General features: G+C 33.5%; 392 protein-coding genes, 20 tRNA genes and 1 pseudogene (1 of these 413 cut by a window edge). 284 read left to right on the plus strand and 129 right to left on the minus strand.

Annotation, left to right across the window (positions count from 1 at the left end; genetic code table 11):
• The first annotated feature begins 620 nt into the window (after positions 1–620).
• The 6 genes from MRU_RS00600 to MRU_RS00625 all read left to right on the plus strand — a co-directional run bounded on the left by MRU_RS00600 (position 621) and on the right by MRU_RS00625 (position 7,445).
• The gene (locus MRU_RS00600) at positions 621–1,286 is read left to right on the plus strand and encodes a hypothetical protein (RefSeq protein ID WP_012954926.1); all 666 of its coding nucleotides are present in this window, start codon (positions 621–623) and stop codon (positions 1,284–1,286) included.
• 366 nt (positions 1,287–1,652) lie between these two features.
• Positions 1,653–3,149 carry a transposase gene (locus tag MRU_RS00605; RefSeq protein WP_012954927.1) on the plus strand — a complete coding sequence of 499 codons (1,497 nt, stop codon included), beginning with the start codon at positions 1,653–1,655 and terminating at the stop codon, positions 3,147–3,149.
• 78 nt (positions 3,150–3,227) lie between these two features.
• Complete coding sequence (locus MRU_RS00610; RefSeq protein WP_012954928.1) at positions 3,228–3,521, plus strand: hypothetical protein; 294 nt, start codon at positions 3,228–3,230, stop codon at positions 3,519–3,521.
• A gap of 58 nt (positions 3,522–3,579) precedes the next feature.
• Entirely contained in the window at positions 3,580–4,578 is a 999-nt protein-coding gene (locus MRU_RS00615) for an ARPP-1 family domain-containing protein (protein ID WP_012954929.1), read from the plus strand.
• Between the two features lie 667 nt (positions 4,579–5,245).
• Positions 5,246–6,517, plus strand: a complete 1,272-nt coding sequence (glyA, locus tag MRU_RS00620; protein ID WP_012954930.1) for a serine hydroxymethyltransferase — start codon at positions 5,246–5,248, stop codon at positions 6,515–6,517.
• A gap of 226 nt (positions 6,518–6,743) precedes the next feature.
• Positions 6,744–7,445: a dihydromethanopterin reductase (acceptor) gene (locus MRU_RS00625; protein ID WP_012954931.1), complete on the plus strand. Its 702-nt coding sequence runs from the start codon at positions 6,744–6,746 to the stop codon at positions 7,443–7,445.
• A 148-nt stretch (positions 7,446–7,593) separates the two neighbouring features.
• Here MRU_RS00625 and MRU_RS00630 read toward each other — a convergent pair whose 3' ends face one another.
• Positions 7,594–7,995, minus strand: a complete 402-nt coding sequence (locus tag MRU_RS00630) for a DUF192 domain-containing protein (RefSeq protein WP_012954932.1) — start codon at positions 7,993–7,995, stop codon at positions 7,594–7,596.
• A 486-nt stretch (positions 7,996–8,481) separates the two neighbouring features.
• On the opposite strand from MRU_RS00630, the gene MRU_RS00635 reads away from it, so the two are divergent.
• From MRU_RS00635 to MRU_RS00650, 4 genes are all read left to right on the plus strand, one after another.
• The gene (locus MRU_RS00635; protein WP_012954933.1) at positions 8,482–9,690 is read left to right on the plus strand and encodes a methionine adenosyltransferase; all 1,209 of its coding nucleotides are present in this window, start codon (positions 8,482–8,484) and stop codon (positions 9,688–9,690) included.
• A gap of 412 nt (positions 9,691–10,102) precedes the next feature.
• Entirely contained in the window at positions 10,103–13,534 is a 3,432-nt protein-coding gene (gene ileS, locus MRU_RS00640; RefSeq protein ID WP_012954934.1) for an isoleucine--tRNA ligase, read from the plus strand.
• Between the two features lie 127 nt (positions 13,535–13,661).
• Positions 13,662–15,872, plus strand: a complete 2,211-nt coding sequence (gene purL / locus MRU_RS00645) for a phosphoribosylformylglycinamidine synthase subunit PurL (protein WP_012954935.1) — start codon at positions 13,662–13,664, stop codon at positions 15,870–15,872.
• 315 nt (positions 15,873–16,187) lie between these two features.
• Positions 16,188–17,414 (plus strand): molybdopterin molybdotransferase MoeA, encoded by a 1,227-nt coding sequence (locus tag MRU_RS00650; RefSeq protein ID WP_012954936.1) that lies wholly within the window; start codon positions 16,188–16,190, stop codon positions 17,412–17,414.
• Between the two features lie 214 nt (positions 17,415–17,628).
• Here MRU_RS00650 and MRU_RS00655 read toward each other — a convergent pair whose 3' ends face one another.
• A complete protein-coding gene (locus MRU_RS00655) occupies positions 17,629–18,240 on the minus strand; it encodes a hypothetical protein (protein WP_048812339.1) in 612 nt (203 codons plus the stop codon).
• Positions 18,241–18,567: 327 nt separating this feature from the next.
• Here MRU_RS00655 and MRU_RS00660 point away from each other — a divergent pair, with 327 nt between their 5' ends.
• The 5 genes from MRU_RS00660 to MRU_RS00680 all read left to right on the plus strand — a co-directional run bounded on the left by MRU_RS00660 (position 18,568) and on the right by MRU_RS00680 (position 25,895).
• Positions 18,568–19,725: a site-2 protease family protein gene (locus MRU_RS00660; RefSeq protein WP_012954938.1), complete on the plus strand. Its 1,158-nt coding sequence runs from the start codon at positions 18,568–18,570 to the stop codon at positions 19,723–19,725.
• Positions 19,726–20,073: 348 nt separating this feature from the next.
• The gene (locus tag MRU_RS00665) at positions 20,074–21,300 is read left to right on the plus strand and encodes an FprA family A-type flavoprotein (RefSeq protein ID WP_012954939.1); all 1,227 of its coding nucleotides are present in this window, start codon (positions 20,074–20,076) and stop codon (positions 21,298–21,300) included.
• Positions 21,301–21,854: 554 nt separating this feature from the next.
• Complete coding sequence (locus MRU_RS00670; protein ID WP_012954940.1) at positions 21,855–22,649, plus strand: V4R domain-containing protein; 795 nt, start codon at positions 21,855–21,857, stop codon at positions 22,647–22,649.
• A gap of 436 nt (positions 22,650–23,085) precedes the next feature.
• Complete coding sequence (locus tag MRU_RS00675; RefSeq protein WP_012954941.1) at positions 23,086–25,068, plus strand: helicase C-terminal domain-containing protein; 1,983 nt, start codon at positions 23,086–23,088, stop codon at positions 25,066–25,068.
• 128 nt (positions 25,069–25,196) lie between these two features.
• Positions 25,197–25,895 (plus strand): M48 family metallopeptidase, encoded by a 699-nt coding sequence (locus tag MRU_RS00680; RefSeq protein WP_012954942.1) that lies wholly within the window; start codon positions 25,197–25,199, stop codon positions 25,893–25,895.
• 115 nt (positions 25,896–26,010) lie between these two features.
• Here MRU_RS00680 and MRU_RS00685 read toward each other — a convergent pair.
• A tRNA-Arg gene (locus tag MRU_RS00685) sits at positions 26,011–26,088 on the minus strand.
• A 272-nt stretch (positions 26,089–26,360) separates the two neighbouring features.
• Here MRU_RS00685 and hisF point away from each other — a divergent pair.
• Both hisF and MRU_RS00695 read left to right on the plus strand, forming a co-directional pair.
• Positions 26,361–27,194, plus strand: coding sequence for an imidazole glycerol phosphate synthase subunit HisF (gene hisF / locus MRU_RS00690; protein WP_012954943.1), 834 nt, complete (start codon positions 26,361–26,363; stop codon positions 27,192–27,194).
• A 100-nt stretch (positions 27,195–27,294) separates the two neighbouring features.
• Positions 27,295–28,371, plus strand: a complete 1,077-nt coding sequence (locus MRU_RS00695; RefSeq protein ID WP_012954944.1) for a DNA glycosylase — start codon at positions 27,295–27,297, stop codon at positions 28,369–28,371.
• A 79-nt stretch (positions 28,372–28,450) separates the two neighbouring features.
• On the opposite strand, the gene dtd is transcribed toward MRU_RS00695, so the two are convergent.
• A complete protein-coding gene (dtd, locus tag MRU_RS00700; RefSeq protein WP_012954945.1) occupies positions 28,451–28,894 on the minus strand; it encodes a D-aminoacyl-tRNA deacylase in 444 nt (147 codons plus the stop codon).
• A 190-nt stretch (positions 28,895–29,084) separates the two neighbouring features.
• Between dtd and MRU_RS00705 the strand changes: the two genes are divergently transcribed.
• The 4 genes from MRU_RS00705 (at position 29,085) to MRU_RS00720 (ending at position 33,737) form a co-directional block, all read left to right on the plus strand.
• A complete protein-coding gene (locus MRU_RS00705; protein ID WP_012954946.1) occupies positions 29,085–29,534 on the plus strand; it encodes a MarR family winged helix-turn-helix transcriptional regulator in 450 nt (149 codons plus the stop codon).
• Between the two features lie 117 nt (positions 29,535–29,651).
• On the plus strand, positions 29,652–31,043 hold the full coding sequence (locus MRU_RS00710; RefSeq protein ID WP_012954947.1) for an MFS transporter: 1,392 nt from the start codon (positions 29,652–29,654) through the stop codon (positions 31,041–31,043).
• Positions 31,044–31,205: 162 nt separating this feature from the next.
• Positions 31,206–32,597: an MFS transporter gene (locus MRU_RS00715; protein WP_012954948.1), complete on the plus strand. Its 1,392-nt coding sequence runs from the start codon at positions 31,206–31,208 to the stop codon at positions 32,595–32,597.
• Between the two features lie 123 nt (positions 32,598–32,720).
• Positions 32,721–33,737, plus strand: a complete 1,017-nt coding sequence (locus MRU_RS00720; protein ID WP_012954949.1) for an SLC13 family permease — start codon at positions 32,721–32,723, stop codon at positions 33,735–33,737.
• Between the two features lie 527 nt (positions 33,738–34,264).
• Here MRU_RS00720 and MRU_RS00725 read toward each other — a convergent pair.
• Both MRU_RS00725 and MRU_RS00730 read right to left on the minus strand, forming a co-directional pair.
• On the minus strand, positions 34,265–34,855 hold the full coding sequence (locus MRU_RS00725) for a TetR/AcrR family transcriptional regulator (RefSeq protein ID WP_012954950.1): 591 nt from the start codon (positions 34,853–34,855) through the stop codon (positions 34,265–34,267).
• A gap of 422 nt (positions 34,856–35,277) precedes the next feature.
• Complete coding sequence (locus MRU_RS00730; protein WP_012954951.1) at positions 35,278–38,562, minus strand: C1 family peptidase; 3,285 nt, start codon at positions 38,560–38,562, stop codon at positions 35,278–35,280.
• Between the two features lie 172 nt (positions 38,563–38,734).
• On the opposite strand from MRU_RS00730, the gene MRU_RS11825 reads away from it, so the two are divergent.
• Entirely contained in the window at positions 38,735–38,872 is a 138-nt protein-coding gene (locus MRU_RS11825; RefSeq protein WP_012954952.1) for a hypothetical protein, read from the plus strand.
• 437 nt (positions 38,873–39,309) lie between these two features.
• Here the strand turns inward: MRU_RS11825 and MRU_RS00735 are convergent, their stop codons facing one another.
• On the minus strand, positions 39,310–39,738 hold the full coding sequence (locus MRU_RS00735; RefSeq protein WP_012954953.1) for a peptidylprolyl isomerase: 429 nt from the start codon (positions 39,736–39,738) through the stop codon (positions 39,310–39,312).
• Between the two features lie 233 nt (positions 39,739–39,971).
• On the opposite strand from MRU_RS00735, the gene MRU_RS00740 reads away from it, so the two are divergent.
• Together MRU_RS00740 and MRU_RS00745 are read left to right on the plus strand one after the other, a co-directional pair.
• The gene (locus tag MRU_RS00740) at positions 39,972–40,247 is read left to right on the plus strand and encodes a hypothetical protein (RefSeq protein ID WP_012954954.1); all 276 of its coding nucleotides are present in this window, start codon (positions 39,972–39,974) and stop codon (positions 40,245–40,247) included.
• A gap of 1 nt (position 40,248) precedes the next feature.
• Positions 40,249–40,518 (plus strand): hypothetical protein, encoded by a 270-nt coding sequence (locus MRU_RS00745; RefSeq protein WP_012954955.1) that lies wholly within the window; start codon positions 40,249–40,251, stop codon positions 40,516–40,518.
• Between the two features lie 224 nt (positions 40,519–40,742).
• Here MRU_RS00745 and MRU_RS00750 read toward each other — a convergent pair whose 3' ends face one another.
• Positions 40,743–41,783 (minus strand): aldo/keto reductase, encoded by a 1,041-nt coding sequence (locus MRU_RS00750; protein WP_012954956.1) that lies wholly within the window; start codon positions 41,781–41,783, stop codon positions 40,743–40,745.
• A gap of 227 nt (positions 41,784–42,010) precedes the next feature.
• Between MRU_RS00750 and MRU_RS00755 the strand changes: the two genes are divergently transcribed.
• Positions 42,011–43,186, plus strand: a complete 1,176-nt coding sequence (locus tag MRU_RS00755; RefSeq protein WP_012954957.1) for an aspartate aminotransferase family protein — start codon at positions 42,011–42,013, stop codon at positions 43,184–43,186.
• Between the two features lie 205 nt (positions 43,187–43,391).
• Positions 43,392–44,036 (plus strand): YczE/YyaS/YitT family protein, encoded by a 645-nt coding sequence (locus tag MRU_RS00760; RefSeq protein ID WP_012954958.1) that lies wholly within the window; start codon positions 43,392–43,394, stop codon positions 44,034–44,036.
• Positions 44,037–44,172: 136 nt separating this feature from the next.
• Here the strand turns inward: MRU_RS00760 and MRU_RS00765 are convergent, their stop codons facing one another.
• Positions 44,173–44,610, minus strand: coding sequence for an NUDIX hydrolase (locus MRU_RS00765; protein WP_012954959.1), 438 nt, complete (start codon positions 44,608–44,610; stop codon positions 44,173–44,175).
• A gap of 280 nt (positions 44,611–44,890) precedes the next feature.
• On the opposite strand from MRU_RS00765, the gene lysA reads away from it, so the two are divergent.
• Together lysA and dapF are read left to right on the plus strand one after the other, a co-directional pair.
• The gene (gene lysA, locus MRU_RS00770) at positions 44,891–46,174 is read left to right on the plus strand and encodes a diaminopimelate decarboxylase (protein WP_012954960.1); all 1,284 of its coding nucleotides are present in this window, start codon (positions 44,891–44,893) and stop codon (positions 46,172–46,174) included.
• A 61-nt stretch (positions 46,175–46,235) separates the two neighbouring features.
• Positions 46,236–47,099 carry a diaminopimelate epimerase gene (dapF, locus tag MRU_RS00775; protein ID WP_012954961.1) on the plus strand — a complete coding sequence of 288 codons (864 nt, stop codon included), beginning with the start codon at positions 46,236–46,238 and terminating at the stop codon, positions 47,097–47,099.
• Positions 47,100–47,315: 216 nt separating this feature from the next.
• Here dapF and MRU_RS11830 read toward each other — a convergent pair whose 3' ends face one another.
• From MRU_RS11830 to MRU_RS00825, 11 genes and pseudogenes are all read right to left on the minus strand, one after another.
• Positions 47,316–47,456, minus strand: a complete 141-nt coding sequence (locus MRU_RS11830) for a hypothetical protein (RefSeq protein WP_171776152.1) — start codon at positions 47,454–47,456, stop codon at positions 47,316–47,318.
• 141 nt (positions 47,457–47,597) lie between these two features.
• Positions 47,598–48,326 (minus strand): 4Fe-4S double cluster binding domain-containing protein, encoded by a 729-nt coding sequence (locus tag MRU_RS11165; protein WP_012954963.1) that lies wholly within the window; start codon positions 48,324–48,326, stop codon positions 47,598–47,600.
• Between the two features lie 72 nt (positions 48,327–48,398).
• Entirely contained in the window at positions 48,399–49,049 is a 651-nt protein-coding gene (locus MRU_RS00785) for a DUF6434 domain-containing protein (protein WP_012954964.1), read from the minus strand.
• 41 nt (positions 49,050–49,090) lie between these two features.
• Complete coding sequence (locus MRU_RS00790; RefSeq protein WP_012954965.1) at positions 49,091–49,675, minus strand: HemK2/MTQ2 family protein methyltransferase; 585 nt, start codon at positions 49,673–49,675, stop codon at positions 49,091–49,093.
• 88 nt (positions 49,676–49,763) lie between these two features.
• Positions 49,764–50,660, minus strand: a complete 897-nt coding sequence (rsmA, locus tag MRU_RS00795) for a 16S rRNA (adenine(1518)-N(6)/adenine(1519)-N(6))-dimethyltransferase RsmA (protein WP_012954966.1) — start codon at positions 50,658–50,660, stop codon at positions 49,764–49,766.
• Between the two features lie 153 nt (positions 50,661–50,813).
• Positions 50,814–51,563 (minus strand): DUF655 domain-containing protein, encoded by a 750-nt coding sequence (locus tag MRU_RS00800; protein ID WP_012954967.1) that lies wholly within the window; start codon positions 51,561–51,563, stop codon positions 50,814–50,816.
• A gap of 484 nt (positions 51,564–52,047) precedes the next feature.
• Complete coding sequence (locus MRU_RS00805; protein WP_012954968.1) at positions 52,048–55,224, minus strand: Ig-like domain repeat protein; 3,177 nt, start codon at positions 55,222–55,224, stop codon at positions 52,048–52,050.
• Positions 55,225–55,632: 408 nt separating this feature from the next.
• A complete protein-coding gene (locus MRU_RS00810) occupies positions 55,633–55,977 on the minus strand; it encodes an RNA polymerase Rpb4 family protein (protein WP_012954969.1) in 345 nt (114 codons plus the stop codon).
• 40 nt (positions 55,978–56,017) lie between these two features.
• Entirely contained in the window at positions 56,018–56,308 is a 291-nt protein-coding gene (locus tag MRU_RS00815; RefSeq protein WP_012954970.1) for a 50S ribosomal protein L21e, read from the minus strand.
• A gap of 422 nt (positions 56,309–56,730) precedes the next feature.
• Complete coding sequence (locus MRU_RS00820; protein WP_012954971.1) at positions 56,731–57,999, minus strand: tRNA pseudouridine(54/55) synthase Pus10; 1,269 nt, start codon at positions 57,997–57,999, stop codon at positions 56,731–56,733.
• Between the two features lie 354 nt (positions 58,000–58,353).
• Positions 58,354–59,565, minus strand: a pseudogene (locus MRU_RS00825) (signal recognition particle protein Srp54); the annotation flags it as partial.
• 349 nt (positions 59,566–59,914) lie between these two features.
• On the opposite strand from MRU_RS00825, the gene hpt reads away from it, so the two are divergent.
• The 24 genes from hpt to MRU_RS00945 all read left to right on the plus strand — a co-directional run bounded on the left by hpt (position 59,915) and on the right by MRU_RS00945 (position 81,745).
• The gene (gene hpt / locus MRU_RS00830) at positions 59,915–60,481 is read left to right on the plus strand and encodes a hypoxanthine/guanine phosphoribosyltransferase (protein WP_012954973.1); all 567 of its coding nucleotides are present in this window, start codon (positions 59,915–59,917) and stop codon (positions 60,479–60,481) included.
• Positions 60,482–60,685: 204 nt separating this feature from the next.
• Positions 60,686–61,693 carry a diphthamide biosynthesis enzyme Dph2 gene (dph2, locus tag MRU_RS00835; RefSeq protein WP_012954974.1) on the plus strand — a complete coding sequence of 336 codons (1,008 nt, stop codon included), beginning with the start codon at positions 60,686–60,688 and terminating at the stop codon, positions 61,691–61,693.
• A 129-nt stretch (positions 61,694–61,822) separates the two neighbouring features.
• The gene (locus tag MRU_RS00840; protein WP_012954975.1) at positions 61,823–62,284 is read left to right on the plus strand and encodes a hypothetical protein; all 462 of its coding nucleotides are present in this window, start codon (positions 61,823–61,825) and stop codon (positions 62,282–62,284) included.
• Positions 62,285–62,626: 342 nt separating this feature from the next.
• On the plus strand, positions 62,627–63,193 hold the full coding sequence (locus MRU_RS00845; protein ID WP_012954976.1) for an exosome complex RNA-binding protein Csl4: 567 nt from the start codon (positions 62,627–62,629) through the stop codon (positions 63,191–63,193).
• A 110-nt stretch (positions 63,194–63,303) separates the two neighbouring features.
• Positions 63,304–63,582, plus strand: a complete 279-nt coding sequence (locus tag MRU_RS00850; protein ID WP_012954977.1) for a DNA-directed RNA polymerase subunit L — start codon at positions 63,304–63,306, stop codon at positions 63,580–63,582.
• A 145-nt stretch (positions 63,583–63,727) separates the two neighbouring features.
• Positions 63,728–64,144, plus strand: a complete 417-nt coding sequence (locus tag MRU_RS00855) for an NUDIX domain-containing protein (protein WP_012954978.1) — start codon at positions 63,728–63,730, stop codon at positions 64,142–64,144.
• A 587-nt stretch (positions 64,145–64,731) separates the two neighbouring features.
• A complete protein-coding gene (locus MRU_RS00860; RefSeq protein WP_012954979.1) occupies positions 64,732–65,127 on the plus strand; it encodes a transcription factor S in 396 nt (131 codons plus the stop codon).
• 243 nt (positions 65,128–65,370) lie between these two features.
• Entirely contained in the window at positions 65,371–66,990 is a 1,620-nt protein-coding gene (locus MRU_RS00865) for a hypothetical protein (protein WP_012954980.1), read from the plus strand.
• 397 nt (positions 66,991–67,387) lie between these two features.
• Positions 67,388–68,122, plus strand: a complete 735-nt coding sequence (pcn, locus tag MRU_RS00870; protein WP_012954981.1) for a proliferating cell nuclear antigen (pcna) — start codon at positions 67,388–67,390, stop codon at positions 68,120–68,122.
• A 209-nt stretch (positions 68,123–68,331) separates the two neighbouring features.
• Positions 68,332–69,945, plus strand: coding sequence for a DNA replication complex subunit Gins51 (locus MRU_RS00875; protein WP_012954982.1), 1,614 nt, complete (start codon positions 68,332–68,334; stop codon positions 69,943–69,945).
• A 423-nt stretch (positions 69,946–70,368) separates the two neighbouring features.
• Positions 70,369–70,647: a 50S ribosomal protein L44e gene (locus MRU_RS00880; RefSeq protein WP_012954983.1), complete on the plus strand. Its 279-nt coding sequence runs from the start codon at positions 70,369–70,371 to the stop codon at positions 70,645–70,647.
• 10 nt (positions 70,648–70,657) lie between these two features.
• Positions 70,658–70,837, plus strand: a complete 180-nt coding sequence (locus MRU_RS00885) for a 30S ribosomal protein S27e (RefSeq protein WP_012954984.1) — start codon at positions 70,658–70,660, stop codon at positions 70,835–70,837.
• Positions 70,838–71,001: 164 nt separating this feature from the next.
• Entirely contained in the window at positions 71,002–71,784 is a 783-nt protein-coding gene (locus MRU_RS00890) for a translation initiation factor IF-2 subunit alpha (RefSeq protein WP_012954985.1), read from the plus strand.
• 11 nt (positions 71,785–71,795) lie between these two features.
• Positions 71,796–71,966 (plus strand): RNA-protein complex protein Nop10, encoded by a 171-nt coding sequence (locus MRU_RS00895; RefSeq protein WP_012954986.1) that lies wholly within the window; start codon positions 71,796–71,798, stop codon positions 71,964–71,966.
• Between the two features lie 227 nt (positions 71,967–72,193).
• Positions 72,194–72,982: a proteasome assembly chaperone family protein gene (locus tag MRU_RS00900; RefSeq protein ID WP_012954987.1), complete on the plus strand. Its 789-nt coding sequence runs from the start codon at positions 72,194–72,196 to the stop codon at positions 72,980–72,982.
• A gap of 293 nt (positions 72,983–73,275) precedes the next feature.
• A complete protein-coding gene (locus MRU_RS00905; protein ID WP_012954988.1) occupies positions 73,276–74,463 on the plus strand; it encodes a redox-regulated ATPase YchF in 1,188 nt (395 codons plus the stop codon).
• 76 nt (positions 74,464–74,539) lie between these two features.
• Entirely contained in the window at positions 74,540–75,655 is a 1,116-nt protein-coding gene (gene cfbD / locus MRU_RS00910) for a Ni-sirohydrochlorin a,c-diamide reductive cyclase catalytic subunit (protein ID WP_048812567.1), read from the plus strand.
• A 121-nt stretch (positions 75,656–75,776) separates the two neighbouring features.
• The gene (hisH, locus tag MRU_RS00915) at positions 75,777–76,370 is read left to right on the plus strand and encodes an imidazole glycerol phosphate synthase subunit HisH (protein WP_012954990.1); all 594 of its coding nucleotides are present in this window, start codon (positions 75,777–75,779) and stop codon (positions 76,368–76,370) included.
• Positions 76,371–76,562: 192 nt separating this feature from the next.
• Positions 76,563–77,183 carry a thioredoxin family protein gene (locus MRU_RS00920; protein WP_012954991.1) on the plus strand — a complete coding sequence of 207 codons (621 nt, stop codon included), beginning with the start codon at positions 76,563–76,565 and terminating at the stop codon, positions 77,181–77,183.
• 53 nt (positions 77,184–77,236) lie between these two features.
• Positions 77,237–77,854 carry a cytochrome c biogenesis CcdA family protein gene (locus MRU_RS00925; protein WP_012954992.1) on the plus strand — a complete coding sequence of 206 codons (618 nt, stop codon included), beginning with the start codon at positions 77,237–77,239 and terminating at the stop codon, positions 77,852–77,854.
• A 219-nt stretch (positions 77,855–78,073) separates the two neighbouring features.
• On the plus strand, positions 78,074–78,766 hold the full coding sequence (locus MRU_RS00930; RefSeq protein WP_012954993.1) for an iron-sulfur cluster assembly scaffold protein: 693 nt from the start codon (positions 78,074–78,076) through the stop codon (positions 78,764–78,766).
• 24 nt (positions 78,767–78,790) lie between these two features.
• Positions 78,791–79,789, plus strand: coding sequence for a GGGtGRT protein (locus MRU_RS00935; protein ID WP_012954994.1), 999 nt, complete (start codon positions 78,791–78,793; stop codon positions 79,787–79,789).
• Between the two features lie 207 nt (positions 79,790–79,996).
• A complete protein-coding gene (locus MRU_RS00940) occupies positions 79,997–81,403 on the plus strand; it encodes a carbon starvation CstA family protein (RefSeq protein ID WP_012954995.1) in 1,407 nt (468 codons plus the stop codon).
• A gap of 96 nt (positions 81,404–81,499) precedes the next feature.
• On the plus strand, positions 81,500–81,745 hold the full coding sequence (locus MRU_RS00945; RefSeq protein ID WP_012954996.1) for a 4Fe-4S dicluster domain-containing protein: 246 nt from the start codon (positions 81,500–81,502) through the stop codon (positions 81,743–81,745).
• Between the two features lie 141 nt (positions 81,746–81,886).
• Here the strand turns inward: MRU_RS00945 and MRU_RS00950 are convergent, their stop codons facing one another.
• A complete protein-coding gene (locus MRU_RS00950) occupies positions 81,887–82,669 on the minus strand; it encodes an NAD(+)/NADH kinase (protein WP_012954997.1) in 783 nt (260 codons plus the stop codon).
• Between the two features lie 281 nt (positions 82,670–82,950).
• Between MRU_RS00950 and MRU_RS00955 the strand changes: the two genes are divergently transcribed.
• The 9 genes from MRU_RS00955 to truD all read left to right on the plus strand — a co-directional run bounded on the left by MRU_RS00955 (position 82,951) and on the right by truD (position 90,183).
• Positions 82,951–84,321, plus strand: coding sequence for an AIR synthase-related protein (locus MRU_RS00955; protein ID WP_012954998.1), 1,371 nt, complete (start codon positions 82,951–82,953; stop codon positions 84,319–84,321).
• Positions 84,322–84,461: 140 nt separating this feature from the next.
• Positions 84,462–84,875, plus strand: coding sequence for a pyridoxamine 5'-phosphate oxidase family protein (locus MRU_RS00960; RefSeq protein WP_012954999.1), 414 nt, complete (start codon positions 84,462–84,464; stop codon positions 84,873–84,875).
• A gap of 185 nt (positions 84,876–85,060) precedes the next feature.
• A complete protein-coding gene (locus MRU_RS00965) occupies positions 85,061–85,456 on the plus strand; it encodes a hypothetical protein (protein WP_012955000.1) in 396 nt (131 codons plus the stop codon).
• 222 nt (positions 85,457–85,678) lie between these two features.
• Positions 85,679–85,837: a hypothetical protein gene (locus tag MRU_RS11835; protein WP_012955001.1), complete on the plus strand. Its 159-nt coding sequence runs from the start codon at positions 85,679–85,681 to the stop codon at positions 85,835–85,837.
• 133 nt (positions 85,838–85,970) lie between these two features.
• Positions 85,971–86,609: a HEAT repeat domain-containing protein gene (locus MRU_RS00970; RefSeq protein ID WP_012955002.1), complete on the plus strand. Its 639-nt coding sequence runs from the start codon at positions 85,971–85,973 to the stop codon at positions 86,607–86,609.
• Positions 86,610–86,943: 334 nt separating this feature from the next.
• Positions 86,944–87,636, plus strand: a complete 693-nt coding sequence (locus MRU_RS11170; RefSeq protein WP_012955003.1) for a class I SAM-dependent methyltransferase — start codon at positions 86,944–86,946, stop codon at positions 87,634–87,636.
• A gap of 310 nt (positions 87,637–87,946) precedes the next feature.
• Complete coding sequence (locus MRU_RS00980; RefSeq protein ID WP_012955004.1) at positions 87,947–88,408, plus strand: hypothetical protein; 462 nt, start codon at positions 87,947–87,949, stop codon at positions 88,406–88,408.
• A gap of 204 nt (positions 88,409–88,612) precedes the next feature.
• Positions 88,613–88,686 (plus strand) — tRNA-Arg (locus tag MRU_RS00985).
• Positions 88,687–88,824: 138 nt separating this feature from the next.
• Positions 88,825–90,183, plus strand: coding sequence for a tRNA pseudouridine(13) synthase TruD (gene truD / locus MRU_RS00990; protein WP_012955005.1), 1,359 nt, complete (start codon positions 88,825–88,827; stop codon positions 90,181–90,183).
• Between the two features lie 192 nt (positions 90,184–90,375).
• Here truD and MRU_RS00995 read toward each other — a convergent pair whose 3' ends face one another.
• From MRU_RS00995 to modA, 4 genes are all read right to left on the minus strand, one after another.
• Complete coding sequence (locus MRU_RS00995) at positions 90,376–91,581, minus strand: cytosine permease (RefSeq protein WP_012955006.1); 1,206 nt, start codon at positions 91,579–91,581, stop codon at positions 90,376–90,378.
• A 147-nt stretch (positions 91,582–91,728) separates the two neighbouring features.
• A complete protein-coding gene (locus MRU_RS01000; RefSeq protein ID WP_012955007.1) occupies positions 91,729–92,571 on the minus strand; it encodes a pyridoxamine kinase in 843 nt (280 codons plus the stop codon).
• Between the two features lie 354 nt (positions 92,572–92,925).
• The gene (gene modB, locus MRU_RS01005) at positions 92,926–93,603 is read right to left on the minus strand and encodes a molybdate ABC transporter permease subunit (protein WP_083777616.1); all 678 of its coding nucleotides are present in this window, start codon (positions 93,601–93,603) and stop codon (positions 92,926–92,928) included.
• Between the two features lie 211 nt (positions 93,604–93,814).
• Entirely contained in the window at positions 93,815–94,639 is an 825-nt protein-coding gene (modA, locus tag MRU_RS01010) for a molybdate ABC transporter substrate-binding protein (RefSeq protein WP_012955009.1), read from the minus strand.
• A gap of 856 nt (positions 94,640–95,495) precedes the next feature.
• On the opposite strand from modA, the gene MRU_RS01015 reads away from it, so the two are divergent.
• Both MRU_RS01015 and MRU_RS01020 read left to right on the plus strand, forming a co-directional pair.
• Positions 95,496–95,885 (plus strand): DUF126 domain-containing protein, encoded by a 390-nt coding sequence (locus MRU_RS01015; protein WP_012955010.1) that lies wholly within the window; start codon positions 95,496–95,498, stop codon positions 95,883–95,885.
• Between the two features lie 86 nt (positions 95,886–95,971).
• Complete coding sequence (locus tag MRU_RS01020; protein WP_012955011.1) at positions 95,972–97,210, plus strand: metal-dependent hydrolase family protein; 1,239 nt, start codon at positions 95,972–95,974, stop codon at positions 97,208–97,210.
• A 128-nt stretch (positions 97,211–97,338) separates the two neighbouring features.
• On the opposite strand, the gene MRU_RS01025 is transcribed toward MRU_RS01020, so the two are convergent.
• The gene (locus MRU_RS01025; protein WP_012955012.1) at positions 97,339–97,587 is read right to left on the minus strand and encodes a hypothetical protein; all 249 of its coding nucleotides are present in this window, start codon (positions 97,585–97,587) and stop codon (positions 97,339–97,341) included.
• A 211-nt stretch (positions 97,588–97,798) separates the two neighbouring features.
• On the opposite strand from MRU_RS01025, the gene MRU_RS01030 reads away from it, so the two are divergent.
• Together MRU_RS01030 and MRU_RS01035 are read left to right on the plus strand one after the other, a co-directional pair.
• Positions 97,799–98,005, plus strand: a complete 207-nt coding sequence (locus MRU_RS01030; protein WP_012955013.1) for a heavy-metal-associated domain-containing protein — start codon at positions 97,799–97,801, stop codon at positions 98,003–98,005.
• Between the two features lie 193 nt (positions 98,006–98,198).
• A complete protein-coding gene (locus MRU_RS01035; RefSeq protein WP_012955014.1) occupies positions 98,199–100,679 on the plus strand; it encodes a heavy metal translocating P-type ATPase in 2,481 nt (826 codons plus the stop codon).
• Between the two features lie 222 nt (positions 100,680–100,901).
• Here MRU_RS01035 and MRU_RS01040 read toward each other — a convergent pair whose 3' ends face one another.
• Positions 100,902–102,380, minus strand: a complete 1,479-nt coding sequence (locus MRU_RS01040; protein WP_012955015.1) for a TrkH family potassium uptake protein — start codon at positions 102,378–102,380, stop codon at positions 100,902–100,904.
• Between the two features lie 381 nt (positions 102,381–102,761).
• Here MRU_RS01040 and MRU_RS01045 point away from each other — a divergent pair, with 381 nt between their 5' ends.
• From MRU_RS01045 to trpA, 7 genes are all read left to right on the plus strand, one after another.
• Positions 102,762–104,417, plus strand: coding sequence for an anthranilate synthase component I family protein (locus MRU_RS01045; RefSeq protein ID WP_012955016.1), 1,656 nt, complete (start codon positions 102,762–102,764; stop codon positions 104,415–104,417).
• Complete coding sequence (locus tag MRU_RS01050; protein WP_012955017.1) at positions 104,414–105,040, plus strand: anthranilate synthase component II; 627 nt, start codon at positions 104,414–104,416, stop codon at positions 105,038–105,040. Before MRU_RS01045 ends, MRU_RS01050 begins: the two co-directional genes overlap by 4 nt.
• Before the next feature lie 119 nt (positions 105,041–105,159).
• The gene (trpD, locus tag MRU_RS01055) at positions 105,160–106,167 is read left to right on the plus strand and encodes an anthranilate phosphoribosyltransferase (RefSeq protein ID WP_012955018.1); all 1,008 of its coding nucleotides are present in this window, start codon (positions 105,160–105,162) and stop codon (positions 106,165–106,167) included.
• A gap of 68 nt (positions 106,168–106,235) precedes the next feature.
• The gene (gene trpC, locus MRU_RS01060; protein ID WP_012955019.1) at positions 106,236–107,012 is read left to right on the plus strand and encodes an indole-3-glycerol phosphate synthase TrpC; all 777 of its coding nucleotides are present in this window, start codon (positions 106,236–106,238) and stop codon (positions 107,010–107,012) included.
• Between the two features lie 53 nt (positions 107,013–107,065).
• The gene (locus tag MRU_RS01065; protein WP_012955020.1) at positions 107,066–107,719 is read left to right on the plus strand and encodes a phosphoribosylanthranilate isomerase; all 654 of its coding nucleotides are present in this window, start codon (positions 107,066–107,068) and stop codon (positions 107,717–107,719) included.
• A 172-nt stretch (positions 107,720–107,891) separates the two neighbouring features.
• The gene (gene trpB / locus MRU_RS01070) at positions 107,892–109,076 is read left to right on the plus strand and encodes a tryptophan synthase subunit beta (RefSeq protein ID WP_012955021.1); all 1,185 of its coding nucleotides are present in this window, start codon (positions 107,892–107,894) and stop codon (positions 109,074–109,076) included.
• Between the two features lie 49 nt (positions 109,077–109,125).
• Positions 109,126–109,908, plus strand: a complete 783-nt coding sequence (trpA, locus tag MRU_RS01075; protein ID WP_012955022.1) for a tryptophan synthase subunit alpha — start codon at positions 109,126–109,128, stop codon at positions 109,906–109,908.
• A gap of 369 nt (positions 109,909–110,277) precedes the next feature.
• Here the strand turns inward: trpA and MRU_RS01080 are convergent, their stop codons facing one another.
• The 10 genes from MRU_RS01080 to MRU_RS01125 form a co-directional block, all read right to left on the minus strand.
• The gene (locus tag MRU_RS01080; protein ID WP_012955023.1) at positions 110,278–111,666 is read right to left on the minus strand and encodes an MFS transporter; all 1,389 of its coding nucleotides are present in this window, start codon (positions 111,664–111,666) and stop codon (positions 110,278–110,280) included.
• 184 nt (positions 111,667–111,850) lie between these two features.
• Entirely contained in the window at positions 111,851–113,215 is a 1,365-nt protein-coding gene (locus tag MRU_RS01085; RefSeq protein WP_012955024.1) for an MATE family efflux transporter, read from the minus strand.
• 85 nt (positions 113,216–113,300) lie between these two features.
• On the minus strand, positions 113,301–113,750 hold the full coding sequence (locus MRU_RS01090; protein WP_227717042.1) for a MarR family winged helix-turn-helix transcriptional regulator: 450 nt from the start codon (positions 113,748–113,750) through the stop codon (positions 113,301–113,303).
• 189 nt (positions 113,751–113,939) lie between these two features.
• A complete protein-coding gene (gene ung / locus MRU_RS01095; protein WP_012955026.1) occupies positions 113,940–114,623 on the minus strand; it encodes a uracil-DNA glycosylase in 684 nt (227 codons plus the stop codon).
• A gap of 106 nt (positions 114,624–114,729) precedes the next feature.
• Positions 114,730–115,461 (minus strand): flavodoxin family protein, encoded by a 732-nt coding sequence (locus MRU_RS01100; protein WP_012955027.1) that lies wholly within the window; start codon positions 115,459–115,461, stop codon positions 114,730–114,732.
• Between the two features lie 68 nt (positions 115,462–115,529).
• A complete protein-coding gene (locus MRU_RS01105; protein WP_012955028.1) occupies positions 115,530–116,873 on the minus strand; it encodes a GNAT family N-acetyltransferase in 1,344 nt (447 codons plus the stop codon).
• 411 nt (positions 116,874–117,284) lie between these two features.
• Entirely contained in the window at positions 117,285–118,313 is a 1,029-nt protein-coding gene (locus MRU_RS01110) for a Fic family protein (RefSeq protein ID WP_012955029.1), read from the minus strand.
• Positions 118,314–118,616: 303 nt separating this feature from the next.
• On the minus strand, positions 118,617–121,919 hold the full coding sequence (locus MRU_RS01115) for an Ig-like domain-containing protein (RefSeq protein WP_012955030.1): 3,303 nt from the start codon (positions 121,917–121,919) through the stop codon (positions 118,617–118,619).
• A 134-nt stretch (positions 121,920–122,053) separates the two neighbouring features.
• Positions 122,054–123,145 (minus strand): heparan-alpha-glucosaminide N-acetyltransferase domain-containing protein, encoded by a 1,092-nt coding sequence (locus MRU_RS01120; protein ID WP_012955031.1) that lies wholly within the window; start codon positions 123,143–123,145, stop codon positions 122,054–122,056.
• A gap of 313 nt (positions 123,146–123,458) precedes the next feature.
• Positions 123,459–125,453: a phage holin family protein gene (locus MRU_RS01125; RefSeq protein WP_012955032.1), complete on the minus strand. Its 1,995-nt coding sequence runs from the start codon at positions 125,451–125,453 to the stop codon at positions 123,459–123,461.
• 582 nt (positions 125,454–126,035) lie between these two features.
• Between MRU_RS01125 and MRU_RS01130 the strand changes: the two genes are divergently transcribed.
• On the plus strand, positions 126,036–126,749 hold the full coding sequence (locus tag MRU_RS01130) for a DUF4013 domain-containing protein (protein ID WP_012955033.1): 714 nt from the start codon (positions 126,036–126,038) through the stop codon (positions 126,747–126,749).
• A gap of 26 nt (positions 126,750–126,775) precedes the next feature.
• On the opposite strand, the gene MRU_RS12120 is transcribed toward MRU_RS01130, so the two are convergent.
• Positions 126,776–126,907 carry a hypothetical protein gene (locus MRU_RS12120; protein WP_265101239.1) on the minus strand — a complete coding sequence of 44 codons (132 nt, stop codon included), beginning with the start codon at positions 126,905–126,907 and terminating at the stop codon, positions 126,776–126,778.
• Between the two features lie 241 nt (positions 126,908–127,148).
• On the minus strand, positions 127,149–127,898 hold the full coding sequence (locus MRU_RS01135) for a TatD family hydrolase (RefSeq protein WP_012955034.1): 750 nt from the start codon (positions 127,896–127,898) through the stop codon (positions 127,149–127,151).
• Positions 127,899–128,114: 216 nt separating this feature from the next.
• On the opposite strand from MRU_RS01135, the gene MRU_RS01140 reads away from it, so the two are divergent.
• On the plus strand, positions 128,115–128,831 hold the full coding sequence (locus MRU_RS01140; RefSeq protein ID WP_012955035.1) for a tRNA threonylcarbamoyladenosine dehydratase: 717 nt from the start codon (positions 128,115–128,117) through the stop codon (positions 128,829–128,831).
• 49 nt (positions 128,832–128,880) lie between these two features.
• Here MRU_RS01140 and MRU_RS01145 read toward each other — a convergent pair whose 3' ends face one another.
• The 19 genes from MRU_RS01145 to purB form a co-directional block, all read right to left on the minus strand.
• Positions 128,881–129,339 carry a pyridoxamine 5'-phosphate oxidase family protein gene (locus MRU_RS01145; RefSeq protein ID WP_227717043.1) on the minus strand — a complete coding sequence of 153 codons (459 nt, stop codon included), beginning with the start codon at positions 129,337–129,339 and terminating at the stop codon, positions 128,881–128,883.
• Between the two features lie 172 nt (positions 129,340–129,511).
• Positions 129,512–129,596: transfer RNA gene (locus MRU_RS01150), tRNA-Ser, on the minus strand.
• Positions 129,597–129,705: 109 nt separating this feature from the next.
• A tRNA-Ser gene (locus tag MRU_RS01155) sits at positions 129,706–129,790 on the minus strand.
• 340 nt (positions 129,791–130,130) lie between these two features.
• Positions 130,131–130,203, minus strand: a tRNA-Ala gene (locus tag MRU_RS01160).
• Positions 130,204–130,227: 24 nt separating this feature from the next.
• Positions 130,228–130,299, minus strand: a tRNA-Gly gene (locus tag MRU_RS01165).
• 5 nt (positions 130,300–130,304) lie between these two features.
• A tRNA-Arg gene (locus MRU_RS01170) sits at positions 130,305–130,377 on the minus strand.
• A gap of 235 nt (positions 130,378–130,612) precedes the next feature.
• A tRNA-Asp gene (locus tag MRU_RS01175) sits at positions 130,613–130,685 on the minus strand.
• A gap of 13 nt (positions 130,686–130,698) precedes the next feature.
• Positions 130,699–130,772 (minus strand) — tRNA-Ile (locus tag MRU_RS01180).
• Positions 130,773–130,828: 56 nt separating this feature from the next.
• Positions 130,829–130,912: transfer RNA gene (locus MRU_RS01185), tRNA-Ser, on the minus strand.
• A gap of 7 nt (positions 130,913–130,919) precedes the next feature.
• Positions 130,920–130,992 (minus strand) — tRNA-Glu (locus MRU_RS01190).
• Positions 130,993–130,994: 2 nt separating this feature from the next.
• Positions 130,995–131,069 (minus strand) — tRNA-Lys (locus MRU_RS01195).
• 201 nt (positions 131,070–131,270) lie between these two features.
• Positions 131,271–131,342, minus strand: a tRNA-Val gene (locus MRU_RS01200).
• A 304-nt stretch (positions 131,343–131,646) separates the two neighbouring features.
• Positions 131,647–131,719: transfer RNA gene (locus tag MRU_RS01205), tRNA-Pro, on the minus strand.
• A gap of 78 nt (positions 131,720–131,797) precedes the next feature.
• Positions 131,798–131,868: transfer RNA gene (locus MRU_RS01210), tRNA-Tyr, on the minus strand.
• A gap of 174 nt (positions 131,869–132,042) precedes the next feature.
• Positions 132,043–132,114, minus strand: a tRNA-Phe gene (locus MRU_RS01215).
• Between the two features lie 369 nt (positions 132,115–132,483).
• On the minus strand, positions 132,484–132,630 hold the full coding sequence (locus MRU_RS11840; protein ID WP_171776154.1) for a hypothetical protein: 147 nt from the start codon (positions 132,628–132,630) through the stop codon (positions 132,484–132,486).
• Between the two features lie 66 nt (positions 132,631–132,696).
• Positions 132,697–132,780, minus strand: a tRNA-Leu gene (locus MRU_RS01220).
• Positions 132,781–133,031: 251 nt separating this feature from the next.
• Positions 133,032–133,119, minus strand: a tRNA-Leu gene (locus MRU_RS01225).
• 337 nt (positions 133,120–133,456) lie between these two features.
• Positions 133,457–134,806: an adenylosuccinate lyase gene (gene purB / locus MRU_RS01230; protein ID WP_012955037.1), complete on the minus strand. Its 1,350-nt coding sequence runs from the start codon at positions 134,804–134,806 to the stop codon at positions 133,457–133,459.
• 434 nt (positions 134,807–135,240) lie between these two features.
• Here purB and MRU_RS01235 point away from each other — a divergent pair, with 434 nt between their 5' ends.
• From MRU_RS01235 to MRU_RS01260, 6 genes are all read left to right on the plus strand, one after another.
• Positions 135,241–136,047 (plus strand): CPBP family intramembrane glutamic endopeptidase, encoded by an 807-nt coding sequence (locus MRU_RS01235; protein ID WP_012955038.1) that lies wholly within the window; start codon positions 135,241–135,243, stop codon positions 136,045–136,047.
• A 200-nt stretch (positions 136,048–136,247) separates the two neighbouring features.
• Entirely contained in the window at positions 136,248–137,051 is an 804-nt protein-coding gene (locus tag MRU_RS01240; RefSeq protein ID WP_012955039.1) for a CPBP family intramembrane glutamic endopeptidase, read from the plus strand.
• A 309-nt stretch (positions 137,052–137,360) separates the two neighbouring features.
• Positions 137,361–137,603, plus strand: a complete 243-nt coding sequence (locus MRU_RS01245; protein WP_012955040.1) for a helix-turn-helix transcriptional regulator — start codon at positions 137,361–137,363, stop codon at positions 137,601–137,603.
• A gap of 171 nt (positions 137,604–137,774) precedes the next feature.
• Complete coding sequence (locus MRU_RS01250) at positions 137,775–138,512, plus strand: DUF4013 domain-containing protein (protein WP_048812345.1); 738 nt, start codon at positions 137,775–137,777, stop codon at positions 138,510–138,512.
• A 28-nt stretch (positions 138,513–138,540) separates the two neighbouring features.
• On the plus strand, positions 138,541–139,389 hold the full coding sequence (locus MRU_RS01255) for a DUF4013 domain-containing protein (RefSeq protein WP_012955042.1): 849 nt from the start codon (positions 138,541–138,543) through the stop codon (positions 139,387–139,389).
• A 231-nt stretch (positions 139,390–139,620) separates the two neighbouring features.
• On the plus strand, positions 139,621–140,418 hold the full coding sequence (locus MRU_RS01260) for a hypothetical protein (RefSeq protein WP_012955043.1): 798 nt from the start codon (positions 139,621–139,623) through the stop codon (positions 140,416–140,418).
• 219 nt (positions 140,419–140,637) lie between these two features.
• Here the strand turns inward: MRU_RS01260 and MRU_RS01265 are convergent, their stop codons facing one another.
• On the minus strand, positions 140,638–141,021 hold the full coding sequence (locus MRU_RS01265) for a hypothetical protein (RefSeq protein ID WP_012955044.1): 384 nt from the start codon (positions 141,019–141,021) through the stop codon (positions 140,638–140,640).
• 273 nt (positions 141,022–141,294) lie between these two features.
• Here MRU_RS01265 and MRU_RS01270 point away from each other — a divergent pair, with 273 nt between their 5' ends.
• From MRU_RS01270 to lysS, 6 genes are all read left to right on the plus strand, one after another.
• A complete protein-coding gene (locus tag MRU_RS01270; protein WP_048812346.1) occupies positions 141,295–142,164 on the plus strand; it encodes a CPBP family intramembrane glutamic endopeptidase in 870 nt (289 codons plus the stop codon).
• 167 nt (positions 142,165–142,331) lie between these two features.
• Complete coding sequence (locus MRU_RS01275; RefSeq protein WP_012955046.1) at positions 142,332–142,937, plus strand: site-2 protease family protein; 606 nt, start codon at positions 142,332–142,334, stop codon at positions 142,935–142,937.
• A 255-nt stretch (positions 142,938–143,192) separates the two neighbouring features.
• Positions 143,193–143,354, plus strand: coding sequence for a preprotein translocase subunit Sec61beta (locus MRU_RS01280; RefSeq protein ID WP_012955047.1), 162 nt, complete (start codon positions 143,193–143,195; stop codon positions 143,352–143,354).
• 612 nt (positions 143,355–143,966) lie between these two features.
• Entirely contained in the window at positions 143,967–147,530 is a 3,564-nt protein-coding gene (gene polC, locus MRU_RS01285) for a DNA polymerase II large subunit (protein WP_012955048.1), read from the plus strand.
• 616 nt (positions 147,531–148,146) lie between these two features.
• On the plus strand, positions 148,147–150,489 hold the full coding sequence (nrdD, locus tag MRU_RS01290; RefSeq protein WP_012955049.1) for an anaerobic ribonucleoside-triphosphate reductase: 2,343 nt from the start codon (positions 148,147–148,149) through the stop codon (positions 150,487–150,489).
• 846 nt (positions 150,490–151,335) lie between these two features.
• Positions 151,336–152,922, plus strand: a complete 1,587-nt coding sequence (gene lysS, locus MRU_RS01295) for a lysine--tRNA ligase (protein WP_012955050.1) — start codon at positions 151,336–151,338, stop codon at positions 152,920–152,922.
• A gap of 391 nt (positions 152,923–153,313) precedes the next feature.
• On the opposite strand, the gene MRU_RS01300 is transcribed toward lysS, so the two are convergent.
• Together MRU_RS01300 and MRU_RS01310 are read right to left on the minus strand one after the other, a co-directional pair.
• On the minus strand, positions 153,314–154,171 hold the full coding sequence (locus tag MRU_RS01300; RefSeq protein WP_143714276.1) for a hypothetical protein: 858 nt from the start codon (positions 154,169–154,171) through the stop codon (positions 153,314–153,316).
• A 703-nt stretch (positions 154,172–154,874) separates the two neighbouring features.
• Complete coding sequence (locus MRU_RS01310) at positions 154,875–157,238, minus strand: Ig-like domain repeat protein (RefSeq protein ID WP_012955053.1); 2,364 nt, start codon at positions 157,236–157,238, stop codon at positions 154,875–154,877.
• A gap of 840 nt (positions 157,239–158,078) precedes the next feature.
• Between MRU_RS01310 and MRU_RS01315 the strand changes: the two genes are divergently transcribed.
• The 3 genes from MRU_RS01315 (at position 158,079) to MRU_RS01325 (ending at position 162,431) form a co-directional block, all read left to right on the plus strand.
• Positions 158,079–158,996, plus strand: a complete 918-nt coding sequence (locus MRU_RS01315; protein WP_012955054.1) for a carbohydrate kinase family protein — start codon at positions 158,079–158,081, stop codon at positions 158,994–158,996.
• A gap of 585 nt (positions 158,997–159,581) precedes the next feature.
• On the plus strand, positions 159,582–160,880 hold the full coding sequence (gene thiC / locus MRU_RS01320) for a phosphomethylpyrimidine synthase (protein WP_012955055.1): 1,299 nt from the start codon (positions 159,582–159,584) through the stop codon (positions 160,878–160,880).
• 489 nt (positions 160,881–161,369) lie between these two features.
• Positions 161,370–162,431 (plus strand): acyltransferase, encoded by a 1,062-nt coding sequence (locus MRU_RS01325; protein ID WP_012955056.1) that lies wholly within the window; start codon positions 161,370–161,372, stop codon positions 162,429–162,431.
• 133 nt (positions 162,432–162,564) lie between these two features.
• Here MRU_RS01325 and MRU_RS01330 read toward each other — a convergent pair whose 3' ends face one another.
• Positions 162,565–163,482 (minus strand): LysR family transcriptional regulator, encoded by a 918-nt coding sequence (locus MRU_RS01330; protein WP_048812350.1) that lies wholly within the window; start codon positions 163,480–163,482, stop codon positions 162,565–162,567.
• A gap of 240 nt (positions 163,483–163,722) precedes the next feature.
• Here MRU_RS01330 and hxlB point away from each other — a divergent pair, with 240 nt between their 5' ends.
• The 5 genes from hxlB (at position 163,723) to MRU_RS01355 (ending at position 168,806) form a co-directional block, all read left to right on the plus strand.
• Positions 163,723–164,313, plus strand: coding sequence for a 6-phospho-3-hexuloisomerase (hxlB, locus tag MRU_RS01335; RefSeq protein ID WP_012955058.1), 591 nt, complete (start codon positions 163,723–163,725; stop codon positions 164,311–164,313).
• 451 nt (positions 164,314–164,764) lie between these two features.
• Positions 164,765–165,871 carry an ABC transporter substrate-binding protein gene (locus MRU_RS01340; protein WP_012955059.1) on the plus strand — a complete coding sequence of 369 codons (1,107 nt, stop codon included), beginning with the start codon at positions 164,765–164,767 and terminating at the stop codon, positions 165,869–165,871.
• Between the two features lie 177 nt (positions 165,872–166,048).
• Positions 166,049–167,074: a FecCD family ABC transporter permease gene (locus MRU_RS01345; RefSeq protein WP_012955060.1), complete on the plus strand. Its 1,026-nt coding sequence runs from the start codon at positions 166,049–166,051 to the stop codon at positions 167,072–167,074.
• Between the two features lie 69 nt (positions 167,075–167,143).
• A complete protein-coding gene (locus MRU_RS01350; protein WP_012955061.1) occupies positions 167,144–167,974 on the plus strand; it encodes an ABC transporter ATP-binding protein in 831 nt (276 codons plus the stop codon).
• Positions 167,975–168,233: 259 nt separating this feature from the next.
• Positions 168,234–168,806 carry an FmdE family protein gene (locus MRU_RS01355; protein WP_012955062.1) on the plus strand — a complete coding sequence of 191 codons (573 nt, stop codon included), beginning with the start codon at positions 168,234–168,236 and terminating at the stop codon, positions 168,804–168,806.
• A gap of 506 nt (positions 168,807–169,312) precedes the next feature.
• On the opposite strand, the gene MRU_RS01360 is transcribed toward MRU_RS01355, so the two are convergent.
• Positions 169,313–173,500: a right-handed parallel beta-helix repeat-containing protein gene (locus MRU_RS01360; RefSeq protein ID WP_012955063.1), complete on the minus strand. Its 4,188-nt coding sequence runs from the start codon at positions 173,498–173,500 to the stop codon at positions 169,313–169,315.
• Between the two features lie 468 nt (positions 173,501–173,968).
• On the opposite strand from MRU_RS01360, the gene MRU_RS01365 reads away from it, so the two are divergent.
• Both MRU_RS01365 and MRU_RS01370 read left to right on the plus strand, forming a co-directional pair.
• Positions 173,969–175,309 (plus strand): tyrosine-type recombinase/integrase, encoded by a 1,341-nt coding sequence (locus tag MRU_RS01365; RefSeq protein WP_012955064.1) that lies wholly within the window; start codon positions 173,969–173,971, stop codon positions 175,307–175,309.
• Between the two features lie 370 nt (positions 175,310–175,679).
• Positions 175,680–175,976: a hypothetical protein gene (locus tag MRU_RS01370; RefSeq protein WP_012955065.1), complete on the plus strand. Its 297-nt coding sequence runs from the start codon at positions 175,680–175,682 to the stop codon at positions 175,974–175,976.
• Positions 175,977–175,996: 20 nt separating this feature from the next.
• Here the strand turns inward: MRU_RS01370 and MRU_RS01375 are convergent, their stop codons facing one another.
• Complete coding sequence (locus MRU_RS01375) at positions 175,997–176,881, minus strand: hypothetical protein (RefSeq protein WP_012955066.1); 885 nt, start codon at positions 176,879–176,881, stop codon at positions 175,997–175,999.
• 222 nt (positions 176,882–177,103) lie between these two features.
• Here MRU_RS01375 and MRU_RS01380 point away from each other — a divergent pair, with 222 nt between their 5' ends.
• Entirely contained in the window at positions 177,104–177,931 is an 828-nt protein-coding gene (locus tag MRU_RS01380) for an AAA family ATPase (RefSeq protein WP_012955067.1), read from the plus strand.
• A 28-nt stretch (positions 177,932–177,959) separates the two neighbouring features.
• Here the strand turns inward: MRU_RS01380 and MRU_RS01385 are convergent, their stop codons facing one another.
• On the minus strand, positions 177,960–178,817 hold the full coding sequence (locus MRU_RS01385) for a hypothetical protein (protein ID WP_012955068.1): 858 nt from the start codon (positions 178,815–178,817) through the stop codon (positions 177,960–177,962).
• Positions 178,818–179,457: 640 nt separating this feature from the next.
• On the opposite strand from MRU_RS01385, the gene MRU_RS11845 reads away from it, so the two are divergent.
• From MRU_RS11845 to MRU_RS11865, 14 genes are all read left to right on the plus strand, one after another.
• On the plus strand, positions 179,458–179,625 hold the full coding sequence (locus MRU_RS11845) for a hypothetical protein (protein WP_012955070.1): 168 nt from the start codon (positions 179,458–179,460) through the stop codon (positions 179,623–179,625).
• Positions 179,625–179,780 carry a hypothetical protein gene (locus MRU_RS11850; RefSeq protein ID WP_012955071.1) on the plus strand — a complete coding sequence of 52 codons (156 nt, stop codon included), beginning with the start codon at positions 179,625–179,627 and terminating at the stop codon, positions 179,778–179,780. The genes MRU_RS11845 and MRU_RS11850 overlap by 1 nt, the downstream gene beginning before the upstream one ends.
• Positions 179,781–179,789: 9 nt before the next feature.
• Positions 179,790–180,014 carry a hypothetical protein gene (locus MRU_RS01390; RefSeq protein WP_012955072.1) on the plus strand — a complete coding sequence of 75 codons (225 nt, stop codon included), beginning with the start codon at positions 179,790–179,792 and terminating at the stop codon, positions 180,012–180,014.
• Entirely contained in the window at positions 180,011–180,172 is a 162-nt protein-coding gene (locus MRU_RS11855) for a hypothetical protein (protein WP_012955073.1), read from the plus strand. The genes MRU_RS01390 and MRU_RS11855 overlap by 4 nt, the downstream gene beginning before the upstream one ends.
• A 24-nt stretch (positions 180,173–180,196) precedes the next feature.
• The gene (locus MRU_RS01395; RefSeq protein ID WP_143714277.1) at positions 180,197–180,625 is read left to right on the plus strand and encodes a hypothetical protein; all 429 of its coding nucleotides are present in this window, start codon (positions 180,197–180,199) and stop codon (positions 180,623–180,625) included.
• A complete protein-coding gene (locus MRU_RS01400; RefSeq protein WP_012955075.1) occupies positions 180,622–181,377 on the plus strand; it encodes a hypothetical protein in 756 nt (251 codons plus the stop codon). Before MRU_RS01395 ends, MRU_RS01400 begins: the two co-directional genes overlap by 4 nt.
• Positions 181,370–181,600 (plus strand): hypothetical protein, encoded by a 231-nt coding sequence (locus MRU_RS01405; protein WP_012955076.1) that lies wholly within the window; start codon positions 181,370–181,372, stop codon positions 181,598–181,600. Before MRU_RS01400 ends, MRU_RS01405 begins: the two co-directional genes overlap by 8 nt.
• A gap of 58 nt (positions 181,601–181,658) precedes the next feature.
• A complete protein-coding gene (locus MRU_RS11175; protein WP_012955077.1) occupies positions 181,659–182,663 on the plus strand; it encodes an HNH endonuclease in 1,005 nt (334 codons plus the stop codon).
• Positions 182,656–183,087, plus strand: coding sequence for a hypothetical protein (locus MRU_RS01415; protein WP_048812351.1), 432 nt, complete (start codon positions 182,656–182,658; stop codon positions 183,085–183,087). Before MRU_RS11175 ends, MRU_RS01415 begins: the two co-directional genes overlap by 8 nt.
• A 292-nt stretch (positions 183,088–183,379) precedes the next feature.
• On the plus strand, positions 183,380–183,736 hold the full coding sequence (locus MRU_RS01420; protein WP_143714278.1) for a hypothetical protein: 357 nt from the start codon (positions 183,380–183,382) through the stop codon (positions 183,734–183,736).
• Positions 183,733–184,008 (plus strand): hypothetical protein, encoded by a 276-nt coding sequence (locus tag MRU_RS01425; protein WP_012955080.1) that lies wholly within the window; start codon positions 183,733–183,735, stop codon positions 184,006–184,008. Before MRU_RS01420 ends, MRU_RS01425 begins: the two co-directional genes overlap by 4 nt.
• Entirely contained in the window at positions 184,005–184,238 is a 234-nt protein-coding gene (locus tag MRU_RS01430; protein ID WP_012955081.1) for a hypothetical protein, read from the plus strand. Before MRU_RS01425 ends, MRU_RS01430 begins: the two co-directional genes overlap by 4 nt.
• A 237-nt stretch (positions 184,239–184,475) precedes the next feature.
• Entirely contained in the window at positions 184,476–184,649 is a 174-nt protein-coding gene (locus MRU_RS11860; RefSeq protein ID WP_012955083.1) for a hypothetical protein, read from the plus strand.
• 339 nt (positions 184,650–184,988) lie between these two features.
• Positions 184,989–185,183, plus strand: coding sequence for a hypothetical protein (locus tag MRU_RS11865; protein ID WP_048812353.1), 195 nt, complete (start codon positions 184,989–184,991; stop codon positions 185,181–185,183).
• Here the strand turns inward: MRU_RS11865 and MRU_RS01440 are convergent, their stop codons facing one another.
• On the minus strand, positions 185,184–185,729 hold the full coding sequence (locus tag MRU_RS01440; RefSeq protein ID WP_048812354.1) for a zinc ribbon domain-containing protein: 546 nt from the start codon (positions 185,727–185,729) through the stop codon (positions 185,184–185,186).
• Between the two features lie 494 nt (positions 185,730–186,223).
• On the opposite strand from MRU_RS01440, the gene MRU_RS01450 reads away from it, so the two are divergent.
• The 8 genes from MRU_RS01450 to MRU_RS01485 all read left to right on the plus strand — a co-directional run bounded on the left by MRU_RS01450 (position 186,224) and on the right by MRU_RS01485 (position 190,872).
• On the plus strand, positions 186,224–186,457 hold the full coding sequence (locus MRU_RS01450) for a hypothetical protein (protein WP_048812356.1): 234 nt from the start codon (positions 186,224–186,226) through the stop codon (positions 186,455–186,457).
• Positions 186,441–186,779 carry a hypothetical protein gene (locus MRU_RS01455; protein WP_012955087.1) on the plus strand — a complete coding sequence of 113 codons (339 nt, stop codon included), beginning with the start codon at positions 186,441–186,443 and terminating at the stop codon, positions 186,777–186,779. Before MRU_RS01450 ends, MRU_RS01455 begins: the two co-directional genes overlap by 17 nt.
• Before the next feature lie 2 nt (positions 186,780–186,781).
• Positions 186,782–187,396, plus strand: coding sequence for a ParB N-terminal domain-containing protein (locus MRU_RS01460; protein ID WP_048812357.1), 615 nt, complete (start codon positions 186,782–186,784; stop codon positions 187,394–187,396).
• A 2-nt stretch (positions 187,397–187,398) separates the two neighbouring features.
• Positions 187,399–187,599, plus strand: coding sequence for a hypothetical protein (locus tag MRU_RS01465; protein ID WP_012955089.1), 201 nt, complete (start codon positions 187,399–187,401; stop codon positions 187,597–187,599).
• An 85-nt stretch (positions 187,600–187,684) separates the two neighbouring features.
• Positions 187,685–188,143: a hypothetical protein gene (locus MRU_RS01470; protein WP_012955090.1), complete on the plus strand. Its 459-nt coding sequence runs from the start codon at positions 187,685–187,687 to the stop codon at positions 188,141–188,143.
• Positions 188,136–188,792 carry a queuosine precursor transporter gene (locus MRU_RS01475; protein ID WP_012955091.1) on the plus strand — a complete coding sequence of 219 codons (657 nt, stop codon included), beginning with the start codon at positions 188,136–188,138 and terminating at the stop codon, positions 188,790–188,792. Before MRU_RS01470 ends, MRU_RS01475 begins: the two co-directional genes overlap by 8 nt.
• 231 nt (positions 188,793–189,023) lie before the next feature.
• Positions 189,024–189,386, plus strand: a complete 363-nt coding sequence (locus MRU_RS11635; RefSeq protein ID WP_143714279.1) for a hypothetical protein — start codon at positions 189,024–189,026, stop codon at positions 189,384–189,386.
• A 10-nt stretch (positions 189,387–189,396) separates the two neighbouring features.
• Entirely contained in the window at positions 189,397–190,872 is a 1,476-nt protein-coding gene (locus MRU_RS01485; RefSeq protein ID WP_012955093.1) for a phage terminase large subunit family protein, read from the plus strand.
• 2 nt (positions 190,873–190,874) lie between these two features.
• Here MRU_RS01485 and MRU_RS01490 read toward each other — a convergent pair whose 3' ends face one another.
• Positions 190,875–192,200, minus strand: coding sequence for a hypothetical protein (locus MRU_RS01490; RefSeq protein ID WP_012955094.1), 1,326 nt, complete (start codon positions 192,198–192,200; stop codon positions 190,875–190,877).
• Between the two features lie 111 nt (positions 192,201–192,311).
• On the opposite strand from MRU_RS01490, the gene MRU_RS12020 reads away from it, so the two are divergent.
• The 17 genes from MRU_RS12020 to MRU_RS01565 all read left to right on the plus strand — a co-directional run bounded on the left by MRU_RS12020 (position 192,312) and on the right by MRU_RS01565 (position 201,692).
• The gene (locus MRU_RS12020) at positions 192,312–193,970 is read left to right on the plus strand and encodes a phage portal protein (RefSeq protein WP_012955095.1); all 1,659 of its coding nucleotides are present in this window, start codon (positions 192,312–192,314) and stop codon (positions 193,968–193,970) included.
• 355 nt (positions 193,971–194,325) lie between these two features.
• Positions 194,326–196,203: a phage minor head protein gene (locus MRU_RS01500; RefSeq protein ID WP_227717053.1), complete on the plus strand. Its 1,878-nt coding sequence runs from the start codon at positions 194,326–194,328 to the stop codon at positions 196,201–196,203.
• 67 nt (positions 196,204–196,270) lie between these two features.
• Positions 196,271–196,534 carry a hypothetical protein gene (locus MRU_RS01505; protein WP_012955097.1) on the plus strand — a complete coding sequence of 88 codons (264 nt, stop codon included), beginning with the start codon at positions 196,271–196,273 and terminating at the stop codon, positions 196,532–196,534.
• A 701-nt stretch (positions 196,535–197,235) separates the two neighbouring features.
• The gene (locus tag MRU_RS01510) at positions 197,236–197,775 is read left to right on the plus strand and encodes a hypothetical protein (RefSeq protein WP_012955098.1); all 540 of its coding nucleotides are present in this window, start codon (positions 197,236–197,238) and stop codon (positions 197,773–197,775) included.
• A 31-nt stretch (positions 197,776–197,806) separates the two neighbouring features.
• On the plus strand, positions 197,807–198,097 hold the full coding sequence (locus tag MRU_RS01515) for a hypothetical protein (RefSeq protein WP_012955099.1): 291 nt from the start codon (positions 197,807–197,809) through the stop codon (positions 198,095–198,097).
• Between the two features lie 11 nt (positions 198,098–198,108).
• Positions 198,109–198,414, plus strand: coding sequence for a hypothetical protein (locus tag MRU_RS01520; protein ID WP_048812360.1), 306 nt, complete (start codon positions 198,109–198,111; stop codon positions 198,412–198,414).
• Positions 198,415–198,431: 17 nt separating this feature from the next.
• Positions 198,432–198,977: a hypothetical protein gene (locus tag MRU_RS01525; RefSeq protein ID WP_048812361.1), complete on the plus strand. Its 546-nt coding sequence runs from the start codon at positions 198,432–198,434 to the stop codon at positions 198,975–198,977.
• Between the two features lie 27 nt (positions 198,978–199,004).
• Positions 199,005–199,196, plus strand: coding sequence for a hypothetical protein (locus tag MRU_RS01530; protein WP_012955102.1), 192 nt, complete (start codon positions 199,005–199,007; stop codon positions 199,194–199,196).
• 63 nt (positions 199,197–199,259) lie between these two features.
• A complete protein-coding gene (locus tag MRU_RS01535) occupies positions 199,260–199,478 on the plus strand; it encodes a hypothetical protein (protein WP_143714280.1) in 219 nt (72 codons plus the stop codon).
• Positions 199,479–199,490: 12 nt separating this feature from the next.
• Entirely contained in the window at positions 199,491–199,862 is a 372-nt protein-coding gene (locus MRU_RS01540; RefSeq protein ID WP_012955104.1) for a hypothetical protein, read from the plus strand.
• Positions 199,863–199,873: 11 nt separating this feature from the next.
• Positions 199,874–200,071: a hypothetical protein gene (locus MRU_RS01545; RefSeq protein ID WP_012955105.1), complete on the plus strand. Its 198-nt coding sequence runs from the start codon at positions 199,874–199,876 to the stop codon at positions 200,069–200,071.
• A 9-nt stretch (positions 200,072–200,080) separates the two neighbouring features.
• Positions 200,081–200,422, plus strand: coding sequence for a DUF2958 domain-containing protein (locus MRU_RS01550; RefSeq protein ID WP_265101247.1), 342 nt, complete (start codon positions 200,081–200,083; stop codon positions 200,420–200,422).
• A 16-nt stretch (positions 200,423–200,438) separates the two neighbouring features.
• On the plus strand, positions 200,439–200,663 hold the full coding sequence (locus MRU_RS01555; RefSeq protein WP_012955107.1) for a DUF4314 domain-containing protein: 225 nt from the start codon (positions 200,439–200,441) through the stop codon (positions 200,661–200,663).
• Positions 200,664–200,673: 10 nt separating this feature from the next.
• Positions 200,674–200,826 (plus strand): hypothetical protein, encoded by a 153-nt coding sequence (locus MRU_RS11870; RefSeq protein ID WP_012955108.1) that lies wholly within the window; start codon positions 200,674–200,676, stop codon positions 200,824–200,826.
• 20 nt (positions 200,827–200,846) lie between these two features.
• Positions 200,847–201,011, plus strand: a complete 165-nt coding sequence (locus MRU_RS11875) for a hypothetical protein (RefSeq protein ID WP_171776155.1) — start codon at positions 200,847–200,849, stop codon at positions 201,009–201,011.
• A gap of 43 nt (positions 201,012–201,054) precedes the next feature.
• The gene (locus MRU_RS11880) at positions 201,055–201,222 is read left to right on the plus strand and encodes a hypothetical protein (protein ID WP_012955110.1); all 168 of its coding nucleotides are present in this window, start codon (positions 201,055–201,057) and stop codon (positions 201,220–201,222) included.
• A gap of 263 nt (positions 201,223–201,485) precedes the next feature.
• Positions 201,486–201,692 carry a hypothetical protein gene (locus MRU_RS01565; protein WP_048812362.1) on the plus strand — a complete coding sequence of 69 codons (207 nt, stop codon included), beginning with the start codon at positions 201,486–201,488 and terminating at the stop codon, positions 201,690–201,692.
• A 492-nt stretch (positions 201,693–202,184) separates the two neighbouring features.
• Here MRU_RS01565 and MRU_RS12125 read toward each other — a convergent pair whose 3' ends face one another.
• The 3 genes from MRU_RS12125 to MRU_RS01575 all read right to left on the minus strand — a co-directional run bounded on the left by MRU_RS12125 (position 202,185) and on the right by MRU_RS01575 (position 204,971).
• Positions 202,185–202,307, minus strand: coding sequence for a hypothetical protein (locus MRU_RS12125; protein ID WP_265101240.1), 123 nt, complete (start codon positions 202,305–202,307; stop codon positions 202,185–202,187).
• Between the two features lie 399 nt (positions 202,308–202,706).
• Positions 202,707–204,059, minus strand: a complete 1,353-nt coding sequence (locus MRU_RS01570) for a HEAT repeat domain-containing protein (RefSeq protein ID WP_012955113.1) — start codon at positions 204,057–204,059, stop codon at positions 202,707–202,709.
• 216 nt (positions 204,060–204,275) lie between these two features.
• Positions 204,276–204,971 (minus strand): hypothetical protein, encoded by a 696-nt coding sequence (locus MRU_RS01575; protein WP_012955114.1) that lies wholly within the window; start codon positions 204,969–204,971, stop codon positions 204,276–204,278.
• Between the two features lie 223 nt (positions 204,972–205,194).
• Between MRU_RS01575 and MRU_RS01580 the strand changes: the two genes are divergently transcribed.
• The 13 genes from MRU_RS01580 (at position 205,195) to MRU_RS01635 (ending at position 220,670) form a co-directional block, all read left to right on the plus strand.
• Positions 205,195–206,238, plus strand: coding sequence for an XkdF-like putative serine protease domain-containing protein (locus MRU_RS01580; protein WP_012955115.1), 1,044 nt, complete (start codon positions 205,195–205,197; stop codon positions 206,236–206,238).
• A 40-nt stretch (positions 206,239–206,278) separates the two neighbouring features.
• Positions 206,279–207,316 carry a hypothetical protein gene (locus MRU_RS01585; protein WP_012955116.1) on the plus strand — a complete coding sequence of 346 codons (1,038 nt, stop codon included), beginning with the start codon at positions 206,279–206,281 and terminating at the stop codon, positions 207,314–207,316.
• Positions 207,282–207,725: a hypothetical protein gene (locus MRU_RS01590; protein ID WP_143714281.1), complete on the plus strand. Its 444-nt coding sequence runs from the start codon at positions 207,282–207,284 to the stop codon at positions 207,723–207,725. Before MRU_RS01585 ends, MRU_RS01590 begins: the two co-directional genes overlap by 35 nt.
• Before the next feature lie 16 nt (positions 207,726–207,741).
• Positions 207,742–208,155: a hypothetical protein gene (locus MRU_RS01595; RefSeq protein ID WP_012955118.1), complete on the plus strand. Its 414-nt coding sequence runs from the start codon at positions 207,742–207,744 to the stop codon at positions 208,153–208,155.
• A gap of 2 nt (positions 208,156–208,157) precedes the next feature.
• Complete coding sequence (locus MRU_RS01600; RefSeq protein ID WP_227717044.1) at positions 208,158–208,595, plus strand: HK97 gp10 family phage protein; 438 nt, start codon at positions 208,158–208,160, stop codon at positions 208,593–208,595.
• On the plus strand, positions 208,592–209,101 hold the full coding sequence (locus MRU_RS01605) for a hypothetical protein (protein ID WP_012955120.1): 510 nt from the start codon (positions 208,592–208,594) through the stop codon (positions 209,099–209,101). Before MRU_RS01600 ends, MRU_RS01605 begins: the two co-directional genes overlap by 4 nt.
• A gap of 11 nt (positions 209,102–209,112) precedes the next feature.
• Positions 209,113–210,393: a phage tail tube protein gene (locus MRU_RS01610; protein ID WP_012955121.1), complete on the plus strand. Its 1,281-nt coding sequence runs from the start codon at positions 209,113–209,115 to the stop codon at positions 210,391–210,393.
• A 5-nt stretch (positions 210,394–210,398) separates the two neighbouring features.
• Positions 210,399–210,839 (plus strand): hypothetical protein, encoded by a 441-nt coding sequence (locus MRU_RS01615; protein WP_012955122.1) that lies wholly within the window; start codon positions 210,399–210,401, stop codon positions 210,837–210,839.
• Entirely contained in the window at positions 210,817–210,996 is a 180-nt protein-coding gene (locus MRU_RS01620) for a hypothetical protein (protein WP_048812366.1), read from the plus strand. Before MRU_RS01615 ends, MRU_RS01620 begins: the two co-directional genes overlap by 23 nt.
• Positions 210,997–211,572: 576 nt before the next feature.
• The gene (locus MRU_RS12130; RefSeq protein ID WP_265101241.1) at positions 211,573–211,707 is read left to right on the plus strand and encodes a hypothetical protein; all 135 of its coding nucleotides are present in this window, start codon (positions 211,573–211,575) and stop codon (positions 211,705–211,707) included.
• A 209-nt stretch (positions 211,708–211,916) separates the two neighbouring features.
• Complete coding sequence (locus tag MRU_RS01625; RefSeq protein ID WP_143714282.1) at positions 211,917–214,319, plus strand: phage tail protein; 2,403 nt, start codon at positions 211,917–211,919, stop codon at positions 214,317–214,319.
• 1 nt (position 214,320) lies between these two features.
• Positions 214,321–217,359, plus strand: a complete 3,039-nt coding sequence (locus MRU_RS01630) for a hypothetical protein (protein WP_012955124.1) — start codon at positions 214,321–214,323, stop codon at positions 217,357–217,359.
• A gap of 2 nt (positions 217,360–217,361) precedes the next feature.
• On the plus strand, positions 217,362–220,670 hold the full coding sequence (locus MRU_RS01635) for a hypothetical protein (protein ID WP_012955125.1): 3,309 nt from the start codon (positions 217,362–217,364) through the stop codon (positions 220,668–220,670).
• A gap of 620 nt (positions 220,671–221,290) precedes the next feature.
• Here MRU_RS01635 and MRU_RS11885 read toward each other — a convergent pair.
• Complete coding sequence (locus MRU_RS11885) at positions 221,291–221,434, minus strand: hypothetical protein (RefSeq protein ID WP_171776156.1); 144 nt, start codon at positions 221,432–221,434, stop codon at positions 221,291–221,293.
• A gap of 174 nt (positions 221,435–221,608) precedes the next feature.
• Between MRU_RS11885 and MRU_RS11640 the strand changes: the two genes are divergently transcribed.
• The 8 genes from MRU_RS11640 (at position 221,609) to MRU_RS01670 (ending at position 235,972) form a co-directional block, all read left to right on the plus strand.
• Positions 221,609–222,199 carry a hypothetical protein gene (locus MRU_RS11640; RefSeq protein WP_143714283.1) on the plus strand — a complete coding sequence of 197 codons (591 nt, stop codon included), beginning with the start codon at positions 221,609–221,611 and terminating at the stop codon, positions 222,197–222,199.
• Between the two features lie 2 nt (positions 222,200–222,201).
• Positions 222,202–222,360 (plus strand): hypothetical protein, encoded by a 159-nt coding sequence (locus tag MRU_RS11890; protein ID WP_012955127.1) that lies wholly within the window; start codon positions 222,202–222,204, stop codon positions 222,358–222,360.
• A 37-nt stretch (positions 222,361–222,397) separates the two neighbouring features.
• Positions 222,398–223,039: a cysteine peptidase family C39 domain-containing protein gene (locus tag MRU_RS01645; protein ID WP_171776157.1), complete on the plus strand. Its 642-nt coding sequence runs from the start codon at positions 222,398–222,400 to the stop codon at positions 223,037–223,039.
• Between the two features lie 637 nt (positions 223,040–223,676).
• Positions 223,677–225,926 carry a DNA phosphorothioation-dependent restriction protein DptF gene (gene dptF, locus MRU_RS01650; RefSeq protein WP_012955129.1) on the plus strand — a complete coding sequence of 750 codons (2,250 nt, stop codon included), beginning with the start codon at positions 223,677–223,679 and terminating at the stop codon, positions 225,924–225,926.
• 2 nt (positions 225,927–225,928) lie between these two features.
• Positions 225,929–227,299 (plus strand): DNA phosphorothioation-dependent restriction protein DptG, encoded by a 1,371-nt coding sequence (gene dptG / locus MRU_RS01655; protein ID WP_012955130.1) that lies wholly within the window; start codon positions 225,929–225,931, stop codon positions 227,297–227,299.
• Entirely contained in the window at positions 227,280–232,502 is a 5,223-nt protein-coding gene (gene dptH, locus MRU_RS01660; RefSeq protein WP_012955131.1) for a DNA phosphorothioation-dependent restriction protein DptH, read from the plus strand. The genes dptG and dptH overlap by 20 nt, the downstream gene beginning before the upstream one ends.
• A gap of 41 nt (positions 232,503–232,543) precedes the next feature.
• On the plus strand, positions 232,544–235,708 hold the full coding sequence (locus MRU_RS01665) for an Eco57I restriction-modification methylase domain-containing protein (protein ID WP_012955132.1): 3,165 nt from the start codon (positions 232,544–232,546) through the stop codon (positions 235,706–235,708).
• 3 nt (positions 235,709–235,711) lie between these two features.
• A complete protein-coding gene (locus MRU_RS01670; RefSeq protein ID WP_012955133.1) occupies positions 235,712–235,972 on the plus strand; it encodes a hypothetical protein in 261 nt (86 codons plus the stop codon).
• A gap of 419 nt (positions 235,973–236,391) precedes the next feature.
• On the opposite strand, the gene MRU_RS01675 is transcribed toward MRU_RS01670, so the two are convergent.
• Complete coding sequence (locus MRU_RS01675) at positions 236,392–238,452, minus strand: right-handed parallel beta-helix repeat-containing protein (RefSeq protein ID WP_012955134.1); 2,061 nt, start codon at positions 238,450–238,452, stop codon at positions 236,392–236,394.
• Positions 238,453–239,341: 889 nt separating this feature from the next.
• Between MRU_RS01675 and MRU_RS01680 the strand changes: the two genes are divergently transcribed.
• The 4 genes from MRU_RS01680 (at position 239,342) to MRU_RS01695 (ending at position 243,633) form a co-directional block, all read left to right on the plus strand.
• Entirely contained in the window at positions 239,342–241,432 is a 2,091-nt protein-coding gene (locus tag MRU_RS01680) for a right-handed parallel beta-helix repeat-containing protein (protein ID WP_012955135.1), read from the plus strand.
• A 540-nt stretch (positions 241,433–241,972) separates the two neighbouring features.
• On the plus strand, positions 241,973–242,431 hold the full coding sequence (locus tag MRU_RS01685) for a hypothetical protein (RefSeq protein WP_143714284.1): 459 nt from the start codon (positions 241,973–241,975) through the stop codon (positions 242,429–242,431).
• 145 nt (positions 242,432–242,576) lie between these two features.
• A complete protein-coding gene (locus MRU_RS01690; RefSeq protein WP_012955137.1) occupies positions 242,577–243,218 on the plus strand; it encodes a MotA/TolQ/ExbB proton channel family protein in 642 nt (213 codons plus the stop codon).
• Positions 243,219–243,315: 97 nt separating this feature from the next.
• Entirely contained in the window at positions 243,316–243,633 is a 318-nt protein-coding gene (locus tag MRU_RS01695; protein WP_012955138.1) for a DUF2149 domain-containing protein, read from the plus strand.
• Positions 243,634–244,032: 399 nt separating this feature from the next.
• Here the strand turns inward: MRU_RS01695 and MRU_RS01700 are convergent, their stop codons facing one another.
• A complete protein-coding gene (locus MRU_RS01700) occupies positions 244,033–245,655 on the minus strand; it encodes an Ig-like domain-containing protein (RefSeq protein WP_012955139.1) in 1,623 nt (540 codons plus the stop codon).
• Between the two features lie 905 nt (positions 245,656–246,560).
• On the opposite strand from MRU_RS01700, the gene MRU_RS01705 reads away from it, so the two are divergent.
• The 6 genes from MRU_RS01705 (at position 246,561) to moaA (ending at position 254,175) form a co-directional block, all read left to right on the plus strand.
• Positions 246,561–247,382, plus strand: a complete 822-nt coding sequence (locus MRU_RS01705) for a formate/nitrite transporter family protein (protein ID WP_012955140.1) — start codon at positions 246,561–246,563, stop codon at positions 247,380–247,382.
• 820 nt (positions 247,383–248,202) lie between these two features.
• The gene (fdhF, locus tag MRU_RS01710) at positions 248,203–250,254 is read left to right on the plus strand and encodes a formate dehydrogenase subunit alpha (protein ID WP_012955141.1); all 2,052 of its coding nucleotides are present in this window, start codon (positions 248,203–248,205) and stop codon (positions 250,252–250,254) included.
• A 23-nt stretch (positions 250,255–250,277) separates the two neighbouring features.
• Positions 250,278–251,486, plus strand: coding sequence for a Coenzyme F420 hydrogenase/dehydrogenase, beta subunit C-terminal domain (locus MRU_RS01715; protein WP_012955142.1), 1,209 nt, complete (start codon positions 250,278–250,280; stop codon positions 251,484–251,486).
• 538 nt (positions 251,487–252,024) lie between these two features.
• Complete coding sequence (gene mobB / locus MRU_RS01720) at positions 252,025–252,732, plus strand: molybdopterin-guanine dinucleotide biosynthesis protein B (protein WP_012955143.1); 708 nt, start codon at positions 252,025–252,027, stop codon at positions 252,730–252,732.
• Between the two features lie 219 nt (positions 252,733–252,951).
• On the plus strand, positions 252,952–253,137 hold the full coding sequence (locus MRU_RS01725) for a hypothetical protein (RefSeq protein ID WP_012955144.1): 186 nt from the start codon (positions 252,952–252,954) through the stop codon (positions 253,135–253,137).
• A gap of 102 nt (positions 253,138–253,239) precedes the next feature.
• A complete protein-coding gene (gene moaA / locus MRU_RS01730; protein WP_012955145.1) occupies positions 253,240–254,175 on the plus strand; it encodes a GTP 3',8-cyclase MoaA in 936 nt (311 codons plus the stop codon).
• Positions 254,176–254,783: 608 nt separating this feature from the next.
• Here moaA and MRU_RS01735 read toward each other — a convergent pair.
• Positions 254,784–261,713 (minus strand): right-handed parallel beta-helix repeat-containing protein, encoded by a 6,930-nt coding sequence (locus MRU_RS01735; RefSeq protein ID WP_012955146.1) that lies wholly within the window; start codon positions 261,711–261,713, stop codon positions 254,784–254,786.
• An 830-nt stretch (positions 261,714–262,543) separates the two neighbouring features.
• Between MRU_RS01735 and MRU_RS01740 the strand changes: the two genes are divergently transcribed.
• The 9 genes from MRU_RS01740 to MRU_RS01780 all read left to right on the plus strand — a co-directional run bounded on the left by MRU_RS01740 (position 262,544) and on the right by MRU_RS01780 (position 270,187).
• Positions 262,544–262,993: a helix-turn-helix domain-containing protein gene (locus MRU_RS01740; protein WP_012955147.1), complete on the plus strand. Its 450-nt coding sequence runs from the start codon at positions 262,544–262,546 to the stop codon at positions 262,991–262,993.
• A gap of 1 nt (position 262,994) precedes the next feature.
• On the plus strand, positions 262,995–264,098 hold the full coding sequence (gene fwdF, locus MRU_RS01745) for a tungsten-dependent formylmethanofuran dehydrogenase subunit FwdF (RefSeq protein WP_012955148.1): 1,104 nt from the start codon (positions 262,995–262,997) through the stop codon (positions 264,096–264,098).
• A gap of 18 nt (positions 264,099–264,116) precedes the next feature.
• Positions 264,117–264,347: a 4Fe-4S binding protein gene (locus MRU_RS01750; protein WP_012955149.1), complete on the plus strand. Its 231-nt coding sequence runs from the start codon at positions 264,117–264,119 to the stop codon at positions 264,345–264,347.
• Positions 264,348–264,357: 10 nt separating this feature from the next.
• A complete protein-coding gene (locus MRU_RS01755) occupies positions 264,358–264,894 on the plus strand; it encodes a molybdopterin dinucleotide binding domain-containing protein (protein ID WP_012955150.1) in 537 nt (178 codons plus the stop codon).
• Positions 264,895–264,919: 25 nt separating this feature from the next.
• Entirely contained in the window at positions 264,920–266,311 is a 1,392-nt protein-coding gene (locus MRU_RS01760) for a formylmethanofuran dehydrogenase subunit B (RefSeq protein WP_012955151.1), read from the plus strand.
• Positions 266,312–266,321: 10 nt separating this feature from the next.
• Positions 266,322–268,040 carry a formylmethanofuran dehydrogenase subunit A gene (locus MRU_RS01765; protein ID WP_012955152.1) on the plus strand — a complete coding sequence of 573 codons (1,719 nt, stop codon included), beginning with the start codon at positions 266,322–266,324 and terminating at the stop codon, positions 268,038–268,040.
• Positions 268,041–268,055: 15 nt separating this feature from the next.
• Positions 268,056–268,922 (plus strand): formylmethanofuran dehydrogenase subunit C, encoded by an 867-nt coding sequence (locus MRU_RS01770; protein ID WP_012955153.1) that lies wholly within the window; start codon positions 268,056–268,058, stop codon positions 268,920–268,922.
• 448 nt (positions 268,923–269,370) lie between these two features.
• Positions 269,371–269,673, plus strand: a complete 303-nt coding sequence (locus tag MRU_RS01775; RefSeq protein WP_012955154.1) for a DUF2097 domain-containing protein — start codon at positions 269,371–269,373, stop codon at positions 269,671–269,673.
• 211 nt (positions 269,674–269,884) lie between these two features.
• Positions 269,885–270,187 (plus strand): DUF2097 domain-containing protein, encoded by a 303-nt coding sequence (locus MRU_RS01780; protein WP_012955155.1) that lies wholly within the window; start codon positions 269,885–269,887, stop codon positions 270,185–270,187.
• A gap of 357 nt (positions 270,188–270,544) precedes the next feature.
• On the opposite strand, the gene MRU_RS01785 is transcribed toward MRU_RS01780, so the two are convergent.
• The 3 genes from MRU_RS01785 to glnA all read right to left on the minus strand — a co-directional run bounded on the left by MRU_RS01785 (position 270,545) and on the right by glnA (position 274,906).
• Positions 270,545–271,582: a sulfate/molybdate ABC transporter ATP-binding protein gene (locus MRU_RS01785; RefSeq protein ID WP_012955156.1), complete on the minus strand. Its 1,038-nt coding sequence runs from the start codon at positions 271,580–271,582 to the stop codon at positions 270,545–270,547.
• Positions 271,583–271,637: 55 nt separating this feature from the next.
• Complete coding sequence (locus tag MRU_RS01790; protein ID WP_012955157.1) at positions 271,638–273,332, minus strand: DUF128 domain-containing protein; 1,695 nt, start codon at positions 273,330–273,332, stop codon at positions 271,638–271,640.
• A 227-nt stretch (positions 273,333–273,559) separates the two neighbouring features.
• A complete protein-coding gene (gene glnA / locus MRU_RS01795; protein WP_012955158.1) occupies positions 273,560–274,906 on the minus strand; it encodes a type I glutamate--ammonia ligase in 1,347 nt (448 codons plus the stop codon).
• Positions 274,907–275,701: 795 nt separating this feature from the next.
• Between glnA and MRU_RS01800 the strand changes: the two genes are divergently transcribed.
• Entirely contained in the window at positions 275,702–288,265 is a 12,564-nt protein-coding gene (locus MRU_RS01800) for a non-ribosomal peptide synthetase (RefSeq protein WP_012955159.1), read from the plus strand.
• A gap of 147 nt (positions 288,266–288,412) precedes the next feature.
• Positions 288,413–290,053 carry an MATE family efflux transporter gene (locus MRU_RS01805; protein WP_143714285.1) on the plus strand — a complete coding sequence of 547 codons (1,641 nt, stop codon included), beginning with the start codon at positions 288,413–288,415 and terminating at the stop codon, positions 290,051–290,053.
• Between the two features lie 154 nt (positions 290,054–290,207).
• Here MRU_RS01805 and MRU_RS01810 read toward each other — a convergent pair whose 3' ends face one another.
• A complete protein-coding gene (locus MRU_RS01810) occupies positions 290,208–290,957 on the minus strand; it encodes a HesA/MoeB/ThiF family protein (protein ID WP_012955161.1) in 750 nt (249 codons plus the stop codon).
• A 241-nt stretch (positions 290,958–291,198) separates the two neighbouring features.
• Positions 291,199–292,368 carry an aldo/keto reductase gene (locus MRU_RS01815; protein WP_012955162.1) on the minus strand — a complete coding sequence of 390 codons (1,170 nt, stop codon included), beginning with the start codon at positions 292,366–292,368 and terminating at the stop codon, positions 291,199–291,201.
• Between the two features lie 466 nt (positions 292,369–292,834).
• On the opposite strand from MRU_RS01815, the gene MRU_RS01820 reads away from it, so the two are divergent.
• The 3 genes from MRU_RS01820 (at position 292,835) to MRU_RS01830 (ending at position 295,013) form a co-directional block, all read left to right on the plus strand.
• A complete protein-coding gene (locus MRU_RS01820) occupies positions 292,835–294,331 on the plus strand; it encodes a transposase (protein ID WP_012954927.1) in 1,497 nt (498 codons plus the stop codon).
• Positions 294,332–294,459: 128 nt separating this feature from the next.
• Positions 294,460–294,705, plus strand: a complete 246-nt coding sequence (locus tag MRU_RS01825; RefSeq protein WP_012955163.1) for a hypothetical protein — start codon at positions 294,460–294,462, stop codon at positions 294,703–294,705.
• 38 nt (positions 294,706–294,743) lie between these two features.
• Positions 294,744–295,013 (plus strand): hypothetical protein, encoded by a 270-nt coding sequence (locus MRU_RS01830; RefSeq protein WP_012955164.1) that lies wholly within the window; start codon positions 294,744–294,746, stop codon positions 295,011–295,013.
• 7 nt (positions 295,014–295,020) lie between these two features.
• On the opposite strand, the gene MRU_RS01835 is transcribed toward MRU_RS01830, so the two are convergent.
• Both MRU_RS01835 and MRU_RS01840 read right to left on the minus strand, forming a co-directional pair.
• Complete coding sequence (locus tag MRU_RS01835; RefSeq protein WP_012955165.1) at positions 295,021–295,353, minus strand: DMT family transporter; 333 nt, start codon at positions 295,351–295,353, stop codon at positions 295,021–295,023.
• The gene (locus MRU_RS01840; protein WP_012955166.1) at positions 295,350–295,736 is read right to left on the minus strand and encodes a winged helix-turn-helix transcriptional regulator; all 387 of its coding nucleotides are present in this window, start codon (positions 295,734–295,736) and stop codon (positions 295,350–295,352) included. The genes MRU_RS01835 and MRU_RS01840 overlap by 4 nt, the downstream gene beginning before the upstream one ends.
• Positions 295,737–295,911: 175 nt before the next feature.
• Between MRU_RS01840 and MRU_RS01845 the strand changes: the two genes are divergently transcribed.
• The gene (locus tag MRU_RS01845) at positions 295,912–296,712 is read left to right on the plus strand and encodes an ATP-binding protein (protein ID WP_012955167.1); all 801 of its coding nucleotides are present in this window, start codon (positions 295,912–295,914) and stop codon (positions 296,710–296,712) included.
• 15 nt (positions 296,713–296,727) lie between these two features.
• Here the strand turns inward: MRU_RS01845 and MRU_RS12025 are convergent, their stop codons facing one another.
• Positions 296,728–296,865, minus strand: a complete 138-nt coding sequence (locus tag MRU_RS12025) for a hypothetical protein (protein WP_227717071.1) — start codon at positions 296,863–296,865, stop codon at positions 296,728–296,730.
• Here MRU_RS12025 and MRU_RS01850 point away from each other — a divergent pair.
• Together MRU_RS01850 and MRU_RS11285 are read left to right on the plus strand one after the other, a co-directional pair.
• Positions 296,815–297,585 (plus strand): sulfite exporter TauE/SafE family protein, encoded by a 771-nt coding sequence (locus MRU_RS01850; RefSeq protein ID WP_227717055.1) that lies wholly within the window; start codon positions 296,815–296,817, stop codon positions 297,583–297,585. The genes MRU_RS12025 and MRU_RS01850 overlap by 51 nt on opposite strands.
• Positions 297,586–297,596: 11 nt before the next feature.
• On the plus strand, positions 297,597–297,815 hold the full coding sequence (locus MRU_RS11285; protein WP_012955169.1) for a 4Fe-4S binding protein: 219 nt from the start codon (positions 297,597–297,599) through the stop codon (positions 297,813–297,815).
• Positions 297,816–298,830: 1,015 nt separating this feature from the next.
• Here the strand turns inward: MRU_RS11285 and MRU_RS01860 are convergent.
• A complete protein-coding gene (locus MRU_RS01860; protein ID WP_012955170.1) occupies positions 298,831–299,238 on the minus strand; it encodes a flavodoxin family protein in 408 nt (135 codons plus the stop codon).
• Between the two features lie 26 nt (positions 299,239–299,264).
• Positions 299,265–299,810 carry a flavodoxin family protein gene (locus tag MRU_RS01865; protein ID WP_012955171.1) on the minus strand — a complete coding sequence of 182 codons (546 nt, stop codon included), beginning with the start codon at positions 299,808–299,810 and terminating at the stop codon, positions 299,265–299,267.
• Between the two features lie 166 nt (positions 299,811–299,976).
• Between MRU_RS01865 and MRU_RS01870 the strand changes: the two genes are divergently transcribed.
• Positions 299,977–300,678 carry a winged helix-turn-helix domain-containing protein gene (locus MRU_RS01870; protein ID WP_012955172.1) on the plus strand — a complete coding sequence of 234 codons (702 nt, stop codon included), beginning with the start codon at positions 299,977–299,979 and terminating at the stop codon, positions 300,676–300,678.
• 594 nt (positions 300,679–301,272) lie between these two features.
• On the plus strand, positions 301,273–303,258 hold the full coding sequence (locus tag MRU_RS01875) for an ABC transporter transmembrane domain-containing protein (RefSeq protein WP_083777622.1): 1,986 nt from the start codon (positions 301,273–301,275) through the stop codon (positions 303,256–303,258).
• Here MRU_RS01875 and MRU_RS11645 read toward each other — a convergent pair.
• Both MRU_RS11645 and rhuM read right to left on the minus strand, forming a co-directional pair.
• Positions 303,208–303,396, minus strand: coding sequence for a hypothetical protein (locus MRU_RS11645; protein ID WP_116592758.1), 189 nt, complete (start codon positions 303,394–303,396; stop codon positions 303,208–303,210). The genes MRU_RS01875 and MRU_RS11645 overlap by 51 nt on opposite strands.
• Before the next feature lie 51 nt (positions 303,397–303,447).
• On the minus strand, positions 303,448–304,491 hold the full coding sequence (gene rhuM, locus MRU_RS01880) for a RhuM family protein (protein WP_012955174.1): 1,044 nt from the start codon (positions 304,489–304,491) through the stop codon (positions 303,448–303,450).
• A gap of 228 nt (positions 304,492–304,719) precedes the next feature.
• Between rhuM and MRU_RS12135 the strand changes: the two genes are divergently transcribed.
• Entirely contained in the window at positions 304,720–304,854 is a 135-nt protein-coding gene (locus tag MRU_RS12135) for a hypothetical protein (RefSeq protein ID WP_012955175.1), read from the plus strand.
• A gap of 33 nt (positions 304,855–304,887) precedes the next feature.
• Here MRU_RS12135 and MRU_RS01885 read toward each other — a convergent pair whose 3' ends face one another.
• Both MRU_RS01885 and MRU_RS01890 read right to left on the minus strand, forming a co-directional pair.
• The gene (locus MRU_RS01885; RefSeq protein WP_012955165.1) at positions 304,888–305,220 is read right to left on the minus strand and encodes a DMT family transporter; all 333 of its coding nucleotides are present in this window, start codon (positions 305,218–305,220) and stop codon (positions 304,888–304,890) included.
• A complete protein-coding gene (locus tag MRU_RS01890; RefSeq protein WP_012955166.1) occupies positions 305,217–305,603 on the minus strand; it encodes a winged helix-turn-helix transcriptional regulator in 387 nt (128 codons plus the stop codon). Before MRU_RS01890 ends, MRU_RS01885 begins: the two co-directional genes overlap by 4 nt.
• A 175-nt stretch (positions 305,604–305,778) precedes the next feature.
• Here MRU_RS01890 and MRU_RS01895 point away from each other — a divergent pair, with 175 nt between their 5' ends.
• Positions 305,779–306,579: an ATP-binding protein gene (locus tag MRU_RS01895; protein WP_012955176.1), complete on the plus strand. Its 801-nt coding sequence runs from the start codon at positions 305,779–305,781 to the stop codon at positions 306,577–306,579.
• Between the two features lie 15 nt (positions 306,580–306,594).
• On the opposite strand, the gene MRU_RS12030 is transcribed toward MRU_RS01895, so the two are convergent.
• Positions 306,595–306,732: a hypothetical protein gene (locus tag MRU_RS12030; protein ID WP_227717071.1), complete on the minus strand. Its 138-nt coding sequence runs from the start codon at positions 306,730–306,732 to the stop codon at positions 306,595–306,597.
• Between MRU_RS12030 and MRU_RS01900 the strand changes: the two genes are divergently transcribed.
• From MRU_RS01900 to MRU_RS01905, 3 genes are all read left to right on the plus strand, one after another.
• Positions 306,682–307,452, plus strand: a complete 771-nt coding sequence (locus MRU_RS01900; protein ID WP_227717055.1) for a sulfite exporter TauE/SafE family protein — start codon at positions 306,682–306,684, stop codon at positions 307,450–307,452. The genes MRU_RS12030 and MRU_RS01900 overlap by 51 nt on opposite strands.
• An 11-nt stretch (positions 307,453–307,463) precedes the next feature.
• Entirely contained in the window at positions 307,464–307,682 is a 219-nt protein-coding gene (locus MRU_RS11290; RefSeq protein WP_012955169.1) for a 4Fe-4S binding protein, read from the plus strand.
• A 440-nt stretch (positions 307,683–308,122) separates the two neighbouring features.
• Positions 308,123–308,833, plus strand: coding sequence for a hypothetical protein (locus MRU_RS01905; protein ID WP_143714286.1), 711 nt, complete (start codon positions 308,123–308,125; stop codon positions 308,831–308,833).
• Positions 308,834–308,984: 151 nt separating this feature from the next.
• On the opposite strand, the gene MRU_RS01910 is transcribed toward MRU_RS01905, so the two are convergent.
• Entirely contained in the window at positions 308,985–310,949 is a 1,965-nt protein-coding gene (locus tag MRU_RS01910) for a phage holin family protein (protein WP_012955179.1), read from the minus strand.
• A 427-nt stretch (positions 310,950–311,376) separates the two neighbouring features.
• On the opposite strand from MRU_RS01910, the gene MRU_RS01915 reads away from it, so the two are divergent.
• On the plus strand, positions 311,377–312,204 hold the full coding sequence (locus MRU_RS01915; protein WP_012955180.1) for a DUF4013 domain-containing protein: 828 nt from the start codon (positions 311,377–311,379) through the stop codon (positions 312,202–312,204).
• 312 nt (positions 312,205–312,516) lie between these two features.
• Here the strand turns inward: MRU_RS01915 and MRU_RS01920 are convergent, their stop codons facing one another.
• From MRU_RS01920 to MRU_RS01930, 3 genes are all read right to left on the minus strand, one after another.
• Positions 312,517–312,978 (minus strand): DUF308 domain-containing protein, encoded by a 462-nt coding sequence (locus MRU_RS01920; protein ID WP_012955181.1) that lies wholly within the window; start codon positions 312,976–312,978, stop codon positions 312,517–312,519.
• Between the two features lie 290 nt (positions 312,979–313,268).
• A complete protein-coding gene (locus tag MRU_RS01925) occupies positions 313,269–314,789 on the minus strand; it encodes an MFS transporter (protein WP_012955182.1) in 1,521 nt (506 codons plus the stop codon).
• A 473-nt stretch (positions 314,790–315,262) separates the two neighbouring features.
• A tRNA-Met gene (locus tag MRU_RS01930) sits at positions 315,263–315,372 on the minus strand.
• Positions 315,373–315,632: 260 nt separating this feature from the next.
• Here MRU_RS01930 and ahcY point away from each other — a divergent pair.
• Both ahcY and MRU_RS01940 read left to right on the plus strand, forming a co-directional pair.
• Positions 315,633–316,883, plus strand: coding sequence for an adenosylhomocysteinase (gene ahcY / locus MRU_RS01935; protein ID WP_012955183.1), 1,251 nt, complete (start codon positions 315,633–315,635; stop codon positions 316,881–316,883).
• Between the two features lie 220 nt (positions 316,884–317,103).
• Positions 317,104–317,769 carry a DUF2119 domain-containing protein gene (locus MRU_RS01940; protein WP_012955184.1) on the plus strand — a complete coding sequence of 222 codons (666 nt, stop codon included), beginning with the start codon at positions 317,104–317,106 and terminating at the stop codon, positions 317,767–317,769.
• A gap of 147 nt (positions 317,770–317,916) precedes the next feature.
• Here the strand turns inward: MRU_RS01940 and fen are convergent, their stop codons facing one another.
• The 5 genes from fen to cyaB form a co-directional block, all read right to left on the minus strand.
• Positions 317,917–318,903 (minus strand): flap endonuclease-1, encoded by a 987-nt coding sequence (fen, locus tag MRU_RS01945; protein ID WP_012955185.1) that lies wholly within the window; start codon positions 318,901–318,903, stop codon positions 317,917–317,919.
• Between the two features lie 92 nt (positions 318,904–318,995).
• Positions 318,996–319,559, minus strand: coding sequence for a chorismate--pyruvate lyase family protein (locus tag MRU_RS01950; RefSeq protein WP_012955186.1), 564 nt, complete (start codon positions 319,557–319,559; stop codon positions 318,996–318,998).
• Between the two features lie 101 nt (positions 319,560–319,660).
• On the minus strand, positions 319,661–320,914 hold the full coding sequence (gene hacA, locus MRU_RS01955) for a homoaconitase large subunit (RefSeq protein WP_012955187.1): 1,254 nt from the start codon (positions 320,912–320,914) through the stop codon (positions 319,661–319,663).
• A 292-nt stretch (positions 320,915–321,206) separates the two neighbouring features.
• The gene (locus tag MRU_RS01960) at positions 321,207–322,385 is read right to left on the minus strand and encodes a homocitrate synthase family protein (RefSeq protein ID WP_012955188.1); all 1,179 of its coding nucleotides are present in this window, start codon (positions 322,383–322,385) and stop codon (positions 321,207–321,209) included.
• A gap of 182 nt (positions 322,386–322,567) precedes the next feature.
• Positions 322,568–323,113, minus strand: a complete 546-nt coding sequence (cyaB, locus tag MRU_RS01965; RefSeq protein ID WP_012955189.1) for a class IV adenylate cyclase — start codon at positions 323,111–323,113, stop codon at positions 322,568–322,570.
• A gap of 418 nt (positions 323,114–323,531) precedes the next feature.
• Here cyaB and MRU_RS01970 point away from each other — a divergent pair, with 418 nt between their 5' ends.
• The 23 genes from MRU_RS01970 (at position 323,532) to MRU_RS02085 (ending at position 352,345) form a co-directional block, all read left to right on the plus strand.
• A complete protein-coding gene (locus MRU_RS01970) occupies positions 323,532–324,077 on the plus strand; it encodes a TATA-box-binding protein (protein ID WP_012955190.1) in 546 nt (181 codons plus the stop codon).
• 13 nt (positions 324,078–324,090) lie between these two features.
• Positions 324,091–326,154: a phosphoserine phosphatase SerB gene (gene serB, locus MRU_RS01980; RefSeq protein ID WP_012955191.1), complete on the plus strand. Its 2,064-nt coding sequence runs from the start codon at positions 324,091–324,093 to the stop codon at positions 326,152–326,154.
• A 498-nt stretch (positions 326,155–326,652) separates the two neighbouring features.
• The gene (locus tag MRU_RS01985) at positions 326,653–326,886 is read left to right on the plus strand and encodes a hypothetical protein (protein ID WP_048812370.1); all 234 of its coding nucleotides are present in this window, start codon (positions 326,653–326,655) and stop codon (positions 326,884–326,886) included.
• A gap of 381 nt (positions 326,887–327,267) precedes the next feature.
• Complete coding sequence (topA, locus tag MRU_RS01990; protein ID WP_012955193.1) at positions 327,268–329,493, plus strand: DNA topoisomerase I; 2,226 nt, start codon at positions 327,268–327,270, stop codon at positions 329,491–329,493.
• Between the two features lie 827 nt (positions 329,494–330,320).
• Positions 330,321–333,023: an STT3 domain-containing protein gene (locus MRU_RS01995; RefSeq protein WP_012955194.1), complete on the plus strand. Its 2,703-nt coding sequence runs from the start codon at positions 330,321–330,323 to the stop codon at positions 333,021–333,023.
• Between the two features lie 481 nt (positions 333,024–333,504).
• Positions 333,505–334,599, plus strand: a complete 1,095-nt coding sequence (locus tag MRU_RS02000; RefSeq protein ID WP_012955195.1) for an OBG GTPase family GTP-binding protein — start codon at positions 333,505–333,507, stop codon at positions 334,597–334,599.
• A gap of 229 nt (positions 334,600–334,828) precedes the next feature.
• The gene (locus MRU_RS02005; protein WP_012955196.1) at positions 334,829–335,431 is read left to right on the plus strand and encodes an adenylate kinase family protein; all 603 of its coding nucleotides are present in this window, start codon (positions 334,829–334,831) and stop codon (positions 335,429–335,431) included.
• Positions 335,432–335,696: 265 nt separating this feature from the next.
• Complete coding sequence (locus MRU_RS02010) at positions 335,697–336,068, plus strand: ribonuclease P protein component 4 (protein WP_012955197.1); 372 nt, start codon at positions 335,697–335,699, stop codon at positions 336,066–336,068.
• The gene (locus MRU_RS02015) at positions 336,061–336,297 is read left to right on the plus strand and encodes a YhbY family RNA-binding protein (protein WP_048812576.1); all 237 of its coding nucleotides are present in this window, start codon (positions 336,061–336,063) and stop codon (positions 336,295–336,297) included. The genes MRU_RS02010 and MRU_RS02015 overlap by 8 nt, the downstream gene beginning before the upstream one ends.
• 82 nt (positions 336,298–336,379) lie before the next feature.
• Entirely contained in the window at positions 336,380–336,820 is a 441-nt protein-coding gene (locus MRU_RS02020; RefSeq protein ID WP_012955199.1) for a 30S ribosomal protein S19e, read from the plus strand.
• 87 nt (positions 336,821–336,907) lie between these two features.
• Positions 336,908–337,279 (plus strand): DNA-binding protein, encoded by a 372-nt coding sequence (locus MRU_RS02025; RefSeq protein WP_012955200.1) that lies wholly within the window; start codon positions 336,908–336,910, stop codon positions 337,277–337,279.
• A gap of 60 nt (positions 337,280–337,339) precedes the next feature.
• On the plus strand, positions 337,340–337,921 hold the full coding sequence (locus tag MRU_RS02030) for a DUF7411 family protein (protein WP_012955201.1): 582 nt from the start codon (positions 337,340–337,342) through the stop codon (positions 337,919–337,921).
• A 145-nt stretch (positions 337,922–338,066) separates the two neighbouring features.
• Positions 338,067–338,222 carry a 50S ribosomal protein L39e gene (locus MRU_RS02035; RefSeq protein WP_012955202.1) on the plus strand — a complete coding sequence of 52 codons (156 nt, stop codon included), beginning with the start codon at positions 338,067–338,069 and terminating at the stop codon, positions 338,220–338,222.
• An 11-nt stretch (positions 338,223–338,233) separates the two neighbouring features.
• On the plus strand, positions 338,234–338,494 hold the full coding sequence (locus MRU_RS02040) for a 50S ribosomal protein L31e (protein WP_012955203.1): 261 nt from the start codon (positions 338,234–338,236) through the stop codon (positions 338,492–338,494).
• A 215-nt stretch (positions 338,495–338,709) separates the two neighbouring features.
• Positions 338,710–339,387: a translation initiation factor IF-6 gene (locus tag MRU_RS02045; RefSeq protein WP_012955204.1), complete on the plus strand. Its 678-nt coding sequence runs from the start codon at positions 338,710–338,712 to the stop codon at positions 339,385–339,387.
• 158 nt (positions 339,388–339,545) lie between these two features.
• The gene (rpl18a, locus tag MRU_RS02050; RefSeq protein WP_012955205.1) at positions 339,546–339,770 is read left to right on the plus strand and encodes a 50S ribosomal protein L18Ae; all 225 of its coding nucleotides are present in this window, start codon (positions 339,546–339,548) and stop codon (positions 339,768–339,770) included.
• Between the two features lie 73 nt (positions 339,771–339,843).
• Positions 339,844–340,281, plus strand: a complete 438-nt coding sequence (gene pfdA, locus MRU_RS02055; protein ID WP_012955206.1) for a prefoldin subunit alpha — start codon at positions 339,844–339,846, stop codon at positions 340,279–340,281.
• A gap of 722 nt (positions 340,282–341,003) precedes the next feature.
• Complete coding sequence (ftsY, locus tag MRU_RS02060) at positions 341,004–342,422, plus strand: signal recognition particle-docking protein FtsY (protein ID WP_048812577.1); 1,419 nt, start codon at positions 341,004–341,006, stop codon at positions 342,420–342,422.
• Between the two features lie 472 nt (positions 342,423–342,894).
• Positions 342,895–344,589 (plus strand): Na+/H+ antiporter NhaC family protein, encoded by a 1,695-nt coding sequence (locus tag MRU_RS02065; protein WP_012955208.1) that lies wholly within the window; start codon positions 342,895–342,897, stop codon positions 344,587–344,589.
• A gap of 470 nt (positions 344,590–345,059) precedes the next feature.
• Positions 345,060–346,391, plus strand: coding sequence for a sodium-dependent transporter (locus MRU_RS02070; protein ID WP_012955209.1), 1,332 nt, complete (start codon positions 345,060–345,062; stop codon positions 346,389–346,391).
• 640 nt (positions 346,392–347,031) lie between these two features.
• Positions 347,032–349,680, plus strand: a complete 2,649-nt coding sequence (locus MRU_RS02075; protein ID WP_012955210.1) for a sodium-dependent transporter — start codon at positions 347,032–347,034, stop codon at positions 349,678–349,680.
• Positions 349,681–349,897: 217 nt separating this feature from the next.
• The gene (locus MRU_RS02080; protein ID WP_048812371.1) at positions 349,898–350,404 is read left to right on the plus strand and encodes a hypothetical protein; all 507 of its coding nucleotides are present in this window, start codon (positions 349,898–349,900) and stop codon (positions 350,402–350,404) included.
• A 204-nt stretch (positions 350,405–350,608) separates the two neighbouring features.
• Positions 350,609–352,345, plus strand: coding sequence for a thiamine pyrophosphate-binding protein (locus MRU_RS02085; RefSeq protein WP_012955212.1), 1,737 nt, complete (start codon positions 350,609–350,611; stop codon positions 352,343–352,345).
• A 35-nt stretch (positions 352,346–352,380) separates the two neighbouring features.
• Here the strand turns inward: MRU_RS02085 and MRU_RS02090 are convergent, their stop codons facing one another.
• The 4 genes from MRU_RS02090 to MRU_RS02105 all read right to left on the minus strand — a co-directional run bounded on the left by MRU_RS02090 (position 352,381) and on the right by MRU_RS02105 (position 355,768).
• Entirely contained in the window at positions 352,381–352,728 is a 348-nt protein-coding gene (locus MRU_RS02090) for a hypothetical protein (RefSeq protein WP_012955213.1), read from the minus strand.
• A gap of 61 nt (positions 352,729–352,789) precedes the next feature.
• Positions 352,790–353,638 carry a hypothetical protein gene (locus MRU_RS02095; protein ID WP_012955214.1) on the minus strand — a complete coding sequence of 283 codons (849 nt, stop codon included), beginning with the start codon at positions 353,636–353,638 and terminating at the stop codon, positions 352,790–352,792.
• Between the two features lie 146 nt (positions 353,639–353,784).
• Complete coding sequence (locus tag MRU_RS02100; RefSeq protein ID WP_012955215.1) at positions 353,785–354,300, minus strand: GerW family sporulation protein; 516 nt, start codon at positions 354,298–354,300, stop codon at positions 353,785–353,787.
• 301 nt (positions 354,301–354,601) lie between these two features.
• Positions 354,602–355,768, minus strand: coding sequence for a pyridoxal-phosphate-dependent aminotransferase family protein (locus MRU_RS02105; RefSeq protein WP_012955216.1), 1,167 nt, complete (start codon positions 355,766–355,768; stop codon positions 354,602–354,604).
• Positions 355,769–356,169: 401 nt separating this feature from the next.
• Here MRU_RS02105 and MRU_RS02110 point away from each other — a divergent pair, with 401 nt between their 5' ends.
• Positions 356,170–357,270, plus strand: a complete 1,101-nt coding sequence (locus MRU_RS02110; protein WP_012955217.1) for a metallophosphoesterase — start codon at positions 356,170–356,172, stop codon at positions 357,268–357,270.
• Positions 357,271–357,404: 134 nt separating this feature from the next.
• Entirely contained in the window at positions 357,405–358,670 is a 1,266-nt protein-coding gene (locus tag MRU_RS02115; RefSeq protein ID WP_012955218.1) for an aldo/keto reductase, read from the plus strand.
• A 215-nt stretch (positions 358,671–358,885) separates the two neighbouring features.
• Here the strand turns inward: MRU_RS02115 and MRU_RS02120 are convergent, their stop codons facing one another.
• From MRU_RS02120 to MRU_RS02130, 3 genes are all read right to left on the minus strand, one after another.
• On the minus strand, positions 358,886–363,193 hold the full coding sequence (locus MRU_RS02120; RefSeq protein WP_012955219.1) for a right-handed parallel beta-helix repeat-containing protein: 4,308 nt from the start codon (positions 363,191–363,193) through the stop codon (positions 358,886–358,888).
• Positions 363,194–363,375: 182 nt separating this feature from the next.
• On the minus strand, positions 363,376–364,767 hold the full coding sequence (locus MRU_RS02125; RefSeq protein ID WP_012955220.1) for an adhesin-like protein: 1,392 nt from the start codon (positions 364,765–364,767) through the stop codon (positions 363,376–363,378).
• Positions 364,768–365,205: 438 nt separating this feature from the next.
• Positions 365,206–369,381 carry an Ig-like domain-containing protein gene (locus tag MRU_RS02130; protein ID WP_012955221.1) on the minus strand — a complete coding sequence of 1,392 codons (4,176 nt, stop codon included), beginning with the start codon at positions 369,379–369,381 and terminating at the stop codon, positions 365,206–365,208.
• Positions 369,382–369,818: 437 nt separating this feature from the next.
• On the opposite strand from MRU_RS02130, the gene surE reads away from it, so the two are divergent.
• The 4 genes from surE to MRU_RS02150 all read left to right on the plus strand — a co-directional run bounded on the left by surE (position 369,819) and on the right by MRU_RS02150 (position 373,650).
• The gene (surE, locus tag MRU_RS02135; RefSeq protein WP_012955222.1) at positions 369,819–370,607 is read left to right on the plus strand and encodes a 5'/3'-nucleotidase SurE; all 789 of its coding nucleotides are present in this window, start codon (positions 369,819–369,821) and stop codon (positions 370,605–370,607) included.
• A gap of 163 nt (positions 370,608–370,770) precedes the next feature.
• On the plus strand, positions 370,771–371,505 hold the full coding sequence (locus MRU_RS02140; protein ID WP_012955223.1) for a 6-hydroxymethylpterin diphosphokinase MptE-like protein: 735 nt from the start codon (positions 370,771–370,773) through the stop codon (positions 371,503–371,505).
• Positions 371,506–371,607: 102 nt separating this feature from the next.
• Positions 371,608–372,234 (plus strand): CatA-like O-acetyltransferase, encoded by a 627-nt coding sequence (locus MRU_RS02145; protein WP_012955224.1) that lies wholly within the window; start codon positions 371,608–371,610, stop codon positions 372,232–372,234.
• A gap of 297 nt (positions 372,235–372,531) precedes the next feature.
• The gene (locus tag MRU_RS02150) at positions 372,532–373,650 is read left to right on the plus strand and encodes an ORC1-type DNA replication protein (protein ID WP_012955225.1); all 1,119 of its coding nucleotides are present in this window, start codon (positions 372,532–372,534) and stop codon (positions 373,648–373,650) included.
• Between the two features lie 664 nt (positions 373,651–374,314).
• Here the strand turns inward: MRU_RS02150 and MRU_RS02155 are convergent.
• Positions 374,315–374,503, minus strand: coding sequence for a hypothetical protein (locus tag MRU_RS02155; RefSeq protein WP_048812372.1), 189 nt, complete (start codon positions 374,501–374,503; stop codon positions 374,315–374,317).
• Between the two features lie 292 nt (positions 374,504–374,795).
• Between MRU_RS02155 and MRU_RS02160 the strand changes: the two genes are divergently transcribed.
• From MRU_RS02160 to mtnP, 3 genes are all read left to right on the plus strand, one after another.
• Positions 374,796–375,242 (plus strand): archease, encoded by a 447-nt coding sequence (locus tag MRU_RS02160; RefSeq protein ID WP_048812373.1) that lies wholly within the window; start codon positions 374,796–374,798, stop codon positions 375,240–375,242.
• A 375-nt stretch (positions 375,243–375,617) separates the two neighbouring features.
• Positions 375,618–377,066, plus strand: coding sequence for an RtcB family protein (locus tag MRU_RS02165; protein ID WP_012955228.1), 1,449 nt, complete (start codon positions 375,618–375,620; stop codon positions 377,064–377,066).
• Between the two features lie 147 nt (positions 377,067–377,213).
• Positions 377,214–377,987: an S-methyl-5'-thioadenosine phosphorylase gene (gene mtnP / locus MRU_RS02170; protein WP_012955229.1), complete on the plus strand. Its 774-nt coding sequence runs from the start codon at positions 377,214–377,216 to the stop codon at positions 377,985–377,987.
• Between the two features lie 228 nt (positions 377,988–378,215).
• Here mtnP and MRU_RS02175 read toward each other — a convergent pair whose 3' ends face one another.
• Positions 378,216–378,842, minus strand: coding sequence for a stage II sporulation protein M (locus MRU_RS02175; protein WP_012955230.1), 627 nt, complete (start codon positions 378,840–378,842; stop codon positions 378,216–378,218).
• Positions 378,843–379,604: 762 nt separating this feature from the next.
• Between MRU_RS02175 and MRU_RS02180 the strand changes: the two genes are divergently transcribed.
• Entirely contained in the window at positions 379,605–379,997 is a 393-nt protein-coding gene (locus MRU_RS02180) for a hypothetical protein (RefSeq protein WP_012955231.1), read from the plus strand.
• Between the two features lie 110 nt (positions 379,998–380,107).
• Here MRU_RS02180 and MRU_RS02185 read toward each other — a convergent pair whose 3' ends face one another.
• Entirely contained in the window at positions 380,108–380,311 is a 204-nt protein-coding gene (locus MRU_RS02185; protein ID WP_012955232.1) for a helix-turn-helix transcriptional regulator, read from the minus strand.
• Positions 380,312–380,548: 237 nt separating this feature from the next.
• On the opposite strand from MRU_RS02185, the gene MRU_RS02190 reads away from it, so the two are divergent.
• The 11 genes from MRU_RS02190 (at position 380,549) to mtrA (ending at position 393,428) form a co-directional block, all read left to right on the plus strand.
• Positions 380,549–380,848, plus strand: coding sequence for a DNA-binding protein (locus MRU_RS02190; protein ID WP_012955233.1), 300 nt, complete (start codon positions 380,549–380,551; stop codon positions 380,846–380,848).
• A gap of 521 nt (positions 380,849–381,369) precedes the next feature.
• Positions 381,370–382,437, plus strand: coding sequence for a tocopherol cyclase family protein (locus MRU_RS02195; RefSeq protein WP_012955234.1), 1,068 nt, complete (start codon positions 381,370–381,372; stop codon positions 382,435–382,437).
• Positions 382,438–382,645: 208 nt separating this feature from the next.
• Positions 382,646–383,335 (plus strand): diacylglycerol/polyprenol kinase family protein, encoded by a 690-nt coding sequence (locus MRU_RS02200; protein WP_012955235.1) that lies wholly within the window; start codon positions 382,646–382,648, stop codon positions 383,333–383,335.
• 744 nt (positions 383,336–384,079) lie between these two features.
• Complete coding sequence (locus tag MRU_RS02205; protein WP_012955236.1) at positions 384,080–385,138, plus strand: IS5-like element ISMru1 family transposase; 1,059 nt, start codon at positions 384,080–384,082, stop codon at positions 385,136–385,138.
• 963 nt (positions 385,139–386,101) lie between these two features.
• Entirely contained in the window at positions 386,102–388,309 is a 2,208-nt protein-coding gene (locus MRU_RS02210) for a CDC48 family AAA ATPase (protein WP_012955237.1), read from the plus strand.
• A 542-nt stretch (positions 388,310–388,851) separates the two neighbouring features.
• Positions 388,852–389,691: a methanogenesis marker 8 protein gene (locus tag MRU_RS02215; RefSeq protein ID WP_012955238.1), complete on the plus strand. Its 840-nt coding sequence runs from the start codon at positions 388,852–388,854 to the stop codon at positions 389,689–389,691.
• A gap of 271 nt (positions 389,692–389,962) precedes the next feature.
• The gene (queC, locus tag MRU_RS02220) at positions 389,963–390,598 is read left to right on the plus strand and encodes a 7-cyano-7-deazaguanine synthase QueC (protein WP_012955239.1); all 636 of its coding nucleotides are present in this window, start codon (positions 389,963–389,965) and stop codon (positions 390,596–390,598) included.
• A gap of 81 nt (positions 390,599–390,679) precedes the next feature.
• Positions 390,680–391,039 carry a 6-pyruvoyl trahydropterin synthase family protein gene (locus tag MRU_RS02225; RefSeq protein ID WP_012955240.1) on the plus strand — a complete coding sequence of 120 codons (360 nt, stop codon included), beginning with the start codon at positions 390,680–390,682 and terminating at the stop codon, positions 391,037–391,039.
• A gap of 93 nt (positions 391,040–391,132) precedes the next feature.
• Positions 391,133–391,741 (plus strand): 7-carboxy-7-deazaguanine synthase QueE, encoded by a 609-nt coding sequence (locus MRU_RS02230; RefSeq protein WP_012955241.1) that lies wholly within the window; start codon positions 391,133–391,135, stop codon positions 391,739–391,741.
• 190 nt (positions 391,742–391,931) lie between these two features.
• Complete coding sequence (locus tag MRU_RS02235) at positions 391,932–392,354, plus strand: universal stress protein (protein WP_012955242.1); 423 nt, start codon at positions 391,932–391,934, stop codon at positions 392,352–392,354.
• A gap of 492 nt (positions 392,355–392,846) precedes the next feature.
• Positions 392,847–393,428 carry a tetrahydromethanopterin S-methyltransferase subunit A gene (mtrA, locus tag MRU_RS02240; protein WP_012955243.1) on the plus strand — a complete coding sequence of 194 codons (582 nt, stop codon included), beginning with the start codon at positions 392,847–392,849 and terminating at the stop codon, positions 393,426–393,428.
• A gap of 380 nt (positions 393,429–393,808) precedes the next feature.
• Here the strand turns inward: mtrA and MRU_RS02245 are convergent, their stop codons facing one another.
• Together MRU_RS02245 and MRU_RS02250 are read right to left on the minus strand one after the other, a co-directional pair.
• Positions 393,809–394,258 (minus strand): MarR family winged helix-turn-helix transcriptional regulator, encoded by a 450-nt coding sequence (locus tag MRU_RS02245; RefSeq protein ID WP_012955244.1) that lies wholly within the window; start codon positions 394,256–394,258, stop codon positions 393,809–393,811.
• A gap of 556 nt (positions 394,259–394,814) precedes the next feature.
• On the minus strand, positions 394,815–395,585 hold the full coding sequence (locus MRU_RS02250) for an SDR family NAD(P)-dependent oxidoreductase (RefSeq protein ID WP_012955245.1): 771 nt from the start codon (positions 395,583–395,585) through the stop codon (positions 394,815–394,817).
• Between the two features lie 469 nt (positions 395,586–396,054).
• Here MRU_RS02250 and thiC (MRU_RS02255) point away from each other — a divergent pair, with 469 nt between their 5' ends.
• The 8 genes from thiC (MRU_RS02255) (at position 396,055) to MRU_RS02290 (ending at position 403,811) form a co-directional block, all read left to right on the plus strand.
• Positions 396,055–397,329 (plus strand): phosphomethylpyrimidine synthase, encoded by a 1,275-nt coding sequence (gene thiC, locus MRU_RS02255; protein ID WP_012955246.1) that lies wholly within the window; start codon positions 396,055–396,057, stop codon positions 397,327–397,329.
• A gap of 91 nt (positions 397,330–397,420) precedes the next feature.
• Positions 397,421–399,073, plus strand: coding sequence for an ATP-dependent DNA ligase (locus MRU_RS02260; protein WP_012955247.1), 1,653 nt, complete (start codon positions 397,421–397,423; stop codon positions 399,071–399,073).
• A gap of 426 nt (positions 399,074–399,499) precedes the next feature.
• Entirely contained in the window at positions 399,500–399,898 is a 399-nt protein-coding gene (locus MRU_RS02265) for an OB-fold nucleic acid binding domain-containing protein (protein WP_012955248.1), read from the plus strand.
• Between the two features lie 179 nt (positions 399,899–400,077).
• Positions 400,078–400,317 (plus strand): hypothetical protein, encoded by a 240-nt coding sequence (locus MRU_RS02270; RefSeq protein ID WP_048812374.1) that lies wholly within the window; start codon positions 400,078–400,080, stop codon positions 400,315–400,317.
• A gap of 24 nt (positions 400,318–400,341) precedes the next feature.
• Positions 400,342–400,575 (plus strand): AbrB/MazE/SpoVT family DNA-binding domain-containing protein, encoded by a 234-nt coding sequence (locus MRU_RS02275; protein ID WP_012955250.1) that lies wholly within the window; start codon positions 400,342–400,344, stop codon positions 400,573–400,575.
• Positions 400,576–400,759: 184 nt separating this feature from the next.
• The gene (gene glmM / locus MRU_RS02280; RefSeq protein ID WP_012955251.1) at positions 400,760–402,124 is read left to right on the plus strand and encodes a phosphoglucosamine mutase; all 1,365 of its coding nucleotides are present in this window, start codon (positions 400,760–400,762) and stop codon (positions 402,122–402,124) included.
• 166 nt (positions 402,125–402,290) lie between these two features.
• Positions 402,291–403,094, plus strand: coding sequence for a hypothetical protein (locus MRU_RS02285; RefSeq protein ID WP_012955252.1), 804 nt, complete (start codon positions 402,291–402,293; stop codon positions 403,092–403,094).
• 48 nt (positions 403,095–403,142) lie between these two features.
• Positions 403,143–403,811, plus strand: a complete 669-nt coding sequence (locus MRU_RS02290) for a hypothetical protein (protein ID WP_048812375.1) — start codon at positions 403,143–403,145, stop codon at positions 403,809–403,811.
• A gap of 412 nt (positions 403,812–404,223) precedes the next feature.
• On the opposite strand, the gene MRU_RS02295 is transcribed toward MRU_RS02290, so the two are convergent.
• From MRU_RS02295 to glmU, 5 genes are all read right to left on the minus strand, one after another.
• Positions 404,224–405,360 (minus strand): tetratricopeptide repeat protein, encoded by a 1,137-nt coding sequence (locus MRU_RS02295; RefSeq protein ID WP_012955254.1) that lies wholly within the window; start codon positions 405,358–405,360, stop codon positions 404,224–404,226.
• A 274-nt stretch (positions 405,361–405,634) separates the two neighbouring features.
• Positions 405,635–406,357 carry an anaerobic ribonucleoside-triphosphate reductase activating protein gene (locus tag MRU_RS02300; protein ID WP_012955255.1) on the minus strand — a complete coding sequence of 241 codons (723 nt, stop codon included), beginning with the start codon at positions 406,355–406,357 and terminating at the stop codon, positions 405,635–405,637.
• Between the two features lie 126 nt (positions 406,358–406,483).
• Positions 406,484–407,608, minus strand: coding sequence for a histidinol-phosphate transaminase (hisC, locus tag MRU_RS02305; RefSeq protein ID WP_012955256.1), 1,125 nt, complete (start codon positions 407,606–407,608; stop codon positions 406,484–406,486).
• A gap of 323 nt (positions 407,609–407,931) precedes the next feature.
• Positions 407,932–408,408, minus strand: coding sequence for a gamma carbonic anhydrase family protein (locus tag MRU_RS02310; protein ID WP_012955257.1), 477 nt, complete (start codon positions 408,406–408,408; stop codon positions 407,932–407,934).
• A 154-nt stretch (positions 408,409–408,562) separates the two neighbouring features.
• The gene (gene glmU / locus MRU_RS02315; RefSeq protein WP_012955258.1) at positions 408,563–409,882 is read right to left on the minus strand and encodes a bifunctional sugar-1-phosphate nucleotidylyltransferase/acetyltransferase; all 1,320 of its coding nucleotides are present in this window, start codon (positions 409,880–409,882) and stop codon (positions 408,563–408,565) included.
• A 339-nt stretch (positions 409,883–410,221) separates the two neighbouring features.
• Here glmU and MRU_RS11295 point away from each other — a divergent pair, with 339 nt between their 5' ends.
• On the plus strand, positions 410,222–410,383 hold the full coding sequence (locus MRU_RS11295) for a rubredoxin (protein WP_012955259.1): 162 nt from the start codon (positions 410,222–410,224) through the stop codon (positions 410,381–410,383).
• Positions 410,384–410,671: 288 nt separating this feature from the next.
• Here MRU_RS11295 and glmM (MRU_RS02320) read toward each other — a convergent pair whose 3' ends face one another.
• The 4 genes from glmM (MRU_RS02320) to MRU_RS02335 all read right to left on the minus strand — a co-directional run bounded on the left by glmM (MRU_RS02320) (position 410,672) and on the right by MRU_RS02335 (position 415,367).
• Positions 410,672–412,063, minus strand: a complete 1,392-nt coding sequence (gene glmM, locus MRU_RS02320; protein WP_048812376.1) for a phosphoglucosamine mutase — start codon at positions 412,061–412,063, stop codon at positions 410,672–410,674.
• Positions 412,041–413,279 (minus strand): 2,3-bisphosphoglycerate-independent phosphoglycerate mutase, encoded by a 1,239-nt coding sequence (locus tag MRU_RS02325; RefSeq protein WP_012955261.1) that lies wholly within the window; start codon positions 413,277–413,279, stop codon positions 412,041–412,043. The genes glmM (MRU_RS02320) and MRU_RS02325 overlap by 23 nt, the downstream gene beginning before the upstream one ends.
• Positions 413,280–413,677: 398 nt before the next feature.
• Entirely contained in the window at positions 413,678–414,376 is a 699-nt protein-coding gene (locus tag MRU_RS02330) for a TIGR00297 family protein (RefSeq protein ID WP_012955262.1), read from the minus strand.
• A 412-nt stretch (positions 414,377–414,788) separates the two neighbouring features.
• Positions 414,789–415,367 carry a 30S ribosomal protein S3ae gene (locus tag MRU_RS02335; RefSeq protein WP_012955263.1) on the minus strand — a complete coding sequence of 193 codons (579 nt, stop codon included), beginning with the start codon at positions 415,365–415,367 and terminating at the stop codon, positions 414,789–414,791.
• Between the two features lie 752 nt (positions 415,368–416,119).
• Between MRU_RS02335 and MRU_RS02340 the strand changes: the two genes are divergently transcribed.
• The 4 genes from MRU_RS02340 (at position 416,120) to MRU_RS02355 (ending at position 419,882) form a co-directional block, all read left to right on the plus strand.
• Positions 416,120–416,923 carry a class II glutamine amidotransferase gene (locus MRU_RS02340; RefSeq protein ID WP_012955264.1) on the plus strand — a complete coding sequence of 268 codons (804 nt, stop codon included), beginning with the start codon at positions 416,120–416,122 and terminating at the stop codon, positions 416,921–416,923.
• 25 nt (positions 416,924–416,948) lie between these two features.
• Complete coding sequence (locus tag MRU_RS02345; protein WP_012955265.1) at positions 416,949–417,674, plus strand: gamma-glutamylcysteine synthetase GshA1; 726 nt, start codon at positions 416,949–416,951, stop codon at positions 417,672–417,674.
• Positions 417,608–418,345, plus strand: a complete 738-nt coding sequence (locus MRU_RS02350; protein WP_143714288.1) for a hypothetical protein — start codon at positions 417,608–417,610, stop codon at positions 418,343–418,345. Before MRU_RS02345 ends, MRU_RS02350 begins: the two co-directional genes overlap by 67 nt.
• A 112-nt stretch (positions 418,346–418,457) precedes the next feature.
• Positions 418,458–419,882 (plus strand): glutamate--cysteine ligase, encoded by a 1,425-nt coding sequence (locus tag MRU_RS02355; RefSeq protein WP_012955267.1) that lies wholly within the window; start codon positions 418,458–418,460, stop codon positions 419,880–419,882.
• 109 nt (positions 419,883–419,991) lie between these two features.
• Here MRU_RS02355 and MRU_RS02360 read toward each other — a convergent pair whose 3' ends face one another.
• From MRU_RS02360 to MRU_RS02375, 4 genes are all read right to left on the minus strand, one after another.
• Positions 419,992–420,330 carry a NifB/NifX family molybdenum-iron cluster-binding protein gene (locus MRU_RS02360; RefSeq protein ID WP_012955268.1) on the minus strand — a complete coding sequence of 113 codons (339 nt, stop codon included), beginning with the start codon at positions 420,328–420,330 and terminating at the stop codon, positions 419,992–419,994.
• A gap of 123 nt (positions 420,331–420,453) precedes the next feature.
• A complete protein-coding gene (locus MRU_RS02365; protein WP_048812377.1) occupies positions 420,454–420,636 on the minus strand; it encodes a hypothetical protein in 183 nt (60 codons plus the stop codon).
• The gene (locus MRU_RS02370) at positions 420,621–422,192 is read right to left on the minus strand and encodes a ClC family H(+)/Cl(-) exchange transporter (protein WP_012955269.1); all 1,572 of its coding nucleotides are present in this window, start codon (positions 422,190–422,192) and stop codon (positions 420,621–420,623) included. Before MRU_RS02370 ends, MRU_RS02365 begins: the two co-directional genes overlap by 16 nt.
• Positions 422,193–422,327: 135 nt before the next feature.
• On the minus strand, positions 422,328–423,635 hold the full coding sequence (locus MRU_RS02375) for a prephenate dehydrogenase (RefSeq protein ID WP_012955270.1): 1,308 nt from the start codon (positions 423,633–423,635) through the stop codon (positions 422,328–422,330).
• Between the two features lie 182 nt (positions 423,636–423,817).
• Between MRU_RS02375 and MRU_RS02380 the strand changes: the two genes are divergently transcribed.
• From MRU_RS02380 to MRU_RS02390, 3 genes are all read left to right on the plus strand, one after another.
• Positions 423,818–424,879 carry an mRNA surveillance protein pelota gene (locus MRU_RS02380; RefSeq protein WP_012955271.1) on the plus strand — a complete coding sequence of 354 codons (1,062 nt, stop codon included), beginning with the start codon at positions 423,818–423,820 and terminating at the stop codon, positions 424,877–424,879.
• Between the two features lie 187 nt (positions 424,880–425,066).
• Positions 425,067–426,023 carry a hypothetical protein gene (locus tag MRU_RS02385; protein ID WP_012955272.1) on the plus strand — a complete coding sequence of 319 codons (957 nt, stop codon included), beginning with the start codon at positions 425,067–425,069 and terminating at the stop codon, positions 426,021–426,023.
• Between the two features lie 175 nt (positions 426,024–426,198).
• A complete protein-coding gene (locus MRU_RS02390) occupies positions 426,199–426,744 on the plus strand; it encodes a nitroreductase family protein (protein WP_012955273.1) in 546 nt (181 codons plus the stop codon).
• 215 nt (positions 426,745–426,959) lie between these two features.
• On the opposite strand, the gene MRU_RS02395 is transcribed toward MRU_RS02390, so the two are convergent.
• Entirely contained in the window at positions 426,960–428,333 is a 1,374-nt protein-coding gene (locus MRU_RS02395; protein WP_012955274.1) for an FAD-dependent oxidoreductase, read from the minus strand.
• A 332-nt stretch (positions 428,334–428,665) separates the two neighbouring features.
• Between MRU_RS02395 and MRU_RS02400 the strand changes: the two genes are divergently transcribed.
• From MRU_RS02400 to tfe, 7 genes are all read left to right on the plus strand, one after another.
• Positions 428,666–428,932 carry a HypC/HybG/HupF family hydrogenase formation chaperone gene (locus MRU_RS02400; RefSeq protein ID WP_012955275.1) on the plus strand — a complete coding sequence of 89 codons (267 nt, stop codon included), beginning with the start codon at positions 428,666–428,668 and terminating at the stop codon, positions 428,930–428,932.
• Positions 428,933–429,114: 182 nt separating this feature from the next.
• Positions 429,115–429,609, plus strand: coding sequence for a TIGR00295 family protein (locus tag MRU_RS02405; protein ID WP_012955276.1), 495 nt, complete (start codon positions 429,115–429,117; stop codon positions 429,607–429,609).
• 233 nt (positions 429,610–429,842) lie between these two features.
• A complete protein-coding gene (locus MRU_RS02410; protein WP_012955277.1) occupies positions 429,843–430,751 on the plus strand; it encodes a DUF5591 domain-containing protein in 909 nt (302 codons plus the stop codon).
• A gap of 317 nt (positions 430,752–431,068) precedes the next feature.
• Positions 431,069–431,356, plus strand: a complete 288-nt coding sequence (locus MRU_RS02415) for an iron-sulfur cluster assembly protein (RefSeq protein ID WP_012955278.1) — start codon at positions 431,069–431,071, stop codon at positions 431,354–431,356.
• Positions 431,357–431,500: 144 nt separating this feature from the next.
• A tRNA-Ile gene (locus MRU_RS02420) sits at positions 431,501–431,575 on the plus strand.
• Between the two features lie 274 nt (positions 431,576–431,849).
• Entirely contained in the window at positions 431,850–432,353 is a 504-nt protein-coding gene (locus MRU_RS02425; RefSeq protein ID WP_012955279.1) for a tryptophan-binding regulator TrpY, read from the plus strand.
• A gap of 423 nt (positions 432,354–432,776) precedes the next feature.
• Positions 432,777–433,850: a transcription factor E gene (gene tfe / locus MRU_RS12035; RefSeq protein WP_012955280.1), complete on the plus strand. Its 1,074-nt coding sequence runs from the start codon at positions 432,777–432,779 to the stop codon at positions 433,848–433,850.
• A 140-nt stretch (positions 433,851–433,990) separates the two neighbouring features.
• Here the strand turns inward: tfe and MRU_RS02435 are convergent, their stop codons facing one another.
• Positions 433,991–434,893, minus strand: coding sequence for a coenzyme F420-0:L-glutamate ligase (locus tag MRU_RS02435; RefSeq protein ID WP_012955281.1), 903 nt, complete (start codon positions 434,891–434,893; stop codon positions 433,991–433,993).
• 291 nt (positions 434,894–435,184) lie between these two features.
• Here MRU_RS02435 and MRU_RS02440 point away from each other — a divergent pair, with 291 nt between their 5' ends.
• The 20 genes from MRU_RS02440 to MRU_RS11180 all read left to right on the plus strand — a co-directional run bounded on the left by MRU_RS02440 (position 435,185) and on the right by MRU_RS11180 (position 456,567).
• On the plus strand, positions 435,185–435,754 hold the full coding sequence (locus MRU_RS02440) for a pyruvate kinase alpha/beta domain-containing protein (protein WP_012955282.1): 570 nt from the start codon (positions 435,185–435,187) through the stop codon (positions 435,752–435,754).
• Between the two features lie 533 nt (positions 435,755–436,287).
• Entirely contained in the window at positions 436,288–437,457 is a 1,170-nt protein-coding gene (ftsZ, locus tag MRU_RS02445; RefSeq protein ID WP_012955283.1) for a cell division protein FtsZ, read from the plus strand.
• Between the two features lie 240 nt (positions 437,458–437,697).
• Positions 437,698–437,877: a protein translocase SEC61 complex subunit gamma gene (locus tag MRU_RS02450; protein ID WP_012955284.1), complete on the plus strand. Its 180-nt coding sequence runs from the start codon at positions 437,698–437,700 to the stop codon at positions 437,875–437,877.
• 637 nt (positions 437,878–438,514) lie between these two features.
• Entirely contained in the window at positions 438,515–439,006 is a 492-nt protein-coding gene (locus MRU_RS02455; protein WP_012955285.1) for a transcription elongation factor Spt5, read from the plus strand.
• Positions 439,006–439,488, plus strand: a complete 483-nt coding sequence (locus MRU_RS02460) for a 50S ribosomal protein L11 (protein ID WP_012955286.1) — start codon at positions 439,006–439,008, stop codon at positions 439,486–439,488. Before MRU_RS02455 ends, MRU_RS02460 begins: the two co-directional genes overlap by 1 nt.
• Before the next feature lie 556 nt (positions 439,489–440,044).
• Entirely contained in the window at positions 440,045–440,683 is a 639-nt protein-coding gene (locus tag MRU_RS02465) for a 50S ribosomal protein L1 (protein ID WP_012955287.1), read from the plus strand.
• Between the two features lies 1 nt (position 440,684).
• Positions 440,685–441,692: a 50S ribosomal protein L10 gene (locus tag MRU_RS02470; RefSeq protein ID WP_012955288.1), complete on the plus strand. Its 1,008-nt coding sequence runs from the start codon at positions 440,685–440,687 to the stop codon at positions 441,690–441,692.
• 119 nt (positions 441,693–441,811) lie between these two features.
• Positions 441,812–442,123: a 50S ribosomal protein P1 gene (rpl12p, locus tag MRU_RS02475; protein ID WP_012955289.1), complete on the plus strand. Its 312-nt coding sequence runs from the start codon at positions 441,812–441,814 to the stop codon at positions 442,121–442,123.
• 358 nt (positions 442,124–442,481) lie between these two features.
• Entirely contained in the window at positions 442,482–443,207 is a 726-nt protein-coding gene (locus MRU_RS02480) for a zinc ribbon domain-containing protein (protein WP_012955290.1), read from the plus strand.
• Positions 443,208–443,283: 76 nt separating this feature from the next.
• A complete protein-coding gene (locus tag MRU_RS02485; RefSeq protein ID WP_012955291.1) occupies positions 443,284–443,889 on the plus strand; it encodes a hypothetical protein in 606 nt (201 codons plus the stop codon).
• A gap of 211 nt (positions 443,890–444,100) precedes the next feature.
• Positions 444,101–444,448, plus strand: coding sequence for a zinc ribbon domain-containing protein (locus MRU_RS02490; RefSeq protein ID WP_012955292.1), 348 nt, complete (start codon positions 444,101–444,103; stop codon positions 444,446–444,448).
• Positions 444,449–444,501: 53 nt separating this feature from the next.
• A complete protein-coding gene (locus tag MRU_RS02495) occupies positions 444,502–445,227 on the plus strand; it encodes an alpha/beta fold hydrolase (protein ID WP_012955293.1) in 726 nt (241 codons plus the stop codon).
• A 404-nt stretch (positions 445,228–445,631) separates the two neighbouring features.
• The gene (alaS, locus tag MRU_RS02500) at positions 445,632–448,364 is read left to right on the plus strand and encodes an alanine--tRNA ligase (protein ID WP_012955294.1); all 2,733 of its coding nucleotides are present in this window, start codon (positions 445,632–445,634) and stop codon (positions 448,362–448,364) included.
• Positions 448,365–448,434: 70 nt separating this feature from the next.
• Positions 448,435–450,882 carry an adhesin-like protein gene (locus tag MRU_RS02505; protein ID WP_012955295.1) on the plus strand — a complete coding sequence of 816 codons (2,448 nt, stop codon included), beginning with the start codon at positions 448,435–448,437 and terminating at the stop codon, positions 450,880–450,882.
• 365 nt (positions 450,883–451,247) lie between these two features.
• Positions 451,248–452,396 (plus strand): tRNA uracil 4-sulfurtransferase ThiI, encoded by a 1,149-nt coding sequence (gene thiI, locus MRU_RS02510; protein ID WP_048812380.1) that lies wholly within the window; start codon positions 451,248–451,250, stop codon positions 452,394–452,396.
• Positions 452,397–452,522: 126 nt separating this feature from the next.
• Positions 452,523–453,149: a DUF998 domain-containing protein gene (locus tag MRU_RS02515; protein ID WP_012955297.1), complete on the plus strand. Its 627-nt coding sequence runs from the start codon at positions 452,523–452,525 to the stop codon at positions 453,147–453,149.
• Between the two features lie 41 nt (positions 453,150–453,190).
• Positions 453,191–453,757, plus strand: a complete 567-nt coding sequence (locus tag MRU_RS11655) for a TMEM175 family protein (RefSeq protein WP_012955298.1) — start codon at positions 453,191–453,193, stop codon at positions 453,755–453,757.
• Positions 453,720–454,331 (plus strand): TMEM175 family protein, encoded by a 612-nt coding sequence (locus MRU_RS02525; RefSeq protein WP_048812584.1) that lies wholly within the window; start codon positions 453,720–453,722, stop codon positions 454,329–454,331. Before MRU_RS11655 ends, MRU_RS02525 begins: the two co-directional genes overlap by 38 nt.
• Positions 454,332–454,906: 575 nt before the next feature.
• The gene (fbp, locus tag MRU_RS02530) at positions 454,907–456,007 is read left to right on the plus strand and encodes a fructose-1,6-bisphosphate aldolase/phosphatase (RefSeq protein ID WP_012955300.1); all 1,101 of its coding nucleotides are present in this window, start codon (positions 454,907–454,909) and stop codon (positions 456,005–456,007) included.
• Between the two features lie 182 nt (positions 456,008–456,189).
• On the plus strand, positions 456,190–456,567 hold the full coding sequence (locus MRU_RS11180) for a zinc-ribbon domain-containing protein (protein ID WP_012955301.1): 378 nt from the start codon (positions 456,190–456,192) through the stop codon (positions 456,565–456,567).
• A gap of 53 nt (positions 456,568–456,620) precedes the next feature.
• Here MRU_RS11180 and MRU_RS02540 read toward each other — a convergent pair whose 3' ends face one another.
• The 4 genes from MRU_RS02540 to pgsA all read right to left on the minus strand — a co-directional run bounded on the left by MRU_RS02540 (position 456,621) and on the right by pgsA (position 458,841).
• Entirely contained in the window at positions 456,621–457,133 is a 513-nt protein-coding gene (locus tag MRU_RS02540; RefSeq protein WP_012955302.1) for a GNAT family N-acetyltransferase, read from the minus strand.
• A gap of 173 nt (positions 457,134–457,306) precedes the next feature.
• Positions 457,307–457,498, minus strand: coding sequence for a hypothetical protein (locus tag MRU_RS02545; protein ID WP_012955303.1), 192 nt, complete (start codon positions 457,496–457,498; stop codon positions 457,307–457,309).
• A gap of 378 nt (positions 457,499–457,876) precedes the next feature.
• Positions 457,877–458,119 (minus strand): DUF357 domain-containing protein, encoded by a 243-nt coding sequence (locus MRU_RS02550; protein ID WP_012955304.1) that lies wholly within the window; start codon positions 458,117–458,119, stop codon positions 457,877–457,879.
• A gap of 125 nt (positions 458,120–458,244) precedes the next feature.
• Positions 458,245–458,841 carry an archaetidylinositol phosphate synthase gene (gene pgsA, locus MRU_RS02555; RefSeq protein WP_012955305.1) on the minus strand — a complete coding sequence of 199 codons (597 nt, stop codon included), beginning with the start codon at positions 458,839–458,841 and terminating at the stop codon, positions 458,245–458,247.
• 158 nt (positions 458,842–458,999) lie between these two features.
• Here pgsA and MRU_RS02560 point away from each other — a divergent pair, with 158 nt between their 5' ends.
• From MRU_RS02560 to MRU_RS02570, 3 genes are all read left to right on the plus strand, one after another.
• A complete protein-coding gene (locus MRU_RS02560; RefSeq protein WP_012955306.1) occupies positions 459,000–459,665 on the plus strand; it encodes an L-threonylcarbamoyladenylate synthase in 666 nt (221 codons plus the stop codon).
• A 355-nt stretch (positions 459,666–460,020) separates the two neighbouring features.
• Positions 460,021–460,716 carry a DNA repair and recombination protein RadB gene (radB, locus tag MRU_RS02565; RefSeq protein WP_012955307.1) on the plus strand — a complete coding sequence of 232 codons (696 nt, stop codon included), beginning with the start codon at positions 460,021–460,023 and terminating at the stop codon, positions 460,714–460,716.
• Positions 460,717–461,187: 471 nt separating this feature from the next.
• Positions 461,188–461,373 carry the 5' end (the start) of a pyridoxal phosphate-dependent aminotransferase gene (locus tag MRU_RS02570; protein ID WP_012955308.1) on the plus strand. Its footprint extends 975 nt past the window's final position, so 186 of the gene's 1,161 nt are visible here — the first part of the coding sequence; the start codon lies at positions 461,188–461,190; its stop codon lies off the right edge, out of view.

Here is a 461,373-nt window from a genome sequence, read left to right on the forward strand (position 1 = left end):
AGGATTCTTTTTTTCTTTTTTTTAATCTTTTTATTCTTTAACTTTTTTTTTAAGGATTTTTTTATTCTATTTTTTAATCATTTATCTTTTCCCTCCAGGATCTATTTTTCAATTTTTTATTGTTCAAAAATCATCATCAATTTTTATTTCAATTGTACTTAATTTTAAGGACAAAATTCATATTTGAAAAAAGCAAACCTTTATAAATAAGCAAATCCATATACTGTATGGAGTTGTTAAACGAACTACATTTGTAAAAGAATTAATCATATATATTTAAATATTAAAAAGAATAATATAAATTCTTAAAATAAGTTTTAGATTAATAATAATTATTTTTTTAATAATGATTATTATCTTTTTATAAAAAATTTATATTTTATTTTTAATATTTTTATTTAAATTTTTAATACTTTTATTAAAAAATATTGCGTCATAATTTATTATGGCAACGTCCTAATTTTTATGGATAAATTTATATATGATGAAGTTCAATATAATTATGTGGTAAGTTACACTGCTATGGATTATGGTGGCAAGTACTAGTTAAGTACAAATTTATCTACCAAATTTTAGGCAGTAGTTAAACTACCAAAAAAAGTAAAGAAGGGTGATATGTTATGAAAAAATTTGAAAGTGTCGATTTTGACAAAACCGAAAAAATAGTTGATGGAATTGCTATCGAAGATAATGAAGCTATGGATATAGTGGTTATACTTGAACCCGGCTCAGGGCAGTATGCATTCTTGGCTTCAAGAAAGGCACCATCAAAGGGTTTCAACGCTTTTATTGAAACCGAAGCTGCAAAAGACCATAAAACATTTGTCACTGCAGTGCTTTTTGACAATGAATATGAAATTCTCCACTCTAGAAGGGACATTAATGAGGTTCCTATTCTCACCACTAATGAATACTCATGCAGAGGATGCACAGCATTGTACGATGCAATCGGAATAACTATTGAAAGTATTAAAGATGAAATCGACAATAAAGTCTTGTTTTTAATCATTACCGATGGAATGGAAAACGCTTCAAGAAGATTCAATGAAGATCAAATAAGATCTTATATTGATGAGCTTGATTACGAGTTTATCTTTGTTGGTGCAGACATAGACAGTTACCGTGAAGCATCTAAAATAGGAATCAGGCAATCCCACACCGCAAGCTTCAAGAAAACTGGTGAAGGAATAGATGACTTATTTAAAACAATTTCTGATGTGTCTGACATTCATCGCGACAATATGAAATTAGAGGATGTCGATTGGAAGCACAGACTTGAAGATTAGTTATAATCTTCCCACCACACCACTTTAATTTATTATTGATCTCACTAATTACTGATTTTAGATCGATATCATTAAAGCCATTTTATTTAATTTTTTTTTTATTATTAAAGAGGGTCCGCCAAAAAGCTATTTTTTTAAAAAAGTTTAAAATTTTCAATTTTTTAAGTTATTTATTTTAGTTATTTTTTTAAAATTCGATGTTTTTTCTATTGTTTTCTTTTAATTTTGGTGCTTGCACCTTGAAAAAATTTTTTACTTGTTAATTATTCTTTAAATATGAAATAAAGCAATAATATTATAGTAAACTTTATATACTACTTTAAACATAAATAATATCAACAAAGGGTTAATATTTTGGTGTTATTTATGGTTAAAAGAATTCCTGATGAAGAACAAATAAAATTAGGCATTAGAACTTTAGATTTTAACATTCCAGAGGATCATATTTCTCGTTTTGTTGTGGATTTCATTGACGAATATTATCCTCTTTTAGGAATCAAAGAAAATAAAAAGAAGAAAGGGCGTGACAGTTTTCCTGTGAAAGAGATGTTAAAATTGCTTATTTATGCTAAAATCGAGCATATTGATAGTATGAGATTCTTAGCAGACATGGTAAAATATCATGACGTATATAAATTCGTTGGAAATGGAATTTGTCCTTCAGAACGATCATTACAACGATACAGAGAAAAATACGGCAAATATTACAATGAATTGTTAAAAGCAACCTTAAAAAAAGCTTCAGATGTGGATTACACTGATTTCAACGAAGTTTCCATTGACGGAACCATCAAAAAAGCATACAATTCAAAAAATAAAGTGATCACAGAAAAAGAAACTGAAATATTAACCCGTTACTTCGAAGGAGGCCGTGTAAGTCAGGAAGAGCTAGATAAACTCCATAAACCGGCCCGAGAGATTCTTGAAAATAAAAAAATCAGCAACCAAGAAAAATTATACCTCTTGGATGACATTAAAACACAATTCACACTGTCTGGTCAAAAATCAGTGCCAGTAACCGACATAGAAGCACGTTGGATGAAAAGCAAGAAAGGAAACTCACAAATAAGCTATAATATCCAATCTGCAGTCGATTACGATACAAAAATGATTTGTGCAATAAACGTCGTACAAGCCCCTACAGACCATTACCAATTGCCAAAAATCGTAGATAAGGCAATAAACAACACAAACGTAATACCAAGATTCGTATTGGCAGATACAATCTATCTGAATGAAGAAAGCTTATCATATCTTGCAGATAATCAAATAAATGGAGTTATACCAGATAGAAAGCAATCCAAGGAAAAAATCGGAAGATTGAACAAGAACCCATATCACAAGGATCACTTCAAATACTTCCCTGAAATTGATGCATTTGAATGTCCAGAAGGCCAAATAATGTATTTTTTCAACAAATACACTGAAAAAAATGATGATTTGGACAAGCCAGACAAAATTAAGCGTTTATATTCCAATTATGGTGCTTGTAAGGCTTGCAATTGCCGTGAAAACTGCCTTTCATCCACCCAAACCCACAGAACAATCACCGAATATGGCGGAAGTTTAAAGAAAGCAATGTGGGAAAAAATGGAAACAGAGGAATATAAGGAAGAATATGCAAAAAGGTCATCTGTCGAAGGACCTTTTGGCATTTTAAAGGAACAATTCCATATAGAAAGCGAAGTAGTGATAGGAAAAACAAAGACAGAAGAAAGAATACTATTAGATGCCGTGGCTTATAATTTAATACGATTATTTAACTTAGAACAAGAAATAAAAAATGATAAAGAAGATATAGTTGATTTCTGTGAGAAAATTTCTGTCCAAGAGAAATTAGAGGTCAGAGCAACCATATTTTAACTGGTGTTGTCAAAATTTTATTTTGGCGGACACCCTAAATGAATATATTATTAAAATTTATGTAAAGGAGGCTGAATAATGAGTTTTGAAGACTTGATTGAAGACTATGTCAAAGCTAAGATAGATTTGAATGTCAAGTTCGGATCTGTATTGGATGAATTGAATATTGAATACGAAAGCTTTTGCTTCTATGATGAATTCAAATCCGTCTGTCTTGATTTGGAAATGCATAATAAGGAATTGTCTGATGAAGAGATTGAAAATATCATTGAAAAGACAGGATTTGACTTCCTAAAGGTGGAAATCAAAGGCAAAAAGTTTCCTTTTGGAAATGGTGAAGAAATCGATTACACCTATGTATTCGAGTGTTAATTATTGAAATTAATAAACTTTAAACTAAAAAAACTATAAAAAAATGGGGTGATATATAATGAAAATTAGTTTAAATAATGTATCTTTAGATATTGACTTAAAGAACAGTCAAAAATTTAAAAATATGGAGGTAATTCCTATTGAGGCTTTAAGCGCTGGTAAAAAGGAATTTATCACACTTAAGGCGGGCATTCAAGAAGGGTATGTGAAGATTTCCGAATGTGAAAGCAGCACAGTAAATACTGTCATGGCTCAAAACAAGTCTTCCACTCCACTTGTTTTAATAGATGGCGAGGAAGTAATTGGCGCTATGCAAAATAGAATAATGAACAGGTCTTTAATTGTTCCTGGAAATACCACTATGCCTATTTCAGTAAGCTGTACAGAACATGGAAGATGGCATACTCGTGGAAACAGTCCTAAAGCAAGGGAATTTTCTCATTCTGACTTCTTTGCAGACTATGAAACACGTCATCGTAAGTCTGAAACCTTATATAATAATTCTGACTGCCAGTCTGAAGTATGGGCTTCAATCAGCGACCTTGAAATTAAGAATTCCTACAGATCTCCAACAAGTGCATTGAATGATAGCTATGTCCATCACAGGCCAAGACTTAATGAATATTTAAAACATTTCAGCATGCTTTACAATCAAATTGGAGCTATATTCATAATCAATGGCCAAATCAAAGGATTGGAATTGTTCTATAATCCTTTCCTCTGTTCCCAGTACTATGACAAGATTCTTAAAAGCTATATCATGAATGCTATTACTAATTACTACAGTAATTGTAGTTCAAATAGTTCAAATATTGATGTAGGGGCATTTTTGGCAGATTTAAGCGACTCCAAATTAAACCACTCTCCTAATCAAGGTCTTGGTCAACACATTAAGTTTTCAAACAATCATGGGACCGGCTCTGCATTGATTAATGATGGGGAATTCGTTCACTTGAATTACTTTAAAACCAAATATGATGTTTCTTACAAGAAGCAGAGAAAAAATGTCAGAACTTTTGGTTCCTTCGATGACTTATTGAGTAAAATGGATGAATAAATGAGTATTAATAGGATAAGAAATTTATTTATCCATTAAAAGGGGATTATCTAAATAATTCTCTTTTATTTTCATATTTATCTCTCAATATATTAGAAAAGCTTTTCTTAATTTGTTTAGCTTCCACATTTCTAACTCTATATCATCTCCTTAGAAAAGCTTTTCTTTTATTTTTATCATTTTTGCACCTCTGAATTAGAAAAGCTTTTCTAAATCTTTCTCTCAAATGCCATAATAAAATCACTTCAAATTTTAGTTTTCGTTCCTTTAGAAAAGCTTTTCTTTTATTTTATTTTCTTATATGCTTATTTTATTTTATTTTCATTGTTTAGAAATATAACTCTTAAATCTTAACTCTTTTTTATTTAACTTTTTAAATGTTTCATAGGGCTCATTTTCATAAATTTAATTTTCTTAAAAGATTTTGTTTTTTATCCGATTTCTATTTATCAATTTTATTACTAAATACAAAAAAATTAATAAAAAACTGCCTTATTTTGACATTTAATAAAAACTTTTATTTAACTTAAAAATTATATTCTATATTAATAAGAATTTTATAAAGAATTAAACATATCTTTATAATTTTTTTTAATAATTTTTTAATTTGATTTAATCAAAATTACATTAATTAATCATTATTTAAGAATAGATAGGTGTTATTTTTATGTATCAATACGAAAATGAAGTTACTAAACTCAATGAATTAATGGAAACTCATAATAACTGGATGAGAGATAGCGTAAACCTTATTGCAAGTGAAAACACTACAAGTAATGCAGTTACAGGAGCTGTTGCTTCAGACTTAGCTCACAGATATGCTGAAGGACAAGCATTCGAACGTTTATATCAAGGATGCACATATATCGATGAAATTGAAGACATTGTAAAAAGGCTCTCAAGAGAAGTCTATGACTGTAGTTATGCTAATGTACAGCCTGTATCTGGTGTAACTGCTAACCTTGCTGCTTTCTTTGGATTTGCAAAGGCTGGAGACAAGATGATGGCTATGAACATTCCATTTGGAGGTCACATCTCCCATGCAAACGTAAGTGCAGCAGGTATCAGAGGATTAAAAACCCTTGAACATCCTTTCAACCCAGAGGTTATGAACATTGATATTGATGCAATGAACAAGATGATATTGGAAGAAAAGCCAAAGATCATTCTCTTCGGTGGAAGCTTATTCCTTTTCCCACACCCTGTAAAAGAGGCTGTAGATGCAGCAAACGAAGTTGGGGCAACTATCATGTATGACGGTGCTCACGTTCTCGGTTTGATTGCAGGTAAACAGTTCCAAGATCCTTTAAAGGAAGGAGCTGAAGTTATGATGGGTAGTACCCACAAGACCTTCCCAGGTCCTCAAGGGGGAATCATCCTATCAGACGAATCAAACAAGGAACTAATCGACAATGCTGTTTTCCCAGGTGTAGTGAGCAATCACCACTTGCACCACTTAGCAGGTTTAGGAATCGCTACAGCTGAAATGCTCGAGTTCGGTGAAGATTATGCTAAACAAACAATCAAAAACGCTAAAGCATTGGCTGGAGCTCTTGCAGAACAAGGTTTCAATGTATTCTGTGAAGATCTTGGCTACACAGAATCTCACCAAGTCGCTATGAATGTAAGCGATGTCAAAAGAGCAACAATATTGGCTAAAGAGCTAGAGCAAAACAACATTATATTAAACAAAAACCTCATTCCAGGTGACAATGTAAATGACAGTGATGACCCTTCAGGTATAAGAATAGGTACCCAAGAAATCACAAGACGTGGAATGAAGGAAAAAGAAATGGAAGAAGTTGCTGAGTTTATCTGGAAAGTTGCAGAAGGCGACAAAGTAGATATCAAGGATGAAGTAACTGAATTCATGAGTCAATACAGAACTATTCATTATGCTTTTAAAGAAGAAGAAGGTTATAAGTATATTCAATACTAATCTCAAGCTTTTTTGGCCTTCGGCCAAAAAACTTTGACCAAAATTTTTTATTTTGGCGCATGCTTAAACTAGGAATTGTTTTTTGAGCATTATGAATATTTTTTTATTTTTTAAATTATTATTCTTTTTTTATCAATAATTTTTTTATTTTTTTATTATTTTATTATTTTATTTATTTAATTTCTTATTGTAATTTTTACTAATATTATTTAATTGGAGTTATTTTATGAGAATAGGATGGGCTTTTACTGGTGCAGGACATTTGCTTAGGGAAAGTGTAGAAGCTATGGAAGAAGTGGCAAAATACCATGATATAACCGTATTTTTATCACAGGCTTCAGAGGAGGTCTTAAGGATGTATGGTTTATATGACCGTGTGGTTGCTGTAACTGGCGGAAGGTACAGAGAGCTTGCCTGCGATTCCAATCAGAAATTTAGCTTTCCAATAACTGGCAGGCTTTCTCTTGGAAAATATGATGCTCTTATAGTTTCTCCTGTCACTGCAAATACAGTTGCAAAGATAGTTTATGGAATTTCAGACACTCTTGTGACAAATGCAGTGGCTCAGGCTGGAAAAGGGAGAGTCAAAACCCTTATGGTTCCGGTCGATATTGAACCCGGGGATGTTGATACAGTTCTTCCTTCTAAGCTAGAGCTTTCAAAATGTCAAAAATGTGATGTGTGTGATGCAGCTGAAGTCTGTCCAAATGGGGCAATTGTGGCTCATCAGGAGATTGATCTCTTGAAATGCATTGGCTGTGGTGCATGTAAGGACATTTGTCAATATGGTGCAGTTTCTGCCGGTAAGATTATAACAATGCATATGAGAGACATTGATATAGAGAATACTCAAAAGCTATCAAAAATGGAAGGAATTGAAATATTTGCAAGTCCTCAAGAGCTTTTACTCCATTTTGATTATAAATAACATTTTATTTATTTCAATTTTTTTCTTTTTTTTAAAAAAAGCTCAGTTCAATTTTTTCTTATTTTTTTTTAAAAAACTCATTCTTTTTATTTTCTTTTTTTTTTTAAAAAATTATTTCAATTTTTATTTTATTAAATAACTTATTTTTTTATTTTAACTCTACTTCATCACCTATTTTTAAATCATAATCACTAAATCCATTTTTATCAAATTCTATTATATATTTGGCTGGTTTTTTAGGTGCATAATATCTCCATGGCTTCAAATCACTTATTTCATATATGATATTGTTCTTATCAATAAAAACTAATTTTAATTCAAATCTCATAAAGCAGCTATGAATGGATGATCTATGCCTATTATTAATATTCTGTGGAATCTTAAACAATAAAGGATAATCTATATCTTTTTTAAACATCAATCCAAGAAAACGACTTAAAAAGCTATCTGCTATTCTTAGGTCTGTTATTTTTTCATTGGATTTTTTTAAATGCAATGATTTTAAATGATTATTCTCTTTATTTTGATTATTTTTTCTATTATTTTTCATAATTATCTTATTTTCTATTAAACTTTCATCTAAATAAATATTTTGTTTTTTAAAACCTTTTTTAACACTTTCATATCAATTTAACAATCTTAAATCAATATTGATGTGAGAGTGTAAATCTCTATTATATTACTATAATCATTTTAATTAATACTAATAATAATAACAATTATATATACTTAAATTAAGAAATATAAATCATAATAAGTTATGTTTTATATTTTGTTCCAATGCTATGAAAATAAACTTTAGATTAGAAATTAATCTTTTATCAATTGAATTTATTTTTTAATATTGGAACTGAATATTGATATTTTAATTATTATCTAAATAAATGACTTTTATAAAAATCAGAATTTAAAGACTAATTTAAATTTTATACATAATTAGAATTTAAAAAACAATTTAAATTTTAAAAAATCATTTTTATAAAAATTATGAATATATGAAAACTAAATGCTTAACTATTAGAATCTGAGGGATTTTATGAGTAGAAATATTTTTGTTGAAAAATTAAATCAAACTTTTATCGAAGATCTTGATATTGAAATTGTAGAAAGAAAAGGTATTGGTCACCCAGACAGTATCAGTGATGGTATTGCTGAATCTGTAAGTGAAGCTCTCTGTAAGATGTACATGGATGAGCTTGGTGGAGTATTGCACCACAATACTGACGAAGTCCAAATCACCGCAGGTGAATCCAACCCTGTATTCGGTGGAGGACAAATCATCAAACCAATCGATATTCTCTTAACCGGTAGAGGAGTATCTGAATACGAAGGTCATAAATTGCCTCTTGATTATGTAGCAATCGACGCAGCAAAAGAATTCTTAGACAAGACTGTAATCAACTTAGACGTAAACCGTGACACAATCGTTGAATGTAAAATCGGACACGGTTCCGGAGACCTTGTAGACGTATTCAAAAGGGAAGGAGCACCTTCCTCCAACGACACATCCTTCGGTGTAGGATACGCACCATTCTCCGAAGTTGAAACCATCGTCTTTGAAACCGAAACCTTACTTAACTCCAAAGCATTCAAAAAAGACCACCCTGGAGTAGGTGAAGACATAAAAGTAATGGGACTTAGAGAAGGAGACAAGATCACATTAACAATCGGTTGTGCAACGGTATCCAAATACCTTGCAAACAGAGAAGAATACATCGCATGCAGAGACGTATTAAAAGACATTGTAGCTGACCTTGCAGTAAAATACACAGACAGGGAAATTGAAGTATTCGTCAACACAGCAGACAACGACAATGCAACAGACGAATCAGGCTACTACCTAACCGTAACCGGAACTTCCGCTGAAATGGGAGACGACGGATCTGTAGGAAGAGGAAACAGGGCAAACGGTCTTATCACCCCATGCAGACCAATGTCCATGGAAGCAACCTCTGGTAAAAACCCAATCAACCACGTAGGTAAAATCTACAACATCCTCTCTAACGAAATCGCAAACGATGTAGCAAAAGATGTCGAAGGAGTAAAACAAATCAATTTAATGATTCTTTCCCAAATAGGTAAACCTATCGACCAGCCTAAAGCAGCTTCAGCTGGAATTATCCTTGAAGACGGCTATGAAATGGGTAAGGTAAGCCCACAAGTTGAAAAAATCATTGACAATTGGTTAGAAAACATTACCGACATTACTGAAAAGGTAGTTCAAGGTAAAGCAAGAACTTTCTAAATATTTTTTGTTTACGAGCAGTAGTTTATACTACTGCCATTTATTTAATTTAGTGGTTTTTTAATTTAAAGAATTTTTTTATTTTACTTATTCACAATTTAGGAAGTTTTTAGCTATTTATTAATTTAAAGAACTTTTTATTTTACTTATTCATAATTTAGGAAGTTTTTAGCTATTTATTAATTTAAAGAACTTTTATTTTAGCTATTTTTCCTTTTAGTTTTTTAAATTTATTTATTTGCTTATTTATCTATCAATTGAATGATATCATTTAAAAAGAAAAATACGTTTATTTTCATGCTTTTTAATTACAAAACTCATTATAATTCGCTTATTTAACAAAATAAATAAATAATAATTATAATGATTTAATTATATTTCACAAAAATTTACATTTATTAGGAGAATCGATATGCCAATAGAAGAGGCAGAAAAATCATATGACTTTAAAAAAATAGAATCAAAGGTCCAAAGCTTTTGGGAAGATGAGGACATCTATCAAAAGACCAATGAATTGAACAAAAACGGTCCTCAATATTCCTTCTTGGACGGACCTCCATACTGTAGTGGTAAAATCCATTTAGGTACTACTTGGAATAAGGTTATTAAAGACACATTGTTACGTTACAAATCAATGAATGGATTTGCACTTAGAAGACAAGCTGGTTGGGACACTCACGGATTGCCAATCGAACATAAGGTAGAGCAATTGCTTGGAATTGAATCCAAACAGGAAATCGAAGAGAAATATGGCATAGACAAGTTCGTAGGCAAATGTAAGGAATTTGCAATGGAAAACAAGGTTGCAATGACTGAACAGTTTAAAAGCCTTGGAGTTTGGATGGATTGGGACAATCCTTATATGACCTTGGATCCTAAATATATGGAATCAGCTTGGTGGACATTAAAGAAGACTCATGAAAAGAACTTGCTTACAAAGGACAAAAGGGTAATCAGCTGGTGTCCTCACTGTCAGACTGCACTTGCTGCAGCTGAGATTGACTATACTGAAGACACAGACCCTTCCATTTATGTCCGTTTCCCACTTAAGGAAAAGTTCCTAAATGAAGAAAACTGCAGTGAATTTGCAAATGATTCTGATTTGGCCAACTTAAAACAGTCATTCCTTGTATGGACAACCACCCCTTGGACACTCCCTGGAAACTTGGCTATCTGTTTGAATGAGGATTTCGAATATTCATTTGTTAAGGTAGATGAAAGATTAAACGAGTCAGATGACGAAATATTAATCATTGCAAATGAACTTCTTGAAACTGTTTTAGGTCCTATCGAAATCATACATAAGAATAAGATTCCAAATCCTAAATATGATCCAGAAAATAAGGAGTCCAAAGAGAAAAAATACCTCATTGAAGAGGAAACTGAAGTGATGTATGAAATAATAAAGACAGTAAAAGGCTCTGAGCTTTTAGGTCTTGGCTACGTCTATCCTTTAGCTGAAGAAGTTCCAAAGCAAATGGAAATAGAAGCTGAAAACAGTCTTGTTCACACAACCTTCCACGGAGACCATGTTGAATTGGGAGAAGGTACCGGATTTGTACACACAGCTCCTGGACACGGTCCTGAGGACTTTGAAATCGGTCAAGAAGTAGGACTTCCTATCCATTGTCCTGTAGATGAGGCAGGATGCTTTACCGAAGACGGAGGAGCATATGCCAATGGATACACCAAAGACCTAAATGACACAATCATTGCAGACTTGATAGCAAAAGGATTGATGTTTAAGAATGATACAATAACCCACAGATTTGGGGTCTGTTGGAGATGTAAGACTCCTATCATTTACTTAGCTACTGAACAATGGTTTATTAAAGTGCCTGAAATCAAGGAAAAGATGCTTTCTGAAATCGACAGAGTCGAATGGGTTCCTAAATGGGCTGGTGAAGGAAGGTTCCATGATTGGGTAGCTAACGCTAAGGACTGGACCATTTCAAGACAAAGATACTGGGGTATTCCAATCCCTATATGGGTATGTCCTGACTGTGGAGAAATAAAGGTTATAGGCTCTGTAGAAGAGTTGAAAGAGCTTTCAATCAATGAAATCACTGCAAGCGATGAGGAATTGGTTCACAGACCTTATGTTGATGACATTTTAATCAACTGCGATTGCGGATGTGATAGCCCAATGAAACGTATTCCAGATGTATTGGATGTATGGATTGACTCTGGAGTTGCAGGATGGGCTGCATTATACTATCCTCGTGAAGAGGAAATGTTTGATAAATGGTATCCATATGACTTTATCTGCGAAGGACATGATCAAACCCGTGGATGGTTCTATTCACAGTTAGGTACAGGTGTAATCGCATTGGATCAAGCCCCTTACAATAAGGTATTGATGCATGGATTCGTATTGGACGAGGAAGGAAAGAAAATGAGCAAATCCTTAGGAAATGTAGTTCAGCCTGAGGAAGTTATTGAAAAATACGGTGCAGATGTACTTAGATTCTACCTTTTATGGGCTTGCAAGCCATGGGATGACCTTAAATTCGTTTGGGATGAATTGAACAATGTTAAAAAGATGTTCAACATCTTATGGAACGTTTATGTATTCTCAACAACCTATATGGCACTTGACGAATTCGACCCAGCAAAATGCGTACTTGATGGCCCTGATGCAAATGTCACACTTAGAAATGAGGACAGATGGATCTTATCCAGAGTAAACTCACTTGCTAAGGAGGCAGGAGATGCCATAAATGACGTACACTTCCACTTGGCTACAAGAGCAATCAATAATTTCATACTTGAAGACTTAAGCAGATGGTATGTAAGATTAATCAGAGGAAGGACTTGGGTTGAAAGCGATGATCCTGACAAGTTAGGTGCATATTATACACTTTACAATACTCTTAATACTTTAATTCATTTGATGGCTCCAATAACTCCTCACTTGTCTGAGGAAGTTTATGAAAACTTGGTTAAAAACCTTGATGATAATGCAGTTGAAAGCATTCATATGGATAATTGGATGTTTGATGAATGCTTAATCGATAAGGAGCTTGAAGCTGAAATGGACCATATTAGAGAAATCATTGAGGCAGCTGCAAGGGCAAGAGATGTTGCAAGATACAAGTTAAGATGGCCTGTAAGTGACATTACCGTTGTTTCTCAGGATGAATCTATCTTAAACAGTGTTGCACTCCTTGAAGATGTAATCAAAGACCAATCCAACACTAAAGAGGTTCTTACAGCAAATGAGTTTGAAAACCTTACATTCATTGCAAAGCCTAATCTCAAGACCTTAGGCCCAAGGCTTAAGGGAGATATGGGAATTGTCCAAAAGTTCTTTGCCCAAGCCAAGGCTGAAGGAATAGGCAATTCAATTAAAGAAGAGCTTGACTCAAGCGGAAAATACATTGTCACAGGTGAAGACAGAGAGGGCAATCAGAAAGAAATCGAACTCAGTGCAGATGATGTCCTTTATGAAACTGAGCTTCCAGATGATGTAGTTAGCGCAGAATTCAATGGAGGAAACGTATTTGTAAATACTAAAATTACTCCAGAAATCTTATCTGAAGCTATGGCTCGTGAGACCATCAGAAGAATCCAAGACATGAGAAAAGACATGGACTTAGATGTTGAAGCTAATGTTGGCGTAATGATCAATACTGATGGAGAGTTTAAGGAGCTCATTGAAAAGCAATCTAATTTGATAAGCGATGAAGTAAGAGCTAAATCCCTTGTAATATTCGATGGAAAAGCCTGTGAAGTCTGTACTGATAAGGGTATGGGCAGAGAGTATGAGGACATTTCTGTAGAATATTCTAAAGAATGGGAGATCGAAGGTCATAAGGTTATTATTTCAGTTGTAAAACTTTAAAAAGTTTTTTTAAGTTATTATTTCAGGTAAAACTTTAAATCATGAAATTCGCTTATAAAACTTTAATATTTATTAAAAAAGACTAAACAATCATTATTTTATGTTAATTCTATGCTAAGGTGTTTAAATGACTTTAACAGATTCTGAAGTAAAATATATTGAAGGAATTCTCGGTAGAGAAATGAACGAATTGGAAGAGGGAATGTTAGATGTAATGTTTTCCGAGCATTGTTCATATAAAAGTAGTAGACCATTTTTAAGAATGTTTCCTACTGAAGGAGAAAACATTGTCCTAGGGCCTGGAGACGATGCAGGTCTTGTATCTATTACAGATGAATATGCTCTTGCTGTAGGTATGGAAAGTCATAATCACCCTTCAGCTATTGAACCTTACGGAGGAGCAGGTACAGGTATTGGAGGAATCCTTAGAGACATTATCTCTATGGGTGCAATGCCAATTGCCCTTTTAGACAGCCTTCGTTTTGGTCCTCTTGAAGACCAAAAGTCAAGATACTTGTTTGAGCATGTCGTTGAAGGAATCTCCGACTATGGTAACAGGGTAGGAGTTCCTACCGTTGCAGGTGAGATTGAATTTGACGAATCATTCAGAACAAACCCTCTTGTAAACGTATTATGTGCAGGACTTGTCAAAAAGGATGAGATAGTTCTTGCTGTAGCTCCAAATATAGGAGATGTCTTCCTTCTTATGGGAGGAACCACAGGCCGTGATGGAATTCACGGAGTGACCTTTGCATCTGAAGAGCTCACATCAGACAGTGAAACCGAAGACAGACCTGCAGTACAGGTAGCTGATCCATTCACCAAAAAGAGAGTTCTTGAAGCTTCCCTTGAAATCCTAGAAAAGATAGACTGTTCCGGAGTAAAGGACCTAGGGGGAGGAGGCCTTACCTGCTGTGTCTCTGAGCTTGTAGATAAGTCTAAAAACGGTGCAGTTGTAGACCTTAGAGCTATTCCTTTAAGGGAAGAGGGAATGACCCCTTATGAAATAATGCTTTCAGAATCTCAAGAGCGTATGATTTTTGTCATAAACCCTAAAGATGTGGAATTGGCACAAAAGATATGTGATAAGCATGAAATTCCTTCTGCAGTGATTGGAGAAGTCACTGAAGGAAGCAATATGGTTGTAAAGGACTTCGATGCAGAAGAAGAGTTACAAACCTTGTGTAATGTTCCAACAATCCTTTTAGCAGATCCTCCTTCAATTGACAGGCCAACAGTAGAGCCTGCTAAATCAGAAGATCTTGTTGAAGTGATTGACGGACCTATTGATGAATCATTAATTAAGATATTGTCCTCTCCAAACATTGCAAGCAAGGCATGGGTATATAAACAATACGACCATGAGGTTCAAACCAGAACCGTTGTAAAGCCTGGAGATGACGCAGCAGTATTGCAGATAGATGACGAGACAGCTGTTGCACTTACAGCAGACTCCAACACTGTTCACACAAAGCTTTCCCCATATGATGGAGGGGCAGGCAGTGTAGCTGAAGCAATAAGAAATGTTGTTTCAATGGGTGCTAAACCTTATGCAATTGTTGATTGTCTTAACTTCGGAAATCCGGAAACACCAGAAATCCTCTGGCAATTCAAGGAGTGCATTAGAGGAATGTCTGATATAGCAGAGAAATTCGAAGCTCCAGTCATAAGTGGAAATGTTAGTTTCTACAATGAAACAGAAGGTATTAAAATCAACCCAACTCCGGCAGTTGGAGTCATTGGAGTTGAAAAGCTATCAAGCATCAGAACACTTCCATTCAAGAATGAAGGAGATAAGATAATAATCATTGGAAAAACCTATGATGAGCTTGGTGGGTCCGAATACCACAGAGCAGTCCATAACCTTGAACAAGGAGAAGCTCCTAAAATCAGAATAGATGATGAATTGGCTGCAGCTAATGCAGTTCTTGACCTCATAGAAAATGATGGAGATTATGTAAAATTCCTTGAAGGTGAAGACAAGCTCAATATAAAAGCCACACATGACGTATCTGCAGGTGGAATAGCAATTGCATTGTCTGAAATGGTTATGAAAGGCAAGTTAGGCTGTGAAATAGATATCAGCAATGTCCCAGCGGAAGAAAATATTAGCGATAATGACTTGTTATTCTCTGAATCCCATGGAAGATACATCATTGCAGTAGATGCCGATAAGGCAGAGGAAATAGTAAATTCCATAGATATTGATGCTGCAATTATTGGTGAAGTCAAAGGAGATTCTTTAATAATCAAGAATAATGATGAAACCATTGTTGATTTTGCTATAGATGAGTTAGATAATGCTTATAATGGTGTTATTGAAAAGTATATGGCTTAATTCTATATTTTTCCAATTATATGGATTCAATCATTTAGAGATTCATCATTTGTGATTCACTTATTTAGGGATTCAATCATTTACAAATTCAATTATTTAAGAGATTTGATGTTCAAATCTTCTTAAATTCTATTTTTTTATTTAATGTATTTATATTCGTAGATTGTATGTTGTTTGTTTAATTGATTATTTAATAAATTGCCTTAAATTTAATCATATGATTTAAATGCTTTAGAATTTATTAAATAATTAATTGAATCAGTATTTAGTTAATTATAGGTAATAGAAGTTTATGAAAGTTGTAGGACGATTAATATGAAGTTTATATCAAATTTAATTCCATTAGAAGAAGCATTATCAAAAATAAATGATAATATAAAACTTATGGATACAGAAACCATTGACTTAAAGGACTCTCAAGGCAGAGTTTTAGCACATGCTGTATCTTCTTATCACAATTCACCTCCATTTGACAAATCAGCTATGGATGGATATGCAGTTATTGCTGAAGACACTTTTGGAGCTTCCAATAATGTTATAAAAGAGTTAAAAATCATCGATAGGATTGGTGCAGGTGATTTTTCCAATAAGTCCCTTCAAAATGGTGATGCTATAGTTATAGCAACAGGGGCACCTATTCCAGATGGTGCAAATGCTGTTTTAATGAAGGAATACACTTATGAGGATGGTGACAATCTTGAAATCCACTCTCAAGTGACTCCCGGTGAAAACATATCTCCAAAGGCTGAAGACATTGCCAAAGGAGATGAGATTTTAGGAGAAAATGTTTTAATCAGGCCTCAAGAGATGGGCTTGATAGCTTCCGCAGGATACAGTGAAGTGGAAGTCTATAAAAGGCCAAGAGTAAAACTGCTGATTACAAGCAATGAATTGGTGGATCCTTCCCCTAATATAGATGATGCTAAAATAATCAATTCAAACCAATACACAATTGCAGCTCTCATCAGAAGTGCAGGAGCAACAGTAGATATTGACCATGGAATCGATGACTTTGATGAAATTCGCGATGCAATCGATAAGGCAAGCAGGGAATATGACTGTGTAATTACAACCGGAGGAACTGCAATAAGCAAAGGGGATGTTGTCATTGATGCAGTTGAGGACTTGGGAGAAGTATTGTTCCATGGTGTTGCAATGAGGCCAGGTAAGCCGGTAGGTGCTGGAATAGTCAACGGAACCCAGATATTCATGCTTTCAGGACAGCCTGTAGCTGCAATGGGTCAGTTTGATATAATTGCAAGACATTTCCTATTTAAGGTTCAAGGCCTTGATTATTCCCATAAGATTGTAAAGAGGACATCTTCAACTAAGATACACTCTTCCCTAGGCAGAACCGATTATATAAGGGCTGTAGCAGATGATGAGACTGTTCATCATGTTTTAAACAGAGGTTCTGGAATCATAAGGTCTATGGTTGAGGCAAACTGCTACATAATCATTGATGAAAACCATGAAGGCATTGAGATAGGCGATATGGTAGACTTGATTTTCTTTAATGATATGGCTTGGCCTAGTCTTTAAAAAAAGAGTTTAGATAAGAATTATTAATTCTTATCCTTTAATTTTACTTATTTTTACTTATTACTTATTTTTTAAATTATCTTTATTTTACTTATTACTTTTTTTTAAATTATCTTTATTTTTCTTTTATTTCTATTATTATTTTTTCTTAATTATCATTTTTCTATAATTCAAACATTTTTAATTTTATTGGCTTGTTAGTTTACTTATTTACTTAATAACGACTCCTTTGACCTAATTTATAGAAGAAATAATAACCCAAGAGTTCGCCTCCTCTGCTATCGCTTCTTCCTTGATTATATCCCTCACGATATGCCTGTTCATATTGATAAGCCTCTTCTTGTTCTATTTGATCTTCAATATACTCCTCTTGAGCCTTATTTAGCTTTTCATTAAACTCTTCCTTACTCAATTTGGATTTAGGACTATAAGATACGATTTTTTTCATAGAGGAATTAACGTCATCTCCATCATAGGACAATGCATAGAATGTTCCATTTGATTCAAAATATAAATAAGTTACAGTATGATTGACTATGCTTCTATTGCTGTAGTAGGCTACGGCATGATGTCCGTCGATTTCCATCTCTTCAACATCATAATTCTCTTCATTTGTCGCTTCATAGCCGTAATTATTTCTAAAACTTTTATTGTTTTCCAAAGCTACGAGTCCGAAGGTAAATACATTGTTAAAAAGATAATCTCCGCTTGCATTCCTTCCACCTCCATACTCTGGAGGAATTTGGAAGTTTATATCGTTTACAGTTATATTCACCCAATCAGAGGTGTCCACATCACTTTCAGCACTAATGTAACTTACCGACAAAAGTGCTATCCCTATTACACATGCTAAAAAAATTATTTTTTTATTCATGTTTTATTCTATAGGTCTTTTTCTTTTTAAAAATTTCTTTTTAATTCTTTAAAGAACATTTTTCTTAAGAGTTTAAAAGCATCTTTTCTTAGCATTATCTTTTTATTTGCAAATTACAATTTTATTGCTAAAATGATTATCTTTTTATATTATGAAAACTTAATAATATTATTCAAATATTCTAAATGATTTTTATAATCTTATTAAATTTGACCTTAAATTTGTTTAGAAAATTAAATGGAAAATAATTAAAACTAATGATTATCAATAAGTGTTACTATGAACGGAATATATTATTATGTAATAGCCTTTCTACTTATTTGGACTATTGCAATTGTATTTAAGGGCAGACTTGAAAATTATGGCCTTGAAGTCAATTTTCCCCTTTTGATGTGGAAGACACAGAGATTGAGAGGATTTATAGACAGAATCGCCAATAGGGCTCCACGGTTTTGGAAATGGTACATGAATATAGGAATCGTCATCTCTACTGGATTTATGATTCTGATGGCTGTGGCCTTGGTATATTCTCTTAAGACCCTGATGGACGCTCCTACAGTCAGCCTGGTTATTCCAGGGGTGGAAGTGCCAGGATCTCCAATATTCATTCCTTTCCTATCTGGTCTTATAGCCCTTGCAACAGTTCTTATAGTTCATGAGTTCAGTCATGGAATATTGGCAAGGGTGGAGAAAATCAAGATTAATTCAATAGGTCTTCTATTATTTGCAATTCTTCCAGGAGCTTTTGTAGAGCCTGATGAAGAGGAATTGAAGGGATTGAACCGTCCTTCTAGAATGAGAATATATGTTGCAGGTTCCATGGCTAATCTGACCTTGGCAGCTATTGCTCTTGTTATCATGATGCTCATATCCTCCTTTGTAGTCCCTGCAGTCTTTGAGGATGACGGCATTGTAATAAGCAGGCTCACTGAAGACGGCAATGCAATCAATTATCTCTCTGAGGGAATGGTGATAAAGGGAATAAACAATTATTCCGTAAGCGATGGGGCATCCTATCAAAAGGCTGTAAGCACATTAAGGCCTAATCAAACGGTGACTGTTCTAACGGATCAGGGAGAGTATAGCTTCCAATTGAAGTCAAATCCTCAAAACAAGTCTTTAGGATATATGGGAGTTCAGGCACAGGTTAATCAAATAATTTCTCCGGATTTTGATAATAAGTTCTACACTCCTTTATTATGGGGAATAATGTCTTTGACAGACTTATTGTTCTGGATATACTTCTTGAACTTTGCTGTCGGCACATTCAACCTGCTTCCAATGAAGCCATTGGATGGAGGTCATTTGTTTGAGGACCTTTTATCCTATATTACATCAGAGAATATCTATAAGCCTGTTGTGACTTTCATGTCCTTCTTTATGGGAATAATTATTGTTGTTAGTTTGGTTGTTGGATTTGTTGGTGTTCCATTCTAAACTAACTTTAAAAGCTTTATTTTAACTTTTTTTCTTTATTTTTCTACTATTTTTTTTGAATTTTCATTGTTTTGTCTTCCTATAGTCTTTTTTATAATATTTTTATTTGTTCGTACATCATAAAACCAAAACTTTATATACATTAAAAACCATATAAATAAATGTTTAAGCATTTACGAACTAATAATACTTTTATTTTGTAGATGTTAAGATAGTAATACTTTAAGATTTGTTTTTAAAGAACTTATAAAGTAAATTAAGATAAATAATTCATATAATTTATTTTTAGCAATTTAAAGATAAATTCAATCTAGCTTAAAGTATTAACAAACTTTATGAGGAATTAAAATGAAAGCAAAAGCTGAAAAAATCGGTGATGGAGTATACTGGATCGGTGTACTTGATTGGGACTTAAGAACTTACCACGGATATACCTTAGACGGAACCACTTACAATGCTTACATTGTATTCGGCGAAAAGGTAGCAATCATTGACAATGCATATCCTGGAAAAACTGAAGAGATGATGGCACGTATCGATGACGCTTTCGAACAAGAAGGAAGGGAAATCAAAGTGGACTACATCGTTCAAAACCACGTAGAAAAGGACCACAGTGGTGTCTTATACGACTTATGGAAAAGATTCGATGCACCTATCTACTGCAGTAAGATCGCTCAAGGAGGATTGCTCAGACACTATCCTAAATTGGAAGGTGCAGAATTCAACATTGTCGGAACCGGCGACGCTCTTGACCTTGGAGGCAAAACTTTAGCATTCTTAGATGCATTCTTGCTCCACTGGCCTGACAGCATGTTCACCTTACTTGCAGAAGACGGAATCCTATTCCCTAACGATGCATTCGGTCAACACTTATGCTACTCCAAAAGATATGATAAGGACATTCCAGAATATGTTCTTATGGATGCAGCACAAAAGTTCTATGGTAACTTAATCACTCCACTATCTAAAAAGGTTCTTAACAAGTTTGATGAAATCATTGAATTAGGCCTTTTAGAACAAGTTAAGATGATTGCTCCTTCCCACGGTCAAATCTGGACAGACCCAATGAAAATCATTGGCGCTTACAGTGACTGGGCAACCGGTAAAAGAGCAGAAGACAAAGTTACCATTGTCTATGACACAATGCACTATTCCACCCAAAAGATGGCTCACGAAGTTGCTGAAGGAATCATGGCAGAAGGATACGATGTGGAAATGTTCTTCTTGCACGAAGACGAAAGAAGTGAAATCGTAAAAAGCATATTAACCAGTAAGGCTGTTGCTTTCGGTATTCCAACAATCAACGACTTCCCATTCCCAAGCATTGGAGACATTATCTACTACTTGAAAGGTCTTCACTTCAACAGAACAGGATTCAAGAGACCCGCTGTAACCTTTGGTTCCATGGGAGGAAGAGGTGGAGCTGTTGAATTCATTGCAAACGAGCTCACCGAATGTGGATTTGAAGTTCTCGACCAACAAGAAATCTACTATGTACCTGCAGATGAAGACGATGAAGCTAGCTTCAAATTAGGTCAAAAATTAGTAGAAGAAGCTAAAAAGTTAGAACTTTAAGTTTAAAAGCTAAAATAAAATAGAACTTTAGTTTTAAAGTTCTTTTATTTTTTTCTTTTTTTATTTAAATTTTTTAATAATCCTTTTTTTCATAATCATACTCACTATTTTTTTAGTTATTTTTATCATAATCATGCTCACTATTTTTAGTTATTTTTTTTATTTAGAATATCATTATTTTTGTATTTTTTTCACTTTTCTCTCATTCAACATTAAACATCTTCACTGAATTTTCACAATTTTTTAGTGAAATCATAAAAGTTTTTAAAAGTCGATAAAAATTTGTATTTTTACTAACTGTTCGTATTTTTTTCTTTATTTTTAACATTTTATACGAATTATTCCTATTTTTAACTTAAACTAGTTTAGACTTTATTAAACTGTTCGTACTAAATTTTAAAAAAATAAAACATTTTGTATACATAAGAACAAGTATATATGCTATAAAGTTTATACTATAATTATAAAACAATTTTGTTTAATGTTTATACAACAAAATTTAACAATTCTTGTTAAATTTTAGATTTTTCTTGAAATTTTTTTGAGGGGTTATAATGGAAAATGAAGAGAATATTAGTCAACCAAAAGCAATTCAAATTTTTGCTAAGGCTCCAGGGGAGCTTGGCGTAAATGTTGTAAAGAGCCCAGTGAAATTAACTATCCTTTCCATGCTAAAGGACACTGATATGGAATTTGATGAAATCGTTAAAAACACTGGTAAGTCAAAATCAACTATTTCTGTACATTTAAAGTCTTTAAGGGAAGATGGAATCGTAAGCTACAGATTTGATGCAAACGACCACAGAAAGAAAATATTCTACATCAGCTCCAAATTCTTAGGAGAAGTAGAATCTGGTGATGAGAAGGAATTGGAAGAAAGACAAGCCGAATTCTTGGTAAAGAATATTTTAGATGTAGACAACTTCAAGTTCTCTTTTCTATTGTTCCACACCTTAAGATCCAACTTGATTCAAGAGGGAATTAACATCAACCCAGTATTAAACCAAACAGGAAAGAATATTGGTGCAGCAATGTATGAAAAGCTTTATGACGATGACATTAAAGTCTTCTGTGACAATATTACTGAATTCTGGGCAGATAATGGATTAGGAAAACTTGATATAGTTTTAGGAGATATCATTAATGTTACTGCATATGAGTGTTTTGAATGCAGTTTGCTTCCTAAGAAGGGTAAACCTGCTTGCTACTTAGATGCAGGTATATTTGAAGCTCTTTTCGCTAATTATCTTAAAAAAGACATAGCAGTAACTGAAGTTAAATGTTTCACAATGGGTGACGACTGCTGTCATTTCTTAGTTGAAGGCATTAATGGTGAATCTTTAACTTAATTCGACCAATTTGAAGTTTTTATTTTAAACAACTTCATTTTTTTCTTTTTTACTCTTTTTATTATTTTTATTCTACTTTTTTTACTATTTTTTAATTATTATTCATTTATTATTGTTTCAATTCATTTTCATTTATTTTTATGGAATTTTATACATTCCTATTCATTAGTTCACGATTCCATCAATTTCACATTTTTATGTCAATTTTGTTTTGATTTCGTAACAAGTTTATACTTTCACATCAATTTCACATTTTTAGTTTAATTTTGTTTTGATTTCGTAACAATTTTATATTATCATATCAATTTTACGAAATAAAATCAATTTCACATTTTCAAATCAATTTAACACTTTTAAATCAATTTTTTTAACAAATATTATTTTTCAACTGCTCTTTCTAAAAGATATTTATATCATTAAATCCAATATAACTGTAATGTCAAATTCAATATTTTGTCCCGACTGCGGGATGCTTAAGGAAAACTGTGTATGTGGAAGGTACAAAGCAAATCGTGATAAGGTAAAGTACACCAAAGGTACTAGATCCAATCCACAGTATAAGAAACGAAAAACATTTAATTATTCTAATAAAAAAAGAGCGGAAAATATGAAAAATACATCATCAAACAAATCAAAAGGTTTATTCCAATATGAAGAGCCCAAAGGGCTCTATCAATATGAGGATCTTGAACCTGTTAAAGTAGAGGAAGAGGACGACTTTGGAAGTTCAAAGGTCTATGACATAGCTGAACATGACTTGCCTAAGGAGATAATAGATGGCTTAAAAGAGGACTATCCTGAAATTCCAGATAGCATTATAGAAAACTTCCCATTTGAAAGGCCAAGGGAAGGACAATTGGATATAATTGCAGATATTGAGGAGGCCATATCAAAAGGATTCAAATACATCATCCTTGAGGCAGGAACAGGTACAGGAAAGTCAGCTGTAGCCACAACCCTTGCTAGAATGTATGAGTCAGCATATATTCTTACAATGACCAAGCAGCTTCAAAGGCAGTATGCAGACGAGTTTGACTTTCCCCTTGTAAAGGGAAGAGGCAATTTTGACTGTATAAAAGACGGATTTGAAGTCACCTGTGACATGGGGGCATGTAAGACAGCTCCAAAGAATTCCAAATTCTTCTGTCCATATGGAATTAGCAAAAACCCAACACTTACAGGAGACTTGGCATTTCAGGACTCCTATGGTGGAGACATTTTCTTCCAGACAAATGACCACTGCCATTACTGGCAGCAGAAGGCAAATGCAATAAACTCTCCAATCACCCTTATGAATTATGACTACGCTATTTTGGAGTTGAATTATGTAAAGCATTTCGGTAAAAGAACCCTTCTCATTCTTGACGAGGCTCATAACATTGAAGACAAGCTGATGAAAACCATGGAAATCAATCTTTATAATCGTCAGCTTGAAAAGGACATAAAGAAGGTCATAAGCCCTCAGACTCTTAAAACAAGAGAGATGGGCGAATGGATAATGGAGATTGATGCAATTCAAGGCCATTATGCAGATATTGACATAAAGGACCTCCCTACAAACAAGGCAGACAGGATCCGTTCAACTTCAGCAAGGCTGAAGGACCTAAAGAACAAGCTTGAAACAGAGCCTGGAAACTGGGTAATCGACTCAAATGAAAATGGAGTTTCTTTCAAGCCACTTAAAGTCAATCATTATGCCAACGATTATTTATTCAAGCATGGTGATGTTGTAATATTCTTAAGTGCAACCATCCTTTCAGCTAAGATGTTTTCAAAATGGCTAGGCTTAAATCCTCATGAAGTCTATCATATAAAGGTGGACAGCCCATTTTCAGTTGAAAAAAGACCAATTGAACTAAACCTTGCAGGCAAGATGTCAAAAAACAGGGTAAAGCAGTCTGCCCCTAAGTCTATCGAAATATTAAACAAGATTCTAAAAAGGCATGAAGGAGACAAAGGACTGATTCACACCCATTCATACAAATGCCAGCAATATATAATAAACAACCTTTATAACTCCAGATTGATTGCACATGGCTCTAACAATAGGGAAAGGGTCTTAAAATACTTTGAGGAAGATGATAACCCTCTTGTGCTGGTCAGTCCGTCAATGAGCGAAGGTGTTGACCTTCCATATGACAAGTGTAGGTTCCAAGTCATTTACAAAATCCCGTTCCCTTATCTTGGAGACCCTCAGATAAATATGAGAAGGAAGAAGGACCAAAGATGGTATGCATATAAGACAGTAATGACATTGATGCAGGCCTATGGAAGGGGAATGAGAGCAGAAGACGACTCCTGTGTAACTTATATATTGGATTCAGATATTCAAATGCTTTTAAAGAGCCCATTGTATAGGTCATTGATTCCAGAGTTCTTTAAGGAAGCGATTATTGTTAATGATGATCGTATTATTTAAACCAAGCTTTTTTGGCCTTCGGCCAAAAAACCTTGACCAAAATTTTTTTTACTACTATACTTAATCCCCTAATATTTTAAGTGAATTTTTTAATAATTTTTTCATACATTATTACTTGTGTTGTTATTATGGTTATAAAAGAAAAGATAGAAATTGAAGGAATTCCAGTGGAAGTCCATAGAAAAAGAATGAAAAATGTCTATCTGCGTGTATTGCCAGATGCCACCCTTCGTGTTTCCGCCCCAGAGAGGGTATCAAATGATTATATAATAGAATATGTCACTTCTAATTTGGATTGGGTTAAGCAGACTCAAGAGAGAATTCTTAAAAACCCTCCAAAGCCTAAAATAATGTATAAGAATGGAGAGGTCCATAAGATTTGGGGAGAGGAATACAAGATACAACTAATTACCAATGACACAATAAAACATGCCTTTTATGATGCTGACGAATCTATAGTTTATCTTCCCGTAAGAAGAAGATCCACAGTTAATGAAAGGGAGAAAGCACTATTTGAACTTTACCGCTCTGAAATGAAAAGAAACATTGATTGCTTTTTAAATAAGTGCGTTCCAATTGTTGGAGAGCAACCTAAGGAAATAAAATTCAGAAACATGAAAAACTGGGGAAACTGCAGAAGAAATAAGACAATCACATTAAACATAAAGTTGGCTTCAAAGCCTCCAATCTGCACAGAATATGTTCTTATTCATGAGCTCTGCCATATACTTGAATTCAATCATAGCCCACGGTTTAAGGCATTGATGGATGGCTTCTGTCCTAACTGGAGAGAGATTAAAAAACTTTTAAACGAATCTGATGATTAAAAAGAGTTTTATAAAATGAGATTTATTAAAAAGCCATCTTAAAAAAAAATTTTTAAATTTAAGGATTTATTAAAGGAAATATCTTAAAAATAGTTTTATTTTTATGGAAATTTACGGGACCCTAGGGGGGATTTGAACCCCCGACCTTGGGATCCGAAGTCCCACGTCATAATCCTGACTAGACTATAGGCCCAAAATAAAATATAAAAAATATTAATTAATTACTTATTATACTTTATCTCTTATCTTTTTTAAAATTTTACTTTTTTTAGATAAAAATATTAATAAAAATTAATATAAATAGATTTAGTTAAAATTTCAATCAAATTTATTTTCATATTTGGAATAAAAAACAATTTAATAATTTATCTTCATTAGAATTTAAAATATATAAATATTTATCTTCCATTAAAGAACAAATTAATACTTTATCTTAATTCAAATTTAAATAATTATGTGATTATCATGCTTACAAAAAGAATTATTCCTTGCTTGGATTGTGACCTGCAAGTGCCTGAAGGCCGTGTGGTAAAGGGAGTTGAATTTAAACAGATCAGATATGCTGGAAACCCAGTTGAGCTTGCTACCAAATATTACGAAGATGGAGCAGATGAGATAGTCATCCTAGACATTACAGCTTCCCACGAACGTAGAGGAACCATGGTGGATGTTATAGAAAGGCTTACTGAAAACGTTTTCATCCCAATATGTGTAGGTGGAGGAATAAGAAAGGTAGAAGATTATACCAGAATGCTAAAGGCAGGTGCAGACAAATGCTCCACAAATACTGCTGCAATCCATAACCCACAGCTTCTAACAGACGCTTCTAAAGTGGTTGGATCCCAAGCTGTTGTAATCGGAATAGATGCAAAGAGAAGATATGTGGAAGAGGACCCAGAGCAAGCTAAAGGAAAAACCATAGTGGACACAGACGATGGAGAGGTATGGTTTGACTGCAGCATCTACGGAGGAAGAGAGTTCACTGGCATGGACGCCATTGCTTGGGCTCAGGAATGTCAGGACAGAGGAGCAGGAGAAGTCCTTTTAACCTCTATGGATGGAGATGGAACAAAGGACGGCTATGACCTTATTCTAACAAAGGCAATAAATGACAATGTGGACATTCCAGTAATAGCCTCTGGAGGAGTTGGAAACCCACACCACATACTCGAGGCATTTGAGATAGCAGATGCAAGTGCGGCCCTTGCTGCAAGCATATTCCACTTTGATGAGTATCCGGTTCCTGTGGTTAAAAAATACCTGAAGGAAAATGGTGTTCCAATTAGGGAGACTTTTTAAAATGCTAAAAGCTCTTAACTTTTTTTTATATAAGTTATGATATTTTTTTATAAAAACTCTGATACTTTTTTATTTTTTCTAATTCAGATTCGTGATAAAAATGTCTAGTCAAAAAATCAATTCCTTAATCGATCTTAATCTTACCCAATATTCAGGCCAAACTTCACAGTCTCCATGGAGACATAATTCTATGGAAAATATTGATAAGTTTGATGAGCTAATTTACTTAAAAGTTCCTTCAATTATTGATGGACTTGATGATAAAACTATCAATTTAAATGGACTTCCAGTTCTTTTAAACCTATCACAAGATAAAGATAATATAAATGGTTTTGAATATACATATAGTTTACCTCAAAAAGTAGAAAAACAAGCATTTTCTATAGGGCAAGACAATCTTTCAAAGAAGGAACTTCAATCCATTGAAAGAGAAATAGACTCAAATCTAAATAACATCTATGACTTGGAATTTGACCTTGAAAAGTTCTATGAGTTTCTTTTAGAGGATGAGAAGCTGGCTCCTTCAGTTGATTTTTGTAAGGGATTGAGACTATTTATTGCAAAGGATCCTTTTGAATGCATAATATCCTCAATTTGTTCAGCTAACAATTCAATTGCTCGTTGGACTGCTTCAATAGATAAGATAAAGTTAAACTGGGGAGAAAAGGTGGAATTTGATGAAGGTATGTTTTATGGTTTTCCATCTCCTAAAGACTTTTTAGACTTTTATGAAACTCCTATTGAACAGTCAGAGGCTGATGGACGTAGGTATGAGGTGGATTGCTACACAAAAAATCTTAAATCATGTGGAGTTGGATATAGGGCTCCATATATGAAAAAGGCAAGTCAGATGCTTATTGATGAGATAGATATGAATGATGTTTCAAAAATGGCTTATGATGAGGCATTTGATCTTATTTTAAGATTGCCGGGAGTTGGTCCTAAGGTGGCTGATTGCATATTGCTGTATGGATTTGGATTCCAGGAGGCTTTCCCATCTGATGTCTGGATAAAGAGGATAGTTTCTCATCTTTACTTTGATGGGGAAGATATCTCTGCAGATAAGACTAGGGAGTTTGGAATAGAGCGCTTTGGTGATTATGCAGGATATGCACAGCTTTATCTATTCCATTATGCACGTAAATCTGGTTTAATGGATGAGATTAAGAATAAATAGTCCTTATTATTTATTTTTTTCTTATCTTTTTTTAATCTCTTTTTTTTAAATCTCTTTTTTGCAATACTTCTTTATTTTTTTAGTCTTCAAACTCTTTTTCAAGCAGTATAGTTACAGGACCATTGTTTAACAAGCTCACTTTCATGAATGCACCAAATACTCCTGTTTCACAGGGAACCTCTTCGCTGCACTTTTCTACAAAGTAGTCAAAGAGTTTGGTAGCCTCATTTGGGGCTAAGGCCTTATGGAAGGAAGGTCTGTTCTTTTTGGTTCTGCCGTATAAGGTAAACTGGGGAACAAGCAAGAGTTTTCCTCCTATATCTTTTACTGAACGGTTCATTCTGCCCTCTTCATCTGGGAATATTCTAAGTTTTGTAAGCTTTCTAGCTAGGTAATCAACTTCTTTTTCTGTATCTGTCTGGCCAAAACCTACTAAAACCATTAATCCTTCTTCTATTTGGCCTGTAATTTCTCCTTCAACTTCTACGCTGGCGTTTGTAACTCTTTGAATGACTAATTTCATATTTTTGCCTTTTATTTTTTTAATCTTATATTATATTTATTTTTAGTTCTTAAAATATCTTTTTGGACTTTTTTAATCATAATTTTTTTAGATAATAGTTTCATTTTTAACTGTTTCAAATGAAACATTTATATCATATGAATGCCAATATAATTTTGAAGAATACTTTTTTAATTTTAGGGGTGCATTTATGAATGGTGAAAGCTTCCAGGGAATATGGGATAATTCTCCCTTAATTGCATGGATTCATAATCTCTCTAAGAATCATTTCAAGTACCTAAAGGCAAAAATCAACGAGTTTGATTTAGGCCATGAGATAAGGTATATCATGATGATTTACGACAATCCAAATATTTCTCAAGATGATTTGGTGATAATGTCTGGTCAAAGCAAGGGAAACATTGCCAAGTCATTGAAGAAACTGGAGGATGATGGATACATTAAAAGAGAGGTAAATCCGGAGAATAGGAGAAAGTACATGTTAAGAACCACTTCCAAAGGTGATGAGTTGGTTCCTAAGGTTAGGCAGATTTCTAAGGATTGGGAAAAGGAAGTTGGAATAACCGAAGATGATAAGGAAGTTATTGAAAGAATAAAAGAGATAGCTATTAATGGAATGAAATTAACGGAGGATTTATGATTTTAGTTCCTTAGAATTATTAGATTTGATTTTTCTATTGACAGTTTAAGTCATGAATGGCTATTTCGGAGATTTTATTTTTATGGGTTATTTTTATATATTGTCAAGAGTGATAAAATGAAATTCGATTCAGAGACATCTGTATTGCTTGTATCATTCCTTACAGCATTCTTTGCAGTGTTTTTAGCTGCAGGTATAGTCATAGGAGTTCCAGCAATTGCAAATGAGTTTGGAATGAACAATGTAGTTCAAAATTGGATTATTACAATCGCATTGCTTGTTGTAGCTATGTTTACGCTTCCTGCTGGACAGTTGTCCGGTAAGTTCGGTGTCAAAAGGTCTTTGCTTGTTGGAGTATTAATCTTTATCGTCGGTTCAATAGGAGCATGCCTTGCTTTTTCTGCCGAATCATTCCTCTTCTTTAGGGTGATTCAAGGAATCGGAGGGGCATTTTCAAATGTGGCTTCTATGGCTATGGTCGTTCAGGCAATCAAGCCACAAAGCAGAGGAAAGGCCCTTGGGCTTACTGTAACTGGGGTTTACCTTGCAGGATCCCTTTCTCCTGTAATATGCGGATTCCTTGTTTATAACTTTGGATGGAGATCCATGTTTTACTTTACAATTCCATTCTTCCTTATTTGTATTGCGCTAATGCTTTGGAAGATTCCAGGGGATTGGAAAACCTATGAAAATGATAAGATTGACTCTATAGGATACATGATTTATGCAGTGGGAATATTGCTCTTCATCTATGGATTTACAAACTTGATAAACGCTTGGGGTTTGATTTGTGTTGTTGTAGGCTTTATATTGCTTCTTGCCTTTGCATATTATGAAACAAGAGTGGACACTCCTGCATTTAACATGAGATTGTTTAAGAATACTAAGTTTGCATCCTCCAATGTTGCGGCATTATGCAGCTATCTTGCAGTTGCAGCACTCACTACCATATTGAATTATCATTTCCAGTATGTAAGGGGATGGAACGCTCAAATGTCTGGGCTTATATTGATTGTTACCCCTATAATCATGGCATTTATGGCTCCAAACTCCGGTAAATTGTCTGATAGGATACATCCTCAAAAATTGGCAGCTATTGGAATGACCATTGCAACTGCAGCCCTAGTGATTTTGATATTCTTAGATGCAAACACTCCAATTTGGCTGATTATTGTTGCTATGGTACTTCAGGGGGTTGGTATGGGACTATTTACAACTCCAAATACAAATGCGATCATGAGCTCTGTTCCTCCTAAGGAGACTCCTAATGCTTCAGCAGCACAGTCTGCAATGAGAACAATCGGTCAGACAATGAGTTTAGGGCTTCTTACCCTTGTATTTGCTTGGATTATGGGCAGTCTTAAGCTATCTTCACAGTATGCAGGAATGGTTGTTCAAGCATCTCAGATAGTTTGTATTATCTGTACAATAATTTGTGTAGTGGCTATATTTGCTTCATTGGTTGGTATAAAGTCTAAGGATGAGTTTAATATTGAAAAGCCAAGTTAATTTATTTATTGCTTGAAAAAAATTATTTATGGGTTTTAAATAGGGGGAATTAAGTTTTCATTATTTTAATTTTATGATTTTGTGTATTGATTAAAAACTAATTATAATTATTTTAATTGTCGTTTTGTGTATTGATTAAAAAACAAATATAAGAGGGATTTTATGAAATTAGATTTAGAAACAGTTGTAGTGGCGGTATCGTTTATTACTTCATTTTTTGCAGTATTTTTATCAAATGGAATTGTCATAGGGGTTCCAGCTATTGCACAAGAGTTTGCAATGAATAATGTTATTCAAAACTGGGTTCCTACAATATTCTTCCTTGTGGTAGCTATATTTACAGTTCCTGCAGGGCAGATATCAGGTAAGTTTGGTGTTAAGAAGTCTTTGCTTGGAGGAGTGCTTGTCTACCTCTTTGCTTCAATAGGGGCTGTGCTTTCATTCTCTACTGAGTCATTCCTCCTTTTCCGTATCCTTCAGGGTGCAGGGGTTGCATTCTTGAATGTGTCTGCTATGGCTATGGTTGTACATGCAGTTAAGCCTCAAAATAGGGGAAAGGCACTTGGATTTACAGTGACTGGGGTTTATTTGGCTACATCATTGTCTCCTGTAATTTGCGGATTCCTTGTTCATAATCTCGGCTGGAGATCAATGTTCTACTTTGTAATTCCTTTCCTTGTTATTTGCGTTCTTCTTATGGCATTTAAAATACCTGGAGAATGGAAGACATATGAAAAGGACAAGATCGATATGATCGGATCCATTCTATATGGAATCGGAATATTGGCATTCATCTATGGATTTACAACCTTAACAACAAGCACAGGTCTTATCCTAACCATTGCAGGACTTGCCATGCTTGTTGTATTTGGAGCTTATGAGCTAAGACAGAAGTCTCCTGTATTCAATATGAACCTATTTAAAAATAAGAAGTTCACATCTTCAAATATAGCAGCATTGTGCAGCTATATTGCCGTTATGGTGGTTACAACAATCTTGAATTATCATTTCCAGTATGTAAGGGGATGGAATGCTCAGACTGCAGGTATGATATTGATTATCACTCCAATTATCATGGCAATAATGGCTCCAAACTCTGGAAAGCTTTCAGATAAGATACATCCTCAGAAACTGGCTGCAATAGGCATGTCAATTGCTACTGTGGCTCTTCTTATTCTCACATTCCTGGATGGAAACACTCCTATTTACTTTGTAATACTTGCTATGATCTTACAAGGTATTGGAATGGGACTATTCTCCTCTCCAAATATGAATGCGATAATGAGTTCTGTTCCTCCAAAGGATGCTCCTACAGCATCAGCTTCACAGGCAACCATGAGAACAATAGGCCAGACTATGAGTCTTGGGCTTTTAACCCTTGTATTTGCATGGGTGATGGGCAGCTTGCCTCTTGCAACTAAATATGCAGGAATGGTGGTTCAAGCATCTCAAATAATCTGTGGAATCTGTACAGTGGCTTGTATCCTTGCAATATTCGCTTCATTGGTAGGTGTAAAGTCCAAGGATAAGTTTAATACAGATAGGCCAACATAGATTGGAGGAAATGATTATTAATCATTTCTTTTTCTTTTTTTTAAACCAATTTTCTTCTTTTTTTATTTTTTTATTTTTTTCTATTTTTAAAACTTTATTAAATATAGTTTCTAAAATAATATTATGAATGACTTGACAGACAGACTTTTTCACTTTTTTAAGGAAGAAATAATATTCTCTATTTCTCTGATTTTAGCTATTATTTCTTGTTTTTTTGTTCCTCCCAGTGTAGATTATTTAAATTATATCAATTGGGAAACAATTATTCTTCTTTTTATAATTATGCTCTTTGTAGAGATTTTAAAGAATCTGTCTGTTTTTGAAATATTGGTTCGTAAGCTATTGAAAAAAGTAAAAAATACCAGAGGACTGGTTCTATTTTTAGTCTTCACCTGCTTTTTTAGCTCCATATTCATTACAAATGATGTTTCATTGATTATATTTGTACCATTTACAATATTGGCCTTAAGAAAGGTTGATAGACTTGATTTGATAATATTTGCAGTGTCTATGGAGACAATTGCAGCTAATGTTGGCTGTATGGTTCTTCCTATTGGGGCTCCACATAATATTGTAATGTATATGGTTTCTCATATTCCATTCCAGTCATTTTTCTTGATTCTTTTGCCTTATATCGTTGTATCTGCAGTGTTTTTGATTATTCTATCCTTCTTTGTTCCAAGCGATGCAGTAAACTTGCCTAAATTTGGCAAAGTTGAGATTAATAAGGAAGGCTTCTTTAAAAGAGTCTTATTTGGTGTTGATTATTTCCTTCTTTTGACTTTCATAGCACTATTTGTATTGATAGGAAACTTGGAAAACATTACATTCTTTAATCTGTTGTTTAAAAAGTGGATAATAGGCAATGAGGTTATTTGGGGCGTAGTGGCATCTCAGTTTATTTCAAATGTTCCTGCTGCAATCTTGCTCAGTGGATTCAGCACTAATTATGAGGCGATAATTGTTGGAATCAATATTGGAGGGCTTGGAACTCTTATTGCGTCTATGGCAAATCTTATTTCATATAAGATTCTTGTGAGGGAGCATGGGGAGTTTAAAATCAGATATTTGATTATATTTACATTTTTAAATGTGGTTCTGCTCTTTATCCTATTGGGAGTTTATGTTTTTATTCATTAAGTTCATTCATAGAAACGAGTAAGAATAATTCTTTATAAAAATAGATTTTTGCTTTAAAAATAGTTTTAAGTTTAATCTAAACCTTATTTAATAAAAAATAGAATTTAATCCATTTATATCTTGTGCGCTAATGTATCCACATCAAAGATGCAGAAACACTAGTTGCAACAAAGATATAAAAATTAAAACTAGAATTGTTTTAATATTTATCTTAAAATTTTTTAGGTATAATTACGAGGTTTAGTTTTTGTGAGTTTCTTCCACACTATAATATATAAATACCTTATTATATAAAGTTTTTCGAATGCAAGTGTTTACTTACATATTTATTTGGGAGAAACAAAAAGAATATTTATTATTTTTAAAAAAGAAAAATAATTAAAGATTATTTTTAATTTTAAATAGATTTTAGACTAATTTTTATTAGGGAAATTGAATAAAATAATTAGGATTATTGTCTTTATTTCCTTAAAATAGGTTTTAAAGAATCTATTCAAGGTTTATTCTCTTAAATAGTTTTAAAGAACCTATTGAACCTTAATTCCATTAAAAATTATATCTAAAAATTCATCTGCATAATAGTCTGCAGCTAAATCTCCATCATTATATATCTGCCATAAGATAAGAGACTGGAATATTATGCTAAAGCACATTAGGGATACTGCTTTGGAATTAAGATCCTTAATTGTTCCCTTTTCCAATTGCAATTTAAAGAACTCATCCAATTTGTTTATTATTGTGTCTGTAATTGTAGTGATAAGGAGCTTTTTGTCATCATCATTCTTAACTTCCTGCATTGCAACTCTGATTATGTTGAAATCCTCTTCTGAAAATTCTAAAATCTTATTGAAGCTTCTTTTAAGATATTCTTCAATGCTGTCGGTTTCGTTAAATTCAAAGCTTTCCTCTAGTTTGGCGATGAGCTGATTGGTATAATATTCTTTAGTCTTTTTTATGAGGTTCTTTTTGTTTTCAAACTTTCTAAAAATAGTTACTTCATTTACACCTGCTTCAGCAGCTATCTTTTTAGTTGTTGCCTTTTGTAATCCTTCCCTTTGAACAATATCGAATGTGGCTCTTATAATCTTTTCCTCGGTATTTTCCTTTTCGAATAACATAATATTTGCTATATTCTTATTATTATATAATTTTTTTTAAATAATTCTTTGAATTTGCCAGTTTTTTAATCTAAAATTGGTGTTTTCTTGATAAAATAATATGAATTATGAAAAAAGAGTAATGAATATTTAAATTTTTTTAAGAATAAATAGTAGTTCTAGTTAAAAAAAGATATTGGTAGTATTTTTTATTTAAAAAAAGATAATTGGGTGTAGTTTCTATTTAGAAAAAGATATTTGGCAGTATTTTTTATTTAAAAAAAGATAATTGGGTGTAGTTTCTATTTAGAAAAAGATATTTGGCAGTATTTTTTATTTAAAAAAAAGATAATTGAGATTATTTTTTATTTAAAAAAATAAAAGTAAAGACTAAATTATCAAAAATAATTTAGCCTTTTTTTAACTTAAAAGGTTTATTGAATCTATTTTAATGTCAATTTAGCCTTTGCACTAGAAGTAGCAAATGTATCGTCACCTGCAAACTTGACAGTAAAGCTATAAGTTCCCTTCTTGTTTAGGCTTACATTTACAGTAGCAGTTCCTTTGGAATTGGTTTTAGCTGAGTATGTTTTGCCATTAACTGTGAAACTTATCTTTTTACCGCTTACGGCCTTTCCGTTTGCTGTCTTGAAGCTTGCAGTAAGGCTTTTTGTCTTTGCACTTACCTTATATGACTTATTTGGGGCAGTCAATTTAGGGGTCTGTACTTTTACAGTAATCTTAGCAACTTCAAATGCTCCAAGGTATTCCTCATCTCCTAAGAATCCTATTGCAAAGGTGTATGTGCCTTTGTAAGCAAGGTTTATCTGTAGCTTTGCACTGCCGTTTTCATCTGTTGTTCTATCATAGACCCTTCCATTGAAACCTATCTTTATTGGTTTATTGGCTAAAGCAGTTCCGTTTTCGTCTTTTAAAGTAACTTGGAAGTATTCTCCTATTCTGCCGTCTTCAGATGCCACTGCAGTGGTTGTCATGTTTTTACAGTCTATTCTTGTATTGATTCTAGAAGATTCCTTTTTCTTGTCTTCATCTGTAGTATATACCTTTATAGCACAGACTTTCCCGTCACTGGTAAGGTCTACCCATTCTCCATTTAGATTTGCAGCTGACTTGTTTTCTATATAATGCTGTCTTCCACTTTCTAAAATTGGAATGCAGTCTGATGTGATCTTAACGTCAAATTCATCCCCTTCCTTGATAGGGACATATGAATCCAATTGGATTGTATGGAATCCAAAAAATGGTGAAGTTCCATCTTGGCTGTATTTCAATTCATCATTGACATAGATCTCTATGTTGTAATCGACGCCAGCATCAATGAAGTATGTTCCGACTGCTGCAATGAAATCATCTTCCAAAGCCTCAAATTCATTGACGTATTCATTTCCCATATCAGTGAATTCCAATGTGCCTCCGATGTCATATTGATAGTTTTTATTGTAAATGACTGTATTCATTATTGGGAATCCGACAGAAGGCACTAGGGTTGCAAAACTTGCGTCATAATAGGATATGTAATAGTATCCCTTATCTCCTAATTCTTCTCCCCAGCTGTTTTTGATTATCCAAGCTCCGTCTCCTGGAGGGGTCATATAGAAATTGTCCTTGGAATAGTCATCATCCCATCCCACTAAAAGAACGCGATGGTTACTATCATTTTTTAGGCTGTATTGTGATGAGGTATTCTCATTTAATCCAGGTTCATCGGTTTCGGCATAGTAGCTTACTGCTAAAGCGCCATATTTTAAAAGGGATTGCTTTAATTTATCCTTGTCAGTGGAATTCATAAGAGGAGGCACAAAGACTGCGTCCTGCAAATGGATGCTGTCATCTGTTGCGATTATTGCTGAAATCTTTCCAAGCTCATCGTAAACGTCATATTCTGAAGGGAATACTCCAAACCAACTTAATGCATAGGAAGGGCCTAGGTTATACTCTCCCCCTTCTTCTGCTCCTAGGGTTCCATAGCGATAATATTGCAATAAGCTGTCTTGCATGTTGTTTTCAGAGATGTCCATTTCAAGGCCTAAAAATCTTAATATTGAAGATTCTATAGCTCCTACAGTTCCAAATGCCCAACATGAACCCATGTAGCCTTGGTTTTTAACTGGAGTCACCCATCCCCATTCACGTAGGTCAAATTTCCGAGGAGGGTTTGTCACATTGATTTCATTTTCTATGAGGGTAAAGTTCATTCCAGAAACGGCGATTACTGATTCATACCTTTCGTTGTTCAGGCATATTGAATCCTCTCCGCTATAGCTATTGTTTTCAAGTGTGGCGATTTCCCCATCGAAGTCTGTGAAGATATCATCAAACTCACTCTCTTTGTTGGTATTGTCTTTGAAAGTGGAGTTTGCAATGTAGTAGCCTGAATCATATGTATATAGGGCTCCTCCAGTTTGGGCGTTATTGTTGCTGAAGCTGCAATTCAATATAATCAATGCGCTAATGTCAGAGAATATTGCCCCTCCAAAGGAACCTCTATCATCATCTAATTCTACAGAGTTATTGTCAAAGATTGTCTGTGAAATTGTAAGCTGTGAGAAGGAAGAATAGATTGCTCCTCCGTCAAAGAATGCCCCATTGTTTGTGAAATTGTCTTCCTCCAATGTGATTTTTCCCCCTAAAGAGAGGATTGCTCCTCCGAATTCGCTGTAGCAATTAACAAAGGAGGATCTTGAAATCATTATTGGTACGTCTTCGCTATCTGAATATATGTCAAGGAATATTGCCCCTCCATTTTTTTGTGAACTCACATTAATGAATGTGCAATTGTCAATTTCAGCCTCTTCAATTCTTTTTAATCCTATTGCTCCTGCAGTAAGGTTTGCATAGAGATTAATGAATTTAGAATCATGAATTACTGTTTCTCGATCTCCCTTGATTGCTGTAGCGTATTTGGAGGTGGTATTTGCAAATGTTGTGTTTAAAACGTAGATTGAGGAATTTCCCAAACTGTTGACGAAAGCCCAGTCCAATGGCTTGGAGCTTTCAAAATATCCGTTGTTGATAGTTATTTCACCAAGGTATGAGTTTATTACTCCATCATTGAGGGATGTGCAGTCTATAAACTTATCATTATTGCTTGTATATTTTGCTCCAAATGCAAATATTACTCTTTTGTCTGAGCTGTCGTTGATGAAGGTTACATTGTTTGTCTCAAGCTCAGAGCCTGGGTTGAGTAATAGGGCGCTGTCCTTTGTAGAGTTTGCATTTATTATATTGAGATTTTTTAGGGTTATGTTAGTTCCGTTGATTTGGAAAATGCCACATTGATTGTCTCCGTCTATTGTATGGCCATTTCCGTTAATTACGAAATTGCTTTTAGAGATTGTTAATGTGATATTGTCAGTTTCATTGTTGTATTTATAGTCGTCTGTCAATTCTAAAAGGTCACTTGCATTTATTATTTCCATTTGTAAGTCTGTAAATGTCTTCGCAGGATCTTTTAGAGCTTTATTATTATCATTATTATTTGTATCTTTTAAATTATCATGATCATTTTGGATGATTGTGCTTTCGCTTAAGCTTTTATCACTTAAAGTGTTGTCGCTTAAGGTATTTTCATTTAAGCTGTTGTCGCTTAATGTGTTATCGTTTAGTCCATTATCACTTAAATCATTATTAAAATTCTCTGTTGCTGAAACCGCTCCCAGAGATATGATTAAAATAAGCATGATAATTGCTATCTTTAAGACCTTCATGATTAGAATTTATGTTGAAATTATTATATATTTTTAATTTTATTAACTTAATTAATGAATTATTTAAAGAATTCTTTATGTTATTATCTTTTTTAAGATTAAAGAATCATTTAGAAAACTATTTAAATAACGCAAAATATAGGATAATTATTCATTTAAAGGAGGGTGTACTATGGCAAGATGTCCAAGATGTGGTTCCGAAGCACTTGAAGAGATCAATTTCAATACATATAAATGCCATGAATGCGGCTATATGATTAGAAATCCGGATGACCTTGAATTGGTTGAAAGAGAAAATGGTGATTTATGACTCAAGCTTTTTTGGCCTTCGGCCAAAAAACCTTGACCAAAAATTTTATTGGGGGTTGTGAGAAAGTCCCTTTTCTATTTTTTTACTTTTTATTATTGAATTTTTATTTTTTTGTTATTTTAATCTTATTTATCTTTTAATTTCTGTTTTTATTTTTATGAAGGACTTTTTTTATGAATTTTTATTTTTACAAATTTATATCTTTCTTATCTAGTTTACTGGATAGTCTTTTATATATTATTATCTAGTTTACTGGATAGTCTTTTATATATTATTATCTAGTTTACTGGATAAATATTATATTATATGATTTTTAATAAAAAAAGAGTAATTTAAATTTGTTAATAAAAAGGATGAGTTAAAAACTCTTATATATAAAAAGAGTTAAAAACTTCCCAGATCTATTTAAAAATAAGTTAGAGTTAAACTGCTTGGATTTATCCTTGAACAGTAACTTTTAGCATCTTATCTCCAGGACGGATAGCATTTACAACATCCATTCCTTCGATAACTTGTCCAAATACGGTGTGAACACCATCTAAATGAGGTTGCGGACTGTGGGTAATAAAGAACTGGCTTCCTCCAGTGTCCTTACCTGCATGTGCCATGGATAATGCTCCGGTTCCATGTTTGTGTGGGTTTCCTTCGGTTTCACATTTGATGGTCCAGCCAGGTCCTCCGGTACCGTCTCCTCTTGGACATCCTCCTTGGATTACAAAGTCAGGAATTACACGGTGGAAGGTTAATCCGTCATAGAATCCGCTGTTTGCTAATTTTTCAAAGTTTGCTACAGTTCCAGGAGCTTCGTTAGGGAATAATTCCAATACGATATCTCCTTTTTCAGTTTCAATAATTGCCTTTTTCATTATAATCACTTTTCATTGTCTTTTAATGAATTAGTTATTTTTTTAGTTGTTTGAAACATAATATCTTGTTTAAAACATATTAAAAATACTATTTATATTTTATTTAACTTAATATTTAAAATTATTTTTTCCAGTCTTTTCATATTCAATTTAATTTTAGTTTTTTCTGTTTTATTCAGTGATTTATCGCTTTCTAAAAAATTTTAAATATAACTATTTATATATAAGAAAATATGTTAGAACAATATATGCAATTTATGTGGTTAATCATTTTTGGGAATATAGAGAACTTGATTTTATCTTCCCAAGGAGTTGTACAGGGAGTGGATCCTAAGATTTTAGGTGGATTAAGTATTCTTGTAGTTATTATGTGGTTTGTAATCGGTACAGTCATTACTGATGTTGCAATACAATATTCCAATCTTATTAATTTTATTGGCGGTCTTGCAATATTTCTTTTAGGTTTTCAAGCTGTTTATGAGGCTGTTAGGAACATAAGGGGTGGATAAGATGGATTGGAAACCTTATGCTCCATTCACTGCATTGCTTATTTTTGGAAACATTGAAAACCTTATTCTATCATCTGAAGGTGTAATAGCAGGTGTTAATTCATTTGTTTTGCTTATATTGAGTTTGATAGCCGTTGTTGCTTGGCTTCTCTTAGGAACATATGGTACAAACTATGCAATCAAGTATGCTGATTATATTGAAATTATCGGCGGAATCGCTATTATTCTATTGGGTTTAGAATCAATGCTTGAAGCCTTTGGAATTCTTTAATTCCTTACTTTACTTAAAATTCGCAGAATTCTTTAATTCCATTTTTTATTCTTTTTTTTAGACCTTTCACTCTTTTTTAATATTTTTTTAATTCTAGTTTTTATTTATTTTTCACTATTTATTCCTAAAAGTTAAGTTTTTTCTTTATCTATTTAATTTTCACTATTTATTCCTAAAAGTTAAGGTTTTTTCTTTTTCACTATTTTAAACCTAATTTAATAAATTTAAACCTTAATTTCTCCAGATAGGATCTTTTTATAATCCTCATAGTTCTTCTTTAAAAGCTCTGGAATGTCAAGTTCATATGGACATTTCATGACACATTGCCTGCATTCTGTGCAGTCCTCTATCTTTCTCATCTTCTCTTGAGTCTCTTCATTTAGGTTTGGTTCAGCTGGGAACCTTCTAATCCATAATGACATTCTTGCGCAGATGAATATTTGAATGTCTTCAGGGCATGGCATGCAGTATCCGCAGCCTCTGCAGAAGTCTCCCTGCAATTCTTCTCTTTCCTTTGCAATTATCTCTTCAAGTTGCTTATCTAATTTGGTGTCGTCTGCCATATATGATAGGAATTCGTCAAGTTCGCTTAGTTTTTGAACTCCCCATATTGGAACAACATTATCAAAATGATTGATGTATGCAAATGCTGCCTTAGAGCTTCTGATAAGCCCTCCGCTCATTGCCTTCATTGCAATGAATCCTATATTGTTTGCCCTTGCCATCTCCACAATTGCAAGCTCCTTTGGCCCTGTAAGGTAAGAGAAAGGAAACTGTATGGTTTCGTATAATCCGCTGTGGATTGCTTCTTCTGCAAGTTCATATTTGTGGGAGGTGAATCCTATATGTCTTATTGTTCCCTCATCGTAGAGGTCGAACAATGCATCGTATGCTCCGCTTCCGTCCCCTTCTGTAGGGCAGAATGATGGGTTGTGTATCTGATAAAGGTCTATATAGTCGGTTCCTAGATTGTCAAGACTAGTCTTGATATCCTTTTCAATGTCTCTTCTGTTTTCCCCTTGGGTCTTGCTTGCAATAATGATGCTTTCTCGTGGAAACTCTTTATCGAATCCTTTAAATGCATAGTTAAGTTTTTCTTCACTATCTGTATATGCTCTTGCAGTGTCGAAGAAGTTTATTCCGTTATTGTAAGCCTTTCGAACAATCTCTGCACTTTCATTAAAGTCAACACGTTGAATAGGGAGTGCTCCAAATCCGTTTTTCTCTATTTCAAGTCCAGTCTTGCCAAGTATTATTCTAGCCATCCTATCACCAAATCAATCAACACAATTAGTTGTTTAAATTTTTTTATCCTCAAATTATTGCTTATATTTATCATCTTATGAAAAGTATTACAAAACATTATCTTTAATTATTTTTTTATATTATAAACTATAAATATAATTGTGTTAAACTCTTATTTTAATCAATAAATTAACTTAATTCAATTAATTTAATCAATTAAAAAAAAAAATTTAAGGAGTTATTATTTATGAATACACAGGAAATCATTGATATTGAAGATAAATATTTCATTAATACATTTAACAGGGTCCCAATAGTCCTTGACCATGGAGAAGGAGTAAAAGTATGGGACATAGATGGAAACGAGTATTTGGACTTTTTAGCAGGTATTGCTGTAAACTGCTTAGGTCACAACCATCCTAAGCTTGTAAGCGCAATTCAAGAGCAAGCAGGAAAGCTTATTCACGTATCAAGCATCTATTATAACGAACCTGCAACAGTTTATGCCAAAAGATTGGTGGATGCAACTGGCTTTGATAGAATATTCTTTGCAAACTCTGGAGCTGAAGCCAATGAGGGAGCAATCAAGCTTGCAATCAAATACAGCGGCAAGCATGAGGTCCTATACTGTGGAGACTCTTTCCACGGAAGAACAATCCTTACCCTTTCTGTAACTGATCACCCTGAATACAGCGCACCTTATGTTGAAAACCTGCCAAAAGGATTTAAGAAAGTTGAATTCGGCAATTTGGACAGCGTTAAGGAAGCAATCACAGATCAAACTGCAGCAATCATCATTGAACCTGTTCAAGGTGAAGGTGGAGTTCATGTTGCTTCAGAAGAGTTCTACAAAGGATTGAATGACTTATGCAAGGAAAAAGGAATCCTAATCATTGCAGATGAGGTCCAATCAGGATTTGGAAGATGCGGAGCATTGTTTGCACATGAATTATTTGGCCTTGAGCCAGATATAATGACTGTTGCAAAAGGAATCGGCGGAGGATTCCCAATGGCTGCATTTCTGGCCAAAGAGGATGTAGCTGGCGGATTTGTACCGGGAGACCACGGTACAACCTTTGCAGGTAGCCCTCTTGCAGGTGCAGCTGCAAATGCAGTATTTGATGCATTCGAAGAAGAGAATATTGTAGAAAACAGTAAAAAGATGGGAGAATACTTTAAGGAAAAATTAGCTCCTCTTAAAGACAAATACGACTTCATAACTGATGTAAGAGGTTCCGGTCTTTTAGTAGGGCTTGAATTAAACTTTGAAGGAGCAGATATAGTTGGAAAGATGCTTGAAGAAGGATTCTTAATCAACTGTACAGCAGGTAATGTATTAAGGTTTGCACCTCCTCTTGTAGTTAAAGAGGAAGAGATTGATGCACTTGTTGAAGCTCTTGATAAGGTTTTTTCTTCCTTATAATTTAATTTTAAGTTCTAGTTTCTTTTGAAACTAGATTTTCTTCTTTTTTATTTATTTTTTTTGTTCCAGTTTCTTTTGAAACTAGATTTTTTTCTTTTTATTCTTTTTATTCTTTTTAAAAAATTCTTTACCAATTTTACTTTTTGCTTCTTTTATTTAAATTTTTTAAAAAATTATTTAAAGACTTCCAAATAAATTAATTAACATGGAAATAAAAAGAATCAACAGGTATGTCATTTACCTATTTTCACTGTTTTTAATATCATTAGGGGCCTCAATATCAATCAAGGCAAATCTGGGAACATCTCCAATCATCTGCCTTCCATATGTTTCAAGCCTTATCTTGAATATGAGCGTTGGAACAGTCTGTTTGATATTTAATGTTATATTCATACTTGTTCAGATAATCCTCCTTAGGGGAGACTTTGAAAGGAGACAGTATCTTCAGATAATTGTAGGAACAATCTTCTCCCTTTCAATTGACTTTTCAATGACGCTTGTAACTTTTTTAAATCCTACAAACTACATTAGCCAGTTTGCCGTCCTTATGCTAAGTTGTGTGGTTGTTGCATTTGGCGTATTGCTTGAGGTTCAAACAGAGGTGGTCTTTCTTCCTCCCGATGGAATCATTGTGGCTATTTCAAAGGTTCTAAATAAGGAGTTTCCTAAGGTAAAACCTTTCTTTGATACATCATTAGTGCTTACAGCAGCTATTCTTTCAATAGTTTTCCTAGGCTACCTTGCAGGAGTCCGTGAAGGAACCATAATTTCAGCTGTAATAATTGGGCCTATCGTTAAAGTGCTTCAGAAGTTCTTTAATCCTTATATCGAGGCTGTAATTGAAAAATAATGCTTTTTTTATATATTTGCTCCATTCAGATGAAGTTCTTTAGTTGGGTGAAGTTATTTACTTAGATAAAGTTCTTTCATTCTCTAAATCTTTTGTTAAAAGTTCATTAAAAATAAAATTAATAAATTTAAGATATTTAAATCTTAAAATCTCTTTTTTCTAAAGTCAATCTTAATGTAGGTGTAACCATATCATTTTTATAAAGCTCCTTCAACTCTTCTATGCTCACCCACTTAAAATCATCATGCTCTGAACTTATTTCCACTTCTCCGCCCATTATCTCAAGATTCATCATTAACTGAACAGTGCTTATCGGCTGATTGGTTCTTCTACTTATGAATTCATCTTGTACTGTCTCAAATAAGCTCACTATATTTACATCAAGATTGGTTTCTTCCTTGAATTCCCTAATCAATGCTTCATCAAAGAATTCTCCGGGATCCACTTTTCCTCCTGGAAGCTCGTATTTATTAGGATTGTTTCTTGACTTGGGATGTCTTCTAAGGATTAATATCTTATCTTCCTGTTGAACTATCCCTCTTACTGTCAATCCCCAGTCTTTTCTATTTGTCATATTATCACATTTCTATTGTTTTAATTAAGTTTTTTCTAAAAAAGCTGAAACCTTTATTAAGTTTATTATAAAAAATTTAAACCTTTAATTAATTTATTCTAGAAAACTTTAAACCTAATAGTTATTTTATTTGGATTTCATTAATAAAATATTTAGTTTTTTCTAGTCGGATATTCAAGTTCCTTAAATAATTTTATATATTAGTTTAAATAGACATTTATTGAAAACTTATTTTTAAGATTATTGCAGTATAATTTTAATATTTTCATGGAGGCTAATTATGGATTTAAACATAAAGACAAACGACAAAGGCCATTTAGATATTGGCGGTGCTGATGCTTGTGAACTTGTAGAAGAGTATGGCACTCCTATCTATGTAATAGACGAAGAAAGAGTTAGAGACAACTACAACAGATTTTATAATGCTTTTACTAAATTTTATCCTAAATTTAAAGTATTCTATGCATGCAAAGCAAATACAAACATTGCAGTGCTCAAAATCCTCGAAGAGGAAGGATGCTGTATCGATGCAGTTTCCCCTGGAGAAGTCTATATCTGTAAAAAGATGGGATTTTCCGGAGACAGGATACTCTTTACAGGAAACAACATTAGAAACGATGAGATGGACTATGTAAACAGCGAAGACGTTATCCTAAACATCGATTCCGTCTCTGCCCTTAAAAGGTTAGCTGAAAGCATCGATCCACAAGGTAAAAAGATCTCTTTCAGAGTAAACCCTATGGTAGGTGCAGGCCACCACGGTCATTGTATCACTGGTGGGGAAATGAGTAAATTCGGTATTATGGAAACCGAAGCTGTAGAGATTTACAAATTAGCTAAGGAATTAGGATTCGAGCCTGTAGGTATGCACTCTCACATCGGTTCAGGCATTCTTGACCCGGAACCATTCAAATTAGCTATAGAATCTACAATGAACATTGCAGGTAAGGTCCACCAAGAAGCTGGAATTGACTTTGAGTTTATTGACTTCGGTGGAGGAGTCGGTATTCCTTACACTCCAGAAGAAGAGCTTTTAGACTTAGAGCACTTTGCAGAGGAAAATATAAAATTATTCAAAGAAAAATTAGAAGAGTTTGACATGGGAGAACCTATTTTATACCTTGAACCTGGAAGATACATTGTAGGTGACGCTTCTGTAATACTTGTTGAAGTAAACAGCGTAAAGGAAAGTTATAGAAAATTCATCGGAGTCGATGCAGGATTCAACACTCTTCTTAGACCTGCCATGTATGATTCCTACCATCACATTGTAGTTGCAAACAAGATGAATGAAGAGCCTACCCAAACTGTAGACGTTGCTGGTAATGTCTGTGAATCAGGAGACCTCTTTGCAAGGGACAGACCACTTCCAGATATTGAGGAAGGTGACATATTAGGAATATTGAATGCTGGCGCATACGGTTATACCATGGCTTCCAACTACAATTCAAGACCGCTTCCAGCAGAGATCCTTGTTAAAAACGGAGAATCCTTTGTTATTCGTGAAGCACAGACCTTTGATGACATATTTGAAAAGCAATCCATTCCAGAACACTTGAAATAGATGGATTATTTAAAATAGGTGCTTGTAAATAGAAAAGTACATTATCAAATTAGGTGTTATTATGGTAGATTTAAAAGGTTTAAAATTCTCTAAAATGCATGGAATCGGTAATGATTTCCCTATAATTGATGAAAGTAAAGGAGAACAAATCAAAGAAGCAGATAAGCCAGAAGCATGCAGACAGTTATGTCATAGGAACTTTGGTGTAGGGGGAGACGGAGTATTGTTCGTTGTCCCATCAGACGTCGCTGACATTGGATACAGAATGTTCAATCCTGACGGATCTGAAGCTGAAATGTGCGGAAACGGCATTCGCTGCTTTGGAGACTTTGTCTACAGAAACAAGATTGTGGAAAAGGAAACAATGACTGTTGAAACCAAATCAGGTATCAAAACCATTGAGATAACTGTAGAGGACGGAGAGCCTGTTCTCTTTAAGGTAAATATGGGCAAATCCACATTCAAGGTCCCTGAAATTCCTATGATTGCTGATACAGATGAATTCGTTGATGGGGATTTGGATGTGATAGATACCACTTTCAAGGCAACTTGCGTAAATGTGGGAAACCCTCATGCCATTTTGTTTGTAGACAATGTAGATGATATTGATATTGACAAATACGGACCGGCCATTGAATGCCATGAAGTTTTCCCTGAAAAGATCAATGTTCATTTTGTTGAGGTTTTAAGCAAAAATGAAGGAAAAATGAGAACTTGGGAAAGAGGAGCTGGCGTTACCCTTGCATGTGGTACCGGTGCAACTTCAACAGCCCTTGCCGGTGTAAAATTAGGTCTTTTTGATAAGAATGTACTTCTCCACTTACCTGGAGGAGACCTTGAATTTGAGGTCTATGAGGAAGATGGTGAGCTTGGTGCATTTATGAAAGGCCCTGCAGCATTAGTATTCAATGCTGAAATCCAATAGAATTTATTATTCTTTAATAATAAATTTTCTTTTCTTCTTTTTTTTAAATTCTTTTTTTTCTTTAAATTTTATTTCTTCTTTTTTTTAAATTCTTTTTTTCTTTAAATTTTATTTCTTCTTTTTTTTAAATTCTTTTTATTTTCTTAAAATTTTATTTTTAATTATTTTTTCAAATTGCATTTTTTCAGACATTTATAAAATAGGATTCTGGAAAAATCATCTATAATTTTCAATTTCTCTAAAGAAATCTTTATAGGGCTGCAAACCTTTATCCGCCCAAAGCTTCCAAATATTCAGCTCATTTTGAACAACACCTGCCTTGGCACAAGCTTCTTCAAGTGTTTTTCCTTCTTTCAAATAATTCAAAATGTTTCTTGATAAAATCATGAATCTTGGCAGTTCTTCTTTGTAAAAATCTAATGGACTTCCATTAAAAATAGTAAAACCCCCTAAAAACTCCTATTTAAAGAATTAAATAAATTTTAATTAAATTTTAAATCATATTTCCTTAATTAGATTCCTGTCGGTTTCTATTCCTAAGTATTCTTTAGTGTAAGGGCAAGCCAGACCACATTTGGCGCATAAGCTCTTGCCGTTTGTTCTTTTCATTTCCTTCTTTATGAACTCAAAGCACTTTTCCGCATCGAAGTACTCTTCCCTTTCTCGCCTTGAGTTCCATTTCACTTCATTTATCGCATCTACAGGACATGCATCCTGGCAGTCTGTGCAATCTTCACATAAGGAGTCATCTATAGGTGTTCCCACTTTAATGGGCATGTCTGTAAGCAATGTAGAGAGTCTAAGTGCGGCACCATATTCCGGACTGATGAGCAATGCACATCTTCCTATCCATCCAAGTCCAGATCTTGTTCCGGTTGTCTTATGGGGAATCTTGCTGGCAAGGTCTTTCAATTCCCCCGCCACCCTTTCTCTTGAAATGGCCAAGGCATTGTAATTCATGGTGTTTTTGATGTAATCCTCACCTTCAAGGATAATGTCATTCAGTTTTTGAGCCACTTCCTTCATGGATTCAACATACAATGATTGGTCATTGGTATAGATGGTTTTCAATGCTTCCTTTTCAATTGGAATCCCTATTAAAATGCTGTTTGGATACTCCTTAGGAACATTTCTAATGTTTTCAAGACTAGCAAAACCTACCACTTTCACTCCTTTTGATTTGAAGAACTCCTCTATTTCCCTTGAATTTCTCTCTTCCAAATTCATCCTATCCTCTCAATTTGCTGATTTTGTTAGATTATATGATTAAATATGATTTTCAAATTTTTAAATATTTTCTTATGATTTCAATATTTTCAAATCAGAGTCTTCATACCGGTTATGGCCTTTAAGACTTTTCTTGTATTTCCAACATTTAATTGCATCATCCAGGGATCTGCCCTCATTGTCTTCAAAGAAATCCCGTATGTATTGGTTGTATTGGAATTGCCTGTCTATTTTGGTTTTCTCGTTGGAGTTCTGCAATTCATAGTAGGCATTGATTGCATCCTGATATGTTTTATCAGGATTTGCCTTCAGCCATCTTTGGAATTTTACCTTGAATTTAAATCCTTTTCCTATTTCCCTTTCAAAGAATTCCCGTTTATCTTCACTGCATCTGAAGTTCTCACCTAAAATGGAATCCAATGTGATTTCTTGAGAATCAGAATTACTGATTTTATGATTGCAATTTTTAGTTTTATTATCATCTTTGACAGATTTGTGATTTTTGGTTTTATTTCCATCTTTGACAGATTCATCTAATGATTTGCCAGTATCCAGATAGTAAATGATTCTTTCCTCTAACTGATTTTTACTACCGCCAATCTTCAATCCTTCTCTTCTACAGAATTCCTTTAACTCTTCCTTTAAAAAATAGTATTCCATGAAGTCTTCACTTTTCAGGTCTTTTGTTAATTGTGGTCTTGTTTTGGTGTTTTTAGTTTTCATATTATCATAAAAATAATAATCAGTCTGAAAATTGAAATGGTTTAAATCTTATAGGCATTAATCAGAACAATCTCTTCAAAGAAAAAGCTTTCGCTTTTAGCTATTTCTGCAATAAATCCATTCCTATCAAACATATCCAATGTCTTATCATTATTGGATAATGAGGACTGAATTATCTGGACAATTCCTCCATCATTTAAATAATGTGACACTTCATTAATGAATCTATCTATGACTTTTCTTCCATCTATTCCACCGTCAAATGCATAATTCAAATCATCATCAATAATGTCATCAGTATCGGTAGGCAGATATGGGGTATTAAATAGAATTACATCAAACTTCTCATTTTTTACAGGCTCAAATAGGTCTCCGAACTCAAGCCTTATTGTGTTGATATCGTTTAGCTTGAAGTTCTTCTCAGCAAGCTCAAGGGCATTGTAGTTGATGTCTGTTGCTGTTACATCATCTGTTAGTAGACTTGCATACATAGAGACAAGCCCTGATCCTGTTCCTATTTCAAGGACACTTTGGCCTTCCTTTATCTCAAGGTTTTCAGCTAATAGAAAAGTGTCATCTGAAGGGATGTATACTAAATCATCTGTTTCTATTTCAAATTTCCCCATTCTCATAATTTTGCCTGTAAATTTGTTTGATAAGATATTTAGAGTAGTTAGATTAATTAGAATTTTTAATCAATATTCAATTAATTATTTATAATTGGTCTTTTAAGAGTATAGTTAGTTCCATAATCTCTTCTGGAGCTAAATTAATGGTTCGCTCTAATAGTATTTCTTTTATTCTTGGATTTTCATCTTCCAAATCGTTTAAAATGCTTTTTAATTCCTTTTTATCTTTAAAGCCAATTATATGTCTGGAATCAATCAATGCATTTCTTGCCTTCTTGTTTCTGTGTTGGAACAATGCCTTAACCACTTTCGAATATGTCTTATATGTTTCTTTATCTATTTCATATTCCTTATCATTGATTCTTATTGAATCAATATTCTTTGGCTTAAGTTGGATAACCGCCGAATCTACCTTTGGAGATGGAATGAATGACTCTGGAGATACCTTTGTTAAGAACTTGACATCTGCCTTAAAGTATAGCATTGCGCTAAGTCTTGAATATTGCTTTGTTCCCACCTTTCCATTCATTCTGTCTGCAAATTCCTTCTGATACATGAGTATAGCAAGGTCAAAGTCGTGATTAAGGAACTTGAAGCTGATAGGTGAGGATATCTGATAAGGGAGGTTTGAGACTATCTTATTAAACTCTGGAAAGTCTACTTTAACTGCATCGCCGTTTATAAGCTCAACATTATTGATTTTTTCCTTTTCTAGACGTTTTTTAAGGATATTAAAAATAGTCTCGTCTTGCTCTATGGCAATTACTTTTTTTGCTCTTTTAGCAAGCTCTATTGTAAGAGTTCCTATTCCGGGGCCAATCTCTAGGACTGTATCCTCCTTTGTTAGATTTGCATAATTGATTATTTTCTTTCTTTTAAAGTCGTCGATAAGGTAATTCTGTCCAAGGTTCTTGTTTAACTTAATATCATTTTCCTGAAGTATCCTTTTGGTTTGCTTTGCTAATGATATTTCTTCCTTCAATTAATCACCTTAAAATTAGAATTTTAATTAATCCCCTTATTTAAAAAGAGTCAGACGGTTTTTAAGACTTTAAGATATTTCAATAATTATAAGATATTTCAAAATTTTTTTAAAATAATGATTGTAAAAAAAGAAAAGTTAGAATGAGCAAGCTCATTCTGTTTTTGGTTTATTAGTTGCTTTATTATTAGCCTTATTATTAGGTTTTTTATTCCTATTTTTATTTGGCTTTCTGTTTCTGTTGTTCCTGTTTCTGTTGTTTCTTCCTCTTCTATATCTCTTTTTATTGGAAGGATGTTTGCTTGGAACTTGAGTAAACATATAGTATTTTTTCTTGCCTCTTTTCACTTGTGTGGTGTCGAGTTCAAGGCTTACTCTTTTTGCAAGCATGTCAACAGGATCTCCAAGAAGAGGGACTCTCTTCTTTAGGTCTTCAAAGTCTTTGAAAGGCTCTTTCTTACGCTCTTCAAGAATCATTTGAGTATGTTTCTTGCCGATTCCTGGAATAAGCTCTAGCTTGTGCATCTTGATGTTTAAGGAATCTATTTCATTAAAGAACTTAATGTAAATCTCCTCTTTTGATTGGATGATTTCCTTAATTGCATATTCCAATTCGATTCTGCTTGTAGCAGTAAGCTTTTCATAATCAAGCAATCCCTTTACTCGGTTGATCTTGTCTCTTTTTCCAGAACCTATGTAAACTTTTTCATGAATTTCCAAATCAATTCCTTGTTTTGGTGTGACTTCGATTAATGTGAATTTATCAACGCCAAGAGCTTGTGCAATTGGCTTTCCACGAGCAGTTGGTCTTTCGGGATTTATATATCCAAATTTAAGATAATCTAATATAATCACATTTTCTTCTTTCTTTGGAGCAGGATTATCAATGTTTGGATTATCCATATTTTCACCTCTAATAATTGTCCTCAATTTTTTTTAATCTAATAATATTTTTCTCTTTTTATATTAATTTGTTAAACATTTGTTATTAATCTTTTTGTATTCTTATTAATTTTTTTAAATTATATTTATTTCGAGTATTTAACAAATCATTTTTTTATTAATATAATAAGTATTAGTTTAATAGTATAAGTATTTTAAGTGTAAATTTACTTATTTTTAATCAAATTTGATTATAATTTTCTAATTTTATTAATTTTTTAATTAATTTTTCAGCGAATATTTGTTCTAATTTTATGAAATTAATTTAAATTAATCTAATAATTTGGTCTTAGAAAAATTGCTTCATTAAATTAATTTAAATTAACTTATAATGAGTTGTTTTCACTTGTTTTTAAATTAAAAAAATTAAAAATGAATCTTAGAAATAATTCTAAGACTCAATTAAATCTATTTCTTGTTTCTATTCGGATTAACAAAACTATTTTTATTTAATGGTCAATTTTCCACTCTTTGTTACAGATGCAAATTGATCATTACCTGCCCATTTTACAGTAAAGCTATAAGTTCCTTTCTTGGATAGGCTTACATTTACGCTGGCTATACCTTTTGAATTGGTAGTTCCGCTGTATGTCTTTCCGTTTACTGTAAAGCTTATCTTTTTGCCACTTACTGTATTTCCATGTTCGCTCTTGAAGGTGGCAGTCAATGTCTTTGTCTTTGCACTTGCCTTATATGTTTTGCTTGCAGTGCTTAACTGTGGCTTTTGAAGTTTTACAGTTATCTTAGCTACTTCAAATGCTCCAGTGTAATTGTCATCTCCAAGGAATCCTATTGCAAAGGTGTAATCTCCCTTATAACCGAGGTTTATTTGAAGTTTTGCTCTTCCGTCTGCATCGGTTGTACGGTCGTATACGACTCCATTGAATCCTATTTTAATAGGCTTGTAGGCTAATGGCTTACCGGTTGCGTCTATTAGTCTGACATTGAAGTATTCTCCTGTTCTGCCATCTGCAGATGCCACTGCAGTTGTAACCATGTTTTCGTATTCGAATGCAGTGTCTGTTCTGTTTGGAATGACATATACAATTTTTTCAACCTCAACAGGGACTTCCACGGTTTGGTTTACATAGACAATCTTCTCTATTTCAACCGGAACCTCTACTGTTTGGTTTACAATCTTTTCAGTAACATTGTTTATGATAATTATTTCCATAGATGCCTTTGCAGTTGTGTTATTTGCATCAGTATAGCTTACCTTGATTGATGAATTTCCGCTGAAGCTAATGTTGGCCATTCCATTATTGTCTGTTTTTGCTTTGGATTCTACTCCATTCACTTTTACTGTTAGCTCTGCATTTGCAACAGGCTTTGAATCGGAGTCCTTAAGGCTTGCAATTACTGTGTTGTCATTTACCTTGGTCAATTCAAGGTCATATTCGGTTTTTTCGCTTTTCCCTTCAGCTATTCTAATGAATCCATAAGCTTCGCTGCTTAAATAATGATTGCTAGGTCCTATTTCTATTTTGCTTGTATCCAATCCATAGTAGCGTCCATAGATGATATAATCCTTAGTGATGTTTTTGAGTTCAATGCTTTTTACTCCATTTGTTGTGTTGAAGTCTCCATTTATTAGATATTTTCCGGTATTGTCGTAAATGCGAACTGTAATGATTCCGTTTATTCCTTCATCATCAGGGCCTGTCAAGCTTATGTTGACAGTCAGGTCGCTTCCGGAGGTGACGTCTCCATCTTCAATGCTCATGAAGCTTGGATAGATTACTAGGAATTCTGCATTGTTGTAGCTTGGAAGCCATCCTTCGCTATCGTCTCCTGTGTAGTTTAGTTCAATATTGTGGAGGCCATAGCCTAACTTTCCAAGGTCCAATTCCACAGGATGTTGGATGTCATCGGTAGTGTTTACTTGGTAACTTGTCTTGTTGTCAAGGACAACATTTACAGTGCCTTTTATGGCTTTTCCAGATAGGTCAGCTAATTCTATGCCTACAATAACATTCTCTTCAGTTGAATAGGTTCTTGCGACAGCGTCAACTCTTGTTTCCTTAGGGAATACTTCAAGGGTGCTTTCTTCTTCAGTTGCTAGGTATTTGTAGTTTTTACCATTGTATACAGCTGAAATGTAGTATGTTCCTTCCTCTAGGTCGCTAAGAGTTATTGTTTCGCTTCCTTTTATGGTAAACTCTTCATCATAGACAAATTCGACCTCATCTTCATCCTCAACGTAGTTTTTGATATAAAGCTTGAAGTTTTCGTTGATTGGCTTTTTGACGATTCCGTCAAGGTAACTTAGGCTGGCCTTGATCTTTGCATCGTCACCGATAATGATATCTGAGCTTTCAAGGTCTATGATGGACTCGGTTTCGTATCTGATTAGGTTTACTGATTCGCTTACGTTTACTCCATCTCTGATTTGGTATAGGAATGTGGCATTGTTAGGGCCAAGCTGAAGGCCTTCTACAATGTGGTGGGAGTAACCATCTTCATCATAGTTAAGTTCTAATGTTTTTACAAAGTTTCCATTTAGGTATAAGTCAATGCTTCCTTCTTCTGCTTCTTCAGATGGATTTAGTAGTTTTACACCCATTTCATATGAGTCTCCTACAAGTTTTTTCTCATCTTCTGGATTGAGGATGATTTGGTAGTTGTCTGGGTCATAGTTGCTTTTGACTGTGAAGTTGACTGCTTTTGTTATGATGTTAGTGTATTTTGGAACGCTGTCAATGCTTGCAACTTCCAATGAATAGTTTCCTTCCTGAAGGTTTTCAAAGATGATGTTGTTATTTTGGCCCTCTACAACGTTTACCTTTTTAGAATCATAGTTTTCTCCATTCCTGTAAATCTCTAGGTTAACCTTTTCAGTCATTTTGTTATTGAATTCATCCATTAAGCTTATTTTTGCAGTTATATCGTCTCCTTCCACTAGATTTTCAAGTTCTGCTACACTGTAGTCTATGGTAAGATTTGCATATACCTTTTTGTTGTAGTTGGTTCTGATAGAGAATTCCGGATTATCTAATTGGTTTCCTTCTGCATCTTCAAAAGTTACATCTAATTGAGTTCCTTCATCTTCTATTCCACCAAAATCATCAAAAACCACGCCTTCATAAAAGAATATGACATAGTCTCCTGGAGGCAAATAAATTGGAACGACATAGTCGGTGAGCCCGGTTGCTTCAAATGGATGATATATGTCGACATCTGTACTTTCACCATAAAAATTAATAAACCAGTCTCCGGAAACAGGCTCATAGTCTTGATCTGTAAAATTAAATATTATTTGTATTCTTTCTCCTTCAACAAAGATAGTTCCATTTTCAGACGGTGTAATTGTATAATCTGCATAGATTCCATCAATTCTATAATTTTCATCATCATCGTCATTTGTTATGCCGCCTTCCTCTTCTTCTCCTTCATCATATAGTTTGTCCTTGGATTTATTTGCAATTTCATAGTTAGGCAAACTATCCTCAGATGCTATCTGTTCATCATTTAAACTTACATCAGACACATCAATGCTATCAGATTGATAATCCGTGTCTATATCTGTATTTATATCTTCGGATGCTGATGCCATTCCAATACCTATTATTAAAATGAAAAGTAATGAAATAAGAATCAAGCTTCCTTTTGTTTTAAAATTCATGTTTTTCCTCTATTTGTTTAATATTTGAATAATAATTCTTTAAACTTTGTTTTAAAAGTTGTAATTATTATTTAAATGTTTTTTTCAATACTTAAAATTCATATGAATTTGATTAAAAGTATTAAAATTCTTATTTAAGAATTTTTTTTTAATATTATATTAATCTTATTATATTTTTTTAAAAATGAATTTTAAGTTAAACAGGAAAATGATTGTTAAAAATAGTTTGTTGGGCATAATAAGTTTAAATTAATAAAATTCGTAGAAAAGGAGTTAAAGTTAGAAAATCAGTTTAAAAGTGTTAGAATTTAATAAAATAAGTTTAAATAAGTAAAAATAAGAAAATTAGTTAAAAAAAGTAAAAAAAGTAGAAAAATATAATATGAAAAAGGTGTTGATTAATAAAAATTATTCCTCAACATAAATTTCATATTTTTCAATAATTTCAAGAATTTGCTCCATATCTTCTTTAGAAGGAGCGTTTCTTTCTTTTGCAAAAATTAATCTTAAGTCTGCCATGTCTCTTGGAAGCAAGTCCGCTACACGGATTGCTTGTTTATGGGTCATGAATGCTTCAAGCTCTTCGATTAATTTTTCAGCATCTTCTAGGGAAAGTTTATTTAGATTAGTCACATGAGCTAAGGTCAAGTTCTGTTCATAGTTGAGCTCATATTTTTCTGAAAACTCTTCTAATATTTCTTTAACTTTAGCTGCTGGTATCGGTTCACTTTCTAATGTTTTTTTCCCAATCATTGTACTCACTCTTTATTTTAAATTTTTTGGAGTATTGTAATTACTCTTGTAATTTTAAATGTTCTGGAGTAACTATTAATTCTTTTGCTTTATTACCATCTTTTAATGCAAGTATGTAAGCTTTACCTTTTTTATCTACTACTTTAGCAGTTTTTCCATGGAATCTGGAATGAGGTTGGCCTTTTTGAATACTTGGGTCGATGATAATGTGTACCATATCACCGTTTTCAAATTGCTGAATTCTTCTGGTGATCGGATTAGCACGACCAGGTCTAACTTTCTTGGTCAATTTTTTTCTACTTCTACTTTTAAATCCTCTGGATCTTTGCATTTTTATACCTCTTTAAAATTAATTAATTGTGTATTAAAATATAAAACCCATCATTTTATATCTTTTTAAATAGCTAGTAGCCAATAATAGTTATTTTTTTATTATTTTAGCCCTTCGGTTTAGCTATTCATGTAAAAGCCAATATATAGTTGTTAATTTAGACTTAGCCCTAATCGTAGGTTTAATTGACTAGAACATATCCAAATTTTATATATTGAAAGAAAAAAATATCAAAAATATAATAAAATTCTCATATATTTTAGTGACTAGATTTCAGCATTAATCTAATCTTCTATTTTTGATAGTAATAAAGTATATATTTTAAGATGTTAATAAACTTATTGTTTTTTAAAAATAGTTTGTCCTTAGGCGAACACTTATGAAGAATTATTATTTAATATAAAAGAACATTTTAGGGATTATTATTTAATCCCCACTTCAATCACATCAAGCTCTGCACATATGGCTTGAGTGCCTAAAACTTCACTTACGCTTGGATTGGACCTTCCCTCATCTGAAGAGATAAGCTCTTTTATGTACAATCCACCTTCGGTTTTAATGATCATTTCAAAGGTCTTAGAGTCAATGAATTCTGCCTTTATTTCCTTGACTTCCTTTTGTCTTATCTTATCTGCCCTTCTGTGGGAGACTCTTATAGGAGTTCTTTGCTGGATTATGTGAAGTGTTTGAAGCTTTTCAAGGTCTTCTTCCTTGATGTAATCTTCGCATTTTACAAGAGCTCTGTAGACCTTATAGGTATCTGGAGATGACTCCTTTATTTCTGCCTTTCTTCTTCTTTCTGTAAACTTGAGATTAAGGTATTCTGTCTTTCCTTTTGCAGAGATTGCAACTTCTTCTTCTATCTTTTTAAGGTCTATCTTTCTTATCTTTGGCTCTTTTATCTCAAGAACAAATGGCCTGCCTGTTCCAAGCATTCTAACATCTATATCTTCCCTTCCGGCACCATGGAACTTGGCTTCGTATCCGTTGGTGTGCTTTAGAACCACTTCAGAGAGCAGCTCTTCAACAGATTCTGGGTACTGCTTGCCTGTGAAATTGCATTCCTCGCATCCTTTTCCTTTGCATTTTCTGCAAGGCCATTTGGTTTGAGGAATTGTTCTGATAAGCTTTCTATATCTTCCTTCTATGAAGATTGGGTTTATCTGAAGGCGGACCTTGATTGGATTTTCAATGTCTTCCTTTAATATTCTTCTAAAGTCAACCATTACAAGGACATCCTCTCCATCAAAGTCTACATTCTGCTCTAGATTTGATTCAAGGAGCTTGCCGATTTCTCTGTTGACTTCCTTTTTGATTATCTCAACATTGAAATCAAATTCGTCACTTATCTCTTGGTCCTTTTCCACTATTTCCTTTGGAAGCTTGCATCCCACTACAAAGGTGTCAAATTCCACCTTAAGGAGATCTATTTTTTCATTCACCAAATCAAGGACAGTGTTGAGGTCTTCAAATAAATCATTGCAGATTAGGCATTTTTCATCATTTGCAGGATTATCTTCATTTGCTTTGTAAGGCTCTAGATTAAGTGCTTGTCTTATTTTAGCACCTCTATCTTCATTTCCATCTCCTTCAACACAGTCTGAGAATTTACGTCCTAAACAGTGATTACAGATATTTCCATTTGTATGATTTATTAATTCTTCTGCTTTATTTAGTATTTCTTGATTCAATTGAATTCCTCTCTAATAAATATGATTAAATAATTAAAATAAGATTATATCTAAAATGGCTATGTTTTTAAATATATAAAAACAAGAATGATTTTATTTTTATAAAAAAAGAAAATTTAGGACCTATTGGTCCTTAATTCTATTATTATTGGTCTTTTTAAGGGTATTTGGATTTTCTTATTATGGTCTTTTAAAGGATATCTATGATTTCTATTATTATGGAGCCTATTTCATAAATTGACCCATAATCCTATTCATAGCTCCTCCACCCATTCCTCTTCGTCCAATACCTTTCATAGCCTTTTTGGTATTGTTATAATATCTCAATAGCTCTTTTACATCGCTTTCCTCTACGCCAGCGCCTCTAGCTATCCTTTGAATCCTGGATTGCTTGATTATCTTAGGATTGAGCATTTCCTCTTCAGTCATAGAGGACATGATTATCTTAAATCCATTGATCTTATCCTCGGTCATCTGGCTTGCCTCTTTTGGGATCTTTCCTCCAAGCCCTGGAATCATGTTCATGACCTGTTGCATAGGTCCCATGCTGTTCATCATCTCAAACTGGCTTCTCATATCCACTAGAGTGAACTTTCCGCTGAGCATATTGTTCATGGTCTTGGTGGCTTCATCCTCATCAATCACTTCTTCAGCCTTTTCGATAAGGCTTCTGATGTCTCCCATTCCAAGGAGTCTTGAAATGAATCTTTCAGGGTCAAATGCTTCAAAATCATCTATTCCTTCTCCGGTACCAATGAATTTGATTGGCGCACCAGTTTCAGCTACTGCTGAGAGAGCGCCCCCACCCTTAGCTGTACCGTCTAATTTTGAAATGATGATTGAACCGATGTCAGTTGCTTGGGAGAATGCTTTAGCCTGTTCCCCTGCTTGCTGACCGATAGTTGCGTCAATTACAAGCATGGATTCGCTTGGATTAATGATCTTGTCTAACTTGTTCATCTCTTCGATGAGGTCTTCCTCATTCTTATGCCTACCTGCAGTATCGAAGATGATGATTTTTTGATTTTTAAAGTGTTTAAGACCTTTTTCAGCTAAATCAAGTGCATCTTTATTGTCTGGGTCTCCGTAAAGTTGAATTTGCATTTCTTCAGTAAGCTGCTTTAACTGCTCATATGCTGCAGGTCTCCAAGTGTCTGTACATACGACAGCTGGTGAGAAACCTTTTCTTTGCAAGTATCTGCATAATTTGCCTATGGTGGTGGTTTTACCACTACCTTGCAATCCTAAGAAAAGGATTTTAAATGGCTTTTCTGTAATCTTAAGCTCTTGAGCTTCGCTTCCGAGGAGATTGACCATCTCTTCATAGATGATTGTGATTACATGTTCCCTTGGGGTTATTCCCTTTGGAGGCTCCTCTTCAAGTGCTCGCTTTTCGATTGTCTTTGATAATTTTAATACAAGCTGAATGTTTACGTCTGATTGAATTAAAGCCCTTTGAATGTCTTTAACAACTTCTTTAATAACCTTCTTATCTATAACACTCATTCCAGCTAGCTTTTTCATGGTGTTTGTAAGGTTTTCTCCTAAACTTCCTAACATGGACATAATATCTGCTCCGATATTGTTTTAAATGATAATTTTAATTAATTTAATTTTTTTCTAAATTTATTGTTCCAAGTGGAACATTTAATAGTTTATCTTATTAACTATTTTGTATAAATTAATATTATATAAAAGTTTATTTATCTTTTGTTATAAAATTATTGAATATAGGATATTTAAATTTATTCATTGGATTTTTGAAATTATAAAAATTTTTGAATTATTTATTTTATTCATGGGTTTTTGAATTTAAAAAAATTTATTGAATTATTTAATTTATCATTGGATTTTAAAATAAGAAATTATTAAAATTTTTATTTAAAATCTTTAATTTTTATTTAGGGGTTTAAAAATGCTTGAAAATTTAGTTGAATCATTAAGAAATGCACCTGTTGTTAAAAAAGGAGATTACGATTACTTCGTTCATGGAATAAGTGATGGAATACCTGCCCTTAATCCATGTGTTCTAAAAGAGATTTCTGAAGTTCTCGCTGAAAGGATTGATTTGGATAAAGTCGATAAGATTGTTGGGGTTGAAGCTATGGGAATTCACATTGCCACTGCTTTATCCTTAGAAACAGGCCTTCCATTGCTTGTTATCCGTAAAAGGGAATATGGATTGGAAGGAGAGCATGAAATCTTAAAGCACACAGGATATGCAACTTCCAAATTATACATCAATGACTTAAATGAAGGAGACAATATTGTCTTGGTGGATGATGTTGTAAGTACTGGAGGAACTCTTTCTGTTGTAATAAATGAATTAAAGGCTATTGGTGTGAATATCCTTGATACATTTGTTGTAGTTGAAAAGGGAGAAGGAAAAAAGATAGTTGAAGATAAAACTGGAGAAAATATTGTAACTCTTGTAAAATTGGATGTAGTGGATGGAAAGGTTGTAGCTGATTCTTTAATCTAATAGTGGATGGATAGGTTGTAGTTAATTCTTTAATCTAATCATTGCTTGTTTAAAAGTTATAACTATTTATTTATCCATTTATCTTTTATCCAGTTATCTTTTATCAATTTATTCATTTATTTATTATTTATTTTTCATTGAATAGATTTAACTTCTATTCAAAAATATTTATTACTTTTTTTAATAATTAGCTTGTCTGATAAAATGTCAATATACGATATGGAATTAAAGAAGGTTATTCGAAAGATTAACTCCTTAAATGTAAAGAATGTAGGTTTGCAGTTTCCGGAAGGTCTCAAGATGCAGGCGGTAGCTATTGCTCGAGAGATTGAAAAGAACACAGAGGCAAATGTAATTATATCTGCGGATCCCTGCTTTGGGGCATGTGATGTGTCAGATAGGAAAATGAATGGAATAGTTGACTTTATTGTTCATTATGGCCATACCCCCCTCCCACTTAGATATAGCATTCCTACAATGTTTATTGAGGCAAAGGCCAATGTGAATATAAAGCAATATTTAGAAGATGCCTTGGAAATGCTTGAGGACTATTCTAAAGTGGCCATTGCAACAACAGCACAGCACCTACACTTGCTTGATGAGATCGTTGACTTTTTAGAAGACCATGGAAAGGAAGTTGTAATAGGCTCTTCAAGAAGCACAAGGAAAGGACAAGTATTGGGATGCAATTTCTCTTCAATCAAGAATCTGGGGGCAGATGTTTATCTGTTTATTGGAAGCGGAAATTTCCATCCTTTAGGGATTTATATGTTTACAAATTCTCCTGTTTTGGCAATTGATCCTTATAGTGGCGACATTCGTGAAATGAGCGGATATGCAGATAGGATTCTTAGGATAAGGTTTGCTAGAATCGTCAAGGCAAGGGAAGTTAAGAAATGGGGAATAATCGTTTCCTCAAAGGAAGGCCAATATCGGATGGCCTTGGCTAAAGAGCTGAAAAAACTTCTTGAAGATGAGGGAATGGAAGCATTCATCCTTCTTATGGATCATATCAATCCAGATGTTCTTCTTCCGTATATGGAACTTGAAGGATTTGTTGTTACAGCATGCCCAAGGATAGCAATCGATGACTCTCAGATGTATAAGAAGCCTGTAATAACTCCAAAGGAGTTGGAGATAGTTCTAAATAAAAGGGAATGGGAAAAGTATCAATTAGATGAGATATTATTTGAGGATCGTTATTATCAGTAATTCTCAATAATTTTTGATTTTTTTTCGATAATAATTAATCATTATTAGTTATTTATTTATTCTCAGTTATTTTCAATTATTCTCAATTTTCTTATTTTTTTTTAAATATCTTTTTTAATCAGTGATATTATGAATTTCGAATTCTCCATTCTTGGATTGTTTTTATTATTGCTCCTATTTGTTCCAAACATAATCTGGACTAAATTTATCCCTAAAGATTATGAAAATTATTCAAAGAGAGAAAATAAGATATTGTTAATCCTTGAACGTATTGGTGAAGTGGCAACTGTTGTATTTGCCTTGTTTTGCGGTGCTAAATTTAGCTGGTCATTATTATTAATTATTATTTTTATTCTAATGGCTTTGTATGAGGTTTATTGGATTAGATACTTTATGTCAAGCCATACAATGAAGGATATGTGTGATAGTCTTTTAATGATTCCCCTTCCAGGTGCCACATTGCCTGTAATTGCATTCTTTTTGTTTGGAATCTATTCAAATAGCATATTTTTAGTTATATCTTCAATTATTTTGGCAATTGGACATATTGGTATTCATTATAATCATAAAAAGCAGTGTAATCTTAATTAAGGCTTTTAATCTTCCAATATAAAAAACATTATTTTATTTAAAATTTTCTAAAAACCGAATTTTTTATATATTACTAAAAAACATAAATAATTTACATATAAATAATTTAATTTTATGGATGATAAGTTATTTCAAATCAATTTCATAAATTTAATGCTTTTATGAATGTGAATTTACTTAATTTAATTTCATATAATTTATAAAAATTTTATAAATGGAATTATAAAATTTGCTTGGATGGATTGTCCCTATTTTATAAACGGAGTTATGAAATTTATTTTTGGAGAATCTATCTATTAACAAACTAAAATTTAGGGCAATGCCCTATCATGAGGTGTTTAGATGAAAGTAGAATCTGGAGATTTTGTAATGCCTGGCGACTTTTTAAGTGTAAGTGAAGAATTCCTGCCAGGTCCTGGAGCATATGAAGATGATGGAAGTGTTAAATCAGGTGTTCCTGGAAATGTATTTGTTGATAATGGTGAAAAGGAAATCTCTGTAATTTCAAAATCCGGCGGTCCAAACTTATTGAAGGTTGGAGATATTGTATATGGTGAAGTGAAGGACGTTCGTGGCCAAAGAGCCTTGATTAGTGTATACGCTAAAAAGGGAACCGATCGTCAATTGGCTCTTCCTTATATGGCAGCTATTCACATTTCTCAAGTGACTCCTGGATATATTGACAAGCTTACTGACGCTTTTAGAATCGGAGATTTGATTGAAGCAAAAGTAGTTAAGATTATGGGAGATAATTTGGACTTGAATACTGAAGACATTACTTCTGGTGTTGTTAAGGCTATGTGTACAAGATGCAGAGCATTTATGGAGCCTCGTACAGAGTCTGAAGTATACTGTCCGGTATGCAATAGAAAGGAAAAAAGAAAGGTTTCAAAGAATTATGATTATTAATTTCAATAATGGTTGTTTGAATTATTGAATTAACTTTCATATTTTTATATTTATTTGTAATTTATTTGCAATTTAACTGTTAATCTATTTATTTTAAAGGAAAAGGTATTATGGAAATTGAAGTTATTAAAGAATCAAAATTAGAACTTGAAATGATTATTCATGGTGAAAACCACTCTCTTTGTAATGTCTTAAGAAAATATCTTATGGAAGATGATGATGTGGAATATGCGGTTTACGGAATCGATCACCCTCTTACAGGTGCAGGTAAGCCGGTTATGACCATCAAGACCAAAAGATCAAAAAGACCTAGAAACTCTCTTTTAAAAGCAGCTACAAGATTAAAAGAAGAAACTGCTGAATTTAAAGAGTTAATTGAAGAATTATAATTCTTCATTTTTTTCTATCTTTTTTTATATATTTTTTTATAAATTTTATTATTATCAAGTTACTTATTTTATTTAAGATTTAATTTATCAATATTTATTTATTTAAGGTTTAATTTATTAATTTATATTAATTTGGGGTGTGATTATGGCTTATAAGATTCCATCTTTAACTGTAGACATATTTATTTTTAACGATGAGAAAGAGTTTATACTAATTAAACGTAAAAATGACCCTTATAAGGATTTCTGGGCATTGCCTGGTGGTTTTGTCGATTATGGTGAGACAACAGAGCATGCAGCTGTCCGTGAAGCTAAAGAAGAGACAAGCATTGATGTTGAATTGATTAAACTCTTCAATGTCTATTCAGACCCTGATAGAGATCCAAGAAGACACACAGTAAGCGTATTCTATTTAGCTCATGGAGATATGAATGATGCCAAGGCAGATGATGATGCAAAGGACATTGGCATTTTCTCATTTGATGACTTGGATAATTTAGATCTTGCCTTTGATCATAGGATGATTTTAAATCAGGTCAAAGAGTATTTTGATAAGGAATAATCGATTCATAAAAGTTTGATAAATATTATCAATTCACAAAGTATTATTTTAACTATTTTTTTCCAAATTTATTTTTTATATTTTTTTAATTTTTATAAATTTTTATAAATCTCATCAAGTTTTTCATTGAAAAATTTATTTATTTTTTATAAATTTTTATAAATCTCATCAAGTTTTTCATTGAAAAATTTATTTATTTTTTATTCTAGTTTCAAGAAGAATTTCATTAATTTTTCAATCAAATATTTTAAATTTTTTACCATTTATCCATTGACTTAATCAAATGATTTATTATAATTTTTTACTAAATTTTTACTATTTTTTATAATTTTTACCCATTTTTTACCCTATTTTTAAATTAAGTTTATATACTATGAAATAAAAAACCTTAATTATTATATAATTAGTTAGATTAAGTCATCTGCAATTAATTTAGATTTTTTTAGCAAAAACAATTTGAAATCTTTGCTAATTTTTTAAAATTCAAAATCTTTCAGGATTAATTTTTTATTATTCTGATTTGGTAGATGGCAATAAGAAAAATACTTATAATTAATTCTATTCTATTTGGTAGAGGAGGTTAATTGATGGAGTTCTGTCCAAAGTGTAATGGTATGATGATGAACACAACTGTCAAGGTTAAAAAAGAAGACCTTGAAGAAAAAGTTGATGAAGAAAATCAATCAAACCAAGAAACAGAAGAAGAAAAAGTTGTTTTTAAATGCATGACTTGTGGCTATGAAAAAGACCCTTCTGAAGTTGATCAGGACCAATATAAAGTTAAGGAAACAGTAGAATCCAGTGATAGTGTTATTATGAGAGGAGATGAAAGCGGAATGCGCTCTACTGTAAGAGAGATTTGTCCTAAATGCGGTCACGATCGTGCTTCCTATGAATTGTTACAAACCCGTAGTGCTGATGAGGCACCAACCAGGTTCTTTACTTGTGAAAAATGTCATCACAAGTGGAGAGGATATGATTAAGTAATTAAACGGCTTTAATTATTAGGTCTTATCCATTAAAATTTATTTTTAAACTAAAATTACTATTAGTTTATATTCAAATAATTTATAATTAATTTATCAATTAAGATTAATTAAATCAATTAAAATCAATTAAATCAATTTAATCCTTTTAAGGATTTAATTCATATTTATTATTCATTTTAAGTAAATTGTGATTTTCTAGAAAGTATTAATTCTAGATTTTTTAAGTAAGGAGATAAAATGTCTAATTCGCAAAATGATGGTTTAGAAGATGTTTCCAAGGGAAACAATGAATCTGCTGGTGAAAATACAGATTCAACTTCTAATAAAAAAACTAGATTTACTAAATCTAAATCTATTTCAGAGGTTTTTAAGGAATTAGATTCTCAGGAAACCAATGATTCCATCTTAGATTCTGAAGATGCTGCTTCTGAATTAGAATCTGAAGATAAATATTCTAATATAGAAAATTATCTTTCCGAGGCAGAATCTGAAGAAGAAATTTTAGATGCTTCTTCTGAGGCAGAATCTTTAGATGCTAGTTCTGATGTAGAATTTGAAGAGGATATTATTATCGATTCTACTGCAGAAGAAGAAATAGATGAAATTATTCCTATTCATAATGAATATAAGGATTTAGATGAATCTGAAGCTTTCAATACAGAATCTATTGATGAAGAAGAAATTTCAGAATCTTCTGAATTGGATAATTATGTTGAAAGCATTGTTAATGAAAAAGATGACTTAAGCTCTGATGAACTTGTCGATTCTAAAGAAAACTTAGATGCTGTCGGTGGAGATGAAGGCTCTATGAGCGTTAAAGATATCGAAAACGCTTCATTTGAAGCTGAAGATACCTCATTAGATGCTGAAGATTACGAAGATGACTCTATTGACAGTGAGGATATCGATCAATCTTATGAAGAAGAGCTTCTTGATGAGAATATGAAAGTTATAAAGGTAAATAATGCTTCTTCAGAGGATGTTTTATCAAAGAAAAATAAAGGATTCCTTAGCTCTTTCGGGTCTATAAAAATGGATTCTTCCTTTATTATCACAGTTCTTAGTTTCATTGTTGGACTGGGAATTTTAATCATGGGTATATTCTATCTCAACTCCAGTTCTGATAGAGTTGTAGATAATGTTTTATCTGGTGAAACTGCAGGTCTTGCAGTCTTTTTAATTATCATTGGTCTTTTAATTATCGGTTTCAGTATTTTAAGATTCCTTTCTTCTACAAAGGCCGATCAGTCTTCTTCTATGCTGGATATGTTTAAAAGCATAAGGGACATCGACTATGATGATGTTAAAGATGATAATATAAGTCGCGATGACTTTGATTCTGTATTTTCTAGCGTTTTTGGCAAAGAAAAACGCTCTGATTTTTCCAACGACGATGGCGATAAAAGCTCTGTTGATAAAAACCTTTTTGATGAGGATGACGAAATATCCGATGAAGATATTGATGCCTTATATTCCGACTCAAATTTAAATAAAACTGCTTCTTCTACTAAAAATTCAACAGGCATTCAAGACACTGACAATATAATTGAAGAGGATCTTGATGACGATTTTGATATGATTGATTCCGATAATTCCGAGGATTTTGATAACGATACTGATTTAGAGGATGATAATGTGTCTGATTTAAAAGATAAATATTCTAAATACAATTTCGATGATGATGATGCTCCATCCAAACCTCAGTTTAAAAAATCAGTGGACATTTCAAAATTCGATGATGATGGTTTATCTGAAGAGGAATTGGAAGCTGAAAGAAGAAGAAAAGCGGAAGAATTGGAAGAAAAGAAAAGAAGAATCATCCAAGGAACTAATTTTGATAATAGCTTAAGAAAATAAGAGTTTTCTCTTATTTTCATTTATTTTGGATTTCTTAGTTATTTTAGATACCTTCGGATTCTATTGGCTTTTTGTAGTCTGTTTTAGGTATCTCTAGTCTATTTTATCTAAATTTTATAAGTTTTTTTTACTATTTTTAACAATATTTTCCAAAAAGGAAAATCTTTTTATACTATCAAATTCCATAAATTATTTGTTTTTCATAAAATTTTTTCATAGCTAAAGTTAAATATTTTGCCATATTATAAAATTTTATAAATGATGAATTACTAAATTTTAATTATAATAAAAATATGAAAAACATATTTTTAAAAAATTATTATTAAGGCATTAATTAATTATATTTATAATTTATAAGATATAGCAATGCTTAAATTAAATCAAGAGATGATTTATAATGTTTAAAGCTGAGTTAAGTGATTCTAGTATTTTAAAAAGCAGTTTTGATGCTATTTCATCTATTGTAGATGAAGTGCAGATTCAAACTGACAGTGAAGGTTTTCGTTTAGATGCCTTAGACCGTAGTCATATTACATTTGTTCATTTAGAACTTAAAGCAAGTTTATTTGATGAATTTGTTTGTGATGAACCTGAAAAAATTAATATTGACACTGATGAATTGATGAAAGTATTAAAACGTTCCAAATCCGATGATCGCGTATTGATGTCATTGGATGAAGGTAACTTTATCCTTACCTTTGAAGGAGAAGCTACCAGGACTTTTAAAATCAGATTGATTGATATTGAATATGACTCTCCAGCACCTCCATCCTTGAACTATCCTACTGAATTTGAGATTCCATTCTCTCTTTTAAAGGATTCCATTCAAGATATGGATATTTTCTCTGATAAAATCACTTTAATGGTAGATCCAGAGTACTTTAAAGCATTTGCTCAAGGTGAATTCGGAGATGCAAATATTGAATATCTTCACGGTGAAAAGATAGATGCAAGCGCTAAATCCATTTTCTCTTTAGAAAAGATAAGAGAAATGCTTAAGGCAGATAAATTTTCTGATATCGTTAACATCAGCCTTGGAGATGACATGCCTGTAACCTTAACCTTAAGAAGAGTTGCAAATGATGGTGAGCTTAGTTTTTTGCTTGCTCCAAGGATAGAATCAGAAGAATAGATTGTTTAATTCATTTAGTTTATTTAAATCGATTATGATTAGATTTTAAAAGATGTTTTAAACAAAGGATTTAGTTGAATAAATTAATTTTAAATTAATTTATTCTTTTTTTTTATTTTATTAATTACTTTAATTTACATTTATGCACATACACATAAAACTTTATTATTATTAAGATTTATTAATACTTTATTTTTAAGATGATTTCTATGGATGGAGACTTTTTTCAATTATTGCGAAGGGTTCAAAAGGAGGAACGGACTAAATCCACTTTAGCAAGAGTGGATAAAGATTTCTATAAACAACTCTATTCCTATATTAGAGATTTAGAACGTTCTGTTGCTCAAAATCCTTTCGATACTGCTCAATCAAATCTATTGAACAATGCTCAAAGGATTGCTACTGAGATTTGTCAATGGAGAGAATCAAAGATCAGTACGGCTGCAAACAATAATATTTATAGGTCTTTCCATCTTTTCAAAAAAGGAAACCCTCAGTTTGATTTGATTGATACAACTCCATTGCATCTTACACCTGAAGAGGAAACTTTATATTTCGCCTTGATGGACGCTCTTAAGACTCATAGATATAATATTTCATTGGACAAATTCGGGGATGAAAAAGCCGATTGGGGTGCTGATGATTATGAGGACGAAGAAGAGGATGATTTTGAAGAAGTCGCTTCCGTTGTAAAAAGCCGTGTTAATAAAGGGGTTGTTTCTGATGAAGAGTTCTTCAATGAGGGGGGTTCTTCTAATGAGTCCGTTACTGATGGATTCAGTGGAGAGTCTATTTCCATTGAAGAGTCCGGTGCTGATCCTGTAGTTCAAGAGCCTGCTGTAGAAACTCCTGTTGAAGAAAGTTCTGGCAGTGGTTTTAAGCAAGAAGTTCAAGAGTCTGCTGTAGAAACTACTAATACCAATGTAGGTGGATCTGATGAGGTTTTAGATAGGTTAAATCAAATTAAAAATTCAACTGTTGTTACAGATGAAAAATACGAACCTATTGAAAAGCAAATCAATAATCAGGCTAAAGTAGTTCCAAATGTCTCCATGTCTAATAATCTTAATTATGAAAGTAAAAATTATAATGGTCAAGATAATGAGTTTGATTCTAAACTTAAACCAGATTATGAATCTGATGTAGAATCAGAACCTAAAATAGAGTCTAAACCTAAGGTAGAATCTGCACCTAGAATTGAGTCTAAACCTAAGGTAGAATCTGCACCTAAAATAGAGTCTGAACCTAGATTAGAGTCTAAACCTAAAGTAGGATCCGAACCTAGAGTGGAGTCTAAACCTAAAGTAGAGCCTAAAACTATCGAAGATAGGCCTAAAAGGAAAAGTTCATCAACATTAGACTTTGACAGCATCTTTGCAAATCCAGACAGTCAATTTGATAGCATACACAATTTTGAACCTGATTATGAAGCGGATTTAGCAAACATTCAAGCAAGTTCCAGTTTTGCAGAGCCTAGCGAAGCAGATTTAATGTTTTCAACAAAACCTAGGCCTAAAAAAGAGCCTAAACCTAAATCTCAAGTTGGATCTAAAGAAGAGTTCGAATCTAGACCTAAAGTAGAAGAACCAAGTCATGCTCCAACTGCTAAAGCAGAAAGACCAAGATCTCAATCTATAAAAGCTTTTGCTAAAAAGGAAGAATTGGAAAACACTACAGTTGTAATATACAAAAATATTGATTCATTTATGGGAATTGATGAAAAGATTTATGGTCCTTTTATAGCAAATGATGTGGTTATTTTACCAAATATAACTGCACAAATACTTATAGACAATAATAAGGCAGGTCTAATTGATATTTAAATAAATATTAATTCTTTATATTTTTTATCAAAAAGACTCTTTTAAACTATTTTTTCTATTTTAATACCAAAGGTTTAAATATAGTTATTAAACATATATAATTAATGTATCTATAATAAAGATATTTTCTTATTTTAAAATATTTATTAATAGATTAGATTTTTATTAATCTTATAAGATTTTTAATCTTAGTTCAATTAGATAAGATTTACAATCTTTTTTTTATTAGTTTAACAAAAAACTAATAACTCTATGTATGAATAAGGAAATAATAGATGCTCTCTTGCTTTTGAGATACTTAAAAGGTTCTTAAAGGTTTGCAGGATTATCCTCATGCAATTTAGAAACCTAAACAGTTCTAAGTGGTATGTTGTAATTATATATTATAAAAATCCGTTTGGATTATCAGATAAGGTGATATTTATGAAGATGCCTAAAGAAAAAAGAACATACTGTCCACATTGTAAAAGACACACTATTCACGAAGTACACACTTCCAAAAAGAGAAAAGCTAGTGAATTAAAATGGGGACAAAGACAATTCAGAAGAGTTACCGCAGGGTACAGAGGTTATCCAAGACCATTGCCAGGTGGTAACAAGCCGGTTAAGAAATTAGATTTAAGATACAAATGTAAAGAATGTGGAAAATCCCACATCAGAAAATCTTTCAGAGTAGGAAAACCTGAATGGGTATCTAACTAAGGTGATTTGTATGGCTAGTAATGGTAGAGGAAACTTTTTAAGAGTTAAATGTTTAGATTGTGACAACGAACAAATCATTTTCGATCGTGCAGCTTCTGATGTAAAATGTATCATCTGCGGTAAAACCATTGTTAAATCCCGTGGAGGAAAAGCTAAAATCATGGCTCACATCGATGAAGTTTTAGATTAAGTTCAAGGTTATTTCTAATTAATCAATTAAAAGCAAGAATTTATTCATTTAATTTAAATCTAATGATTAAATTACTGCTTGTTTTTTAATTTCGATTAATTATTATGTGATTTATAAATTAAGACTCTAGAAGTCTTAACTATTTTTATATTTCGGTGTTTTAATTGGTAAGAAAAAGTCAAGAATGGCCAAATGAAGGAGAACTTATTGTAGGAACTGTATATAAAGTTCTTAACTATGGTGCATTCGCTAATTTAGAAGAATACGCAGGTAAAGAAGCTTTTATTCATATTTCTGAAGTTTCTTCTGGTTGGGTTAAAAATATCCGAGATCATGTAAGAGAAAATCAAAAGATTGTAGCTCGTGTTTTAAGGGTTAATCCTAAAAAGGGTCATGTAGACGCTTCCTTAAAAAGAATCAGGGAAGACCAAAGGACCAAAAAGATTCAGCAATGGAAAATTGAACAGAAAGCTGAAAAATTCTTGGAACTTGCTGCTAAATCTTTAGATAAGGACTTAGATACTGCTTATGATGAAGTAGGCTATGAGCTTATGGATATCTTTGGAGATATCTATGGCGCTTTTGAAAGTGCAGCTGAAGAAGGAGCTGAAACTCTTACTGAAGAGGGCATTAGCCAAGAGTGGGCTGATGCAATCACTGAAGTGGCTGTCAAGAACATTCAACCTCCTGAAGTTCACATTACAGGATATGTTGACATTGAAAGCTATGCTCCACATGGAGTGGAAATCATTAGGGAAGCCCTTTTAGCAGCTGAAGACGAAAATATTGAAGTTCAATGTGTTGGAGCTCCTCGTTACAGAATCACTGTAACTTCCACTGACTATAAGCTTGCAGAAGGTCAATTGAAAGAGGCCGCCAATAAGGCTATTGACATTGTCATTGAAAACGGTGGAAAAGGAGAATTCTTACGTGAAATTGATAATTAATTGTGAATCAGATGAAAATGAAAATGAAAAAGTGTCCTGTTTGCAATATTTACACACTAAAGCCTCAATGCCCTAATTGCGGCGGAGAGTTAAGGGTGATTTATCCTCCTAAATTCTCAGTTGAGGACAAGTACGGTAAATATAGAAGACAATTAAAAAAAGAGATGCTTAATAAGGAATAATAATAGGCTTGATGAAATGATCTTTTCAATAGATTCATTGAATTGATATCTCTCAAGATTATTGGTCTTTTCAATAGTTTCATTGAATTGATATCTCTCAAGATTATTGGTCTTTTCAATAGTTTCATTGAATTGATTCTCTCAAGATTATTATCCTATTTTTATTTTTTTCTATTTTTATCTATTTTTATCTATTATGCTTAATTTTATCCTAATGGGGTGATTTTATGAGAACAACCCAATTTAAAGTATTAGAAGAAGTTAAATTAAACAATCCAATATTTATTGAAGCACTTCCTGGTGTCGGTCATGTAGGAAAATTAGCTATTGACCATGTAATTGATGAATTGGAAGCCACTAAATTTGTAGAGATTTATTCTCCATACTTCCCTCCTCAAGTTCTTGTTGGAGAAGGCGGAATTGTTGAAGATATGAAGAATGAATTATACTACTTGAAATCTGCTGGCGGAGACGAAAGGGATTTCATTTTCCTTGTTGGAAACTGTCAAGGATTAAATCCTGAAGGTCAATACGAACTCTGTGGTTCCATACTTGATTTTGTAGAGTCTCTTGGAGCAAAAGAGTTTTACACATTAGGAGGCCTTGCTACCGGTCAGCCTTTAGAAGGTGTAGAAGACCGTGTTTTAGGTGCTGCTACTGATGAGGAACGTATTGAAATGCTCAAAGAAGCAGATATTGAAATCAGATCTGCTGATGGCGGTATTGTAGGTGCTTCTGGTTTATTCTTAGGATTAGGAAGACTTAGAGGTATGAAAGGCGCTTGCTTAATGGGCAAAACCCCTGGCTATTTCATTGATGCTGAAGCTGCTGAAGCCATTTTGGCAAAATTAGCTATCCTTGTAAAGCTTGAGGTCAGCACTGACGAGTTAGAGGAAAGAGCTAATGAGATTCGTGAAATGATCAATAAGGCTCAAGAGATGGAGCAGGAAATGATCAATAGGGCTATGGGCCAACAGCAAGCACAAACTCAAGACGACCTTAGATATATCGGTTAAACTTTTAGAAAAAGTTTAATCAAAATATTTTTTTTATAAACTGCTTAAAACTTTTATTTTAAACAAATAGCTATTCAGCTATTTTCTTTTTTTATTTTTCTACTTTTTTTAATCTTTTTAAGATTCTTTATATTCAATAAGATTTTCATAATTTTCACAATTGTTCTATAACAATAAAACTACTTTTTAAATAATTTTTTATACTTTTAAAATCAAATATTATACAGTATTATAATAATAAACAAAACAATTCAATTTAATAATAATTAATTTAAACAATTAGGAATGATATTATGCTTCAAATTGCAGTAACAGGTAAACCAAATGTAGGAAAGTCTTCTTTTTTTAATTCAGCCACTGCATCTCAAGTAGAAATGGCTAACTATCCATTCACAACCATAGATGCAAATAAGGCTGTAGGTCATGTCATCAGTGAATGCCCATGTAAGGAATTAGGGGTCACATGCAATCCAAACAACTCCCAATGTATAGATGGAACAAGATTGATTCCAATAGAGCTTATAGATGTAGCAGGACTTGTTCCAGGGGCTCATGAAGGTAAAGGTTTAGGAAACAAGTTCTTGGATGACTTGATGCAAGCTAAGGTATTCATCCATGTAATAGATGCCTCAGGAGGTACCGATGCAGAGGGAAACCCAGTGGAACTAGGCTCCCACGACCCATTGGAAGACATTGAATTCCTTGAGCATGAGATAGTCATGTGGATGTATGGAATCGTCAGCAAAAACTGGGTAAGGCTTATCCGTAAGGTTGAAGCAGAGCACTTAGACTTTTCTAAGGTCATATTTGAGCAACTGTCAGGTACAGGTATCCTAATTGAAGATGTAATAGAAGCTTTAAGAACTGTAAGTCCTGATTATGGAAAATGGGAAGATGAAGACCTTATAGAATTTGTAAGAAACCTTTTAAACATTGCAAAGCCATCAATCGTCATTGCAAATAAGGCAGATCTTCCTGGAGCAAAGGAAAACATTGAAAGGATGAAGGAAAAGTATCCTCGTGTCATTGCAACATCTGCTGAATCTGAGCTTGCATTGGTAAATGCAACAAGGGCCGGGCTCATCTCATACATCTCAGGAGACAACAGCTTTGAAATCCTAGAGAAGGACAAGCTAAACCCTAATCAAATCAAGGCATTGGAATACATTCAAACAAACATTCTTGACGTTTATGGAAGCACTGGAATTCAAGAGGCATTAAACACTGCTGTATTTGAGCTTTTAAATATGATAGTGGTTTATCCGGTTGGGGATGAGCATAAGTTCACTGACCAAAAGGGAAATGTGTTGCCTGATGCTTTCCTAGTTCCTAAAGGTTCCACACCACGTGAATTTGCATATATCATTCACACAGACATTGGTGATAAGTTTATGCATGCAGTGGACGCTAGGAAGAATATGAGAATTGCAAGCGATTATGAAATCCAAGATAGAGACATTATTAAGATTGTAACTAGATAATTTGATAATTAAAATACTTTAGAATTTATTTAGAGGATATTAGGATACAATTTATTTAAGGAAGGTTATTATTATGATGCATCCACGTCCAAGTCCAATTGCCGCTTCTTTATACACTTTAAGAGATTTAAATGCAGATGTAATTATTATGCACGGTCCTCATGGCTGCTGCTTTAGAACAGGAAGGCTCCTTGAAAGCGATGGGGTAAGAGTTGTCACAACTGCTATGGCTGAGAATGATTTCATATTAGGAGCTGCAGACAAGCTAGAGGAAACATTGCAGGAGGCTTATGACACATTCAATCCTAAATTGATAGGAATTGTAGGAACATGTGCAAGCATGATCATCGGCGAAGACCTGAAGGAGCCGATTGAAAACTTAAATCTTGATGCTGTTGTCATACCTGTAGAGTCTCACGGAGGCTTTGGAGAGGGAGACAATACAGAAGGTGCTATTGCAGTGCTTAACGCTGCTGTAGAATGTGGTGTCATTCCTCAAGAGGAAGCAGACAGGCAAAATGAGATGCTTCGTTTAGCAACTGTGGTTGAAAAAACAAGAGGCATGGCTCAGGGAAAGTATATAAAGCCTAATTTTGGAGACAATAAGGAAAAAGTTGCAAAGATTGTTGTAAAAGCAGTAAAAGAAGGAAAAAATGTTGCATTTGTATTAAATGCGAAAAAAGAAACTTCATATCTTTTTGCAGACATTTTAAATTGCGATTTCTCTAAACTTTTCCAAGATACTGATTCAAATATAAAGTCCAATAAAGATATAGAAAACCTTCATTTCATTGCAAATCTGGATGAGAACATCGGCCTTCCAAGAATAAGGCAGCATGCAGTAAATATTACAAAAGAACTGAATGAAACAGGAATAGATATTGAATGCATCACAGGTGGCCTTGATGAGTATCCAATCACTCCAAGAAAGGCAGAAGAGTATCTTAACGAGCTAAATCCTGATCTTGTTATCGTTGCAGGAGTTCCACATGCATTGTATGTAGAGGAGCTTGACTGTGAAACCATTGCAGTTACAGATGGTCCTAGACTTGTTCAGCCACTTAATGAATTAGGCTATTCTCATGTAATAGCAGAACTTGATGCCCATTCTAAGACATTAGGTGTAGATGAGATAGTTGATTCAGACTTTGGTATGATGATACGTTCAGCTATTGAATGGGAGCTTGAATAAAATGGATAGTTATATGTAAATCTATCATTTTAATCAATCGTTATTTTAATTAAAATATAATTAATTTTTTTTATAAAAGTTATATATGGTAAACCAAATAAAAAAGTTTTAGGTAATTTTCATGATTACAATTATTGATTATAAAAGCGGAAATCTTAGAAGCATTTCCAATAGTTTTAAAAAGATAGGTTCAAAAGCAGTCATAACAAGCAATCCCGAGGACATTGCAAATGCTAATCATTTAGTTCTTCCAGGGGTAGGTGCCTTTGGAACAGCTATGGAAAACATTGAGCCATACAAGGATTTGATTTATGAGCATATCGATGATGGAAAGCCATTTTTAGGAATCTGTTTAGGGCTTCAAGTGCTCTTGTCCTCAAGCGATGAGACTCCTGGAGTCAAAGGCCTTGATATATTTAAGGGGCATGTTGAAAAGATTCCCGAAGGCAGGAAGATTCCTCATATGGGTTGGAATCAGTTAAAACAAGTCAAGCCATGTCCTATACTTGATGGTGTGGATGGCAAGGACTTTTACTTTGTACATTCCTATTATGCAGTTCTTGATGATGAAAGCAATTTGTCTGGAATCTGTGATTATGGTGTTGACTTGACTGCATCAGTTTCAAGGGATAATGTATTTGCTACCCAGTTCCACCCTGAAAAAAGTGGAGTTCCAGGCTTAAAAATCCTTAAAAACTTTGTAAATTTAGAATAATTTTATTCTACTTTTTTTAAATCCTTTTTTTCTTTATTTTTTCAATCTCGAATCAATTTTCTAATGTTCAATCTTTTTGATTGAACTTAGATTATTTTTTAATTTTTATTATTTTATCTGATTTTAATTTCTCATAATTATTTAGTAAATTTTATAAATAACTGTGCACATACTAGTTTTGGGGGAGATAATATGGGAAAATTTAAATTTATATTTATTCTAGTTTTAGCTCTATTTTTAATATGTGGAATTGCTGCAGTTGTAGATGCGCCTGATTCCTTTGATGGCTCTTTAAATCTTATACCTGTTTCTGATTCTAGTGTAAGTCAGTCTGATTCATCAGTAAATCAGTCTGATTGTGAAAATGGGACTTGTTCAGTTGACTTAAACAAATCTGAGGATAATTCTTCTAAAGAAACTTCAGATGATGAAATTGATTATGATTCAAAGTATTATGACGATTCTTTGATTGATGGATTGTATTTCTGCAATGACCTAGAGCATGCATTTAAGGATGCTAAACAACATCATAAGAATGTGATGATCATTTTTGACGGAGCAGCCTGCATTTACTGCGAATATCTTAAGGATGAAGGATTGACAGATTCAGATATTCAAAAGGAAATAAATGAGAATGATATCCTACTTATGACTTATACCAGCGATAGCCCAGAGCTTTCTCAAAAATTGGAGATTTATGGAACTCCAACAACTGTAATATTTGATGAAAATGGAACTGAGTTAGGAAGAATCGAGGGCTATGAGTCTCCAGAGCAATTCTTAAGTGAACTGAAAGAGTATAATGGCAAATAATCAGATTTAGTGGACTTTAAAAAATAAATTTATTTATAGTAGGGAGAGTTAAAATGGAGATAATGCCTATTATTTCATTTTTTATAGGGGTAATTTCAATATTATCTCCTTGCATTCTGCCTACCTTGCCAATAATTGCAGGATTTAGCCTAAAAGCCGAATCAAAAGCAGAAATAGTGGCCTTCATATTAGGGCTATTTAGCATATTCACAATCATTATATTCCTGACAGGATTCTTTACAACTATTCTTTTTAGGTATATTGTTTATGTAAGGGTCATTGCCGCATTTCTTTTGCTCATTATGGGAATATTGATGTTTTTTGACTATAATCTATCTTTTGGATCGGTTAAGTCTCGTAGTGGTGAGGGAATAGTCAATTCATTTATTTTAGGATTTCTTACATCAGTGGCTTGGGCAGATTGCTATAGCGGATATCTCATTTCTCTTATAACTATGCTTGTATCAAGCAGTCCTTTATATGCAGTTTTTAATATTTTCATTTATGTTTTTGGCTTTGCATTGACCTTGCTTGTATTGTGCTTGGCCATTTCAAAAATAGATCTAGAGAAGCTGATTTATAAGTCAGGCTATATTCCTAAGATATTTGCTGTTTTAATTATTATTGGGGCTTTTTATATGTTTTACACTTCAATTCAAGTGTTTTTATAATTAATTAACTATTTTTTATTTTTTTAATTCTTTTTCTCTTTCTTTTTTAATCTTTTTATATTTCATTTCAATATCTATTTTTAAATGTTTTGTTCCACAATCTAAAGTCAAATAATATATACTGAATAAAACAAATATATTTACATAAAGATTATAAAATTATTAAATTCTCATTCTTTAATAATTTAAAATAATTCTAATTTTTAAGTGGAGATTCAAATGATTTACTCAAAAGAAATTGAAAATATGTGTCCTGTTCATAAGGGAGCAGACCACGGTCCTGCACCAATTCCTGAAGAGGGAAGATGGGTAAAATCCAAGGAGATCTCAGACATTTCCGGACTAACCCATGGTATAGGATGGTGTGCGCCTCAACAAGGATGCTGCAAATTGACTTTAAACGTTAAGGATGGAATAATCGAAGAGGCATTGGTAGAAACTCTTGGATGCTCTGGAATGACCCATTCTGCAGCTATGGCTGGAGAGATCCTTGTTGGAAAGACAATCCTTGAGGCTTTGAATACAGATCTTGTATGCGATGCAATAAACACTGCAATGAGGGAGCTCTTCCTCCAGATTGTATACGGAAGAACCCAATCTGCATTTTCCGAAGGAGGCCTTCCGATTGGAGCTGGACTTGAAGACTTAGGAAAAGGTCACAGGTCCCAGGTTGGAACAATCTATTCAACCAAAGTGAAAGGCCCAAGATATTTAGAGCTTACAGAAGGTTATATCACTGAAATAGGTCTTGATGAAGATGATGAAATCATTGGATACAAATACATTAATATGGGGGTCATGCTTGACCTTATAAAGGATGGAACAGATCCAATGGAAGCGATTGAAAAGGCAAGCGGGCAATACGGCAGATTTGAAGATGCCGTTAAGAAAATTGACCCAAGGAAGGAATAAAAAATCTATTAGGAAAGGGATAAAATGAGTTTATTTGAAAGTTATGAAAGAAGAATAGATCAAATTGTTCCAGTGCTTGAAAAATACGGCATTAAAGACCTTGAGGAAGCAAAAGCAATCTGCAATGAAAAAGGATTCAATCCATATGACATTGTAAAAAGCGTACAGCCAATTTGTTTTGAAAACGCTTGTTGGGCATACACTCTTGGAGCAGCTATCGCAATCAAGAAAGACTGTAAAAAGGCTAGTGATGCTGCAACTGCAATAGGAGAAGCTTTACAGGCATTCTGCATTCCAGGAAGCGTTGCAGATGACAGAAAAGTAGGTCTCGGCCATGGAAACCTTGCTTCAATGTTACTTAGTGATGAAACCGAGTGTTTTGCATTCCTTGCAGGTCACGAAAGCTTTGCAGCAGCAGAAGGTGCAATTGGAATTGCAAATTCAGCTAATAAGGTTAGAAAGGAGCCACTTAGAGTCATCTTAAATGGTTTAGGAAAAGATGCTGCACTTATCATCTCAAGAATCAATGGATTCACCTATGTTCAAACAGAGTTTGACTACTTTACAGGAGAGGTTAAGGTAGTTAGGGAAAAGGCCTACAGCGATGGCGAAAGAGCAAAGGTAAGATGCTACGGCGCTGATGATGTAAGGGAAGGTGTAGCTATCATGCACCTTGAAGGTGTAGATGTGTCAATTACCGGTAACTCAACAAACCCTACAAGATTCCAGCATCCGGTAGCGGGAACCTATAAGAAGGAATGTGTCCTTCAAGGCAAGAAATACTTCTCTGTTGCTTCAGGCGGAGGAACTGGAAGAACCTTGCACCCTGACAATATGGCAGCAGGCCCTGCTTCCTATGGTATGACTGACACTTTAGGAAGAATGCATTCTGATGCTCAATTTGCTGGGTCCAGCTCTGTACCTGCCCACGTGGAAATGATGGGGCTTATTGGTATGGGGAATAATCCTATGGTAGGTGCTACAGTGGCTGTAGCAGTTGCCGTTGAAGAAGCTTTAAAATAGTTTAAATCATATTTAAACTATTATTTTTTCTTTTTTATATTTTAATTAGTTATTTCTCTTTTTTCTATTAATTCTTTTTAATTTCCTATAAAGTCTATATATTATTTTTTTATATTAAACAGCTTAAATATAGGCTTATATAACTTATTTTTCATATTAAACCACTCAAATATAAACTATATTAAATATTAAATCCAATATAAGATTATGTATACATTTTTAATTTGTTTATTTGCATTAATATTATCTTATTTTGTATATGGTAAGTTCTTGGAACGTATCATCGGAGTTGATGAAACTGCCAAAACGCCAGCATATGAATTAGAGGATGGGGTCGATTATGTCCCTATGAATAAATACAGGGCATTATTGGTTCATTTTCTTAATATTGCAGGTTTAGGTCCTATTTTCGGAGCTATTCAAGGCGCATTATTCGGACCTTCTGCATTCTTATGGATCGTTTTAGGTACTATCTTTGCTGGTGGAGTCCACGATTTCTTCGAAGGGGCAATGTCTGTTCGAAATGACGGTCTATCCATGCCTGGAATAATAAGCAAATATTTGGGAGATAGGGTTCGCAAGTTCTTTGCCGTTTTAATAATTATAACATGCATTCTTGTGGCATCTGTTTTTGCATCTGGCTCAGCAGATTTGCTTTCAAGTTTAACAAATATAGATATTCATATTTGGCTCGTTGCAATATTCATATATTTCCTCATAGCCACATTATTCCCAGTTGATAAGATTATAGGTAAGATTTATCCAATTTTCGGAGCTTTGTTTTTTATAATGGCTGTTTTGCTTATTTCTGCATTGATATTAAATCCAAATTATTCATTGCCAGAATTTACAACTGCAGGGCTTTATTTAACTGACAAAGCCATTTTCCCATTCCTATTTGTAACCATTGCTTGCGGTGCAATCTCCGGATTCCATGCATCCCAAGCGCCAATTGTTGCAAGATGCGTTAAAAATGAAAAGGATATGCATATGGTATTCTATGGTGCAATGGTTATTGAAGGAATACTTGCATTAATTTGGGCAACTATTGCCATGTCATTTTTCCATGGACAGCCTCAATTAGCCAGTATTTATGGATCCAGCCCTTCCATTGCAGTTAAAGAAATGTCAATAGCATTGATTGGTACTGTAGGATTGGTTTTGGCAATCATTGGTGTTGTAATATGTCCAATCACATCAGGGGACACTTCCCTTCGTAGTGCAAGAATAACAATTGCAGATGAATTAGGTTTAAATCAGGATAAACTAAAGACTAGACTTAAGATATCCATTCCTTTATTCCTTGTGTCTTTTGGATTGACTTTCATTGATTTTTCCTTGGTCTGGAGATATTTCGCTTGGTCTCAATTGATTGTAGCTATTGCAGTTCTGCTTGCTGCAACTGTTTATCTGATTGATAATAAGAAGCATTTCATTGTTACATTTGCTCCAGCCATTTTCTGTACGGTGGTTGCTATAGCTTATATATTGCAGGCTTCTGAAGGTCTTAGATTGGATCCTTTCATATCTAATGTTATTTCTGTTATAGTTGCACTTGCTTTAAGCGTGTATTTTATTTTAAAGTATAGAAAACAGCCAAATACTACAACATAGAAATAGTTTTTTCATTTAAAACTATTTTCATATTTTTTTCAATCCTTTTGATTAAAATGATAAAAATTTATTTATTTGTTTTTATAAAATAAGATTATGGGAATATTTTCATTTTTTAAAAAGGATAAAGATAAAGAAAAAGTAGAGAGTCATGAAGAGGTTCATTCCATTCAAATAAATGCAGAAAACTGTCAAGGATGTGGAAGATGTGTTTCTGTATGTCCTAATAATGCATATGAACTTATAGAAGGCAAGTCTAGCTTAAAAGAGAATTTTACTTGCAGAGATTGTAAAGTATGTTTGGCAGCTTGCTCAAATGATGCTATCACATTTGTTAATTAATTTTCTTTTTTAATTTTATTCTTTTTAATTTTATTTATTTTACTTATTTTATTGTTTAAACTATTTTTTTAGAGATATTTATATTTTATTCTGCTTAGTTTATCGTTTAAACTATTTTAAAAGATACTTACAAGCTTTAATCTAGTTTATCTTGTCACGAACGGTATCAATAAAGCTTTGCCAATTCAGTTTTATAATCTTGGTTTTTGCATCTGATTTCTTGATTTTTAAGATATCTCCAGTCTCTATTTCACTTGACTTTCCATCGGATAGGGCATATGATGAAGTGTGCTCTCTAAGCTCTGTAATCTTTATTTCAACAATTGACTTATCTGATAAGACTATGCTCCTATTTATTATTGTATGTGGGGCTATTGGAGTAATTGTAATAATCTCTGCAGTCGGATCTACAATAGGGCCTCCGCAGGAAAGATTATATGCAGTTGAACCTGTAGGTGTGCAGATTAAAATTCCATCTGCTGTGTATGAATTTATAAGTTTTCCATCTACTATGGCATCAAATCTAACCACTCCAAAGATATTTTTAGAAATGGACATTTCATTTAATGCCGGAGGCATTTTTATTATCTCTCCGCTTTCCTTGATAATCTCTGCTTCAAGCATCATTCTCTCTTCGATATAATAATTCCCATCAATTATATCTTTCATGGCTTTTTTAATCCCTTCGGGATTCACATCAGTCAAATAACCTAATGTTCCACAGTTTATTCCAATGATTGGCTTTTGCAGAGCTAATTTTGAAGATTCTAGAAAAGTACCGTCTCCTCCAATGGAACATATGATATCTGCTTCATTAATGTCCTCGGATATTTCTATTCCTAATTCATTTGCTGTTTCAATCAGTTTTTCTTTTGTTATTTGGGCAATTTCCTTGTAAGTGTCTGCATTAATAAAAATTTTCATATTAATAAATTGTTTTTTCAATTAAATAAATCCATATTCTTTTTTTACTAAATTTAAGAAATTTTTTAATCAGATAGTTTTTAAGTTATTTGTAACTGATTTTCAATTAAATAAACTTATATAATATCTTAATTAAAGTATAATTAACTAATATTTTTATTAGAATATTCTAAACTATTAAAACTAATTCAAATTAGAAAATTAGCAAACTAAAAATAATTTTTTAAGGTTATTTATTAGTTAAAGCAATTAATAATCATTTTTTTATTTAAGGTGTAAAAATGGATATAGAAGGTTTTGTAAGAGGAAGACTTACCAAAGGCGAAGATGAAGAAGAGCTTAAGTCTATCCTTGCAGAGAGAATAAGAGAATTTAAAGACATTTCAGAAGAACATTCCCTCTTAATGGCTGAAAGCGTTATAGATGAAGTAAAGACAACTCTTGAGCTAAACAATACTGAAGATGAGTTCTTAAAGGACATCATCACAGTTCCAAAGGCAAATGTTGGCATGGGTAAGATGGGTGTAGGTTCCCGTGGTGCAGGTGACTTCTTTGTACATAGAAAGATAGCACAAATCGTAAAAAGTACAAATACACAATCTGTTGTCGACCCTAATGCTCAAGATGATGGCGGTGTTGTCAAGGTACCAGCTCCAGGTGACGATGTCTATATAACCACTGCAGTGGATGGAATACACTCAAGATTAAGCGAATATCCATTTTTAGGAGGTTTCCATGTAACAAGAGCTACCTTAAGGGATGTTTGTGTTATGGGAGCAGATCCTGTCGCTATCCTAAGCGACCTTCACCTTGCAGATGATGGTGACATTGGAAAGCTATTTGACTATACTGCAGGTATCTGTGCAGTTTCAGAGCTTATTGATGTTCCTCTTGTAGCTGGAAGCACATTGCGTGTAGGTGGAGACATGGTTCTTGGAGATAGGCTTGTAAGTTGTGTTGGAAGTGTGGGAGTCTCACAGCATCCTCCAACCGCAAGAAAAGGAGCAACCGTCGGAGACATTATTCTAATGACTGAAGGTGCCGGAGGAGGCACAATCACTACAACTGCCCTTTACAATGGCTACTTTGATGTTGTATGGGATACAATGAATATCAGCTTTGTAAAGGCTTCTAAGGCATTGTTTGATGCAGACCTGGTTAAGGATGTCCATGCAATGACTGACGTAACCAATGGAGGCCTTAGGGGAGACGCTCATGAAATCTGTGAAACCACTGGTGTGGGGCTTGAGTTCTATCATGATAAGATAAAGACCACTGTAGCACCTAATGTATTGAATATGCTGGAAGACTTGGATATTGATCCTTTAGGAGTTTCTACAGATTCTCTTATGCTTGTAGTTCCTCCAGAGATTGCTGATGACGTTGTTAAAACTGTGAGCGATGTTGGAGTTTACATTACAGAGATTGGTAAGGTGGATGATGAAGGCAGTCCTCGCCTTATTAAGGAAGATGGAAGTGTAGATACTTTGGTTCCTCTATTTAGGGAAGCTGCTTACACAAAGATTAAAAAGTTAGTTGGAGATACAACTCCTGAAGACTTTGAAATCATGAAGGAAAAAGTTCAAAAGGCTGCAGATGATTCTATAAGGAAAAAAGAAAGAGTCATTGATTATATTTTGAATAATAATTAGTTTTAATTAATAAAATGGAGAATAAATTAGTTAGCGGTTTTGTTAAGTTTTTATTCAATCGTTAATTATTATTTATTTTCATTCATTTTTTTATTTATCATTTTCATTTTTTTATTTATTTTCATTTAAAAGGTGATAACATGGCATTAGAAGGTGCAGAAAGAATAGATGAATTTATAAGCGAAGCAAAAGTGTTTTTCTTAGCAACTGTTGACGGAGACAAACCAAAAAACCGACCATTAGGTTTCCATCTTCTTAAGGATGGTAAAATCTACTTTGGTGTTGGAAACTTTAAGGACGTATACAAACAAATGGAAGCAAATCCTTATGTTGAAATTGTAGCCCTTGTAGAAACTGATTTCCTAAGATACTATGGAAAAGCTGTCTTTGAAGAAACATACGACATGGCTGATGCTATAGTTGCTGGAAACGAATTCCTGCAAGGAATTTATAATGATGAAACCGGTTTTAAATTAGCTATTTTCCACTTGGAAGAGGCCACTGCGGAAATCCGTGACATAACCGGTAAAATCAATGAATCATATAATTTCTAATTCTTTTTTTCTTTTATTTTTTTTATTTCTTTACTAAACTACTTTTCAAGCTAATTAAGGCAGATTTTTTAATTTTAGGAGCTATTAAATAAATTACTTATAAAAAACATTTTGATTATAATTTTTGTGATTAGATTTAATGATTTAAAGTCAATTTTGAGATATTTTTTATTAAAGGTGAGTCTATGAGCTTATTTAAAAATTTTATTGGAAATTTTAAAAAATCTGATGTATTGGATTTAGCTAAGGGCTTTAAATTAGAATATGAAGCCAATAATTTGGAAAATATGAAATCGATTGTAGATAAATTTGTTGATTTTCATCCTGATTCCTATTTTGCTTCTTGCTCTATGGTGATTTATATAATTCAATTGTATAAGAAAGATCCTTTAAAGGTGTCTCCAAATATGCTTAATAATTTAAGCATTATGGAACGCAATATAAAATTTTATGATAATTCAAGCACTGACTCTTTAGATAATGAAGAGTTGGAACTAAGGCAATGGTTTAAAAAGGAAGTTTATGAAAACGTTAAATATATGGAATCTGCAGGATTAAGATTTTCTGCTGATGATAAATAGTTTGCTAAACTTGAGTTTGGAAAATAAATCAACGTGATAAAGGGGAATATAAAACTTTCGAAATAAATTTATAAAAGAAATCAACGTGATAAAGGGGAATATGAAACATTCAAAATAAATTTAAAAAAATTAAACAAAAATAGATAATTTATTATAATTTAAAGAATATATTATTATTAGATATCCTTAAAAAAGGGTATTCTTTAAAAAAGAGGTGAAAAAATGCAACTTAATAAAATTTGTTTAGCTGCTATCGTATTATTTGTTTTATTCACTATTTTGAAATTTGTGATGAAATGGAGTTTTAAATTATTTGCTATAGGAATTGTAATTTGTATTATCCTTGCAATATTTGGATTCTTCAAAGGAGATGACTTATAGTTAATCTATTTGTCATAGTTTCGTAAGATTTTGGTTTAAAGGACTAATTTTAATAAATTAAGTTCTTTAAACAATAGTTTTACTAAAACAAGTTTTCAAAAGGCTTTTTAATCAAAATCCTAAAGAGAGTAGAATGTCAAGCAATTCAGATAAAGATATATTAAAAGAATTAAGAGATATAACAAAAGACAAGGAAAGCTGGAAATCAAATATAAATCATGTCGCAGTTAAATTGAATGATGATTTTTCCCTTTCAGTAAAGGCAAAGGTCTTATGGCTTCTTGGAGAAATGGGTTTAAAACACCCATTGGAGATAGAAGAATATGTCGATGACATTGCAGTTTATTTGGAGGATGATCATCCTAAATTGAGGGAAAGGTCAGCTAATGCAATTGGAAGAATAGGCAGGGCTGATAAGAACTTAGTAATCAATTATATGGATAAATTGATGAAACTGAGTGACGATGAATCAGAAAGTGTAAGGCATGCATTCATCTGGGCTTGTGAAAACATAGCTGTAAATGCTCCAGAATTGTTTTGTGAAAAATTGGATATATTTTATGAAATGATTTCAGATCCTGGTGAAAAGGTTCGCATAGAAGCTCCTGAAATCTTTAGGGTAGTTGGAAAAAGAAATCCAAGTTGTGTAAAGCCTTATTTGGATAAATTAGAGCATATAGCAGAAAATGATGAGAACCCTGTTGTTCGCATTCATAGTGCTGGTGCAGTTCGAATTACAAGAAAAGCCTTAAAAGAAAGTGATAATGCTTAAATAGTTTTAATTGATTTTTTTTTAACTTATTTTCTAACTAAATTGTTCTTATTTTATTTATAAACTTATTTACTCCTTTTTTATTTTTTAGTTTTTTTTTTAATTTAAATTTTTTACTCATTTTTTGTGTTTTTTATTTTTTTTAATTTAATATTTTTACTCATTTTTTATTTTTTTAGTTTTTTAATATTTTTATATATTTTTTAATATTTAGGTATACCAAAACTTTTATATTTAACTTGATTCAAATATTTATTCACAAGATTATTTAATGGATTTTAATTTATTCAAATAGAATTTATTAATTTTTTTAATTTATTATAAAGGTGTTAAAATGGGCTTTTTTTCAAATATGAGAAAACCAGAAGGAAAATTAGGCAATATTCAATTAAAATCAATGAATAAGGAACATACTCCAGTTTCATTATGGGGTTTAAAACATCTAGACATTTCTCCGGAGGATACAATTTTAGATATTGGGTGTGGCGGGGGAATGAACATTAATCGTATGGCTCAGACTGCAAAGAAGGTTTATGGGGTTGATTATAGCATAGAAAGTGTAAATCTTTCAAAAGAAGTGAATGCTGACTTTATTAGGAGCGGAAAGGTTGAAGTTTATGAAGGAAATGTTTCAAATCTTCCTTTTGAAGACAATAGCTTTGATATTGTAACTGCTTTTGAAACAGTTTATTTTTGGCCAGATATTGAAAAATCATTTGGAGAGGTTAAAAGAGTTCTTAAGCCAGATGGAATGTTTTTGATTGGCTGTGAATCAAATGGGGCAAACAATTTAGCAATGAAGTTCTTTGATCGTGTAATAGACATGGAACTCTATGAAGATAATGAATTATATGGATTTTTGAAAAATAATGATTATGGTGATATAACCATTTATTTAAGGGATGGAAAAAACAAACAAGAGATTATTAAAAAGGATGATAAAACCTTTGTAATTGATGATGATTATGATAATTTTTCTATTTCAGATAGATGGGTTCAATGGATGACTATAACTGCTATAAAATGATTTTAATAGGGTTATAGTTAATTTTATAATCTTTTATTAATTATTTTTATTTAAGTCAATTTCATGCTTTCATATCAATTTTACATTTTTTAATCAATTTTACGAGATGGGGTCAATTTTATAGTTTCATATCAATTTTACATTTTTTAATCAATTTTACGAGTTGAGGTCAATTTTACATTTTCATATCAATTTCACACTTTCACATCAATTTAACAATTTTAAATCAATATTTAATTAAATCAAGTCTTTAATAAGCTTTAAATAGCATAAAATCAAATATCTACTTAACAATGATTTAGGTAATATTATGTTAAGTTTAATTAAAGACAATAAAGGCTTTTTATCTCTTATAGATGCTATTTTATCTATTTTTCTAATTTTTATAGTTCTAATCTCATTTAATATGATTGTAGATATGGAGATGCCTAGCTTATCCGAAGACAACAATCAATTCAAGACAAGTCAAGATCTTATGGAGCTGATGTCTTCAAAGATAGATGGCAGGGATTATTCCACATTGGAGCGAATCTCATATGTTTTATCCTCCAATGATAATTCGATAGCCTCAAGAAGGGAAGTTAAGAATATTCTAGATGATTTCTTTAGCGCTCATCTGGGTTCTGACTATAAATATGTTTTTATAGAGACTAATCAATTAAATGGCTATGTCTTGTCATCTGATGGTGATTATTCAACTGCTGATGAGGTTTCTCTAGCTATAAGAAACTATGGAAATTATTCTTATAAGCTTTATATTTTCAAGGCTTAAATGGTGTCCTGTTCTAGGGATTGTAATTATTTAGGGGTTGTCATGCTCTAGGGATTGTAATGCCTAAGAATTTTGAATTAAATCTGTGGCCATAGCAAATTTTGCTTTAAAAATGCTCATCTTTATATAGTGGAAAAAACATATATTTATTTGTTGAAATATTAGCAATTTCACTATTTTTATTTTTATATTTCAATTGTCTTTGCCCTGGTGGTGTAGCTTGGATAACACGTGGGACTGCGGATCCCATTCCCCGGGTTCAAATCCCGGCCAGGGCATTTTTTTATTTAATTACTTCTTTTATAAGTAGATTTACTGGATTTTAATTTTAAAATTTAATTTTCTAAATTGGCTTTAATATTTAAAAATTCTTAAACTTAATTCAATGCTTATTAATAATTTATTGAGGAATGGCTATGCTTAATGCAAACACTTATGTAACAGAGGAAGAAGGTATCGGCGGAACTATAAGAAACAGATGGGAAGACTTCTATGTTGAAGAGATTCCGGAAGTAATTCCAGATGGAGAAGGTCCAAACATTTATATTTGGATTGAAAAATTAGGAAGAACCACCCTTGACGTTTTGCTTGATATTGCAAGAGACCTCCATATAGACAGGAAAAGAATGGGCTTTGCTGGAATGAAAGATAAAAAGGCCATCACTCGCCAATGGATCTGCATAGCGAATATGGATTCAGAGGAACAGTTTGCACAAGTTGAGGCATTAGCAGGCACAATTCATAATACTGAATTTTTAAAAGTAATTAGAGGTCGAAAAAAGTTAAGAATGGGTCAGCTTAAAGGAAATAAGTTTAGAATTCTTGTTAAGGATATTGATGGCATGGAATCAGATAACGAAGAAACTCGTAAATTAGCCATTGAAGATGCTGCAAAAAGAGCAGATGCCATCTTAAAAACCTTGGAGAAGACTGGAGTTCCTAACTACTTTGGCTGGCAAAGATTTGGAAAGCCAAGAACAAATACTCATTTGGTTGGAGAGGCTCTTATTCATAATGATTTAAAAGAGGCTGTCAGACGTTATATTGGAAATCCTAGCGAAGAAGAAAGTGAAGATTCAAGAAAAGCCCGACAAGCCTTTGATGATGGAAATTGGGAAGAATCCCTTGAATTGATGCATCCTGGAATGCGCTATGAGAAGATGATGTTGAAAGTGCTTTTAAAAGAAAAAAGAAGAGCAATCAGGAAGATTGCAGAGGAAGAAGGAATTGAAATTGAAGAAGTAGATGAATCCAAAGTGGAATTATCAGATAAGGCTTATAAAAATGCTATTCATGCACTTCCAAAGCCACTTCAAAGAATGTTTGTCCATGCTTATCAGTCATTCCTATTCAATGCTGCAGTAAGTGAGCGTGTAGCAATGGGTATGGATAAATATATCGAAGGAGATATTGTCATTGATAAGGAAGAGAGAATTGTAAGAGATAAGACTCCTGAGGAGTTTCAGGAAATGGTATCTTCCTTTGAAATAAATCAGACTTGCCCTTTGTATGGTACAAAGGTTCCATTTGCAGGTGGAGAAGTTGGCAAGATGGAAGAGGAAATCTTAAACAGCTATGGATTGACTAGAGATGACTTTGAAGTACCTAAAATGCCTCGTTTAGGAAGCCATGGTCTTAGAAGGTCTATGAGATTCCAGGTATGGGATGCAAGTGCAACAGCAACTGAAGATGGTGTTATGTGTGAGTTTTCCATTGATAAGGGATCATATGCTACTGCTGTTCTTAGGGAAGTTATGAAGAAGGATGTTTACTAGCCACCTTTTACGAGCCTACGGCTCGCAAAAGCTGGACCAAAAATTTTATTTTAACTTGGGAGTACATTGCTCTTAAGTCTTTTTTTATTAATTAAAATATTTTCATGCTTCTATTTATTAATTAAAATCTAGATTTACTATTTGTCCATATTAACTAAACTAAACTTTTTTTTAAGAATATTTTATTTTATCCTATTTGCTAATATTAGGCAATTTAGACTTATTTTTAAGCAATATCGGAATGTACGCAAGTATTGCTGATACAATCACTGCAAGCAAAGTAGGTCCTAGGAATATTGAATCCAGGTTTACAGTTGCTTGATATACAATAAATCCTGCAAGCCATGCAAATATGTTCCAATACCATATTCTAGCATTTCCAGTCTCTTCCTTTGAAAGATAGAAAGATACAAGGAGCACTGCAGCCATAGGAGCAAATACAGATGCAATAAGATATAAGAATCCAATATAATGATCCATAATTCCAGATATTGCAAGTATTGCACTTATTGCACTCACTACAACTCCTGCAATCTTTGGATTGATTCTATTAAAGATGGCCTTTGCTGATTCCCCTGCTGAATTTGCAGCTACAAAATTGGAGGTTACAGTTGAAAGCACTAAAATTATCACTCCTTGAGCTCCAAGACCTGCAAGGAGGATTGATTGTGCAATGCTTGTTGTTCCAATGCCAACTATTTCTATGCCTAAAAAATACATCCAAAGGCTTGCTATGGTATATGCTATTGCAGAGACCAATGTGCCGTTTACTGGGTTTTCCACATCTTTGGTATAATCTGAAATCACAGGAAGCCATGAGATTGGCATAGCTATTGAAATTTCAAAGATGCTCCAAAAGCTTAATGCTGTTGAATTAATGTTTTGAATAGGCAAAGCATTGGATATATGGACCCCTAAGAGTTTTACAGATAGAATAACCAGCAATGCTGTAAGCACTATCATCATAATGGTAGTAATCTTAGATGACCTTCTAAGTCCTACATAAACCCATACTGCAATGATTGCAGACAGGATAATGCAGGTTAAAGGGAAGGATATGGGTAAATTCAAGCCCATCAATGCTGAAGCCCCTTGTGCATTCAGCACAGCTACCCAAGCTATAAGCTGCAATACATTTAATGTGGAAAAGAATTTGGAGCCATAATTGCCAAAGGTTGATTTGATGGTCTCCATTGCATTCAATCTAAGACGTGCACCTATAAGTCCTGTAGAAAATAGCAGTATGCCTCCTATGATGTGGCCAAGGACTAAAGGTAGCCAAATGGAATCAAGGGTGTTCATGGAAGCAAGCTGTATTCCTGCCTCTATTTCTGAGACAGAGATTGCAACTCCGAACCAGATAACTCCATTTGAAAAAAGTCCAGTACGTTCTTCCATATTTTGCCCACTTAAAAATTAGATATTTAAATTGATTTTTACTTATTTTTTTAGATTTGAAGTACTTATATTATTTTTACTTATTTTTTTTAGATCTGAAGTACTTATATTGATTTTTACATATTTTTGTTTTTTCATATTGAAGAGTTATATTGATTTTAACAGATCATACAACTCTGGAATTGCCTGTTCGAATTTAACTCCATAAGTATGAGTCTCATCGCCAATGGTCTTTTCAATTGCCTTTTTAGTAAATTCTCCGGCTATCTTTGCTGCTGCTGAAGGGGACTTACCTAACATGGTTGATCCTACAAATGATGAAGCAAATACATCTCCAGTTCCATGGGATACATAATTTATCTTTTCATTGTAAACTATATCAATAGTGTCTTCTATTTTATCTAAAACGATCATTCCCATCTTGTCTTCTTCTTCATATCCCTTTAATATGACATATCTTTTAGTGAATGCTTTAAGCTCTTTAGCCATCTCTAGCATTTCTTCTTTTGTAAAGCTTTCTTTCCAAGGCTTATGTAGGATAAAGCATGCTTCAGTTGTGTTAGGGAGAATGAAATCACCTAATTTACAAAGCTCTCCCATTTTATCTGCAAATTCTTGGTCAAATCCATTATAGAATTCTCCATGGTCTGCCATGGCAGGGTCAACAAATACAAGGCCATTTTCTTTTAATCTTGAGTCTATGATGTCTTTTATGTAATCTAACTGTTCTGCTGATGCAATGAATCCAGTGTAAATTGAATCGAAAAATATTCCTTCTTTTTCCCAATGTTTACGGATTTCTGGAAGATCTTCTGTTAAATCTCTAACAGTAAAATCAGTAAAACCTGAAGTGTGTGTTGAGAGTACAGCAGAAGGGAGGATTGCTGTTTCTATTCCAAAAGCAGAAATTACGGGTAATGCAACTGTGATGGAGCATTGTCCATAACAGGATATGTCTTGAATTGTTAAGGTTTTTATTGTTTCATTCATTTTATTCGACCTGATTGTCATTTTTTGAAATGATTTTTTACTATTATTAATATTGAATTTTTAATATATAATTTTTATCTTACTTGAGTTAACTTAGTTTTCATATTTGAATTATAATCTTTCATATTTGAATTATTACTTTCAGATTTAAATTATAACAATTGTTATGTATATTCTATTATATAAATATTTCTAAAATTAGATATTTGATAATAAATAAATGTTTTTAAGATTTATTTAAGATAATGACTGTTCTTAATTGTTTTTTCCGCCTAAAAACAGTTAATGAATAAAAAATAGTATAAGAATTAGAATTTAAATTCTAATTATTGAATTGATTTTATATTTAAATGTCTAGTTTTTCCATTGGTTTTCCTTGCGTATGGAAAAATAGTCCATAATAAAAATCGCTATAAATGATATGGCCACTATGAATATAACATAATCAAAGGCAGTTCCCATATTTCCAGCAGCCACTTCAGAGTAAACCGCCATAGGGAGTGTTCTAGTTTGTCCGGCAATGTTTCCGGCAAGCATTGCGGTAGCACCGAATTCTCCTAAGCCACGGGCATAAGCAAGAATTCCGCCACTTATGATTCCAGGCAAAGCATTTGCAAATAAGATTTTCCAAAAGATCTTCCACTCAGACATACCTAATGTACGGCCGGCATCCAATAAATTGGAATCAACTTGTTTAAATGCACCTCTAGCAGAACGATACATTAAAGGAAAAGACATAACCACTGCAGCTATAACAGTTGCAGGCCATGAAAATGCTATCTTTACAGCAAAGAAGTCTAAAAAGAAGCTTCCTATAGGTCCTCTGATACCAAAAATATAAAGCAGGAAAAACCCTACTACTGTAGGTGGCAATACAATTGGAAGTGTGAAAATGCCATCCAGTACAATTTTTGTAGTGTCATTTTTTATCTTAACGAGAAGCCAAGCTACAATCAAACCTAAGAAAAAGGTTATAAAGATTGATAGGCTTGCGGTTTTCATTGAGATAAAAATAGGGGACCAGTCCATCATGTCTTACTCCTTTAATAATCTTTCTGTTCATTTAAATATTTTAGATAATTTTTTTTTTTAAATTGAATATCCATTAATTTATTATAAACTTTATATTATATTAAATTTTCATTTAATACAGATTTATTTTTTTTATTTCTAAATTAATGGTTTATTAATTTACGCTTATTTAAATTAAATATTTAATCATTTAAATGATTAATTGCTAAATTTATTCGTGAATGGTAAATCCGTATTCAACAAATTTGTCTTTAGCTTCTTGGGTTTGTAAGAATTCAAGGAATGCTTTTGCTGCATCTGCATCTTTAGCGTCTTTAATCATAGCTACAGGATAAATAACTGAAGTGTTTAAAGAGTTTTCAGGAGCTTCACAAACCACTTTTACATCATCATTGGATTTAGCGTCAGTAGCATATACAATACCACATTCAGCAGATCCTTGAGCTACTTGGTTCAATACAGCAGTTACATCAGTTCCTAAAGAGAATTTAGATTCAACAGCGTCCCAAATACCGAGGTTGGTTAATGCTTCTTTAGCATATTGTCCTGCAGGTACAGATTCTGGGTCACCAATAGCAATGGTACCTTTCACATCTTTTAAGTCATCGAATGATGTGATGTTTAAGTCTGAATCTTTAGGTACGATTAAAACAACTTTATTTTCTAAGAATTGAAGGTTGGTGTCATTGTCGATTAAACCTTCATCAGCTAAAGCGTTCATTTGTTTGTTGGAAGCAGACATGAATACGTCTGTTTCTAAACCGTTTTCAATTTGAGTTTGTAAGTCACCACTTGAAGCGTAAGTTGGAGTTACTTTTACTCCAGGATATTTTGCTTCAAACATTGGAATCAATTCATCATCATATACATTTTTTAGACTTGCTGCTGCAGCTAAATTAACTTCTTTTCCATTTAAACTGTCGTCAGTAGCGTTGTCTCCTCCTAAAAAGTCAAGGAAACCTGCAGAGCATGAACTTACAGCAACAATTGCTATTAAAGCAACTACAGCAATCATTAATATTTTCTTAGAATCCATAGTTTTTCCTCCTATTTTTAAGCATAATCAGATATAAATATAAATCAAAGATTGGCAAAAGGCAAGGTCTAAACTCTAAATTAAAATCTGTTTTCTCTTATTCGTTTAAGATAATTAGAGTAAAATGAACAATTTTAATATATTTTTTCATATTTCTTTTCCAATCTAAAATCATAATTATTATCATGATTACTATTAATTTTATTCAAGTTAATATATAAATATTTTCATATCGGTTTATTACTATTTTTTAAAAATTACCTAATTTTTATTATTTTTTTTATTTTAATAGTTAATTGGATTGATTTTTAACTAATTCATTTTTAAAACTCTATTTTTATTAATATTCTGTTTTATTTTCTCTTAAGATTATTTATTTCTGGATTTTTTTCAAATTTTTTTCTCATTTTTCGAAATATTATTCTTTTCATTTACACTATTTTTTTAATAAAAAAAGAGAAATTTTTAAACAATTATCTTAAAGGAATTTACCTTATGGCTAATTTTTACTCATCACTTCATATTGAAATCTAGGTTATTTGAGTGTATTTTTATTAAATTCTAGTTTTAAATGGGTTAATTTTCATCGTTTTATCGATTGTTTCATATTAACTGTATGATAGGTTTAAGATAAAAATTGCTTGGGTGCTTTTAGTTGATTTAATGCTGATTTTTAGTTTTTTATCCTAAAGTTATTTTTAAATTATTATTTTTTTTGAAAAAAATTTTAATTTTTAAAAATTTTTATAATAGAATTAATAAATTAATTATATTCAAAGATAATTTTATGATTGATTCAGTTAATTGTTATTTATGCTGATTTTTGATTAAATCATAATTCAAAACGAGTGATTTTATGATTGAATGCAGAAATATTTCTAAAGGAAAAGCAGAAGGGGAATTAATAGTATCAGATGAAGCAATCAGCTTTTTAGGAGGCGTAGATCCTGAAACTGGTGTGGTAATTGATCCTAATCATGAATTGAAAGGCCAATCCATTAAAGATAAAATACTTTTTATTCCAGGTGGAAAAGGCTCCACAGTAGGATCTTATGTAATATTTCAGATGATGAAGAATAATACAGCTCCAAAAGCAATTATTTGCCTTAAGGCAGAGCCTATTATAGCAACAGGAGCTATAATGTCTGATATTCCTATGGTTGATTCTCCATCAAGTGTTGAAGAATTGGTTAATGGCCAAATGGTAGAAGTAGATAGTGATAATGGTAAAATAGAGATTTTATAGTTAGCAAAAAAATTCTATTTTTTTTTAGTTTCCTAATAAGTTATTCAGATTATTTTATTTGTAAAATTTATTAATGAGGTGATTAAATGCCTTCTTTATACATTAAAAACGTAAATATTATAAATCCATTCAGTGAAGAGCCTCTAGATGAAAGGCATGTCCTAATCAAGGACGGCAGAATCGAATCCCTTCATGCAGAGGAGTCTGCATTATATGCCAATCATATAGTCTTGGATGGTGAGGATAATTACCTCCTTCCAGGCTTTATAGACTCCCACGCTCATGTCATGGCAAACGGGTTTCATAAAGAGGATACAATGAAAAATCCACTTGCATTGCACTTTTACAATGCTATAGAGAATATGAAAGCTACAATTGATGCTGGGGTAACAACTGTACGTGACACTGGACTTGCAGATATTGGAGTAAAGATGGCACAGGAAAGGAAGATATTCCCTGCTCCAAGATTAAACATTTCCATTAAGCCATTGGCTATCACTGGAGGTCATTTTGACTTTTATCTCAATTCAGGCTTTGATATGGAACTTGCATATCCTGGCTTTCCAATCGGTACCTGCGATGGGGTGGAGGATGTCTTGAAGAAAACCCGTGAGGTTATTAGGGCTCGTGCTGACTTTATTAAAATCATGGCAAGCGGAGGAATTCTATCTCCTAATACAAGCCCTGAATTTGCACAGTTCAATAAAAAGGAATTGAAGACAATCGTCTCTGAGGCTGAAAACTATAACCTTAAGGTAGCTGCCCATTGCCATAGCTTAGAAGGAATACAAAGATGTGTAAAGGCTGGAATCAAGTCCATTGAACATGGTACTTTCATTGATAGAAAGACATCAGAGCTATTGGCTAAAAAGAGAATCTACCTTACTCCAACCTTAATCGTTCATCAAACCCTTATTAAGGAAGGTTTCCCTGTTTGGGATAATTTTGCAGATGATAAGGTTAAAAAGCTTAAGGAAGTCGTTAAGATTCAAAAGGAAAATATCGAAACAGCTTACCAGTGTGGGGTTAAGTTCCTGATGGGCTCTGACTGTGGTGTGATTGACCATGGAAGAAACCTTGGAGAGTTAAAGCAATTGGTTGATATTGGACTAAGCCCTCTTGAGGCTATTCAAGCCGGAACAATAGAAGGTGCTAAATTCTTCAATCAAGAGAATGACTTGGGATCCATTGAAACAGGTAAGATTGGTGATGTTATTTTAGTTAAAGAGAATCCTATTGAAAATATTGGGTCTTTAGTTGATAATGATAATATTTTAGCTGTAATTCAGGATGGAAAAATACTTAAGGATAAACCTATCTATTAAAATACTCTTAAAAATAGTTTATTTATTAAAAAAGTTTTTATAAGTGTTTATAAACTAAAAATTAGTAATTTTATTTTTTAAAAAAAGAGTAAAGAGATAATAAAAAATATTATCTCTTAAAAATTCATTTATTTTTTAAAAAGGCCTTTTATTTTGCTTAAAACACCACTAGCAAGAAGACCTATGGCGATATCATAGATTTGTTCAGCTTGTGCTGCATCAACACCTAATTTTTCTGCAATTAAGTTAACAATAGTATCTTTGTTCTTATTTCCAGCTAAAAAGGTGCTTTGGAAAATATCGTTGACTTGGCCACCTTGGTCTTCACTTAAGTTAGCTTGTTTCATAATTTCTTGAATAAAATCTGCTTCATTCATAATAATAGTTTTGTCTTTTATAGTATTAATATTAAACTGTTTTATATTCAATTATATTTTACTTCTTTACTTATTTTCCCTTGTTTTAATTAGATGGCGATTTTAAAGAGTTTTTTAGGTTTACCAAAACTATATATTATATGTCGATATAAATAAATTTATACAAAGAAAATTTATTTATGAAGTTGATAAATTTTTAAAGGTGATAAATATGGCAGAAAAAGAATTAAATGTTGTCGGTATGCACTGTCCTTCATGTGTAATGGCTGTTGAACTTTCCATGAAAGATTTAAATGGTGTAGACGACGCTAAAGCAAGTTTAGACACTAACTCTGTAACAGTAGAATATGATCCAGACAAAATTACTGATGCAGACTTAGTTGGCGCTGTAAAAGAAGCAGGATTTGATGTAGAATAAGTAAGATAATAGTTAAAAACTTTTTTTCTTATTTTTTTATTTATTTTACTTTAATCTTTTTCTTTTTTTATTGGAATTTTATTTTTCAAAGGTTGATTTTAGAATTTTCTAATTTTTTTAACTATTGTTATAAGATATCTAATTAAATATTTTAAATTATTAAATGATTATTAAGAATTAAAGGAAGACTTATATGGCTCAAAAAGAATTGGATATTCCTGTAGATGGCATGCATTGTTCCTCTTGTTCCCTTCTAGTTGAAAAGTCGCTAGGTAAGCTTGATGAAGTGGAATCCATCAATGTGGACCTAAACACCAATAAGGCCCATATGGTGTTAAAGGATAATCTCTCTCCAGAAACAATCGATAAGACAGTTGAATCTGTGGGATTTACCGTTCCAAAGGAGGAAGTGGTCATTCAGATTGCTGGAATGCATTGTGCCTCTTGCGTGAACAATGTTGAAAAGTTCCTTCCTCGTGTAGATGGTGTGGTTGAGGCAAATGCCAATCTTTCCAATCAGAAGGTTACCATCACATACTATAGGGACATGCTCAATCTAAAGGAGATTCAAAAGACAATCGAAATGCTTGGATTCGAATATATCGGCCTTGACGGCGAACTGGACATAATGGATGAAGAGGAAAGGTATCAAAAGGACCTTAGAGGCAAACTATATAGAATCATAGTAGGTCTGGTCTTTGCCGGTATACTTATGGCAATTATGCATTTCCATATTACAATTCCTCCATTGACTATGGGACAACTCTCTTTAATCATAGCTATTTTCCCATTCTGTTATGTAAGCATGCCTATCTTAAAGGCTGGATGGAACTCCTTCAAGCATAAGAACCTAGATATGGATGTAATGTATTCAATGGGTATTCTTGTGGCATTTGTATCAAGCGTATTAGGTACATTCAATATAATTCTCGACTCAAGTTTTATGTTCTATGAATCTGCAGTGATGTTGCCTTCATTCCTCACTATAGGACGTTATCTTGAGGCAAGAGCAAAAAGGAAAACCTCATCATCAATCAAGGAGCTTATTGGCCTTCAGCCAAAAACAGCAACATTAATTACAAGTGATGAAGAGGGCAATAGCATAGAAAAGGAAATAGATATTGAGGATATCAATATTGGAGACATATTGCTTGTAAAGCCTGGTGAAAAGATACCTGCAGACTCTATTGTAGTTGACGGTGAAAGCTATGTTGATGAGGCTATGATTACAGGAGAACCGGTTCCTAAGCTTAAAAAGGAGGGAATCGATGTTTTCTCAGGTACAATAAACCAAGATGGTGCATTAAAGATAGAGGCTCAGAAGATTGGGTCTGAAACTGTCTTATCACAGATCATTCAACTTGTTGAAAAGGCACAAGGGTCAAAGCCTCCTGTTCAAAGGCTTGCAAATAAGATTGTCAGCTGGTTTATACCTGTTATCCTTACAATTGCTATAGTCGTATTCTGTCTATGGTACTTTGTAGCAGGTGCAGGCTTGTTGTTCTCACTAACATGCCTTATCTCTGTTCTTGTAGTTGCATGTCCATGTTCCCTTGGCCTTGCTACCCCTACAGCAGTTACCGTTGGGGTCGGTAGGGCAGCAGAATATGGTATACTAATCAAGAATGGAGAAACCTTGGAAAGCTCTAAGGATGTTGATGTATGTGTATTCGATAAGACTGGAACCATTACAGAAGGCAAGCCTGAGGTAGCAGACATTGAAACATTTGATATGGCTGGTGACAAGTTCCTTCAAGTCCTATCAAGCGTTGAGAATAATTCAAATCACCCTATTGCAAAATCCATTTTAAACAGATTTAAGAGTGATAATCTTAAATTAACAGAGGAAGGCAAGGATGATTTGGCTTTACTTGAAGTAAGTGACTTTGAAAACATAACTGGTAAAGGTTTAAAGGCTAATGTGGTAGTGGATGAAAATAATTCTTCAGTTCTCGCCGGAAACCTTAAACTTATGGAATCAGAAGGTGTGGAAGTCACAGATGAAGTATTAGATAAGTTCAATACCTTTGTGTCCGAAGCAAAAACAACCATTGTAATGGCAATAGATGGCGAGATAAAGGGAATAATCACCTTAATGGATAAGATAAAGGATAACTCCAAGTCAGCTATTGATGAGCTCCATAAGATGGGCATAGAAACCTATATGCTTACAGGAGACAATGAAAAGACAGCTTCCACTGTAGCAAATGAAGTAGGCATAGATAATGTTATAGCAAATGTTCTTCCAAACGACAAGTTGGATAAGGTTCAAGAGCTTCAAAAGGAAGGAAAAAGAGTCTTGTTTGTTGGTGATGGAATCAATGATGCTCCAGCTTTATCCCAAGCAGACGTAGGTGTGGCTATGGGAAACGGTACCGACATTGCTATGGAAAGCGGTGATATTGTTATTATGGAAGGAGACTTAGAAAACGTTGTAGCTTCCATACAGTTCTCCAAAAAGGTAATGACAAGAATCAAGGAAAACCTTTTCTGGGCTTTTGCATATAATATGCTCTTGGTTCCAGCAGCTGCAGGTTTGCTATTCCTATTATTTGGAATAGTATTTAAGCCAGAATGGGCTGGACTTGCAATGGCATTAAGTTCAGTGACTGTAATCAGCTTATCATTGTTATTAAAACGTTATGTGCCTCCAATAAAAAGGAATAAGGTTTAATAATTTAAAAAATTATTTTTTTTTGATTTGATTAGGCTTATTTTTTTAAATTCTTTAATTCATTTTTATTTTTTCTTTTTTTAGTTTTTTTTTTAATTCTTAATTTTCATTTTTTATTTTTCTTTTTTTAGTTTTTTTTTTAATTCTTAATTTTCATTTTTTATTTTTCTTTTTTTAGTTTTTTTAATTTAATTTAACTTTAGTGCTCTCTACGGATTCTAATTAATTAGGCTTAATTTTCCTCATCATTCTCCTTTTAACAAATCTTAAACTTTGGTTAAATGTCTCAAATCCTATTTGGATAGTTAAAAGTATAGGAATTATCTCCAGTCTTCCTAGCCACATTAAAAATATCAACACTACCTTTGGAATAGTGCCAAGCTCTCCGCTGATTATTCCTGTGCTTAATCCCACATTACCTAAAGTGGACACCACATCAAATAAAGTATTGAATGGATCATTTGTATAATAAGTCATTATTATCCAAGATATGGCTAAAAAGAATATATAAACTGCCATATATGAAGATGCCTCTTTCATTTCTCCTTCATTTATTGATTTTCCAGATATCTTGATCTTTACAAACCTTCCAGGAGAAACTATATTTGTCACAGCAAGATGTGTGCTTTTTAAGAGTGTAATTACTCTAACAAGCTTTATAGCACCTACAGTGGAACCTGAAGAACCACCCATCAGCATCAAGACTATTATGATTATCAGTGCAGGGGGAGCCCATGCTGCCATCTCACTTGGAGGGGCAATGTTTGCTCCTGTTGTTGTAATTGCAGAAACGACATGGAAAACCACATCCATAGGAGCAAGTTTTGTAATGATTGCAATTGCTATTGCACTAAGTATGATGCTTACAATCAATAGTTGGAATTGTATATCCTTTAATATGGCTTTTCCTTTTGTTTTAGCCATTTTATAATGGACTGTAAAGCTTGTAGCCCCTAATATCATTAGAAAGATAGTGATTATATAAACAATATCATTTTGGTAGAATCCGATATTTGCATTCTTTATTGACATTCCTCCGGCGGATATTGTAGTGAATGTCAGATTTATGGAATCAAAGAGGGGAAGTCCTGCTATAAGATATAAGATGACCCCTATAACGGTATAAATGGCATATATCTGCATTGTTTTTTTAAGGGTATTTTTTATATTTGGCTTTATTCTATCTTCCCTTGCTTCAGACTTGTATAGCTTGAATGCAGAAGTTCCAGGCTTAATGAGTAGGCTTATGAAGATGATTACCACTCCAAGTCCACCGATCCATTGTTCCACACTTCTTAAAAATAGTATTGACATAGGCAAGGATTCAACATCGCTGAACATGGTCAATCCGCTTCCGGTCCATGCAGAGATATTTTCAAAAAAAGCGTCTACGAATGAGACATCTAAAATCAGCATCATGATTATTGCTCCAACAAGACCTGCCCATAGCCATGATATGCTTGATATGATCATCCCATGCTTGAATTTAAGTTTGTCATATTCTCTGAATCCTTGAGAAAAAATAACTCCTAATATGATTGAAATTAAAGGCGGAATTACTCCATAAACATAATTGAATTCTCTATAGAATAAGTCGATTGGCAGAGGAAATAGCAGTATTGCCCCTATGCCGATCATGATGTATCCAAGATAATGTAAGATAATTTTAATATCTTGCTTTGATAGGTATTTTATTCTCATTAAACCCACCTTCTTTAAATTCAATCTTAAATTACCAATAATATAAATAAAGTTAGGCATTATTGTATTTATATTAGGTATGAAGTATTTTGAAAATTTTAATAATTACCATTTATAAGATTTATTCAAGTAATATTTAAATTTTTTTATTTATGCATATTCCGATAATTTTTTTTGAAAATATGTCATTATAATGTATATTTTTGTACAACAAAGATTTAAATAGTACATTATACATAATAAAATATACATTATAAAAAGATATAAATTAATGTTTAAGTAAGATTTTAACATTTATTTATTTATCAAAATTTTTAAAATTTATTTATCTACTAAAATTTCTAAAATTTATTTATTTATCAAACAAAAGGAGATTAAGAAGTGTTTTACCCCAAAATAGAAGAAGTAAAGGAAATAGCAAAGGATGATTCGTATAAAAGAATCCCAATAAGCTATGAAATATTTTCAGACACTAAGACTTCAATAGAAGTCTTAAGAAGACTTAGAATCTTAAGCAACCATTGCTACATGCTTGAAAGTGTAGAAGATTCTAAAAATTGGGGTAGATACAGTTTTCTTGGATTCAATCCTATCCTTGAGTTGACTTGTCAGGATGGAGAACTGGTCATTAAAGGAAAATCAAGCTTCAGTGATTGTGGAATTGAAGATGAAAAAGATAAATGCTTTAGCATAAAAACTGATAATCCTGGAGAATATATTAGAGAAATAATAGAAGAAAACAAATCTCCAAAGCTTGAAAACATCCCTCCATTTTCAGGTGGGCTTGTAGGCTATTTCTCATATGATTATATCAAGTACAGCGAACCCTCACTGATATTGGATGCACAGAATCAGGACGCCTTTAAGGATGTTGACTTGATGCTCTTTGATAAGGTAATTGCATTTGACAACTACAAGCAGAAGATAGTTGTAATCGTTAATATGAAAGTAAACGATGAAGATATGCTAAAAAATGAATCAATCGAGGAAAACTATCAAAAAGCCTGCAATGACATTAAGGACATAGTGAATATTATAAAGGCAGATAATATAGTGGATCTCTTGAATGACGACTTTAAAGACCAGCTAACAAACAAGAAGACAATCAAGTCATTAGAGGAAATGAAAGGACTAAAAACCTTAGAGGAATTGGACAGATGCAGAAAGGAAATTACCAAACACCTTCCGATTGAACTCAAGTCTGATTTCAGATATCTCTTTTCAAAAGAAGAATACTGTGACATGGTGGAGCGGGCAAAGCATTACATAAGAGAGGGAGACATTTTCCAAGTGGTTCTTTCAAACAGAATAGAAGCAGACATTGAAGGAAGCTTGTTTGATGTATATAGGGTTCTTAGAACAACAAATCCTTCCCCTTATATGTTCTATTTCTCCAGTGATGATATAGAAATAGCAGGTGCTAGTCCTGAAACTCTTGTAAAGCTTGTAAACAATCAGGTTTACACCTTCCCTCTTGCTGGAACCCGTCCAAGGGGAAAAACAGATGAAGAAGACAGACAACTGGAAGAGGAACTGTTGGCAGATGAAAAGGAAAGAGCAGAGCATAATATGCTTGTCGACCTTGGAAGAAATGACATAGGCAAAATAAGCCAAATAGGCTCTGTCAAGGTAAACAGATATATGGATATAGTAAGGTTCTCCCATGTGATGCACATAGGATCAACTGTAGAGGGAATTTTAAGGGAAAATTATGACTATCTATCCACAATAGATTCAATCCTACCTGCTGGAACCTTATCTGGAGCCCCTAAGATAAGGGCATGTGAGATAATCAATGAGCTTGAAGACAATAAAAGAGGAATCTATGGTGGAGCAATTGGCTATATTGACTTAACAGGCAATCTGGACACTTGCATTGCAATAAGGATAGCTTTTGCAAGAGACAATAAGGTATTTATCAGATCAGGTGCAGGAATAGTTGCAGATAGCGTCCCCGAAAGCGAGTTTGTAGAATCTATCAATAAGGCACAGGCAGTTATGGATGCTTTAAGATTAGCAGATGGAGGGATAGAATGATTCTATTAGTAGACAATTATGACAGTTTCGTTTATAATTTATATCAATTCATTGGAGAGGCTTTAGCAAATATAAAGGGATACGATTTAGCCAGCAAAGGAGATTTGTATAAAATCTATGAAGAGATTAAGGTAATTCGAAATGATGAAATGACTGTAGAGGAACTAAGAGAGTTAAATCCAGATTATATTATCCTATCTCCAGGTCCAGGCAAACCTAAGGATGCAGGAATCTGTAAGGATATTGTAAAAGAGTATATTAATTCAGATGTTCCAATTTTAGGTGTATGCCTTGGCCATCAAGCCATTTGTGAAGCCCTTGGCACCAATATCATACATGCCAAGGAATTGATGCATGGAAAAACCTCTATTATTGAATTGGATGAGGATAAGATATTCAAGGACATTTCAGACCCAATTCAAATAGCACGATATCATTCCTTGGCTGTAGAGAATGATAGTTTGTCTAATGATTTGATTGTATTGGCAAGAACAGATGATAATGAGATAATGGCGGTAAGGCATAAAAATGCTAATATTTATGGTCTGCAATTCCATCCAGAGTCTGTATTGACTCCTGAGGGATTAAAGATAATAGAGAATTTTTTAAATATTAAAAATTAGATTTAGATGTTTTTTCTTTTAAATAAAGTTAAAAATAAAGAATTTTAAATATTTTTATTGGATAGAGTTTAATTTTATGAATTTTAAATATTATTAGAAAAAGTTAAAAAAGGGATTTTATGATTAAAGAAGCTATTTTAAAAGTATACAAAGATGAAGATTTGACTTATGATGAAGCTTATGCAACTATGGATGAAATCATGAGTGGTGAGGCAAGCGAGGTTCAAATGAGCGCTTATCTGACTGCCATGTCTATGAAAGGAGAAACAATTGAAGAAATCACAGCATCTGCTGAAGCCATGAGGGCTCATTGTGTAAGATTATTAAATGATGAAGAGGTTTTAGAGATTGTAGGAACCGGTGGAGACGGTTCAAATACATTCAACATATCAACAACCTCCTCTATTGTCATTTCCGCAGCAGGAGTTCCTGTAGCCAAGCATGGAAACAGATCGGCTTCAAGCAAATGCGGTGCAGCGGATGTATTGGAAGAGTTAGGAGTCAATATTCATATAAGTCCTGAAAAAAGCTTAGCATGCCTAAAAGAAATCAATCTATGTTTCCTGTTTGCTCAAAACTATCATCTTTCAATGAAATATGTTGCAGGGGTAAGAAAAGAGCTTTCAATCAGAACAATATTCAATATTTTAGGGCCATTGACAAGCCCTGCAGGGGCTTCAATGGAAGTCTTGGGAGTTTATGAAAGGGAGCTTATAGAGCCTCTTACCGATGTGTTGAAAAATCTTGGAGTAAAGTCTGCAATGGTTGTCTATGGATTGGATGGAATGGATGAAATCTCTGCAAGCGATAAGACTGCAGTATGCGAACTTAAGGATGGAAAGACAAGAACATATGAAATTTCCCCAGAGGATTTCTCTATGGATATTGCATCTAAAGAAGACCTTGTTGGTGGAGATGCAAATGAAAATGCAGAAATCACATTGGCTGTTCTAAATGGTGAAAAGGGACCAAGAAGAAATGCAGTTTTATTAAATTCAGCTGCAGGTCTTTATGTTGCAGGTAAGGTAGATTCCATAGAAGATGGAGTTAAGCTAGCAGAAGAGATAATAGATTCTGGAAAAGCCTTAAATCAGCTTGAAAAGTTCATTGAAGTTACAAACAGATAATTGTTATTAGAGATTGTTTCTAAGTATTAGGGATTGTTTTTAAATCATAAACTGAACAGATGATTTTTATGTTAAAGAAGATAGTTGCTAAAACTGAAGAGAGATTAATTGAAGCTAAAAAGATTAAATCCTTAGATAAGCTAAAAGAGGAAGTATCAAAGTTAGAAATAAATAATGAATTCCCTTTTAAAGAAGCCTTAAAAGACCCTGAAATTGCTATCATTGCTGAAGTTAAGAAAGCATCTCCTTCAAAAGGATTAATTGCCGAAGACTTTGATTATATCAAGATAGCAAAGGAATATGAGCAAGCTGGAGCTTCTGCAATATCAGTCCTAACAGAGCCATATTTCTTCCAAGGATCCAACGATTTCCTAAAGGAAATTTCTCAAAATGTATCAATTCCTCTTTTAAGAAAGGATTTTACCATTGATGAGTATATGATATATGAAGCAAAGATATTAGGTGCTTCTGCCATCCTTTTGATTGTTTCAATACTTGATAATGTTCAATTAAAGAATTACTTGGATTTGGCACATGATTTAGGTCTCTCCGCAATTGTTGAAACCCACGATGCAGATGAAATAAGAACTGCAGTAGATGCCGGTGCAGGGATAATTGGAGTAAACAATAGAAATTTAGCTGATTTTACAGTAGATATTGAAAATAGCATCAGATTAAGAAGTCTTGTAAGCGATAAGATCCTATTCATTTCCGAAAGCGGTATCAAAACAGCTGAAGATGTAGGCAGACTAAAGAAAAACAATGTGGATGCAGTTTTAATCGGTGAAACTTTAATGAGAAGTGATGATAAGAAATCTATGATTTTGGAGTTGAAGAATGGTTAGGATTTAAAAAAAATGCATAATTTGATATTTTGGATTGATTTTGGAGTTGAAGAATGCTTAAACTTAAGATTTGTGGACTAAGAAGAAAAGAGGATATAGATATTGTAAATAAATACAATATTGATTATATAGGTTTCGTATTTGCAGGCAGTCCTCGTAAGGTATCATATGAGCAAGCTAAAGAATTATCTGCTCTTTTAAGAGAAGATATTATTCCTGTAGGTGTATTTGTAAATGAACATATGAAACTTATTGTAGACTTATACAAGGAAGGAATAATCAAGATTGCTCAGCTTCATGGAGATGAGGATGAGGATTATATAAAGAACCTAAAAGCTAAATCATTAGAGCAAACTGGCCATGAAATACCAGTTATTAATGCAATTGAAATCAATAATGCTAATAATTATGATAATTTCAATGATAAGTTATTGGAGTGGCGAGATTCAGTATCTGACTATTTTATCTTAGACAGTGGCAAAGGCTCTGGAAAGACATTTGACTGGAGTCTTCTTGATAAAAATAGCGAATTTTTTAAAAATTCCATCTTTTTAGCTGGTGGTTTAAACAGTGAAAACTTAGACTCTGCTATAAAAGAGTTCAACCCATATGCAGTTGACTTAAGCAGTTCAGTAGAAACAGATGGCTTTAAGGATGAAGAGAAAATCAAAGAGATAGTTGAAATTGTAGAAAGATATAGAAATTAATTTTATATTTTGATATTGTAAATGATTAGGGAGATTAATCTTAATTTTGATATTGTAAATAATTATGGGGATTAATTTTATAATTGTTTAAAATCTAGATAAATATAGAGATAAATTTTAATGATTAATAATTCTTATCAAATAATCAAAAGTATTCAATGGAGAAAGAAATATGAGTAGAGGTCGATTTGGAGTTCATGGTGGACAATACATGTCTGAAACCTTAATGAATGAACTTCTTAACTTAGAAAAACAATATAATCATTTTAAAGAAGACCCTGAATTTATAGAAGAGTTAAACACTCTTTTAAAGGAATATGCAGGAAGGCCTTCTTTATTATACTATGCAAAAAGAATGACAGAGGATCTTGGAGGAGCAAAGATCTATCTAAAGCGTGAAGACTTAAACCATACTGGTGCACATAAGATAAACAATGTTCTTGGACAGTGTCTGCTTGCTAAAAAGATGGGCAAAACCAGAGTGATTGCAGAAACCGGTGCAGGTCAGCATGGTGTTGCAACAGCTACTGCTGCAGCCTTATTGGACATGGAATGTGAAGTCTTTATGGGTGAAGAGGACACAAAGCGTCAAGCATTGAATGTATTCCGTATGGAACTTCTAGGAGCTAAGGTTCATACAGTAACAACAGGCTCTAAAGTCCTTAAGGATGCAGTAAACGATGCTTTTAGAGAATGGATTTCAAGAGTGGATGACACCCATTATGTAATAGGTTCCACTATGGGTCCACATCCATTTCCAACTATAGTTCGGGACTTTCAGGCAGTGATAAGTCAGGAAATGAAAGAACAGATTCTAGAGCTAGAAGGCAAGCTTCCAAATATGGTTATTGCCTGTGTCGGTGGAGGAAGCAATGCGATGGGTTCATTTTACAATTTCCTGGATGATGAGGAAGTGGAGCTGGTTGGAGTTGAAGCTGCAGGAAAGGGAATAGACACTGAATACCATGCGGCTACAATTGCAAAAGGAGAGCTTGGAATATTCCATGGAATGAAATCCTATTTCTGCCAAGGCAATTATGGTCAGATTGCTCCTGTATATTCAATATCAGCAGGTCTTGACTATCCTGGAATTGGTCCTGAACATGCCTATTTGCATGATATAGGAAGAGCAAAATATGTCTCAGCTACCGACGATGAGGCAGTGGAAGCCTTTGAATACCTATCAAGAACGGAAGGAATCATTCCAGCAATAGAATCCTCCCATGCAATAGCCCATGCAATGAGGGTTGCAGGAGATATGGATAAGGATGATATAATCATCATTAATGTTTCAGGTCGTGGAGATAAGGATGTGGCAGCTATTGCCCGATATAAGGGAGTTGAATTATACGAATAATTGTAGGATATCGAACTACATTAATAAATGAATGTTTAAGGGTGATAAGATGGAGAAAGATATAAAGATTAGCGATGCATTTAAAGATGGAAAAGCTTTCATCGGATTTTTAACCGCTGGAGATCCTACAATTGAAAAGACAGTTGAATATGTGCTGGCAATGGAAGAGGCAGGTTGCGACCTTGTAGAGATTGGAATTCCTTTCTCAGACCCTGTAGCTGAAGGGCCAGTCATTCAGGAAGCAAATATAAGGGCACTATCAAACAATACAAACACTGATGATGTCTTTGAGGCAATAAGACAAATAAGAGAAAAGTCAGATGTTCCTTTAGTATTTCTAACTTACATCAATCCAGTGTTCTATTATGGATATGACAAGTTCTTCAAAAGATGCCAGGAACTTAATGTCTGTGGAATAATATCTCCAGACCTTCCATATGATGAAAAGGATGAGATATTGGAGGTAACAAAGAAATATGGTGTTGATATAATTAGCCTGATTGCACCTACTTCAAAGGAACGCATACAAATGATTGCAAGTGAAGCAAGTGGATTTATCTATGTTGTTTCATCATTAGGAGTCACTGGTATGAGAAGTGAGATTAGGACGGATTTAAAATCAATAATTAGTGATATAAAGGAAGTTACTGATGTTCCAACAGCTGTTGGTTTTGGTATCAACACTCCAGAACAAGCTAAAAATATCTCAAAAGTTGCAGATGGTGTTATTGTAGGGAGTGCAATTGTTAATATTATTGCAGAGCATGGGGAAAATGCAAGAGAGCCTCTTGCAAATTATGTTAAATCAATGAAAGATGCTATTTCCAAGTAGCTTCTTTCAATATTTTTTATACTATTTTTTCTTTTGTTAGGGTTTAATATATTAAACCTTTATAAACATTTTTTTATACTATTTTTTTTGTTAGGGTTTAATATTTTAAACTTTTATAAACTATTTTTTTATACTATTTTTTTTGTTAGGGTTTAATATTTTAAACTTTTATAAACTATTTTTTTATACTATTTTTTTTTGTTAGGGTTTAATATTTTAAACTTTTATAAACTATTTTTTTATATTCTTTTTTGTGGTGGATAGGGGAATAAAACAGTTACGAATTATCCTCCTTTTAATTATTATGGTTTGCTGGCGTTTTTTTAAGGGTTAATTTGATGTTTATCATAGCAAATTAACCATTCTTTATTATTGATTGGCCTTCATAGTAGCTATCTGCTCATCACGGCCTTTTAATCTTAAGGTGAATGCAAATGCAATCAGTGCAACTATTGCAGCTATGATAAGACTGACCTGATAGCCTAAAATTCCTGTAAATGATGCGATTATTCCTCCAATCAGGGCTCCTCCTATCAGCTGTCCTGCACTTGATAGCATATTTACTATGGCTTGGCCTGCTCCTCTTTCATATGGCTTTGCTTCGGTGAGGACTATATATCTTAACGGCGCTCCTATTATTGTTACAAGTCCCACTCCAATAAGGCATCCGGCTATTATGAAGAATATTAGATTGCTTGGATAGATTGCAATTGCAATAAGCCCTATTGCAAGAATCATTGTTCCCATTGCCATAAGCTTCTTTGAGCCTGTTTTATCCAGGATTTTTCCAAGAATCGGTGCTGCAACTGCATTTGCTCCAAGTATTGGAATCAGCATAAGGCTTGCAAGCTGGTCGTCCAATCCCATTGAAAGGATTACCAGTGATGGTATGAAAATTGCTGAAGAGTAGATTATTCCATAGCATAAGGTTTCTATGCATGCAATTGATATTTCCTTATTCTTTAGCATATGGATTGGCACGATTGACTCTTCGGCTTTTTTCTCTACCTTTAGGAATATTGGGATTAGAATTATGAATATTACTAAGAATGGAAGTACATTTAGAGAGAGTAGGCTCGCTATAAAATTGCTTGAGTCTATTTGATTAAGCCCGTAGGATAAGAATATGGCTAGCAAGCTTAATATTAGTATTCCTAAATAGTCTATCTTTAGTTTTCTATCGTTATCTGAGTCTGGCAGTATGTACCATGCAAAGATAATTAGAAATATTGCAATTGGAATGTTTATTGTAAAACACCAGTTCCAGCCATAGGGGATTAATGCTGCTCCTACAAGAGGCCCTCCTATTGCTGATATTCCAAATACGCTTCCAAGAATTCCCAATGCCTTTCCTCTCTCTTCCAATGGGAATCCGTCTCCTACAAATGCCCCCGCTACTGGGAATATTCCTCCACAGCCGAATCCTTGTATGAGTCTGCCTAAAAATATTAATTCTATGCTTATGGATGCTGCTATTAGGCAAGATCCTATTCCAAAAAGAAGAACGTCAAGGATGAATATCTTTTTTCTTCCATAGAAGTCTGAAAATTTGGCCATTACTGGAGAACCAATCATGAATGTGATTACAAATAATGTAAATATCCAGCTTGATTCTCGGCTTGTCAGATGGAAGCTCTGTTCGATTGAGGGAAGGACAGGTCCAATTATTCCTGTGTCCAATGAGCCCATGAATACGCCTATTAAAAATAGAATGAGTATTAAGTTGCGTGTTCTTGTGTCTAGTGTTTTACCTTGCATATTATTAATTTTTATATTTGCTTTTAAATAGTTTTTCTTGAATTGATTTAGTTTGGTGGTGGTTTTTATTGGTTGGTTTGGTGGTGGTTTTTACATGTTTCTTTTTTTAAGAGTGGGTTCTAACTGTATGGAATAAAATTTTGGTCAAGGTTTTTTGAGACCGAAAGTCTCAAAAAAGCTTGAGTTATGTGCCAAAGTTCTCTCTAATCTTCTTGATTGTAAATCTGGCAAATGTGAAGTTTAATATACTTGCAGTTATTCTTCCTATAGCAAGTCCAGTCCAGATTCCAACCAATCCCCATCCTAGAACTATTCCAAGGATGTATGTTGCGCTTACTGTAAATATTACCTCTCTTATTATTGTCCACATGAGGCTGATTGTTCCCTTTCCTATTCCTTGGTATAGGAAGCTTGAACACATTCCAGCTCCTGTCAGTGGGAGGCATAAGCTTGCTATTCTTAAGAATTGGGTTATTTCAGGGACTAATGGTGCAGTTTCTGGAGTGTATGCAAATATTGTTGCAAGCTGTGGAGCAAAGGCTATAAGGATTATTGTAACTGCTGTTCCAAAGGCTATTCCAAACTTAGCGCCGTAAATATGTGTTCTTGATAGGTAATCTCCGTTTCTTGCTCCATAGGCGCTTCCTGCTACTGCTGCCACTGCGCTTCCTATTGATGTTAGAGGCATTATTGCAAATAGGTATAGCCTTTGACCTGATGTGAATGCAGCTATGCCGAATTCTCCTCCTATTGTTGAGATGAATATTAGATAAAGACTGACAGCTAGTGACATCATGAACATGTCCATTGAAGCAGGAATTCCTACTTTTAGAATGTCCTTTGCTATATTTGAATCGAACTTGAAGTTCTTTAGCTCCACATGGACCCAAGTGTCTTTCTTTATAAGTATCCAATACATTATGACTATGGCTGAACCTGCAGAGCTGACTATAGTTGCAAGGGAAGCTCCTGCTGAGCCCATACCTAATGTGTAGATGAAGATAGGGTCAAGGCATGTGTTTAATATTACAGATACAATTACTGCATACATTGCCCTTTTCATGTCCCCTTCTCCACGGAGAATTCCGCTTCCTCCATTTGCAAACATGAATGTGAAGAGTCCTAGAAATAGGGGGCTTCCGTATTTTAGTCCTTCAGCTAGAGATTGTCCGCTTGCTCCATATGTTCTAAGGAGAGGTTCTTGGATGAAGAGGAATATGATTGTTAGGATTATTGAGGCTATAAGGAATATCAATAGGGCATGGGTGGCTGACTTGTTTGCTCCTTCGTGGTTTTTAGCCCCTACAAAACGACTTATGCTGCTTGTTGCACCGCTTCCAAGACCTACGCTTACACCGTTTAGTATCATGAATATTGGGGTTACAAAGCCTATTCCGGCAATTGCTGCCTGGCCTAAGCCTGCTACGAATATTCCATCGATTATGTTATATGATGCGGTTAGGAGCATGGAAATCATGATTGGAATTGCCAGTTTCTTAACTGCTATCTCCGGTGCTCCTCTCATTAGCTCTACATTTTCATTTGCCATTTTAATCCCTATCTGTAATAATGTAATTATGATTTTTCTTATTTTTAAAGAGTAATTACTCTTTTTTATCTTTTTAAATGAAGATTTATTCTTCTTTTAGTATTTCTTCTGTTTTTCTAGCTATCTTTCTTAATTGATTTTTTGTTTCATCATCTAGTTTGTCTATTCCAACAGCTTCTTCCCAGCTTGATAAATCTTCTTCTAATAAAATAGCTAGTTTTTCTCCTTCTTGTGTTGTTTTAAGAATGTATTTTCTTCTATTGTTTTGGTTAATGATTCTCTCTACATATCCCTTATCTTCCAACTTTCTAAGTGCTTTTGCTATTGTTCCTTTGCTTTGACCGAATATGTTTGCAAGATCATCTTGGGATAAATTCTTTCTTTTGTGTATCTCCATTAGATAGCGACCCTCATGAACCATGTCTATATGGTTAGGGTTTTTTCTTGCATATCTTAGTTTATTTTGGGATATGTGGTGTATTAATGCAATAAAAGGCATTGAATCAAATTTATCTGGGTGTTTGCTTTCTTTCATGGTTTAATCACATTTTGCTTGGTTTTTTAATATGTTTCTTGGGAAACTGTTTACTGATGAACGATTTTTCTTATATTATTCTCTTTTGTTTTCATTTTATATAAATGTTTCCTGGGAAACTGTTTATCGATGAACAATATTTTTTTTTTAAAACCAATCGTTATTATGTATTGTTATTTAATATTTTCATTATATCAAAGTGGTCTGCACATTTTTTATTTGCCAATCAATCTCTTCTAAGCCCTTGTCCTTTAGAAATTCATTAGCTAACTTGAAATGATTGCATCCAAAAAATCCTCTTCTTGCTGAGAATGGTGATGGGTGGGAAGAAATTAGTACTAAATGATTAGGATTTGTAATGAGTTCTTTTTTTAATTCTGCCTGTTTTCCCCATAATAGAAAAACGATAGGGGAATCTTGTTGGTTTAATATTTTTATTACATTGTCTGTAAATGTCTGCCATCCGCATTTGCTATGGGAGTTGGCATTTCCTTCCTCCACTGTAAGGACTGTGTTTAGAAGGAAAACTCCTTGCTTTGCCCATGATTCAAGGCATCCTGAATCTGGAATTGGATAGTTGTACTCTTCTTTAATTTCCTTAAAGATGTTTTTAAGAGATCTTGGGATTGGATGGCCTTCAGGGGTGGAGAATGCAAGGCCATGGGCCTGTCCCTTTTCATGGTATGGGTCTTGGCCTAAAATTACCACTTTTACATTGTCTAATGGGCATAACTTAAATGCATTGAAGACTTCTTCTTTAGGTGGATAGATAGTTTTTGTTTTGTATTCGGCTTCTACAAATTCCTTTATCTTTATGAAGTAGTCTTTATTGAATTCATCTTCCAATGCATTGTCCCAATCGTTTCCAATCATAAAATCACTTGAATCAATCTTTTTATTATAATTTATAGGGTTATTGGTTAAATTATAATTAATTAATTTTTTTTTAATTAATTTTTATTTTTATAATTTAATTTATTTATTTAATTACTTTTTTCATCATGGCAAAGACTATTTTAGCAAATATTCCTTTAAAGAATCCTAATTTTACATTTGGTGCAAAATCATAATTTACAAGTCCGGTTGCTTCCCAATATTCCTTATCTGCTTTTATTGGATCTTTACTTACTGCCATTGCTCTCCAAACATTGTAAAATACAATATCCATAAATTTAGGGGAGTGGAGTTTTTTGGAGCTAACGTCCTTTTGGAACTTCTGCGCTGTCTTATTTATCTCTTCTGTGTTTATTGTGTCTTTTCCGCCGCAGGCATAAGTTATCTTATGGTTCTTATTAAATCCCCAATGTCTAAGGGTTTCATCCATATATTTGGCTACATTCTTATGACCTGCCCCTGCAGTTGATACTATGATTAGAGCTTTCTTATCAAAGAATTCTGGTCTGTGGTAGATATATGCAGTATGGTCAAAGAAGTTCTTTATAAGTCCTGTGACATTCATAGCATAAACTGGGCTTGTTATTATGAGTCCGTCAGCTTCTTTTATCTTTTCTACGATTGGATGTACTGTTTCAAAGTGAGGGCATTTATCTTCCCCTTCCATTATGCATTTAAAGCAGCCATTGCACATTGGTATTTTTGTTTTCATTAATTGAATCTCTTCAAATTCACCTTCTAGGTTTGTTTTAGCTTGCTTTACCATGGCCCATGTGTTTTTCTTCCTTGGGGAACCGTTAATAATTAGATATTTCATATTTTCACATCCTTTATAAGTAATTCATAAATCTTAGTTTGCTAATTGTTTTATCATTATCTTTTTATTCATTCCAACTGTCCTTCTTGAACCCTCTTTTGCTTATACTCAAAGTTTTCATCAAATTTATCTACGTCATCTTGGCTGACGTTAAAGACTTTTGGATTGTAGAAGATTCCTCTGTCGTAGTCCTTGTCTTTAAAAAGGTCTTTAAATATTCTTATCATGAAGAATGGATTTTCCTCGCTTGTATCTGTTCCCTCCAGAAATAGATTGTATTTAGATGCGCTTTCAAATCCAAATCTGTTATAATAGTTCTCATCCCCTATTACAAAGACATATGGAATGTTCTTGTTTTTTGCAAGTCTTAAGGTATGCTTTATCAATCTGAATCCATATCCCTGGTTTTGGTATTTTGGATTGATTGCTATTGGGCCAAGAACAACTGCTTCCTCATTCCAATCGTTTATCTTCTCCATTCCTTGATTGTTTTTCTTATAAAGGTTCAGATTTCCCTTAGAATAGTTTATATGTCCTATTATTTCATCATCTTCCTCTATAATGTATGCCAGGTCCTTTATGAAGCTTGGGTCTTCTCTTAGATTGTAGACGATAAAGTGTTCATAAGCTCCTGGACGATATATGTTCCAAAATGCATCTCTTACAAGATTTTCAACTTTTTTGTAGTCCTTTTCCTCTTCCAATCTCATGATTTCTGTTTCTAATTCTTTGTTTTCTTTATCGTGATTGGAGGATGGATTGTTTTTATTATTGTCTATTTTAGATTCTTCATTGTTTATTTTAACTGAGTTAAATATTATCTTCATATGATCGGTTGTTCTTCTTTCGAAGTCCTTTAGGAACTTTTCATCATCTTCAGGATAGTTGAATATGAAATGTTCATATAATAGGAATATTCCATATGAATAGAAAGATTCTGCAAGCTGTTTGCTGTTTGCATCTTTTCTTATGATTTCTTTTTCTTTCATTAGATTGAACAGCTCTTCCCAACCTTTTATTGCATAGTCAATGATTCCTTCCTTTACAAAAGCCTTCATCTTTTCATTGTGATACGATCCTACCAGAAATATTCTTGTGATTTTCATCATTCTCTCTTCAGAGAGTTTTGATAGGAATCTGTCGCTGCCCTGCTTATAGAAATATTCAAATCCTAAATCCAGATTGTCGTTGGATTGCATAATAGGAGCTTCTTCCTTTAGCATTTCGCTGATATAATAGTTTAATATTGATTCCAATATTGCTTCCTTGCTTTGGTAGTGGTTATAGATTGAGCTTTCCTTTATTCCTACTTCTTTGGCGATTTGTCGTATGGATGTGTTTGTATATCCATATTGGGAGAATAAATCAATTGAAGAGTCAAATATCTTTTCTTTTGTATTCTTTTTAGCCATGTTATTCCCTTATTATTCTTAAAATCTTTTTTGCTTGTTTTTTGGTCATTTTGAAACTTTTATCATTCTAAATTTTAACTAACACTTGTTAGTTAACTCTATATGGTATTTTTGACTTTTTAATTTATAAAACTAACGATTGTTAGTTAAATATTTGATGCTTTTGACTCTTTCATAAAAAACTATGGATTAGTATAATTTTTAAAAAGGTTCAAGATTAATTGATTTTAAAATAAGTTTTAAAATGGCTAAAGAGAGTATTTAAAAAGAAAAGTTGAAATATTGTTTAAGGGGTCCATTAATCTTTCTAATTATTTTTAATTATTCTTAATTCAATTTACTAAAAGGAGAAATATGGATGCGAAGTTTCTTCATTTTTTTAACTTATGAAAAATAAAAAATTAGTTTTAACTATTTAAATATATAAACAGTGCTTCTGCCTTTGCCTTTTGACTTAATCAATCCTTTTTTAACTAATTCATTAATATAAAAATGGGACCTTTGGGCAGATAAGTTAAGCAGATCCTGAACTTCCTTATTTTTTATGGAATTGTTTTTTTCAATAAACTCCAATATTTTAATCTCTTTTTCGTTTAATTTAATTTTGCCATTCATTTTTATATCAAAACGGGATATGCTTTCAATATCCTTTTTAACATTGGATAATGAAACTAAAAATCCTGTGGAAAAATATTCTAGCCATTCAGTTAAATCTTGAGACTTATCTGCAGATTGCAATGCATTGTAGTAGGATTGCCTATCCTGATTATAATATTCATCAAGGGAAAAATATCTTTTTATGTCAAAATCTTTTAAAAGAAGTATTAAAGTAGCTAATGCTCTTGCATTTCTTCCATTGCCATCTACAAAAGGATGAATTCTAACGAATTCATAGTGGAAGATTCCTGCAAGAATGATTGGATTTAAATCCTCTTGAACGTCTGCCCAATCCAATAATTCCCTGATTAAATAAGGAACTTTAATAGGGCTTGGAGGCACATAATTAAGTTGGCCTGTTTTTATATTCCCAATTACTACTGGAGAATCTCTGAATTTTCCTGCCATATTAGGATCTTTAAGGGTTCCTTCAGTGATATTTTTATGAATATCTAAAATAGTTTCTTCATCAATTTTTTCATAGTTATCTAAATTTTCAAGTGTTTTAAAGTAATTTAAAACTTCTATTTCAGATTTATTTAATTTAAGCTCATCTAATTTATTTTCCTGTTTTAAATTAAATAATTTTGTTACTTGTTTAAAATCCAATGGATTTCCTTCAATGGATGTTGAATTATAAGAAGATGTGATTATTGCTTTATTTCTTAGTAAAATGTCATAGGAAGGCAAAATTTGGGAATTCAAAATAAATTCCTTGATGGTGGAAATTTCCATCAAATTATTGATGATTTTATTGGTATATTGAAACTTTGCATCAAACATTAAAGGCCTCCTAATAATTCATATCTGTGTTTATTATAATAAATTATCTAAATTATTATATATAAATTATGCATCAGAATTTAAAAAATATATTTGTTCGTGGCTTGATGAATAATATGATTTTGACTTGATGATTATTTTTAAACACTAATAAATAATCTTAAATTATCATATAAAGCATTAATATTAGTGGAAATAAAACTGAATTTACTTGATGATTATCCTTGATGATAAATAAAATTTCATCATTTAAAAAAAGAAAAATAGAAGAGCAATAAGCAAATTGCTCTTTTAAAAAAGTTTTTATTTAAGTGTAAGTTTGGATTTTACGCTTGTTGCCTTATATGTTTCATCTCCGGCATACTTTGCAGTAAAGCTATAAGTTCCTTTTTTGGATAATGAAACATTGACTTTAGCAAGCCCTTTTGAATTTGTGCTTGCTGTATAAGTCTTACCGTTAACTGTGAAGCTTATCTTCTTGCCGCTTATTGGGTTTCCATTAGATGTCTTAAAGGTGGCAGTCAATTCTTTTGTCTTTGCGCTTGCCTTATAAGACTTATTAGGGGCACTTAGCTTAGGGCTATGAAGATTTACAGTGATTTTTGCCACTTCAAATGCTCCGAGATAGTCCTCATCTCCAAGGAATCCTATGGCGAATGTGTAGGTTCCCTTATATGCGAGGTTTATCTGCAGCTTTGCGCTTCCGTTTTCATCTGTGACTCTGTCATAGACTCTTCCATTGAAACCTATTTTTATTGGCTTGTTTGTTAGGGCTGTTCCATTTTGGTCTTTTAAGGTGACAACAAAGTATTCTCCAACTCTTCCGTCTGCACTTGCTACGGCAGTTGTTGTCATGTTCTTGCAGTCTATTATTGTAGATGCTCTGCTGGATATGTTTTCCTTATCGCTTTCTATTGTATATACCTTAAGACAGACTGTTCTATTCTTATCGGCATAATCGATCCAATTGCTGCCATCTGCACTTATCATAGACATATTAGGGATATAGTGTTGCCTTGAATATGCTTGGAAAGGAAGTGCATTGCTTTTGAATATTACTTTAAATGTGTCATTTGCCTTGATTGGAACATATTTGTCCAAAACGATTGTTCTGAATCCTGCAAACTCACTTGTTCCGTTTTGGGAGTGTGCCTTTTCTCCATTTACATATATGTCAAAGGAATAGTCGATTCCTGATTCGTTGAAATAGGTTCCAACAGCTCCAATCCACTCGTCGTACTTTGATACGAACTCATTGGAGTAATAGCTGTAGTTTTCATCAAATCCTGCAAGGCCTGTGATGTCTGTTTGATAGTTGACATGATAGTCGTTAGTGTTTTCAAAGATATAGGCTACACCTGCAGCTTGAGGAATGACTGGGTAGAAATCCTTGGATAATATTGAAAGGTCATAATAGGATAGGTAAACATAGCCATCTTCTCCTAATTTAGAATCTTCTGAATCTTTCATTAGCCAAGCTCCAGGTCCTGGAGGAATATTGGTCTCGTCTATGGCCATTTTGGTATTTACTTTTTCAGGAGGGCAATTGTCATCCCATCCGATTAAGGTAACGAAATGTCCTGGCTGCAGGTCCACTTCAGTGTAATTGGCAGTGTAATCATAAGGAGCATACATATATTGGATGGATACTGCACCATATTTCATTATTGCTTCCTTCATCAGATTCCTTGTATCGTTTCTTCCGCCGAAGATTATCATTGCATCCTGAACATGGATTCTCTTATCGGTTTCTGCAACGTCAGAGTACATTCCTCTTTCATCATATGGGTCATCTTCTGATGTGATGGCTCCATACCAGCTTAATGAATGGCCTAAACCACTGTAAGCATAACCTATGGCACTGTTTCTTCTATCCCCTTCGGAGAAATATTTTAATTGGAGATTTTGAATATTGTTTTCAGAAATATTATATAAGACTCCAGTCTGCTTTAAAAGAGCGCATTCCAATGCTCCGGCAGTTGCAAATGCCCAGCAGGCCACATTGTCTCCTTGGAATTTAAGAGGGCTAGCCCAACCCCAATCACGGCCGTCAAATTTTGAAGGCAATTTATCTACATTGATTGTATTGTTTGTCAGATTAAGTTTTATTCCCTTATTTTCAACAGAAACAATATAATTGGTATTATTCCATAGGAATAAATCTGTAGAAGTGTTATTTTCAAATTTGGAATTGCTTGCGAAGTTTGCATAGACTGCAACTCCTCCGTTATCAAATATGGAATTTCTTATCTCTGCATCTACGTCATTGGCGTATATGATGCTTTCTTTGCCTGAAGAGATATTATTCACCTTATTATCTGTAAAATTGGAATTATCAATTATTAATTTGCTATAATCAAAGTAGATTGCTCCTGCGTCCTTATCGGCGCTATTGTTTATGATATTGCAATCTTTAAGACTTAAATCTGCCCAGGAACTGTAGATTGCACCTCCTATCTTGGCATGGCAATTTATGATATTTAGATTGGAGAAGTCTAGGATTTCTCCTTGGCTTGCAATTGCTCCTCCAAAGTCGGATGAGGCATCTGTTATGTTGCAATTGTTAATATGGATAGTTTTTGCAAAGCCCTCAGAACTTGAATCCAGATTCAAGTAGATTGCACCTCCGTTATGAGTTGATGAGACATTGGAAAATTCACAATTCTCAAAAAGCATGTCTTCACCCGGAATATAGGGGCCATCTTTATTTGTTTTTGGGAAATACTTTGCAAAAATTGCTCCTGCAGTTATTTCGGCATTCAAGTTCTTGAATTTTGAATTTTTAATGACAAAGGTGTTTCCTTTGAAATTTATTGCTCCTCCATAGGGGGCAGTGAAATTTTCAAAGCTGCAGTTATCTATATACAATTCGAACCTATTGGCATAAATAGGGCTTCCAATCCCTTTTCCGTTGGAGAAATTTGAATTTGTAATTCTTAGCTCTGCAAAATTTGTGTATATGAGGTTAGTATTATTGTTTGAATCGAAATTACAGTTATTTATAGTTAATGCTCCATTGAAAACTGATATCATTCCCTCTGAATACAAAATGCCCAATTTATTGTGATTGTTAGTGAAATTGACATTATTTAAACTGATATTTCCTCCGTCTTCATTAACTATGGTGTAATCGTTGCAGTTAATGAAAGTTAAGTCATTGATGATTATATTTAGTGATTCCTTTAAAAATTCAAATCCTCCAGCTTTATTGGATCCATCAATGACATGGTTATTTCCGTTTATCACTAGATTGGTTTTATTTATGCTTATAAAGGTGTGGTTATCGCTTTCAGTGTATTTATAGTCGTTTTCTATATTGAACGTATCTTCGCAGTTTTTTATGTCATTATAGAGATCATTATAGGTCTTATCTTCAGATGCTTTTAGCAAATCATTTTCTTGATTATTTGCCTGCAAATTTTGGTTTAGATTTGTATCTGATTGATATGCTTCATTTAATTGCAAATCTTGATTTATATCTTGATTTGCATCATTTTGCAGATTTTGATTTATACTCATATCATTATCATTCGCTGAAACTGTTGAAATACTGAATAGGATACATATTATGAGTAAAAATACAAAATACTTTGATTTTAACTTCATTTTATACCTTCTTATTTAAATTTTGATAGTTGTTTTTTTATATCTAATTCTTATTCTTTTTAGATATTTTTAGGCATTGACTTTTTTTTCTTATCTGGATATTTTTGATTATTTGGCTATTTTTTAATTATTATTTATCCTTTAGTCCTTAACTTCCTATAAGCTAGTGCAGTGACTGTAGATATAATCAGCATACATATTGAAACTATTGTAGTTACCAAATCATCAAATACTAATCCTTTGGAGAAATAAGTGATTAAGATTATTGTTACAGGTATATAGAACCATTGTGCAATATAAATTTCATTAATATTGCGGCTTAGTGTTGAAAAGAACTTGGTAATTGAATCTGGCAGATAATCTGAAATCCAATAGCATAATCCGATGAATGCGTGGGCATTTATTATGCAGAATACTGCATCCAATGTGTTTAAAAAGTAATATAAGTGAACATCCTCTGAAAAGACTCCTCCCCAATAGCGTGAGGATATGAAGAAGTAAGCAAAAGCCACAATCAATAGGATCGGCCAGTATTTAAAGAATTCCCTTTTGTCCTTGGCTCTGATGAAATACTGTCCCCAGACGTATCCCGCAACTGGGAAGATAAACCAATTGAATAAAGGAAATGCGGTATGTCCGTTTTTAGCTCCAATGAAGTGACCGAAGAATGAGCATACTGCAGGGATTCCAAAGTCAATTCCTATTGTGAAACTGCCGATTAGAGACATTATAACTGCAATTATAATCATAGCTTTATTTGAAACTTCGAATTTCCTTAGGATTCCCATAAGGATAAATGCCAAACCTGCAAATGCCAAGATGTCAACACAAAAGATTATTAGTCCTCCAAATAGAGGGAAAGCCTCAGCATTAACGCCAAGGTATCCGGCAAGATAATGAGGTAAGAAGAACTCAAAGACATTTACCAAAAGGCCTAAGAGATATAGGATAATTCCTCTTTTAATCATCAAGTTCCATTGGCTGTGCCTTGAATATACCACACCGACTCCCATGCAGAACATGAAGACGACTGCAGCATAAGGCCTTCCTAAGACATTGCCGATTATATAAGTATAAGTTGGGCTTAAGCCGACATTATATGCTTCAACTATCATGACAGTATGTAAAAAAATCATAAATATGATTGCAAATGCCTTAGCGATATCCAGTTCGACTTGTCTTCCTGTATTAACTTTTTCATCTGAAAATAAACTTGAAATATTCATATTATTATTTTATTTTGGGATAGTATATATATTAATGGCTTTTAGAATTATTTTTTTATGCTTTTGCTATTAGAACAAATGATATATGTTTTTAAAATAGAATAAGTCAGTTAAGGAATTAATAGCGGAAATAAGTAAAATTAAGAATAGTTGACTAAGATAAGATTAAAATAAAAGTAAAGTTAAAAATAATTTATTAAGATAAGATTAAAATAAAAGTAAAGTTAAGAAAAAAAGAAAAATTAATTATGTTATCTAACATTCTAAGAATTATTGACATTCTAAGAATTATGTAAGAATAGTAAAAGAAGAATTATTCTTCTAGAGCAGTACTGTACTCTTTTTCTAGAGCAGTTTCATCATTACTGCACTCTTTTTCTAGGGCAGTTTCATCATTACTGTACTCTTTTTCTAGGGCAGTATTATCATTACTGTACTCTTTTAGTTTCTTTAAATTCTCTTTTAAGATTTTATAAATACTTTCAGCACCAACAATCTCTTCATCACTGACATTCCATCCTGACGGATATAAGATGAATGGTTTTGATTGGCTTCCTCCAACTCCTCCATGGCTTCCAACCAACTCTTCAAATGCACAGACCTCATCATTTTCACAGTCATAGAAGCTGTTTACCAATATATCCGGTGTGTATTTGAATGAGCTGTTTCTTTTAAGGTGTCTTGCAATGTTTTTGCCAAATCCTTCAAGAGGATTTCCTCCTATAATATCTCCAGTGTCTAAATTGTAAATGCCCTTTTTACCCATTGCAAGGTCTCCTTCATCTGATCTGATGACAATAAATCCTACATATTCATTTTCAACGATTCCAGGAATCAGTTCTGGGAAGAATTTATTTATCTCTTCTATGCTTAATCTATAGTCCCATTGGGTTAGATAGATCATTGCAAGATTTCCTGAGGCAAGGACAATAACTTCAGAGTCTCCTAACTCTTCTAGATCCTTTTCATCTATCAGATCATCGTTCTTTCTTGAAAAAGGAAGGAATGATTCGGCATAATGGTCTTCATTTGATGACATTTTTGCAAACATCTTCATCTCTTTTGGAAGCAGGGACTTTACATAATCCTCAAAGGATTGGCCGTATCTCTGCTTGAATGTTGCACCGTTTGTTTGGCCGTGGTCTGACTGAATGACAAACTCATATTTTCTAGGAGTGTACTTATTTGTATTTATTAAACGCTCTATCTGCTTGTTCATTCCTTTAAGGGCATACCAAGAGTCCTCATCGCGAACGCCAGAATGGTGAGCTATCTCATCATATCCTAAATAGGTTGAATATGCAACGTCAATGTCGCCGACCATCATGTCTCCAATCAATGTTGAGGTGTTGATTTCCCTCATGAAAACATTGGTTGCAGCTCTTGTTGGAATATAGGCTATGCCACGTTTGATTCTAGGCCTGATGTTCTTTACGCTGTGCTTTATTTGGGATATGATTTCCAAGGTCATGTCGTAAATAAACAGGCATACTATACGGGCAAAGTTGCTAGGATTTGAGAATACTGAAAACCATGCCTTGTTGTATAGTTTTCGGATGTTTAGGATTTTGCTGAATGTAAATATTACATTGTCTGTATCACCGGAGAAGAGATTGGATCTGCTGGCTCCATTATCTACAAGAAGCCCATTTCCATCTGAAATTCTCTCTTCCAATGTTGTTACTTGAGTCACTCCAGAGCATTGCATCATCTGATTGTTGTTTTTCTTTTCAATCCATCTGAATGCGGTGATGTCTTCATTATTTCCATGCAGTATCCCTGCCTGGCTTGCCCCTGTTTGTGAGGATAGGTCTGTCTCCCACATTCTTAGGGTATGTGTATTATCAATCATTGATTTGAGGGTAGGCATATATCCCTTATCAACCGCTTCCTTTAAGACGTCATATGCAAGACCGTCAATCTCAACGATTATGAGTCCCGGATAATCTTTCACTTCCCCTTTTCTTTTCTTTTCAGCATCCCTATAGACTGACCTGTAATAGGATCCTTCATCTTCAATGGTTAATATTGTAGATAGGGCTGTTGTAACAAAGGACATTGCTAGTGGAGCTAAAATTATTGCAGGGCCTTCCACATTTATGCCGAAAAGGGGTCCGCAGAAGTTTAATAATAGGCCATTTAGAATAAGTGTCCCTATTCCAAATGATAAAACGAGAAATGGCATTAGGATTCTGGTGAGTATAGGCCATAAGATTGCATTGATTAGACTTACAAATATGATGAATAGTGCAACATCATTGAAATTGGTTAATTTAACTCCTAATCCAAAAAAGCTAATTAAATACATTCCTATTATGTTTCCAAATAAATATTATTAGGCTTCTTTTAATTGTAATTTGAGGAGGCCTTTCATAATCTTGGATGCGTTTCATTTTATCCCCTATTAATCTTATTTTGCTTTTTAAAGAGTTTGCTATTAAGGCAATATCTTTTTTTTTTAAGAGTTAACTATTAAGGCATTTTTTTTAAGAGTTTACTATTAGACAATTTATTTTGCTTTTTAACTCTTATTGTCTTGAGGAAATTTCTTAAGTTTTTAACATTCCTTATACAATATTATATTTATTTTTAGATTAAAAAAATTTTTTGTAAATTTTTTTAGAATTCTTTAGGGATTTCTTTTAAACGAAAGTAAATTAATTTTTTTGGGATTATGGGGTAATGTGTTTTTTTGGGATTATGGGATTGTTCATTTTAGTATGGATGAGTATGGATGATTTGGAGCATCTGTACATAAAAATATTAAAAAATGAAGCAGATGTCTTATCAATTAGGATTATAATTTTGAAATAATACTTATCTTTATATATTATTAATAAAATATATATAAATGTTTTATTTAACTTAATTTAATTAAAGGTGAAACAAAATGGATATAAGTGAAATAATTGGAGATGCAATTGCATATCCTATACATAATATTAAAGCTTTAGTAATTTATATGATTATTGGAATCATTACTGGAATCTTAGGTGGCGCAAGTTTCATGGGCTTACTTATGAGCCTAACAGGCAAAAACGCTCTTGCTGCTGGAGGATTTGGTATCCTTGGAGTATTAGTTCTCCTCATTGGAGCATTATTAATTACAGGATATGGTTTGGATATTGTAAAATTTGGTATTGAAAGAAGAGATGACGGTCCTGGAATTGACTTAGTAAGACAAGTTTTAAATGCAGTTAAATTACTTATTGTCAGCATTGTTTACTACATTGTCCCTGCAATTATTGCTTGGGTATTGTTTACTCTCTTAGGTAGGGGTATATTAACTGTACTTATTGTTATGATAATTTCTATTATCTTCGCATTTGCTGAATTTATGGCAATATGCAGATTAGCTAAATATGATAGTTTAGGAGAAGCTTTAGCAATCGGTGAAGCTATTGGTGACATATCAAAAGTAGGTGTAATAAAACTTCTCGCAACTATTATTATAGTAGTTGTCATTGCAATGATCGTATGCTTTATCTTATTATACGTTTATAAATTAAATAGCCTCATTGGAGGAATTTTATTGGGTATATTTGCTGTATACCTAACATTCTTCGCCAATAGGGCAGCTGGTTTATTATACTCTGATGCATAAATAAACTAACTCTTTTTTCTTTTTTTTTATTTTATTTTTCTATTTTTTTTTATCATGATTTTATCTTTTAGGGATACTTTTTCTATTTTTTTATTTTTTTTTATCATGATTTTATCTTTTAGGGATACTTTTTCTATTTTTTTATTTTTTTTTATCATGATTTTATCTTTTAGGGATACTTTTTCTATTTTTTTATTTTTTTCTCATTATTTTATCTTTTAGGGATACTTTTTCTATTTTTTTTCTATTTGTTGATTATTTTAGGGTTATTTTATCTTTTAGGTGATGTTTTTTCTATTTTTTTCATAGGGTGCTTTTTTATAGTTATTTGTCTTTTTAGTAATACTTAATGCTTGATTTATTATTTTTGCTATGGGCTTTTTTAAACTAATTTTAAGACTATACTTTAAACAGTTTCTTTGCATTCTCTGTTGTTATTTCAATGATTTTCTCTTCTTTAATATCTAATTCTTCTGCTAATTCTTCTATAATGTATTTTAAGTTCAGTGGTGTATTATTCTCTCCCCTTTTATCTTCTGGTGGAAGATATGGTGAATCTGTTTCTATAAGTATATGGCTAATTCCTACTTGATTTACTGCTTTTCTTATTTTCTTGCTGTTTTTGTAGGTGATTGTCCCTCCTATTCCTATATAAAAGCCTAATTTAACAAATTCCCTTGCCATTTCTGCTGAACCTTGGTAAGAATGAAGGGATCCAACTGCATTGTGATTCTTTAGTATGTCATAGGTGTCTTGTGATGCCTTTCTAGAATGGACTATGACTGGTAGTTTATGCTTTTCAGCAAGATCTAACATCTTTTCAAAGAGTTCCTTCTGACTGTCCTTATTTTCTTTTGTATGGTAATAGTCAAGTCCTATTTCTCCAACAGCTATTATTTTGTCATTATTGAGTTGACTGTCCAATAGATCAATCTCTTCATCACTTATTTCATCTGCAAGAGTATAGAAATATCCTAAAGCTCCATAGACATTATCATATTTGCTTGAAAGTTCTAAAATCTCCTTATTGCTTTTGGGATCAGTGCCGTTTAATATGAGGCAGATGTCGTTTTTTTGAGCTTCTTTGATTATTTCCTTTGCATTTTCCATTTCGCTATTGTAGATATGGCAGTGTGTATCTATAATCATATGAATCCTCACTTAAATGATTATTCTTTTTTCAGATAGTCATTATTTATATTCATATATAGTTCTTTCAGATAGTCATTATTTATATTGATATATGGTTCTTTTTGCATTAAGTTTTTATTGTTTTAAGCCCAATAATTATATGATTGATTAAATTTAACTCTTTTTTAGTTATATTTATTTTTTATAATTTAATTTATTTTTTGGTGAGTGGAAATGGATGAAAAGTTTTCAAGAACAGAAATGTTAGTTGGAAATGAAGGAATGGAAAAATTAAGAAATGCAAAGGTTGTTATTTTTGGTCTTGGTGGTGTAGGTTCCTTTGTTTGCGAAGGACTTGCAAGAAGCGGTGTAGGTAACTTTGTCTTGGTGGATTATGACAAGGTGGATGAAACAAATATAAACAGACAAGTAATTGCCACAACAAAGACAATCGGCCAATGTAAGGTTGATATCATGAAGGAGAGGATTCTAGATATCAATCCAGATGCAAATGTTGAGATTTATAAGGAATTCTATTTGGAAGATTGTGAAATAGACATTATTACTAGTGATTTATCCTATGCCGTTGACTGCGTTGACACAATCATGGCAAAGATTGCAATTATCTGCAAGTCTAAAGAGCTTGGCGTTCCAGTTATATCATCAATGGGAACTGGAAACAAGTTGGATCCTACTATGTTTGAGGTTGCTGACATTTATGAGACTTCAGTATGTCCTCTTGCCAGAATTATGAAAAAAGACCTTAGAAAAAGAAATATAAAAGATTGTAAGGTGGTTTATTCTCAGGAGCTTCCAAAAAACACTAATGATTGTGATATAAATAAAAATAAGGGTAAGGTAAAGGTAAAAGGAAGCATCTCTTTTGTCCCATCTGTTGCAGGTTTAATAATTGCTGGTGAAGTAATAAAAGATATTGTCAATGCTAAATAAAATAAAATTTTTGGTCAAGGTTTTTTGGCCTTCGGCCAAAAAAGCTTGCTTATTTTTCCTTAACTACTTTCCCACTCATATGCTCTATGCTGATTTCATACAGTTCTGTTACATCCAAAAGCCTATCAATTTCATCTTTTGTTTCCTCTTCGCTTGGGAAGAACTTATTTCCTAAATAGGTGAGCTTTTCTATTTTTGTTTGCTTGTCATTGATTGTTTTCATTCTTCCAAAGACAATAACACTTTTGAATGTGTACCACCAACTATCTGACTTTGTTCCTTTATCCATTACACAAAAGGATACTTTATCGTGTTTTTTGATTGCATCTCTTTTGTGGCTGTCTTTTATTGTTCCATGGAAGTATATCTTTCCATCTACATAGACATGACTTAATGGAACTGCATAAGGATATTCATCATCTCCTAAAACTGCTAAGACTCCACGAGGTTCGTTAATTAGGATATCGATACATTCCTCTTTGGATAATTCTTGTTTTGCTCTTCTCATTTTTCTAAACATGTTTAAATATTGGTGGAAACTTATAAAAATACTTATTGTTGCTTTTTAAGTTTTTATTGTTGTTTTTTAAGTTTTTATTATTGTTTTTTAAGACTAGTTTAGATTTCTTTAAAAATAGTTGTTTTTTGAGCTTTTTAGATAAGTTTTAAAAAATAGTAAGCGCTATGAAGAGGATTTGAACCTCTGGTGCTCTCGCACATCCGCTCTCCAGGCGGACACCTTAAGCCTGACTCAGTCACCATAGCATTTAATTTAAAGTTTTAATTTTAATTTCAGTGTCAATTCAAATTTATAGTTTAGTTTTAATTTAAATTTTAATTTATATTTCAATTAATTCCTTTTAATGTTATTTAACGCCATGAAGAGGATTTGAACCTCTGGTACTTTCATACGTCCGCTCTCAAGGCGGATACCTTAAGCCTGACTCAGTCATCATGGCAATTTAATTTAAGGGGAAAAGATTAATCTTTTTATAAGATCAATCTTTTAAATTTATGGGAAAAGACTAATCTTATTTATCTAGTAAAAATAGTTTTAATCTTATATTTATGAAATAAGATCAATCTTTTTAATTTAAGAGGGAAATATTAAACCTTTAAGCTTTTTTAACTTAAAGATTTAAATGAAGATAGAAAGATTCGAACTCTCATCTCTTGGTCTGGAGCCAAGCATTCTTGCCGTTAAACTATATCTTCTTTTTTTAAAGCTCTAGCTGGGACTTGAACCCAGAATTCACCTTTAGAAGAGGTGTTTGTTTCCAATTACAACACTAAAGCAGATGGACCAGTTGGGAGTCGAACCCAAAGTCTTCTCCTCGCAAGGGAGACGTCATACCAATTAGACCACAGGCCCAGTATTTTTTTTTATATATGAAAGTGCTTTAGCTGGGATTCGAACCCAGATTTCACCCTTGGAAGGGGCGGGTGTTGCCAATTACAGTACTAAAGCAGAAATAGACCTAATGGGATTTGAACCCACAATCTTCTAGTCCGTAGCTAGATGCTTTTTCCGTTAAGCTATAGATCCATAATTTTTTAAGAGATAATGTCCGGAATTGCACCGAAATAAACTGCTTTGCAAACAGCCACCTTTCTAGTCGGTCACATTACCATAGGGACACATAAGGGATTTGAACCCTTTCCACAAGCTCCACAGACTTGTATGCTAGCCATTAACACCAATGCATCCATAAGAAAGATAATGAAGATAATAATGGAATAATTCATTGATTATCTGATTCAACGTTTTTATTTTATTTTAACGCCTCCGCCGGGATTCGAACCCGGGTACCACGGCTGACCACCATGGATACTAGGCCACTATACTACAGAGACATGATTTTTGAAATTGGTCTGAAGGGATTTGAACCCTCGATCACTTGCATATCAGACAAGCGCCTTACCATGCTTGGCCACAGACCAAATTGATAAATTTTATAGGGCAGAATTATTTATCACTCAAATTGTTGTTTTTCTAACGGCGTGGATGGGATTTGAACCCATGAGCGTTTTATCGCAGAGGATTAGCAGCCCTCCGCCCTACCGAGCTAGGCCACCACGCCAGTTTAGTGCTTCTACCGGGATTTGAACCCGGATTATCGGATCGAAAGTCCGATGGGTTTGCCGATTACCCCATAGAAGCAGTGAGCCTGAAGGGATTTGAACCCCTGATCTTCCGGTTAAAAGCCGGACGCCTTGATCAGACTTAGCCACAGGCCCCTATCAATTTACTAAAGGGTTGGAGCTATTACCTCCAACCCTGCACAAGGTGACAAATATTGCATATTTTATTAAGATTAATATCTTAAGCGGTTCTAAGAAGATTCGAACTCCTATCTGCCGGTTAACAGCCAGTTGTTTTACCTGTTAAACTATAGAACCGATTTAAGCTTAAATCACTGCATTAATAATTTAAAAGAGTGGGGCTAAAGGGAATCGAACCCATAACCTTTTGGATGTCAGCCAAACGCTCTGCCATTGAGCTATAGCTCCATAAGATTAATTTAATTAATCTTCATATAGTTGAGAAGCTTTTTAAATTATTTCGACCTGCTTGTAATTTAAGCTGTAACTTATGAAATTTTCCTTAAAATTTATTTACTTTCTATTTCTTTTATTACCGAAATTGGCTAAAATTTATTTCATTAGTTTAAATTCATTTTAAGGAGTTAAACTTATATTTTTTTTTTTAAATTTATGAAGAAATCCATCTTCATATAGTTCTATCCCGTCTCGAACGGGAATCTCCGGGTCCAAAGCCCGGAATGATTGCCAGTTACACCATAGAACTAATTGATGGGATAGCCAAGATTTGAACTTGAGTTTGTCGCTCCCAAAGCGACGGTGCTAGACCACTACACTACAATCCCATAATTTTAATATATTTTTGATTCTTTCTGGATTTTTTTTAAAAAACACATTCCTGAATTTGTCAAGAAGATGTTAAGTCTCCGCGGAGGGATTCGAACCCCCATAAACGGTTCTACAGACCGCCGCATAACCACTTTGCTACACAGAGAGTTAAAGGAATATATTCTCATGGAGTTGTAATTATGGTTGAGATCTTTATTAGTACATAGGAGGAAAAACATTAAATTTGAGATATTAAAGAGAATATATTCCTAATTGATTAAATATAGTTTAAAACTAATTAATGGGTTCAGTAAATTTTTTTAGTTTAAACTTATTTAAATGGGACATGCTGGATTTGAACCAGCGATGAACAGATCTTCAGACTGTCGCTTTCCCGCTTAGCTAATGCCCCAAAAATCTAATTAGTAGTGATAAATTAAGTTAAAGGCTAATTAAGTTATAGGTGTGTGTTATGAATATTTGTGAATTAATTGCATTAACTGAATTTTAAATGATTTTTTAGATGATTGCGTCTCTAAAATCAATCGATTTATCAAAATATAAATTAATGGAGTTGACTTTGCTAATTTTAATGATTAAAATCATTGATTTTAGATTTCAAAATCCTGAAACTTAAAAATCCTTTAACTTAATTGTAAAAATACGTTTTATTAGAACTGTTTTAGGAATTATTTTTCCCAAATAAACTATAACTGTGTGGTGAATGGTTGGTATATATGGTTTGGTGTTGGTGTTTGTTTTTTGGGTATAGAATTTTCTTTTATGATCCCAACACAAACCTGTCTACCACATCTTCACCAATAGGGCAATTATAGCTGCAGGCACTATCTTGTGACTGTCTGCTGCTATAATCTCCTTCAATAGAAGATTTGGGATTAATAAAATTATTATTACTATGAATTTTCATTTTATCACGTTTTCTTTGTTTTTTCGTTGTTTTGTTTTTTCCATGAAGATAATTTTTATCTTCCAGTAGCCGAGACGGGATTTGAACCCATGAGGAGACTAACTCCCTGGATCTTAAGTCCAGTGCCTTACCAAGCTTAGCTACTCGGCTATTTACTTTTGATAATTTTTCTCATCATCAATTAAACTTTTGTTTTGTGTATATATAAGTTGAATAAAGTTTTTGCTTTACTTGGGCCTTTCCTTTTGATAAGATCTTTTTACAATCTTTTAGAAATTCCTTTTCGGATATTTCCTATTCTATTGTCTGTTTTGGTTTATATATAAATTGAATAAAGTTTTTGCTTTATTGAAAGTTATTATTTGAAAATAATTTCTTTCAAGAAGATTTTTAAATCTTCATAGCTGCGATGGGATTTGAACCCATGATGAGACTAACTCCACGAATCCTAAGTCCGCTGCCTTAGACCTGACTTGGCACTACACAGCTATTTCATCTTGATGAATTTTCATCATCAAATAAACTTTTATTTTGTGGATATATAAATCGAATAAAGGAAATTCTTTAGTGAAGAAAATTAGTTTTTAAATCAATCATTGATTGAATAATAAAATAGTTTGATAGGATAAATAAGTTAAAATAAGTTAAAAAGGGTTATAAATAAGTTAAAAAAGGTTATAAATAAGTTAAAAAAGGTTATAAATAAGTTAAAATAAGTAAAATTAATAAGTTAAAATTAGAACTAATAAAATATAAATAAAGTTAAGAGTAATTGCTCTTAACCCTAAATAAAAATTTTGATCAAACTTTTTTTAAAAGTTTGAAGCTAGAACCAGTCTTTAGAAGCTTCTAGAATCTCATCTACTATGATTGGTGCAGAACCAATATAAGTGTGAGGGTCCATGATTCTTTCAACGTCCTCTTTGCTTAGGAATTGACTTGCATCAGGGTCTTCAAGGATAAGGTCTGCAAGGAGAAGCTTTTCCTTATTTGCTTTTATCGCATTCTTTCTAGCGACCCCATAAGCTGTTTGCTTACCCATTCCAGCTCTTGTAAGCTCTGCCATTAATCTTTCAGCCATGATGAGCCCATTTGTGAAATTAAGGTTTCTTTCAATGTTTTCATCATAGAAGATAAGATTGTTCATAAGCTTGATTGTAAGGTTTAAGATGTAATCTGTAAGAATGCAAGCTTCAGGGAACATGATTCTTTCACAGGAAGAGTTTGTAAGGTCTCTTTCGTGCCAGAGAGGGTTGTTTTCCATAGCTGCATTTACATATGATTTTACTATTCTAGCAACACCACAGATTCTTTCTGCTGTAATTGGGTTCATCTTATGTGGCATTGTACTACTTCCAACTTGCTTTTCAGGGTCGAAATATTCTCCTAACTCTTGAATTTCAGTTCTTTGTAGGTTTCTAACTTCAAGAGCTATTTTGCTAAGGGTTGTTGCAATGTTTGCAAGGGTAGCTATGAACTCTACATGATTATCCCTTTGAAGGACTTGGTTTGTAATTGGGGCTGGCTTAAGGCCAAGAATTTCAGATACCTTCTTATGAACTTCCCATCCTTGGGTTCCAAGAGCTGCAGTGGTTCCCACAGCACCATCCATCATTCCAAGACATACATTGTCCTTTGCATGCTGCAACCTGTCATATTGCCTGTGCAATTCATCGGCCCAGATTGCAAATTTCATGCCGTAGGTGGTTGGAAGTGCATGCTGTCCGTGTGTACGGCCTATGCATACCTTTGTTTTGTTTTCATCTGCTAATTTAAGAATTATCTTGGTTAATCTTTCGATTTTTTCTTCTAAAACTTCAATGGAGTCTTTTAAAAGCAATGAGTTAGAGCTGTCTACAATATCGTTAGAGGTTGCTCCAAAGTGAACGTATTCTCCAGCCTCACCTTCACATACTTCGCTTAATCCTTTTGATAGGGAAGCGATATCGTGTTTGGTTTCAGCTTCAATTTCACTTACGCGCTCTAAGGTTACATATTCAATGCTTGCTTTTGCTTTGATTTCATCTGCATATTCCTTTGGAATTATTCCAAGCTCACCTTCAGCTTGAGCCAATGCAGATTCAATATCTAACATTCTTTGCTGTTTGTTTTCCTGCTCCCAGATTCTTTTCATTTCTGGAGTTCCGTATCTAAATTCAATTGGATGTATTGCCATTTAAACTCTCCTATCCTTTCGTTAATAGAATAAATATTAATTTTTGCTTTATAGTTTATAGTTAAGCATATTATATTTCTAAATTATTTTAAGGCCTTTTTAAATCACGATTATAACGTTTAGGCCTTGATTTGGATTTAAATTATTATAAAAAATAAATAAAATTATAATAAAAAAATATATTTAGAATATACATTCTTATTTTTGAATTTTAGATTAAATATATTTTATCAATTTTATAATCTTTGATGATAAAAATTTCAACATTTGATTTTGTTTTATAAAAATTTATAAATAATTAAATTAAATTATTATTATTAATTTAACTAAAGAAAATTATTTTATATAGAAAATATTATTAAACTAAAATTTATTTTCTAATTGAATAATCATTATTAAACTAAAAACTTATAATATTTTTAAAGGGGATGAATATGGATTTCAGCGTAAAGGATTTTAATGTACGGCTCCGGACAATACGTATTTGGGAAGTAGTCATAGCTCTTGTTGTAGCATTCTTTTTAACCGGATTTACATGCGATTATTTTGGAATCTACTCTGGAGAGGCAGAGTATATCATATTCTTCTTGTATATGATGGTCTTCTTTGCAATAGCCTCCATCGGGACACATGGGTTTAAAGATGACATATACGGTGTATTCAAGGCCTCCAATCTGTTTAAGGTCATTATGATAGTCATACCAAATATGCTCTTGGCTTTCTTTATACAGCAGCATCTTGCTGGTTTTGATGCTATGTTTAATAATATCAATTTATTAGCTCTTCCAGTTTCAGATTTGGCTTATGAGGCTTCAAATCCTCTCTTGTTCCTTTTTGAATTCTTTTCAGCAATCTTCATTGCGCCTATTTCAGAGGAGCTCTTCTTTAGAGGAATCTTATTCAATAGGCTTAAGATAAGAAAAGGAGTTATATTTGGAGTGGTGGTATCTTCAATCATCTTTGGATTATGCCATTTCAATTATCCAGACCATTTGGCTCATATAATTTACACTTGCCTATTTGGAATGTGCTTATGCATTCTCTATTTGAGAACAGACAATCTATTGATAAACATGTTTGCACACTTCCTCTATAATCTATTGTCTTATGTGATAGTATACACTCCAATAGGGGATCTCTTCTTAGGAGGTCCGTTTATGGATTTCACTGTCATAGTCTTGTTGTTTTCAATAGTATTTGTTCCGGCGTATATATTTTATTTCTCTATAAAGCTGAAATGAAGGTTTATTTTTGGATAAGCGAAAATTAAATAAATTTAAATAATTTAATAAATTAATTAATTATATTCTAAAAAATTGTTTATAGTAAAAACTTAATTTATAATTATATTCTATAAAAATTGTTCATTTAGTAAAAATTTCATTTATATTATTTCTATAAATTATTTTTATAAAATTAATTAGCAAATAGGAGGAAAAGTATGGATTTTAATGTAACAGACTTCAATGTTAGATTAAGAACAATTAAGCTTAGGGAATTATTAGTAGGTATTGTCATTGCTTTTATTTTATCCATAGCCCTCTTAATCATATTTCCAGTTATGGATAGTTATGATGATTTGGCTTTGATGGTTTTTGTATTCTTCTTATTCATTTTCTTCCTTTATGCTTTAAAAGGTACCTCTGGTCTAAAACAGGATTTCAATAAACTATTTGAAAGGGACAACAGTCGTGAAATTCTTTATGTGCTCATTATCAATATGTTGTTTGCTTTTTTAGTCTTGGCTATATTTTCCACTTTCGATGCATACCTTACTTTAGCTGATTCGGAGTGGGTTTCTATCCTTGATTTTACTCCTACTGCTATTGATCCTGCAGTTTTTCTATTTGAATCTTTCACTTCCATTATAATCGCTCCAATTCTTGAAGAATTGGTCTTTAGGGGAGTTTTATTCAATAGGTTAAAGATTAGAACAGGCATTCTTCCGGCTATGTTAATCTCTTCATTCCTATTTGCAATAGGTCATGAATTCGGCGGAATGACAAGTGCATTTGTATTTGGAATGTGTATGTGTGTTCTTTATCTTAAAACAGATAATATATTAATGGGCATGTCTGTTCATTTCCTGAACAATCTTATATTTACAGTATGGGACTTATTTGCATTGGATGCAATTGTTTTCCAAATGCCTGTATTGCCATTGACTTTACTCATTTCCATTATTTCTGGATTATTAATAATTCTTTATTTATATAAGGAGATTGGTAAATTACTGGCTGAATAGTGCTTTAATTAATTTAAACACTATTTTTACTTTTTTACTTTTTTTACTCTTTTTTTCTTTAGTTTTACTATTTTTTTTCTTAGTTTTACTATTTTTATATTTTTCATTAAAATTTTATTTTGATTAAACATTTTTGATATTTCACCAAAAATTTCTAATTTTAATTCCAAATTTTTCCATATTTTACAAAATTGTCGAAAGATTTATATATGATGTAATATAATTTTAACATGTGGAATATATTTTTAACAAATGTAATATATTTTTACATTTTCCATATTTTTTATCCAAATTGTTTAAAGTGATCATATGAAAACAATAATACGATATCTAAGGCAGGAGGTTAAGATGAGTCAGCAGGATTTAGCAAAATCTGCTGGAGTAACTCGTCAAACGATTAATGCTTTAGAAAATGGACGATATAATCCCTCTTTACTTTTAGCATATAATATAACAAGGATTCTAAATAAAGCCACTTATGGTGACGATGTAGATTCCTATCTAAGTATTGAGGACGTATTTAAATTTGATGATGATGAAATTTCAGTTTAAATTTGACTTTTAAATTTGAATAATGATTTTGAATTTCTGTTTAGCTTTGATTAAAATTTTAAATTTGAATAATGATTATTGATTTAATTTAAACTTGACTAGTCATTGTCAAATTTGATTATAATTTTTTAAAAAATCTTAATTTTTATATAATTTATTTAGGGGATGATTTTGTTGATATTAGACATATATAAAGATTCTTTAGAATATTCGGCTAAGGATTTAAAAACTTTATTGATTATTGGAGTATGTTATTTCTTAAGTTTCCTTTTCCTTCCAATGTTCTTGATTTACGGCTATTCCTACAGGGTTACAAAGGTCTCTGTAGAAGGGATGATTAACGGTAACGATCCATTGCCAGAATTTGATGATGTGATTGGCATGTTTGTTGACGGCATAAAGGTTTGCCTGGTCTATCTGGGATATGCGCTGGTTCCAATAATAATATTCATGGTCTTTGCTTTAGTCTCCAGCGCTATTGGAGGATATGGCGAATCTGTATTGATGGCATTTGGCTCTATTATTACTCTTCTAGCCATAATCGGCGCTTATGTGATGAGCATGTTTGGAGTTGCAAACATGGCTAATTACGACGGCGCATTGGCAAAGGCATTTGACATTAAGGAGATTATTGAAATCATACAGTCCGTCGGCGTTGTAAGAAGCGTAGGGGCATATATTGGATTGGCTATTATTTGCACTGCAATCTTTATGATTGTTGGACTATTGCTCTTCTTTGTATTCGGATTCTTTGGAATAATCACTGGAACCTTAGGGTCCTATACTGCAGCAGGAGGCATATTCATTGCAGGAATTATCTTAGGTTACTTCTTAATGCTATTCATTGTAAGTCCTTATATTTTGATTATGCAATCAAGAGTTGCTGGATTATTATATAACCTTCATTAAATCTAATTTTAGTTATTTTGGTGAGTTTATGGCTAGCATTACAGACATTATAAAGGAAGGACTTAAATATCCATTCAATGACACTAGAAAGGTATTGATTCTTGGGCTAATATTCCTCATCTCTGGGCTCATTTCCCTTTTCACACAGTATGTGGTTTATGATTCCATGACCCTTATGGTCAATGCCTCCCCATATACCTCAGTTAATGGAATGTTTGCATCAATTCCTCCATCTAATTCAGCTTTAATTTTCCTGTCATGGATTGTAACATTCATTTTGTTCCTTTTCACTTCAGGATACATATATGATGTTATTAAATATGCAATAGATGGAAGATACGAACTTCCAGACTTTGGCAATATATTTGCAATCCTTAAGAACGGATTACGCACATTAATTGTTGGAATTGTTTATTCCATTGTGCCAGCTCTTATATTCATCCTTGGATTGATGCTGATGGTTAATGAGGCTTCAGGTGAAGCTGTAAACATGTTTGGACTTATATTGCTTTTTGTTTCATTTATTGTTGCAATATTCATTTATCTTATTGAAGTCATTGCAATCTCACATATGGTTGAAAATGACAGTCTTAAGTCTGCATTCCAATTTAGTGAGATCTTTGATATAATTTCAAATATGGGCTGGGGAAGATTTATCGGAGCCTTGATATTTGCTTTCATTGTAATTGCAATAATTTCAATGTTCTTTGGAATGATATTCGGAGCAATATCTACTGGAATTGGCATATTGTTCGATTCTGCATTGGTTTCAACTCTTGTTAGTTCTATATTGACTGGTTTGTTATTAAGTCCATATATCAGTATTGCTTTAGGCAGAATGTTTGGATCTGTTTATAAGGAGGCTATTAGTGAGTAATCTTATTGGTTTTAGCTTAGAATTAGTTTAGAATTAATATTTTTGGTTTGGAATTAGTTTATTAGTTTAATTGCTTAGAATTAGTTTAGAACTACTATATTTGGTTTGGAATTGTTTATTAGTTTAATTGCTTAGAATTAGTTTAGAACTTTCAATTTTGGTTTGGAATTAGTTTATTAGTTTAATTGCTTAGAATTAGTTTAAAAATTATAATATGTAAATGGTGATAAAATGAAGTTTAATTCAAGAGTTTTAGGGATTTTATCTCTATTATTTGTTCTTACAATTCTTGTTTCAAGTGTGGGGGCAGCAGAATATAAATTAACAGAAAAAGATTTTAATAATACCTTTAAAATAGGTATTCCAGAAGGTACAGACTTCCAGCAAGATGCATATTCAAATATTGCTGCTGGTAATGTTAACTTTGCAATGAAAGTTTTTGACAATATTGGAAATAATACTGATGGTGTTGTTTCTGTATTGTACTTTAAGGACTCTTCTTCTGATTCAAATCTTATTTCCGATGTGATTGATGATTTAAATAGCAGTGGGGAAGTTGTTGAAGAAAATGACAATTACATCATAGTTAAGAATAATTATGATGCTGAATGGAATGCTCCAGATGCCAGCACATCTTCAGATGAGTTCTGGAGCTTTATCGGTGATTTATGCTCCTCTGGCTCTGATATGAACTTTGGAGATGGTGATTCAAATATCCATCTTTCCGATGATGGAGTTAACATAGAAGATTCTAGTGCAAATGTATCATTTTCCAAAAATGGAATCTATGTTTCTGATTCCGATGGTCAGAATGTTTCCATAAGTTCTGAAGGAGTAAAAGTCTCTGGCGGGTCTTCCAATGAGACAGTGGACGTAAATGCTGATGTGGATTCAGTCATGAATTCATATTCTGAATTTGCAGACTATTCTCTTTGCTTAAAGAATCCTAAAAAAGATCAATTGATTATTATTTGTGGTAATGATTTAGATCTATTAAAGCAAATGGCAGACTCTGCTTCTTTCAAATAGGAATATAATTATTATTTGGATGAATGGGGGTGATGATTCTTTTAAAAGATAATAAAATTCTTATTTGAATTTTATTTTCTTTTATTTTTTTATCCATAGTTTTTTTATTTTTTTTATTTTTCTTCCAAATTATTTTTTTATCCCTAATTTTCTTATTTTCTTTCTATTTTTTCTTATTTTTATTATTTAACTCTTATTTTTCATAATTTCACATATAAATCAATCTAAAGAGATTAATTCTTCAATGGATTTATATAACTCTTCTAAAACAGAATAAACCTTATCTCCCATAATTATTTTAGGCTCCATATTGGCTCCATAGCTATTAATTTCTCGATTGCCATATTCTATTTCTATCTTCCAGGTGAATCCTCCATCTAATGTGCAGCTTTCATAGACTTCCTCCAAGTCCCAAAGGCCTATCTTTTCAACGGCATCCCAAAATTCAATCCACTTTTCTTCATCTATTTGATTTATATCTATTAATTCTGGATTTGGATTATTCACTAAAAGAGTGCCATTCAATAGCTTAATTGACTTTGTTCCATCGATTTGATGAGAATATTTAATTTCTAGCTTTTTTGGAAGATAGTTATTGGACATGATTTCAATCCTTAAAATTTTAATTGCTTTGATTTTTGAGATGATTTTAGAAGTTTTTGAAATGATTTTAGATAGTTTTAGAAATTATTATAGGTAGTTTTAGAAATGAATTGTTTTAAAAAGATAAATTTTTCAAAAAAAAGGGCAGTATAATAAATTTATATATCATTTTATATTAATTAATATATAGACTATTTTATTAAAGTTGGATGAAAATAAATTTAAATTTAAGTTTTAGAAATAAGATGAATTTAGAGGTGTTAAGTGATTAATATGATTAATTTAACAGATTATTTAGATAAACTATCCATAATTAAGGTTCTATCCTTCTTTTTATTAGTTATTTTGGTCTTAACTCTAATTCCAATGATATTTGACTTTCATTTGGGAAGTCTATTTTTTAAATTTATCCTTTATCTTGTAATGCTTCTATTTTTTATTTATAAATTTAATTCTATCTCTAAAAAGAATTCTAGTTCAAATTTTAATTATAATTCAAGTTCGAATAGGGATTCTAATTCAGTAAATAACTCTTCTCTTTCAGATGCTTTTAGAAACGATTTAAACAGCATATTCAAGGTTTCTAAGATTTATCACATTCTATTTATTGTTTTAGCAAACATACTATTTGTATCTGCAATATACTTTGTATTAAGTTATTTGGGATCCATATCCATTATTCAGTTTAATGCCCCTTTATTCGGTGATTTCACTGGTTTAGGCTTTGATGTAACGCTCCTTTACCTTATAACTGTAGTTATCCTATCTCCAATAATCGAAGAGTTTCTCTTTAGAGGAATCTTCTTACGAAGATTCAATCTTGAGCTTGACAATTTGACACTTGCTATCTTGATTTCCTCAGTCTTATTTGGAATTTGTCATAACTTTGGAGGAATATTGGGAGCTATTCTCTTTGGAATCTGCGTTTCCATTCTTTATGTCAAGTCCAGGAATGTATTAGTCCCTATTTTGGCTCATTTCATTAACAATCTCATTTCCTTTTTGCTGGCCCTTATTGGAATAGAGAATTTCATTCATGGAAATAGCATTGTCATTGCTTTAATAATCATTTTGGCCATTATAAGTAATTTTGTGCTCTTTAGAGCTATTGTATTAGAGTGGCCTAAATCTTTTAAAGAATAGCCTTCAGAGCTAGTATGGGAGTGCTAAATCTTTTAAAGAATAGTTTCTAGGGCTTTCTTCATTATGCTATTTTATTATCTTAAACTATTTTTCAAATCCCTATTTATTTTTAATATTTCAAGAATTAATCATAAAGTATATATAAAATATTAGTATAATCTATGTTTATGTTAAAATTTACTGGAAAAGAAATAAGAGATTTAATAATATCATTCATTGTAATTGCTTTGGCATTCTCTATTCTTTATTCAAATCGTGATTTTAATGGAATTCTATTCATATTTCCAATAGTTGCAATAGGAGTAGGTGCCGGATTCATCTTTCATGAATTAGGGCATAAGTTTGCAGCTATGCACTATGGATATTGGGCAGAATATCAATTATGGCCAACTGGACTTGTCATTGCATTGGTAAGTTCCTTTTTCGGATTCATCTTTGCAGCTCCAGGAGCAGTTGTCATATACAGTCAAGGAATGGAAAAGTCTGAGAATGGTTTGGTTTCACTTGCAGGTCCTGCAGTCAATATAGTCCTTGGATTGATCTTTTTAGGTATTTTAAATTCATTAGGTCAGGTCACTGATTATAATGGCTATATCATAGCTTTGATTTGCTTGCTTGGAACTAGAATTAATTTCTTCTTGGCAACATTTAACTTATTGCCTATCCCACCATTGGATGGATCTAAAGTTTTATCTTGGAATGCTCTTGTTTGGATAGTTGCATTTGCCATATCTGTTATATTGCTTGTTGTCTATGGCGGTTACCTTGGATAGGGATTAAATAAAAGATATTTGAATTAAAGAAAAAAGGATCCTTTGCGATAGGAATCATTTTTTCAATATTTTTTCTTTTTAAATTTCAAAAAACTAAAAGTTTTAATATAAGAAATTATAAAAATATATAATACTTGAAAATATGATATGATTATTTTATAGATTTTTATTAAACTAATTTCATATTGATTTAATTATAAAAATTATTGTATAAAATTATTATCTAAAGAATTAAATTATTTTTATTGTGATATTATGGCAAAGAAAGATGATAAATACAGTATGCCTATGAGTGGGGCAGGTTTAGTAAGATACTTTGATGACGAAAGTGTAGGTCCAAAGATAGCTCCAGAATACGTTATTGCTTTAACAGTTATTCTCGGTATCTTTTGTTTCATTTTAAGATACTCCATATAAACAATCTGTTTATATACCTACTTTTTTTATTCTTTTTATCTTATTCTTACTATACTTTTTTTATTTTATTTTTTACTAATTAATAGTCTATTTTAGGTATCTTAATCACTTATTAGTCTATTTTAGGTCTTTTAACTATTTATTAGTCTATTTAGGTTTTTTAATCACTTATTGTCTATTTTAGGTCTTTTAACTATTAACCTTAACATTTTAAGTTTTATTTATTGAACTTCTATTATTTTATATTTATTTGCGCATATTGTTCAATTAAAAAATCTTAAAATTGTTCTGGCCTAAGAAATTATTAGTTTTCAAATGCTCTGGTAATCTTTTTTAAATAGAAATTTTATAATATAATATGCATTTTCAAAAGGTTTTTAAGAGATGAATTTCATTAAAAATAGTATGCTTTTAATTGAAAAATTTCATCTATGAAAAATATTATAAGATTTCAATTCCAATATAATATTAGATGAAATAATAAAAAATTAATATTTTTTTATTAAGATTAAATTTTAAAAAACTGCTTGAAATAAGAATATTCAGCATATAAATGACTTTATATTTATCAATAATTTATGTATACACGTTTATTTTACAAAAGGGATTATAATGGATTCTGGAATGGATTATTTTGAAAGATTGGAAAGTGAAACACAACGTCTCTACGAGATAGCAAATGAAGCAAGATCTAAGGGTTTTGATGTAGAGCTTGAAACAGAGATTCCAGTGGCAAAGGATTTAGCAGAGCGTGTGGAAGGGCTTGTAGGTCCTAAAGGCATAGCTCGACGTATTAAAGAGCTAGAGGCTACTGGCATATCTCGTGAAGAGGTTGCATTTGAAATTGCAGCTGAGATTGCATCTCAAGAGTCTAGCGAAACTGGAGCAAAGCTTGAAGCTGAGAAACAGGCTTTTGCAGATCAAGGCCTTCGTACAGCACTTGCTATCATCACTGAAGGGGTGGTTGCAGCGCCTTTGGAAGGTATTTCAGGTGTAAAGATTAAAAGTAATTCAGATGGCACAAAATATGTGGCAGTATACTTTGCAGGACCTATTCGTAGTGCAGGAGGTACTGCAGCAGCATTATCCGTTCTCCTTGGTGATAAAATACGTGTAGCTACTGGACTTGACAGATTCAAGCCTACCGATGATGAGATTGAAAGATATGTGGAAGAGGTAGAGCTTTACGAATCTGAAGTAACAAACCTTCAATACTCTCCGACTCCAGAGGAAGTAAGGTTTGCAGCAAGAAGCATTCCTGTTGAAGTCAGCGGAGAGCCTACCGACCAGATTGAAGTTTCCCACAGGGACCTTCCTCGTGTAGAGACCAATAACATTAGGGGAGGAGCCCTTCTTGCGATGGTTGAAGGGGTTATTCAAAAGTCCAAGAAAATTCTAAAAATCTCTAAAAAACTCAATTTGGATAGCTGGGAATTTTTAGCAGAGTATGCTAAAGGTATCGGCTCATCTCAAGAGGAAGAAAAGTCAGAAGAGGAAACTGAAGAAATCGTTGAGGAAATCGACGATAATATTATTGATAAGGATGAATTGTTTGCCCATTCAAAATACGCCCACGATATCATTGGAGGAAGGCCTGTTTTAGGATACCCTTCTGAAAAGGGCGGTTTCAGACTAAGATATGGAAGATCTAGAAACACTGGCCTTGCTACAATGGGGGTTCATCCGGCAACTATGGAACTATTGGAATTTTTAGCTGTCGGAACTCAACTTAAGATAGAAAGGCCTGGAAAGGGTAACTGTGTAGTTCCAGTTGATTCCATTGAAGGGCCTACAGTAAAATTAAAGTCTGGTGAGGTTCGCAGATTAGATTCCATAGCTGATGCAAGGGAAGTCAAGGGAAAAGTGGTTGAAATACTCTTTTTAGGAGACATGCTTGTTGCATTCGGCGAATTCTTAAGAAACAACCAGCCTATGTTAGGCTCTTGCTGGTGTGAGGAATGGTGGATTGAGTGCATAAGAAACAGCGACAAATACAAATCATTCTCCAATGACAGCGAGCTTTATGACTATCTTATAGAGAGAGGAATCGATTTAAGCATTGAACATTTCATCTCACATGAAGACTCTTCAAAGTATATGGACTTTGATAGGGAAAGCTTCAATCTTAATTTCCTTGAGAAAAAGCGTTATACTGCCGAAGAGGCCTTTAGAATCTCATATGACTTTAGTGTTCCACTTCACCCTGAATACACATATTATTATAATGACATATCCCGTGAGGACTTGGCTTATCTGAATGAATGGCTAGACACTAAAAGGGATTATCTGTCAACTGACTACTTGAATGGAGAGGATTTAATTCTTGATTTGGCTCCTCAAAAGAGAATCCTTGAGATATTGGGATTGGTTCATAAGCTGATTGATAAAAAGGTAGTCATTGATAGGGATCATGCTTATGCCCTAATGAAAACCGTTGGAAACGGCTCTGCATTAGAAGATAATGATGGGGACTTATCATCTGAAGTTAAAACAATAGATTATTCCAAATACCTTGATGATGACCATTATAAGTCAAAGGTTGTTGACATACTCAACGAAAACATCGACTTTGAGATTATGGATAAGGCTCCATGCTATATAGGCACAAGGGTAGGACGTCCTGAAAAGTCTAAGGAAAGGATGATGCGCCCTGCTCCTCATGTCCTTTTCCCAATTGGAAACAATGGAGGAAGCAGACGTCTAGTGGCTGAAGCTGCCAAAAAGAGAAAAATCAATGTTGAAATTGCAAGAAGACAATGCACAAACCCTGATTGTGGATTAAGCTCATTCATGGCAATTTGCCCTCACTGCGGCGCTCCAACTGAAATCACCAAAGCAAGTCAAAAGGACATTAACCTGTCCACCATGCTATCAAAGGCTTCAAATAACATTGGAGTTCGTAAGGTTGATGAGGTTAAAGGTGTAATTGGTCTTATTTCAGAGGATAAGCTCCCTGAACCTTTAGAAAAAGGTATTCTTCGTGCGAAAAATGGTGTCTTCACATTTAAGGAAGGAACCATTCGTCATGACTCTACAGACTTGCCTCTTACCCACTTCATTCCAAGGGAAATTGGCGTTACTGTTCCAAAATTAATCGAAATGGGATATACTCATGACTGCTATGGACAGGAAATAGTGAGCGATGACCAGATAATTGAACTGAAGGTTCAGGATATTGTAGTTTCAGACAATTGTGGCGATTACCTTGTAGGTGTAGCTAATTTCGTTGACGATCTATTGGAAAAGTATTATGGAATGGACCGGTTCTATAATGTTGAGGACAAATATGACCTTATCGGCCATCTCATTGCAGGTCTTGCACCTCACACATCAGCAGGGGTGTTGGGCCGTATTGTAGGATTCACTAAGGCATTGGGCTGTTATGCACACCCTTATTTCCATTCTGCAAAAAGGAGAAACTGTGACAGTGACGAAGATTCTGTCCTATTGCTTCTTGATGCTCTAATCAACTTCTCCAAATCATATCTTCCTAGTACCCGTGGTGGAAGTATGGATGCTCCTTTGGTTTTATCCACACGTATAGACCCAGAGGAAATCGACGACGAATCACATAACCTGGACATATTTGAACGTTTCCCATTGGGATTCTACCAGAAAAGCCAAGAGCCTTTAAAGCCTGCAGATATGCTGGAATTTGTTGATAATGTTGAAATGCATCTTGGAACTGACAGACAGTATCATGATTTGATGTTCTCACACCATACCTCAAACATTCATGCAGGGCCTAAGGTTTGCCTTTACAAGCGTTTAGGCTCTATGAAAGAAAAGGTGGAGGCTCAAATTCATTTGGCAGAGCTCATCCGTGCAGTAGACCAAAGAGGAGTTGTAGAAGGTGTTCTTTCATCCCACTTCCTGCCGGATATCATGGGAAATTCAAGGGCTTTCTCCAAGCAGAAGGTCAGATGCCCTAAATGTGGCGCCAAGTATAGAAGAATGCCTCTTACAGGCAAGTGCAAATGTGGAGGGGACCTTATTCTAAGCGTTTCCAAGGGTTCTGTTGTGAAATATCTGGAAATTTCCCAGAATCTTGTAAACAGGTATCCTGTTTCACATTATCTTGAGCAAAGATTGGAGATTCAAGAGTTTGGTATCAATTCACTCTTTGAAAGTGATAAATCCAAGCAAAGCTCTCTTGATGTGTTCTTCGGCAAATAAATGTTAGGTATTCTTTATTAGATCTTTTAATCTTTATTAGTTCTTTTAATCTTTATTGATCTTTTAATCTTTATTAGATCTTTTAATCTCCTTTAACGAGGTTTTTAGATTTATTTTTTTATTAAATCTTTTAATCTCATTTAACGAGGTTTTTAGATTTATTTTTCAGTAATTTTTTTACAAGTTATTTAACTGAACTAGTGAAAACTATCAAAGATATAAATTTGTTCGTAACAAGTCGAATGATTTATATACATCTTATGATAAATATTATTTCGTGAAGTAACTAACATTATGTTTGTATACAAACAGTTAATGTGTTTACTAACTTTCGTATGATATCGAACAGATATTATACATCTAATTACATAATTATATTTACTTAAATTAATAATAAGCTCAATTTTATATATTATTTATATTTTAAGTATCATTTTTATAATTATAAAAGCAATTTAATTCTTTAGATTGCATTTAATCTTATAAAAAAAGCAATTGGTGCTGGTTATTTATTTATTGGTCAGATTGCATTTAATTTTATAAAAAAAGCAATTAATGCTGGTCATTTCTTGATTGGTTAAATTGCTTATATGTTTCGATTTAAATCTTATAGATAATGGGTTTAAAAATTAATGAAGGTGTTAAAGTGGAAAATGTGTATAATGTAGAAAATGATATTAGGAAAGCTAAAATCACTGTTAAGAAAAACAACGGTGTCTGTGAAGCTTTCAGTTATGAAAAATTGTTAAAGTCTTTAGTTATGGTTGAAGCCCCATATTTTGAGTCTGAAAAGATTGTTTCAACTGTTGTAGAAAACTTATACGACGGTATCACTACTAAAGAAATCAAGAAGATCGTTTACGAATGCTTAGAAGAGGTTGACTCTGAGGCAGCTAACAAATATCTCGCTAAGACTACCTTGAAGGTACGTTCCTCAAGAGATAAGATTGAACCATTCGACATGGCTAAGATTGCAAGCACCCTTGTAGAGGAAACCGGTGCTTCCCAAGAGACTGCTTTTGAAATCGCATCTGAAGTATGGAAAGAACTTAAAAAGCTCAATGTAGAATACCTCACTGCTCCTATGATTAGGGAAATCGTAAACACAAAGCTTGTAGAGTATGGGCTTGAAGACTTAAGAAGCAGATACACCCGTTTAGGAATTCCTGTTTATAACATTACATCATTGATTGAAAATGGTAACAGAGACAATGCAAACATGATGCATAACCCTGAATCCATTCACAAATATGTTGCTGATGAAGCATTGAAGCAATATGCTCTCTTGCATCTATTGCCATCACACTTGGCAGATGCACACATGTCCGGTGACATTCACATTCACGATTTGGAATTCTTCGCTGGAAGACCATTAAACTGTCTCCAACATGATATAAGGGCATTCATCAAATACGGCCTTAAAGTGGACGGTACAGGTGACCACACTTCTGTAGCTGCACCTCCTTCCCATATGGAAACCTTGATGAACCATACTGGCGAAATCATGCTTGCAGCTCAACAGAACATGTCTGGTGGACAAGCTATGTCCCTTTGGAACGTATTTGTCGCTCCATTTGCAAGAGGAAGAACCTACGAAGAGGTAAAGCAATCCATTCAAATGCTTGTCTACAACTTGAACATGGCTTATGCAGCAAGAGGATCACAAGTTCCATTTACCAGCATGCAATTGGAATTCGGCGTTCCAAACTTCTTAAAGGACGTAACTGCATACGGTCCTAAAGGACAAGTCGTAGGTACTTACGCTGACTTTGAAGATGAAACCAGAATGATTCAAAGGGCATTCACTGAAATCTTGCTTGAAGGAGATTCAGAAGGCAAGCCTCACCTATTCCCAAATACTATCTACACATTACGTGAAGAGACCTTGAATGGTGACTATGATGATGACATGCTCCTTGTTCACGAGCTTTCAGCAAAATACGGATCTTCCTACTTTGTAAACATGTTGCCTGACTACAGAGGTCAAATGGCTAACTATATGGGTTGCAGAACCTGTCTCCAGGACACTTGGACCGGTGACTGGGAACAAGACTGTTTAAGAACTGGTAACCTCGCTTATGTAACCTTGAACATGCCTAGAATCGGTTACCAATCCAATGATGAAGATGATGTATTCGAATACTTAGACAATTATATGGACTTAGCTGTAGAAACCTTGATGATTAGAAGAAAGCAAGGTCTTAACTGCTTGAATAACTTTGACATCCTACCGTTCCTTGACCAAGAGGTTGACGGAGAAACCTATTACAGAATCCAAAACTCAACCTTATCCTTTGGTTTCTGCGGATTGAACGAAATGTTACTTGCATTGTTCGATGAAGGCATAGAAAACCCTGATGCTAACAAGTTCGGTATCAAATGTTTAGAATACATCAATGCAAGAGCAAAAGCATTGCAAGAGGAAACCGGACTCAGATGGTCTGTACTCCAGACCCCTGCTGAATCTACCGCTTACAGATTTGCAACCTTAGATAAGGAACAGTTCGGAGATAAGGCAATCTTGCAAGGTGACAATGGAGCTAACTACTACACTAACTCCTCACATGTCCCTGTAAACTCTGACATTGCATTTGCTGACAAGATCAAAATCGAAGGCCAATACCATAAGCTAACTCCTGGAGGACACATCTTCCATGCATTCATGGGTGAATCCTACTCTGATCCTGAAGCATTGATGAGCCTTACCAATAAGATTGCAAGAAAATCAGACATTGGTTTCTGGGCTTACAGTTCAGCATTCAGTTTCTGCTTAAACTGTAAAACATTGATGAAAGGATTAAGCAACAAATGTCCTTCCTGTGGTGAATCTGCAGATGTAGAATGGTATGACAGAATTACTGGTTACGTACAACAAGTAGGTCATGCTAAATCTGCTAACGGCGGATGGAATGCAGGTAAACGTCAAGAATTAATTGACAGACGTAGATTTGAACAATAAGTTCAATCTACTTAATTTTTAATTTTTATTAAGAATTAATTTTAAGCATTTATATTTTATTTTAATTTTATTTTAATTTTATTTTAATTTTATTTTAATACTATTTTATAATTTTATTTTTTTAAACCATTATGTTTATTTTTTCAAATATTTAATACTGGGATTAATCTTGTTTTAGCCTTAGGAGCAATATGGGATTAAGCTAGTGTTAATATTGAAAAATAATTTTATCATTTTAAAATTTAAGGGTTTTAGCTTTTTTAAGTTAAAACTCTATTTTCCACTTAATAGGGTTCTTTTAGAATCCTATTTAAACCTTTATGGTTTTTTTATTTTCTTATTTTTTTTGATTTATCTCTTATTAGTTCTGGATTGTTTTTATTACTATTTTTCATTACTCTTAGAATGTTTTTTATTATTTTTCATTACTTTTTGAATGTTTTTTTTATTATTTTTCATTACTTTTTGAATGTTTTTTTATTATTTTTCATTATTTCTGGATTGTTTTTATTATTATTTTTCATTATTTCTAGATGTTTTTATTATCATTTATATAATAAATTTTATAAGATCTTTTTCACTTAAGGTCTTAATTAATGAATTTTTGAGTTTTTGCAATTAATTTTTTATAAGATGATAATAAAAATATATAATATGATAAAATATTAACATATTTGCTTAATATTCTATTTTTATAATGATTAAAAATTTAAAAAATATTTTTAATTTTACTTCTAAAAACTTTCAAATTTAATACAAATTAATTGATTGAATTTTAATAATTTGCAATAGAAAAAATAAATTAATTAAATTGAAAGTACACTTTATAATTATTATGGTGAAACAATGAAACATTGGATTGAAAGAATCGCTGATGAATTAAATGAAATGGATGTAGAAAAACATGTCATTGCAAGTGGTACATCTATCTCAGGTTCTATACATATAGGAAACTCTTGCGATGTATTTATAGCAAATGCAATAGGAAAGGCTTTAAGAGAATTAGGCAATGATGCTGAAACCATTTGGATAGCAGACGATCATGACCCTCTTAGAAAGGTTCCTTATCCACTTCCAGAATCCTATGACCAATACCTTGGTATGCCTTATTCCATGATACCATGTCCTGAAGGATGCTGCAAGAACTTTGTAGAACACTTTGAAAAACCATTATTCAATGTTCTTGATGATTACGGCATAGAGATTATTCCTAAATCTGGTTTTGAGATGTATAAAGATGGGTCTTATCTTGAATCAATCAGAATCTCCCTTGAAAAGCATAATGAAATCAAGGCTATCTTTGACCAATACAGAAGAGAGCCTTTGGCAGACCACTGGTTGCCTTATAACCCTATCTGTGACGAATGTGGAAGGGTAAACACCACTGAAGCATATGACTATGACGGAGACATTATTAAGTATAGGTGTGAATGTGGCCACGAAGGTGAGATGGATATAAAATCAGGCAATGGTAAGCTTACCTGGAGAGTTGAATGGGCAGCAAGATGGAAGATCTTTGGAACCACTTGCGAACCATTTGGAAAGGACCATGCAGCAGCTGGAGGATCCTACGATGTAAGTAGCGTTATATCAGAGGAAATCTTTGATTATCCTGCTCCTTATCCAGTTCCATATGAATGGATCACCCTTGACGGTGAAGCGATGAGTAAGTCTCATGGTGTATTCTTCACTCCAGAGCAATGGCTAGAGATTGGACCAGCTGAAAGTCTTAACTACTATCTATTCAGAAGCAAACCAATGAAATCTAAAGACTTTTCACCTAAAATGCCTTGGTTAGACTTTATGGACACTTTTGATAGGGTGGAAAAGGTATTCTACGGCGAAGAGGAAGCTCCATCAGAAAAAGAAGGCAGAAAATTCAAGAGCATTTATAAGATGGCTCAAATCAATCCAGATTCTCCATTACCTTTCAGACCTCCATTTAGGTTCTTGGTAAATGCTTATCAGATTGTCGGTGAAAAGGACCTTGAGAAGATTTTTGCTATTGTTAAAAAGAATTCTCAACTCACTAAAAGCTTTGCAGATAAGGAGTTTGAAGACTTAAGCGAACTTGAAGTGTCTCAATTTAGTGAAAGGGTAGATAATGTAATCGCTTGGTTAGAGAAATATGCTCCTAAATTTGTCAAGTTCCAAGTTCAATATGATTCCATTCCAAACTTGCCTCTTCCAGATGATCAGATTGCATTCCTAAAGGATCTTGCAGACTTAATGGAAGAGAAGGAGTTCTCATCTGCTGAAGAATTGCATGATAGCATGTATGAGATTTTGGAAAGCCATGGATTAAAACCTCAAAAGGCATTCCAAGCTATTTATAAAATGATTCTTGGTCAAAAGCAAGGTCCTAGAGCAGCTTCATTCTTGCTGTCTTTAGATAAGGACTTTGTTGTTAAGAGGTTAAGACAGGAAGCTTAACTCAAGCTTTTTTCGCCTTCGGCGAAAAAACCTTGACCAAAATTTTTTTATGGCTGGGGAGTACCTTGCTCCTACAGTTTTACTTCTTTTTATTCCTATTTTATTTTTTAACTATTCTTTTTATTCTTATTTTCTTATATAACTGTTTTTTTATTCCTATTTTTGTTTAATTGTTATTTTTTCCTTATTTCTCTTTTTAATTTATAAGCTATTTTATAGAAGTTATTTTTGTTCGTTATTATGGGAACTATTTATACGTTTAAAAAGAGTTTTATTAGTTGGATAAAAGTTTTAATGGTTTATTGGTGTAAAAAAAACTTTTATGGAGTTTGGTGTGTAAAAAAAAGAAAAAATGATTAATTAATTGAATAATTAATTAATCTTTAAAGAATTATCTACCAGTAAGCTTGCTAAAGAAACCTTTGCTAGATTCTTCTTCGAGTTGCTCAGTTAATTGTTGGTTTTTGTTTTTAAGAGAGTTGATAGTTTTATCCTTAGCGTTTAATTCGGTGTATAATCTATCATAATCCCTTTTCTTTTTGTCTAAGCTTTCATTAAGATTTTTAATTTCAGCTTCTAATTTAGCAATTTTGCCTCCGACACCATCAATTTCTTTTTGAGCTTCTTCTTGAGTGGCTTTGACTTCTGCATTTTTGCTAGCTACTTCTGCCTTAAGAGAAGGAATGACATTGTCATTTAAGTCTTTGATTTCATCATTTTTCTCTTTGATTTTAGAATCTTTGCTTTTGATTAAGCTTTCTTTTCTGTCAATTTCTGCGTCTTTTTCTTTGATTTCATTTTCCAATTTATCAATTTCAGAATGCAATTGTTCAATTGCTTCCTCTTTTTCTTGATAAATCTTGGTTACTTCATCTTCGTCAGTCTCTTCAGTTGGAATAGCTGCTTTTTTCTCTTCCTCTTCAAGTCTTGCAGTCTCAAGTTCAACAACTAATTTTTCGATTTCGTTTAATCTTACTTTAGCTAATTGAAGACCAGCTCCTTTTTTTGCAACGCTTTCACTTAAGTCTGCATTGATTTCCAATTGATCGAAGTATTTTTTGGTACTTGTTTCCAATGCATCTGTAAGCTCTTCCTTAAGCGCTTTTAACTTTTTGTTGTCTTTTTTTAACTCAGGAATTACCTCATTGGTTAAATGATTTAATTCGCTTGCTTGGTTTTTGAGTTTTGTGTCTTTATCAGCTAATTGCTTTTTTAAAGTTTCAATTTCTTCTTCTGAAATAAAAATCACCATCTCGTTTACATTTCTAATTATCCAATTTATTCAAAAGCCTTATCAGATAATTAGGAGTTTTTCCAATCTTTTTACTACTTATTTAACCATCTAATTAATATTCATTAGCCTTTCATCGATAATTTCATTATTCCTTCAATAATTAAGGTAATTATATTGGGTTTTGAAAATTGAAAAAATTTTAACAAAAATTAATTTTTCCAGACAGCTAAACTATTTATAAATTAGAATTTCTAATAATCTATAGATAAATATAAGTCAGTTACCATTTATAAATTTTAATATTTTTTTATAAACAATTATTAATTTAAATAATTATTTTTATTTGTTTTGTAATGAGTTTTGGTATGGTTTTTTTTAGTTGTTTGGGGATTTGTTTGTTTTGTAATGAGTTTTGGTATGGTTTTTTTTAGTTGTTTGGGGATTTGTTTGTTTTGTAATGAGTTTTGGTATGGTTTTTTTTTAGTTGTTTGGGGATTTGTTTGTTTTGTAATGAGTTTTGGTATGGTTTTTTTTAGTTGTTTGGGGATTTGTTTGTTTTGTAATGAGTTTTGGTATGGTTTTTTTTTAGTTGTTTGGGGATTTGTTTGTTTTGTAATGAGTTTTGGTATGGTTTTAGTTAATTAAATCATAATTTAATGGATTTTGAAAAAATAGATTAAAAAAAAAATAAATAATAAATGAATAAGAGTTTATTCATTTATTTTACAACTTTAATTTTTGTATTAAAGACAGTGGCCCCATAGGTCTTAGTGGATGCGTACTGACTTTTAATTGTATAGCTGCCTAATTTTACACTTACCTTTAATGTAGCCTGTCCTTTGCTATTGGTTGTTTTTGTATAGGTCTTTTTATTTAAAGTGAATTTCACTTTAGTGTTCTTTATGACCTTTCCATTAGCGTCCTTAAATGTTGCTACGAAATTAGAGTTTTTGCGTATCTTAGTAGACTTTGCCTGCATCTTTGTTGTCTTTACAGTTACCTTGACTGTCTTTGAAGATCCTTTGTAGTAGTCATCTCCTCCAAATGAAACCTTTACATTATATGTGCCGACCTTTAGATTGATGTTGAATGTAGCGGCTCCATTTGCATTTGTTGTCCTTGTGTAAGTGTTTTTTCCAATGGTGAATTTGACTTTTTTGGACTTCATTGCTTTCTTATTATTGTCAAGCAATTTGACAGTTAATTGGCTGCTGTTCTTATAGTATTTTACAAGGTTTTTAGCGCTTATTGAAGTGCTGTTCTTTAAGACAGTGATTTGCACTGTAATGTTTTTGTTTTTGTATTCTGGGTCCTTGAAAATAATGTTTGCAGTGTATTGGCCTGGCTTTAATCCGATATTCTGTTTAACGATTCCGTTTTCGTTTGTTGTCTTATTGTATGTTTTTCCTAAAAGTTCTATGCTTATAGTTTTATTGGAAAGAGGATTATTGTCGCCATCTGTCAGTTTTGCTTCCAATTGGCTTTCATTTTTGTAGTATTTGGTCAGATTGCTTGTGCTAAGATTTGATTCCTTTTTCTGGACAACTGGAATTTCAATGATTTCATTGGTGATTTGTGCATAGACAGCATTGACACCTTTCACTGGGATGTAATTGTAGCTTGCTGTACCATTCTTTAAAGTTTTTGTTGCAATGGTCTTTTTATTGTCGTCGAAGAATTTAACGGTTAATGGTAGGTTTATATCCTCATTATATTCGTATATTTCTTTTGTATCGTTGTCAAAGTATTGCTTAATGCTTACAGTCAATGTGTTCACTTCATCTGCTGAGATGTTTCCATTGCTTGATGTGAAAGTCATCATAAGCCATCTTGAAGCGTTTATTTGACCTGGATCCTCATTATTGCTGTGAGGGGAATAGTAGTAAGAGCTTATGTTGTTTTGGCCCCACCAGCAGTATTGGACTGTAGCGTTGTCATCCAATGCAATATCTCCATAGAAAACGTTCTTTTGGATGTAGTTATTGGTTATTGCACAGTTTATCATTGTAATCTCTGCATCTTGGAAGTTGTTTGTGACTGCTCCGTGGTTTCCTGCATTGTTATAGTCAAAGATTGTATTGTAGACCTCTGTTACGACATGGTGTCCGCTTGGAGGTGCAAGTATTGCTCCTGCATAGAATCTTACTCTGCAATTGAAGAAAAGGCTGTTGTTTATAAACATGTTTCCGTGATTGCTTATTGCCCCTGCTGTATAGTTTGTGGTCTGGTTTATGAAACTGCAGTTGTTGATTGTTGCGTTTCCTAAGCTGAGAAGCGCTGCTGCTGAATATATCGCATGATTATTGAGGAAATCTGTATTGTTGAGGGTTATTGTTCCTCCTGCTGCTATGCTTGCTCCCACACCTTTTTCAGCTGTTAGGGTGTTTTTCTCGAAAACTGAGTTCTGGATGTTTGTCACTCCAAGTGTATAGATGGCTCCTCCATATTGTATTGCGCTATTGTTTAAAATGCTTGAGTTTATGATGGTCAATCTTCCTAAATTGTTGTAGATGGCTCCTCCATAGTAGTTTCCATAAGAGTTTTTGATTGTAGAGTTGATTATGGTCAATTGTCCGCCTTCATTTATGATGGCTCCTCCATAGTCGCTTAGGTTGCCGTCCTTATATGCATTTGTTAAAATAAGTCCGTTTAAGCTTAATTTTGCGCTGGAATTCATGATGAATAGCTGTGCCTTGTCTTCACCGTCGATTATAGTGGAATCTTCTCCATAGATGCTTAAGCTTTTTCCTATGCTTATGTTTTGGTTATTCTCTCCATTGTAAGTTCCGCTGGATAGGTATATGATTGAATCATCATCTGCCTTGGATACTGCATGTTTTATGCTTTGGTATGGGCTTTTTTCACTTCCGTCTCCTGAATCGTCACTGCCGTTTGTGGATACGTATATTGATTTGGATTCAGATAATTGGCTTTTGTCGCCTTTGCTTAAGCCATCATTAATTGCTATATTGTCGTTGATTTGATTTGATGCTGTGAATTCATTAATTAATGAATTATCATTAATATCGCTTGATATTGAATTTTCACTAATAAATGAATCATCAGTTTCAATATTTGACAATTCGCTAGCATTAATGGTGCCTATTAAGCTAAATGCTATTAAAATACTTATTAATATAATTAAAAATTGATATATTTGATTTTTAGTCTTAATAGTTTGACCTCCTATATGGAATGTTTTTATATTCGAAATTTATACAATAACTCTTTTTATTATTTTTACTATATATGTTTTATTTATATTCTTATGAGTTAAAACAAATGTTTTTAGTTATGATTTGTTTAATTAAGTTAATTTGATTAATTTTTTTATAGTTTTAGGACGATTTTTTGATGATATCTTATTGCATATGGTTTTATGAGGTGGCTTATTTTTTATAGCTTTATTTTTTGCATATGGTTTTTATCATATAGCTTATTTTTTATAGTTTTTATAAATTTTTAGAGATCTTTTATTAATTGAACATTTTTCAATTGTTTTTCCAAATATTAGTTTTCAAATGCTAGCACAAGTTTAAATTATTATATTGTATATATAGAATATTGAAATTAGATTGGAATAATTTTTTAAAAATTTTTTCATATGAGAATCCTAATTTTTATTAATATTTTCCATATAACAAATGTTAATAAAAATCATTAAATATTGGATTGTTCTAAAATAATAATGTTGTAATTTTTCTAAAAAAAATTTTATAAACAGCTTTAAAACATATTTTATTTATAATTTAAAAAAGAGTTTTAAATGGTTTAATTTATCATTTTATTAAATTTTACTATTTAAATCATTATTTGAAGAATTTTAATATTTAATTTTTAAAAATAATTATTAATCGATTGCTGTTTATTTATTTTAAAGATTATTTCAATTAACAGTTAAAAACTAGAAAGGATGATTTGATTGACTATTAAAAAAGACTTATTAGCGATAGGACATACTGCATTGGATTATATAATCACAGTAGATGAATTTCCAAAGGCTAACAATTCAGCTCCTATGAAGACCATGCTAAACTTGAATGGGGGAGCTGCAGCTAATGTGGCTATGATTGGCGCAAGCCTTGGATTGAAATCTGGATTGGTATCCGCTGTAGGTAAGGAATTTATTGACTCTCATTATCATAAGGAAATGACCAGATTAGGTGTTGACACTGAAGCGATGATTATTTCAGAGACTGAAAACACACCTACTGCTTTTGTTATGACAAATAAAAATCAGGACCAGATTAGCTATTTCTACTGGGGAGCAGGTAAGGATTTCCATGATAGTGAAGTTCCAAGGGAAAAGATAAAGGAATTTAAGGCAGTTCATTTGGCAACTGGAGATCCTCATTTCAATTGCAAATCTGGAATCGTTGCAAAGGAAGAGGAAAGATTGGTTTCATTCGATCCAGGTCAAGACCTTGGAATGTATAGTCCTAAAAAGCTTAAGGAAGTCATTAGCAATTCAAACATTCTTTTTGGAAACCATCATGAAATCAAAAGGATTCAAGAGTCATTGGCTGTTGACATTAACGGTTTGATGGAATTAGGTCCGGAAATTGTTCTTACAACTTGCGGTAAGGAAGGAAGCATAATCTATAGCCTTGATGAGGGCAAGTTTGAGATTGATTCCATCTATAGGCCTGCAGTTGATCCTACAGGTGCTGGAGACTCCTATAAGGCAGGATTCCTATCCCAATTTATTAATGGAAAGACATTAGAGGAATCTGCTAAGTTTGCATCTTCTGTTTCATCCTTTGTTGTGGAAAAGCAAGGATGTCAAACAAACATGCCTAGCTATGAAGATGCTTATAATAGAATGATGGACTTTTATTAGGTATAATTGATTGTTATTAATTAATTTGCCCTAAACTTCTTGATTTTTATAATAATGCTTAAATGATTGATTTTCAATCATTTCTTTTTTTTCTTTGTTTTTATCAAGCAATTTTTCATTTTAATTTTTTTTCTATTTTTCTGTTTTTTATTTTTATTGAATCATTTTTTGCTTAGTTTTTGGTTTTGTGTTTTTTTTATTTTTATTGAAAATTTTTTGCAAAAATTAAAAAAGGCTTCTTTTAAAAAAATTGTTATAATAAAATATATTTGAGAAGTGTCAAAACTATTTGATAAAAACCGATTTTTATGTCTTTATTTGAAAAAATAAGCATAAATAAATCGATAAGTTTATAATATAAAAAAATATAATATTTAAATATAAAATCAAGGCCGATAGAATTAAATTAATATTTATTTAACTAAAATATATTTTAGTTTTTCATATAAAGCATTTTTTAAGAAATAAATTAATATTTTAGTTTTTTTTAAACATACTCAATTAAATAACTTATAATTAATTTCTATTGATTTTATAATCATTTGGCTATAATTTTATAATTTATAATTTTTATGGAGAGGGAAAATGACACAGATAAGCGATGCAAAAAAAGGCATATTAACTGAAGAAATGAAACATGTTGCAAAAATCGAAAATGTTTCAGAAGACTTTATTTTAAGATCCGTTGCAAACGGTACTATCGTAATTCCAAGCAATGTACACAGAGACATTGAAGCATCAGGTATTGGTGCAGGACTTAGAACAAAGGTCAACGCAACTGTTGGAACTTCAACAGACATTGTAAACTTTGATGAGGAAGTATTGAAGGCACAGATTGCAATTGACCATGGTGCAGACTGTCTTATGGAATTAAGTATCGGCGGAGACTTGGATGTAATAAGAAGAAGAGTTCTTGACATGTCCCCATTGCCTGTAGGATCTGTACCTGTCTATCAGGCTGCTATTGAAAGCATTAGAGAACATGGCTCTGTAATTTATATGGATGAAGATGATTTATTCGGCGCCATTGAAAAGCAAGCTAAAGACGGTATTGACTTTATGGCTGTTCACAGCAGTATCAACATTGAAACCTTGACCCGTCTTAAACGGCAAGGACGTGTAACTGGTCTTGTATCCCGTGGAGGATCCTTCATGTCTGGTTGGATTGTAGAGAATGAAAAGGAAAATCCATTATATGCTAACTTTGATTATGTATTGGAAATTGCAAAGGAACATGATGTTGTACTTTCCCTTGCAAACGGTATGAGAGCTGGTTCCATTGCTGACTCTACTGACCGTGCTCAAATCCAAGAATTGATTATCTTAGGAGAATTGATTGACAGGTCCCGTGAAGCTGGAGTCCAATGTATGATTGAAGGACCAGGTCACATTCCTATCAATGAGATACCAACCAATGTTATGATTCAAAAGAAAATGTGTTCAAACGCTCCTTTCTATATGTTAGGACCTATTGTATGTGATGTGGCACCTGGATATGACCACATTGTATCTGCAATCGGTGCAGCATCTTCAGCCAAAGCCGGAGCCGACTTCATCTGTTATGTAACCCCTGCTGAACACTTGGCGCTACCTTCCCCTGAAGATGTGAAAGAGGGAGTTATTGCAACTAGAATAGGAGCATATGCAGGTGACTTAGCTAGCGGTCAAATAGATGGTTCCCAAGACCTTGCAATGGCTGAAGCAAGGAAAAAACTAGATTGGGAAGCTCAATATGAGTGTGCAATGTTCCCTGGCGCTGCACGTGCAAAAAGAGACCAAAGACCTCCTGAAGAGGAAGACACTTGTACAATGTGCGGTAACTACTGTGCTGTAAAGATTGTAAATCAATGGTTGGATCAGTCTGATTCTGATCTTATTAAATAGACAAGCTTTTTGAGCCTTCGGCTCAAAAACCTTGACCAAAATTTTTATTTAACTTGGGAGTGTCTTGCTCCAAAGTTATTTCTTTTTTTACTACACTTTTTCTATTTTTGTTAATATTTAATTTTCATTCTTAATTCTTTTATTCTATTTCTCATTTAATAGTTAATTCTATTTTTTCTATTTTTGTTAATCTTAAATTTTATTCTTAATTCTTTTATTCTATTTCTCATTTAATAGTTAATTCTATTTTTTCTATTTTTGTTAATCTTAAATTTTATTCTTAATTCTTTTATTCTATTTCTCATTTAATAGTTAATTCTATTTTTTCATTCTTTTTGATTAATTTTACCAAAAATTACTTATGTTTATATTTTTAGATATAAAATTAATAAATTAATTTCTTATTTTTTTATTGGAGGTCTTTTTCTGTATAATTTTAATGAAAACACTAATTCTAATCCTAATCCCCCTGCTAAACGCATATTTTATTTGGATGCATTAAGGGCATTAGCAATTATCTGCGTAATTGCCATACATGCTTACGCATGCTCAAGGAATTTTGTTATTAGCGAATTGGTGGGAAACTTACCTTCATTGAATTGGATTATTATTCAATTTTCAGGCAATACATTTAGAATAGGAGTAGATTTGTTTTTAATGTTGTCTGGTGCTTTATCTTTAGGTAGGGATTGGAAGATGAAGGACTTCTTTGCTCATAGATTCCCTAGAATAGTATATCCATTTTTATTTTGGAGCATCCTCTTAGGAACCATATTTCTTCTATTGTCATATTATGATTCATTTAATGTGATAAGCTCATTTGATTTGGTTTCAATAGCCAATTACTTCTATGGAGTATTTATGGGAATTATTGATTTCGCTAAGCCTTATTGGTACTTTTGGATGATTTTAGGGATTTATCTGATAATGCCTGTATTTAACAAATGGATTTTGCATTCTGATTTGGATGATCTTCTTTATTTCTTATTCTTCTGGCTTATAACATGCTTGTTTGACTATACATTAGGAGTTGAATTTCCAATCAGATTGTCATACTTTACAAGTCCGATAGGTTTGGTGGTTTTAGGCTATTATTTAAGATATACAAGGAGAATAATTCTAAATAACCAATATTTTGCATTATTTTTGATTATTTTCTCAAGCCTATTGATGCTTGTCCTTTCGGCCATTTATTCAACAGACACTCATTTCTATAATTTTAATATATATTCCATTTTAGTCAGCATGGAAGTTATAGGAGTGTTCTTATTGTTTAAGAATTTCTATAAGTTTAATTTAAATATAGGGTTCTTCTCAAGGCCTGATGGATTCTTTAATAAATCAGTTTATGCTTTGGCCAGGTATAGTTATGGCATATTTCTGATTCATAATGCATTTATATGTGTGTTGGTGCACTACTTGGGCAATACAGGCATTCCGCCAGTCTTATATATGATTATATTGTTTGTTGTTTCTTTACTCTGTTCGGTGATTGTAATGGCTGTATTAAGTAGGATTCCTTATTTGAATAGGGTGATTGGTGTTAAATAGCAATTTTTTGCTATTTTAACTCAATGATGTATGGATAGCAAGTCATTTTTGATGATTTGCTCATATATTTCTTATTTTATCAATTATTTATCTATTTTTTTTATGCTATCTTTTTTTAGGCTATCTTTTTTCATTATCTTGTTTTCCAAGGTTTCATAGGAACAAATCCTTGTTCTCCTATTTGACTTTGCCCGTCCATAAGTAAATATTCCATTAAATTATAAATGTCTTCCTTTTCATCATTGCATTGAACTAAGCTAATTACGTGACGGGTTTCATTTTTCAATATTTCATTTCCATTGAAATAGCTTGCATTTAAAAATGTATAATACTCGTCTGAGTTTTTAACTATCTTAAATGCATCAAATTGGGATTTTACTTCTTTTACTATATTGAATGGAATGTTTTCCTGTTTTAGAGTACTCCAAGCTAGCCTTTGGGCACTTCCCTTAACTCCAATGAATTCCAAATCGCTAAGGTCTCTTATTTTTTCTATAGGCTTTTCCTTTTTTGGGGAGATTAAGACAAGATGGTCATAGGCTATTGCTGTAAAGTTCAAGTCATTTTCAAATGCAAGCAATGGATCGTCTAATGCTAAAATGTCAATCTGATTGCTTTTTGCAAGTTCATAAGCGCTTTCATCGTCACTGCTGTAGATTAATGTCTTAAAGGGCAAGTCGTAGCTGATTGCTTGAAGCAGGCCTGTTATGATGTGGCCTCCTGCAATGACAATCTCTTCTCTGTCTTCAAGGCGATTCTTATATTTGTGGTATGCATTAAGCAATTCATAGCCTTTTGGACTTAATTCAGAGCCTGAACCTATTGTAACAACTAATTTTTCACCAAGTTTGTCTTCAGCATTTTTTATTCTTCTATTTAAAACAGAATGGGCTATTTTCAATTCTTTTGCTGTTTTTCTTTGAGAATATGTTCGAGATAATGATTCTAAGGTTTCAAATAGTTTATGATTAAAGGATATTCCATTGATTGTGATTCCAATTTCCGGTTCAATGATGGCTTTGCCCTTTTCATTATCAGTATTCTCTAGCATAATATCCCTCATTAAATAATTTTATATATTCAAAATAATATAATATTATTATCGAAATATAATTAATTTTTTTAAAAGTTTTTTAGAAAATTTTTGTTTTTTCTTATTATTTCTTTGAATTTAAATTTGTTCTAATATGAATTTATTTATATTTTGTGTTTATTATAATTTTTTAATCGATTATTGTTAAAGAATTATTTTTTCATTTTTAAGGTATAATTAATTTAGGTAGAGATTAAAATGGAATATATGAAAGACGCTATAGAAGCAATTTTAGATAATATACGTGATGCTGAAGACTATTTAGTTGAAGAGGATGTTGCTACATTTATTGATATTATAACCTCTTGTGAGAATATTTTTGTAACTGGTGCTGGAAGATCCGGTCTTGCAGCTAAAGCATTTGCTATGAGATTGATGCATTTAGGATTAAGTTCCTATGTTGTAGGGGAAACCATTTCTCCAGCTATCAATGCTGATGACTGTATTTTAGCTATCTCTGGTTCTGGAGAGACCAATACCATTGTAACTGCAGCGAAAATCTCCAAAAACAGAGGGGCTAAGGTTTTAGCTTTAACAAGTTATCCTGAAAGCACTTTAGGTCAATTGGCAGATTGTGTTATTCTTGTAAAAGGTAGGACAAAAGTTGAAGCGGATGATGAAAACTATCTTAAAAGACAAATCAAGGGAAATTATACTTCCTTAACTCCACTTGGAACTGCATTTGAATTGACTTCATTGGTTTTCCTCGATGGTATGGTTTCTGAATTGATGAATGCTATGGGAAAAACTGAAGCTGATTTGAAATTAAGGCACACTGTCTTAGAATAGTTGTTCTTCTTATTTCTTTCATTTTTTCTATTTTTATTTATTTAACTTATTTTAGTCTTTTTTTTATTTATTTAACTTTTTTTAGTCTTTTTTTATTTATTTTACTTTTTTTAGTCTTTTTTCTATTTTTTTCTGGTTTATTTGGTCTTTTTTTTATTTTAGTTTATTTTAGTCTTTTTTCTATTTTTTATCTGGTTTATTTTGGTTTTTTTATTTGCCTTCTTTTATAAGTTTCAGTATTCTTATTCTATTTATTGCATCGATTTGTCCTATTTTATTATCTTTTTTTAGATATTATATCAATATGAATAAGTTTTCTTAATCGTAAAAGCTCTAATTGGCCCTTTTTATTAATTTATTTCTTATTCTTCGAATTTTAGAAAATTATTTATATTATTGAAATGAAAAATATTTCATGTTATACATATAATTTAAGAATTTAGGTAATATTATGGAAAAGAAAACTACAATTATATTGGTTATTTTAATTGCTCTTATTGCATGCGGTGTTGGAATAACTTTATTCGCTTCACCATCATCTATTTCTACAGATGGGAATACCACAATAACTGATATGGCAAATAGGACTGTAAATATTTCAAGTAGTGTTGATAGGGTGGTTGCTACAAGTCCACCTATGACCACTATCGTTTATATGCTGGCACCTGAAAAATTGGTTGGTGTAAACTTCCAATGGACTGATGAGGAACTAAAATATGTTCCGGATCAGTATAAGGATAAATTCCCAGTTATCGGTGGATGGTTTGGAAGTCAAGACGGTAATTATGAAGAGTTTATTGCTTCTGAGCCTAATTTGGTTATTGAAGGTATTGATGAAGGAATGGGTGTTGACCTATCAACTGTTGAAGAAAGACAGGAGAAGTTTGGTTCACTTCCTGTAGTGGCTGTAACTGACAATACAAATGTTACAAAGATAGACAATACGATAGAGTTCTTAGGCAAGCTTTTAGGTGCTGAAGATAAGGCAAATGAGTTAATTGCTTTTAATGATAAGTATTTGTCTCAAGTTCAATCCACTGCAAGCAGCATTCCAGATTCTGAGAAAAAATCTGTTTATTATGCTTCTGGTGAGGATGGATTATCCACTTATGCAAGTGGCGCTTCACATGGTCAATTGATTTCTCTTGTTGGAGGCAAAAACGTAGCAGACACTGAAGTTAAGGATAGCGGAAGTGAATTGACTGTTTCCATTGAACAGGTAATGTCTTGGAATCCTGATGTTATTATAGCCACAGATGAGGACTTTTATAATAAGGTTTATAATGATTCCAAATGGGCTAGCGTAAAGGCAGTTAAGGACCATAGAGTATATCTTTCTCCACAGTCTCCATTTAAGTGGTTTGATAGGCCACCAGGTGCTAATATAATTATAGGAGTTCCTTGGACTGCTAAGGTTATTTATCCAGATAAATATTCCAATATAGATATGGTTGGAGCTACTAAAGAGTTTTATAGCAATTTCTATCATTATGGCTTAAGTGATGAACAGGCTAAAGAGATTCTAACTTCTTCTGGTCTAAAGGGGTCTGATTTGTAGTTATTAACTTAATTGTTTGAGTTTGATTTAAGTTATTAGATCTCAAACTATAAGTTTTTAATTTTTATTAATTTTTTATAATTAATAAGTATCATTCTAAATGTTTCGATAGGAGTTTATTTGCTTTCTTATCGATTCTTTTTTTATTATGTCGAATTATTTTAAGGATTTGTATATATGAGTGAAAATTCTTCCTTTTCTGTGGATAATCTGGTTATTTATCTGCTGCTAATAGCATTGCCAATCTTTTTGTTCTTTGTATCATTTATGTTAGGTAGATATCCTGTGGCACCTATAGATGTTATAAAGACCATTCTAAGTCCTATATTTCCATCTTTGGCTGTGTCTCCTGAATTGAATTCCATCGTCTTTACAATAAGGCTGCCTAGGATTATAGCGGCTTTGCTTGTTGGTGCTGCCTTATCTATAGCTGGAGCTTCATTTCAGGGAATATTTAAAAACCCTCTTGTCTCTCCTGATCTTTTAGGAGTATCTATGGGAGCAGGTTTTGGAGCGGCCATTGCTATTTTAGCAAATGCTGGAAATGCTTTGATTCAACTTTCTGCCTTTGTCTTTGGTCTTATTGCAGTATTCATTACATTTTCAATATCAAAGACATATAAGGCCGGAGGAATTTTACTCCTTGTGCTCTCTGGTACTGCAGTCTCTGCATTCTTCAATGCATTGATTTCAGGAGCCAAATTTATGGCAGATCCTTATGATAAATTGCCTCAGATTACCTATTGGCTTATGGGCAGTCTCTCTGCAGTTAATTTTGATAAGCTGGCAATGATAATCATTCCATTGGTGCTGGGAATAATTGTCGTCATGATTTTAAGATGGCATTTGAATGTCCTCTCTATGGGTGATGAGGAAGCCCAATCATTGGGATTGAACCCATCAAGACTTAGATTGATTGTTATTATTGCCTGTACTTTAGTAACATCTGCTGCAGTTTCAATCAGTGGAATTATAGGGTGGATAGGTCTTGTTGTTCCTCATATGACTCGTATAATTGTAGGTCCAGACCATAAGATACTTATTCCAGCTTCATTAAGCATAGGGGCAAGTTTCCTATTGCTCATTGACAATATTTCAAGAACTTTCATATCAATTGAAATTCCTATTGGTATTTTAACTGCAATTATTGGTGTTCCTTTATTCCTTTACTTGCTTAGAAAAGGCTATTCTGAGTGGAATTAGTATGGAGAGTGGATTTATTTGCTTAAGAATTGGCTATTCTGAGTGGAATTAATTTTTTGGAGAGTTTCTATGACAAAATTAGTAGAAGTTAAAGATGTTTCATTTTCCTATGACAAGGATTCTCCGATTGTCTTTGAGAATATTAATTTCTCAATTGAAAAGGGGGATGTATTATGTATTCTCGGTCCAAATGGAACAGGCAAAACAACTTTGATAAAGACATTGAACGGTCTTCATAAGGTTAATTCCGGTGAGATACTCTTAAATGGAACTAATATCAAGGAGCTTTCATTCAATGACATTGCAAAGCTTGTTGGATATATTCCTCAGGGACATATTCCTTCTTTTCCTTTTAAGGTATTCGATGTTGTATTGATGGGCAGGTCTCCTTATATCAATCTTACAGCTTCTCCAAGGGAGGAAGATAAGGAAATTGCTCTTAACGCTCTTAAGACTCTTGGAATAGAAGACTTGAAGGACAAAAGCTATACCAATCTAAGTGGAGGAGAAAGACAATTGGTCTTTTTGGCAAGGGTATTGGCTCAAGAGCCAGACCTTTTAATTCTTGATGAGCCTACAAATCATTTGGACTTTGGAAATCAGATAAAACTTCTTGAAATGATTGAACAACTGTCCGAGCTTGGCCTTGCAGTCATCATGTCTTCACATTATCCAGATCATGCATTTTTAGCAGCTTCTAAGGTAGCAATCATGAAAGACAAGAGCTTTATTGATTTTGGAACTCCAGAAGATGTTTTAACTGAAGAGAACTTGAATAAGGCATATGGCATAGATGTTAAGCTTGTTGAATTGGAAGACGATAGAAAAATATGTGTTCCTTTAAGGACTAATTTGGAGTTGGTTATGTCTAATTATTCTAAGAAGTACTCTAAGGATTGATTTGCGGTTGCTTATGACTGATTATTCTAAGAAGTACTCTAAGGATTGATTTGGGGTTGCTTATGACTGATTATTCTAAGAAGTACTCTAAGGATTGATTATTTAAAAGTAATTATATAGTATAAAAATTATAATTTAATTAATTAGAAAAAATTCTTTAAAGAAAATTTATTTAGTTTATTTTAACAAAGTTTTGATTATTTTATTTAAAACTTTATAAAAAACTTAAAAAGTATTTATTATTAAGTATGGTGTTAATATGGTAAGTGTAGAAGACTATGAAGAACAATTAGCTAAAGCTGGTGAATTCCACGGAGAAATCTGTGGTGGAATAGCTATCGGCACTAAACTTGCAATGTATGGTATGGAATTAATGGGCTTTGAATTAAACAAACGTCATAAAAACCTTATTGTATTTTTAGAAATCGACAGATGCATGTCTGATGCAGTTCAATCAGTCACTAAATGTTCTATGGGTAAAAGATCTCTTAAGCAAATGTATTATGGTAAATTTGCAGTGACTTTCTATAATATGGACACAGGGGAAGCCATTAGGGTTTCCGATGCAGATGCCAATAAGCAAGAAAAGAAAAGAGAAACCAGAGATGAAATGATTGAAAGATTTAAAAGAACTCCTGCTGAAGAGCTATTCAATGTGGAAAAGGTTCATGTTGAATTGCAACCTTCTCAAATGCCTGGAAAACCTCATACCAGTGTATTCTGTTCAGTATGTGGTGAAAAGGTTACTGACGGTCGCCATGTAAACCGTGGCGGTAAGCCTGTATGTATTCCATGTGCAGAAGGCGCTTATTATGAGTTAATAGATGAATAATTTCATCTTTATTTCTTTTTTTTATAATTCTATTTTTTCTTAATTTTTCTAATTCTCTTTTTTCAGTATCTGTTATTTTATCATATTTTAAATTTTTTTAATTTTTGGCTTTTTTATTTATTTTCTCTATGTTTATATGTAGATAGCATTTCTTATTTTTTTATAATTTTTATATAATTTTCATTATTTTAAATATTCGATTAATTAAATTGACTAAATAATATTTGATTTATAAATTTAGTATGGCTATTTTTATTTTAATTGCATCTAAAATGAATCATAAAATTTATATGTATTTTCCGACAATATTTTTTTAGAATTGATGGTGATTGATAAGGCATTCTTTTAGAATATCTTTACAAAGTTTTAAAATTTAGTCATCAAAAAATAGTTTAAAAAGAAAAAGGAGTAAAATAGATTAAATAAAAAAAGAAAGTAATATGTTTCAAATAAAGAAAAATAAAGAAAAAAATAAAAAATAAAAAATAAAATTAATTATTTTTTATTTAATTTGGAATCTCTGAATCTGGAACGTCATAAGCATAAACAACACTATAAATTCTATCCACCACATTTATCAAAGATCCTACAGATATTTCAATTGTGTTATTGCTGTCTAGGTAGTTTGACTTATCAAAGCTGAATGTACCTGTACCGTTTTCCACATAGAAATGAACTTCGGCCTTTTTGTCTGTATTTCTATTTATTGTGGCATAGATGTCGAATTTAGCGAGATTGATTGCAAAAGTGCCGTTTTTATAGAAATTGATTTTATAAGTTCCATTTTCATATTCAAGGGTGTTGAACTTGATTGTAGTGGACTTGATTCTAGGACACATTGTTCCAACCCCTACAATGCCGGTTTCATAGTCCCAGGTTCTAAGATTGTTTACGCCGTACCAGTTTGGATCTATCTTTAGCTTCATGCTGTCGTCCCATTGGCCGGCTCCATAGATTCCATTTGGATTTGCGCTCATTTCACCAAGAATCATTAGGCTAGGGCCTTCTGCATTTCTATAGATTGCATTGTCAGTTACCACTGGTTCAATTGCATTTTCTGCCAGGTCATAGCCTTCGTTGAATCTGATTCCTTCAAGTGAGTTGTCTGCAATCAGATTTCTTGTGATGACGATTCCTGTGCTCTTGTTTGCATCAACGGAAATTCCCATATAATTATTGCTGATATTGTTATCTGTGATTGTTATATTGGTTGCTGAATTATTAAGGAATGCTCCATAGCCTCTAGGGCCTTCTGGAACCTCTTCTGTGTACCATCCGATATTGTCAATTATTGTATTGTTGTAAATTTGGGTGTTGGAGTTTCCAAATCCGTATTTGATACCATAATTGTTTTCAGTAATGGTATTTTCTCTTATCACTGCATCATCGCTGTATTCCATATAGATTCCGCTTTCAAAGTGGTCTATATTGTTTTGTTCAATCAATGTTGCTTTGCTGTTTAATATTTCAATTCCATGCCCTGGAAGTATTGTGCTTCCATTATTGTAATCAGTCATTTTAGATGAATCCAATATGTTGCTTATTGTGTTTCCATCTATCACTGCTTCTTTTGTATTGTTAAGGATTATTCCATATCCTTCCCCATCTGTGGAGTTTACATTTATATTAAAGAAGCTTACTCCAATATTACCCCCTCTTAAATTGAAAACAGGGCTTGCTGATTTTCCATTTAATGTGGTATTTACGTCTGTGTAGATTAATAAGGTTTTGTTAATGTTTAGATTGACATCGTCGTAACTGTCACCTAAGAATTTTACATCATAATTTGGCTTAATTTCATCTATGATTCTTTGAATCTCGTCGTTTTTAAGGCCTTTATCGATATAAGCGGTTTCTATCTCATCTGTTATTGTGATTGAATTTGTGTTTGTTTTTGCATTGTACTGATCGTTTCCTAAGAATTTTGTGCTGATATTTTTATCATAGGCAAGATTTATTGTAAGATATGCTAAGCCATCTGCATCTGTGGTTCTGTTATATGTCTTCTTGCCGATAGTGAAGCTTATCTTTTCATTTTCCAATGGAATATTGTTTTTATCAGTAAGCTTTGCGCTGAACATTTGTCCTGATTTGTTGATATATGTTCTGTTGTAAGTTGTAAGTTCTGCAGCTGCTTTTGCTATTGTTATTGTATTTTCGGCACTTGCTGATGAATATGTGTCATCTCCGGCATACTTTGTTGTAATTGGGTATTTCTTAGTGTTTGCAAGGTTTATCTTTAAGCTTGCTTGACCATTTTCATTTGTAGTTCTTGTGTATGTTTTTTTGCCTAATGTGAAGCTTATTTCCTTGCTTGCTATTGGATTGCTGTTTGCATCCTTTAGGGTGACTGTGAAATTTTCACCGGATTTAGGAATGTAGGTCTTATCTGAGCTTTCGATATTTACTTTGTTTGCACCAGTTTTGATTGTTATTGTATTGGACTTTGAAACCTCGTTGTATTGGCTTGTCTTTTCGGATTTTGTAGTTATTGTGTATTTTCCAGTGTTTGCAAGGTTTATCTTTAAGCTTGCTTGACCATTTTCATCTGTAGTTCTTGTGTATGTTTTTTTGCCTAATGTGAAGCTTATTTCTTTATTTGCTATTGCCTTGTTGTTTGCATCCTTTAGGGTGACTGTGAAATTCTCTCCGGATTTTGGCAATAGATCTATGTTTGAGCTTTCTATTTTAGGGGTTTGTTTTTTAACGGTTAATTTAATTGTTTTTGAGCTTTTATTATAGTTTTCACTGCCTTTAAAGTTGATGTTGACAGTGTATGTCTTTGGATTTGATAGGCTTACCTTAAGATTTGCCTCACCGTTTTCGTCTGTAGTTCTTGTATATGTTGTTGAAATTCCAGAGATCTTGAATTGAAGGCTTTCTCCAGCTACAGGATTTCCGTTTTCATCAGTTAATCTTGCAGTAATCTTGTTTCCAGAGTTTGGAACAAGACTCATATCTGTTGCATTGATTGTGGTGTTTCTATAGCTTCCAGGGATATCTGAGTCATTTACATCAAAGGTCGCATATGGGTTGATGGTATATACATTATAAAGCCCTGGGAAACATGCGGTTATCTTATTTCCACTTTCTTTAAACTCTTTGTCTGTAAGATTTACAGTTGCAGTTCCGTTTTCCATTAGGACAGTTTTATAGATGTCTCCGCTTTGAGGCTCTGCATCGGTATTGTTTTTATTTAAATAGAAAGTCACATATATTGAGCTTATGTCGCTTGCAACGATGCCGTTGACATCTACAATCGAAACAGAGTATACTCCTTTTTTGACTTGGCTGATTGGACTGATCTCTAACTTATAGACCTCAGTTCCCCAAGTGGTGCTTGGAGCTTTAAAGAGAGTGGATCCGCAAACGGTTTCGTCTCTGTAGAATGCATATCCAAGGTAGACTACAGTCTTTCCAATGTCCCAGTCTCCATTTCCGTCCCCCACATAGACGTATAGATCATTTTCGCTGTCGTAAGTGAATGGGCCTCCGGCATATTTGCTGTATTCGATATGGTATGTGATTCTTTCGGTATGTCCTAAATAGTAATTGTTATTGTTTATCTCTAGGGTTTCAGCTCCTCTGGATGCATCCATATTTCTTACACGATAGTCGTTTAGGACTCCGTATTGTCCGTTTTGCTTGAGGAAGTTTCCTTTGATTTCAACTTTGGTGATATTTGAGTTAACATATATTCCAGCTCCGCTTGAGCTTTTAGAATTTTGATTGTGACCAATGAAGTTGTTTAGGATGTATACATAATCTCCAGAGTAGAGGTCTATTCCGCTATGCTGGTTATATGTGATATTGTTAGTGTGAATAGTTGTATCGTTGTTATTTATTCCTACATTGACACCTGTGACCTTGTTGTTTGTTATGTTATTGTTTGTTACGGTTGTTTTGCTTGAACCTGTAATGTTTATTCCAATGTTTGAATCCTTAATTAGGCAGTCAGCTATTTTTGTGTTTGTGGCATTTTCTATTCTTATTCCGTCACCGTCGCTGACTGTATTGATTGTACAGTTGATTATTTCTACATTCTCTGCTCCTCTTATGAGTATTCCATAGTCGTCATAGTCACCATATGTGTTTGTTAGATTGAATCCCTTTAGGACTGTTCCGCTAGCTTCAGGGCTTATGTAGAATATTCCATGTGCACCAGAGCCTTTTGTATTTGAAGGGCATGGGCTCATTGATGTTCCAATCTCGCTTATTATTGTCAGTGGCTTGTTAACTATGAAATGGCAGTGAACATATGACTTTCCGGTTATTATGATTGTATCTCCAGCATTTGCACTGTCTATAGCGCTTTGAATGGTTGGATTAGACATTTGGTTTTCATCTGAGCCGTCTACAGTGATTGTGGAGGATAGCTTGCTTGATTTTAGATTGGATTTTGCATTGCTTTGTTCTAATTCGTCTTCCCTAATCTGATTAGATTTATTTAAATTTGAATCTAGTTCTGTTTCTCTATTTAGGTTTGAATTGTCTATTCTTATGTCAGTTGGATTGTTTATATTGGAGTTATCGACATTATCGACATTATCAATATTAGCGATATCCTCATTATTATCAATATTATTTATATTATCCATATTAATTTCTTCATTATCCGTTGCAACAACAGATCCTATGCTTATTATTGTAATCAGTAATAATAAAGAAATTAATATTAAACTCTTATTCTTCATATTTCTCACTTTCTAATTATATCAGATTTAATATTTAATATTTATTTTTTTTTAAATTATACAATTATTAAATACTTAATGATTATCTTTGCAGTTTGATAAAAATCTTAATTTTTGTATATATTAACTATTGTTATATTTATTTCTCATATTATATAAACTAATATTCATATCTTTATATTTTTATTTATTAATCTTTTTCTATAATATAATTAATTATTTTTACTTATTTAAGTTAATTCTAATATTATTTTTCTGAAATAATGTCTTATTTAGCTTAAATTTGTAAAATTTCTTTCTTATTGGCTATAAAAAAAATGTATTTTTAATTGATTGTAATAATTAATTATTCTGGGTCTGACCTCAATATAACCCTAATTTTACTGTCTATTTTTGTACATTTGTCTTAAAAGTTACGAATTAAAAAAACATTTCTTTTCAAATGCTCTTAGATAATAGAGATTTCATATGGGAGGGATATATATCATCATGAAGACTTTTAGACAACAGCTATTGGAAGACCCTGAATTCCAGAACTACCTGTTGCAGAGACCGAACCTGACGGAGAGCAGCCTGCAGTCATACCTCAATGCCGCCACCAACTTCGTGAGGTTCACAGGGGAGCCGTTCTACAAGACCGTGCATGAGCTCAGAAGCCAGCAGAACGATAGGATTGAGAACAACATCATCATAAGGTTCAACCCGAACCAGTCAAGGATAAACATCATGCAGTTTGAGTTCATAGAATACCTCAAGGGAAGGGGCTGCACCGAGGTGAGCATAGACTCCTATGTCAGGTACATGAGGACCATACTGAGCACCTTGGGAATCATACTGCCCAAGTCTCCGAAGCTGGACGACACTCCACAGGACTGGTATCTCCTGACAAAGGACGACATAAAGTATGTCCTCGACACAGCAAATCTGCAGTACAAGGCGGTCATCAATTTCGCTGCCGTTACAGGACTGAGAGTGAGGGACATGAGGTCATTGACCATCAAGGACTTCATGACTGCGACCGAGGAGTACCATGGCTGCACGGAGGTCGAGGACTTCCTGGATTCAGCACCTGACGGGATGATAGGCTTCTGGGAGCTTTTCCCTCAAAAGACCAGAAAGTTCAGGCTTCCCTGCAAGGTGTGCAACACCCCTGAAAGCAGCGACCTTTTGCTTTTCTCATTGAATGAGCGTGTGAAGTACTTTGAATGGAAGAACGAGAAGGACGGCACTGACCTGAAGATCACCAAGAATGACCCTCTCTTTGCAAGCCGCCAAAGGAAGTACAAGAACTTCATAGCGCCCAACAGCATAAGCTGGACCCTGTCCCAATACAGCGAGAAGCTGAGCGCCGAGAGGGAAAGGGTCTTCAAGTACAAGCTGGAGCATGGCGAGATCAGTCAGGAGACCTATGACGAAAGCGTTGCGACAATCCCCAAGTTCCATGCGCATGGGCTCAGGAAGTTCTTCATCTCAACATTGGCTAAGAACCGTGTGGATGCAAGGATAAGCGCACTTATGGAAGGGCACAAGGCTCCGCTGGTAACGGATAGCCACTACATCAACAACGATTACCTGAAGGAGACAATCAAGGAGGAGTACATGAGGTGCATTCCTGACTTGAGCTTCGAGAATGTTGAGGTCCGTTTCCTTACAAGCGAGGAAAGGAAATCCTTGCAGCAGAAGATAGATGAGCTTCAGGAAGAGAACGAGAACATGAAGAAGGACATGGAGAAGTACATTGACGATGCCGTCCATGAGAAGATGAAGGACGCCTTCGAGAACTGGCTGAACATTCAGGACTCAAAATGAATTTTCGATTTTGGAGAATAATGAAATTATTCTTCTTTTTTTACTTTTTTTAATAAAAACCACAAGCATATCTACATACATCAATTCCTTTTCACTGATTCCAACACTACTTTTAATTAAATTAAATATCACTGTCATAATTATGGCTACTGTTCATATAACTTATATTTTGATAAAATATGTAATTAATTAAATTTGCTTCAACTTGTTTTCCTGAAACTGTGCCGAAAAACTTATAAGTGAAACTGCAATTTTTAACAATATGACATCAATATTATAATCATCTCGTAATCACAAACACGGAAATTCATTAAGTTTATATATGTGAGTCAAAAGACCGAAAATTAGGAAACACTTATGGAGGTTGAAAATGAATACATTAAAAATAGAATGTTCAAAAGATGATTATATCATAAAGACTGCAAAGGCAAATTCTGAAAATGAGTTGAAAGTTGAAGTTCCTGAGAACTGGAACTGCGACTATGTGAATGCTGTCCTGTGGGAAGAGGACATCTGCGAAGTGCTTGAAAAGGGTGATGAAAGAATGCTTTTGATTCCTATGTGCGGTGAACTGCTTCTTGAAGGAGTGCAGGAAGATGAATACATAAAGTACATTTGCCTTCCTGTAAAATATCAAGATCAGATGGTTTTGATTGCAAAAATTTAATTTTTATTTTATGGAAAGTGTTATAGAGGCAGATTTTTCCCTTGTTCAATAAAGGTTTTTACGAAAGCGTCAAATCTTGCCTTTTTTTCATTATCAGAAGCAAACCATCCATTTTTTATTTTAAAAGTAAGTACTGTGCCATTGTGCAATGTTAAAGTAACTAGTTCATTCACTTCCTGTTCAGGATATTCCAATTCACAAACTTCATCATAATAAAGTTTAGTTGCGGTTCCATCAATATTTAATATCATCTTCTCTTTGTCAAAAAGAACTCTACACTCTTTATACTTTGCACGAGTCACTTTTTGTCTTGTATAGGTTTCACTTGGATAATGCTGGCTAATTGAATTGAACTTGCCTCTTGATGTTACTGTTTGAGCAGGTATGCGCACTATCTCAGTTTCAGTCTTAGGCTTTCGAGTTCGTATTTTAATAGTATATGACCCTTGAATCATATTGTGATAAGAGTTTTGTAAATAAATATTATACTCTTTTTCTAGATATTCTTCATATGCTTTATCTTTTGCTTGAAGCTCTTGAATTTTCTTTTCATCTTCTATTAATATTGTACCGCAATCTGGGCAGATTTTCCCATAACTGTCCATTACTTTTTTACATTTTGGACAATACTTTTTAGGTATGAATGTTTTAATATCAATGCCTTCTGACTGAATTTCATCAATTTTTTTCATTGCTTCAATAATTTCATTTTCAGAGTAGTTCATTAAAACATAATGGATTATATCTTTTTTAAAAATAAATTTATCATATATGTTAAAATATGTGGAGAATAAAATTAATCTATCTTCATTATATAAATCGTCATATAATTTATAGAAGAGTTTTTCGTTTCTTGTCATATTATTTTTTGCTTTACTTTCGATCTTAACTTTTTTCATTCCCATATTGTCATCCCCTTTTTAAAAATTAAAACATAATAATATTTTGTTTTTCTATATTTAATTATTTTGTTAATTTTTTTACACTTGAAGATTGAGCTCGATTACTTTTCAAATGCTCTACTCTGAATTTTATATGTAGCACTTAACCAATATTATATCATCTCTTGGTGAGAAATTTTTAAAAAAGACAGTCGAAATTCTTTTTTTTATGAAGGGGAAATTTCAATGAAAACACAAGATCTAATTAATATAATAAATGATGAGGAATCTCCTGTATTCCTCAACAGGGAAGTCTTTGAGATGGACTATGTGCCGGACATCTACAAATACAGGGACGAGCAGCTGGCGAAAATGGCGATGTACTGCAATTCAATACCTGACAACATAGCTCCCAAGAACCTGCAATTGTGCGGAGGCAATGCGACAGGAAAGACCACAACATTAAAGCAGTTCTTCAAGATGTTGAACGAGGCTTTTCCAAACATAGTAACAGTCTACATCAACTGTCAGCTGTTCAACACAGAAAACACAGTCTACGGAAAAATATACAACAAGCTGTACGGAGTAAAGGGCTCGATAAACGGCAAGTCAAACACCATGCTCTTCGACAAGATTGTCGCAAGGCTTAAGAAGGAAAATAAGATATTGATTATAGGCTTGGACGATTTTGACAGCTTCAAGTCTCGCGATGGGCTCAACAAGATGCTTTACAACTTCCTGAGAATCCATGAGGCTGAGGAAGGCATACAGATCTGCATCTTCACCGTCAGCAACAAGGAGAATCTGAAGCTTGCTCCTTCCGTCGAGACAATCTTCAACAGGGTTCCGATATTCTTTGACCAGTACTCCTTGGAGCAGATGTACCACATACTGGACGACAGGTGCGCCTTCGGTTTCTATCCTGGCGTGATAAGCGATGAGCTGGTGAGGGTTGTTGCCGGCAAGTCCTATGACCTGGGCAATCTGAGGTATGGCATTAAGCTTCTGAGCGCTGCCGGTCAGAAGGCTGAAGTCTTTGGTGATGGAAAGATAATAAGGAATTTTCTTGATTGAAATTCCTTTTTCCTCCTCTTTCATATATTTAAAAAGTTATGAATCTAAAAGCGTATTTTTCAATTTCATTTTCTATAATTCTTACTGGGTCTCCATATGTCATGCCGTTTCCTGGAGTGTGATATAAGAATTGGCCTTCAAAAAATCCTTCTTCAATTATTCTTTTTTGTTTCAATATTTTAGCCAAGCCATCCAATTCATCAACAGGAATATTAAAATAGTATGAAGAACGAATGAATATTTTATCGTATTTTTCATCGTCAATTTCAACATCAAATACATAACTTTCTTTTGCAGAACCAAAAACATCAAATTCAAATTGGAAGTGTCCTAATGTCATTACAAACGCTCTATTATCGTTTAATATGTAAATTGAACAATCCTCTTCTAAATAATTTTTAAAAATTTCGTTTAATTCTTTAAGAGTAAAATCATACTTTATTTCATGTTTTAGTTTTGATTTAGAATCCATTGATATAAAAATTTCATTTGTTGAATGGGATTTAAAAATATTAGTTATTTCGTATAATTTTCTTTCTCGTCTAAGGAATAGTGGTGTCTTTTCATTTTGGGTTCTGTTCATTGGATAAGTAGAGGCTATTTGATTTATGCTCTGAGTATGTAATGTAGGATATTCTGATTTTTTATAAATTTCAAACCCAAAACTTTCTTCAATCAAGTTTACATCATCATAGAAATTTATAAAGTCCTGATCTCCTATTTCTCCATTTTTGTACCATTCTTCTGCTTCATTTATAGGTATGTTACAATGAATACAGGATATGAAGGGGCTTCCTTTGCTTTCCATAGTTTCCAATATAAGATTCATCTTTTCTTGAAGAGACATGCTGATTGTATCTTTTCCATCGCATTTTTCCAAAAACATTTTATCACCAAAATTTGAATAATGTTATATTTAAATATGTTAAACTATTTTTTTAAACTTTACTTTTTAAATGAAATTTTTACACTTGAAATGCAACTACCCCTCGGGTCGGGTCGGGTCACGTTGACTGCTTATATACAACCTAAAACATAGAATAAAGTAGTTATTGTTAGTGAAATAATTTGTAAAAAATAGCGGTTTTTTATGAAATTTATTTTAAGAAAATCAGTCAAAATCAGTACTAGCTTCGCAGAGTAAAATGCAATATTGGCGTATTGTAAATTACTCTCCACTAGCTGTTGCATGTAAAAAAAGAAAACATTGGACGTGTAATCATTCTTTTTATGCAACATTTTATATATTGAACTTTCAAATATTTAAAATCTTGCTTTTTATGGCTAAACAGCAGCTATTAAGCCGTATTGATTTGAATCTACTTTTTTTAATATATTTCCAAAACTTTTTGCTTATTATCTAAAAATCTCATAAAGAGATTATTTTTAGAAAATAAGAACAATTTAATCTCTATTTTTTATTTAAAAAGTTTTAAATACCAAGAATAACATATAACTAAATAAGGAAGATTATTTTAAGTTGGCGCTTGATAATTTTCCTTAAACTAAAATTTGGACGTGTAATCATGGAAAAATTAATCGAAATTGACGGAGTTCAATACACAGAAGCCCAAATCAGAAGGGCTTTAGCCATTGAACGAGACGTGCGCTCTCCTAATTTCGTTGATATGTTATTGGGAAAGATCAAACCTAGCGAACTTGCAAGCAGAGTTTCTGAAAAAGGTGATGCCTAATGTGCTATGTGGGAAACACCAGGACATTGGTCTATCACACAGAGGACTGCTTCTGCAACCACTGGCTGTTGAACGAGAACAAGACCATTCTAGAGGAAAAGCCTGTAGACATGAAACCTTGCAGCTTCTGCAAACCACAGTTTGACACTGAATAGGTGTTGGATATGGTTGCAGAGATGGTTGAAAACATCAGGAAAGGAGAAGGAGATGGATATTCCATCTACCCTCCTTTTTCCTGCATTGTTTTCCTACAAGGCAAAAAGTATTCCGAATGCTGCTGCAAGGCTGAGGCAAGGGATCAGAAGTTTGCACTTGTGAACCTTGTAGGCTTCAGAAGAGAGGATGTCAAGGTCATAGACCCAAGGACCAACGAGGAGCTGTTCGTATGAGCATGCTTGCAGACTTCGAGCCTGCAAGGCTCCACAAGAGGACATGGGCTGAAAGGCATGATGTCGAAATCCTTGCTGTCATATGCCTTGCCATAAGCATTGCAATGCTACTTCTTTTCTTTGCGCTTGCAGAGCCGACTGTTGCAGGAGTGATTTAGATGACTAAGGAATTTGAGGACTTCATGAGAAGGAACACAGGACTGCTTGTTTTCTTGAGATGGGACACAGTGGCATATCTGAAATACCTTGAGTCCCATTATGACGAAAGGAAGTACGAATGCGCTTACAGATTGTTGGAGGCAATCGACAATCTCTTTGACTTCTACCAGATAACCTTCAGCAAAAAGACTGAAAGGGAAATTCCTGACCAGCTTTTTGAAAAGGACAAGATAAACAAAGGCTTCCTTTCACACATAGGAAAGGCTTGCAAAAAGCAGTCTGATTTTTACGGTCAGAGATGGAAGTCCACAAGAGGAATCAGAGATGCCTACGGACACTATTCCGCAGGAAACTTCCTGTTTGCAGACATCTACGGTTGCCTGCACAGGATAAGCGACGATTGCTACAGGATTTTGAACTTTAGCGAATATGAAATTGAGGAGAAAGCATGAATGAGATAGTTACTACAACTAACGAGAATAATGTACCTGTCGACGTTGACTATGCCATCGAGGAATGGAAGGCATACCAGCGATTGACCAGAGAGCTATTGGACGAAACAGATTATCAGACACACAGAGGCAGGAAGTACAAGACCAAGAGCGCTTGGCAGAAGTACGCACGTGCCTTCAACATAAACACACAGATAATCGACAAGGAAATCGTCAAGAATGACAAGGGAATCGTCATTGAGGCTGAGTATACTGTCAGAGCCACCTTGCCTAACGGACGCTTTGTCGAGTCAGACGGAAGCTGCGACAGAAGAGAGTCCGGAAAGAGGGAAATGAGCAACCACAGCATAAAGGCGACAGCCAAGACCCGTGCAACCAACAGAGCCATAAGCGAGCTCATCGGTGCAGGGGACGTCAGCGCTGACGAATTGGATCCTGCATTCGACAAGGTGCAGCACAGCAAGACCAATCATGTCATTGAGGCGGAAGTTGCAGAGATAATTGAATCTCCGTATGACAAAAATGCGGGTTTTGAGACTGCCGACAAGATTGAGCCTGTGGATGAGGACCCTGTCTGCAAGAATTGGGTGAAGACCATCTGCAAGACAATCAAGGCAGAGGGAAAGCCTTGCCTTAAAGGTGTCCTCATCCAGAAGGCTAGGACCATAGGCACCATGACCGACGAGGAAAGGAACAGGCTCATCGAGTACATAAAGACACTTCCGAAGGGAGAGGTGAACCTCGATGATTGAGTGCATACAGGAAGAGGGAGACTTCACGGATTGGGAGGTTCCTTCCTCCTCTTCCGACATCAAGTACATAGTTTCAGTGGATGATGAGGGAAACCTGTTCTGCAGCTGTCCTGACTTCTATTACAGGAAGTCCAGGATGAACCCTCACATCTCAAACCCTGAATCCTATTGCAAACACATCAGACAAGTCTTGGAGGAGGACAATAGATTGCAAATGCTCTAGCAAAATTTGAATTTTATTTATCGAACAAAGATTTTACCATATTAAAAGAGGTGAAATAATGGATAATATAAATAAGACAAAAACAAGTTTAGCTAAGTTTGAAGAGTTTTTCAGCACTGTATACAAGGACGAAGTCATGGAAGTTTTGGAAAAGTATCCTGAGGAAAGGACATTGGTTGTGGACTATGAGAATTTGGAAATGTTTGATCCTGATTTGGCAGACTTGTTGATTGAAAAGCCTGACGAAGTAATCGCAGCTTCACAGAAAGCAATCAAGAACATTGACCCATTGATGAAAGATCCAAAGTTGGACATCAAATTCAAAAATGTGTCAAACTGCATTGATTTTGTGAATGCAGACAGCAAATACATTGGAAAGTTAATATCTTTTGAAGCCAAAGTCATGGAAGCTAAGGAACCTAAACCAATACTTGACATTGCAGTCTATGAATGTAGGGGTTGCATGAGTTTGCGTGAAATACCTCAAACCATCAATTCAAGTTTAGAACCATCACTATGTCCAGAATGTGGAGGGAGGTCTTTTAGACTGCTACAAGATGAATCAGAGTTCTTGGAATCACAGCTATTGATTGTCTCTTCTGATGACACTTCTAAAAGTTTAAAGGTTCTTCTGCTAAGGGATGAATGCTCTTTTGACTTGTATTCCATGGGTCAGGAAGTAAGAATAACTGGCATATTGAAATCTTTTTCTTCTAATTATGGATATGAATATTTTTTAGAATGCAATTTAATTGAAATATTAAATGATTCTGAAGATTCTGAATATGATGAATATGGCAACAGAAACAGTCCAGAGTATCGAACCTGGCAAAAAGTAGTCATAGATTCAGACAGAGTATGCCAATGCTGTGGAGGATCTAAGCATTTGGAGGCTCACCATATCTTCAGCTATCAAAATAATCCAAGTTACAGGGTTAATTTGGAGAACGGCATTGCTTTATGTAAATGGTGCCATAGCAAATACCATAGTTATTATGGCAAGGACGCCTCTCCAAAAAGCCTAATTAGATTCTTAAAAAGATTTGGGAGGTATGATGGCTAACAAGATTAGAGTTAATCTCACGGTTGACCCTAATTTGTGGCAATTAGCAAAAGACAAGTTACCTTGCAGCAGAAGCGAATTCTTTGAGAATCAGTTGAAGATGTTCTTAGGGATTGAAGATGACGAGTCGGAAATCATTAAGGACATCCAAACCAAAGAAAATGAGATTAACGCACTAAGAGACAAGTTATGTCATGTTCGCAAATCAAAGCAGTTGAAATTGGAATCAAACAAATCTATGGAGAAGGCTATGGCAAGCTTAAACAGAATGCACAAGAAATATGGGAAAATCGGAGAGAACCAGATTAGGAACCTCGCCCATGTTCACAAGGTTGACTTTGATGACTTGAAGAAGGAATGTCAGGACAACTGCATGAACATATTTGAATTTGCAGAAGTTCCTAAGCATGATAGCGTAATGTGAAAAAAGGTTTATGAGACCCGAATAAGTATTAATACGTATTATAAGTATAAATACGTATTCCATAATTATTTGTTTTTTCAAAAAACCTTTATGGAAGTCGAGTAAGTATTGGTACGTATTATAAGTATAAATACGTATCCTATACTTACTTTATTTTTTTTAAAATTTTTTATTTATTATATTATATTATTATAAATAATTTTTTTTTATTTATTTATTTATTTAATTGATGGAGTTGTTTTTGATGACAATTGGAAGTTTGGACAATTTTGGAAAGTCAGATGGAGAAAACATGAACCCTGAAGATTTCGACTGTTCTGTTTTCTTTGAAATGTACAAGGCACTTTTTGAGATATTGGATGTTGAAGTTGGCAGCTTCGCTGAACTCTTGGATGTGTACAAGAATGTCGAGATGGATTACACCTTGAAGAGACATGCCCTCAAGCAGAAGGAAATCCTTTACTGGTTCAATACCGACTGGAAGGAGGAACTTGGAAAGGAAAAGCCGACCGAAAAGGACAAGGAGAAATGGATCAGGCAGAAGATTGGTTATGACTCCTTCGTGGTCGAGCAGCTAGAAGTCAAGCTCAAGCACATCAGAAGAATGTATGAAACCGCTTTGAAGCATTCCTTTGAGGCAATAAAATGAATGTGAAAACAGTCATGAATGACCTTATAGGATTGTCAAAGGAGTTCGAGGGAGTGGAATATGAGATTGAATCCAAAAATTCAATCTACTTCTATTCCTTTCCAAAGTACATGAAGGAAGGCATTGTGATTCTGAAATATTCCGCAATCTATGACCTGCACACCATATTGAAAGGCATGGATGGAATCATAGTGGACATTCTGGAGGTTGAGGACAATCCTGGTGATGAGAAGAAGGATTTGCTATATGTGCAGATTGAGGTGAAGGAATGATTAGCGACGAATGGGAAGAGGAATACTATGTCAAGGTCAACGAGGAACTGGAGCAGGTGGAAGTCAGGTTTTTCAGCAAGGTCGACAGGCTCGTCTTTGCTCAATCCTACTCTTCTTCATCTTCCTTTTCCTTTGAGGAGGCTGAAATCCTGTGCGACAGGATATGCGACATACTGACAAACGATTTGGGAAATGCCAAGTATTATCTAGGAGGAAAAGATGAATTATAGGGAATGGGTTGCAAGCCAGTTCGAGCTGAGGATGACTGAGGACGGAAGGGTTTGCTTCAAGACACCATGCAGCTACTACACATTTTCAAAGGAGGACTTTGAGATAATAAGGGAGATGTTCCTTAATTTCGAGTCCTGAATACACACCACAAAATCACCATGGAGCTATTTTTTATGTTTTTATTCGTTTTGATCACCAGCTCCATGAATCATTTTCACACATAAGGAGCATTGCTTATGGATAGAATAAAGGAATTGAATGTATGCGGAACCTGCAAGCACAGCCATTTGATTCCAGACATCAACGGAGAGATAGCAGTGAACATTTGCAGGATAGGTTCAGAGGCTGTCAACAAGGACGGAGGACTTACATATTGCGTAGACTGGACACCAAGGAGGAAGCTGTCATGAGGTTCAAGTGTCCGTACTGCGGAAAGGTGAAGGAAGTCAGTGCCTTTAAAATCTTATTTAAATGGATTTTGCACCATGAGCTTAGGGTTTGGTGCGAAAAGTGCTTCTACAGCACCCATTGGCACTTGAAGCTATGGAGGAGAAACTATATCCGGAAGGAAGTCAAGCAAGCCAGACTCGAAAAGAAGCAATGATAATATGTTAAGTAAAAAAGAAGCCATACAGATGACGCTGGACAATGAGAAGCACTATCCTGTTAAGTGCAAGTACTGCGGAAAGCCGTTCACCAAGTCTCACAACAGGCAGATGTACTGTTCAGACAGTTGCAGACGGAATGCCTTGAGGGAACAGAAGGCAAGATACCAGGCTAAAAGGAGGCTAAAAATAAAGCAGAAAGTGCTGATTGTAGATGAATACAAGAAATACGGTTTGGGTAGCTATGGAACAAGTGCGAACGGACACAGAAAGAACAATTTTTCACATGAGTACATGGCTATTCAAAAGGAGATGAAAAGAATAGGATTGAAGAGATAATCATAATCTTGTTTTCCTTATATTTTCTTCAAAATGTTTATTTGCCAATATAAATGTTTTTTCTTGGTTAAAATTAAATATTTTAGTTAATGAAGGTCTATGTACCCTAGCATATGAAGAAATATGTATTATTTCTTTATTGTCTTTCCTCATCTCCTCATTGAATCTATCATTATGAAATTTAAAAAACATGTTCGGATTTTTTGGGCTACGGAAATATAATTTTTTGTTTTGTAGGAAGTAATGGATATTTATTTTATAATTATAATTCCCATTTTCTAATATATTTTTTATTTCATCAGATGTTGTTCCATAATTCACTTTATAAATAATATATTTCACAGGTAAACTTGATGGAAAAACTTTATATCTCATTAGCCCATCAATGACTTCAACATATTTGCTAGTTTTTTCATCATTAATACTATTTGAGCTTCTTTTCACTTTTTTTTCAGGAATTATAACTCTTAGTTTATTTCCACAATAAATGCAGAATTTATCATTTTCTTCTACTTTATTTCCACAGTTAGGACAAAATTTAGCCAAATACATTCACCTTCTTAAATTATAATTAATTTTATCTTTAATTGTTATAAATAAAATACATTTCTAATTTTCCACTATGTTTGTTGAAGAGGAACGAAGGAAAGACTGGAAAGCAATTCTCCCAAACAAACATAGCGGAAAATGATTCCATTTTTTGCTATTTTTACAAATTGTTTTACATCATTTTTTCTGGTTTTTTCGTTTAGGTTGTTTCTTTTTTCCGGATTTCAAAGGTAAAATCAAATCCATCATCTCGTTCGGTTATGGTTATGGAACGTTTTCTTTGCCAATTTAGGAGATTGCTTTGCATATTCCTTCCTTCTCTTCAAGGGTTCGTGTTTGTCTGGGGACACGGCAGTTTTCATCACCCCTTTTTCCTGCCGTGCCCTTGGAAAACTCTGTTTGTTTAATATATTTCCTAGTTTGAAAAAATGTAGAAGGTACATGACGTATCTTCTACTTTTTTTTTAGAAGATTTTCGAGAAGTGATTATGATGATTTATGATAAAGCGACAGTTACAAGCCTCATAGTGGCTATCCTATTGCCATTGATGAGCATGTTAGGAATCGGAGAATTGACTCAGAACTACATATTGGCAATAGTGAGCGGTATGATAGCCCTTGTGGTTTGGTACTACAACGAGAAGCACAACAGCGATTTGGTGAGCGGAACCACCAAGTGCGACTGCGAGCTTTGCTATGGGGGAGACGATGAAGCACTTATATGAGATAATCCCTTACAGGAGGACTGTTTGGATTACAGGGTTCCTGAAGACAACAGTCTCCTCGGCAATGATAACCACTGGCGTAGTGATATTGTTCAACAGCATAACCGAGCACCCTTACTTCATGGAGTGGGACGAGATAGGAATCGTTCTTGGAATCGTTTCCATCACCATCGCCTGCATTTACATAGCGATGATAGACAGATGGAAGGAACGCAGGAAGAAGGAGGAGCTTGACACGATAGAGGACTACATAAACAGGAAGGCTGAGGAGATAGCGAACATGAAGGTATTGAGGAAACTTGAGGAATTGGAAGAGGAATGACTATGATAGAAATCAGCACCATAAAGATCACCGACATAAAGCCTGCCGAATACAATCCGAGGATAATGAGCCAGCTTGAACACACAAAGCTCAGGAACTCCATGGAGACATTCGGAGTGGTTGACCCAATAATAATCAACCTGAAGAACAACCACATCATAGGAGGGCACCAAAGGTACGAGGTCCTTCTGGACAAGTCCATGGAGGACAACGAGTTCATAAAGGAGCTCCACCTCATCAGGCTTGGAGATGTAGGCTGGGCATTCCCTGAGTCAGACCTCGAGGTCGAGGACGATGACCATGAGAAAGCCTTGAACCTGGCTCTCAACAACATCGAGGGTGAGTGGGACCTGCCAAAGCTGGAACCCATATTGACAGATTTAAAGGATGTAGGATTCGACATTGAACTTACAGGATTCAGCGACATCGAGCTTACCGAGCTCAATCTGGAGAACAACCTTGTCTTTGCGGAGGAGTTCGAGCCTGACGAGAGCGAGGAGGATGTCGACTTGGAGGACATTTACGATGAGCCTGTAAAGGAAATGCTCCAATGCCCTGCATGCGACCATGTTGATGTTGTGAAAAGGTTCAAGAGAGTCGATTCACAAGGAGATTAGGAATGAAGATCTACTTGGCGGCAGCGGACACCATGAGCGAGGACATCATAAGGCTCCTGCCGGTTGCCAAAAGGCTTCACTGGAACCTGTTCAGCTACTACTATCTCCTGACCCTTAAGAAGATGGAGGACTATGACATCATAAGGAAGGCTTCAAAAAAGCGTCCTTATAGACAGCGGAGCGCACAGCTTCCAGAAGGGTAAGAAGGTTGACTGGGACAGGTTCACCAAGCAGTACGCCGACTTCATACAGGACACGGACAACGAGAAGGTCCATGGATACTTCGAGATGGACGTCGACAACCTGCTGGGATATGACAAGGTACTGGAATTGAGGTCTTTATTGGAGGAGGTCACGGACAAGGTGATACCCGTATGGCACAAGAACCGCGGAATCAAGGACTTCAAGCAGATGTGCCAGGACTACAATTTCGTCAGCATAAGCGGCTGGAGAAACGAGGACGTCAAGGATGACCAGTTCATCCATTTCGTCAGGCATGCACACAGGAACGGCTGCAGGATTCACGGATTGGGATTGACACGGAGAAAGGTTCTCGACAGGGTTCCCTTCGACAGCGTCGACAGCAGCAGCTGGCTCCAGACCATATTGTATGCAAGGCTTGGGCAGAAGCAGTTGGATTCCAAGTTCGCAACCGAAAGGAGAGGCGATCTGGCGGTGCTGTCCTACATCAAGTGGATGAAGACACAAGAAGAGTACTACAAGAAATGGAGACATTATCATGATTAATGAAAGGATAAGACCTTATTTGAATTTTAGCTTCAATGACAAGAAAGTCATTTTCGTCACATTGTTCGTTGTGAGCAATCTGATAAGCAACCTGTTAGCCATCAAGGTTTTCAACTTGGGATTTTGGGGATTGACAACCGATTGCGGAAATCTCCTGTTCCCGTTAGGATACCTTATGGCAGACGTGATTACAGAAGTCTATGGAGAGAGGACAGCTCGAAGGGTCATATTGCTTGGGCTCTTTGCAAACATATTGCTGATTGTGGCTACCACATTGACTGTCTACATGCCGTATCCAAGCTATTGGACAGGACAGGGAGCGTATGCCTACATGTTCGGATTCACTCCTAGAATCGTGCTTGCAGGGTTCATAGCATACTTGGTGGGACAGTTCGTGAATGCGAGACTTATGGTGCTCATCAAGAAATGGACCAACAGCAAGTACCTGTTCATGAGGACAATCGGATCTACACTTGGAGGGGAGCTTTGTGATAGTTGCATATGCAGCAGCATTGCTTATTACGGTATTGTGCCTAACTCTGGCATATTGCTATTTATTCTTATGCAGTATGTTGTTAAGGTTACTTGGGAAGTGGTGATGCAGCCTCTGACATACAAGTCAATCGCTTGGGCTAGAAAAGACGGATAGGTGATGGCAATGCCCGAACCTTGGGAAAGGCAAAGGGACGAGAACGGAAAGCTTGAGCCAATAAAGGCATTCGAGTACTTCACCGAGTACCTGACAATGGACAAGCCACGAAGCATGAGGGTTCTGTGCGAGAGGCTCGGCAAGAAAGATGGGTATATTAGGCAACTTCATGCCTACTCATCCACATGGAACTGGGTCGAAAGGGCAGAGGCATACGATGAACACATAATATTGAAGAAACGGTTAAGGAAAGAGAAGTTTTACGATGAACTTGTCGAATCCGAGCTTCCCAATTTAAGGAAACGGCTCGAATACTACAACAAGAATATGAATGACATCGAAACCGACATGACAACCAAGCCCACAAGCAAGGCTCATGCCTATGACAAGAACAGCAAGGCGCACAGCACAACCCTGAATGAAATATTGCTGATGATCGGCAAGCCTACCGAAATCAAGGAAACCAGCCTTGAAGCAGACATTGAAAGCGACAACAAGATTGATTTGGAGAACAGGGTCGAGGTAGACATTACAAGCGACGAGTTCATGGAAAGCGAATTGGAATACATGAGAAAGATGATTGAAGAAAAGTGAAGTATGATGTATGACAGCTGCAAGCAGGGTGAATGCTCACGGAACAATGGGTCTTGGAAGATGGAGCATTTACATAAACAACGGATTCTGGAAGCCTAGGGACTTTGATGTCCTGATAATAGAGCTTCTGCAATATGCAATTCAGGGACGGGTGAGCGGCATATTGCTGGGAGTTCCCTCAAGGCACGGAAAGTCCACACTTATCAGTAAGAACTTTTGCAGCTATTTTTTATCATATTTCCCTAATGAGCAGGTCATCCTTTCAAGCTATTCGCAAGGATTGGCAAGTGAGTTCGGAGGACAGGTGAAGGACATTGTCAATCATTACGGCTACCTTTCACCGTACAAGCCGACCATCAGGTCTGATAGTAAGGCTAAAAACAAGTTCAAGCTCAATGAGCCTTATCGTGGACAGATGTTGAGTGCAGGTGCTGGCGGTTCAATCATGGGATACGGTGCAGGTCTCCTTATTGTCGATGACCCTATCAAGAACGTCGCTGAAGCCGAATCCAAGGTACGTCAGGCAAAGCTCAAGGACTGGTGGGGAGGAACCATCAAGTCAAGGGTCCAGAGGAGAAGCAACGGACTTCCTCCTATCAAGATTGTCATTGCACAAAGACTTCATTTAAAGGATTTGCATGGAATCATAAAGGAGACAGAGCCGACAATACCTGCAAATGACGCATTCAGGATTTTAAGGAACGGAGGCTCAATCGACCCTAACACATGGGTTGACTTCAACCTTCCTGCAATCTGCGACAGCGAGGACGATATTCTTGGAAGAAAGATAGGTGAAGTGCTTTGGGAAGAGCAGAGAGACTATGAATGGCTCATGGCTGAAAAGAGAAGCATGGGCTCATATCTCTTTAATAGTATCTATCAAGGACAGCCTGTAGAGCGTGATGGTGAGATATTTAAAAGAGAATGGTTTCAGGATGAGGTCAATCACAAGCTCACATGCCTCATTGACCCTAAGGACATTCCGAAGGACTTGCCTCAGCTCAGATATTGGGATTTCGGTGCAAGCGGAGACGCTGGTGACGGAACCTCTGCAATCTTGACTAGCTATGATGGAGAATATCTGTATGTTCTGGATCTTGTTGCAGGAAAGTTTTCAAGTCTTAAAGTATTGAAAACATTTAAGAGACTTTGTAAAAAGGACGGAAAACAAACTCGTGTAATGGTCGAGCAGGAGCCTGGAAGTGGCTCAAAACTATTGATTAAGAAGTTTAGGAGAGAAGAGGATTTAAGAGGATACAATATTCGTGCAGATAAGGTTCAGGTCAGTAAAAAAGTCAGGGCTTTTGACCTTGAAGGTCTTGCAGAGGACAGGAGAATCAAGATGGTTCCAGCCCATTGGAACAATAAGTTGATTGACCAGTTGGTGGCATTTACAGGTGAAGATGGTGGAGAGGATGATATAGTGGATACTATTACTGGCTCTTGCAGGTTCTGGACAAGACCTAGAAGAAGAGTTAAAGCGTGATATTAAAATTTCCATGGTTTATTAGCATTTGGATGATATGAGTCGCTCCGCTCTTTTTTTCTTCTTATTATTTCTTCTGATTTTCTTCTCAATTCAGTTTTCTTTTTTTCACTTTCTATTTCATTCATTAATTCTTCTTTGTTTCTTATTTCATCATTATTGATTTTTAATTCTAATTTCCATTGTGATGTATTATCTAAGGCATGCGCTTCATTAACAATTTTCTTATATTCTATTATTCTTTCTTCTTTTTGTATTTCTTTTTTTAATTTTTCTTTAGTTATTACTTCAATATCCTCATCTATTTTCGATAATAATTTTCTTTGTGAGGTATCATTTAAGTCACTATCATTAACAATTCTCCTCAATTCAGTTTTCTTTTTTTCACTTTCTATTTCATTCATTAATTCTTCTTTGTTTCTTATTTCATCATTATTGATTTTTAATTCTAATTTCCATTGTGATGTATTATCTAAGGCATGCGCTTCATTAACAATTTTCTTATATTCCGTTCTTCTTTCTATGCCTTTCTTTTTTTCTTCAGTCATTTCTTTTATTAATTCCTCTTTAGTTGTTATTTCGTTACTTCCTATTTTTGATACTAATTTTTGTATTGTGACATAGTCTAATTTAAAATCTCTGTTATTATCATAAATAATATTTATAAATTCTATTCTTCTTATTTCTTTTATTAATTCTTCTTTAGTTGTTATTTCGTTATGTCTTATTTTGGATTCTAATTCCCATTTTAAGTCCCAATTTAAGTCACTATCATAAACAATTCTCCTCAATTCAGTTTTCTTTTTTTCTTCAATTATTTCTTCATTTAATTCTTCTTTGCTTCTTATTTTATTATTATCGATTTTTAATTTTAATTTCTTTACTGATGTAAAATCTAAGCCATATTCTCTCCTAACAATTCTCACATATTCTTTTAGCCTTCCTTTATTTTCATTTTCTTTTATTAATTCTTTTTCTTCTATGTTCTTTCTAAAACCATTTTTCTTTTTTTCACTTTCTATTTCATTCATTAATTCTTCTAGGCTCTTTATTTCAAAATTATTTACTTTGGATATTAATTTATAACATATGCTGTCGTATTTAAAATATTTGCAATTATCATAAATAATACTTATAAATTCTCTTCTTCTTTTTATCTGCTTTTCATTTTCCTCAATATATATCTTTATTTCGTCAGTATTAGTTATTTTTCCATTTTCTATTTTTTTAATTAAATCATGATTTTTAAAAATAGGGATTATTAGTCCTGTTTGATATGCATAGTGTTTTAACCTTTCAATTCTCATCATTTCTTGTTTCTTACTCATACAATCACGCTCTTTACCAATTAATCTTTAATCTATTTTTAGTTTGCTATAAATCTTGCCCTATTTTTCCACCATGAATATTGAATATACTTTTTTTAGGAGGAATAATTATTGAGTAAGAATGCTAAAGCAGACGCCTTTGTTGTGACCACTGAAGACGGATCCTATGACATTGTCGATGCAGATGTCTTGGAGAGGTATGCAATAAAGAGCGAATCTGACGAGACAGGAAGCAAGCAGTTGAAGACTGATGGTTGGGAATATGATGATACATTGCTTGAGCCGTTGTATGACCCATTGCAGTTGTGTGAGCTATTGGAGATAAACACATATCATGAGAACTGTGTCGATGTTGTTGCAAGGGACAGTGCAGGAATAGGATATGACATAGTTCCAGTTACTGGAGAGAAAGAAAAGGAACTTAACAAGCCAAAATTGACCAATTTTCTAGAAAACATCGAGCCTAATATCAATGAATTGCTGTACCAAATGAACTATGACAGAAGGGCTACTGGCTACGGAGCCTTGGAATTAATCAGAAAAGATAAATCGAAATCAGAGCCTGTTAACCTATCCCATATATCTTCTTACACTTTAAGAAGGACAAGTGATGGGAAAAGAGTAAAGCAGAGAGTGGGAACAAAGACAGTATGGTTTGTAATCTATGGAAAGAACTATGACAAGGAAGGCAATCTGTGCGATGTACACTCTGAGACAGGAGAGTTCCACCCTTACAATTCCTTAAGCAAGGAAGAAAGGGCAAACGAGCTGTTGTGGACTATGGAATACACCACAAAAAGCAAGTACTACGGATTGCCTAAGATAGTGGGTGCAATTCCAGCCATTTATAGCGACATAAGCCGTTCCAAGTACAATACCAGCTTCTTCAAGAACTACGGAATGCCATCATTCGCAGTCTTGGTAAGTGGAGACTTCGTGGACTATGGCCAGGAGGAGTTCCTTGAGGACGGAACAAAGAATCCTGAATATGACGTTACAAAGACTCTGAAGTGGAAGATTTCACAGCAATTGAAGCAGGCAATAAAGAACCCTCACAGTGCAGTAACAATCCTTGTCCCATCTGAGGGAGAGGAAGGTAATGTGGAGATTGAACTGAAGCCGCTGAGTGTCGAGACCAAGGAGGCGAGCTTCAGACTCTTCAGGCAGGATAACAGGGATGAAGTAATCCATGCACACAGGGTTCCTCCATACAAGGTCGGAATAAACGAGACAGGCAGTTTGGGTGGAAGCAATATAGAGGGAGCCACCATAAACTACAAGAACGATGTGGTGCTACCAATCAGATTCAACGATGAGTTTCTAATTAACCAAGTGATAAAGAATGACTTTAAGATAAAGGACTGGAGATTCAAGATAACGGAACATGACACAAGGGACTACACCACAGACATTGCAATAATCAAGGAACTGTTCCTTATGGCTTCAATCACTCCAAGGCAGATCATCGAGAACATTGGCGAAAGGTTCGGTCTGACAGCTTCAGACAATCCTTTTTTAGATGAATACTACTTGAACAATGTTCCTTTGGAGAATGTATGGAATGGCGGTGATGTGCCGATGGAAGCGGAGACAGTTCTTGACAGCTTGGAGAATGACTTGATGAAGGACGCAGGTGTTATGGATGAACAGCTTAGAGAGAAGAGACAGACTCGTGATGATGGCGCTCAAGGTGCGTCATTCAAAGAGGCAGATTCAGAATATCAAGAGAGAATACAGAAGGCGTTTGATACTCGAAGAGCAGTGCAGTAGGGAGATTGCGGACTTCTTCAGAAGGCTTGAGAGGAAAATCCACAAGGTCATGGATGAGCACTGGGAAAGCGAATTGGGTCTTTTCCATCTGAACAAGGTTTCAGACATCATACAGGACAGCAGGCAGGAGTACTATGACATCCTGTTCAAGTACTGCAAGGACTCCTACATGAAGGGAAGGGAAGCTACCGAAAGGAGATTCAACAGAAAACTGGAAAACATTAGCATGAAGGCAGATGTCAACATCACAAGACTTGAGGACCTGTTCAAGCCCGACCCTACTATAAGGTACAATCTCAACAATAAGGTCTTTCAGGCTTCAGCCCATACAATGGACAGGGTCGACAATAGGATAATGGAGAACATAACCCAAAGCTATGATGACGGATTAGGCATTGATGAGGCTAAGGACAGGCTGACCGTCGAGTACAATGGATTGAAGTCTTGGGAGGCACAGAGGATTGCAAGGACCGAAATCAATTCAGCCCAGAATGACGGTGCCTTTGACGTCTATGGAGAGCTTGGAGTTGAGTACCATCAGTGGTGGACTGCCCAGGACGAAAGAGTCAGGGAGACACCGCAGGCAGACCACAGGGAACTTCACGGCAAGATAGTGAAGGTGGGCAACTCGTTCAGCAACGGGCTTCAGTATCCTGGAGACAGGACAGGCAGGATAGTTCACTGGATAAACTGCCGTTGCACAACCCTTCCGTTCCTCATGCCTCTCGGAAAGATGGCTCCTCCAGGAATGATTGAGTTCACCGAAGAGGACCTGATTGACATTCCTAACTTCGAGATGCCTACAATAGATGACCTGATGAGGAGATACGAAGCTGTTGAACCCAAATCCCAGTGGATACTTGATGACTTTGAGGATTTGATCAACCTCAATGAAGATGAGGAAAGAAGGCTTGCTGAAATACAGGAAATCTTTAAGAGGAATGCTAGAGACAATGTTCCTCCATCATATATTGTCCAAAGGCAGTATGACGAATTCATGCTTAGAAAGAACTTTGCAGAGAATCTTAGAATGCTTAAAAGAGGACAGAATCCGTTCCTCAACGAGTCTGAAAAGCAGATGTTCATAAAGGATTACAGCAGGTTCCTAAAGCAGTACGAAAACGAGATAAGAATGAACAAGGAACTTCAGAAAATGTATCCGAAGGAGTTTTCAAAGGTTGCAAAGGATGTCGACCTGCAATTCTACAGGGAGAACTACAACAATCAGTTCAGCATTTACCATCCTGATGACATCAGGTCATTTGAAGTAACCTCCAAAACCTTGACTTCTGAGGAGAGGGCTAGGCTGAAGGAAATCGAGAAGCTCTATCCTAAGGAATCCAAGAGAATCGCAAAGGAAATGGACTTGAAGTATTATGAGAAAAGACATCCTGAAAGATTTGGCAGGTTCATGGAGGAAGAGGAAAGGAAGAGGCTGGCAAAAATTGAGAGGATGTATCCTAAGGAAACCTCCAAGATGGCAAATGAATTTGCTCCTAGAGATGTCAGCAGGCTGAGAACCAAGGAGGACATTGACCTGTACGAGAAAAACTTCATCATGAACAAGTCATACAGGAAGAAAGCCGATGAGATTGTGAACGGCAATGGCATGACAATAACAAGAAATGTGAAGTATGACCTGAAGGGAAGATACGAGGACTACATCAACATAACTGACGATACGTTCGATGTTTTGAGGTTCAAGGACTACAATTGCGAAATCTGGATCAGCAGCAAAAGCGAAGTGTCCACAGTCGAAATCATGCAAACTCTTGACAAGATTCCTAGAAAGCTCATGAACCAAAACCACAACAGAATAATATTCTCTGCTGACAGGGATGTCTATAATCTCAAGAAGAACCATTTCGTCGGAGGAGTTACAAAGAGAAAGGACAATGAAATTGTGATCTTCAAATGCAAGGAAGGAATCCTTTCACAAACCAAAACCCTTGCTCATGAACTTGGACATGCTTGGGACAACAATCTGAGCAAGATTGCCAATAGAGGAGGAGCCTACTATAAGGTTGCCGAAGAGGAAGGAGGATTTGTAACCTCATATGCAAGAAAGGGCTTTGAAGTCTTCAAGACCCATTACAGCGAAGACTTTGCGGAAGCAATGGAACTGTATGTAACAAGCCCTGAAAAACTGAGGAGAAAATTCCCAAAAAGATATGAGTTCATAAAGAACATGATGGAAGACGATTTGTTCGTTTTGGGGCTCATCCCTTATTGAAAATGGATTTATATCCTATGAAAAACAAAAACATGATTAATTGCTTTAAGATATTGGAGGTGCCGATATGATAATTGAAATTCCTGGAAATGACAGGACAGAAGAAATAAATTTGCCGAACGGACAGTTTGTACTGATAACCTACTTGCAGGAAAATGACATGATGTCATTGCCTGACGGGAAGTATGTCTGCCCATTCAGAATGATTCAGCTTTTCACTGAAGAGGGCGGTGAACTGATTGGAGAGTGCATTGAGGAAAATCCTCACTACAACACTCGCTTCTACAATACTGTCTTTGAGCATTTGGATGAAGGAATTGAGTACAGATAATCTCACAATTCCTTTCCCTTTTCTATTTTTTTTAAAATATTCTCTTTTTTTACAACATTTTTCCCTGCTTTTTTTTCAAATTTCAAAACCATTTAAAAATTCAGCCTTTTTTTCCAAAATTCCTCACTTTTTCATGATTTCATGCTTTTTTTCCACCATGTCTAGTGAAAATAAGGAATTTTAAAAACCGTTCAAAAACCCCTTCAGAGACCAATGAGAAGCCCTTGATTCCTCTTCAATCGGTTGAATTGTCGAGAGCTGAGTAATACTTTTTAATTACGGTTTCCCAAAAAAGTATTACTGTTTTTCACATTCTCCGTCGGTTAAATCCGTTGTTCTTTATTCAGACTTGGGCTATATCAGGTTTTTTCATATAGCTTAATGATCCAACCATCTTTCCATACCAAGACCACTGACGAACCGGTCAGATTGTATTATTTTGACCACCAAAAATAATACTTTTTTCACCAAAAAAGACCGGAATCTCATTGGTTAGAACAGAATTGAGTTACCTTACAAGTGTAAAACTGAGCGTGGTTGCTCCAACCTTCCTCAAACCTGTATATTTGAATTTATTCTCTTAACAGAGCGTTAATCTTTCTTATTTTCTCCAAAACATTTATATCTAAACGAATAATATAGTTTTTATTGTGTTTCCGTCCGTTTAGGAGAGAAAGAAGGAAGCACAGAGAGGCGATTTCATGTTAAGAGTCGTAGAGAGAACCTATTATCAACAAGAAGAAATCAAGACACTAGACTGTCGAATTAGAGAGGCAGGAGTCAACACTTACTCCCTTGCTCGTCAAGGAGCAGTTGACTATCCTACCTACGAATCCTACAACGAGGTGAGAGAGGAAAGGATAAAAGAGGCTAAGGAAAAATACGGTGAATCCTACTACTATCACTGGAGAGACGTTGAGACCTACTTCTATTACTTAGGAAGATTCTTTAGTGATTTGGAGGAAATCGAGAAGTACTTAGAAAGGACTGTTACCTATAAGCCTCACAGAGAAGAACTTAAAGAAGCAATGGAAAGGTTAGACAAAAGATTCGAGGAAGTCATCAACGAGTTCTGGTATTCTCTTGAGGAATACGAGGATATAACCGAGGATGTACTTGAGCAGTTGAAAGAAGGTGATTGCACCGTTCATTGCGAATTCCTTATAAAAGAGTTTAAGAAATTCGTCAATGTCATATGCAGAATCATAAAACAAAACGAGATTAACCATAAGGAGTTTTAATCTCCTTTCTCGTTACTTTTGAGGTGAGAATATGGACGCGATAAACGTTATCAACCAAAACAAGATATTAGTAGATGTTTTGTACCGTGGGACTGTAAACCTGATTGACATCGTCATCGGTGATGCATTGGTCTATGACAATCCGACAGTTGTAGTCAAGTGCTACACCACAGATTTGGCTTTTGCAACCACAGAGATTGATGAGATTGTATTAGAGAACGAAGAATTTGAGTTATTAATAACTTACGAGGACGGAGAGTTCTCAATTTTGTTGAAGTCCCACAATCTTGGGGAATTAGGATACATTGAATGGGTAATTTAGGTGGTTTTCGTATGGTTTTTGTCGATTTGTGCGAGAACGAAATAGCAGACATGGTCGAGAGCTTCTATCGCAATGGAGACGGTAGCAGCAGGATATTGACCAACAGAGCAGTTGGAGAGATAGTGGAGCACTACTGTTCCTTTGAAGTAGACGGTAGAATCACCACTAATCTCCGAGATTTCCTATTATATAGTGTTGTCTTATATGACACCATTGGAGAGGCTGTCGATGACGGAGTCAACCTTGAGGAAGTGTTCATCATAGAAGACAGGAACTGCTACACAGGGAAGTCTCAAGTCATATTGATTGGAGGGTGAGAAAAGTGGTGAATTGGTTGAAGGCTATTGGAGATAACTTCTCAGTGGATTATCTCCTTTTAGCATTATTCTCTAGTGGAGATTTGATATTGGTTGCCATCGTTCTCAATTCTTATGGTGTCATCTCACCTGAGAATGTAAGGGAACTGGTGATTGACTATATAAGTTACAGGAAAGTTGATATTTTTTGGAGACATCTAAGGAGACCTAGAATGAGTTTTGAAGATTATGTCTTAGACAATTTTGAAGAGATGGAAACTGGTGAACTCACCAGAGAGCAGGTTGTTGAATTTGTCTCTCGACAAGAGAGGAAAGGACTCACCTTCTGCAATGAGATCTTCATTGCTGTGCCTTTGAAGAAGGGGAGCAAGGACGATATCGTTGAGATATTGTGGAATGAGTATTTTGTGGAGGACTATAAGGAGAACTGGTTAGAGCAACACGAGAATCTTGGTTGGAATGACTGGAAGAAACTTTTGAAGAAAGAGATAGTTGAGAATGGTGGCGATGACTTCCAAATCTTTAGGAATCACCTGATTGACTGTGTCTTAATGGAGTATTGAACGAGATTTTAAAGGAGACGTGATAGAATGACAATGAAAGTTACTTTTGAAGATGAGAACGGTGAGAGAACAGTCGAGTTCGGCGATGACGTCGATTTCGTTTTAATCGAAAGCGATGATGACGGAAACATTGAGATTCGCGAAGGAGACTGGGAATTGGACGGAGATTCCGACGATGATTGGGAAGAGTACGATGACTGGGACGAGGAGGAGTTCTGAGTGGACGAATTCGTTGAGACCCTGTTCGACACCTACTGGAAGGTGAATGAGAACGGAGAGTACATGAGCCTTACCGATTGCGGTGATTTCTACATCGCAAAGGTTGCTCCCTGTGTTCGCAACTGGAGCATAGTGATAGAATGCAATTGCTTCTGTTTTCATTGCAAGGAATTTGTCTACCATGAGAACGGAGCAATACTTGAGATAGGTATGGAGATTAGCTCTCTTTACCTAAGCCAAATGGAGATAAAAGATTTGAAGATATACATGATAGATTGTTAGAACGGTGATGATATGGGATTAGACATGTTTTTGGAAGGAATATTTGAACAAGACGGAGAGAATGTAAGAGAACAGGTGATTTACTGGAGAAAGTCCAATCAGGTACACAACTGGTTCGTAGTCAACGCTCAGGACGGAGAGGACAACTGCCAACCACACTCAGTAAGCAGAGAACAGTTAGAGGAACTAAGAGACCTATGCAGAGCAGTGCTCGCAGACAATGACAAGGCAGAGGAACTTCTCCCAACAAGACCTGGTTTCTTCTTTGGTGCGATAGACTATGACGAATGGTACTACTACGATTTGCAGTACACCGTCGAGAAAATAGACGAAGTGCTTAAAGACGACAGATACCTGTACTTTGAGTATTGCAGTTGGTGGTAGAAGGTGAGAATATGGAATGCCCTTGCGATAATTGTGAGATGTTAAGAGAGAACGAACCAATCAAGGTGATTGACTGGAAGTCCAATTCTCCATTTGGAATGGATTTGTATCACTTTGAGGACGGCTTCAGATGTTGCTATAATGGTGAGGAAAGCTTGAGAAAAGAGGATCTAAGCAATCATGGTTGCAGATTAAGAGGAGGAATTTAGATGGAACTGATGACTAGGGAAATGGAAGGGAAACTCAAATCCTTCCCTTTCTATTCCCAAGACGGAAAAGGAGATGACGCGATAGTGGTGATGAAGTTCTTCAACCCTTACGGATTGGGAACTTGGTATGTATTGGAGGCAGAGAAACAGGAGAATGGTGATTACCTTTTCTTCGGATATGTTGAATCACCGATAACACCTGAATTCAACGAGTACGGTTACTTCTCATTGTCTGAGTTGGAGAACCTTAAGATACCAATAAAAATCAATGGAATAACCGTGTCCTACGGTAGGATTGAAAGGGATTTGTACTTTGAAAGGGTGAGAATTGGAGACATAATAGGAAATTAGAGAGGAAGTGTTGAGAATGTTCGGACAGAAGAAAGAATTTGTCAAAAAGATGTATCATGTCGGAGACGTTGTCGAACTGGTTCATATGGACGATGCACAGGCTCCACCTAGTGGAACCAGAGGAGAAATACTCTTCGTAGACGATATTGGTCAAATCCATGTGAGATGGGAGAACGGCTCAGGTCTGGCACTAATATATGGTGAGGACAGGTTCAAAGTTGTAGAGAGGAAAGGAGAATAGGAGAGATTTGATGGATTTGTTGTATCTTTATGATGACCTGACTGCAAGGAGAGAAGTCTACGATTCAGTCGGATTGAGTTTTGTGGTCAAGTATAAATTCTCATCTCGTAAGGAAGCACAGGATTTCGCATTGAAGTACGGTGCAGAACTGATTGAGGAATGATTGAACGGAGGAGATTAGGAATGAAGTACGATATTTTTACTATCTTGGATGAAATTTCAAGGAAGTTAGATGACGGTGAATTATCCGATGAGCAGGTTGATTTCCTGTTGCAGATGGAGATTCTAGTAGAGGAAGGCACTATCACAGACGAGCAGGCACAAGATGTCATGAATGGAGATTATTAACTATCTCCATTTTCATTCCGGTGAGATATTAGGAGAGATTTAGATGATGAAATTAAGTTTGAAGGAACTCGGTGAGGAAATTGAGATGATACTTGCAGAAGGTGGATTAACCTTTGATCAAGTCGATTATCTGTTGTACTTGGAGACCTGCATTGCAGACGGAAGCATAACAGAGGAGCAGAAGAGAGAAATTATCTGTAGGGACTTCTAACAGTCTCTACCATTTTATCTTATTGTTTTGGTGAGAGAACAGGAGAGATTGATTATGTATTTGGAAATTGACGAGGTCAAGTGCGAAAACATTGACAGAATTGAGTTTGACGATGTCGCAATGGAAATCGTCCTGACAGACGAAAAGGTGTACGAGAGAATAAAGAGATGGCTCAAGTCCAATGAGATTGACTACGATTGCAGGGAAGACCGGTATTTCGCCAATCTCATAGAATATGTCATTAGGATAACTTGGTGGTAACCGTGAGAGATGTCGGATTCACCATTGAGGAACGGTTCTTCCTTACTGCTCAGGAATTGGAGTATTCCGAAGTGGGAGAGGAACACGAGAGCGTCATTGACAGAGCCATCGCATTGCTGTACACGAAGCTCAGAACCAGAGACTTCGAGTTCACCGACGAAGAACGGGAACTCTTGGAGGATGCTTTTGTCATTGTCAGCGACCAATAGAGCACAGGTGTTTTTAGAGGGACTTTACGAAGTTCCTCTTTTTTTATGAATCACTATCTATGTATTTGGGTATAAATCGGAAATTCGTAAGGTCGACATGAGATATAAGACACCTGTTGTGAGATTCAACAGGTTATAATCATAACCATATGAATCTCATGGCATTCCTTTAAGGATTCACCCACGAAATCAGGGTTCCGTCTCGTGTGAGAACACAGGTTTATGAAGAATATTGAGATGCCATTCATTCAGGGAGTCAAGGGGTGAGATAGTGGACTCTCTGAAAAAGTCATGTCTCGTGTGACGTTTGAAATAAAAATTAACGGAAATGGTCTAAATTGGTAAATTATCGGTAGTAAATGGGTAATTTAGACCAAAGGAGTTAAAAAACCTTCAGAAGACCTGTGCTCAATGGAGCGATTGGGTATCTGAAAAAGGAGTTGGTAAGAAAAGGTCATAGATGGGTGGAACGACGGTCGATGAGGAATCGTGTCATAGGGTACTGCAACCGTAGACTGCTCCATGAAAAATTTCTGAAATTTTGACGGTGAAAATTGGGTAGGTGGCATTACAAGTGAAAAAGTCTGTGCAGTCGCTTTCATTGAACGATGGCAAAAATCACTCACCGACTCTCTGAATGTGATTTTACACTTGTAATGGTGGTATTTCAAAAAGTATTACTCAGTAATACTTTTTTCCCAAAAAAGAACCAAAAATACCAATAAAATAAGGTAAAGAAGGGTTCTGCATTAAGCTATCTGAAGGAAACCGTTCAGAGAAAAGTGAGATTTCGTTCTCTCCTGTTCTCGCTGGTGATCTGTTGTCGAGAGAAAAACGGTTGTCCTTTTGTTTAGGGTGTAATCAAGGCACCATAGAGCGTTGAAAAAATTTTCAGTTTTTGAGATTTTGAACTGAAATTTTTCCCAAATCACTCAGTAGGAACTCAGTAAGCACTCAGTAGTTAGAGTGAATTTTTAAAAAATTTGATTTCTCAAAACTTCAAGTAATAAATTATTAATCATCTAATCCGTAATGCCACCGAGGAGTTATCCAATGTTTTGGCACCTTCTTATCATAGTAATATTCTTCCCATTCTTCCAAAGTCCTAAATTTATGTATTCTTCTATTTTTCTTCTTTAGAGAGTCACGAACTAATCTCAAATTTGGATCAATTTTATCAAGATTAACTAAAACAGTCTCATCAGTAATCTCATTAATAGACATAATACGTACATCAGAATCAAAAGCATTTTTAACAATATCCTTTAGAATATACGCGTCGCTAATTTTCTTTACAGCTTCAAGACGAACAAAATAATCAGAATCATTTTTAGCAACACTTATTAAAACAGATTCATCAGTAATCTTCTTAATAGTTTCACGTCGAATAGTGGAATTAATATCATTCTTAGCAATATCCTCTAAAACAGACTTATCATTAATCTTCTTTACAGCTTCAAGACGAACAAAATAATCAGAATCATTTTTAGCAACACTTATTAAAACAGATTCATCGCTAATTTTCCTTACAGCTTCAAGACGGACAGACGGATTATTATCCTTTTTAGCAATATTAGCTAAAACAGACTTATCATTTATCTTCCTTACAGCTTCAATACGAACTATCCAACTAGGGTCATTTTTAAGAACATAAGCTAAAACAGATGAGTCATTTATCTTCCTTACAGCTTCACGACGAACTTTAGAATCGGAAGCATTTTTAGCAAAATCGATTATAACAGTCTTATCATTTATCTTCCTTACAGCTTCAATACGCACATCCTCATCATTATTATTTTTTGCAAGTTTGATTATAATAGTCTCATCATTAATCTTCTTAATAGCTTCAATACGAACTTTAGAATCGGAAGCATTTTTAGATATATTCTCTAAAACAGATTCATCATTAATATTCCTTACAGCTTCAAGACGGACATTCTCATCATTATTATTTTTAGCAATATCTTCTAAAACAGATGAGTCATTTATCTTCCTTACAGCTTCACGACGAACATCATAATCAGAAGCATTTTTAACAATATCAATTAAAACGTAATTATCACTAATCTTCCTAACTGCTTCAAGGCGAACATTAGAATCAGAACTCTTTTTAGCGACATCAGCCAAAACAGATTCATCATCAATATTCTTTACAGATTCGCGACGAACATTAGAATCAGAACTCTTTTTAGTGAATAGGTTAGATATATCATTCCAAGGCAAACCTCTTTTTAAAACTTTCTGCCTCAATTCTCCAAAAGATGAAGCAATGATATTTCCTCTCCCTCTTTCAGTTACATATAAATAACTCCAAGTGTTATCATTTTGTCGCTCAATCTTATAATCTATAACATTTTCTTTAGCCATAACTTCTCCTTCTTTGTTTTTTCACTTAATTGAAATTTTAACAAAATTTCTATAATAAATAAGATGGAGTTCAGTAGTTAGAGAAAAATAAAAAAATTTTAGTTTTCTTAAATTTACTATTACAGAACTAAATTAAATGCAAAAATTTAATCCATCTTGGTTTCCTTTTGGCAATTGTTGCATTTTTTGCCATGACTTCGCAGTTTAATTAATAAATCACATTCCTCCTCCATAAAACATTAAAATCAATATAATACATATAACCAATAATATTGGAATAATAATTGCTGACCATACCTTACTTTTTCCTGTTGACCCGTATCCTATTGACCTGTAATATTCATCAATAGTCATCACGTTTCTTTCTCTTTCTCTTTCTCTCTTTTCTCTTTTAATACTATTTCTTTCATTTGCTTTCCTAATTCTTTCATTCCTTTTTATTCTTTTTTCTTCACTCTTTTCTCTTTCTCTCTTATCACTTTTAATCCTATTTCTTTCATTCTCTCTTCTAATTCTTTCATTTCTTTTTATTCTTTCTCTTTCTCTTTCTTCTATTTTAATCCTATTTCTTTCTAGTCTTTCCTTTCTTTCTCTTTCTTTTTCTATCTTTTCTCTTTCTTTTTCTCTCTTTTCTCTTTCTAGTCTTTCCTTTCTTTCTCTTTCAAATTGTTCAGTTCTTTCTCTTTCAAATTGTTCCTTTGCTTCTTTAATAGCTCTTTCAAATTGTTCAGTTCTTTCTCGTTCTCTTTCAATTTTTTCTATTGTTAATTGTTCTACTTTCTCCATTTCAGCATTAATATCGAAAGCACCATGGTTAAATTTGCATTTGCATTTATCACATTGCCATTTAATATTAGTATCTTCACATTTTGAAACACGTGGACTAAAACAATTAGGACATTTGACTACCATTATTAACCCTCTACATACAAAACAATTAAAAAGTAAATCGCTATGTTACGCTTCGGTTTAAAGAAGTTATTAAACACTTAACATTAATCCTTATTTTTCTTATTTAAATGATTTATTGTAAACATTATAAAAGTTTTGTTAAATATTTTTTCATTTTTTCTAATTTTCCACTATGTTGGTTGAAGGCTATAAGCCTGTTCACCGAATTTAGCTATTTTTTGGAGTGATTAATATTTTAGAGGTTGTTACCAAATCAAGAGATTCCTTGCTTATTACTGCTCCAGTACTGATTCCAGGTGAAAGGGATTGTGAGTTTGACTACGGAGAGGAGCCGTTGACCGAGGGTCAGATAAGGCAGATTGCACATGAGTATCTGGCAAATTACAGCCTTGTCGACAAGAACCATGAGTTCTTCGAGACCAGAGAAGTTATAGGAGTTCCTGTGGAGTCATATATAACAAACGAGCCTATAAGCCTCAAGGGCTTGGACGGAACAGTCAATGAGTATCCAAAAGGAACCTGGATAGCCACCACAAGGATAACTGATGAAGAGGAGATGGAAAAGGCACTCAATGGAGAGTACACTGGATACAGCATAACAACTGTGAGCAAGAAGTTCGCAGACAAGCAGATCCAGCTGCCTAGAAGAGTCCTGATGAAAGACATCAAGGACCCAGTGGGTTTCACCATAAGCCTTGTCAGGAAGCCTTGCGTAAGAGGAGCTAAATTTTGCAGTATGAAAGAAGATATAGAGAACGGTGATGTTGTGAGCGAAAATATAGACGATAAGTTGGAAGAGGAAACCAAAGGTTTCGTGCAGTCCATCAAGGGAATCTTCAACAAGGAAGATAAGGATGAAGACAAGAATCCTGAAGATGAGGATATCGAATTGGACATCAAAGCCATTGTGGATGAGGTAACCAAGGATTTCGTAAACACCGACGATTTCGAGACATTCAAGAATGAGTTGGAAAAGGCTTTGAGCGACAAGTTCGAGACTCTTGGAGCAGAACTTTTCAAGTCCTTGAAGAAATCCTTGGAGAAGGACAAGGCTGAAGAAGCCAAAAATCAGGAAGATGACGAAAGCGATGAGGATGATGATGAGGAAGAGGCAAAGGACAATGGAGAGGCACAGAACGTCCAGTCCAGCAAATCCATTCCGAATCATGACATCAAGGACAACCAGAAGGTTGCAAAGACCGGAGCCGCACGTGTCTATGAAATCATGGGCAGGGACAACACAGGCTCTGCAGTCAGGAAATTATAATCATACATCAACAGTTTTATTTTAGGAAAGAAGTGTAACTATGGGAAACGAAGCTACTTTAAACCAATTGGTAAACGAGCAGGAAAAGGCAGTCTTCAAGTCCATGAGGACTGACATGGAGACAGGAAAGGCTGTATTGAACGTCGAGCAGCTAGGTTACTTCCTTAGAGAAGCAACATTAGACAATACAATTTTAAGAGATGCGGACTTCAAGCTGATGAAATCATTCAAGAAGCATCTCAACAGGGTAGGAATAAACGGAAGGGTCCTCACAAACGGATATGACGTGAACGGCGAGACCGACCCTGAGATTCCTGCGGCTGACGTCGACTTCGGAGCAAACGAGTTGGACGTCAAGAAGCTCAAGGCAATGTGCGAAATCGAGGATGACGAGAAGGAGGACAACATGACACAAGCCCAGTTCGAGCAGACCCTTCTCCAGATGATGGGAGAAAGGATTGGAGAGGACTTGGAATACTGGGCATTGTTTGCTGACAGCGAAGTTGCAAGAAGCGACGACCCTCTTCTCAACACAAATGACGGATGGCTCAAGAAATGCGCAAACCACATATCCAGCAGGTCAATAGCTCCTAGCAATGGAATGTTTGACATTGAGGACGGTCCTGAAGCGATGTTCGACGCAATGATCAAGGCATTGCCTCCAAGATTCAGGAAAAACAGGAGAATGCTCAAGTTCTATGTTCCTTTTGAAGTCGAGGACGCATACAGGAACATCCTCATAAACAGGGGAACTGGCTTGGGTGATTCCGCACAGATAGGGTTCAACGCCTTGTCCTACAAGGGAATACCTATCGAGCACTGCTCCACCTTGGACGATGAGGACGGAAGGGGAATGCTCGGCAACAGAGTATGTTCCATGCTCACAAACCCTAAGAACTTGGCTTACGGAATATGGAAGAATCTTTCTGTAGAGCCTGAAAGGATTGCCAAGAACGAGCTCACAAGATACTGGTTCCGTATCCGCGGCGATGTGGACTACTACTTCCGTAACGGAGCAGTTGTAAGCGTAATGAATTCAAGCGATGCGGAGGCGTTGCCTGAACTCTCCAGAGCATAATGGTATGATTTCGCATATCATTGTGCTTCTCATTTGCTTTATAGGATTGGTTGAGGCGATACTGATGGCATTGGTTGATTGGGAGGACTTGGCAATATCCGTTCGCAAGTCTCCTAGAAAGCTTTATAATGTTTTGAAGGATGAGTTAGGTCTTCCTGAATGGAACGAACTGTCTGTGATTGAAAGGAGAAGCATGAAGAAAAGGTATGCTGTCATAAGAGATTCCTTTCCTGAGTTGCCTCCATGGGAAGAACTTTCCGTCATAGACAGGAGAAGCCACAAGAGACTCTACAAACTTATCAAATCAGTTTATGATGGAGACTATGATGACAGTCCAAGCTTGGAAGGTCCACCAGCAGCAGTCGGTCCTCAGAAGGAGATTCCATTGGAAGAGGCAGAGTATCCTTGATTGAGGAGATGGCAATATGACTTGGATTGGTACGGAAGATGTCATCGAGTTCACAGGAGTCAAGCCTCAGACATTCAGGTTCGAGAAGGGAGACACCTCCAGCCTGGAAACATTGCTTGAGAAGTGGATTCTGCAGGCAGAAGGACTTATAATATCCTACTGCAACTACGATTTCAATGACTTGGAGGAGATACCTCCAGCAGTTGTTAATGTCTGCCTTAGGCTCACTGCAAACATGGTCGCATTGGCACAGGCAAGGAAGGACACTCCTGTAATTCAGGTCAAGGAATGGAACGTGCAGACTGTCAGTTCCAACATATTCTCAAATGACTTGAAAAGGGACTTGACCCCTTTCGTGCATGAAAGGAAAAGCTACAAAGGAGACGAGATTGACTTCTTCGTCATCACTGGAGATGATGACTCTTGGTGAAATTGCAGATTGACGTTGAGGAACTCAAGCCATTGGAGCCAAGGTTCAAAAAGGTTGCCAAAAGGACAGTTGTGTTGACTGCAAATGAATTGCAGAGAAACCTCAAGAAGTTGAGTCCTGTGGATCATGGAAGGCTTCAGGGCTCTTGGGTAATCTTCCAGACAGGAGAATTGGAAAGGACTGTGAAAAGCAGTGCAAAGTATGCCATTTTCGTGAATGACGGAACAGGACTGTACGGTCCTTTGGGTCATAAGATAAGACCTAAGAACGGAAAGTTCTTAGCCTTTACACCAAACAAAGGAAAGTTCAAGGGAAAGCTTGTTGTGGTTCCATGGACTAGAGGACAGAAGCCTCAGAGGTTTGTTGAGAGAAGCATGGAAATGACTGAAAGGAGAGTGCAGGAATTCATGATAAGGGCAATGATGGAGATGGACTCATGAGATTCGTAAATACTGCTTCGCTTGTTCCTCAGACTGTCAAGGCATATCTTGAAAGGGAAATCTGCGAAGGAGGGTTGCTTGAGGATGTAGAGACACTCATTCCGTCCGTGAACAGCGACGTTCCTGTTGACCCACCTGCGATATGGATAGTCCAGCACCCCACTACCAGATGGTCTGGCAGTCAGCCAAATCTCTCAAACAAGATAGCTATGTCAGTCCCTTTCGAGTTCGTATGCGTGGAATACAGCGATGACTTGGAAGAGGCTGAGATATTGGGAATAAGCCTAGCCAGCAGGGTTGGCTCAAGCCTGATGAAGAACTTCAACAAGGTGAAAGTTGATGATTCCATGCCGAACAGGTTCTTCCACAAGCTGGAGTTCGAGACATTGTATCCGGTAGGAGAGGTAACGGTTGTGGGAAAGAGCGAAAGGATACCTGCAACCAGCATCATTTTTAATTTCGTTTATGTTGTTGATTGGTTGAAATGTAATAGAAGATATGATTAAGGAGAATTTTTATGGGAATTCGTGTTGTAGGAATGAAGGAAGAGGCAAGGTATGGAGTTGCGGAGTCAGCGCCGGACTTCCATCAGGAAGTTAGCAAGGCAAAGGCTTCCTTGAACTCCACTCCGAACACAAAGTCAAGCGGCTCAAGGATGAAGAAGAAGGCACGTGCAGGCGTGTACAAGCCTACTGCCAACATCGAAGGTGAAGTTGACTTGAAGAGGATAGGACATTATCTCAAGGCTTTCCTGGACAATTACCATTTTACTGACGGAGGCTCCAATCCAAACGTCCATGAGTTCTGGGGCGGAGAGAACAATAAATTGTCAAGCTTCACTCTTTGGGTAACTTTTGACATATTTGAGAAGACCATCGTTGGCTCATTGCTTGACAACTTCAAGATGGAGGTGAGCGACGAGTACATGAAGTTCACCGCTGACTTTGTCTACAAGACAGAGGAAAGCGATGAGATTGAGAACATTGAGCTCTATAAGGTGAAGCTTCTTGACGGCGATTGGGCATTGATGTTCTATGACGTTTCCGTTGAGATAGACGAGAACGCTCCTCCAGGAATTGTTTCAAGTTTCAGTTTTGACGGAAAGAACAACATCAATGTGGACAAGACTATCGGCTTAGGAAGCAGAGGTCCGCAGAGGAAGGCTGCTGCTCAAGGAAGGGACATATCCATTTCCTTTGTCTCCACTTTGGAAAGGGAGACCTTGGAGCTGATTCAAAAGGCTGAATACGGAGAGGTAGGCACAGAACCGTCTGAATGTAAGTTGTGCAAGATTCCATTGAAGCTCATCTGCAATGTCTGTGAGGACACAACCGACAGGCTTGAGATCACTTTCCCTGAATGTATCTTTGCTGTGGACTATGAGTTGAGCGAGGCTGACGAGATTGAGGTTACCTTCAACTTGGACGCCATGGGAACAGGATATGCCACAAAGTTGGACGGAACCCGCGTATTGACTGACATGTATTGCAGGCTTGTGAATGACCAGCCTGAGATAAAGAGCGGAGAGGGTGTTACAAGCGCCACCGTAAGGCTCACTGTCAAGGACGATAATAATCAGCCTGTGGCAAGCAATGCAGTAACTATTGTGAATAGAGTTACTGATGAGAGCTATGAGGCGACCACAGGCAGTGCAGGAGGCTGCTCCTTCAATGATGTGGAGCCTGGAAGGTATGATGTCATCGTTGAAGGATATGATGTTGTTGCAGGAAGCATAATCTCTGTCAATGACGATGAGGAAAGCTTTGACATTACTGTAGAGGAAATTGAAGAGGATTAGGTATTATGGTTGTAGTTAAGAAATCCGATATTTTAAAGGGCGTAAAAAAGATTGAAAAGGTGAAGATTGAGGCTTTGGACGGAGACGAGATGTACTTGAGACCGTTGTCCCAAGCCGAGATCAACGAGGTCGACGAGATTGAGGCAAAGGCTATGGGAATCTTCGAGACCAACGAGACCGCACACAGGGGAAGAAGGCAGAAGCCTAAGAGTGTGGTTGAGAGCAAAGGAAAGATAAATCTCGAATTGCAGCAGAAGGCACAGCACCAAGCCAAGACCAAGGCAATCTTCTTATCTTTAGATAATGAGAAGAATGTGGGAGAGGAGGCTTGGTCCGAAACCGAGATTGAGCAAATGCCTCACAAACTATTTGAGGAACTTTTCAATCATGTGAAAAGGTTGAGTGGAATAGAACTCGATGAGGATGACGTGGATACCTTTCATTAAATCAAAGGAAGGTAGGCAGATTCTATGGTTGGATTACTGTGGCTACCATTTAACAAGGTGTCAAAGTGATTTGACCATACTTCAAACATTATTCCTTGCAAAAGGAAGACTTGAACTATATCAGGAAATGAATAAAGTGGAAGAAAGTAAATTTTAGCTATTTTTCAGGAGTGAAGGAGATTGCCGTCAAGCAATGTAATGAACATAATAGTCAAGGCAGAGGACATGGCATCATCTGTCGCCCAAAAGGTTGAAAACAGCTTCAGGAAATTGGGAAACACAATAGACAGCACCTTCACCACATCTCTTTCAAACACCAAGTTCAATCAGGAACTCACTTCTTTTGGAACAGACTTGGACAAGGTAACCCAAAGGCTGAAGCAGGTAGGCGTGAACGGTCAGTCCAGCTTCAACCAGCTTACAAATGCTGAAAGGAGAACCTTGGAAAAGCTGAGCGAATTTGATCCAGTATCAGCACAGGTTCTTCAGCATCTGTCAAGAATCGGAATCACCGGTCAGCAGACATTCAACCAATTGTCGGTTTCCGAGCAGAAGTCATTGATGAACATGAAGTCAACCGCTCAGCAGCTGGAGGAAGTAAATTCCAAGCTGAGAGTTGTGGGAATCGGTGCGGCTCAGGCAGCGAACATGCTGAACCAGATGAAGCTTGACCCAAGCGTTGGCTCCAATCTGGACAGGGCTAAGCTGAAGGTTTCCGAGATGGGCTATTCCCTTGACAGCACAAAAGGGAAGATACTTGTCTTGGGCACAGCAATCCAGACCAGCTTGGGCAACAAGTGGGACTCAATCAAGACCAAGGTTCAGACCACAGCCACAAACATTAGGACAGCATTGGGAAATGCACTGACTTCCGTGAAGTCAAAGGTCCAGAACTTGGGAAATGCCTTCAGCGGTCTTGGAGGAATAATATCCTCTGCAATCGGTGCGATAGGAATGGCTTCCATCTCACAGCTGACTGTTGGCTTGGCTATGAACCGTGAGAGGATGACTGCCTTGACAAACGCCACAATGGGAGGCGCTAAGGCAGGAGATCAGCTGCTCAACGGATTCACAGGCGTGAACAAGGTCTTCAAGGACTTGAATGGAAACTCAACAAACTACTTCATGGGTCTTGACGAGATGACTAACCACAGCCTTGTCTCATTGGACGATTTGGGACAGGCTATGTCAACAATCAAGATGTCCACAGGAATGAGCAATGAGGAATTGATGATGTTCTCAAGCACCGTGAACGATGTTGGACAGAGAGCCATTTTGATGGGAAAGAGCGGTGAGGAGGCGATTTCCCTCATGCAAGCGGCAGGAAGAGGTCTGAACGGCGAGTTTGACATGCTGAAGACAAACTTCGGAATCACCAAGGACACCCTTACTGACCTTGGATGGAGTGGTGCCGCTGACGATGTCAAGGGCTATCAGGAGGCATTGGACAAGGCTCTTGAGAAGGGTGGAGACATGGACGGAATGCTCGACACCACAACAGGACACCTTGAGACATTGAAGAAGAACTTCCGTGTTGCAGGAAGGCATGTGGGAGAGATGTTCACTCCATACATAGACATGGCAGTCCAGAAACTGAATGGCTTGAAGGAGACATGTCCTGGCTTGTTTGAGAACCTTGTCATGATAGCGGGTGCAGTGAGCGGATTTGCCACTGTGGCTCCAAGCATTGCTCCTATGATAAGCGTCTTTGGAGATGTGGGAAGTGCGATAAAGAGGACAGCAGGATTCTTGGGACTGATGGAGGTTGCAGAGGACGCAGTAACCTTGAAGTCAACATTCCTGACAATAGCTCAGATTGCAGGCGCTGACGCAGCTGTGCTTCAGACTGCCGCAAACAGCGGTTTGACTGCAAGCTTCTGGGCAATGGCTGCTGCAATCTTGGCTAACCCTTTGACTTGGGTTGCAGTTGCACTTATAGCCATTGCAGTAGCAGTCTATGAGGTCGGAAAGAGTTTCGGATGGTGGTCTGATATAGGCTCCATGATTGGTGCTGTTTGGGCAGGAATCCAAAGGCTTTGGAGCGCCTTCATAAACAATCCTAACGTGCAAGGATTCCTGAAGGACCTGTCTAACGCATGGAATGACATATGCGAGGCATTGGCACCAGTCATCGATTGGGCTAGGAAGGCTTGGGCTGAGCTGTTCCCTCCTAGCGCCACAGGAAGCTTTGACATTGTCAGGGCGATAATTGACGTTTTCGGACAGTTGGGAGACTTCTTAGGCAAGGTTGTGAATGCCGTAAAATCTGCTTGGAACGCATTGGGAGGATTTGCCGGATTCCTTCCTATGCTGTTGGGACCTGTAGGAATGGTTGTCATGGCTTTGAGAATGATTGTCTGCATACTTTTAGGTTGCAGTCCAGGCATAGTTCCTGCATTGCAGAAAACACAGTCAGTGTTCATGAGCGTTTTCGGTGCAATTGCAGAGTTCATTGGAGGTGCTGTAAGCAATGTTGTAGCCATTCTCACAAGGATAATATCTGCATTGACAGGAATCTTCACTCGTGTGAGTTCAATAGTGAGCACATATCTGGCTAAGATGATAAGTTCCGTGATCTCTTGGGCTTCATCCATTGTCAGCAAGGCAAAGAGTGCAAGTTCCAAGTTCCTGACAAATGTTGTGAATTACTTCAGCAAGTTGCCAAGCAAGGTCTGGAACCATCTGAAGAACATCATTCAAAAGGTTACCAGTTGGGCGACTTCAATTGTCTCCAAGGGAAAGAATGCTGCCAGCAAGTTCCTGACTGCTGTGGTGAACCATTTCAGCAAGTTGCCAGGAAAGGTCGGCACCTATGTCTCCAATACTGCAAGCAGGATTTCATCCGGTGCCAACAAGTGGGTTTCCAATGCTCGAAGCAAGGCTTCAAGCACAGTGAGTGCCGTTACAGGACCAATCAGCAAGTTGCCGGGAAAGGTCTACAATGAGTTCATGGGAATAGGCTCACGAATGCTGAGTGCAGGAAGCGCACTTGTTTCAAAGGCTCGTCAGATAGGAAGCAACATAGTCAGCGGACTGTTGAATGCCATGAACATTCACTCTCCAGGTACAATTCAGCAGAAGGTTGTTGCAGAATTTGAGAACACCCTTTCACGTGTAGGTAGCATGGATTCAACTGCTCTTGATGTCGGGCAATCCGTAGGTAACAGCATTGTCCGTGGATTCACTGATTTCGGCTTGGATACCGGTAGCTTCAATGCGGACTATTCCACAGACTACAATCTCAACAGGAAAAATGACGATAACCTTGACGTGAACATAAAGCAGGAACTGGAATTCGTGTTTGACTTCAAGAATCTGCCTAATGATGTAGATGAGGACAAGCTATTGGAAATGCTTAAGGAAATGGTTACCGACAAGAGCGTCATACAGGCTCTCGTGAGCAATCCTGATTTCCAAAGCATGGACACAAAGGTGAAGAACAGCATAATCGCAAAGGTCAAGAGAGCAAGAGGTGTCTAGAATGGCAAGTGTTACAAAATATCCGAGCAACGTTTCACAGACCACTGGAGGAAAGTTCGTGTCCTTCAGCAATCTGGCAAACATAAAGAACAATGCTGACGGAGCGCATGCCGTGAGCAGTGTTCTTATCAAAAGCAAGAAGCAGTCTCCAAACAGACCGTCCACAGTCTCATGCAAAGGCTTCGGATTCAGCCTTCCTGAAGGTGCTGAACCTACTAAAATCACAGTAACTTATAGGCATAGGAAGAATGCTGGAAGCGACTACAGCTCAAAGAACAAGACTCACATATGCAACATCGGAGGACCTACAATCTCACTTTTAGGAGTCAGCGGATTCAGCAGCAAGGGAAGCGGGTGCACCACCACTATGACCACTCACACAAAGGCTTTCAGCGTTCATGGAAAGCTCTCTAGAGCACAAGTAAATAGTGCAAATTTTGGAGTGAAGCTTGACTATCCTACCAACAGCAACACCTACAACGGATACATGAGGATAAGCTATGTCCGTGTTACTGTCGAGTACATCACAAGCCAGTACAGCGTAAGCGTCAAGCATGTCAGCGGAACCTATGAGGATGAGGACTATGTGGTCTCATTAGGCATAAGCAACAAGAACCTCACAAGCTACAACCCTACATGCACGCTGACGGTTCCTGCTGGATTCACCTATAAGGGCGTTACAGGTGCAGCCACCGGAACCGTAACAAAGGTCAACAACAGGACTTTCAGCTGGAACCCTCAGCTGCAGGGCAGGGCAGGAAGCAGGCAGATAAGCCTTGCATTTGAGCCTAATGTAACATTTCCGGAAGGCACTGACTCATATTCTGGAACATTCAGACTGTCCGAGAGCCTTAACGGTGCAAACAGTAGCCTCAATGCCGTCATCAGCAAGAGACCTGCTCCTTCAGGCAGCGAGACTGCTGGCGAATCGACACAAGTCTTGGAGAACGAGGACACATTAAGCGGAAACGATTCCTATCTCATCCTCAATGTAGGCGAGGAGTTCCTTTTCTCCGTCGAGTTCACTGATGCTGAGAATGCTGTCTATAATCGCATAGGCAATGGAGAGGACGATTGGGGAAGGATTGCATTGACATTGTTCAAGCTTGTCGACGGCAGTTGGATCGGAAGGAGCCATTACGATGTGTCAACCCAATTGGAGTATGACGAATCAATTCCTGAGGAAGTTGCATTGGCTGAAGGCGACAAGTGGAGCCTCAATAAGACATTGAGCATAGGTCAGGTCGGAACATACAGGTTCTCCTTGAGATACGAGAACGAGCACAACCATGAGCTTGACTATGACATGAGGCAGTTCCTTGCCTATGTCAGACCTTCCGAGGAACAGTTGGGCAATCCTTGCTTCACTGTCTTGAGGCTGTCCGATGAGGAGTGCGACAGGCTTGGAAGCCTCCACACATACATCGCACAGGCATACATGAAGCACATTACAGATGACACACATCCTCGGGACTGGTACAGGAACCTTCGCCTTGGAGTGTTCAACAATGCAATAGCCGATAACATAACAGTAACCTCCGAAGAGGTCGACGGTGAAATCATTGAAACTGTTGAGGACAGCACAGACTATGAAAGCCTCACCAATGAGGACATCTTCAATAATGCCGAATACTGGAGCGATGCCTTGGCAAATGTGAATGAGTTCGACAATCTGGAATGCGAGTTCACCTACAATGAGGACTATCCTCTCTGCATCATCATGACCGGAGACTACAATGAGGCTGATGGCTATGATTATGATGTGGGAACTGTCGAATACACAAATCCTTGCATAGTTGAGAAGGATGTCTACAAGCAAAGAGAACCCAGCGGAAACTATCCTATTCCTTTGGAGAATGTTCTCTCAAATGACGATTCAAGCGAATTGGGAATAGAGCAGTTCAACATCAGCACTCCAATAATCCTCTACACTCTTCCCTTCGATGAGGGCTACGGCACCAACGAGGAGATGACTATAAGGGGAATCGAGGTTAGCGGAACACTTGAGCAGAGCGATGAGCTTACAGTGAATGCTAAGCTCAAGTCTCCAACTGGAATAAGCGGTACAAGAAGCATTATCATCGAGGAGAATGACCTGACCCTTGACAGCACAAACGAGTTCAGGATTGGAGGGTTCGGAGACCTTTGGGGCTTCTCCACATTTGACCTTACAAATCTTGATGACTTTGAACTTGAGCTAACCGTGAACAACAATATACATGATACTGAGGCAAACATAAATTTCCAGGACGTGAAGATAACATTCTATCTTGAATTCATACAGGACCAGAAGATAAACATCAAGATAAATGAAGAGGACCTAAGCTTTTATGGGGTTTTCACCGATGACGTTATCATTCCTGAAGGGCTTGAGACAGATACTAGCTTCCTTACGATAGACGGCACCGACACAAATGACGCATATAGGCAGAACATCAAGGAAAAGGAGATTGAGCTTATTCTCTACATTGCAGAATGCGATTTCCAAAGCAGCACTGACATGCTGAGGCAACTGTCAAAGGTTCTCGTGAATGAAAGGGATGACTATAACCGTCCGATTCCCAACAGGATTGAGTTCTCGCACTATCCTGACGTCTATTTTGAGTATGTGATGGAGAGCGCATTGAGCGTCGAGTCAGACATCAGCACCTACAACATAAAGGCGAAGCTCACCATTCCTAGCGGAACTGCCTTCAGCAAGAAGACCTATTCCACAGGAGTAGATGGCTATGTTCAGGGAATTGCTCCTGTCAATCCTGTAATAACATTCAAGCCTCAGAGCGACACCGTTGAAATCCTTGAAAGGAAGAGCGGACAGAGGTTCAACATGACCTACACTGCTGGATGGGAAACAATGATTGCAGAGATAGACTGCGAAAGCCATACTGTTGTTCTGAAAACGGATGAGGACGATTCCGAGATGACTGACATAAGCGGAGCATGCGACTTCAATGTGGACTGGTTCAGCCTTCATGGAGAGTATCAGTTTGAAGGGACAGGGTGCAACATAAGGACAGTAAGCTACAACGAGAGGTGGTGATTATGGGCATAGCTATTGTTGTTATGGACAATGAGGAGAACTTCCTGCAATTCCTTGACCCTGATTTATGCACCATCAATGAGACCATAGAGGAATTGGGCTTGAGGACTTTGGAGTTCAACTACAAGTTTCAGGACTATGTTGAGGACAGGGATCTTTTCAGGATAGGTAACAAGATCTGGATTAGCAATTCCCAGAGCTTGGAGGACTGCCTTTATGTGATAAACACTCCTGTGGAGAACAGCGTCTATCAGGAGAACTACTTTGCATGCGAGATTGAGGAGGTCTTGGCTGAGCTATACTATGCTCCATTGTTCAGCCAGACCGAACTGACAAGTGCCAACGGCTTCACATTGAGGACCACCAACGGAGAGCAGACCGTTGATGTGGACTGGAATGCCCTGAACTACTGGTTCGGATTGTATTTCAATATAGGTGTTGTTCAGGAATGCTTGGGAACCTATGCGAACAGGATAACTGTAAACGGAACAATGAACCGTTTGAACCTTCTTAGAAGCATTGAGGAGCAGACTGGAAATCGCTTTGTAACAAGGTATGAGAAGGACTTGCTTGACAACACCATACATCGCTATCTGGATTTCCTGAATCCTGTGAACGTGAGCAAGAACTGGAAATTGAACATCGAGTACGATTTCATCTATGAGGATGACGGTGAGTACTGTGAGGCATACACAAGCGATGGAAATCCTATAAGCGAAATATATGATGACATCGAGGAGGAGGACGATATTGTGGACTTCCCTCCATCAACTCCAAGGCTTAACGTTGATCCTGAAGGCATTGAGTTCAGGATAGTGAACGAGGACTTTGAGGTCATCAACAGCGACGGAAATGTCTATGTTGATGACAGACAGCAGACTCCTCTTGTCTGGAGCAGTGCGAGCGTTGGCTTTACAGGCGAGAACAGGCATGTCCTAATCACATTGTCCAAGGAGAAAAGCTTCGTGGAACTGAGCGTCAATGGGAAAAGCTTTGTGATGTTGGACAATGCAGTTGGCGATGTTGTGAGCACAGGATTTGTGAACCCAAGCAGTGAGCCGGTGCAGAGGAGCAGCACTGTAATCCCTGACGATTCGTATTTTGAAATCTTTGATGTCAGCAGGAACAGGGCTGTCTTCCGCACCTGCATAAACAGGGAGATCGGGCATGTGCATGAGGAGGTGCTTGACTTCGGATACAACTTGGAGGAGGTGTTCTTTGAGACAAACGAGGAGGACACATTCACAGCCATAAGCCCTGTGCTGAGCCTTGATGACGATTCCGAGGGTCTCACCAGAGCCAATATGAACACCATAATCAGTAACTACACTAATCTCAGCATACCTAAGGGGAAGATTATCCCGATGATTCTTGAAAGGGTGAACGTCAAGGCAACAACACTTGCCAATGCAAAGTCAAGCTTGGGCACTTTTGATGTGAGCAGGAACTACTATTCAAGACCCGTGCAGCCGAATGACAGCATTGACACATCAGACAGCTCAAACAACACTTGGGAGTTCTGGAGGGCGACAGCTTACTGGAGAGCTCCGTTTGCAAAGTTCGGCGGAGACTTGCACGTGGCGACCGATGCCGTCCTCAAGACACAGTACACTGACATCAGCGGAAGGTCCGACAATGGAGACGAAAGGAGAGTTACAAGACCCAAGATGGGCATGGTGGAGACAGGCGATGAGGACGCCTATGCAATCTACAATGATGTGGCATTGAAGCTCAAGGAGAAGATGTATCCTGAATTCAATGTTTCCGTGGATGTTGCAAATCTCCGAAAGGGAAGGTTCAATGACTACAGCCTCTACGATAAGGTTTACATAAAGCTACCCAACTCCACTGAGCTTGTTACCGCTCGCGTGACAAAGACAGTGAAGGACGCCAATGACATTTCAAGGAACACGGTTGAGCTGTCAAACTACACCTTCAGCTCCACCATAAAGAACATTCAGAATGAGACATTCATCGACGCCTACAACGTCAGCTTCAAGTATCCTAACAGCAAGACCCTTTCTGCAAGGCTTGTGAACCTTGACTATGACAATTCCAATCCGGATTCCGTTCAGTATCCTGCAAACCAGATGATAACGTTCACAGTTTACAATAAGGATAGCCAGTCCATAGTTGCCTCCTACAACAAGCTAACCAATGCACAGGGCTATGCAACAATCAACATGAAGTACGATCCTGGAAACTATGAGATCGACATAGGATTCGGAGGGGACGAGGAATACCTTGACTGCTCAACATCCGTTGAAGCCAATGTCTACGGAAAGAAGGTTGTGGAGAAGCCTGTTGTGGTGAAGACAAAGTCCAAGACAACCAAGAAGACATCCTCCAAGAAAAAGGCTTCTTCCAAGAGTACTGCCAAGACCAAAGCAAAGACCAGGAGCACCAAGAGATACTACAGCAAGTACGGCGTTAGCCCTGACGGAAAGTATCTCATGGCGATAGGTCGCCCAAGCGCAAGCGGAGAGCTTGCGAAATACGGATACAAGTTTTACAGGACAGTGTTCGTAAGGAAATGCCCTATGTGCGGAAGCACTGAGATCTACTGGTCAATCTTCTGGGCAGGAAACGAGCATGGAAGCTGGGGAAAGTTCCCTGCTACCGGAAGGAGAGAATCAGGCTCCGCAGAAGGTCAAATCTTTTGCAAGAAGTGCGATGCGGACTGGTCAATCTTCGGGAACAACCACAATTCAAGCCATAAGGACTTGAAGATTTACAAGAAGCCTGCAAGGAGCACAAAGTCAGAAGCCTACACCTTGAAGAAGGGCAAGATGTACTATGACACAGTAACAGTAACCGTCAAGGAGAAGAAGAACACAAGCTCCAAGGAAAGGGTTGTGTTGGCTAATGACATTCCTAAAGCCATTGTGCAGTTGGCTTTGAGCATTGTGGGAAACAGTACAGGTCTTGCTGCTGCGAAGAAGATAGCGAAGTGGTGCGGACACAAGAGGAACCTGAAATGGGTTGAATACAGGAACTTCAAGCATGGAGTCTCTTGGGTTCGCAGGAAGAGGAAATGCAACTGCTGCGATGGTGCAAGGTTCATGCTTACGCTGATGGACGCAGCAGGTTGCACTGAGAAGTTGAGGTTGCAGTATGTGAATGTGAGCGGAGGCAAGGGAGGTCATGTGTTCACCAAGATAACTGTCAAGGAGACAGGCTCTTGGTGCTATGTAGACCCCACCTGCAAGTTCGAGAACGGAAAGAACCCTTGGAACCACTACATCAAGGGATACGGCAGTCCTCCAGGGCATGTCTACAATTACAATGGTCCGATCAATCCGCCATTTTAGGAGTTGAATATATGGTCGAGAAGATTACAGTGAGTCCTCAGGAAGTCAGAGGATACGGAAATGTTGTTGATGAGAAGGAATTGGAAGATTACGGAAGCTACAGGTGTGATGTGAGCGAGAGCTCGGAGGTGATCAAGGGAGTTGAGGAAAGGATATTCAGCGTTTCTGGTGTTCCTGCTCCTGCTCTGAGCATTGCCAATGTTACTGAGGACACTCGCAGGGGCAGGTGCGCCCACATCTCCGCCTCATTTGAGGATGGGGAAGGCGATGGCTTGGATGATAAGGCAATTTCCCTTAAAAGCGGCGATGATGTCCTTGCAACCATTACAACTGGAAGTGGAGAAAACGTGTTTGATGTGGTCCTTTATGATAGCGCTCAGCTCTATGCTGTCTTTGATGGAGATGACTATTATCCTCCTGCTGTCAGCGAAGCAATCACAGTCAATCCTGCAAAGTCATTATGGGATGTCGAGTTCATCCTTGACGAGGAGGAGTATGAGGTTGGAGACACAGCCATACTGTCAGGGACCGTCGGAACGATTGTTGACGAGATTGTTGACGGAGAGATTGTTACCCGCAGGCAAATGGAGGCGAATGTTACATTGACTCTAGTAACGGATTTAGGAATAAGGCGCTGCTCCACCAATGCCAACGGAGAGTTTGTGCTTCAGGTGCCGAACATTCAGCAGAACCAATGGAGAGTAGTCATAGCCGCCACTAGCACCCATCTGGTCTTCAATGGCTTGATTGATGTTCCTGTCCATGACTATTCCTTAGTGATTTCAGGATCCGAAAATTCAACTGCCGCCTCCACTATATTGGTGGTCGGTCTCACCGACTTCAACAGCATGGTAGAGGGAGCAACAATATCCATCGCTGGAAGCGACGGCTCATCATACACCGCTGTAACGGATTCGATGGGAGGAGCAACAGTGAATGTGGGCAGACTGAACGGAGCCACAACATTCACTGCCACTTACGGCAATGTCTCCTCAACGGTTACGGTTGTGCCTCCTTTGGACTGGTACGATGCGTCAAACTACACCGCAGGCTCAGGCAGAATGCCTTCCTCAAGGGCAAGTTCAATCTATTTGCAGGCTGTGGGCGGAAGATGGCTCAACAAGGAGTTTACTGACAGTGAGTCATATGTCCTCGAGTTCGACCTTATCCTGAGCAAGAACAACCGTGAGGGTTTCTACTTCGGTGCAAACCCTAACTCAAACACAAACTCAGGAATCTCAATCTTCAAGGACATCTCAAACACCATGATTGAGACATTCGATTCCACAGGCACTGCAATAAGGCTTGAAAGCTCATTGTCAGGAAGCTATTTCAACACAGGCACTCATCACATAAGGATTGAAAGGGACTATGATGTAGCCTACATATACTTTGACGAGGACCTGATATTCGAGTTTGATGATGAGATATTGAGCTATGGTGCGGAGGATCAGATGTACAATACCGTCGGAATCCTATCTTGGGGCTCAGGCATCATCGAGTTCGGAAACTTTGAGTTGAGTGATTGAATATGAATGATGAAAGTTGCAGAAATTGTGTCTTCAGGAATGAGGATTATCCTCCTTTCTATTGCGATTTTGGAGATGACAATCCTGTTATATGTACAGTGAAGATGAAGAAGATGAGAGAATACAAGAAAGAGAAGTTAAGGAGTTGTTTGGATGGTTAGATTCAGCAGAGACATGCTCCAGGACGGAGCGAAGAGAATGTTCAAGTGGCTAAGAAAGGGCGAAGGGTTGCCTAACTACTTGATAATGTATGACATGGACAGGAATAAGGAGTATAAGTTGGTTCCAAAGGAATATGCAGGACTGTATGAGTCCAGAAACATATTCTGGATTAAGAACGGAAGGGAGCCTAACTATGTTACACTGACTTCCGTTGCAAGGAATCCTCTTGTGATGGACTACCAGAACACCAATTACACCTGTTGCCCAACCAGTTTGTCCCTTGCCTCACAAATGCTATATCACTATAAGTCAGAAAGTGAATGCGCTAAGGCTTTGGGAACTAGCAAGGGCAGTGGAACAAGCCCTGCACAGCTGATAGCCAATGCTCCGAAGTTAGGGTTCAAGATAATTCCTATCAAAAGAGACAGCAAGGAAGTGAAGAAATACTTGAAGAAAGGTTTCCCTGTAATCTGCCATTGGCAAGTGAACCAGAGCAGGAACTGCAAGGGAGACTATACTGGAAACTTCGGTCATTACGGTCTCATTTGGGACATGACCTCAACCCACTATGTTGTGGCAGATCCTGCCAAGGGAGTCAACAGGAAGTACAAATTCAGCTGCCTCGACAATGCTAACAAGGGCTACAGGCAGAACTACTATGTTGTCTGTCCTGCATAGGTTACTTTGCACATGCTCTGTAACAACCTTTTTATGTTGTCGAGTGCAACTATATTATACAGGACATGGCTTTTTCCTTTGATATTGTGAAGGGAGTAACCATATATACAAGCCATGTTCGATTTGAGATTATCCTTAGTGGTTTGGTACATGAAGGATGTAAAGGATAATCTCTCCCTACTCTCATTCTTATTTTTTTTCAAACATTTTTTTACTTTTCAAACGCTCTTAGGTATCCTCTTTATATGCTGAAGTCCAATGTATTATCAGGAGGCATGAAAGTTTTTTTTCTCACTACTTCTTGCTTTTTTTACTTCTGGGTGTACTATTTTTCCTTTTGTGCCTCTGAAGAGATTATCCTTAGGAAGTTGGTTTTGCAGAACTCTTCTGTTTTTTGGGATAGCAAGGATAATCTCTACCCACTCTCCACTCCACAAAAAGTTTTTATACCTTGAAACTAAATTTATTATTACAGGGCTAATCCTTTACTAAACCTTTACTCAATTACATATCACCCCCTTTACATATGTTTTTTTATAAGGAGGATTAGTCCTTTTTTTTAAACTTTTTTTTAGAAATTTTTATTATTAATAACATTTCATATTATAATATAGTTAATATAATATTGAGGGTTTAGATGAAAAAACATTGCTTTTATTTTTTAGGGGACAGTTTTGCCGATATATGCAATGAAGCCATGTTTTGTGAAAAACATTTAGTAGAAGGAAACTATTTGGATTCAATTATCCGTGCAGGAAAGGCTTCAGAGATAATAACTGTAAACATTTGTGAACTTGAAGGTCAAGATGGCTTAATAAGCTCTGGTCAGAAGAAAAGATTGGAAATGCTTGGATATAAGGGTATCATTTCTTATGATATTTATAAAAGATTAAACCATATTCGTAAAATTAGAAATAAGGCTGTCCATGGGCATTTAAGTGATATTGAAGACAATGCAAATATTCTGCATGCCTATCTGTATCTAATTTGCGCATATTTCTATAAGGAATATAGAGACACTAATTTTTCAGCGGAAGATTATACGGGCCCTATTATGGACATTGCCTCTAAGCCTAAAGAGACTGCTTCAGAGACTTCAGAGGATAATGAAAATATTGGAGAGTTTATTTCAAGTCCATTGGATGATTATCTTTTTGAAAAGTATGATGACAGTTACCTGTTAAATGAACTGTCTAAACTTAAGGACTCTTCAAAGGAAGCTGTTGAAGACGATAACTTAAGCGAATTTAAGGAATATCTTCATATTGACAGATCTATTCAAGAAGATTTTTTAAAGGCATTGAACAGAGCCACTAGTTTTAATTCATCTCATCTGATTATGCTTTGCGGTAGTGTTGGAGATGGGAAATCACACTTGATTGCAAATTTAAAAAAGAAAAACCCTGAACTCTTTAATCAATTTGCTATCCATTATGATGCTACAGAGAGTTTTGATCCTGAAAAGAATGCAATAGACACTTTAGCCTCAGTATTGGAACCTTTCAATGACAATAATCTTAACAATTCGACAGAAAAACTTATTTTAGCCATTAACTTGGGTGTATTGAACAATTTCCTGGAATCATCTTATGCTAATGAAGATTACACTAAACTCAAGTTAATTATAGAAGAAGCGAACATATTTGAATCTAATGAGGTTTCAGATAACATTTATGGAGATAAGGTTAGTTTTGTCACTTTCAGTGATTACAACATGTTTGAATTGAATGATGATGAAAATTCAAACTACACATCATCAAAGTACATCTCTTCCCTATTTAATAAGATAACCCAAAAGGAGGATACAAACCCTTTTTATGTTGCATATCTCAAGGATAAGGACTCTCACTTTATCAATCCTATAATCTATAATTATGAGATGCTGATGGATGAGGAGGTCCAGAAGACAATCATTGATTATTTAATCAAGATTTTCATAAAATACAGAAAAATCATTTCAACTAGAGACTTATTGAACTTCATTTATGAGATAATAGTTCCTCCGGAATTCCTGAAAAGTGAGGATTTGGACAATATCAATGATTTCATGGACTATTCATTGCCTAATTTACTCTTCGGATATCCAGAAAGGTCAGATTTATTGAAGCTATGCAATGAATTGGATCCGACATTGCATCGTAATGAATCTTTAGATAAGTTCATAATAGACTTGAACATTAATGACGATACTGAAAAGATATTAAATCGTTATTTTGATTTCACTCGTTTTAATTTCCTTGAAGAGTATGGAGAGTATCTGGTTGATTTTAGGGAGTTTAACAATTCTGAAAAAGAGAAGGTCACCAATATTCTAATTAGGTTTGCAGTATTCTATGGAAAGAGCATTATCAAGAATAATTTCAAGGATAAGGTTTATTTAAATTATTTAAAATATCTGTATGCCTATAATACACAGTCTCATAAGGATTACAAATATCTGTTCACTGAAGTTAAGGACGCTATTTTTAATTGGAAAGGTTCCTATAAGAAGAATACTATATGTATTGACACTTTGGATTCATTTAAAGTGTATAAAAATTTAAAATTAAAACCATCTGTTGATAAATTTGAAAAAAGTTTATTAGATGGTCTCTTTTTAGGAAATAGATTTAAAACAGATATAAAAATTTATTTTTCAGTTGAATCTAACAAAAAGAAAATACCTTTAAATGTTGATTTTTCATTATATCAATACATAATGAAATTATATAATGGTTTTAAGCCTAATCAATCAGATAAAGACGATTTAATAATTTTAGATGAATTTATTAATAATTTATTAGATGAAGATACAGATGATGATTTATATGTAATTAGTTTAGAAACTTATGAAGAATTTTTATTTGAGTCAAATGATTTTGGCACTTTTGAATTTAAGAGGGGTTAAAAATGGATTTTTCAGAAAATTATAATATATTATTAAAACAAATGACTTGTGATGTAAATAAAAGGAAATTAATACATCAGATTAATCAAAATTCTCCATTGTTACCTTTTAAAACTAATACTCCTAAAAAAGCTAATTTTGAAAATGGTTTTGATATAATATTGGGTGAATTATCCAGAATCTTATTAAATAAAACTATTGAAAAAAATTTTAAATTAGATAATATTGTTTCAAATTTAATTGATAATAATATTGAAATTGAAGATGGAACTAAGGAGTATATAACAAAATTGCTAAATGAATATTTATTCGATGAAAAAAATGATTTAAAAATATCTCATCCGAATTTGTATTTATATATTCCTCTTTCAAATAATAAAAGTTCTAATGGAGAACAGGAAGTAGCATTGTTTTTAAGAGATATTTTTTGTAAGAATAATCAAAATCTTATTAACTTTTTTGAATCATATGATTCAAATCACATTATCTTAAATTTAATTTTAAAAAATACTCCTAATTTACATCATAAAATAACTGAAACTAAGTATGTAATTCATTTTGAGGAAATTGCAAATTTATTTAATGAAGATATCAATTATGCAATACTTTATAAGAAATTTTTTATGGAAAACATTGGTAATATTTTTGCTTATTACTATTTCTTTTATATCTCTCAATTAATTCTAAAAATTTCTAAAGGCTTTAATGATAATAATGAATTTGAAAAATTGTACTATTTATTGGACTGGGAATCTGCAAGTAAAAATCGTAAATCATTAAATAGTTATAGTTTACTAAAACATCATTCTAAACCATTATATGCAAAAATGGCAGTCATAGATCAAATAAATACACTATTAGGTACAAATAATTTATTGGAAAAAGATATTTCAGAATATTTTAATAATTTGGACATCAATTCTAAAAATAATTTTTTACATTTTCTTAAAAAATGGGTTTCAGATTATAGGTATGTAAGGAATTTTGATGATAAAGAATTACCAGATAATTTATTAGAATTAACTGAAATTCTTTTTGAAAGTTTAAAAAATGAAAAACTGGGTGTGGATGGAGCTGTACAATCTAGGTACGCTTTAAATCTTGAAGATATAGCTAAAAAATATTTGTTAAAGCGTAGAGGTTCGTATGGTTATGTATTAAATATTAATAGAGATATGTTGCTTGTTTTAACTGCATTATGTGTTAAAGATAAGAAAATTAAGTTAAATCAACTATTTATTGAATTTGAGAAAAGAGGAGTTTATTTTGACAAATATTCAAAAGAAGAAGTAGTAAATTTTTTAACTAAATTAAATTTAATTGACAAGAAAAGTGATAGTGGAGATGCTCAATATGTTAAACCAGTTTTATGATTATCTATCTAATAAATTACTAAATTATTTTGATGATACTAAGATTTTAAGTGGTGAAAAATTTTTCATTAGTTTTGATGAAGATGACCAAATAATGTCTTTTTATAATAGTTTAAGAAGTATTGCAGAAACTAATTTTTCTTGTTCTGAATTCATATATGTCCATACTATTTCAGGAAAGGAATATAATACTTATTCCATAAACATTAATGGAGTCAAATTTGTCATTTCTGAAAGTTTAACAATTAACGTAGATTTCTTAGTTACTTTAAGAAATCAAGTTACTTCTCAAGAGGGTGTTTGGAAGGATACTGCATTATTAGTTATCTGTAATGAAGCAATAGATAGTATTGGAAAAGGTATGAGAAATTTACAGAAAGAAGGAATGCCATTAAATGTAAAATCTATTTCAAAAAATTTAGAGGATGAAATTAACGATTCTCAAATTCTTAACTATTCCGATAAGCAAATCGCTAAGTTTTCTTTGAATATTCAAGAAGAAGAATTGTTTCAAACAACATTATGGGATTATGAAACTATCTTATCAATAATCAACAAGGGTTTTGTTAGTGATGAAGATTTAAGAGAGTTGAATCTTTTTAAAGATGACCAACTAAATCAAAATTCTCCTCAAAAGATGTTAAAAAGATTAAAAGAAAATTATGACACATTTAATGAAGTAAATAAATTTTCACAATATGGAGATAAAAAAGAACAGCTTAAAAATATGTTTACTGATTCTGGAGTTTCTATTTTAAGTAAAGATGACTGGTATAAAGCAGAATGGAAAATGGTTAAAAAATCAAAGGATGACTTTATTAATCAACAAAATCCTTTAAATTACAATGAAAATCTTGAAAAAATCACAGAAAATGGCTTAAATTATTGGGAAATTCCTAACTCATTTACTAAAACTGGAAAAAGAAAACGAAATATCATTGTTTTTAATCCAAATCATTCTCATGAAGTTAGTTTAAAGTTCAGTTTTGATCAGATTCTTAGTAATTCATTCCTTAATACAAATTCAAAAAAATTCACTATTGCAAGAGGCAAATCATTAATAGTCAATTTTACTCTGGATTCTAGTGAACCAATTTTCAAAACTATAAAATATAAACATAAAAATGAAAATATCTCTGAATTTACTTTTAATATTGTTGTTTTGAATTTTGAGCCTGAAATTTTTAATTCTATTAAATCTCGTTTTAGTGTCAATGTCAAATCTAAACAGATTATTGTAACAAATGATGAGGATAGTTTTGATATTGTTTTTGGTACTGGTTCAAAAGAAATAGAGAAATTAATTAAAGAAAATGGTGAAAAGTTATATCTTTATGATGATGAATCTTTAATAATTTCTGAACAATCTCCTGCTTGGAATGATGGAAAATTAAGTTTTAAATTATATAAAGACAATAATTATGCCCCATTTTTGATTAAAGAAAAATCTAAGAAAACACTGCCAGTAAATTCCTATGTAATTTGGAATTTGAAAAGAAGAAATATGGAAAACTTTATTTTTAATGGAGTAAAAGCTGTTCAAGATGTAAACAGTTTCTATCTCGTAGAAGAATTTAAAGAATTTCTAAAAATGGAACGAGAAATCATTAAACAGGACATATTTTATGCTAAAAGGAATATTGATGGTTCTTTAGAAAAAATTGAAGTTTCATTCAGTAACGAGTTAGAAACTGCTTACATGGACATATTTAATTATTATAAGACTTTTGATGATTCTCCAGAAGACAATCTTCCAAGTTTAGTTTATTTAAATGATGATTTAAAAGAGTTATATAAGAAATTTATAACTATCTTCAATAAGGAAATATCAGAAATTGAAGAGAATTCTATTTTGTCTGATTTTAAATATAAAAAGAATTTGCTTAAGTTAGGTCGTATTGAAACTGATAACAAAATAATGTATTCTCCATTATCTCCACTAAATATCGCTTATCAATTAGAAGTTTCTAAACAATGCGGAAATGAGGATTTATCCGTAAATATATTAGAACGGTTAGTTCCAAATAACTTAATTCCTTATATTTGTTCAGATGATGGAAAAGAATTGTTTAGACCTATTTATCAAGAAGAAGCTCATGAATGGTTGATTTATGAGAAAAGTGAAGAAGTATCAATTGGAACAACAAATGTATTTATTTCTAATGTTGTTACTGAAAAACTTAATCAATTTGTCAAACATTTTAATTACTTATTTAGTTTTAACAACTCCTCACCAATTAAAATTAACTTAATCAATATAAAAGATGATAAAGAAGTTGTGAAAGGAGTATTTAATTTTATTAGATCTAGATTGCCTGATAAAACTAAAACAAAAAAAGTTATTCCTGTTGAAATCAATATTTACAACGACGCTGAAAAGAGTTCTTTTGACAATTTATTTGATTGTCAGTCTGAAATTCAGTTACTGGAAGAATTTGGAATTAAAAAATTAAAATCAGATATTTTTGATCCTATAGATATTATCCATATGATTCAAAATAATATTTCATATTATAAACATCCATTTAAAAAAGAAGAATATGAATATGCTCATCTTTCTTTCTATAAAGTCAAATCACATAACAATATTGCAAATGACAATATGGATAAAATTGAAACTGGATTATCTTTAAACGGTTTATTATCTTCAGTTACATCAACTACTAAACATTCAGAATATAGAACGGGTTTCGGTACAAACAATATTTTAAATATGAGTAATCCTCTTATTAAAACAGTGATTAACTTGAACGAACTTGTTGAGAATAGCAAGAACTTTGGAAAAAATACTTATTCAAAAAATAAATCAGTTATCACTACTGTTGAATTAGAAGAAGACAATATTGAAGAATTGTACGACAAATCTCATTGGGTAACATTTATTGAACCTACATTTGGTATCGAATACTTTGACAGTTCTGATAGTAATTTGATCATTATTCATTACAGCGATCAATATAGTTCCTCTAGCAAGTATGATACTATTACTGTAACTAATAAATCAACACAATATGAGGAAATTATAAGAGATTTCCTCCAATCTAAATATGTAAAAGTTACAGATGAAGAATTGTATGATGTAATAAAGATGTTTAATTCAATTAATGGTGAATGGTTACTTAGAGTAATTTCTAATTCCGGCCATTATGATAGGGAAAAATTAAGTATTATTTCTGCTATTAAATATTGCTTATCCATTTTGGACCATAAAGATATTGTTTGGATTCCAGTTTCTATGGAAGAAATCTTAAGAATTGCAGGAAATGTTAAATTAGATAAAAATAAAGGAATTTTTGACTCTAAGTTAATAAAAGGAAATCATAGTGATGATCTGCTATTCATTGGTGTAAAATTCAATGAAGATAATAGAATCGAAGTTATATTCTACCCAATCGAAGTTAAAATAGGTTTGAATAATGCTTCAACTATTAAAAAAGGTAAAAGTCAATTAGATAATACTTATAAACTTCTTAAAACTCAACTACAAAATATTAATGTAGAGAATTCTGAATTTAGAAATAAATTCTTTAGAAATTTCTTCATCCAAATATTATTGTCCAATGAGCAAAAATTAGTAACTAATCATATTTGGGATGAAAAAGGATTGGATAGAATTGAAGAATTCAAAGCAGAACTATTAAATGATGAATATGATATTTTATATGGTTTAGAAGAGTACATTGGTAAAGGTTCTTTGGTTTCATTTAAAAAAGAATCTCATCACATCTCTATCTATATGGATGTTGATAAGCAAGTAATTGAGTTACCAGAAGATTTTGCTTATTACGGTTTAGCCACTCCTATAAGAGAAATCCATGATGAGATTCAGTCAGACAATACAGATATTCTTGCAGAAACATTGTTATCACATGTAGATATAAGTGAAATTAGAGCAAAGAATAATGATATATGCGATTCAAATGAGGATATGTCAATAGATGATGATTTTGATAATTTAAGTGAATTTGAGGATAGTTTTATTGAAGAAGAATCAGAAATTTCTGAAGAGCCTGATGAAGAATTAACTGATGCAACTTCAAGCAGTGATAATGAATCAATTGAGAATATTGGAGAATCTCCTTCTAAAATTTCTAATGTCAGAGCATTAATTGGAACTCAGAAGGGTTATAATCATAAAGTTTATTGGGAATTTGGACATCCTTCTTTAGCAAATAGGCATATGTTAATTCAAGGAAAATCTGGACAAGGTAAAACATATTTCATTCAACGAATGTTAAAAGAGTTGTCTATTCAAGGCATTCCTAGCATAATTATTGATTATACTGATGGATTCAAGCCTTCTCAATTAGAACCTAATTTTAAAGACTCTTTAGGAGATAAAATAAGCCAATATTTTGTTGTAAAAGAAAATTTCCCAATAAATCCATTTAAACGAAACACTATCATGATTGATAAGGACATATTTATTGAAGAAGACAACAGCACTATTGCGAGCCGATTTAAATCTATCATTAATTCTGTTTATGGGCTAGGTATTCAACAGTCCAATACTTTATATCAAACAGTTTTAGATTGCTTGGATAAGTATGATGATAATTTTGATTTGAATATCCTAAAAGAAGAAATTCTAAAAGACGAATCAAATAGTGCACAAACAGTCTTGAATAAATTAAATGAGTTATTGGATAAAAATCCGTTCGCATCCACTGATTTCGACTGGTCTGTCTTAGATAATAAAGACGGTAAAGTTTACATTATCCAATTAACTGCACTTTCTAAGGATATACAGACAATTATAACTGAATTCATCCTTTGGGATTTATGGAATTACAAATTAACAAATGGTAGTGAAGATAATCCTTTCATTGTTGTTTTAGATGAAGCTCATAATCTTGATTTTTCCAATGACTCTCCATGTAGTAAAATTCTTAAAGAAGGCAGGAAATTTGGATGGTCTGGGTGGTTTGCAACACAATCTGTTAAAGGATCTATGAAAATTGATGAAATAGCTAAATTAGAGAATGCAGATGAGAAGATATATTTCCATCCAACGGATGTTTCAACAATAGCTAAAGATTTGTCAAAAGACAATGAAGATAAAAAAATATATGAAAAAGAGTTATCTCAATTGACAAAAGGATATTGTATTGTTCAAGGGTCTGCAATAGATTCAAGTGGCAATTTGTATCAGCCAAATCCTGTAACTGTAAAAATTGAGGAGATAAGTTTTGATGAAAATTAATTTGATTGAATAAAGTATTATAGTTTTTTTGAGGGTTAGATATGGAAAGTAAAGACAGAATAGAGAATACTATTTTCAATGATAAAAGAATGGATGCTTATATAGACAAATATTTTGAAGAGTTTACTCTGAGTTCTGAACAAGAAGAGGCACTGAATATTTGGATAGATAAATTAAATAACGATCAATTAACAAGTGAAAAAGGGAATTATCATAATTTTTTTGAAATTATTCTTGAAGATTTACTTGGTTATAAACGTTCTGATGTTAAACATGAAGAGAATATTGGTGATGAAGGCCATCCTGTAGAGTTTGTATTAGAAAAAGATGGAAAAGATTATGTGATTATAGAACTAAAAGGAACAACTTATAAAGACCTCACTAAAAGAAGACCTGGACAGCAATCACCAGTAGAGCAAGCTACAAATTATGCTAGTGCTAAAAAAGAAACTGAATGGGCTACAGTTTCAAATTATGATGAATTTAGATTTTTTAATCCAACAGCAAGAGATAATTATATTTCATTCAAGTTTAGGCAATTGAAAGATTTGGAAATCTTTAAAAAATTTTTATTAGTATTCAGTAAATTTTCACTTATCGATGAAGACATACCTAAAAAATTACTTAATGAAACAAAAGTCATTGAAAGAGAATTAGAAAATGAATTTTATCAATTGTATAGTGACACTAGATTAATGATTATTAAGGAATTGGAATATTCTTCAGAAGATATTAATAGGATTGAAGCAATAAAATTATCTCAAATAATATTAAATAGATTTATTTTCCTTTGTTTTGCAGAAGATTTAGCGCTTATGGAGGAAGAGACAACTGCTGATGTATTATTAACACCTTTAAAGCATAGAAATTTAATCGGAAATACAATGTGGAATAGGTTAAATGAATTATTTATTTTTGCAAATCAAGGAAATAAACATAGGAGAATACCTGCATTTAATGGAGGATTATTTGAGGATGATTTATCTAATTTGAAAATAAGGGATGAAATTGAAGATAGGTCTTTCTTTGAAAATTGGAATTTAAAAGAAGATTTTGAAGACAAATATGAGGATATTGCTAAACTAATTGGAGTTTATAAAGATACTCTTAATCCAATTTTCATTAATTTATTAATAATTTCTACATATGACTTTGATTCAGAACTTGATGTAAATATCTTAGGACATATTTTTGAAAACAGTATTAGCGATATTGAAGAGTTAAAAAATGATAATCAAGAGCAAAGAAAAAAAGATGGAGTGTATTACACTCCAGAATATATTACAGATTATATTTGTAGAAATACAATTATTCCATATTTAAGTATTTCTGGTAAAGCCAGCACAGTTCATGAATTATTATACGAATATGAATCATCTAATTCATTGGATGTTTTAGATTCAAAATTAACTAACATCAAAGTTCTAGATCCTGCCTGTGGTAGTGGGAGCATGTTAAATAAATCAGTAGATATATTATTTGAAATTCATGAAGCATTACATGCAAGTAAATATGCTGGAGATTCATCTTTAGATAGATTTTTTGATAGTTTAGAAAAACGAAAGGAAATTATAAGTAATAATATTTATGGGGTTGATTTGAACGAGGAGTCCGTTGAAATTACTAAATTATCCTTATTCCTAAAATTAGCAACTACTGTTGGACTTAAAGAAGGGTTTCAACTTCCTAGTTTAGATAAACATATTAAATGTGGGGATTCATTAGTGGATGATGAGTCAATTGCCGGAAATAAAGCATTTAACTGGTATGAATCATTTTCAGAAGTTTTTGAAAGTGGCGGATTTGATATTATTGTAGGAAATCCTCCGTATGTGGATATTAAAGAAATGGATGAAAAAACAGCAAAATACATATTTGATAATTATGAAACTTCTTTTAACAGGATAAATTTATATTCTACATTTGTGGAAAAAAGTTATTATTTGCTAAAAAATGAAGGGATTTTTTCATTTATCATGCCTAATTCCATTTTATTTAATTCTACTTACTCTAAAATCAGAGAACTAATTCTTAATAATACATCCATATTAAATATTGTAAGAACTTCTGATGATGTTTTTAAAGATGCTAAAGTGGAACCTATTATTTTAATCTTCAAAAAAGGATATGATGAAGGAAATAAGACTAAGATACTTATAAAAAAAGATGATATGGATGAAATTCCAATAAATAATTATTCAGAACATTTCTTTACACAAGAAAGATGGTTTGAAAATAATTCAATAATTAATATTTTTTCAGATGATTTTACTTTTGATTTATTAAAGAAAATTGATGGAAATAATGAAAGATTAATTGATTATTGTGATTTTAGTTTAGGTTTAACTCCTTATGATAAATATAAAGGTATGAGTGAGGATATTATTAAAAATAGAAAATTCCATTCAAAAATAAAACTTGACGATACTTTTAAAGAATTATTGGATGGGTCCGATATTACAAGATATAATGTAAAATGGGGCGAAAAAGAATATATTAAATATGGGGACTGGTTAGGAGCACCTCGGGAAGAAAAATTCTTTAAAAATCCTAGAATTTTAATAAGACAGATTTTATCTATAGCTCCTAAGGAATCTCGAAAAAGGATTTTTGCCGCTTACACAGAAGAAGAATTATATAACGCTCAAATTGCTTTTAATTTAGTATTGAAAGAAGGCTTTGATGATAAAAATTTATTGAAATATTTTTTAGGAATAATTAATTCTAAAATGATGACTTGGTATTATGAAGAAAGATTTATGGATAAAAATAAAAAGAATTTTGCAAAAATTTTGATTGAAAATGCTAAAAATCTTCCAGTCATTATTAATTCAAATTTTTTAGATGAGATAGTATCTAATGTGGATTCAATAATAGAGTTAAATAAAGAGTTTTATAGTGTAAGAAATGCATTTCAAACATGGCTTAAAATAGAATTTGAAATTGAAAAACTCTCTAAGAAACTAGAAAACTATTATGATTTAAACTTTGAAGAATTCTTAAAAGAGATAAAAAAGAAAAAAGTAGTCATTAGACCAAATCAAATACAGGACTTGTCCGAATTATTTAATGAAAGTTTAGGAAAAATAGAATATCTGCAAAGAGAGATTAAAGAAGCAGACGAAAAAATTAACCTACTGGTCTATGAATTATATGGTTTAAATCATGAAGAAATAGAAATTATAGAAAATAGCTTTAATGATTAATTTATGGACGATGAAACATTAATCCTAATTGAATACATCAGAAACGCGCCAACAAGAGAAATGGTGCTTAAGTCATTTGAAGGAGTGGACTTTATAAGACCAATCCAAATTTCTAGGAAAACAGGCATTCACCCAAACAATGTCAGCAAGAAATTAAAGGATCTTCGCGAACATGAACTGGTCTATGTCATAAATCCTGAGTACCATGTTCCTAAACTTTACAGGCTTACTGAAAAGGGTAAAAATATGCTTCAATTCTTGTAGAAAATCAACCTTTTTTCAACAAAACTCTTTTTATTTATGGATACATGTACATGCCTTCACGGTTTTACAGCACTTTCACATTTTTCAAAAAACATAATTTTAAATATTAGTTCGCATATATTAAAATTATATATTATATTATTTTGACAATTGCAAAAATTTTAAATTTTTGTTATATTGGGGTCAGAATAAGGATAATAATTAATTATATTGTTTTTATTTTTTTAAAAAATAGAAATTTTTTCTTATGAAAAATAAGGATTGGCAATTGCCTTTAAAAAAATAGTGGGTTTTTTTTTTTTAAAAAGTATCCTTTAAAATAATAAGAAATATCTTCTAAACTAATAAATGGAATAATTAGGAAGAATAAAAAAATAAAATATGAAAAGTAATTTAAATTACTTTTCAAAAATTAGAACTTATTTTATAGTAAGTTTAGCACTTGCACTTACTGCTTTGTAGGTGTTGTCACCTGCATATTTAGCAGTGAAGCTGTAAGTTCCTTTCTTATTGATACTTACTTTAACAGTAGCTACACCTTTAGAGTTGGTAGTTCCAGTGTAAGTTTTGCCGTTTACAGTGAAACTGATCTTCTTATTAGCGATTACACTGCCTTGTTCGGTTTTGAAGGTAGCGCTAATGGATTTGGTTTTAGCGGATGCTTTGTAAGTAGCAGCTTTGGTAGTTAATTTAGGAGTTTGAGCGGCTACGTTAATTAAGTATACTCCAAATGATGCTTCATATTCATCGTCACCGAGGAATGCTACAGCAAAGGTGTATCCTCCTTTGTATCCTAAATTAATTTTAAGTTGAGCTACACCATTTTCATTTGTGGTTTTAGTGTATTCTTTACCGTTAAATCCAATTTTGACTTCTTTGTTTACTAAAGGATTGCCTTCTGCATCAAGTAAGGTTGCGTTGAAGTAATTGTCATTTGTGTCACCGGTATTAGGTGCTAAAGTGACAACTGACATATTGTTAGCATTGATTTGGGTAGCTGTTCTTTTAGTTGCAGTGTTTTTGAATGAAACTTGAGCGCTGCTTGCAGCAAGGTCGTTAGTTCCGGCAAATTCAACGGCAACAGTTTGGGCAGTAGCGTTTTCATCAATTGGTACATTGATTACAGCCTTACCGTTTTCATCAGTTTCGATTTCAGTTGCATTTCCATCGTCGATTTTGTAGGAAAGGGTTTGTCCTGCTTGAGGAGCGCCGTTTACGTCTACCAATTCAACAGTGACGGTTCCATCTGCTGCAGCGATTTCTGCAATGTTGATGGAGGTTACTGCTTTATCTGCTGCAGGAATTACAGTACCATTTTCATTGTCCCAGTCAGCATACCATACGGTTACAGGGGTAATGCCTGCGTCTAAGTTGTTGTTAACGATTGCAATAGGTGCATATGGGTTTAAAGGACCAGAGTTACTTAAGATGTACATGAAAGTAATGCCTTCAGGATTAGCCCCTGCAGTTGCGGTAATGGTGTTGCCTGTAATGTTTATGTCACCGATCTTACTTGGGTATCCGTGTGCTGTGTTACCTGATTCAGCTTTCATAAAGATAGATCCTTCATTTGCTTCAATAGTGTTATCAGCAATGATGTATCCGTTAGCTGCTTTTTGAGTACTGATTATAGGTAAATCTTTAAAGATTACGTTTCCTTTGTCATCAACACAGTATCCGCATCTGATGAAACTGTTGTTAGCGATTACACATCCTTGGGTGGAAGCTCCACCGAAGTAGATAGCATAACAGTTGTCGATGAAAGTGTTGTCGGTCATGATGTTGTTACCTGAGTTACTTGCAATGGAAATAGCGTCAAGAACTTGTCCTTCAAAGGTACATCCGGTTACGGTAATGTCGTGGGAACCCATAAGGTTAATTGCTTTAGTACCGTATTCTTTTTTACCGCCGTTGGTTACTTGTTCGGATGAACCGTTGAAGTAAGAGTTGGTAATGCTACAGAAAGATGCGCCTTTACCGTATACACCGCTACTCCAGTCGATGAATTTACAGTTGTCTACAGTACCGTTTTCAATAGCTAATTGGATAGCATATCCTGATACTTGTTCTCCATAGTTTTTGTGGCCGTCAGTGTTAATGAAGGTAATTCCTTCAAAAGCAGTTCCAGCTTCATTTGCAATGAAGAGTGCTCCGCTACCACCTTGGGATGCACCGCTAGCTTTAATGACAGTGTCTTGACCTTTGATGGTAACTTGTTTAGTTACATTAAATGTTGTATCAACGTCATATGTCTTGTTTTCTAATTCAATTGTGTCTCCAGGTTTAGCATTATCAAGCTTAGTTTGGATGTCTTGTGCATCAGCACTAGCTGTAAGAGGAGCAACTTTTTCGTCTGCAACATCGTCTACATCTGCAGCATCGTTTATATATGTGACATCAGCATCTGCTGCTGCAACTGCAGAGACAGAAATAGCTACTAATAATACTAAAAGGAGGGATAAGATAATTTTTTTATTCATATTTTTTCTCCATTAATATTAAATCAGATTTTTTAGATCTTATTTTTAAAAATTTAACTTGTTTTTCTTTTAATTAAAATGTAATAAAATTACTTTTTAAATAAAAACTAATATTAATATTCAAATTCTTATTATCTTTATTTTCAAAAGATAATTGCTAATTTAATTGATTTTATCTAATGCTAACTAGTTAAACGATTTAAATAACTTTAAGGGAATTAGTTAAGCTTTAACTAAAAATTGTTTAAATTATTAAACTTAATCAAATAACAATTATTTTATTAATATTAGTAATAATATGTTTTGTTGATATGCAATATATATCTTATGGTTATAATTATTTTTGTTTATTTCTTATAATTTATATTAATATTTGTAATTTTTTATTAAAATTTAAAAATAATAGTTTATTTTACTTTAATATATTTTAAAATTTATTATAATGTTTATTTTTCAATTTAAAGTTTAAAAAGTGATATGAATTATAATATTTTTAATCTTATTTTATTTTAAAAAATTCTTATTTTTTTAGAAATTTTCATCGATTTATATGTATTTTTTATATTTTTTCATTATAATATGAAATATATTTTAGAAAGATATTTATATATTGAATAATAAACTACAGTTCATATTAATTATGTTTTAATTCAAGTTTATATCCTTTTTATAATTGTTATAAACTTTTATAAATCGAATACTTTAGGGCTAATTTAACCATCAAATATCGATATTTTTCTATTGATTTGTATCATAAGGTATATGGTTAAGCCAAAAAACTATAAATTTGGTTTATATTGAATTTTTATATTCTTGGCAGGAGTTTTATTATTCTAATAAATTTTCTGCCAAATTATGTATTATATTGTTAAATTAAAAAAAAGGACAAATGTCGTTATCCATATTTGTTCTGGTTATAGGAGGTGGATTTATTAATAAAAGAATATTATTAATATTCGTATTTCTAATATTCTTCATAAGTATTGGATCTGTAGTTGCAAATGATTTAGATTCAAATTCAGTCAATCAAGACAATTATATTTCTGATGTAGATTCTTTTGATGGTTCTAATTCGGTTTTGTCCAGTTCTAATTTGGATAGTTCTATTGATAAGGATAATTATTTAAATTTAGATTCTAATAATAATTTAAATTTAGATTCTGATAAGAATTCTGTTTCAGGTTCTGATTTGAATTTAAATAATGCTGATTTAATTAATTCTGTTTCAGGTTCTGATTTGAATTTAAATAATGCTGATTTAATTAATAATTCAACTACTAATGATTCAAGCAATTCAAATAATTCAAATAATTTAGAAAATCTTACTAATTTAGATGATTCTAAAGGTGCTTCTAATCAAAAGCCTCAAAAGTATCTTATTCCTAATGACAGTTCTATAGGTTCTGCATATATCCAAAAGATCATTGATAATGCTGCACCTGGAAGTACAATTCAATTTACAGGTTCCTTCTATAAAAATATTTATCTGAAAATAGATAAAGCTCTAAACATTATAAGTAAATCTGGCACTGTGATAAATTCAAGCTATCGTTTGCCTGTATTTACTATATCAAGAGGAGGATCTGGAACAAATATTTCAGGTTTTACAGCAAATCTTGCAAATTCCTTTGTAGAGGCAAGTGATGTGTCCGATATAAGCATATCAAAAAATAAAATCTTTACAAAACGGAAAGCTATTGTCCTCGAAAATGTTTTTAATTCAAAGATTGTAAGGAATAGTTTCCTAAGATTTGAAACTGCCATTGACATTTCAAAATCTGGCGGATTGACCATATCCAATAATAATATAACTCCAGATAACGGATACAATGTGGGAATTAGCTTAAAAGACATTTATAGAGACAAGGTTAGCATATTAAACAATAATATCACTGGCCATGACAGACGTATAGAATCCACAGGCATTTACTTCGGGCCAAACGCTAAGAATGTATTGATTGAAGGAAATATTATAGATGAATGGTATACTGGTGTAGATTTCCCTAATTCTGTAAATAATGTTTCCATTTTAAACAATACCCTCAATCACAATGGTGATGGAGTAATCATTAACGGATGGATTAATAATTTCACTTTTAATAAGAATGTAGTCACTAATACTGGAAGAGTTGGAGTTCTATTTGACTATGATTTTTATGGAACAAAAGGGGATTTCACTTTAGAGAAGAATTTCTTTACCCAAAGCGGACAGTTGGATTTAAGAAACACTGGAGACCAGGCAGTAACTATTGGTGAAAACTTTGCTAGCAGACGTTGTGTTAGGGTTGCCATGAAAAATGGATTTTCCATTAAAACCCGTCAAAATGGAAATGGCTATTATTTCTCAATTGTGGATAAGAATTCCAGGGGAGTAAGCGGGCTTCCTAACTTTAGTGCTACAATCAGCATCAATGGAGTTTCCTATAATGTCAATTTCATAAATTCTGTTGCTTATGTTGAAGTTGATGGCGCTAGCGGCGAAAATGATGAGGTCCTTCTTGATGTTGGTGAAGACAAGCGTAAGCTTAGCGATTGGGGAGAGACTCAAAATCTTAGTTCCAGTGAAATGGAATACTATAAAAAGATTTATGATGATTTGATCAAATCTATGGTAGAAGAGACTAATAATGATAATCAGGACATGAAAAAGGTAGAAGATAAGAATGGAACAGGCTCCACTCCAAGTGGTGGAAACGGCGGAGGCGACTCTGGTATTTCAGACGGTCGTTCTTCTGTAAGTTCAAATGGAGATTCCTCTCCTGCAAGTGCAGGAACTTCTAATGTGGCAGCAAGTTCTGCATCTTCATCTGCGGGCCCTTCTGCAGCTCAAGCAGACACTCCTGAAAGTTCTACTGTAAAATCATTGTCACTTGATGAGGAAACCTTTAGAGTTGCTGGTGTTGGTGGATTAGTCTTCTTGATTATTTGTGTAATTGGATTATACTACCGTGAAGATATTATGGATATGATTAAAGAATAATAATTGCTTAAATTAGTTATTATTCTTTTAAATTTTATTTTTTTCTTTTTTTATAAATTTTTACTTACTTTTTATTATTTTTACTTATTTTTATTCATTTTTACTTATTTTTATTTACATTTATTCATTTTTACTTATTTTTATTCATTTTTACTTACTTTTTCTTATTTTTACTTAGTTTTTCTTCATAATTTGGTTTTTTTGCGATGATTATCCAAATATTTATATTCGAGCATAGAAATTTTATATATTTTCGATATGTTTATATAATCACATTTTAAATATATTAATGATTAAACTAATATGTGATTAACTATGATGGATTTAATTTTTGAATATCTGATTGTTTTTATTTTATTATTTGCCACAAATATAGCATTTTTACTAAGATATTCTAGTTTTAATAAAAATAAATTTATTCCATTTGTTTTAGGCTATGCTATTATAGTATTTGCATTAACTTTTGTATTTTCTTCCTTGAATTTACAAAAGGAATCCATAGATTTTATTCCGTATATTTTATTTGCTGTTAGTGCTTTAATGCTAATTATTTCAATTCGATATGTGGGATTTGGAAAGAATTATGGAATAAATGATGATAAAGTTGTTTTATATGGCACTATTTTATCTTCATTCTTATCTATTGGGGCATTGGCTTTAGGTTTAAAATCAGATAATCTTTTCTTATCTGGTCTTGAATTAGCTATTCTTTCTGTTGTAGTTATCTTTTTAGTTTATAAAATCTCAAAAATATTCAACAATGCTAAAAGACCATATTATGCAGTCATTGGTGAATATATGTTTTTAGAATTTATTTTGCTTCTTATTTTAGCTTTAACCTTCTCTAGCGTAAGAGAATTGGATTATTCAATGTTTGGATCTTTTCTAATTCTTACTCCTACATATAAGGTGCTATATATGATTATAGCAATTGTCATTTTGCTTGTTTTAGGGGTTTTATATAATGATTGGGTTTTAAAAAGGCTAAAAAGGAAGTAATTCTTTATTTATCTATTAATTGTTAATTCTTTTGTTATTTGTTAATTGCTAATTGTTATTATTGTTACTTTAGTTATATTGGCGAATTTAATTAGAATTTTTAATATTTATTTATCAATTTATTATAATTTTTATAGGTGTGAAAATGATACTTCAAGGTACGGAAATATTGACTTCGTTTATCCATATTGTTTCTGAAAGCTTGCTGGCACCTGTTGTAATTGTTTTAGTTATATTCTTAATCTATGCAATTTTAAGCTTTGGCGGATTTTTAAATGAATGGTTTACAAAAAAGCCATTGAAATCTGCAGGATTGGAAAAGTTATTGCAAGACATTTCAAGCTCCGATAGTCCTGAAGACTTAAAGGCTGTTATAGATGCCAGCGCTTTGTATAAAGAGCAAAAAGAAATTCTTGTAAAGATAACTGATAATTATAATTTAGGTCCAGAGGCAAGAAAGGCTTTTGCAAGTAAACTTATTGAAGAGGAAGAAAGCAATCTGCTTAAATTAACAACTAAAACAGATATTTTAGTAAGATTAGGCCCTATATTTGGTCTTCTTGGTACTTTAATACCATTAGGTCCTGGACTTTCTGCTTTAGGTACTGGGGATATTACCACTCTTGCCCAATCCTTGACAATTGCTTTTGATACAACTGTCACTGGTTTGACTATTGGTGCATTAGGTTATATTGTTTCTAAATATAGAAAGCAATGGTATGAAAGTGATTTGACTACAACTGAGACAATTGCAGAGGCTATTTTAGAAAAATTGAATCAGTTTTAATTCCTTATATTATATTAATTAATTTGGATGATTGGATTAATTTTTATAGCATAAAATGGTTTATTTTAATTATTTGATACACATTTAAGGTGATTAAATGTTAAGAAAAAGAAAACGTTTTAGTGATGATGGCGATGAGGATCCTATGTCTGGGATTTCAAATCTTTCAGATGCAATGCTTGTGCTTGCTTTAGGGTTTTTGATTTTTGCCATTATGGCTCTTCAGGTAAATCCTGATATGATGGCTAAGACTCAGGAGTCTCAAGCACAACAGGCCACTTCTCAAGTGAGCACAGGTCAGGACTTTAATAGTAGTGCCAATGCAGGTGCCTCTTTAGAGCAGTCTGGTTATTCTGAGGTGGGAAAAGTTTATAAAGATCCTGATACTGGTAAATTAGTCATGGTTCAGGGTTGACGTAAATTTAAAACTTTTTTCACTATTTTTTTATTTTAGTTCTTTTATTATCTTATTTTTATTTTTAGTTCTTTTTTTATCTTATTTTATTTTTAGTTCTTATTTTTATATGGTTCTTTTTTAATATTTTGTTATTTGATTTATATTATAAAATAATTATAATATAATTGCTAAAAAAAGTATTATTTGGGATATATTGGTGTGTTTGAAAAGAGAAAAAAAGTTTTTTTTTTTAAAATTGCTAAAAGTTTAAAACATTGCTTTAAAAAGTTTAAAGTAAGTTTTTTTAAAAAAAGTTTAAAGTAATTTTTTAAAAAAAGTTAAAAAAAAGTTAAAAAAAAGAATCAAAGTAAATAAAAGAACCAATAATCAAATCAATTCTCTATTTACTTAACAATTTTATTTTATAACCACTTTTTGAGATTTGCTAATAGCCTTATAAGTATTGTCTCCTGCAAAATTAGCTGTGTAAGTGTAGGTTCCTTTTTTAGTTAATTTTATGGTAATTGTAGCGATTCCTTTTGTGTTTGTTTTTCCGGAGTATGTTTTTCCATTAACTTTTATGGTAAGCTTTTTGGACTTAAGCACAGTCTTGCCGGATTTGAGAGTGACTTGTATTTTCTTAGTGGCTGCTTTTTTGAATGTGTACTTCTTGACAGTCAAGTTTGTTGAAAGCGGATTTAAGGTAAGCTTTCCCTTTTTTGGAAACTGAATTATAGATATTGTCCCCTGCAAAACTTGGGCAGTGAAAGTGTATGTGCCTTTCTTGCTTAGGCTTATCTTAGCGCTTGCAACACCTTTTGAGTTTGTTGTTGCAGTGTATGTTTTTCCATTTACAGTGAAAGTGACCTTCTTATTGGCTAAAGCCTTATTGTTTTTGTCTTTTAAGGTAGCAGTTAAAGTTTTTGTTTTTGCATTTACGTTATAGCTAACTGTCTTTGGAGTGATTGTGGCATTTTTCTTAATGATTGTCACAGTTGAAACGTCAAATGCACTTGCATAGCTTTCATCACCTAGGAAGTAAACTGCAAATGTGTAAACTGAAGTGTAAGCTAAGGTTAATTTTACCTTTGCTATTCCATTTTCATCGCTTGTCCTATCATAGATTTTGCCATTGAATCCTATCTGAATTGTCCTGTTGATTACAGGATTGACATTTTGATCTATCAATTTCACTTCATAATAGCTTGGAGTGTCATTAGTGTTTTTATCATAGGTTGTAATAGTCATGTTAGGGCATATTAGGGCGGTATTTAAGATAGGGTCCGCCTTTTGAATAACAAAGTCGTCTTTTAATACGTAATCGTTATTCTTAAGGGTGTTTATGCCGTTTAGCTTGTTGCCTGAAACCAATACGAATCCTGTACTTTGACCTGTTTGGCCTACTGTCCTATCGGATTTTATATTAAGAAGCACTGTATCATTGATATTGCTGTCTGGATTTATAGGCAAGATTGTACAGTTGCTTATTTTTATATTGGCAAGATCAATATAAGTTGTGCCGTAATTCTCTCCATTTGCAAGCACAATGTTTTCATTTCCATTTACATAAAATGTAACATTGGTAATTGTTATATTCTTTGGACCTCCTTCAGATTTAGGATCTATTATAAATAGATCAGTTAAATTGTTCTGATTGTATATATTTCCCCCATTGATTGTAAGGTCTTTATTCAAGCTAACTGACTTTTCTAAGGTGAAGTTCTTATCAGTTAAAAGGAGACTGTCTCCAGGCTTTGTATTATCGAGGTTTATTGCCTTTTGAATGGAATTTGCATCGCTTTTTCCATCTGTTGATGGTTTTACAATCCAATTGTTTCCGCCGGTGCTGACTCCATCTGAAAGAGATTTGTCATTAATGTCTTTGCTAATGTCTTCTGTAGCAATTTCATTGATTGAATTGTCATTGGATGAAATTGAATCTTGATTGTCTGCTATAATGTCTGCTGCTGAAACTGCAGAGACAGATATTGCAATCAATAGGACCAATAGAAAAGACATTATAATCTTTTTATTGTTCATAATTTTCCTCCTATTAAATTCTATAGGGTATAAATTTAGAGTATAAATTTTATTATAATAATAGTTTTATGTAATAATATTTAATATTCATTTTTTAAAACCTATTAAATATTATTTAATTTTTTTATATTCATTTATTAAAACCTATTAAATATTATTTAATTTCTTAAAATATATAATATTAATTGTAGATTTTTTGTACATTAATGTTCAATTATTTCTATTTTTTACATATATCCTTATGTTTTAACTTGGTTTTATTTTTTAATTTATCATTATTAATCATGATAAATATTAGTTCTATTTGTTATTTTTATAAAATCTGCAAATGTTTAGTTTAACCTAATTAATATATCGTTTTTTATATAGTGTTTCATGTCGTTTAATTTTTACTTATTTTTAGCTTTTAAGTTAGTTTAACAATTATCTAACAAATTTTTTTTTAATTTTTTTCAATTTTATAAAATATTCTTGCATATCTTATTTTTTTTAAAAAAATCTTTCTTTTTTGCGAAATGAATAATCATATATATTAATTTATTATCATTTTTATCATATTTAAGCGTTTCATTTTCTTTATTCCTATTATCCTATTGGTTTTATAATATTCGATATAATTATTATTTCATATGGTTTAAAAAGCATCTTCTAAAAAAATAATTTTATCCTTTAAAATAGATATTTGTTCATTATTTATTGGTATTTAATCGTTATGAACTATTTTTTCGTTAGAAAAATTTTACACTCTTCATATATAAGTCTTTTCTTTTGATTTTAATAGCAAAGTCTTTTTATATGAATGATAAATAATTATAATTAATGCTCTCTTTATGTGCACATATTGAATATGTGTTGAGAGTATTGATAATTATATGGGATAATTAAAATAAAGAAGTTGAGATATAATGAGTTTTAAAAGTCCTGCAGATACTGCAAAAGCAGTTGCATCTGCAGCTACCGCAAAAGGTGAAATGCCTATCATAAAACTTGCTATTTTAGGTTTCTTAGCAGGTGCATACATTGCATTCGGAGGTTTACTTGCAGAAGTAGCAAATACTGGTGCTATTGCTGGTGGAGTTCCAGTAGGTATTTCTAAATTATTATTCGGGGCAGTGTTCCCTGTAGGTTTAATTATGGTTGTTATCTGTGGATCTGAATTATTCACTGGTGACGTAATGTTTATGACTATGGGTCTTTTAGACGGTAAAACTGATATCATGGGCTTACTCAAAAACTGGGTAGGTAGTTGGGTATTCAACTTAATCGGTGGTCTCTTCGTTGCTTACGTACTTGCTTACTTAACTGGTATTATGGTACCTGAAGCATTCGCTGGCGGTGCAATTACCATTGCTAACACTAAAGCATTAGGTGGAGCTACCTTCATGGCAGCTGGTAAATCAACTGCTTCTTTAACTTGGGTACAATGTTTCCTTAGAGGTATCGGTTGTAACTGGTTAGTATGTTTAGCTGTATACTTAGCTAACGCTGCTGACGATGTAGTAGGTAAATTCTTCGGAATTTGGTTCCCAATCATGGCGTTTGTATGTATTGGATTTGAGCACAGTGTCGCAAACATGTTCTTCATCCCATTAGGTATCTTCTTAGGTGCTGAAGTAACCTGGGCACAATTCTTCATCAACAACTTAATTCCTGTAACCTTAGGTAACATCGTTGGTGCTGCTGTATTCGTAGCATGTGCTTACTGGTTCGTATACTTACGCGACTAAATAGTTTATAAATATTTGGCTTTAATTAGACTAAAATAAATATAGACTATATAAAAATTATATTTAAGAGATTTTCTCTTAAATCATAATTTTTTAAAACCAAAAATTAAAAATATAAATAAAAAATATTTTTTATTTGTGCTTTTTTAAGTATGAATAAATGGCAATCGGGATTTAGATCTCGAATCTTTAATCCTTGATTGCAAAATGCTTATTGGAGAATATTTATCTTGAAACCTAATAAATATTCTCATATCAATAAGTGATCTTAACAATTCAATAATTATATTTATAATATTTATAATAAAGTGAAATCAATTGGAGTTTTTTCAGAATGTCTAATTGAGTTTTATCAGACTGATCACTTTATTATCAAATATCATTACAATTTCACAATTCATGATTATAATAAATAATTATTATAATATTCTATTATATATAAGAAATCACAATTAATTTAAATCGGATTATTTCAGCGATTTAAATTATATCATTATCATACTATTGCAATTGATTTTTTTGCAATTTTCATGATTGTTATTTATATATAAATAATAAATAAAAAATATTGTCAATTATCTTTTATTGAATTTCATTAGACACAATTCACAATACTCGACACAATTCACAATACGTTTTGAAATATTTAGTAAAAATAATTTTGAAACTTTTAACAATAAATTTAATGAAATTTAAGAGTTAATTTAACAATTAAATTAATTTATTAATAAAAGTTTTCATCGTTTACGCAATAATTGATTTTGTCAATAGAACTTAAATCAAAAAATAAAAACCTTGATTAAAAAATGGAGATTATAAAATGGTTGAGATAAAATATGTACCATCTATTTGTCCTTACTGTGGTACCGGCTGTGGTATTAACTTTGTGGTCAAAGATGGCAAAATTATTGGTGTAGAACCTTGGAAAAGACACCCAGTTAATGAAGGTAAAGTATGTCCAAAAGGTAACTTTGGATACCAATTCATTAACCACCCAGACAGATTAACTACTCCGTTAATCAAAGAAAACGGTGAATTCAGAGAAGCTTCCTGGGATGAAGCTTTAGATTTAGTAGCTAGCACTCTTAAAAAATATGCTGACACTGATCCTAACAAATTAGGATTCTACGCATGTGCTAGATCTCCTAACGAAAACATTTACATAACCCAAAAGTTAGCAAGAGCTGGTTGTGGAACCCAAAACGTAGACCACTGTGCACGTATCTGTCACGGTCCTACTGTAGCTGGTCTCGCTACCACCTTCGGTTCAGGTGCATCCACCAACGGTTATGACAGTATTGAAGAAGCTGACTTCATTTTCTGTATCGGTTCCAACAACATGGAAGCACACCCATTATTCGGACGTAAAATCATCAGAGCTATTAAAAACGGTGCAAAATTAGTAGTAGCTGACCCAAGATTCACTCCTACTGCAAAATTAGCTCACGAATACATGCAATTCAAGACCGGTACTGACGTAGCTTTAATGAACGGTATGATCAAAATCATCATTGAAAATGGTTTACAAGATGATGAGTTCATTAAAAACAGAACCAAAGGCTACGAAGAAATGAAAGAAGTAGCTATGAAATACGACCTTGACAAAGTAGCTGAAATTACCGAAGCTGACCCTGAACAAATTGAACGTGTAGCTTTAGAATATGCTCAAGCTGAAAACGCAGCTATTGTATACTCTTTAGGTATTACCGAACACTCTCACGGTGCAGATAACGTAATGTCCACCGCTAACTTAGCTATGTTAACCGGTAACGTAGGTAAGATTGGTGGAGGAGTAAACCCATTAAGAGGACAAAACAACGTACAAGGTGCTTGTGATATGGGTGCATTACCTTCTGACTATGTCGGATACCAAAAAGTTGCAAACCCTGAAATTACCAAAAAATTCTCAGACGCTTATCAAATCGAATTACCAACCACTCCTGGTTTAACCTTAGTCGAAATGATGAACGCTGCTCACTCTGGTGACTTAAAAGTATTATACATCCACGGTGAAGACCCTGTTCTCTCCGATGCAGATATTAAACACACCAAAGAAGCAATTGCAAACTTAGAAATGTTAATCGTTCAAGAATTATTCATGACCGACACCGCTGCTGAAGCAGACGTAGTATTACCTGCTGCAGGTTGGGGTGAACAAGAAGGTACCTTCACTTCCGGTGAAAGAAGAGTTCAATGGTTACGTAAAGCTCAAGAACCACCTGAAGGAACCATGCTTGACTGGAAGATCATGGAAGAAATTGCTGTTAGAATGGGCAGACCAAGAGAATTATTCCACTACGAAAACGCTGCTGAAATTTGGGAAGAAATCAGAGAACTCGCTCCTTCCTACTACGGAATTACTCACGAAAGATTACTCAAACCTGAAGGTGTCCACTGGCCATGCCTTGACCCAGAAGATCCTTGTGAACCATTAATGCACAAAGACAAATTCGCACACCCAGACGGTTTAGGTGTATTCCAAGCATTAGAACACAGAGGTCCTGTCGAAGTTGTAGATGATGAATACCCATTATTATTAACTACTACCCGTATCTTGTTCCACTATCACGCTGCAATGACCAGAAGATGTGAAACCTTAGATAAGGAAGTACCTACCGGATTCATCGAAATCAACACTGAAGACGCAGCAGAAAGAGGAATTCTTAACAACGAAATAGTAAAAGCTTACTCCAGAAGAGGAGAAATCGAAATTCCTGCTCGTGTAACCGACGACATTAAGAAAGGTATCGTAAACATTCCTATGCACTTTACCGAATGTGCAGCTAACATGTTAACTAACTCCGATTCTTTCGACCCTAAATGTAAGATGGTTGAATTAAAAGCTTGTGCTATTCAAGTAGAAAAATTATAAGTGAGGAATAAGGAGTAGATAATATGGCTGTAAATGTAAATGATATGTTTTATGCATACTCTGGTAATGAAGCAATTAAAGAAAAAGGAGAATATGGTGGTGTAGTAACTACCATCATGAAATACTTACTCGAAGAAGGTATTGTCGACGCTGTTGTTGCTGTAGAAGAAGCAGCTGACCTTTACGACGCAAAACCTATTCTCATAACCGACCCTGAAGATGTAATCAAATCTGCAGGATCCCTTCACTGCGGTACATTAAACTTAGCAAAATTCGTATCCAAATACTTAGACGGTGCAAGAGATATGAAAATTGCAGTTACCACAAAACCATGTGACGCAATGACCTTAAAAGAGTTAATGAGAAAGAGAAAAGTAATCGAAGAAAACGTAATCATGATTGGTGTAAACTGTGGAGGAACCATGCCTCCTGTACCAACTATGAAAATGATTCGTGACGTATATGAATTAGACCCTGCAGATGTCATCAAAGAAGAAATTTCCAAAGGAAAACTCATTATGGAAACCGCTGAAGGCGAAAAAGCAATTTCTATTGATGAACTCGAAGAAGAAGGTATGGGTAGAAGAGAAAACTGTCAAAGATGTACCATGAACATCCCAACCAACGCTGATTTAGCTTTAGGTAACTGGGGAGTTATCGGTGAATTAGCAGGAAAAGCAACCTTTGTAGAAGTTTGCTCTGAAAAAGGTGCAGACATCTTAGATAAAGTTATTGAAGCTGGTTTAATTGAAACCCAAGAACCAATCGAAAAAGGTGTAACAATCCGTGCTAACATCGACGGAATCATGGTTAAACAAGCAATGGCACAAAGAGAAAAAGACTTTGCTGGAACCTCCGGTGACATTTTAGAAGTATTTGCAGAATACAAAGAAGAATTCTCCAAATGTATGAAATGTTACGGTTGCCGTGAAGCATGTCCTCTCTGTTTCTGTGACGACTGCTGTCTTGAAGCTGAAGGTCCTGAATGGGTACCTGGCGGATACACTCCTGCAGCTCCATTCTTCCACTTAACCCGTATGGTACACATGGTTGACGCATGTACTAACTGTGGTCAATGTTCTGAAGTATGTCCTTGTGAAATTCCAGTATCCAAAGTATGGGCTACTGTAAACCAAAAGGTCAGAGACATCTTCGGTTACTACAGTGGTGTAGACAACGAAGAACCATTACCATTCACTGAATTTGGTCCTAAATCATACAGACAATACTAAATTCGTTGGTTAAAAAGATATTAGAATAAATTTTAGTTATTGTAAAACTTTGTAATAAGTATTTTCTTAAAAATAAGGAATTGCCTAAGATATCTTATTATATTCGTTTTACAATTTTCTATTTTTATTCATTTTTTTATTTTTTAATTAATAATTTTAAAAATAGTCACCTCTTATTCACTCATTTCTATAATGAATGCTATTTTTAGATTATTTAATTAAAATTTATATTCTCTTTATTTATTTTTTTAATTTGATTCATTTCATTTTGTTTTTAAATTTAATTTATTTATAATTTCTCCCTGCTCTTTTTCTTAAATTTCTTCATTGTAGATAATTTTATCTACGATTATTTATTCCAGGGGTTTATTTGAATGAATTAAATTTAAAAATGATTTTTTTAAATTAAAAGAGATTATTGATTTATATTTTTAATTAAGAGGGATTATTGATTTTATATTTTTAATTAAGAGAGATTTATATTGATTTTTATAAATTTAGAGAGATATAATTTATATAACTAGTTTATGGTGTAAAAATGAGAATTATTTCAATTGTAGGCTTAAAAAATACAGGAAAGACTTCACTTACAAGCAAGATAATCAAGGAATTGACCAATAGGGAATTTAAGGTAGCAAGCATAAAGCATTCTCATCACCAAATGGAAATGGATCATGAGGGTACAGACACCTACAAGCAAATGGAGTCAGGCTCTGATTTTGTTGTGGGAATTGGAGGCCGCACCTATTTCAATATCAATGAAAGACTTGACTTGGAACGTATTCTATTCTTAATAAAGCTTATTGAAAATCCTGATTTTGTGGTTATAGAGGGATTCAAGAGCTATCCTTATGCAAAGATAGCAACCTGCAAAGAGGTGGAAGACGAATACACAATCAAAACAGTAAATTCATTTGAAATAACAGATGAAGAGCTTCTAGATCTTGTAGACCTTATAGAAGAAAGGTCCTATGACATCCTAGATACATTATTCGTTAGTGACTGTGGCTATAATGATGCAAGTATAATAGGTCAGGCATTTGCACAAGGAAAACTGGATTATAATCCCGATACTCAAGCGGAAGTTAATTTAGCCATCGATGGAATCAATATAGGGCTAAATAAGTTTGTAAGCAATTATATTAAGCAAACTGTATTGGGCATATTGAATCCACTTAAAATCAAGGAATATGGTGTGGAAGACTTTGAGAATATTGACCTAACAATAAAAAACAAAAAGGATTAAATCAAGATTTAAATTTAAAAAACTTTTTTAAAGATAGAATTATATATTAAGATAGTAATAATATATTTATCAATTAATTTTTCAATTAATAATTATTATTCAATAATAATTTTATTCAATTAATATTCATTATTCAATAATAATTCATTATTCAATTAATTTTTCAATTAATAATTTATTATTCAATTAATTTTTTAATTTTAGTATTTAGGTGATTATATGGCTTGTAATGATGATTTTGAAAACAATGTGACTTTAGCAATCAATGGCAATGATATTGAATTAAACAAATTTACAGATGATATTATTAAAGAAACCATTCTTGGATTATTGAAAGCTATTAAAACTTCTGAATATGGTGTAGATGAAGTTAAGGATGTTGAAATAACAATAAAGAATGAATAGTTATTTTATGATTTAAATTATTTTTAATTTTAATTTTAATTTTTTTTTTTATTTTTATGAATTAATTTTTTATTTTTTTAAGTTTTATTATGGGGTTTATGGATGAAGGATAAAGTTAGAGACGATTATGAAAGGCCAATTATTTCACTTAGGATTTCTATAACCAATCGTTGCAATGTCAATTGCATATACTGCCACCACGATGGCATGCTGGACTCATCTTCTGAAATGACTCCTGATGAAATATACGAGATCTGCAGAATTGCAAAGAAATTAGGTGTTGAAAAGATACGCCTATCTGGAGGCGAACCACTTGTTCGCCCTGACATAGTTGAAATTGTAGAGAAGGTCAACTCACTTGACTTTCGTGACATTTCAATCACAAGCAATGGAATATTTTTAGACAAATTAGCAGGTCCTCTAAAGGATGCAGGATTAGACAGAATCAATGTCAGTTTAGACACACTTGATGAAGAAACCTATAAAATGATTGTGGGGAAAAACGTTTTAGAGAGAGTAAAGAAAGGAATCATTGAATCTTGTGCAGTTGGTATGTATCCAGTTAAGATAAACATGGTAGTTATGAACAATATCAACAATGATGAGATTATGGACATGTTTGAATTCACCAAGAAACATGGTGTTATCCTTCAGCTTATTGAAATAATTGAGTCTGAAAGCTGTGATGACAATGACTTCAATTCCAAGTATCACTATCCTTTAGCTGAATTTGAAAAGCATCTTGCTGAAATTGCAGATGAGATAAAGGTTAGGGAGTTTATGCAGGATAGGAAAAAATATTTCATTGACGGCGGAGAGATAGAGGTTGTTCACCCTGTTGACAATACCAATTTCTGCAAGAACTGTACAAGACTTAGAATTACTCCCGAGGGAAAGATCAAGCCTTGCCTTCTTAGAAATGATAATCTTGTAAATCTTATTGAATTTATTAGAGAAGGAGCCTCTGATGAGGAGCTCATTGACATATTCTTAAAGGGAATTCATAATAGGGAACCTTTTTATAAGGAAGAAAATTAGTTAATTTCTTAAAAAAAAGCATAATCCTATTTAATTAATTATAATTTTCGCTATTTTTCAATTAAAAAAGAAAAAGAGTTTATTTAAACTCTTTTTAATTACGGGTTCTAGAAAATTGAAAAATTTTCAAGGACTTTTTCTTCTTCTTTTACTATTATTTACACTATTTATTGGCCTTTTCTTAATTCCAAACAAATAGTTTTTAATGGCCAATCCTTTTTCAAAAAAAATTATTCTTTTTCTTTAAAATACGTATTCTTATTAGTTCTCTAAAAGTTTTTCAAAAAGTATTTTAAATTTTCGGTAAAAATAATTGGGAAAAAATCTGATTGAATTTTTTAAAAAAAATAGAAATTAAATTTTTCGGTAGAATTAATTTTGGAAAAAATCTGATTGAATTTTTTTAAAGAAATAGAAATTAAATTTTTCGGTAGAATTAATTTTGGAAAAAATCTGATTGAATTTTTTTAAAGAAATAGAAATTAAATTTTTCGGTAGAATTAATTTTGGAAAAAATTGGATAGGATTTTAAAAAATCAAAAAATAGTCATCTAAAAAAAATAAAAATAAAAAGAATAGTGAAAAGCTATTCTTTTTTTTTTTAAAATTTATTTTATTGTTAATTTTGCTTTTTTGCTTACTGCAGCGTATGTATTGTCTCCAGCGAATTTGGCAACGAAGCTATATGTTCCTTTCTTATTCAAACTGACGTTTACAGTAGCAACACCTTTGGCGTTGGTCTTAGCAGAATAAGTTTTTCCATTCACAACGAATGAAACTTTCTTATTGGCAAGTACTTTACCACTTGCTGCCTTGAATGTTGCACTTAAAGTTTTGGTTTTTGTAGTTGCTTTGTAAGATTTGTTTGGAACGGTTAGAGTGCCTTTTTGCGCTTTTACGGTGATTTTTGATACAACGAAAGAACCGTTATAATCATCATCGCCGAGGTAGCATATAGCAAATGTGTAAATGTCTGCTTTGATGAGGTTGATTTGTAATTTAGCAGATCCATTTTCATCAGTTGTCCTATTATAGACCTTACCATTGAATCCAATTTGAATAGGTTTATTCGCTAAAATATTACCCTCACTGTCCTTGAGAATGACATTGAAGTATTTGCCGATACGTCCATCAACTTTAGTGTCGATAGCAGTTGTTTCCATATCCTTATAAATGATTTGGGTGGCTTTTCTCTCATGAGTTATGTTTTGAGGACCTGTAGAATTGGTAGTTACTGTTGCAGTGCCGTTCACATATTCTATAGGGTATTCTTTACCATCGACAACAACAGTTTCGATTTTAGTAGCATTAGCCAAGGCTTCTTCTAATTGGTCAGTTAAATTGTCAACTATTTGATTAGCATTTTCTAGGTCGTTAGCTATTTTAGTTGCATTAACTTTAGCTTCTTCCAATTGGGTTGTTAGATTGTCAACTGTTTGATTGGCATTTTCTAGGTCGTTAGCTATTTTAGTTGCATTAACTTTAGCTTCTTCCAATTGATGAGTTAAATCATTGATGGTTTGATCATTATTGGCTTGTGCTTCTTCTAATTGGCGAGTTAAATCATCAACTATTTGATTAGCATTTTCTAGGTCGTTAGCTATTTTAGTTGCATTGGTTTGGGCATCATTTAATTGGCCAGTTAGATTGTCTACTATTTGATTAGCATTTGTTTGGTCGTTAGCTATTTTAGTTGCATTGGTTTGGGCTTCATTCAATTGATGAGTTAAATCATTGATTGTTTGAGTAGCATTGGCTTGTGCTTCTTCCAATTGGGCGATTAATTTATCAACTATTTGATTAGCAATTGTTAGATTGTTAGCCAGGTTAGTTGCGTTTGTTTGTGCTTCTTCCAATTGACCAGTTAAATCAGTAATATTTTCTTTAAGCTTTTCAATCTCCTCCGGCATATTGGTTGTAATGGCAGTGCCATTTACAGCAGGAATAGAATATTCAACGCCATCAACAACAACAGTGATATTGCCAATCCTGCAATCAACAATATTAACGGTTTTGCTTGCTTCCTTATGGTTGTCATTAGGAACTGTTGTTATGGTCAATGTGTGATTTCCAGATTCCAAATCATCTGGAATTGTAACGATGTTTTCATTAAGCTCAACGTTCTCGCCATCGATATCAGCAGATATTCCAATAGCACCATCAGTTGTTACAGCAAGGTTGATGGATTCGCCATAATAAAGGACAATATCATTAACATTAATGGTAGAATTGACTTTTCTAACTGTTATTGTTGCATTCTTGCTTACCTCATTGTGATTTTCATCAGTAATAGTTGTTACTTCCAATATATAGCTGTCTGCACTTAAATTTAATACAGTTATAGTATTTCCTCTAACGAAAACAATGGCTTCATCATGATTTATTACTTTGGCCTCAACACCAGTTGCGTTAGTGAATGATATTTCACCAGATCCCATATCCTTATAATCAAATTCAATATCACTGACTGTCAATGTTGAATTGGCTTTATTGACCTTTAAAGTTCCCCTTGCGCTTGCATTGGTATAAATCTCATCTCTGGAATATTCAACAATGACCTCATATTCATCAGCAGCAAGAATTCCAAGTGAAATTGTTTCATTTAAATCCAAATCTGCAAATGTATAATCTGATTTTTTGCCTTTTAATGTTATATTGACTTTGCCGGTAGCAGCAGACTCATAATTAAGAGCAATTGCTATGTTGTTGCCGTATGTAAGTTCATCGGATTCAACTGATAGGTTTGGATTTGATTTTATATTGTTTATTTCAATAGAATATGCGACGTTTTCAACTTTTGCAGTTACGCTTCCAGTTCCTAAACTAGTTGGATTGTATATGACAGTTTCCCCTAATTTAGCAATGCTATCGACATCACCCTTAGTTGCAGTCAATGTTAAATTAACAGGCTGTAACTGGCTATTGTCATAATCAGATATTCCTGTAGCGTTATATGAATATAGCTTAAATGAGATATCTGATGAATTTAAAATTTCAACTGGATTTGGATCTGCTGTAGCATTCAAGAAGAGCCAAGTACTAATTTCCACGTTAGTAGTTAATGGTTCAGTATCAAAATTGCTTGCATTATTTCCGAACCAGTTGTAATCTGCATTGGAAGTGGAATCACTATTAACAAAATATATTGCAACGACATCATTATTCAGGAAAATATTGTCATTGATTGATAAATTTCGCTTATTTGTATTATTGAAGTATAAAACACCATTATCGCCACTGTTATTCACAAAAATAGAAGCAGAAACAACACCATCATTAGCAAACCAGTATAGAGCGCCACTCCTATTAGCTGAATTATTTACAAAACTGCAATCAGAAACAACACCCCTAGCACCGGAATCCCAATAGATAGCAGCACCACTCTTATTAGCTGAATTATTTACAAAACTACAATTAGAAACAGTACCGCCAGCAGCTTCATTCCATAAGATGGCACCACCATCATTGGCGGAATTATTCACAAAACTGCAATCAGAAATAGCACCGTTCAAACCTTCATTCCATACTATAGCACCACCATCATAGCTCTTAGCAGAATTGTTCACAAAGATACAATCAGAAACAACTCCATTGGCAGCGTTCCAAAAGATAGCACCACCATATTTCTTAGCAGAATTGTTCACAAAACTGCAATCAGAAACAACTCCATTGGCACCGTGCCAATAGATAGCACCACCATGTTCATCAGTAACAGTGCTATTCACAAAACTGCAATCAGAAACATTACCATTAGCACCATTCCAATAGATAGCAGCTCCATACATCTTAGCTGAATTATTTACAAAACTGCAATCAGAAACAATACCTCTAGCGCCGGAATACCAATAGATAGCACCACCATTGCCGTCTATTTTAGCATTAGCGAATGTAATGTTATTGATTTCTACATCATCTGCTTGAATACGGAATATTCTTGCCATTCCGGTAGCATCTATGGTATAATTATTTCCAACAATTGTCAAAGGTCGATTAATATTTATTCCATTTTTAAATTTACTGTCAAAAAGTGAGTTATAGATGAAATCATTATCCAAAATAATAGTGTCATTATCGTTGCGGTTTATGAGATTGTTCAAGTCACGGAATGTTGTTCCATCTGAGATTTTTAATCTTGTAGTGTAGAAGGCATTTTCTATTGATGCTGTTAGCATGCATTCGGCACTCTCTGGAGTGTAGTGAACCTTTTCTCCCAGTTTGGCTTGGGTAGTATTGATCCTTCCGTTAGTTGGAGTCACTGTTAAGTTAATCTCTTTCAAACGGCTGCTATCATATTCTGATACTCCAGAAGGAGCATAAGCATATAATTTAAATATAATGTCGCATGAATCAAGAATAGAAATTCCTTCCGGTTCTGATGTAGCATTCAAGAACAGCCAAGTATTCATTTCCATATTATTGCTTGTTGGCGCTATATCGCAATTAGTTGCATTATTTCCAAACCAGTTGTAATCTGCATTGGAAGCGGAATCATTTCTCACAAAATAGATTGCAACGGCATCATTGTTCAGGAAAATATTATGATTGATTGTTAAATTTTGACCAAAGTTTTGATTATTGAAATAGATGGCACCGTTATCAGCACTGTTATTCACAAAAATACAGCCGGAAACATTACCATTATTTTTTTCCCAATATATTGCTCCACCATTACGCACAGCGGAATTATTCACAAAACTGCAATCAGAAACAACACCATCATTACTGCTCCAATAGATAGCACCGCCCTGTATGGCAGAATTATTCATGAAACTGCAATCAGAAACAACGCTGTCATCACTGACTTGCCACATGATTGCACCACCATTATTGGCGGAATTATTCATGAAACTGCAATCAGAAACAATACTGCCAGTGCTTCCATAGAACGCTACAGCACCAGCCATTACAGCACTATTATTTTCAAAAAGACAACTGGAAAGATTAGCATTGGCTCCTTGCCAGTAGATAGCGCCACCGTATCCGTTTGAGATGGCATTTGTGAATGTAATGTTTTTGATTTTTACATTGTCTGCTTGAATATGGAATATTCTGACCATTTCAGCAGCATTTATTGTATGTCCATTTCCGATAATTGTCACAGGACGATCAATGACTATTCCATCTGTAAAATTATAGTCGAATGTTGAGTTATAAGTGTAATCTCTATCCAAAACAATAGTGTTATTATTATTGGCGTTTATGATATAATCTAAGTCAAAGAATGTTGTTCCATCTGTGATTTTTAATGTTGTAGTGTAGGAGGCATTTTCTATTGATGCTGTTAGTGTTCCGATTCCATCACTCTCTGGAATGTACTGAACAGTTTTTCCAAGCTCCGTCTTGGTAGTATTGAATATTCCATTTGTTGGAGTTAATGTCAAGTCGACAGCTTTCAAACGGATGTTGTCATATTCTGATACTTCAGAAGGAGTGTAAGCATATAATTTAAACGCGATGTCTAATGAATCTAAAATAGAAATCATATCCGGATTTACAGTTGTATTCAGGAAAAGCCAAGTATTTATTTCAGCATTATTAGCTACTGGTGCTATATCATAATTTGTTGCATTGTTTCCAAACCAGTTGTAATCTGTATTGGAATCAGAATCATTTTTATCAAAATAGATTGCAACACCATTATTATTCAGGAAAATATTATCATTGATTGTCAAATGGGAAGTGGAATTATCATTTCTGAAAAATATGGTACCGGTATTAGCGCGGTTATTCACAAAAACACTGCTGGAAACAATGCCTCCCGCACGATTCATCCAGATGGCACTGCCGTTAGAGGATGCTTTGTTACCGTTAAAGCTAGAATTTTCTACAGTGGCATGGCTCTCAAAGTCAATAGCACCACCAAATTTAGCAGAGTTATTGGTAAAATTACAATCTGTTGCTTTACCATTGCCCTTAAATAAAATTGCGCCACCTTCAGTAGCATTGTTTTCAGTAAAGCTGGAATTTGTTACTTCACCATTCTTATAAAATACATATTTGCACCTCTCAAAATACCTATCAGAACGTATATCAGTAGCGCAATTCTTAACAAAAATACAGTTTTTTACAGTACTGTCCTCTGAAAAGAAGATTGCACCGCCATCCTGTGCTTTATTATTGGTGAAATTAGAATTTTCTACAGTACCTGCTCCATTAAAGTAAACTGCACCACCTTGCTTATCAGCCTCATTATCAGTGAAATTACAATTTCTTACATCCCCGGAGGTATAAAAGACAATTCCGCCGCCATACTCATCCCATGCTTCATTCTTAATAAAAGTGGAATTTTCTACAGTACCATCCGCTGTAAACCAAATTGCACCGCTGTCTCCTGCTAGGTTATCAGTAAAATTACAATTTGTTACTTCGCCATCTTCCTCAAAGGAAACTGCACCTCCGTGAAAAGCTGAGTTTTTAGCAAAACTGCAATTTTCTAATTTGCCAGCGCTGGCATTCCAATAGATAGCGCCGCCATCACCTGAAAGTTCTGCTGCTTTGTTTTCAGTAAAATTACAATTTGATATCTTAGTAGCTCCATAAATCTTGACTGCACCACCATCGTTGGCAGAATTCTTATCAAAACTGCAATTTTCCAATTTACCATTGCCATAAATCTCAATTGCACCTCCAGAGTCATGAGCCTTATTATTAGTGAAAGTACAATTTATCGCATTACCATTTGTATTAAAGCAAATTGCACCAGCCCATGAAAAATACCCTTGAGCGGTGTTATTGGTAAAGTTACAATTTATCGCATTACCTGTACCATTAAAGCAAACAGCACCGCCTCCTCCTAAAATATCATAAACAGCAGTGTTATTGACAAAAGTACAATTTTCTATAGTACCACTTTCCTCAAAGCAAACTGCACCACCAGAGTATACCGCTTGGTTATAGCTGAAATTACAATTTATTGCTTTGCTGTTATCTTTATAAAAGTATACTGCACCGGCAGCGTTTGCAGAGTTATTAATAAAATTACAATATTCAATGGTACCGGACTTTTCAAAGTCAATCGCAGCGCCCTCATCATCTGTATTGCCTAGATCATCTGTAGTTACATTGGCGTTTTTAATGGTTAGGTTTTTAATTGTTACACCGGAAGCAGTTACTTTAAATGCTCGAATAGTTGATCCGGCCATATCTATAATCGCACCATTACCATCAATAACACTATTGCTAATTGATATTATGATTGTATCGCCACTATCATAAGTATAGTAATCGTGTGTCAATACAATATTTCCTCCAGCGCCAATCTCGCTAGATAGCCCGGAATATGTCCCTGGATCCTCCCTTAATTCATCTGAATCATTTCCAGCATATACAAATTTTTCATCATTTGCTTTAATAAGTTCTTCATCATAGTTGTCATTTGCATTTGAAACGTCATCAATGACTGTTTCATCTAAAATAAGTTCTTCATTCTCATCAGCACTAATAATATCATCTGTAAGATCGTCTGCTGCGCTTGCAGCAGAAAGGCTAAAGAGAACAAGTAAAGTTAATATTATATATATACCTCTTTGGATTTTCATTCTCCTCGTCACCTAGAAATAATTTTTAATTAGTTATAAATTTATACCATAAATTATATATTGATTTTGATTTATTAACTTCATTTAGTATTTTACTTATAGAATTTTACTTAATTAGTATTTTAATTCATTTAGTATTTTACTTATAGAATTTTACTTAATTAGTATTTTAATTCATTTAGTATTTTTCAATGAATTTTTTTTTTTTAATGTTTTTCTATTTCCTTTAATATTTTTTCTATGGTTTTCAATTAGATAATTTTCCCATTTTAATTTAAAATTTTTTCAAGATTCTCTTTATAATTTTATAAAATTTTTTAATTTTTTCAAGAGTCTCTTTATAAATTTATAAAAATTTTTTTAATATTTTTCATGAATTTTGCATGTTTTTTTATTAGAAAATCATCATCAAAATAGGTATGTGTACTTACTACACCATAATTGTGTGTATTTACTACACATTTTTTAGATTGGCCTAAATAATTTGAAATTTTTAAAAAATTCGATATAAAATTGCTTACATATTGGAGATATAATTCATTGATTTTTCACCAATTTTTTAGATTTTTTATTTCTTTTAAAATAGTTTAAAAATAAAAATTATAATTATGAATGATAATATGAAAATAATGATGATAATATAATTGTATTAACAGATATAATAATTATTTTATTTATAAATAATAAATTAAACTATTATTAAGAAAGATAAATTATTTTCGAAAAGTGTATATACCACACACTCCTATATAAGTCTTTTTACTTTAGTCTAAATATGTACCTTTTATATGTATACATAATAAATATAATAATGTACACATGGTGAATTTATGCCAAAACATATCGTATCAGGACTAAAATATTTAGAAAGTGTCGAGCTTAGAAAAAGAGGGCTGTCCCAAAAGGAGATTTCATCTGAAATTGGTGTGGACAGATCAACTATTTCTCACTACTTGAACGGCCGAAACATTTCTGCCGATTCAATCGAGCTTGCTAAAGTTATTTTAGAGCTGAATCCTAAGGATTTTATATTAATTGCAAGAGTTTTGTTTGGAGATTATAACGAAATTCGTCAACTTATTAGCATTTTTAATATGAATCATTATGACCCGCAGATAGATGACGGATGTATTGGTTGTGGATTGTGTGTAGATTTGTGTGAAGTGAAGTCTATTAGCTTAGACTCATTAAAAGCAAAGATAAACCCTCGTTATTGTTGTGGCTGTCTTATGTGTGTTGAAGATTGCCCGACAAATTCAATAAAGATTTTGGAGGTATAAAATGGTCAAAAATATTAAAGAAACAGAAGGCAAAAACTTCTGCATTAAAAGATCATTAGGCGAAGAAAGAGTATTGTCTTTCAAAGATCACGTCTGTGTCGGTTGCGGACTCTGTGAAGCAACCTGTCCTGTAGAAGCTATCTCTCTTGATGAAGTAGCTCCTATCGAACGTAAATATGTAGACACTTATTTCAGTGGTCATGAAAAGATTGCTCAAAACTATGCTCTTTTCACTAATGATAACGAAATCAAAGCAAAATTAGATATTTGCGAAGATAAATGTGTTCTCTGTGGTTTATGTAGTGGAGTATGTCCAGCAGGTGCATTAGAACTTGCTATTGATGGCGTATCCATTAAAGAAAATGAAGCTTACCCACATCTTGTCACTTCAGCTGAAATTGATGAAGACAAATGTTTATTCTGTAAGAAATGTGAAGCTGCATGTCCTAGGGAGTCAATTACTATCGACAGAAAATTACCTAACCGTGCAGACCTTGTAACCGGTGAAATCGAAGTGGATGAAGAAGAATGTATCTACTGTGGCGCTTGTGCTGAATTATGTCCTGCTGAAGCTATCGTAGTGGACAAGGCAACCGGCGAAGAAAGCATTGTCATTGACAAGGAAAAATGTGTATACTGTCTCGTATGTAAGAAAGCATGTCCTGTTGACGCTATCAAAGCAGTATGTAGATCCTGTTCCTACGGCGAATACGATCTTGACCCTGCTAAAGCAGCAATTACAGGTAACGCTATCATTGATTCTGAAACCTGTATTAAATGTGGATGGTGTGAAGGAGTCTGTCCTGCTGATGCAGCTACTGTAAAACAAGCATTCAAAGGTACTCTCGAAATCGACGAAGAAAAATGTGGTACCTGTGGAGCATGTATTGACGTATGTCCATGTAATGTCTTGTCCTTCCCTAAATCAACTGGTCCTGGAGACAGAGGAACTCACTTAGTTAAAGAAGAAGATTACTGTATCCACTGTGGTGCTTGTGCAAAAGTATGTCCTAACGAAGCATTAACAGTAACTAGAACTGATGTTGACTACACCCCAACAAGTTCTAAATCTTGGATTGCAGCATTCGAAGCTTTAAAAAATTAATTTGATTGGTGATTATTTATGGAACTTAAAGTAGATCAAGATAAATGTTTAGGTTGTGGAGTATGTGTTATCGCATGTCCTGTAAACGCTTCCATCAGTCCGGAAAACGCTGGAGGACACGGTTCCAAAACAACCGAAACTATTATGATGGTTGAAAACGGATTTATTAAATTATTCAGTGTGGACAAATGTGATAAATGTGGTACTTGCCAAATGTTCTGTCCAACTGAAGCTATATGGTTAGAATAGGAGTGATAACATGCATTACGCAAATACTTATTTAGAAAGACCAGTAGTTGGAGATTTAGAAAACGTAGCTCAAGAAGGTACTACCAAAGTACTCAAATGTATGTTAAACACCGGTTCTGACATATATCAAGGAGCTTGTAAGAAAAGAGGTTCCACCTTAAAGGAAGAATATAAGAACGCTTCCGGTACCTGTTATATGGATCCTCGTGACATGGTAAAATTAGGTGTTAAAAACTGGGACACCGTACTTGTAAAGACTGACTATGGTGAAGTTGTCTTAAACGCAGCAAAATCAAGAGATGCTCCTCACGAAGGTACCATTTTTGTATGTAAAGGTCCATGGGCTAACACTATCGTAAGCCACGAAACCTACTGCTGTTCAGACCCTACCTACAAAGGTATTCACGCTACTGTAGAAAAAACCGACAGAAAAGTTCTACTCATGGCAGACTTAATGAGATGGGCATACAAAAAATATGTTGACGAAGAAGATGACGACGTTATTGAAAACATGGAATCCTTAGGTGAAAGACCAGTTTATAACTGACGTAAATGGGAGGAGTTGATTGATCATGACATATGAGCCACCTGTAACTGATTACGATTATATTGTAGAAAACTGTACTTGTGCATTTTGCGGTTGTAACTGTGACGACTTAGATTTCTTAGTTAAAAACGGTCACGTGGTTGCCGTAAGACACGCATGCAGATTAGGTGCAAGTAAGGTAATGGAAGATATGGACCAAAGATTACTTGTGCCAATGGTAAGAAACGAAGAAGGAGTTCTTGAAGAGGTTGACTGGGACACTGCACTTGACACTGCAGCTGAATACATTGCAAACTCCATCAGACCTGTATTCTACGGTTGGTCTGAAACTTCCACCGAATGTATGAAAGAAGGTGTGGAATTAGGAGAATACATCGGAGCAGTTCTCGATAACCAAGCAACCATCTGTCACGGTCCAAGTCTACAAGCTATGCAAAACGCAGGTTACCCTATCCAAACCTTAGGGGAAGTTAAAAACAGAGCTGACGTTATTGCATACTCTGGAAGCAACGCTATGAACTCTCACCCAAGACACTTAGCAAGATATGCTGCATTCCCTCGTGGATACTTCAGACAAAGAGGAAGATTCGACAGAACCGTTATCACTATGGACCCTAAATTCTCAGACACTGCAAAAATGTCTGACAAATGGATTGGTTTCGAACAAAACGGTGACTACGGTTTCTACAACGCTTTAAGAGCTGTACTCAAAGGTAAAAAGTTACAATCTGAATCCGTTTCCGGTATTCCAGCAGAAGACATCTATGAATTAGCTGCTGAAATGGAAGCTGCAGAATTCGGTGTTCTCTTCTTCGGTTTAGGTTTAACCCACACCTTAGGTAAGCAAAGAAACATTGACATCGCGATTAAATTGGTACAAGACTTAAACACCAACAGTAAATGGGGACTCACTCCAATGAGAGGTCACTTTAACGTAAACGGTTTCAACATCTTCATGGCTTACGAAACCGGTTGGGCATTCGGTGTAGACTTCTGTAGAGGATACGGAAGATATATGATGGGTGAAACCAACACAATCGACTTACTCGTTAGAAAAGAACCAGACTGTTTCATGGTTATTGCAGCTGACCCTGGTGCTCACTTCCCTAACGGAGCAAACCAACACTTAGCTGACATTCCAGTTATCCAAATCGATATTCACTGGGGACCATCCACCGAGCTTGCTGATGTAGTACTTCCTGGATCATTCATTTCTGTAGAATGTGGAGGTACCAGTTACCGTATGGACGGTGTTCCTATCTGGATGAAAAAAGCTATCGACAAACCTGAAACCTGTCGTGATGACGAATGGATTGTACGTGAATTGAAAGAAAGAGTAATGAAACTCAGAGAAGAACCTAACGTAGCAGATGAATACGTTCCTAATGAAGGTCTCGCATGTCTCTTAGATAAGTAAGGTGATTTTTATGGAATATATACTTAAAAATGGTATTGTTTACGACCCTGCTAATGAAGTAAACGGAGAAAAAATGGATATCTGCTTCAAGGATGGTAAAATCGTTGAAGACGTATCCGCTGACGCAGAAGTATTAGACGTCACTGATAAAATTGTAATGCCTGCTGGTGTAGACCCTCACGCTCACGTTGCAGGACCAAAATTGGTTGTAGGTAGATTATACAGACCAGAAGATGAAAGAAGAGGAGTAGCTCAAAAAACCAAAACAACCAGAGCAGAGGCTGGTTTCTCTATCCCAAGTTGTCCTACCACTGGATACAGATACTCAAGAATGGGATACGGTACCGTTTGTGAAGCAGCTATGCCTCCTTTAGAAGCAAAACACACACACGAAGAAATTAACACTATTCCTAACATTGACATTAACCCATTGCCACTCTTTGGTAACAACTGGTTTGTAATGGAATATGCTAGAGAAAACAGAATTGACGATTTGGCAGCATTCATTGCAGCAATGTTAAGAGTATCTAAAGGATACGGTGTAAAAATCGTAAACCCATGTGGTTCAGAAGCGTGGGGATGGGGTATGAACGTACACGGATACGATGATAAGGCTCCATACTTTGACGTAACCTCCAGAGAAGTTGTAAGAGCTTTAGCAAAAGCAAACGAAAAATTAGGACTTCCACACTCTATACACATCCACCCTAACGATTTAGGTCACCCTGGAAACGTTCCTACTACCATTGCAACTTTAGACTCAATCAAAGACATTGCAAAATCAACTAAACCATCTGCTTCCGTAAGAGATCAAACCATCCACTGTACTCACTTACAGTTCCACTCCTACACAGGAAACAGCTGGAAGGATGCAGCATCTGGTGCTGAAGAATGTGCTGACTTCATTAACAAGAACCCATATGTAACTTGTGACGTAGGTCAAGTAACCTTCGACGAAACCACTACAATGACTGCAGACGCTCCTATGGAATACGACTTGTTTAAGATTTCTGGATTAAAATGGGCTAACAAGGACATTGAATGTGAAACCGCAGCAGGTATCATTCCATGTATCTACTCTCCTAAGACTCCAGTAAGTACCTTACAATGGGCTATCGGTCTTGAATTGTTCTTGCACATTGAAAACCCATGGCAAGTATGTCTAACCACTGACCACCCTAACGCAGGTCCTTTCATCAGATATCCAAAGATCATCTCCTGGTTGATGAGTGCTCCTAAGAGGATGGAAATGATTGACAATGGTGAAGTGCACAAATGGGCTTCCAAAAGAACTGGCTTAGCTGGTCTTGAAAGAGAATACGACTTCTATGAAATCGCTACAATCTCCAGAGCAGCTCCTGCAAGAATCCACGGATTTGCTGACAGAGGCGCACTTACCCCTGGCTACAACGCAGATATTGCAGTATATGACATCAACCCTAATGACTTTGACCCATCCAGAGACCCTGAAGGTGTTGAAAAAGCATTCAGCAATGCTTACTACACTATCAAAGATGGTCAAATCGTTGTTAAAGATGGTGACATTGTATCTACAAAACAAAGCCACACCATTTGGACCAACGTCATAGGATACGAAGAAGAGGAAAAACAAATCATAGACAGCATAATGCCTTTCTTCACTCAATACTATTCTGTCAAATGGGAAAACTATCAAGTACACGACCACTATGTACCTAACCCTACTGTAGTGGATGTAGAAGCTAAATAAGGAGAGTGTTTATTAATGAAAACTATTACTTTTGATCAAAAGAAAACTTCTTCAATTGCTTTAGAATTTGATGAGTTAATCACTGATAACATTTACGCTTGGACCGAAGAGGACTTTGCAGAATACAAAGTTCCTATAGGAAACTCCAGATTCCCAATCACTGATTACTTTGACATCACCGTTGAAGGAGAAGCAGAATCTCCTGCTGAAGTCAAAATGATTTTAAACGGAGATTGTAACAGAGTAAAATACATCGGCTGTAAAATGAGCGCTGGTGAAGTAGTTGTTAACGGTGACGCTGACCTTCACGTAGGTGCAGAAATGTCTGGCGGAATTGTTACCGTATTCGGTAATGTAGCAGCTCACGCCGGTCGTGAAATGAAAGGTGGAAAACTCGAAATTATGGGTAATACCAAAGAATTCTGTGGTGCATCCTATATCGGTGAATGGAGAGGTATGTCCGGTGGAGAAATCATCATCCACGGAAACGCTGGAAAACAATGTGGTGAATGTTTAGTCGGTGGTAAGATCCACGTTTTAGGTGACTGTGATATTCTCGCAGGTATTCACATGACTAAAGGTACCATTGAAATCGATGGTAATGTTAACCGTTGGCCTGGCGGTCAGATGAAAAACGGTAACATAGTCATCCACGGTAAAGTAGGAAGATTACTTGAAGGTTTCGTAGAACAAGGAATCGTCACAGACCCTGAATTAGATGGAGTCACTTATCCTGGCAGATACATCGAATACAAAGGGGACATTGCTTTAAACGGTAAAGGTACCTTATTAATCGATGCTGAGAAAAACAGAGACAGATTATCTACCTGGATTGAAGAAGACGACGAATATAACGCAATTAGAGAATACAGAGACCAATAATTCAAACTTTTTAAAAAAAAGTTTGCTTATAGATCTAGAAAAAGATAATTAGAATCTTGTATGATTTAAGGTTTGTTTAAATTTTAAAGCAGCATAGGTTCTAATTTACTCCCAATCTTTTTCTATTTTTCTATTTTTTCTTTTTTATTCTCTTTTTTTATTTTTTTTATTTTTTTAATAATTATTTTTATTATTTTAATTATTTCAATTATTTCAATAATTTTTATAATTTCTTAAGTCATAATTTAATTAATTTCTAATGCTCGATTTTTATTGATTTAAATTTATTAATTGAGCTTCAGTTTTTAATCTTTATTAATTGAGCTTCAGTTTTTTCAATCTTTTAAATTGATTTGTTAATTAATTAAATTATCATTTATATGAATTAATTATATAATTATTATGTGTAATTTTAATTTAAATGAACTTATATGAAAATGGTGTAAATATGGTCAAGGAAATACTTATGGACCCAGATGATATTATAGAATATGTAAGAAATGAAGTAAAAGTTGATGATATTTTTGAATTGTCTTATAATAGGGTGTTTGCTCCAGGAACTGTGCTTGGAATCACTCCTGAAGATGAGGAAACCGGTGAAGGATTGATTCTTTCTCTTCAGCTTAATGGTGAACTCTTGAATCAGGCAGTAGACATTGATTTGCATGCAGTTAAGGATGAAATCATTGAAGCACGTCATTTGCCTGGTGGAGATGAGGATAAATTGATTGTCATTGAAGCTACATTGTAGCTTTTTTATTATTTTTTTTTTTAACAATTTTTTTTATAATTCATTAATTAGTTTGATTAAGTACAAATAATTTTATATATTAGAAACAATATACTATAATTATAAACCTAATATTAAAAATATTTTAAAGCTTGATTTTTTAAAGTCAAGAATTTAATTAATAATAATAGTAGAACTGTAATGAAAATAATTAACCTTAGGAGGTCTCTAGATGGTCGATAAGGAATTAACAATGACTTCTGATGAAGTTCTAGATTATATTAAAAATAATTTTAAAGAATTTGATAAAGTGGATATTGCATACAATCGTGTTTCTGCAAAAGGAGACATATTAGGTGTGGATCTTTCTGATTATAAAGGAAAACCAAGTTGCAGAGTGATGATAGCTTTAGATGGTGAAATCATTTCCGATACCATTGAAGTGGACTTTGAGGAGTATAAGGAAGACATTATTGAATTGCATCACTGGCCTAAAGACGAATCAAAGGAATCTGTTTATATTGAGGTAATTTAGTCAAACTTCAAACTTTTAGAAAAAGTTTGATCAAAATCTTTATCTCCGGAATTTTCATTTCCAAAAATTGTATCTCTATATTCTTAAAAGAAGTTTGATTAAATTTTATCTCAAGAATTAAGTTTTGAAAAAGGCTATAATATTTAGAAACCTTATATTTTTATCTCAATCCTTTCTTTTTTAATTTTCTTTTTCTTTTTAGTCTTTTTCTAATTTTCTTTTTTTTATTGAAACAATTTTTCATTTATTTTTTTTATTAAAACAATTTTTCATTTTTTTTGAAACAATTTTTTTAATGCTTTTTTATTTTTTCTATTATTACAAAATCAGCTTATTTTTAATTCAGATAGGATTGGACTATTCTTCCAGCAATATTGTATTTTTAGGATCTACTTTTATATGGTCTGGAACTACAAACTCATGCTCGCGGATTTGCTTTTCACGTTTCCACCATAAGCCGTTTGCTAAAGTTATCTCCCATTCGAAAGGCATTTCCAATAGGCTTGAATTTTCAGTGTCAAATGAATTTACTTCATCTTTTTTGGCTGGAGCAAAGTCATGCGCTCTTATTCCAATATGGGTTATGTTTGGTGAGATTTTTTCAGAGACTTCCAATGTCAGTCCCCAGTCTAGGGATTTGAGATGATAATCATCTATAATTTCAATTCTAGATGTGTTCTTGCATCCTGTAAGTCTGGCAACATCGAGTTTTTTAGGATTTTCAAAGATTTCATGAGTTTCCCCCTTTGCAATGATTTTTCCTTTATCCAATATGATAAGCTCATCGCAGAACTGGAATGCCTCGTCACGGTCGTGGGTTACTAGAACTGAAAATCCGTCAAAGTCCTTTAATGAATTAACAAGTTCTATACGCAATTGTTCCTTTAGGAAGGTGTCCATGGCGCTGAATGGCTCGTCCAATAGGATAACATCAGGTCCATAGGCCAATATTCTAGCTAATGCAACCCTTTGCTGCTGGCCTCCGGATAATTGTCTGGGATATCTCTTTTCAAGTCCTTCAAGATGGAATCTCTTTATCATTTCAGATACTGTTTTTTCCCTTTTCTCTTTGGATACACCGATTCCGATGTTTTCCTCAACAGTCATATTGGGAAATAGGGCATAGTTTTGAAACAGGTAGCCTACGTTTCTTTTTTGAGGCTTTAGATTGATCTTTTTTTCTGAATCAAAATATATGTTTTCCTCATCCATCTTTAGGCTAATGATTCCGGTGTCTGGATTTACAATCCCTGCAATGGATTTTAAGGTCATGCTTTTACCGCATCCTGAAGGGCCGAGAATGCCTAAACATCCTTTATTTAACTTAAAATCAATATCTAATTCAAATTCTTTAAGTTCCTTTTGGATATTTACTTTTAAGAATTTTTCACTCATATTCCATCACTCGCAAGATAAAAAAATAAAAATAAAGTTCAAAAAATAGATTATATTATTGCTCATAAATCAGGCTCATGTCTTCTATTGGTAAGACAGTTTCAACGGCTTTTGCTTCAATATTTATTCCTTTTTCCTTGATTGCAGCAATTAAATTCAATCCGCTTCCTGTAACTATTCCAAAGTTATAATTATCTACCTTTGCATTATAGACTAATTCTCTTGGTTTTCCTACTTTAAATATGGAAAATCCTTCTTTGCTTATCTTCTCCAATATTTCCTCTGTTTCAGGCCTTGCGATGTATGGGACCTCTTTGATTGATGCAAGGATTTTCTTAGGGTTTTTTCGTTTGGCTATTTGGGTCAAATCTTTAAAGATGAATATCTTATGTGGATCGATTGATGACCCGTTGTATGAAATCATTTCAACAAATAAAGGTGGCTTTCCAAGCTCTAAAAGTCCTCCGTATTGTGGTGTGCTCATTATTCCGTTTTTGATTAGGATTCCATCAATGCTAAGGCTGCAGACTGTAGCTATTCCCACTTTGCTTTTGTCATCTGGATGGTCAACTATGCTGAAATGGGAATTCATGTATTTTGGAAGTGCCTTGTATGTCTTTTTCATAATGCTTATTGCATCGTCAAGATCTTCCTTCTGGAGGTATGAAATGTTGGACACTATGTTTCCATGACCTGTTTCAATGTCATAATCGACCTGATTCACTCTGTTTAATGATTTGGTAAGTATGAATGGTGTTTTCTTGTAATCCACCTTTTTAGCATGCTTTATCTTATGCTTGGAGGATTCAAGCTCTTTTAGCTTATTGTAGTTTATGAATTCCTCACCTGTCTTTATATCCACCTTATAGTTCATCTCTTGAGCTGCGCAGAATGGGGTGATTCCTCCAATTATGGATATTCCAACCATTCCTTCTGGAACTGGAATTCCTAAAATGTTTTCGCTGATTTCTCCGATTTCAAGGATTCCTCCAATTCCTGCTTTTTCAAGCTTTTCGAAGATTTCTTTAGCTTTTTCTAGACCACTTTCTGGAATTATTCTGAAGTTTGCAGGAATTGTTCCGGTACCATGCTCCGCAACTTCAAGGACAGAGGTCATTCCTTTTGCTATGAATGCATCCAATGGAGTGATGGAGGTTTTCCTATAGGAGATAAGCTCTGAAAACTTGGTTGGATAGTAATCCTCAATATCTACAAGCCCGCCATATTGTGGGATTGAAGGGATTCCGTTCTTTAAGAAGACTCCATCTATGGTTGTACCACAGATGGTTTTCATCACATATCCCTTTTTGCCGTTGATTTCAGTCTTTTTGGCATTTATCAGTGGGCTTACGCAGACTCCTGCTGCAAATACTTCCTTAATTATGTCGAATGCCTTATTTTCAAGGATGTTTGAAGTGTTTACTATTACATTTCCTTCCTTTTTCTTATAGTCAAAGTCGGTGAGATAGATTCTTTCCTTGAATTTGGACAGTGTGAAGTCTACCTGGTCGTAGATTAGGCCCTTTTCCAGTTTGCTTTTTCCAAGCTCGGTGATAACTCTGCCAGAGTATCCTTGTTTTTCTGTATATCCCTTTTCATCAAGAATTTGCATATGATAGCGGACTGCACGCTCGCCAAGGTTGTATCCTTTGGTCTTAAGTTCGTCTGCTATTACCTTTGAGCCTATTGGCTTTTCATGGGTGTTTAAGATTCTTAGGATTTCTATCATTCTATGTTCGGACTCTGACATATAATCTCCTGCTTTCTAAAGGATTTATAAAAATAAGTTTGATTGAAAGGTTGTCTTTAATAAAGATTAATCAATGTTTTTTAGTTTTTTATAAAAATAAAAAGTAGCTATTTAAAATTTAAATAGCTATAAATTTAAAATACCTAATTAGTAATTTATGCCTGGAATATTTCAAGCGGAGTTTTATTTACTAGTTTACACTAGGAATATTTCAAGCAGTGTTTTATTTAGTAATTTAAGTATTTCTTATGTTCGTAATTGAACACTTGGACTCTGTATTCATCCCATTCTTCATACTTTGCAGATAAGAATGCATTGAATATATGTTCTCCAAGAGCTTCTTTCATGATTTCACTTTCTTCAAAGGTGTGGTATGCTTCCCATAGACTGGAAGGGAGCAATTCTATGCCTTTCTCTTCCCTTTCTTCATCGGTCAATTCATAAATGTTGATCTCAACAGATTCTCCCGGGTCGATTTTGTTTTTTATTCCATCCATACCTGCCTCAAGCATTACTGCAAATGCAAGGTAAGGGTTGCAGGTAGGGTCTGGGCTTCTGTATTCAATACGGGTGGCTTTTCCACGTGCTGCAGGCACTCTTATTAAGGTTGACCTGTTTTGAATACCATAAGTGATGTAAACTGGAGCCTCATATCCTGGAACCAATCTTTTGTATGAGTTTACGATAGGGTTGGTCACTGCGGTTATTGCTGCAGAGTGTTTTAACAATCCACCAATAAACCACATAGCTTCTTGGGACAATCCAGTTTCACTGTTTTCATCATAGAAGATGTTTTCACCATCCTTGAATAGACTTTGGTGACAGTGCATTCCACTTCCGCTTTCTCCAAAGAATGGCTTAGGCATGAAAGTCACTCTGTAGTCGAATCCATCGAAATCAGCCATATTTGCCACAATCGCTTTGATTGCTTGCTTGAATGTAATCACTGCATCTGCAGTTTTTAATGCATCATCGGAACTTGAATGCGATTTCGTTTTGGCCAAGGAACCCACTTCGTGGTGGCTTGCTTCTACTTCAAAGCCTAATTCCTGTAAATTGGTAGTGATTTCTCTTCTGAAGTCAGTTCCCTTATCTACAGGCTCTACATCAAAGTATCCTGCAGTATCGTGAGGAATTGGGTATCCGTCATCGTCTGTGTCTACAATGAAGAATTCAGGTTCAGGTCCTATGTTGTAGGTGTAGCCTTCTTCCTTGATTTTTGCTAAAGCTTTTTTAAGGATTCCTCTTGGGTCCCCTTCAAATGGCTCTCCGTTAGGATTATAGATGTCACATATGAATCTGCAGGATGCAGACTCTTCAGGTCTCCATGAAAGGGGTGAATAAGTGCTGATATCTGGCTTTAAGACGAGGTCGCTTCCTTCGATTCCAACAAAACCAGGGATGGATGATCCGTCAAATAGGATTCCATCAGTGAATAAGTCTTCCATATTGTCCAATTCACAAGGAATTGACACATTCTTTGGAATTCCATGTAAATCAACAAATTGGAGTCTAATAAACTTGATATTGTCTGCTTTCATTCTTTCCATAATATTTTGAATTCTTTTTTCCATTAAATCATTCTCCATAATCTTTGGAATATTATAAACTTAATCGCAATAAATTTTCTAAAAAATTAATATTAAATTATATTTTCTTAAAATTATATTTTCTAAGAATTATATTTTCTAAAAATTATTTTTCTAAAAAGTATATTTCTAAAATTATATTTTCTTCGGAAATATATTTCCATCTATAATATTATATTAATTTTTTTAATATATTATTTTATCTATCTTATAGTTTTTAAATCTTAAGGATTAGTTTATTTTTTTTAATATTTTTCATTATTTTATTTAATTTTTTGTTAAAATTTTAGAAATAATTTAATTTTATTAGTAAAAATTGAACAAATAACTATTCATTTATAAATTATCTTAAAAAAAGACGTTTTTGATTATCCTATAGTTATGCAATGGTCGATAGGCATGATCTGGTGGCTTCTCTTTAGTGTATAGTGATATCTGTGGTATTTTTAGTGTTTTGTTTTAGTTTTTTGGGGGGTTCTGTAGTTTTGTTTTTGGGTTTTTTTTAGTGTTTTGTTTTAGGTTTTTTGGGGGGTTCTGTAGTTTTGTTTTTGGGTTTTTTTTAGTGTTTTGTTTTAGGTTTTTGAAGACTCAATAGAAATATCTATTGTAGATTTCATTGCTTTGTTGATTAAACTCTACATTTTCTTACTAAATATAATAATTTTTTTGATAACTTATATATTGCATATTCTTTATATTATATTATATAATTTATAATAATATTAATCATAATAATGTAGACATAATAATTTTGTCTTAATAATTCGAAGGTTTGATATAATGAATGATAAAACAAATGATTTTTTCAGTGAATATTTATCAGGATTATGTCTGGATTTTGATGAATCCACTTTAATTGCTCCAAATAAGAATGGAGAAAAGGAAAAATGCATAATTGAAAAGTCAGAATATGAAATTAAAAAAGATAATTTAGTTGGATTTGCAAAGTCCAATTCAATTTCAATCAATGAGCTTATATTGGCAAGTTTAACTTTAACACTTAATAAATTCAATTTTTCAAATGAAACCTTAATTTTCAATCAAAATAATGTTCCATTTGCTGCTAAATTTGAAAACAGACAAATTTCAATTAGGGAATTTTTAGAAAAAATTCATGAGAATTATATTAAAACATTGGAATTCGATGAGTATTTTGATAAGGATGACCTTCCTTTAAATCCGGAATTTTATTTTACGTTCGATGAGGATTTAAAATCAGATGCAGAATATTCCAATTATCTAAGCATTGTTGAAAATGATGAAACTGTTTCTCTCTTTTTATCTTATAATGATGAATTATATACAAAGGAGTTCATCAATCTATTCATATCAAGCCTTGAAAAAATCCTTGAAGAAATAGCCACTTCGGATATTGATAAGACAAATATCTGCGACATTGCTATTGTAGGTGAAAATGAAGATCTCATCTTCACTGAAGTTGAAATGCCTTTGATTCACAGGCGTTTTGAAAAGCAGGCTGTGGAGAAGGGGGATGAGATTGCTCTTGTTGCAAGCGATGCCACATTGACTTACAAGCAATTGGATGAAAAGGCAAATGTCATTGCAAATGCATTGATAGCTAAGGGAGTCAAGCCGAAAAGCAATGTCTTAGTTATGCTTTCAAGGGATAGCAATCTGATTGCTTCCATTTTAGGTATCCTTAAGGCAGGCTGCGCATTCATTCCAATCGATCCTGAATACCCTCAAGAGAGAATAAACTACATCTATGAAAACAGTCAGGCAGATTATATTATTGCCAACGAATCTGGAGAAAAGTCTTTAGACATTGAAGAGTTGCTTAAGGATGGCAATTCAGATGATCCTGAGCTTGATGTTGACCCGGATGATTTGGCCTATATGATCTACACTTCAGGGTCCACAGGAAATCCGAAAGGTGTAATGATCAGCCACAAAAACATCTGCAATCAGGCTTCAAATCCAAAATCCACTTATGAAAGTTTGCTTTGCATTACAACCATCTCTTTTGACGTGTCTGTTGACGACATATTGACATCCCTTTCAAATGGATTGAAATTGGTACTTGCTGATGATGTTCAAATCAAAAATATTCCAGCTCTAATCAAGTTAATTGATGAAAACAAGCCTGAAATTTTAGAAATTACTCCTTCAAGAATGGGGTCTTATCTTGAGGTAAAGGAATTCTGCAATGTCATATCCTGCTTTAAGTGTATTTTCATTGGAGGAGAGAAATTTTCATCAAAAGTTTATGAAGATTTAAGAAAATATAGTGATGCTGTCGTCTATAACAGTTACGGCCCAACAGAAACAACAATCACCTCAAACAACAAGGCGGTTACTGATGTAAACGATTTGACTGTGGGGCTTCCTCATATTAATTATGTCACCGATGTTCGTGACATTGACGGCAAATTGGTCCCTGATGGTGTAATGGGTGAACTGTACATTGGAGGTACCGGTGTAGGAAAAGGATACTACAACATGCCAGAAAAAACTGCAGAAGTGTTCCTGACCATCAATAACATTCCATATTACAGAAGCGGAGACTATGCAATTAAGCTTCCAAATGGCGAAATCGACATTAAGGGAAGAATTGACAACCAAATCAAACTCAGAGGATTAAGAATAGAAATCGGCGAAATCGAGTCTAACGTTGGCAAATATCCAAATATCAAACAGGCTGTAGTTGTAATTAAAGAGATTAACGATAATGAACATCTATGCGCTTATTACACTGCCGATGAAGAGATTGATAGTGATGATTTAAAAGAGTTTTTAAAAGACCGCCTTACTCGTTATATGGTTCCTACTGTCTTCATGCAGCTTGATGAGATGCCACAAACACCAAACGGCAAGACAGACTTGAAACAACTGCCAGTGCCACAGCTTAAATTGTCATTTACCCTTCCAGAGAGTGAAACTGAAATAATCTTGCATGAAATTGCTTCATCAATCAGCAAAACAAAGGAATTCGGTACTACCGATGATTTGTATGCTATTGGATTTACTTCATTGACACTGATGAAATTAAATGCAAGGATTTATGAGGAAATGGGTGTTAATTTAGATATTATTTCATTATTGAATGATCCTACAATTAAAAATATTGCAAAGGAAATAGAAAACAATGATATTCTGGACTTGAATGGTGTAATAGAATCATCTAAGGATATGGTTTATTATCCATTGACAGAAAATCAAATGGGAATCTATTATGAGTGCATTCAAAGCGGCGAGCTTGCACAATATAATCTCCCATCAGTAATAAGATTTGGCAGTGAAATTGATGCTGACAGATTACATGACGCTATCATCAAGACAATTGAGGCATATCCTTATCTTAAAACCAGAATTGTTCTAGAAAAAGGTAAAGTGATGCTTAAACGTGATGATTCAATAGATATTGATGATATTCCAATTATTAATGTTGATAGTATTTCCGATGAGCAAATCGAAAAGGAAAATCTAAAGCTATTTGATTTGCATAATGACCAGTTATTCAGATTTAAAATCTATAAGACTCCTAGCGAAACAATTTTATTCTCAGATGTCCACCATATCATTTCCGATGGTGAATCCTTAGATAAGCTCTTTACAAATATTTCCAATGCATATCAAGGAATTGAAATTGAAAAGGAAACAATCAACGGTTACATTAACAGCATAATTGAAAGTGAGAATGAGAACAGTGAAAAATATGAACTGTCTAGAAAGTTCTTCCAGGATAAGTTAACTCAAGAAATTGATTCCACTGTACTCACTCCAAATCTCAACGGCAATTTTGAAGAGGGAATTTTAAAATCAATTTCCAAAAATATCGACTCCGAATTGGTCAACAGGTTTTGCAGTGAAAACAGGATAACCCCTAATGTTTTATTCATGGCAGTAACCATGCTCAACCTAAACAAGTACACATTCAATGACAAAACTTTGATTACAACCATTTTCAATGGAAGGTCAAACTCATCCTACATCAACACACAGGCATTGCTGGTTAAAACCCTTCCGATTGTTTCAATCAATGATGATAGGACATTGTCATTTAAGGAATATTTAAGTTCAGTCAATGACATCTGGATGGAAACCATCAATCATTCTGATTATCCTTATACTAAGATCTCTGAAGAGTTTGGATTGAAACCAGAGTTTTTCTATGCCTACAATAATCTTGATGCTGAAGAAATTGCAATTGATGGCAAGACTTATAAAGTCAAATATTTGAAATCACTTGAAGTCAATTATAAGATATCTTTGGAAGTTAATGAGACTTGGGACAATATTGAATTATTCCTTGAGTACAATGACCAATTGTATAGCGCAGATTACATTGACACCTTCTTAAATTGCATCATCGATGTAATAAATCAATTAATTGAATCGGATATTGAAGAATTAAGCATTGGTGAAATAGAATTGGGTAAAGGTATAGAGACACCCTTATCATTTACACCTGTTGATATGCCTATTTTACATAAGCGATTTGAAAAACAGGTAACTGATAAAGGTGATGAAACCGCTCTTGTTGCAAGTGATGCCACATTGACTTACAGGCAATTGGATGAAAAGGCAAATGTCATTGCAAATGCTTTGATTAAAAGAGGAGTCAAGCCGAAAAGCAATGTTTTAGTGATGCTTTCAAGGGACAGCAATCTGATTGCTTCTATTTTGGGAATCCTTAAGGCAGGCTGTGCATTCATCCCAATCGATCCAGAATATCCTCAAGAGAGAATAAACTACATTTATGAAAACAGCCAAGCGGATTATATTATTGCTAACGAATCTGGAGAAAAGTCTTTAGACATTGAAGAGCTGCTTAAGGAAGGCGATTTTGAAAATCCTGATGTTGATGTTGGCCCTGATGATTTGGTCTATATGATTTACACTTCAGGATCCACTGGTAATCCGAAGGGTGTAATGATTAGCCATGAAAATATCTGCAATCAGGTTTCAAACCCTAAATCCTCTTATGATAGTCTTCTTTGCATTACAACCATATCTTTTGACGTGTCTGTTGACGACATATTGACATCTCTTTCAAATGGATTGAAACTGATACTTGCTGATGATGTTCAAATCAAAAATATTCCTGCTTTGATTAGGTTAATTGATGAGAATAAGCCTGAAATTTTGGATAGTACTCCTTCAAGACTTGCCTCCTATCTTGAGGTAAAGGAATTCTGCAATGTCATATCCTGCTTAAAGTGCATTTTCATCGGAGGGGAGAAATTTTCAGCAAAAGTCTATGAAGATTTAAGAAAATATAGTGATGCTGTCGTCTATAACAGTTACGGTCCAACAGAAACAACAATCACCTCAAACAACAAGGCGGTTACTGATGTAAACGATTTGACTGTGGGGCTTCCTCATATTAATTATGTCACTGATGTTCGTGACATTGACGGCAAATTGCTTCCTAATGGTGTAATGGGTGAATTATACATTGGAGGTACCGGTGTTGGAAAAGGATACTATAACTTGCCTGAAAAAACCCAAGAGGTGTTTTTGACTATCGATGGCATTCCATATTACAGAAGCGGAGACTATGCAATCCAACTTCCAAATGGCGAAATCGACATTAAGGGAAGAATTGACAACCAAATCAAACTCAGAGGATTAAGAATAGAAATCGGCGAAATTGAAACCAATATTGGCCAATATCCTGATATAAGGCAAGCTGTTGTTGTAATTAAGGAAATCAACAACAACGACCATTTATGTGCTTATTACACTGCCGATGAAGAGATCGATACTGAGAATCTAAAAGAGTTTTTAAAAGATCGCCTCACTCGTTATATGGTTCCGACTGTGTTTATGCAGCTTGATGAGATGCCTCAAACCCCAAACGGCAAGACAGACTTGAAACAGCTCCCTGAACCTCAGCTTAAGTTGGCTTTGGTGATGCCTGAGAGTGAAACTGAAGAAAGATTATATGATATTGTCTCATCTCTTGTGGATGCTGATGAGTTTGGTATTACAGATGACTTATATGCCATTGGATTTACCTCTTTGACATTAATGAAATTAAATTCCATAGTCTATGAGCAAATGGGGGCGAATTTAGACATTTCCATATTATTCAATGAGCCAACAGTTAAAAACTTTGCAATAGAAATTGACAATTCCTTTGAAAAGGATTCTGGCCTTGAAGAGCTTATAGAATCAGCTAAAGGCTTGGAATATTATCCGTTGACTGAAAATCAATTAGGGATTTACTATGAATGTATGCAAAATCCGGATGTGATTAAGTATACGATGCCTACAACAGTAAGATTTGACAGTGATCTTGATGCAAATAGACTTAAACAGGCAGTCATTGACACTATTGAAGCACATCCATATATTAAAACAAGAATTGTAAATAATGATGGTGAATTAAGGCAGAAAAGATGTGATGATGTGGCAATCGACGATATTGAAATTGTTAAAGTCGATAGCATTAGCGATGAGGACATTGTCCGAAATGATGTGGGTCCGATTTCTATAGAGGACAGTCAATTGTTCAAATTCAAAATATATGAAACCCCTGATGAGATTGTCTTATTCTCAGATTTCCATCATATAATCACTGATGGAGTATCCCAAAACAATTTATTTAGAGATATAGCCGATATCTATGAAAATAGAGAAATATCCGAAGAGATAATCGATGGATATATCTACAGTCTTTTGGAAAAAGAAGCCGAAAACAGTGAAATATATCAATCTGCAGAGGCATTTTTCGATGATAAGTTAACTCAAGGAATAGAATCCACTGTTCTGACTCCAGACCTTAATGGAAATCCTGATGAGGGTAAAATAAAAAATCTTTCCTATGCTTTTGATTCAGAATTGATTAATGAGTTCTGCAATGATAATTCCATAAGCAAAAATGCCTTGTTTATGGCAGGCACAATTTTAAACCTGAACAAATTCACATTCTCTGATAAGACATTGATAACAACAATATTCAATGGAAGGTCAAGTCCAAGCTATTTCAATACTCAAGGATTTTTGGTAAAAACCGTTCCGTTTATTATCAATAATGAAAACAGGCAGGCATCACTTAGGGATTTCATTAAATCCATTGACCAAAGCTGGAAAGATACCTTGACAAACAGTGCATATCCATATATTAAGATAGCTGAGAAATATCAATTAAAACCTGAATTCTTCTATGCTTATCATGAATTCCTAGAGTCTGATGAAATGATGATAAATGGCAAGGAGTACATTCCACAAGAATTAGCTGGGGTTGATATGGTTACAGTTGAATCCAAAATCAATCTAGCTGTTTATGATAATGGTGATGAGTTTAATCTTATTTTGGAATATAACGACCAGCTCTACAGTGAAGATTATGTTAAAACATTCATAGAATCCCTGAAGAGCATTTTAGTTCAATTCCTTGAAAATGATATGGACAATTATAGAATCTGTGATGTAAAATTAAAGGATGATGAGGAAGTGCATGAATTTGTTGATGTGGAAATTCCATTTATCCATAAGCGTTTTGAAAAGCAAGTTGATGAGGCTCCCGAAAAGATTGCATTAATTGCAAGCGATGGCTCATGGACCTATGGTGAACTTAACCAAAAGGCAAATCGTGTTGCCAATGCTCTTATAAACAAGGGAATCAAAGCCAACAGCAATGTCTTGGTAATGCTTCCAAGGGACAGCAATCTCATTTCAGCTATTTTAGGTGTCTTAAAGGCAGGCTGTGCATTCATACCTATTGATATTAACTATCCTAGGGGCAGAATCGATTATATTTTTGAAAACAGTCAGGCAGATTATCTTATAGCAGATAGGGGAATTGAAAATTCAATTGACATTAATGAATTGCTCCAAGAGGAGAATGCCTCAAATCCTCAAGTGGAAATTGATCCAGATGATTTGGCTTATATGATTTACACTTCAGGTTCTACAGGTAATCCTAAGGGAGTAATGACCAGCCATATGAATATTACAAACTTATTCTCCAAAGATGAGGGTAGTGTAATTTATAATGCATATTCAAAAATGAAAAGGACTCTTGCCCTTTCAACAGTATCTTTTGATGCATTTCTGCTTGATTTCATGCCATTGACCTTCGGTTTGGAAGTGGTGCTGGCTAACGATAGTGAAATAAAGAATATTAAGGAATTGGCTGAATTGGTTAAAAGAGAAAAACCGGATTCACTTACATTTTCCGCACCATCAAGGTTTAAGCAATATCTGGAATATGAGGAATTCGCCAAACAAGTACCTGACTTCAGGTATATTGGTCTTGGTGGAGAGATGGTACCTCAAGACCTAATTTCACGACTTTTAGAGTATCCTAATTTAGAATTGTATAATATTTACGGCCCGACTGAAACAACAGTGACATGCAATACCCATAAGCTTAGTGATGCGGAGAATATAACTGTTGGAAGGGCCCTCCACAATTGCATAACTGAAGTCAGGGATATTGATGGAAAACTGGTTCCTAATGGAGTGATGGGAGAATTATACATCGGAGGTAAAGGAGTATCTAGAGGATATTACAATATGGAAGAAAAAACCAAGGAAGTATTCCTATCTATTAATGATATTCCATATTATAGAAGCGGTGACTATGCAATTGAACTTCCAAATGGTGATTTAGTAATTAAAGGAAGAATCGACAATCAGATTAAGTTAAGGGGATTGAGGATAGAGCTTGGTGAAATCGAATCCAATATTGCCAGATTCCCACATATGAAGCAGATTGTAGTTGTGATTAAGGAAATCAATAATGCTGAACATTTATGCGCTTATTTCACAGCTGATGAAGAGATAGACATAAAGCTCTTGAAAAGGTATCTGGGAAATAAGCTGACTGAATATATGGTTCCAACCGTATTTATGCAGCTTGATGAGATGCCAATATCTCCAAATGGCAAGACAGACATTAAGAGACTTCCAAAGCCAAAATTAAATCTGGATTATGTTGAAGCTGAAGGGGAAACTGAAGAAAAGTTAGTTGAACTTGTTTCATCCATTGCCAATACAACTAACTTCGGCACAACAGACAATCTATATGAATTGGGCTTCTCTTCCTTAACATTAATGAAATTGAACTCAATGATCTTCAATGAAATGAATGTGAATATTGACATAACTTCATTGTTTACAAATCCGACAATCAAGTCCCTTGCAGATAAGATTGACAATAATATAGAATTTGAAATAGACATTGATGAAATCATTGAGACTGCAAAGGATATGGATTATTTCCCATTGACCTCAAATCAGATGGGAATCTACTATGAGTGCATGCAGACTGAAAAAATCAAATACACCATGCCATATGCAATAAGGTTTGAAAGCAGCATCGATCCTTATAAGCTTAAGGACGCCGTTATCAGGACTGTTGATGCACATCCATATCTCAAGACAAGGATTATCAATACTGATGATGGAAAGATATTGCAAAAGAGATGTGACGACGTTGAAATCGAGGAGATAGAAATCGTCGAAATAGATTCTATCAGCAATAGGCAGATAATGGACAGGGACATAAAGCCAATTCCATTGGATGATAATCAGCTATTGAGATTTAAGATTTATAAGACACCTACAGAAACAATATTGTTTGCTGATTTCCATCATATCATTACAGATGGAGTTTCTCAAGGCATTTTCTTCAATGATTTGGCTAAGGCATATAACAATGAGGAAATCGAGGCTGAAAAAATTGATGGATATGAATACAGCCTGATTGAAGAGAAAATTTCCCTTAGCGAAGTCTCAGAGAATTTCTTCAAGAAACAGTTTAGTCAAGGCATTGAATCAACTGTTCTAACTCCAAATATGAATGGCAATCCAGATATTGGAAACATTAAGCTCATTTCAGATCAGGTAGGCTCCAGTTTTGTCAGGCACTTCTGTAAGGACTATTCAATAAGTCCGAACGTTTTATTTATGGGCGCTACACTTTTATGCCTTAATAAATTTACATTCAGCGGAAAATCATTGATTACAACAATCTTCAATGGTAGGTCAAACTCAAATTATGACAATACTCAAGGAATGTTGGTTAAAACATTGCCTATCATTGTAAATGCTGAAAATCGTGACATGATGGTTGAAGATTATATAAAATTGGTTGATAAGGCCTGGAAAGATGCATTGACCCATAGCAATTATCCCTACACAAAGCTTGCAGAGGATTATCAGTTAAAGCCGGAATTCTTCTATGCATTCCATGAATCATTAAAAAGTAAAGTTGAGCTTGATGGCAGGACTTATGAGGCGATTGACCTTGACGGTACTGTTTCAACTGATTATAAGATAAACTTGGATATCTTTGATGATGGGGAATTTATTACATTGTATTTGGAGTATAATGATCAAATCTATACAGAAGAGTATGTTAATCAGTTCATACGTTCAATAAAATATATCTTATTCCAGTTCTTTGTACATGATATGGATAAATTGAGAATAAGGGATATTGAATTGGTTGAAGGGGAAATTCCAGAGTTTGAAGAGATTGACACTCCGATTATTCATAAGCGCTTTGAAAAGCAGGTTGTTGAAAAGCCAGGTGATGTGGCATTGGTTGCAAGTGATGCCACCTTAACTTATGGGGACTTGAATGAGAAAAGCAATAGGATTGCAAATGCATTGATTAGGCGGGGCGTAAAGCCTAGAAGCAATATTCTCATAATGCTTAAGAGGGATAGCAATTTGATTGCTTCCATTTTAGGTGTCCTGAAGGCAGGATGCGCATATGTTCCTATCGATCCCGAATACCCTTCCGAAAGAATCAACTACATTTATGAAAACAGCCAGGCGGATTATATCATAAGCTATGAGACTTCAGAGAATTCATTAAATGTTTATGAGCTTCTTGAAGAGGAAATTGTTGTAAATCCAAATGTTGAGGTTCTTCCGGATGATTTGGCCTATATGATCTACACTTCAGGCTCAACAGGCAATCCTAAAGGTGTGATGATTAGTCATAAGAACATCTGCAATCAGGCTCAAAACCCTAAATCCACTTATGATAGTCTTCTTTGCATTACAACCATCTCTTTTGACGTATCTGTTGATGACATATTGACATCCCTTTCAAATGGATTGAAATTGATATTGGCTGATGATGTTCAAATCAAAACTCTTCCGGAACTTATTAAATTGATTGATGAGAATAAGCCTGAGGCTTTAGAGATCACTCCTTCAAGAATAGGCTCTTATCTTGAATTGGAAGAGTTCTGTAATGTGATTTCTTGTTTAAAATGTATTTTCCTTGGAGGCGAGCAGTTTTCAGCAAAAGTCTATGAAGACTTGAGAAAATATAGTGATGCTGTTGTCTATAACAGTTACGGTCCGACCGAAACAACAATCACCTCAAACAACAAGGCAGTTACTGATGTAAATGATTTGACTGTAGGGCCTCCTTTAAAAAATTATGTCACCGATGTTCGCGACATTGACGGCAAGTTGGTCCCTAATGGGGTAATGGGTGAATTGTACATTGGAGGTATGAGCGTTGGAAAAGGATACTACAATATGCCTGAAAAGACAGAAAAAGTTTTCTTAACCATCAATGGCATTCCATATTACAGAAGCGGAGACTATGCAATCCAACTTCCAAATGGAGAGATTGACATTAAGGGAAGAATTGACAATCAGATCAAACTCAGAGGATTGAGAATAGAAATCGGTGAAATCGAATCAAACATTGGCAAATATCAGGATATAAGGCAGGCTGTTGTTGTGATTAAAGAGATTAACAATGTTGATCACTTATGCGCTTATTACACTGCTAATTGCGAAATTGACTCTGATGATTTAAAGGAGTTTTTAAAGGACCGCCTTACTAATTATATGATACCGACAGTGTTTGTGCAGCTTGATGAGATGCCTCAAACTCCAAACGGCAAAACGGATATCAAAAGACTTCCGCAGCCAAAAGTGGAATTGAATTATGTGGCTCCGAAAACAAGGCTTGAACATGAGATCTGTGCAATATTTTCATCTATATTGAATATAGAAACAGTTGGTGTAGAGGATAATTTCTTTGAAATCGGTGGAACATCACTTATTGCATCAAAATTAATTATTGAACTTCTTAAACAGGGATATAGTGTAAGATATGATGACATATTCAGGAATAAAACTCCTAGAGCACTGGCGAAATTATTGTCTGGTGAAGACATTGGCGAAGAGGACTTGGATTTAACTGATGATATCATCAAAAACTACAATTATGGCGAAATCAATGAGCTTCTCCAAGAGAATACATGGGAAAACTTCTTTGATGGTGAAAATCTGGAATTGGGCAATGTCCTATTGACTGGAGCTACAGGATTTTTAGGAATCCATATCCTATATGAATTCATCAAAAGTGAGGAAGGAAAGATCTATTGTATGTTAAGGAAAGGCAAGTTTGATTCCTGTCAGGAACGGTTGATTGATGTGATGAATGATTACTTTGATGAGGATTTCACTGATCTCGTCGGCTCACGCATCATTCCAATCGAAGGGGACATAACTGAAATCGATGATTTTAAACAGCTTGAGGATGAGCCTATTGATACGGTGATAAATTCGGCCGCACTTGTAAAGCATTATACTGCCGATGATTATATCTTCAGGGTGAATGTCGATGGAGTAATCAATGGACTTAAATTTGCCCAAACTAGAAATAACATAAAATATGTACAGATATCAACAATCAGCGTTCTTTCATCATACTCCTTAAATGAAGAGGCATATCCGAATCAGGAATATGATGAAAGGACATTATATTATGAGCAGGATCTAGAAAACAAATATGTATGCAGTAAGTTTTTAGCTGAAAGGGCGGTTCTGCAAGCTGCAACTAAAGGGCTTCCAGTAAAGATAATCAGAGTTGGAAATCTTATGAGCCGTTATTCAGATGGTGTGTTCCAGAAAAATTATGATACAAATGCATTTTTAAATAACATTAAAACCATTAAAAAATTAGGAGCTATGAATCCTGCAATGGCTAGTGAAAAGGTTGACATGAGTCAAATAGATTATGTTGCAAAGGGAATACTTGCATTGTCTAAGACTCCAGAGAAATCCAGGGTATTCCATTGTATGAATAATCATTATATTTCCCATAGGGATATTGTTGATGCATTGAATACATACGGTTACGGAATTGAAGAAGTGGATTTCGAAGAATTCAAACAGATTTACGAACAAAACATGAATGAGAATATACAGGGTATAATAACTGCCGATTTTTCAATTGATGACTTTGATGAGGAAGACGATTTCGAGGAGAATGTGGAAATTGAACAGACTGTTGATATTCTTCATTCGTTAGGATTTGATTGGCCTGAAGCAGATGAAGAGTATCTTAAACGATTGTTTGATTATTTGAATAAGTTTGATTATTTTGAATAAATGGTGGATTAATGTCAAATGAAATTATTTCTCTTAATTTTGAATAAAAGGTGAATTCGTGTCAAATGAAATTATTTCTCTTAATTTTGAATAAAAGGTGGATAGTATGTCAAATGAAATATAACTCATAAATTTAGGGAATTGTTGTTGCCGTCACTGCTTATAGCTATGGCTTTAAACATAGCTTCAGTCGTTGATGCAAGTTTTGTATCAACCTTTATCGGACACAATGCACAGGCGGCTTTACAGGTCTTAGAGCCTTTGGTATTGTTAATTACAATATTTGAATGGCTGTTTGGACTGGGAGGTCAAATTTTAGCTTTGAATAAAAAGGCGGAATTTGATGAAGGTGGAAGCAATCATTATTTCACAACTGCAATGCTTGCAACAATAGTTCTATCAGTTTTGATTTTATTGGTATGCTTTTTATTTAAAGATTCCTTAATTAATCTATTGCATCCGACTGCTGGAGCACTGCCTTATGTAAACGCATATAGTCCATATTTATTCATCAGTTTCCCAATTGCAACTATCTTGGGAGTATTATGTCAATTTATTCGTGTTGACGGGCAACCGAATTTTGCTTCAGGAGTAATTATTGTTGCAAATATTATCAATATAATTTTAGATTATCTCTTCCTTGGTGTTTTTCATATGGGCATTGAAGGGGCATCACTTGCGATGATGATAGGTTATGCAGTTGGATTATTGTGTACTTTAAAGTATCATTTTGATTCAAAAAGAACTTTCCGATTCGTTTTTTCCGAATTGAAATTTGGGACTTGGATACGCTCAACAATTGAAATAATCAAGATAGGTCTTCCAGGGGCAAGCATGGGCTTCTTTAATGTATTGTTGATCTATATCATGAATTTAATTGTTGGCGGAGTTTTAGGAGAGCTGGGCTTGGATATATTCAATGTATGTGTGGTTGCATTGCTTTTAATAAGCATTTTAATCATGGGATTCGCCGAAACATTATCTTCCATTGTTCCTATTTATTATGCCCAAAATGATTTCTATAATCTTCATCATATTGTGCGAAATTCAATTATAATAACATTGGTCTGTTCGGTGATATTCACTGCATTCCTCTTAATATATCCTGATGGTCTATTGATGTTTTTCAAACTTCACCAAACCGCTAATGATGGATTAGTGGAAAATGCGATTAGGATATACTCATTGGCATTCATACCTATGGCATTTTCAACTATGCTCTTGTTTTATTATGAAGGGATTGAAAGAACTGTGGAATCTGGAATCATTACAGTCATTTCTGAATTTCTTGGACCATTATTTTTTACATACCTATTATATCCATTCATAGGCATAACCAGCGTTTGGCTATCTTTCCCTTTAGGTTTTATTCTATCAATAGTTGCTGTATCCATTTATGTTAAGGTGGTTGAAAGAAAAGATAGCGAATATTCAGGATTGTTTTTCATTAGAAGGGGATTGATTGAAAAAACAAGAAATTACACTTTAGAAAGCAAGAATGATGCTGTGAAATCTGAAATGTTTAATCATTTAAAGAGTTTGAATGTGGATGATTCATCTATTGAAACATTGGATAAGATTATAGGTACCATATTTGATTCAAACAATGAAAAAGTCCATGTGGAGATATTATTGATTGATTATGGTGATAAGATAGTTATCAATATGAAAGATGAGGGAAATAGAGAAGTGATGAAGGATATTGAAAAGTCCTTTTCCCAAGATAAAATCAAAGTTAGTGAAGTGTTGGGATTTAATAATGTAGAATATTTGATTGATGGGGCCTAGTTTTAGGGCGTTAAAAATCAGGGGTTTTTTATTATTTGGACTCCATTGGTCCTTTCCCATTCATTAAATCGATATCCAAATTCATAAGAATAAGTTTAGGTATTTTTGGTGCTGTATGATTTGGTGCTGTATGAAAAAAGGGGTTTTAGAATGGTTATAATTCTAAAACACTAAAAGATTCTAAGTTTAATAGATCAAAATTAAGTATCTTTGGAGCATAGGTGACTTCTCCAATGCCTGTAATTAACTTATAAGCTTCAAATGCTTCCAAGCACCCCACTATATTTGGGGTAGGTCCAATTACAGGAGGAACTCCCTTTGTTAATTTTGATATTTCCTCTTTTGTTTCCTCTCCCAGTTCCTTTCCAAGGGATGGAAGTGAGAACATCTCTTCATAGGACTTGGTGTCCTTTGTAAATACTGTAACCTGTCCTTTTGTTCCGTGGATTGCTCCATGGACATAAGGAATGCCGTTTTCCCTTGCAAATCTTGTTAGGATCACTCTTGTATAGAGATTGTCCAATGCATCCAATATTACATCGCAGTCCTTGAAGTATTCCACATTATCCTCATTGATGAATTCGTTGATTGCAGTTACTTTTGTGTATGGGTTGGTTAATCTTACTTTTTCTTTTGAAACATCTGCTTTAGAAAGTCCTAATGTGTCTATGCTACTCATCGCTTGTCTGTTTAAGTTGGATAAGTCAAATTCATCCTTATCTACAATGATTAATTCTCCTATTCCCATACGTGCAAGCATTAAAATTGTTTCTCCTCCAATGCCTCCACATCCTATGACTGCTACTTTAGCATCTTTAAATCTTGTCTGTTGGCTTTTACTTACAATGCCCATTTGACGGGTTGCTATATCCCAGTATCCAAATCCTTTATATCTTTCTGGCACATTTCCACATTCCTATAAATTTTTTTAAATAATTACTATAATTTTTTTCTAAATAATTCTTATATGTTTCATTATTAATTATGTCTTGAAATCTCTTATTAATATATATCGTAAATCCTTATTTAATATTTTATCATCATCATATATAACAATTGTTATTTTTTTATCTCATTCATGGATTCTGAACAAATATTTCATTTAAAATTAAGTGGGTTTGCACTGGATTTAAAGACTTATCTCACTAGAAATAGTCGTATTTTCGCCCAAAGAACTCATCTACCTTCTTTAAGTCTTCAGAGATGTGAATCATTTGTGGGCAATGATATAGGCAGTCATCGCAGTGTATGCATTTGTCTGCCCTTGTGTCGCTTTCCAATGAGAAATAGTGCATGGCGCTTCCTGCAGGGTTATTCAGCATTTTTGCAATATTGTACTCCCTGAAGCATCCTGCAACATCCACTCCGTGAGGGCATGGCATGCAGTATTGGCATCCTGTACAGTCATTTCCCTTTCTTTGCTTATATTCCCATGCAACTTCCTTGATTAGGTTCAAGTCATTTTTGCTGATTGAGTTTATTTCGGACTTATTTGCTATCTCAATGTTTTCCTTGACCTGTTGGATTGAATTCATTCCGCTGAGTACTGTATCGACTTCTTCCATATTCCAGAGATATTGAAATGCCCATTCAAGAGGAGTTCTCTTTTCCTCTGCAGTGTCCCAAAGGTCCATAATGTCTTGAGGAATGTTCTGGATTAGTCGTCCTCCTCTAAGAGGTTCCATAATCATAGTTCCAAGGCCCATCTTGTGAATGTATTCCACCCCTTCCCTTCCGGACTGATATCTCTCGTCCAGATAGTTCAATTGGGTAAGGCCAAACTCAAACTTGTCATAGTCATCTACAATGTCTACTATCCAATCCATTTCAGTATGGGCAGAAAAACCAATGTGCTTTACTTTTCCACTTTCTAAAAGACTGTCCATAAATTCAAATGCACCAATTTCCCTATACATTTTCCAATAGTCTTCATTAAGGCTATGAAGCATGTATAAGTCAATGCAATCTGTTTGAAGATCTTTCATTTGGCTTTCAAAGATTTTTTCCATGTCTTCTTTTGTCTCTATCAGCCAGCTTGGCATTTTTGCAGTCAATAAAACTTCGTCTCTATAAGAATGCTCATTTAGGAAGTTTCCAATGTACTCTTCACACTTTCCTTTTCCAGATAAGTTATTTGCATGATATGAATAAGCAGTATCAATAATATTTATTCCATTATCTATTCCATAACTTAAGATTTCATCAGATGTTTTAACATCAATTTGATCATTAGTTTCAAAATGAGGCAATCTCATTGCTCCAAATCCTAAAATGGAAACTTTTTCTCCAGTTTTTCCTAAAGTTCTATATTTCATTGTGTTACCTGTTGATTTATTAAAATATTTAATAATTTTTTATTTTTAATTTTATAGATATTTTAATATTGGTCTTTTTACTTAATATCATTTTTTAATAAGATTTTTAATAGATTTTTTAGGTTTTTTATAGGTTTTTTTATAAGATAATAGTGAGCTTAAAACTTGTAAAATCATGTCTTTTGAATTGACATTTTTTTTTAAATAAAGAGGGTCCGCCAAAAAGCTATTTTTTTAAAAAAGTTTAAAATTTTCAATTTTTTAAGTTATTTATTTTAGTTATTTTTTTAAAATTCGATGTTTTTTCTATTGTTTTCTTTTAATTTTGGTGCTTGCACCTTGAAAAAATTTTTTACTTGTTAATTATTCTTTAAATATGAAATAAAGCAATAATATTATAGTAAACTTTATATACTACTTTAAACATAAATAATATCAACAAAGGGTTAATATTTTGGTGTTATTTATGGTTAAAAGAATTCCTGATGAAGAACAAATAAAATTAGGCATTAGAACTTTAGATTTTAACATTCCAGAGGATCATATTTCTCGTTTTGTTGTGGATTTCATTGACGAATATTATCCTCTTTTAGGAATCAAAGAAAATAAAAAGAAGAAAGGGCGTGACAGTTTTCCTGTGAAAGAGATGTTAAAATTGCTTATTTATGCTAAAATCGAGCATATTGATAGTATGAGATTCTTAGCAGACATGGTAAAATATCATGACGTATATAAATTCGTTGGAAATGGAATTTGTCCTTCAGAACGATCATTACAACGATACAGAGAAAAATACGGCAAATATTACAATGAATTGTTAAAAGCAACCTTAAAAAAAGCTTCAGATGTGGATTACACTGATTTCAACGAAGTTTCCATTGACGGAACCATCAAAAAAGCATACAATTCAAAAAATAAAGTGATCACAGAAAAAGAAACTGAAATATTAACCCGTTACTTCGAAGGAGGCCGTGTAAGTCAGGAAGAGCTAGATAAACTCCATAAACCGGCCCGAGAGATTCTTGAAAATAAAAAAATCAGCAACCAAGAAAAATTATACCTCTTGGATGACATTAAAACACAATTCACACTGTCTGGTCAAAAATCAGTGCCAGTAACCGACATAGAAGCACGTTGGATGAAAAGCAAGAAAGGAAACTCACAAATAAGCTATAATATCCAATCTGCAGTCGATTACGATACAAAAATGATTTGTGCAATAAACGTCGTACAAGCCCCTACAGACCATTACCAATTGCCAAAAATCGTAGATAAGGCAATAAACAACACAAACGTAATACCAAGATTCGTATTGGCAGATACAATCTATCTGAATGAAGAAAGCTTATCATATCTTGCAGATAATCAAATAAATGGAGTTATACCAGATAGAAAGCAATCCAAGGAAAAAATCGGAAGATTGAACAAGAACCCATATCACAAGGATCACTTCAAATACTTCCCTGAAATTGATGCATTTGAATGTCCAGAAGGCCAAATAATGTATTTTTTCAACAAATACACTGAAAAAAATGATGATTTGGACAAGCCAGACAAAATTAAGCGTTTATATTCCAATTATGGTGCTTGTAAGGCTTGCAATTGCCGTGAAAACTGCCTTTCATCCACCCAAACCCACAGAACAATCACCGAATATGGCGGAAGTTTAAAGAAAGCAATGTGGGAAAAAATGGAAACAGAGGAATATAAGGAAGAATATGCAAAAAGGTCATCTGTCGAAGGACCTTTTGGCATTTTAAAGGAACAATTCCATATAGAAAGCGAAGTAGTGATAGGAAAAACAAAGACAGAAGAAAGAATACTATTAGATGCCGTGGCTTATAATTTAATACGATTATTTAACTTAGAACAAGAAATAAAAAATGATAAAGAAGATATAGTTGATTTCTGTGAGAAAATTTCTGTCCAAGAGAAATTAGAGGTCAGAGCAACCATATTTTAACTGGTGTTGTCAAAATTTTATTTTGGCGGACACCCTAAAAAATTAAAGATTTAATAAGTAGTTGAAATAGATTATTATCTATAACTATATTTTAAAAGGTGCACTTAATATCTTATGAGGTTTGCAGAATGAAAAGAACAATTAATGAAAGATGGGAATTATGGTATAATCGAATCTTGCCATATATTATAATTTTTGATTTTATATTGATTACAGTTTCACTCATACTAAATGTTTCAGAACCTACAATGGCTCACATTGAACATTTTGACCTTTTAGTCTGCATAATCCTTTTGGGAGAATTCTTTTATTTTTTATACAAGGCACCGTCAAAGAAAAAGTTCCTGCTTGACAGGGATATCTTCTGCTTTTGATTGCATCAATACCATTTGATTTTATAATTGAACTATTTATGCCCGTTAATTTTCCAGGAACCATTTTAGGATACCTTAGAATGTTAAGGTTAATAAGGGTGATAAGCTTTGCCCGAATGGGGTCCTTTGAAGATTTCTTCAAAAAGACAGAGTTTCACAAAATCATAATTGCAATAGCAATCATTATAATGACATTCACAGCTCTGTTTTACGTGTTTGGAACCAGCTACAATCCTTTTGATTATTTCTATTTTGTTATAGTGGCACTGACAACTGTTGGATTTATTGACAAACCCCTTAAAAAATAATTCATAATTAATGTAAGCTCATTTTTGAGAATAGATTTAGCACCCCTACACCTATAATGATAAGTAAAAGTCCAAGGATAGCAGCCCAATCAGGGGTCTGTTTGAAAGCGATAATCCCTACAATTGTCACAAGCACGATTCCCAATGCTGACCAAATGGCATATGCAACTCCTATTGGTGCTGTTTTTAGGCAGTTGCTGAGACTGTAAAATGATAATATGTATAATATGATTGATGCTATTGTTGGCAATGGTTTAGTGAAACCTTCAGCAACTTTTAACAGTGATGTGGCACTGGTTTCAAATAGAATTGCAAGTAAAAGATAAGCAATATTATTCATTTTTGGTTTCCCCCATATTTTAACTGTTCAAATTCTTTTTTAATTTTTTCCAGTTCCTCTCCATGATATTCCTCTTCAAGATTGAAAATGGCGAGTTCGTATAATATGTTTTGAAGCCTGTGGCCTTTTTCAGTCAGGTGATATGATGTTTCATTATCTTTGATGTTTTTTTCGATGATGTTGTTTTCTTCCAGTTCCTTAAGTCTTTGTGTTAGGATTTTATTGGACAGTTCAGGCTTGTCCTCTTTGAAATCGCTGAAATATTTTTTTCCAAGAATCATGTCCCTTAAAATGTATACTGTCCATTTGTTTTTAATAAGATTCAGATTTTTTTCAAATTGACAGTATGGGGGCAGTTTATCAAATTTTCTTTTAATTGTCATTTTTGCACCTATTGTTAAATTTAAACCTTTTCCTTTAAATATTTTTAAAAAGTATTACTTTAAAGAGGATATCACACGGTTACTTATTATTTTTGTTACCTTTTTGTTACAAAACCTTTTAATTGTAGTTTATTTATAATATAATTTAAAACACAAATTATGGAAAGTGAATTAAATGAAAGAAAAAATATTTATCAATGGAAGAGGAGGATGTGGAAAGAGCACATTCATATCATTAATTGCAAAGGAATTGTCAAAAAACAATAAAGTATTAATAATTGATATGGATGAGGGAAACCTCGGATTGAACAAGATGCTTAATGTTGATGTTGCAGACACTTCATTAATGGAATATTATGGTGGAAGAGATAAGATAATGGGTGAAATTTTAAAAGTAGGAATTAAAGGTATGGTTTTAGAAAAAATCAACCTGAAAGATGACGCAGCCTCAGATTCAATAGATATTTTGGATAATATGAAATTATCAGATTTACCTTCCGATTATGTGACATGGAACGGAAATATAGGATTCATTGAATCCGGAAAAATCAACGACCCTGATGAAGGCTGTGCCTGTCCGATGGGAAATCTTACAAGAGACTTCCTAAATCACATTGAATTACAAGACAATGAAGTAATATTGGTCGACACCTCAGCGGGAATAGAACACATTGGAAGAGGAGTAATTGAGTCTGCAGACAAACTCATTTCAATAGTTGACCCGTCAAGCGATGCAATATTGTTGGCAAATAAAATAGGATCATTATCAAAAGAGGCATCCAAAGAATATATGGTAATATTGAATAAAATTGATGAAAATACTAAAGATTTGGTATTGGAACAATTGGATGATGACATATCTGTCGTTGGGGAACTTGAATATAATTCACACATAGCTCAAAGCAACCTTTCCCAAAAAGAAATTAACCTTGAGGAAGTAGAAGGTGAAATTAAGGAAATCTGTGCAAAAATTTAAAGATTTGATTAAGATTTAAATTTCAATAGGGCGCATGGTGCAATAATGGATTTGCTTTTTTATGTTGTTTTGCTGTTGATTGGAGGTTGCTTTGCAGGTTTCATGGCAGGCCTTTTGGGGATTGGCGGTGGAATTGTAATCACTCCAATCCAATATTATCTTTTAACCTCAATTGGATGTGATCCTAAAACGTCCCTAACGGTTACCTTTGCAACAGGTCTTGCAGTTATCTGTGTCACGATGATAAACAGTACACGAAAGCACAAACAAAACAATCTAATAGTAAAACAGCACCTAAAACCAATGATGGTCTTTGGTTTTGTAGGTGCCATTCTGGGTGCAGTCATATCTCAATACATAGATGTTGAGGTTTTAAAGATTTTGTTTGGTGTAATATGTATAGTATCAACAGTATTTTTAGTTTTAATAAAATCTCCTACCTCTTTAGATAATATTAAAACTGATGCAGGATTATTTTACTCTATTGCATTTGCATGTGGTCTTGCAAGCGGATTGATAGGTCCCGCAGGAGGAGCATTTATCATACCGATTTTCGTGGCATATTTGAGATATCCAATAACAAATACTATCGGAACAACTTCAGCATTAAGCATCGCAACCACACTTGCAGGGGTAATCTGTTATATTGTTTTAGGTTGGGGTGTTCAAGGATTGCCGGATTTTTCATTAGGTTATGTCAACTTGCTTCAATTCGTATTTTTAACAATAACTAGCATTATTGTATCCGGATATGCTGCTAACCTATCTAAAAAAATCAATCCTACAAAATTAAAAGCGCTGCAGGTAATCGTAATATCATATATTGGCCTTCAAATGATGGGTGTATTCGACATAATATTAAGCATAATATAATTTTGATTTGTATGTATAAGGTATGGAAAAATTGTATTGGTTGTGGGGAATGTGCAAAGGCATGTGATTTTAATCTGATTCAAACATTTGATGATTATATTCTGATGGATATTGAAAAGTGCAGGCATTGCTCAAAATGTGTAGAAACTTGTCAAAACAATGTTTTTACAAAATCAGTTATTTTTAAACACTTTTTATATCTATTATATTATAAGATTAAAAAATCTTAGGATAATTGAAAAATTGATGAGTATCTCATAACAGTTAAGATTTTTATATAGGTTAATGGTTTGTATGTCCAATTTTTGTAAGGCATTTGACAAGTTATATTTGTTTGTTAAATGTGGAAACAAAATTCACTAAAAAGTAGTAGATAATTTAAAGTGTGTTACGCCAACAGCAACATGAAGCTAGTCAAAAGGAACAAAAAGTTGCACAATCTTGATTCTCCTTTGTTGATTGGTGATGTTAAAGATGATGATGTTGTAAAAAAGGTTAGAGAACATTGTTTCATTGAAACTCACGAAAAAGTTCTACCACTTATGCATATTTTTCAATCAACTTTATACAAATATTTTGAATTAATATTCATGAAAAGAAAAAGTAGCTATTAATTATATATAATTTAAAAAAGTAAAATATTATTAATTAACATAATTGAGGTATTTTATGAAAGGGCATGCGAAAGTTGTCATACTTATGTTCTCTCTACACTACTTTTTTTAGAAATCATGATAATTAAATATTTTCATCTATACTGGGTGAAACTGGGATGGTGGAAATACAAATCCTGAACATCTACTATAATCACTGACATAACCTGAACCAACTAATGATGCAAAGGTAACTACTTGAGTATTATTGGAAAAGTTGAGGGTAAGATGCTGAAATTATTTATAAACAATTGATGACAAGCAATTATTGTTACGCCAACTCCAACATGAAGCTGGTCAAAAGGAACCAAAAGTTGCATAATCCAGATTCGCCCTTGCTGATTGGGGAAGTTAAAGATGGTGATGTTGTAAAAGAGGTTAATGAACCCAGCTATATTGATTCACAAACTAGGTTGCTTTGATTTTTAGTTTTGCAATATTGGGGTATGTTTATATTAAGAGAAAATTACATTTTCAATAGAGACAATCTCTGCTTTACCTGCATTCAATACTATTGAACTGGCCCACATTATGGAAGGCGAGGAAGTTTAATGTACAAGATTGTGTTTAAAGAAAAAAGAAGAAGAGAAAACTATCTGACAATACTTTTAGCAAAGTTTACGGCTTCGTTTATATCTTCTTCGTTTGGATGACCTCTATGAACGAATTTAAATTGTCCTCTGCAATGGAATTCTCTATCATCCATGTTTAATCCACATTTTTCAGCTTCTTTTTTTATTTGCTTATAGGTTGATTCGATAAGAGCTGCGGATGAGACATTAACAATACTTCCAACATTCACATCAATATTTTTGAGGAATTCCTTGACTTTTGAATCTGCTCCAGCATTATATACACTATTTCCCAAGAACAATATGTCAACATCTTCGTTTAAAGGTTCATCTATTGTTTTTGGAGCAACACCGATAGCTTCACCTATTGCTTCTGCAAGTTTTTCAGTATTTCCAGTTTTTGAATAATATCTTATTGCAATTTTCATTTTAAAACCTTCCTTGAATTGTATTACTACTCACAAACCCAACTAATTAACTCATTAATTTGGCTTTGTTGGTCGTCTTTACTTTCAAATCCTTTAGGATCATTGTTTTCACTACACATAACATTTTTGTGAGCACCAAATCTTAATACTCCAAATTCAAATGCGACATGTTCAGCTACAGGTGTGTAATCTGCTTCTCCTCCACCATAGCTGAATACTATACCTATTTTTTTTGATTCGTCTGGTGCTTTCATCTCTTTTGCAGGATTGAATTTGGAATAGAATCTGTCAATTAAAGCATCGACCATTCCAGGAAGCCTTCCAAAGAAAATAGGGGTGATAATAAATGCACCGTCACATTCTTCCAGATCATTGATTAAATCATATGCATCATCTTGAACTATGCATTCGTCTTTTGCCTTACAAGCATTATCAGCTTGACAAAATCCGATTTCTTTATCTTTTATATTGAATATTTCAACGTCTCCATCAATTTTTTCTTTGATGAAATTTGCAATTGCATATGAGTTTCCTTTTCTTGTACTTCCATTTATAACGATATATTTTGCCATAATTAATACTCTCCTTTGTTGAAATAACTTTAAAGTTATTATATATTATGATATATGAGATCGTATTAATATAGTTAATCGTTATATAAATGTAGCAGGTGCATAATGGTAACCTTTAACAACACTATAGAAACATTTTTAAATTCACTCCTACAAAGACTATTACATGAGTGAAAGTGATGAAATAATCAAAAGACTGGACAGAATAGAAAATGAATTGATTACAATAAAAGAAAATAATTACAATCAAAACCTTCAAACTGCCATTGAAAGCATTAGGGACACCTACTCTAATTCAATCAAGAAAAATTTTGCAGACAATCTGGGGGAGAAGTGTAGTGAATTTTATCTCCCAAATTGCAAAAATGAAGAGTGCAAACAATTTATAGTCCAAGAGTTCAAAGAACTTTTTTTAAATACTCAAGAAACAGACCTCAACAAACTTAATGAACAGCTGGATGAAAAATTTTATTCTGTATGTGGCGTAGAATGTAGTCCATGCTACAATAACTTTAAGGAATACTTCTTTGAAGAGTTGAAGATGATCAATTCCATTAATGTGTCATATGAACTTAATGAAAATGAACCGATTGAAAAGTTGGATGTGGATATGTTAATTTCCGATGTATTTGAACCGTTATCGAGCAAGCAAAGGGTTATCATAATAGAATCGTTATATGTAGAAAACAAATCATATACTCAACTTTCACATTTAACTAAATTAAGGGGAGGAAACCTACTGTTCCACCTTGAAAAACTACAGGATGCAGGTTTAATCTCACAAAAACAAGACCGTGGCGAATACCTGCTCACAAAAAAAGGTTATACAACTTTGTCCTTAATAAATCAATTTCAAAAATTAATGTAATTACAATAATTGGCCACATTTATACGGGTTATAATGTGTCATTGAGAAAGAATTTGCCAAGCAATATTGTTTTCACTGTTCACGAACAAATTTCACTATACGTATCGGAGAATTTGGTTATTATTATGCCCACGCCAATATGGAACTGGTCAAAAGGAACCAGAAGTGACACAATCCTAATTCTCCGTTGATACTTGCTGAGATTAAAGAGAGGGAGTTGTAAAAGAGGTAAATGACCCAGCTATATTGACAGCCAACAAACATTGATTTGATTTCGCCAATAAAATTATTGTTTTGAAATTATAATATTGTTATCATTCTTAAATATTGTTTTATTTTATTTTAATCGTTTATTATTAAAATAAATAATTTTAAATAGTTTATAATTAATAATATCTATAAAAATATGATTAAATTTTTTATTTATTTTTTTTGATATATTTCTTAAAATAAATTAGTAATTGCTTAAATAAAATTAGTATAATTACTTAAATATGAATAGTATAATTACTTAATTGGTGGTATGTGGAATATATTAAAAGATATGTTTTGCATATAATGTAATATTTATAATTTTAAAACTAAATTATTATCATGAAAAAGTTTTTGAGTGTTGCATTAAAATTCCAATGGAAAACAATAGTGTTTATTTTCGCATTAATAATCATTCAGACATTCGTTCAAATGGAAATAATTGATTTGTTCGGTGCGGCTTTGACTGGAGTCAAAGAACAGAACGTTGATTTGCTTTTCAAATCAGGATTATATATGTTAATGTATACCGTCATTTCAATGATTGCCGTTTATGTCATCTCTTTTCTCACAACAAGAGTGGCTTCAAAATCAGCATATACTGTCCGTGAGAAAATATTCCATATTCTGATGAACTTGCCTCGTGAGGAAATTGATAAATTTAAAATTTCAGGGCTAGTTACAAGGTCAACCAGAGGTATGTCCTCCGAACAGGGATTTATAGTGATGATACTCGAACAGTTAATGCTTATTCCAGTTACATTCGTAGCAATTGTATATGAAATAGCATTGATTGATGGAACTTATGCATTATTTTTCTTAGGATTTATTGGTGTTCTTTCTGCAATCATAATTTTTAGAATGAAACAGATTGTGGAAATATTTTTCAGAGCTAAAAAGACATATGGTAAACTAAATTTATTATTCTTATCCAAAATCAATGATATAGCTGGCAGGATTCCATTTAACAAACAGGAGTATGAAGTCGAATTTGAAAAGGCATGTGAGAACTCCTATGATAAAAATGTCATCTATATTAAAAGTCAATGTTACCTCGGACCAATATTAATGTGGGGTTTATATGTTATTGTCCTGGTTACATTGGCAATGGTTAATTCAGGATACACCATTGGATTTGAAACTGATAGTGTAATTGATTCATTCATTATTCTGGTATATGTTGCCTACTTCATCACTACTCTAGCTAATATTCCTGCATTAATTGACAGATGGCCACGTGCATATGCCACTTCTGTGCGTTTGGAGGAAGTCTTGAATATTGAAGATAAAATCATAAAATCCAATACAAATGATAATCTGAAGGAAATAGAGATTGTTGAGGAGGATATTGCTCAAGAGGCTAAGGGCATATGGGATGAAAGAAAGGGTATCTCTGAAAAATTCACTGCATTGTTAAAAGAGGATAAGGCCAAAGTAAGAATATCAATGATTTTACTTACGATATCCACATTGTGCATGGTTTATGCCCCAAAAGTTGCCGGAAAAACAGTTGATTTATTGGCTTCCAATTGGAATTCAACTAATGACCCTGCTATCTACATTAGTCTTGCCCTGTTGCTGGTATTGTATTCAGTAGGATATCTGTTTAAATTACCTCCAAAGAGAATCATGGGGGCCACAGGTGAAAAAGTAGCATATGATTTAAGAGTGAAATTATTTGATAAGCTTGATGCTGTTGGTTCCGATTTCATTCAGGAAAATTCAAAGGGTCTTGTTCTATCCAGACTAAACAACGATGTGATGAACATCAGGGAGTTTGTTTCATCTAAATTTACTGAAATTTATGCGCAGATTCTATTTATAGTCTTTGTAATAGTGTTGATTGTGATGACAGACTTCAGGTTGAGCTTAATATACCTTGTGATATTGCCGGTTTATGCCGTTTGCTTTTATGTATGTGATGTCAAATCTAAAAACTATTACGATGGTCATCAAATGCAGTTGGGGAGATTGATGAGCTATTTTGAAAGAGGCCTGTCAAATCGTGATTCATTCCATGAAAAAGGGTTTAAAAAAATGAATCAAACTGTAATTGACTATTATGTCAAATCCAAAAACGTTACTAATTTTATGGTGCCTGTTACAACCCTTTTAACAAATATAAGTAAGATAACTGTTTATATTGCGGGGATTTACTTTTTAGCAGGTAATGAGATTCAGATAGGGACTCTATTGGCAGTTATTATGTATGGGCAATTATTAACAGATCCTATTAAAAAGCTAAGTTCCTCGATGGCCACTATTGAAACTTCATTTTCAAGCATCAAAAGGATATTTGCAATCATTGACTATAAAAACGATAAATAATTGAATTTCAATCATCTTGATGTCTGATGTAAGCTCAATTATTCTTGCAATTTGAATTGATGCTTTTTTTGAATAATTCTTTGAGGTTTCATAATCCGATTTGCCATTGATGATTGGTGTTGTTGTAAAAGAAGTCAATGAACTCAGTTATATTGATTTACAACAAAAATTATTTTAAACTAAATTATATTATTTTCCTTCTAGACGTTTAATATCTAAAATCATTTGATCAAAGTCAGAAATGAAGTTTTCATCTTGCACTACTCTGAATTTTTCATATTTTTCAAGCACATGTTCTCGTGCTTCTTCAGCAGATATCTTACCTTTGCCAACAAGAATTGGCAGCCTTCGAAGTTTAAGGTAGTCATCCAGCAGTTCTTTCCAATCTTTCATACCCATTGGGATTCTATCCTCTGCGCGTGATTCGGCTAAATTCAAAAAACCTTCTACTAAACTATTTAATCTTGATAATTCATTTTGATTCAAATAATTTTTGGATATGACCACGTCACTTTGTAGTATTTTTCCATTTGGTGCTTTTTTCCAGGTTGTCAAGCCCATATGAGGATTTTCAATATCGCTTCGTGTTTCTATGAGTTCTGCTGCAGTATGGTTGCTTATTGCAAATATCAGTTTGTTTTGTACTGTGGCAAAGAATTCTTTTGTTATGTCTGCATCTTTGTTATAATCAAAGCTTGTTGCATAAATGTCTGTGATTTTTTGATTGAATCTTCTCTCTGAAGCCCTTATTTCTCGTATGGTTTCTAATAATTCATCGAAATAGTCTTCTGTAAATCTTCCACCTTTTTTCAGAAGTTCTTTATCGATGACAAATCCTTTTATCATATATTCCTTTAATATTTTATTGGCCCAACGGCGGAACTGTGTTGCTTCTTTACTGTTTATTCTGTATCCTATTGATATGATTGCGTCAAGATTATACCATTTTTGGGGCCTACCTCGATTATTTGATTTTTTTAAGGATTTCTTAATAAAATTGGGATTGTCTTTAAAAAGGTCTTTAGAAGATATGCTTACTTCTTTTTCATCTAGCTCTCCTTCTTGGATTATATTTGAGAAATGCATTGAAATATTGGCTGATGTTGTTCCAAATATTTCTGCTATGACTTTTTGACTTGACCATAATGTTTCGTTTCCAATTATAAACTCAGCTTCTATATCGTTCTGTTCGCTTTTGTATAGTAACTTTTCAATAAGTTTGAATTCGGGCATACACTTCCTCCTTGGTTTAATTTAAAAATTTTTATAATTGGTTTTATATATGTTAATGATTATTATATCCAATTTTTGTTAGAGCATTTGATAAGTAATATTTGTTTAATATCTATTGCTAAAGTAGTAGATAATTCCGCTACTTTTCGCCCTTATCTGTTCGTATGTTGTAGAACAAATTTCACTAAAAGTAGTAGATAATTTCTATATTGTTACGCCAACAGCAACATGAAGTTGGTCAAAAGGAACCAGAAGTTGCATGATCCAGATTCACCGTTGCTGATTGGGGATGTTAAAGATGGGGATGTTGTAAATGAAGTTAATGAACCTAGCTATATTGATTTACAAACTAAGTTGTTTTGACTTTTAGTTTTTTTTTTAAAAAATAATTCATAATTAATGTAAGCTCATTTTTGAGAATAGATTTAGCACCCCTACACCTATAATGATAAGTAAAAGTCCAAGGATAGCAGCCCAATCAGGGGTCTGTTTGAAAGCGATAATCCCTACAATTGTCACAAGCACGATTCCCAATGCTGACCAAATGGCATATGCAACTCCTATTGGTGCTGTTTTTAGGCAGTTGCTGAGACTGTAAAATGATAATATGTATAATATGATTGATGCTATTGTTGGCAATGGTTTAGTGAAACCTTCAGCAACTTTTAACAGTGATGTGGCACTGGTTTCAAATAGAATTGCAAGTAAAAGATAAGCAATATTATTCATTTTTGGTTTCCCCCATATTTTAACTGTTCAAATTCTTTTTTAATTTTTTCCAGTTCCTCTCCATGATATTCCTCTTCAAGATTGAAAATGGCGAGTTCGTATAATATGTTTTGAAGCCTGTGGCCTTTTTCAGTCAGGTGATATGATGTTTCATTATCTTTGATGTTTTTTTCGATGATGTTGTTTTCTTCCAGTTCCTTAAGTCTTTGTGTTAGGATTTTATTGGACAGTTCAGGCTTGTCCTCTTTGAAATCGCTGAAATATTTTTTTCCAAGAATCATGTCCCTTAAAATGTATACTGTCCATTTGTTTTTAATAAGATTCAGATTTTTTTCAAATTGACAGTATGGGGGCAGTTTATCAAATTTTCTTTTAATTGTCATTTTTGCACCTATTGTTAAATTTAAACCTTTTCCTTTAAATATTTTTAAAAAGTATTACTTTAAAGAGGATATCACACGGTTACTTATTATTTTTGTTACCTTTTTGTTACAAAACCTTTTAATTGTAGTTTATTTATAATATAATTTAAAACACAAATTATGGAAAGTGAATTAAATGAAAGAAAAAATATTTATCAATGGAAGAGGAGGATGTGGAAAGAGCACATTCATATCATTAATTGCAAAGGAATTGTCAAAAAACAATAAAGTATTAATAATTGATATGGATGAGGGAAACCTCGGATTGAACAAGATGCTTAATGTTGATGTTGCAGACACTTCATTAATGGAATATTATGGTGGAAGAGATAAGATAATGGGTGAAATTTTAAAAGTAGGAATTAAAGGTATGGTTTTAGAAAAAATCAACCTGAAAGATGGCGCAGCCTCAGATTCAATAGATATTTTGGATAATATGAAATTATCAGATTTACCTTCCGATTATGTGACATGGAACGGAAATATAGGATTCATTGAATCCGGAAAAATCAACGACCCTGATGAAGGCTGTGCCTGTCCGATGGGAAATCTTACAAGAGACTTCCTAAATCACATTGAATTACAAGACAATGAAGTAATATTGGTCGACACCTCAGCGGGAATAGAACACATTGGAAGAGGAGTAATTGAGTCTGCAGACAAACTCATTTCAATAGTTGACCCGTCAAGCGATGCAATATTGTTGGCAAATAAAATAGGATCATTATCAAAAGAGGCATCCAAAGAATATATGGTAATATTGAATAAAATTGATGAAAATACTAAAGATTTGGTATTGGAACAATTGGATGATGACATATCTGTCGTTGGGGAACTTGAATATAATTCACACATAGCTCAAAGCAACCTTTCCCAAAAAGAAATTAACCTTGAGGAAGTAGAAGGTGAAATTAAGGAAATCTGTGCAAAAATTTAAAGATTTGATTAAGATTTAAATTTCAATAGGGCGCATGGTGCAATAATGGATTTGCTTTTTTATGTTGTTTTGCTGTTGATTGGAGGTTGCTTTGCAGGTTTCATGGCAGGCCTTTTGGGGATTGGCGGTGGAATTGTAATCACTCCAATCCAATATTATCTTTTAACCTCAATTGGATGTGATCCTAAAACGTCCCTAACGGTTACCTTTGCAACAGGTCTTGCAGTTATCTGTGTCACGATGATAAACAGTACACGAAAGCACAAACAAAACAATCTAATAGTAAAACAGCACCTAAAACCAATGATGGTCTTTGGTTTTGTAGGTGCCATTCTGGGTGCAGTCATATCTCAATACATAGATGTTGAGGTTTTAAAGATTTTGTTTGGTGTAATATGTATAGTATCAACAGTATTTTTAGTTTTAATAAAATCTCCTACCTCTTTAGATAATATTAAAACTGATGCAGGATTATTTTACTCTATTGCATTTGCATGTGGTCTTGCAAGCGGATTGATAGGTCCCGCAGGAGGAGCATTTATCATACCGATTTTCGTGGCATATTTGAGATATCCAATAACAAATACTATCGGAACAACTTCAGCATTAAGCATCGCAACCACACTTGCAGGGGTAATCTGTTATATTGTTTTAGGTTGGGGTGTTCAAGGATTGCCGGATTTTTCATTAGGTTATGTCAACTTGCTTCAATTCGTATTTTTAACAATAACTAGCATTATTGTATCCGGATATGCTGCTAACCTATCTAAAAAAATCAATCCTACAAAATTAAAAGCGCTGCAGGTAATCGTAATATCATATATTGGCCTTCAAATGATGGGTGTATTCGACATAATATTAAGCATAATATAATTTTGATTTGTATGTATAAGGTATGGAAAAATTGTATTGGTTGTGGGGAATGTGCAAAGGCATGTGATTTTAATCTGATTCAAACATTTGATGATTATATTCTGATGGATATTGAAAAGTGCAGGCATTGCTCAAAATGTGTAGAAACTTGTCAAAACAATGTTTTTACAAAATCAGTTATTTTTAAACACTTTTTATATCTATTATATTATAAGATTAAAAAATCTTAGGATAATTGAAAAATTGATGAGTATCTCATAACAGTTAAGATTTTTATATAGGTTAATGGTTTGTATGTCCAATTTTTGTAAGGCATTTGACAAGTTATATTTGTTTGTTAAATGTGGAAACAAAATTCACTAAAAAGTAGTAGATAATTTAAAGTGTGTTACGCCAACAGCAACATGAAGCTGGTTAAAAAGAACCAAAAGTTGCATAATCCTAATTCGCCATTGCTGATTGGTGAGGTAAAAGAGAGTGATGATGTAAAGGAAGTTAATGAACCTAGCTATATTTATTGACAAACCCCTTAAAAAAAATAAAAGATTAAAATATATGTATTGATATATGTATTAATATGGAGATTTTTAAAGTTGTCTGTGAATTAATAATTCCAATTTTAATATTTGGTGTGTTATTTGCAGTTGGAAAATTTATTCATGTAAGATTATTGAATAGTAAAAGCAGAATTTTAAATCCAGGAGAATATTTCCCTGATGAGGAACTTGAAACATTAAAGCAAGTTTATTATTTGGTAATGATGTTAATATTCTTTGCTTTTATATTATACATCATGATAGTTCAAGCTAATGAGGTATTCGCGATTGCTGTTTTACAAATTCTTGTGTCAGTCTATGTCGCTTTAACTTTGGATTATAGTTATTTGAAAAATAAGATATTGTTCTTCCTCTTGGTTCCTTTTGAAGCTATAATATTCCTTGTTTTCAATGATTTTCTAATGATTTGGCCAATTTATTTGATGCATATTCTTGTTTATGCATATTTCATCAAGGTATACTTCGATAAATTTAGGAAATATACTGAAACAAATGGGCTTGGAATAACAATCATACTATTATTCGCTATAGTTTTTATAAGCTTCATTATCACACTATTTGTGGAAGGTGTTGAACCTTTAAATTCTGCTGTAATGGTTTCAAATGCATTTACAAGTAATGGTTATGCAATACTTGGTAACTCAGGCATTGGTAAATTGACCAGTTTGGTTTTAGTTTGGAGCGGATACATCATATCTGGTGTAGGTACTGCAACATTAACCGCTGCAATTATGATGAGACATAATCAAAAACGTGAAAAAGAGTTAAACAAACGTTTAGATGAGTTGGAATCATTAATTAAAAATAGTAATAATAAAGAATAAGATATGGATTAATTGTGCCCATATCTTTTCTATTCTTGTTTTTAACTACTTATTTTTTTTTAGATATGGTTGGTGGTGACCATATCTTATTGTTTTTTCTATTATTTTTTAACATTTAAATTACAGTTATTTATAGTTTTTTTAGTGTTAGTTATTTTTTTAATTCAGCTAAATTCTCTTTTAATAGTTTATAGATGTTTTCTGCACCGATGATTTCATCATCGCTGACATTCCAGCTTGAAGGGTACAATATGAACGGTTTGGATTGATCTCCGCCTGCTCCTCCATGGCTTCCAACCAATTCTTCAAATGCACATACCTCATCAGCTTCCTCATCATAGAAACTGTTAACCAAGATATCTGGTGTATGTTCAAATGAACTGGTTCTTTTTAGATGTTTAACGATATTGTCTCCAAATCCAAGAAGAGGGTTTTCACCATCGATTTCATCCCTGTCTAAGTAGTATGTTCCATTCTTTCCAATGGCTAAATCGCCATGTTCTTGGGATTTAACTAAAATAAAACCAACATATTCATTATTTATAAGGCCAGGTATCAGTTCAGGGAAATAGCTGTTAAGTTCCTCATAGCTTAATCTATTAGTCCATTGGGTTAAATAGATCATTGCAAGGTTACCTGAAGCCAGTACAATTACTTCAGAGTCACTTAATTCCTTAGCTTCTTCTTTCTCTTTCTCTATTTTTTTATCTTTTCTTGCAAATGGAGTGTAATCCCCTACAAAATGGTCATCATTTGAAGTCATTTTTGCAAACATGGTCATGTCTTCTGGAAGCAATGATTTTACAAAGTCCTCAAAGGTTTGACCATATCTTTGGGTAAATGTGGCTCCGTTTGTTTGGCCATGGTCAGATTGAATTACGAATTGATAATCTCTTGGAGAATATTTGTTTGCATCGGTCAAGTGTTTGATTTGCTGGTCCATTTGCCTTAATGCTATCCATGCGTCACTGTCTCTGACTCCAGAGTGGTGAGCTATTTCGTCATAGCCTAAATATGTTGAGTATGCAACATCAACATCTCCAACCATCATGTCTCCGATTAAGGTTGAAGTGTTGATTTCTCTCATAAAGACGTTTGTAGCAGCTCTTGTTGGAATATAAGCTATTCCACGGTTGATTCTTGGCCTTATGTTTTTGATGGAATGTGTGATTTGTGACCAGATTTCACGTACAATATCTGCAAGGAACAATGAGACAATACGTGCAAAATTGCTTGGATTGGAAAATACTGAGTACCATGCCTTATTATAGAGTTTTCCAAAGTCCATTATCTTACTGAATGTAAATATTACATTGTCAGTATCTCCAGAGAATAAATTAGATCTGCTTGCTCCATTTTCTACAAGCAATCCATTACCATCTGAAATTCTCTTTTCCAATTCCGGCACATTGCTGATTCCAGAGCATTGCATCATCTGATTGCCATTGCTCTTTTCTATCCATCTGAATGCAACGATGCCTTCATTATTTCCATGAAGGATTCCTGCCTGGCTTGCACCGGTTTGGGAAGACAAGTCAGTTTCCCACATTCTAAGATTGTAGTCTTCGCTTTCAATCATTTTTTTAAGAGTTGGCATGTCTCCTTTTTCAACTGCTTCACATAAAACATTATATGCAAGTCCGTCAATTTCAACGATTATAACGCCTGGATAATCCTTGACTTCATTTTTTGCATTCTTTTTGGCATCATTTAAAACGGATCTGTAATAGGAACTGTCATCATTAATTGTTATTAAGCTAGATAGCACTGTTGTAACGGCCGCCATTCCTAAAGGTGCAAGAATCATTGCAGCACCTTTGATTTCTATTCCAAATGATGGTGCGAGTAATTGAAGAAGGAGTCCGTTTAATATTAATGAACCTATTCCGAAGGTCAATACTAAAAATGGCATAGCTATTCTTGTTAAAATAGGCCAGAGTATTGCATTTACTATACCTAGGAATAATACTAAAAGGAATATGTCACCAGTTTGGCTAATTTCGACTCCTAAACCTAAAATACTTATAAGATATATTCCTATCATATTTCCAATAAATACGATTAAACTTCTTTTTAAACTTTTTTTCGGAATTTCTTTTCCCTTAATAATTTCCATATAATCAGCGCCAAGTATTAATTTTAAAATTTTAGAACAAAGTAGGTTTGTAAATTAAACATTATATATTTAAAGTTTGTACTTTATAGTATATATTCTAATGAAAATTAATTATTTATTCTTTTGTATTGTTCATTGTTATTTTTTTTAATCTTTTTTATCTATTTTCTAATCTTTTTTTATCTTATCTTTTTAAATCGTTAATCTTTTTTATCTATTTTCTAATCTTTTTTTATCTTATCTTTTTAAATCGTTAATCTTTTTTATCTATTTTCTAATCTTTTTTTATCTTATCTTTTTAAATCCTTAATCTTTTAAATTCTTATTTTTAATTCTTATTTTTTTTAAACAAATTTTAAATATTACTTTTTAAAAAAAATATTAATGTCTCATTAGAGAGTTTTAAAATTATATTATGGGTGTTAATATGGAAATAATGGAAATAATTAAAGATTCTTTTCTATTTCCATCTAAAAACTTAGGAACCTTCTCAATTTATGTTGTATTGTCAGTATTAGTTGCAACATTTACTTTTGGAGGAATATTCTCCTATTTATTAGGGTTTATTGGCTCTGAGTACATTTTAATAGGCGGATTAACTCTTGTATTTGCAATGTTAATTGGATGGGTAATGTCTGGTTATGAAATCAGCATTATTAAATCTGGTATTGACCTTGATGATGAAGTTCCTGAGTTTAAATGGTGGGATAATTTTATTACAGGTTTTTTAAACTTTATTGTTGCAATCGTTTACTTTATAATTCCTGCTTTTATTGTGGGAGTTGTAGGATATCTTATAAATATTAATGACAAACTTATGGCAGTTGCTCAAGAGATTTCTTCACTCTATCCAAATATTTTCTTGACAAGTTCTCCGGATATTGCATTTGAGGCATTGTCTCAAGCAATAATTGAATTAATAGTTCCTTTAGCTATTCTCATTATTGTTGCTCTAATTGTATTTGTAATCTTTTTATTCCTCCAATCCATGGCTGAAGCAAGATTGGCAAATACGGGTAGTTTAAGTGAAGCTTTAAACATTTTTGAAGCAGCTAAAGATATAAAACGAATTGGTGTACGTAAAGTAATTATAGTAATCTTATTAGTTTTTGTAATTATTGGTGTTATTGGGATGGTTACATCTGTTATATTTAACTATGTGCCAACATTATCAATTCTTTCAATTATAATAAGCCCATACTTAGTATTCTTTGCTCAAAGGGCTACTGGATTATTATATTCTGATATAGCTTAATATTTTAAGCTATTCTTTTTTCTTTTTTTTTAAATCTGTTTTTAGTTTATTATTTTAAATTAGGTCTTATCTTTTTTTTTATCAGTGTGTTCACAATAACTTAATTTTTTAGGGATTAAACTTCATTTATACCTTTAAATCTTTAAAATGATGTTTCTATGGTTTAGATATGTAAATCTTTAATTATTGGTTGAAAAACTTTAAAAAGAAGTAATGATTTTTTTATTGGTTAAAATAAATTTAAAAATTTAGTTCATGTGGTATAGTTGAAAAATTTAAAAAAAAGTTATAAGCAATCAAAAGATTGCTTATTTAATTTTTTGGTGCTACATATAACCTTACACCTTGGGTGATTAAAGCTACGCCTATAAGTACTGCAGCGAAAATCGGTTGGGTAAGTGAAAAGCCTCCAAGGCCTAATGCAATAACACCTAAGATTATAATCAATATTGAAGCAATCTTTGATACGCCTTCTCCTGCAAAGATACCTGCTACACCTATTAAGATCATTAAGATACCAATAATGTAGAATTGGAATCCTAAAAGGAAGGACAATGCATCAATGTTGAATATGAATAGCAAACCGAATATGATTGCAAGAATTCCAATAATTATATTGAGTGCTGAAAATTCGGTTAGAATTGATGCTATACCTAAGAATAGTAAGCTAACTCCAATCATGATGGATACTAATCCGGAACTAACCAAAGGGAAAATTATGAAAATTAATCCTAAAATTATGGATAATATTCCAGATACTTTATTAGGTTCCATGTTTTTCCTCCTAAATTTTTATTACTCACTTAAGTGAGAAATTTAAAAGCATTTATGCTTTTAATATTAATTATGTAGGTATTAATATTTAATTATTGACTTAGTTATCATAGTATTTTAAGAATTTGCTTTTATAACACAAAATAAGCAAAAATAGAAATTATTTATTTTAAAATTTTTATGAAAAAATAGATTTATTTGTTTAAAAAATTCATAAGAAAAAATAGAAATTTTGTTTAAAAATCAAGAAAAAATTAAAATTAAAAAAAAGAATAATGAGAGATTAACTCTCATTGTTTAATTTTGTTATCCTTTAGCCGTAACGTTAGAAGGAAAACCACTCCCATAATGAGAGCTGTTACCTGCATTACGAATGCCATGGTATTTTGAATAATGATGTTTGCAACATCTACAAGGGTACTGTCCTGTTTAAGATCATCTATAGTAGCAACTTTTTGGAAGTAATTTGCAACTTCAAGTTGGAATTGTTCGTCTCCTGAATGATCTGGTGCATAGGTATCGACAGCAGTGCTGATACCGCCCATAACTCCGAGAATTAAAATTATTCCAATAACTGCTGTACCCATTGATTCACCTAATGAGGTACCGGTTGAATTAACACCTGATGCGTTATTTTGACTTTCTGCAGGAATATTGCTTAATGAAATATCAGTACATAAAGCCATAATGAAACCAAGTCCAGCACCTAATACTAATAATCCTGGTAATAATGTCCAAAGTGTTGTATCAAGTCTAAATTGATAACTTAACATTAAACATCCAATAATTGCCATTATGCATCCTATTGCCATAATTTTCTTGTGACTTAATTTTTCTGTTAAACTTGGAGCCAATACTGCAAAAATAAGCAAACCTAAAGTTAATGGAAGAGTAGTCACACCAGTATTGAATGCATTTAACTGCAATACGCTTTGCAAGAATAGGGAAACTGCAAATAATCCCCCACCCATTGCAAGGTAAGATAATAACAAAATTATAGTTCCTACACGTAAATTTCTGTCTTTAAATAGTTCCATATCAAGTAATGGTACTTTGCCATTTCTTTTTCTTCTGATTTCAAAGTATGCAAAGGCAACTAATGCAATTAATCCTACTACAATTATGCCTATGCTTGTTGTGAAATCTTTAGATAGTGACAAGATACCTAGTACTAATAAAACAAGGCCGATAAATGAAATTATAGCGCCTGAAATGTCTAAATCGCTTCTAGATTCAGTAGGTTCGAAATGAGGTATGCTATTTCTGAATATTAAAATAACGAAAACGATTATCAATTCAACTGCAAATCCATATCTCCAACTTAAAAATGTTGTCATGACCCCACCGAAGAGTGGGCCTACAGCGGCTGCAACTGCACCCATAACACCTACAATCGCCAAAGCAACTGTACGTTTTTCACCAGAATATGTTCCACTTATGATGGAAACGGTTGCAGGCATCATTAATGCACCAGCAACACCTTCAATTGCTGCCCATCCAACAAATAACATTCCAGCACTTGAACTTATTGATGCGGTGAATGTACCTACACCATAAAGAGCAGTACCTATTAAAAACAGTTTCTTTTTATCCACTATGTCTTGAAGCTTTGCACTTAAGAGCATAAATGCTGCAGTGATGAGAGTATAAAATGACATGATTGATTGAATTGTACTGACGTCAGTATTCAAGTCAACAACAACCTGTGAAATACTCACATTCATGAATGTAGCGTCTAAAGCTACAATAAAGGAAGCAAGAGCCACGACTATTAGTGGAACCCAAGAATTTTCCTTAATGGTTTCATTCATATTTTTTAATCCTCCAATAATTATCACATTTAACCGTATGGTCTAATATAAAAATCATAATTAGTTTATGTTTTTTATAGGGACATTATGTCATATGTAATTCTCTTTTTGTTTAATTAAATAGTTTTGGATATTTTTTAAGGAGTTGCCTTATTTTTTGATTTTTTGGAGTTTAACTTCAATATTTTGGTTGAAAACAACTTACTTTGGAAAATGAAGCCCTTATTGTATATATTTATTTATTAACCATATTATTTTCATATTAGTCTTGTAAAATTAGTTTATTGTTTTGTCTTAAGTTTGTTATGGATGGTTAATTATTATATTAGTCTTGTAAAATTAGTTTATTATGTATTAAATTTGTTAAGAATGACTAATTATTATATTAATACTGTAAAATTAGTTAATTATGTATAAAATTTGATAAAATTAGTTAAAAAAAGAGTTATGATGTAAAGATTCCTGGGATTGGATGCCGGGGGCGGGATTCGAACCCGCGATCTCACGGTATCCCAGGAAAAAAGTCAGAGCACGCTTAGTTACCCTATGAGCCGTGCGCTCTAACCAGCTGAGCCACCCCGGCATCAGACAGTAATAAAATTTATATTGTTTATAGTTTATATACTTTTGGTTTTATTCGATTTTTTTCAATAATTTTTTATAGAACTTTTATCATAATTATATAATGATATAATAATAAGTTGAAAAATATTTGGAATTTCATAGTTTGTGGAGTTTCATTGAAAAGAATATTTGGAATTTCATAGTTTGTGGAGTTTCATTGAAAAATATTTTAAGATTCACTTTTATTATTAATTTTTTAAAAAAACAGAGGTTATATTTATGAGCAATGTTAAAGACATGTCTCTTGCGGATGAAGGTATTCGTAAGATCAAATGGGTTCAAAAGCATATGCCTGTTCTTGAACATATTAAAAAACAATTTGAAGAAGAAAAGCCTTTTGAAGGAATCACTATTGGTTCATGTTTACATTTAGAACCTAAAACTGTTAATTTAGGTTTGACCTTACAAGCTGGTGGCGCTGAAGTTGCAATGACTGGCTGCAATCCATTATCCACTCACGATGATGCTGCAGCAGGTGCAGCAGCTCTCGGATTACACATATACGGCTGGAGAGAACAAACTGATGAAGAATACTACGAAGCTATCGACAATGTACTTTCCCACAAGCCAGATGTAATCATCGACGACGGTGCAGACATGATCATGTACCTTCACGAAAAACGCCCAGAGCTATTGGAAAACATCAAAGGGGCTTGTGAAGAGACAACAACCGGTGTACACAGATTGGAAGCAATGCATGCAGACGGAGCACTTAAGTTCCCAGTCATCGCAGTAAACGACGCATACACCAAATATTTATTTGACAACCGTTACGGAACCGGACAATCCTCCCTTGACGCAATCATGGGAACCACCAACATGCTTATCGCAGGTAAAAACGTAGTCGTCTGCGGATACGGCTGGTGCGGTCGTGGAGTAGCATCAAGAGCAGCAGGACTCGGAGCAAACGTAATTGTAACAGAAGTAGACCCAATCAGAGCACTTGAAGCAAGAATGGATGGTTACAGAGTAATGAAAATTAGAGAAGCAGTGAAAATCGCAGACCTTGTAGTAACCGTAACAGGAAACATAGACATCATCCATGGAGATGACTTCAAATACATGAAAGACGGATGCATGCTCTCAAACTCAGGCCACTTCAATGTGGAAATCAACAGAGGCGACCTTGAAGCACAATCAGTAAGCTGCGAAGAGGTTAGAGAAAGCATTGAAATGTTTACCATGAAAGACGGCAGAAAAATTTATCTTTTAGCAGACGGAAGACTTGTAAACCTTGCAGCAGCAAGAGGACAAGGACACCCTGCTGAAATCATGGACATGAGTTTTGCTGTGCAAGCATTATCTGCCAAATACATTGTAGAAAATGACTTGTCATTAGGTGTTGAAAAGGCACCGGACAGCATTGATGATGAAGTTGCCAGATTAAAGCTTAAAGCTATGGGAATTGAAATTGACGACCTTTCCGAACGTCAGAAAGATTATCTTGCGGACTGGAGAGAAGGTACTTAATTTCACCTTCAATCTTTATTATTTTTTTAAAATTATTCTCATTTAAATGGTTGATTTTTTTATTTTATATTAAATTCATAATCATTTAAATGGTTAATTTTTTATTTTTATTTTAAATTTATCCTCTTTTAGAGGATTAATTTTTTCTATTTATTTTTATTTTTTATTTATTTTCATTTTTATAATCTATTTGATTTTAATAATTTAATTAACTGATATCATGTCTTATTTTCGCTATATTGATAATGGAGAAGGCCCTACAAAGCTATTTATCGGAGGAGTTCATGGGGATGAAGGCAAGCATGTCCTTCCTTTAATCAAGCTTCTAAAAAGAGAGGATTTTTCCTCTGGACAGATTTACATTTATAATTTTGACAGGACTCCATATATCTCTACAATACATAGGGAATTTTATCAATCAGAACAAGGCAAGAAGATATTGGATTTGGTAGATTATTACAAGCCTGATTTTTATACAGAACTTCATTCATATAATATTAAGCATTTTGATAGATTGACTAGTCTTGATAGGCTTGACAGCGAAGGGATTCCTCCTTTAATCGATTGTGGTCAATATGTATTGTGCAGTTCTGTTTCTCCTTTGATTAGACGTAAGCATTTCACTAAAGAAGCAATATGTCAAACTTTAGAGTTTCCTATATTCAGAGGAGAAGACTTAAAGCTTAGTGATGATGAATTGCTTGAAAAATACGATTTTGATTATGACTTGTCTGTAAAGGAGTATATGGCCTTTTTAAGACTGATTACCCTTAGCAAGAATAGGGATGACTTTGAAAAAAGAGTTTTAAAGGATTATAAGAAACAGGCTGATCTTGCTTTAAAATACGTTAAAATAATTTATGGATTGAATTTTCCACGTTATTAGGGTATTTTCTATTCTTATGTTTTAATTCCCACTTGTTGGGGCTTTTTTCTTATTTTTTATGGTTTTTATTTTCCACGTATTTTGAGTATTTATTTTTTTATTTATTTATTTATTTTTTAAAAATAGTTGAGATTGGGTTTAAATTAATTAAAACCAATCTTCTAAGCTTTTTTGGGTTGAACTTAATTTTTTTAGCTTGTCTGCAACATTTAGGACTCTAGTCTCAGAGAATCCATGTTCTTCGCACATGAATTCACAGAGTTTTTCCTTATCCGCGCTTTTAAACTTAATCTTATAGTCTGTATTGACATCATGGCTTAAGAATATTTCTCTAAGCTCATCTGGTTCAACTTCAACATCAGTAATTCCCTTTTGAACCAATATGTCTTCAAGACTATTCTGTCTGATTAATTTAAGCCCAGTTTTTGCACCGATTCCATAGATTCCTTCATTGAAGTCGGTTCCTACCATCAATGCAACATCCACTAATTGTTCTCTGCTAAGGTCTATCTCTGTTAGGACCTTATCAAGTTCAAGATATTCGAGGTTTGATAGTCCTCCGCTTAATGTAAGGTTTCTTATGATACGAGGTGCTCCAAAGAGTAAGCAGTCATAATCTTGGGAAGCAACGGCCCAAGCATCTCCATTTTTAACCATATATGCTCCTTGAGCTTCACCCTCTCCTTTTGCCTGTACATAGGGGATTCCCATATATTCAAGAAGTTTTTTAGAGGATTCTATAATGTAAGGTGATAATCTGGAGCTTCTTATTGCATATTTTCTGGCCTCTTCAATGTTTCCTGCTGCCTTTGCCTCTTCATACTTCTGGTTTGCCTCTTCCCTTAAGGCCCTTCTTTTTTCAACGGTTTTTGTCTTATATTCTGAGACATCTCCATCAAATACATAGACTGGTTTTATTCCTTTATCCACTATTGAAGCTGTTCTATATAGAATTCCGCTTAAATGGGATGTTACATTTCCATTTGCATCCATTAAGGGACTGCCGTCCCTTTGGCGAATTCCAGATAGGAATTGATAAAGTGTGTTATATGCATCTATTGCTACAGTTCTGCCTTCTAAATCCTTTAGGTTTATCTCTTCGGCAGTAACTATATCCTTAAACTTAACTCCCATATCATCCACCTTAATTTTTCATTTTGAAAGTTTAACTATTTTTTTCTTATAAGATACTTATATTCTTATTTTACTAAATAATTTTTTGGCAATCAGATTTCAGTAAAATAACTAATAGGGAAGTATTCCTTAATCCACATTAGAATTTCACCATCTTTGATTATTGTATAATCCCTTGCAAGGAAATCCTCATCTGTATTATAGATTTCAATCAATTTGTCGTTTGCCTTTTCCATATCGATAATGTTTATCTCTCTTCTGGATTCAATATGGTATTTCTTCAATATTCTTCCTATAGGGATGTCTGCCCTAACCAAGTCCTCTTTGATTTCTTTACTCAATCTTTTTAAAGGAATATAGGATTTAGCATAAATCAAAGGCTGTTCGTCCTTGTGCATTATGATTTCTCTAAAGTTGACCTCATCGCCAACATCCACATTGACAAGCTTTGCGCTTTCGGCTGTTGCCTCTTCGAAATGTTGCTCTAGGGTCTTTAAAGCAATTTTTCCATAAAGCACATCTAAAATGGCTGTAATTGAGCCATCTGTGGTCATAAGGATTTTTTGAGTGTTTGAAAAGTTTTGATTGTACTTTTCTTCAACTTGATTAATCTTTTCAATCAATCTTACATTGATGTCATTATCTGTAGTTGCCATTTTTATAACTTCCTAAATTATGATAATATTGTCCAAAATCTTATTTTTTTTAAATAGTAATTTTAAGCATTATTATAATTAAATATTGATTTTAAACATAATTATAAGCTATCTGGGTTTTGTATGAATCCAGAGACTGCAGATGCAGCTACAACTCCTGCATTTGCAAGGTATACTGATGAATTAGGATCTCCCATTCTTCCCTTGAAGTTTCTGTTTGTAGATGAGATGCTTGTTTCCCCTTCGGATAAGACTCCCATATGTCCTCCAAGGCATGGTCCACATCCAGGATTTGATACAATCGCTCCAGCATCCAGGAATGTTTTGATATAACCTAAATCCATTGCCTTTTGATAGATTTCCTTGGATGCAGGGATAATAATTAATCTTACATCGTCATGGACTTGCTTGCCTTCTAGGACTGCTGCAGCTTGTGCAAGGTCATTGAGCCTTCCGTTTGTGCATGATCCAATAAATCCTTGGTCTATATGGGTTCCTTCCACTTTTGAGAGAGGATTGACATTGTCAACATCATTTGGACAGGCTATTTGGGCTTCCATATCATCTACATTGAAGAGATATTCCTTGAGATAGTTTGAGTCCTTGTCTGATTTTATTATATTCAATTGGTCTTTGCTTTTGCCGGTTCTATTGCAGACATACTCTATTGTTGCCTTGTTTGGCTCCATTATTCCGTTTTTAGCTCCCATCTCAATTGCCATATTTGTCATGGTCATTCGGCTTTCAACATCCAGATTGTCTATTGTCTCTCCGCAGAACTCTGCAGTGTTGTAGGTTGCTCCGGCAATTCCTATCTCTCCTATTATGTTTAGAATAAGGTCCTTGGATGTTATTCCTGGCCTTAAGCTTCCTTCAACTTCTATCTTTAATGCTTCAGGAACCATAAACCATGTCTTTCCAGTTGCATAGACCATTGCTAGGTCAGTTGCACCCATTCCTGTTGAAAATGCTCCGAATGCACCGTATGTGCATGTGTGTGAGTCTGCACCGACGATGACCATTCCAGGCTCAACATGTCCCTTTTCAGGAAGAACCTGATGGCATATACCTTCTCCATGAATGTAATGGCTTTTTATGCCTTGGGTCTTGATAAAGTTTCTTGCTACCTTTTGAAACTCTGCAGATCCTATTGTATTTGCTGGAATGTTGTGGTCAAAGACAATGACTATCTTTTCATTGTCCCATACCTTATCTGTGATTTTTTCAAAGGTTTTTATTGCAGGAGGTGAAGTTCCATCGTGGGACATGGCTAAATCGACGCCAATTTCAATTATTTCTCCCGGTTCGACTTCGTGGCCTGCTTTTTGAGATAATATTTTTTCTGTAATATTCAAGTTTAATCTCCTTTTCAAATTAAATATCTTAAGAAATCTTTAATTAATTTATTAAATTTTAATAATTAGTTTTATCACTAATTTTTATTTACTATTTTTAGTTTAATTTTTAAGATTATAAATTTATTTATTTAAATCTTTTATTTTAAATTAAATTGGCTAAAATCAAGACTTATATATTAACTAAGTTAAGTATTAATTTAAAAAAAATAAATGTTGATTATTAAAAATCAACATAAAAACGATTTAATCCCAAATTGGGATAATATATATAATCTGCTATCTTGATTAACTATAAGTCAACATAATTAGCATCAATGCTTCTTACAATGTCTTTAAATACATTATCATCAATGTATTTTCCTTCTTCTCTGCTTTCTTTGACTTTTTTAACTATCTGACAAAGCTGATCATTTGTAACCTTAAATCCGCATTCATCTAATTTTGCCTTAACAGCTCTGCATCCTGAATGCTTTCCTAAGACTAATTGTCTCTTTTGTCCTACAAGCTCTGGAAGATATGGCTCATATGTAAGAGGCTCTTCAATCACTGCATCCACATGGATTCCAGATTCATGTCTGAATACGTTTTTACCTACAACAGGCTTATTATAAGGAATTCCAAGCTTTGTCTTTTCTGCAACAAGCTCTGAAAGCTCTTGAATGTATTTGGTCTTAAATCCTAAATCCTTTCCATATAAGATTTTTAGAGACATTACAAGCTCTTCAAGTGATGCGTTTCCTGCCCTTTCTCCGATTCCATTTACAGTTGTTGAAACAGCGGAACCTCCTGCTAAAAGTCCGTAAATTGAGTTTATTACAGCAAGACCAAAGTCATTATGACAATGCATTGCAATATCGACATTTGTGACTTTTCTAAGCTCTTTGATTAGGAAAGTGATTCCTTGAGGAGTTATTGCTCCTACTGTGTCTGCAATATGAACCCTGTCTGCCCCATAGCTTTCCGCTTTGGAGTAGGTTCTCTTTAAGAAGTCCAAGTCAGTTCTTGTAGCATCTTCTGCTGAGAATGCTACGAACAATCCATGGTCCTTAGCGTATTCAATGGATTTCATGCAAATATTCAAGGCTTCCTGTCTTTTGATATGCATCTTGTGCTCTAAATGAATGTCTGAGGTTCCCATGAATGTGATTATTCCATCAACATCACAGTCAAGAGCCTTATCGATGTCTGCTCTTTTAGTTCTTGCAAGACAGATAATCTGTGCATCCAAGCCTTCATTTGCTATTGCCTTTACGGCATCTGCTTCACGGCTTGAAACGATAGGGAATCCCGCTTCAATCTGATGAATTCTAAATTGATCTAATTTTCTAGCAATCTCTAATTTGTCTTCCTTTGAAAAACAGACCCCTGGAGTTTGTTCTCCATCTCTTAAGGTAGTATCATAAATTGTTATGTTTTTTGGGAATTTATATTCCTCTTCCTTGTTAAAGGGACTGATATAATATTGCATTTTCACATCTCTTTATGTCTTTAATTAGTTAATTGAATAATTTTTTCTATATTTTAATAGATTATTTTAATATAATAAGTTTTCTATTTGAACTTATGAATTGCTAATTTTAATTATCTCTTTAGGACTATTTGAATTTTTGAATTTGTAATTTTAATTATCTCTTAGAACTTTAAACCTTTTTATTTGTCCTGCTCTTCTAGCAATTCCAAATAGGAAGTTCGCTCGAAGCCATCAGTAATTCCCAATTGCTCAAATAGGTCAAATATTTTATCTTGAGCTTCATTATAATCGGAACCGTCCTCCAATGCAATCTCTATTTCCATATATGGATCAAGGCCCTCTACATCATCTAAGCTTATCTCAAAATTCTCAAGCTTAAAATACTCTCTGTTCTTTTTGACTGTTCTAACTTCGATAAATCCTAGATTCTCAAAGATTTTTGCACATTTGTCGCTGTCTTCGATTTTCATTTCAACTTCTTCTCGAGTCTTGCTTTTGCTGTCTATCTTAGGGCCTTTATAGGTTATAAACAAGTTATGGGATTTTTCTGTTTTGGTTTCTCTTATCCTTAAGGCCTCATCAGTCTTTGCAAAGTCATTTACAGGGCTGTTGAAATATCTGTCTATCTGCTTTTCTGTTTTTGTTTTTATTGCATTGATTTCGTTTAATTTGACTTTTATATCTTCAAAATTATTTATCTTAGCTTTAACTTCTACTTCTATCATCTTATCACTTTAAATGTTAATTATATTTATCATTCACTTTAAAACTTAATCCTAGTTCATCTTTCATTCAAATATTCCTTTTAAATTTTTTATTTTTCATTTTACAACTATAGTCTTAATATATATACTTTTCCCCTTATTCTTTAATAAATCATTCTAAAGATTTTTTATTCGTAATTATTAGAATAATTTTTATTAATACTTTTGTTAAAGTTCATAATATTTTTACCGATTTTTAAATTTTTTTCAATTAAGTTTATATACTATTTAAATAATATATTTTATTAGTAAAAATTTTATAAAAAATTTATTAATTTTACCGTTTTTTTATTAAGTTTTTTTCATTATAAAACTAAAATTATATTAATTTTTTAAAATGTTTACTTACTTTTTTTAAATTTGATTTGGAGGTATTAAGTTGACCGATGTTGATATAAAAATAGAAAACATTGTGGCTTCTGCTAGCATTGGTAAAGACATTGTTCTTACTGAAGTTGCAAAAGCATTAGAAGGCGTCGATTTCAATAGAGAACAGTTTCCAGGTCTAGTTTTTAAACTTCAAGACCCTAAGACTGCTGCTTTAATTTTTAGTTCCGGCAAACTTGTTTGTACTGGCGCTAAATCTATCGATGATTCAAAGTTAGCTATTAAGAAAACTGTCGACCTTATGAGAACTATTGATACCGAGATTCCTCATGAGTTTGATATTAAAATTCAAAATATTGTTGCTTCTGCAAATTTACAATCCACATTAAATTTAGAAGCAGTTGCTTTGGAATTGGAAAACACCGAGTACGAACCTGAACAATTCCCAGGTTTAGTGTACCGTTTATCTGATCCTAAAGTAGTTTTATTATTATTCGGTTCCGGTAAAGTTGTTTGTACCGGCGCTAAAACCAAACAAGACGCTAGGTTAGGTGTTGAAAACGCTAAAGCTAGACTTAGCGAATTGGACTTAATATAATTTGGTGATATATTTGATTAAACTTGTAGTATTTGACTTAGATAATGTTATTATTGATGGTGAGGGCATAGATGAGATTGGAAAATTGGTAAATATTGAAGATCAAATTGCAAAAATCACCGAGCAGGCAATGCAAGGTGAAATCGACTTCGAAACATCCATTAAAAAAAGAGTAGGACTTCTTAAGGGAGCTTCTACTGATGATATTAAAACATTAGCTAATGAAATGCCTCTAATGGAAGGTGCTGAAGAAACCGTTTCCTCTTTAAAGGAAAATGGTTTTGATGTAGCTATTATAAGTGGCAGTTTTGATATTATTGCCGATATTATTAAGGAAAAACTCAATGTGGATAATGTATTCACAAATTCACTTGTTGAAGAAGACGGGATCTTGACAGGTGAAGTTACTGGACCATTGGTATCTGGTTCAAAAGTAGATGTTTTATCTAAATTCATTGAAGACAAGGGCTATTCTTTAGAGGAATGTGTTGCTGTCGGAGATGGAGCTAATGACATTTCTATGATTGAATCTGCTGGATACGGCATTGCATTCAATGCAAAGCCTGCCTTAAAGGAAAATGCAGACATCATTGTAGAAACCCGTAATCTTACTGACGTCCGTGACGTCATTATTAACTTAAATTCTGAAAACACTGAAGAAGGTGCTGACGTGGATAAAGAAGTTGAAATTGAAACTGAAGTAGTTGAATCTACTGATGTAGTTGTCGAAAATCAAGAAGAACAAGTTGCAGATGCAACTGAAGAAGTAGTTGAAGTAGAAGAAGCAGAAGAAGCTGTTGAAGAAGCAGTTGAAACTGAAGAAGAAGCAGTTGAAGAAGAAACTGTAGAAGCTGAAGAGGAAGCTGTTGAAGAAGAAGCAGAAGAAGCTGTTGAAGCTGAGGAAGAAGCTGAAGAAATCGAAGAAGCTGCTGAAGAGGAAGCAGAAGAAGCTACCGAAGAAGAAGCTATTGAAGAGGCCGAAGAGGAAGCTGATGAAGAAGTAGTTGAAGAGGCTGAAGAAGAAGTAGCTGAAGAAGAAGCAGAAGAGATTGAAGAAGCTGTTGAAGAAGAGGCTGAAGAAGAAGTAGCTGAAGAAGCTGCAGATGAAGAAGTAGTTGAAGAAGCTGCTGAAGAAGAAGCAGAAGAAGCTACCGAAGAGGAAGCTGCTGAAGAAGAAGCTAAAGAAGAAAAGCCTAAAAAGTCTAAAAAGTCTAAAAACACTCTTCCTGAACCTGATTTCGAATTAGCTGATACTATCGAAGGAGTCAGAGCTCAAAAAGATGAAAGAGAAGCAAAAATTGCTCAAGTTGCTGACGAAAGAGAAGCATTCAATAGAGAAGCTAAAGAGCAACGTAAAATACGTGATGAATTAAACACTGAATTAAAATTAAACTTAGCAAAAGCTATTGAATTCAGAGATCAACGTAATGAAATCAACAGAGAAGTTGAAGAAAACAAAAGAGCTCGTAACAAAGTAAATGAAGAGATTAAAAATCTCGAATGGTCTTCTGGTAAAAAAGATAGAATCAGAATTGAAAACGAAATCAAGAAGATTGATAAAATCATTGAAACCAGAGTTTTAGACATTAAAAAGGAAAATCAGCTTGTAAAAACTGCTAACGATTTAAGAAAACAACTTGCAGAAATTACAGAAGACAACAAAGTAAAAGAAGAAGCTGAAAAGCTTAAAAAGCAATCTGAAGAATACCACGCTAAAGTTGTCGAACTTTCCGAACAAGCTCAAGAAGCTCACGAACAAATGCTTTCTTACTTTAGGAAAACTGATGAAATCAGAACTGCTGCAGATGAAGCACACAAGTTATTCATCCAAGCTAGGAAAAACGCTTCTGCTAAACATGAAGAATTTAAAGTCATTTTAAGTGAAATTCATGTTATTAATAAAAGATTAGGAAGCAACAGAGCTAGAAGAAGAAAATCTGAGAAAACTAGCAATGCTCCTGGTAAAAGAAATCGTGAAGAGAAAGAGAAAGCTGAAGCTATCTTTGATAAGTTTAAAAACGGTAAAAAATTATCAACTGAAGAGCTTTTACTCTTGCAAAAATATGATATTAATTAATTAAATTCTTTTTTAATTTAATTTTTTTATTTTTATTTTTTTCTAAATCGATTTTTTTGATTTTTTATTTTAAACCTATTTTTTTATTTATTTAGATATTTTTTTATTATCTATTTTTCTTATATTTTTATTTCTATTTTTATTTCATTTTTTTATTATATTTTTATTTCTACTTTTCTTATATTTTTATTATTAAACTTATTTTCTTATTTAAATAATTTTAAATACTTAATTTAGCATTTATAATAGTATTTACACTTATTTTTTAATATTAATATTTTTTCTATTTTTAAGATTAAAGCAATTTCTCAAAATCACAATCTCAAAATATAAGTAAAGTTAATATAATAGTTAAATCTAACTTTATTATTGAACTTTAGAAATTTGAATTTTAATATGAATTTAGATGTCGATTTTCAAGATTTGATTTAAAATTTTTATTTCTAAAATCATGAATTATTCTTATTTTATAAATATCTTATTTTAATGGATGATATTATGGATTTGGAAAATAAAAAAGATGATAAAAATCAAAATAAAGAAGAAATAATTGAATCTAGTGAAAAAGAAGTTAAAATGGAAATATGTTATACCTGCGGTAAGGAGTTTGATATGAATTCTGACGAAGGCGCTCATTACCATTATGGTGAATATCCAATGTGCGGCTATTGCACTAACTTCTTTGGATTCTATAAGGAAGATATGATGGGTGGCAAGGCAAAAAAGGAATAAAATAAATATTTATAAAATTATTATAATATTATTTAATATTATTTAAGAAGCATTTTATAATATCAGTATTTACGCCTAATAATTGTAAAAATTGCTTAATTTATAATAAATTATTTATATATCTTGCAAGGCCACATCAATATTGTTTCCAACTTAAAGCAATATTGACTTAACTTAGTTTTGTTGTTTTCCAAAAATAGAAAGTCTTAAATATTAAAATTGAATTAAAATATTTATAATTTCAACTAAATTTTTTTACAAAATTATTTGGATAGTAATTTTTATATAATTTTGTTTATCCTTTAATAATTATTTAAATTATTATTTTAGGTAATTTAATTAAATTTTTTCAATAAATTATTTTTATTTTTATGTGATAACATGCATGAAGTGATTATTTCAGAAAAACCAAAGTCTGCTGAGAAGATAGCAAAGGCACTTTCTCCAAATGCCCAAAAGAAGAAATATAATAGAAAGATCAACTATTGGGAATTTGAAGAAAACGGCAAAAAGACCACTGTCCTATCTGCAGTGGGACATTTGTACTCATTGACTTCTGCTAGTTCCAGAGACAGATTAGGTTTTGATTTGACTTGGGTTCCAGCTTATGAGGTGGAAAAGCAAAAATATACAAGGGATTACATCAATGCAATTAAAAAACTCTCAAAAGGTGCAGATAAGTTTGTTCATGCTTGCGATTACGATGTTGAAGGAACCTTAATCGGATACAATGCATTGAAATATGCATGTGGAAACAATGCCGAAGCAAAGGCATCCCGTATGAAATTTTCAACATTGACTAAGAAGGATATCGTAGAGGCATACAATACAATGAGGGACATTGACATTCGTCAAGTGGATCATGGTATTGCAAGGCATATGCTTGACTATTATTATGGTATGAATATCTCTTCAGCCTTGATGAAGGCTGTAAGGGCCTCTAGCTCAAGATTTATTAGCTTATCCGCCGGACGTGTACAGACTCCAACCCTTTCTATTTTAGTTGATAGGGAAAAGGAGATTCAATCCTTTGTTCCGGAACCTTATTGGATGATCAAGGCTAAATCTGACTATGATATCATAGCAGACCATGTCGAAGGAAAGATATTTGATGAAGAGCGAGCTAAAAAGATTTATGCTGACTGTCAAGGTGCTGATGCTGATGTGACAAGTGTTAAGGTTACAGAATCCATTAGAAAACCTCCTATTCCATTCAATTTAGGAGGACTTCAGTCTGAAGCACATACTGTCTTTGGATTCTCTCCTAAAAGGACTCAAGTTGCAGCTCAAAACCTTTATGTTGGAGGATATACATCCTATCCTCGTACATCATCTCAAAAGCTGCCTGAATCCTTGGATTTCAAAAACATTTTTGCAGGGCTTGCTAAAGACCCTGAATTCAAGAAGCATATCTTTGACTTACCTGCTAAGCTTAAGCCTAATGAAGGTAAAAAGACTGATGCAGCGCACCCTGCTATACACCCTACAGGAGTATTGCCTTCCAATCTATCTGCAGATGAGGCTAAGATTTACAGCTTGATTGTTTATAGGTTCATCAGCGTATTTTCCGAAAACTCCAAGCTTGAAACCATGAAGGTCAACTTAAAGGTTGCAGATGAGAAGTTCACCTTTTCCAGAAAAAGAGTCTCTTATGAAGGTTGGCTAAAGCATTATCCGTTTAAAAAGCAGGAAAATGATGCATTCCCTCCTATAAATAAGGGAGATCAACTAAAAATCCATAAGATTTTAGTTGAAGAGAAGGAAACCAAACCTCCTGCCAGATATAATGAGGCTTCACTTATCAAGGAACTGGAAAAGAGGGAATTGGGAACTAAGGCCACCCGTGCAGACATTGTTGCCAAGCTTTATGATAGAAAATACATTGAAGGCAAGAAGATTGAGGTCAAGCCTTTAGGAATCAATATCATAGACACCTTAAACGAGTATTGTAAGGACCTGACAAGCGAGGAGCTAACCCGTGAGTTTGAAAGGGAACTTGAAGGAATCGATACTGATAAGTATACAAAGGAGCAGATTCTTGAAAACGGTGAAAAGGAAGTCAAGACCATTTTAGCTGAAATCAACCAAAACAAGAAGCAAATCGGTGAAAAGCTTTATGGAGCATATCAGGAAACCAATGTGGTTGGAGAGTGCAGCTGCGGAGGAAAACTGATAAAAAGATATTCTCCAAGAACAAAGAACACCTTTGTAGGATGCTCCAATTTCCCAAAATGTAAGGTTACCTATTCCCTGCCAAAGGGAGCGAATATGCTAAAGAAGACATGCCCTACCTGCGGTTTGCCTATGATTTCCATTAAAAAGGCAAGCGGAAAGGGAAGAGATCATGTCTGCCTTGATTCAAATTGTGGAAAGGATGTAAGCAGACGCCAAGCTCCTGAAGTTGTTGGAAAATGTCCGGAATGTGGCAAGGACCTTTTAAAACGTTCTGGCAGATATGGAGAATTTGTAGGATGCTCTGGATTCCCAAGGTGCCGCTTCACTTGTTCTGTTGATGAGTTGAACAATCTTGGCAAAGATAAAAATAAGGAAGATGTAAAAGAGAATAAGGGTGTTTCTAAGAAGATAGTAAGGTCTGAGGCTAAATAATTGTTTTTAGTCTTAGATTAAGGTCTTAGAGTAAATAATTCTTTTTCTTTTACTTTTAATTATTATTTTTCTTTTTTTTATAAAATAAACTAATTTTCATAATCTTTCAATTTTTATTTTTTTTTTAAATTTTACTCTTTTTATCATATTTTTAATTCAATTTTTCAGTTTTCATATTTTTTTATCATTTTTTCAATAATTTTCTAAAATTTAATAAAATATTTTATTCTATAACTATCAAACTATTATTTCAAATTCTTTCTTATTTTTACTTATTTTACCCATATTAATTTCAATTACTCTTATTTTTTACCGCAATAAAAATAATATTCTTATATTTTATCTAACTAATATTTTTATTGTATTTAATAAAGTTACACATCGATATAATTTTTTATTAACTATAATTAAATTATTATTACTCTTTTTTCAAATGACTTTATTTGAACTTTTATTTGCACATATTGGCGATTTTTTAAAAAATTAGTTTAGTAGAAACTTTTATATGTATATAAAATGTATATTTAATTATTATTAAATTTAGATTGATTTTTTTAAATCTTAATTTTAGTTTAATAATTAATTATATGTTATTAAAGATGTATTTTAAAATATATTAATAACAATTTTACAAATAAATGAATTTTTTTACTTTATATAAAATTCTAAGCAATTTTAATAGGTAAAATTCATTTTTACTATAAATAACGGTTTATTATGGTCATATGTTTTCACAAAAAATGAAAGTTAAGAATTGTCTAAATATTTGGCTATAAAAAACGGTTTTATTTAAAAATATTCGAATATTTAATGTACGAGGATTTTATATGGAAAAACAACAAGTAAAAACAATTTTAAAATCTGTGGTTATCATAGCTATATTGCTTATTATTGTTTTTGGTCTTAGGGCTCAATCTGTAGATATTGGAGGAGTTCCTAATGAACTTAAATCACACTATGTAGACGAAAACGGTCTTCCTTATTTCAGTGAAATGGACTCATACTTCAACTACAGGATGACCGAGAATTATATGGATCATGGATACTTTGGTGACACTAAGGTAAACGGTACCGGTTGGGATATGCATTCATACTTCCCTTCAGGTAGGGCAGTAGGTGATTATCAACCGATGATTGCTTATGTGACTTCGTTCCTATATGGAATAATAAATATGTTCCAGGAAATGTCTCTTCTTGAAGTGGCGTTTTGGACTGGGGCTATTGTTTCCTCACTTGCTGTAATTCCTACTTACATATTCACAAGAAGGATTACAAACGACTATGGAGCAATTGCGGCCTCATTGATTGTAGTATTAGGTCCAAACTATATTTCACACACATTCGCAGGATTTTTCGATACAGATATGTTCAACATAACCTTGCCTTTATTCTTCATACTGTTCTTTGTTGAAGCTTTAAAAACTGATAAGCTATCATACAGAATCATATTCTCCTTATTAGCAGTAGCTTCAATAGCGCTCTATTCCCTTTCATGGACAGGTTATATGTTTTATGTTGCTGTAATGGTATTGGTTATGATTGTGTTCTTTGTATTATGCTTCTATTTCAATATTGAGATTTTAGAACCATTTAAGAACTATGGAAATAAACTGGAATGGCTGATTAATCAGAAGGAATTGTTTGCTACATTAATTGTATTGGTTGTAGGTCTAATTGGATTATTATTAGCCGTCGGAGTAGGTGGAATTATTGAAGGTATTACCGGCCTTACAGGAGGTTTCACCCTTCAAGCAGGTGCTGCTGACGTATGGCCTAACGTACTTATTTCCGTTGCGGAAATGCAAATTCCTAATTTAGTGACTGGAGGACTTGTAGGTTCATTCCTCGCTAACACCGGTGGAGTAGTAAACGGGGTTGGAGGAATTGTATGTTTATTCGGTGTGCTTATTGTATTGTACACTTTTGTTCAAAGATTATTCAGACTCAACTCTGTTAAAGTTAAAGGAGACACTGCAAAACCTCACAAATCCAAACGAAAAGCTACCTCTGTAAGAACCGAACAAAAGAGATTCAGCGTTTCTTTAAAAGACATTGGATCATTTGGATCAACCGATGAAATCAACAAAAGCAAACGTCACACAGTGCTTTACTTAAGTCTCTTCTTTGTATGGATTGTATCATCTGCAATTGCAGTAACTCAAGGTACAAGGTTTATTCAGGTATTAGTAGTACCTATGGGTATTTGTGCAGGTATATTCGTCGGATATGCTGTAGACTATGTCAAGAATAATGTGGACAACGATAAGGTATTATTATTGATTGCTGTTATCGCATCTATCTTGATTGCACTTCCAATCACTCAAATCGCTTATGGTTTGGATAATGCAATGACTATAGGTTTAGTAGTCTTAGTTATTCTTTTGGCAATTTCAGCAATTGTGATTTATGCTAAAAAATCCATTAAGGACTCTGATGTTTCAATCAAGAAGGCTTTGGTTGTAGTGCTAATCACTCTCGCTTTGGTATCTCCAACCGTTTGTGGTGCTTTCCAAACCACTGCAGCTACCGTTCCAGGTTCAAGCGACCCTATGTGGTTTGCTATGGATTATGTTAAAGAAAACTCTACCAATGACACTGTAATCATATCCTGGTGGGACTTCGGTTACCTATTCCAAGTTGCATCTGACCATCCTACTTCTTTCGATGGGGGTTCCCAGACAGGGGATCGTGCATACTGGGTAGGTAAGTCATTGACTACGTCTGACTATGCCCAATCTAAAGGAATCCTGCAGATGTTGGCAACTACAGGTAGCAATGCATCTATGCTATTGTCTGAGTACACAGGCAGCAATGTGACTGCAGTTCACGCATTGGATGAGACCTTAGGTAAAAGCAGATCTGAGGCTCAAAAGATTTTAACAAGCAAGTATAACCTTACTAATGACCAAGCTAAAGCTGTTGTAAAACAGTCACATCCAAGCAATCCTAACAACGTTTCATTCGTTTTAAGTTCAGATATGATTGGAAAAGCTGGATGGTGGTCTTACTTTGGTTCTTGGAACTTTGATACCCTAAACAGTACCAACTATCAATATTACATGGCTAACGACTATGTTCCTATCAAGCAGAACACACAAGGAAACATTACAATCCTTAATGAAAGCGGTATTATATACCAAGCTGTTGTAAACAGAGGCAAGAACGGTACCAACGAAACTACAGCTCAAATGGAAACCATTTGGGACAATAACCGTAGTAAAATTGACCTAAACGGTACCGAATATAACCCACTTAAGGCAAGCAATCTTATTTGTATTGAAAACAGTTATTTAACTGTTAACAAGACCTTGAATAAGGACGGTAATTACACCTTATACCTTTTAGGTTCCGGTGATGATTATACTGCCATATTGATGGATAATAATCTTAAAGACTCTGTATTTACCAGACTCTTCCTTTTAGGTGGTATAGGTCAAGACACTTTCGAGCTAAGTAATATGCAAGATGGTGTATCTGTTTGGACTCTGAGAGACGGATCATCAAATTCTGATGACGCAGGTTCACAGTAACGTTTGTTAATTAAAATTAAATACAAATAAGTAATTTTTATAAGCTTTTAGAATTTTTATATTTTAATGAGTCTTATAATTATTTACTTATACTTTTTTTATTTTTTCCTTTTTTTTTAATCAGATTAACTTCTATTTCTTTAAATAACTATTCTTTTTAGTCTATTTTTTCTAATATTCTATTTTTTAAGTTATTTAAATAGATTCATTTTTCTAATCTTTTATTAAAAAGAGATAATAACTATTTATCCAGTATTTTTAAACTTGTTTTACCGTAGATTTTATATGTTAAAAATGCTATAGTTATATTATAATAAATTTATTAATGTTCTTTGATTATTCCCAAAGAATCGCTAATTAAACTTAAAATTTAAATCCAAGTAAATTATAATCGGGGTTTAAAATATCAATTAATTAAATTATTCATATTAATTCAATTAAAACAAATTATTTATCAATCAATTTTATAACTGGGGAGTTTATGACTATAGAAGAAAAAATTAAAGCTATTGAAGAGGAAATTCAAAAGACACCTTATAACAAAGCTACTTCTCATCACATAGGAAAATTAAAGGCTAAGATTTCTAAACTTAAGGAAGAGCAAATCAAAAGAAGTAGCGGTGGAACTAAAGGTGAAGGTTTCCACATTAAAAAAAGCGGAGATGCTACTGCTGTTTTAGTAGGTTTCCCATCTGTAGGTAAATCTACATTGCTTAATGAAATCACAAATGCTGAAAGTAAGGTTGGAGCTTATCAATTCACTACATTAGAAATCATTCCAGGGGTCATGGAATATAATAATGCTCAGATTCAAATATTTGACATTCCAGGAATCATTACAGGTGCTGCAGGTGGTAAAGGTAGAGGAAAAGAGATCTTATCTGTAGCAAGAACTGCTGACTTGATTATTGTGGTCTTGGATGTTCTCAACCCTCAACACATTAATGTTATCTTAAAGGAGCTTAGAAATGTAGGTGTAAGGCCAAATGAGACCAAGCCAGATGTTAGAATCAAAAAGACACGTAAAGGTGGAGTCAATGTTTCATCAACCGTTCCTTTAACCTATTTGGATGAAAAGACCATTAGGTCAATCATCAATGAATATGGAATACACAATGCAGATGTCCTATTTAGGGATGATGTCACAATCGATCAGTTCATTGATGTGATTGAGGCCAATAAGTCCTATGTTCCAATGATGGTTCTCTTAAATAAGGTGGATTTGGTAGATGAACATTATCTAAATGAAATCAAGAAGGAACTTCCTCCATTCATTCCGATCTCTGCAGATAAACAGTTAAATATTGAAGCACTTAAAGAAGAGATATTTAATAATTTAAACCTTATCAGGGTTTATCTAAAGCCACAAGGAAGAAAAGCGGATATGGAAGATCCATTGGTTGTTAAAAAAGGTTCTACCGTAATTGATGTCTGTGGAAAACTTCACAGAGAGTTTGTTAAAAACTTCAGACATGCAAAGATTTGGGGAACTTCAGTAAAATTCCCAGGTCAAAAGGTAGGTCCAGACCATGTCGTAGAGGATGAAGACATTCTAAGGATTATTTTAAAGAAATAAGCTTAAATGAACTAATTGCATAAAAAATTAATCTTAAAAATTATTTTTTCATTATTTAATCTTAATAAATTATTTTTTTAATTAATTTATATTCATAAATTATTTTTTAAATACAATAATAAAATAAATTATTTTTAAAATAATTAATTTTAAAAAATTATTTTTTAAATAAATAAGTTTTATAATAGAATTCAGTTTAGCACAGAATTCATTTTTAAGAAGGGATTTAATGTCTATTTCAGATAAAATCGAAGAAAATAAAGTAATATTCATATCAGGAACTCCATGTACTGGTAAAACTACAATTGCAACTAAACTAAATGATTTCTTAACCAACAATGGATTCAATTCTTATTTTATAAAAATAAATGATTTTGCCATTGAAAATGATTTGGTTTTAGGCAAGGACCCAGACAAATTGTATACAGTTATAGACATTGGCAGACTTGATGAAGTCTTAAATAAGGAGATTAATAATTTTCTTGATGAAAACTCTTCAGATGATTCTAAAATAGTTGTTGTTGAAGGACATCTGTCCCATTTGTGCAATGGTGCAGATAAGATGATAATTCTTCGATTAAATCCAGAAAAACTCCTCAAAAGACTTGAAGAGCGAAAGTATAGTGAAAACAAAATTCATGAAAATCTTGAAGCAGAGGCTTTGGCTGTCTGTTCTGCAGAAGCTTATGACTTATATGATGATAAGGCCAGTGAAATAGACACTACAAATAAATCTGTTGATGAGACTCTTGAGCTTGTTCTTAAAATCATTACTGGTGAACTAGAATCTCCTGTAGGCTCTGTTGATTTTATGGATTGGTTTTTATTATAATAATTGTTTTTATTTTTACATTTAAACCATTTTAAGAAACTATTTTTTTTAGTTTTTTCTATTCAAACTCAAACTATAGAAAAGTTTTTTAAATAGAAAAAACATATCTTATCATAATATTCCTCTTGTACTATATATTATAGGAATATTTATTTTATTACTTTCTTTTTAAATTGCTTAAAAACTTGATTTCTCATCAAAATCTACTTTTATTTTAGCAATATATTATTTTAAAGAGATTATACTACGTATAAGAGGGGTATGTTTGGCTAGAGGAAAAAGACCAAAATGGATGATTGATATAGCTCAAGAACGTATGGATATTCTTTTTAATCGTGCAGAAAAAGAATATAAGAAGAATCCGGAGAGATCCCATCGTTACATAGAGCTAGCTCGAAACATTTCCAAGAAATACAATACAAAAATTCCCCAGCCATGGAACCGAAGATATTGTAAGAAATGCTACAAGTTCTTGGTTCCCGGTCACAACTGCGCTGTCCGGCTAATTAATAATGAAATTAATATATATTGTGGCGAGTGTGGCCATGTTATGAAAATTCCTTACATCAGGGAAAAAAAGTTAAAAAGGAGAGCTAAAATTGACTCTTACACTTTCAAAAAAAGAGATTATGAATGAAGCTCGTTCCGCTATGACAATCAATATTGGAAAAGCTGGTGTTAACGATAATGTTATTGAAGAGATTAAACGTCAGTTAAAATCCAATCCTATTATTAAATTACGATTTGCTAAAAATGTAGCAAGAAATAAAGATGATTTAATTAACAGCATTGTTGAAGGCACTAAATCCCAACTCATTGATGTTAGAGGGAATGTTGCTGTTATTTATAAGAAACAATCTCATTAAGCCATTCGCTTAGAGTTACAGACACCAGTCTTAGGTGAATTGGATTAAGTGAGATTATAACATATTAATTGGAGAAATTTATGTGACAACTGTATTTGATGTTCCTGCAGAGTTATTGATTAATACTGTTGCAGATGAATTTAAAGATAATAATGATAAAATCGTTGCCCCTGAATGGACAAAACTTGTTAAAACTGGTGTTCACAAAGAAAGAAAACCAGAAAACATCGACTGGTGGTATGTAAGATGCGCTTCTATTTTAAGAAGAGTCTATATTGACGGACCAGTTGGAGTAAGAAGTTTAAGAACCTTCTATGGCGGTAAAAAAGATAGAGGCGTAAACCCTGAAAAATTCAGAAAAGGTAGTGGATCTATTGTTAGAGTAGCTCTACACCAATTAGAAGATGCAGGATACGTAGAAAAAGTCGATGCTGGAAGAATTATTACTCCGCAAGGTAGATCTTTCTTAGATAATACTTCTGCTGAATTAATTAAAGACATTCCAGAACTTTCAAAATATTAAATGAAGATTTTTAAGATTGAATTGATCTAGCGCTTTATGCTTTGATTGATTCATTGAATAATAATTTAAATTTATGGGGATTTTAAAATGAGTGAACTTGATGAATTACGTAAAAAACGTATGGCTGAACTGCAAAGACAGGCCGCTATGAATGCTGATCCGCAGATGGCTCAACAGCAAATGGCTCAACAGCAGATGGCTCAGCAACAATTAGCTCAACAGCAAGAAATGGAAGCTCAGTTGAAACAAGCTATGAGACAGATCTTAACTCCAGAAGCTCGTGGAAGATTGGATAACTTAAGATTGACCAAGCCTGAGTTAGTACAAAACATTGAGATTCAATTGCTTCAATCAGCTCAAGCAGGTTCTCTTAGAGGCAAAGTAACTGATGAACAACTTAAAGTTTTGCTTAAAAATCTCATGGGTCAAAAAAGGGAAATTCATATTACAAGAAGATAATCTTTAATTTAAAGTTAATCTTAATTTTCTTTTATAATAAATTGATTTTTTTAAGATAAAATGAAAGCTTGTGTTCTTTATAGCGGTGGCAAAGACAGTTCATTGATGGGATACATCCTCAATCAATTAGGCTTTGACGTTGAACTGGTCACTGCAAATTTTGGTGTTTACGATTCATACATTCCAGCTTCAAAGTCTGCAGAGTCCATTGGATTGAAGCATAGGGTTTTAAACCTGGACATTTCCATCTTGGAAAAGGCTGTAGACATGATTTTAGAAGACGGATTTCCTAATGAGGGAATCAAGTATCTTCATGAGGCTGTTGTTGAGGAAGTGGCAAATCATTATGATTTGGTTGCTGACGGTACAAGAAGGGATGACAAGACCCCTAAACTCAATAGAAATCAAATAAGGAGCTTGGAAGACAGAAAAGATGTCCAATACATGAATTTGGATAGTTTTGGCTATAAGACCATCAAATATCTTGTAGGAAATCTTTTTGAATTGAAGCATGAAAAGAGCAATAAGGATACAAGTTCAGACTATGAGGTTGAAATTCGATTGCTGATTGACCAAAAAGGTGGAAATTCATCTGAAATATTCCCAGAACATTATCAGACTAATGTGGTCGGATTAAAATAATTATGCAAATTGCAATCAATCAATTTCTAATTATTCTTTAAACAAAATAATTATGCAAATTGCAATCAATCAATTTCTAATTATTCTAAAAGATTTAAGTTATTTATTCAAAATTAAGATTTATTATATAATTCGCGGTGAAAAAATGAGTAGAAACAAACCATTAGCTAAGAAATTAAGAATGGCTAAAGCTAATAAACAAAACAGAAGAATCCCAATTTGGGCTTATGGTAAGACTCAACGTAAATTAAGATACAGACCTAAGCCTAGACATTGGAGAAGAAATGATCTTAAAGTATAGGAGTGTTTAGTATGGCAGAAGAATTAGAAAGAACTTATGTTATTCCACTTAGAAAAGTTAAAAATGTCAAAAGAACTATAAGAGCTCCTAGAGCTATTAGAGAAGTTCAAAACTTTTTAATGAAACATATGAAAGCTGAAGAAGTAAAAATTGACGCTTCTATAAATGAATTTATTTGGGAAAGAGGAATTCAAAAAATCCCTTCCAAAGTAAAGGTAATTGCAGTAAAAGATGAAGAAGGTATTGTCAGAGCAACTTTAGCAGAAAACTAAATTTGCTTATGCTATATTTAATCATCTTTCAAACTAACTTTAAGAAGCAATAATTTAAAACTTTTTTAAGTGATTTAAACAACTTATAATAATTTTTAAGTTTTAATAAGTAATTTTTAAGTGATTTAAACAACTTATAATAATTTTTAAGTTTTAATAAGTAATTTTAAATAAACTTTTAAAAGCAATTTAAATAACTTTAAGAAGGAATTAATATGCTGAAAAGAATTAATTTAACCGGAAACCCTAATTTAGGTGTTTACATATCTGTTAATGATGAAATAGCTATTGTTCCTTTTAATGTTCCTGTTGAAATGGAATCTGTTATTAAAGAGACCTTAGAAGTCGACATCATTAAGACTTCCATTGCAGGCTCTAACCTAAACGGTGTTTTAGCAACAGGAAATTCTAATGGATTTTTAGTTTCTCCCTTTACATATGACAGAGAAATTGAACTATTGGAATCTGCAGGCATAAATGTTGCAAAGCTTCCAGGCAAATACACTGCCATTGGAAACATAATTGCTGTAAATGATTATGGTGCCCTTGCAGGTCCTAATATTGGGGAAGAAACAATCAAGGTTATTGAAGATACTTTAAAGGTTCCAGTAAAGATTTATCCATTTGCAGACACTAAGATTGTAGGTTCTGCAAGCATAGTTACCAATAAAGGAGCTTTATTGCATAGGGATACAATCTCTGAAGAGATTGATTTCATTGAAGACTTCTTTAAGGTTGAAGCAAACATTGGAACTGTATGCAAAGGAATGCCTCTTGTAGGTGCTTGTGGTATAGCCAATTCCCAAGGTGTAATGGTTGGGGAAAGTACTACAGGTCCTGAGATGGCTAGAATTGAAGAATCTTTAGGCTTTTTAGACTTTGGTAATTTCTAAATAGTTAAGATTCTTTTTTAAAGTATTTATTTACAGATATGATGTATTAATTGATTTAAAAGATTTTAATCAATTGATTATTATCTAAATTCAATGATTCAATTAAGTCAATTAATTTAGTATGATGATTAATTATAGTATTATAAGAAGGTTTTATTATGATAACTAAAAATTATAGAGTTAAAGGTAGCTTCGTAATGGGTAGTGAAACACAAGTTTTCACTAAAGAGTTAAGAGCTATTAAAGAAGAAGACATTTATGAAAAGCTTTATTCTATCTTCGGAAGTAAACATAGAATAAAAAGAAATCAAATCAAAATTGATTCAATTGAAGAAATCAGCGATGACGAAGTGGAAGATCCTATCGTACAAGCGATTCTTTAAATTTTTCATTTATTTGATTTTTTATTAAATTTTTTAACTATCATTACGGATGAAATAATCTTAAGGTGTTAAAATGGAAGACCAGCAAAAATTACAACAAATTTTAAGTCAACTTGAAGTTTACAAGCAACAATCTGAGTTATATAAGACTCAAATCGATGCTGTTCAAGCTTCACTTGCTGAAATTAAAATCTTAGAATCTACATTAGATGACATTAGTGGTAAAGACACCATAGAAACTTTAGTTCCTCTTGGTGCTGGCTCCTTCATTAATGCAGAGATTAAAAATGAAGATAAAGTTATTATGAGCCTCGGTTCAGGTGTTGCTGTTTCCAAGACTTTTGCAGAAGCTAAGGAAACCACTGCTGCACAGAAAAAAGAGCTTGAAGAGACTTTAGATAAGTTATTTGCAGATCTTCAACAAATAACTGACATTGTAGCTCAGCTATCTCCGCAAGCTGAACAGTTGATGGCTAAAGCTCAAGCGCAAATGGGACAGCCTCTTTATTAGTTCCATTTCTTTTATTTAATTAACTTTATCTATTTTTTTATATTTTTCTTAATTTTTCTATTTTTAATATTTTTTTATATTTTAACATTTTTTTAATTTTTATTTTAACTAATTTTTATTTATTTTTCTTATTTTTGTATTTTAATAATTATGCACGTTTTTTACACAAAACTCTTATTTTCCTATTCTAAAAGTTTTTTAATTTTAATCGCTTTTATCAATTTCATTATTTTTATTTAAGCAAAACAATGAAAAGTTTATAAATTTTTAAATATAAAACTATTAATAGTTAAAACTTTAAATTATATCTAACAATTTGTTAATATAATATTCAAAATAAAACAATTATAAAACATTTTAAATAAACAAAATAATCGATTTTGTTTTAAATTTTTTTAAATTAATACTTATTGGCAGGGATAAACTTGTTTAGTTCATTAAAGAAAAAATTTGCTGATGCAAGTAGCAAATTAAGAAATAAGGTAGAAGAAGAAGCTAAAGATGAAGATAACATTGAATTAATCGAAGAGTCTAAAGATGAATTTGATGACATCGACGAAGATCTCATCGAATATATTGATGAAGAAGATGAAGATGACGATTGGGACTTCGATGATATTGATAAAGAAGATAAATCTAAGGAAGAGCCTAAAGAGGAATCTAAAGAGGAATCTAAAGAGGAATCTAAAGAGGAATCTGTAGAAGAAACAGTTGATGAGGCTATAGAAGAAGTCGAAGATGTTTCTGCAGATGAAGATTCTGATGAAGAAGTAAAAGATTCTGATGAAGAAAAAAAGGATTCTGAAGAAAAGGATTCAAAAGATAAAAAAGAAAAATCCGGTTTCTTCTCATTCTTAAAACGTGGTAAGAAAGAAGATAAAAAAGAGGATGAAGAAGAAATTGAAGATTCTAAAGAAGAGGAAGTTCCAGAAGAAGAAGTCAAAGAAGCATCAGATGAGGAAGTTCCAGAAGAAGAAACATCAGAAGAGGAGTCTGAAGAGGAAGTTCCAGAGGAAGAGATAGAAGAATCTGAAGCTGAACCAGTTGAAGAAACTGTTGAAGAGGAAGCAGAAGAATCTGAAGCTGAACCAGTTGAAGAAGCTGTTGAAGAGGAAGCAGAAGAAACTGAAGAAGCAAAAGAAGAAACTTCCGAAGAGGATGAAGAAGAAAAGCCTAAAAAGAAACGTTCCCTATTTAGACGTGGTAAAAAAGACAAAGAGAAGGATTCAGAAGAGGAATTCGATGCAGAAGAGGCTAAAGGCAAAGGTGGATTCCTATCATTCATCCGTGAAAAGACTATCTCTGAAGATGATGTTGAAGACATTCTATTCGAACTTGAATTGGGCCTATTGGAATCAGACGTTGCAATGGACGTATCCAGTGTCGTTGTAGATTCAGTCAAAAACGACCTTGTCGGTCAAAAAATTAAAAGAAGCAGTGACATAGAGGAATATACCTATGAAGCCCTTAAAAAGGCAGTTTACAACATTATAAACATTGAAGGAAAGTCCATGACCGAGCTTCTTGAAGAGAAGGTCGCTCAAGGAGAGCCTCTTGTCGTCATGCTTGTCGGTATTAATGGTACAGGAAAAACAACTACAATAGGCAAATTAGCTAACTTTTACATTAAAAAAGGTTACACTCCAGTTATTGCAGCATCAGACACATTCAGAGCAGGGGCTATTGAGCAGGTTGCCTATCATGCAGATAAGTTGGGTGTCAAATTAATCAAGCATGAGAAAGGTTCAGACCCAGCAGCTGTCGCTTTCGATGCAGTTCAGCATGCAAAGGCCAAAGGCAAAGAGCTTGTATTGATTGACACTGCCGGAAGAATGCAAACAAATACCAATCTTATGGATGAAATGAAGAAGATTAGAAGGGTCTCCAAGCCGGACCTTGTTGTATTTGTAGGAGATGCTTTAACCGGAAATGACGCAACCGAACAGGCAAGAAAATTCAATGAAGCCATTGACATCGATGGAGTAATCCTTACCAAGGCAGATGCGGACTCTAAAGGAGGAGCAGCACTGTCAGTTGGTTATATCATTCAAAAGCCAATTCTCTTCTTGGGAATGGGTCAATCCTATGATGATATTAAGGAATATGATCCTGATTGGATGCTAGAGCAAATATTCTCTTAAATTTATTATTTGTTAGCCTTAAAGGCTAACTTTTCTCTATTTTTTAAAAACTTATTTTTTTTAATTTTAGTACCTATTTTTTTAAAACTTATTACTTTTTCTAATTTCAAAATATTTTTTAAACTATAAAAAATGCTATTTTATCCATTTTCAAATCAATCTTTAGTTCAATCCATAGCCCTTCACATAAATGTCCTTAAATTCTAGTTTCATTTTATTAATCCTAAAATAATTTATTTTAACTAATTCAATAATGCCCTTATTCCATTTTAGATTTATAAATCTAAATTTATTGCTTTATAAAGTTAAATTTATATAGTAATTTTTAATAATATAATAGTGTAATAATAATTAATTAATTCAAAAATTAATTAACAAATTATTAATCCATATTCTTGAACGATATTTATTCTTAATTACTTTTAAATAATAAAATTCGTTCTTTTATTTTTCAATTTTTTATGGTGTGATTATGAATTTAGACAGTAACGTTAAAACCGGATTGATTGTAGCTATTTCTATAATTTTCCTTTTTGTTTTATCATTGTTTATTACTAGTGCACCAACAGGAGTGGATAATTCTGCTCGTTTCGGAATTTTGACACTGCTTCCTCCTCTTATAGCGATTGCTTTAGCATTTATTACTAAAGAAACTATTCTATCACTATTCGTTGGAGTTTTCGTTGGTGAATTCATGGTTTCAGTAAGTGATTTAAACATCATCAGCTCTGCAGTTAATGCATTTTTAGCTATGGGTGGTCAAATCATCTCATGTATGGCTGATCCATGGAACGCTGGTATTGTCCTCCAATGTCTGCTCATTGGTGGTGTAATCCAATTAATTACAAAAATGGGAGGAGCAAAAGCGTTAGCTGATGCTTTGGCTAAACGTGCTGACACTCCTAGAAAAGCTCAACTTATTACTGAATTTTTAGGATTATGTGTATTCTTTGATGACTATGCTAACTCCTTGATTGTAGGTCCTATCATGAGACCTGTTATGGACAAGCTTAAGGTTTCAAGGGAAAAATTAGCATTTGTAGTAGACGCAACTGCAGCTCCAGTTGCAGGTATTGCTATTATTTCCACTTGGATCGGTCTTGAAATCAGTTTGATTACTCAAGGTTTCGAATCAATCGGCATGAATGTAAGCGGATTCGGAATATTCCTTCAGACCATTCCATTCAGGTTCTATAACATTTTAATCTTGATTTTCATTGTTATCTCTGCAGTTACCCTGTATGAGTTCGGTCCAATGAAAGAGGCAGAGAAAAGGGCTCGTGCAAGAAAAGCTGATGAACCTGTTAAATCTCTTGAAGCAACCAGCTTTGATGATGTAAAACCTGTCGAAGGCATTAAATTATCCGTATGGAATGCTATCATTCCTATTGCAGTCTTAATTATCGGCGCTCTTATAGCATTCTACTGGAGTGGTTACACTACCATCTTAGGCGGTGAAGACCAAGCGCTCATTCATTTAATGAAAACTTCTCCATTATCCTTCAACGGTATCTTTGAGGCATTATCTGCTTCAGATGCATCTGTAGCCCTCTTCCAAGCTGCATTGCTTGCTTCCATTGTAGCTATCGTTATGGCAGTTCTCCAAAAGATCCTGACTATCGAAGAGGCAATTAGCGAATGGATTGGCGGTATGAAGACAATTGTTATCACTGGTGTAATCTTGCTTCTCGCTTGGTCCTTAGGTGGAGTAATCGGAGACATAGGAACTGCTGATTACTTGGTTGGAATATTGAAGGACACAATCCCTGTATTCATCTTGCCAACCTTGATCTTTATCCTAGGCGCATTGATTTCCTTTGCAACAGGTACTTCCTATGGTACAATGAGTATCCTTATGCCACTTACAATCCCTCTCGCTTGGGCTGTAAACCCTGATATGGGATTTGTTATCGTCTGTACAAGTGGTGTATTGACTGGTGCTATCTTCGGTGACCACTGTTCACCTATTTCAGATACAACCATTCTATCCTCTATGGGAACAAGCTGTGACCATATTGACCACGTCCGGACACAGATATACTATGCAATATTCGTTGCATCAATATCAATCATATTCGGATATATCCCAGCAGGATTCGGTATCCCATGGTATATTTCAATCCCTGTAGCTATTGTAGTGGATGTTTCATTGGGATTAAGAAGGTGATTGGGTGAAAAAGGTAGACCTTTCGATGGACCTCGATGAAGAAGAAGCCGAAGAGGCTGCTTAATTCATGATTTAATCGAAAAGTCTTTAAATAAGGTGAAAGGATTTAGGAAACTTAAATTATTATTTAAGTTTCTCTTTTTATTTTTTTATAAAATCATTATTTTTATTATTTATTTAAGTTTTTTAATTATTTATTTCATTTAAAAGCTATTTTTCAGATATTTCTATTAAAAAGAGTTATTGGCTATTATTTAACTATTTTGATTAATTAATTAAATTATTTTAATTCTAATTTGAATTTCATTAATTAATTAAAATAAAATTTTTAAATCATAAAATTTAAAGTATATTTATCAAATGTTTTAAGTTTAGAAAATTATTTAAGTATATTTATTAAGCGTTTTAAGTTTGGATAATTATTTTAATATATTTTTTCAGTGTTTTAAGATTATTTAGTAGTGATTTTTATGGCAAACAGTAATCAGTCTGAATGGGATAGTAACATTGCATTTATTTTGGCAATGATTGGTTCTGCAGTTGGTTTAGGAAATATTTGGCGTTTTCCAAATGTTCTATACTCCCACGGTGGAGGATCATTCATGATTCCTTATATCGTATCCCTATTCCTTTTAGGAATATCATTTGTACTTGTGGAATATGCTGTAGGATACAGATTCAAGTCCTCCCTAATCAAGGTTCTATATTCTGTCAAAAGCAAATTGGAGCCTGTAGCCTGGTTTATCGCCCTAATCGTCTTTCTCATAACAACATATTACATATGTGTAGTGGGATGGGACTTGATATATGTGGTCTTAAGCTTTACAAAGGCATGGGGCTCAAATCCAGACCTTTTCTTCTCAAGCATTGTCCTTCAATCAACAGATTCCATTGAAGGGCTTCTCCATATTGTTCCTATGGTATTTATATCCGTACTTGCATTATGGGCTGTTGCATGGTACATTATTCAAAAGGACTTAAATGACGGCATAGGTAAGGTAAGTAAGTTACTGCTTCCTTTGCTTTTGATTATTGTTGTTACAATCGTTTTGTTCTCACTGACCTTGCCTGGAGCTTCAATAGGCTATACCCAAATTTTTACTCCTGATTGGAGTGCCCTAACTGACTTGAATGTTTGGCTTGCTGCCTTTGGACAGATCGTATTCTCCCTTAGCTTAGGAATGTCCATTGCACTTACATATGCAAGCTACCTTCCTGAAGGCTCTAAATTAACAGACAATGCTTTAATCGTTGCATTTTCAAATTCTGGATTTGAAATCTTCAATTCAATCGGAATATTCTCAATACTTGGTTTTATGACCTTAAACACAGGCATTCCATTTGACCAACTGGTTACTGAAGGAACAGGCTTGGCATTTGTTGTTTTCCCTAAGGTATTCAATATAATGGGTCCTTGGGCTACAATCATCGGTCCGCTCTTCTTCCTATGCATTCTCTTTGCTGGTGTAACCTCTGTAATGGCATTGCTTGAGGTGGTCTGCTATTCAATCTCTGAAAAGTTCAACTTCTCTAGAAGAAAATCAGCAACAATAGTCTGCATTATAGGATTTATAGTATCTGTAATATTTACAACAAGTGCTGGAAGCATGATTTTAGGAATATTCGATGCATTCCTAAACAATATCGCACTCTTATTTGCAGTTCTTCTTGAATGCATCATATTCGGTTGGATCTATAATTTTGACAATCTCATAGAGACATTAAACAATAATTCAAATATAAAGGTAGGAAAAGTCTGGAAAAATGTAATTAAATTCATACTCCCAATCTGCATATGCTGATTATGGATTCAAGGAGTTTCTGACATTATTGCAGCAGATAATCCTATTAGCAGTGCAGTAATATTGACTTTAACTGTAATTGTAATAGTGGTTCCCTTTATATTCACATACCTCCCTGCAAAAAACCCAGAATTTTATAATAAGGTAGAAGACTAATGGTCTTTTACTTTTTTAATTCTTTTTTTTAAAACGTTTTCTTTTATCCTTTTTTTAACTCTTTTATCCTTTTTTTAATTCTTTTATCCTTTTTTTAATTCTTTTATCCTTTTTTTAATTCTTTTATCCTTTTTTTAATTCTTTTATCCTTTTTTTAATTCTTTTATCCTTTTTTTAATTCTTTTATCCTTTTTTTAACTCTTTTATCCTTTTTTTAATTCTTTTTTCATTGCCCTTATCAATTAGTTGGACTTTTTTCTTTTTGGCCTATTTTTTCACTTTTTCTATTTTGCTTAATCATTTCTCTTGAGATTCAATTTCAATTTTTAATAAAATTTTCACAAGTTTTTTAAATAAGTAAGTTGTAATATATAGTAATAGTAAATATTAATTAAATTAATTAATAAAAAAATGATTATTTAATTTTAAATTTAATTTTAAATTGTCAAAACCAATTTACCTAATTCTTTTAGAAGGCAATCAAATGGATGATGAAACTAATAACAATCAATGGAACAGTTCAACAAGCTTCATACTTGTCATGGTAGGATCCATCATAGCATTGGCAGGGATTTGGAGATTTTCCTATCTTATTTATGAAAACGGAGGGGGCAGCTTCCTAATCCCATACATATTAGCCATCGTTATCATGGTCATCCCCCTTCTTGTCCTTGAGTTTGGAGTGGGATTCAAATACAAGGCAAGCCTGCCAAGGATATTTTACAATATCAAGTCTGAATTTGAAATAGTGGCATGGTTTATCCTTTTCCTAATATTCATAGTCCTAATCTGCTATACTTGCATAATGTCCTGGGACCTTATCTACATAGTCCTAAGTTTATTTAAAGGATGGGGCAATAATCCTAGTGTTTTCTTTACAACCACCCTACTTCATAGCACCTCTAATCCATATGGCTTAACTTACCTTGTAGTTCCTATTGGAATCGGCCTCATATTAATCTGGGCCTTGATATATTTCATATCTCGAAGGGAAATAAATAGGGGAATATCATTAGTGACAAAATTTTCCCTGGCATTGACATTTGTTCTCGTCATCATCCTTTCAGTCTTTGCCCTTCAATTGCCAGGATCCAGAACTGGCCTTATGGCCTTGTTCAATCCAAATTGGGAATATCTCTTGGACTATAACATTTGGCTCACTGCATTCGGACAGCTTATATTTTCCTATGGCCTTGCATATGGAATCGCAAGCACATATTCCTCCTATCTTCCAGAGGACAGCAAGCTTATAGACAGCGCATGGGTTATTGTTCTAATCAGCCTAATATTCGAAATTCTGATGTCTGTTCTCATATTTGCATTGCTTGGACATATGGCATTGGGAAAGAACATGCCTATTACAAGCCTTGTAAGCGACAGCTTCTCATTGATATTTGTGGTTTTCCCTAATGTATTCAATGTGATGGGCTCATGGGCAACAATAATAGGTCCATTGTTCTTTATGGTTATATTTATAGGGGGATTAGGTGCATTATTTGCTCTTATAGAGCCTTTGGCAAATGCAATATGCGAAAAGTTCATTTGGACTAAGGATAGGGCAATAAAGACATTGGTCTTGGCAGGACTCTTTGCATCTTTCATATTTGCAACAGGAATGGGAGAGTATTTCCTTAGGATAGTTGACGGCTTCATAACCCAATTTGCAATAATTCTAGTTGTTTTGGTAGAGATATTAGTATTCGGATGGCTTTTTGACCTTGATGATATAAGAAATGTTTTAAACAATAATTCTAGAATAAAGCTCGGAAAATATTGGGTCTATCTAATCAAGTTTGCAATTCCGATTCTTCTTATTGTAATCTGGATATTGGGAGTTTATAATTTGATTATAACTGGAGACAGGCAAAGCCTTCTTGTTCAGTCCATTTTAGCTTCAATCATTGTTATTGTGCCTCTAGCTCTAACTGTAGCTCCATTTAATGGAGAATATTCTCTTGGCTCAATTACAGGAGGATATAATTACTTTAGGGACAGTGGGGATGATGAAGAGGCCAAATCAAATTCAAAGCCAGACTTAAAGTCCAGATTCACATCAAGATTCACATCTAAGGATAATGATGTTGATAATGGCACTGAAGGCTATGAAGAGAAGACCTATGTTGAAAAGACAATAGATGACTATGAGGGCTATGATGGTGTAGTGGCAATCACAGATGATGAAGAGGAAAATTCCAGCCTTAAATCCAGATTCAGTTGGGACAAGTTTAAAAAGTCTAAAAATGGTAAGAATGTTTTAAATAATGTTGATTTGTCTGCGAAAGAGTTTGATCCTCCAAGCGATGATGATTATGATGATTATGAAACTTATAATAGTTTAGATGATGGTTATAGCCAAGGCTCTGATGATTTTGATAATAGTATGGATGATTATAGGTCTAAATCTAAGTCCAAATCTAAATCCAAATCTAAATCCAAATCTAAATCCAAATCTAAATCAGAATCTAAGTCATTATTTGAAAAGATTAATTTATTTAATAAAGACCAAGGAGAGAATGATTATTTGGATGATAATTATGGCTATAATTCTAATGATAATTATGAAGATGATGATTCCTCCTTTGAAGATGTCTTCGATGATTTTGATTATATAACTCCTATAAGGGAAGAAGAACCTAAATCTAAACCTAAAACAAAGTCTAAACCAAAATCTAAAACAAATTCCAAATCAAAATCTAAGGCTAAAGGTGGAAATAAAAAACCTAAATTCATTAGTGCTGAGGATCTTGATGGAATTGAAAGTTTAGATGATTTAAGTAGCCAGCCTAATAAGAAACCTGCTTCTAAAAAGACTTCTGCTTCTAAAAAGAAATCAAGTTCAAAATCTAAAAAGGAATCTGGCTCTAAATCCAAAAAAGCATCAGAACCTAAAGAAGAACCTAAACCTAAAGAAGAAGAAATAGAATATGAAGAGTTCTCAGATGATTTCTTTGATGATGGTGTATTTGGAGAGGAAGGCTATGAAGCTCTTCTAGACGATTATGTGGAACCGAAACCAAAATCCAAAAAGAAAAAGGCATCTTCCAAATCTGACCAATCTACACCTAGGGATTCTAAACCCTATTATGATTATGAAAAGAAAGGATCAGATTCTGTTTTTAATTTAGATGATTAAAAATCATCTAATACTTTATTTTTTTATCTCTTATCTTTTTTTAGTCCATTTCTTTACCTATTTAACTATTTCTATTCCTATTATTTTCTATCATTTTCATTTTTTATCATTATTTGTTCATGATTTTTCAATTAATTTACATATTTATCCATATTTTCAAAATATAAAATTTATAAAAGATAAAAACATACCTATAATTATCAAAATAGGTGATTATATGGATAAAAAAATGACAGTTTTATTGGTTGCCCTATTTTGCCTTCTCTGTGTAGGCTCATATCTAATCTTTGAACCTGCCAGGCATATAAGCTATCATGAGGTCAATCTCACTGACACCTGCGTTGCAAAGGTCCCGGTAACCGATAAGGTATCTTCATATACAGACAACTTAAACATTCACTACTATTCCGATTATGAAAACGATCTTAACATTACAAGTTTTTATGATGTGGCTCCGGAATCTTCGTCTCAAGGGCATCTGAGAATGGACAATCTTAAAAAGGAAGTTTTAGGTACGGAAAAGGGAAGTGCAGGCAATCTCACTTATTATAAAAACAATAATGCCGGAACTTACACAATGTATGTTGAAGATAGAATGTCACATAATTATATTTTGCTTTCCGCTAAGGACTTAACAATTTTCACTAATGTATATTCTAGCTTAGAGGCTAGAATTGTGGTAAATGAAACTGATATTGATAGTTTGGACTCAAGCTATGCTTAATTTTGGCTTTATTTTAGTTAAAAGATAACTTCTATATTTAGTCAACTTAAGATTAGTTTTTAATTTAGATGATTAGCAATCATCTATTATTTTATTTTTAATTGTATTTTTAATTGTATTTTTAATTGTGTTTTTATTTGTATTTTAACTCTCATGAATTATTTTTAAAAAAACAACTTATTTTATTACTGGATTGATGAACTTATGAACACTGCAGAGATTTTAGTCAATTTGCTTGAAAGGGATGGAAATGAATTTATCTTTGGCCATCCAGGTGAACAGATACTTCCATTTTATAAGGCATTGAAGGACTCTTCAATCAGCCATATCCTAACAAGGCATGAACAAGCTGCAGCCCATGCTGCAGATGCATATGCGAGGGTTTCTGGTGAATACGGCATTTGCATATCAACTGCAGGTCCCGGTGCCATGAATCTGGTCATGGGAGCCTCCACAGCATTCAAGGATTCTGTTCCAATGCTTGTGATAACCGGAGACAATGACTATGATAAAAAGGACTCTGACATTTTTCAGTCATTTCCTATAAACTCTGTCTTTGAGAATATATCAATTAAAAGCTTCCATCCTTATGATGGGAAATCCGCTGTTTACAATATGATTGAAGCATTGATTCTTCTTCATAAGTTTCCAAAAGGTCCTGTTCATATCAATCTCTCTAGAGATGTACTTTTAGAAGAGATTGATTTTGATTCTATTGATTTAAGAGATATTGGTCTATCTAATATTCCTTCTTTGAATCTTAATGATTCTGATATAATTGAAAACTTTGATCTTTTTGATGATTCTTTAGATAATTTATATGACTTTTCACAAAAGTTATCCGCTGATGTAGATATAACTATTCAATCAGCTATTAAAAAATTAAAGGATTCGTCAAAACCATTAGTCATACTAGGAAATGGTATAGTTTGGTCAAAAGCTACTTTTAAATTAAGCGACTTTTTAAGTAAAACTATGCTTCCAGTTGTTACCACATATCACTCAAAGGGAATAGTCAGTGACCATGACAGATTGAACCTTGGGATAGTAGGTCTTAGGGGAAACTCATTGTCAAATTATGCTTATGAGAATTCAGATTGCATTTTGGTTCTAGGTGCCAAACTCTCTGAACGTACAATCGGTGCTTCCGACTTTGACATTGCCAAGGAAAAGATGATACATGTTAATATTGATGAGAATTGCTTAAAGGGAAAAATTAATATTTGCATGGATGTTAATGAGTTCTTGGACTGTCTTTTGGATGAATTAGATCAAGATAATGGAACATTTGATTATGATGATGGATGGATAGATGAGATCTACTCCAATTATGAGGAATTGATTGTTGGTGGAATTGAAGAAGTGGAAGAAAACTTTAATCCATTAAGGCCTCCTTATGCGATTAATAGGATTATAGATGCTTTTAAAGGAGCATATTTCCTATCAGATGCAGGAACCCATACGACATGGACTACTTTGCTTGCAAAAAGCGATTCATTCGGCAAGCTTTTGTTTTCAGGTGGCTTTGGTCCTATGGGATATAGCCTTCCAGGGTCCATTGGTGTTGCATTTGCCTTAAAGAAGAGAGGAATTGATGAAAGGGTGCTTGTCATCTGTGGTGATGGAGATATTCAAATGGTAATTCAGGAATTGGCTACAATTAGGGAATATGATTTGAATATTGATATTTTTATAATCAATAACTCTCAGTTAGGAATAATAAGACAATGGGAAGAGACTGTTTATGACTTTGATAAGTATCAGGTTGACCTTATTAATCCAGACTTTGCTAAATTGGCTGATGCATATGGTGTTGATTCTATGAAGGTGGAATCTAAGGAAGACCTTCAATTGGCTATTGAGATGTCTTTGGATTCAAATAAGGCATTTTTAGCTGATGTATGTGTTTGTGAAGAGAATATTCCTATGCCTAAAAAATAGTGTATTGCTTTAAAAGTTAGTTTAACTAATTTTTTTTATTGGTTTAAAAACTCTTTTAAGAGTTTATCTTTATTTTTTCCAATAAATTCAGTGTATTTTTCATCAATCGCTTCTATTTGATAATCTTCATTTTCAGCTTTTTTTAATAGATAAGCTATTGGCTCTATTTCTAAATGGGATATTATTCTTTGAGCTTTTTTATTATCTTTGTTCTCTTTATTTTTATTTTTATTTTTATCTTTAGTTTTGGATGGGTTTGCATTGATTGAAATGATATCTACTTTGAATATGAAATATATTTCATCTTCAAATATGGTAAAAGCTTCGCTAAATTCGTAAATTGTTTCTTTATTGAAGCTATTTATTATTTCTAGTCCATCCATGGTATCACTTTATTTGTTTGCTTATTCTTTATCTGGTTCTTCTTTAAATTTAGATTTTGGTTTAAGTTTCTTTTTCTTCTTTTTTATCTAATTCTTCTTTGGAGTTTTCTTTAATTTCAGTGTCTTTTTCTTTTTTATCTAATTCTTCTTTGGAGTTTTCTTTAATTTCAGTGTCTTTTTCTTTTTTATATAATTCTTCTTTGGAGTTTTCTTTAATTTCAGTGTCTTTTTCTTTTTTATATAATTCTTCATTGGAGTTTTCTTTTTCTTCATTTTCTTTATCTTTGGCTTTTTTATAAGCATAAATTACTTTAATCAATTCTCTAATGTCCTTTTTGCTTACTAAAATTAAGCTATAAAATATTATTTTCAGTAGATTTATCTTTAATTCCAATTGTCCTTCAAAATCAGTGATTATCTCTGTAAATCTAGGATCTACAGTTAATGAAACTGGCTTTTTACTATTTACTATAGCTCCTATTGACCATATCCAACTTGCTATCTTGACTGTGGTGAAAGAGTCGCTTAGGCCTAGTATCAAGTGTCCTTCGAGTTTCTTTATATCAATTGATTTTAGAATGTCCTTTAGATATTTCTTTAATTCTTTCTTTGATTTAATTAGCTCTTTTAGGATAGGTTTAATTTCATTGTATTTTTCCATCAGGCCTTTTTTGTCTTTGGACTCTTCTTCCTCTCCATCTTCTTCTTTTTCCTCTTCGGATTCTGTAGCCTTGTCTTCAGAGCTATCTTTTGTAAAAATAGGGATTTTAAGCAGAGTTATCTTTAATTTGTATCTGGCTTCTGCTTTTTCCTTTTCAACAGTTAGAATTATTCTTAAACCATTGTATAGGATTATTGAAAATATGATAATTAAGGCGATTAGTATAATTAAAATAAGATTTAAGATCATTTCTATCGCCTTTTCATATTTTGATTCTTTTTAACTTTTAATTTTTATTTATAAATCAAAGCTTTAAATTGGTTTTTTAAGTTATTTTAGGATTTAAATTTCTTAATTTTTCAAGTTGATTCAGTTTAAACAGCAAAATAGACTTATTAGTCATCTATTTCAATGCCTAATGATTCTTCTGCTTCTTCTACTTCTTCTTCAACCTTTTCTTTTAGGTCTGATTCTTCAACAGCATCTTCGACCTTTTCTTTTATGTCTGCGTCTTGGATATCAACTTCACTTACGTCATCAACATCTATGTAGTCGTCATTGCCTTTTGATGGGAGGAACTCTTTTAAGACATCAGTTAGGATTAATCCGATTTCGTTTAATGTCTTGTTGGTTTGGTTTCCTTTTGATAGGTTGATTGTCCTTATTTCATCAACTCCACTGTTTCCTTTTGATACGACAACCATGGTTATAGGTTCAACGCTTACACCTGCACCGGTTCCGGCAAGTGAATTATCAGCCTTTTGCTCTCCTATTCCGAATCCTACTGCAGCTTTGGATACAGGGATTAATAATTTGTCTTCAGTTTCTATTGCGTCTCCAATATAGTTGCTAATGTGAATAAGCTTTCTTAATTCTTCTACAGTTGTTTTAATTGGTTCTTCATCAATCATTCTTTTATCTCCTTATTTTTTATTTATATATTTTAATCTTTTAAAATTATAAAATACTTGATTTATTATTAGTTTTAATAAATTATATTTATTTCGATATGGCTTTTTAATAGTTATATATGCTAAATCTTTATTGCTTGGATAGTTAAATAAAAGATTAAATTTATTCGGCGATTAAAATTAAGTTAAAATTATTGATTTTGTAAAATAAGTAAAATTAAGAGTTTGTTTGTAAAAAGAGAAAAAAAGAGAATAAATGGAAGTTAAGAGTAATTACTCCCAACTTGAATAAAAATTTTGATCAAACTTTTTCTAAAAGTTTGAATTTGATGTAATGGTTCGCAAGAGCAGCCACACCGGCACCTGCATCTTCAACTAATCCTAATCCTTTTAAGGTTAATCCTAATGCAGTGAAAGTGATAGCTAATTCTTGATAGTTGATTACACCCATATGTCCAATTCTGAATATGTTTCCTTTAAGGTGGTCTTGTCCCCCTGCTAATTGGACTTTATATTTGTTGAGCATGGTTCCTCTGATTTGGTCGTCATTTGCTCCTTCTGGCATTTTTACTGCAGTTACAGTTGCAGAGGATACAGCTTCATCAGGGAATAATTCAAGACCTAAAGCTTTAACAGCATCTCTTGATGCAGCTGCTGCTGTGTGGTGTCTTTCTATTCTGTTTTCAAGACCTTCCTCATGGAGAACTTCAAGAGCAGCCTTTAATGCATAGATCAATGATACAGATGGAGTATAAGGGGTTTGAGCAGGGTCCTTATTACCGTTTGCTCTGTATTTAGGCATGTTCAAGTAGTAATTGTTGTCTTCTACCTTTTCACATGCTGCCCATGCGTCGTCATTGAATGTGATTGCTGCAAGGCCTGGAGGTGCGGCGAGACATTTTTGAGAACCGGTTACACATGCGTCAATGTGGTATTTGTCCACATCCACATAGTCTCCTCCTAAAGAGGATACTGTGTCTACAATGAATAATGCATCGTGGTTTTTCATTACTTCTCCCACTTCTTTGATAGGTGCGGCAACACCGGTTGAGGTTTCATTGTGTACCATGGTGATTGCTTTAATGTCTTCGTCTTTTTCTAAGGCTTCTTCAACAAGGTCTGGAGTTACAGCGGTTCCCCATTCAACATCTAACTGTACGGATTCGATTCCATGCATCTTGGAGATGTCTGCAAATCTTTCACCGAATTTTCCGCCTACTACATTTAATATTTTATCTCCTCTGTTGACAAGGTTTGAGACTGCTGCTTCCATTGCAGAAGTTCCAGAACCTGTTAGGATATAAGAATCATTTTTAGTTTGGAAAGTTTTAGACATTAATTTGGTTGTTTCTGTATAGATTTCTCCAAATTCGTCTCCTCTGTGGTTTACAACAGCTTTGCTCATTGCTTGTAATACTCTTGGGTCTGCAGTTGTTGGACCTGGGAGCATTAATAATATTTCGTTCATTTATTTTCCTCCAATCATAAATAAGAATTATAATGCTTGATTTGAATAATTTAATTTTAATATTAATTGATTATATTTTAATTTATTAAATAATGTCAAGCTATATATAAATTATTTTTTTAATAGTTTTTAAATATTTTGTCGGCAATTTGTTTTCTTTATGGATTTTGTAATTTTCATTGATATCTTTTTATTTTTTTTCTTTATGGATTTTGTAATTTCTGTAGTTTTGTTTTCTTTATGGATTTTGCTGTTTCAATGATATTTTTTCTTATGCTTTTTCTAATTTCTGATATTATTTTAGTTTATTCTTAATTCGCTTAACTTCGATTTTATTTAGGGCAATTTTTATAAAGGACTTTCTAAAGAATAATAATTATAATATTTTAATGAGGTTTTTTATGAGTTTTAGAACAAAAAGAGTAATTATATCCACCTTATTAGTAATGATATATGAATTCTTTCTGATGAAATATCTTTTTTTACTCTTTGGAGGATTGGATGACATTTATTTGCTTTTACTCACTATTTTATTCGGTATATTGAATATGGTTCCCATGTTCTTTGAGGAAAAGAAGTCAAGGCCTATTACAAGGCTTCTTGATACGATATCAGGATTTTGGATATGGATGTCTCTCTTTTACTTATTTGTCATATTGATTATCTATATCGGAGGAGTCTATATTGATTGGCCGTTTTATATTATAGTCATTCTAGTTCTTCTTGTTCCATTATTGACAGTCTATTCCTATTTCCATGCACATAAGATCATTATTCATGAAAGGACAATCCAAATGGATAATATTAATGAGGATATCAACATTGCCCACCTTTCTGACGTTCATTTCGGCTCAACAAGGCATGATAAGATCATTAGGGATCTTTCTGATAAATTGAAGGAGCTTTCAGATTATTGTGACTTGGCAATTATCAGTGGAGACATTGTTGATGGGTCCTCTGCTATTGAAGAGGATGATTTTCTACCTCTTAAGGATGTGAATATGCCTATAGTCTTTACACCAGGCAATCATGACTCATATCTGGATATTGAGGACGTCTTTGGGGCATGCAGAAATGCAGGCATTATTGTTCTAGACGATGAGGGAATGGAATTCGGCAATCTTAATATATTTGGAATGACATTCATCTTTGGAATGACCCGCAAGTTTGAAGAGTTTGAAGTAGTCAGCACAGGTGTATTAGGGGATTTCGTTAAGGAAGATAAGGTGAATATTATCATTTTCCATGTTCCTAAAAACTGGGAGGACTTTTCTAAATTAGGATTTGACATTCAATTGTCTGGCCATACTCATGGAGGCCAGTTCCATCCACTTACTTGGATATGCGATCTTATTTGGTATAACAGAGGTCTTTTTAAAGCTAATATTGGTGGCAAGGACAGGTATTTGCATGTTACTACTGGTGTAGGCTCTATGGATTATCCTTTTAGATGGGGTACTGATTCAGAGATAGTTGTTCTAAAATTAAGAAAGAATGATTAGTTTAGATTGATAGTGAATTTAATGGATTGATTTAGGTAAATCATTATTTAAATTGTCCTAATTATTATTAATTTTATTTATAATGCTTTTGAGTTATCGGAATTCTATTAGAAAAACATTAGGTATGTGTTGTTATGCTTAAAAGAACAGTTAAAAAGAATGGAGATGAATTATTTCCTCTTGGATTGGGAGCTATGCGACTTCCAACTAAAAACAATTCAATTGATAAGGATTTGGCTCGTGAATTTATCCTTTATGCAATTGACAATGGAATAAATTATATAGACACTGCATATGCCTATCATGGTGGAGAAAGCGAGTCCTTTTTAGGAGATATATTGTCTTTAACTGATTCCGATGGAGTAAAATACAGGGATAAAGTCAAATTGTCCACCAAATCACCTTCTTGGATGGTAAGGTCAAGGGAGGACTTTGATGCCTTTTTAAATGAACAGTTAAGGCGACTTAAAACAGACTGCATTGATTATTATTATCTTCATACAATCGATTTAAGCATATTAGAGCGTCTTAAGGGATTGGGAGTTTATGAGTTTCTAGAAAAAGCACGTTCAGAGGGAAAGATCAAGAATATTGGATTCTCCTATCATGGCGCACCTAATGAGTTCAATGACTTGATTGACGACTATGATTGGGACATGGTTCTTGTTCAATACAATTATCTGGATGTGAATGCACAGGCAGGAATTCGCGGAATCAGATATGCATATGAGAATGATGTGGCTGTATTCATTATGGAACCTTTAAAAGGAGGAATACTCGCTGGAGAATTGCCTAAGGAAGTTGATGGGCTGTTTAAAGGTGTCGATTCCAATAAGTCTTCAGTGGATTGGGCTTTAAGTTGGGTCTTAAACCAAAAGGAAGTCACTTGCGTACTCTCTGGAATGGGTTCTATAGAGCAGATAAAGGAAAATATGAATATTGCAGAGAGAGTTGAAGTGGATTCATTGTCTGATGATGAATTGGCTGTATTGGAGAAGGCTCAAGGAATCTTCAATTCAATGATGAAAATAAATTGCACAGGCTGCGGCTATTGTCTTCCTTGCCCTAAGGGAGTAAACATTCCAGATTGCTTTAATATTTATAATGAGAAATATTTGTTTAATAAAAAAGCATTTGGACCTATTCCCGGTGCTATGGTGAATTATTATATGGTTGTTGGTGGAATAACCAATAAGCAGTCAAATGCAGGTCTTTGCAATCATTGCGGTAGGTGTAAAAGATTGTGTCCTCAGTCATTAGACATTCCAAGCCATTTAGATAGTGTAAAGTCTGAATTCGAGAAGTTTGGATTTAATTATCAGATTAAGTTTATTAGAAATATTGCAATGCCTTCTATAAATAAGATATCTAAGGTATTTGATGTCTTTAAGCATTCTTAATTGTTATAATGTATTTTGAAGTTTAGCTTCTTTTTTTAACTATTCTTAATAGTTTATGCTTTAATCTAACCTTTTTTTTTATTTATAGGGATAAGAACCCCTATAAATTTATTTAATTTTAATTTTTACTTATTTTATTTTTAGTTTCAGTTCTACTTATTTTATTGTAAGTTTTGAACTTTCACTTATTTTTATAGAGGGTTTTAGAGTTCTGTTTATTTTATTGTAAGTTTTGAACTTTTAGTTACCTTCTTATAAGTACTGTCTCCTCCAAACTGAACTGTAAAACTATAAGTTCCTTTTTTGCTTAAAGAGACCTTTACACTTGCTAAACCTTTACTGTTTGTATTTGCAGTGTATACCTTTCCATTAAGTGTAAAACTAATCTTCTTGCCTGCAAGGACATGTCCTCTAGATGATTTAAGAGTAGCAGTCAAAGTCTTGGTCTTTGCACTTGATTTATATGTTTTAGCACTTGTGCTTAAGACTGGAATCTGTTCAGTCACATTGATTAAAGCAACATTAAAGCTTCCCTTATAATAATCATCTCCTAAGAATGCTATTGCAAAGGTATAATGGTTGACATATTTTAAGTTGATTTGAAGCCTTGCCTCTCCTGTTTCATTTGTTGTTCTATTGTATTTGACTCCATTAAATCCAATAAAGACTTGTTTGCCAGATAATGGTTTTCCATCTTCATCCAACAATTGGAAGCGGAAATATTCTCCAATACGTCCTTCTATATTTGAATCAAAAGCAATTGTATTCATGTTTGTGTATTTGAATGTTGTATTTATTCTATTTATTCTCACACTTGCACTTGCATTTGATCCTGTATAGTTCTCATTTCCCGCAAAGACTATGATTGCCTTATAAGTGTCTGGAACTAGATCTTTAGTTGAAACTTTGATTTGTCCTGAAGAATCTGTAGTGTAGTTCTTTTTGCCGTTTAAGTCAACAGACACTTTAAAACCACTTAATGGATTTTTCTTGCTGTCTTTTAAACTAATAACTAGGTTCTGATTGTCTCCATATCTTGCAGTGACATTGCTTGCAGTCAATTTGCCGGAAATTTTATTTACAGTTATTTTCGCTGTAGCATTTGATTTTTCGTAAATTTCGTTTCCTTCAAATCTAATCATTGCTGTATGGTTTTTTGCAGGTAAACTGCTTGTTGGAACTTTTATTTGCCCATCAGAATTAGTAGTGTAATTTTTAATACCCTCTAATTCAACTGAGATACTTGCATTATGGATAGGCTTATTATCTTTGTCTTTTAGGCTAACTGTCAAATATTTATCTTCCTTATAGTTTACTGTCATGTCTGTTCCATTTAAAATGCTTGGAATTTTTAATATTTCTATATCTGATTCTGTGCTGGCCTTGTTATAGTTTCCATTGCCTTCAAATGTGATCTTTGCTGTGTAATTGTTAGGAATCAATCCTTTTATTTCCACTATTGCTTGTCCATTATCATCTGTTGTATAATTATTCATTCCGTTCAGGTCAACAGTTAGTTCAACCCCGCTTACTGGGTCTCCATTGACGTCTTTTAGTCTAATCACCAATTCTTTAGTTATATTATAGATTGTTGTGATATTATTTGCAGTTATTTCTGTATTTAGCTTATTCACTATTAGTCTTACACTTGCATTTGAAAATCTGTAGCTTTCATCTCCTTCATAGATGATCTTTGCTATGTATTCATTTGAATCCAATCCTTTTGTTGGGACTTTTATCTCTCCCTTTGAATTAGTTGTATAGTTATTTGTGCCATTAAGTTCAACAATCAGCTTTGCATTGGCTATCGGTTTTCCTGTGAGGTCGGTTAATCTTGCTATGATGTAGTCATCCTTTTTATAATCTGTTGTTAGGTTTTCTGCTGTTATTTTGGTCCTTATTTTATTACTTGAAATTACATATACACTTGCATTGGAATCAAGATGGTTTTCATCTCCTTGGAATCTTATTAGGATGTTTGCAGTTCCTTCCTTAATTGTATTTATTTCCCCTGTCTTTGAATCTACTTCGACTGCGCTTCCATCTGACTTGAAGCTTATGTTTCCAATGTCCTCTGGGTTAGTTATGTATTGGCCTTCATCATCTATAACATAGAAAGTGTAGTTGACTTTTGAGTTCTCTCCTATGCCTAGGTCTATTGTGTCATTTGTTGGAACTATTTTTGTTCCTGCCTTATTCACTATAAGGCTTTCGCTTATGTTCTCCTCTAGGAATGACCTATCTCCTGAATATTCTATTCTTACGTTGTAACTGTCCCTATTTATGACTCCAAGGAATATTGTCTTGTTCAGGGTCATGTTTTCAAAGAGGTATTCATTATTTTCTCCCATTAGTCTTATTGTGACATTTCCTCCTGCAAAGTCATTGTAATTAAGCTTGATTGATGCATTTCTGCTATAGTTTATCTCTTTAGTATCCATTGCAATTTTTGAGGATACTCTCCTGTTTGTTAGATTTATGCTGTATCCACTCTTATCTATTGCTCCTCTTATTGTATCTCTTCCCCCTTCTATTGCAGTATAGTTTATCGGCTCATTGAAACTGGCGCTTGTCTTGTCAAATCTTCCCCTTTCTGCACTTAAGTTTAGCTTGGTGTCTGTTATTAGGGAATTGTCATATTCACTTATCAATATTCCGTCATAGGAATATAATTTAAATAAGATTTGGGAGCTTTCAAAGGCATTCACTATTTTTGGATTTGCTGTTCCATTTAAAAATAGCCAATCACTAAGGGTTACATTTGGGCTATTGTCATATTCGAAGCTAGTGTTTGGATTCAAATTATAATTGCTTGCATTGTTTCCAAACCAATTATTGCTTCCGTTGAAAGTTCTGACATTGTCGAAATAGATTTCACTATTCTTATTGTTTAAGATGATGTTATAGTTAAGATTTGAAGAATATCCCTCATAGTAGATTGCTCCCCCATGATTTGCATTATTGTTGGCGATTGTGTTTAGGCTTATTATTCCCTTATATCTATCCCAGTAGATTGCTCCTCCATTGTCGGATGCATTGTTGTTTTTTATTGTATTGTTTATTATCATTGCATAATCCATGCTGACGTAAAGTGCTCCTCCATCGTAGGATGCAATGTTGCTTTCCATTGTATTGTTGATTATGCTTACATTATTTCCATAGCAAAGTATTCCTCCTCCGCTATATCCGCTGTTGTTTGTGAATGTGTTGTTTATTATCTCTCCACTAGTTATTATTATGCTGATGGCTCCTCCTCTGTAGGATGCGTTGTTGTTTGTGAATGTGTTGTTTATTATCTCTCCTATCTCTCCTCTTATGCTGATAGCCCCTCCTTCTTCAGAGGCGTAGTTGTTTTTGAATGTGTTGTTTATTATTCTTCCTATTTCTCCTTCCCAGAGAATGGCGCCTCCATTGTCGTCGGATGCAATGTTGCTTTCCATTGTATTGTTGATCATGCTTAGATTATCTGCATAGCAGATCATTCCGCCTCCTTTATATCCGCTGTTGTTTGTGAATGTGTTGTTTATTATCTCTCCACTGCTTGCTATTAGGTAGATGGCGCCTCCATCGTAGGATGCGCTGTTGTTTGTGAATGTGTTGTTTATTATTATTCCTCTCTCTACTGTTATGGTGATGGCACCTCCTCCATCGAATGCGCTGTTGTTTTTGAATGTGTTGTTTATTATTCTTCCATTGTCTCCTTCCCAGAGAATGGCGCCTCCATTATATCCGCTGTTGTTTGTGAAATTGCTTTGAATCAGGGTTCCGTCAGCTCCTTTCCAGTATATGGCTCCTCCGTCACTGTCGTAGGTGTCCTCATATCCATTTCCGTTTATAAGGGAAATATTATTTATTGTGACATTGTCTCCATTTATATTGAAGATGCGTGAGGAGTTTAATCCGTTTATTGTAAATCCGTTTCCATTAATGATTAGGCTGCGGTTGACATTGATTCCCTCTTTAAATTCAAAGTCTATATCATCATGATATGTGTAATTTCCGCTTATATTGATTTCATTATTGCTGTTGTTGTTGATGAGTTGGTTCAAGTCATAGAATGTGGTTCCGTCAGTGACTAAAAACTCCATTATTTCAAATTCTGAATCTATATTTGCAATATTTCCGATTATTCTCTCAACATTGATGATTTCTGTTTCATATATTGTTGTTTTTCCTAAAAGATTACTGTTCGGATTTAAGATTCCATGCTCTGCATGTGCTGTTAGATTGAATGGAAGCTTTCTATCATCATAGTTGCTTATTTTCTTTGTATTCTTATTGAAAGAGGATAGGGTAAATGTGATTTCAAAGCTGATCGGATTCTCCAGTGAGACCTGGTTGCTTTCTCCATTTAGGAATATCCAATTTGTGCAGCCTTCATATGGCACCTCATCATAGTTCAGCAGAGTGTTTCCAAACCAGTTATCGTGTATATTGCTTTTAGGGGAATTGTTTAGATATATTTTATTGCCTTCAGTGTTTAGGATAATGTTTTGATTAATCTCTATCTCTGAGATGTACAATCCTATTGCTGTTCCATAATTGGCATGACTTTCAGTGATTATGGACTTTTCTAAGCTTCCATTTGCAAGGGAGAATTGAACTGCCCCTCCTAAATCTGCAGTGTTGTTTGTAAATATGCAATTGGAGATGTTTCCGGATTCATAGACGTTTATTGCACCTCCGCTTTTTTCGGCAAGGTTATCTATGAAGGTGCAGTTGGAAACGGAGGCATTCCTTTCAATGTAAATGGCTCCCCTCCTTTATAAAATCTCAATCCATCTGATTCGTCGTTTAAAGCAATATTGCCTATGAATGTACAGTCTCTTACTGTTCCTCCTTTCTGTAAATAGATTGCGCCCCCTCCTTTCATTATTCTCTCTTCAATTTTGGATTGGGCTGTGTTGTTTTGGAAAATGCAGTTATTGAGTATCTCTACTTGAGGACAATAGATTGCGCCGCCAGAACCTTTTGCAGTGTTAAATGTGAAATTGCAGTTATTTTCTATCCTTCCGCCATAGTTAAGCCAAAATAGGGCTCCTCCCTCTTGGCCTCCAGTATTGTTATGGAAGGTGCAACCATCTTTTATGGTGGCTCCGCCGGTATGGAAAAACATTGCCCCTCCCTTTTGGGCTTCGTTTCCAATGAAATTGCAGTTTATTATGGTGCCGTCATCCCCTTGTCCATTGCTATAATAATCTGTTAGATTTGTATTTCCCCAAAAGATGGCTCCTCCAGATGTTGCCATATTGTCTGTAAAGTTACAGTTGCTGATATTTCCATTTTTTCCAAGCCATAGGATGGCTCCTCCCTTGTCAGATTTTCCATTTGCAAAATTGACGTTTGTAATGGTCACATTGTCTGCAGTGATTATGAAGATTCGTCCTTCATCCAATCCGTTTATTGTAATGCCGTTTCCATTCAGCTTTAAGCTGCGGTTGATGTATATCCCATTTATAAATCCGGAATCTGCGCTGGAATTAAATGTGTAATTGCTATCTAATGTGATTTCACTATTGCTGTTATTGTTTATGGTCTGATTTAAGAGCCAGAATGAGGATCCTTCTATATTTGTGGTTTTTATCACTTCAATGGATTGGTCATTGGAATTTTCAACCATTAATCGGGCTTTATATGTTTTTGGATTCAAGTCAATCGGCAGGCTTCCCTCATCCCTTAAGATGTGGGATGTTGTAAGATTTGAGGAACTTAATATTTCAGTGTCAATGTAGGTGCAGTCCTCTTCCAAGAGGACATAATCGCAATTTAGGCTAATTGTATGGTTGTTGGGGTTGTCTATGTTTATTAGATTATTTAGATTGGTGAATGAGTCTGTTTCTTCATCTTTAAGACTTGTTTTCTTATTTTCCTTAGAAATAACTTTGTTGTCTTCTAGGCTAATTTCTTTATTGGTGCTTGATTCCACTATTTCTTTAGTCTTAGTTATCGAAAGATCCTGATTTGTTTCTTCTAAAACTAGTCCTTGATTATTGTCTTGGCTAATAGGGTCATTTGCATCAGATGCAGCAACTGCAGAGACACTGATTATGCAAATAAGAGCTATTAGCAGAATAAATAAATATTTTTTGAATTTCATTTAGACGCTTCCCCATATATTAGTCCTTAAATATTAATAGTTCTATTTAAAAAATTATTTAATTATTTCTAATTTTTTATTGTTTTATTAATAGTTAACTAGGATTAGTGTTTTTTAGTTGTTTTGGTTCTAGAAGGAGTAGTTTTTAGTTTTATTTATGAGGGCTTGTTTGTTAAAGTAAAAAAAGAATGTAGGTTATGTAATAAGAAGAATAATAATTTTAAAAAGGGTTTTATTAAAATAGTAAAAGATTATTTTTTTTATTAAATTAGTTAGTGGTTTAAAAAGGGTTTTATTAAAATAGTAAAAGATTATTTTTTTTATTAAATTAGTTAGTGGTTTAAAAAGGGTTTTATTAAAATAAAAAAAGATTCTAGCTTCTATTATAAATAAAAGCTAGATTTAAATATAATTTTATAGAATTTAAAGACTTTAGGCTTATTTTATAGTAAGCTTTTCACTTTTACTTATCTTCTTATAAGTACTATCTCCTGCATATTGGACTGTAAAGTTATAAGTTCCTTTCTTGTTTAGACTTACATTCACAGTTGCTATGCCCTTTGAATTGGTATTTGCACTATATGTTTTTCCATTGACAGTAAAAGTAATCTTTTTGTCCGGAATTGCTGTTCCCTTATAGGATTTCAATGTTGCAGTCAATGCCTTTGTCTTTGCACTTGCCTTATATGTCTTAGGGCTTGTGGATAAGCTTGGAGTCTGTTCGCTTACACTGATAATTGCAAAATTGAATGATCCGCTATAGTTTTCATCTCCAAGGAATGCTATGGCAAATGTGTAATTGTTTGCATATTTCAGGTTTATCTGAAGCCTTGCCTCTCCTGTTTCATTTGTTGTACGGTTGTATTTAACTCCATTAAATCCAATGAAGACCTGTTTTCCGGATAATGGCTTTCCATATTCGTCAAGCAATTGGAAACTGAAATACTCTCCTACTCTTCCTTCAATATTTGAATCAAATGCAGTTGTATTCATGTCTGTGTAGTTAAGTGCAGTTTTGACTCTTTTTATGACCACGCTTGCGCTTGTGTTTGAAGAGGTGTAGTTCTCATTTCCAGCAAAAGTAATGGTCGCGTTGTAAGTGTCTGGAACTATGTTTTTGCTTGGAACATTCACCTGTCCATTAGAGTCGGTAGTGTAGTCCTTTTTGCCATCTATCTCAACAGAGACTTTAGCTCCGCTTATTGGATTGCCTTGGCTGTCCTTTAGAGTGACTATCATGCTTTGGTTTGAGCCATATTTTGCGCTGACATTTGTAGCGCTTATTTCGGTGCTCTCTTTTTCTATTGTGACCTTTGCTGTTGCATTTGATCCAATATAGATATTGTCGCCTTCAAATGCTATGTTTGCAGTATAGTTTCCAGCAGCCAATGACTTTGTTGGCACTTTTACCTCTCCGTTGGAGTCTGTTGTGTAATTTTTAACTCCGTCCAGATCTACAAGTATATTCAAACCGCTTATGGCATTTCCATCAATGTCCTTTAAGGTGACTATCATATCTTTATTTACATTGTATTTTGTGATTGTGTCTGTTGCATTCAGCCTTGTATCTAGTTTAGTTATGTTTATGCTTGCGCTTGCGTTTGCTTCTGTGTAGTTTTCATTGCCTGCAAAGCTTATATTTGCCACATATATGTTTGGAAGCAAGTCTTTAGTAGGGATTTTTATTTGTCCGTTTCCATCTGTCTTATAAGTTTCGCTTCCATTTAGGTATACAGTAAGCTCGGCACCGCTTATAGGTCCTGATGCACTGTCCTTTAAGCTCACTATCAGGTAATCTTCAGTATGATATTTGTTTGTGATATTGTTTGAAGTCAATCTAGGATTATCCTTCTCGATTGTAACTCCTGCTGTTGTGTTTGCTGGCAAGTACTTATCATTTCCTTCAAATTCTATGCTTGCAGTATAGTTTCCAGCAGCCAATGACTTTGTTGGGACTTTTATCTCTCCGTTGGAGTCTGTAGTGTAATTTGTTTTATTGATTAAGTCTACAATCAATATGGCTCCGCTTATTGACTTGTTTTTACTATCCTTTAAGGCAACCTTAAGGTATCCTTCAGCATTATATGTTACAGTAATGTTTTCGGCAGTTAACTTAGCCATTTCCCTGCCGATTGTTATGTTTACAGTTGCATTTGAAGGGGCATAGTCTTTGCTTCCAGAGAATTTTATTGTGATTGTGGCCTGTCCTTTATCGATTGCCTCAATATCTCCGCTTCCATTGACTTTGACCACATTTGTGTCATTGCTTGTGAAAGTGACATCTCCAACTGCATTGCTTGGATTTATGGTATAGTTTATCTTTGACTTATCGCCAATTATTAAGACTATTTCTTCCTTTTGTGGAATTATTTTGGTTTCTATGACTTTAATCTCTGAGAGGGCAGTTGTTTCATATTCCCAATATATCTCATCTCCAGGATATGAAAATGTGACATTGTATTTGCCAAGATCAAAACCATTGTTTTTAATTTCAATAATTCTTTTCCCATCCTTTATGCTGCCTTCAGTCAGATTGATTTCCCTTCCAATGTCTCCTGTAAGAATTATCTTTCCTGTGGCATCCTTATCTAGCTTTATGCTAAACATGACTCCGTTAGTGTCATTTACATAGATCTCATAGGATGTCACTGTCATATTCGGATTCTTTTGATTTATTTTCAATTTTTCATCTGCGGTCTTACTTGCTCTTGAGAATTGATTATCTCCTGAATAGAATACAGTAACGGTATATTCGTCTGGCAAAATGGACTCTGTAATTGTGATAGTCTTGTTTAAAGGAATGTTTTCTATTGTTTTTTCGTGTGTACTTCCTTTAAAGCTGATGTTTACTGTTCCTGTAGCCTCATCCTCATATCCGAGATGGAGGGTAATATTGTCTCCGTAGTCGATTTCGCTAGGATTAACAGATACCTCTAATTTAGGGTCATTTACGATTTCAAAGAAGATGCTATCTGTTATCCATTCCATTTTTCCAGTTATGCTTCCTGTTCCTACCTCATTTGCAGTATAGTTGATTGGGTCATCCAATCCTGCAGTCTCCTTATTAATGCTTCCCTTTGTTTGGCTTAAGCTTAATTGGATAGTTGGCAGTAAGGAATTGTCATATTCTGTTATTTTTTTAGTCTTTTTATTGTAGAGCCATAGCTTGAATTTCACTTCAGTTGGAATATTGAATGGTGCAGGGTTTGGATTTGCTGTTGCATTTAAAAACAACCAGGTTTGTGAGTATTCATAAGGTTCTGAATATTGTGTAGCATTGTTTCCAAACCAATTAGCTTCGATTGTATAGTCGGATTCATTCCAGTAGATTGCATTTGTCTTATTTAGGATAATGTTGTTTGTTATGGTTGAATGGCCTATTCCTTTTAATGTTATAGTGTTGCCGTTTAAGGCAGTGTTGTTTATAAAGATATTTCTATAGACATCACCTGTTCTGAATATGAGAATTGCACCTCCATAATAATCTGCAGAGTTTCTTATAAAAATGCAATCTGTGATGAAAGTATTATATTCAGCATAAATTGCTCCTCCTCCTTTACCGCTTTCACTTTCAGGTTTTGCACTGTTTTCCATAAAAGAGCAGTTGCTTATCTTACCATTTTCGCCATGACAAAAAATAGCTCCTCCTCCTCTGGATATGCCATCACTGGTACGACCATAGGCTATATTATTATTAAACTCACAGTTATTGCTTATGGTTCCGTTATCTCCACGCCAGAAAACGGCACCGCCAGAATCTCCTGCACTATTGGCAGTGAAGTTGGTGTTATTGCATATGATCCCATCATTTCCTTTCCAAGTGATGGCGCCTCCTTGTCCACCGGCACGATTATTATGGAAATAGGAGTTGCATATGGTTCCATTATTGGCATACCAGTAAACTGCACCACCTTCTCCGCCTCCGCCATTTTCCCAGGCCTCTCCATTTCCTACATTCGCTTTATTGGAGATGAAATTAGAGTTTATTATAATTCCATCTTTAGCTATTGTTTGGTCAGCTGTACCTTCAAATTCGTCATCTCCCCAGAAAACGGCACCGCCATATTTAGTGGCTGTGTTGTAAGTAAAGTTACAATTGATTATCTTCCCATTGTCTCCTTGCCAGTAAATTGCGCCACCATAATCTGATCTACCTCCTGTGAAAATGATGTTTTTAAGGGTAACATTTTCTGAAGTAATATGGAAGACTCTGTTATTTTGGGATGCATTTAATGTATGCCCTTGCCCGTCAATGATTAGGGGACGATCGATTCTTATGCCTTTCTCACCGCCGATGTAGTCACGGTCTAAAGTGATTGTAGTGTTATGGCGGGTGGTTTCATCCTCATTTATTAGATAATTTAAATCGGTAAAATTGCCTGGGCTATTTTCCTTAAGCTGTGGCTTTTCAATTTTATAATTCTTGTCTTCTAAAGCTATATTTGTTGAGGGTCCATTTTCTTCTAATACAATGTCCTGATTGTTATTATCATTGATTATCTTGTTTGAATCGTCAGTAGCTATTGATGAGTCATCTGCAGCACTTATTGCAGAGATGCTTATCATGCAAACAAGAAATATCATTATTATGTATGAATATCTTTTTAATTTCATTTACTTTTCCCCTATTATAATTTTTTTAAATTATTTATATCTTTATTTGAATAATTATTTAATTATTTCTAATATGTTCTCTAATACTTAACTAGTTCAATATTGTTCTATATCAGTATATAAGTCGATCTAGTAATTTAGGGGGATTAGAAAGAGTTATTTGATAAATTAATTCGTGTAAAATGATTTATGTTTTATTAAAACTAGTTTTTGTTGAATTTTAAAAAAATAAAAAAAGGTTCTAGCTTCTATAAGACTTATAAAAGCTAGATTTAAATAAAAATTTTATATTTCTTATTAGATTTATTAGGGGTTTGTATGATTTGATGAATATTATTCAAAATCTTTAATTTCTCTTTATTATTGGAAACTTTTAAGAATTTATAAGTATTATTAAAGACAGAATATAAATCAATAAAAAAACTGAAGTGTTTCATATGAAGAATATATTAATATCCAATGATGATGGGGTTATGGGTCCTGGGATATTGGCTAGCAAGCAGGCTCTTGAAGGGCTTGCCAATGTGGTTGTCGTAGCTCCTCAGGAAAACAACAGCGCTGTAGGCCGCAAGGTCAATATCATGAAGCATATGTATTTGGAAAACTATGAATTGGCTGATGGAAGCATGGCTTATGGCTTGTCTGGAACTCCTGCAGATTCTGTTAATGTGGGGATTAATTATGTGTGTGATGAGGTTCCAGATCTTGTTGTAACTGGAATAAATCCTGGAATAAACATCAGCAGATTGCAGATAACAACATCTGGAACTGTCTGTGCAGCGATTGAAGCTGTTGGTTTAGGCATTCCAGCCATTGCATGCTCATTGTTTTTGGATGACGATTGCTTTAAGCAGGATGATGAGGGCAATTGGTATGTGGATACAGATTACAGTTTTGCTCAAAAGATCCTTGCAAAACTTGTAAAGAAGGTATTGGATGAGGGCATGCCAGATGGCGTTGACTTATTTAATCTTAATATTCCATCTAAGCCATTATCGGATAAGATTAAGATTACAAGACTTGCAGATAGCATGCTGAAGTTTAATATTCTTGAAAGGGTTGATGATGATGGCAATGATACTGTCATGAATGTTCCGGAACTGATTGAGGATTATGAGGAAGGAACCGATGGATATTGCTTGCTTGTTGAGAGGAGGCCAAGTCTTACTCCTTTGAATGTTCATTTTGGTGCTGAAATTAGTAATTTGGAAGATTGGGAGTTTTAGTTTTTAATTAAAATTATTTAAATTTAATATTATTTGAAATAGATTACTTAAATTAGAATCATTTAAAATTAGGATATTTTAAATTAGAACTATTTAAATTAGAATCATTTAAAATTAGAACTATTTAAATTAGAATTATTTAAATCATTAAGGATGTTTTAATATGGATATAAATGAATGGGAAGAATGGTATGAAGAGATTCTTAATACCTTTGGATTTCGTAGGGAAGATGATGAGAAGACTGCAGACCTATTGGATGAAATCCTTGCAGATCATGGTTTTTTGACCATTGATGAGTTCTATGATGAGATCATGCTTAAGAAGGGATACACTGATAAGTTTATTGTCTTTGGAGCAGGACCTTCATTGAAGGAGCATATAAGATTCTTGAAGGAAAACTATGACTTAAGCAAATACATGCTTGTATCTGCCGATGGGGCTACAACAGCCCTTTTGGAAGAGGATGTCGTTCCAGATATTGTTGCAACTGACTTAGACGGCAAGATGTCTGACCTTTTGACTGCAAATTCACTTGGCTCATACTTTGTGATTCATGCCCATGGAAACAATGAGGAGCTTATTGACCTATGGACAACAAGCTTTAATAAGATCCTTGGAACAACCCAGTCTGTTCCAGTAGGCAATCTCTATAACTTTGGAGGATTCACTGATGGAGATAGGGCAATGTTCTTTGTTGTAGAGCTTGGTGCAAAAGAGATGGTTCTTGCTGGAATGGACTTTGGAACAGTTGTAACCAAGTATTCAAGGCCAAACATTGAGGGTGAGACAGGCCCTGCCGATGAGATAAAGACTAAAAAGCTTATTTTTGCTGAAAGGTTATTAAATTGGATTAGGGAAAATGAGGATGTGGAAGTGATTAATTTAATCGATAGTTAATTTTCTACATATTCTTTTATTTTTTGTTTATTTTTTAATTTATTTCTTATTTTTTGATTATATTATATTTTTTAACTTTGTTTGATGTTTAGGGTTTTTATCATGAAAGAAATTGAATTTGACTTAAAGAACAATCCGTTTTATAATTTCCTATCTTCAAGATATAGCATGTCTGCACGTTTGAATGTGGAGAAGATGTGGAATTATTCAAAGGAAAATGATCTTTCCTTTTTTACATTATCTCTTGCTGCTTTAATCAACAGCTTGAATGAAATCCCTGAAATGAGACGAAGGATAGTGAATGGAAAGGTCATTGAATATGATTATCTGGATGCAGTTTGCCCGATAATGGATGAGGATAGCGGAATCTATAAGGAGATGAGGGTAAAGGCTCCCCAGAGATTTGATGAGATATTGGATTGGCATGATTATGTTCAAGAGCATGAAAGGAAGATTTTAAATGGAACAGAAGACGCTTTTGAGGTGAAGACTACCGAAAGAGATGAGCTGAATATTGCCAATTTCTCTTGCATTCCTTGGGTGGATTTTGATTCAATCACAAATTGCACAGCAAGCTCCAATCAGATTCAGCCTTTGATAACTTGGGGAAAGGTCAATGAGGATTATGAAATGACTGTGGCTATAACAGTTAGCCATATCTTTGTAAATGGGCGAGAGTTAGCTTATTTTTATCAATTCGCTCAGGACAATTTTAATAATCTTTTTTAGATTTTTTTAATGCTTTTTTTATTATTTAATATAGTATTACATTGGAGTGTAATAAAAAAGGTGATTTTTATTACATTGGAGTGTAATTAAAACTAGGGATTTTATTGCATTGGAGTGTAATAAAAAAGGTGATTTTTATTACATTGGAGTGTAATAAAAAAGGTGATTTTTATTACATTGGAGTGTAAAAGCATATATTTACTAATTGCAATGAATTGAAAATTATTTATTCAATTGCAAAAAAAACTTTTCAAATTTAAAGAAGTTTTTTATATTACTTACAATATAATTAATCATATGGCAATAGAAGATATTTTGATGTTTGACGAGACAATATTTAATGATATAAATGCATTCAATCCAGACTATATGCCACCTAACTATAATTTTAGAGACAGTCAGATGGAAGGAATGGCTATGGCTATACGCCCTGCCATAAGAGGTGGACGTCCAACCAATTCAGTAATATTAGGATCATGCGCTACAGGTAAGACAACTGCAATTAAAAAGGTATTTGAATTGGTTGAAAAGACTACAGATAAAGTGGTTTGTGTTTATATCAATTGTCAGCTTCACACTACACGTTTTGGAATCTTTTCTCAAATTCATAAAAAGATATTTGGACATCAGCCTCCAGAGACTGGAGTTCCATTCTCAAGGGTATATGAAAAGGTTATGGATAAACTTTCCTCAGATGGAAAGTCTCTTATTGTTGCCTTTGATGATGTAAACTATCTATTCCAGACTCCTCATGCAAACAAGGTATTCTATGATATCCTTAGGGCCTATGAGGAATATGAAGGGGTAAGAACAGGAATCTTTGCAATCCTTTCAGACTTGGAGTTTCGATTCGCCCTTGACAAGAATGTAAATACCGTATTCATTCCTCAAGACATTGTATTTCCGCCTTATAACTATAGCGAGATATTCAGCATTCTAAAGGATAGGGCTAAGGCAGGATTCTTCCCAGGTGTTGTCTCTGATGAAATCATTGAAGAGATAGCCAATCAGACCTATGAAGTAGGTGACTTGAGAGTGGGAATTGACCTTTTAAGGGTTAGCGGAAACATTGCCGAATCCAATGCAAGCAGAACCATAGAATTGGAGCATGTTGAAGAGGCAGTTGCAAAGCAAGGCTCTGTTAATCTTATGGAAACAATCAATTCATTGAATGACTTAGAAAAAACCATGATCAAGGTCTTAATTGATAGGGATGAGGTTGTTACAGCAGGAGCATTGTCTAAGGAATTTAAGGAGCAGGCTGGAGTAAGCTATGCGACATTCAACAGAACCCTTGAAAAGTTGGAATTCTTAAGATTGGTTGATACAAGGTATACAGGAAAAGGAGTAAGAGGCAATTCCAGGGAGATAATTTTAAGATTCTCTCCAGAGGATATTAAACGTTGCAATCTTTAGATAATTCATACTCTTTGTCTATTTATTTTAAGTTGTTCTTATTTAAGGGTTTTTTTTTTATTAAAACTCTTATTAAGCCCGCCCAATGCTTATTCAACTTTTTTTTAACTCTTTTTATTTTTTTTCATATTTTTATCAACTTTTTTTTAACTCTTTTTAGCTTTTTTCATTTTTACATTTTTATAACTTCTATTTTAGTATTTATTTAGTAAAATAAGTATCTATTCGTATTTAATTAATAAAAAGAGCAATATAATTGGTAAATAAATAAACGAATTATTTTAAATCTTATAAAAAAAAGAAAATTATTAAAGGATGTGTTGTGTTTTATATTAAATCTAGCTATGTGAGAAGTTTTAGATTAAATATAAATTCTTGTTTCGATTTATTCAATTATTAAAATATTAAATTTGGGTCATTTTTTTAAATGATTAATTTAATAGTTTTTTAAAATAAAGCGGCTGTGAATACTATGCAGGATAATATTCATAGTTTTATAGTATTGATTGCACACATCCTTTAATAGATAATGGGTTTGGTTATTTATACCGCGAACATTTGTTCTAGGCTTTTTTTTATGCCATGAACATTTGTTTTAGGCTTTTTTTATACTCAGAACATTTTTCTAAGATACTTTTACTCAGATATTCTGAGGAGTGTTTATTTATACCCAGAGCATAAAATCTGGGCTTGGAGCTGCACTTACAGCTAAAATAGATAAAAGCAATACTGTAAACACTACAAATATTACCATGCAATCTTTAATGTTTATTCTAAGGTTGTTGAAAGTCAAAGGATCTCTTAAATTTTGTTTTTTTCTTAAATCACAAGTTCTGTTATTATGGCTTACCATCATTTTCACCTCGCCTTTAGTTAAATTTTTTCATGTGTACTAATAGTAAGTTTTAAAGAGTATATAAAAAAAGAGCAAGAGAGCATTTGAAAACTAATCAAGGTGTATTTCAAGTGTAAAATTGCACTGATATTTAGAGTGTTTTAATTGTTAATATGAAATTTTTAAGAGATTTTTTCATCTCTTTTTAAGCCTTAGATTTTTAAGTGATTTTTCAATTTATTTTATATATCATTAAATTAGAAATAATATTAGAAACTAATAAATGATTTTAATTCATTGTGGTGCAATTATGAGTGAAAATAATCAAAGGGAGAAAAAATTCGAATATTTTGAAGTTACTGCAGATATTGGATTTTATGCTTATGGTAATACTCTGGAAGAGGCTTACGAAAATGCTGCTTTAGCTATGTTTAATGTGGTGACTGATATAGATAAGGTTAAAACTAGCGAAACCCGTGAGTTTGAGGTCGAATCAGAGGATTTGGTTTCTCTTTTATATGATTATTTGGATGAGTTCTTATTCCTTCAAGATACTGAATTCTTGTTTTTCAGTGAGTTTAAGGTTGATATAGATAAAACAGAGGATGGTTATAAGTTAAATTGCATTGCATCTGGTGAGGAAATCAATTGGGACGTTCATGTTCCACGCTCTGAAGTTAAGGCCATCACTTTTCATAAGATGTGTGTAAAAAAGGAAGATGGTGTTTTTAAGCTTAGGGCTATTTTGGATTTGTAAGACTTCTTTTTAATCTATTTTTATCCTATTTTTCTTAAAACTCTATTTAATTCCTTTAACAATCTTTTAAGCTATTTTTATTCAATTTTTCTTAAAACTCTATTTAATTCCTTTAACAATCTTTTAAGCTATTTTTTAAATATTTTATTAATAATCTATTTCCAGTTATTTTTATTCGAAGGAATTTAAACAATTAATTTTAAATGTATTATAAAACAAAATATAATAACAATTAAAACTATAATTTAATTTATAATTTCTATGCAGAAGTTTTATTTAAATTTAATTTATAATTTCTATGCAGAAGTTTATTTAAATTTAATTTATAATTTTTATGCAAAAGTTTTATTTTAATTTTAATCATTAAGTGATACTATGTCAATTAGAGAAAGTCTTGTAAAAGTTAGAGAAAATGTTTGGGAACTTCCAAGTGACTATAAGAAGGAAATGAGAGTTCCTGGAAGGATGTATCTTGATGATGAAGCTGTAAAGACCATTGAAGAAGGTGCTCTTGAACAGGTTTCAAATGTGGCCTGCATGCCTGGTATTCAAGGGGCATCAATCGCCATGCCTGATATTCACTTCGGATACGGTTTCAGCATAGGAGGAGTAGGTGCATTCAATTATAATAACGGTGTTGTAAGTCCTGGAGGAGTGGGCTTTGACATTAACTGTGGAGTAAGAATGCTTAGGACCAATCTTACTGAAGATGAAATCAAGCCGCATCTTAAGGAGCTTACAGAGGTTCTCTTTAAAAACATTCCATCAGGTGTTGGAAGCAAAGGTCAGATAAGGCTTAAGGACAATGAGATCAATGAGGTTCTTGATTATGGTGCCTGGTGGGCAGTTGAACGTGGATTCGGCTGGGAAGAAGACCTAAAATTCCTTGAAGAGAATGGGAGAATGGAAGAGGCCGAATCTGAAGTCGTAAGCAAAAAGGCTAAAAAAAGAGGAGTTCCTCAATTAGGTTCATTAGGTTCTGGAAACCACTTCCTTGAGGTTCAAAAGATTGAGGAAGTCTATGACGATAATGTTGCAAAGGCATTTGGTCTAGAGCCTGGAAATGTTACAATAATGATTCACAGCGGTTCAAGAGGCTGCGGACACCAAATCTGTTCTGATTATTTAAGAAAGATGGATAAGGCTTATAGAAACTATAAGATCAAGCTTCCAGACAGACAATTGGCATGTGCTCCTATTGACTCTCCAGAGGCTACAGGATACCTTAAGGCTATGGCTGCAGGTGCAAACTATGCTTGGGCTAACCGTCAGATGATGTCCCATTGGGTAAGGCAATCCTTTGAAGAGGTATTTAAGAGGGATGCAGAAGATATGGGAATGAGCACAATCTATGATGTTGCCCATAACATTGCTAAAAAGGAAGTCCATAAGGTTAAAAATTCCCATATGGAAGTTCTTGTTCACAGAAAAGGTGCAACCCGTGCATTCTGTCCTGGAAGACGTGAGATTCCTAAGGAATATCGTGATGTAGGTCAGCCTGTCCTTATTCCTGGAACCATGGGAACCGCTTCATATATCTTGCATGGTACTGATGTTGCTATGGAAGAGACCTTTGGATCCACTGCACATGGTGCTGGAAGGGTATTGTCCAGAACTGCTGCTAAAAAGCAATACACTGCTAAGGATATTGAAAAAGAATTGAATGATAAGGGAATTCATGTAAAAGCTAATTCAGCTCCTGTGTTAGCTGAAGAGGCTCCTGGTGCATATAAGAATGTGGATTCTGTTGTTAAGACCTCTCACGATGCTGGCATTGCTAAGCTGGTTGCTAAGGTTGTTCCACTAGCAGTTACAAAAGGATAGTTCTTAATAGGTTTAAAAGGCTTAATTAAGAATTTAGTTTGATTTATAGAATTTAAAAAGGACATCTGTCCTTTTTCATTTACTTTTTTTTTAAAACTAGTTTATTTATATTAATTTTTCATTATTTATTTTTGCGAGGTTATTTATATGATTGCAATTATTGGAGGAAGCGGTGTCGATGAGATTACAGACATGGCAGAATCAATAGAGAAAAAGATAGTAGATACCGAATATGGCTCTGTACAGGTTTCTCTATTTGAAATTGAAGGAAAAGAAGTTGTTTTCCTTCCAAGACATTCAGAAGGACATACCTGTCCTCCACATAAGATTAACTTTAAGGCAAATATCATGGCCTTAAAGGAGTTAGGGGTTAGTCAGATTTTAGCTACAAATGCAGTAGGTTCAGTTGATTTGGAAATTGGCCCGGGATCCATAGTAATTCCAGATGACTTCTTGGACTTTACTGTAAATAGGGATAGGACATTCTATGACGATGATGTTGTTCATATTGACATGAGCGAGCCTTACTGCAATAGGCTTAGAAATGCATTGCTAGAGAATTCTGATTGTGTAAATGGAGGTCTTGTAGATGGTGGAACCCATATTTGTACAGAAGGACCTAGATTTGAAACTCCATCTGAAATCAGGATGTTTAAAATGATTGGCGGAACTGTTGTGGGAATGACTACATTACCTGAAGCTGTTCTTGCAAGGGAAAAGGAGATGTGCTATGCTTCCATAGCCATTGTATCCAATTATTGCACTTCCATTGCCAAGCATAAATTAGGAGTGGAAGAGATAATTGAAATAATGGCTGTAAAAAAGGAAGAATTGATTAGTCTTCTGTTTAATACAATTAAGAATCTGCCTGTAGACTATGATTGTGAATGCCATCATGCATTAGGTGATGCGGAGTTTTAATCAATTATTTTAAAATAAGAAATTAAGAGAGGAAACTCTCTTAATTATAAAAATATTTATTTTATTCTCTTTTTTTTTATTTTAGAACTAAAATTTATTAATTCTGTCTTTTTTAGTGCTATTTTTTTTTAATTAGGTCTCTTTAGAACTAAAATTTTTTAATTCTGTCTTTTTTAGTGCTATTTTTTTTTAATTAGGTCTCTTTTTTTATTTTCACACTAATTTTCTTTATCTAAGTCCTAAAAACCCCATAATAAATTCTGAAAATGCAGTTGAGAAATATGCTTCGATTGGAGCGGCAATAAGTAAGAGGATTGTTGCAATAACCATTAGCACTATGCTCTGAATCAGTGTCTTTTTAGTCATCTCAAATGCGTCAGAGGCCCCATTTGTATCCTTGCTTCTAAATGCCTTTATGAACCTCCAAATGAATAGGAACAATAGTATTCCAGCTGCGGACTGAAGGACTGTTGCAGTAATTTCAAATATTCCATGGGGAATTAGGTAAATTAGGTATAAGATTCCTCCATTTGGCATGAAATGATTGAATAATTGTCCAATGCTTCCTAAATTTAATGCATTGTATCCTAGCAATACAATTGCAGCAATTCCAAAGAATACTGATGCAAGGTATGTAATGATTCCTCCAAGTTCGTTATGGATGAAAAGTTCAATTGCGCTGCTTTGGGCTCCTCCAGGACCATTCATTGCAGTTACATTGCTTGCAATGGCCTGCATTTTCGGACCGGTTATAATCCAAGCTGCAATGAAAACTATTATAAAAAATGCATATAGTCCTATTATTAGTTTCTTATTGTCTTTTAGGGATTCTATAAATAACTCTTTTATATTCATATCTTTTATTTTATATTTTTGAATTTATATAATTTTTTAATGCTGTTTTTCTCATTGTTAATTCCACTTAAATTTATAAAATGTAAAACTTTATATATAACCGTGCCCTTATATCTTGTAAGCATTAAAGTTTGAATATTGGTATTGAATTGATTGGTTTCATTAATCTAATTCATTAATGAATTCATTTGATTTGGTATTGGTATTTGATTTTAATGTACGCCAATGATTTCACCACAAGTAAGAATTTTTACACCTTTTAAAACTACTATATTGTTTCTTTCTTGTTCATATTTTAATATACTCTATGCACCATTTAATCATAGTTAATCACTCCTTGATTTGTTTTGCATTGTTTGTCATTTGTGTATCATCTTATAGGGTTTTTCTTCTTTCTTTTGGTAAATCATTGGGATTTAAATAGATCAGGGGTGGGTTTCTTCCCAATATTGTCAGGACAAGAAGGGGTAGTCCTGATTTAAAGATATTGGGATGATTGGTGGGTATATAATTATTCTATTAATTGAAGTTGATTTATTGGATGGTTTTTGTATGAATTGATTATTTTTCGGCTTTTAAACAATTCATATGATTATTGTTTTTTAAATTGGTTTTGAATCTAATAGATTAATTATTCTATCTATTTAAGCTCTTAATATTTGATTTAGACTATAATCTATATTTGTGAGCATTTAAGCTCTAAATATTAATTTGGATATTTGGGCTATTTAGAAAAGAACTTTCTTTTTAGAGGTATTTTTCATGAATGAATTTGGACAATTACAATTAATCTGGATTAGAAGACTTGCAAGAGAAACTGGTAGAATTACTGCATTGATAGAAGCTGGAAATCTTTCTGTAATTGATTTGGTCAGATATAAAAAGAGCATTTCATCAATGGATGGATTTTGTCGTTTTGTAATTGAATCTCAAGATTGGGATGATGTTAGAAGAATTCCTGAAATTGTTGAAGATGTTGAAGAAAAGTTATTCTTGCACTTTTATGAAATGATCGACAGATTCGATGGAGAAGGAGCTCATTTAGACTTTTCCAAAGAAGATGAGGGTAAGATATGCTTAAATTTCGACGATGCTTCTTTAGAGGACATTGTATTTACAATCATTGATGACGAAGACATTGATGTGTTTTTATAATTTCATCTTCTTTTAAATTCTTTTTTTTTGTTTTTTAAGAATAAGGATTTTTTTATGAGGTCAAATATTTTTTTCAAATGAGTAATGCTTTTTTTTCATTCCAAAGATTTTTATTTTTTATTAGAATCATTAATAAATATGTCTTCGATTTTCACATCAAATTTATGGGCTATTTTAAAGGCTAATTCCAATGACGGATCATTTTTATTATTTTCAATCAATACAATTGTCTGTCTGCTAACGCCTAATTCATCTGCTAATTCCTTTTGAGTAATATTTTCTATTGCCCTATATATTTTTAGATTATTTCTCATTTTATCACAAAAATTTCTTCTTTTATATGTTTATTAATTTCTAATATTATTTATTTTAGGTATAGTTTATTTTACTTAATGTTTAATATTATTTACTTTATGTTAAATATATTTTACTATTATTATATATTTATATAGGATTATGAATATATATTCATAATGTAATTTATAGTAATTTTGATTTGTTTTTTATTTAACAATTAGAATTCTTGTTGAATTTAATATAAGGTGATTAATATGGAAAATCTTTTAAATTTAAAATATACTTGTAAAGACTGTGATTTTACTTGGATAACATTAAATGGAGAACATAGCATTTGTCCTAAGTGCCATAGTGAAAATATTGATTTATTAGGAGAAGTAAAGGATTTGGATATTGAAGCAATTCTTGCTCATAATAAAATGAGGGGAGGATGTTGTGGTTCTGCACGTGGAAAAGGTCCTTTGACATGTGGAAAACCAATGCCTGACCATGCAAATCCAAATATTCCTCATCATAACCACAATAAGAAAACTTGTTGTGGATACAATGAATAATTTTATTTTTATATTTATTTCCTTGTTATGCGGGTGTTTGCCTAATTTATAGCATTTAGAATTAAAATTAACTCCAACTTTATTATTTTGCTTTTATTTTAGGCAACACTCATTTTTATTTAATTTCCCTCTTTAATATTTTAATTTAATTATTAAAACCTATTTTTATTTTTTTTTATTTTTTTCTTGTTTTTTGGGGGTTTTGGTCTTATTATTTTTTAGGTTTTTTATATCCTTTTCAATTATCACATTTTTTATTTTATTTTATCAAGTCTATTTTTCTATAATTTTTAATCTAATTTCATTCAAATCTATTATGTTCATAATTTAAATTTATTTTATATTTTATATAATAGTTAATTTTTGATTTAATAGTCAATTTCCTATTTTTTTCAAATTTAAATAACAAACTATTTATTATAAAGAAAATATAAATAAATAATAAGATATTATTTTAATTGACTTATTTAATATTCTTAACTTGATTATTAAATTAATTATATCATTTTGGAGGATTACTAATGAATGTAAGTGATTTAAAAAGAGACCATTATATGCTAAAGGGTCCCCTTGCAAAGCAAGGCTATGACTGGTGGTGGCATTCCCTCACTGCATACAATAAGGAAACTGGGGAACCAAGACCTTTCTTTATAGAATACTTTGTGTGCAATCCTGCTCTTGCTGAGGATGAGCCTACCTTAGGCCAAGACCCTAAAAACATTGAAGCAGGGAAAAAGCCATCCTACTGTATGCTGAAGGTAGGAGCATGGGGTAAGGAGCCTAAGCAGATTCATAATTTCTATTCCATGAAGGATTTCGAATGTCCAGATGACAAGTTGGATGTTAAGATTGGAGAGTTCAGCTTAACTGAAAAACATATGACCGGATACTGTAAGGTTACAGAGGAGGAAGCACGTGACCATCCGGAGTACATGTGTGATGCAGGAGAGATGAAATGGGACTTGGACATTGACAAGCAAATCACTTTTAATGTGGGATATGGAGCTAACACTCTCTTTAGAAAACTTAATTCATTTGAAATGTTTTGGCATGCTGAAGGAATAAAGACTCAATACAGCGGAACCATTGAGCTTGATGGGGTCGAATATGAGGTTATTCCAGAAAAGTCATTCGGATATGCCGACAAGAACTGGGGAGCAGACTTTACAAGCCCTTGGCTATGGATCTCCTCATGCAATCTAACAAGCCTCATTACTGGAGAGAAGCTTAACAACTCTGCCTTTGAAGCAGGTGGAGGAAAGCCTAAGGCATTTGGTATTTCACTTCCTAGAAAGCTTCTGATAGGATTCTATTATGAAGGAAAGATGTATGAATATAACTTTGCAAGATTCTGGAATATGGTAAAGGTTGATTTCGGATTTAAGGAAGGTGAAGAGTTGAATGAATGGTTTATCAATGCAAGTAATAAGGACAGCAAGATGGAAATGAAGCTTTATTGCAAGCGTGATGAGATGTTGCTCTTTAATTATGAAGCTCCAACCGGTAAGAAGCTACACACCCGTCTTTGGAATGGTGGTAACGGCTTTGGTGAGATAAAGCTTATGAAAAAAGGACGGCACATTGATTGACCATGTAAAGATAGAGAATGCAGGTTGTGAATACGGAGAATATGATGATGATAGGACTCATAATGTTATAGATGACAGATAAAGAATATTTTCCTTCTTCCATCCCATATGAATTGGAATGGGGAAATACTTCTTATTATCTTTTATTTTTTCATTATGAGTTATTTTTTTTTAAATTTCATACTTTAATTAGTTAAGAGTCGATATTATGTTGTGGACAGATTTTATTGTTTTGGCGATTGTTTATATTTATGTGGTTGCAATTTTTATACTGTCTGAGAAGGTCTTAAAGAGCAGGCCAGAGGTCTCCCGTAAGTTTTTACATATTATGGTAGGTAATATGATATTTGCCATGCCATTCTTCTCAGATCCTTGGATTATGCTTTTATTCATTACCTTGCCTGTAACTGTGGCACTATTCTTCCTTACAGAGTACTCCCCTATTCAGATTGAAAACAGCGTTACCGAATCCGGACATGCATTAGGACTCCTCTTTTATGCATTGATTTGGTCCATATTGCTCTTTGTCTACCCAATCATGCTTGATCCTAACTATCTTTGGATTGTAGCAATGGCAATCGTTCCATTGGTATATGGTGACGGATTTGCTGCTCTTGTTGGAGGAAAATGGGGTACAATCAAATATCATGTATTTGGAGGAGAGAAAACTGTTGTAGGTTCCCTTGCAATGCTTTCTGTAACTGCAGTTCTTTCTGTATTTGTTTGGGTGTTCTACAGTTCAATAGGATACACTCTTCCAGAGCTTAATTTATGGTATATATTGCTTATATCAGCAGTTGCAACATTGTGTGAAGCTCTCAGTTATGGTGGTGTGGACAACCTTACTGTTCCTGCTGTAACTTCCGTTTTGTATTATATTGTTGCGACCGTCCTCTAAAAAAGCAAGCTTTAATACCCAAGCTTTTTTGGCCTTCGGGTGAAAAAACCTTGACCAAAATTTTTATCAGGGCTGTTGTCGAATGGCCCTTTTTTATCTCTTTTTTATCATAAATCTTTTTTTTTTATAGTGTTTTAAGCTGGTTGAATGGCCCTTTTTTATCTCTTTTTTATCTCTTTTTATAGTATCTTTTTATGTTAAACTTCTTTTTCAATAGTTATTTTTTCCAAGTTTTTAATTATTCTTATAGTCAATATTAAAAAAATTATCATTTGATTAAAATATTATCAATTGATAAAATTTTTATCTTTTTTTATAAATATTATCATTATGTTCAATAATTTTTAATAATATTAATATTTCATTCAATAAAAAAGAAAGTTTTATATAAATTTTTCAACAAACCATTATTTGTCAAGCTATCATTTTCAAAAATGCTTTTTTGTTTTTTTAATTTCTTTTGAAAATAGCTAAGATTATAAGACTATCAATATATCAATGGTTGAATCTATTGCATATGATTATAGTTTTAAGAAGGTGTTAATATGAAATGATATGCTATTTAGGGGCCTGAATTTTTTTATGTATGAAATCGTTCAGATTTTCTATATTTTTATTCATTACCCTATAAAAATGTATTTATTTCTAAAAATACAATTGTATTATTAGTTATATAAAAAAATAGGTCTTTAATATCGTTAAATTTAAATAATATGCTTTACAAATATATTATTGGCGATAATAATGAAGCATAGATTAAATTTAGATAATAAAGACCCAAATTATATTTTGTTGAAAGAAATATTTAAAATTATGGATTCTAGAAAATCCAAAAGTATATTAGCATCCTATGGATTTAAAAACTTAAATAGAACAATATTTACTTTTAAAATTATATTTATAAGTATGTTCTTTGGAATTGACATTCCATTCATTTTAAACGAGCTTAAATCCAAAAAAGAACTTCGCAAATACTTTAATATTTCTGAAGTTTTGACTGCAGATCAAGTTTATAAAATTTTTTCAGAAATAAACTCTGAAAAACTTATAAAATGTTTAAACAGAATCTTAAACTCAAGGAATATGGTTAAAAGAAGAGGAAAAAAGACTTTTATTGTTGATGCGACCCCAGTGGACGTAGATATTAATTTCCACAGAAATAAAAAGACTAAAGAACATCTGGAAAAAATTAATCTCAAATGGAGTTATTCATCCTCTAAAGGTTATTATATTGGATTTAAAGCAACTGTTGTATTAGATTATGATTCTATGAATCCTGTTTGTATTTTAGTCCACTCTGGAGCTCCAAACGATGCAAAACTTTTCGAAGAAATTTTAGAAAACCTTCAAAAAAGACGAATAATCAGAAAAGGAGACACATTAATCTTTGATAAAGGATATTACAGCTATAAAAACTACCAAATCGGAATCAGCAAATACAAAATCATTCCTTTCATTTTTCCAAAAGAAAAATTCAGCAGAACCCGATTGGATGACATTTTAACTTATTTACTAGCCGTATTTAACAAAACAAAGAGAATAATGAAAGAAAAAAGATTATACAATAGTTTAAAAATGGAATTAATGAAAAAAATAGATTCATGGGAAAAATTTAAACCAATAAGGGGCAAAATAGAAGATTTTTTCAAATTATTAAAACAAGGCTTGAATATGAGAGAAATCCACAAATATACTCCAAAATCAGTAGAAAAAACCGTTTATCTAAATGTATTTTTGGGAGCACTGATTATATCACAAGGATTTTACTCAAAAACGGCCATACAACAATTATCTGAAAACTAAAATCGTCAGGCCCCTAAATTATTTTTTTTATCCAGATTTTTCTTATTTTTTTAATAATTTTCTTATTTTTTTTCAACTTTGTTCTTATTTTTTCAAATAATATTTTGACTTTTTCTTTTTTATAAATTTTTTTCACTAAAAATGCTAAAGTTTATTTTTTATTAAAATGATTTATTTTACTTATAAAAATATTTTAATAATTATTTAATAAAAATCATAATTTTAAACTTTGTTTTTATGAATTTAATTATTTTAAAAATTTTATAATCTTTTTAAAAGCGTTTAAATTAAAATAACTTTTGGTTAATAAAATCGAAAGCTTTATATGCTATGAAGTTCAACTATTATTTAGTTACAAAAACTAACTAAAAGATTTGCATTAATAATTATTGGTAAATTTTTTAAAAATTCTTTCAATTCTTTATTTGGTTAATTAAAATTATTTATTTAATTTTAAACGATTGATTAAATGAATTTAAGGAATTTTACTGGAATTTATTCTTCTAATTATTTATTGATGATTAAACTGTATCTCTATTGGTTATTCAAATAAAATGACGCTCTTAAAATCTTTAGTTTAATTTTAATGTATTTATGAATATTTAGTTTCATTTGTAGTCTGGAGAGATCTTTTATTTGATGATTGATTGGATACGACATTGGCTGAATAATTTTAAGAATAATTCTAAACAATTGATATTTCTGTGCCTCCAATAATTATTAATAATCTTTTAGGGGTGAACTGGAATCAATTAATTTAATTAAAATTGATAATGATTTTGGTTTATGTAACTGAAATCTATTGATTGAACAATTAAAAAAATTAGTATATTACGAAATTAATTATCTAAAAACGATTTAATCGGATTTAACCGATTTAAAATAGCATATAACAAATTAGTCGAATTATTATATTTACATTTATTATTATTTATTCACAAAAAACGTAAAGGAGTTGAAAACATGACTGATGTAGAACTTAAAATCAAAGTTGCAGAAACCTTGTCTCAAAATGATGTAGGCAAAAACATTGCTAAATTGGATATGGAATCCATGTTTAAGCTCGGCTTAAAAGACGGAGACATTATCGAAATAGTCGGATCTAAAAACACTGCAGCTATTGCTGTCGCTTCTCAATCTGATATGGAAACAATCATCAGGATTGACGGTACCACCCGTAAGAATTCCGGTGCTTCAATAGGAGAGGAAGTTACCATCAGAAGAGCAGATGTAAAGGAAGCTAAAAAAATAGTCCTCGCTCCTATCGATGCAAGAATCAGGATTGGTGGTGACTTTAACAGGGCATTCGCAAATCAAGTCATGGTTCAAGGCGACTTGATAAACACTGGAATCAAGACCCCTCAAAGAAGGGTTTCAGGAAGCGGATTCTTTGATGATATCTTTGATGACCTTATGAATGTGCCTGGAATAGGTGCAATGAGCCAGATCAAGTTGGCTGTTGTAAGCACAAGCCCTGGAGGTGTTGTAAAAGTTGGCCCTAACACTAAATTGGAAATAAATGAAGAGCCAGTTGACATCTCTAAATTGGAAGGTGTATCCAATCTTGTAGATATCAGTTACGATGACATTGGCGGTTTGAAGGAGGAAGTCAAGAAGGTAAGGGAAATGATTGAGATTCCTCTTAAGAAACCGGAATTATTTGAAAAATTAGGTATCTCACCTCCAAAAGGTGTATTGATGCATGGTCCTCCTGGAACCGGTAAGACCTTGCTTGCAAAGGCTGTAGCAAATGAAAGTGATGCACACTTCATTGTAATAAACGGTCCTGAAATCATGAGCAAATATGTTGGAGGCTCTGAAGAGAACCTTAGGGAATTCTTTGAAGAAGCTGAAGAGAATGCTCCATCAATTATCTTCATTGATGAATTGGATGCAATTGCTCCAAAACGTGAAGAGACCAATGGTGAAGTGGAAAGAAGAACTGTTGCACAGCTTTTAACCTTGATGGATGGTCTTAATTCAAGAGGTCAAGTTGTTGTAATCGGAGCAACAAACAGACCTGATTCACTTGACGGCGCTCTTAGAAGACCTGGAAGATTTGACCGTGAAATTGAAATCGGCGTTCCAGATAAGGATGAGCGTAAGGAAATCATGGAAATCCACACAAGAGGAATGCCTCTTGCAGAGGATGTTGACTTGGACCAAATCGCAAATACAACCCATGGATTTGTAGGTGCAGATCTTGAGGCATTGGCTAAGGAAGCTGCTATGAGGGTTGTAAGAAGAATCATTCCGGATTTAGGTTCAGACGATGAGATTCCACCTGAAGTCCTTGAAAAGCTTGTGGTAACCAAGGAAGACTTTAAGTCTGCCCAAAGGGAGATTCAGCCTTCAGCTTTAAGGGAAGTCCTTGTACAAGTTCCAAATGTAACTTGGGATGATGTAGGTGGATTGGATGACGCTAAACAGGAATTGAAGGAAGCTGTCGAATGGCCATTGAAATATCCTAACAAGTTCAAGGAATTTGGAGTCAGACCTCCTAAAGGAACCTTGCTCTATGGTATTCCAGGTACTGGTAAGACCATGCTTGCAAAAGCAGTTGCAAATGAAAGTGAAGCTAACTTCATTGCAATCAAGGGACCTGAACTCCTCTCTAAATGGGTTGGAGAATCTGAAAAAGGAGTAAGGGAAGTCTTTAGAAAGGCAAGACAGACTGCTCCTACTGTAATCTTCTTTGATGAGATTGATTCAATTGCAAGCTCAAGAGGAGGCGAATCTGGAGATTCTGGAGTAACCAAACGCGTTGTAAATCAATTGTTAACCGAAATCGACGGTCTTGAAGAGCTAGAGGATGTTGCAATCATTGCAGCAACCAACAGACCAGACATTATCGATCCAGGTCTCATGAGACCAGGAAGATTTGACAGACACATTAAGGTGGACGCTCCTAATGAGGACGCTAGACTTGCAATATTCAAGGTTCACACCAAAGACATGCCTCTTGCTAAGGATGTAAAGCTTAAGAAATTAGCTAAACGTGCTGAAGGATATGTTGGAGCTGACATTGAAGCAGTTTGCCGTGAAGCAGCTATGCTAGCTTTAAGGGATGATATTGAAGCAAAAGAAGTTTCAGCAAAATTCTTTGACGAGGCTATGGATAAGGTGAAGCCAAAAAGCAGTAATGAAGAAGAATTGATCCAATACTTCTAGATTGGATTAATCTAAGACTTATAGCAAAACTTTAAAAAACTTTAAGTAATGGATAGGTCTTTCTAAAAAAAGTTTCTATTCATTACTTTTCCTCCTATTAAATCCTTAAAGGGTTTTTTTATTCTTATGATTTATCTTAAACTGTTTCCCCTTAAATAGAGTTAATCAGTTTATAAACTCGTTTATGATTCTCAAATCTTAAACCATAAACAAATATACACTAAAACACCTGTAAAGAATTAAATAATGGATTAAAGATTAATTTAATTTATTTTTCTTTAATTCATTATTTTTTTAATCTATTTTTATTCTTATCATATTATTTTTTTATTTAAACTATTTAGAAAATTTTATTAGTCTTCTTTATTTAAATATTTGGAGAATTTTATTAATCTCCTTATTTAAACTATTAGAAAATTTTATTAATCAAATATAATAAAATAATTATAACACACGTTAATAATTTTTTTAATTTAGTTTAATTGGCAAATATGATATATTTATTATTTTTAGGATAAACAGTTGATTGTCAGGTGTTTTTTATGGATAGGCATGTGATTGAAGCATTAGGTAGGGCTAGAATAACAGTGGAAAATGGGAAGGTTGTTGATGTAGGAGAGCCTATGATTGAATATTGTCCTTTATTTGACAAGCATAGGGGAATAAAGGAACTTACAAAAGAGGAAATAGAAAAAAACATTCAATTTAGAATAGATGACTTTGGAATGTGTACTAAAAATCGTCAATTAAGACTTAAAGACTTTTTATCCTTTGGAATATCTGAAATATTGTCTACATTGCTTGATGAGAATCTTATTGACTGTGCAGTCATGGTTTGTGAAGGATGTGGAACTGTCCTTGTAACCGAAAGTGAGATGGCTCAGGGAGTTGGAGGAAGAGTCTCTGGACTTGTTGAAACAAGTCCTATTTCCCAGAGCTTTATTTGGAAGAGTTTTGGTCAAGATCGTGTTGTTGACAGCGAGACTGCAAGAATAGATCAGGTGGATGGCCTTAGATTGGCTATTGACAATGGATATAAGAACATTGCAGTAACAATTTGCCTTGCTGAAGATGGAATCATTCTTAGGGAATTGGAAAAGGAATATGAAGACATTAATGTCTATATATTTGCAGTCCATTCAACAGGCCTTGGAAGAGAAGAAGCAGAAATAATATTTGATACTGCGGATGTGGTTACAGGATGTGCTTCAAAGCATCTTAGGGATATTGGAAAGGAGCTAAAGGTTTTCTCTGTAGGAACTTCAATTCCAATTTTTGCTGCAAGCGATAAGGGTGAGGAGTTTATTAAATTAAGATTGGATAAAATAGGTGGGCCAAAAAAGAAAACTGGTAATTCCAAACAGCCTAATCCTTTAGTTTAGGATGTTTTTTATTAATTTTCTTAATTTATTGGCTTATTTTTATTTAAAATTTCCATTAAATTATTTTATTTAGATTTCATTAATTATTTTATTTAAATTTCTTAAATATTTTAATTTATTTTTTAATCCCTTTTTCCTATTTTTTAAGTTTATTTTCCAATTTTTTCTGGTTTTTAGTCAATTTTAGATTAATTTTAAATACAAATTAAAACATAAATACTATATTATATACATTCAAATAAAAAATTAAATTAATTAATGGAGATTTTAAATGTCAAAAGATGTGGTTTTAATATTATCAGGAGGTTTAGACTCTACTACATTATTATATAAATTATTAAATGAAGGAAATAATGTCACTGCACTCAGTTTCAACTATGGCCAAAAGGCTGCTATAGAGATTGAACGTGCAAGTGAGATATGTAAAATGAACGATGTAAATCATTTTGTTTTTGATATAAGAAATATTGTAGACTTGCTTAGCAGCAGCTTAACCGATAAGGATAATGACAATGTTCAAGAGCCAAAAAGCACTGTTGTTCCAAGCAGAAATACAATCTTGCTTGAGCTTGCAACTGCATTTGCAATAAGCAACAACTTAGAGGAAGTTTATTATGGTGCAATCAAGGCAGACACTGGCGACTATCCAGACACCACTCCTGAATTCTTAAAGCAGATAAATGAATTAAATAAGGTTAATAATTATGAATACATTCCAGTTTGTGCTCCTTTTATTGATACAGATAAAAAGGATGTTGTAAAGCTTGCTTTAGAGTTAGGAGTGCCTATTGAAAAGACTTGGAGTTGCTATGTAAACAATGACGGAACTCCTTGTGGGGAATGCTTTAGCTGCAAGTCAAGAATAGAAGCTATAAAAGAAGCTAAGGAAGAATTAGGTATTGAATAATATTTTTGAAATAAATGGCAATTTGCTATTTTTAATGATTATTATAAAATGTATGTAATGGAAATTAATTGGAGGTTATTTATGTTAACATTAGTATCAGAACACAGAATATATGGCTGTCACAAGCTAAAGGACCAAGGAGGAAAGTGTACACAATGGCATGGACACCAATATAGAGTTATATTAACTTTACAGGCTCCTTATAAGGATTTGGATTATAGAAATATGATCATGGACACCTATGACATTGAAGCTATCTTTAATGAGTTCATTGGTGTGGATCATTTGAATTTAAATGAATTCATGGATTCTGAAAATCCTACCATGGAAGAGATGAGCAAATTCTTCTATGATGGTCTTAAGGATAAGATTGAATGCTTGGTAAGCGTTGGAGTTTATGAAACTCCTGAAACTGGAGTTACCTATACTCCTATGGAATAGTTTTTTTCTCTCTTTATTTGTGAGAAAGTTTTTTATTTCCTCTTTATTTTGTGAGAAGGTTTTTTCTCTTTTATTTGTGATAAATATATTTAGGTGATTAAAATTAAGGTAAGTGAAATATTCACATCATTTCAAGGCGAAGGGCCTTATATAGGGACTCCTGCAACTTTCTTAAGATTGTATGGATGCAATCTTAACTGCCCATGGTGTGACACTGATATCTCCACATATGAAATTCTATCAGTGGATGAGGTCTTTGAGATACTTATGACTCAAATGGAGTTTAATAATATAAGGATATTGGTTATAACTGGTGGAGAGCCTACATTGCAGATGGAAGAGCTTAAGCGTTTGATTAAGGAAATTCCAGATGAGATTAAGATTCAAATCGAAACAAACGGTTCAATTTTTGAATACGTTCCAGAAATCGATTATGTGATAAGTCCGAAGGAAGATAAGGAAACCGTATTTAAGAACTATTATAAATATGATAATGTGTTCTTTAAGTTTGTTATTTGCTCACAGGAGGATATTGATGAGGTCATTTATCTAAAGGATAAATATAATTATGATAAAACCATATGGCTTCAAGGAGAGTTTAGCAAGGATGGTGAAATGGCAGACTTGATTAGGGAGAATTTCCCTCATTTGGAGAATGTTAAGTTGTCTGTTCAAACTCATAAATATTTGAATCAAAGATGATATTTTGAAAACAATATCCTTTCATTTTTGAACTATGTTTATTTTTGAAAATATTGTCTTTCATATTTGAACTTTGTTTATTTTGTTTAAGAATTTTATTAAAAATATACTTATATGATTAAAACATATATTAGTATAGTGATAGATGGATAATTTTATAATTTATATTTAAAAATTAAGTGTGGAAATTATGTATAAAAAGATTATATTACCAACTGATGGATCTGAATATTCTAATAGAGAAATTTTAAGAGCTACTAAGTTATTAGCTGAAGATGGAGAAGTCATTATTCTTTCTGTTGCAACAGAATTAAGAAAAACTGCTTTCCAAAGAAGCAAAGATATTGATAGGGCTAATAAGGAGTCTATTCAAGAAGCTAAAGAATATGTTGCAGCTATGAAAAAAGGATTTGATGACAGCGTAAATGTCAGGACTAAAGTCGTTGTAGGATTTCCAGCTGAAGCTATTAATCAAGTTGCAGAAGAGGAAGGGGCTGATTTGATTATTATTGCTTCTTCAGGTAAAAGAGGGCTTCATAGGTTTGTTATTGGAAGCGTTGCTGAAAAGGTACTTAAAGATTCTGAAATTGATGTGTTATTAGTTCATGATTAATCTTTTAGATTAATTTTTTTCTCTTTTTTTTTATTTCAGACTATTCTTTATTTTTTTTATTTCTAACTACTATTTTTTTATTTTTTTATTTCAGATTATTTTTTTTTATTTTTAACTACTATTTTTTTTATTTTTTTATTTCAGAGTATTCTTTTATTATTTTTTTTATTTTTAACTACTATTTTTTTTATTTTTTTATTTCAGACTATTTAACATTGTTTTTTTATTTAAACTACTATTTTCCTTATTTTTTATAAAAATTCTTTTTAATTCTTACTTTAATTTTCTTAAATTGTATTTTATCTAATTAAATTTATTGTATATTCAATTTAAATTGATATCAGTTCTTTATTTCTTAATTGTAACATTTTATACCCTTTAAGTAACAAAATATTTAAATACTGGAAAGATAAAATTATATTTAACAAATAATTATTTTAAGTAAAATTTAAGAAAAAATATTTTTTACTAAGGTTATAGAGGATGATTAATATGGCGGATAAAAAACCTACTGCAGAAAACTGGCCTGTTGTAAGTGGAGATTATATTGTAGGAGATCCAGAAAGCCCTGTTGCTGTAACCACATTGGCTTCTCACAATGAAGACATTCCTGCAGCTGCTGGCGCAGCCATTGCTGGACCTTGCAAGACTGAAAACCTTGGAATTGAAAAGGTTGTTGCAAACATCATTTCAAACCCTAACATAAGATTTTTGATTTTATGTGGTGCTGAAGTGCAAGGACACATTACAGGTCAAAGTTTTAAGGCATTATATGAAAACGGCTGTGACCCTGAGAAAAAGAAAATCACTGGAGCTACTGGAGCTATTCCTTTTGTAGAAAACATTCCAATGGAAGGTGTTGAACGATTCCAACAACAATTGGAACTTGTTGATATGATTGACAACGAAGACGGTGGAGCAATCACTGCAAAAGTTAAGGAATGCATAGAAAAAGATCCTGGTGCTTTTGAAGAGGATTCTTTAGTGATTAAGATTGATGAAGAAAGATATTCTAAAAAAAGCAGTTTTGTGGAATCTTCATCTGAAAGTGAAAAAATAGAATCCGAAGCATAATTCTTAATTGAATTGGCCTATTTTTAATTTCTATTTTTTTTTATTCTTTTTTTTAATAAAAATAGTTTTTTTTAGGAATTATTTTTTTAATTCATCTATTTATTGTTCTTTTTTTATAAAAATAAGTATTTCTGCTCTTTTTTTAATAGAAATAGTTTTTTTTAGGAATTATTTTTTTAATTCATCTATTTTTGCTCTTTTAAGAGGCATATTTTTTAAAAATAAGTATTCTTTTTTTAATAAACAAATTTCTTTTAAAGCATTAAAACAAATTTAAATGATGTCTGGTGTATTAAAATAAATTTAAGGGAGTTAAAACATTTAATAAGCTAAATAGAGTATATAGATTATTCAAATGATATGAACTTTAATTTATTAAATTATTTTAAGAATTTTAAGGATTTGTCTGCAATTCCTTTCATCATTTCTTCATGCTTTCTGATTTCCTCTTCTGTGTAATCACTTAAAATGAAATGATGATACTCTTCATAAAGCTTAATGATTTCTTCAAAGGATTCTTTGCCTTTTTCAGTTAAGTATAACTGACGACGGGTATTGTTCTTTTCATCAACTTTCTTATAGATAAATCCTTTTTTTTCTAATATCTTGTATGTCTTTGCAATATTTGCTTCTGAAACAAATAAGTTTCGAGCAATTTCCCTTTGGCTTATCCCTTCATTATAATAGATTTCACCTAAAAATTTAGATTCTGCCTTATTGATATTTAAATCATTTACATGGGTTTTTAAAAACTTTTCAAATGCCTTGTGCATTACATAAATGGAATTGAATAGGCTTACTTCGTCATTGAATATTGATTCTTTTTTCATTTTCGCCCCTCAAATTTAAGTTTGTCAATTATTATTTTGTTCAATCTAGTATAAAAATCTTTTTTTATTTAAAAATAGATATAATTTTTATTTTACTATTTGTTTGATTATTAGATTAACTTTTTTTTATAAGTTTGTTTATATTTTTTATATTTTTTTTAAACAATTTAATTTTTAAAATTTGGCCGTTTTTTCATTATTTTGGCTCAAAGTCTTTTTTTAGTTAAGATAGGTTAATTTTGTTTAATTTTTTAGTCTTAATTCGGTATAGTATTATTGATTTTCAAGTTTATTAAAATTTTGGTTCCTTCCTATGCTTTCAAACTAAAATTATAAAACTTATGTTAAGGGAGCTTTTTAAAAAAAGTTTTATGGAATCTTTAGTTAAATGCATTTAAGATCAGTTCTTATGGTTTTTTTTAACTATTAAATGTGGTTTGTTAAATGGGGTTTAAGCTATAAAAAATAGTTTTATGGGGTTTTTAATTAAATAACTAAAAAATTAAATGAAATTAGGAGATTAAATCCCCTAATTAAAATTAAAAATTAATTGAACTTATATAGCAGTCCATCCACCGTCAACACAGATTAATTGACCGGTACAGAAGCTGGATGCGTCAGATGCTAAGTAGATTGCAAGTCCGTCTAATTCACCAGGTTTACCTAATCTGCCTGCTGGACAGTATGCTGCAATGAGATCCATGAATCCGTCCATTTCAATGGAGTCAACAGTTAATTCGGTTTCGAATACTGCAGGGCCGATTGCGTTTACGGTAATGTTGTATTTAGCCCATTCTACAGCTAAGTTTTTGGTTAAGTTCATTACTGCACCTTTTGCAGAGGAGTATGCGCTGATACCTCCGCCAGGGAAGATAACTCTACTGTGGATGGAACCGATGTTGATGATTTTACCGTATTCTTGTTCAATCATGATTTCTCCAACAGCTTTACACATGTAGTATACACCTGTTAAGTCGATGTGGATGTGTCTTGCCCATTCTTCGTTGGATTGGTCTACAACCATTTTGTTGTTACCCATACCCGCTGCGTTTACGAGAATGTCAATTCTTCCATATGCGTCCATTACTTTTTGAACGGATGCGGTAATGCTGTCATAATCTCCGACATCTGTAACAGCGTACATTACTTCAGTACCAAATTTGTCTTCGATTTCTTTTACGTTTTCTTGTAATCTTTCTTCTCTTCTTGCGAATAAAGCTAATTTAGCACCTTGGCTTGCGTAAGCTTGTGCAATTTGCCAACCTAATCCGGAAGAAGCACCGGTTACAACTGCTACTTTGTCTTTTATGTCGAAATAATTTTTCATTGTAATTCTCCTTTAATTTAATTCCAATTTTTTTTAAATATTGGATATATAATTATTTAGTTTTTTAATTATTTAAATGTTTTTTATTCATTTTTTTTGAACTATGTTAAGTTATTAAACTTTTTTCCATATAGTTAATTGTTATTTTGTTCAATTTTATTAATTTTTATTGAAACAAGTATTCTTTTTAATCAACATATCTTTTTTATGTCGAAAAAAATCAAATAATTTTATAAATTTTTTAGTTTAAATCAATTAGAACTATTTTTTTGCTGTGGATTTTCAATATGTTTTTTCAAGTTTCTTAAGTTGGACTGTTTTTTAGATAAATTAATTAAATAATAAATTACATATTTTATATTGTTATAGTAATTAGGATTTTTTAGATTTAAAAAATTATTTTAAAAGATTATTAAACTAATGATTATAAAAGATTTACTAAGATATTCATTTAAACTAAGGTGTTTTAATGACTCAAATGACTGAAGCTAAGAAAGGCAATGTAACCCCTGAGATGCAAGCTGTTGCTGAATTTGAAAGAGTAGATGTTGGAAAGATTCTAAACGGACTTGCAAGTGGTAGAATAGTAATTCCAAAGAATATTAATAGAGATACAAAGGCTTGCGGTATTGGTCAGGGCTTAACAACCAAAATCAATGCAAATATAGGATCTTCAAGCAAAATCGAAGACATTGATTTGGAGATTAAAAAAGCAAAATTGGCAGTTGATTTTGGTGCAGATGCAATCATGGACCTAAGCACAGGACCTAAATTATTAGAGTTCAGGGAAAGGATAATGGACTCAGTGGATGTGGCCATTGGAACTGTCCCTATCTATGAAGCAGGGGTAGTTACATTAAATAAGGGCAATGAAATAATAGATATGGATGAGGATGACATATTCAATTCCATAATCCATCAGGCAAAGGATGGGGTTGACTTCATGACCCTTCACTGTGGAATCAATCAGGATTTGGTCTATAAACTTCAAGAGGCTAAAAGAATGATGGGTATTGTAAGCAGAGGAGGAACTTTCCTCGCTTCTTGGATATTGCATAATGAAAAGGAAAACCCATTATATTCAAATTATGATTATTTGCTTGAGATTGCATTGGAATATGATATAACTCTCTCATTAGGTGACGGACTTCGTCCGGGATGCCAGTCTGATGCAACAGACACTTCCCAGATTCAGGAGCTTGTAACCTTGGGAACCCTTGTAAAGAGAGCACAGGAAGCGGGAGTTCAGACAATGGTTGAAGGGCCAGGACATGTTCCCCTTAATCAGATAAGGGCAAATATGGAGATTCAAAAGACATTGTGTCATGGCGCTCCATTCTATGTATTAGGGCCTATTGTAACTGATTTGGCTCCAGGCTATGATCATATCACTTCAGCTATTGGAGGAGCAATTGCAGCATCAAGCGGAGCTGACTTCCTATGTTATGTGACTCCAGCAGAGCATCTCTCACTTCCATCCCTTGAAGACGTTAAGGAAGGAGTCATTGCAAGCAAGATTGCTGCCCAAGCTGCAGATGTTGCTTTAGGATTGGACACTGCATGGGAGAAGGAAGTGGAAATGGCACAGGCTCGTAAAAACTTTGATTGGGAAAAGCAGTTTGATTTAGCTTTTGATAGTGTAAAGCCACGTCATTATAGGAATAAGTGTGAATTGGATGATGATGAGATGTGTGCTATGTGCGGAGAGTATTGTGCGGTAAAGATAGCTAAAGGTGACTTTTAGTTAGTTTTTCTTCAGTTATGGTTTAAGGTGACTTTTAAATAATATTAATTAGGTAATTAAATCTCTAAAGAGACTTTTAGGGGGTTAAAACATGAAATACGAAGAACTTGTTAATGTTTATGAGGCATTAGGTGCAACTACAAAAAGATTAGAGAAAACAGAGATATTGGCAGATTTTCTTAAAACAGTGGAACTAGAAGATTTACAGAAGATTACTTTAATGGCTTTAGGTCGTGTTTTTCCTCCTTGGAGTGAAGAGGAACAGGGAATTGGCGATAAGCTTGTTATGAAAGCTGTAGGAGATGCTGTAGGAGTCTCTGTAGCAGTAGTTGAAGATGCAATCAGAGATGAAGGAGACATTGGAGCAGCTGCAGAGAAGCTTTACGGCAAAAAGACTCAAATGACTTTCTTCTCACAGCCCTTGACAGTTAACTTTGTCTATAATCAGCTGAGAAAATTGGCCAAAATAACTGGAAACAGGTCCACAGCCAAAAAGATCTCAAACATTTTGGAATTATTGTCATCTGCATCTGCACTTGAAGCTAAATACATTTGCCGAACCATATTGGAAGAACTTAGAATCGGTGTAGGTGAAGGAATCATTCGTGATGCAATTTCACAAGCCTTTGGTGTTGATAAGGCACTTGCTGAGAGGGCACATATGCTTACAAATGATTTAGGCCTTGTTGCAAAGGTTGCAAAGGAAGAAGGTGAAGATGGCCTTAAAAAACTTTCATTAATTCCAGGAAGGCCTGTCAAGCCAATGCTTGCCCAATTGTCTGAGGGAATTGAAATAAGCATAAATGAAATGGGTTGTGCACTTTGTGAGACAAAATACGATGGAATTCGTATGCAGGTTCATAAGAAGGATGATGAGATTACAATATTCACTCGCAGACTGGAGAATGTGACTATGGCCCTTCCAGAGGCAGTTGACCTAATCAGGGAAGCTTTCCCAGATGAGGACTTCATTGCAGAAGGTGAAATCATAGCAATCCGTGATGGAAAGCCGACTACATTCCAGAACATCCTTCAGAGAGTCAGAAGAAAACATAATATTGAAGAAGCTATGGAAAAGGTTCCTATTAAGATTTATCTATATGATTTGCTCTACTTTAAGGAGCCAACCATTGATGAGCCGATAATCAAGCGTCGTGAAATATTGGAAAGTGTAGTGGATTGCTCAAATCCTAATTTGGCCCTCAGTTCCCTTGTCAAGGTAGGTCCAGATAATATTGATGATGCAGTGGATTTATTCAATAAGTCAATTGAAGGGGGACATGAAGGAATCATGATTAAAGACTGCGATGAGCCTTATATTCCAGGAATTAGAGGCAAAAAAATGCTAAAGCTTAAGGCAGAGCCTGAAACATTGGATGCAGTTGTAATCGGTGGAGTTAAAGGAATAGGCAAAAGGGGAGACTTTATAGGCTCTTATGTGATTGCCCTTCGAGATGAGAATGACCAGTTGCAGCCTATTGCTCATGTAGGAACCGGTCTTTCAGATGATGACTTGGCAAATCTCACTGAAAAGATGGAAGCTCTTAAGATAACTGAAAAGGGAACTAGAATAACTGTTCATCCTAAGATAGTCTTTGAGATAGCTTATAGTGAGATTGTAAAGAGTCCAGAGTATAGTGCAGGTTATTCATTGCGTTTCCCTGTAGTTAAAAGGATAAGGGATGATAAAGGCGTTGATGACATTGATACAATTGAAAGATTAGAGTCTATGTTTAAGGGATAGACTTAAAATCTTCTTTTTTTATTTTAATTCATTATTTTTATCCATTTTTTATCTATTTTTCATTATTTTTTATTATTTTTTATTTTTATCCATTTTTTATCTATTTTTCATTATTTTTTATTATTTTTTATTTTTATCCATTTATTGCTTCTTTTTATTAATTTTATTATATTTTTATTTGTATTTTTAGTATAGTCTTATTTTCTATCGTTTTTCCACAATCATATCAATTTCACATTTTTAAATCAATTTCATATTCTTAAGTAAATTTTACGAGATGACATCAATTTTACGAAATCAAATCAATTTTACATTCTTAAATCAATTTTTACTTCTAATTTTTACTCAAATCACCATTTTAAGTTAGATTTAAATATATCTTCCTAAATAAAGATATTTACTCAATTTTTTAAAAAAGGTGATTCAATGGAATTGAATGATGAAATAATATTTAAAGTTGCACTGATTACTGCATTGGTCGGAATGATTGGGATGCTAGCTTTTGCCTCTTATATTGAACCAAAGGAGATAACAATCAATGAAATTACAAGAAACAATATTGGTGAGACAGTTTCTGTCTCTGGTGTTGTAGAGTCGGTTAAATTATCCTCAAGCGGAAGCTCCTGCTTTCTGGAGCTAAATGACGGAACAGGTAAAATAAATGTCATTGTTTTCGAATCGGTTTTAGTGGAGCTTAAAGATGCTGGAAACGACTTAAATGATTTTAAAGGTCATAATATAAAAGTTGTAGGCAGCATAACAGAATATAAGTCTTCTATGGAATTGATTTTAGCTAATTCCAATTCAATTAAATTGGAATCTTAGTTTTTTATGGGACTTAGCATATTCTAATCGGAATCTAATTTTTCTAAAACTTTGTTTTATTTTTTATTTTTTAATTTAAGTCTTTGTCAGTAGCTTAATATAAAATTATATGCTATTTTTTTAACATTTATATGGTTTAAAAAACATATTAATAATTATAAATTAAAAGGGGGTAGCATATGACTATTTATTTAACATCTTCAAAAATGTATGAAAAGGATAAATTAGTATTGCCTAATATCATTAAAGAAGAATTTGATTGCATAGAATTAAATGAAGACACCATATTTGATTGGGCTATTGAAGATGACAAAATCATTCTTAAACCTAGAAATATAGTTACAACTGACGATATTATAGGTATTATAGATGATGATGGTGGAGAATGGGATATTGATAATGAAATTTATTCCTTATGAATATTGGATATTAGAGGTGAAAATATGGGGTTTTTAGCTAGTTCTAAGATTTATGGGGATTATCAAATAGATATTCCCAAGGAAGTTATAGAAGAATTCAATGTGGAAAGAGATTCTATTATGGAATGGATTATTAATGAAGATGGAAGAATTTCCATTAATTTCAGAAAGAAATATTCTATAAAAGATTTGGTAGGTGCTTTTCATCTGGATGATGAAGTCAGTTCTGTTGATTTAAAAAGAAGTTTGTATGAGTAGATGGTTAATTTTAATAAAATATTTAAACTTTATAAACAAAAATATATTTAGATCTTAAAGGTATGTATTTAATTTAATCTTTTTAATTAAAAGTAATTAATAATTCCTTATTATTGGCAAAAAATTTAGAATTAAATGTCATATTAATTTATTTAGTTAATTTAATTTTACAAAGGGTCATAAAATGGTAGAAAAACGATTATTTGGTACATTTGGTGTAAGAAGAAACTGCGAAATGATGGTGTTGACTCCTGAATTTGCATCCAGACTTGCCGCAAGTTATGGATCTATTGTGCAAGGGACCGTAGCCATTGGAGGAGATACAAGGACAAGCACTCCAATGCTTAAACATGCAATCACTGCAGGTTTGCTCTCTTCAGGCTGTGATGTTGTGGATTTAGGAATCCTCCCAACTCCTGCTATTCAATATGCAGTTAGAAATTATTATGATGGGGGAATTATTGTAACAGCTTCACACAATCCTCCAAAATACAATGGTCTTAAGTTTGTAGATGAATTTGGTATAGGAACTCCAGATGATATGGAAATTGAGGTTGAAAAGCTATACTTTGATGAGGAGCCTATTCGCGCTTCTTGGGATAAGATTGGTGAAGTCTTTACAAACGAATCAATCATTAAGGAATATATTGCAGAGACTTTAAAGAGAGTTGATGTGGAAGCAATCAGGGCAAGAAAGCTTAAGGTTGTTGTAGACTGCGGTTCAGGTGCAGGATCATACACCGCCCCATACATTCTTAAGGAATTAGGATGCGAGGTAACCACATTGAACTGTCAGGCTGACGGATTTTTCCCAGGAAGGGACCCAGAGCCAATAGAGCCAAATCTTCAGGACTTGATTGCAACAGTAAAGAACCTTGGAGCAGACATTGGACTTGCCCATGACGGTGATGCAGACAGAACCATTTGCATTGATGAGAAAGGAAACTTCATATTAGGAGATAAGACCTTTGCCCTTGTTGAAAAGCATATGCTTAAGGAAAACGGTGGAGGAATTGTTGTAACCACTGTAGCTACCTCTCAAGCCATTTATGATATTGCAGAAGAGTTTGGCGGTGAAGTTATTGCAACTGCTGTTGGAGATTTGCTTGTTGCAAGAAAGCTTAAGGATACAGATGGACTCTTTGGAGGAGAAGAAAACGGTGGACTAATTTTCCCAGACTTTATCTATGGAAGAGATGCTGCCATGACTGTGGCAAAGATACTTGAAATTCTTGTTAAGGAAGATAAGCCATTATCTGAACTTGTAGCAGAGCTTCCAGTCTATTATCAGGAAAAGTTAAAGATTGAATGTCCAGATGATCAAAAGCAAGATGTCATGGCTAATATTGCAAATGAGATTAAGGACACAACTGACTTTGAGCTTGATACAACTGACGGAGTTAAGATTCTAAAAGAGGATGGCTGGGTAATTATTAGGCCATCTGGTACCGAACCGATATTCAGATGCTTTGCTGAATCTGATTCCATGGATAAGGCTCAAGAGATGGCTAACTGGGGAATCAGTTTAGTGGAGAAGTATAAGAATTAGTTCCATTTCTAATTGTTATGCGGCTGCTATATTTGGTTTTGAATTTTAAATACTTATTTGAAGGGCTTTTTTAATAAAAATTTTTAAAGAGCTTTTTATTTGATAGAAAATTTATTTGGTGGAGAATTATTAATTTAATTCTCTAAATTTACTTTTTTTTAAGAATATGATTTCCGATAGACAAAAAACATTGCTCATTCTTATTCTAGTGCTTGTTTTAGCTTTTGCAATAATATTTCTAGGATATTCCATCTCCTTAGGAAACAATCAAACAGCAGGTGTTAAGCTAAATGATTCCAATAAGATTTATATTAATCAATCTTATCCGGCAGAGCCTATTCCAGATGCTAAAATTGATACAAGCGGTGTAAATTCAGTTTTATTAGGTCAAAATGAATTAGGTAGCGTAGAGCTTCTCGGCCCATTTGGAAACTCCGATTCAGAGATTAAGATAGCCTATTCAATAGGTATGCATCCTTGGGAAAGCAAGGTTCATAAGGCTTTGTTTGATACCGTCCTTGCTAAAAACAGCTCTTTAAAATATTGCTATTATATTTATAAGATAAATGTGACAAATTATAATACTGATGATGAGGGCAGAATGGATGGGCAGCTTCTTGCTCAGGAGTTTGTGGCACCTCATATAATTAATGGAGATTATGACTTGTTTTTAGACATTCACAGCAATAAGGGAACTGTTGGAGGAACTTATGAGCAAACTAACTTTGCTTTTGCAGTTGGTCAAGATGAAAAGTCCGAGGCCTTTGTAAAGAAAATATTAGATAAGATGCCAGAGCTTGTTTATTATTTCCCAGCTGATCAGTCAAGCCCTCCTTATATAACCTTACCTGTAGAGCAAGCAGGAACTCCTACAGTTAATTATGAAACATTCTCATATGAGGACATTAATACAACCTATGATTTGATTGATAAATTGGTTGATGTGGTTGATAATTTGGAGTTTAAATGAAACTTGTGTGATTTGATATTGAATTTAATTATTAAAATAGATGATATTATGATTATTAAAAATTATTCTAATGAACCTACTGATGAAGCAAAGGTAGATTCAAGTTTATATGATGCTCAATTAATTGGAGAAAACGATTTAGGAACTGTACACCTTCATGGCCCATTTGGAAATGAGGAATCAGACATTAAGATAGCTTATCTAATCGGCATGCATCCTTTGGAGAGCAAGGCACATAGGGCTTTATTTGATACAGTTCTTGATAAGGATGGGGATTTGAATTATTCATATTATATCTATAACATAAATGTTATAGGAGAACTTGATGAGGCAACTGAAGGTCGTATGGATGGCCAGCTTCTTGCTCAGGAGTTTGTAGCCCATCATATAATTGATAGGGGATACGATTTCTTTTTAGACATTCATAGCAATAGGGGGTCTAGGAGTCCTGGAACTTATGAAATAAGCAATTTTCTATTTGCTCCAGGCTTTGATGAAGAATCTAGTAAATATATGAATGTATTGCTTTCTAAGATAGATGAATTGGTTTATTATGCTCCTGAATATAGAACAAGTCCTGAATTTATTACAGTTCCTGTTCAAAAGAGTGGAATTCCTACACTAGTTTATGAGACCTATTCCTATGAGCCAATTGAGCTCACTTATGAATTGAGTGAAAAATTAGTGGATGCTGTTGACAGTTTGGACTTTGATTGATTCTACTTGCTCTTTTCATATTTTTTTAAATTTTTTTTTCACTATTTTTGCTAATTTCTTTTTGGAATTTTATTTTTTTCTTTTTCATTATTTTTGCTATTTTATTTTTTTAATTTTCTCATTTTTTACAAGAATTTTTCCTATCATTATTTTAATTCTAGCTACAATTAATATATAGTTATATATAGTAAACCCTTTTTTAATGAATCGTATTTCTAATTAAATTGATTAGAATTAATTTTTTTAATATTATTTGTTCCATAATCTACATAAGGTAATAAATTATTTTAAAAGTAGTTAAAAATAGTAAAAAATAGATTATATTTGCATTAAAAAGTTAGTGGAATTTAAAAAATAGACTAATGATAATAATTGCAGAATTTTAAAAAATAGCTATTGGAATTTATTTTAATTACATATTTTCAAGACATTCCAATTTTAAAACCCTTGCATCATCATTGGAAGGGTCTAATGCAAGAACTTTAGTAAAAAGGATTTCTGCCTCATCAAACTTATCAATCTCCATCAATACAACTCCCTTGTTTAATAGGAATGATGTGTTTAGTGGTTCAAGTTCGATTGCTCTGTCATAGCATTGGATTGCCTCTTCAAATCTTCCAAGGTCTAAAAGTGCGTTTCCTTTTCTGTTTTGTGCAGATGCGTCTATTTCAGAATCTTCTAAGCATAATTCCAATGCCTTGTCATATGATTGCAATGCCTCTTCCAGTCGGTCCATGTCTGTTAAGACATTTCCTCTTGCGTTCCATACTTCAGGGTTAGTGTCATCAATTGTGATTAGCTTATCATAAACCTCTAAAGCCTTATCGAATTCTGATAGGATTTCAAGGATGAATCCTCTCCAGTATAGGACAACTGGATTGTCTGGGTTTGCATTTAATGCTCCATCGCTTGCAACTAAAGCTTCCTCTATATTTCCAGAGTTAAGCATGGCTATTGCCTTATTGTTCCAGATATATTCATTGTCTCCTTCTATTTCAAGGGCCTTGTCATAACATTCAATAGACTCTTCAAATCTGTCTAGCCTTCCTAAATTGTCTCCTTTCTTGTTTAAAAGGTAAACATCATTAGGGTCTATCTTTAAGGCAGCATTATAGCATAGTACAGACTTGTCGTATTTTCCAGTATCAAAAAGGATATCTGCCCTTTGGGTGATCATTTCCTTTTGATCTATCTTTTCACCTTTCCATTTGTTTATGTCAAGCTTTTCAAAATAGATTATTTGGAATAGGTCGTCGTCTGCGATTCTGTCGGGATACATTTTTTTAAATTCCTTAACCATTTCCTTGGAATCTTCGTATCCTTCCTCTCTTGCCAATTCATCGTTATCCTTTAGTTCCTTGAAGGTAATGGTTTCCACTTCTGTGACTTCAGCTTCAAAGATTTTTTTCTTTTCCTTAGAAGCAAGATTCCAGTAACAATGAAGCCTATCACCTTTCTTTAAAGGGGTTTTCCATAATTTCCTTATGGTCATTGCTTTTTTATTTGTTATGATATTGATGTTCTGACTTCCAAAGGACATTATAGGCATTAAATCACCCTTTAATTTAGTTTTAGGTAAAAATAGTTCTAATGAGGTATTTTCTCTTTAAATAATTATTAAAATCTTTTTACTTTTCCAGTTTAATTATTTTTATATAATATTTTAGTTGAAAAATTTATAAACTTATCTATTTCATTTGTATGTGTTTGAACTTTTTTTGAGCCTCTTTTTTTCATGGGTATGTTTTTTTTTTAATATGGTAAACTATGCATTCTTATTTTCTATCTGTTTGAAACTTTTTAGTTGGTGTTTTTCTTGTTTTTTAATTTTCTAATTCGATTTTCTGTTGGCCAAATTCAGCAGTTTTAATGTTTATATCCTGATTAGGGTGCAATTCTTTTATTTTTTGAGCTATTTCTCTCATATTATGTGGGTTTGGCTCTTCTGCACCGTCTAGACTTTCATCCAATGTGCATCTGTTTCTGAATTGCTGGATTGTGTATAAGTCACATTCCACTTCATCAACTATCTTAAATAGGTCTTCTTCTTCAAGTAATGCTGGACAATAGGTTGTTCTGCATTCAAGGAAAACATCATCATATTCATTTGCAATATCCAATGATTCCTTTACCTTATCTCCAATGTCTGAATGGATGACTTCTTTATATTTGTTAAATGGTGCCTTCACATCCATTGCAAGGTAATCGACCAATCCTAAATCCAATACTTTTCTTAATCTGTTTGGATAGACTCCGCTTGTGTCTAATTTGGTGTTGAGTCCTATTTTTCTTGTGTATTTTAATATTTCAATTGTATCTTCAAGCTGTACCAATGGCTCTCCTCCGGAGACAACAACTGCATCTGATAGGAAAGCGGAATCATCTATCTTTTCAATAATCTCTTCTAAGCTTATTTCCTCTCCTCCATAGAGCAGTTCGCTATTGCTGCAGTAAGGACAGCTTAAAGGACACTTTGCTAAAAAGATAACAAATGACATTTTTTTAGGATATTCGATTGAAGAAGTAATTGTAGCACCATATTCCATTTTATCAAATCCTATTTAATCGTTCGGTAAGTTCGATGTCTTTTTTCTCGGATAATTTATTATTTATTTTGATTTTTCTTTTTTTTTAAGAGTATTTGTTCATTTTGAGTTTTTTTTTAAGAGTATTTATTCATTCAAGATATCTTTCATGGCTTCTATGAACTTTTTATCTTCCTCTAGGGTACAGATGCTAATTCTAAAGTAGTATTCATCGATTCCCTTAAAGGAAGTGCAGTCTCTTACAATCATTCCTCTTTTCATAAATTCTCTTGTAAGTTCTGCTGCTGTGTATCCTGTATTGTGGATATCGATTAGCATAAAGTTTGAGTAGGATTTGAAGACTTTTACAGACTTCATCTTGTTTATTTCATTGTATAGGTATTCTCTGCTTTCAATTCCCTTTTTGATTGATTCTTCTATGTATTCTGTGTCTCTGATTGTAGCTAATGCAGCTACATATGAAAGCTTTGTAAGTGAGAATACAGGCTTTATCCTGTGCATGTATTCAATGATTTCAGGGCTTGATATTCCATAGCCTATTCTCATTCCAGCAAGTCCCATGACTTTAGACATTGTTCTTATGATGAATATATTGTCATACTCCTCAAGGAGATTTACATTGGTTCCCTCTGCATATTCAACATATGCCTCATCGATTACTACTATTGCATCACAGACTCCTCCTCTGGACTTGTTTGTTTTCTCTAGGATTGGTCTGAATTCATCCTGTGTAATCAATGCGCCAGTTGGATTGTTTGGACTGCATAGGAAAAGCATCTTTGTTTTTTCATTGATTGCATCAAGCACAGAGTCTAAATCTAATGTGTTAGTTTCAAGATTCCATTTTGCATAGTTAGGGATAGCTCCGTAAGGCTTGAATAGAAATTCATAATACATATAAGAAGGCAGTGGCACTATGAATTCGTCTCCTTTTTCTATGAATGTCTTTGCAAGGGTGTCAAGGATTTCGTCTGCTCCGTCTCCTCCGATAATAATGTTTTCAGGCTTTACATTAGAGTATCTTGCAAATTCCTTTTTCAATAGCTCAACGTCAGATTCAGGGTATCTGTTGATGTTATTCAGTTCTTCCTTGATTGCTTCCAATGCTTTTGGGGATGGTCCCCATGGATTTTCATTGGATCCTAGCTTGATTATATCTTCCTTTTTAACTCCGAATTCCTGTGCTATCTCTTCTTTTGAACGGCCTGGAACATATGGATCTATTTCTTCTACTGCTTTACGGGCTTTCATGCTTTTACCTTCTATATTATGAAAATTAAAATAATTATTAATGAATGATTTAGTTAGTTAAAATTATACTATTATTAGTTTTATTTTAATAGCTATTAAATTTTAAGATATTTTTAAAAAAATCAGTGGTTTTTTTATTAGTTTTAGCTATTTTTTAAAAAGAACAAGTTAGATAATGTTTTTTTATTATTTTGAAATAGTTTAAAACTTTAAAAAAAGAAAAAAAATAATGAATATGAATGGTTATTTGTTTATCATATTCATTCTAAGATTGTTTTAGATGAATTTATTCATCTTATTTATTTTAAAATTGTTTTAGATGATTATTCATCATATTCATTAGCAAGTTCTACATAGTGCTTAGCATTCCAAGCGATATTGTCTCTTTGCTCTTGAGTGGTTTCCTTAATGAGTTTTCCAGGAACTCCTAGAATAAGGCTATTTTCTGGAAACTCCTTATTTTCGCTTACTACTGCTCCAGCACCTACAATAGAGTTTTTGCCTATCTTGGCACCATTTAAAATAGTTGCATTCATTCCTATAAGAACATTGTCGCCAATTTCACAGCCATGAACAACAGCTCCATGTCCTACAGTAACGTTATCTCCTATCTTAAGGGTTAGATTTGCTGAAGTATGAAGGACACAGTTGTCTTGGACATTAGAGTTTTTTCCAATTCTTATTGGTCCGACATCTCCTCTTATGATTGCTCCATGCCAAATGGAACAGTTTTCATCTATTTCAACATCGCCGATTACTTGTGCACCAGGGAATATTTTTACGGGTTCTTTGAGTTTCATAATACTCCTCACTTATTTTTTTTTATAAATTAATTGTTTATTTTTATTTAAATAAGCAATTATCTAATTAATGAATAATTAGTGTTATATATTCAAGAATAAATGGTTTTAGTCATTAATGAATAATTAGTTAATAAGTAATTATTTTTTTTAGCTATTTATTCATATCCTCTTCAACTTCTTCTAAGCGGATTTGTCCATTTTCTTTCTTGTTTTGAATTATATGCTCCTGCTTAAGGAGAACTCTCATGTCTGATGGAAGATCGTCATATAATAAGACGCCAGAACCTATTGTAGCTCTTGTACCTATGGTTACTCCAGGGGAAAGGCTTGAATTGATTCCAGTTTTAACTCCATCCCCAACAATTGCTCCTAGCTTACGTCTGCCTGTGTCTACTTTTTTATTTTTTATATTGAATTTTACGGTCTTATTGTCAAAACGCAAGTTTGCAATGTTGGTTCCAGCTGCAATATTACAGTTTGAGCCTAGGATAGAGTCTCCAACGTAGCTTAGGTGGCTTACATTGGTGTTTTCCATAATAATTGAGTTTTTGATTTCCACAGCGTTTCCAATATGGACATCGTCGCCGAAGTATGAGTTTCCACGGATATATGAGTTAGGGCCTATGTCACAGTCCTTTCCTATGTATACAGGACCTTTAATGTAAACTCCAGAACGGATAAGGCTTCCCTCATCAAGGAATACCTCTCCATGTAAGGTGGCTCCTTCCTCTACGGTTCCTTTGATTTCTCCTTTGATATTGTTGAGGAGGGATTCGTTTATTTCAATAAGCTCCCATGGCTTTCCAATATCCATCCATTCCTTTTCGGTCTTATGGCCTTTTACAAATTTGCCATCTTCAATCTGTAGGGATAGGGAGTCTGTGATTTCATATTCTCCCCTTGGGGAGACTTTAGTTTTGTCTATCTTGTCGAAGATGTCTTTGTTAAAGATATATATTCCTGTGTTGACTAGATTGCTTGGAGCCTCTTCCTTTTTAGGCTTTTCCACAATGTTTGTGATTTTTTCTCCATCCAATTCAACAACACCGAATGCGCTTGGATCTTCCACTTCGGTTAATACCATTAATGTATCTGCGCCAGACTCTTCGTAGTCCTCTATGATTTCCCTGAGTATCTCCTCATCGAGGATGATGTCTCCGTTAAGTGTGATTAGGCTATCTTCTATGAAGTCTTTTCCGTAGCTAATTGCATTTGCAGTTCCTTCTAATTTGGTTTGGGTTGCATAGCTTATGTTAACGCCGAATTTGCTTCCGTCATCAAAGTAATTTTTTACCATTTCTTCCTTATAGCCAACTATAAGAAGAATGTCTTTTACGCCACATTCACGTAATGCTTCTATGTTATATTGTATGATAGGTTTTCCAGCGACAGGGAGCATTGTTTTAGGTTTTGTAAGTGTTAATGGTCTCATACGAGTACCTTCCCCGGCGCTTAGTATTAATGCTTTCACCTATGATTCCTCCTTGAATAATTTTAATTAAATTTTCATTAAGTTACACAAATATTTAATTTCTTTTTCATTGACTTATGAAAATTTTATTTTAATTAAATTATTGACATTGTTTTAATATTACTTTCTATTCATTTAAATAATTATTTAATTTTTTGAAATTTGTTTGTTATTTAGAGTATTGTTTGTAGGGCACTTAACTAATTTAAGTGGAGGTGGTGTTTTTATGTTTCTATTAATATCTAGAGTTAAATGACATATTATTTATATTAGTTTTTACATAATAGAATATAATTAATTGATTTGATTAATTAAATTATTTAAGAAAAGGTGATTATAATGGTAAAATATGTATGTATGCATTGTGAATATACTTGGGACTCTGAAACTGGTGATGAAACTTACAAAGTACCAGCAGGACCTATCGAAGACTTCCCAGATGACTGGGTATGCCCTCAATGTGCTGCAGGTATTGAAGGAATTATTACCGAAGAAGACTAGGTTTTTTATAATTCTTTAAATCTTTTTTTATTTTTTCTTTTTCAATTACTTTTTTAACTTTTTTTCTTGCTATTTTTATTGTTTTCATTTAAACTGTTTATTTTAGCTACCTTTTTTTAATAATATTTTATTGGTGTTATTTTTTTAAAAAAAGAGTTTATGTTTTATAAAAAAAGGTTTTGCTTTTAAGTAATTAAAATAAGTTTTATCCGTGTTTAATGGTGGAAAAAAAGAAAGTAAGAGAATAATTAGATATTCTCTTTAGTTTGAATATATTGTCTGATTTGACTAAATATTCTCTTTAATGATTTTGACACAAGTGTCTCTAATGAATTCTGCTTTTTCTTGGGTTTTGGCTTCTAAAGTTACTCTGACATAGTCTTCAGTACCTGATGGCCTTACCAATACCCAACTGCCGTCTTCAAAGCTTAATCTTATGCCGTCGATTGTATTGATTTCCTTAATGTCATCAAAGGCGTTTTTAAGGAGCTCTTCCATGTTTTCCATCACGGCTATCTTTTGCTCTTTTGAACATATGACCTTTTCCCTCATATGAGGATAGTCAGTGAATTGTGCTAGAAGCTCTGATAGCTTTCCTTCCTTTGAAACGATTTCTGCCATTCTAAGCCCTGATAGGATTCCGTCTGGACACATGCAAAAGTCTTGGTGAAGCCAAGTTCCTGAAGGCTCTCCGCCGAAGCTTGCATTTTCTTCTATCATCACTTCAGCTACGTTTACGTCTCCTACCTTTGTTCTGAGGACCTTTCCTCCTACTTCTTCCATAGCCTCATCCATGCATAATCCTGCATCTACAGTTGTTACCACTGTTCCTCCGAATTTCTTGGATACAAGAGCAAGAAGCTTGTCAAAGTCTGAAACCTTACCGTTCTCATCGACGGTAATCATTCTGTCTGCATCACCGTCGTGAGCAATTCCAAGGTCTGATTCGGTTGCTACAACCGCTTTCATAAGGCTTGAAAGGTTTGCTATATTTGGCTCTGGGTTTCTTCCAGGGAAGAATCCGTCAACCTGTGAGTTTAAGGTGATTACTTCACATCCTGCTTTTCTAAACAATACTGGGGAAAGTTCAGATCCTGCTCCGCATGCACAGTCGATGACCACTTTAAGACCTGGCTTGATGTCTACAATGTCTAAAAGATCATCTATATATTGCTTTTTAATCTCATCATTATGGCTTATTATTCCTATTTTGTCCCATTCAACCTTTCCGAAGTCTTCGTTGTAGTAGATTTCTTCTATCTTTTCTTCCTGTTCTGGTGTATAAGCCATTCCGTTTGCATTCCAGAGCTTGATTCCATTATACTCTGAAGGGTTGTGGGAGGCTGTAAGCATTATTCCAGCATCTGCACCTAGCTTAATGGTTGCATATCCTACAAGAGGTGTTGGAACCATAGCTATCTTGATTACATCGACTCCATGCTCGATGAGTCCTGCAGTGATTGCCTGTTCAAGCATTCTGTTTGTAGTACGGGTGTCATAGCCGATAACTACCTTTCCAGTGTTATTTAAGTATTTGGCTAATGATTTTCCTATTTTAAGTGCCAATTCAGAGGTGACTTCTGAACCTATCTTTCCTCTGATTCCAGAAGTTCCGAATAATTTTTTATTTGCCATATTATAACCTCGATAATTTGATTTAGGCTCCAAACTTATGTGCATAGCCCATTAGGTCAGTAAGAATGTTCATTACATCTGCTCCTCGGATTCTGCACATTCCTCCTTTAGCCACTGCATATTCATTGTATTCCTTTACATCGTCTACTCTCACTTCAGGGCCGTTGATTATTATAGGAACTGGGTCTCCTGAGTGGTTTTTAACTGAAATCGGTGTGGAATGATCTGCAGTTAGGAAAATATAAATGTCCTCTAGCTTTAAAAGTTCGCTCATTACAATCTCATCCACCTTTTCAATGAATTCAAGCTTGTCTTTTGCATTTCCATCGTGACCTGCTTCGTCTGCTCCGTCAATGTTTACAAGGAAGAAGTCATGTTCTGAGTTGTTTACCTGATCTACGATTGTATCTCTGATATTGTAAAGGTTGGTGTCCACTCCGCCGGTAACATCTTCCATTTCAATGATGTCCATTCCAGCAAAGCGTCCGATTCCCATGATAAGCCCTGTTTCTGCAATGCATGCAGAATTGACTTCATATTTCTCGTTGATTGGCTCCACTTCAGGCACTTCTCCTGCACCACGAGGAATTATGATATTTGCTGGTGGAAGTCCTTCTTCAATTCTTTTAAGGTTTACTGGATGATCTTTAACCATTTCATAGGATTTGACCACTAATTTGTTAAGGATGTCTGCAGTTTTATCTGCTTCTGGGCTTCCGTCAAGGCCTTTTACTTCTTTTGGTTTGTTTCCTTCCACTTTAGGGTCTGCATCGCTTACCTCACCAGATAATCCTTCTCCTCTAAGGACTAGAACTGCCCTATGCCCAGTGGATTCCTTGAATATGATTTCAATGTCTTCGTAGCCTTCAATGACCATTGTGTTTAGGACGTCTACAATGTCCTTTGTGCCTTCTCTGATTCTGCCTGCACGTCTGTCTGTGATTATTCCATCCTCATCTGAAGTTGAGAAATTACATCTGAATGCAATGTCTCCAGGTATTACATCCACTCCGACTCCAGAGGCTTCAAATGGGCCTCTTCCAGTGTATACTTCGTAAGGGTCATATCCTAATAGGGATAAGTGTGCTGTGTCACTGCCTGGTATGATTCCAGGAGCTATTGAGTCCATTATTCCTGTTATTCCTCTTTCAGCCATTTTATCCATATTTGGAGTCTTTGCAGCTTGGAGTGTAGTTTGATTGTTAAGTTCCTTTAAGGGACGGCCACCCAATCCGTCCATAACCAATATCATTCCTTTCATGATTTCACCATCTAAATTAAATTAAAAATCATTTATTAATTGTTTTTATATCATTAGTTTATGAAGTAATAATTTTACTAAATTAAATTACTATTAATAAATAATATGAATTTATATGTTTATAAAACTTGTTTTTATTTGGTGATTTTTTATGTGTTTTCTTGGTGTTTTTGGATGAAGTTTGTGAAAAGGTTAATGATTTGATTTATATAAAAAGAGTAAAAAGGGGTTTTTTCAAGTTTAATTTAAAGTGTTTGAATTTTTAAAAGAAGAGTAAAAAGGGGTTTTTTCAAGTTTAATTTAAAGTGTTTGAATTTTTAAAAGAAGAGTAGAAAGTGTTTATTTGTTATAAATTAATTTAAAATGTTAAAAAAAGTAAAAAAAAGTTTAATAGGTAGTTACATTACAGAAATAATACCTATTATTGCTCCAGAGATGGTAGCAAGCAAGTTAACATGCTCATTGTTAATAAAGTTTCTTCTCTCTAGGACTGCTCCAAGGATACTGTCTATAAAGCAGCCTACGGTTCCAGAGATTACAGAAATCTTAATTGCTATCAATGGATCTGGCATGATTCCAAGTAAAAATGAAGCGATTCCAATAATTCCTGCTCCTACAATCGCTGCTGATGTTCCTAAAATTGATATTGCCCCATCTGTGCCTGCAGGTACTTTCTTAAAGCTTGTAATCAAACGAGGCTCTTGAAGGACACCTATTTCACTGGCTAATGTGTCTGCTGTAGCTGTAGCTACTGCTCCGATAAATCCTCCAGCCAATGGCAGATAATAGCTTCCGAATGCAGCCATCAGGAAGGCCACCAATCCGTTAGAGATAACATTCTTTGCAGTTCTGGTCTTTTCGTATTGTCCTATTTCCTTTTTGTATGGCTTTGAAAAGCGTGTGGCCATTATGCTTAATATGAAGAACAGTACGATTAAGATAAACCATGACACTCCTGCTGAGAAGATGATGGTTATTCCCATAAAAATCATTATTAGGGCACCTAGCATGTCTAGGCTTTTTCTTTTATAGCTTATTGCTCCTAAAATAAAAAGAAGCACTACATATCCCCAATTTATCATTAAGGCTTCTTTCATATAATCACTTTTTTGAAATAGTTTTTTTAAACAATTAATAATTGAATTAATTTTTATTAAATATTTATATAAAGTTATTTAAATATTTTATCTTATTTTATTGCTTTATTCAATTTATTCTTATGAAATATTGTCTTAAAAGTAGATTTTATTGCAATGTCATAAAATATGGTGGCTATTTCTCTTATTCTGAAAGGTTTAAAATATATCTTAAAAATAGAATATGTAATATGTGGTTTATATTGTTTCAAAAAGTTTAAAATAAGTTTTATGAAAAAAGTAATGATTAATCATAATGTTATTTAAAAAGGTTTAAAATAAGTTTTATGAAAAATAAGTAATGATTAATTATAATGTTATTTAAAAAGGTTTAAAATTAGATAAATAAAAAAAGAAAAAAATATTAGATTATTTAATCTAATACTTTGCTTTTGATGATTTCTACTCTCTTTAAAGGATAGATTTTTTTAGCTTTGTGGTAAACTTCAGAAGCTAATCTACCGTTTACAGAGATTTCTACAAGTTCATCAAAGGTTTTTTCGCTAGCAACATTGCTAACTAATTCGGTAATGGTTTCTCTCATGTATTTTTGTTGGGAAGATTTAGCTCTTCTGGTGGTTACAGCTAATACATGGAGTTTTAATTTACGTTCATCTTGGGTGGTTACAATAACCGGAGCGTCGATTCTACTGGTTCCTCTTCTGATCATGCTTCTTACATAATCGGTAGTGGTCTTGTGTCCGGTAAATTTGGTGCTTGCAATGTCTCCTGCAACGTTGTCAACTTCAAATTGTAATTTGATGTATTGTTTGGAGAAGTCTCCGGTTAATTCTCTCATGGTTACTTCTACAGTTCTTCCGTATACAAGTTCTGGGTCTCTTGCAGGGGTGGTACCGATTTCCTTTTCTCCGAATGCTATAGGAGTTTTGATGGTGTACCAAGATTTTTCTTTCCAAGTGTCACGTACTCTACGTCTTTGTTTCTTTGCCATTTATATCATTCCTCTCTTATTTTTTTGACGTAATTATCTTATAGAATAATTAGTTGTTTTGTTTTTATAGTAAAACATAGCCACGGCTAATCTAGATTGAATTGATAGAAAATAGTGGGCTATGATTAAATTTATAATCCAAACTTAATTTTAGTTTAGACAGTAAAAATATAATATTAAAAATCGCAGGTTATGGGCTAATGTCACTTAAGATATCTGAAGTGGCCTTTTGTTAAAAATAGATAGAAAATAACTTATAAATTTTGATTATAAGTTCATATAGTTTTATAATCTATAGTTTGCCTGCTCTGGAATCAATCCATTGAATTTAAAATAATATCATAAAAGTTTTAAATAAGTTTAAAACCCGCCCATTAAGGTTATAGTTAGTTTTAATTTTCATAGTATTTAAATATTTTTAATATTTTAGTTTTTATTTTTGAAAATTTTAATTTTTTATAATCCTTTTAGGAATTTTTCTTTTTGATTAGGATATTATTTTTAAAATTTTCCTATCATTTTTGAAATAGTCTAAAGGTTTATATTTTATAAGCAATATATGATTTTATAATTTCTTTTAGTTGCTTTAAAAAGATTTCTCTTATGGGAGATATTAATTGTTTTCGCTTAATAATTTATATCCTATGAATGATATAAGTTCATAAAATTGCTTTTTATCGCCCCCTTGAAACTATAATTTTAAATACTATAAGGAATATAACAATTGTTATAAAACTAATGGAGGTAAAAATATGTGTGAGATATTTGGATTCTCATCCTCTAGGGAAGAGGAATTAAATGATTATTTAAAGACATTTTTCAGTCATTGTGAAGAGCACCCTCACGGTTGGGGATTGGCTATTTTAGATTCAGATAAATATCAAATAAGAAAAGAACCGGTAAAGGCCCGAAGTAGTGTAATGTTAGGAAATATTTTATTAAATCCAATAGTCTGTAAAAATATGCTTGCACATATAAGATTGGCTACGATAGGCAATTTGGATTTCTATAACTGCCATCCTTTTGTAAAGAAAGACAATTCAGATAGGAGATGGACTCTTATTCATAATGGAACTATCTTTGACTGCCAGGATCTTTGTAGATACAGTACAGAAGAGGAAGGGGAGACAGATTCCGAAAGGATATTGCTTTATATTGTAGATACAATCAATAATTATGAATCTGTAAAGGGAGAGCCTTTAAGCTTAAAGGAACGTTTTGATATAGTTTCCAGCTTGATTAAAGGAATGTCCTGCACCAATAAGTTAAATCTTATGGTTTCAGATGGTGAGCAGATCTATGTTCACACTAATCTAAAGGATTCCCTTCATTATCTAAAGAAGGACCATTCCATTTTCGTTTCAACACAGCCATTGGATGATGATGACTGGAAGGAGGTTCCATTAAATAAGACATTTTCAATCATTAACGGTGACGTATTGTTTGAAAGCGATTCACATTCAAATGAATATTTCGAAACAGAGGAACAGCTTAGATTCATTGAAAAGTTCTTAGAGTCATTAAAGACAGATTCAGATGAGGAGTACGCTTGGTAATGGGCTAGCGTATAGGGGAGATTTTATGTGTAAAGATGGTATTAGCGATGAGGCATTAAGAGAAAAATTGTATCAAGCATTTTTAGAGCCTACCAAAAAGGATAAAAAGGAATACATAGGCATTGAAATAGAGATGCCAATAATCAATCTTAACAAGGAAGCGGTAGACTTTAAAGTTGTTCATAAGGTCACTAGGGATTTCAGTGAGGAATTTGATAACTTTGAACTTGAAGGAATAGATTATGATGGAAACATCTATGCATTGAGAGATAAGGCTAGTGATGATATAATTTGCTATGGCTGCTCCTATAACAATATAGAATTTGCAATGGGAAAGGAAGAGAATCTTTTTTCTGTAAATGAGCGTTTCCTTAAATATTATTCATATTTTAAAGATAAGTTTGAAGAGCATGGACATACATTGACTGGAATGGGAATCAATCCATATAGAAAGTACAATAATGAGGTTCCGATTCCAAATGAAAGGTATCTTATGCTTTTTCATCATCTAAAGTCTTCCTCTGACTATGTAGGAATGGAGTTTCACCAATATCCTGCTTATGGCATGTTTTCAAGCGCATCTCAGGTGCAATTGGATGTTCCTTATGATGAATTGGTGGACAATATTAATGTCTTTTCAAAATTAGAGCCGATTAAAGCACTGCTTTTTTCAAATTCCGTTTTTTGGAAGAGAATGAAGACTATCTTTGCTTTAGAGATATCTTATGGGAATTCAGTACCCATGGCGTAAATCCTAAGAATATTGGAATGTATAATCAGGAATTTGAGGACATTGATGAGCTGCTTTCCTATTTGGAGTCCTTAAATATCTATTGTGTTATGAGAGATGGGTTATATATTAATTTTCCTTCAATGGGGCTTAAGGAATTCTTCAGCAAGGACAAGATAACAGGAGAATACTATTGTAAGGGAGAATATAAGAAAAGGGAATTTGAACCCTCTTTGGATGATATTCAATATTTAAGAGCTTTTAAGTTTATCAATCTCACCTTTAGGGGAACAATTGAATATAGGAGCGTTTGTACTCAGCCAATTAAGGATTCCATGTCTGTTGCAGCATTCCATGTAGGTTTAAAGCATAAAACCGATGAATTGAATGAATTATTCTTAAAATCAGGCATTTATAAGAATGACTGCGATGCAAATGAGCTTAGAAAACTATTGATTAGAAGGGAAATTCCAGATTTCGTTGATATGGAAAAGATTTATGGATTGGCTTTGAAGGTTCTTGACTTGGCAAAAGAAGGATTGCTTGAAAGAGATTTGGGAGAAGAAGTTTTCTTAGACTCTTTGTATGATAATTTGAATAATAGGACCAATCCTGGAAAAAGACTTTTAGATTCATTAGATGGTGGAAAAAGCTTGGAAGAGATTATTAAAGAGTATGGTGAAGTTGAATAGATTATGGTTATTATGCTTATGTTTTAAGAGCATATTTATGTTTTAGGGTAGAATTAAACAATAAATTTATTTATTTAGGTAGAATTTATAATGCATTTAGTGGGGAGATAAAATGGATAAAATATTTAATCTGTCGCAGATTAAAAATAATTTGAGCTCAGAGCAGCTAAAAGAAGGATCATTTGGGATTGAATGGGAATGCTTAAGGGTCAAGGAAAATGGAGAGCTCTCATTAAGTCCGCATCCTGAGATTTTTGGAGATAAGTTGACAAATCCATATATAACAACTGATTTTTCAGAGAGTCAAATAGAGATAATCACTCCAGCCTTTGATACAATAGATGAGGCTTTTTCATTCTTTTCATTCATGTCTGATCTGGTAAACAGTTCCCTATCAGATGATGAGTATCTTTGGTTTCAGTCATTGCCTTGCATACTTCCAGAGTCTGATAAAATCCCTATAGCCAAATATAAAGGCAGAGGATTAGGGGAAGAATCTATGGAGTATAGAAAGGGTTTGGCTAAAAAGTATGGCCTTAAAAAACAGCTCATTTCAGGGATTCACTTTAATTTTTCATTTAAGGAAGAGCTAATAGAAAGCTTCTATGATGGTGTCATTGGAGATAAGGAGAAGATTTCATATAAGGAATTTAAGGATAGTCTTTATTTAAAGATTTCACGTAATTATATTCGTTATGTATGGCTTATTATTTATCTTACTGGCTGTTCTGTTGCTGTTCATAATAGCTTTACTTTAGATTGTCAGAAATTGATGAATCATAAGGACAATCAGGGAAGCGTCTATAGTGATAGGGGGCCTTCATTTAGAAATTCCTCCTGCGGATATAAGAATTTAGAGCATTTGTATCCAAGTTATGCCTCTGTTGAAGAGTTTACAAGAGATATTCAATCATTTATTGATAATGGACATTTATCTGAGGCAAAGGAATTATACACTCAAATCAGATTGAAGCCAAGAAACCCTTCAGACCTTTTGGGTTCCTTGAATAATAACGGCATACAGTATTTGGAGATAAGGACATTGGACATTAATCCATTCTATAAATGTGGCCTTATTAAGAATGATATGAATTTCCTTCATATGTTTATGATCTATCTTCTAATTAAGGAAGAGTCTGATTATGAAAGCTGGCAGGAAGATGCTCTTTATAATGAGGAAAAGACTGCTGAATGTGGATATGAAGATGGAGTTAAGCTTATTAAGGATGGCAAAGAGGTAGTTTTAAAGGATTGGGCCTTATCTATCTTGGATGAAATGGAGATGATGGTTGAATCATTGAATCTTGAAAATAAGTCTGTTATAGAGTTGATGAAGTTAAAGATAATCAATTCAGACTTGACATATGGTAGGCGTCTTGCTCGGTTGGTGGAAAAGGATGGATATATTGAAAGCCAATTGAAGCTCTCTAGAAATAATAAGTTAAGAAGTAAGTATCTGGTTGAAGAGACCAATTTGCTAAATGATGAAAGGTTTAAAGAATATGTGCCTATTGCTCTTCAAGGATTGAGCAAATAGTCTATTCTTTAATCTTTATTTTATTAATTATTAGTTATTTCAATTTTCTAAAATCTATTTTTTGTTATTTTTTATCTAAACTCATTTTTAGTTCTTTTTTTTATTCTAATTATATTTTAACATTCTTTAGGAACTTCACATGATCTGTGTATTTCTTTAAAACTTCTTCTACGGTTCCTTCATCCTTTACAAGTTTTAATCCAGCATCCTCTGCAAAGATAGATGCCTTAAATCCGAATTCTTCACAGATTGCTACTTCACAGTCCGCTAGTGCCTTAATGATCTTTGGGTTTTGGTGTTTGCTGTCCTTTTCTATTTCTACAGTTCTATGTTCTATAAAGCTTGTTTCATCATTCTCTTCATCGTATTCGTAGATATATAATGAACTGGCTTTTCCAAAGTGTAAATTTACATCCTCTCCGTTTGATGTGGCAACTGCTATTCTCATTTTTTCACCTTTTTCTTTTGAATAATTTAAATTTTAGTTTATTGGTAGTTTTTGGTTTTTTTAAAGTTTTTATTTATTGGAGTTTTTTGTTTTTTCTTTTTTTTCTTTTTTTTAGAGTTTTATTTATTGGAGTTTTTGTTTTTTTAAAGTTTTATTTATTGGAGTTTTTGTTTTTTCTTTTTTTTCTTTTTTTTTTAAAGTTTTATTTATTGGAGTTTTTGTTTTTTCTTTTTTTTCTTTTTTTTTTAAAGTTTTATTTATTGGAATTATTTGTGTTTTCTTTTTAAAGACTATTCTTCTTTCCAATTGTTGTAAATCAATGATTCTATCTTATTATTGTCTTCTGGGTAAGTGTTTTGATTCATAATGATAAATAACTCATCTGCATACTTTAACTCTAGATTCTCATCTGGGATGAGAGTGTTTCCGCTTCTTACAACTGAAACCACCATTGCTGACTTTGGAATAGGAAGCTCCCAGATTTTAGTTCCTATCAATGCACAGTCCATTGGAACCACATACTCTTCCAATACGCTTTTTGTCTTATCAAAGTCGATTCCCTTATTCTTTTTTAGGAGTCTCATAAGCAAGGTCTCATAAATCGGATCATTGTCTAGAATGGTTGGAATGATATATGCAAGGATTACTACAACTATCATTGCAACAATGGAATTTGTAACTCCAGTCATTTCGGCAATAAGGACAACTGCAGTTATTGGAGTCCTAACTGAGCTTGCAAACATTGCAGCCATTGAAATCATAATGAACTTATATGCGATTAATGGGTTCAGTCCAAATATTGGAATTACGATGGCACTGAATATTGCTCCGATATATGCTCCGATTACAAGAACAGGGTAGAATATTCCTCCAGGGGCGCTTGAGCCGAAACAGAATATTAAAAGAAGGTATTTTCCAATCAAAAGGACAATTAGGACAGATAATGGAGGCAAGCTTAGCTCTATAAGGTGCATCATAGAGTATCCTCCTCCAAGCACTTCAGGCAAGAAGAGTCCTACAATTCCAGTTACAAGGAAAACTATGATGAATTTTATCTCAAGAGGGAGGAAACTTAATTTATCCCACATTTCAGCTGCCTTGATCATTCCTACATTGTAGATGTATCCTAATATTCCAATTGCTATTCCTAGGACGATTAATAGCCAGAAATATTCCAATGGAAGATTTAAGGATGTAAATGGAAAGATTGGGCTTTGCCCGAAGAATACATTGGATACTAAAACCGCTACAACTGCTGAAACAAGACCTACAAGGACGATTGATCTGTCAAATCCCTTGTTGATTTCCTCTAATGTGAATATGAATCCTGCAAGAGGTGCGCTGAATGTTGCAGCAAGCCCTGCTCCGCTTCCGCATACTAAAAGACGCTTTTCATCAGTCTTGCTGTTTGGGAGGTATTTTGATACTCCTTTTGCAGCCATGGCTCCTAATTGGACAGATGGCCCTTCCCTTCCAAGGGAAAGTCCTCCAAGGGCTGTAAGGGTTCCTCCAATGAACTTTGCTATTAGAGTTTTCCACCATGTCACATCAAAGTATCCTTTCACCTCTCCCATGACCTGAGGAATTCCGCTTCCTAGGCTGTCTGGGTCCCACTTCATCAGAAGGGCGGTGATAAGTCCCATGATTGCAAGTATGACAAACCATAGAACTATTAGGGTCAAGTCTCCTTGGATATACTTTAGGATGTAGGATAATATGCTTTCTGAGTGGTCTAATCCAAGTCGATACAGGGATACAATGAATCCTGAGAATAAACCGATTAATACAGCCTCTATAATTAGCTTCAGGTAGTATTTTTTATCTTCTACATTTAAGCCTAATGTTTGCTTTATCATTTTCATGGTTTAGCCTCAGATTTTCTTGATTATTCTTAGAATAAGGGTTTTGTTTTCCCTGATTTATTTTTAAAATAAGGTTTTTTCTCTTTTAGTTTGATAAAATTATTTAAATTTGATGTTTTTATTTATTTAGAATTTTTATCTGCTGATTCCGCCAAATCCTATTAAGATGTCTCTGCAGTTTTTAATTGCTTCCATACTGAGAGCTTCTATCTTAAAGGTATAGCTGATTTGGTCTTCCTTTACAGGCTCTCCATCATAAATATCAATTATTTCCACGTCAATTATGTCTTCCATCAGCTTTAAGGTGTCTTTAATGATATGGGGATTTGAATTTTTTGTAAACATAGCGCTTATGTCTCTTGAATAGGTCTTTTGATTGTTTATTTTCCATTCAAAGAGTTCCTTTTCACTTAAAATCGCTACATTAGACATCTTAAGCTTTTTGACTTTCCCGTTTTCATCTTCAAGATATAGGAAATCCAAATCGATTTTTTTGATTTTTCCTACATGGATTGTATCGGAATAGATATGCTTAAGCCCCACTTCCTCTCCAATGGATTGGAGCAATATGTTATATTCTTGGGTGAGGGCATTTATCGCCTTGTCACTCCTACCTAAAGCTCCTTGAATGTCTCCCATATGTTTGGTTGCCTTAAGTGCAATTTCAACAAATTCCTCTTCGTCCTCTTTGCTTAAGGCATCCTTTAATTCACTCATTGAATCAAATAGGGCTTGTCTTATTTTCTCTCCCTTTTTGTTTTCATGCTGTATGGAATAGGTAAGATATGGGTTTTGGGATACGATCCTTGCAATTGTATCGATCATGAGATTATAGATCGGACTTTCATAGTTTTGGGTGTCCTTGAGGTCTACCTGCAGCCTTTCGATTGCTGAAGCTGTTGAGATGTAGGAGAAGTGAGTTAAGACCTGAACGATTCCCATCATGTCATCGTGATGCTCTGCAGTGGTTTCTATTATTCTCATTCCCTTATCCTCTAGGAACTTATAGATTCTAGGATACCATTTTCCCTTTTTAATTGGGGTGAGGACAATGATCTGTCCCTTCAGGTCGGTTGTTCTCGGACCGAAGACAGGGTGGGTTGGGATGAATTCCACTCCTTCGCTCAAGCATTCTTTCATCTTTTTGCTTGGCCCTTCCTTGACGGAGGTGACATCAAGCATCACTGACCCGTCTTTCATGAATGGTGCCAGTTCCTCTATCACTGATTCGGTGCTGGAGATAGGGACGGATATGATTACTATATCGCTGTCTTGAACTATCTTCTTGTTGTTGTTTGAGTATTTCACTCCAATCTCTTCGCTTACTTGAGCTCCAACTATGGAATCTCTTCCTGTAACTGTAACATCAAAGTCAAAATCCTTTAAATACCAGGCTAAGGTTCTTCCTAAACCTCTAGTTCCTCCTATAATGCCTATTTTCATTTGAATTACCTGTAAAAATTGGTCTTATAAATCGTTAATAAAATTCATTGATAGTTTATTTTTTTATCTCTGTTTTTTTAATGAAAAAGTTTTTATACTATCGTTAATTAATTTTATATAAATTGATATTCATATTTTATATTGTTTAATACTGTTTATATAATTTGTTTTAAGGTGTATTTATGAAAGTGACTTCTGAAGATGAGAGCAAAGGAACTGTTGAGCTTTTTCCTGAAACTTTAGATGACTTATGGCATTTGTCCCATATTGTAGCTGAAGGGGACATAGTCTACTCTAAGACTACCCGTAGGATTCAAGATACAAGCGGAGATTTAATTAGGGGAGACCGAGGGGTTAAAAAGACATTCACCTTAGGAATTTCTGTTAAGAATGTCAGTTTTCATCTTTTCACAGGCAAATTAAGAATAATCGGATCAATTGTAAGCGGTCCTGAAGAGTTTGTTCCTTTAGGATCTCACCACACCATCGAAGCCAAGCTTCACACTCCCATCACAATCAAAAAGGAAAGATGGTCCAGCTATGCCTTAAAACGTATTGAACGAGCTATTGAAGCATCTAAAAAATTATCTGCAATCATTGTGGTTATTGAGGATGATGTTGCCGATTTTGGCCTTATGAGACAGTTTGGAATCGAATATTATGGTCCTATCATGGGAAATGTCTCTGGAAAGAGGATAATTGATAAGAATAGGAAGAAAAACATCGAAAAGTTCTATGAAAAGATTGTAGACTACATTAATAAGTTTGATAATATTCAAACCATTGTCCTTGCAGGTCCTGGATTCTTTAAGAATGACTTCTTTAAGTATTTGGAGTTAAAGCATAAGGATTTGGCTAAAAACACAATCATAGAATCTACAGGTTCAGGTGGCCGTGTAGGAATCAATGAGGTATTAAAGAAGGGCACCGTTGAAAAGCTTGCTACCGAAAATAGGGTCGCTTATGAAATATCTGCTGTAGATGCTATTTTAAAGGAGATAGCTATGAATTCTCCATTGGTTGTTTATGGAAAGAAGCAAGTCCATGAAGCCATCAATATGGGAGCAATTGAGAAGCTACTTGTTTTGGATAATTTGGTTAGAAGTGAAAACATGGAAGATTCTATGGATATGGTTGAAAACATGTCTGGTGAGGTTTTGGTAATCAGCAGTCAGCATGAGGGGGGTAAACAGCTTGAAGCCCTTGGTGGAATGGCAGCTAACTTGAGATATGCCATTTCTTAACCTTTTTTTTATTTTTTATCTTGGGTTTTAGTTAAAAATATTATTTTTTTATTTTTCTTTTTTAACTTTGTTTGAAACTTTATATTTTGCTTTTTTTAAATAAAGATTTATACTATAATTAATAAATATTATTTTACTATAAAATTATACAGTTTAAAATTTAATTATTGAATAAAGGTTTATTAACATGTTTTTCGAATTATTAATTGTATTCTTATTATGTTTTTTTGGAACCGGGATCGTAAGTATAGTGTTCCGTTTCTTGGGAAAACGAGGATATATGGGTAATCTATATGAAACAGTCCGAGGAGGGACTCCTAGAGCTGTTGGGATAGTTCCTTTTATTCTTATCAGTCTCTTTATGCCAAGCGGATTTAATAATCTTGTTTTGGTGATGGGTCTATGTGCCTTAATAGATGATATAATCGGCAGAAAAACAATTGCTAATTTGCCGATTGAGATTGGTCAGCTTGCAAGAGGAATAGGCATGCTTTGTGTAATAGGATTAGGATATCCTATTATGGGAGTCTCATCTATTTTGGTTGTCCTTTTAATCCAGCCAATGAATATTGCAGATATGCAACCGGGAACTGCTGCAGCTACAACCATTATAATGAGTTTCTTCACTCTTTTAGCTGTTGTGATTATGCAAGTAGGTCCTGTCTTAGAGATACATCCATATTACTATCCATTGCTTGTTTTAGTTACATGTCTAGCTTATTGTCCTTTGGATTTCGCTGGAAAGATCATGATGGGTGAGGTAGGTAACCATACCTTTGCAATATCTTTAGGAATCTGTTTTTATGCTCTAGGCGGATTTATAGGAACTTTAATATTATTCATTGTAACCACTGGATTGATTGCATATTTAAGAAGATATAATCTCTCTAGATTCCTTATAAATAAATTGCATATTCCAAATCCTACTTTTGGAGATTTATTTATGGATGTCTTAACTGGAGGAGGTTTAGGTGACTTATTTAGAAAGATTCTCTTGAAATCAAACCAGTATGATGTTGATAATGAGATATTGATTGCCCTTGGATTTAGACGGTTATTGTATAATCCTTATTCTCCTAACCTTGAAAAAGTGGTTCAAAAAGATAGTAGAACAAAACGTGCAGATTTAAGAAGGTTTTATTAGATTTATTATAATTTAATCCCTTTTTAACTAAATTTATTTAATTTTTTGATGAAATTTAATTTTTATTTCGTTATTTAAAGAGATAATTCTATTAACTTATTTAAAAAGATTTGATTTTATTTAGTTACTTAAAGAGAAATTTTATTAATTTATTTAAAAAGATAGAGGAATTTTTATGGCTGATGTTTTTGATGTAATTAAGAATAGAAGAGGCGTAAGAGCTTATAAAGATGAGCAAATTGATGATGAGGATATTGAGAAGATATTGCAGGCAGCTATCATGGCTCCTACTGCAAGGGGAGAGGCTCCATGGCATTTTACTGTAGTTCAAAATAAGGAGCTTCTTGATGAGATCAATGATTCTGTACACAGCATATTAACTAATTCTGGTGATGAGCTTCTTGAAGCAATCGCTGCATCTGGCAGAAATGTAATGCACAATGCTCCAACTGTTGTTTTTGTTTCTGCTAAATCAGATGCTACTAATATGCAAGCAGACTGTTCTGCAGCTATTGAAAATATGCTTCTTGCAGCTGAAGGATTAGACATTGGGTCCTGCTGGTTAGGTCTTGTCGCTTTATTCTTCAGCGTTGAGGAAAACTTGAAAAAGCTTCACATTCCTGAAGGTTATACTCCATTATACGGTGTTTCCTTAGGATATAAGGTTGAAGAAAACGAACCAAACCCACGCAGTGATGTTTTGGTTAATTGGTTAAAATAAGCCTCAAACTTTTAAAAAAAGTTTGATCAAAATTTTTAATATGTTATTTGACTTTTAAACTAATAAAAATAGTAAAATGGATAAAATAATTAATATTTTATCCTTAAAATTCTTTTTTTTTAACGAGTGCAATTCAACTTTTTTATGAAGTTTTACTCTAAAGAGCGTTATTTGACTCTAATTTATTTTTTATGCATTTATTATCTACTTTTTACTTACATAATCTTTAAAATTTTATAATAAGCATCAGTAGATGGATGAACTTCTAAAAAGTCATCAAATGCTTCTTTTTTAATTCCCAAATTCATTAGGAATGCAAGATAAGCTGTATCATCAATTGAAGATGGGGATATCTGGCTTGCTCTTACAATTTCATCGGTTTCGGTATTTAATGAAATCTTTGTAAGGCCTGTTTCTCCTCTTAGAATTCTCCAAAATGCATGAGGTCCTCCAAGGCCTGGGATGATTACATCTTCAATCTTATCTGGGTCTGCTTCTTTATCTGTCTTTTGAGTGAAGCTCACATCCAAATCTAGAGTTAAAGATTGGGGAACAATCATCTCTTCAAATTTATTCAAGTATCCAGCCATATTTCTTGCTGCTGAAATTCCCTCTTTTCTAGCATATGGGGTTAAGGTTATTCCTCCGGTGACATCTCCTGCTGCATAGATATGGGGTTTTGATGTTTGGAAGAATTCGTTGACCTTGATTGAACCGTCTTCATTCAAATCCACAAGTCCTTTTAGTATTTCAGAATTAGGGACTCTTCCGGTGGCTATTAATGTTTTGCCTTCAAATTCTCCATTATCTGTTTCGATTGAGTCTTCGTTAATCTTTAGGACATTGGTGTTTTCGTGGATTTCAACATCATTGATAATCTTTTTGACTACATAACTTTTGATTTCAGGCTCTAGGTCTTTTAGAATTTCGCTTCTTGCAATGATTTTTACCTCGCTTCCAAAGCTTGAAAAGATGTTAGAAAGCTCAGTTGCAATTATTCCTCCTCCAACTATGTTTAATTTAGGAGGAACTTCATCTAGATTAATTACATCACTGCTTGTTAGGGCATATTCTGCTCCAGGGATATTTGGAATGAATGGCCTTGCTCCAGTGGCTATGAGTAAATTTTCTGCTTCAAAGCTCAAAGTTTCTTTTCCCTTGTACTCCTCTTTTTGAAGCTCGTTGTCATTGTCCAATTTGACGGTAACGATGATTTTCTCATCTTCATCCACTTCTACACTAGCTTCTCCATAGAGAACTTTATTGCTCACGCTTTCATTTTCTTCTTGGTTAAGTTTACGAAGGAATTTTTGGGTCTTTTTAATGTTTTCACATATGGAATTGTAGTTCAACTCTAAAAGTCCATTGACCAATCCCATTTCGGAAAATCTTTGGCAATTCTTCCAAAAGCGGCTGATGTCAGTCAATGCACAGACAACCATGCATCCTTCATTAAGGCAAGTCCCTGCAATGTATTTCTTTTCAATTAGTAAGGTTTCCTCACCTAATTTTCCAAGTTCAAATGAAGCAAGTCTTCCTGCAGGGCCTGCTCCAATGACAATGTTTTTTATTTTTTTAGTTTCTTTCATCGAATCACTTTTGATTGTTTTATGTAATCTAAAATACGTTCATATATCTTTATTTTTTCTAATCTAATGTAGATTGAAGTTTTATCCTTAATATAAGTTAAAATATGTTAATAAGTTTTATAATAATTTTTTTATGATTTGCCATAAAGCATAGTAAAAAATTTGTTTGATAAAGATAAAATAAAAATATTTATATAATGTAAAAACTATAATAGAAATATTAAAAAAGTGATTTTGGATTAAAATAAATTTTTTAAAATTTAATCATTTAATGGGATTAAATATTTTTAAAATTATTTAATTCGTTAAAAATAAAAAAGGAGAATGATGTTATGTGTATTGCTGCACCAGCTAAAATTGTAGAAATCGATACAGAATCTAACATTTGTGCTGCTGATTTTGGAGGAGTCAGACAAAATGCAAAATTGGATCTTCTTCCAGATGCTGAAATTGGCGATTATGTTTTAATTCATGCAGGATATGCTATAGAAAAACTATCCGAAGAAGCCGCTAAGGAATCTTTAGAGTCTTGGAATGAATTAATGGAAATGTTAGATGAAGAAGACAGAGAACGTGAATTACAAATGAATGGCTTATAAGTCCATTCTATTTTTAATTTTATTATTTTTTATAATATTTTATAATCTTTTAACTATTTTTAATAATTATTTGTTTGATTAACTTTAATTAGGCTATTTTAATAATTATTTGTTTAATTATCTTTAATTAAGCTATTTTTACTTATTTTTAATCTTTAAATTCTAATTCAATATGTGGTTCTATGTGTGAGGAAATTAAGTTATTGAAGGATTTGGGATGTCCAGAATGGGTTATAGAACATTCTAAAGGTGTTTCAAGAAAAGCAGTTCAAATAGCGAGCAATTTTGATGATGTTGATATTGAGCTTGTAAGAGTTGGAGGTCTTTTGCATGATATCGGAAGATCTAAAACCAATTCAATTGAGCATGCAGTCATTGGAGCAAAAATAGTTTCTGATTTGGGCTATTCTCAAGAGATAGTCAATATTGTTGAAAGGCATATTGGAACTGGGCTAACTGAAGAGGATGCTAAGGAATTGGGACTTCCTATAAAGGATTACACTCCTCAGACTCTTGAAGAGAAGATAGTTTCTCATGCAGATAATCTTTTTAATGGTGCAGATGAGGTTGATGTTGATTTTACCATCAATAAATGGAAAAGAAAGTTAGGTGAAAATCATCCATCAATTGAGAAAATAAAAGAGATTCATGAAGAGTTGGTTGGTCGTTTTGAGTAATATTCTAAATGGTTTTGACTAATCTCTAAATATGGGTCAGTTTTATTTTGATTTAAATTTTGATTAACTATTTATTTAAGAAATATAAAAATATTAATATTTAAACAATAAACCTTTTTTATTATTAATTTTATTTCTAATTTATAATTTTGATTTAATTAATGATTTAGGCAATAAACACTTGTTTAACATTCTTTATTATCATTTTAATATTTAATTTTACGAGGAAAAATATGAAAGTTATTTGTACAGTTGACGAGTCCTTATACAGGCCAGAAGTAGTTCGTTGGAGAGAAAGAATGGCTATGATGGAGCCATTAGGTGAAGTGGTTGTAGCGCTTCCTTGCAGTATGAAAAAGCCATATTCCAATTCACAGTCTCATCAGAAATTTAAAAGAGCTACCAAAGGCTATCAGGAAGTTATAGTTACCTCTCCATTTGGTATTTGTCCTCGTGAAATGGAAAACACTTTCCCAATTCAGTCTTATGATGTGACAGTCTCTGGAGATTGGAGCTTTGATGAGGTGAGAATCTCTGGTGAGTTGTTACGTGATTATGTAGGAGATAAGCCTGTCATTGCCAATGTTCATGGAGGCTATGAAGAGGTTTGCCGTGAATACCTTGACAATTGTGTTTATGTCTGTCAGGATGGACGTCCTACCTCTCCTGATTCAATCTATCATTTAAGGGAAGAGCTTAAAAAGTATTCTAAGGTCAAACATAGGGATAAGGTTTTAAATGAACTTAGATCCATTGCAAAATATCAGTTTGGTCCTGAAGCATATAAGATAATTAGCGATGATGTTGTTGCTAAGGGAAGGTATCATAGGACTATCTATAGCGAGGGAAAGCAATTGGCTCTTTTAAATAGGGATATTGGATTGTATACTCTCAATTTGGAAGGTGGAAGAAGACTTGCAGAGCTTGACATTCATGTTGTTGAGATTGATTTTGACTTAAAGACTAATTCTGTATTTGCGCCAGGAATTTCCAATGCTGATTTGAGCATCGTTCCAAAGGACGAGGTTGTTGTTGTAAGGGACGGTGAAGTGGTAGGTGTTGGAAAGGCTGTCTTAACTGGAAAAGAGATGATTGAGTCTACTAGTGGAATCGGTGTAAAGATAAGGCATAGGAAAAAATAATTATTTTAAATGTCTTATTTTTTTATTTAAACTTTATATGTTGATTTTAACTGATTTTACTCAGTTTTATTTTTTATTTTTTCTTTTAATATATTCTATTCTGTTTTAATATATTTTTATTTTCTTTTATTCTTTTTAGAAAACTGGATTTGCTTGAATAAGTATAAATATTATTAAAACAATAGTTATATTATTAACTTTTTGTAAGAGAAATAAGATTTTAAATTTTCATTTGAAATTTAAATAAAAAGATCTTAAGTTCTTAAGTTCAAGTTTTAAGTTAATTTAATTATTATAAAAAAAATTGAGGAGATAAAATGTCTGAAGAATTAGCACTTGCTGTTAAAGATGCAGTTTCTGTAGTAAACGACCCTCACATGGGTGTAAGTATTGTAGATATGGGTATTGTACAATCTATTGCAATTGAAGGTTCAACTGCTGAATTGGTAATCAAACCTACCAATCCTGGTTGTATGAGTGTTACTCGTATTGCAGCTCAAGCTAAAGCTGAAGCTTTAAAAGTTGAAGGTATCGATAAGGTAAAAATTATTATTGAAGGTCATGTAATGGCTGATTCTCTTAATGAGATGCTCAATAGAGATTAAATAATTTTTTATTTTTAATTCGAGCTTTAGATTTTGTTGTAGTGTATTAATCAAAAGATTTATATACTACCTTTTACAAACTCTATAATATCTGAAAATTAAACTTACTTTTTCTGATTTTTAGATATAATTTTTTTTACGCATAGGCTAGTGGCACAGCCTGGTCAGCGCGCACGGCTGATAACCGTGAGGTCCTGGGTTCGAATCCCAGCTAGCCTACTTATTTTCACTATTTTTAATATTTTTTTATTTTTACTGCCTACTTTAGGTTATCTGCTTAAGAAATCTTTTTTTAATCAATTTCTTAAAATCAAAGGGATCTGATGCTTTTTTGATTATAATTTTACTTATCTTGTTTTGTTTTAACTTTTCTTTTATTTTTTAATATTTTGTATAAATTTATAGATTATTGTATTAAATTGTACATTCTTAAATTAATATATACATTTATATACTTAAAAGTACAAAATATTTATAAGAATAAGGTGGTAGTATGTGGGAAAGTTTAAATTCAAAATTTAGCAAATATCCTGCAAGAATGACTGTGGCTCAAAAGATGTTTGAGCTAGGTTTAAGAATCGGTGAAGACAATAAGATTTATTGCGGAAATCTTAAGATCAGTGATTCTGCTTTAGCTGCAGCTGCAAATGTGGATCGTAGAGTTATTAAATCTACAGTTAATGTAATTGTTCAAGATGAAGATTTATTTGAGGTCTTTTCAAACATTGTCCCTGCAGGAACATTGCTTAAAAACATTGCAAAAAATTTAGGATTAGGTGTAGTTGAAATAGAAGCTGGAGAAGAAAGCGAAGGTATTTTGGCTGCTGTAGCTACAACAATGAGCGAACATGATATAGACATTCGTCAAGCTTATGCTGGAGACACTAAATTTGAAGGAAATCCTGTTTTGACTATTATTACTGAAAATCCAATTCCAGGTGAACTTTTAAATGAATTTATTAAGATAAATGGAGTTTTAAAGGTTTCAGTTTTATAATTTGATTTGTTTGGCTATTGGCCATTATTTTTTCTTTTTTTCTTATATTTTTAGTTCTTTTAATTTGAGTTCTATTTATTTTTCAAAGTTCTATTTTTTTCTTTATATTTTTAGTTCTTTTAATTTGATTTCTATTATTTTTTTTCAATGTTCTATTTTTTTTAAATTTTTTTTATAAAGATGTTTGATTCTATTTATTTTCCAAGTTTTATTTTTTTTAAATTTTTATAAAAACATTAAGTTTATAAAATAGTAAACATATAAATACTATTAATATACTTATTAGATTACTTTTTAAATTATTAAGATTATACGTAATTTCTTATATTTTTATTTTTACAAATTACTTATTTTAGAATTTAAAATTAATTTAATTAATTTTTTAATTTATTTAAATTTAAATATATATAAGGAAGACTATATATGCTAAGCGATCCTATTATTCAAAAGAATTTTCCGGGAACATTTGAATTCGAAGAGGCCATGGTTATTATTGATTGTCTAAAGGAATGGCCTAAAAGCAGATTATGTGATGATAAAGCTATTGCAAGGAAAGCCGCTAAGACAATTGACATAGACATTAAGACAGTTAGGGATGTTCTTGCTTTACTTGAAGTAAATAACTGTGCTTATAATATAAAGATTAATGAGCTATGCATTAAATTAATTAAGCATTATCGTTCTGGAAAACTTACTCATAAGAAGATTGCTAAAAAACTTAAGATAGATGATAATATTGTTGATCAGTTCATTGAAGAAAATGAATCTCTTTTAGAAGAAACTAAAAAGACTTATTCTCAAGAAACTTTAATGGCTTTAAATGATAGTTTCAATGACTTTATTAAAGGAAGGAAACCTCTTAAAATAAATAAGGATGAAGAGGAAGATAATCCAGATGAAGATTCTAAAGATGAAAAGGCTACAGATGAAGAGTTCAAATCTGGAGAAGTAGAAATTAAAGAGGAAGTTGAAGAAACCAAAGAAGAAGAGGAAGTAGAGGAAGAAAAACCTGCTAAAAAGAGAACTGTTAATCAAAAGTTCTGGTATCTTACCTTTGATGAAGTAATCGATTGCCTTAAGAACGGATATGCTACAGATGAAGAAATATCTGAAAAAATCGGTTGCAAGTTAAATATCGTAAGAAAAATCCTTTACAGCTTATATGACATGCATTTAGCAAGCTATAAGAGGGATAAGGATAAGGAAACCCAATGGTATACTTACGATTGGAAATTCAATGAAAGCGAATATAAAAAATTAGAATTGAATATTGCAAGTGCCGAACTTAAGAAGCTAAATGAAGATTTAGAATATGAAGCGAACAATATGTTCTTCATTTGTCCTGTGGGACACTACCGTCTTGACTTTGAGGACGCTTCCACTGTCGAATTTATTTGTCCTGAATGTGGGGCAGAATTAGAATTTGATGACAATTCTGAAGTTGTTGAAGCTTTGAAGGACCAGATTGCATATATTGAAGAAATGATTTCTGAATAGGCTCTTTTTTATTATTTCTTCATTTATTTTATTTTTTTTTAATTTTTACTTTCTGATTTTTTTTATTATTTTTTTTTATATTTTTTTTAATTTTTACTTTCTGATTTTTGTTTTTATTATTTTTTTGTCTTTATTTATCATTATTCTATTTTTCTAACTAAAACAGCAGGTGTATGAATAATTGAATCCAAGGATTCTACAGTAACTTCAGGAGTGTCTGAATTTAAAACGTCCTTTGCGCTATAGATTGTCTCCATTGCTGTAGATAATGATTTCTGATAGTCTTCAGCAATATTGGCTATTTTTATTCCCTCTTCAACAGAGATTTCCCTTGAGCATCCAAGTGGGGTGGATCCCATATTTTCAGACAATTGTCCTAACGCGTATCCAAAAACTCCCTTATCTGCTTCAATTCCATCTATTGCAATAGGAAGTCCTGTAAAGTATTTGTTCTTTCTTCTATAGGTTGCATCTGTGTCAATAATTAATGTGGTGACATCTTGATTTGTTTTTTCCATAAGGCTTTCGCTGATTTCCTTTGCAACCTTTTCTGGATTTTCGGGAAGAAGGGATACGCAAGTTCCCGGAGCATTGCTTAAGTCAATTCCCGCTTCTGAAGCTGGCTTTAATGCATGTTTCCAACCATATAATTGGAGAACAACTTCCTTATGTCTTTTAGACTCTTCTGGAAGTTTTCTAAGGTTTTTAATTGTTCTCTCCTTTATTCCTAGAATAGGTCCAAGGACATATCCCCAAAAGTATTTGCTCCAATATGTGGCTAGGAATTTTGCCTTAAGGGATGGAGTATAGTCTGCTTCATCAACCAATCTTCCTTGAGAGACTGATATTGGAGTTTCGGCTATTACTAAATAGTCGCCGGACTTGCATAATTTTGAGATGTCATCAATCATAAAGTCTATGCTTTCATTAGGCTTTATATAATGTGTTTCAATAGGGATAACTTGATATCCTCTAATCTCAACATATTTGTAAACTTGTCCTTGCTCAGTTTCTGCTTCTTTATAGTTTGGATTGTCTGTCATGTTAATCTGTTGTTTTAGTTGGATTGTTTATAGTTGGATAAATAATTAAAAAATTAATAATTAAAAGTTTAGTGATTAAATGAAATAATAATCTTAATGATTAATAGTAATTTCTAAAGTTTGATTCCAAATAAAATAATAACTTAGTTATTAATAGTATAATTTATATTTAGTAAATATATAATTATTATTGTTTATAATAATTAATTAATTTTTCAATTATTCAAAAGTTAATTCATAATCATAAGATTTTAGAATTTGATTATATTTAAAAAATTAGGAGAGTTTCTTATGGAAAAATCAATAACTTATTTTGAAAATCCCGGTGCTGAGAATACTGATGCAGTTATCGAACTTGTTCGTGAAAGATTAGAAGGTTCTAACATCAAATATGTTGCTGTTGCATCTTCTACAGGTGCAAGTGCCTTAAAGTTAAATGAAGCTTTAAAGGATCTTGATGTGACAATAGTAAATTGCTCCCATCATGTTGGATTCAGGGAACCTAATAAGGCACAAATAAGTGCTGAAACTAAGACTGAACTTGAAGAGAAGGGAATAGTCACATTCATTGGTTCACATGCCTTAAGCGGTGTTGGCAAAAGCATTTCCAAGAAGTTTGGTGGAGTCACTCCAGTTGAGATCATTGCTGCAGTCTATAGAACTTTCTCTCAAGGAATAAAGGTATGTGCTGAAATTTCTATCATGCTTGCAGATGCCGGATTGGTTCCTGTAGGTGAAGAGATAATCGCTATTGGTGGAACAGGCTCTGGTTTGGACACTGCTGCTGTATTGACTCCTGCAAACATGACAAATGTCTTTGATATGAAGTTTCATGAGATTATAGCAATGCCAAGACCTTAATTGGCTTTGCTTTTATAATTGATCTATTATTTTTATTTATTTTTTCTATATATTTTTTATATTCTTTTATTATTTTCATTGACTTTATTTTATAGCTTTTCTATATTTTTATCAGATGATTTTACCTATTTTTTATCATTGACTTATTCATTTTCTTTAAAATCTTCTTAGGTCTTTTTATGAGGATAGTTCGATTGGTATAAAACATTCTATTTCTGTCTAAATATAAAAATAGTTATATACTTGAAGGTTTAAAATATTGAATACTATAAAGTATATTCATTGCATTTAAATATTACTTTAAACATAACTAATAAATAATATACTTATTATAACTAATTTAATATTTATAAATATTTTACAAAATCATTTATATTTCTTTTTTAAGGAAATATGGATGGTTTGGAATTTTATAAATGTCCTTTAAATATTTCTTAATAGATTAAATACGAATTTGAACATTTATCAGTATTTATAAATAATTATAATAAATTAAATCAATTTTACGAATTCAATAACAGTGGGGTTAAGAAGTGAAATTTATAGATGATGCAATCAAAGAATCTGAGGAAAGTATTGAAAAAACTGCTTCTCCTAAAAAATCAGATGATGAATTAGATAAAGAATTACTCGACATTATCAGTCGCAGTCGAGCTAAAATTATTGTAGTCGGTGCTGGTGGAGCCGGAAATAACACTATTTCAAGATTGACTGAAATAGGTATTGAAGGCGCTGAAACAATTACTGTAAACACCGATGCACAAGACTTGTTCTACAGTCAAGCTGATAAAAAATTACTTTTAGGAAGACAAACCTGTGGCGGTCTCGGTGCTGGTGGAGAACCTGCCATCGGTGAGGAATCTGCTGAAGAAAGTGAAGAAGACATTAGAGCAGAATTGGAAGGGGCTGACATGGTATTTGTTACCTGCGGTCTCGGTGGAGGAACCGGTACTGGATCTGCTCCTGTAATTGCTAAAGTGGCTAAGAAAGCTGGAGCTTTAACTGTAGCTGTTGCTACCATGCCATTCTCTGCTGAAGGTGTAAAAAGAAGAGAAAATGCAGAAATCGGTTTAGAAAAACTCCAAGAAAATGCAGATACTGTAATTGTCATTCCTAATGATAAATTATTAGAAGTTGCTCCAAACCTTCCTTTAAACAAAGCATTTATGGCTTCCGATGAAATCTTAGGAAGAGCTGTTAAAGGAATTACCGAACTCATTACCAAACCAGGACTCATCAGTCTGGACTTTGCTGATATCAGTTCCATCATGAAAGGCTCTGGTATGGCTATGATAGGTATGGGAGAATCTGAATCCGGTGACAGAGCAATCGAATCTGTACATGAAGCTTTAAGCAGTCCTTTATTAGACATTGACATTTCCAATGCTAAAGGAGCTCTTATTAACATTTCAGGAAGCTCTGACTTGACCTTGCAAGAAGCTGAAAAAATCGTTCAGATTGTTGCTGACAGATTAGATCCTGAAGCTAATATTATTTGGGGAGCTCAAATCGATGAAGAATTGCAGAACATGATACGCACAACCATTGTTGTATCTGGAGTAAAATCACAATATAATTCCTCTTCAAGCGGAAGTGATGATGGAGAATTTACTGATATTGATGATTTTACTGATGCTGACATTCTTGGTGAAGACACAGCTCCAAATGATCCATTAGATGAATTCCTAGACGGAATCTTCTAGATGTGATTAAATCAGATAAAATTAGATTTTTAAATTAGGATTAAAATCGGATTTTTAATTAGTTTTTAAATCAGATTTTTAAATTAAATTCTAAATTAGGAATTTTCCTAATTTATTTTATTTAATTTTTAATTATTTTTTAATTTATAAATTAATTTATTTTTAATTATTTAATCAATTAAAATATATTAGAATTAATTTTTTATATTTTCAATTATTTTATTATTGTGAGGATATTAAATGAATTATCAAGAAGAATTAAGTGATTTTTGGAAACAATGTAAAAGAGTTTTAAAAGTAGCTAAAAAACCAGACCGTGAAGAATTTTTTGATTTTTCTAAAGTTACAGCTATTGGTATAGCTATTATTGGTGTAATTGGTTTTGTAATTGTTCTATTCGGCCAATTATTAGGATTATAATTTAAATCTTAATTTTTTTCTAAAAGATTATCGGATCTTAATTTTTTCCTAGAAGATTAATTAGGTCTTAATTATTTTCCTAAAAATATTATATTTAGAAATTAATTTTTTAGAATTTTTATAAAATTCTTTAGTTAAATAATAATTTTTAACTATTTTTCTTGTATTTTAGTATTTCTAATTAAATACTATTATTCTTCTATTTTTTTTAAAATTCTTTTCTTATATTCTTATTAAAATCATTATATGAATATATTTAAGATAAAAGCCCATTATCTTCGGCTTTTATAATTATTTTTATTTTTCAATAAATAGAAAAATTTGAAACATTTATATACTTGTAATTACATATCTATTACTATTATATGAATCTAATTTTATTATTTTAATAAATATTCATATTTTCTTATAAAAATAATAATTGATTCTTATTATAAAACTATTCATTTTTTGTTTATTTTACAAAATCTAATTATTTGCTGCAATATCAATAGTTTAAAGAGATAATAAGATTCGAAGAAAGTGCTTCTATATGGGGTAATGGAATTTAAAGGAAAAATAAAATTTTAATTTATATAAATCAATTAAACTTAAAACTTATTAATTATTACAAATTTTAATTATATAGGTGAATTAAATGGAAGATGATAAAAATTCCATATTTGCTCTTAAAACATCAGCAGGTCAAGAAAGAACTGTAGCTAGATTGTTAGGTATGAAAGCGGATAAGCCTGGTGTAGATATTAAGGCAATAGTTGTGCCTGAATCTTTAAAAGGTTATATCATTGTAGAATCTGCTACAAACCTTGATATGAAGAACCCTGATATGAAAGTTCGTCATTTAAGAGGTATTGTAGGGGCAAAAAGAGATGGAACCATTGATCCATCCAGTCAGATAACCTTGGAAGAAGTCAAAAAATTCTTAAAGCCACAACCTATTATCTCATCTATACAAAAAGGAAGTATTGTGGAACTTGTTTCCGGTCCTTTCAAAGGAGAAAAATCAAAAGTTGTCCGTTTAGATGAATCTCGTGAAGAAGTTGTTCTCGAGTTAATTGAAGCGGCGGTTCCGATTCCTGTTACTGTTAAAGCTGATCAAATTAGAATTATTAAAAAGGAGGCTGACTAATGGCTAAAGATACAGTTGAAGTTCTTCTCGAAGGTGGAACAGCCACTCCTGGACCACCATTAGGACCTGCAATTGGACCTTTCGGGGTAAATATGATGCAGGTAGTAGAAGAAATTAATGAAAAAAGTGCTGATTTCGCAGGTATGAAAGTACCTGTCATAATTACTATCGACAGTAATACAAAAGAATTTGAAATCGAGATTGGTACTCCTCCAACAACTGCCCTTATTATGGATGAACTTGGCATTGAAAAGGGCGCTCATGAACCTGGTGCTGAAGTTGCAGCAGATTTATCTGTAGAACAAGCTTTAAAAATCGCAAGAATGAAATTCGATTCCTTACTTTCAAACGATTACAAAAGCGCAACCAAAGAGATCATGGGTACCTGTGTTAGTATGGGAATTACCGTAGACGGTAAAGATCCTAGAGATGCTCAAAAAGCAGTTGACGCTGGAGAATACGACGATATCTTAGTAGAATAGATTTATAATCTATTCAAGTATTTTCGTATCTTATTAATTTAAAAATTATATTATTAATTTAAATTTTTAATTCAAGAATAAAATTTTATAATTTAAATTTTAATTCAAAAATTATATTTATAAATTATTTATTTAAGTGATTAATTAGCTTGATTATTTAAATAATTTAATTAAATTGAATTTAAGTCATAATTGATTATTCAATTGATTTAAACTCTTAATTCATTGATTATTAGAATAACGGGCTTTTTATGATAAATAGATAATTATTCACTTAATATAGATGAAATTATAATTTAATTATTTTACTTGTTCTAAAATATTGAATTATAATCGATATATTGTTGAGATCTAAAGATTTTATAAATGCTTTTATAGATTTTATTAATTATTTTATTATTATATCATAGCGGACAAATGATTAACATATTTCTATTTTGTCCATATCAAAGATTATATTAATATTTTAATTTTTCTAAACTGCTTAAAAGATTTTATTTAATTTGAAGATTTCTCGTAAAAGAACTATCATGAACAATGTTCATGGAGGATTTATATGACACAAGAGATTATTGATGCGGTGAAGGAGGCAAAAGAACAAGCTAAGCCGAGAAACTTCACTCAATCCATTGATGTTATCATTAACATTAAGGATTTAGATGTCAGAAAACCAGAAAACAGATTTAGCGAAGAAGTAGCTCTTCCTCACGGACGTGGAAAACCGGTCAAGATCGGTGTTATCGCTGACGGGGAATTAGCTCTTGGAGCTAAAAATGCTGGTGTCGATGTTGTGATTTCCAAAGAAGATTTACAAGAATTTGGTAAAGACATTAAGGCAGCTAAAAAAGTAGTAAACTCTGTTGATTCATTTATAGCTCAAGCTGACATGATGCCACTTGTAGGTAGATTCTTAGGTCGTATCTTAGGACCTCGTAACAAAATGCCTAAGCCAGTGCCAGCTAGCGCTAAAATCGAGCCATTACTCGAAAGACAACAAGCTACTATTAAAGTTGGCGTAAAACAACAACCATCTATTCAAATCTTAGTTGGAACTCAAGACATGGATGACGAGAAGTTGGCTGAAAATATTGAAGCTGTTCTTGCAGTTTTAGACCGCAATTTAGAAAAAGGAAGAAACCAAATAAAATCCATGTATATTAAAGCGACTATGGGTTCAGTAGTGAGGGTGATTTAAGATGGCTCACGTTGCTGAATGGAAAAAAGAAGAAGTTAATGAACTTAAGGGCATTATTGATTCTGCTGAAGTAGTAGGTATTGTTAACTTATTAAACATTCCTGCTAGACAATTACAGGAAATGAGAAAAACCCTTTCCGGTAAGGCTACCATCAGATTATCAAAAATTAACCTTATGAAATTAGCTTTAGAAGATTGTGTAAATGAGAAAGCTAACATTACTGAGCTTTCAGATTATATGGAAGGTCAACCTGCACTTGTATGTACCGACATGAATCCTTTCAGATTGTACAAAATATTAGAAGACAGTAAAACATCTGCTCCTGCAAAAGCAGGCGCTATTGCTCCTGAAGATATTGTTGTACCTGCTGGAGATACTGGTTTCCCACCAGGTCCGTTCCTCGGTGACTTACAACAAATAGGTGTACCTGCAAAAATCGACAAAGGAAAAATTGTAGTTCAAAAAGACACTACAGTTGTAGAAGCTGGAGAACCTGTCCCTAAAGCTGTCGCTGCTGCTTTAACTAGGATGGATATCAAACCTATGGAAGTAGGTATGGATCTTAAGGCTGTATACGAAGATGGTTCCATCTTTAAGGCAGACGTATTGGCTATCGACGAGGAAGAAACCTTTGCAGATATTCAAAATGCATTTACTAGAGCATTCAACTTATCTGTATTCAGTGCTTTCCCAACCAGTGAAACAATATCCACAATCATTAGTACTGCACATACCAAAGCTTACAATGTTGCTATTGAAGCAGCTATTCCTACTGGTAAGACTTCTGATATGTTAATTGCACTTGCAAACGCTAAGATGTTAGCATTAGCTGGTGAATTAGCTTCCGATGCAATCGACGATGAAATCGCTAATAAGTTAGCAAACGTTGCAGTTGCTGCAGCACCTGTCGTTGAAGAAGCAGAAGAAGAAGTTGAGGAAGAAGAAGAGGAAGAAGAAGACAAAAGCGAAGAAACTGCAGCACTTGGTTTAGGTGCTTTGTTCGGTTAGATAAAATTTAAAATTTATACTTTTTAATTGTTTTAATTAAACCATAGATTCAATATAAAAAAATAATATGTATTGGATTACTTAAAAAATATTTTATTATAAAAATTAACGGTGATAACATGGAATATATATATGCGGCAATGATTTTGCACACCACAGAACAAGATATTAATGAAGAAAATGTAACTAAAATCTTAGAAGCAGCTGGCGCTAACGTAGATGATTCTAGAGTAAAAGCTTTAATCGCAGCATTAGAAGATGTTGATATTGAAGAAGCTATGGAAACTACTGCTATGGCAGCAGCTCCTGCAGCAGCAGCTCCTGTAGCTGAAGCAGCAGTAGAAGAAGAGGAAGAAGAAGAGGAAGAAGAAGAAGACGAAGAACAAGCAGCTGCAGCAGCAACCGCTGGTTTAGGTGCTTTATTCGGATAGATTCTTTCTATCCTTTATTTTCTTTTTATTTTTCTAGACTTTTAGTTTAGTTTATTTATTAATTCTTATTTTCAGTTTCAAACTGATTTTTTTATTTTTTTTATTTATTTTAACTTTTTTTAGACTATTTTTATTAATTTACTTAGTTTTATTACTTATTTTATTTATTTAATTATTTTTTATTACTTATTTTATTATTTTAACTACTTTTATAACTTATTTTATTTATTTAACTAATTTATTGCTATTTTTTATAATTTAACTATTTTTATAAGGCTTCAATTAATCCTTAAATCATTTCAATAATTATAAATATTCTACAAAACAAATAATATTCTATAATAAAGGGAGGAAAATTATGATATGTCCTGAGTGTGGTGCGGAAAATCAAGACTCTGCAAAGTTTTGCAAGCAATGTGGAACTTCTTTAAATCCTGTTGCCACAATGAAAAAAACTAATTCTGATGAATCAAGACCTATCAAGTCAGGTATATTTAATGAAAATAATTCTTCACCTTCCTCCTTTGAAGCCAAAGGATCAGGTGGAGACAATAAAAATCTAATTATAATTTGCTTAACTGTAATTATTTGTGCTGTTTTGATAGCAGGAGGCTTAATATTCCTATCAAATGGTTCAAATAATGGAAATGACTCTAGTGATGTTGGAAATTCCATAAGTCTTCCAGACAATTCTGTTAATCAAACAGATGATAGTCAAAATCAAACTGACACCGAACCTGCTCCTAAAAAGTCTAGCGTTTCAGATATGAAGATACTGAGCGGAAGCTTCACAACCGGAAGCTCTCTAAGCGATAAGACTTGGTGTTCCGTTTATGTTGGAGAAAAGTATGCTGGCGAGGATGTTAAAATAAGCGTTTTATACAGCCGTGATGGCTCTGACTTGAATCAAGGAAAGATTGTGCCAAAAAATGTTGGTTCAGATGGTACTGTAAGCGTTCCAAGTGCAGATGCATTTAAGTATTATCCAGATCATGCTTTAGTAACCATTTATGATAGCAATGGTAATGTTTTAGACACTCAAGAGGTTATCATGAGTGCTAAAAGTGGTACTCAGACATTTTAATAGATTTAAATAGTTTTAATTCTTAAATCTATTTTTTATTTTTTCTAGGGGAAAATTTTTTTATCTAGTGGATACTATGGAAACTAAAAATCTTATAATCATTTGTGCAACTGTAATATTGGCTGTTGTAATAGTTTTATCTGCTTTTATTTATGTCAACATGGGCAATGAAACTCATATAAGTTCTAATATTGCAGATACTTTACAAAATGGCGATGAAATCGTTGTCAAGCTTGTGGATAAGGATAATAAGCCTTTGGTAAATAAGACCATTAGCTTAAACTTTAAAGATGAAAATGGCAAGGGCAATGCCGTTAGCTATGATCTTCTTACTAATGACAAAGGTGAAGTATATTATAATGTCAATTTGACTGAAGGAAAATATGTATTTTCCGCAGATTATGCTGGAGAAACATTTATTGGCTCATCAAGTTTAAATAAGTCTGTTGAAGTTAAAAAAGATGTTAAAACTGCAAATCTCAGTTCTACAGATACGACTAAAACCGCTAAAACCAAGACCTATACAGATTGGCAGGAAGACTATGAGACTGGACGTTATGACGAAGACGGAAATCCTATCTATAGGTCTATAATGTCTACCTCCGGAGGCCAATATGAGCCTGGAATCTATGAATGCTATTGGTCTGCAAATGGTCCAATCAGTGAAAGAAGAATTGGTTAATTGGTTTTTTAGTCTTTTTAAACTTGTTAAAATTTGAAAATAACTATTTGGGAAAATAATTGGATTTTTGATCTTTTTAAACTTGTTAAAATTTGAAAATAACTATTTGGGAAAATAATTGGATTTTTGATCTTTTTAAACTTGTTAAAATTTGAAAATAACTATTGGAGAAAAATATTTATTTTACTTAAAAAGTATTGGGGAAAATATAATGAAATGTCCGGTTTGTGGCTGTGAGAATCCAGATGGCTATAAATTTTGTCATGATTGTGGGAATCCTTTGATAATGCCTGATTATGATGAAATGAATAATGATTACCCCTCCTTTGATAGCAAAAAGCTTATCATAATAGGTTATATAATCGCTATCCTATTCGGTTGGGGAACTTTTATATTAAGTGCCATATTTGGATCCTATGGATTTATCGGTTTCATCGGGCTCTTTTTCCCAGGATTCATGTTAAATAGCAAGGATTCCAATATCCGAAAGCACGCCTATATCCAATTGGCAATTATGATTGTAGGTATACTTGCGACCTTTTTAGTCTTATTTAGATAAATCAACTTTATCAGTTTGTTATTTTTCTTAAATATTTTATTTATGGTGTTTATATGAATAAGAAACTTAAAATAATCCTTTATATTTTATTGGCTTTAATAATCATTATTGCAGGAATTAGCCTTTGGTATTTGATGGATTATTCTCCTGCAAGTGCAGATGCTAATTCTCTTATTAATGGAACATCAGAGGTTTCAGTAAGTAAAATAAACAATGGATTGTTCTTAGATGGTCCTGGAAATGATAGCGCTGTCATATTTTATCCTGGTGCAAAGATAGAATACACTGCATATCTGCCTTTATTAATCAATCTGTCTGCAGATGGTGTAGATTGCTTTTTAGTTGAAATGCCTTTTAATTTAGCATTCTTTGGAACAAACAGTGCAGATGAAATAATTAATAATGCTTCCTATAATTATTCTAATTGGTATATTGGAGGACATTCCTTAGGAGGAGTCATGGCTTCCCGCTATGCCCATAATCATTTTGATAAAATCAAAGGAGTGATACTCCTTGCAGCTTATCCTGCAGATAGTTTAGAGAATGGTTCTGTGCTTTCCATTTATGGATCCAATGATAAGTCCTTAAATAAGGAATCTTATGATGATGCAAAGAAATATATGCCAAGCAATTTCACTGAATATGTGATAAAAGGTGGAAATCATGCCCAGTTTGCTTCTTATGGCAATCAAACTGGAGATGGAGTAGCCACTATTTCCGCATACCAGCAAGAAAATGAAACCATTAAAGATATTCTTTTATACATCAATGGTTCTTAAGTTCTTTGTTTTTTATTATAATCATTTTTACTTTTTTATTTATATTTAGGCATTTATTTCTTCTTAATTTTTATTTTTTTAATTTATATTTGACCTTATTTTTTCTTAATTTTTTTTTTTTTTTTTTATTTAGTGTTAAGCCTTTAATTATTCTTAATTTTTATTTTTTTTTAATAAGTTTTTACTAGTTTAGTTTTTAAAAAGCATTTTATACAAAACTCTTTAATAGATTAAAAAACAAATATAAATATATTATCAAATAATTATATTAAAATAATTATTTTTAAATGATTATTTTAGAACTAATTATTCACTATTTCAACTTTTAATTATGCTAATTTATTAATGACAAATCAACTTTAATTACGCTGATTAATTTATAAAAAATATAAAAACTGATTATTATGCTTAAAATATTTGAAGATTTAGGATATAAGAAACAAATATGTAAGACTTGTGGTCAAGAGTTCTATTCACAAGTGGACAGAGACACATGCGGAGACGCTCCATGTGACGAATATGGATTTATCGGAAATCCAGCTACTGACAAGCCTTATGATTTATACGGAATCCAAGAGACTTTTAGAACTTTCCTAGAAAAAGAGGGCCATGAACCTATTAGTCGTTATCCAATTCTTGCAAAAAGATGGAGAGATGACGTATTCTTAGTTGGAGCTTCAATATTTTGCTTCCAACCTTGGGTAACCTCCGGTTTGGTGGAACCTCCAGCTAATCCTCTTGAAGTTGAACAGCCATCCATACGCTTGAACGATGTGGATAATGTAGGCCGTACCGGAAGGCACATGACCTGCTTTACAATGGGTTCACATACTGTAATCAATAAGCCTGATAACTTTATCTATTGGGAAGATGAGACAATACGCCTTTGCCATGAGTTCTTCAAGTCAATCGGAATCAATACAGAAGAGCTTACCTTTATCAAGTCATGGTGGAAAGGTGGAGGAAACGAAGGCCCATGTTATGAGGTATGCTGCCGTGGGGTAGAGCTTGCAACCCTTGTATTCATGCAATATAAGACCCTTGAAAACGGAGATAAGGAAGAGATTCCAATCAAGGTTGTGGATACCGGATACGGACTTGAGAGGATTGCATGGATTTCCCAAGGAACTCCAACTGCATATGATGCCTGTTTTGCTCCGGTTGTTGATAAGCTGAAGGAAATCACTAATGTATCCGTTAACGAAGAGATTTTAGCTAGAAATGCTGAGATTGCAGGAATGATGGATATTGAGGATATTGGTGATATTCGTGATCTTCGCCAACAGGTAGCTGACAGCTTAAACATCAGTCTTGAAGAGTACTTGGAAAATGCAGAGCCTATGGAAGCTATCTATATCATTGCAGATCATACAAGATGCTTGGCATTTATGCTGGCTGATGGAATCATTCCATCCAACGTTAAGGAAGGATACCTTGCAAGGCTTGTATTAAGAAGAACTATCAGATTCATGAAGGAATTAGAGATGGAAGAGTCTCTATCTGACATTATGGCCATTCAGCTTGACTTCTTAAGGGAATTCTATCCTGAAATCGCCGAGTCCCAAGAGCATATCATGAACATCATCAACCTTGAAGAGGAAAGATATGCAAAAACCATTGAAAAGGGTAAAAAGACTGTTAAGAGAACAATCAAACGTCTTAAAAAAGAAGGAAAAACTTCCATGCCTCTTGAAACATTGATTGATTTATACGACGCTCAAGGAATGCCTCCAGAAACTGTAGAAGAGCTTGCAAGTGGAGATAAGGACTTTGAGGTCTTTGTGCCAGATAATTTCTTTACAATCGTAGCGGATATGCACGAAGAGGATAAGGTAGCTAAAAAAGAGACCTTTGAGCTTGATGTTCCAGAGACTGAGCTTGACTTCTATAAGGACATCTATCAAAAGGAATCTGATGGAACAATCATTGAAGTCGTTGAAAAAGATGGCAATTTAAACATTATTCTTGATAGGACAATATTCTACCCTGAAGGGGGAGGTCAGCCTTCAGACATTGGTATAATTTCTATAGAAGGCACAATCTATGAGGTTGTCTATGCTGAAAAGTTAGATGGTGTTGTATTGCATAGGATAGCCACAAAAGAGGATGAGGATGTGGCTTCCCTTGTAGAGGACTTAAGGAAATATATTGGAACTGAAGTCCATATGGCAATCAATTGGAATAGGAGAATAACCCTTGCAAGGCATCACACAGGTACTCACCTTGTAATTGCAGCTGCTAGAAAGATTTTAGGCCAGCACATCTGGCAGGCAGGTGCACAGAAGGGTCTTGCACGTTCCCGTATCGATTTGGCTCATTATAAACGTATCACCATAGGGGAATTGGATGAGATTGAGAAATTGGCTAATGAGTATGTGATGATGAACATTGACTTGGATATCAATTGGCTAAGCCGTGATGATGCAGAGAAGAAATATGGTTTGATATTATACCAAGGTGGTGTAGTGCCAGGCTCTCAAATCAGGGTAGTTAAGATTCCAGGCATAGACGTTCAGGCATGTGCAGGTACTCACCTTTCCAGAACCGGTGAGGTAGGTCCAATTAAAATCAATAAGACTGAAAGGGTTCAGGATGGTGTTGAAAGGATTGATTTCTCAGCAGGTCTTGCAGCTATTGATTCCATTCAAAATGATAAGGCAATCATAAAGGAAAGTAGTGATGTATTTAGTGTAACCAATGATCAATTGCCTAAAACCTGTGAAAGGTTCTTCAATGAATGGAAAGCTCAAAAGAATGAGATTGCAAGGCTTCAAAAGGAAATTGCTAATTTAAAGGTCAGCACACTTGCAGAAAATGCATTTGAAGTTAATGGATTGAAAGTGCTTAAGGAAATCCTTGATGCAAACATTAAAGAGCTTCAAAAGATAGCCACTGACTTTACAGACAATGACAAGGTTGATTTGGTCTTCATTGGTAATAATGAGGGTAAGATTGTAGGTTCAGCAAGTAAGAATGCTATTGATAGTGGAGTTCAAGTTAATAATATTATTAAGGAAGCTGCTTCCCTACTTGGTGGTGGCGGCGGAGGCCGTCCAACTTTAGCTCAAGGTGCAGGTCCTAATGCAGATAAGATGGCTGATGCTTTAGATTTGGCTGTTGAGTTATTGAATAAATAATCTTTTGAATAAATAATTTATATAATAAAAAGGATGAGGATGTTTAATTTTCTTTAAAGTTTTTGATATTATGATTAAAAAGATAACGATTTTGTCAGTTATTCTGATTCTGTTTTTAGCAGTTTCAACGGTAGCTGCAATTGATGTGGATACGAATGATAATTTGGATGATGGTAGTTCTTCTAATTCAGATTTAATTAGTTCTTCTTCATTGGATTCTTCTAGTTCTGATGATGTTTCTTCTGGTTCTAGTGAGGTTTCTAGTTCTGATGAATCACTTGATGGAAATAATTTGTCTGATGGTAATGTTTCTTCTTCTGATGAGTCTGTTGGTGCTGATAATTTGTCTGATGGTAATGTTTCTTCTTCTGATGAGTCTGTTGGTGCTGATAATTTGTCTGATGATGAGTCATCTTCTGATGCTCTATCTGAAGAATTGCCTAAAACTGAAACAGTCATTAAAGCAGACCCAATAAATTATAATTATGCTTCAGTTAAAGGATTAACCATTAATCTAACAGATTCTGCGGGACTTGCTTTATCCAATAAGACTTTGACTGTCAAGGTCAGTGCTTTAAATAAGACTTCTAATCTGACTACCAATTCTAAAGGACAGGCTATCTTTAAGCTAAGCGCTTCTGTTGGATCATATGATGTTTTTATTTCTTTTACTGGGGATGAAAGCTATGCTCCATCCAATGCAAGTTCTAAAATAACTATCAAAAAGTCCTCAACAAAGATTAAATTGAGCAATATTCACGGATATTTGACTATTTCAAATTATGTAAGTGTCACATTACTGGATTCTGCTGGAAAGCCTATAAAAAGCAAATCAGTAACAATTCAAGTTAATAAGGCAAAATATAATGTCAAAACAGACAGCAAAGGCATTGCTAAAGTCAAGGTTGCAAATAAGATTGGAACTTACTCTGTGAATGCTAAATTCAGTGGAGATAAGAATTATTACGCCTCTTCAAATAGCTCCAAATTGACAATAACTAAAATGAAGGTTTATATTAAGGCTCCATCTGTAAAGTATTATATGACAAACAGCTCTGCTCCTTATTTGACAATTAACCTGACTAACGTTAAAGGCAGTCCACTTGCAAAAAAGAAAGTCTCTGTTAAGATAGGCAAAAAGACTTATACATTAAAGACCAATTCACAGGGAATCGCTAAATTCAAGTTCACTAAGAAAGTGTCAAGCTATAATTGTAAGATTAATTTTAAGGCCACTTCCAATTTCTATGGTGCATCTGTAAATTCAAAGATGACTATTCAAAAGATGCCAACCTCCCTTAAGGCACCTAGCGTTAGCATTAATTCAACTAACTATGGAAAAGTTCTAATAAGCTTAAAGGATGGAAAGGGAAAAGCCTTGAAAAATACTACAGTCACTGTAAATGTCACTGAACTTAAGAAGGTTTTCACCCTAAAGACAAATGCCAGCGGAGTTGCCACATTTAGCTTTAATGGTGAAAAGACATTCAATCTTAAAATAAAGTATGCAGGAAATAAGAATTATGCAGCAAGCTCTGTAAGTTCTAAAATAAACGTTAAACAGATTAAGGTAAAGCTCAGCGATGTCATTGGTGCATCAAGGGTATTGATTGACTATGTAAACAGAACAAAGGACTTGCCTTCAAATGTCCAATATAATAATTATAATTTCACTGTCACTCAGCTTACATATTTGGCTTCTAAGGCAGTTAAAAATATAAACAATAAGAATTATGGAGATATTGTTCTTATTTCTGTTCCAAAAAGCTATAAGTCCTCTGGAGAGATTTATGATACAGTTTATAAGAAGGACTTTGTTAAGATAGCAAATAGCGTTGTCGGATCTTCTTACAATTATAAGAATAAGGAGTATGTAAGCTATTCCATTTATAAGGTTCCATTTAAGGTATATTCCATTAGCTTTGCTAAGGTTCTAAACTTCTATGGAAATAATAAGAAATTGCCTAATTATTCACTCTTTACCCTTGCAGACTTTGCTAAGGTTAAAGATAATGGAGGATATAATTTCTATCTGACAACTGATAATATTGCAGGTAAGAAATCTGATTTGAATATGCTTAAGAGCTTAGCTAAGACCTTAAAATCCATGGGATATAATGCAGTCATTGTAGGTATCGGTCCGGATATACATAATGTGGCTTATAGGTATGGATGTACTGGAAACAATTCTGTTTTGCTTGCTTGCTTCGGCGGAGTTGATGTAGGATGCATAGAAGAATGGGCTGGCGATTTAGGTGACTTGAATGGTCATTCATTTGTCAATAGCTATCAAGGAGCTCATGTTTTAGGATTATGGTTTACTAAGCCATATGGTGCATCTGTAAGCTTGAATAAGAAGGTAGGCATTGCATGGGATGCAGATTATGGTTTCCCATTAAACACTCCGGCTAAATATATGAAAAGTCATAATATTAGCTATATTGAGACTGGAACTGTTGCAAATGCATGTAAATTGTTAAGCGAGGGTAAAATGGGTGGTCCTCAATTGATTAGCTAACCAATTAGAGGATTTTTTATTTTTTTTCCTATTTTGCTAATTTTTACGAATTTTATTTTTTTACTTAAATTCTTGTTATTTTTTTTTAATTTTCTTATTTTTAGTTCAGTTCTTAGATTTTATAACAATAGTTATATTTATAAACTATAAAGTAAATATATTAAAAAGATTAAAAGAATATTTATAGAATATTTATATTGGTCTATAGAATTTTAGTATATTATGGTATATTTGTAGAATATCTATGGAATATTTATTTAATTGCTTGAATTTTATTAATGATGATATATTTTTATGTAGGATTTGATTATTGTATTCTTTAAATAGTTTTAATTGCTGATTTATTAATTTTTATGAGGTATTTTATGAATTATGATTTAATCATTGCTCGATATGGTGAAGTAGCATTAAAAAGTAATCGAGTAAGGCGCAGATTTGAAAGTCGTTTAGTAAATAATATAAAAGCGTCAATAGATGCGGAAGTGAAGGTTAACCAAGCAAGAATTTACATCTTTCCAAAAGAGTTTGATGATGCAATAGAGAAACTGGAGAGGATATTTGGAATTGTATCATATTCTCCTGCAATATCCACCAAATCCACTTTTGAGGATATTGAAAAAACTGTTGGGGAATATGCAGAGCATCTTTATGAAGAAGGTCTTTTGGATGAGAACACTAAATTTGCAATAAGCTGCAGAAGGGTAGGTCAACATGAATTCTCTTCACAGGAAATGGCTGCTTTTGCAGGGGCTGTTGTAGTTCGCAAATACTCTTGTCCTGTTGACTTGTCAAATCCAGAACTTACTATCTATCTTGAAGTAAGAGACGGCGATGCTTATGTTTATCACGAAAAGATTGAAGGTCCGGGAGGCCTTCCTCTTGGAACTCAAGGAAAGGTCGTTTCACTTGTATCAAGTGGAATAGACTCTCCTGTAGCTACATATCTTATGATGAAAAGAGGCTGTCAGGTTATTGCTTTATATTGTGATAATGAGCCTTATACTTCTCCTGAGGCACTGCAGAACTTTAATGACTTGATAGATCAATTGAATCTATATGCAAGCGGAGCTCCAATCAAAAGAAGGGTTGTAAAATATGGAGAATACCTTTCCACCTGTAAGGCGGAGGCTCCAGATAAGATGACTTGTGTTCTCTGCAAGTCTGGAATGTATAAGTTAGCTGGCAAATTGGCTAAAAAGCTTAATGCAGAGGCTGTTATTGATGGAAGCAGCTTAGGTCAGGTAGCTTCCCAGACACTTCCAAACATACTTGCAACCCGTGAGGATCTTGATGTTCCGGTTTTAAGTCCCCTTATAGGTCTTGATAAATTGGAGATAACTAGAATTGCAGAGAAAATTGGCACATTCGAGATTTCCAAAAGGGATGATGGGGGCTGCAAGGCAGTTCCAAGGTATCCTGAAACAAATGCAGATTTGGAATTTGTAAAACAGGTAAAAGAAGAGATGAATCAGGATGAAGAGCTTGAAAAGGCTTTTAAGACCATTGTTTATTAGAAAAGATTATTTGAATAGATTGGAGAGTTAAAGTTATTTATAAATTTTTTTTTAATAAAAATCGATTGAATTTTGGGATTTAAAGTTTTTCAAAGTTTTTTTTTAATAATGGATTAGGTGTATTCTATGAGGGATTGTAGCAATTGCAATAGGGAATCTTGCCTTTTGCAGAAAGTAGCAGGAATAATAATGGTTTTTGGCAGCTTATACTATATTCTTGCTGAATTGATTTCAGCAGGATTTTTCAATGATTCCTTAATCAACACCTATCTTTTTCATACCATTTCAGAATTGGGAGTTCCTGTGGCCAATTCTCCTTTATCCTTTTTAATGAATTCTGCTTTTATTCTAATTGGAATTACTCTTTTATTAGGTTATTTTGCTAAGTTTAGGGATTTTATTATAAAATATAAATTAATCATTTCCATTTTGGCGGTCATTACAGCTCTTGGAGTGATAATTGTTGGCTTTATTCATGCTGGAAATCCATTGACTGATGGCTATCATAGTTTAGGCGCTGTTATGGCTATCCTTGGCGGAAATGTGATGCTGATTCTTGTTTCAAGAGCTATGGCTGAATTTGAAAGCTATCAGAAAATCACTTTTATATTGGGAATTATTGGATTTATTGTCTTTTGGATAATGTTTTTCAATCTAGAAAGCCTTTATATGCCTGTCTTTGAAAGATTATCTGTTTATACCTTAATAATCTGGAATTTTATGACTGGTTTTTATTTGTATAAAAATAGTTAACTTTTATTTTGTTTATATATTAAAAAATACATACTATAATTATGAACACTAACAGATTTGAAACATTTTTTGATGCGATTATAGCAATCATAATCACAGTTCTTGTATTAAAGTTATCACAGCCTGCAGCTCCTACCGTTCCTGCATTTTTAGCCTTAAATGCAAGGTTTATAACTTATGCAATCTGTTATTTGGCCCTTTTTATCATTTGGTATGATAATCATAATTTATTCCAGGTAGTTGAAGAGATAAATAATACTGTATTGATTATTTATGCCATTCAGATGTTTGCAATTTCTCTTCTTCCTTATTTTGCTACTTGGGTGGCATTGAATGTGAATTCAATTGCTGCTGAGACAATGTTTGGAATCGATTTTCTTGCAATACTTATTCTTTATGTATTGTCTATTTATGCGGTTTATAGGGCTGACCCCTATAATTGCGGAATATCTAAAAACAATTTCAGAAAGATCTATTGCTATATTCCGATTATAATCGTTCTTATAGGGATTTTTAATAAGCTATACAGTTTATACTCCAGGAATATTTGTCTGCATTCTGATTGCACTGATTTGCTGGCTTTTCTTTTCAAGACTTCAAAGACCTGATGACGGTTCAACCGAACGGTTTGAAGCATTTATTGATGCAGTTATTGCCATTGTGATTACAGTGATTGTCCTTGAGATTCCAATGGCTGTAGATGGATCTTGGGGAGCTTTGCTTGATATAAAATTGGAATTTATTGTTTATGCAGTAAGTTTTATCGTTTGCTTTAACTTTTGGAATTATAACAATAATGTTTTTAGCATGGTAAATAAGATAGATCATAAGGTTATCTGGTCAATAGGCATTGCAATGTTTTTCCTATCTTTAATTCCTTATTTGACTACATTCGTTGCCTTAAATCCTGATGCATTCTTGCCTAGCTTCTTATATGGTTTGGACTTTATAATCGTTGCTATTTTGACAATTTTTACTATAAATGCTTTAAAGAATTCGGATAAGGCAAATATTGCTCTTCAGATAGCATTGGCAGATAATCAGCCATATGTTACAACAATCGTATTTGTATTGTTTGGAATGATCGTTGGCTATTTTATTTATCCATTGGCTATTGTGATTGCATGCTTGTTTTCAATAATTACTCTATGGTTAATTTCTTATTATAAAAAGCATGGCTAATTATTCTTTAAACTAAAAATGATTTGCTATTTTTTTCTTTTTTTCTTTTTAATTTGATTTCTAATCTTTTTCTATTCATTTTGATTTGATTCATTATTTTTTTCTATTTTTTTTTAATTTCGATTCTATATTTTTTTATTTTTTTCTATTCTTTTTAATTCAATCATTAATTTTTTCATTCTTTTATTCTATTTAATCACTCATTTTAATAAAGATTCGATTTTAAATCATAATTATTATATATAATATAAATCAAAAATAATAATGTATATTAAATAACTAAAGGAATTATCATATATTTCTATTTAGTTATTTAAAAAGTATTTAGTTTGATTAATAATTTAATTATTTTATATTAGCTATTAATTCAGTAATTAATTATTATAACAATTAGTTATTAATAATATAATTATTCCTTAATAGTTAATTGCTATAATAGTTAATTATTATTCTTATATTATGAATTAAAGCTAAATATTTGCACTATTTGACTAAAAAAAGCATATTATCTAGTTAAATAGTATTTATAGTATTTTACTATATTTTGTATATTTTATTTACTGAGGTGTTTTAAGATGAAAACTACTGTAAGTGTAATCAAAGCGGATATTGGAAGTGTTTCCGGACACTGTGTATCTCATCCTGCATTAATGGAAAAATGTGATGAGGTTTTAGCTAATGCTTTAGAAACTGGAATTCTTGAAGATTACTATATAACCCGTTGTGGTGACGACATTGATTTAATCATGACCCACAGAAACGGTGAATTGAACGAAGAAGTTCACAAAACTGCATATGATGCTTTCATTCAAGCAACTGAAATTGCAAGAGACTTAAAATTATACGGTGCAGGTCAAGACTTATTATCTGACACTTTCTCTGGAAACGTTAAAGGTATGGGTCCAGGCTGTGCAGAAATGGAATTTAAAGAAAGAAGAAGTGACCCTGTAATTGTATACTGTATGGATAAGACTGAACCTGGTGCATTCAACTTGCCTATATTCAAGATCTTTGCAGACCCATTCAACACTGCAGGACTTGTAATTGACCCAAGTTTACATGACGGATTCAGTTTTGAAGTCTTTGATGTAATGGAACACAAAAAAGTAGTATTAGACTGTCCTGAAGAAATGTACGACTTACTTGCATTAATCGGTTCCACTGGAAGATACGTAATTAAAAGAGTATTTAAGAAAAACGGTGAAATCGCAGCAGCAGTAAGTACTGACAAATTAAACATGTTAGCTGGTGAATACGTTGGTAAAGACGACCCTGTAGCTATTGTAAGAGCTCAATCTGGTTTCCCTGCTAATGGTGAATGTGTAGAACCATTTGCATTCCCTCACATGGTAAGTGGATGGATGAGAGGTTCCCACAACGGTCCTATGATGCCAACCAGCCAAGAAGAAGCTAACCCAATCAGATTTGACGGACCTCCTAGGGTTGTAGGTTTAGGTTTCCAAGTAACTGATGCTAAATTAGTCGGTCCTGTAGACTTATTTGACGACCCTGCATTTGATGAAACCAGAAGACAATCTGCAAACATTGCAACCTACATCAGAAGACACGGTCCATTCGAACCACACAGATTACCATCTGAAGAGATGGAATACACTTCATTACCTGGCGTAATGGAAAAATTAGAACCTAGGTTCGAAGATATGGATGATGACTAATTCAAGCTTTTTTTTGGCCTACGGCCAAAAAACCTTGATTAAAAATTTTTTTGCACAATTTCTTTAAGATTCCTCTTAAAGATTTTGTTTTTTTTATTAGTTTTTTAATTAGTTTTACTATATTAGAACAAATTTATTTTTTTTCAAAGAATATTATTGTTTTTTATTAAAGGGGGTATAAAATGAGTTTTTGTCCAAATTGTGGAGTGGAACGAAAAGAAGGAAGTCATTTTTGCCATCATTGTGGCTATGATTATAGAGAAGCTAATTCATCTGGGATGGGCTCTAGTTCTAGTTCTGATTCACAAGTAAATCAGAATCCTAGTTTTAATTCTCAAGTAAATCAAAGTTCTACTTATAATGTCCCAACAAAGCAAAATCCTCATAATTTTGCTAAGATCACTGGTTATATATTGTCCTTTTTAATACCTGTATTTGCAATCGTAATTGGTATATATTTGATTTTATCTAAAAATGAGGAAGTTCATAAACATGGAATAATTATTATCGGAATTTCTATAGTTGTTCAAATACTTTCTATGATTTTTATGATGGGTTAAATTCGTTTTTTAACTATTTTAAACTTTTTTTCTTTAAATGCTGTTTTTTTTAATTACTTTTTCTCTAAAAACATAGCTATTTCATAGAATTCTTCTCCGGTATAATCCTTATTTTTTAAATCACAATAATATTTAAATCCTAATTTTTCTAAAACTCTTTTAGATTGATGATTTTCATATTTAAAACTAGCATAAATTTTATTTATATCAATGTCTTCAAAGGCATGTCTGATGAGTTCATTGCATGCTTCTACTACTAATCCTTGGCCCCAATATTCCTCTCCAATCCAATAGCCTAATTCTACACCTTCATTTTCCCACTTGTGATTAGTATCTGGATAGAATAAAAGCCCTACACATCCTATTGCCTTATCATTTATTGTAATTGCATAAGTTTCTTTTTTTGCAAAAATAGTTTTTATAATCTCTAAGCTCTCTTCAACGCTTTTATGTGGTGGCCATCCTGCAATAGGTCCAATCTTTGGATTTTTAGCAAAATGATATAAGCATTCTGCATCTTCCTCTTTCCAAGGTCTTAAAATAAGTCGTGCTGTTTTTAAAATCATAATTAATGATTTATTTTATAAGTTATTTAAAATTAATTAATTTTTTAAAAAAAGAGTAAATATGTAAGATAAGTGAGTAAGTATTGATAAAATAAGTAAAAATAAGTAAGTAGGGGTAAGAATAGATAAGAATTGCTAAAAAATGGTAAAAAATAAAATTATTATTAATGGAATTAGTCTAAAACGCCAAGCTGGTCTAATTCATCAATAATAATGTCGTGGGAAATTTTAGTCATGATTTCTTTAATCAGGAATTTTTCGCTACCTTTGCTGGTATAGCCGTTTTTTTCTAAAATTTCAGTTAATTGATCTTTAGAAAGGTCTTCTAAAATAATTCTAATTTCAGTAACATCCACATCTGCCATTTCATCATCTCCTATCTTTAAGAATTTTTTGTTTTATTTTTTGTTTTAGTTTATTTGAATCTTTTTGTTTTTAAATTTAAAAAATTGCTCTTAATGTCTTGAATAAATATTTATTTGTGAAAGTATTTATATTTTTTTGTTTTATACTTATCAAATAGTTTGATAATATACGAATTAAATTTTTATCATTCCCTAATTTTCATAATTCTATAATTTATCGATCTTTCAATTTTTTAATTTTTTAATTTTTTTATTGAAAGTTTGTCTAAAATTATTAAAATCTTAAGTTATGTCAATTTGATTAATAATTTTAATGTCAAGTTTGATTATTGTATGGTTTACCATATTAAACTATAATTTAATCAATCGAATTTTTAATTAAATTAATCCATGAATCATTCTTAGCGCATCTAACAAGCCGTGGCTATATTCAATGCAACCAAAAGCAGTTCTTGTGTCTTTTTTCTCTAGGTAATATTTTGAATCATTCCAGTAATCTATTGCCCTATCATAAACTTCCTTTTCTTTTCCTTCAAACTTGATGTCTTCAACTTGATTAAGATTTCTTTCAAGTTTGGCAATATCAATTGCTATCTTTTCTTCACTTTCCAAATCTTTCATTTTATTGCCTCGAACAATTTTTATTATTTTATCATTATCTTATTTTATCATTATCTATCTTATCATTTTCATTAATTTATTATTTTATTAGTCTATCATTTTTATTCTTATTATTAATTTAGAATCTACAATCTTCTTTGTGGGATTTTCTTTTTATTTAGCTCTTTCCAGACGTGGTAAACTCTTTGGCCTACTGTAAAGTATGAAAGAACTACAAGTATGTAGATAAAGTATGTGAAAATTATATCTGAATTGAATATGAATGCAATTACCGCTCCCACCATAAGAATTATCAATCTAACTGCACGTTCGGCTATTCCAGTATTGCACTCAACTCCTTGTGATTCGGCTCTTGCCTTTACATAGCTTACTGTAATTGCTGAATGGATTGCTAAAACTCCAACAAACCAATTACAATAACCTCCAAAGATTATTCCAATGAATATGATTGCATCTGCAAATCTGTCCATTGTAGAGTCTAGAAATGCACCAAATGGGCTTGATCTGTTGTGGTATCTTGCTACAGCTCCATCAACAACATCTAAAAATCCGCTAAGAAGTATGAATAATGCTCCGCCAATCAAATTCCCTGTAGCAAAGAAATATGCAGATATTATAGCTAAAAATGGCGAAATTATAGTTACAATATTTGGATTTATATTTAATCGGCTGGCTATAGGTTCTAATATTTTTGTGAGAAATGGTCTTAAACTTTCAAGCATAATTTTAATTATATTGATTTACTAATATATATTTAATTAGTTTTTAATTAGTTTTTTAAAATTAGAAAAATATTTTCTATTTTTTCATTCCTTTAGATAAGAAATTTAGATGTGGATATTCATTAATAGAAAAATTTAATCATTTTGGTGAATTGTTTATGAAAATATTTAAAATGAATCCTGAAAATCCAGATATGGATCTTATAGATGAGGCTATTGACATTATGGCTCAAGGAGGAGTTATATTATATCCTACAGACACTGTCTATGGCTTGGGAGCAAATATTTTCAATAATCAGGCTGTTCAACGAATTTATAAAATTAAGCATAGGGAAAGATCAAAGCCATTATCTGTTTTGGTTTCGGATATTGAAAGCTTGGAGCTTATCGCTCATTTAGATGATCATTCACGTGAAGTGGTTAATAAATGGCTTCCAGGACCTTTTACTTTTATTTTAAACAAGCAAAAGACTGTTTCTCCCTATGTAAGTTCAAGCACTAAAGTAGGTGTTAGGATTCCAGATAATAAGATTGCAAGAGAATTGGCTTCCATTTTTCCAATAACAACTACAAGTGCAAATATTGCAAATGAAGAGACTTTATCTAATCCACATGACATATTAAAACAAATTGGTGATTGCATTGATTTGGCTATTGATGTTGGAGACTTGACTGGGGGAAAGCCATCAACTGTGATTGATTTGACTTCTGCTAAACCTTCTTTAGTTAGGAAAGGACTAATTTCAAATGATTTGGAATCTATTAAAGAAGATATTGGTGATATGGACTCTAATAAAAATGATATTGATGATATGAACTTATAATCTGTTTTATTTAGGGAGATTGGAAATTCTTCTTTCAAGTCTAAATTGTTTTCATCCTGTTAGATTTGCTTTATTTTTGGCATAATTTTTATTTAGCTTAGGTCAAAGTTGTTTCAATATTAAAGCAATATTGATGTGAAAAATATCAAGATTTTTCAATAAAAAATTAGATTTAAATAATTGAACTTAAATAGATTTATTTAGCATTTATGTGAAAACTTTTGTTAAAAGTTTTTAATTAATTATCTAAAAGATTTAGAAAATATTTTTTAAAAAGTTTTAAATAATTTTTAAAAGAGCAAATAATCAATTTATTCATTTATTCGTTTATTAATTAAGATTAAAGGTTAAAACTATGAAAATTTTATCTACTATGCAAGATTATGAAAAAATATCCACTAATTCTCCTTTAGATGAATTGTTAGATGGGGGAATTGATAAAAGAACTATCACTCAGATTTACGGACCTCCAGGTGTTGGAAAAACCAATGTTTCCTTAAATATTGCAGTTAATGTTGCAAGAAGTGGAAAAAAGGTAATCTATATTGATACCGAAGGGGGAATCTCTGTTGAGAGGATTAAGCAAATATCTGGTGAAGATTTTGATAATGTTGCTAAAAATATAGTTGTCTTTGAACCGACTTCATTTAAGGAACAGGAAGAGGATTTGGAACTGATTGAAGATTGGCTAGCTTCTAATAACAGTGAAGTGGAATTAATCGTTCTTGATTCTGCTGTTGCATTGTTTAGGGTTGAAGACGATAAGTCAAGATCACATCTTTTAGGTAAGCAAATGCAGCAGCTTGCTAAATTTGCAGTTGATTATGATTTGGCTGTTTTAGTGACAAATCAAATCTATGCCTCCTTTGAGGAAGACAGTGATGAAATGGCTCCTGTTGGTGGAACAATCATTCAATATAGGAGCAAAATCATTATTGAATTGAAACGTGAAGAAGGAAGCAGTGAAAGAATTGCCATTTTAAAACGCCATAAAACCCGAAGGGAAGGATTAGCTATTCATTTCTCAATTACAAATAATGGAATTGAATGATTTTTTTAATCAAATCCCTTACTTTTATTTTTTTTTAAACTTATTTTTGTTTATTTTTTTAAAGTTTTATTTTTAATCCATTTTTTTGTTTATTTTTTTTTAAACTTATTTTTGTTTATTTTTTTAAAGTTTTATTTTTGATTCAGTTTTTTTGTTCATTTTTATTAAAAAATAATAACTTTTTTATTTAAATTATTAATTTTTTCTATTTTAATGTATATTTTTGTATATTCTCACCTGTTTGGTGATTGTTTTATAAATAGTTTTATATGTATCTTTTAATATATTATATAGTGTTGTAACTTTGAAAATTTTACTATATTCTAATTAATTATTAATTGGTTTTTAACTAATTTTTATTAATCTAATCAATTAATCTATTAATTAATTTACATTACTAACTAACTAGCTTAATTTGAAAAGGATTAGGCAAAAAATTTATATTTATTGATTTGAAAGGGTTTGTTAAAGATGATCCAAAAGAAGAAATATGCAAAGGCAGCAAAGATTATTCCAGAAGGTTATAAATCTGCGAATCAATTCTTTGAATCTGTTTTTCAAGATAAAGAAATGATTTGGATGGGTCAAAACACAAATGAATTGCATATTGGTCACAATGAAGAAGTTCATAAGGCAATGATTGATTGCATTGAAAGT

The organism is Methanobrevibacter ruminantium M1, from assembly GCF_000024185.1.
Lineage (GTDB): Archaea > Methanobacteriota > Methanobacteria > Methanobacteriales > Methanobacteriaceae > Methanobrevibacter > Methanobrevibacter ruminantium.

What these genes read in the sequence shown, in the direction of transcription:
- MRU_RS00600 (WP_012954926.1), top strand. Translation starts at nt 621, where the DNA reads ATGAAAAAATTTGAAAGTGTCGATTTTGACAAAACCGAAAAAATAGTT.
- MRU_RS00605 (WP_012954927.1), top strand. Translation starts at nt 1,653, where the DNA reads ATGGTTAAAAGAATTCCTGATGAAGAACAAATAAAATTAGGCATTAGA.
- MRU_RS00610 (WP_012954928.1), top strand. Translation starts at nt 3,228, where the DNA reads ATGAGTTTTGAAGACTTGATTGAAGACTATGTCAAAGCTAAGATAGAT.
- MRU_RS00615 (WP_012954929.1), top strand. Translation starts at nt 3,580, where the DNA reads ATGAAAATTAGTTTAAATAATGTATCTTTAGATATTGACTTAAAGAAC.
- glyA (WP_012954930.1), top strand. Translation starts at nt 5,246, where the DNA reads ATGTATCAATACGAAAATGAAGTTACTAAACTCAATGAATTAATGGAA.
- MRU_RS00625 (WP_012954931.1), top strand. Translation starts at nt 6,744, where the DNA reads ATGAGAATAGGATGGGCTTTTACTGGTGCAGGACATTTGCTTAGGGAA.
- MRU_RS00630 (WP_012954932.1), bottom strand. Translation starts at nt 7,995, where the DNA reads ATGAAAAATAATAGAAAAAATAATCAAAATAAAGAGAATAATCATTTA.
- MRU_RS00635 (WP_012954933.1), top strand. Translation starts at nt 8,482, where the DNA reads ATGAGTAGAAATATTTTTGTTGAAAAATTAAATCAAACTTTTATCGAA.
- ileS (WP_012954934.1), top strand. Translation starts at nt 10,103, where the DNA reads ATGCCAATAGAAGAGGCAGAAAAATCATATGACTTTAAAAAAATAGAA.
- purL (WP_012954935.1), top strand. Translation starts at nt 13,662, where the DNA reads ATGACTTTAACAGATTCTGAAGTAAAATATATTGAAGGAATTCTCGGT.
- MRU_RS00650 (WP_012954936.1), top strand. Translation starts at nt 16,188, where the DNA reads ATGAAGTTTATATCAAATTTAATTCCATTAGAAGAAGCATTATCAAAA.
- MRU_RS00660 (WP_012954938.1), top strand. Translation starts at nt 18,568, where the DNA reads ATGAACGGAATATATTATTATGTAATAGCCTTTCTACTTATTTGGACT.
- MRU_RS00665 (WP_012954939.1), top strand. Translation starts at nt 20,074, where the DNA reads ATGAAAGCAAAAGCTGAAAAAATCGGTGATGGAGTATACTGGATCGGT.
- MRU_RS00670 (WP_012954940.1), top strand. Translation starts at nt 21,855, where the DNA reads ATGGAAAATGAAGAGAATATTAGTCAACCAAAAGCAATTCAAATTTTT.
- MRU_RS00675 (WP_012954941.1), top strand. Translation starts at nt 23,086, where the DNA reads ATGTCAAATTCAATATTTTGTCCCGACTGCGGGATGCTTAAGGAAAAC.
- MRU_RS00680 (WP_012954942.1), top strand. Translation starts at nt 25,197, where the DNA reads ATGGTTATAAAAGAAAAGATAGAAATTGAAGGAATTCCAGTGGAAGTC.
- hisF (WP_012954943.1), top strand. Translation starts at nt 26,361, where the DNA reads ATGCTTACAAAAAGAATTATTCCTTGCTTGGATTGTGACCTGCAAGTG.
- MRU_RS00695 (WP_012954944.1), top strand. Translation starts at nt 27,295, where the DNA reads ATGTCTAGTCAAAAAATCAATTCCTTAATCGATCTTAATCTTACCCAA.
- dtd (WP_012954945.1), bottom strand. Translation starts at nt 28,894, where the DNA reads ATGAAATTAGTCATTCAAAGAGTTACAAACGCCAGCGTAGAAGTTGAA.
- MRU_RS00705 (WP_012954946.1), top strand. Translation starts at nt 29,085, where the DNA reads ATGAATGGTGAAAGCTTCCAGGGAATATGGGATAATTCTCCCTTAATT.
- MRU_RS00710 (WP_012954947.1), top strand. Translation starts at nt 29,652, where the DNA reads ATGAAATTCGATTCAGAGACATCTGTATTGCTTGTATCATTCCTTACA.
- MRU_RS00715 (WP_012954948.1), top strand. Translation starts at nt 31,206, where the DNA reads ATGAAATTAGATTTAGAAACAGTTGTAGTGGCGGTATCGTTTATTACT.
- MRU_RS00720 (WP_012954949.1), top strand. Translation starts at nt 32,721, where the DNA reads ATGAATGACTTGACAGACAGACTTTTTCACTTTTTTAAGGAAGAAATA.
- MRU_RS00725 (WP_012954950.1), bottom strand. Translation starts at nt 34,855, where the DNA reads ATGTTATTCGAAAAGGAAAATACCGAGGAAAAGATTATAAGAGCCACA.
- MRU_RS00730 (WP_012954951.1), bottom strand. Translation starts at nt 38,562, where the DNA reads ATGAAGGTCTTAAAGATAGCAATTATCATGCTTATTTTAATCATATCT.
- MRU_RS11825 (WP_012954952.1), top strand. Translation starts at nt 38,735, where the DNA reads ATGGCAAGATGTCCAAGATGTGGTTCCGAAGCACTTGAAGAGATCAAT.
- MRU_RS00735 (WP_012954953.1), bottom strand. Translation starts at nt 39,738, where the DNA reads ATGAAAAAGGCAATTATTGAAACTGAAAAAGGAGATATCGTATTGGAA.
- MRU_RS00740 (WP_012954954.1), top strand. Translation starts at nt 39,972, where the DNA reads ATGTTAGAACAATATATGCAATTTATGTGGTTAATCATTTTTGGGAAT.
- MRU_RS00745 (WP_012954955.1), top strand. Translation starts at nt 40,249, where the DNA reads ATGGATTGGAAACCTTATGCTCCATTCACTGCATTGCTTATTTTTGGA.
- MRU_RS00750 (WP_012954956.1), bottom strand. Translation starts at nt 41,783, where the DNA reads ATGGCTAGAATAATACTTGGCAAGACTGGACTTGAAATAGAGAAAAAC.
- MRU_RS00755 (WP_012954957.1), top strand. Translation starts at nt 42,011, where the DNA reads ATGAATACACAGGAAATCATTGATATTGAAGATAAATATTTCATTAAT.
- MRU_RS00760 (WP_012954958.1), top strand. Translation starts at nt 43,392, where the DNA reads ATGGAAATAAAAAGAATCAACAGGTATGTCATTTACCTATTTTCACTG.
- MRU_RS00765 (WP_012954959.1), bottom strand. Translation starts at nt 44,610, where the DNA reads ATGACAAATAGAAAAGACTGGGGATTGACAGTAAGAGGGATAGTTCAA.
- lysA (WP_012954960.1), top strand. Translation starts at nt 44,891, where the DNA reads ATGGATTTAAACATAAAGACAAACGACAAAGGCCATTTAGATATTGGC.
- dapF (WP_012954961.1), top strand. Translation starts at nt 46,236, where the DNA reads ATGGTAGATTTAAAAGGTTTAAAATTCTCTAAAATGCATGGAATCGGT.
- MRU_RS11165 (WP_012954963.1), bottom strand. Translation starts at nt 48,326, where the DNA reads ATGAATTTGGAAGAGAGAAATTCAAGGGAAATAGAGGAGTTCTTCAAA.
- MRU_RS00785 (WP_012954964.1), bottom strand. Translation starts at nt 49,049, where the DNA reads ATGAAAACTAAAAACACCAAAACAAGACCACAATTAACAAAAGACCTG.
- MRU_RS00790 (WP_012954965.1), bottom strand. Translation starts at nt 49,675, where the DNA reads ATGGGGAAATTTGAAATAGAAACAGATGATTTAGTATACATCCCTTCA.
- MRU_RS00800 (WP_012954967.1), bottom strand. Translation starts at nt 51,563, where the DNA reads ATGGATAATCCAAACATTGATAATCCTGCTCCAAAGAAAGAAGAAAAT.
- MRU_RS00805 (WP_012954968.1), bottom strand. Translation starts at nt 55,224, where the DNA reads ATGAATTTTAAAACAAAAGGAAGCTTGATTCTTATTTCATTACTTTTC.
- MRU_RS00810 (WP_012954969.1), bottom strand. Translation starts at nt 55,977, where the DNA reads ATGATTGGGAAAAAAACATTAGAAAGTGAACCGATACCAGCAGCTAAA.
- MRU_RS00815 (WP_012954970.1), bottom strand. Translation starts at nt 56,308, where the DNA reads ATGCAAAGATCCAGAGGATTTAAAAGTAGAAGTAGAAAAAAATTGACC.
- hpt (WP_012954973.1), top strand. Translation starts at nt 59,915, where the DNA reads ATGCTTGAAAATTTAGTTGAATCATTAAGAAATGCACCTGTTGTTAAA.
- dph2 (WP_012954974.1), top strand. Translation starts at nt 60,686, where the DNA reads ATGTCAATATACGATATGGAATTAAAGAAGGTTATTCGAAAGATTAAC.
- MRU_RS00840 (WP_012954975.1), top strand. Translation starts at nt 61,823, where the DNA reads ATGAATTTCGAATTCTCCATTCTTGGATTGTTTTTATTATTGCTCCTA.
- MRU_RS00845 (WP_012954976.1), top strand. Translation starts at nt 62,627, where the DNA reads ATGAAAGTAGAATCTGGAGATTTTGTAATGCCTGGCGACTTTTTAAGT.
- MRU_RS00850 (WP_012954977.1), top strand. Translation starts at nt 63,304, where the DNA reads ATGGAAATTGAAGTTATTAAAGAATCAAAATTAGAACTTGAAATGATT.
- MRU_RS00855 (WP_012954978.1), top strand. Translation starts at nt 63,728, where the DNA reads ATGGCTTATAAGATTCCATCTTTAACTGTAGACATATTTATTTTTAAC.
- MRU_RS00860 (WP_012954979.1), top strand. Translation starts at nt 64,732, where the DNA reads ATGGAGTTCTGTCCAAAGTGTAATGGTATGATGATGAACACAACTGTC.
- MRU_RS00865 (WP_012954980.1), top strand. Translation starts at nt 65,371, where the DNA reads ATGTCTAATTCGCAAAATGATGGTTTAGAAGATGTTTCCAAGGGAAAC.
- pcn (WP_012954981.1), top strand. Translation starts at nt 67,388, where the DNA reads ATGTTTAAAGCTGAGTTAAGTGATTCTAGTATTTTAAAAAGCAGTTTT.
- MRU_RS00875 (WP_012954982.1), top strand. Translation starts at nt 68,332, where the DNA reads ATGGATGGAGACTTTTTTCAATTATTGCGAAGGGTTCAAAAGGAGGAA.
- MRU_RS00880 (WP_012954983.1), top strand. Translation starts at nt 70,369, where the DNA reads ATGAAGATGCCTAAAGAAAAAAGAACATACTGTCCACATTGTAAAAGA.
- MRU_RS00885 (WP_012954984.1), top strand. Translation starts at nt 70,658, where the DNA reads ATGGCTAGTAATGGTAGAGGAAACTTTTTAAGAGTTAAATGTTTAGAT.
- MRU_RS00895 (WP_012954986.1), top strand. Translation starts at nt 71,796, where the DNA reads ATGAAAATGAAAATGAAAAAGTGTCCTGTTTGCAATATTTACACACTA.
- MRU_RS00900 (WP_012954987.1), top strand. Translation starts at nt 72,194, where the DNA reads ATGAGAACAACCCAATTTAAAGTATTAGAAGAAGTTAAATTAAACAAT.
- MRU_RS00905 (WP_012954988.1), top strand. Translation starts at nt 73,276, where the DNA reads ATGCTTCAAATTGCAGTAACAGGTAAACCAAATGTAGGAAAGTCTTCT.
- cfbD (WP_048812567.1), top strand. Translation starts at nt 74,540, where the DNA reads ATGCATCCACGTCCAAGTCCAATTGCCGCTTCTTTATACACTTTAAGA.
- hisH (WP_012954990.1), top strand. Translation starts at nt 75,777, where the DNA reads ATGATTACAATTATTGATTATAAAAGCGGAAATCTTAGAAGCATTTCC.
- MRU_RS00920 (WP_012954991.1), top strand. Translation starts at nt 76,563, where the DNA reads ATGGGAAAATTTAAATTTATATTTATTCTAGTTTTAGCTCTATTTTTA.
- MRU_RS00925 (WP_012954992.1), top strand. Translation starts at nt 77,237, where the DNA reads ATGGAGATAATGCCTATTATTTCATTTTTTATAGGGGTAATTTCAATA.
- MRU_RS00930 (WP_012954993.1), top strand. Translation starts at nt 78,074, where the DNA reads ATGATTTACTCAAAAGAAATTGAAAATATGTGTCCTGTTCATAAGGGA.
- MRU_RS00935 (WP_012954994.1), top strand. Translation starts at nt 78,791, where the DNA reads ATGAGTTTATTTGAAAGTTATGAAAGAAGAATAGATCAAATTGTTCCA.
- MRU_RS00940 (WP_012954995.1), top strand. Translation starts at nt 79,997, where the DNA reads ATGTATACATTTTTAATTTGTTTATTTGCATTAATATTATCTTATTTT.
- MRU_RS00945 (WP_012954996.1), top strand. Translation starts at nt 81,500, where the DNA reads ATGGGAATATTTTCATTTTTTAAAAAGGATAAAGATAAAGAAAAAGTA.
- MRU_RS00950 (WP_012954997.1), bottom strand. Translation starts at nt 82,669, where the DNA reads ATGAAAATTTTTATTAATGCAGACACTTACAAGGAAATTGCCCAAATA.
- MRU_RS00955 (WP_012954998.1), top strand. Translation starts at nt 82,951, where the DNA reads ATGGATATAGAAGGTTTTGTAAGAGGAAGACTTACCAAAGGCGAAGAT.
- MRU_RS00960 (WP_012954999.1), top strand. Translation starts at nt 84,462, where the DNA reads ATGGCATTAGAAGGTGCAGAAAGAATAGATGAATTTATAAGCGAAGCA.
- MRU_RS00965 (WP_012955000.1), top strand. Translation starts at nt 85,061, where the DNA reads ATGAGCTTATTTAAAAATTTTATTGGAAATTTTAAAAAATCTGATGTA.
- MRU_RS11835 (WP_012955001.1), top strand. Translation starts at nt 85,679, where the DNA reads ATGCAACTTAATAAAATTTGTTTAGCTGCTATCGTATTATTTGTTTTA.
- MRU_RS00970 (WP_012955002.1), top strand. Translation starts at nt 85,971, where the DNA reads ATGTCAAGCAATTCAGATAAAGATATATTAAAAGAATTAAGAGATATA.
- MRU_RS11170 (WP_012955003.1), top strand. Translation starts at nt 86,944, where the DNA reads ATGGGCTTTTTTTCAAATATGAGAAAACCAGAAGGAAAATTAGGCAAT.
- MRU_RS00980 (WP_012955004.1), top strand. Translation starts at nt 87,947, where the DNA reads ATGTTAAGTTTAATTAAAGACAATAAAGGCTTTTTATCTCTTATAGAT.
- truD (WP_012955005.1), top strand. Translation starts at nt 88,825, where the DNA reads ATGCTTAATGCAAACACTTATGTAACAGAGGAAGAAGGTATCGGCGGA.
- MRU_RS00995 (WP_012955006.1), bottom strand. Translation starts at nt 91,581, where the DNA reads ATGGAAGAACGTACTGGACTTTTTTCAAATGGAGTTATCTGGTTCGGA.
- MRU_RS01000 (WP_012955007.1), bottom strand. Translation starts at nt 92,571, where the DNA reads ATGAATGAAACAATAAAAACCTTAACAATTCAAGACATATCCTGTTAT.
- modB (WP_083777616.1), bottom strand. Translation starts at nt 93,603, where the DNA reads ATGATGGACTGGTCCCCTATTTTTATCTCAATGAAAACCGCAAGCCTA.
- modA (WP_012955009.1), bottom strand. Translation starts at nt 94,639, where the DNA reads ATGGATTCTAAGAAAATATTAATGATTGCTGTAGTTGCTTTAATAGCA.
- MRU_RS01015 (WP_012955010.1), top strand. Translation starts at nt 95,496, where the DNA reads ATGATTGAATGCAGAAATATTTCTAAAGGAAAAGCAGAAGGGGAATTA.
- MRU_RS01020 (WP_012955011.1), top strand. Translation starts at nt 95,972, where the DNA reads ATGCCTTCTTTATACATTAAAAACGTAAATATTATAAATCCATTCAGT.
- MRU_RS01025 (WP_012955012.1), bottom strand. Translation starts at nt 97,587, where the DNA reads ATGAATGAAGCAGATTTTATTCAAGAAATTATGAAACAAGCTAACTTA.
- MRU_RS01030 (WP_012955013.1), top strand. Translation starts at nt 97,799, where the DNA reads ATGGCAGAAAAAGAATTAAATGTTGTCGGTATGCACTGTCCTTCATGT.
- MRU_RS01035 (WP_012955014.1), top strand. Translation starts at nt 98,199, where the DNA reads ATGGCTCAAAAAGAATTGGATATTCCTGTAGATGGCATGCATTGTTCC.
- MRU_RS01040 (WP_012955015.1), bottom strand. Translation starts at nt 102,380, where the DNA reads ATGAGAATAAAATACCTATCAAAGCAAGATATTAAAATTATCTTACAT.
- MRU_RS01050 (WP_012955017.1), top strand. Translation starts at nt 104,414, where the DNA reads ATGATTCTATTAGTAGACAATTATGACAGTTTCGTTTATAATTTATAT.
- trpD (WP_012955018.1), top strand. Translation starts at nt 105,160, where the DNA reads ATGATTAAAGAAGCTATTTTAAAAGTATACAAAGATGAAGATTTGACT.
- trpC (WP_012955019.1), top strand. Translation starts at nt 106,236, where the DNA reads ATGTTAAAGAAGATAGTTGCTAAAACTGAAGAGAGATTAATTGAAGCT.
- MRU_RS01065 (WP_012955020.1), top strand. Translation starts at nt 107,066, where the DNA reads ATGCTTAAACTTAAGATTTGTGGACTAAGAAGAAAAGAGGATATAGAT.
- trpB (WP_012955021.1), top strand. Translation starts at nt 107,892, where the DNA reads ATGAGTAGAGGTCGATTTGGAGTTCATGGTGGACAATACATGTCTGAA.
- trpA (WP_012955022.1), top strand. Translation starts at nt 109,126, where the DNA reads ATGGAGAAAGATATAAAGATTAGCGATGCATTTAAAGATGGAAAAGCT.
- MRU_RS01080 (WP_012955023.1), bottom strand. Translation starts at nt 111,666, where the DNA reads ATGCAAGGTAAAACACTAGACACAAGAACACGCAACTTAATACTCATT.
- MRU_RS01085 (WP_012955024.1), bottom strand. Translation starts at nt 113,215, where the DNA reads ATGGCAAATGAAAATGTAGAGCTAATGAGAGGAGCACCGGAGATAGCA.
- MRU_RS01090 (WP_227717042.1), bottom strand. Translation starts at nt 113,750, where the DNA reads ATGAAAGAAAGCAAACACCCAGATAAATTTGATTCAATGCCTTTTATT.
- ung (WP_012955026.1), bottom strand. Translation starts at nt 114,623, where the DNA reads ATGATTGGAAACGATTGGGACAATGCATTGGAAGATGAATTCAATAAA.
- MRU_RS01100 (WP_012955027.1), bottom strand. Translation starts at nt 115,461, where the DNA reads ATGAAATATCTAATTATTAACGGTTCCCCAAGGAAGAAAAACACATGG.
- MRU_RS01105 (WP_012955028.1), bottom strand. Translation starts at nt 116,873, where the DNA reads ATGGCTAAAAAGAATACAAAAGAAAAGATATTTGACTCTTCAATTGAT.
- MRU_RS01110 (WP_012955029.1), bottom strand. Translation starts at nt 118,313, where the DNA reads ATGTTTGATGCAAAGTTTCAATATACCAATAAAATCATCAATAATTTG.
- MRU_RS01115 (WP_012955030.1), bottom strand. Translation starts at nt 121,919, where the DNA reads ATGAAGTTAAAATCAAAGTATTTTGTATTTTTACTCATAATATGTATC.
- MRU_RS01120 (WP_012955031.1), bottom strand. Translation starts at nt 123,145, where the DNA reads ATGAATATTTCAAGTTTATTTTCAGATGAAAAAGTTAATACAGGAAGA.
- MRU_RS01125 (WP_012955032.1), bottom strand. Translation starts at nt 125,453, where the DNA reads ATGTATTTAATTAGCTTTTTTGGATTAGGAGTTAAATTAACCAATTTC.
- MRU_RS01130 (WP_012955033.1), top strand. Translation starts at nt 126,036, where the DNA reads ATGGATATAAGTGAAATAATTGGAGATGCAATTGCATATCCTATACAT.
- MRU_RS12120 (WP_265101239.1), bottom strand. Translation starts at nt 126,907, where the DNA reads ATGATAAAAAAAAATAAAAAAATAGAAAAAGTATCCCTAAAAGATAAA.
- MRU_RS01135 (WP_012955034.1), bottom strand. Translation starts at nt 127,898, where the DNA reads ATGATTATAGATACACACTGCCATATCTACAATAGCGAAATGGAAAAT.
- MRU_RS01140 (WP_012955035.1), top strand. Translation starts at nt 128,115, where the DNA reads ATGGATGAAAAGTTTTCAAGAACAGAAATGTTAGTTGGAAATGAAGGA.
- MRU_RS01145 (WP_227717043.1), bottom strand. Translation starts at nt 129,339, where the DNA reads ATGAGAAGAGCAAAACAAGAATTATCCAAAGAGGAATGTATCGATATC.
- MRU_RS11840 (WP_171776154.1), bottom strand. Translation starts at nt 132,630, where the DNA reads ATGAAAATTCATAGTAATAATAATTTTATTAATCCCAAATCTTCTATT.
- purB (WP_012955037.1), bottom strand. Translation starts at nt 134,806, where the DNA reads ATGGCAATACATCCAATTGAATTTAGATACGGAACTCCAGAAATGAAA.
- MRU_RS01235 (WP_012955038.1), top strand. Translation starts at nt 135,241, where the DNA reads ATGGATTTCAGCGTAAAGGATTTTAATGTACGGCTCCGGACAATACGT.
- MRU_RS01240 (WP_012955039.1), top strand. Translation starts at nt 136,248, where the DNA reads ATGGATTTTAATGTAACAGACTTCAATGTTAGATTAAGAACAATTAAG.
- MRU_RS01245 (WP_012955040.1), top strand. Translation starts at nt 137,361, where the DNA reads ATGAAAACAATAATACGATATCTAAGGCAGGAGGTTAAGATGAGTCAG.
- MRU_RS01255 (WP_012955042.1), top strand. Translation starts at nt 138,541, where the DNA reads ATGGCTAGCATTACAGACATTATAAAGGAAGGACTTAAATATCCATTC.
- MRU_RS01260 (WP_012955043.1), top strand. Translation starts at nt 139,621, where the DNA reads ATGAAGTTTAATTCAAGAGTTTTAGGGATTTTATCTCTATTATTTGTT.
- MRU_RS01265 (WP_012955044.1), bottom strand. Translation starts at nt 141,021, where the DNA reads ATGTCCAATAACTATCTTCCAAAAAAGCTAGAAATTAAATATTCTCAT.
- MRU_RS01270 (WP_048812346.1), top strand. Translation starts at nt 141,295, where the DNA reads ATGATTAATTTAACAGATTATTTAGATAAACTATCCATAATTAAGGTT.
- MRU_RS01275 (WP_012955046.1), top strand. Translation starts at nt 142,332, where the DNA reads ATGTTAAAATTTACTGGAAAAGAAATAAGAGATTTAATAATATCATTC.
- MRU_RS01280 (WP_012955047.1), top strand. Translation starts at nt 143,193, where the DNA reads ATGGCAAAGAAAGATGATAAATACAGTATGCCTATGAGTGGGGCAGGT.
- polC (WP_012955048.1), top strand. Translation starts at nt 143,967, where the DNA reads ATGGATTCTGGAATGGATTATTTTGAAAGATTGGAAAGTGAAACACAA.
- nrdD (WP_012955049.1), top strand. Translation starts at nt 148,147, where the DNA reads ATGGGTTTAAAAATTAATGAAGGTGTTAAAGTGGAAAATGTGTATAAT.
- lysS (WP_012955050.1), top strand. Translation starts at nt 151,336, where the DNA reads ATGAAACATTGGATTGAAAGAATCGCTGATGAATTAAATGAAATGGAT.
- thiC (WP_012955055.1), top strand. Translation starts at nt 159,582, where the DNA reads ATGACACAGATAAGCGATGCAAAAAAAGGCATATTAACTGAAGAAATG.
- MRU_RS01330 (WP_048812350.1), bottom strand. Translation starts at nt 163,482, where the DNA reads ATGCTAGAGAATACTGATAATGAAAAGGGCAAAGCCATCATTGAACCG.
- hxlB (WP_012955058.1), top strand. Translation starts at nt 163,723, where the DNA reads ATGGAATATATGAAAGACGCTATAGAAGCAATTTTAGATAATATACGT.
- MRU_RS01340 (WP_012955059.1), top strand. Translation starts at nt 164,765, where the DNA reads ATGGAAAAGAAAACTACAATTATATTGGTTATTTTAATTGCTCTTATT.
- MRU_RS01345 (WP_012955060.1), top strand. Translation starts at nt 166,049, where the DNA reads ATGAGTGAAAATTCTTCCTTTTCTGTGGATAATCTGGTTATTTATCTG.
- MRU_RS01350 (WP_012955061.1), top strand. Translation starts at nt 167,144, where the DNA reads ATGACAAAATTAGTAGAAGTTAAAGATGTTTCATTTTCCTATGACAAG.
- MRU_RS01355 (WP_012955062.1), top strand. Translation starts at nt 168,234, where the DNA reads ATGGTAAGTGTAGAAGACTATGAAGAACAATTAGCTAAAGCTGGTGAA.
- MRU_RS01360 (WP_012955063.1), bottom strand. Translation starts at nt 173,500, where the DNA reads ATGAAGAATAAGAGTTTAATATTAATTTCTTTATTATTACTGATTACA.
- MRU_RS01365 (WP_012955064.1), top strand. Translation starts at nt 173,969, where the DNA reads ATGGGAGGGATATATATCATCATGAAGACTTTTAGACAACAGCTATTG.
- MRU_RS01370 (WP_012955065.1), top strand. Translation starts at nt 175,680, where the DNA reads ATGAATACATTAAAAATAGAATGTTCAAAAGATGATTATATCATAAAG.
- MRU_RS01375 (WP_012955066.1), bottom strand. Translation starts at nt 176,881, where the DNA reads ATGGGAATGAAAAAAGTTAAGATCGAAAGTAAAGCAAAAAATAATATG.
- MRU_RS01380 (WP_012955067.1), top strand. Translation starts at nt 177,104, where the DNA reads ATGAAAACACAAGATCTAATTAATATAATAAATGATGAGGAATCTCCT.
- MRU_RS01385 (WP_012955068.1), bottom strand. Translation starts at nt 178,817, where the DNA reads ATGTTTTTGGAAAAATGCGATGGAAAAGATACAATCAGCATGTCTCTT.
- MRU_RS11845 (WP_012955070.1), top strand. Translation starts at nt 179,458, where the DNA reads ATGGAAAAATTAATCGAAATTGACGGAGTTCAATACACAGAAGCCCAA.
- MRU_RS11850 (WP_012955071.1), top strand. Translation starts at nt 179,625, where the DNA reads ATGTGCTATGTGGGAAACACCAGGACATTGGTCTATCACACAGAGGAC.
- MRU_RS01390 (WP_012955072.1), top strand. Translation starts at nt 179,790, where the DNA reads ATGGTTGCAGAGATGGTTGAAAACATCAGGAAAGGAGAAGGAGATGGA.
- MRU_RS11855 (WP_012955073.1), top strand. Translation starts at nt 180,011, where the DNA reads ATGAGCATGCTTGCAGACTTCGAGCCTGCAAGGCTCCACAAGAGGACA.
- MRU_RS01395 (WP_143714277.1), top strand. Translation starts at nt 180,197, where the DNA reads ATGAGAAGGAACACAGGACTGCTTGTTTTCTTGAGATGGGACACAGTG.
- MRU_RS01400 (WP_012955075.1), top strand. Translation starts at nt 180,622, where the DNA reads ATGAATGAGATAGTTACTACAACTAACGAGAATAATGTACCTGTCGAC.
- MRU_RS01405 (WP_012955076.1), top strand. Translation starts at nt 181,370, where the DNA reads ATGATTGAGTGCATACAGGAAGAGGGAGACTTCACGGATTGGGAGGTT.
- MRU_RS11175 (WP_012955077.1), top strand. Translation starts at nt 181,659, where the DNA reads ATGGATAATATAAATAAGACAAAAACAAGTTTAGCTAAGTTTGAAGAG.
- MRU_RS01415 (WP_048812351.1), top strand. Translation starts at nt 182,656, where the DNA reads ATGGCTAACAAGATTAGAGTTAATCTCACGGTTGACCCTAATTTGTGG.
- MRU_RS01420 (WP_143714278.1), top strand. Translation starts at nt 183,380, where the DNA reads ATGAACCCTGAAGATTTCGACTGTTCTGTTTTCTTTGAAATGTACAAG.
- MRU_RS01425 (WP_012955080.1), top strand. Translation starts at nt 183,733, where the DNA reads ATGAATGTGAAAACAGTCATGAATGACCTTATAGGATTGTCAAAGGAG.
- MRU_RS01430 (WP_012955081.1), top strand. Translation starts at nt 184,005, where the DNA reads ATGATTAGCGACGAATGGGAAGAGGAATACTATGTCAAGGTCAACGAG.
- MRU_RS11860 (WP_012955083.1), top strand. Translation starts at nt 184,476, where the DNA reads ATGGATAGAATAAAGGAATTGAATGTATGCGGAACCTGCAAGCACAGC.
- MRU_RS01450 (WP_048812356.1), top strand. Translation starts at nt 186,224, where the DNA reads ATGATTTATGATAAAGCGACAGTTACAAGCCTCATAGTGGCTATCCTA.
- MRU_RS01455 (WP_012955087.1), top strand. Translation starts at nt 186,441, where the DNA reads ATGAAGCACTTATATGAGATAATCCCTTACAGGAGGACTGTTTGGATT.
- MRU_RS01460 (WP_048812357.1), top strand. Translation starts at nt 186,782, where the DNA reads ATGATAGAAATCAGCACCATAAAGATCACCGACATAAAGCCTGCCGAA.
- MRU_RS01465 (WP_012955089.1), top strand. Translation starts at nt 187,399, where the DNA reads ATGAAGATCTACTTGGCGGCAGCGGACACCATGAGCGAGGACATCATA.
- MRU_RS01470 (WP_012955090.1), top strand. Translation starts at nt 187,685, where the DNA reads ATGGACGTCGACAACCTGCTGGGATATGACAAGGTACTGGAATTGAGG.
- MRU_RS01475 (WP_012955091.1), top strand. Translation starts at nt 188,136, where the DNA reads ATGATTAATGAAAGGATAAGACCTTATTTGAATTTTAGCTTCAATGAC.
- MRU_RS01485 (WP_012955093.1), top strand. Translation starts at nt 189,397, where the DNA reads ATGACAGCTGCAAGCAGGGTGAATGCTCACGGAACAATGGGTCTTGGA.
- MRU_RS01490 (WP_012955094.1), bottom strand. Translation starts at nt 192,200, where the DNA reads ATGAGTAAGAAACAAGAAATGATGAGAATTGAAAGGTTAAAACACTAT.
- MRU_RS01500 (WP_227717053.1), top strand. Translation starts at nt 194,326, where the DNA reads ATGGAGAACATAACCCAAAGCTATGATGACGGATTAGGCATTGATGAG.
- MRU_RS01505 (WP_012955097.1), top strand. Translation starts at nt 196,271, where the DNA reads ATGATAATTGAAATTCCTGGAAATGACAGGACAGAAGAAATAAATTTG.
- MRU_RS01510 (WP_012955098.1), top strand. Translation starts at nt 197,236, where the DNA reads ATGTTAAGAGTCGTAGAGAGAACCTATTATCAACAAGAAGAAATCAAG.
- MRU_RS01515 (WP_012955099.1), top strand. Translation starts at nt 197,807, where the DNA reads ATGGACGCGATAAACGTTATCAACCAAAACAAGATATTAGTAGATGTT.
- MRU_RS01520 (WP_048812360.1), top strand. Translation starts at nt 198,109, where the DNA reads ATGGTTTTTGTCGATTTGTGCGAGAACGAAATAGCAGACATGGTCGAG.
- MRU_RS01530 (WP_012955102.1), top strand. Translation starts at nt 199,005, where the DNA reads ATGACAATGAAAGTTACTTTTGAAGATGAGAACGGTGAGAGAACAGTC.
- MRU_RS01535 (WP_143714280.1), top strand. Translation starts at nt 199,260, where the DNA reads ATGAGCCTTACCGATTGCGGTGATTTCTACATCGCAAAGGTTGCTCCC.
- MRU_RS01540 (WP_012955104.1), top strand. Translation starts at nt 199,491, where the DNA reads ATGGGATTAGACATGTTTTTGGAAGGAATATTTGAACAAGACGGAGAG.
- MRU_RS01545 (WP_012955105.1), top strand. Translation starts at nt 199,874, where the DNA reads ATGGAATGCCCTTGCGATAATTGTGAGATGTTAAGAGAGAACGAACCA.
- MRU_RS01550 (WP_265101247.1), top strand. Translation starts at nt 200,081, where the DNA reads ATGACTAGGGAAATGGAAGGGAAACTCAAATCCTTCCCTTTCTATTCC.
- MRU_RS01555 (WP_012955107.1), top strand. Translation starts at nt 200,439, where the DNA reads ATGTTCGGACAGAAGAAAGAATTTGTCAAAAAGATGTATCATGTCGGA.
- MRU_RS11870 (WP_012955108.1), top strand. Translation starts at nt 200,674, where the DNA reads ATGGATTTGTTGTATCTTTATGATGACCTGACTGCAAGGAGAGAAGTC.
- MRU_RS11875 (WP_171776155.1), top strand. Translation starts at nt 200,847, where the DNA reads ATGAAGTACGATATTTTTACTATCTTGGATGAAATTTCAAGGAAGTTA.
- MRU_RS11880 (WP_012955110.1), top strand. Translation starts at nt 201,055, where the DNA reads ATGATGAAATTAAGTTTGAAGGAACTCGGTGAGGAAATTGAGATGATA.
- MRU_RS01570 (WP_012955113.1), bottom strand. Translation starts at nt 204,059, where the DNA reads ATGGCTAAAGAAAATGTTATAGATTATAAGATTGAGCGACAAAATGAT.
- MRU_RS01575 (WP_012955114.1), bottom strand. Translation starts at nt 204,971, where the DNA reads ATGGTAGTCAAATGTCCTAATTGTTTTAGTCCACGTGTTTCAAAATGT.
- MRU_RS01585 (WP_012955116.1), top strand. Translation starts at nt 206,279, where the DNA reads ATGGGAAACGAAGCTACTTTAAACCAATTGGTAAACGAGCAGGAAAAG.
- MRU_RS01590 (WP_143714281.1), top strand. Translation starts at nt 207,282, where the DNA reads ATGCGGAGGCGTTGCCTGAACTCTCCAGAGCATAATGGTATGATTTCG.
- MRU_RS01595 (WP_012955118.1), top strand. Translation starts at nt 207,742, where the DNA reads ATGACTTGGATTGGTACGGAAGATGTCATCGAGTTCACAGGAGTCAAG.
- MRU_RS01605 (WP_012955120.1), top strand. Translation starts at nt 208,592, where the DNA reads ATGAGATTCGTAAATACTGCTTCGCTTGTTCCTCAGACTGTCAAGGCA.
- MRU_RS01610 (WP_012955121.1), top strand. Translation starts at nt 209,113, where the DNA reads ATGGGAATTCGTGTTGTAGGAATGAAGGAAGAGGCAAGGTATGGAGTT.
- MRU_RS01615 (WP_012955122.1), top strand. Translation starts at nt 210,399, where the DNA reads ATGGTTGTAGTTAAGAAATCCGATATTTTAAAGGGCGTAAAAAAGATT.
- MRU_RS01620 (WP_048812366.1), top strand. Translation starts at nt 210,817, where the DNA reads ATGACGTGGATACCTTTCATTAAATCAAAGGAAGGTAGGCAGATTCTA.
- MRU_RS01630 (WP_012955124.1), top strand. Translation starts at nt 214,321, where the DNA reads ATGGCAAGTGTTACAAAATATCCGAGCAACGTTTCACAGACCACTGGA.
- MRU_RS01635 (WP_012955125.1), top strand. Translation starts at nt 217,362, where the DNA reads ATGGGCATAGCTATTGTTGTTATGGACAATGAGGAGAACTTCCTGCAA.
- MRU_RS11885 (WP_171776156.1), bottom strand. Translation starts at nt 221,434, where the DNA reads ATGGACAGGAACATCAATCAAGCCATTGAAGACCAGATGGGTGCTAGT.
- MRU_RS11890 (WP_012955127.1), top strand. Translation starts at nt 222,202, where the DNA reads ATGAATGATGAAAGTTGCAGAAATTGTGTCTTCAGGAATGAGGATTAT.
- MRU_RS01645 (WP_171776157.1), top strand. Translation starts at nt 222,398, where the DNA reads ATGTTCAAGTGGCTAAGAAAGGGCGAAGGGTTGCCTAACTACTTGATA.
- dptF (WP_012955129.1), top strand. Translation starts at nt 223,677, where the DNA reads ATGAAAAAACATTGCTTTTATTTTTTAGGGGACAGTTTTGCCGATATA.
- dptG (WP_012955130.1), top strand. Translation starts at nt 225,929, where the DNA reads ATGGATTTTTCAGAAAATTATAATATATTATTAAAACAAATGACTTGT.
- dptH (WP_012955131.1), top strand. Translation starts at nt 227,280, where the DNA reads ATGTTAAACCAGTTTTATGATTATCTATCTAATAAATTACTAAATTAT.
- MRU_RS01665 (WP_012955132.1), top strand. Translation starts at nt 232,544, where the DNA reads ATGGAAAGTAAAGACAGAATAGAGAATACTATTTTCAATGATAAAAGA.
- MRU_RS01670 (WP_012955133.1), top strand. Translation starts at nt 235,712, where the DNA reads ATGGACGATGAAACATTAATCCTAATTGAATACATCAGAAACGCGCCA.
- MRU_RS01675 (WP_012955134.1), bottom strand. Translation starts at nt 238,452, where the DNA reads ATGAATAAAAAAATTATCTTATCCCTCCTTTTAGTATTATTAGTAGCT.
- MRU_RS01680 (WP_012955135.1), top strand. Translation starts at nt 239,342, where the DNA reads ATGTCGTTATCCATATTTGTTCTGGTTATAGGAGGTGGATTTATTAAT.
- MRU_RS01685 (WP_143714284.1), top strand. Translation starts at nt 241,973, where the DNA reads ATGCTAATTATTTCAATTCGATATGTGGGATTTGGAAAGAATTATGGA.
- MRU_RS01690 (WP_012955137.1), top strand. Translation starts at nt 242,577, where the DNA reads ATGATACTTCAAGGTACGGAAATATTGACTTCGTTTATCCATATTGTT.
- MRU_RS01695 (WP_012955138.1), top strand. Translation starts at nt 243,316, where the DNA reads ATGTTAAGAAAAAGAAAACGTTTTAGTGATGATGGCGATGAGGATCCT.
- MRU_RS01700 (WP_012955139.1), bottom strand. Translation starts at nt 245,655, where the DNA reads ATGAACAATAAAAAGATTATAATGTCTTTTCTATTGGTCCTATTGATT.
- MRU_RS01705 (WP_012955140.1), top strand. Translation starts at nt 246,561, where the DNA reads ATGAGTTTTAAAAGTCCTGCAGATACTGCAAAAGCAGTTGCATCTGCA.
- fdhF (WP_012955141.1), top strand. Translation starts at nt 248,203, where the DNA reads ATGGTTGAGATAAAATATGTACCATCTATTTGTCCTTACTGTGGTACC.
- MRU_RS01715 (WP_012955142.1), top strand. Translation starts at nt 250,278, where the DNA reads ATGGCTGTAAATGTAAATGATATGTTTTATGCATACTCTGGTAATGAA.
- mobB (WP_012955143.1), top strand. Translation starts at nt 252,025, where the DNA reads ATGAGAATTATTTCAATTGTAGGCTTAAAAAATACAGGAAAGACTTCA.
- MRU_RS01725 (WP_012955144.1), top strand. Translation starts at nt 252,952, where the DNA reads ATGGCTTGTAATGATGATTTTGAAAACAATGTGACTTTAGCAATCAAT.
- moaA (WP_012955145.1), top strand. Translation starts at nt 253,240, where the DNA reads ATGAAGGATAAAGTTAGAGACGATTATGAAAGGCCAATTATTTCACTT.
- MRU_RS01735 (WP_012955146.1), bottom strand. Translation starts at nt 261,713, where the DNA reads ATGAAAATCCAAAGAGGTATATATATAATATTAACTTTACTTGTTCTC.
- MRU_RS01740 (WP_012955147.1), top strand. Translation starts at nt 262,544, where the DNA reads ATGCCAAAACATATCGTATCAGGACTAAAATATTTAGAAAGTGTCGAG.
- fwdF (WP_012955148.1), top strand. Translation starts at nt 262,995, where the DNA reads ATGGTCAAAAATATTAAAGAAACAGAAGGCAAAAACTTCTGCATTAAA.
- MRU_RS01750 (WP_012955149.1), top strand. Translation starts at nt 264,117, where the DNA reads ATGGAACTTAAAGTAGATCAAGATAAATGTTTAGGTTGTGGAGTATGT.
- MRU_RS01755 (WP_012955150.1), top strand. Translation starts at nt 264,358, where the DNA reads ATGCATTACGCAAATACTTATTTAGAAAGACCAGTAGTTGGAGATTTA.
- MRU_RS01760 (WP_012955151.1), top strand. Translation starts at nt 264,920, where the DNA reads ATGACATATGAGCCACCTGTAACTGATTACGATTATATTGTAGAAAAC.
- MRU_RS01765 (WP_012955152.1), top strand. Translation starts at nt 266,322, where the DNA reads ATGGAATATATACTTAAAAATGGTATTGTTTACGACCCTGCTAATGAA.
- MRU_RS01770 (WP_012955153.1), top strand. Translation starts at nt 268,056, where the DNA reads ATGAAAACTATTACTTTTGATCAAAAGAAAACTTCTTCAATTGCTTTA.
- MRU_RS01775 (WP_012955154.1), top strand. Translation starts at nt 269,371, where the DNA reads ATGGTCAAGGAAATACTTATGGACCCAGATGATATTATAGAATATGTA.
- MRU_RS01780 (WP_012955155.1), top strand. Translation starts at nt 269,885, where the DNA reads ATGGTCGATAAGGAATTAACAATGACTTCTGATGAAGTTCTAGATTAT.
- MRU_RS01785 (WP_012955156.1), bottom strand. Translation starts at nt 271,582, where the DNA reads ATGAGTGAAAAATTCTTAAAAGTAAATATCCAAAAGGAACTTAAAGAA.
- MRU_RS01790 (WP_012955157.1), bottom strand. Translation starts at nt 273,332, where the DNA reads ATGTCAGAGTCCGAACATAGAATGATAGAAATCCTAAGAATCTTAAAC.
- glnA (WP_012955158.1), bottom strand. Translation starts at nt 274,906, where the DNA reads ATGGAAAAAAGAATTCAAAATATTATGGAAAGAATGAAAGCAGACAAT.
- MRU_RS01800 (WP_012955159.1), top strand. Translation starts at nt 275,702, where the DNA reads ATGAATGATAAAACAAATGATTTTTTCAGTGAATATTTATCAGGATTA.
- MRU_RS01815 (WP_012955162.1), bottom strand. Translation starts at nt 292,368, where the DNA reads ATGAAATATAGAACTTTAGGAAAAACTGGAGAAAAAGTTTCCATTTTA.
- MRU_RS01820 (WP_012954927.1), top strand. Translation starts at nt 292,835, where the DNA reads ATGGTTAAAAGAATTCCTGATGAAGAACAAATAAAATTAGGCATTAGA.
- MRU_RS01825 (WP_012955163.1), top strand. Translation starts at nt 294,460, where the DNA reads ATGAAAAGAACAATTAATGAAAGATGGGAATTATGGTATAATCGAATC.
- MRU_RS01830 (WP_012955164.1), top strand. Translation starts at nt 294,744, where the DNA reads ATGCCCGTTAATTTTCCAGGAACCATTTTAGGATACCTTAGAATGTTA.
- MRU_RS01835 (WP_012955165.1), bottom strand. Translation starts at nt 295,353, where the DNA reads ATGAATAATATTGCTTATCTTTTACTTGCAATTCTATTTGAAACCAGT.
- MRU_RS01840 (WP_012955166.1), bottom strand. Translation starts at nt 295,736, where the DNA reads ATGACAATTAAAAGAAAATTTGATAAACTGCCCCCATACTGTCAATTT.
- MRU_RS01845 (WP_012955167.1), top strand. Translation starts at nt 295,912, where the DNA reads ATGAAAGAAAAAATATTTATCAATGGAAGAGGAGGATGTGGAAAGAGC.
- MRU_RS01850 (WP_227717055.1), top strand. Translation starts at nt 296,815, where the DNA reads ATGGCAGGCCTTTTGGGGATTGGCGGTGGAATTGTAATCACTCCAATC.
- MRU_RS11285 (WP_012955169.1), top strand. Translation starts at nt 297,597, where the DNA reads ATGTATAAGGTATGGAAAAATTGTATTGGTTGTGGGGAATGTGCAAAG.
- MRU_RS01860 (WP_012955170.1), bottom strand. Translation starts at nt 299,238, where the DNA reads ATGAAAATTGCAATAAGATATTATTCAAAAACTGGAAATACTGAAAAA.
- MRU_RS01865 (WP_012955171.1), bottom strand. Translation starts at nt 299,810, where the DNA reads ATGGCAAAATATATCGTTATAAATGGAAGTACAAGAAAAGGAAACTCA.
- MRU_RS01870 (WP_012955172.1), top strand. Translation starts at nt 299,977, where the DNA reads ATGAGTGAAAGTGATGAAATAATCAAAAGACTGGACAGAATAGAAAAT.
- MRU_RS01875 (WP_083777622.1), top strand. Translation starts at nt 301,273, where the DNA reads ATGAAAAAGTTTTTGAGTGTTGCATTAAAATTCCAATGGAAAACAATA.
- rhuM (WP_012955174.1), bottom strand. Translation starts at nt 304,491, where the DNA reads ATGCCCGAATTCAAACTTATTGAAAAGTTACTATACAAAAGCGAACAG.
- MRU_RS12135 (WP_012955175.1), top strand. Translation starts at nt 304,720, where the DNA reads ATGAAGTTGGTCAAAAGGAACCAGAAGTTGCATGATCCAGATTCACCG.
- MRU_RS01885 (WP_012955165.1), bottom strand. Translation starts at nt 305,220, where the DNA reads ATGAATAATATTGCTTATCTTTTACTTGCAATTCTATTTGAAACCAGT.
- MRU_RS01890 (WP_012955166.1), bottom strand. Translation starts at nt 305,603, where the DNA reads ATGACAATTAAAAGAAAATTTGATAAACTGCCCCCATACTGTCAATTT.
- MRU_RS01895 (WP_012955176.1), top strand. Translation starts at nt 305,779, where the DNA reads ATGAAAGAAAAAATATTTATCAATGGAAGAGGAGGATGTGGAAAGAGC.
- MRU_RS01900 (WP_227717055.1), top strand. Translation starts at nt 306,682, where the DNA reads ATGGCAGGCCTTTTGGGGATTGGCGGTGGAATTGTAATCACTCCAATC.
- MRU_RS11290 (WP_012955169.1), top strand. Translation starts at nt 307,464, where the DNA reads ATGTATAAGGTATGGAAAAATTGTATTGGTTGTGGGGAATGTGCAAAG.
- MRU_RS01910 (WP_012955179.1), bottom strand. Translation starts at nt 310,949, where the DNA reads ATGGAAATTATTAAGGGAAAAGAAATTCCGAAAAAAAGTTTAAAAAGA.
- MRU_RS01915 (WP_012955180.1), top strand. Translation starts at nt 311,377, where the DNA reads ATGGAAATAATGGAAATAATTAAAGATTCTTTTCTATTTCCATCTAAA.
- MRU_RS01920 (WP_012955181.1), bottom strand. Translation starts at nt 312,978, where the DNA reads ATGGAACCTAATAAAGTATCTGGAATATTATCCATAATTTTAGGATTA.
- MRU_RS01925 (WP_012955182.1), bottom strand. Translation starts at nt 314,789, where the DNA reads ATGAATGAAACCATTAAGGAAAATTCTTGGGTTCCACTAATAGTCGTG.
- ahcY (WP_012955183.1), top strand. Translation starts at nt 315,633, where the DNA reads ATGAGCAATGTTAAAGACATGTCTCTTGCGGATGAAGGTATTCGTAAG.
- MRU_RS01940 (WP_012955184.1), top strand. Translation starts at nt 317,104, where the DNA reads ATGTCTTATTTTCGCTATATTGATAATGGAGAAGGCCCTACAAAGCTA.
- fen (WP_012955185.1), bottom strand. Translation starts at nt 318,903, where the DNA reads ATGGGAGTTAAGTTTAAGGATATAGTTACTGCCGAAGAGATAAACCTA.
- MRU_RS01950 (WP_012955186.1), bottom strand. Translation starts at nt 319,559, where the DNA reads ATGGCAACTACAGATAATGACATCAATGTAAGATTGATTGAAAAGATT.
- MRU_RS01960 (WP_012955188.1), bottom strand. Translation starts at nt 322,385, where the DNA reads ATGCAATATTATATCAGTCCCTTTAACAAGGAAGAGGAATATAAATTC.
- cyaB (WP_012955189.1), bottom strand. Translation starts at nt 323,113, where the DNA reads ATGATAGAAGTAGAAGTTAAAGCTAAGATAAATAATTTTGAAGATATA.
- MRU_RS01985 (WP_048812370.1), top strand. Translation starts at nt 326,653, where the DNA reads ATGGATTTGGAAAATAAAAAAGATGATAAAAATCAAAATAAAGAAGAA.
- topA (WP_012955193.1), top strand. Translation starts at nt 327,268, where the DNA reads ATGCATGAAGTGATTATTTCAGAAAAACCAAAGTCTGCTGAGAAGATA.
- MRU_RS01995 (WP_012955194.1), top strand. Translation starts at nt 330,321, where the DNA reads ATGGAAAAACAACAAGTAAAAACAATTTTAAAATCTGTGGTTATCATA.
- MRU_RS02000 (WP_012955195.1), top strand. Translation starts at nt 333,505, where the DNA reads ATGACTATAGAAGAAAAAATTAAAGCTATTGAAGAGGAAATTCAAAAG.
- MRU_RS02005 (WP_012955196.1), top strand. Translation starts at nt 334,829, where the DNA reads ATGTCTATTTCAGATAAAATCGAAGAAAATAAAGTAATATTCATATCA.
- MRU_RS02015 (WP_048812576.1), top strand. Translation starts at nt 336,061, where the DNA reads ATGAATGAAGCTCGTTCCGCTATGACAATCAATATTGGAAAAGCTGGT.
- MRU_RS02025 (WP_012955200.1), top strand. Translation starts at nt 336,908, where the DNA reads ATGAGTGAACTTGATGAATTACGTAAAAAACGTATGGCTGAACTGCAA.
- MRU_RS02030 (WP_012955201.1), top strand. Translation starts at nt 337,340, where the DNA reads ATGAAAGCTTGTGTTCTTTATAGCGGTGGCAAAGACAGTTCATTGATG.
- MRU_RS02035 (WP_012955202.1), top strand. Translation starts at nt 338,067, where the DNA reads ATGAGTAGAAACAAACCATTAGCTAAGAAATTAAGAATGGCTAAAGCT.
- MRU_RS02040 (WP_012955203.1), top strand. Translation starts at nt 338,234, where the DNA reads ATGGCAGAAGAATTAGAAAGAACTTATGTTATTCCACTTAGAAAAGTT.
- MRU_RS02045 (WP_012955204.1), top strand. Translation starts at nt 338,710, where the DNA reads ATGCTGAAAAGAATTAATTTAACCGGAAACCCTAATTTAGGTGTTTAC.
- rpl18a (WP_012955205.1), top strand. Translation starts at nt 339,546, where the DNA reads ATGATAACTAAAAATTATAGAGTTAAAGGTAGCTTCGTAATGGGTAGT.
- pfdA (WP_012955206.1), top strand. Translation starts at nt 339,844, where the DNA reads ATGGAAGACCAGCAAAAATTACAACAAATTTTAAGTCAACTTGAAGTT.
- MRU_RS02065 (WP_012955208.1), top strand. Translation starts at nt 342,895, where the DNA reads ATGAATTTAGACAGTAACGTTAAAACCGGATTGATTGTAGCTATTTCT.
- MRU_RS02070 (WP_012955209.1), top strand. Translation starts at nt 345,060, where the DNA reads ATGGCAAACAGTAATCAGTCTGAATGGGATAGTAACATTGCATTTATT.
- MRU_RS02075 (WP_012955210.1), top strand. Translation starts at nt 347,032, where the DNA reads ATGGATGATGAAACTAATAACAATCAATGGAACAGTTCAACAAGCTTC.
- MRU_RS02080 (WP_048812371.1), top strand. Translation starts at nt 349,898, where the DNA reads ATGGATAAAAAAATGACAGTTTTATTGGTTGCCCTATTTTGCCTTCTC.
- MRU_RS02085 (WP_012955212.1), top strand. Translation starts at nt 350,609, where the DNA reads ATGAACACTGCAGAGATTTTAGTCAATTTGCTTGAAAGGGATGGAAAT.
- MRU_RS02090 (WP_012955213.1), bottom strand. Translation starts at nt 352,728, where the DNA reads ATGGATGGACTAGAAATAATAAATAGCTTCAATAAAGAAACAATTTAC.
- MRU_RS02095 (WP_012955214.1), bottom strand. Translation starts at nt 353,638, where the DNA reads ATGATCTTAAATCTTATTTTAATTATACTAATCGCCTTAATTATCATA.
- MRU_RS02100 (WP_012955215.1), bottom strand. Translation starts at nt 354,300, where the DNA reads ATGATTGATGAAGAACCAATTAAAACAACTGTAGAAGAATTAAGAAAG.
- MRU_RS02105 (WP_012955216.1), bottom strand. Translation starts at nt 355,768, where the DNA reads ATGAACGAAATATTATTAATGCTCCCAGGTCCAACAACTGCAGACCCA.
- MRU_RS02110 (WP_012955217.1), top strand. Translation starts at nt 356,170, where the DNA reads ATGAGTTTTAGAACAAAAAGAGTAATTATATCCACCTTATTAGTAATG.
- MRU_RS02115 (WP_012955218.1), top strand. Translation starts at nt 357,405, where the DNA reads ATGCTTAAAAGAACAGTTAAAAAGAATGGAGATGAATTATTTCCTCTT.
- MRU_RS02125 (WP_012955220.1), bottom strand. Translation starts at nt 364,767, where the DNA reads ATGAAATTCAAAAAATATTTATTTATTCTGCTAATAGCTCTTATTTGC.
- MRU_RS02130 (WP_012955221.1), bottom strand. Translation starts at nt 369,381, where the DNA reads ATGAAATTAAAAAGATATTCATACATAATAATGATATTTCTTGTTTGC.
- surE (WP_012955222.1), top strand. Translation starts at nt 369,819, where the DNA reads ATGAAGAATATATTAATATCCAATGATGATGGGGTTATGGGTCCTGGG.
- MRU_RS02140 (WP_012955223.1), top strand. Translation starts at nt 370,771, where the DNA reads ATGGATATAAATGAATGGGAAGAATGGTATGAAGAGATTCTTAATACC.
- MRU_RS02145 (WP_012955224.1), top strand. Translation starts at nt 371,608, where the DNA reads ATGAAAGAAATTGAATTTGACTTAAAGAACAATCCGTTTTATAATTTC.
- MRU_RS02150 (WP_012955225.1), top strand. Translation starts at nt 372,532, where the DNA reads ATGGCAATAGAAGATATTTTGATGTTTGACGAGACAATATTTAATGAT.
- MRU_RS02155 (WP_048812372.1), bottom strand. Translation starts at nt 374,503, where the DNA reads ATGGTAAGCCATAATAACAGAACTTGTGATTTAAGAAAAAAACAAAAT.
- MRU_RS02160 (WP_048812373.1), top strand. Translation starts at nt 374,796, where the DNA reads ATGAGTGAAAATAATCAAAGGGAGAAAAAATTCGAATATTTTGAAGTT.
- MRU_RS02165 (WP_012955228.1), top strand. Translation starts at nt 375,618, where the DNA reads ATGTCAATTAGAGAAAGTCTTGTAAAAGTTAGAGAAAATGTTTGGGAA.
- mtnP (WP_012955229.1), top strand. Translation starts at nt 377,214, where the DNA reads ATGATTGCAATTATTGGAGGAAGCGGTGTCGATGAGATTACAGACATG.
- MRU_RS02175 (WP_012955230.1), bottom strand. Translation starts at nt 378,842, where the DNA reads ATGAATATAAAAGAGTTATTTATAGAATCCCTAAAAGACAATAAGAAA.
- MRU_RS02180 (WP_012955231.1), top strand. Translation starts at nt 379,605, where the DNA reads ATGAATGAATTTGGACAATTACAATTAATCTGGATTAGAAGACTTGCA.
- MRU_RS02185 (WP_012955232.1), bottom strand. Translation starts at nt 380,311, where the DNA reads ATGAGAAATAATCTAAAAATATATAGGGCAATAGAAAATATTACTCAA.
- MRU_RS02190 (WP_012955233.1), top strand. Translation starts at nt 380,549, where the DNA reads ATGGAAAATCTTTTAAATTTAAAATATACTTGTAAAGACTGTGATTTT.
- MRU_RS02195 (WP_012955234.1), top strand. Translation starts at nt 381,370, where the DNA reads ATGAATGTAAGTGATTTAAAAAGAGACCATTATATGCTAAAGGGTCCC.
- MRU_RS02200 (WP_012955235.1), top strand. Translation starts at nt 382,646, where the DNA reads ATGTTGTGGACAGATTTTATTGTTTTGGCGATTGTTTATATTTATGTG.
- MRU_RS02205 (WP_012955236.1), top strand. Translation starts at nt 384,080, where the DNA reads ATGAAGCATAGATTAAATTTAGATAATAAAGACCCAAATTATATTTTG.
- MRU_RS02210 (WP_012955237.1), top strand. Translation starts at nt 386,102, where the DNA reads ATGACTGATGTAGAACTTAAAATCAAAGTTGCAGAAACCTTGTCTCAA.
- MRU_RS02215 (WP_012955238.1), top strand. Translation starts at nt 388,852, where the DNA reads ATGGATAGGCATGTGATTGAAGCATTAGGTAGGGCTAGAATAACAGTG.
- queC (WP_012955239.1), top strand. Translation starts at nt 389,963, where the DNA reads ATGTCAAAAGATGTGGTTTTAATATTATCAGGAGGTTTAGACTCTACT.
- MRU_RS02225 (WP_012955240.1), top strand. Translation starts at nt 390,680, where the DNA reads ATGTTAACATTAGTATCAGAACACAGAATATATGGCTGTCACAAGCTA.
- MRU_RS02235 (WP_012955242.1), top strand. Translation starts at nt 391,932, where the DNA reads ATGTATAAAAAGATTATATTACCAACTGATGGATCTGAATATTCTAAT.
- mtrA (WP_012955243.1), top strand. Translation starts at nt 392,847, where the DNA reads ATGGCGGATAAAAAACCTACTGCAGAAAACTGGCCTGTTGTAAGTGGA.
- MRU_RS02245 (WP_012955244.1), bottom strand. Translation starts at nt 394,258, where the DNA reads ATGAAAAAAGAATCAATATTCAATGACGAAGTAAGCCTATTCAATTCC.
- MRU_RS02250 (WP_012955245.1), bottom strand. Translation starts at nt 395,585, where the DNA reads ATGAAAAATTATTTCGACATAAAAGACAAAGTAGCAGTTGTAACCGGT.
- thiC (WP_012955246.1), top strand. Translation starts at nt 396,055, where the DNA reads ATGACTCAAATGACTGAAGCTAAGAAAGGCAATGTAACCCCTGAGATG.
- MRU_RS02260 (WP_012955247.1), top strand. Translation starts at nt 397,421, where the DNA reads ATGAAATACGAAGAACTTGTTAATGTTTATGAGGCATTAGGTGCAACT.
- MRU_RS02265 (WP_012955248.1), top strand. Translation starts at nt 399,500, where the DNA reads ATGGAATTGAATGATGAAATAATATTTAAAGTTGCACTGATTACTGCA.
- MRU_RS02270 (WP_048812374.1), top strand. Translation starts at nt 400,078, where the DNA reads ATGACTATTTATTTAACATCTTCAAAAATGTATGAAAAGGATAAATTA.
- MRU_RS02275 (WP_012955250.1), top strand. Translation starts at nt 400,342, where the DNA reads ATGGGGTTTTTAGCTAGTTCTAAGATTTATGGGGATTATCAAATAGAT.
- glmM (WP_012955251.1), top strand. Translation starts at nt 400,760, where the DNA reads ATGGTAGAAAAACGATTATTTGGTACATTTGGTGTAAGAAGAAACTGC.
- MRU_RS02285 (WP_012955252.1), top strand. Translation starts at nt 402,291, where the DNA reads ATGATTTCCGATAGACAAAAAACATTGCTCATTCTTATTCTAGTGCTT.
- MRU_RS02290 (WP_048812375.1), top strand. Translation starts at nt 403,143, where the DNA reads ATGATTATTAAAAATTATTCTAATGAACCTACTGATGAAGCAAAGGTA.
- MRU_RS02295 (WP_012955254.1), bottom strand. Translation starts at nt 405,360, where the DNA reads ATGCCTATAATGTCCTTTGGAAGTCAGAACATCAATATCATAACAAAT.
- MRU_RS02300 (WP_012955255.1), bottom strand. Translation starts at nt 406,357, where the DNA reads ATGGAATATGGTGCTACAATTACTTCTTCAATCGAATATCCTAAAAAA.
- hisC (WP_012955256.1), bottom strand. Translation starts at nt 407,608, where the DNA reads ATGAAAGCCCGTAAAGCAGTAGAAGAAATAGATCCATATGTTCCAGGC.
- MRU_RS02310 (WP_012955257.1), bottom strand. Translation starts at nt 408,408, where the DNA reads ATGAAACTCAAAGAACCCGTAAAAATATTCCCTGGTGCACAAGTAATC.
- MRU_RS11295 (WP_012955259.1), top strand. Translation starts at nt 410,222, where the DNA reads ATGGTAAAATATGTATGTATGCATTGTGAATATACTTGGGACTCTGAA.
- glmM (WP_048812376.1), bottom strand. Translation starts at nt 412,063, where the DNA reads ATGCACATAAGTTTGGAGCCTAAATCAAATTATCGAGGTTATAATATG.
- MRU_RS02325 (WP_012955261.1), bottom strand. Translation starts at nt 413,279, where the DNA reads ATGAAAGGAATGATATTGGTTATGGACGGATTGGGTGGCCGTCCCTTA.
- MRU_RS02330 (WP_012955262.1), bottom strand. Translation starts at nt 414,376, where the DNA reads ATGAAAGAAGCCTTAATGATAAATTGGGGATATGTAGTGCTTCTTTTT.
- MRU_RS02335 (WP_012955263.1), bottom strand. Translation starts at nt 415,367, where the DNA reads ATGGCAAAGAAACAAAGACGTAGAGTACGTGACACTTGGAAAGAAAAA.
- MRU_RS02340 (WP_012955264.1), top strand. Translation starts at nt 416,120, where the DNA reads ATGTGTGAGATATTTGGATTCTCATCCTCTAGGGAAGAGGAATTAAAT.
- MRU_RS02345 (WP_012955265.1), top strand. Translation starts at nt 416,949, where the DNA reads ATGTGTAAAGATGGTATTAGCGATGAGGCATTAAGAGAAAAATTGTAT.
- MRU_RS02355 (WP_012955267.1), top strand. Translation starts at nt 418,458, where the DNA reads ATGGATAAAATATTTAATCTGTCGCAGATTAAAAATAATTTGAGCTCA.
- MRU_RS02360 (WP_012955268.1), bottom strand. Translation starts at nt 420,330, where the DNA reads ATGAGAATAGCAGTTGCCACATCAAACGGAGAGGATGTAAATTTACAC.
- MRU_RS02370 (WP_012955269.1), bottom strand. Translation starts at nt 422,192, where the DNA reads ATGAAAATGATAAAGCAAACATTAGGCTTAAATGTAGAAGATAAAAAA.
- MRU_RS02375 (WP_012955270.1), bottom strand. Translation starts at nt 423,635, where the DNA reads ATGAAAATAGGCATTATAGGAGGAACTAGAGGTTTAGGAAGAACCTTA.
- MRU_RS02380 (WP_012955271.1), top strand. Translation starts at nt 423,818, where the DNA reads ATGAAAGTGACTTCTGAAGATGAGAGCAAAGGAACTGTTGAGCTTTTT.
- MRU_RS02385 (WP_012955272.1), top strand. Translation starts at nt 425,067, where the DNA reads ATGTTTTTCGAATTATTAATTGTATTCTTATTATGTTTTTTTGGAACC.
- MRU_RS02390 (WP_012955273.1), top strand. Translation starts at nt 426,199, where the DNA reads ATGGCTGATGTTTTTGATGTAATTAAGAATAGAAGAGGCGTAAGAGCT.
- MRU_RS02395 (WP_012955274.1), bottom strand. Translation starts at nt 428,333, where the DNA reads ATGAAAGAAACTAAAAAAATAAAAAACATTGTCATTGGAGCAGGCCCT.
- MRU_RS02400 (WP_012955275.1), top strand. Translation starts at nt 428,666, where the DNA reads ATGTGTATTGCTGCACCAGCTAAAATTGTAGAAATCGATACAGAATCT.
- MRU_RS02405 (WP_012955276.1), top strand. Translation starts at nt 429,115, where the DNA reads ATGTGTGAGGAAATTAAGTTATTGAAGGATTTGGGATGTCCAGAATGG.
- MRU_RS02410 (WP_012955277.1), top strand. Translation starts at nt 429,843, where the DNA reads ATGAAAGTTATTTGTACAGTTGACGAGTCCTTATACAGGCCAGAAGTA.
- MRU_RS02415 (WP_012955278.1), top strand. Translation starts at nt 431,069, where the DNA reads ATGTCTGAAGAATTAGCACTTGCTGTTAAAGATGCAGTTTCTGTAGTA.
- MRU_RS02425 (WP_012955279.1), top strand. Translation starts at nt 431,850, where the DNA reads ATGTGGGAAAGTTTAAATTCAAAATTTAGCAAATATCCTGCAAGAATG.
- tfe (WP_012955280.1), top strand. Translation starts at nt 432,777, where the DNA reads ATGCTAAGCGATCCTATTATTCAAAAGAATTTTCCGGGAACATTTGAA.
- MRU_RS02435 (WP_012955281.1), bottom strand. Translation starts at nt 434,893, where the DNA reads ATGACAGACAATCCAAACTATAAAGAAGCAGAAACTGAGCAAGGACAA.
- MRU_RS02440 (WP_012955282.1), top strand. Translation starts at nt 435,185, where the DNA reads ATGGAAAAATCAATAACTTATTTTGAAAATCCCGGTGCTGAGAATACT.
- MRU_RS02450 (WP_012955284.1), top strand. Translation starts at nt 437,698, where the DNA reads ATGAATTATCAAGAAGAATTAAGTGATTTTTGGAAACAATGTAAAAGA.
- MRU_RS02455 (WP_012955285.1), top strand. Translation starts at nt 438,515, where the DNA reads ATGGAAGATGATAAAAATTCCATATTTGCTCTTAAAACATCAGCAGGT.
- MRU_RS02460 (WP_012955286.1), top strand. Translation starts at nt 439,006, where the DNA reads ATGGCTAAAGATACAGTTGAAGTTCTTCTCGAAGGTGGAACAGCCACT.
- MRU_RS02465 (WP_012955287.1), top strand. Translation starts at nt 440,045, where the DNA reads ATGACACAAGAGATTATTGATGCGGTGAAGGAGGCAAAAGAACAAGCT.
- MRU_RS02470 (WP_012955288.1), top strand. Translation starts at nt 440,685, where the DNA reads ATGGCTCACGTTGCTGAATGGAAAAAAGAAGAAGTTAATGAACTTAAG.
- rpl12p (WP_012955289.1), top strand. Translation starts at nt 441,812, where the DNA reads ATGGAATATATATATGCGGCAATGATTTTGCACACCACAGAACAAGAT.
- MRU_RS02480 (WP_012955290.1), top strand. Translation starts at nt 442,482, where the DNA reads ATGATATGTCCTGAGTGTGGTGCGGAAAATCAAGACTCTGCAAAGTTT.
- MRU_RS02485 (WP_012955291.1), top strand. Translation starts at nt 443,284, where the DNA reads ATGGAAACTAAAAATCTTATAATCATTTGTGCAACTGTAATATTGGCT.
- MRU_RS02490 (WP_012955292.1), top strand. Translation starts at nt 444,101, where the DNA reads ATGAAATGTCCGGTTTGTGGCTGTGAGAATCCAGATGGCTATAAATTT.
- MRU_RS02495 (WP_012955293.1), top strand. Translation starts at nt 444,502, where the DNA reads ATGAATAAGAAACTTAAAATAATCCTTTATATTTTATTGGCTTTAATA.
- alaS (WP_012955294.1), top strand. Translation starts at nt 445,632, where the DNA reads ATGCTTAAAATATTTGAAGATTTAGGATATAAGAAACAAATATGTAAG.
- MRU_RS02505 (WP_012955295.1), top strand. Translation starts at nt 448,435, where the DNA reads ATGATTAAAAAGATAACGATTTTGTCAGTTATTCTGATTCTGTTTTTA.
- thiI (WP_048812380.1), top strand. Translation starts at nt 451,248, where the DNA reads ATGAATTATGATTTAATCATTGCTCGATATGGTGAAGTAGCATTAAAA.
- MRU_RS02515 (WP_012955297.1), top strand. Translation starts at nt 452,523, where the DNA reads ATGAGGGATTGTAGCAATTGCAATAGGGAATCTTGCCTTTTGCAGAAA.
- MRU_RS11655 (WP_012955298.1), top strand. Translation starts at nt 453,191, where the DNA reads ATGAACACTAACAGATTTGAAACATTTTTTGATGCGATTATAGCAATC.
- fbp (WP_012955300.1), top strand. Translation starts at nt 454,907, where the DNA reads ATGAAAACTACTGTAAGTGTAATCAAAGCGGATATTGGAAGTGTTTCC.
- MRU_RS11180 (WP_012955301.1), top strand. Translation starts at nt 456,190, where the DNA reads ATGAGTTTTTGTCCAAATTGTGGAGTGGAACGAAAAGAAGGAAGTCAT.
- MRU_RS02540 (WP_012955302.1), bottom strand. Translation starts at nt 457,133, where the DNA reads ATGATTTTAAAAACAGCACGACTTATTTTAAGACCTTGGAAAGAGGAA.
- MRU_RS02545 (WP_012955303.1), bottom strand. Translation starts at nt 457,498, where the DNA reads ATGGCAGATGTGGATGTTACTGAAATTAGAATTATTTTAGAAGACCTT.
- MRU_RS02550 (WP_012955304.1), bottom strand. Translation starts at nt 458,119, where the DNA reads ATGAAAGATTTGGAAAGTGAAGAAAAGATAGCAATTGATATTGCCAAA.
- pgsA (WP_012955305.1), bottom strand. Translation starts at nt 458,841, where the DNA reads ATGCTTGAAAGTTTAAGACCATTTCTCACAAAAATATTAGAACCTATA.
- MRU_RS02560 (WP_012955306.1), top strand. Translation starts at nt 459,000, where the DNA reads ATGAAAATATTTAAAATGAATCCTGAAAATCCAGATATGGATCTTATA.
- radB (WP_012955307.1), top strand. Translation starts at nt 460,021, where the DNA reads ATGAAAATTTTATCTACTATGCAAGATTATGAAAAAATATCCACTAAT.